Here is a 461373-nt window from a genome sequence, read left to right as displayed (position 1 = left end):
TGGTCAACCATCGGGTGGGGTCAACCAATTGGGTGGATTTCACCAACCCTACCTGGGGAACCAACTCCATTACCGGTGACGATGAGGTCTGGAGCAATTCGGCTTATAGTGGAATCTCTCTGAGAGGCAATAACGACTCGGGTACCCCATACGCTGCTGCCAGGGATATTGATCATTCGCAGGGCTTTGTGCAGAACGACATCAAGGCTTTTTTGGACAATCTGAAAGCCATTGGCTATGACGGCTGGCGTTACGACTTTGTACATGGGTTTGATCCTTATTATTTCACAGTATATAACGGTCACACCAATCCCACATTTTCTGTAGGTGAAAACTGGAGTGCCAACAAGCAAGTGGTTCAGGACTGGGTAAATGCCACCGGCTCTACAGCCTTTGATTTTTCCACTTATTACACCCTCAAGGCGGTGATTAAGGATAATAATTATTCATATCTGTCTACTCAGGGGGCACCTTCAGGAGGTATTGGCTGGGACCCACGGCATTATACCACTTTTATTGAAAACCATGACACTCCGGATTACGATCCCGGCAACAATGTATTGAATGGTAACAATGTAGGTCAGTCTTACGCCTACCTGCTGACTCACCCAGGAGTACCCTGTATCTACTGGCCGCACATGTATGAGTGGGGATCAGCGGTGACCAACGAGATCAAGGCGCTGATCCAGGTGAGGAAGGATGCCGGGATTCATAGTGAGAGCCCGGTCACGATTCATCGGAGCGAAAATGGATTGTACGTGGCCTCCATTGCGGGAGATATCCATTCTGTTTTCCTGAAGATGGGTTATGGCAACTGGGGAGATCCTGCGGCTGAGGGGATGGGTAGTACCTGGACTTTGGCTGCATCAGGAACCAACTATGCTGTATGGTCTGAAGGAGGCACAGGTGGTGGAGGCGGAGGTGGCTCCATGACCGTATATGTGCAGGGTTATAGTCATGCTTATGCCTGGGATAGTAATCAAAATCCACTCCTTGGCGCCTGGCCAGGCACGGCGATGACTGCCGGGGCTGGTGGATGGAATGAAGTGACCATCTCCGCAGACTGCTCGAACGTGATCTTCAGCAACAATGGAGCTGGCCAGACAGCAGACCTTAGCACTTGCAATGACATGCCTTACTATGAGAATGGCACTTGGTATGCAAGCGAGCCAGGAGGTGGCGGAGGAGGTTCCTCTGGCTCTATGACGGTATATGCCCAGGGCTACACGCACGCCTATGCCTGGGATGCCAATTTGAACCCACTTCTTGGCGCCTGGCCAGGGTCAGCACTGGGTACTGGTCCTAATGGATGGAGTGAAATTAGCATTTCGGAGGACTGTGCCAACATCATTTTTAGCAACAATGGAAGTAACCAGACCAGTGATTTGTACACCTGTAGTGACTCTCCCTATTACAGCAATGGAGCATGGTATGCCACTGATCCCAATGGAGGCGGAAGTACCCTCACAGTTTACGTTCAGGGCTACTCCCACTTTTATGCCTGGGGGGATGGACAGACCTACACCAATGGCTGGCCTGGTAGTACACTGACTAACAATGGTGACGGTTGGTACTATGGAGTGATCCCGGCCAATTGCTCCAATGTGATCTTCAATAACAATGGAGCCAATCAGACGGCTGACTTGTATACCTGTGGGCCTACGTCTTATTATGCCAATGGCAGCTGGTCTGGTAGTGGTAGCCGGGCAGCTATTTTTGATGACAATGACCTGACCATCTATCCCAATCCATTTTTCTCTCAAGCCAGTGTGTCATTTAGTTTGAAAACAGCCGCCCATGTCAGGTTGGAGGTCTTCAATACGAGCGGACAGAGTATGAAACTTTTTGATTCAGATTTAGCTGAGGGTGGGCATCAAATCACTTTTCATGCGAGCCAGTTGCCGCCTTCCAATGCCATGTATATCGTGAGGGTATCGGTGAATGATGAGCAATATACGCGGAAGATTGTGGTGAAGTAATCCGGTGGTTCTAACCAGCAGAATAAAAAAAGGGGTTCAGACGATAGTCCGAACCCCTTTTTTAATGATTTGTGAATGCTTATTTGGAAGCGATGTATTCCAATAGCTCAACAACTTTAGTAGAATAACCCCACTCATTGTCGTACCATGATACCACTTTCAAGAATTTAGGAGTCAATTGGATACCTGCACCCGCATCGAAGATCGAAGTTCTGGAATCACCCAGGAAGTCGTTAGAGACAACTGCATCTTCTGTATATCCAAGAATACCCTTCAATGGACCTTCAGCTGCTGCTTTCATAGCCGCACATACTTCTTCGTAAGTAGTTTCAGTTTTCAGGTTGACGGTAAGGTCTACACAAGAAACGTCAGGAGTAGGTACTCTGAAAGACATACCTGTTAATTTTCCGTTCAACTCAGGAATTACTTTACCCACAGCTTTGGCTGCACCTGTAGAAGAAGGGATAATGTTTTGTCCGGCACCTCTTCCGCCTCTCCAGTCTTTCATAGACGGTCCGTCTACAGTTTTCTGAGTAGCAGTGGTAGCGTGTACAGTAGTCATCAGGCCAGACTCAATTCCGAATTTATCATTCAAAACCTTGGCAATCGGAGCCAGACAGTTGGTAGTACAAGAGGCGTTTGATACAAACACCATGTCAGAGGTATAAGCGTCCTGGTTCACACCCATTACGAACATAGGGGTGTCGTCCTTAGAAGGAGCAGACATGATTACTTTTTTTGCACCAGCATCGATGTGCCCTTTAGCTGATTCTTTGGTGAGGAAGAGTCCTGTAGATTCTACAATGTACTCAGCGCCTACGTCGCTCCACTTAAGGTCTGCAGGGTTTCTTTCTGATGTTACACGAATTGCAGAACCATTTACAACCAGTTTACCGTCTTTTACTTCTACATCGCCTTTGAACTGGCCGTGTGTAGAATCGTATTTTAGCATATAAGCCATGTAATCAACATCTATAAGGTCGTTGATTCCCACCACTTCAATATTCGGATTTTCAGCGGCTACTCTGAATACCAGTCTGCCGATTCTTCCGAATCCATTGATTCCGATTTTTACTTTTGACATAATATATATTGGTTTTGAAATGTTTTGCTCAAATTCGATGCAAATCTATAACTAGATTATTCAGAAACAAATTTCCAAAAAGAACACTTTTTTAGTATTTTCAGCTCTACTGTCCTGAGCCTCAGGGCTGTTTCGATATTATCTTTGGTTGGTGGGCATATATAATTCCAACGCTGGTGGATTTTTAGTTTTTTGAGCCGGATTTTGAAAAATTTACAACGGGGATGGGCTCTTGAAGAGAATTATTTTGTGAGGAATTTTTTTTGAAAATAATTGCGGTCAACATTTGCATAATAAAAGAGCTTATCTATTTTTGCAGCACCAAAAACAAAATGGTCCGTTCGTCTAGGGGTTAGGACGCCAGGTTTTCATCCTGGTAACAGGGGTTCGATTCCCCTACGGACTACAAAAAGCCACTCATTCGAGTGGCTTTTTTTGTTTACTGCCATCATTTCCCTTGTGCTTGGGCCTAGGAGGCAGTGAGGAATTATGGATCAAGCGGAATTACTGTGGCGAGATTGCATTAAGGATGGCAGTGAAACGTGATCTGACATCTCATAGACCCGATCCAACTCATTGGCTATTTACTCTTCATTTTCTTTGCTTGCCCAAAGAAAACGAAGCAAAAGAAAAGGCACCAACGCAAAAAATCATTTTGACTAATCGCATAAGGGCTTTTTTTAGTAATTGTTAGAGTCAAAATGATTCACACTTGCCTTGGATGCCCCGCCCTCCTTTGCGTCCCTACGTTTCTGAATCCGCAGTAAATTAATTTGGTCTTACAAAATATAACTATATGGAGTTACCCCACACGAATATTGCTTGATCCGGAATTATCTCGATAATGATATATTCCCGTCTGAAAGGCCTTTATAATTCCTTTATATGTGATTTACCCGTCGATGACGATAGAGAGATAATCTCTGGTGAGTCGTGGATTTTAGGCTGAAAATTTATGTTTATCTTTCATTCGATTAATGTCCATTTCCACTAAATGCTTGCTCAAATGTGCTTTTATTATATTTAAGGGTCCTTTTTGTGGTGGACGGAACTGTTCGGAGTAAAAAAATGTATAAAAAGTGGTTTAAGTTTTGAAGAGAATATAATTTAGAATGGGCTGGTCAAAATCGACACCAATAATTAACCAAACGTCATGGATTTGCTAAATAACTTTAAGGAGATTGTCATTGAAAAACCGGGGGATAAAATCATCAAACAGATTAAGGAACTGATTTCTTCTGGTCAATTGAAGCCGGGAGATAGGCTACCAGCAGAGCGCATGCTGAGCGAACGCTTTGGGGTAGGCAGAACTTATGTGAGAGATGCTATTCGCAAACTGGAATTTTACGGTATTTTAAAGACTCTTCCACAGAGTGGTACAGTGGTGGCTGGTTTTGGAATCGGGGCCCTTGAAGGACTTATCTCCGACGTGCTTGAATTGCAGGGAAGTGATTTTCATGCTTTGGTAGAAACCAGAGTTCTTTTGGAGGTAAATGCTGCACGTTTTGCGGCTATGCGCAGAACCAATGAGGACATTGGATCCATTGCCAGTGCATTGTCGGATTACGAAAAGGTTGTTTCAGAGGGTAAAAATTCAGTGGAGTGTGACTTGTTGTTCCACTTGAAAATAGCTGAAGCTAGTAAGAACTCGGTGCTTACATCCCTCATGTTGATTATAACCCCAGACATTCTTACCTACTTCAAGGAAAACAATGTATGCGGGGGTGATCGCCCAGTTACCGCTTTGGATGAACATTACAAGATATTGGAGCACATTGAGCAGAAAAGACCTGATGAGGCTGCTGACTCCATGAAAGAGCATTTGAGTGATATATTGAGTTTTTCATTGACTCAAAGCAATATCAGTGAATCGGCAGTTGCTGAAAAGTAAGCAAAGACTGACGAACAGCTTAGGTTGAATTTGACCTACTAGTTTATCAAGTTTCCAGCTTGAGATACACTTAGCAATGAATGTCGGAATGAAATATAAAAAAGAGGCTGTCTCAGAAGGGCAGCCTTTTTTATTAAAGAAGGCCGAGATCAATAAAGTGAGCGGCCTTTGAACTAGGGAAATTGAGAGCTCGACAATTAACTCCATAGAAATCAATTGGAAATAAAAAGGCCGCCTCAAACATTTGAGACGGCCTTTTTTTATACTTGATTCTAAGCTTTGATAGCGCTTATTTGAAATCGATAACGTAGTTATCTGTCCAAACTTCACGAGTTCCATCCACAAGTGGATCATCACTGATGAGGAAGAAAAGCACTTTGTCGGTGGTTGCTGTGAATTCCATGGAATAAGTTTGGAACTCACCCTTAGCTGCAGTAGGGTAGCTGGTTACCGTGACCTTGGCCATGGTGTTAGCCTCTGTGATAGCCGCCTCTGTTTTAATTTCCTCAGAGAGAATATAAGCAGATACTAAGTCAACAGCTGGCTCGTCAATTACTTCAGTTGCTGCTTCGAATGTAACTACGTAAGTAGCGCCTGGAACCACATCAACTACCTGGTATGCGCCTCGCTCTGGGCCGTAAATTTTAAGACCATTGGTTTTAGTGCCATCCTCAAGCTTTTTACCGTCAGTGGTCATACCGCCAGCTCTGAAGCCTTCACGTCCTGTCCAGCCATCATCTGCAGTTGGTGGTTCCCACATGTCATTGTTGGCCTGGTACATTTCATGGTCAGCAGGATACAGATCAAAATCACCATTTTCAAAAGATGACTCTGGGATAACGATTGACACTACTTCTTCAGCAGTATCTGTGTCTTCAGCTTCACCTGTTACGGTTAGTGTTACAGTGTAGTCACCTGGTGAGGTGTAAGTGTGCACTACATTAAGCTCTGTAGAGGTGTTGCCATCTCCAAAATCCCAAGCAGAACTTACAGCGCCAGTAGACGAGTTAACGAAGGTCACCTCGAATACATCCACTTGAGCGACAAAAGACGCTGCTGCGGGTACTGGAGGATCGACTTTCTCATCTTCTCCACAAGATGTTGCGAAGGTAAGAGCCCCAAAGGCCAATATAGTTGCCGCTAGGCCTCTTGAGAAAAAGGCCGTTGCCTTCTTGCCGGATAGAAATGTTCGTTTCATAATTAATTTGAGTTTAGTAGAAAAAAAGATAATTAATGGTTCTCCAATAATTGGTCGACCAATATAGAGTATTGAAAGTTGTATTGCAAGAAATCAATCAAAATGGTGTTGAAATTCTTTTTTTTATAATTTTTATACTGTCAGCGTTGAGTGATTTGTTGAATTTTTATTTTAATGAAATGCAACAGGTTGCAGATTCTAAGGGCTTTTGGGATTTTGAATGGTAATAATTCCCTTTTCACCAGTTACTTCTTCATTCATTTGAATCCAGTCTTCATGCATTTGGTCCGGGTCTTAAAATAAGGTGCCATTTCCATTGGATTCGTCCTTAATTATTCGACCATTCAGAAGAATGAAAAAGTGAATTTGCTAATTATTGATTGGTAAATTAAGCAATTTTAAATTGGTAGACCAGTTTTTCGTTAAAAAATTCTATTTTGGTAATTGATTGTTGGTGTGATCTGGTGAGCTCCAGTTTGCCCAAAGGAGTTCGTAAACATGGTGATCAATGGATGATTTGGGTAGTGTGGGGGGTGAGTCACGAGAGCGGCAGAGACTTGCGTCAGGATCTAAAAGAATTGTCAGGCATAAGTGTAAATATGTGCTTTATGAGCCTATTATGGTATATATGTCAGCATAAGTGCCTTCAAAATTCCAGGCTATGGAGTGCAATGCGTTGCAGGAGAGTCAACAAAAAAAAGTTTGGTCGACCAATTTTGAGATTTCTTACGCGAGAAAGCCCCCTGAGGGGTTCGAGAATAGCCAATTACCATATTTATAAAATGAAATGCCTTTGTGCTCTCAAGACTGAATTATTTTTAATTTCCTTGTGATCTTATTGAAAATAGTTATATTGCTCCCAAGTGCAATTGGTTGACCAATCAATTGACCGATCAATCAGTTCAATTTTTTTTCTATTGTTTAGTTGATTTAAATTATGAGAAGACTATTACTATTGAAGATTAAGAGCAAGTACGTAGCGTTATTAGCGATGTGCTTTGTGTCGTATTTAGCGTCTGCACAAATGACTGTGTCCGGCGTTGTTGCTTCGGCCGAGGACGGTCTCGGCATACCGGGTGCTACGGTTCTCGAGAAAGGTACTTCCAATGGTACCATTACTGATGTGGATGGACGCTACTCAATTACTGTATCCGACCCTCAGACTGCTGTTTTGCGTGTGAGTTTTGTTGGGTATGTGAACACTGAGGTGCAGGTGGCTGGAAGGTCTGAGATAGATGTGTCGATAGAGATGGATCTACAGCAGCTCAATGAAATTGTGGTAGTTGGGTACGGATCAGTGCGAAAAAGTGATAATACAGGGGCATTATCTTCGATAAAATCCGAAGAATTAAACGCTTTTCCTGCGTTGAGCGCTGTACAAACACTTCAAGGCCGGGCAGCCGGTGTGCAGATTCAATCTACCAACGGAGGTGAGCCAGGAGCTAACTTCAGCCTGAAAATAAGAGGAGGAAGTTCTATCAATGCCAGTAGTGAGCCACTTAGAGTAGTCGATGGCTTTGTTGGCGGTGAAATGCCACCTCCACAGGATATTCAATCCATGGAGATTTTGAAAGATGCGTCTGCCACTGCTATCTACGGATCACGGGCAGCCAATGGTGTGCTATTGATCACTACCAAAAGTGGTGGAGAAGGTAAGATGAAGGTTGACTTCAATAGTTCTTATTCTTATCAGGAGGCCAGTGACCGTTTGGATTTGTTATCAGGAGAAGACTTCAGAGATTATATTCTGGAGGTCCTTCCAAATTATGATTACAATCCTGATGTAGATACTGACTGGCAGGACGAAATTTTAAGATCAGGTCATATTTGGAATAATCAGGTGTCTGTAAGTGGAGGGAGTCCTTCATCGAAATATTACATATCTGCTACGCATTTTGAGCAGGAAGGTGTCGTAGTGAATTCAGATTATGAGCGCTACTCAATTACCAGTAATTTGTCTTTTACGGCATCTGACAGGGTAAATCTCGGAGTGAATCTTTATGGTAGAAGGAGCATCCAAAATGGTGTGCTTACCCAGGAAACTACCGGAGGATCAAGTAACACAGGCGTGCTAGGAGCAGCAGCCAGGTTGGAACCTGACACACCGGTGCGTGATGCAGATGGCAATTATACTCAATCCAAATTGGGAGATAATATTGACAACCCGGTAGCCATTGCCAATGGCATAGATCGTGAAAGAATTACTGACAGGTTTCAGGTCAATAGTTTTGCGGAGGTTAAGATCCTTGATTGGCTTAGTTTCAAATCTACACTGGGAGCTGGTGTTACTTCTTATAGAGAGGGCACTTTTACTTCCTCACAGCTGGGAAGAGGAGGCAATGGTGGTATCGGAACACTGGAGTTTGATAAGGCCATCAATTTGCTGACAGAAAATTACTTCACTGTAAAAAAGGATTTTGACGGACACCGAATCAACTGGGTGAATGGTTATTCTTATCAAAAATCACAGGACGAAGATCTACTGGCCACATCTAGTGACTTTGTTTCTGAGGCAGTGAGCTACTGGAACTTAGGCGGTGGTGCTACATGGCCTGCACCAAATTCAGGTACTTCTACCAGAATCTTGAAATCATACTATTCCAGATTGAACTACACTTTGTTTGACAGGTATGTTTTTACTGTCACTGGTAGATATGATGGTGCTTCTAATTTCGCGGCAAACAACAAGTGGGCATTTTTCCCTTCAGGTGCGATTGCCTGGAATATCGGTGATGAGGCTTTCATGAAAAACCTTAACCCGATCTATTCTATGAAACTCAGGACCAGTTACGGTCTGACGGGTAATCAGGCCATTGGTGCTTATGGTTCTTTGGCAACCTTGCGTTCACAATATTCCATCAGACCAGGTGAAGGTGCTTTTATTTTGGGCACCCTGGCAAATCCTAACCTAACATGGGAGACTACTTCTCAGCTGAACGTTGGACTGGATGTTGGATTGATCGATGACAGAATCAATTTCACGGTGGATTACTACAATAAGCTTACCAGTGATCTTCTGTTTGATCGTCCCATTCCATCATTTCTCGGTGTAGCAGGAACGGCCACGCAGATTCAGAATGCTGGCGAAGTTAGAAACAAGGGGCTTGAAGCCGCTATTACCACTCGGAATATACAGCGAGCAGACTTCTCCTGGACTTCCAATTTCGTTTTCTCCATGAACAGAAATGAAATAGTGTCATTGGCCGATACGGTTGGGATTAGATATGAAGACGCTCCGGGTCATTTCAATATAGCCACTGGATTTCAACTCCTGGAAATAGGACAGCCTGTGGGTGTCTACTACGGCTTTGTTTATGAGGGAGTGACCCAGCCAGGTGATCCTCTACTGGAGGGCTCAGATGGAAAAATAGGCGGAGAGCAGTTTGCAGACCTTAATGATGATGGAATATTGAATGACGATGATCGAAAAATCATTGGTAATCCACATCCAGATTTTGTGTGGTCTATGAACAACAACTTCACTTACAAGAATTTCGATTTGAATATTTTCCTTCAGGGTGTTCATGGTAATGATATGATGAATCTTACCAGAATGGAATTGGAATCTTTTAGAGGTACGTGGAACGTGTCAACAGCCGCGCTTGATCGCTATCATCCAATAGACAATGCCAAAGGGACTATTCCATCTGCAGATACAGACAGAACCCTTAAAGTAACCTCTCGCTGGATAGAGGATGGGAGCTATGTGCGTGTGAAGAATATTGCCCTGGGCTATAATGTGCCATCATCCTTACTTGATAAAATCAACGTTCGATCATTGAGGTTTTATGTAAGTGCACAGAATCTTTTGACATTCACTGATTACTCTGGGTTAGATCCGGAAACTGCCTACAATAATTCAACAAGTAATGCTGATTCCAACAGGAATCTGGGATTGGATTACGGTAGTTACCCTAACGTGAAAACCTATACTGTGGGTCTAAACCTGGGTTTTTAAACAATTGACAGTTGTTTTATTTGTCAGTTTCTAAATAAAAAAGATAATGAAAAGAACATATTTAAACTCAATATTATTCGCGCTGATCATGGTGTTTTCAACCATGTCATGTGAAGATTTGGAAGAGCGACCAGTGGGGACATTAAGTCCTGAGGGTCTCTTTGTATCAGTGAAGGAGTTAAAGGCCGGAGTTAATGGGGCCTATGGCCAACTTGCACGTGAGGAATTTCACGGACGTAAATTGACTCTGGCACTTCTGTTGCGTTCGGACATGGTGGGTATTGGAGATCCAAGTACTCCTACCAGACGACATGCATGCGATCTCATGCAAATGGAACAGGACAATGGCCTGGTAGATGCATTTTGGACCGTGGGGTATAGAGCCCTTGCAGCTGCCAATGAGGTGATTAATGCTAAGGATAATGTAGATGGATCAGAAGCAGAAATCAATGCAGTAGCGGCGCAAGCATACTTCCTGCGTGCTTATGTACATTTTGTATATGTGCGCCTATTTGGTGAAATCATATACATGGATGGTCAGCCAATAGATGATCCATATGCCGTTCAGCAGTCTTCTGTTTCAGACATCTATGAGGGGATAATAGCAGACCTGGATTTTGCCAAGGAATGGCTGGCAGATATTCCAGTGGACAGATCTCATCCGGGTAAAGCGGCAGCTTATGGCATGCAAGCCTCGGTTTATATGACCAGAGCGACCTCTGATGTGGCACAACCTGATGATTGGCAAAATGCTTTTGACAATGCCAAACACGTGATCGACAATGAAGGCAAGTATGGTGTGGCTTTGGATAATAATTACTATGATATTTTCGCGCCTGATTTCGCTTCATCTGAGATCCTGTTCAATATCACTTTCATAGCTAATGACAATCATAACATCACACCGGGAGAACTGGGAGGATCTAATGCGGGTACAGATCAGGTAACATCTGTTACAGGTCCTCGTGGTGACGAAAGGTTTGCAGCGCTTAGTTCAGATGCTTTTGGATGGAGTGTAGCGGTACCGGAGCTGAGTGTGTACAATACCTGGGATGGTAGGGATTATCGTAAAGCTGTGAGTTTGGATACTGCCATTACCTATCAGGGTGTGCCAGATTACCGATTTACCGAGTGGGATGGAATTAGTCAAAATGTCGCAAGACCACACATTGCAAAATACTTCAGAGCTGTAGGAGAAGCTGGTTTAAGGACTAGCACACCTCAGGGAGCAAGTTTAAGGGATTCTAATTCTAAGCAAATCATTTTACGCTATGCGGAAGTACTCTTAATAGCAGCAGAGGCAGCCGTAGAATTAGGTAACAATGGAGCTGCTGTGGAATATATCAATAGAGTACGGGCACGCGCAAGAAATGCAGCCGGTGCTGGTCATAGCAAGTATCCCCCAAGTCCGGTTCCAGCTGACATTACAGGTGCCGTGACAATCCAGGATGTGATGGAAGAGCGCAGATTAGAGCTGGCTTTTGAGGGCGTGAGATGGTATGATATTGTGCGCAGAAAAATGGGTAACGTATACAGTGGTGCTGCACCTGCTCTTGAGAATAGAGATTTTGATCCTAATGTGGATTACCTATGGCCTAAGTACTACGTAGATGTGGATTTACTGGAAGGACTTAAGCAAAATGTGGGCTACGAAGGATTGTAACACATAGAGCATTGATAACTAAAAGAGGCCATCAGAACGTGGTGGTCTCTTTTAAGAATTCAATTTTGAAACCACATGGTACCAGGTAGAATAGTAAGAAGTACAGGGATAATGAAGTTGGTTGGTATCAGTGTATGGAAGGTTCAAGATTGAGATCTGTGATGTGGAATCGAAGTACTTTTGGTAAGTTTGCGCAACATAGTCACTAGCCATCCAATATTTGGTTAACCAAATATTGAGGAGGAATATATCGATCGAGTTCGTTGAGTTATTTGGCTTAATGATCTGATAATGAAAGAGTAAAAAGGAGTTTTGACTTCTTTGTTTAATCGTGTGTTTTTAGGAGCTGGGGGCTAATCAGACTATGGGAAATATTTTGTTCAATTATTTTGACCTGCAATTGTGACGCTCTAAATTGGTCGACCAATTGTTGGGTACAACTGATTACTTATTATGGAAATACTTAGCAACTTTAGTCGTATTAAAATTGAAACCCCAGTTGATAAGATCATCAATCAAATCAAGGAATTGATTACGTCTGGTCAGCTGAAACCCGGGGATCGACTCCCTCCTGAGCGTAAGCTTTGCGAGAAACTTGGAGTAGGTCGTACCCACTTGAGAGATGCGATAAAGAAGCTTGAGTTTTATGGTATTCTTAAGACTTTGCCACAGAGCGGAACAGTAGTAGGCGGGATGGGGATTACGGCTCTGGAAGGCCTTATTTCGGATGTACTAAAGTTAGAAGCTAATGATTTCCGTGCTTTGGTGGAGACCAGGGTTTTGCTTGAGGTTAACTCAGCCAAGTTCGCTGCAATGCGCCGTTCGGATGCTGATCTTATTCATATGTCGAAAGCACTGAGTGACTATGAAAAGGCCGTCTCAAAAGGAGCGGATACTGTTGAGCATGATTTAATGTTTCATTTGAAGATTGCCGAGGCGAGTAACAATACCGCTCTTAAATCTCTGATGTTGATTATATCTCCAGACATACTCACACATTTCAAGGAGAACAATATATGTGGTGGAGACAGGCCAGTATGTGCTTTGGAAGAACACTACCAAATATTTGAGCACATAGAAAGTAGAAATCCGGAATTGGCCTCTGAAACCATGGAACACCACTTACAAGATATTTTGAGTTTTTCATTGGAGCAGAGTGGGTTCATCAACGGAAAAACTAAAAAGAGTTGATCAGGGTGGTGTAGCCCGGTACTCGTGATTCAGGTGTTCCTGATGAGTGTTTGCTTCTACCATCATGGGGATAAAAACATTGAAGTAACTAAATAGAAAGTGAGATTTAAAATTTACATAACAATTGTTTTCTTCTTCATACTGTCAAAATCGGATGGGCAAACGAGCCCATCCTTGATTTTGACGAAAGACGGAATCAAAGAAATTCGTCAGGGGCTTGGTCGGGTGGCTTTATTTGACCAGACACTGGCTACTGTACAACTTGAAGTAGATGCGGAGATCGAGAAGGGGATAGATGTGCCTGTACCCAAAGATTTAGCTGGTGGATATACACATGAGCAGCACAAGACTAACTTTTTCACCTTACAGAAAGCAGGTGTATTGTTCCAGATCACCGGGGATGAGCGATATGCTGTTTATATCAAGGATATGTTGTATGCCTATCTGGAGTTATACCCTGATTTAGATCGACATCCTGCTGAGCGCTCCTATGCCAGAGGAAAGTTGTTCTGGCAATGCCTCAACGATGCAAACTGGCTGGTATATGTGAGTCAGGCTTACGATTGTATATATGAGTGGCTTTCTGAGGAAGATCGTCAGGCACTCAATGATGGTCTTTTCAAACCGATGGCTGATTTTCTTTCTATAGAAACTCCGCAATTTTTTAATCGAATTCACAATCATAGTACATGGGGTAATGCCGCCGTAGGGATGATCGGATTGGTCATCGACGATCAGGAATTAGTCGATCGGGCATTGTACGGAGCAAGGTCAGTATCGGTAAAAGCCGGTGCTGTGGATAATGATGGTGGAAGTATTGTTGCCCAAGATCAAGAAATGGGTTTCCTGGCACAAATAAACCATGCGTTCTCTCCTGATGGATATTATACAGAGGGCCCCTATTACCAGCGATACGCCATGTACCCATTTTTGATCTTTGCGGAGGCTTTGTCTAATAAGCGCCCAGATCTCAAGATTCTGGCCTATAAGGATTCTGTATTGATCAAAGGAGTCTACGCCCTTCTTAATCAAACTAATTCCGCGGGTGAATTTTTCCCGATCAACGATTCACAGAAAGGTATGTCGCTGGCATCGCGTGAGCTTGTGAATGCCGTGAGCATGGCTTATCACTATGGTTCACAGGACCTCAGCTTATTGTCGGTCATAGCTTCTCAAGGTAGAGTTCCGCTCAATGATGCCGGGTTTGATGCCGCTAAGGCCATCGGGGAGGGGCTTGCCAGGCCATTTATTAAACCAAGTATTGAGCTCAGCGATGGCGCCAATGGAGATGAGGGTGCTATTGGTATCCTCAGAGGGGGTGACCTTACACTGGTGATGAAGTATGCCAAGCATGGAATGGGGCACGGACATTTCGATCGGCTGGGATTTATGCTTTATGATGAGACTGGTGAGGTCATTCAAGACTATGGCTCAGCTCGTTGGGTTAACATTGAACACAAGGACGGGGGTGGATACCTCAAAGAAAATCACAGCTGGGCCAAGGAGACTGTTGCCCACAATGCCCTGGTAGTGAATAAGGATTCGCATTTTGATGGCAAGGTCAAGGAAGCCGATAAGACGTCTGGCACTCCTTATTATTTTGCTGCTGGTCAAAGCGTTCGGATTGTAAGTGCCAAAGAAACACGAGCCTATGATGATGTTGAGATGCATCGGACCATGGCCATGGTTGATCTTGAGGAACTAGAGCACCCATTGGTGATAGATTTATTATCGGTACAGGCGCGAGCAGAAACCAGGTATGATTTACCACTTTATTATGTGGGTGAATTCATGTCCTCAAATCAGCAACTTCAGACTAACAATGACCTGACCCCAATGGGCAAGGAGTCTGGGTACCAGCACTTATGGGCTGAAGCGCAAGCAGACCTCACGGGAGACTTGTATAGCATGACATGGTTTAATAAGAAGAGATTCTATACCCTGACCTCCGTTATTCAATCAGGTGACCAAATGATAATGACGAGGATAGGTGCCAATGATCCTAATTTTAACCTGCGACGTGACCCGGGCCTTATTCACCGCAGGACTGGAGTCAATACCGTTTTTGCCAGCTTATATGAAATACATGGGAGTTACGATTACTCTACTGAACGTCCTTTAAACCTGTTTACTTCCATTGCAGATTTAAAAGTGCTGCATCAATCAGCAGAATATGTGGTGGTTAGATTTCAATTGAACAGTGGTGAGGAATACCAACTGGCCTTTTCACTGAAAGATGATAGCGAATCAAGTCAGCATGCTGTGAAATCAGCCAAGGGACAGTGCACGTGGCAAGGAGTTTATGAATTTAAGAAAATAAAATAATTGAGAAATGGGAAGAAAAAGCGAAAAATACATTTTAACCAAGGAGATGGAATGGGAAGAGCTTGGCGGTGGCGTCTCTCGAAAGATGCTGGGCTGGGATAATCAGATCATGATGGTACAAGTGAAGTTTGAAAAGGGAGCCGAAGGCTCACCTCATCAACACTTTCATACCCAGACAACCTACTGTGTTTCTGGCAAGTTCGAGTTTGTGATCGATGGCGTGAAACAGATAGTAAGCGGAGGCGATGGCGTGTACATCGAGCCTAACCTGCTGCACAGTGCGGTATGTCTGGAAGCGGGAATGTTGATCGATACTTTCAGTCCGGTGCGAGAAGACTTTCTCGATGGGTCTGGGGTTTCGTACTTCGGTGATAAATAAAATAGACACATAACAAAGGATAAGATGAAGGTTAAGGGACTTAGGTGGTGGATCATTGGACTGATATGTCTGGCTACCGTAATCAATTACATTGATCGGTCGGCGCTGAGCATTATGTGGCCGAGTATTTCAGAGGACCTGGGCATGTCGAAAAATGACTATGCGCTCATTCTGAATATATTCATGATAGCCTATGCAGTAGGACAATCAGTATCTGGTCGGATGTTTGACAAAATTGGTACACGGCTTGGGTTTGTAGTATCCATTTCGGTGTGGGGCGTGGCCACCATGCTTCACGCACTGGCTAGAGGATTGTTCTCATTTTCGGCCTTCAGGGTGCTATTAGGATTAGGGGAAGCTGGAAACTGGCCTGGGGCCGTAAAGAGTAATGCTGAATGGTTTCCTGTAAAGGAACGAGCCATGGCTCAGGGCATATTCAACGCCGGAGCAGCACTTGGATCTGTAGTGGCACCACCTTTGATTGCCCTGCTTTGGGTTGCTTTTGGTTGGGAAGTCACTTTCATGGTGGTTGGCGCCATTGGTTTATTGTGGGTATTGCCCTGGGTGCTTGTGAATAAAGCCAAACCAAATGAACATCCATGGATTACCGAAGAGGAGAAGAAATACATACTTGCAGGACAATCAGAGGCGGACAATAATCCTTCAACCGAAGGTCTGTCAATGAAGCAAATACTCAGCCATCGTGAATCATGGGCTGTGCTGATATCCAGGTTTTTTGTGGAGCCTATCTGGTGGTTGTTTGTAGGGTGGATGCCCATTTACCTGGCAGAGACTTATGGCTTCAACGTAAAAGAAATAGGTTTTTTCGCCTGGGTGCCATACGTAGGAGCTGCGCTGGGTAGTTTGTCTGGCGGTTATTTTGCAGGACGTTTGATGCTCAACGGGGCATCTGTAGACCGGGCTAGAAAGCTGACCATTACCATAGGCGGAGTGATCATGTTTTTGGGACTGTTGGCGACCATCCTTCTGGCGGATAGTCCACTGATTTTTGTGGTAATTGTAGCTTTCGTACTGTTTGGCTTTCAGTTTATCATTAGCAATATTCAGACCATGCCAAGTGACCTGTTCAGCGGGAAATCAGTAGGATCATTGGCCGGTTTGGGTGGTACAGTAGGTGTCTTTTCGGTCATCATCATGAACTTTCTGGTTCCTATCATTTCAGAAATATCCTATACACCAATTTTTATCATGATCGCGGTATTTGTACCACTGGGAGTAGCGTCAGTGTACTTTTTCGCGAAAGAAATTAAACCAATTGATTAGATATAAATAATAAACGAATAATTAGACATGGAAGAAAAACGAGAAAATAAAGTAGCAGTAATAACGGGTGCAACTGGAGGGATTGGTTTCGAGGTTGCCAAGAGATTAGGTAAAGATGGGTTTACTGTTGTTCTAAATGGCATCGAAGATGAAGCAGGAGCGAAGAGAGTAGAGGAACTTGCCAGTGAGGGCATCACCGCAGAATATTATGGCTTTGATGTGACAAAAGACGAGGAAGTAACTTCAAATATTAAAGCAATTGGTGAAAAGTACGGTAAAATTGATGTGCTGGTAAACAATGCTGGTGGATTAGGAGGCAGATCTCGATTTGAAGAGATGACCACTGAGTTTTACCGATTTGTGATGGCCTTAAACCTTGATTCAGTGTTTTTTGCTTCGAGAGCAGCCATTCCTTACTTGAAAAAGGGAGAAAATGCCTCAATCATCAATTACACCTCAAACGCAGGGTGGAATGCTGGTGGACCAGGAGCGGGCGTTTATGGTACATCCAAAGCCGGAGTTCATGCCATTACACGAGCGTTGGCCAAAGATTTGGCTGAATACGGAATCAGAGTAAATGCTGTTTCTCCTGGAACAATCGATACGCCATTTCACTCTGAAATCAAATCGACTAAACCTGAAGTATTTGCTTCGTGGAAGAATAATATTATGCTAGGCCGATTGGGTCAGCCTGAGGAAGTAGCGTCTGTAGTGTCTTTCCTGGCAGGTAAGGATGCATCTTTCATTACTGCTGAGACAATACAAGTGGGTGGCGGTCAGGCCTTAGGGATATAAATGGAAATTGGATTGTAGCTAGCGAACCGGAGCAGGTATGATGAGTTTATTTGAGTATTTGCTCCTGGTTCTTGCTGGTATAGGCGCGGGATTCCTGAATGTGGTTGCAGGAGGAGGTTCTATGTTGACCCTACCCTTATTGATCTTTCTGGGGTTGCCGCCGGCCATGGCCAATGGCACCAACCGGATAGCAATCCTTTGGCAAAATGTGTTTGCCATAAATAAATTTAGAAGAGCCGGGATCATTGATTATCCCTACAGTATTTACCTGGGACTGGCAGCCATCCCAGGGGCGGTGTTAGGCGGGTTTTTAGCAGTTGATATCAGGGGTGAGTTGTTCACCCGAATTTTGTCAATCATCATGTTGGCGGTAGGGTTGATGATTGTGTTTGGTTCCGCTCGGAAGCCAATTAGTATCCACACCGGAGGTGAAAGAAGAAGCCCATGGGTAGGGATATTGATTTTCTTTCTGATAGGGATATATGGTGGTTTTATTCATGCGGGAGTAGGTTTTATCATCATTTTCGTGCTGGACAGGCTACATCACTATCCCATGGTAAGAATCAATAGCATCAAGGTCATTGTAGCATTTGTGTACACGCTGGCTGTGGTGATGGTTTTCATTTACAATGATTTGATTCAGTGGCGATACGGATTGACCCTGGCAGTGGGGACTTCATTGGGAGGATGGCTGGGAAGCCTTTTTTCCATCAAAAAGGGTGATAAATGGATTAAGGCTTTGTTGCTTGTTACGATAGTGGTTCTGTCAGTAAAACTTTGGTTTTACTATTGAAAAGTACGCGGTGGTCACTTGCGAGAAGCTTCAGAAAAGAGCAAGGTTCATTGAGGAGGAGTGTTTGAAATGGGAACACTGGTTGCATTTCAATTGATTTCGGAAAGGCATCAGAAGGATGTAGAGTGGGATGATTTGACTCGAAAGATTACGATAGATTTTAATTTATAAAAATGGTCTACCATCTATAATACCCCTTTTAGCTTAACCAACGAGTTGGTAGTCCAAAGTCTCAACCTAAATACTTAAAACGATGAAAATTTTTTTTCGAAAATCAAGCTTTCTTTTGATGCTTGTGGGAGCAACCATGTTCTCATCACTTGCCGCCTTTGGAGCGGAGTATACGGTCAGCTCAGCTGGACAGCTCAATTCTCTCAGCCTTTCAGCAGGCGACATTGTAACCTGGACTGATGGTACTTATTCGAATCAGGACATCACCTTCACTGGTTCGGGAACACAAAGCAACCCCATTATCCTCAAAGCCGAGACCCCGGGAGGAGTCATACTGAATGGTTCTTCCAAACTCAACATCTACGGTAGTTATTTGATTGTAGAAGGCTTCTTTTGGGATGGAGGAGAAGGCGAGAGTGACCATGTAGAGTTTAGGAAAAGTGGTTCGAGTACAGAATTTGCAAATAACTGTACAATAAGAAATTGTGGTTTTGATAACCTATATACTCCAGAGCCAAATAAGAGCCGATGGATAGTGCTACATGGTACCAATAATGTAGTAGAAAACTGCTCCTTCGTCAATAAACTAAGCGCTGGTGCCTGCATTCTGGTGGAACTCTCCTATGCTGGATCGAGTACCCCCGGGCACTCCATTAGAAGTAACTATTTCTATAACATTACTCCTAAAGATAACTTTTCGACCAACTCTGGTGATTGCGAAGCTATTCGCATAGGGGTTAGTTCTTATCAGTCAGTCAGCGCTCAGGTGCTGGTAGAGGGCAATTATTTCAAAGCTGCCGATGGAGAGAACGAAATCATTACCAATAAAAGTTCTGACAACACTTTCCTGCATAATACTTTCAGAAACTGCCGGGGCTCACTTGTGCTCAGACATGGTGCCCGGGCACATATAGAGGGAAATTTTTTCCTTGGAGAAGGAAAGGCCAAATCGGGAGGTATTCGTGTGAGCGATCGGGATCATGTGATCATTAACAATTACATGCAGGGCCTTAATAATGATGGGGATGTTTGGAACAACGGGATCACTCTGGTAGGCGGTGGGGAGTCGTCCGGGGGCTCTGGCAATGGTTATCAAAACGTTGACAATATCCTCGTGGCCTTTAATACCATCTATAATTCTGACGATCCTATCCACTATAACGACAGAAACTCATATGATCCAACAGGAGTGATCGCCTATAATCTGGTATATAGTACCAATGGTGATATTGTGTCGGGTGATATTTCAGGAACAGGTCAGGGTATGACTTATGTTGGAAATATTTTTGGTGGATCCAATATCGGAATATCCGATCCCGGCATTACGGAAGGAGATGCCAACTTTTCTGCCGTCGGAGAGATTTACAAACCGAGTAGCAGCGGGATAGCAGCCAATGCTGCCGGCAGCACGTACGCCAATGTAGTCGATCTGGACATAGAAGGACTGACGCGCCCAAACAGCAATATGGACGTAGGAGCGCACGAAGTTTCGGGAGCCAGTGGCTCTATAGCCTATGCACCCATTACAGATGGTGACGTAGGGGCAGGTGTGGGAGCTTGTTTTTTAGATGCCGCCGGAAGTGTATTAAGCGCATGTGGGGCTGTAGGAGATTACCTGACCGTTTCTTCTGTTTCTGAATTTACGGACGCAGGGGGCACTCAGTCCGCTGCCATTTCTTCAAACGTGAGCTGGACAGTCACAGATAATCAATCCTGGATTTCCGTAAGTCCAACATCCGGCTCAGGCTCAGGAAATATTGACATCACAGTGAATGCAAATGCAAACACTACCGAGCGTTCAGGTACGGTTACTGTAAGTGGGGTAGGTGTGCCGGACCGAACCATTAGCATCACCCAGGCCAGATATGTAGCACCTGTAAATGTCACCGGAGTGAGTTTATCACCGGGATCGGCCACAGTCGGAGTTGGCGGGAGCCAGCAGCTATCAGCTACTGTTTCCCCCAATGATGCTACTAATCAGGAGGTGACTTACAGTTCCAGCAATACTTCTGTAGCTACTGTGAGCGGAAGTGGTTTAGTGACAGCTGTAGCCGAGGGAAGTGCTACGATCACGGTTACCACTGACGATGGTGGATATACAGATACGAGCATAATTACGGTCAGTGCACCTTCATCCGAAACTAACCTGGCGCTGAATAAATCTATATCGGGTACAGGTACTCCAGATGGCACCAATGTGCCCGCTAACCTGGTAGATGGCGATGTGGCTACTCGCTGGTCAGTGTCTGGATTCCCTCAATCTGCTACTGTAGATTTAGGAGCGGTATTTACCATTGGTAGAACCGAGCTGACCTGCTACTCGGATCGGGCTTATCAGTTCATCGTTGAAGGTTCTTCGGATGGAAGTACCTATACACAGATAGTAGACCGGTCGGGCAATACAACTCCTGGGGCAGATTCAAGTCCCATTATAGATACATTTTCTGATTTTGATGCCAGATACGTTAGGATCACCGTGACTGGAGCTGATGTATACACCGGATCATGGGTAAGTTTGACCGAATTGAGAGTGTTTGCAGGCGAAGGAGGCCCTGAGCCCGTGGCAGTGACCGGCGTATCGCTGACACCATCCAGTGTGACACTCGATGAAGGGGATACTCAGCAGTTGACCGCCTCAGTGAGCCCCTCCAATGCCACCAATCAGGGTGTAACCTATAGTTCCAGTAATTCATTGGTGGCCACTGTGAATTCTTCAGGGCTCGTGACCGCAGTTGCAGAAGGTACGGCAACGATTACAGTCACCACTGACGATGGTGGCCATACGGATATGAGTACAGTGAATGTAGTTGATCCTACCCCCACACTTTCGAATGTAGCGTTGAATAAGTCAGTAACTACATCCAATGAACAATCTACAAATCCGGGATCAAACCTGGTTGATGACGATCCAGATTCCAGATGGTCAGCTTCAGGATTCCCACAATCAGCGACTATCGATCTGGGTGCTAATTATACCATTAGTAGTACTGAAGTGATATGCTATGGTGACAGGGCATATCAGTACATCATTGAAGCCTCAGTGGATGGTAGTTCATATTCGACCATCGTTGATCGAAGTAGTAATACTACCGGGGGGTCTAATGCATCGCCTATCTCCGACACTTTCACCTCGATCAATGCCAGATATGTGAAAATCACGGTTTCCGGAGCGGATGTTTATTCCGGAAGCTGGGTGAGCCTGGAAGAGCTGCGGGTGTTTGGTTATGCTGCTGGGGCAAGAGTGTTATCTTCTCCTGAACTTAACGATTCAGAGGTGGGGGTGTCAGCATATCCGGTTCCTATGAGTGATGTACTGACCCTTGAGTTTGAAGATTTTTCCGAATTTGTTAGCCTCGATTTGATGGACATGTTCGGTAGGATACAGTTGAGAAACCGGGACATCAATTCGAAAAAAATGACACTGGATGTGTATGGACTATCGGATGGAGTTTATCTCCTCAGATTGTACAAGGCAGATGCGACCACTCGGGTGATCAGAATAGTGAAGTAATTTACCCTACCACTACCATTAATCATGGAGTTGCATTTCATGGTTAATGGTAGTTTAATAGTTGGGAAGGGGGCTATGTGATAATGATTGGACAGTTCATCCTCTGATAAGAGGTCATTAGACATGATGAAGATATGAGAATATCAAGAAGAAAGTTTTTACAAAAGTCAGGAACCGTGGCTCTGATGGCTCCTTTTTTGCCATCCCCTGTTGGTGGATTCCATCTGAATGGCTCTGGCGATCCCTTGAAGGTGCATATATTTTCCAAGCATTTGCAGTTTTTAGACTTCAAAGAAGCTGGTCAGATTGCCTCAGAGCTCGGGTTTGATGGCATTGATCTGACTGTCCGTCCCAAGGGTCATGTGCTGCCCGAAAATGTGAAATCAGACCTACCCGCAGCTATTAGGGATATTAAGCAGTCTGGTTCTACCTGTGAGATGATCACCACGGCCATTACCGATGTGAACAACGAATATGATTTGGACATCATCAAAACCGCAGCCAATGAAGGTATTGGGTTTTATCGCACCAATTGGTTTGAATATCATGCGGACAAATCATTGCAGGAGTCTATTCAAGTCTACCAGCAGAAAATCAAAGCGCTTGGTGAACAGGGTAGGCAATACGATATCATCGGCTGCTATCAAAACCATGCCGGAACAAGTATTGGATCTTCTTTTTGGGAAATAGAGCAACTGCTTGCAACCGTGGACCCTGTTTATTTTGGGACCCAATATGATATCCGTCATGCCACAGTGGAGGGAGGACTTTCCTGGACAAATGGATTACGGTTGCTCCGTGAGCGTATAAAAACGATCGTACTAAAAGATTTTCAATGGGCAAAGGTCAATGGCCAATGGGAAGCCGTGAACGTGCCAATAGGTGAAGGAATGGTGAACTTCAAAGACTATTTTAAATTATTGAAAACCTATGGTTTGAATCCTCCTGTGTCATTGCACCTGGAATACCCCTTGGGTGGAGCAGAAAAAGGTCATTATGAAATCACTGTAGATCGGAAGATTGTTTTTGATGCGATGAAAAAAGACCTGACTACTGTCCAACAACTATGGAAAGAAGCATAAAGAACCTGAAAGCGAATGATTAAATTATCTATCAAGATTGACCCAATTAATATTAAAATGATGAAGAGTATACTTTTTTCACTTACGACAATTTGCCTTTTGATGAGTTGTCAACTAAAGGAAGCCAATGAAGGAATCCTGGTTTCTAACGCAAAGGAGCTGCAAGATGCAATCTCAAAAGCCCAACCAGGCACCAGTATTGTCATGGCCAATGGCCAATGGGAGAATGTTGAAATTCGCCTGGTAGCAAAGGGAACTGAAGATCAACCCATCACACTTCGTGCTGAAACCCCCGGCGAAGTAATCATCCAGGGACAATCTGACCTGAAACTGGGTGGAGAGTATCTGGTGGTGGATGGGCTCTATTTTACCAATGGAGCGTCGCCTTCAGAATCCGTCATCCAGTTTTTCATCAATAAGGATACCCTTGCAAATAACAGCCGTGTGACAAACTGCGTGATCAAAGACTTCAACAAAGCCCAACGGAACATGACTGACCTTTGGGTGCTGTTCAAGGGAAAGTATAATCAACTCGATCATTGCTATCTGGAAGGAAAATCCAACAGAGGACCCACTATAAGAGTGGATCTGGAAGGCAATGAAAGTATACGAAACTACCACAAAATTAATGACAACTACTTTGGTCCCCGACCACCAAAAGGGGGCCCGAGTGCGGAGACAATTCAGATTGGGAACAGTAGCACGTCCATGACACCCAGCTACACGTTGGTGGTTAATAATTTGTTTGATCGATGCAATGGAGAAGTGGAGGTCATTTCCAGTAAATCCAATTTCAATGAGTTCAGGGGCAATGTCTTTTACAAAAGCCAGGGGTCACTGGTCACCAGACATGGAAATTACTGCATTGTAGATGGGAACTACTTTATCGGTGATGAAGATTCCCCGCAGGTGGGGGGAGTCCGACTGATTGGGACTGGTCACCGGGTCACCAATAATTATTTTTACAACCTCCATGGGGAGATTTTCAGAGGCCCATTGGCTATGATGAACGGAATTCGACAACCGGCTGTCAACAGATACTTTCAAGTGACTGACGTGGTTGTTGCTTACAACACCTGGGTCAATTGCTCCTCACCGTGGCAATTTGGTGTTGGATCAAATGTGGATCAGAAAGAGGTGCTGCCTCGTTCGGAAATCAGATCTGAAACGCCCATTCGGACCCTAGTCGTCAATAATGTGATTTACAATTCGGAAGGAGATGAAATGCCCATTATACGTTACGATTCCATTGACGGAATCGATTTTAAAAGCAACGTGATCAATAATCAGGGTGTGGCCTTCAGAGGCGTGAATGGTCTTGAGAAAAGGGACTTCTCCATGCGGGAATTGGAAGAAAATATTTGGATTCCAACAAGTGATCTGTCCGAAATCCAGGCCTATTATGGGTTTGAGTTTGATCAAATCGACAAAGACTTATTCGGGAATTCACGCTCTGAAAGTAGTTCGATAGGAGCCACCAATGGAGCCGGGCCGGAAAAACCTAACATTATGGATGTGTCCAAGTACGGTCCGGATTGGTACAATCCCTCTGCTGACGATTCAGCGAAGGAAACACATACGGTCAGTACTGCAGCGGATTTTGCCAAAGCAATGAAATCCGCGCAGGATGGCGATATCATTGAGCTAGCATCGGAGCGTTTTGAATTCAATTATTCCATGGTCATCGACAAGAAACTGACCATCAAGTCGGCGCAACCAGACTCTAAAGTATCGCTTGTCTATGCTGGCCCTGCCGCTACCCCGGCTTTCGAAATGAATCCGAAGGGGAAGCTGACTTTGAATGCAATCATTCTTAGTGGGAATGGGGAGAATTACGCCTTTGCTACCTTGAAAGAAAACATGTCCGGCCTTTACAATTTGAAGGTGAAGGACTGTGAGTTATCTGACTTTGATTATGTCCTTAAAGCCTACAAGTATTCGTTTTCTGAATACATCAGTTTCGAGTCTTCGTTGATAAAAAATTGTAACAACGGCATTGAGCTTTCTGCAGAAGACGATGATCGGGGTGAATACAATGCCGAAAATGTCTACATCGTGGATTGTCAATTTGATCGGGTCAATAAGAATGTCATCGATTATTACCGAGGCGGATATGACGAGTCCACAGTAGGAGGCAATCTGTTGGTCAGAGGAAGCACATTTACCCAATGTGGAGCCAGTGAGGAAAATGGGATTTTGATCAACACATACGGGATCATCAATGTGGATATTTCTGGCAATAAATTTCAGAACAACCCGGTAGAGCAAGTGGCTCGACTCTGGGGTGCCAAGAACAATTCACATGCTGACAATGTGATTGCAAACTCTGGAGCACTGGTTGTTGAAGAAAATCTTCCTCTGAAATTAATGTATTAGCAAAAGTGTTGAGATGATACGTTGGTTGGTTTTTGAATCGATGATCGCTCCTCTCAAGATTATCCAGAAGTGCCGAAAAAGGCATTTGAACGCGATTTAAGTACTAGTAAAAGTTTACAATATGAAAGCTACAACAACCAGGGAATCCGAATTTTCATCATCAAAAGGGAATATATGCTCTTACCTGATCATGTTTGTCCTCCTACAGTTTGCATCGGTTTCAGCAAGCTGGGCCCAGGATCCTGATTTACCACCTAGTGGAAATTTTGATCTTACGGATTGGAAGATCACGTTGGAGGATCAGTCGGAAGTTCAGGAAGCTGATCTATCCAATGGTTTTGAAAGACCAGCTCAGTTTTATACAGACCCCAATACCGGGGCGATGGTCTTTAGATGTCGGAATGATGGAGAAACCGGCGGGAGCTCTTACCCCAGAAGTGAACTTCGGGAAATGCTGCGGGCTGGCAATACCAGCTTCAACACACAGGGGATCGGCCCCAACAACTGGGTCTTCGCTTCTTCCAGTCAGGCCAATCAGGAGGCAGCCGGAGGAGTAGGTGGAACGCTGACAGCTACCGTTGCCGTGGATCATGTGTCTACCACAGGAGAAGCTGGCAAGGTTGGTCGTGTAATCATCGGGCAAATCCATGCGTCAAATGATGAGCCGTGCAGGATATACTACCGCAAATTACCAGGAAACACCAAAGGGGCGATTTACTTCGCTCATGAGCCTACCACCAGTGCAGAGCAATGGCACGAAATGATTGGCAGTAGAAGTGACAATGCTCCTGATCCTGAAGATGGGATTGCTCTGGGGGAGAAGTTTAGCTACGAAATCAAAGTGGAGGGCAATGACCTTACCGTGACCATTATGAGACCGGGAAAACCTGATGTCCAGAAAGTGGTAGACATGACCGATAGTGGATTTGCTGATGACTGGATGTATTTCAAAGCAGGGGTATATAATCAAAACAATTCGGGAGAGGATGGCGACTATTGTCAGGCATCTTTTTTTGCTTTGAGCAATGCTCATTCAACGGCAAGTAACAAAGCTCCTACCTCGAGCATTACCGCTCCGTCTAGTGGCGCAACTTTTAGCGCAGGAGAGAACATCACCATTTCAGCCGATGCCTCTGATAGTGATGGATCGATTGCCAAAGTAGAATTTTTCCACGGTTCAACCAAACTGGGTGAAGTCACTTCACCCCCCTATGACTATACCTGGAGCGACGTGCCTGCGGGGCGTTACGTTATCACTGCCACGGCTACAGATGATGGTGGCATCTCATACACTGCTTTGGGAGTGAGTATTGCCGTCAATCCCGTCGCGGAATACAATGCCCCTTATGATATCCCAAGATTTAAGGCGTTCATTGGGGAGTGTAAATTACAGGCACCTACGAGCTCCACCATTGCCACTCAAACTCAGCTCAAGGATGGCTATACGGATGATAACTTTTATGTCGTGGACGAGGATAAAGTTGCTTTTAATCAGTCCGGGTCCAGCCAGCGCACCGAACTGCGGTATCTGAACAACTGGACCCTTTCCGAAGGTGATCGTTCATTGCATGCCAGAATACATATTGTTGAGATGACCTGTGATCAGGTGACCGTGCTACAAATTCACGATGACGCCAATACAGGGAGCGGACCAAATAAGCCACTCCTAAGAATCTATAAACATCAAACCAAGGAACCAGTCAATCACCTGTGGGCAGCCATAAAAACCGATAATGAAGGTGTGAATACCACACATGTGGATCTGGGTGAAGCGCCTGCCGGATATTTTGACTGTGACGTTCGATTGGTGGATGGAAGCATGATCATTGATGTAGATGGAGCCGAAAAAGCCAATATGGATGTTTCATACTGGACATTCCCCAGCTACTGGAAAGCCGGAGTTTATCTGCAGGATGATGGGGAGGCTACTGCTTACTTCGATGAGCTGTATGTTGCTGATGGATCAGGAGGAAATGTTAATCCTGTAGTCAGTATTATTTCTCCTGAGAATGGTGCGAGTTTCGTGAATGGTGATGACATCACCATCGTAGTTGATGCTTCCGATCCTGACGGTACGCTCTCTAAGGTGGAGTTTTACAATGGGGCAACCAAACTTGGTGAGGATTCGACTACCCCTTATTCATTTACTATTCCATTTGCGGTTACAGGTAGCTACATTTTCACGGCAGTAGCTACCGACAATGAAGGAGCTACAACGACCTCTTCGGAAATCAACGTTGCGGTCACTGCCACCCAAACATATAAATTGACCACTTCTGCAGTCGGAAACGGTTTTGTGAGCTACAATCCCTCAGGAGGGGTCTACGAAGTAGGAACGCTCGTGTATCTGACGGCCAAACCCGATGATGGAAATCTATTTGATCATTGGAGTGGGGACGTGACCGGGACCTCTGCACAAACGACCATCATCATGGATGCCGACAAGTCAGTCACCGCTCACTTTAGTGAGGAAGAAGTTACGCTTAGTGTTGATCCAAATACGCTCGAGGCTTCCAATCGTGGGATGATTGTCTATCCTAATCCGATCCATTCCAAAGCCACCATAGAGTACAAAGTAAAGAAACCAGCGCTGGTAGAATTGACGATTTTCAATGTATCCGGCCAGAAGATTGTGAATTTGGTGAATGAACTTCAAAATGCGGGAACCCAGAAAGTGGAATGGACACCCGACAATCTGCCCAATGGCTTGTATATCGCCAAACTGAGAATTGGCAATGAAACGAAAACTCAAAGGCTGATTATTCAACCTTCGAAGTAGAAAATTAAAAGACTTGTTTTCCCAGGTATCAAACTTTTGAGGCAAGTGAAAAGTAAATAGCCAAATCATGAATGTATTGAAGATTTTAAAGAAGAAAGGCATTGTAGTTTGTGTAATCATGGCAATCATTCTGTCGTCTTGTGCTTCAGGCCCGGGCTCACCTGAAATTGTTGTTCAGGATTTGCAGATGAAAATACCGGCAGACGAGCAGGTTTTTAAAGAGGAATTGCTGGCAGGTGAAATTGCCGAGACCAAGATTGAGCACCTCGCATATGCAGGGCCTACCGAGCAGACCATCTCACTTTCTGATGAGTATGTGAGTATGTTTCTGTTTGTGAGTGGGAATGGAACCCTGCAGGCTGATTCAATGGTGTACAACCTGGTGCCTGAGTCCATTGCCATTCCAATGAATGACACGGATCAAGTGCAGTTTAAGGTACCTGAAGGTGAGGAACTTCATTTTCTACAGTTTACCAAAAGGCTGTCCGCTCAGGACATAGAGGACCTGAAGAACTTCCCTGAGGAGAATAAATATGACCTGTTTTTTACACGGTTTGAGGATTGCGAACCTTATACAGAAAAGATAAAGAGTCCGAATACCGTCAGCAGAACGGTGCTCCCCGCTGATATCGTTCCTCGCGTTTCGCTGGGAACTGTGGAAGCCATGGGGCCGGATGAGGTGGGTGCTCATGAGCACCCTATGCTTGACCAGCTGTTCTTAGGGCTATCCAACAATGATGTGGTGGTTCACGCTGATGCGGCTTCTACGGCCTTCAAGGAGTTCTCGCTTTTGCATATTCCAATTGGTTCGAGCCATTGGGTCACAGTGGGTGAGAACAAGAAGATGTACTACTTATGGATGGATTTTTTCCTGACTAAAGAAGGGCAGGAATGGCTGAAAACGCACAAGCCGATGAGTACCGATAAAGGTGAATAGTCTCGGGAGGACGATTCATCAATAGTGCCGAACGAATGAAAGTTACTTTTTCAAAGATTGATTAATATGCGGATTGCAGCCTTTTTAGTGATTTTACTTGTTGCGGAAGTGACGCTGGCCCAAACCAGGTACAATGTTTCTTCCCTGTCAGAATTCAAATCTGCTCTTAGTGAAGCAGTGAATGGAGATTCTGTTGTTTGGAGATCGGGCAGATACGAGGATGTCTTTATGGACATCAATGTGGAGGGTCTTGTGGTTACCGCAGAGAGCTACGGGGCTGTCATCTTCACTGGGGAATCAAAAGTGGAAATAGATGCCGACAAAGTAGTGTTGTCGGGGTTTCAATTTGTTGGGGGAGATATTGGTACGGATAATGTCATCAGAAACTGGGGCAGTGATGTGCTGATTACGCAAATCAACATTCTGGGCTATACGAGTTTTAAATATTTGATAGTTGATGAAGATTCGAGACGTACTACAATCAGCCATTGCAATTTTGAGAGCCGGATCAATCTGGCCGATCAAAACATCCTATCCATCCTGGTAGACAACGAGCCTGGTTATCACAAAATTCAACATTGCTCATTCAGAAACTTTCGGGGCAGCGGCGGTGACATGGGTGTAGAGCCTATTCGCATTGGTGTAAGCAGTCAGGCACACCTGGATTCGCGGACCATTGTGGAGTATTGCTATTTTGAAAACTGTGACGGTGATGGCGAATTGATTTCAAATAAGGCTGCGCAAAATGTCTTTCGGTACAATACCTTCGAGAACAACACCAAAGGCGAGCTGGTGCTACGCCACGGAGATGAAGCCATAGTTTATGGTAATTTTTTCCTGAACAATATGGGCGGTGTACGCGTGCGTGAAGGGCAGAACCACTTCATTTACAACAACTACTTTTCCGGGTTGACCAGCCGCGCCATCTATTTGCAAAACGAGTCTTCGGATCCCCTGGACTCCATCCACGTGTATTTCAATACCATTGTGGATTCTGAGGAGGTGAAGTTGGGTGGATCAGGAAGTTATCCGCCTCAACATGTTGTATTTGCCAACAACATTTTCAGCAATCCAAAGGGTGTGATTTTTGATGACCCGACAGGCACCGAACAATGGCTGGGCAACCTCTCTTCGGGTAGCCTGGGAATAGATCGACCATCAGGTATAAGTGATCTGGATCCAAAGCTGATTGAAAACGATGAAGGATTTTTTCAATTGGACTCAGGGAGCCCCGCCATTGATGCCGCAGTTTCCGGATTTCCGCCCATTCCTATGATTGATGGGTTGGAGTTTGATGACTTGAAACTGGACATTATGAAACAAACCAGACCTGATGAAATTGACCAAAAAGATGTGGGAGCTTCCGAATTTCCTCATACTGTGGGTGTGCAGCCCTATGCCACCACATCCAATACCGGCCCGGCTTATTCCAATGACGAGTCCATATTTTCATTATCGTCTTCTGTTGTAGGGGAGGGTAGTGTCGCCTGGTCTCCCGTAAAGGACACTTACCGGCTAGGAGAGATCATTACCCTCACGGCTACTCCGGCAGATGGCTACCAGTTTTCCAAGTGGGCTGGTGATTTAGACGGGACTGACAATCCGATGATGATTTCTATCACTGAGGATATGAATGTTATTGCTGAGTTTGCTTTGCCTGTGACGCCACCCCCACTTGGCACAGGGAGTAGGGGTGCGATTGAAATATTCCCCAACCCAACCAGCGACCTTGTACGGCTGGTACTGCCTTCCGGTAGTCCTCCACAGCTTTCGCTCCTCGTTTATGATGTCGAAGGTAAAATCAGGTTGTCCGGACAAATGACTGTTGTTCAGGATTATTTGGAAGTTGATGTTTCAATGCTTCCCGCAGCTATTTATTTTCTAACCCTCAGGAATGCCAGGAATGGTGAGGTGGTAGAGGAGGCTGGAATACTTAGGTTAATCAAGAACTGATTCCAGGGAGTAAGAATACACGATCCAGCACCTAAACATTGTTTAGCCATTTTATGCGCCTGACCGTAAGGCAAACAGCCCTGCAGATGCAGGGGATGTGAGAGATTCCCGCATTTTATTCATAATACATTTACAGTTTTCTCAAATAGCATTATCATTGAAAGGATTTCAGATTAGATAGAAGATGAGTAAGTGTTTGGGAGTTTTGGGTTTGATGTTCTGTTTGGCTTCTACATGTGCTGTAGCACAATATCAGAATTTGAAATTCGAATCGTATTCTACCCTGGAGGGGTTATCCAGCAGTACCTGTACTGAGATTTTTCAAGACTCAAAGGGGTTCATGTGGTTTGGGACCATAGATGGCCTCAACAAGTTCGATGGGTATCGGTTTACCATATACCGACCCGAATATGGCAAAATCAATTCTCTGGGGGGGAACCGAATCACTGCCATCGTGGAGGATGACGATCAAAACCTCTGGATTGGTACCTCTACTGGCCTCAATAAGTTTGATCAGAAAACCGAGAAATTCCATCAGATAGCGTTGTCCAAGGCCGATGAGAAGTCCTCGTTGGTATCTGTCAATTGCCTGCTCTATGACGAGCACACCTTGTGGGTGGGCACTTCCACCGGGCTGGTAGAAGTAAATCTCTCATCCGGGCAGGATCATCTGGCCTATCAAAGCTATGACAGCTCTCCTGATTCTAAATATCCGCTGGATCAGGAAGAGGTAGTGGGCATCATTTCAATCGACTCGGGCGTGGTGGTTGGCACTGAAGGTTCATCTCTGAACATCATTAACACCCTTACGGAGTCCATTCGGCATATTCCCAGCGCGGGTAAGGCCGATTTTGAGATCAATCAATTGCCCAAGAGCTTCTTAATGGATGCGAAAGGGGAGCTTCTTTTTGGAAATGATCTTTCCCGAATGTATGTGTACAACTTCGAGAGGGGTGAATATCGCTCAATGAATTATACCAAAGGGATGGCTGTTCCGGTCTTCGATATTTATCAGGATAATCAGGGGGTCATATGGATATCTACCGATGGTTATGGGATTTTCTTGCTGAATAAGAATAAAGAGCTGATTCAGCAAATCAAACATGATCCACAGGATCCGTCTTCATTGCCCAATAACCAACCCTCCAAGGTTATGGAAGATGGCGAAGGCATGTTTTGGATTGCTACCTATAACGAAGGGGTGTGCAAGTTATCAATGAACAAATCGGCTTTTGCGCATGTGTTTTACCGGCAGGGGAAAAATGACGGATTGAGTTCCAGGATAGCCCAGTCGGTCATGGAAGACAGCAAGGGAAGAATCTGGGTGGGTACTGATGGTGGAGGATTGAACCTCCTGAACGATGAGTTAAAGATCGTCAGCTCGTCCAGACATCAGGAAATCGGTAAGAGCTCTATCAGTTCGGATAAAATCGTCTACATGGAGGAGGGCCTTTCTGGTCAGCTTTGGATATGTACCTGGGATGGTGGGCTGAACCTATTCGATCCGGATACCCAGAGAGCCAGGCGATTCACCTACGATCCCAATAATGAATATTCCATCGGTCAGAATAGTGTCTGGTATGCTACTCAGGCTGATGACGGAATCCTCTGGTGTGGTACCCTTTCAGCAGGTCTGAATGCTTATGATCCCAGAGAAGATAAGTTTTATAGGTACAACAGCCAGACCATCGGTCAGCAGCTATTGAGCGATTTGGTGTTTTCATTGTTGATTGATTCCCAAAATCGCTTATTGATAGGGACCGATGCTGGTTTGCAGGTGCTTAACCTCAATAGGGTTTCGGACCTGAGTGAAATGACTTCCTTGCCACTTGTAAATACAGAAAACGCCCAGTTACGCGGTTTTAGAATCAATCATATCACAGAGGCGAAGGATCGGACTTATTGGGTAGGTACCGATTTGGGATTGTATCATCTCAGTACTGATTTTGAACTCATTAAAAGGTATACCACCAGTGATGGGCTCCCAAGTAACCTGATTGTTGGTGTGGTGTTTGATGAAGAAGAAAACCTGTGGTTTACCACTAAAAGTGGGTTGGGGAGACTAGATATAGCGCGTGAAGATTTTAAAAATTTTAATATCCACGATGGGATCCAGGGAATGGAATTTCAGAGTAAGTCCATCTTTCGAACAAGGGATGGCCGATTGCTTGCCGGGGGGATTAATGGTCTGAATGTCTTCCGTCCTGAGGAAGTCCATTTATCAGAGCAAGTGGGGCCACCAATGATCACCAGTATGAGTGTGTTGAATCATACTGTGCGGGTGGGGGAGATCTTCAATGAGCGAGTCCTATTGGACGCACCCATCACTGGCCAAAGCAAGGTGGTACTGAACTATGACGAGGGGTTTGTGTCCTTTGACTATGTGGCACTGCACCTCCCCAATCCGGATCGTGTGAGCTATGCTCATAGAATGATAGGGGTAAATGAAGACTGGGTATATGTGAAGAACAATCGCACTGCCAGCTATTCCAACCTGATTTCGGGAGACTACAGGTTTGAAGTGAAAACCGCCCTGGACGATGACTGGGAGAATGCTAAACTGACCAGCGTGGATCTGGAGGTATTGCTCCCACCATGGCGAACCTGGTGGGCTTATCTGATCTACAACATCCTGATAGGAGGGGTGATATGGATTGTTTTCAGAGTTTACAGCCAGAGGATTCGAGAGGAGCGCCAGCATGAGCTGGATCAAATGAAGCTGAGGTTTTTTATCAACGTGTCACATGAGTTCAGAACGCCGTTGACCCTTATTCTCAATCCAGTAGACAAAATCCTGTCGTCCACCAATGATGAAGAAGTGGTGAGAGACTCAGCGCTGGTGATCCAGCGCAGCGCCCGCAAGCTACTTAGTTTGGTGACCCAGCTTCTTGATTTTAGAAAAATGGATTTGGGGAAGACACCTCTTGAGCTGGTAGAGGGTGACCTGGTGAAGTTTTGTAAGGACACCTTTTTACTTTTTGAGGATTTGGCCAGGAGCAAATCTCTGAGTTTTAGGTATGAGAGCCCCTCCGACTCCTTAAAGGGTTATTTTGATCCCGATAAGGTGGAGAAAATCATTACCAACCTTCTTTCCAATGCCATCAAGTTTACCGACCCTGAAGGCGCCATCACCATGTCTGTGACTCCACTGAGCATGGGTAAAAAGGATTATGTCAGAATTGTAGTGGCCGATACAGGTATTGGCTTTAAAAAGGAGCAGTTGAAAGAGGTGTTTAGCCGGTTTTTTCATGTAGATAGTACCAAAACAGGGACCGGAATAGGATTGAACTTTACCAAGGGCCTGGTGGAAATACACAAAGGAGAAATCTCTGTAGAAAGCGAGTATCAGAAAGGAACCTCCTTCATCGTAGACTTACCACTCGACAAAAGTCTTTACAAAGATGTAGAACACAGAGCAATGGGAGAAGGGTATGCTCAGGATCCTGCAGCGGTTCTGTCTACGGCCTATGAATTGGCCATCTCAGACAATCAGACCATCACCGACGAGTCGCTGGACGAGGCATCAACGCTCAAAAGCCCAACCGTCCTCATTGTTGAAGACAACAAGGAATTGAGGGTGCATTTGCGCAAGGAACTCAGGTCCCGTTTCAAGGTCCGGGAAGCAGCTAATGGCAAGGAAGGGCTCGAGAAGATTAATAAGTATTACCCGGATATCGTGATCAGCGACGTGATGATGCCCGAAATGGACGGTTTTGAAATGTGCCGTCAGGCCAAAGTAAACATAGAAACCTGTCACATCCCCATTATCCTACTGACGGCCCGCAGCCTCGAGGAAGATCGCATTGAAGGATATCAGACAGGAGCCGATGAGTATTTGCCCAAACCCTTTAACATCAGTGTCCTCAAAGCTCGGATCAACAATTTGCTGGAGGCCAAAAACAGACTGAGGGAAAAGTTTACCTCTATAGGAGGAATGCTCCCTTCCAGTGAGATCACCACCAACACACTGGACGAAGCTTTTCTGGACAAAGCCACCAAGGTGATCCTGGACAATGTAAGTGATCAGGACTTCAGACTCGCCGAGTTGCTCAAGGAAATGGGAGCCAGTCGATCTCAGTTTTATCGAAAAGTCAGCTCACTCACAGGCCAAAACCCAAGTCACTTCATCCGGGTGATCAGGTTAAAGTATGCTTTGGATCTGCTGCGGAAGCAGCAGCACTCTATCAAGGAGGTTGCTTACATGTCTGGTTTCAACTCGTCGGCCTATTTTACCAAATCTTTCAGGGAGCATTTTGGAAAGGCTCCCAATCAATACCTCGCTGAGGAGATTGAATAATTTATATTTGTAAGTGCATGAAAATGCGTTTTCCTTAGTTTAAGGCCGCAAAAGACACATAATTTATCGATTTTGAATCATAGTTCATATCGCTCCAGGTTGGAGTGCTCTATCATTGTTGTCGGCGTTGAGTGATGCAAACACATCCTCCATCAACACCTGATTCGACAAACTAAAAACCTATTGACTATGATGAAATCGTTTACCAACCTGGGGACTGAAAGGACCCTCAACCAACAAGGGAGATGTCTTGCTCCTTTATGAATAGAAGGATGTATAAGTCCGGAATTAATTAATCAACTAATCTGAAAAATTCTAATAATATGAGATTAAGGTATACTAAAAAGGGGCAGTTTTTGAAAACGCTTTTTGCCGTGCTCATGCTGATAAGTGTGAATGCGTTTGGTCAGGGGCAGACCATTTCCGGTAAAGTTCTTGACGAGAACGGGGAAGGATTGCCGGGAGCTACTGTGGTTGTTAAAGGAACGACCTCAGGTACGACTACAGATATCGAAGGAGCTTTCAGGCTTCAGGCCGATGAGTCTTCAGTTTTGGTTATTTCATTTGTAGGTTATGAGCCTTACGAGGTTACAGTAGGTAACCAGAGCATCATCCAGACGTCACTGAAACCAGACGTGTCCAGCCTCGATGAAGTGGTGGTAGTGGGGTATGGTGAGCAAACCAAGGAAACTGTAACGGGAGCCATAGAGGTAGTGAAAGGTAAGGAAGTGTTCGCCAGTAGAGCACAAACCAACCCCGCCTTAGCCTTGCAGGGACAAACACCTGGTATCACTGTGACCAGAGGATCTGCGCGTCCGGGTCAGGAAGATATCGATTTACAGATCAGAGGTTTTGCATCCATCAATCAGGATCCACCATTGATAATGATTGATAACGTGCCTGTTCTGAATGCAAGAGAATTTTACAGTATGAACCCTGATGACATTGAAAGCATCAGTGTGTTGAAAGATGCTGCTACTGCTATATATGGAGCGCGTGGAGCTAATGGTGTTATTTTGGTAACTACCAAAAAAGGAACGCGTGGCGAATTGACGGTCAATTACAACGGTAATTTCAGAATGCAGTCAGTCGGTCTTACTCCGCATGCAGCAAATATGAGAGAGTATGGCCAGCTGTGGTTGGAAGCAAACGAAGAGATGCCAGAAGAAGGTAGAAATTATTGGGGATTTGGTACGGCAGAAAAGATTCAGCTATTGGCCGATGGGTATGAAGGCCCGCTCACAGATATATACTTTGCCTGGGATGGCATGTATGTGAAAGATGTAGACCGTATCGAAGAGTTTTTTGGTAACTCATACTCACAGCAGCACAACATCAGTGTATCTGGCGGAAATGAGACCACCAGATACCGTATATCAGGACTTTTTGCAGATGATGTAGGGGCATTGAAGCCTGCATATGATGGACAGAAGCAATACAACCTGAGGTTCAACTTTGATCATCAGCTTTCGGACAGAGTGAATTTGAGCTCGGGTATTACCTATCAGAAAAGAAGAAGATCAAGTCCTTCTAATGGAGTGGATGGCCGATCATTTCAGCAAAACCCCTGGATTTTCCCCAGTAAAAACGACGAAGATCAGTACGTAGCTGCTTTTGGTGTGATTGGTTCTGAAAACTTCCTGGCGAGTGTAGAATCAGGCGGTAGGGAAGAACTGGATGAAGATTTGACCAAAATCAACCTGGGAATGACGGCTGAAATTGTAGAAGGATTGACTCTTGAACTTACTGGTTCTTACAATAGACGAGTACAAAGTACCGATGAGAGCAATATAGACATAGCGTTATATGATTGGGATGGCAACTTCGCAAACTACACGAGTCAGATCCCCGAAGGAATCACCGACAGCTACGTGGAGAATGACTATTTGAACTATGGATCATACCTGAACTACCAAAAGAGTATTCAGGGTCACAACTTCAGTGCGAAAGTTGGGGTTACAGGAGATTATTTCCGATCAGAGGGCAATTCCATTACCAGAAACGGCTACTTTGAAGACAATGGAATTTACGACATCAACATTGCCCCACAGACAAACGTGCAAACAGAAGGAGGACAAGGCCAATGGGGACTATATGCATACCTTTCCAGAATCGCTTATGACTACAAAGGAAAGTATCTGTTCGACCTGGTAGGACGTAGAGATGTTTCGTCAAGGTTTGCAGAAGGGTATAAAGCATTGAATTACGCCGGTGTTTCAGCAGGTTGGGTGATTTCCGAAGAGTCATTCCTGAAAGGAGCATCATTCCTGAGCTTTTTGAAAATAAAGGCGAGTTATGGTGAAACAGGAAATCAGGCAGGTATTGATCAATTTTCTTACCTCTCTACCGTCGCACCGAGCAGACAGTTATTTGGTGCGTCACCAGCGCTCCAAAGTTCTGCCAGCATTCCGAACATTATAGACCCTACAGTGACGTGGGAGCGAATCAACATGACCAATTTCGGAACAGAGTTTAGCTTGTTTGATTTCAAATTGAGCGGAAGCTTCGATTACTACCTGAGGAATAATTCAGGGATGTTGATTGCTGTAGAATACGGGTCCATTATGGGTAATGACGGAATAGGCCCACTGACCAACTCAGGTGATCTGGATGCTCATGGATGGGAAGCAGCCCTGGGATGGAAAGATAGAGTAGGGGATGTTACCTTTTCGGTTTCGGCCAATATGAGTGACAGCAGAAACAAGATCGTAAGACTTGATGGTGCTAACATTCCGGTATTGAACACAGAAGGGATCAACATAGAAGGTTACCCGATCGGCTCACTGTTTTTGTGGGAGACCGACGGTTTTTTCCAGACTCAGGAAGAGGTTGATGCTTATTACTCAACTTATTCAGGAAGCTTCCCTAATCAGGGAAATACAGGCCTTCGTCCGGGAGACGTGATCAAGGTGGATAGAAATGAAGACGGGGTGATCACTTCTGAAAATGGCGAAGATTTGAAGTTCATGGGTGACTTGTCGCCTCACTATACCTATGGAGTGAATCTGGGTGCTGGTTGGAAAGGCATTGACTTTCAGGTGACTTTCCAGGGGGTATTGGATCAGAACATTTACAGACAAGAGGGAAACCTGTCAGCTCCTTTCGCGGGTAGCAGGTTTGCAAACCAAACTGCAGCTTTTCTGGGAAAAACATGGACTGAAAGCAACCCAAGTGCTGAATATCCCAGAATGACCTGGAATACAGCACTGGCCAGACATAACTGGTGGGATAACGAGTGGTTCCTTCAGAACAATCGTTACATGAGACTCAAGACGCTTATCGTAGGTTATACTTTGCCTAAGAGTTTGACTCAGAAGGTAGCTATAGATAAGGCGAGAATCTACTTCTCAGGAAATGACCTGTTCGAGTTTACCGCGATCAAGGATGGTTACGATCCTGAAAGCCGGGGAAGTTCAAGTAACATCTATCCTTTCATGAGGACTTATTCACTTGGTATAGACCTGACTTTCTAAATGAGATATTTCAGTTGTAATAAAAAATTAAGAGACATGAAAAATATATTCTTATCATTCTTAGTGTTAGGCACTATGATGATGTCGTGCCAGGATGCCTTTACGGACCTTGAGCCATTGGATGAAATCACGGACGCTACTTTTTATTCCACTCCTGCACATTTCGAACTTGCCTCCAATCATCTGTACGATGGTATGTTAGGCTGGGGAGCAGATGGAGAGTTTAGGGATTACGGATCAGATTTGGTTTCCATTCCGCAGATCTATACTCAGGGCAACGTAGTGGTTCCCGAGACCGACGCCCTTTGGAATGAAGGGTATGATGACCTGCGGGATGTCAATATGCTGATAGAAAGTGCTGCTGAATATACCGGTGATGCTAGTGAAATAGCTCCATATGTTGGCACCGCACATTTTTTCAGAGCCTATGAATATTTTACGTTGTTACAGAGGTTTGGAGGGGTGCCTCTGATCACTACAGTGATCAGTTCGGCTTCACCTGATGAGGTATTCGAAACTCCAAGAAGCAGTAGATATGAGGTGATAGGTTTGATTTTGTCAGATCTGGATGAGGCTATTGCTAATTGTCCTCCATCTGTAGGTGAATCCGATTTAGGGAAGATTACGAGCATGGCCGCTAAGGCTTATAAGGCCAAAGTGCTCTTGTATGAAGCTACCTGGGAAAAGTACGTAGGTACCGACACAGATGGAGATGGATCCACGACCGGTGCTGGTTCTTCAAAACCCGCTAACTATCCTACTGTAGAGGCTATGCTGGCCGACGCAATAGACCTGTCTAAGGATGTGATGGTAAATGGAGGCTATGAGCTATGGAACCATGACTTTCCGGAGATCAATTCTAATTTCTTCCTGCATCAGCTGGAAGATGGCGGATCAAACCCATTGGGCCTTGATAAATCCACTAACAAGGAGTTCATCATTCAGAAGGTTTATGATTATAATTTAGGGTTTGGTGATTTGAATTTCGCCACGACTGAGAGTCGTATGGCTCCCAACAGAAAGTCAATGGATATGTTTCTATGTACTGATGGATTGCCAATCAGCAAAAGCCCACGATTTCAGGGATACAATACCATGTGGGATGAACTGCAGAACAGGGACAACAGGATGGTTGCGTACTTCTACAATGTACCGGAAAACGGATCACCTGTCCTAAATGTAGGCCCAAGTGATTCAGGTGCTGGAATTGGCATTCGAAACCGAAAATTCAGATCGTGGAACGGATACAGACCCAACGAGAGACAAGCACAGAATTACTCAATACTACGTCTGGCAGAGGTGTATTTAACTTATGCTGAAGCGATTTATGAGCTTCGAGGATCCATTACAGACGCGGAGTTAGATGAGTCTATTAACCTGACCCGAGCAAGGGCTGGAATAGATCCACTATCGAATAACCTCGCAACTACATACGATCTGGATATCCTGGAGGAAATTAGAAGAGAAAGAGCACTGGAACTGTATTGTGAAAACACAAGAATCCACGACTTGAAGAGATGGGGTATCGCCGATGAGGTATTTGCTGAGGAGATTTATGGAGCAGTAATAGAAGGTACCGTCTATGATGGTGACGAATCATTGTATCTGCCTTCCATTTATCCATTTGGTGAGAAAACCATAACGGTAGGTAATGGAGAAGACCGTAGGGTAGTAGTAAGAGATGGAGCGTCAAATAGAAGGTTCACAATGGCCCATTATCTGGCTCCTATTCCGATTAGCCAAATTTCACTGACCGGGATTTTGCAAAACCCGGGATACTAAAAAGACAGTAGGTCCGATGAGTATTATGATCAACAGCTGGCGGCAGTAGTCGCTGGCTGTTGATTCATCAAATGGACATTCATTTTGAAAAACCGCACTGAGGACCATGTGAAATTGGACAGAGGTCGGTTCGGATTACACAATTTTAACACTTCAGATTGATTGGGTTCATGATTCGTCATTTCAGCCAGGAGAAACTGTTTCATCCGGAGCAGATTCTTTTTGTATGGATGAATGACAGATGAAATCCAGGATGTTTTGAATTTTTTAAAAACGATGGCATACAAAGAATCAAGAAGACACTTTATCAAAAAATCAGCCGTGGCGACCGCTGGTCTTTCACTGGGAATATCCACTTTAAGCGTTGCTTGTAGGGACAAGGTATTGGGTGGAGAAAATACTTTCAAAGTAATCCGAAACGGACGATCATTGTCGTTTAAGCTGCCTGTCAATCTGGATATTTCACAGGTGGAGGTGAGGCTTTTCAGCAAGGCCAACGAGTATATATTCGAATACGATGACGTGTCTCCGAACGCACCGAAAGTTCAAAACGAACAGACCAAAGATGTGTGGATGGCTGGGTTTGACGAACAAGCCGACATACGGAGAAATTCAGGCCGTGAGCAGCGCTTTCCTACGGTAGATATCGCCATGAATCCTGACATGGAAGCCATCATAGAGATGAATGTTAAAGAGCAGGGTATTTATGATTTCAATGATACCGGTGAAAACCCTGTTGCTGCCGAAATAAGAATACCATATGAAAAAGTAGAATACTGGGGTAATTCCCTGATTCTTGATCCTAAAACGAACTCCATAGCGCATTTCTATCTGTCAACGAAGGTTGAGGTAGCAGATTCTAAAGTCAGCTATCAGTTTGATGTACTTCGGGATGATTGGGTGGGTGCAGTGTCAATTCACCAGGTAGATACCGGCGAGTTCATTGCCAGTGCGGAAGTCACGTGGGACGGCACCTTGCCAAAGGTGTCTACAGGCAGTGGTGTATCGCGCGAACGCATGGTGGCAGCCCTTTCATGGGCAACTCACTACGTGCTCGACTGTGAGGATACCAAATCCGATAGCGCAACCAAAGGTGGCGAGTACCTCCTGTACGACCTCTCTGCCAAGACGCGGCTGAGACCTGCCTGGGCATGGGCCTGGGGACCTTCCGCTAAGATGTTTCTGGAGGCTGCAGCTTTGGATGGAGTGGACACCGAAGTGACCGGGTTGAGTCAGGAAGCGCTCAAGCAGAGAGCCATCGAGATAGGGAATATCACCCTGGACAGACTGGTGACAGATCCTTCCAGTCCGGCATACGGCATAGTCAAAACCAGCGCCACAGAAGCAAGTACAGTAGATGCTTTGTTCTTAGTGGGATGGGGTTGGATGCCCCTCTACCGGGCCACTGGCGACCAGCGATACATCGATGCTGGTAGAAAAGTAGCGGAAAAGCTCAACCTATTGATGGACGAGCACGATGACGTTTGGATTCCGCAGGCTTATGAGTTTCATAAGAAAGAATGGAAGACCATCATGAGTTTTGAGAGCTCAATGGGCTTGCCCGGACTAGCCGCGTTGTATTTTGAAACGGGCGATGACTATTTCAAGAAGACCACTATTCGTCTGGCTGATTTACTCATCCGCGCATTCGAGAAAGAAGATGGCATGTGGGGAGTGTTTTTCTATGGAGATAAGAAAAAATCGGGGCCTGTAAATTACTGGACCAAGGCATTTGGATACATCGCCGATGGCCTGATAGAAGCCCATCGGGTAGCACCTGAGCAAGGGTATTTGAAAAAGGTGCAAGTGATTGCAGATGCCATTATGGAAACCCAGGCTGCTGATGGATCTTTTTCTGTTCGCTTTGATAGAGACCCTGAGTTTGTGGGTGTCGGAGAAAAAGCCACTACCCTCTGGGCCGGATTATACATAAGAATCTATAAGCTCACGGGAGATAAAAAATACTACGACGTGGGCATGAAGACTTTGGAATGGTGCATGGACAATCAGTACTTTGGAGAGGATCCAGCTGCCAGAGGAGGTATTATCAGCCGGTCATGGCCATCTGGCATCAACTTCAGACATTGGTTTGATGTGGTGGTTACTTACAGTGTGTCATTTTTCGGAAACTCACTCGCTGAAGCGCTGAGCCTGGATGAATGGAAAAAGCCGTGATGAAAACACGATATATGCAAAGCAATGCCCGTTTACCTGGGAGCATTCTGTTGGTACTGACAATGCTTTTTAGTTCCTGTCAGCAGGAAGCGCAGCGGTCACCTAATATTGTCATTATCCTGGCGGATGACCTGGGCTACGGAGACATCTCCAGTTATAATCCCCAGTCGAAAATTCAGACACCTGCCATCGATGACCTGGCCAGGCAGGGGGTGATGTTTACCGATGCTCATACCAATTCTTCAGTTTGTACCCCTACGAGATACGGTCTTCTCACTGGTCGCTATAGTTGGCGAACACGATTGAAAGAATCGGTACTCTATGGGTACGATAAAGCACTTATTCCGGCGGATCGGCTGACGATAGCAGGTTTGCTACAGCAGCAGGGCTATGAAACTGCCGCCATTGGCAAGTGGCATTTGGGGTGGAATTGGGCCAATGTAGATGCCGGCAAGGACAGCATCGATTATGCTCAACCAATTACTAACGGCCCCACTACAGCAGGATTCGATTACTTCTATGGAATCATTGGTTCGTTGAGTATGCCTCCTTATGTGTGGGTAGAAAACGACCTACCAACCATGGTTCCGACCAGAAGAACTTCGAGTCAGAAGAAACAGTCCATCTGGCTGGAGGGCGAGATCGCGGAGGATTTTGTACATGAGGAGGTTCTACCGGAGATTCAAAAAGAGGCGGTTGAGTACATCCATGCACATGCCAATAAAGACAAACCTTTCTTTTTGTACCTTCCTCTCACCTCACCACACAATCCCATCTTACCCTCTCCTGAATATCAGGGCAAGAGTGGTTTGGATAATCCCTATCCTGATTTTGTGATGATGACAGATGGAGTGGTTTCGGCTGTTGCCAATGCGCTCAAAGAACAAGGGGTGTTTGATAACACCATTCTGGTATTTCTGAGCGACAATGGGTGCTCCAATCAGGCTGATTTTGAGCAGTTAGCCAGTAAGGATCATTTCCCAAGTTATATTTATCGTGGTTTTAAGTCGGACCTATACGAGGGAGGTCATCGGGTACCGTTTGTCGTTACCTGGCCTGACAAACTCAAGCCTGCCAAAACAGACGCATTGGTGAGTACCACAGATTTTCTGGCCACGTTTGCTGACCTGTTTAGCACGTCATTCCCTGATAATGCAGGGGAGGATAGCTATAGTTTTGTGTCAGCACTAGGTCTGACATCAGAGGCTCCCAGGCGTGAAAGCATCGTGATGCACTCTTATGATGGCTCCTTTGCTTATCGCAGTGGAAATTACAAAGCATTATTTACCTCTGGTTCAGGTGGTTGGAGTTTCCCTCGTTCTGGTTCGGATGATGTGGTAGGAATGCCTGAGGTTCAGCTGTACGATTTGAAAGCGGATCCGAGTGAAAAAACCAATATTCAAAGTGAGAATCCACAGTTGGTGAATCAGCTCAGTAAGGAGCTCACAGAAATCGTTCGCAATGGGCGAAGCATACCGGGTTTGCCACAAAAGAATGATGGCCCGGAAAACTGGAAACAGTTGACCTGGATGAATAGAGAAAATGAATTACCCTCCACAACCGGGGCAGGTAGGGAGAACAAAGTTCAATAAAATGAGAAGTTACATCCTTTTTTTACTCGTGGGGCTCAGCGCCTTGTTTTCATGCAAAGAGGAAATAGAGCGTCCACCCAATATCGTTGTGATCCTATGTGATGACCTGGGGTATGGTGATTTGTCTTCATTTGGCCACCCGAAGATCCAGACACCAAATCTGGATGGGTTAGCGGCCAAAGGTATGAAGTTGACCAATTTTTATTCCGCAGCACCTGTGTGTTCGCCATCCAGAGTGGGACTAATGACGGGGCGTAGCCCAAACCGCGCAGGTATTTATGATTTCATAATAGGAGGGAACAATCCTCGCCTGAATAATCGAGATATCGTTCATATGCAAGCGAATGAGGAAACGATCCCTGCCCGGCTAAAGTCTGTGGGGTATGCGACATGTCTTTCTGGTAAATGGCATTGTAACTCACATTTCAATAATACTGAAAAGCAGCCTACTCCAGATCAGTTTGGTTTTGATCACTGGTTTGCCACGCATAATAATGCCGCTCCAAGTCACGAGAATCCTAACAACTTTGTGAGAAATGGCGAAGAAGTAGGTGAAATCGAAGGATTTAGCTGTCAGATTGTGGTGAATGAAGCCATGGACTGGCTGGGTAAGCAAAAGAAAGACCAGCCGTTCTATCTTCAGGTGACTTTTCATGAGCCCCATGTGCCCATTGCTTCTCCACCTGAGCTGGTAGCGAAGTATCTGCCCTATGCACAAAATGAAAATGAAGCACAGTACTTCGCCAATGTAGAAAATGTGGACATAGCGGTCGGTAAATTGGTTGAATATCTGGAAAAGAATGGTCATGACAATACCTTAATCGTTTTCAGCTCTGATAACGGCCCGGAGACCCTGCTTAGGTATTCAAAGGCAATACACTCATATGGTACTACTGAAGGGTTAAAGGGCAGAAAACTCTGGACAACCGAGGGTGGCTTCAAGGTGCCTGGCATTATTTACTGGATGGGCCAGCCTACCTTCAATGGAGAAACAGATGCAGTCGTTTCGGCACTCGATCTGATGCCTACTTTTTGCGAGCTGGCTGGAGCAGATCTGCCACAAAGAGAACTGGATGGGCAATCCCTGACCAATTTCCTCAAAACAGGGAGGATGACGAGAGAGAAACCATTGCTCTGGGCTTTTTACAATGCCCTGAATGACCAGGTAGTGGCCATGCGCGATGGGGATTGGAAACTGATGGCCAGACTGAAGTATGACACAGCCTATCTACCTAAAATAACTAATGTTTATGTGGGAAATATTGATTCTGTGAGAAATGCAGAACTAGTGGATTTTGAACTCTACAATCTCGCTGCTGACGAAAATGAATGGATAGATCTTTCGGCTGACCGACCGGAGGAGTTGGCCAAAATGAAGGCAACACTGGCCACGGAATACCAAGCTCTGTTGGCGGATAGTCATGTTTGGGCAAGATCCGAAACCCAATAATGAAGGTCAAAATCACTGACCAATAGAATTAAATGATTGATAACAGCGCTATGAACTACCATACTACCATGAAGGGTGGCGCCTTGTTACATTGTGTTAAAGTTGTTGCATTCCTGCTGGTTTGCTTCATTTTGAATGGCTGCAACGATGCAACAACTGGTTCAGGTGTTCTGGATGGTGCGCAAATCAGTGGCTCAGAGAGACCCAATATCATTTTGATCATGACCGATGATCAGGGATGGTTCGATGTTGGGTTTAATGGAAACACGGAAATCATTACTCCAAACCTGGATAAGCTCGCTAGTAAAGGAGTGATACTGGATCGGTTTTATTCTGCTTCAGCCGTATGTTCTCCCACCAGAGCCAGCGTGATCACCGGGAGAAATCCCTTAAGAATGGGCATCCCATATGCCAATATTGGCCATATGAAGGATGAAGAGATCACTTTGCCTGAGTTGTTGAAGCGCAAGGGCTATACCACAGCGCATTTTGGAAAGTGGCATTTAGGGACATTCACCAAATCCGAATTGGATTCCAACCGCGGAGGCAAACCAAAATATGAGGAAGATTACTCTATACCTTCTCAGCACGGTTATGATACCTTTTTTTGTACGGAATCAAAGGTGCCAACCTACGACCCTATGGTGTATCCGGCTAAATTCTTGCAGGGGGAAAGTAAACGATATGGTTGGCGTGCAGTAGAAAATGGAGCGACCGTAAACTACGGAGCAGCCTATTGGAAAAGTGAACACCAAAAAGAAACGGATAATGTTCGAGGTGATGATTCACGCATCATCATGGATCGGGTGATTCCATTCGTCGAAGGTGCCACACAGGACAGTTCTCCCTTTTTTACCACTATATGGTTTCACACACCACATCTGCCGGTAGTGAGTGATAGCCTGCACAGAAGTATGTACGATCACCTCAGTTTGGAGCAACAAATCTACTATGGTGCGATCAGCGCCATGGACGAGCAGGTAGGTCGCTTATGGGATAAGTTAGAATCCCTTGAAGTGAGTGAGAACACTTTAATTTTCTTCTGTAGTGACAATGGGCCAGAAAACAAGACACCGGGCAGTGCAGGTATATTCAGGGGTCGAAAAAGAAGCTTGTATGAAGGAGGAGTGAGGGTTCCGGCTTTTGTTGTTTGGGAAGCCGAGATTGAAAAAGGTAAAAGAACAGCTTACCCCATGGTCACCAGTGATTATCTGCCCACCATTTTAGAGATTCTGGATATGGACTATCCACATAATCGTCCGCTCGATGGTATCAGTGTTTGGAAAGCAATCAAAGGTCAGCAGGAGGTTCGGGAAGAACCAATTGGATTTATCTGTAGTCCCGGGCTGAGCTGGATGACGCATCAATACAAATTGATCGGAAATGAGAAAGGCGAAAATTATGAATTGTACGATTTGCTCAATGATAAGTCTGAAACGAATGACCTCATGTATGTACGCCCTGAGTTGGCCTATCAAATGAAATCAGATCTTAACGCCTGGCTCAAGTCAGTTGAGAACAGTGGAAAAGGGCTTGATTATGAGGTAATTGAAAGTAGTGATGAATGATGGAGGAGTTTAAATGATAAATCGCGTACCCTTGACAGTGAAGTATGCGGTATGAAGGGTTTGCTAATTTTATAGAAGAAGTTCAATGAAAATATTTAAGCACATACTTTCCTGCGGTCTTGTATTACTCTCAGTGGCTGTGGTGGCGCAGGATAATATGAAGTTATGGTACGATAAACCTGCCCCCAATTGGAACGAGGCGCTGCCCATAGGGAATGGACGACTTGGTGCGATGATTTTTGGGGTGCCGGAGCGTGAAAACATACAGCTGAACGAGTCTACTTTATGGTCGGGCGGACCACATCGCAACGATAATCCCGGAATTCGTGAAAACTTAACGCAAATCCGTCAATTGCTTTTTGATGGAAATTATAAGGAGGCTCATGAAATGGCGAATGCCAAAATTATTTCGAACACCTCGCATGGTATGCCTTATGAAACAGCCGGCAATTTGTATTTGAAGTTTGAAGGGCATGAAAATTTCACAAATTATTACCGGGAATTAAACATTAGCGAAGCGATTCAAAGAACTAGCTATACGGTAGGTGAAGTGGTTTTTCAGCGAGAGGTATTTACTTCTTTTTCCGACCAGGTATTGGTGATGCGCCTTACGGCGAGTGAGCCGGGGCAGATTAGCTTCACCTCCACAATGGATCGTCCCAAGCCGGAGTTGGTGACAGTATCTACAGAAGGCAATGACCTATTGAAAATGGCTGGTCGAAATAATGACCGGAAAAGTAAACGTCTTCCTGAAGCGGCGGAGGGTACAAAAGGAAAGATCAAGTTCGAAACCCGAGTGAAGTTCTTGCCGGAGGGAGGGGAGTTGATTGCCGGAGATACCTCCCTGACAGTCAGGAATGCCAATAGTGTGACCGTTATTGTATCGATTGCTACCAATTTCATCAACTATCTGGACGTTTCAGCCGATGAGCATGAGCGGACACAGGGCTACCTCAGTGCCACTAATGGAAAAAGTTATGAAGCCCTAAAAAGGGCGCATACGCTGTATTATCAGCAGTTTTTTGATCGTGTGACGCTTGATCTGGGACAGACCGAAGAAGCAAATAAACCTACCGACGAGCGCATCAAAAACTTCAGTGCCGTCAACGATCCGGCCATGGCGGCTTTATACTTTCAGTACGGTCGCTATTTATTGATCAGCTCATCGCAGCCTGGCGGGCAGCCTGCCAATCTGCAGGGCATTTGGTGCAACGACCTCAATCCACCATGGAAGAGTGCTTACACCATCAATATAAATACTGAGATGAACTACTGGCCAGCTGAGGTGACGAACTTGCCGGAGATGCACGAGCCGCTGATTGAGATGGTGAAAGATCTTTCTGTAACGGGTCAGAAAACTGCGGCAGAGATGTATGGCGCAGATGGCTGGGTAGCGCATCACAATACAGATTTATGGAGAATTACAGGTGCAGTAGACGGTGCTACGTGGGGTATTTGGCCTTCAGGAGGCATTTGGCTCAGTCAGCATTTGTGGGAGAAATACATGTTCTCGGGAGATTTGGAGTATCTGAGAGAAGTATACCCGGTCATGAAAGGTTCGGCGAAATTTTGCCTGAGTTTTCTAACTCCCGAACCGGAGCACGGATGGTTGATTATGTCGCCATCTACATCTCCGGAAAACCGTCCGACACATTTCCCGAATATGGTCAACATTCAGTACGGGGCCACCATGGATAACGAGTTGGTGTTTGACATGCTTACCAGAACGGCCTCAGCTGCAAGATTACTGGGTGAGGATGAAGACTTCATTAAAGAAATTGAAGAAACCTTACCGAAGCTTGCACCGATTCAAGTCGGCCGGTATGGACAAATTCAGGAGTGGATTAAGGATTGGGATGATCCCAAAGATAAGCACCGTCACGTTTCTCATCTTTATGCGCTGCAGCCATCCAACCAGATTTCTCCCTACCGGAATCCTGAGCTTTTTGAGGCGGCTAAAAATGTATTGATTTACCGTGGCGACCCTTCCACAGGTTGGTCTATGAATTGGAAAATTAACCTTTGGGCGCGCCTGCTTGATGGCAATCATGCCTACAAGCTCATGGGCGATCAGATCAAACTCGTGGGCAGACCCAATGCTCCAAAGGGAGGAGGTACCTATGCCAATATGCTCGATGCACATCCTCCGTTTCAGATCGATGGCAACTTTGGTTTCACCTCCGGACTGGCCGAAATGCTACTTCAGAGTCACGATGGTGCGATCCATTTGCTACCAGCGTTGCCTGATGTTTGGCAGGATGGCAGGGTGACAGGACTAAGAGCCAGGGGCGGTTTTGTGATTGAGTCGATGGAGTGGAAAGGGGGGCAATTGGTGGAAGCCAAAATCCGCGCTACACTCGACGGCAACCTCCGGGTCAGGTCATACAATCAGTTGACCATGGCAGGAAAAAAACTTAAGAAAGCAAAAGGACAAAATGTAAATGGCTTTTTTCAAACACCTGAAATTTTGGATCCGCTGATTTCTGATGAAGCAAATTTGAAGGGGTATGAGCCTCCAATGAGCTATTTGTATGACTTGCCGGCAAACGCCGGAGAGGTTATTGTGTTAGTTGGGGAGTAAAACATCATGTTGTATTGATCATGAACCTAATTACAGTAAATAATATGAGTGTAAAAAGTACGATGCTTACCCTTTTGGTTGGCTTGCTATTCATTAAGTGTACAGAAAGAAAATATTCGGAGACTATTTATCAAAAGCCAGAAATTGTAAAGGAAGCTCCTTCCACGTTTTTGTCTCCGGAAGAAAGCATGGAAACATTTTATTTACCTGAAGGGTATCGGGTGGAGCTGGTGGCCAGTGAGCCCATGATAGATGAGCCGGTTGCTATTGCCTGGGATGGAAGTGGCCGAATGTATGTAGCTGAGATGAATACCTACATGCAAGACGTGGATGGTACAGGCACCAACAGGTCAATCAGTAAAATCAGGTTGCTTGAAGATCTGGATGGTGATGGAAAAATGGATAAAAGCACCATCTTCATTGACAGCCTGCTGTTGCCAAGAATGATCTTGCCTCTGGAAAATGAGCTGATCGTCAATGAGACCTACTCTTACGATCTTTGGAGCTACAAAGACACCGATAACGATGGAGTTGCAGATAAAAAAGAACGTGTCTATTACAACCCAAACCCTCGCGGTGGAAACTTAGAACACCAACAGAGTGGACTGGTCTGGAATCTGGATAACTGGGTGTATACCACCTATAATCCCATGCGCTTTAAGTTCAAAAAAGGCAAAGTCATTGTTGATTCTCTGGACAATATGCCTAGTGGTCAATGGGGGTTAACCCAGGACGAAATGGGGATCATGTATTATTCGGCCGCAGGGTCTGAAAACCCGGCTTATGGATTCCAACAAGCAGCCGTCTATGGTGACTACAACCCCAAAGGGCGGCTGTCCGAAGGATTTGTGGAGCCATGGCCAATCGTGGGCACACCGGATGTGCAGGGCGGCCCTAAAAGGTTAAGAGAGGACGGTACCCTTAATCATTTTACAGGGGTAGCCGGGCAAGAAATTTTCCTTGGTCATCGATTGCCGCCTTCCACTTACGGAGACTTGTTTATTCCAGAACCTGTGGGGCGATTGATTCGACGAGCCAAAGTAAGAGTAGAAGATGGTAAGAAGGTGCTTTACAATGCCTATGATCAGGCCGAATTTATGGCTTCCACCGATTTAAATTTCAGACCAGTACAAGCCAAAACCGGACCTGATGGAGCACTGTATATCGTGGATATGTATCGGGGCATTATTCAGGAGAGTAACTGGACCAGAAAGGGAAGTAAAATTCGCCCGCATATCCTTAGAAAAGATCTGGACAAAAACATTGGCAGAGGCAGGATTTATAGAATCGTACATGAGCAAATTGAGCCGGACGGCAGGCCGGACCTGGCCGGTAAAAGTGCTTCGGAATTAATTGAATTCCTGGGACATCCAAATGGATGGTACCGCATGACCGCTCAAAAACTCATTGTATTAAAGGATGATCAGACCGTGGTTCCAGTGTTGAAATCACTGGCATTAGATAACACCTCATTTTTTGACAGAATATTCAATGGTGATAAGGATTTTGGAATCGAACGTGTTCATGCACTTTGGACGCTGGAAGGACTCGGCGTAGTAGATAAAACACTTTTGTTGCAAAAGCTGAAAGATGAAGATCCAAGGGTCAGAATCACAGCTATCCGATTGGGTGAGACCTTTTTAAGGTCAGGGGGCAGTGATTTTATTCCACATCTGAAACCACTGGTGGCTGACACTTCCATTGAAGTAGTCAATCAGCTGGCGCTTAGTTTGCGCTATAGCCGAAGCGAAGCAGCGACTGACCTATTGAGCGAAATCGATAGTAAATATCAGCAAAATGAGATTGTAGCACATTCTGTGATGGAAAGCCTGAAGAAAGATGACTCTCGTCTGGAACAATTGAAGTTAAGGATAGCCAAAAGGTCTCTTGGTGACAAAAGAAGTATTCTGGGTGGATATGATACCTATAAGCAGCTATGCATTACCTGCCATGGCCCTGATCTCAAGGGGGTCACTCCTGAAAATGGTTTAGCCATTGCCCCACCCTTGTTAGGAAGTCCCAGGGTGACCGGTGATCCGGACAAGCTGAGCAAAATATTATTGAATGGACTTATTGGACCTATCGATGGTCAGGAGTATGGAATAATGACCTCTTACAAGAGTAATGATGATCAATGGATCACAGATGTACTGAATTATATAAGGGCGATGAATGATGCAGATGCCTTTAATAAAAAGGTGGTAAGAAACGCTAGAATAGAGACTGAGGATCGTGAAGATTTCTGGACGCTGGAAGAGCTTGCTACGGAATAACGAACTAATGATTACCAGCTCGATAAAAAGGCATTAAGTCAGATTGATCGATCAGATGGACATTACCACCTCTTTTATGGATAGAATTTGCAGTTGAAGCAACTGTATGGTGATCATTCCTATTTTAGCTCCAGGCGGTTTCATCAGGATGCTTCGGTTTCTGATTAATGATAACGATGAATTTCGCTCACTAGAGTGTTGCTAAATGTACAAAGTCAAATGAAAAAGCCATTATTCGTATACTTTAACATAATGTCAAAATTCACGTGGGTGATTTTGATCGGTTTGATCCTGACAGGATGTGCCGAGGATGCCTATGGACCCATTTATGTGACTTCTCCCGATGGCAAAAACACTTTTGAACTCACTTTGGATGAAAACAAGACTCTTTTGTTTGCGGTACTCCGAAACAGTGAAGGTGTAGAATCAACCAGGGTCATCCAACCATCCACGATCCGATTATTGTCCGAAGATTTGGATTTCACCGGGGCATTTGAAATAGTAGACGTCTCTACAAAGACATACCAAGGTGAATGGAAAACGCGCTTTGGGGAGCTGAGCACCATACCTGATCATTACAATGAAACCAAAGTAGCATTGGAAAGCCCAGGGGCCAAAATCAACCTGATCATCCGGGCTTACAATGAGGGGCTGGCATTTGCCTATGAGATTCCGCAGCAGAAGGGTTTGAAATCCATCAGTCTGGACGATGAGCTGATCAGCTATCAGTTTGATAAAGATTATGAGGTCTGGTCTACGCCAGAGCGAAGGCCCGGTAGACTCACTGCCCAGGGAGAATACCAAAAAATTCCATTGAGCCAATTGAAGCCAGGGGCTGAAAGACCTTTGCTCATCGAGTACCGTGACGATTTGAAAATTGCCTTGGCTGAAGCCAAACTGGTTGATTATGCGCGTTTGAGTTACAATGCTGATCCAAATGCGCAATTGGCCATTCTATCGAGCCTTGACGGCAAACTGTTACGTGCCAAACAAGACACCATTACCGGAGCATTGAAGAGCGGAAGAAGCCAAAAGGACAAAGTAAAAAAGGACTTGCCTTTTCAATCTCCCTGGCGGGTGATCATGATCGGGGAGAGCTATGGCGATTTATTGGAGAAAAACTACCTCATCCACAACCTGAACGATCCGAGCGCGATTGCGGACGATTCCTGGATCCAGCCGGGAAAAGTCTTGAGAGAGACCACACTCACCACAGAGGGTGGGTTGCGGGCAGTTGATTTTGTGGCGGCTCACCATATGCAGTACGTGCATTTTGATGCCGGCTGGTATGGCAACGAGATGGATGATAGCTCGGATGCCACTACCATCACGCTGGATCCCAAACGCTCAAAAGGGCCTTTTGATTTGGAAAAAATCACCGCATATGCAAGGGAAAAAGGTGTAAAAGTGATGCTCTATGTCAATCGCCGTTCGCTCGAAAAGCAGCTGGATGAGCTACTGCCACTATTCAAAGAGTGGGGCATAGCAGGCATCAAATACGGGTTTGTACGCGTGGGCGATCATGATGCCACCGCCTGGCTGCATGAGGCCATCAAAAAGGCCGCAGCGTATGGAATGGTTGTGGATGTGCACGACGAATACAGACCAACCGGTTTTTCGCGAACCTACCCGAATCTGCTCACTCAGGAAGGGATTGCCGGAGATGAAACCTCCGTGACTAACGAGCATACTTTGATCACGATGTTTACCCGCATGCTGGCTGGAGCTGCAGACAATACTTTTTGCTATTACAACAAGCGTGTGGAAACAATGGGATCGCATGCCTCTCAGCTGGCCAAGACGGTCTGCCTGTTTAGCCCGCTGCAGTTTCTCTACTGGTATGATCGGGTGCCAGCCGCTCCTGAAAAACTGGACGGACTTTGGGGGGATACCAAAACCATCGGGAATGAGCCCGAACTGGAGTTTTTTGACAATGTGCCTACGACATGGGATGAGACCAAAGTATTGGAAGCTGAGATCGCTCAAATTGGGGTGATGGCCCGTCGCAAAGGAAACGATTGGTTCATAGGTGGAGTCAATGGAAAAAGTAGACGCACAGTGACCATTAATTTCGATTTTCTGAATGATGGGGAAAAGTACTGGGCCAAGTTGTATACGGATGATGAAAGCATTAAAACCCGAACCAGGGTCAAAATAGAAGAGCTTACTCTAACCAGCGAGAGCAACTTGGAAGTCGAACTGCTTCCGAATAATGGGTTTGCCATGCATTTGGTACCCGTGCAAGATTAGCCATAGGGCTAAAATATGGATAAAACCACTTGAATCATGGATGGATTCTTCATTGGAGTACAGACTAAAAGTAAGGTTCATATTTTAGCTTTTAAGTCACCTCAATATTGAACCCAATCATGATGAGAACATCTATCTGTGTAATGACCCTCTGCCTGATTGCTTCATGTGGCATGCAGAATGAAGAGCGCTCTGTAGATCCAATTTTAGATCACTGTGTATCAAAGGTCACTGCCTCGGCAAATAGTCTTACGGAAACAGATCGCATGCCTCGAAATATTGCTCCGGGTAAAAAGGAATGGAATACCGTAAGTGTACGGGATTGGACCAGTGGTTTTTGGCCGGGGATCTTATGGTATGCCTATGAACACTCAGGCGATGAATCCATAAAAGCACAGGCCGAAAAGTTCACTGAACAGCTTGAGTTTATTGCCCACTCACCAGCGGATGATCATGATATTGGCTTTCAGATCTATTGCAGCTATGGCAATGGCTACAGGTTGACGGGTAATGAGGGTTACAGACAGGTGATGCTGAAAGCGGCGGATACATTAGCTACGCTTTTCAATCCTACTGTCGGGTCCATCCATTCATGGCCCTCGAAGAAGCAATGGCCTCACAATACCATCATCGACAATATGATGAATCTGGAGTTGCTGTTTTGGGCATCCAAAAATGGCGGAAGCAAAAGGCTCTATGATATCGCTGAACGCCACGCCGAAACCACCATGCAAACCCTGGTAAGACCGGATTTTGGCACCTATCATGTGGGAGTTTACGATACGCTGGATGGTCATTTTATCCAAGGGATTACCCATCAGGGATATGCCGATGATTCGCAGTGGGCACGTGGGCAGGCCTGGGCCATTTATGGCTTTACATTGAGTCATCGGGAGACGGGACGGAGGGATTTCCTGAAAACTGCTAAAAAGCTGGCTGATGTATTTCTGAAACGTTTGCCGGTAGATGGCATTCCTTTTTGGGACTTTGACGATCCGGCCATCCCCAATGCGCCCAAAGATGCTTCCGCTGCATGTATTGCCGCATCTGGCTTGTTGGAACTTTCCACCCAGCTGGAAGATCCCACGGAAAAGGAAAAGTATCAGAAAGCAGCTACAACCCTGATGAAAAAACTGGCTTCAGATGACTACCTGAGTAAGGATAGTAACAGGGCCATTTTGCTACATTCTACCGGGAATCACCCCAAGGGAAAGGAAATAGACGTGCCCATCATTTACGCAGATTATTACTTCATGGAAGCTCTTTTGAGGCTCAAAAAGCTGGGATTGGAGATTTAATCAGACTATTGACAAGGAATAAAAGACCAATAAAATGAATTTAAAATCGAGTTTGATAGGTGTAGCTGTTCTTCTGCTGGCTTCAGTGTTGCAAGCACAAGGGAGTGAATCAGGTGCCGGAGAAAATCATCCAAGAATTTATGTCAATAAGGTACAGCCAACAGACTTTGCCAAAGCGGTAAAAAAGGTGGAATGGAAGGCTGAAATCATTGCCAAAAAGCAAGAGCAGGTGGATCAGTACATTGAATACTGTAAGGCTGATCCAAAATGGCTGGTGTCGCGTCTGCAAATGAACTGGAAAACAAAACACGATAAGGTGTATGTGCGCGGAGGCGATTTTTCTTACTCGGAGGGTGAAGCACCAGTACCAACAGTTCGCTTTTCCGGCACTCGCGATTGGGCGACGGACTATATGAGGCCTCCATTGGAGGAAATTGAGCCTTATTTTGACGATGACCGGGGGATGTACCTGAGGCATAAGCAAACCAAGGAAATGGAATGGGTGCATCCTTCGGAAGCCGGACACATCATTGAGGGGATCAACAGGCATATAATGTCTATTGTCGAGGATGCTGCCTTTCTCTACTGGTACACAGGTGATGAGCAATACGCGGCCTTTGCGCTGCCAGTATATGATACCTACATGAAAGGCATGTATTACCGCGACGCACCGGTAGATCTCGATAGTACCAAGCAGCAATGGGTATCCGGGCTGGCCACCTTTGAAGTGATCCACGAGCAAATTGTGATTTCCCTCTCACTGATTCATGATTTCATGTATGATTACCTCGGTGCAAACGGGCATGACCGGAATATTTCAGTGGCGGTTTTTCAGAAATGGGGCGACCAGATCATTAAAAACGGAATCCCCGACAACAACTGGAATTTCTTCCAGGCGCGGTTCCTGACTTTCATTGCATTGACACTCGACAACAACGAATACTACGAAAACGGCAAAGGACAGCAGTACTACCTCGATCATACCTTTGAGGTCAGCACCGACAGGCAAATAGCCTTAAAGGAGGCCATCCTCAACTACGACCAGCAGACGGGCATATGGCCCGAATCAGCATCCTATTCCATGCATGTGACGGAAACATTACTCAAGATCCTGACAGTGCTGGACAATGCCACCAATGCCAATGAATTAGAAAACTTCCCGGTTGTTGAGAAAGCCACCCTGGCGACTTTCCAATATCTATTTCCGAATGGGGAAATTGTCGCTTTCGGAGATTCGCGTCATCAGACACTATCTGCTGAGAGCTTCGAATACTTAATTGCCAACTACAGAAAGTACGGCAAAACGGAAAAAGAAAAAGAAATTACGGCCTTGTATAAAAGCCTGCTCAATACCGAAAAGCGTGGCAATGGCCTGTTTGAGTTGTTTTTTTATGTGGATGAACTGGTCGAAAACGGCAACTCAGACACAGGAGAACTCATCGCCAGCCTGACATCACCCACCTTTTACGCACCCAATGTGAGCTGGTTTGTGCAGCGCATGGGGTCTGGAGATGATGCCACCATGGTTTCCACTTTTGGTGCCTTTGGCAATCATGCCCATGCCAATGGGATTGGTTTGGAATTGTACGCCAACAACTACGTACTCGCTCCGGATATGGGAAAAGGCCCAAGCTACTGGCATGAAGATCACCGCCAGTACTATGCACGATACCCTGCACACAACACGGTAGTCGTTGATGGAATCTCCGATAGCCGGGCCATGCGCGTGAGCCAGCCGTTCAGTCTGGACAATCATTTCCCGGAATCGGGAGACCGCAACAACATTTTCGATCAGGTCACTTTTGCGAAAGCTTCATTTGTCGAACCTGCCACGCTTTCCAACCAACAACGGCTGACGGCCATCATCAACGGCAAGTCAGGAAAAGGATATGTGTTGGATGTATTCCGTTCTGAAAGACCAGACGCAGAGCGTCAAAAGCACGACTACTTTTTCCACAGCCTGGGGCAGTCACTGAGTTTCTTGGATGAAAATAACGAGTCATTGCCGCTCACTTCTTCCGAGAAACTGAAGGAACCTGGATTCTTAACGGCATATGATTATTTCACTGATGAAAAGTCAATGGCCACTTCGCATGATTTGAATGCACTTTTTACCCTCCAGGGTGGAGAACATCCCACCAGCTTTTTGAACGTATGGATGAAAGGTGGAGAAAACCGGGAGTATTTTGCCGTAAAAGGTCCAAAATCCAATGCACTGAGTAAGTCCTCAGCACCTGCAGCATTGGTGGATGAAAAAATACCGACCCTAGTCATCCGTAGCAACAAAGAAGCCTGGAATGACCCGTTTGTGGTGGTCTTCAATCCTTTTATGGAGGGTAAGAACCAGGTCATATCAGAGGTTGACTTTTCTGAAAATAAGAACAATAAATCATCGCAGGTCCTTCAGGTTACCCATGAAGACAAGGTCACCAAAGATCGCATTGTGGTAGCAGCTTCCCAAAATGATATCGTCGAGGCAGAAGATTTTTACCAGAAAGGCCTGCTCAGCATCACTCGCGAAACCGCCGATGAGCTTGATTTCATTTTTACAGCGGGAGCTACCCGATATTCCAGTGAGGGTTGGGAAATACTCAGTATCAGGGAGCCGGTGACACTGTCGATTGAACGAACCGAAAACGGCTTTGAAATTCAAAATAATGAAGCCGTGTTAATTGGTGTACCCAAAAGGCTGAATCCTGCTTATATCGAAATCTATGTGGACGGGAAACTCATTGCAACCCGCAAAGGCATGAAAAGCCGCAATGACCCAAATCGAATCGATTTCCGCTTGGAAAAGGCTTTTCAGAAAGTGGTCATTGTGGTGAAGCAATAGCGCCTATTATTCGACAACTTATATTGAAGAAATGATGAAAAGATTTGAAATGAGACACTTACAAAAGATTACACTCAGCTTAATCTGTGCCGTTATTCTGCTCGGATGTGACGTTGAACCTCGACAACCCAACTTTCTTTTTGTACTCGTAGACGATCAGTCGGCATTCGACCTGAAGACCTATGATCCAAACTCGGTATTGGAGACACCCAATATTGACAGACTGGCTGAAGCCGGTATGGTGATAGAAAGCGCAAGACACATGGGGTCTATGAGTGGAGCCGTGTGCACGCCATCCAGGCACATGATCATGAGTGGAAGGACACTTTGGCACTTACCACCCAGTGCGGAGTTTTCAAAACAAACAGATCTACATCCGATAGATGATTTTACAATCGGTGCGGTGTTTAATAGAGCCGGTTACAAAACGATGAGGACCTGTAAAAGGGGAAACTCGTACCCGGGAGCAAACAGACAGTTTGCGGTAGTAAAGGATAAAACCAATCGGGAAGGAACAGCGGAAGACGGAAGTGCCTGGCATGCCAATCAAGTCTTGAGCTACTTACAGGAAAGAGAAGCAACCAGGGAAAAGGATCCGTTTTTCATATATTTTGGTTTTTCACATCCGCATGACCCCAGAAACGGTACACCTGAATTATTGGATAAGTATGGAGCAGTCAACCTGGACGATACACTTGCTTACCCACTGTTCAACCCCAACCTTCCTCCATTGCAGGAAAATTACTTAATGAAGCATCCATTTTTTCATGGACATCCTGAGCTGAGAGATGAGGAGCGCGTGAGTGGGGTTTGGAAGCGAAGAGACACCCTTACTGTCAGAAACGAATTGGGAAGGGAATATGCCTGCTCTGAAAATATTGATACCCAACTCGGCAAAGTGTTGAAAAAACTGGAAGATATGGGTGAGTTGGATAATACTTACATCATTTACACTTCGGATCATGGGATGTCGATCGGTCGACATGGTCTGATGGGTAAGCAAAATTTGTATGAGCACACCTGGAGGGTTCCGTTTATAGTTAAGGGTCCCGGAATCAAGGCCCATCAGCGAGTAGAAGGAAACATCTACCTGTCGGACATCCTACCCACTGTTTGTGAGTTGGCAGGTGTTGAAATACCTGAAACAGTACAGGGTACGAGTTTCAAACCCGTATTGATGGGAGAGCAGTCCAGTGTGAGAGATGTGCAATACGGTGTTTATTGTGGTGGGACAAAACCCGGAATGCGAACGGTACGAAAAGGTGATTGGAAATTGATCAAGTACGACATGATGGATGGAGAGGTGAGAGAAACGCAATTATTCAATCTGGCCGAAAACCCACATGAATATTTGGCAGAACATCGGCGGGATGATGAGATGGAAACAAACCTTGCTTCAAACCCTGAGTATGCCGACAAGCTCAGAGAGATGGAAGATTTATTGTTGGAGCAAATGATTGCTTACGAAGATCCGTATAGGCTTTGGGATCAGGAAAAAGTGAAATGAGAAATTCGTTTGCTTTAAGGAGCGATCTTCCCACTCGAAAATAGAATCACTAACGGCTCGAATCCCATCACGGATAACACCCCTTTGATGACGATGGTGTGTCTGCACCGAAAGGTATGAGCAATCTGGAAATTGGAAATAAAGTTAATTTCTTACCTTGACCGGAGAAATATCGAATATTTCTATTTCTGACCATGTTTTTGAGTAAAAAATCCATATTTGAATATAGCGTACATGCTAGTTTTGAAATTATTACAATTATTTAACCAGACTTATTTTATATGATGACAAAAACTAACACACTAAAAATCATACTTTCATTTTTAGTTTCGGCGAGTCTTTTCGGATGTCAAACCGAAGCAAAAGATTCGGCCCCCTGGGTTGATTTGTTTGATGGTGAAACCTTGACCGGGTGGTCCAAAATTGGCGGTGATGCCACATATAAAGTAGAGGATGGAGCCATAGTAGGAACCACTGTCTCGAATACACCAAATACTTTCTTGAGATCAGATGAATTGTATGGAGATTTTATCCTGGAGCTGGAGTACAAAGTGGATCCATCGATGAACTCAGGTGTTCAAATCAGGAGCAACAGTTTTGACTATTACCTCAATGGCAGGGTGCACGGGTATCAGATAGAAATTGACCCATCAGAAAGAGCATGGAGTGCAGGTATATATGATGAGGCCAGAAGAGGGTGGTTGAACACCATGGAGAACAATCCGGAAGCGCAGAAGGCCTTCAAGCAAAATGAATGGAATCATTACCGAATAGAAGCCATCGCTGACACCATCAGAACATGGATCAATAGTGTGCCGGCAGCTTACCTCGTTGACGATAAAACCGCTACAGGATTTATCGGGTTGCAGGTGCACAGTATCAAAGAAGATAGTCAGGAGGGCAAGCAGATCATGTGGAGGAATGTTAAAATCCTCACCTCGGATCTGGGCAAGTATGCTAAAAGCTCGCCTTTGCAGCCGGTCGTTACCAAAAATAACCTGACGATTGACGAAGAGAAGAAAGGATGGAAGTTGCTTTGGGATGGTAAAACATCCAATGGTTGGAAAGGTGCTAAGTTGGATGCTTTCCCAGAAAAAGGCTGGGTAATGGAAGACGGGGTATTATCCGTGCTGTCATCAGGCGGTGCTGAGTCCAGAGCAGGCGGCGATATCGTTACTGAGGAGTTATTCAGTGATTTCGAGTTGAAGGTGGATTTTAAACTCACTCCGGGCGCCAACAGTGGTATCAAATACTATGTAGATACGGAAATCAACAAAGGGCCGGGCTCTTCGATCGGGTTAGAATATCAGATACTGGACGATGAGCTGCACCCGGATGCCAAGTTGGGCAATCATGAAGGAAGCAGAACGGTGTCCTCTCTTTACGACCTGATTCAGGCAGATACCAACAAGCCAATAAAGCCAATAGGGGAGTGGAATACAGCTCACATTAAGTCCATTAACAACCATATTGAGCATTGGCTGAATGGTGTGAAAGTGCTGGAATATGAAAGGAAAAGCCCGGAATACAGAAAACTGGTTTCAGAAAGTAAATATGTGAAATGGAAAGATTTCGGTGAACTGGACAGAGGGCAAATCCTTTTGCAGGACCATGGTGATTTGGTGTCATTTAGAAATATTAAAATTCGTCCTTTAGATAAAAATACAGCTGAGTAATGATGAGAAAAGACAGAAGAAACTTCATAATAAAAGCAACTGCAGGTGCTGCTGGTATTGGTCTGACTAGCCAGCTAAATGCGATGAGCGCAAAAAGCTATTCCAAAATTATCGGTGCCAATGATCGCATTCGTGTGGCCCTGCAAGGCCTGGGGCGAAGATTTCCGGCATACAAAGACGCGATTGCCGATAAGAACAATAACGTAGAGCTCACTTATCTCTGTGATGTCATGAAAAGCCAGCGGGAAAGAGCCGCGGCGATGTTTGCCGAGGTAACAAGTGATAAGCCGAAGTTGGAAAATGACATTCGCAAAGTAATAAACGATAAAAAAGTAGATGCCATATTCATGGCCACACCTGACCACTGGCATGCACCAGGGGCGTGTATGGCGATGCAGGCAGGTAAGCATGTGTATTTGGAAAAACCATGTAGCCACAACCCAAGGGAAGGTGAGTTGTTGGTGGCTTATCAGAAAAAATATGATAAGGTGGTTCAGATGGGAAACCAGCAGCGTTCTTCTCCACAATCACAGGAAATCATCAAAGACATTCATGATGGAATCATTGGTGATGTTTATCAAGCCATTGCCTTCTACACCAGCAGAAGAGGGGCCGTACCACATCAAACACCTGCCAGCCCACCAGAGGGACTGGATTGGGAGTTGTTTCAGGGGCCTGCGCCAAGAAGACCATATACTGATAATACCTGGGATTACAACTGGCATTGGTATGGCTGGAATTACGGTACAGCAGAGACCGGAAACAATGCCACACATGAACTGGACATTGCCCGCTGGGCGCTGCAGGTGAAATATCCGGAGCGTGTAGAGGTCAATGCAGGTAAATACCAATACAAAGACGATGGTTGGGAAATGTATGACACCATGGAAGCCACTTTCAAGTTTTCAGGTAATAAGGTGATCCAATGGGACGGTCAGAGTAGAAACGGATATTATAAGTTTGGTGCTGGCAGAGGTACCATCATTTACGGATCTGAAGGTTCGGTTTTTATTGACAGAGAGGGTTACAAACTCTACAGTCTAAAGGGAGAACTTATCAGGGAAAATCTTTCTTCGGGTACGGAAGCCGGAACTGCCCTTGGAGGAGGTGGAGACATGTCTACCATGCACACAAAGAATTTCTTTGACGCCATTCGCGGTAAAGCAGCATTGACCTCACCCATTGATGAGGGCGCCATCAGTCAGATGTTGACACACTATGCCAACATCGCTTACAGGATTGACGATGCCTACGAAGTGGATGAAAATACGGGTCGGATATACAATAGGGAGGCCATGAAATTATGGTCCAGAACGTACGAGCCCGGTTGGGAGATTAAGTCAGTTTAGGTTAATTTAAGGGTTGTTAGGGTCACCTTTGATGCTTAGAATCAAAGGTGATTTTTTATTAAATAGTGTTATTATGAAGAGACGGGAATTTGTAATCAAAAGTGGTGTGGCGGCAGCCGGAATAGCAACTTCTACATTAACAACAGCAAAAATCATTGGCTTGAATGACGCCAACAATAAGATAAAAATAGGTGTGATAGGCACCGGATCGAGGGGGCAGGGCTTAATACCCAATATCAATAGCATTGATCATTTTGATGTGGCGGCTTGTGCGGATATTCTCCCCTTTCGCCTGGAAGAGGGGTTGAGCAAGGTGGCAGATCAGCAGGTGAAGGGGTACAGTGATTATAGAAAAATCCTTGATGATAAGGACATTGATGCCGTACTCATCGCTACGCCTTTTAGTATGCATGCAAATATTGCCATGGATGCCATTGATGCGGGCAAGCATGTGTATTGTGAAAAAACCATGGCCAAAGGCTACAAGGATATACAGGACCTGGTGAGTGTGGCCAATCGGTCCAAAAAGGTATTCCAAACAGGTCATCAATACCATAGTTCCAGATTGTACACTCATGTAGTAGACCTGATCAAAAAGGGAGAGCTGGGCCGGATACAGGCCTTTGAGTGCCAATGGAATAGAAATGGGAACTGGAGAAGGTCTGTTCCATCTCCTGATTTGGAAAGGATCATTAATTGGAGAATGTACCGAGAATATTCCGGCGGACTATTGGCCGAATTGTGCTCACACCAATTGGATTTTGCCAACTGGGTTTTAGATGCTACCCCCAACAAGGTAGCTGGTTTCGGTGGAGTGGATTATTGGAAAGACGGAAGGGAAACCTACGACAACATCCATCTGATCTATGACTATCCGGAGGGGGTCAAAGCAAAATTCACCTGCTTAACGGCCAATTCAAAAGATGATTACCAAATCAAAGTAATGGGAGATAAAGGCACCCTCATCCTGAGTTATGACAAGGCCTGGTTTTACCCGGAAGGAAAACTCAATAAAGAACTGGGAGAGGTAGACGGGGTGTCCGGAGCCACAGTCTCCTGGGACGAAGGAAAGGGAATTCCCATTGTAGTGGATCATATCGAACCAAGCAAGCAGGCCTTAATGGATTTTCGGGACAACATTGTCAACAACAAAAGACCAGCTTCCAATGTCATATCCGGAGCGAAGGCCGCGTTATGTGTGCAAATGGGCCTTGATGCTATGTATGACCAAAAAATTGTCCATTGGAATCCTGATTTTGATAAGCTGGGCTGATAGCCGTTTTAAATCAACTTTACCCTGCCTGGGGTCAGTCATCCATTTGATGGAAGAAGGATGGTCACTACCTTCTGGATAAAACTATTCTGATATGGATCACTTAGGTGGCGGGTGCAACCAATTTATTGTCTAAAACAATGTCTCATAGCAAGTCTTATTGTCAACTTCCTTTTGGGGTCACTTTTCTTATCCTGATAATAGCCACTGTCGGGTGCATGCAGTCGCCCAGGGTGAGTGATGACTTTTCTGTTCCCAAGGGTTTAAGTGTTGAATTCATACGACAACCAGCCGGTACCATCATCGCGGATCACACCCCCGAATTTGCCTGGGAAGTACCGACCTCAGCGCGTAGGCAGACTGCTTATCAGATACTGGTGGCATCATCCAGAGATTTGATAGCTGAAAATGAAGGAGACATTTGGGATACGGGCAAAGTCTCGGATAAGCAGTCAATCAATGTGGAGTTTAAAGAAAAGTCACTGGAGTCTGGTACCTATTTTTGGAAGGTCAAAATTTGGGATGAACAGGATCAAGAGACCCCATTTTCGGATTTTCAGCGTTTTGAAATTGGAGCAAAGGAAGACGTCATTACCAGTGCCAATTATTTTCAGGTGGATAGCATCAAGCCTGCTGTGTTTAGGAAAGTGGATCATGATTCTTACTTCATAGATTTCGGAAAAGCGGCTTTCTCTACACTTGCCTTTCACTACAAATCTGAGATCAGGGATACGCTCATCGTCCATATTGGAGAGCAGCTGATCGACAATCAAATAAACAGAAATCCTCAGAAGACGATTCGGTATCAGCAGGTCAAAGTACCTGTAAGTCCTTCAGTGTCAAGCTATACCTTGCAGATAGTACCGGACCAGAGAAACACCAAACCTCAGGCCGTACAGCTACCTGATTCGTTTCCGGTGTTAATGCCATTTAGATATGTGGAGGTGAAAGGTGCCCAAGGAAAACTGAGAGCAGAGAATTTTACGCAATTATTCCATCACGGCTATTGGGAAGATGATGCCAGCCATTTCACCAGTTCGGATAGTATTTTGAATAAGGTATGGGACCTGTGTAAATACTCCATTAAGGCAACAACTTTTGCGGGTTTGTATGTGGATGGTGATAGGGAGCGTATTCCTTATGAAGCCGATGCCTACCTCAACCAGTTGAGCCATTATACCACGGATCAGGAATATGCCATGGCTCGGCTCACCATGGAATATTTCATGGAAAACCCCACCTGGCCTACAGAGTGGCAACTGCACGTAGCACTCATGTTTCATGCAGATTACATGTATACCGGAAATACGGAGCTCATTGCTAAGTATTACGAAGAACTAAAACACAAGACCTTGATGGAACTGCGTGGTGAGGATGGGTTGATCAGTTCAGAGAACGCTACGCCGGATTTTATGAAAAAGTTGGGTTTTAAAAACCCCAAAGACCGATTGAAAGACATAGTCGACTGGCCCCCGGCTCAAAAGGATACAGGTTGGAAGTTGGCCACCGAAGAAGGCGAACGCGATGGTTTTGTTTTTAAGCCGATCAATACCGTGGTGAATTGCTTCTATTACCGCAATCTGGAGATCATCACAGAGTTTGCCAGGATCTTGAATAAGCCTGAGGAAGCTACAGAACTTCATCAGCTGGCACTAAAAGTCAGGCAATCGATCAACGATAAATTGTTGGATGAAAAAGCGGGCGTTTATGTAGACGGTGTAGGTACGGATCATGCTTCACTCCACTCCAATATGCTGGCTTTGGCATTTAGTATCGTTCCAGAAGCACAGGTAAGTTCCGTGGCAGCATTTATCAAATCTCGTGGCATGGCTTGTAGTGTGTATGGCTCCCAATATCTCATGGAAGCGTTGTACAAGGCCAATGAAGCAGACTATGCCTTTCAGTTGATGACTGCCACGCATGACAGAAGTTGGCATAACATGATAAACATTGGATCAACCATTACTTTGGAAGCCTGGGACATGAAATACAAGCCCAATTCAGACTGGAATCATGCCTGGGGGGCTACCCCAGCCAATATCATTCCAAGGTATTTGTGGGGGATTCAGCCTGAAACGCCAGGTTATGCCACTGTAGCAATTAGGCCACAAATGGGCAATTTGAATTCAAGCTCCATAAAAGTGCCGACCATTCGAGGGGCCATAAAAGCTCAATACACCAGACACCCGGATGATACAGAGCGTTACCTCATAGAAATGCCCTCCAACATGTCCGGGGCGTTTTATATCGATGGCGAACTCTACTCAAGAGTTGTTCTGAATGGAGAGGAAGTCGATAGCGATCTGAATACCATTCCTCTACAGCCGGGGGTGAATGATCTGAAATTGTACTAGACTGTGGATGAGAAAGTCCGAAGTACGGGAGCTAATCCTCTGTTTTCCATGCACACCTTTATACAGGAGCTCGGAAATCGCACGATTGATCCTGCAATCCTCAGGAAATTGACATTTCCCCTATTCAAAAATGAATTTTTATTGATCAAATCGGGACGTGATTGAAGAACTTCTAATCCTGAGATGACCAACACATAGCTCCCAAGATCGAATCCATGGATATTTTGTTCAGGGCATGGATGTTTCTGCGAAATGATAGAATTGTGTTAAATTATATCAAGGTGAAAAGGAACTTGAATTAATAAAATTCGCAATTTAAAAATAATAAATCGCCACAAAATCATTGAATACGCAATAAAAAGGCTGTTTTTTGCTAAATGTATAAATCATCCATGTTTTTGGATAAATCATCCATTAGGAAAATTGACGATTAAATTTACTTGAGGCTCGATAATCCATAAGGGAGTTCAATTTTTTAACCAAAAAATGATTTTTATGAGAAAACGTAGACTCTTATTGTTAGCCTTACTAATAGGTTATGCGAGTACTTCCTGGTCCCAGACACGAGTCTCAGGACTGGTAACAGATGATCAAAATGCACCTATACCAGGAGTGAATATTCTTGTTCAGGGTGCTTCTACAGGTACAGTGACAGATTTCGATGGAAACTACGCACTTACAGTGCCAGGTCCGGATGCCGTTTTAGTGTTTAGTTCTATAGGATTTCATCAACAAAACGTAACTGTAGGCACCAAGTCAACCATCAATATATCTATGGTGCCAGATATCACCTCTCTGGAGGAAGTAGTGGTGATAGGTTATGGTCAGGTTGAAAAGAAAGACGTGACTGGCGCAATAGCCTCGGTTGAGTCAAAAGATATTGTAAGAGCTAACCCGGTACAGGCAGCTAAGGCTATTCAAGGTCAGGCTGCGGGTGTGATTGTTTCTAAGCAGAGCAGCCGACCAGGAGCAGGATATAGTATTAACATTCGAGGTTTGAGTTCCATAGATTATAGCAACGAACCACTCGTGGTGATTGATGGTGTAATGGGTGGAGACATCAATGCGCTCAACCCTGCTGATATTGAGTCAATGGATATCCTGAAGGATGCCTCATCAACTGCCATTTATGGTTCCAGAGGAGCCAACGGGGTGATCATTATCAGTACCAAAAGAGGGTCCACAGGTAAACCAGTGGTCAGCTACAGTGGCTATGCAGGAGTAAAAGTACCTGCCCACCTACCAGACATGATGAACGCTCAGCAGTTTTACAAGGCCAGCGTTACAGACAATGAGCTCAACGGAGGTACTTCCAGACCATTCACTTCTACAGAGATGGACCTGGTTGAGTCCGGCAGAAGTACAGACTGGTTGGATAAAATATCCGATCCGGCCATGCAGACAAATCACTCCATATCAGTGGGTGGAGGAAGCGGTAGTACGAACTACCATTTTTCAGCCGGGTATTTGAATGAAGGCGGAAACTTGAAGAACACAAAATTCCAGCGTTACAACATTAAAGGTAGCATGGATAGTAAAGTCAATGACTTTTTGAAGGTAGGTTTCACAGCTAATTACAGTCTGGCGAAGCAGGAAATGGGCTCCAATGAAGCATTGAGAAGTGCCTACAGAGCGAGACCAACAGGTGTTGCGCACTACGATGAGGTACTTAATCCTGATGAAAACCAGGAGCTTGAATGGAATGGTTACGCTGCCTGGATGGGCATCAACGATAAGCAGGTTTTGAATCCTCTCATTGAAATTGATCCTTACAACTTTCAGGATGAAACCAGGTCTAACACTTTCTTCGGAAATGCTTACATCGAACTGACTCCAGTGGATGGATTATCTATCAAATCATCTCTTTCTGCCAGCGTGGATAATTCCAGATTTGGTCAGTTCAGAGGTACGATGACCAAAGACAGGAAAACTACCTTGCTGCCAAGATCATTTCGCCAGACGGATGATATATCCAATTATACCCTGGATAACATTATCACCTATAACAAGAAGGTTGGTGAGCACGATTTCACGCTGACTGGAGTGCAAAGTAGCTTTCAGGAGCGAAACGAAGAAATGGATAGCTACGTGGATGAACTTCCCTACAATTCTCTCTGGTACGCTTATGGCACAGGCCGACCTGTCGAGTTGGACACAAGACTGACCGAAAGATCTTTGCTTTCCTATATGGGAAGACTCATTTACGGATTCAAAAGCAAATACATACTCACGCTTACCAGCAGATGGGATGGCGCTTCACAATTGAGTGAGGGTAACAAATGGGACTTTTTCCCATCCGCAGCAGTGGCCTGGAGACTGGGTGAAGAAGATTTTATTAATAGCATTGAGGCTATTTCCGATATGAAGTTGAGAGTGAGTTATGGTTTGGTAGGTAACAGTTCTGTTTCTCCATACAGCACGCAAGCACGATTGGTCAATACGCCTTATGACTTTGATGGTTCAGAGGCATACGGATTTGCTCCGTCAAATTTGGCAGACAGAAACCTGAAATGGGAAAAAAGTAAGGAATTGAATATCGGTCTTGATATGGGATTCATTAAAAACAGGATCGGTGCCAGTTTGGAAGTATACAACCGAAAAACAGTGGATTTGATTTATAATGAGCAAATCCCGACCTCTTCAGGTTTCAGTAGTGTCACCACCAATGTGGGTGAAGTGGCTAACAGAGGAGTGGAGCTGAGCTTGAACACAGTGAATGTTGTCAATTCGAAGTTCAAATGGACCACAAGTGTCAACTTTGCCAGAAATGTTAATGAGATCCTCTCCATTGGTAATGATGGAATACAGGCTGATATTGCTACAGGCCTTTTTGTAGGGCACCCACTACAGTCTCACTACGATTATGAGTTTGACGGAATCTGGCAATTGGATGAAGAAGAAGCTGCTTCTGAATACAACCAGGTACCTGGTTCGGTAAAGGTGGTGGATCAAAATAATGATGGTCAGATATCTTCAAATGAAGGTGAGGATGATAGGAAAGTGATTGGCTCTGAGCAGCCTGACTGGACAATGGGTATGACCAATAAGTTTACCTATGGCAATTTCGACCTTTCTTTCCTGATCTACACAAGCCAGGGAGCTACGTACAGAAACAGCATGCTATCTGGAACCATGGGTGAAGTTGGAGCGGGAAGATACAATGCCCTGAACCTCAATTACTGGACGATTAACAATCCTTCCAATGAGTACTATGGACCAGGTATTGCGAATAATCCTTACAGAGGAGCGATTTTCTATCAGGATGCGAGTTTTGTCAGAATCTCTGACATCACATTGGGCTACACATTGCCGTCTACGGGCTTGGATAAATTCGGGTTTAGCAACTTCAGGATGTATGTCCAGGTATCCAATCCATTTGTTTTCCACGATTTTGATGGAATGGATCCGGAATTTAACTCCAGCACTTACAATGATGGTATTCCATCTGCGACCTATTTGTTTGGTTTAAATGTCTCTTTCTAGTCGGTTTATTTCCAACACAAAATTTTACAAAATGAAACTAATTAATAAACAATATATAGTAGCTCTGGTACTTGTGACGCTGTTCAGTACCGGTTGCGAGGATTTCCTGGATGAGAATTCGGTTTCCTATCAGACCACAGATAATTATTACGTTACTGCGCAAGGGTTCGAGGATCTTGTTCGGTCAAACTACACCAAGCTTAGGGAAATACACAAAGAGCGTGATTTGGTGATGATGGGTACGGACCTCTTCACCAGCCTGGCCTGGGATGAAGCAGGCAGCGGAAATCAGGGGAGTGTACTAAACACCTATGATACCCGATTTACCCCTAATGTAGGCGCAACTACAAACTTGTGGGATTTGCTCTACAGTCAAATTTCCAGAACCAATACTGCGATCTCAAGACAGCATGATGTTCAGGGAATAGACGCTGATGTCCTGGCTATCAGAGTGGGAGAGGCCAAGTTCCTGCGAGCATTTGCTTATTTCTATGCTGTGCAGCAGTGGGGCGATATTCCGATGCCTTTGGTGGAGACTACTACCGCCAGCAGAGAAGTGACCAAAGTACCTGCAGATCAGGTTTATGATCAGATCATCAAAGATTTGGAAGAGGCAGAAGCAGTATTGCCCACTAAAGGGAATACGGAATATGGCAGAGCCACAAAAGGTGCTGCACAGTTTCTTTTAGCCAGAGTTCACCTCACAAGAGGATGGAATTATAACAATTCGCTGGGAGGAACGGCCGCTGATTTTGACAAAGCAGTTGATTATGCAGATATGATCATAGCAGAGTATCCGCTGGAGCCAGAGTATCACAAGTTATTCCCGCTTCACGCTGAGAATCCGCTGGAGGAGACTTTCCCGGCTCAGAATGATAAAAATGCGGAAATCGTATTTGCAGTACAGTATAGCGACAATATTCAAACCAATGGTAGTGATAATGATGAGCCTAGCGAGTACCAGATAGGTAATGATTACCATTCCCTTTTCGGGGGTGATGCCGAAAGTATCCCCGGCTCTCCGGGAAGAACGGGCGACTATAACCGTCATGGAGGCAGAAACACTTACATCACTACTCCAGCGACCTACAGGTTGTTTGATCCGACACTCGATACCAGATATCATCACAATTTTGTAGAAGCGATGTACGCCTTAAGTGACGTTAACGACTTTGTTCCGGATCTTAATAATCCAGGTACCACCATCAATATTGCAACAGGAGATACGGTTGTTTATTTTCCTCCATGGAACAATCCTGCCAGCGCTTCGGACAAGGGTATGGATGTAGGAGGTAGCAAGCGCTATGCCGTACTGAATCTGGATGAAATCGGGATTAATCCTGTTACGCCTTATCACATCAAGGATATGACCCCTCTTATGTGGAAGTTCTGGCAGCCAGGTCTCCCGTATGACGAAGCACAAGGGACATTTGATCTGGCGCTTTTCAGATCTGCTGAAGCTTATTTGATCGCCGCTGAGGCCATCCTGAAGGGAGCGTCCAATGGTAACCTGGGGGGTGCAGAGGTTTATTATAATGCGATAGTTGACAGAGCACTTGGTGCCAATGCAGGAAGTGATCCTTTGTGTGCATCACAGCCAGCCAATCTCTCCTCTATGGCTACAGTATCCTACAGAGCTAACGGAAACCTGGATATCGATATGATATTGGATGAGCGTGCCAGGGAATTGATGGGTGAATACTGCAGATGGTACGACCTGAAAAGAACTGAAAAACTGGTCGAGCGCACCTCGTCCATGAACCCATGGACTGTAGCATTAGGTCAAATGAAGAGCACGCATTATCTGCGTCCGATTCCTCAGAAAGAGATTGATAGAACCATTCCATCCATTTCCCAAAATGATGGATACTAGCAGATTGGTTTTTATAATCTTCTAATGTCAATGTTGTTTCAAAAGGCGGATGAAACTTTTTTGTCTGCCTTTTGAAGCTTCACTCTGGTAGTGTTTCATCCGGTTCTCACTCTATTTTTTTAGTAGGAGGAAGTATGCCGAAATCAGGTTCTGATTGGCTGGCGTACTAGGAGTGACATCTGCCAGATAAGCAAGTGGTATGCTTAACAAATTAAAGCTAGAGGGTCTATGTGATTTTTTTCAGCCCTTCTCATGATCAGAGGAGCCTGGGAAAATCATATCCATGAAAACATCAAATGAGTAAAGTCGAAGTGTTGAAAAGCCGGAAATGCATTCTGTGTGATTCGTCGAAAACTCAACTCATGATTCTTTAAAGAGAATATAAATGGTTAAGAATAAATTATACATACATTTTTTACTATGCCTGATGCTGGGTGTTGCTGGTTCATGCAAACTAAATGTGAATGCGCCAGACAAGTTTGAGGACACCAAATCACTGACCGAGTTGGTTTATCCTGCTTTGGACACCGAGAATTCCAGGTGGTTTTTCTTCTCATCAGCAAGCAGACCGTTTGGGATGGTGAATCTCAGCCCTGATACCGAAATTGATGGTGCATGGGGAAGCGGCTACAGGTATAAAACCGATACCATCAAGGGATTTAGCCACATTCATGCATGGCAAATGTCTGGAGTGTCTGTAATGCCAGTGACCCTATCAGATGCGAATGAAAATACCATCTACAAGGATTTTTATTCCGGTTTCAGTCATGAAACTGAAAAAATATCACCCGGATATCACTATGTAGAACTTGATAGGTATGGCATAAAATCAGCATTAACCAGTACTACGCGTGTAGGGTTGCATCAATACACCTTTCCAAAAAACGCACGTCCTGCCATGTTATTTAACCTTCATACCATGCTGGGGCCTTGTGCAAACATTGATGGTGAATTGACGCTGAGCGGTGATAATGAACTTTCGGGAAAAGTGGTCATGGAGGCTACCGGAAGAAGGCCCAAACCATTTACAGTGTACTTTAAAGTAATGTTCAGCACAGACGTAGCGGCTATTGAACAAGACAGTGAGACCAAAAACTATTTGGTTCGACTCACGAACCCTGAAGAGGAAGTCCTCATGAAAGTAGGGATTTCCTACACCTCTGTGGACAATGCCGGGTTGAACATCAAGGAAGAATTGCCACACTGGGATTTTGACCGTGTGGTGTCCCAATCTAAGAATGAATGGAATGGTTTATTGGGCAGAATCAAAGTAGAGGGCGGCACCGAAACAGACCAGCGAAGATTTTATACAGACTTATGGCATGCCCTGCAGGGAAGAAGAATTATCAACGACGCAAATGGTGCCTATCCGGACAATACCGGTGCGACCTTCAGGGTGGGACAACTACCTCTGGATAATAGTGGCAAACCTCAGTTCAACCACTTTAACTCCGATTCCTTTTGGGGAGCCCAGTGGACCATCAATACGCTATGGGGGCTTGTTTATCCTGAGATAAAGCAACAGTTTGTCCTTTCGCTTTTACAGTATCAAAAAGATGGTGGCCTGGTGCCCAGGGGGCCATCAGGAGGGAATTACACCTATGTGATGACTGGTGCATCGAGCACCCCTTTTATCGTGAGCGCGGTTCAGGAAGGGTTGATTGATGGAGATCTGGAGGAAATTTATCAAGTACTGAAAAAGAATCATATGCCCGGCGGTATCATGGAAAAAGCAGGCTATGAGCACGATACCAATTTAGGAGGGGGTTTGAAATACTACCTGGAAAAAGGCTACGTGCCCTATCCTTTGCCGGAAGGAAAATTTGGAGGTCATCAGGATGGCGGAAGTCTCACAATGGAGTATGCCTATCAGGATTGGACACTTGCCCAATTCGCCAAAAAACTAGGGCATCAGGAGGATTACAGGTATTTCTTAAAGCGATCTGAAAATTTCAAAAACGTTTATGATGAATCTACGGGATGGATGCGTCCAAAGAACGTGGAAGGCCAGTGGCACGAAGATTTCGATCCCTACGATTACAAAGTTGGATTTATAGAAGCAAACAGTGCTCAGGCTACCTGGTTTGTGCCACATGACTTAGCGGGGTTGGCTCAGCTGATGGGTGGCGAAGAAAAAGCGGTGCAAAAACTCAATAGGCAATTTGAAGAGGCCATTAAATTGGGATTCACGGCGGGCACTTCTCACGACGTGGAAGAACACCCAGAATACAGAAGAATACCCATTAATTATGGAAATCAACCCTCCATACAGACCGCATTTGTTTTTCAAAAAATAGGCAGACCAGACCTGACCCAATACTGGTCGCGCAATGTGGTCAGGAAAACCTTTAGTGGATTATCTCCCGCTTCCGGCTACAATGGAGATGAAGATCAGGGTTTGATGGGAAGTTTGGCAGTATTGATGAAAATAGGCTTATTTCAAATGAATGGGGGAACGGACGAAGATCCCGAATACCAAATTGGTAGTCCCATTTTTGATAAGGTACGTATTGACTTGAACCCGGATTTTTACTCCCGGTCCGAATTCACCATTGAAACCATTAACAACAGCCCGGATCATGTCTATGTAGAATCGGCACATTGGAATAATAAACGGGTCAATGGCAACACGATCAATCATCGCCAGATTACTGAAGGTGGTAGGCTGGTACTTCAGATGACAGATGCTCCGGTTAGCACCGATGATGTGGTTCACTAATGCCGCGAGTAAACGAATTCAGAATTGAAAACTCGCCTAACATAGATTAGGATAAAGAACAGGTCAAGCATGTCTAAGGTGAAGAAAGTAGTAAAATACATCGTTATTTTTTCCATTGCGATGTTGTTATTAGCCAACAACATTCAGCTCAAATCACAGGTTTTAGGGGCTATCAAATACCGTGATGTGGAGATGGAGGCTGGGAATGTGGATGTTCCTCATGATCGGACACTGGAATGGAAAAAGGAATCTGCTTTTGCCGATAGCATTTACAAGACCATTGCTGCCATGCCCATTACCGAGGACATGTTAGTGAAAAAGGGGGATGCCGCTATCATTCTTCTGGCCAGGCTGCTATTGCGGCAAGATGTGTCAGACGTAAATGCCGTTATACAAAGACTTCCGGTTTGGGGAAATTGCGGTTCCTCTTGGTCCATGAACCCCAAAGGAGATTATGATTTTACACTCACCATCCTGACCACCATCCTTTGGAAATTTGGTGAACGACCAGATGTCTTATATCCTGAAACCAAAAAGTACCTGCTGGAGGTATTGATGATAGAGGATGGAGGCAAGTTCAGCTATACAGTTCCCAGAACTTTGGGAATGGTGATGGAAACTGAGAACCATATGCTGATGACCGAAGGCTCTCGTTACCTCAAAAATCGTTGGGTACAGCTGCACGGCAATACGGACCGCTACTATGACAATGTTCGGAATGGTATGGAGGAGAAACTGTTATCCCTCATGGAAGAAATGAAAACCAATGGTTTATATGAATTCAATTCCATTCCATATTTGGGATACACCATTACTGCTTTACTCAATATTGAAGCGTTTGCGTCTGAAAAAGTAAGTAAAACGGCCAGAGAGGTGCTTGATTATATCAACTGGAGCTATGGGCTGAGCAGCTTCAATTTGAAACATTTCCCACCGATGCGCAGAAGATATGAAAAAGCAAGCATCCAGGAACTCACCACAGATTATCACTCGGCATTCGTAAAATCCTGGCTAAGCTATGCTGCCATAGATGATTATGATGATCATGTTGGAGTGGCCATGAGGCATGCGTTCATGGGAGCATGTATGCCTTATCGTCCGGCAGATCGGTTTGTTGAGTTGCTTTTTGACAAAGAGGACGGATATTTTGTGCGCCAGGGGCACGGCCCGGAAGCCTCCCCGGAGATCAGCAGTGCTGGTCGGCATTTTCTGCTGAGCGCCGGAGGTGTCAACAGGGGCAGGAAATCACAAATCGTCACCAGACCTATTTGCCTTTTTCTCAACGATACTGCTGATCATCTGTCTGAGGTATTTCACCTCTCAGGTCCCGGTGATGATTTTATGCATTGGAATAACACCGGCGTGTACGAAAACTTTGCCTGTGCTGCAGGTCCTGTGTCGGTTCCACATGAAATGCAGGTAATAGCAGAAGAGGGAAACTGGTCTGCTTATTCAGGGCCCAATGATGTGAGCATTATCATCTATTCCACCAGTGAGTTTGGACTGGTGGCCGTATTTCAGGAGGTTCAGACTGCTGCCATATTCGAGGAGGTGATTCGTGAAAACCCTGACCCTGAGGTACTAAATACTCAATTTCAGTTTCCCGATGGCCCACTACTGGGCTACGATACCAAAGCCCCGCACAACCAGTGGGTGATGCAATCATTAGATGGCCAAAAGCTCAACAGAGATTTTGACTCCTGGCCCCTGATAGAGGGGGATTTATGAATGAATTAAACGATAAACCACGAACGAACAAGACCATGAATAAACTCAAAAAATTTTTGATGACCATGCTGCTGTGTATGTTGAGTGTTTCACTTTTTGGCCAGCTGAAAAATAAACCCGAATTGGAAGAAGATTTTATGGATATGGGATTTGGGATATTCATACACTGGAGTATGGATTCACAGCTTGGGAGTGTCATCAGCCACTCCATGGTGGGTGCATCAGAAGATTACCTTCAGCGGTACATGAATGAACTCCCGAAGACCTTCTATCCCGACAAATTTGATCCCGACGAATGGGCCAGGTTGTTTAAGTTAACCGGCGCGGAGTATGTGGTTTTTACTACTAAGCACCACAATGGCTTTTGTATGTGGGATACTCAAACCACCGATTTCAATATCATGAACACCCCTTACGGTAAGGACATTACCGGTATGCTGGTTCAGTCTTTGCGAAAGTTTGGGCTGAAAGTGGGCTTCTACTATTCTCCTGAAGATTTCAGCTTCATCCATCAGCAGGGACACCTGATCTCGCGCAAAGGGCCTATGACCCAGGTGACTGAAAACGCGGAACTGTTTGAATACTCCAAAAAGCAGGTGGATGAATTATTCACCAACTATGGCAAAGTCGATTTTGCATTTTTCGACTCGTTTTCCAAGAAGAATCTGGTGCAATATGTGCACGAAAAGTATCCTGAAATCGTGGTAACCCGTGGGGAGATGAATACCCCGGAGCAGAAAATCCCGAACGAACCCATGCCCGGGCCCTGGGAGACATGCATGACCATGGGTACGCAGTGGGCTTATAAGCCTACCAACGAAGTTTACAAAGACGGTGGTGATTTGATTAACAAGCTGATTGAGATCAGGGCCAAAGGCGGTAATTTTCTAATGAACGTGGGGCCGAAACCCAATGGCGAAATACCCATTGAGCAGGAAGAGCGTCTGCGTGAAATGGCCCTTTGGATGTTCATTAACGATGAAGCGGTCAAAAATGTAAGAACCGCGCCCACTCAAATCAAAGATGGTGATTTGTGGTTTACTAAAGCCAAAGACGAAAATACCGCCTATGTGTTCATTACCAATCAGCCAGAGTGGTTCAAAGGTAAAAGACGACTGTTTTACACAGAGAGTATCCGCGCAACAGAGGAGACTGAGATTTCTGTGCTGGGGCAGAATGATATGGTGGTGGAATATTCACCTACTAACAAACCAGTCTCACTATTCACTCAGCGTTCACATAATTTGGAGATATCAGTCACCAGAGCTCAGCGTGTTTACAACGACAAGATCTGGCCAAACCCCATCGTGGTGAAGCTGACAAATGTAGAGTTTGTGCTGCCGGAAAAATAGGTGATCATCTATGCGAAATCGTGAATTGGATAGGAAGAATCATCCGGATCAGCTCCCTGTTTTTCCTTTTGGAGCACCATTTCCAGCTTTTTTGTCAAGAATGAATTAGATTATTGTGCGCAAAGCGGTACCCCGATGAAACAACATTTACCCATCATATTCTTACTTATCCTGTCGTGCTTTTACGCCGGGTCTCAAAGTATAGAATTTGAGCATTACAATGATAAGGATGGACTGTCGCATAATTCCATTCGACACATCGTTCAGGACAATCAGGGGTTCATCTGGCTGGGTACATTCTATGGGCTTAACCGGTTCGATGGGTTTCAGTTTCAAAACTTCCTCAGCAATGATGAGGTTAGAAACACCTTGTACAATGATGACATCACAGCACTGAAATTAGACAGTGCCAAGAATAGCCTATGGATTGGGACCAGAAAAGGGTTGTCTCGTTTGCATCTGGATACGCATGTTTTCACTACCTACTTGTCTGATGACGATGACCCGAATAGTTTACCAGATGAGGAAATCCGCTCTATCTACCTGGATCGGTTTGATCGGGTTTGGGTGGGGACTAAAGATTCCGGTCTGTACATGTTTGAGCCGGATAAGAGCACCTTCACCAAGGTTCCGCTGGAAGGGGTTAACTATGTGAAGGAGATTTTTGAAGACAGTCAGGGAAATATTTGGATAGGTGCTTATGAAAGTGCCGGTGTAGCAAAGGTCAAACTCGGGAGTACTGGAATCATCTCGGAAATCGAATATTTCACACTGGAAGTGCCCGGAGCCAGCGCTGTAAATCCTTATTTGTACTTTATCTATGAAGATGAGCAGGGAGGTATTTTTGTCGGAACCCGAAAAGGACTTTACAAGTTTGACAGGAGCCTCAATGAGTTTAATAATCTGGAAATTCCCGATGATAAAGTAAGCGAGAAGTTAGGACCTTATTTTCTATGTGTGGCCCAGGCACCGGATGGTAAATATTGGGTCGGAACCCTCGGCGGTTTGTTGGTTTGCGATGCACTGGAGGATATTAGTGAAGGTAAATTTCAATGGTATTTTTCAGTATTGTCAGAGGATAATTCGCTTGTGGATAATTTGGTTTCTGCCCTTTATTTTGATCCATCAGGAGTACTTTGGATCGGTACAGAGGAAGGACTGGATAAGTATGATCCTTATGAAAATCAATTTAAAATCAACAAGGACATATCGAAGTACATAGATAACCAGGCGCCAAGAATCAGAGGCTTTTCCAAGACCTATCAGGATGAAGTTGTGGTGGCGACCAGACACAATGGTCTGTTCATTTCTGATGAGGGTAATTTTGTTCCGCTATTCAACGGCCCCTATGATATAGCCAGTATCTATTCGCATGACGGCATTGTGTTCTACTGCGGCTTGTGGAATGGGAAAATACTGATCTACGATTACCTCAAAAAAAGCTCAAGCATAGTGGATGTAGGCTTTAATAACACACCCATTTTTGACTTCAGAGTATTTGCAGGAAAGCTGGTAGTATGCTCTCATGGCGAAGGTGCCCTGTTATTAGATATGCAAACCTATAAGCCTTCTCTTCGCATTTTGCCGGGTTTTGACATCAACAAGGTGGGGGTAGACCTTGATGATAATTTATGGTTTGCTACCGAAAGCGGTGCGGTCAGGTACAATTTGGCCAATGGAAAGGCCGACGTATTCCTGGCCGAGAGCCAAACTTCCGGAGGGCTTCCACACCAAAATGTGAGTGACGTCAACATTGATTCCCGCGGGATGATTTGGGCAGCCACGCGAAAAGGACTGGGTGTCTTTGATCCGGAAAGCAATGCCTTCAGGCAAATATCCGAACCCAAAGAATTGAAGGATAAGTGGGTGACAGATGTGGTGGAGGACGCCAATGGTTTTTTGTGGCTCAATATGAACAACAACAACATATGCCGCTATGATGTGGGTAGCAACCAGGCCAATATTTACAATGTAAACAGTGGGAACAGGCTCGATGTATTCAGTTCCAGCGGATTTTACAATTTCAATAACTCGAAGGTTTATTTAGGAGGAAAAAATGGCGTGATCAGTTTTTCTCCATTGAATATTAAGGAAAATGAGTGGTCGCCCAAGCCAATCATCACGGAGTTTAAAGTAAACAATGAGCTGGTCTTGCCCGGCGTACAGCTCAATGGGCAGGTGCTCCTCGATAGGAGCCTGAATTATTCCAGAAGCGTCAGTTTAAACCATGAAAACAGGAACTTCTCCATTCAATTTTCTACGGCCTCCTATACCAACCAGCGTTTGAATAAGTTTCAATACATGCTGGAAGGTTTTGATGAGGATTGGGTAGAAACCAGTGGCAACTCCAGAACAGTGCAATACACCAATTTGCTTCATGGAACCTACAATTTCAAGATTAGGGCCAGCAACAGTGATGGAAAATGGAGTGAGGTTTCCTCCTACAGCATTCAGATCTTGCCTCCATTTTGGGCGAGTTATCAGGGAATTGCGCTGATGGCTCTGGTATTGGGTCTGTTTGGGTATTTCATGAGGAAACAAATCAAATTTCGGATTCAGTTAAAGCAAGAGCTCCTGACCGAAAAGGTACAGCGGGAGCGGGATGAAAAACTCAACAATGAAAAGCTGAGATTTTTCACCAACATTTCTCATGAGCTGAGAACACCTTTGTCCTTGATATTGGGTCCGGTCAAGCAAATTTTGGAGCATGAAAACAGTAATGAATTCATCAGAAACAAAGCAAACCTGATAGACCACAGTACCAACAGGCTGCTGAGACTGGTCAATCAAATCCTTGAATTCAGGCGGGCAGAAGCCGGGGAAGTGAAGTTGAAAGTGTCTGAAGTTGACATCTTACCCTACACCAATAATATTTTCTACTCATTCATAGATTTGGCTGAGTCCAAAAACATAAACTTCAATTTTCATGTAGAAGATGAGTCGATCGTGTGCTGGATAGACGTTGACAAGTACAATAAAATACTGTACAACTTGCTGTCCAACGCCCTGAAGTTTACCAATAGCCATGGTCATGTCGACCTGTTTGTGGGTGTGAAAGAGAAGGACACCAAAACCCTGCTCATAGAGGTGAGTGACGATGGAATTGGAATCCCTGCTGAGAGTCAGGAGAAAATATTCTCCAGGTTTTATCAGGCCACCAATAGCAAAGAGAGTACAACAGGTACGGGTATTGGGTTGTCGCTTGTCAAGTCTTTGGTAGAGATTCACAAAGGCAGCATATCGGTCAAGAGCTCCACGGATTCAGGCAGCATATTTACGGTGGAGCTACCAATCTCCAAAAGCGCTTTTGAGAGCAGTGAAATCTCCAGCTTCATTGATGAAAAGCAAGAAGTGGAACTACTGGGTTCAATGAAATCATCGAATCCCCTTGATGCCTATGTAGCACCCAAGACCAACACCGATGTGAAGTCGTCAGTGGTGGTGATAGACGATAATCCTGAACTGAGAAACTATGTGATGGAGTATCTTTCTGAGTACTATAAGATCTATGGTGCGGAGAATGGAAAAGAGGGACTGGAGCTTTGCCGAAAGGTAAAACCGGTGCTTTGTGTGGTGGATGTGATGATGCCGGTCATGGATGGTTTCGAATTTGTACAAGCCCTCAAAGGTGATGAGAAAATCAGTCATACCGCTATCGTGTTACTCACGGCCCTGGGTGAAAATGAAAACAAAATCAAAGGGTATAAAATTGGTGTTGATGGTTATCTGGTGAAACCTTTTGATCCTTCGTTGTTGAAATCCAGAATAGATAATATCATCAAAACCAGACTGGAACTTAAGCAGCGATTTTCTGATGAAACAGAAAGTGATGTGACCAGCCTGGCACATTCACAACTGGACATTGATTTGATTTCGGAAATAAAGGAAATCATAGAAGCCAACCTTGGGAGCCCTGATTTGACTCCAGCTTTTCTGAGTTCGGAATTGGCCCTCAGCTCCTCAAAACTATATCGGAAGATTACTGAGCTCACAGACATGTCGCCCAATGAGTTTATCAGAACCATTCGGTTGAAAAAAGCGGCTTCTCTTTTAAAAACCAAAAACTTCAATGTTTCCGAGGTAGCCAATACGGTCGGGTTCAATGATCCACTCTACTTCAGCCGACGATTTAAAAAGCAATTTGGCTATGCGCCAAGTGATTTGATTAAATAATCAGGATGGATGTCAACGAGTCATTGTTTATAGTCAATGAACTATAGATGATATCATCGTTTTCAGACTATGACCAGCTTTGTTATTCGTGAAACAATTCTTATCAGTAAACCAATGTTTATCAAACTACTCAGCAGTCTCCTAATGACAGATTCCAAAATGGCAGTGAACAAGACATTCCTATACGTTTTGCATTCAGCGATGAGGATGTCTATTTTGATTTTGGTTTTAAACCTTCATTCTTGTTCGCCGCAGACCACTTCTGCTAAAAAGCCCAACGTAATCCTGATCCTGATTGACGATCAGGGCTATGGAGATATCTCTGCTTTGGGCAATCCCTTTATCCAAACGCCCAACATTGATCAGCTACATGACAGCAGTGTTCGATTTACGGATTACCATGTGAGCCCGACCTGCTCCCCAACGAGAGCGGCACTAATCACCGGACATCATAGCAATCGCACAGGGGTTTGGCATACCGTAAATGGTCGCTCCCTGTTGCTGGAGCGCGAAACTACCGCGGCAGAGATTTTTAAAGACAACGACTATTCCACGGGTATTTTTGGTAAGTGGCATTTGGGCGATAACTACCCTTTCAGGCCTCAGGACAATGGGTTTGATGAGGTGCTTACGCACGGCGGAGGTGGTATGGAGCAGACCATGGATTATTGGGATAATGACTATTTCAATGACACGTATCTCCACAATGGAGTGCTGCAGCAGTATGAGGGCTACAGTGCTGATATTTGGTTTGAAGAGGCGATCGAATGGATCGATTCGAGAGAGGACCAGCCCTTCTTTTGCTATATACCCTCCAATACGGCACATTCTCCATATTTCGTGGAGGATAAATATTACAAGGACCTGGAAGGAAACGATAGCATTCCTCACGCACCTTTCCTGGGCATGATTAGAAACATTGACGAGAATGTAGGTAAGTTGATGGCCTACCTGAAGGAAAGTGGAAAGCTTGACAATACCATCATTGTGTACACTACGGATAATGGCACTGCCCATGGCGCCAAGGCAGAAGGTCATCGCCTGGATGGTTTTATTGGCCAGGGCTTCAACGCCGGAATGCGTGGAATAAAAGCCAGCAAATATGAGGGTGGTCATCGGGTGCCTTTGTTCATCCGATGGGACCGTGGGGAGATAAATCAGGGCAAGGATATTGACGAGTTGACGGCTCACTACGATGTATTGCCTACACTTGTGGACTTATGCAACCTGAAGGTGAATCCAAAAATACAGTTCGATGGGCAAAGTTTGGTGCCCCTGATCAATGGAGATCACTCAGCATTTGCAGACCGGATAGTGATTACTAACTCGCAGCGCATAGAGGTGCCACAACCATGGCGAAGAACTTCTCTGATGCAGGGTAAATGGCGATTGGTGGACGGAGAGGAGCTTTACAACATCGAGACTGATCCCGGGCAGCAGACCAATATAGCAGATCAATATCCTGATAAGGTACAGGCCTACCGGGACTACTATGACTCGTGGTGGGCCAAGATCTCACCCACCTATGAAGACCAGCCTTTCATCTATGTGGGACACAGTGCAGATAATCCTACCCGATTAATTGCTCATGATTGGCATACAGAAGCAGAGGCCAGCCCGTGGCACCAGCGGCACATCCGTACGGCGGTTAAGGACAATGGATACTGGCTGGTTGATGTTCAGGAAAGCGGAAGTTACAGCGTGAAGCTTCGCAGGTGGCCAGAGGAGACTCATTTGTCATTGCATGAAATAGCAGAAGTGCGGCCATCGCTGCCAGGAACCAGCGTTACGGAAAGTGTTGAAAGTACTTCGATTTCAGTTTCGAAAGCAAGGCTTAATATTCAGGACATAGATGAGGTAAAAGAAGTGGATCCCACTGCTGAGTATGTGGAATTTGTCATAGACTTGAAAGTAGGGGAAAGCAAACTGCAGACCTGGTTTACCCTGGATAATGGTGAAACCTTAGGGGCATATTATGTCAGTCTGGAAAAGATGTAAAATGAAAGGATTCTTTTTTCTGATCATATTATTGATCTGGTCATCGAGTGTTCAGTCGCAGTATTTGGTTGATTCTGACCGCTTGCAGCCAGATACGATCACCTATAAAGTCATGGATACGGTAGCGCTGGATATGATCCTGAGATATCCTCCCAAATTCAAGAATCGAAAAAAATACCCAACCATCGTTTTCTTTTTTGGTGGTGGCTGGAATGGAGGTACTATCGGGCAGTTTGAGCCACAGGCTGAATATTTCGCCTCTCGAGGCATGATCACAGTACTGGTAGATTATCGGGTGAAAAACCGACATCAAACCACCCCCTATGAATCGGTAGCGGATGCCAAATCTGCCATTCGTTTTTTGCGGGAGCATGCAGAGGAGCTGAATGTTGATCCGGATAAAATTGCTGCTTCAGGTGGATCGGCTGGGGGACATCTGGCGGCTGCATGTGGCGTATTACCAGGCTTGGATGAGCCGGATGAAGATCTTAGTCTCAGCTCAAAGGCCAATGCTTTGGTGCTTTTCAATCCCGTGTTTGACAATGGCCCTCAAGGATTTCAGAAGGAGCGTATGGGTGCGCGCTGGAGGGAGATTTCACCCGCTCACAACATTACTGAGAGCGCACCGCCCACGATCGTGTTTTTGGGAAGGGAGGATCATTTGATCCCAGTGTCAGTAGCTGAAAGTTATCAATCTAAAATGGATTCGGTAGGCGTGAGGTGTGACCTGTTTCTCTATGATGAGGCGGGGCATGGTTTTTTTAATAACAACAAGTACGATGGAAAATTCTATACACTTACATTACTCGAAACAGACAAGTTCTTGAAATCCATTGGTTACATCAAAGGAAAACCCAAACAATAGATCATGAAATTCCCATACTTTATAACACTGCTCTGTTCTGCCTTTCTTTTAGTGCAGTGCTCGCAAGAGCCTTCCGAGAAGGAAAAAGCACTGGATATCGGAGAGTATCTTTCCCTGGTGCAAGGCGATACCATTCATCCTAATGCTAGGCAATTGGCACTGTTGAAGGAGGTAGTGCCCCAAGAGGCTTATCAGCCAGCACCTGCTTATACAGATCGCTCGTATTGGGTGGCCTTTGGCTCCACTGATTTGGGTAAGTATTACCTCAAGGAAGCTGATGAACTGATAGATCGTTCGCCAGAGGTGCCGATTAGCGATGAGATATACAGAAGAGCCAATAAAGAAGGCAACCGGGGCATCTACAAGCCGAGATATTACCGAACCATGGATCGGCTTGAAAAATACATACTGGCGGAGTGCATGCTCAATGACGGCCGCTACCTCAAACCAATAGAAGAGCATATCAGGGCGATCATGGCGATGAAGTCCTGGCTTCACCCCAATCACGATGATGATGAAAATACGGTACTCGAAGGCAAGCGGGTGCATATTGATTTGGGTGCCAGAAAGTTTGGTTTGGTGCTGGCACTGGCTGATGCTGTACTGGAGGATAAATTATCTGATGAATTACGGGTGGAGATTAACGGGCAACTGCGCTGGAGAATTACCGATTCCTATCTGCAATCTACCAAAGAGCTGAAGCCGAAAAGTAACAACTGGATCAGGAGCACGAGCAACTGGAATTCTGTGTGTACCAGTGGTTCACTTTTTACCATAATCGTTTCTTCGGATGACTATGACGAACGCGTACAGGCCATAGGTAGCGCGATCAATAGTATGAAATATTATCTGTCCGGTTTTGGAGAGGATGGCTATTGCTCTGAGGGAACAGGCTATTGGAGTTATGGCTTTGGGCACTACCTCTACCTGGCAGAGATCCTTCACGATTATACTGATGGTAAAATCAACTTGTTCGAATTTAATGATCCGGAAAAACTTCGACGAGTGGCCAATTTTCCGGAAGTTTTTCAAATTCATCCCGGGCTCTATTCACCGTTTTCTGATGGTGTCACACGGGTTAAAAAAGAAAGTGACAATTTCGCTTATCTCATGGCCACCAAATACTACGGTGCACAAAAATCCAGTTACTTCAAGCCTGATGAGGCAGTTAAGTCTATCGTTTTGGGTGCTGACTACAAGAAGTACATTTCCGAAGAACCATTACCTGTTGCCCTGCCTTCGGTGACGTATTTTGAGGATTATGGCGTGGTGATTTCACGCGGACAGCAAGAAGTGCCGTTTTCTATATCGATTAAAGCCGGGCACAACAATGAAAACCACAACCACATGGATGTGGGAAGCTATATAATAGCGTATGGAGAGGAAATTTTGGCAGGGGATATTGGAGCGCCTTCATACATCGCCGGGGCCTTTTCTGATGATAACCCGGCACGCAGCTCCTGGGGGCACCCCGTACCGCGCATTGATGGCACCCTTCAGTCAAAGGGAAGGGAGTTTAAAGGGAAGGTGCTGGAAGCGAACTTTACGGATGAGAAAGATCAGGTTGTGATGGATTTACTTACTGCTTATGAAATTCCTTACCTGAATACCTTGATACGAACTGTCCAAAATGACAAGTCCGGTGTTGGAAAAATAACGGTTACCGATCAATTCTCAGCAGGCAAACCTGTGACCTTCGGCACGGCCATCATGACCCTGGCCGATTATGAAGTGGTAGGTGAGAAAACCGTGATCCTGACGGAAAATGGAATGAAAGTAAAAGCAGAAGTAAGCAGCTCTGATGGTGAACTACAAATTTTGGATGAGTTGGTGCCTGTAGAGCATTTGCGAGAAGGAGCCCCTGCCTATCGAATTGGAGTGGATTTCAAGGATTCAATAACTAAAGGTACCATCACAGTGACTTATAGCCCTTTGTCAGAATGATCAAAATGCAAAACTTATACAAGACCAACACCGCGGCTTTTATCGCAATGTCCTTTTTAGTGCTCTTTAGTGCCTGCACGCCGAAGGAGAAACCTGTGGATTCCAGACCCAATATCCTCTTCATCATGTCAGATGATCACGCCTATCAGGCCATCAGCGCTTATAGCGATCATTTGATTCAAACACCTAATATTGATCGGCTAGCCAATGAGGGCATTTTGTTCAAAAATGCCTGCGTGACCAATTCCATTTGTGCACCTTCACGAGCCACCATCCTTACCGGAAAGCACACACACATCAATGGGAAAATTGACAATTTATCGGCCTTCGATACCACACAGGTGACCTTCCCACAGTTATTTCAGGAAGCAGGTTATCAGACCGCCATGTTCGGAAAGCTACATTTTGGAAACAACCCTAAAGGAGTGGATGATTTTATGATTCTTCCGGGTCAGGGAGATTACCTGAACCCTGATTTCATTACTCCACGAGGAGATACCACCATTATGGGATATGTCACGGACATTATCACGGATCTGACGCTCAACTGGCTAAAGGAAAAACGCAATCCTGAAAAGCCATTTTTGATGATGTATCTGCACAAGGCACCTCATCGAAATTGGTGGCCCAGAGGAGATAAGTTTCAGAAGTATTCCAAAATGACTTTTCCGGAACCGGAAACATTGTTCGACGACTACAAAAACAGAGGAACAGCGGCCAAAACTGCTGAGATGAACATCCTGAAGCACATGAAATACAACAGCGACAGTAAAGTGCGACACGAAACGACGGATCGCATGGGAGAAGTGCTGCCTGTGGTGCCCGGGAATCAGACATGGGGCTATAAAACCTATGCGCGGATGACGGATAAGCAAAAAGCAGAATATGACAATGTGCTTGATTCCATCTCCGACTACTTTGAGACGAACTGGCCCACCATGACGGATGAGGAGAAAATCAGCTGGAAATACCAGCGCTACATGCAGGATTATCTGGCATGCATAGAGTCGGTCGACGAAAATGTGGGAAGGGTGCTTGACTACCTCGATGAAAGCGGGTTGGCCGAGAATACCATGGTCATCTACACCTCTGATCAGGGGTTTTACCTGGGCGAGCATGGGTGGTTCGATAAGCGCTTCATCTATGATGAGTCTTTCAAGACACCCTTGCTGATCCGTTGGCCCAATAAAATTACTCCCGGAACGACCAATGAAGAAATGGTTCAAAACCTCGACTTTGCGCAAACCTTTCTGGAAGCTGCCTACATAAATGCCCCTGGGGATATGCAGGGTGAGAGTTTGATGCCTTTGCTCACCGGAGGCGATTCATTATGGACGAGAGATGCGGTCTATTATCACTTTTATGAATACCCATCCGTGCACATGGTGAAGCGTCATTATGGTATAGTGACCAAAGAATTTAAGCTCGTTCATTTTTACTACGATGTAGATGAGTGGGAGCTGTACGACCGTTTGAAAGATCCCAAGGAAATGAAGAATGTGATCAACGATCCGGCGTACACGGATCAGGTAGCTGACCTGAAAGCAAGGTTGGCGAGGTTGAGATTAAAGTATAAGGATTCTCAGGAACTAGACAAAAAGTTTGTGAAGTTGGCGGAAGACAGACAGGTAAAGAAATAGATCACAAGTGTGGTTTACTGCGCACATAGGTTTGTTCCGTCAGAATGGAGCTCGTGTTTATAATGAACAGAGAAGATTCACAAACCTCAAAACTGGCACAGGTGACCGATGAGGTTATCAATGTGTTGCATCCTAAAATAATACACAGCAGAGATCACAAAAATTTTCGCGGCAAAACAGGTCAAGGATCATTAAATGCCTGAAGGGAATCCATCCACCATTATTCCATTATTCTGATACGCCAATTTTAATTAGTTGCAAACTAAGAGGCATTGTCTGTCGATTGGTTTAAATAGACAGGATGTTAATTAGTTAGCTGTAAAATATTAAAATACCAAATAGAAAACGTTTGCATGTATGAAAATGGCAAAAATTCTTGTTTGTCAATACTTTGTTTTGTAAAATTGGTAAACCAATCAACTAGTCGACTAACTATTGGTGACCAATTTCATTCAGTGAAATTGCAACAAGGCATTCCCAATGAGATTGCCAATTTTCTAACCAATTAAAGACAATTAAAATGAATCTAACAACTACATTAAATTCCATTTGGGTTCGACTCAGCGGACCACTCATGGTAGGTTTATTCGCGCTTTCGGCATGTTTATTAATTAACAATAGTGCAACAGCTCAAACCTATAGCGCGCCGTATGACATTCCCAGATTCCAGGCTTTCATGGGAGAATGTAAATTGCAGGCCCCCACAAGCTCTACAATGGCTACTCAGTCGGATATCATTAACGGCTTCACGAATAGCAATTTTTATGTTGCCGATGGCGATAAAGTGGCTTTTAATCAATCAGGAGGGAGTCAGCGAACAGAGCTCCGAGACCTCAGAAACTGGGACCTTACGGTAAATGATCAGCAGCTATTCGGTAGGATAGATATCGTACAGCAGACCTGCGATCAGGTGACTGTGATGCAAATTCATGATGACGCCAATGCGGGTAATGGTCCTAATAAACCGCTTTTGCGCATTTACAAGCATCAGACAAAATCTCCTGTAAATCACATATGGGCTGCTATCAAAACTGATGCCGGTGGACAAGCCACGACTCACATCGATCTGGGTGCAGATCCAGGTGGGTATTTTGATTGTGAAATTCAGTTAGTAGGTGGAAATATGATCATCAAATTTCAGGGTGTGGAAAAGGTCAATATGGATGTTTCTTACTGGGACTGGCCAAGTTACTGGAAAGCCGGTGTTTACCTGCAGGACAATGGTGAGGCCACTGCCCACTTTGATGAGTTGTATGAAGGTTCTGGTGGAGGAACCGGAAATAGTGCTCCTTCGGTAAGTATCACATCGCCATCCAATGGCGCCACATTCAACAATGGTGACAATGTATCCATATCGGCCAATGCTGCTGATAGCGACGGGTCTGTTTCCCAGGTAGAGTTTTTTGTGAATGGTAGCAGTGTTGGTGTAGATACTTCTAGTCCTTATTCCATCAACTGGACCATCGGTGTTGGTTCTTATGACATCACCGCGGTAGCTACGGACAATGCATCTGCTTCGACAACTTCAAGTGTGGTAAGTGTTACCGGGACTAGCTCCGGGCCAGCCACGAATACCTATGTTTCTGCCATTGTCACTGGGACGCAAGGAGCGGGCAAGGGAAAGAAGCATGGAACGGCTACGGTTACCATTTTGGATAACAATGGGAGTGCGGTTGCGAATGCTACCGTCACCGGTACATTCTCTGGTACTTTTAACGAAACTGTCTCAGGTTCGACGGATTCCAATGGAACAGTCGAACTTGTAACCTCTTCAACAGCAAAGGGTGGCGTATCGGTAAACTTATGTGTGGATGACGTCACTCACGCTTCATTGGTATATAACAGCTCGCTCAATGTCGTGACATGTGCAGGGGCTTCTGCACGATTGGGTGGCCCTCTCGATGAGTCGAAAAAGGATGTGGCACTTGGTATATATCCGAATCCAACTTTCTCATCATTTACGCTGGATATTATGCTGGATAAAGAAAGCTTCTTCGATGGCCGACTGTTAGGAATGGACGGTAGAGTATTGAGAAGAATTGAACCGCATATTTTGAGTCAGGGTAATCACCAGTTGCAAGTGGATGTGGATGGTTTGAAAAAGGGTGTCTATTTCTTTGAATATACGCTCGATGGTAAGACCCAAACAAGCAGAATTATTAAGCGCTAACTAACTACAATAAGATTTGGAGAGCCGTTCAAAGTTATTTGGACGGCTCTTTTTTTATGTTATATCATGAAGCGAGTATCAGCAGGTATATGAATGATATTGATTGATCAGAACCATCATATCAATCAATGAATCATAATTGATAGTTCTTGAATGGCAGGTTATACCATAAAGCGATGAATGTGCTGAACTTGAGCCTGAATTTCAGCTATGATTTGGCCGGTAATATGATGCTTCATACTATGAAAAGGTTTTTCGCAGTGACCAGTTTGATATGGTGTTTGGGGATTTATACTCAGGCCCAGATACCGCTTCCACAGAATCTGGAAGATGGTTATCCGCGGATTTACATTACGCAAAGCGAGAAAAAGGAACTAGAGCAACTTATAAGCAAGGAGCAATGGGCACAGGATGTGCTGGCGGGAATTCATAGTCGGCTAGATGAGCATGTGGAGCGGCACGTTGGTGATCCGGAGTGGATGGTTTCCAGACTGATGATGTACTGGAAAACCAGGTCATCCAATGTCTATGTCAACGGGATTTATTATTCGCATGCAGATGGCGAGGTGCCAGTGCCCACCGTTCGTTATACCGGATCGCGTGATTACACCACCGACTATGTTATGCCTGATCTGGAAGACATCATTCCCTACATGGACGATGAACGAGGATTGTATCTGCGAAACAAAACCAAAGAAGGAAAGCCTCTGGAATGGGTAGCTCAGGCGGAAACAGGCGGTATCATACATCGGCACAATCAACGGATCATTGGGTTGGCTAAAGATGCGGCGTTTGTGTATTGGTTGGAGGGGGGTGAGCGTTATGCCCGGTTTGCTATGGATATTTTCGATACTTACATGATGGGTATGTATTATCGCAGTGAGCCTATCGACCTGCTCAATGGGCACATTCAAACGCTGGTGGGGTTGACGTGCTTTCAGGTGATCCACGAATCTACCCTCATCGAAGTGGCCGAGCTATACGATTTTTTACACCGGTATATTGAGCAAAATCATCAGGAGAAGATCAGTAAATATGACGCCACCATCAAAAAATGGAATGACCTGATCATCAAAAACGGCGTGCCACAAAACAACTGGAACCTGCATCAGGCCAAGATCATCCTGAAGGCGGCCATGGTGTTGCAAAGCAATGGACACTATACAGATGGCAAAGGCCGCGAGTACTACATCAATTACATCCTCAATGAAACCTCAGCCCGTCAGTGGTCGCTCAATAAGTTTTTGGTATACGGTTATGATTTTGAGAATGGCGTATGGGCTGAGTGTCCGGGATATTCGCAAGGAGTGACCAAAGACCTCACGCATTTTATGGTGGATTTTTACAATACTTTCGACCATAACCTGCTGCCGTACATGCCGGTGATGGATGAAGCAGTACAGATGCTGCCTCAGTACCTTTTTCCCAATGGACAAACCGTGGCTTTTGGCGATACGTATTACGGGCCGGCCACCACCGAACCAATGAGCGATATGATTCGCATCGCACAGAAAAATGGTGATCAGCAGCGTGAAATCACCTACACGGCGATGTATCGTCTGTTTGGGGAAGGGCAGGAGGGTAAGAAATCCCAGAAACCACGTGCTGAAATTGCTTCATTTTTTGCATCCAGTCCATTGGAACTAAACCCAAAATACGAAGCTGGAAACAGAGGTGATTATCTAACACAGACTTTTTATGCTCCCAATGTAAGCTGGCATGTTCAGCGCATGGGTGAGGGCCAGGATGGGATGATGGTATCGCTTAATGGGTCTCTGGGCAATCACATGCATGCCAATGGGATCAACATGGAACTGTACGGAAAAGGCTTTGTGCAGGGGGCAGATCCCGGCAAGGGTGCGGGTTATCTGCAGCCGATCTATTTGGAGTACTATTCGCAGTTTCCTGCGCACAATACCGTGATGGTAGATGGTGCATCGTCCTATACAGAAATGCTGAGCTACCACGCCTTTGATTTGATGGGCGAGTATCCTAAATCAGGACAAAAAGAAGGCTATTATCCCGATATTACCTATTCGGATGTTTTCTTCCTGGAGCCGGAAACGCGCAGTGACCAAAGTCGACTTGTGAGCATTGTGAAGACGGGAGAGGCCACCGGTTATTACATTGATATTTTTCGCTCGAAAAAGCAGCGTCAGGGGGATAAGTTTCATGACTACTATTACCACAACCTGGGGCAGACTATGAAAGTGATGGATGAGTCTGATCAGACATTGGATTTGACACCAAGTGAGGAAATGGCATTTGCCGGCGGACATCTTTACGCGCTGGATTATATGTGGGACAAAAAATCGGTGAAAACGGATAAAGACTATCAGGTGCAGTGGAAGATAGACATGCCTCAAGGAGAAGAGGATGTTTTCATGAACCTGTGGATGAAAGGTACCGATGGTCGTGAGGTGTTTTCTATCAAATCTCCACCCAATAAAGCTTTTAAAGAAAAAGGCCGCTTGCCGTATGAGGTGGGCGAGGCGCCGTATTTGACTTTTGCGGCACGGCAGCACGGCGAAGCCTGGGAGCATCCATTCGTTTCAGTATTCGAACCTTTTACCTCAGATGAGGGCAGAAGCATAGCCAGTATCGATGGCTTTGAAGATGAAAAAGGAAGTAGTGATTTTGTGGGAATAAAAGTGACCCATAAATCGGGTAGAGAAGACCATGTCTTTTCATCCAAAGATGGGAAAGAGGCGAAACATATGGATATGAGTAGTGATGCTGCCTATGCCCTGATTGGTAAGGAAGAAGAGGGAGGTTTGATCTTTTTTATGGGGAATGGTAAGGTCTTGAAAGGTCACGGATATGCCATCACTACTGAAAACATTGGCAATGTGGTGCTGACATATGAAGATGGCAAGCTGATGCTGGATAATGAGGTGACCGTTCGCATTGGCCATGGGAAAAGAGCAAAAGAGTTTGGTGCAGGAGGTTTCAGAGAGATTACATTAGATTAGAAATTTTAAAGAATACAAGTAAGGAGTAATAAGCGATGATGATGAAAATTCGATTTTTACAAGTGGCAATTGGTGTTTTGGTACTGTATGCTTGCAGTCCTCAAAAAGAGGAGGTTCAATCCCCAAAGCGGCCAAACATTCTATTCATCATGTCAGATGACCATGCTTACCAAGCCATCAGTGCTTATGGAAGTGAGCTCATCGAAACACCCAACATTGACCGACTGGCCAATGAAGGTATGCGCTTTAGCAATGCCACAGTGACCAACTCTATCTGTGCACCATCACGAGCGACGATCCTCACAGGAAAACATACCCACATCAATGGCAAGATTGATAACCTCATGCCATTTGATACTACTCAGGTGACCTTTCCTCAGATTTTTCAAGCCAATGGATACCAAACTGCCATGTTTGGTAAACTTCACTTTGGCAACAACCCCAAAGGAGTCGATGATTTCATGATCCTCCCAGGTCAGGGTTATTACCTCAATCCGGATTTTAATACTCCGTCAGGTGATACTACCATCATGGGCTATGTCACCGATGTGATTACCGACCTGACATTGACCTGGCTCAAAGAGAAGCGTGATGAGGAGAAACCTTTCATGATGATGTACATGCACAAGGCTCCGCACCGTCCGTGGTGGCCAAGGCCTGATAAGTTTGCAGAGTTCACCAAGAAGCAGTTTCCAGAGCCGGAAAGTCTTTTTGATGATTATAAAAACCGGGGAACTGCGGCTAAAACTGCGGAGATGAACCTACTCACGCACATGATGTACAGCCACGATAGTAAAATCAGACCAGAGCTTGTGGAGAAGATGGGTGACAAGGCTTCACCTAAAGTAGAGGAGTTTGAAAATGGATTTTATGGCCCGTATGGCAGAGCCACTGAGGAGCAGAAAGCTTTGTACGACCCTATTCTTGATTCTATCAATAGCTGGTTTGAGCAAAACTGGCCTTCGCTTACGGATGAGGAAAAAATGAAGTGGAAGTACCAGCGCTACATGCAGGATTATCTCGGATGTATTTCTTCTGTAGATGACAATGTGGGTCGGGTGTTGGATTACCTGGATGAAAGTGGTCTAGCCGAAAACACCATCGTCGTTTATACTTCCGATCAGGGTTTTTACCTTGGTGAGCACGGCTGGTTTGATAAGCGATTCATCTATGACGAGTCGTTCAAAACCCCGCTGATGGTTCGCTGGCCCGGCACAGTGAAAGCAGGCACAGTGGAAACTGAGATGGTGCAGAATCTCGATTTTGCACAAACATTACTGAGTGCGGCAGGCATTACTCCACCATCGGATATGCAGGGCGAGAGTTTGATGCCACTGCTGGTTGGTGACAAAGAAAAGTGGGACCGTGATGCGGTTTATTATCACTATTATGAATACCCAAGTGTACACATGGTGAAGCGTCATTATGGGATTGTCACCGAAGAATACAAATTGGCTCATTTCTATTTTGATGTGGATGAGTGGGAGCTGTATGATCGCCTCAATGACTCAAAGGAAATGAACAATGTCATTGACGATCCTGCCTATGCAGAAGTAGTCGATGAGTTGAAAGCCAAGCTCACCGAACTGCGTGTGAAATACAAGGACTCTCCAGAGCTTGACAGCCTGTTTATTGAGAAGTACAGAAGTTTGCAGGTAGAGAAAGGCAATGATTTCTGGTAGAAACTCTTCCTATCATATGTGGCTTTCTTCCCAACCCTATAAAGTTTTTGGTTTGCACGATTTAATGAAAATAAGCATAGTGGTTTTGACTCTAATGCTCTTGGGGTGTACCACCGGATCACAGAAGGAAAGTAGTTCCGAACCGTGGGTGGAGGTATTTTCAGATTCCTGTACCGGAGACTGGACTGACCAATGGTTTTTGGATGGTGAGCTGGCCACCATCGAAAACTCCAGAGAGGGGATGACTTTCAGTGCCGGCCCTGTAAACCGGGATGATGCCCACCATGCGGTACTTTGGACTAAATCGTCTTTTGAGGGCGATGTAAAGATCGAATATGACTACACCCGGACCGATGAGCAGGAGATCAACGTGAACATCTTGTTTATTCAGGCCACCGGAATTGGTGAGGGTGAGTTTGGCAAGGACATCACCGAGTGGGCGGACTATCGCAGGGTGCCAACCATGAGCAAATACTGGCTCAATATGAATACCATTCACGTCAGCTATGCCGCTTTTCCAATGGTCAACGAAGATCCTGGCAACGATTACCTGCGTGTGCGACGCTATCCGGCCAACAGCAAGGAAACCTTCGGGGAGACGGAAGTACCTCCGGCATATGAACGAACGGGGTTGTTTTTGCCGGGCAAAACTTATCACCTCACCTGGACCAAAACGAAGGATGAGTTAACCCTTCGTGTGGCTGGGGATGATCGTGATAAAACCTATGAATGGGACTTGTCTGGTACAAAGCCAGTGACAGAGGGTAGAATAGGGTTGCGACACATGTTTACCCGGTCTGCACGATACAAGAATTTTAAAGTATTTACTAAGCAGTAACCATACCCCGACGGAGCATGGATACAAATAGTTAAACTGGGCCATAATTAATCACATAAGACACAATAGTTATAAGCGCAAACGACAGGTGTTTCTACCTTAGTCATGTGAATAGTAAAGTGAAGATCGAAATTGTAAAACCCGGAAAGTAGAAATTAAATACAAATGAAGAAAGCAACAAATTACTTATTGGTAGCTCTGATACTCATTGGATCTGCCTGTCAGCAAAAGGCAAAGGAAGAGAGTCAGGCGGAAGAAGTGGCAGCCATTAGTGACGATGAACGAATGGCCTGGTGGCGTGATGCCAAATTCGGAATGTTTATTCACTGGGGTGCGTATGCCGTACCTGGTGGTGAGCGCAATGGCGAGGTTTGCAAGGGCGGTGCAGAATGGATCATGGACAAGCTGGATTACACCATTGAGGACTATGAAAACCAAGTGGTAGCCAACTTCAATCCGACCCAGTTTGATGCTAAAAAATGGGTGGGCATGGCCAAAGATGCTGGTATGAAATACATTGTGATCACCTCGAAGCACCACGATGGATTTTGCTTGTGGGATTCAGAAGTGACGGACTATGACATCATGGACTCCTCCCCATTCAAGCGGGACATCATCAAAGAACTATCGGTAGCTTGTAAGGAAGCCGGTATCAAATTTTGCTTCTACCACTCCATCGTGGATTGGCATCACCCACAGGCGCAGGCTCCTTTGTACCCGAATTACAATGCCGGGCAGAAAGATCAATCTGTCTTTAATCCTGAATTCCCTAAATACTATGAAAACTACTTAAAGCCACAGGTGAAGGAATTGCTCACCAATTATGGAGACGTAGGTGTGGTGTGGTTTGATGGGGACTGGATTCCGGATTACACCACTGAGATGGGCAAAGAGATGTACAATATGATATTGGAGATGCAGCCTCGTACGATTGTCAATAATCGGGTGGACAAAGGCCGGAATGGAATGGAAGGCATGGACAAAGAAGGAAATTTTGCCGGAGATTTTGGTACGCCTGAGCAGGAGATACCTGCTACAGGTATTGATGAAGACTGGGAATCGTGCATGACGATGAATGGTTCGTGGGGCTATAAGCCATCAGATACCAACTGGAAGAGTAGCGAGGACCTGATCCAGAAGTTGGTGGATATCGTGTCAAAAGGTGGAAATTTCCTACTCAACATTGGTCCTGACCCTCAGGGATTGTTTCCTCCAGAGAGTGTGGAACGACTCAGCGACATGGGCGATTGGATAGATGTCAATGGAGAAGCCCTGTATGGAGCAAGCGCTAGTCCGTATGACCGACCTGAGTGGGGACGATACACAGCCAAAGACGGTGTGATCTATGCGCATGTGTTTGATTGGCCGGAGGATGGAGTCCTAAAGATCAATTCAGAGATTAAGGTAAAAAAAGCTTCACTTTTGGCCGATAACACCCAGGTTTTATCATTTGATGAGTCTGGCATTGCCTTGCCTGCGGAGGCCGTAGATGGCGCGGTTTCTGTTATTATGATTGAGCTTTAGTCAAAAAGTCCCATAGCTCGGTGGTTTAGGTTGTAGGTTGTGAGTTGTGGGAATATAGGTCTCGTGCATGAAGCGCGAGGCCTTTTTTTATGTTTTATTGGCTCAGTGAGTACCCAGGTTATTGGATATGTGTAATGACACCACAATCGACCATTGAATACTCCAATGTGGGCAGATCATATTTTATAGTATAAATCAGGGCGTGACGCCCGGAAGTGGAAGGCACATAGGGCTGAGGAGTGATAATGGCCCCGAATATTTCAAAAACGGTTCATGGACACTCAAAATACACTTATTGAATCATAAGTTATGGGCAATGGCTGATAATTCATACCGCTTTTTGGCCATTAGACCGATCATTGTTCCCACAGTTTTGATGCAATGCTCTCTGGGTTTTTGTGTCAAGTGCTGGCTTAGAAAGTAAGCAAAGAAAAGTAGGTCTCCGAATACTGCGAGAATGACAACATTGAATAACATATACTGCGGGAAACTGCGGGCAAGGGGTACAACAAGATGACGGATCAGACACTTTGGGGGATGGACATGGGCGGCACCAAGATAGAGGGTGTGGTACTGGACAATGCCCGGGATAAGAACGTGCTTTTCCGTGAACGGGTACCTACCGGGGCCCATAAGGGATATCAGCATGTATTGTCACAGATTGACAAACTCTATCAGTCGATGGCAGCTCACACTGGTCATACACCATCCAGGCTCGGTATGGGCACCCCCGGAACATTGACCCGGGAGGGATTGATGAAAAACTGCAACGCCACCGTGATGAATGGCATGCGGGTAAAGAAAGATCTGGAAGCCTTACTGGGTACAGAGCTGATTATGGCCAATGATGCCAACTGCTTTGCCCTGGCCGAAGCAAAGATGGGTGTGGTCAACAAGGAGTTACCGAATGCAAAAGTAGTGTTTGGAGTCATTTTGGGAACCGGCGTAGGCGGCGGAGTAGTGGTGAATGGCCAGGTCATTAATGGACACCATGGCATCGGGGGTGAATGGGGACACAATGAGCTCCCCGGTTTTCAGGGCCGGCAGTGCTTTTGTGGTAAATCCGGAGACAATGAAAGTATACTGTCCGGGCCCGCTCTGGAGTGGTATTATGAGTCGCGAACGGGCGTGAAGAAGCCGCTAAAGGACATTGTATGTGATGCCAGAGCTGGTGTGGATAGCATAGCAGTAGATACGTTGCACAGGCTCATGCAGGGTTTTGGTAAGGCAGTGAGTTTGGTAATCAACATACTGGATCCAGATGTGATCGTGATAGGAGGCGGCGTAGGCAATGTAGACGAACTCTACACTGAGGGTAAGGCAGCCATTGCTCAATATGTGTTCAACAATGAATTTAATGCACCGGTGCTCAAGCCATCTCTGGGAGATAGTGCGGGAGTTTTTGGCGCGGCACTTTTAGTAAATAATTAAGGATAACAGGCATCAAGCCATGAAATATTAATACGATGATTAGAAAGACATTGGGTATAGTTTGTGTTGTTTTGATCTCCTATGGATGTCACCTAAAGCAAAAAGAGGTCTTTGATGTAGATGAAAGCCTTCAGTATTGTGTAGAGCAGGCAGATCAAACCATCAGCCAAATTCCGGATGACGAGAAATCGCTCCCAAGAAACATTGCGCCGGAAAGCAAAGAATGGAACTATGTGACCTATCAGGATTGGACGAGTGGCTTTTGGCCCGGGACTTTGTGGTATCTGTATGAGTACAGTCAGGAACCCAACCTGAAAGAAGTGGCCGATCAATTCACGCAATACCTCAGGCCTCTGTCTGAAAAGCCAGCCACCGATCATGATTTGGGGTTTCAGGTGTTCAATAGCTTTGGCAATGGATACAGACTGACGGGTAATGCCGAATACAAAAAAGTGATCTTGAGAACTGCGGATACTTTAGCTACGCTTTATAACCCAGCCGTTGGTACCATTCTTTCGTGGCCCCGTCCAGTTCCCAATATGGAGTGGCCAAATCACAATACAATCATGGACAACATGATCAATCTGGAACTCTTGTTCTGGGCATCAAAAAATGGTGGAGACAGTTCGCTTTATCAGATCGCGGTAGCCCATGCTGAAACCACCATGGCGAATCACTTCCGTCCCGACTTCACTTCTTACCATGTGGTGGTATATGATCGGGAGACAGGCGAAAGAATCAAAGGCGTGACACATCAGGGGTATAGTGACGAAAGCATGTGGGCCAGGGGTCAGGCCTGGGCCATCTACGGATACACCATGGTTTATCGCGAGACGAAAGACCCTAAATTTTTAGACTTTGCTCAAAAAGTAACGAGACCATATCTGGATAATCTGCCGGAAGATTTCATTCCTTATTGGGATTTTCAGGCACCGAATATCCCCGACGAGCCCAGAGACGCATCGGCAGCCGCGGTGGTGGCCTCTGCTCTGCTGGAGTTGGCAGAATATTCGGATAAAGCATTAGCAAAAGAGTACCGGGATAAGGCCATCGCCATGCTGGAGGAACTTTCCTCTCCCAGGTACTGCCCGGAAGATGGCAACCCGGCATTTTTAAGGCATTCCACGGGGCACTACCCCAATGGCAGCGAAATCGATTATTCCATCATCTATGCAGATTACTATTACATAGAGGGGCTTACCAGACTCAAGCGAATCAGGGAGGGAAAGAAACCGGTTTAACGGCTCTATCAAATTGAATAGAAAATTATTAGTGGCCTCAGTGGTAGCTTCCCTTGCGGGGTTCCTCTTTGGGTTTGATACAGTGGTTATTTCAGGTGCCAACCTCCCGATCAAGGAGCTATGGCAGACCTCAGATTGGTTTCATGGTACCTTCATCATGTCCATGGCGCTGTGGGGTACAGTGGTAGGGGCGCTCTGTGCCGGATACCCCACCAACGTGTGGGGGAGAAAAACCACCCTAATCTGGATAGGAGTATTTTATTTTATATCCGCCATTGGCTCAGCGCTTGCGCCAGATCCCTATTCATTTTCTTTCTTCAGGTTTCTGGGTGGTCTGGGTGTGGGGGTGTCCTCCATCGCTGCGCCAACCTATATTTCTGAGATTTCATCGGCCAATAATCGTGGCAGGCTGGGCATCCTGTATCAGTTCAATATCGTGTTTGGCATATTGGCGGCGTTCATTTCCAATTACCTTCTGGAAGGAGTAGGTGGAGACCTTGACTGGCGTATTATGCTGGGTATCGAAGGACTCCCGGCATTGCTCTATACCCTGATGGTATTCGGAATTCCCCGAAGCCCGAGATGGTTGGTTTTGTATAAACACGATGCTGACCGGGCGAAGAAGGTGCTCGAAAATCTGACCGACTCCAAAGAGGAGGCTGCCGAGATGCTTTATGCCATTGAGGAGGATTATGAGCGAACCAAAGGGGATTCTGATAAGGTTTTCTCTCCAAAATATAAGAAACCACTCGTGTTGGCCTTCCTGATCGCTTTTTTCAATCAGCTGTCCGGTATCAATTTCATTCTCTATTACGCACCCGAAATTTTAGTGAAAGCAGGCTTTGGTTCATCGGGGTCCCTGTTTAGTTCCATTGCCATAGGGCTGGTCAATTTGCTTTTTACTTTTATTGGCATGTCACTTATCGACAAAGCGGGACGTAAACAACTCATGTACATCGGATCTCTTGGTTATATCATCAGCCTTTTCATGGTTTCGTATGGGTTTTATAGTGAAGCAGATGCCACTTTCAAATTGATCTTTATCCTGATGTTTATTGCTTCTCACGCGGTGGGTCAGGGTGCCGTGATTTGGATATTCATTGCCGAAATATTTCCGAATAAAGTACGGGCCTATGGGCAGGCCTGGGGAAGCGGCACGCACTGGGTCTTTGCAGCATTGATTACCCTTTCCGGCTCTGTGCTGATCAATACTTTTGAACCATGGGTGGCCTTTGCCTTTTTCGGATGCTTCATGATTTTACAATTGCTGTTTGTTCATTTCATGATGCCCGAGACCAAAGGGAAATCTTTGGAGGAAATAGAAGAAGAGCTCATGGAGCCTTCCTGATAATATTTCAGACTTTCCTTTGAAAAGAAATCAGAGGGTTCAGGTGCTTTCGCGAATGATCAATTCCGGGCTGATGACGATTTTCTCATTGACAAGTGGTTCCTGCTTAGCCAGGATGGAAACGATCTTTTGAGCGGCCAGTTGCCCCATTTTTTCACCGGCATGTTTTACCGTTGAGAGCTGAGGGGTCATTTGGGTGGCGACCGGTTCGTTTGAGAAACCCATCACGGCTATATCGTCAGGCACCCGCTTTCCCAACCGGTGCAGCACATTTACGGTATGGCTCGCGACATAGTCATTGAAAACAAAAATGGCATCAAGGTCGGGTTGGTGGAGGAGAGCCCTTTCTATGAAACTGTCGATGGACGAAGGATCCAATTGGTAGTAGTGGATAAGCTGCTCATCAGCGTCCCGGTTGTTAGCACTCAGTGCATCCAAATAACCATATAATCGATTATTGCTATTGTTGAGGTTGATGCTGGCGGTGATATGTGCGATGTGTTTTCTCCCGCTTTGTATCAGAAATTGGGTGGCATCAAAGGCCGCCTGGTGATCATTGATCACTACTTTGGGGACTGGTAAAAAGTTGGCCACACGATCATAAAACACCAGGGGAACGTCGTGTCTGGAAAGAGATAAAAAATGATCGAAAGAGGTGGTCTCCATTGAAATAGCCGCAAGGATACCAGCTACACGATGATCCAGGCAGCTTTGAATAGCCTGGATTTCCTGACTTAGCGACTCCAGCGTATCATAGATGATAATGCCATACCCATGCCTGGATAGGGTGCTCTGCGCCCCCTGAACTACTCGCGCAAAGAAATGGATACTCAGATCAGGCACAATCATCCCGATGAGTTTGCTTTCACCCCTGGTAAACACCTGGACACTCACATTTCGCCTGTAGCCGAGCTTTTCTGCCAGTTGCTGCACCTTTTCCTTAGTGGCTTTGCTGATCCGCGGATGATCATTAAGAGCCCTTGATACAGTGGTATGGGATATGCCCAGTTTGGTGGCTATTTCCTTGATGGTAATGTATTGAGCCATGTTTGAATCATTTATGCACAAATGTGCACAGCAATTATACCGACAATCGATTGAATTCGCATTCATCTCTCCCTAAATATGTACCCGTACTGATTACTGATGATCTGTTCACTATGAAAGAAAACGATATTTTGCGGATAGACCCTAAGGACAATGTGCTGGTAGCTCTGAAAGAGCTGACTGCAGGCACTGTGGTTGATATGGGGCTATCTATAGAGGTAAAAGAGACCATCCCACAAAAACACAAGATGCTGTTGGAGGATCTTGTCAAAGGGCAGCAGGTCATTATGTATGGCGTTCCTGTGGGTGTGGTGCAGAAGGATTTGCCCGCCGGGTCTTTACTTACCATAGAAAATACCAAACATTTTGCAGAGCCACTTTCGCTGGAGAATCGCAAAAAATACACCTGGCAGACTCCTGATGTGAGCAAATGGGCGGGACGCACTTTTAGTGGCTATCACAGATCTTCAGGTAAAGTAGGCACCGCCAATTACTGGTTATTCATCCCATTGGTATTTTGTGAAAACAGAAACCTGAAGGTGATCGAGGAAGCCCTCATCAAGCAGTTGGGTTACTACAAACCCAACAAGTACGAGAGCCTTGTGAGTAAGCACTTATCCGGGCAGGTAACTCAAACCACCTATGCTACTGAGCAGGTTTTTAAGCACATTGACGGGATCAGGTTTTTGTACCATCATGGAGGCTGTGGGGGCACACGACAGGATGCCGAAACATTGCTGAGGCTATTGGCGGGGTACGTGCACCATCCCAATGTAGCCGGAGCCACTGTGCTGAGTTTGGGTTGTCAGCATGCGCAGGCGGACTGGTTCAGGTCCCTGCAGAAGGAGCTTTACCCTGATAGTGAAAAAACAGTACTCTACTTCGAGCAGCAGCAAATGGCTTCAGAAGAGGAGCTCATTTCTTTGGCTATTTCTGAGACACTGGAAGCTTTGAAGCAAGCCAATGAAACAGAGCGCAAGCCTGCCACGCTCGACAAACTGGTACTTGGTCTGGAGTGTGGTGGCTCTGATGGTTTTTCAGGCATTTCGGCCAATCCTGTATTAGGGCGAGTATCTGATTTACTGGCTGTGTTAAAAGCTTCCACCATCCTGAGTGAGTTCCCTGAACTGAATGGGGTAGAACAGAACATCATAGATCGGTGCGAGTCACAGGAATTGGCAGAGAAGTTTGTTCGTATTCAGCGCGCCTACGAATCCCACGCCCAGGCGGTGGGGAGTGGTTTTGATATGAATCCTTCTCCGGGAAATATCCGGGATGGACTCATTACTGATGCCATCAAGTCCGCAGGAGCGGCCAAAAAAGGAGGTTCGGCGCCCGTTGCTGACATTCTTGACTATACTGAGCCTGTCACCAGGCCGGGACTAAATCTACTTTGTACCCCGGGCAATGATGTAGAGTCCACCACAGGCTTAGCCGGATCAGGTGCCAACATTATCTTGTTTACCACAGGCCTGGGGACTCCCACCGGAAACCCGATAACACCTGTGATCAAGGTGTCCAGCAATAGCACCCTGGCGGCTCGAATGAATGACATCATAGATGTGAATACTGGCGGAGTGATAGAAGGAACGAAAACCATCGAACAGGCGGGAGATGAATTATTGGAGAAGATAATAGCGGTCGCTAGTGGGGAGCAGACCAAGGCAATGAAACTAGAACAAAACGATTTTATACCCTGGAAAAGAGGAGTATCATTATGAAGAATAAATTTGATTTAACAGGAAAGACCGCCATCGTGACGGGTGGAGGTAGTGGAATAGGAAGGGCCATCGCCACCACACTGGCAGAGCAGGGAGCCACCTCCCTTATTTTGGACCTTAGTCTGGAGGGAGCCCAATCTGTAGCAAAGGAAATAGAGGCGAATGGAGGAAAGGCTGAGGCCCACCCATGTGATGTCTCTGACCATGAAAATGTGAAGGGCGCTTTTTCCAAAGCACTGGGCAATCGTTCGCTTGACATTCTGGTCAATAATGCCGGGATCGCCCATGTGGGAAACATATTCAACACCACCCCCGAGGATTTGGACCGAATCTATCAGGTGAACATCAAAGGTGTATTTAATACACTGCAGGCGGGTGTGGAGTCCATGAAGGCCAAAGGAGGTGCGATTGTAAATATCTCCTCCATTGCTGCGCACGTGGGCCTCAGTGATCGGCTGGCCTACTCCACCAGCAAGGGGGCAGTGCATGCCATGACTTTATCAGTGGCTAAGGATTGTCTGGGCCATGGAATCAGGTGCAATAGCATTTCGCCTGGAAGGGTACACACACCATTTGTGGATGGTTTTTTGGCGAAAGCCTATCCTGGAAATGAAAAGGAGATGTTTGAGACTTTGTCCAAAACACAGCCTATAGGAAGAATGGGTAAACCTGACGAAATAGGGGATTTGGTACTCTACTTATGTGCCGATGAGTCTTCATTTATCACGGGCAGTGACTTCAGCATAGATGGAGGATTTTTGACATTAAATACTTAATTGAAATAGAAAACAGTATGAAATTAATTCGATTTGGAGCTTTTGGCTCAGAGAAACCAGGGATTGAAATAGACGGTGTGAGATATGATGTGAGCAACATCGTCAGAGATTATGACGAAGACTTCTTCGCCGATGGGGGATTGGAAAAGCTGAAGGCGACATTTGACGCTTCTAAAGCAGCAGTCGTGAGCAATGATGTCCGGCTAGGGGCACCGGTAAGAAGGCCAGGCAAGATCATTTGTATTGGACTGAACTACCGCAAACATGCAGAGGAAAGTGGTATGACCGTACCCACTGAGCCGGTGGTATTCTTTAAGGCTACCTCTTCTGTGATCGGACCCAATGACACCATTGTGATACCCAAAAACAGTAAGAAGACAGACTGGGAGGTAGAACTGGCTGTGGTGATTGGCAAACGCGCCAACTATGTAAGCGAAGCAGAGGCTTTGGATTACGTGGCGGGTTATGTACTGCACAATGACGTGAGTGAACGCGAGTTTCAGTTGGAGCGTGGCGGACAGTGGGTGAAGGGTAAGAGCTGCGATACGTTTGCCCCACTCGGACCCTATCTGGTCACCAGGGATGAAGTAGCGAATCCCAATAAGCTCAATCTTTGGTTGAAACTGAACGGCAAGAAAGTGCAAGATGGCAATACCGACGACTTTATCTTCAACGTCCAGGAAGTCATTTCCTATTTGTCGCAGTACATGAGTCTGATGCCGGGAGATATCATATCTACCGGCACACCCGAAGGGGTGGGTTTAGGGTTTAAGCCGCCCGTTTACCTCAAAGAAGGTGATGTGATTGAACTGGGCATCGAAGGACTCGGGCAGGCACGTCAGGAAGTAGTTGCCTACAAGGGATGAAAATAGATTCACATCAGCATTTCTGGCACTACCATCCGGTGAAGGGCGCGTGGATCACAGATGAAATGCGCGTGATCCGGCGCAATTTCATGCCTGCCGATTTGGAACCATTACTGAAAGCAGAAGGGATCAATGGTTGTGTCGCGGTGCAGGCCGATCAGTCTGAGCATGAGAATTGGTTTTTGCTCAATCTGGCAAAGGCCAATCCCTGGATTAAAGGTGTAGTGGGTTGGTTGGATCTGAAATCTGCCACTCTGGAGGATCAAGTGGTTCTGTGCTCTGAGCATGACAGCTTCAGGGGAGTGCGCCATATCCTGCAGGCAGAGCCGGATGGGTTTATGACCGATCCGGAATTCATCAAGGGGGTGAGCTTATTAGGCGCAAAGGGCCTGACTTATGATATTTTGATCACTGAAAATCAACTGGAGGAGGCCATGAGATTTGTAAAGGCCCTGCCGGAGATGCCACTGGTCATTGATCACATTGGTAAGCCGAATATCGCTGCTTCTTCTTTTGAGCACTGGGCGAAGTACATGAAGCAGATGTCTGCATTTGATCATGTGTATGTGAAGCTCTCAGGAATGATCACTGAAGCGAATTGGGAGACCTGGACCCCTGAGGACCTGAAGCCCTATGTCGACTTCTGTTTGGAACATTTCGGACCTGAGCGACTCATGTATGGCTCAGACTGGCCAGTGTGTCTGGTTGCGGGAACGTACGCTCAGGTGGTGTCAGCATTGAAGAAAATGCTTTCGCACCTGAGTGAAGATGAGCAAGCGGCGATCTATGGGAATACTGCAAGTAAATTTTATAAACTGAAGGAATAATGGATTTACATCTAAAAGATAAAGTGGTCATTGTGACCGGTGGTGCCAAAGGCATCGGAGAAGCCATTGTGTGGAACCTGGTTCATGAAGGCGCCATTCCCGTCATTGTAGGGCGGGCGTCATCAGCATCCGCCAGTCTCAAGGCTCAGATCGATGAGCAAGGAGGCAGATCGCACGTGATCAATACAGAGCTTGGGAAAGGCGATGTTTGTGAGGGCATTGTCAAGGAAGTGGTCCAGGAGTTTGGAAGAATTGATGGCGTGGTGAACAATGCCGGAGTGAATGACGGTGTTGGGTTGGTCAATGGAAGCCCTGACCGCTTTAGGGAGTCAGTGATCTTCAACCTGACCCATTATTATGATCTGGTACATTATGCCTTCCCTTACCTGAAGGAGTCTAAAGGATCGATTGTCAACGTGAGTTCCAAAACGGCAGTCACTGGGCAGGGAAACACTTCCGGGTACGCTGCCAGCAAAGGTGCTCAGCTGGCACTCACCAGGGAATGGGCGGTGGAACTGGCCCCCTTTGGGATACGTGTCAACGCCATTGTGCCGGCAGAAGTAATGACCCCACAATATGAAAATTGGATCAAAACCCTAGGAAATCCTGATGAAGTGCTGGCTGGCATTACTTCCAAAATCCCATTGGAAAAGCGCATGACCACCTCAGATGAGATCGGGGCCATGACCGTGTTTTTATTGTCCGAACGAAGTTCACACACCACAGGTCAGTGGCTTTTTGTGGATGGTGGATACGTTCACCTGGATCGTGCTATTTCTTAATTCCTAAAACTCAAAATGATGAAAAATATCCCTGTAGTTTCCAGGTCCATTGTATTCCCCTTTATTCTGATTACCTCCCTTTTTGCATTGTGGGGGTTTGCCAATGCGGTTACTGACCCCATGGTGACCGCCTTCAAAAAAGTACTTGAGCTGGATAATTTTCAGGCCTCACTGGTGCAGCTGGCTTTTTACGGCGGCTACTTCACCATGGCATTGCCAGCGGCGCTGTTTATTAGAAAGTATTCTTACAAAGTGGGAATATTGATAGGCCTGTCATTGTATGCTACCGGAGCATTGTTATTCTATCCGGCGGCCATTTCAGAGAGTTTTACCTTTTTCCTTCTGGGTCTATACATACTCACTTTTGGCCTGGCTTTTCTGGAAACCACCGCCAATCCTTACATACTCTCCATGGGAGACTCTTCCACTGCCACGCAACGATTAAATCTGGCGCAAGCTTTCAATCCACTGGGATTAATCGGAGGTTTGGTGGTAGCACAGCAGTTCGTATTGAAAAAACTCAAGTCAGATGATGTGGTCTTTTCAGAACTGCCCGAACTGGAGAAGGCGGCCATCACTACTGCAGACCTGATGGTCATTCGTGATCCGTATGTTGTGCTGGGGTTGTCCGTCATTGCAGTGCTGGTGCTCATCGTAGTGAACAAAATGCCTAAAGGCAAGGGCGAAGAAATGCACAGCCCACTCAGTAAGGTCTTCAAATCACTGATGAAGAAGCCGGTATACATTGAGGGAGTAATCACCCAGGCATTTTATGTAGGAGCGCAGATCATGTGCTGGACCTACATTTATCAATATGCAGAGGCTATTGGCTTGCCTGCCGATGAGGCTGGAACTTACCAGTTCTTTGCGTTCATTTCATTTTTCATTGGCAGGTTCATCTGCACGTTTTTGCTGAAATATGTGGATTCAGGCAAGCTTTTGATGGGACTATCCCTAATGGCGGTGGTATTTACCCTGGGCACCATTTTCATCACAGGTATGCCGGGGCTGTATTGCCTGGTGGCGATTTCATTTTGTATGTCTTTGATGTTCCCGACCATCTATGGAGTGGCGCTGGAAGGCTTAACCGAAGATGAATCCAAAATAGGAGCCGCAGGTCTGGTGATGGCCATTGTGGGCGGAGCCTTGATGCCTACCTTGCAGGGAATGGTGCTGGATCTTGGTGGTACAGGCTATGCCGACCTGAAAATCCTTGGTGTTTCCGAAGTAAACTTTTCTTTTGTACTGCCCTTACTCTGCTTCTTTATCATTGCATTTTATGGGCGCAGAGTAGCGGTCAAACATCAGCGTATATGAAACGATATGCCTTAACGCTGGATTTAAAAGACGATCCGCAACTTATCGAGCAATACATCGAGCATCATGAAAACGTGTGGCCGGAGATCATCGCGAGTATCAAGGGGTCGGGAATTCGCCACATGGAGATCTATCAGGTAGCCACGCGCTTATTCATGATGATAGAGGCTGAGGAGTCGTTTAGTTTTGAAGCCAAAGGACGACTGGATGCCGGCAATCTGAAAGTACAGGAGTGGGAGCGCCTGATGGACCAGTACCAGCAGCGGTTGCCATTCGCACAGTGGGGAGAAAAGTGGGTGTTAATGGATAAAATTTTTCAACTATGAGTTACGATTCCCGATATCCGGCAATTGATGATCTGATCAGGAAAGCCAAAAGGAAAATCCCGCGATTTGCCTTTGAATACCTGGATGGTGGATGCAATGAGGATGTAAATCTGGCACGAAATACCAAAGAAATTCGCGAGGTACAGCTGATCCCGCAATACCTGACCAAACATACCAAATCAGAAATGAAAACGGAGTTGTTTGGCCATGTATATGACGCTCCGTTTGGCATTGCGCCCGTTGGGTTGCAGGGTCTCATGTGGCCCAAAGCTCCTGAGATTTTGGCAAAGGCCGCTCATGAACATAACATTCCGTTTATCCTGAGTACCGTTACTACCATGGATATAGAGCGGGCCAGTGAGCTCACCGATGGCAAGGCCTGGTTTCAACTCTATCATCCTGCTGATAACGCCCTACGCGATGATATTATACGACGAGCGGATGCCGCAGGCTGTTCGGTGCTGGTGCTGTTGTGTGACGTCCCTACTTTTGGTTTCAGACCCAGAGACATCCGCAATGGACTGGCCATGCCACCACGAATGACCTTGTCCAATATGCTTCAAATCATGGGCAGGCCGGATTGGGCACTGCGAACGTTGATTCACGGACAGCCCAACTTCACCACCATGAAACCCTACATGCCGAAAGGGCTGGACATGAAGCAGCTGGGCAGGTACATGGATCAGACGTTTTCCGGAAGGCTCAACGAGGAAAAAATCGCACCGATTCGAGACATGTGGAAAGGAAAAATAGTGCTGAAGGGCGTGGCATGTGAAGCCGATGCAGAGAAAGCTGTGAAGCTTGGGTTGGATGGTATCATCGTCTCCAACCATGGTGGGAGGCAGCTGGATGCAGGTAACTCCACCATTAAGCCCTTAAAATACATAGCTGAGCAGTACAGAGACAAACTCACTGTCATGATGGACAGTGGAATACGCTCGGGTCCGGATATTGCCCGCTCATTGGCATCCGGGGCAGACTTTACCTTTTTGGGTCGCACATTCATGTACAGTGTGGCAGCCTTGGGGAGCAGGGGTGGTGACCATGCCATCTCACTACTCAAAACACAGCTGCAGCAGGTGATGGAGCAGGTTTGCTGCGAGCGAATAGAGGATTTCCCCAATTTCCTGGATCGGATGGAATGAATCTCTGCTTAACAAAGATCATTTAAGCAAGGATTGCTGTCGGGGTAATTTGTAAAGAGCTCGGATGATAAACTTTTAGTGTTCCTGAGAAACCCGGTTGTTTAAGATTTCAGCCAGAGGGATTCTTCTCACCTTGCTCTCAATCCAGGCAGAGAAATCAAAGAGTCGAAGTGTTTGTTGCTCATAGACATCATGATTAATGATCTCAAAATCCTTCTTTAAATTTTCCCAAAGTCGCTTTCTCTTAACTATTGAAACCGGAAGGTTAGTCTTATTGACAAAGCTGATGATTTTCTTCTCGATTTTGTATTCTTTCCCAGCGGCATTGATGTCCCTTTTGATAGATCGGGATTCATACTTTATAAACTCAGTATCCTTTAACTCATAGAGGATCATAAGGTTTACCAACCGAATAGTTCTGAATACGGGTAGGTAGGAGTAATCTCTATTGGTAAATATGATTTTACTCAAACACTTCTTTGCTTTTTGAAAGTCCCGCAAGCCAAAATAGATCAAAGCAAGATAAAGGTGTAGTTCGGCATTGCGAGCAAGGCTTAGGAGTTGAACCTTTTTGAGCAATTTGGCATCATATTTTTTCATGAGTTGTTCACAGGATCCAAAATCACCACGATCCAGGAAGGGAAAAAGCTCATATAGAAAGATTAAACAAACAACATTGGTATTGAAGCTTAGAAAGGGTGTGTCGATTTTCTCTAGTTGCTGAACAAAATGACTCATCCCCTTGTACTCACGTAAACTTCTCAAGCTATCCAGTACTCCTTCGATGGATAACACATAGTAAATGGGTGGATTAGACCATAAATGTTTATTAGCCTCGTGTAAGTTATTGAGTTCATTGAAGGAATGAAATGCAGATTTATAATCTCCAACACTAATCAGGTAGTTTGCCTGAAAAAGCTGATGCAGCTTGCTGATTTCAAAATTCTGAATGTTTGATGAAGAAACGATGCTCATCTCGCTTACTACCAAATCATTCAGCTCGGTTTTTTGCTTCTCTGATCGAGCATTACCTCGATGAAGCATGCGATATTTCAGTAGCTCATACAGTGCTGATTGTTGATGAATCTTTTGAATGATGCGTAAGGTCTCGCTTACCTTGAAGTGCTTGTGTAATAAATCTTTTTCATCCAGCCCTGGAAAATTCAACGCAAGCTGATACTCCAACTCGAGTCTGGAAGAGATGAGCAGGGCGTAGTAATTTTCATATTTGGTGGCATTCTTTTTGACTTTTTTTAGCGTGTCAAAGCACTCCTGATACAAGGATTTCTCAAAAAGTATCCGGGCTTTTAAGATCATGTCAAATAAGGAATAGTAGCTGTCCTGGTCTTTGCGCAGATCAAGCATGGTATTCAGAAGCGTCTTATAAAGATGAGTGGCAGAGGTGTCAAATGATGCTTTTGGGAGCTTAATTGAGAACTCTTCTTTTAGCTGCTCAGAGGTTATTTCCTTGTTAGAATCAATCAGATCATAGAGTTGGAGGTAATAGGCTCCATCAGAAGAATCGGTGGCTATCCTAAAAGCTTTCTTTTCAGGTTTCGTCATGGAGTTGACTAAGTAGATTAAGGCTTCCGATTTAATCATTTGTTGTGATTCTTATTTTATAGTTATCAAATATTGGGAATATTCATTGTTTTATATCTACTAAAGAGCAAAAAATTAGAAATATCAAAATTTTGAAAATGTGATTTTGAACGATTATTGATCATTTTTGAATGCTTGGATTGCATAGGTTTGATTGAATTTAAGCAGGAAAGAAATGCTATCTAAGAAATCAATTGGTGCTTTAACAGGAATGGCGGTGTTTGGAATAATCTTATTTCTCCCCACTCCTGATGGTATGAATCCAGAAGCTAAGGGAGCTGCAGCGGTAGTGGCGCTTATGAGCGTCTGGTGGATAACCGAAGCAATTCCTGTTTATGTCACTGCATTTATTCCGTTGGTGCTATATCCCTCTATGCACATACTATCTCCAGCAGAAACTGCAGCCAATTATGGGCATAATTATGCACTCATGTTTTTGGCGGTTTTCTTTCTGGCAAAGGCCATTGAAACACAAAATCTTCATAAGCGAATTGCACTTACAATTATTCATGTCTTCGGCACAAGTCGACAAAAAATCGTTTTAAGCATGATGATAGCAACAGCTTTGGTCTCGATGTGGATAGCAAATGTCACTACAGCCTTAATGATGTTGCCCATTGGTCTTTCCATCATTGGTAAGGATGAAGACGTTGAAAAGAGCAATAGATTTGCACCGGCATTAATGCTTGCTATTGCCTACTCAGCGTCTATTGGAGGGCTTGCCACGCTTATTGGCTCCCCAACCAATATGATTTTTGTGGGGATTTTCGATAAGATGTTTCCCGAAGCCCCACCAGTTAATTTTTTTGTTTGGCTAAAGATTGGAGTGCCAATACTTGTGATATTGATCCCAGTGTTTTGGTATTTCATTATTAACTACTTTAAAATAGATGGAGACCTGAGTAAAAACCTGACAATTATCAAGGATGAGCTGGATGCATTGGGTAAAATGAGATCAGGGGAAAAAAGAGTTTTGTATATCGCAGCGGTTACCGTTTTTGCCTGGGTTTTCAAAAACGATCTAATCTTTGGTTCATTGGTCATTCCCGGATGGACTGGTTTATTTGGGATTTCTGGTCAAATACATGATAGTACCATTGCAATGGCTTCAGCCATTATATTATTCTTGATTCCGGCAGGTGACGATAAGCGATTAATAACCTGGAAGGAAGCTAGTCAGGTACCTTGGGGTGTTGTGATGATCGTAGGAGGTGGATATGCTGTGGCCGAAGGTTTTGTGTCCACAGGATTAGCCGATTGGTTGGGAGGGCAGCTTTCATTTATTAGTGGCTTCTCTTTTTTCTACATTTTAATAACTGTAATGGCCTTTGTTTTGGTTTTTACCGAATTCAATTCCAATACAGCCAGTGCTAATATTTTGTTGCCCGTGTTAGCAAGCACGGCCATAGCGGCGAGTGTTAACCCACTTTTGATAATGATACCTGCCACAGTGGCATGTTCCTGTGCTTTTATGATGCCCGCTGCTACGGGGCCTAATACTGTGGTGCTGGCAAGTGAAAGAGTTTCAGTTTCGCAGATGGTTAAGATAGGGTTTTGGCTAAATCTGATTACTTTATTTCTTCTGACTATGATTCTATATTTCATAATCGTTCCTTGGTTGGATTTAGAAATGACTTTACCGATATGGGCAAAATAATAATGGTTGTTTTCGTGAAATTTTTAATCGGTTCAAAATGATTGCAACGGCAGGGAATAATGGTGAAAAGGACAGGTCGGACTGCTTGGTAACTTTGGAGTTGGTCCAATCTGGAGGCATTCGGATCGAGGTATTGAGCAAGGTCAATGCGCTTTATGGAGAAGACATCAGGCTTCTGTGTAAATCCATTCTTGATTTTTTCTCAATAGAACACGCGGTTCTTGAGGTATCTGACAAAGGTGCTTTGCCATTTGTAATTGCGGCGCGTGTAGAAGCAGCGATAAAGCAGTTGAAACCAACTGATGAGCAATACCTCTTGGAGATGCTGCCTGAAAACCTATACCACACTGTTGCTGATCAACCTCGAATTACCCGTTTGTACCTCCCTGGAAACACACCCAGTTTGATGATCAATGCGGGTATCCATAAGCCAGAGGGAGTGATTTTAGACTTAGAAGATGCGGTTGCTTTTCATAAAAAAGGAGAAGCACGTTTGCTGGTCAGAAATGCGCTGAGGAACCTCAGTTTCATGGGGGTCGAACGGATGGTCAGGATCAATCAAATACCTGCGGGGCTGGAGGATCTTGACTATGTGGTTCCGCATAATGTCAATCTTGTGCTGGTGCCGAAATGTGAAAGTGCGGCGCAAATTCATTCAGTAAATGAAAGGATTGTCCTGATTCAAAATAAAACGGGTATACAGCGTCCTGTTTGGTTGATGCCAATCATTGAAAGTGCGCTGGGCGTGTTGAACTCTTTTGAGATCGCAAAAGCCGCGGAAAACGTTGTGGCGATGGCCATTGGCTTGGAAGATTATGCCGCCGACATGGGGGTGAATAGGACAAATGAAGGAGTGGAATCGCTCTTTGCTCGTGTTCAGGTAGTTCATGCATGTAAGGCGGCAAGGATACAGGCCATTGACTCTGTATTTAGTGATGTGGGGGATATGATCGCTCTGAAGGCCAATGTGCAGGCGTCAAAGGCTTTGGGTTTTGAAGGGATGGGTTGTATTCATCCGCGCCAGATTTCAATAATTCGTGAAAATTTTGCGCCGAATGAAGTCGAAATTGAGGCCGCAAAAAAAATTGTTAAGGCCTTCAAAATAGCTTCTGAAAAAGGACTGGGGGTTGTTTCTCTTGGCACAAAGATGATTGATGCGCCTGTCGTGAAACGAGCAATGCGGACAATCGATCTGGCAGTTGCGCTTGGTCGACTGGAAAAAAATTGGAGCGATAAGGAATTAGAATAGCAAATTATGAAAGGTAAGGATGCAATGGTGGTGAATGCGATAGGTAGATCGGTGCCTACGCTGGTTAATGGCAAATCAGAAATACCATATAAAGGAATTGGAAAACATCGCCCCAATGGCAGAAAATTCGGGCCACTAATTTCATCTTGTGCGGACTTTCCTGCTGATGGAAACAAGCTTGTGCCAACATTAAAGCAGGCATTAGTCGATGCGGGGTTGAAAGATGGGATGACTATTTCGACACACCATCATTTTAGAAATGGGGATCTTATCGCCATTCAGATTTTTGATATTGCCGCAGCATTGGGAGTTAAGGATTTGGTATGGTTTCCATCCGCTTCTTTCGATTGTCATGCGCCTTTGATAAAGCATTTGGAAGATGGCACTATTCATCACATAGAGGGTAGTATGAATGGGCAACTTGGCAGGTTTACTACAGCTGGTAAAATGAAAGGTGTGGGGGTGTTGCGATCTCACGGCGGGAGATATCAGGCGGTTCAGGATGGTGAAGTTGAAATCGATATTGCGGTGATTGCTGCTCCATCAGCAGACTCATTTGGCAATGCCAACGGTGTGGATGGCCCTGCTGCTTGTGGGCTGTTGGGCTTTGCTCTGGCAGACTCACAATATGCAAACAAAGTGATTGTGGTAACGGATAACCTGGTTCCGTTTCCATGTGTGCCCTGGCATATTCAAGGGAACTATGTGGATCATGTTGTTCAGCTTGAACAGGTGGGAATTCCAGAAAAGATTGTTTCGGGCACCACAGCAATTACCAAAAGTCCGGATCGATTGTTTCTAGCCGAATTAACTTCAAAGTTCTGTGATCAGGTTGGGATTATTCGCGATGGCTTTTCTTTTCAGGCAGGAGCTGGAGGGACAGCGCTTTCGATTGGAATTTATTTTGCCGAAATGTTAAAAGCAAAGGGAATGAAGGCACGTTTTGCACGTGGTGGAAGCAATAAGTTTCTGGTTGAAATGTTGGAGGAAGGTTTAGTTGAATATATCCTCGATGGGCAGACTTTCGATTTGGAAGGTGTGAAGTCAATGCGAAACAATCCGAACCATGTCAACACCAGCCCTTTCACCAGTTACAATTATCATGGTAAGGGTAATTTCGCTCAGTTACTGGATGTGGTGATATTAGGTGCAACAGAAGTGGATGTTAACTTCAATGCAAATGTGGTGACACACTCTGATGGCGCTTTATTGCATGGTATTGGTGGGTGGCAGAATTGTTTATTTGCGAAGTGTACCATACTCCCAATTCCGCTTTTCCGGGATCGGATTCCTGTGGTTCGTGAGGAGGTCACCACCATTTGTGGTCCGGGTGAATTAATAGATGTGATAGTAACCGAGCGAGGTATTGCGATTAATCCATTGCGCACCGACCTGTTGGATAAAGTTAAGGATTCGGGTTTGCCAATTAGAACCATTCATGAGCTCAAGGAGGAAGCCGAAAGAATTTGTGGTGTTCCTCAAAAGCAGGTTTTTGACGATGAAATTGTTGCTGTGGTAAAGTGGGTGGATGGTACCATCTTAGACACCATCAGAAAACTGCGGAACTAAGCGTTAGTTTGCTCTTCTTCCTCACCTTCTATTTCAAGAAAGTTCGGTGTTAGTGCAGAAAATTTCAGAGTGTAATTAAGTAATTCCAGTAGTTCTAATCATCTTGTCCAATACACTCCCTTTAATTCCGAACAGTCAATGAATGCTGCTAAAACCTCTTTGCAAATGCGGAATGGCATTTTTAGGGAAATTATAAATAATTAAATGTCAGGTGATTATAATAGGAATAGTTTAATTGTAAATATGATTTTAGGGCATTTATTGACAATTTTCAATCGTTTATAATATTACCTTCACTTCAATAAGATAGATACAAATAATAAACATGGGCAATAAAAAAATTCTTGTTATCGGAAGTTGCAATACAGACATGGTAATAAAATCGGATCGACTACCTATACCAGGAGAGACGGTCATCGGAGGAACTTTCCTAATGAATGCAGGGGGTAAGGGAGCCAATCAAGCTGTGGCAGCGGCTCGTCAGGGAGGTAAAGTCACATTCGTTTCTAAAACTGGAAACGATGTGTTTGGAAAGCAATCCATCGAGCTTTATAACGCTGAGGGAATCAACACTGACTTTATATTTTCCGACGCTAAAAACTCATCTGGGGTGGCGCTGATTATGGTGGATTCTCATGGTGAGAATTGCATAGCGGTAGCTTCAGGCGCAAATGGAAGTTTGGTTCCCGACGATATTGAAAAGGCTAAAAACGAATTAGATGCGGCGGACTATGTCTTAATGCAATTAGAGATTCCCATGGAGACTGTAGAGTATGCAGCAGAATTGGCCTGGAAAAAAGGCACTCCTGTAATCCTAAATCCGGCACCAGCCAGAACCCTGTCAGACAAACTACTCAAATGCCTCTTCCTTGTGACACCAAACGAAACCGAGGCGGAAATCCTATCTGGAATCAAGGTATTTGACTTTAATAGTGCTAAGCAGGCTGCAGATATAATTAGCAACAAGGGTGTGCCCAATGTGGTGATTACCATGGGTGCTATGGGTGCTTTTATCAAGGAGAACGATGAGTATTCTTTGGTGGAGGCCACCAAAGTGGATGCCATCGACACTACTGCTGCTGGTGATTGCTTTAGCGGCACACTTGTGGTTGGCCTTTCTGAAGGTAAAACCATACAGGAGGCTGTAAGAACAGCTTCAAAAGCGTCCTCAATAACTGTAACTCGTATGGGTGCTCAGTCTTCCATTCCGTACCGCAATGAATTACAATTGATTGAAAACGGGCTATCTAAATAATATAGTAATACTAAAAGAAGGACTATGAAATCACATTCTAGGCAACATTCTATACTTTTTGTTTATCTGTTTCTTGCAGTATTTGTGACCTGCCCGATTACTAAAGTGATGGCCCAATCAAGTGGTGAGATCATCATTAAGGGGAAAGTTACGGATGAAACAAATAATTCAATCCCGGGTGTCAGCGTGTATGTCAAAGGCACACAGACGGGCACAATTACTGATATAGATGGCGGCTATGCCTTATCTGGGCCATCAGAAGGGATTTTAGTTTTTTCATCGATTGGCTTTGAGACTGTCGAAGTTTCAGCGAATAATAGAAGTGTGATTGATATCCAAATGAGCGTGTCAACTCAGGCCTTAGATGAAATTGTGGTAATTGGATACGGTACAACGACTAAAAAGGAAATTACCGGAGCGGTCACCACTGTGAAGTCTGAAGATTTTAATAGAGGAGGATTCAATGATCCAATGGGCTTAATTCAGGGGAAGGTAGCAGGCTTGACCATCACCAAACCGAATGGTGCAGACCCAATGTCTGGTTACCAAATCCTTTTGCGTGGAGTGAGTACACTTACATCAGGCCAGGGACCACTCATTATTATAGATGGAGTCATTGGAGCTGATTTGAAGAACATTAATTTTCAGGACGTTGAATCATTTGATGTACTTAAAGACGGTTCGGCCGCAGCCATCTACGGCACAAGAGGTACAAATGGTGTTATCATCATCACTACCAAAGCGGCAAAAAAGGGACAGCAAGTACTGGAATACTCAGGTCAGGTTTCGGTGCAAGTGGCACCAAGAGGTGTCAGAAACTTATCTGCCAAAGAATTTAAACATGCCATAGAAACTTATCAGCCTTCTAAAACAGGTAGTCTTTTTGGTAGCGAAACAGACTGGTTTGATGAAATCACCAACGATCTTCCGGTCAGCTACCAGCACAATATTTCGCTCTCTGGAGGAAGTGAAAGCTTTTCTCATCGTACGTCCCTAACGCACAGTACTGATCAGGGATTATTGCGAGATAATCTTTCGGAAAGGATTCTTCTTAAGACTAACATTAAGCAAAAGGTATTTGATGATAGGTTACTGTTGGATTTCAATTTCACGAACAACTTAAGGAAATATAGCCCAGCCAACTACGACCTATTCAGTCAGGCATTTATCCAGAATCCTACCCAGCCTGTCTATGATGATTCTGATCCGGCTACAGGAGGCTATTCATTCAAACAAGGCCTGGGTTACTACAACCCTGTTGCCATGCTGAATGAGAGAACGCGAGAGGGACAAACGAATGACATAGTCCTAAACCTTAGAGCAACACTAGAGATCACAGATGATCTTTCCTGGAGCAACTTCATCTCAACACAAAAATCGGAATGGGAAGAGAATTCCTATAAGACGAAATATTATCCTACCATTCTCGGTATAAATGGGGAAGCAGAAATATCAAATGGCCGCAATAGTAATACGCTATACGAAAGCATGTTCAATTACCAAAAGGAAGTAAACGATCATGATTTTCAGGTAGTTGCCGGATATACCTTTCAAGAGTTTGAAATGAATAGCTCTTATGTGGGAAATTACAATTTCGATACGGATGTGTTTCTCCACAATAATATTTCTGCAGGCTCATTCTTTAGAGAAGGAAAGTCCGAAATGGGTTCTTACCAGGAATCAAGTAGGCTTATAGCTCTTTTCGGAAGACTCATGTACAATTATGATGAAAAGTACCTTGCGTCGATCTCCTTGAGAAGGGAGGGCTCATCTAAATTCGGAGATAACAACAAATGGGGGTTATTCCCAGCTGTGAGCTTAGGCTGGAGACTGAGTGAAGAATCACTCTTCAAAGACATTAGCTGGATAAATGATTTGAAACTTAGGTTGGGTTATGGGGTTACAGGTAATCAGGATTTCAGTCCTTACAGATCGTTGATTTTGTTGGAGCGCGTGGGTAGTTTGTTTTATAATCAGGAGTGGATCAATTCATACGGTCCAGGGCAGAATCCAAACCCTGACCTGAAATGGGAGAAGAAGCAAGAGTTAAATGTTGGTGTTGACTTTTCAGTGTTTGAGCGGCGGCTCAGCGGCAGTGTTGAATATTACCTAAGAAAAACCAGCGACTTGCTTTGGGAGTTTCAGGTGCCAGTCCCACCTTATTTGTACCCATACTTATTTACCAATGTTGGAACCATTAGTAATCGGGGGGTAGAACTTACCTTGAACGCTATGCTTATGAAAAGGGGCAACTTTGGTTGGAGTTCTACTTTCACCGCCAGTCACAACAAGAATTTCCTGGACAAAATTTCAAATAGCGAGTTTACGCAATCAACCTACGAAACAGCTTTTCTGGGAGGTACCATAGGCGTGTGGTCACAACGAATCAAGGAAGGGGAAGAACTCGGTACTTTTTATGGACCCGTTTGGTTAGGTGTTGATGAGCATGGTAACGACATATTTAAAAATCAAAACCCTGTTGGAGAGGTAGATAAGAGTAAGTGGGAGAAGATCGGCAGTGCTAACCCCATTGCGGTGCTTGGCTGGAGTAATGCTTTGACCTACAAAAACTGGAATCTAAATCTTGCGTTTCGTGGGGGAATCGGAGGCAAAGTGTTGAATTCTAACAGGTTATATTATGAATCCTGGACCGCCATTGGATTACGCAATATTGTACATACACAATTGGAGAACCCGGAATTTATTAGAAACGTCACCTATTCATCAAAGTATATTGAAGATGCTTCCTTCTTAAAGCTGGACAACGTAACGCTTCAATACGGTTTCGACTTGAATTCAAAATACATATCCAGGTTAAGTGTATCAGGGTCGGCACAAAATGTTTTTTGGATTTCGGGTTATAAGGGGATCGATCCTGAAGTTAATCTTGGGGGCTTAGAGCCCGGCATTGACCGATTATCCTACTATCCAAGAACGACCACTCTTACTCTGGGAGTAAACGCGACCTTTTAATTTCTAATGAATCGAATTATGAAAAAGTATACACTTACTATAACATCATTCATCTTGTTAAGTCTCCTTACAGTTTCTTGTTTCGACTTATCAGAATCCGTTTATTCCGAAATACCGGTTGATGATTTCTTCAATTCTGAAAAGGATGTTATTGCTTATGCAGGACGCGCATACGTAAAGCTTCAACCCTATCCAGAGGAGCAGCGACTCTGGTCACTCGGGCAGAATGCCTCTGATGAAATGGTCATTCCACAAAAGCATAATGGGGAGTGGTATGATCAGGGTAGATGGGAGGAGATACAAAAGCATACACTCAACAGTGCTACAGCGGGAAACAAAATATTGACCAAATCATGGGATATGGTTTTCGAAGGCATCACAGCGTGCAACGAAACTCTCTTGGTAATTGATCCAATAGAGTTTGAGAATAAGGAGCGAGTGCTTGCTGAGATAAAAATTCTGCGCGCTTTCTATTACTACTGGGCCATGGATTATTGGGGAAATATCCCATTCTCTATTGATTTCAGTGAGAAAGATCCACCACAGCAAAAGGACAGAGCGTTCGTATTTGATTTTATAGTTCAGGAGATATTGGACAATGTAGATGCAGTGCAAGATGTGCCTACGGCAGAGTATTATGGTAGGGTTACCAAAGGAATGGCCTATACCTTTTTAGCTAAAATGTATTTGAACGCTCAGGAATGGATCGGCCAAAATAAATTTGCAGAAGCCGTATTGGCCTGCGATCAGGTGATAGCATTGGGGGCATATCAAATTGAACCCAATTACTTTACCAATTTCGAAGTGCATAATGAGGGTTCGCGGGAGAATATATTCGTTATCCCATACCACCCACAGCTTACAGATGAGCATTTCTATTGGCAGAACCTGACATTGAATTCTGCAAGTACTGCTACGTTTAACTTGGCAGGTGTGCCATGGGATGGATTCGTCTTGCAGCCAGATTTTTTCACGAAGTATTCTGAGAATGATATTCGTAGAAATTCTTTCCTGTTTGGACAGCAAAATGACATCAAAGGTGATCCGATTGTAATCGGAGGAGAGCCCTTCATATACAGTCCTACCATTCAAGATTACAATTCGAGAGGTGAGTGGGAAGGTGCACGATGTGCGAAGTATGAATATCAGGAAGAGCTCAGCTATGACGTGGTGGATATGGAAAATGATTTCGTGCTCTTCAGATACGCGGATGTGCTTTATACAAAACTGGAAGCGCTACACCGTCTGGGGAGAGCTGGTGAATTCATTGATGATCCGGATCTTCAGTTGATTAGAACACGCGCTGGACTCACTCCTTATACCGTAGGCGATCTCACAGATTCTGAATTATTGGACGAACTAGGGAGGGAATTTGCCTGGGAAGGTCACAGACGACAAGATCAAATTCGATTTGGAGTATGGGGAAATTCCTGGTGGGAAAAACCCGCTTCAGGTACGGCTAAAAAGCTTTTTCCTATTCCTCAAAGTGCCATCAACACTAATCCAAATCTTACTCAAAACCCCGATTGATGATGAATAGAAATTTAATATTAGTAATCGCGATTTCAACCTCATTGCTGTTTTCAGCGAAAACTTCGGAAGCTCAAAGCGGCTCCAAAAGTATTTCAGTGAAAGAGCTGAGGAATAAGATAGCAGGAGCTTGGGTAGGTCAGATGATTGGTAATATCTATGGTCTTCCACATGAAAACAAGTACGTGAGCGCACCTGGTGACGAAGGTAAATGGCCATATGGGTACACCAAAAACCTGGACAAGCTTAGAAAATACGAAGGAGCTTTTTCAGATGATGATACCGATGTAGAGTACATGTATCTGCTCAATATGGAAAAGTATGGGTATGAACCTACGTATGAGCAAATGCGTGAAGCCTGGATGTACCATATTCGCGACAGAGTTTGGCTCGCCAATCGTGCTGCCTTAGGTCTAATGCATTTCGGTTACACCCCACCATTCACAGGGGACAAGAATATCAATCCGCACTGGTTTCAAATTGACCCTCAGCTAATCAATGAAATATGGGCATATACCGCTCCGGGGATGGTGCAGTATGCTGCGCAGAAATCTGATTGGGCTGCTCGTATCACTAGTGATGACTGGGGTGCCGAGCCAACAGTTCACTACGGAGCAATGTACGCAGCGGCTTTTTTCGAAAAGGATATTCGCAAGCTGATAGACATAGGGTTAAAAGAGCTCCCTGCTGATGGTCGCTATGCACAAACCATTCGTGATATGATTGCATTGCACAAAAAGTACCCCAACAAGTGGCAAGATGCCTGGAAGGAGATGGCAGAAAAGTATTATGTGAATGAACCTGACCTCACCAAAACCATTTGGAATGCAAACCTCAATGGAGCATGTGGAATATTAGCAATGTTGTACGGAGAGGGTGATTTTCAACGAACCCTTGACCTCTCTTGTGCCATGGGTTTTGATGCGGACAATCAGGCCGCAACTGTTGCCGGTCTTTTAGGAATAGTATACGGTTTTGATGCGCTTCCCGAAAACCTATACCTACCAATAGAGGGTTGGGTAAAGCCTTTTAATGACACCTATATTAATATAACGCGTCATGAATTGCCAGATGCAAGTATTGAAGATCAAATAGACAGGATGTTGGCTATGACCTTAAACCTGGTGAAAGGTAAAGGTGGGAAGGTGACAGGAGAAGCAGGGCAGGAGAAAGTGATTATTAACACCAAAGCCACTTTTGATGTGCCACTGGAGTTCTATATAGGCCCTGCTGCAGTTTTAGAGGTCAATAAAGCAGTGGACTTCACCTTTTATAGTGAGGCAAATAAAAATTACAACTGGACATTGGTCCAGGGTGATTTGCCCAAGGGTACATCTTTCGAAAAAGGGCGACTCACAGGAGTGCCTGAGATACCCGGGAAATATAAGATCACCATCCAATTGGATAATGGAAAGAAATATTTAAAGAAGGATTTTGAACTCCTGGTCCGCAATGAAAACCTGGCGAACTCAGCTAAATCGGTACTAGCAAATGTGAACACATTGAATAGAGACGTCCTTGACTCGTGTTGGACAACATTCGGTAATTCAATGTATTCTGATACTCCGGAAATTATTCGCGATGGGAAATTGAATGGTGCAGGATCAGTTTTCTATAGTTTGGCTGCCAAAGCAAAAATCCCCAAAGTGGATTATTATGGATATGAGTGGGAAGAAGATCAAGAGATAGATATGCTGGTATTTAATACTGGCGGAATGGAAGAGTTTGGTGGGTGGTTTACCTCCCTGAATGTCCAATACAAGAATGAAGAGGGAAAGTGGGTAAGCGCAGAGCGGACGAGCATTCAGCCGGGTTTACCGGATACGGATATTGTCTTCTTCCAGCCCCATTTCGCGGAATATGTCATCACCTTCAAACCAGTAAAAACTAAATCAGTCCGGATCATTGGTGATGCCATGATTCAGGATCATTGGAACAAGTACACCAAAAATGTATCGGGCTTTACGTCCATTGCCGAATTGGGTGTTTATAAATCAAAATAAAAAACAGTAGCATGAACTATATATTGAATCCAATAAGTAAAGTATTTTCTCTGGTCACCGCACTTGTGTTGTTAGGTTGTGGTAGCACTACTGCACCAGCAGATGTGAAGTCGGAAGGTGTTCTGGCTGAGAGTGATTTTAGCATTTCGAAAGATGACCTACAGAACAAGATCAAAGGTGGTTGGGCAGGCCAGACCATTGGTGTGGTATATGGTGCACCTGTAGAGTTCAAATACAATGGTTCTATGATTCATGATGCTCAAAACATTCCCTGGAATGAACACTATGTGAAATACTGGTGGGATAAGAAACCAGGACTTTTCGATGATATCTATACCGATCTCAATTTTGTACAGGCATTTGAGACTCATGGTCTTGATGCTTCCGCAGATTCTATTGCCAGGCATTGGTCCAATACTGCCTACCACCTGGCTCATGCCAATCAGGCGTCTCGTTATAATATCCTGAACGGCATCATGCCACCTGCTTCAGGTCATTGGAAAAACAATCCTCATGCAGACGATATAGACTTTCAGATCGAAGCAGATTTCATCGGCTTGATGGCACCGGGTATGGTCAACGAAGCAACAAAAATCGCGGATCGGGTAGGTCATGTGATGAACAGTGGAGATGGCTGGTATGGAGGAGTATTTGTTTCCGCTTTGTACTCACTTGCATTTATCTCAGATGAACCCACTTATATCGTTGAGAATGCCATCAAGGTGATTCCTGAAGGGACCGAATTTTATGAATGCATCAGTGATGTGATAAAATGGAAGAAAGAATTCCCGAATGATTGGAAGCAAACATGGTTTGAAGTTCAAAAGAAATGGAACCATGATACCGGCTGTCCAAAGGGAGTCTTCTTAGGGTTTAATATTGAAGCAAAGATTAATTCAGCATACGTGGCAATTGGTATGCTGTATGGAGATGGTGACTTTTCAAAGTCAATAGATATTGCTGCCAGATGTGGGCAAGATGCGGATTGCAATCCAGCAACTGTCGGTGGCGTATTGGGTGTGATGCTTGGCTATGATCGTATTCCGGACTTTTGGTTAAAGCCACTTCAGGAAATCGAAATGGATGATTTTGAAAACACCACAGTTTCACTCAACAGGGCTTACGGATGGAGTATGAAGCACGCTCTGGGAATGATTGAAAAGGCGGGAGGATCCATTGATGGAAGTGAAGTCAAAATACCTCTGGCCAAACCGATTCCGGTGGCATTCGAACAGAATTTCGAAAACACTTATCCCATCGAGCGCAATAAGATTGACGAATCATTTACGGATGAGATCAATTTCGAATTTACTGGTAATGGATATTTACTATATGGGAATATGGCCAAACGATCTAAGGTGGATGTGGCATATATAGATCGTGTTTCTAAAAGAACCTACGGGTCAGAGTCATTTGGATTGGCCGAGCCAGATGATCCATATGTTGCCATTATGGAAGTGTACATAGATGGTGAGCTGGATCAAACAGTGAAGCTCCCTATGATGAATTCTGCCCGCAGATTGGAGCCAGCTTGGAAATATCAATTGACAGAAGGTAAGCATACCCTTAAACTGAAATGGGTGAATCATGATCCTAAGTATGAATATAGGATTAATGATTTGATTGTCTTTTCAGAAAACGAACCATCAAGTAACCTACCGATACAATGAGAGTGAATTTATCCTATATCTGTTTAGTAGCGATTTTGCTTGTTTCAATCAATGCCTGCAAGGAGCAAAATGATAATCAAGGACTTTATTCTCAGGAATATGCCATTTCAAAAGTGGACTTAAAGGACAAGATCCGTGGCGGTTGGGCCGGGCAAACGATAGGAGTGACATTTGGCGGACCTACAGAATTTCGATTTAAGGGCACCATGATTCAGGACTATCAAAACATAGTTTGGCATGATCACTATATCAAAGAAACTTATGAATTGGATCCCGGATTATATGATGACGTATACCTTGATTTGACTTTTGTTAATATCCTTGAGAAAGTTGGTCTCAATGCCCCCACAGATTCATTCGCAGTGGAGTTTGCCAATGAGGACTACAAGCTTTGGCACGCCAATCAGGCGGCTCGATACAATATCTTGAACGGCATCATGCCTCCGGCCTCTGGCCATTGGATGAACAACCCGCATGCCGATGATATTGATTTTCAAATAGAAGCAGATTTTGCCGGAATGATGGCTCCGGGTATGACCAATACTGCATCTGATTTTTGTGACCGTATCGGGCATATCATGAATTATGGTGATGGTTGGTATGGGGGGGTGTTTATCTCGGCCATGTACACGTTGGCATACACTTCTGATGATCTTGATTTTGTCGTTTCTGAAGCACTTAAGACCATTCCTTCACAAAGTATGTTTTATAAAACAATCGCTGATGTAATCAAATGGCACAAGCAATATCCAAATGATTGGAAAGAGACCTGGTTTGAAGTTGAAAAGTATCATTCATCCGATAAGGGTTGCCCAGAGGGGGTATACAATTCCTTCAACATTGATGCGCGATTGAATGCTGCATATGTGGTGATTGGATTGCTGTATGGACAGAAGGATTTTTTTGAAACAATGGACATTTCTACCCGGTGTGGTCAGGATTCTGATTGCAACCCTGCTACAGCGGCAGGAATATTGGGAGTGATGATGGGGTATAAAAACATTCCAGACTATTGGAAACCGGCATTGGAGGAGGTGGAAGATTTGAAATTCCCATATATGGAGATCACACTGAATGAGGTGTATGATTTAACCTTCAAGCACACGCTTCAATTGGTGGAAGAAAACGAAGGCAAGGTCGATGATGACAGTGTTTTTATAAAAGTTCAGCAGCCTGAGACTGTGCCATTAGAACAATCATTTGAAGGTATGTACCCGAGTGAAGAGAGGTACCTGCGTCAACATTTCACCGATAAAAATATCAATATCGATTTCACCGGAAACGGAATAGTGGTTCTTGGGAATGTGAATAGCCTCTGTGCTCGATCTTCCAGCGATTATGTTGCGCTATTGGATATCTACATAGATGGAGAGAAAGTGGATCAGGTCAAAATGCCTTACGACTACATTGTGAGAAAGTACGACATCTACCATAAGTATCTATTAGAAAACGGCCCCCATCATGTTGAGATAGTCTGGGTCAATAAGGATGCTGATTATAGCATATACATGAAATCAATTGTGATCTATGCAGATGCTCCGGCGAAACCATTCAACTCTAAAAAAGTGGCATTGAATGACTAGAATGGAACGATATAGCGCAAGTCTGCCATTCATGCTATTGGTACTCATCTTGATGCTGAGCCTTTTCGGCTGCAAAGGTGAACCGATCATGGTGGATGAGCCTATTCCGTTTTCCAGACTACTTGAAAATCAAAAAATGTCAAGCCAGATTTTTAAGGTAGACATTAATTATGCAGTGCTGCTTCCTGAGGATTACAATGAATCCACTGACGAATATCCTGTTGTCTACCTATTGCATGGCTTTGGAGATAATGAGAAAGCATGGTACACCAGTGGCAGTATCAAGTACTATTCAGATCTCTACAATGATCAAATAGTCCCTATGATCTATGTGATGCCAATTGGGTATAATACCTATTATGTAAACAGATACACAGGTAGCTATCCATACATGGATATGATCACCACTGAGTTGGTGCCAACAATCGATAGCCTGTTCAGAACAAAGCAGGATAAGACAGCAAGAGCGGTAATGGGCTATTCGATGGGTGGCTATGGAGCATTGATTCTTCCAGCATTGAATCCGGATATTTTCACGGTCGGTGTTCCATTAAGTATGTCATTTCGGACAGACGAACAGTACATCAGCGAGCCACAGGGTGTATTTGATTATCAATGGGGGACTATTTTTGGTGGAAAAGGTGCGAGCGGTGAGGCAAGGCTTACCGACTATTTTAAGCAGCATAGTCCCTTTCATTTTTTTTCGTCTTCCAATAAGGATCAGTTTGCCGGATTGAAATTTCTAATAGACTGTGGTGATGATGAGGAGACATTGACTATTACAAATGACGCCTTGCATGCCCTGATGCGTGACAATCAAATACCCCACGAGTATAGGGTACGTAGCGGTGGTCATTCATTCGACTATTGGAAAAAATCCTATCCTGAGGCACTAAAATTCATCAGCAATTCTGTTCAGGGGATTCCGCACCCTTCTAATCCTGAGCCTGTCACAATAGGTGAGCGTATCACGAGCAGCGATTTTGAATCAGTAGAAATCTCCGGTGTTGAGATCAATATATTGAAGCCCGTGGACTATACGACAAGTACTGTGGACTACCCGGTTGTGTATGTGATTCACGATTACGAAGAAGGTCAGCGGGAATCGAACGTTACGGAGATCTTTTCTCTTTTGCGAAATGGCATGACAGCCGGCACGTTGAAAAATTCTATGGTGGTTGAGGTTCCGGTTTCTGAAAGCCTTGAAAGTGATCGCATAGCGGAGATCATCTCATATGTAGATACTCAATATCGTGCACTCACAGATAGGGCCAGCCGGGTCATTTTAGGAAACGCTTTAGGGGGATTGCATGCCGCAAATCTTGCTGCAGAAAACTCAAGTCTATTTGGCTCATGCTTTTTATTTGACGCCCAACTACAGGAAGAAGGCGTTGATCCTCAGACGGACATTTTTTATTATCTGGACATTTCGGATGATGGCGATAGCTACAGAGGCTATCATCATTTCTATGTGAAAATAAGAGAGACAGATATTGGGTATGAATATCGGGTGAGGCAAGGAGCGGAGTCCTTCCAGTCGTTTCTAAATGGTTTAAGTGAATCCTTTCCTTCGTTGAGGAACAGTTTGAAGAATTAGTATGAAAAAGATGCATTCAATATTGATCGTTCTTTTGCTAAACTTTTCCATAGGTTTTGCACAGGAGAACTTGCGAATTATCGAAGGGCTCTCGATCGAAAGCGAGATATTGGGACAAGCCGTCAAGTATTCGATCATTCTTCCAGAGGAGTACCACGCTACCAAAAAATCATATCCTGTTGTCTATTTACTTCATGGTTTGGGAGATGATGAGTCTTCATGGTTAGAATACGGTCGTGTCAATCAGTATACAGATGGAGCCGTGAAGCAGGGAGATATTCAGCCGATGATTTATGTGATGCCGCAAGGGTTCCGAAATTATTATGTGAATGACTATGCGGGTACATTCCTGTACGAGGATATGTTTATCGATGAGCTTATTCCTTTTATTGATAATACCTACAGAACAATTCCAGACAGGGATCATCGCGCAACAATGGGTTACTCCATGGGTGGGTACGGTGCCCTCATCCTACCGCTGAAACATCCTGAGGTTTTTACTATTAGCGTTCCGCTAAGTATATCTGTTCGCACAGATCAACAATACATGACAGAAGACGCGTCAGGATGGGATGATCAATGGGGGAGACTTTTTGGCGGTGTTAGTGAAACAGGAGAGAATCGCATCACAGATTACTATAAGCAACATTCTCCCTTCCATATCTTCAAAGCGCCAAACCTCACAAAGTTTAGTGACCTTAAACTCTACATTGATAATGGTGATGACGAATATACGCTTTGCAGAAGCAATGAAGAGTTGCATATTCTACTTCGAGATCGCAATTTTCCACATGAGTTTAGAGTTAGGGACGGAGGTCATGAATTTTCGTATTGGCGGGAAGCATTGCCCAATGGCCTACGCTTTATCAGTGATGCTTTCGATGGAAAGAAATACAGAGGTGATATAAGAGCGGTAGAGGATACTATTCCAACGAACGCTGATATAAGGATAATTAAGGAGACACAATATGAGATTGTACTGCCTGATGACTACAGCATATCAAATCGTTTGTATCCGGTGGTTTTTTTTATTGGTGACTTCCAATCTCAAGAGAAGAAGGACATTATTGAGAAAGTCCAATATGACATGGAGACAGGCCACTTGGCACCAATGATAGTAGCTTTTATCAATGAGGATGAGACAGGGCTTCTTGAGACAATCATACCTGATATTGAAAGGAATTACAGAGCAAGAAGTGGCTATCGATTTCGGGCACTGATAGGCTATAACAAGGGTGGAGCTACAGCTCTGGAATATGCACTTAACCCGGAAGTCTTTACATCCTGTGTTGTTTTTGATGCGCCATTGGATTGTAGCTCCCTGGAAGAAGCATTTAGTAAGAATAAAAAAGCACTTCACCGAACATGGTATTTCATCAATACAACAGAGGATAATCCAAATTATCAAGCCAATGGCTGTGCTCATGTTTTTTTACGTGAGGAAGACGTCTACCACGAGTATCGTGTCAGGGAGAGCACAGGAAGGGACGCCAATGATTTAGTTGGGCTCTCTGAAGCATTAAGGTTTACTCAAAGAAAAATTCACAGATAACCAAATAGACCTATGTACATTATTAGTAGTTACTCGATTGCAGTGTTCTTTACCATCATCACTATGCTGTGTTGGGGGTCATGGGGCAATACCCAGAAATTGGCGGCAAAGACCTGGCGCTTTGAATTGTTCTATTGGGATTACGTCATAGGAATCCTCATCCTATCCGTTCTTTTTGGTTTGACATTGGGAAGCACAGGTGATCAAGGTCGGGGATTTGTTGAGGACTTGGGACAGCTGAGTAGCAGCACCATCTGGAGCGCAATTATAGGAGGTGTTATTTTCAATGCTTCCAATATTCTTCTTTCAGCATCCATTTCAATAGCCGGCATGGCGGTGGCATTTCCCCTGGGTGTCGGAATAGCCTTGGTGTTGGGGGTGATAGTGAATTACGTGAGTGCACCCAAAGGCGATCCTGTTATGCTTTTCATCGGTGTGGCATTGATCATGATTGCTATCATTTTGAATGGAATTGCTTCAGGAAAAATGACAAAGGATGGTAAAAAATCATCGTCAAAGGGAATCTGGCTTGCCTTAATCGCAGGAGTACTCATGTCTTTCTTCTATCGGTTTGTTGCTGCTGCTATGGATGTCAATAGTTTTGAAGCACCATTGGCAGGATTGGCAACGCCTTATACTGCCTTCTTCATTTTTGCGATCGGTATTTTCATCAGCAATTTCCTTTTCAATACAATCATTATGAAAAGACCCTTTGTCGGACAGCCTGTTACCTACAAGGAATACTTTAAAGGGGGCTTCTCCACACACCTGGTAGGTGTAATCGGTGGATTAATCTGGGGGCTTGGAATGATTTTAAGTATTCTTTCTGCCGGTAAAGCAGGTACCGCAATATCCTATGGACTCGGACAAGGAGCTACAATGGTTGCGGCGCTTTGGGGAGTATTTATATGGAAAGAATTTAAAGGAGGTGGCAGGTCAGTGAATATGCTTTTGTTCTTAATGTTCCTGCTCTTTATTTCCGGACTTGTGCTCATCATACTTTCTGGAGGAAATTAATATAAGTATTGATGAATCAGCTTTAAATGGATAATAAGTAGCGTGTATTTAAAATAATTTTTAACCCGATTAAACGATTAAATTATGAAAAAGTATCTGATGTTTATGAGTGCTATTGTACTTGGAGCTAGTACAATATTTATGAGTTCGTGTAAAGATGACGAAGGAGGGGATCCTGTCATTGTTGAGCCATCATTAATTAAGACAATCTCTATTGATTATTCAGGAGGTGCTGGAGAGGAAGTTGAGTCGTGGCAATTTAACTATGACGACAATGATCGTGTAGCGAGTATTGATGTTTTTTGGAATGGAGAGTCAGATGGAACAACCGTTTATGACTATTCTGTTGCCAATCAACTCACTATTACCAGAGGAGAGAGTTCAACCGTATATATTTTAAATGCTGAAGGATTGGTAATCAAGGAGCTATGGGATGACGAGGGAACCGAATGGGAAGGTTACGAATACAACTCAGATGGACAAATGATCAAGGTTGTTGAGCACTATGGTGGTGTCGATCATTTAAAGTATGACCTGGTGATTTCGGAAGGAAACGTTACGAACAGAATCCGTTACAATGATGACGGTACCGTACGAGAAGACCGTGAGTTCACGTATACAATTGGTGACAACCTGAGTGGTATCCATCAAATCTATCAAGTGGACTCAGAGTGGAAAAATGTGGGCGGTACATTCGGTAAGCAGAGTGCCAAACTGGCTGATGGTTACCTTCGTAAGATTACCGAGGATCCTTCCTCCGCTTTTACAGCAAAGTTTGTGTATACTTTTGATGAGGAAAACAGAGTTGCCACACAGACCAAAAATGGCACGAGCAGTGGCGGTCCTTTTTCAGAGTCATGGGCGTATACTTATTATGAGGATTAATTACTCAACCATTACTAGCATCAATGAGGTTTGATTTGAAGGGAAGTTAATGGGATGAATGTATTTATGTTTAGTCCGGTTTATGGTTGTCATTATTCCCCAAAGTCACTCCTTTTGAATTGAAAAAAGTTCTACAAAGGATATGTAGCTACTTAATTATCGTAGTAAAGCATAGGTCCCTTCATAGTACAAAAAGCCACTCTCAGGAGTGGCTTTTTTATTTGGGGAGCCTTATCGAGCCTATGGTCTCGTTCTAACTTATTCTGAAGTTTCCTGAAATAGTCAGCGTTTCATTTTGAAGAGGCGATCAGGTTTTTCACTTCTTTGAATTGAACTTACGCTGATCCAGGCCTTTCGCAGCCTTATGTTTCTCGCGCTCGTAGATGAGAGGGTTAAACACATGTTCACGCTGTTGACCACAATGGTATTCCAGGATTTAATATATTTATTGGATCGATCAATCCAAAAAGAAACATCTCCCCCTTATAAACGCAACACTTACCCCCTTCAATTAATGGTCAATACCCCGTTTTTTGTTAGAAATAATTTTCAACTCAATTTTAAGAAATCATCATGGGGAACCACACGCTAAACATATTCAGGGGTCATCTATATGCGTATCTCATCCTACTGTCAGGTCTATGCTTTGGACAGGTAGCTAATATTTTACCCTATCCCAATCAAATAGAATTGCTCAAGGGAGACTTTTTGTTGGATCAGACTACCGGGATCATATCTGGTGAAGAAAGCAAAGGGCTGGCTGAAGATCTGCATGTTTATCTGCAGGACGTGGGGGTGCCTGTGCTGCAGGTCAAAGCAAGTAAAAATATAGTCTTTGAAAAGAAACCGGCATTTGGTCGGGAGGAATATGAGATTAACATCCAGAAAAACGAAGTGAAACTTATAGCATCAGGTGCCACAGGGTGGTTCTATAGCATCCAGACCTTGAAGCAATTGATTCCCGATAACGTGAATTCTTCTCAGGGAGTTGTCCTTAAAAATATGCGCATAGTTGATGGTCCCAGATTTAGCTGGCGGGCGTTCATGTTGGATGAGTCCAGACATTTTCGTGGGAAAGAAGGGGTGAAAGTTCTTCTGGATGAAATGGCACGACTGAAAATGAATGTTTTTCACTGGCATCTGGTGGATGATCAGGGCTGGAGAGTTGAAATCAAGAAATACCCTCTGTTAACACAAATTGGAAGTACCCGGTCGAGTACACAGGTGGGTCCTGAAAAATATGACAGTCCTATACAAACAGGGGAGCGTCATTCTGGATACTACACCCAGGAGGAGATCAGGGAGATAGTGCAATATGCCGCTGAAAGGCAAATTACTGTGGTGCCAGAGATCGAAATGCCCGGTCATGCCAGTGCCGCCATTGCGTCATACTCCTGGTTGGGGGCCTCCAAGGAGAAAATTGATGTACCCACCACCTTTGGGGTGTTCTACAACGTCTACGACGTGTCAGATCCTAAAGTTATTCAGTTTTTGCATGATGTGCTCGATGAAATTATGGACTTGTTTCCTTCTGAAGTCATTCACATTGGTGGTGACGAGGTAAAATATGATCAGTGGAAAGAATCCCCCTCCATTCAGGCATATATGGCAGAGCAAGGACTTTCAACCCCGGCAGAATTACAGGTGCATTTTACCAACAACATATCGGCTTACCTTCAGAGCAAGGGTCGTCGTATGATGGGGTGGAATGAGATTTTGGGATTGAATTTGCATCACTATCAGGATGAATCAGACACTCAATCCGACCAGGAGCTTGCCAAAGAGTCGGTGGTGCACTTCTGGAAAGGGGATCTGGCTATGGCTACCGAGGCGGCTTCTTCTGACTATGACATTGTCAATTCATTGCACTCCAATACCTATCTAAATTACGCCTACAGAAATATCCCTCTGCAGATGGCTTATGAATACAATCCAGTTCCGGATGGTCTGCAGCCCCAGTACCATGATAAGGTTATTGGCCTGGGCTGTCAGATGTGGACAGAATGGGCTCCGAGTAAAGGGCAATTGCATTATCAGATTTTCCCGAGGATTGCCGCCTATGCAGAGGTAGGGTGGACCAATATGAAGCAAAAAGATTACACCAGATTTCTCTCCAGTTTGGAAGTGTACAGCAAAGGCTGGGAGGGGAGAGGAATTTATTTTGCCCCAATCCCGATAGCCCAGTCCGTTGAGAAAAGCAACTAGTCTAAGAATTGACCTAAGCCATATTACCTCACTTTAATAAAAATGATTATTTTATGATGTGATGAAACCTGTGTGAGGGCTCAACTGAAAATGGAATGGTCACAATTGACTTGGTAATTAGCGGGATCAACAAAGTACTACAGCAAATGCTCCTTGCCTTTGGCATGGGGCTTTTTGTATTGGAGCTAGGTGCACAGCCTGATATTAATCGCATTCATACCCTTGATCAACCGGTGACCGATGTGTCCGATCTGATTCAGGATGAGGCTGGGTTTATCTGGATTGCCACTTACGAAGGGGTAATAAAGTATGATGGCTACACACTGATGCCTTTTCACCCCGTCAATGAGCCGGATCTCCATCTAAGGATTCAGGGCATTGAAGAAATTGTAAGATCATCCTCAGGACACTTGTGGATTGCCCACCAAAGGGGAGTTTCGTGCATTGATTTATCTAGTTCCAAATACGTTCTGTTTCAGGGTGTCGATGGCAGTAGTACCTACTCTCTGCTGCAGAATAAGTGGGCCTATCGCCTCACGGAGGATCAGGGTGGCGATATTTGGGTGGGCACTTTGGAAGAGGGGTTGACCAAGATATCGTGGAGTCATAACCTGGAGGATCGGCCCCTGCTAAGTACCTATTTTGAGAATTCTACCATCGAGTCACTGAAGACTTCAGAAGATGCGCTATGGGTTTCGATTAAGGATCTTGGTGTCTATAGAATGGCCTCAGACGATGTTTTTCGACACATTTGGCCCATCAGAAAGGAGAGTGCTGATGTCAAAATCCGATATTCAGATATTGAAGTAGATCAGAAAACCAAGTCAGTCTGGTTGACGTCCTGGGAGGATGGGCTGTCCCGGTTACAGATGGATACGAAGTTTTCTGAGGTACTACAGTTTCACAACTGGAAAGCCCAGGATAGTCAGCCAAGTGCGTTTTACAAGGCGGTGCGGACCAGTGATGGGATCATTTGGATCGCTTCCTACGGGTTGGGGCTCTATAACTTTGATCCGACCACTGAAACCTTCCAAAATTTCCAATACAATCGGGACAGCAAGAACAGCATCCCAAATGATATCATCATTTCACTCTTTAAGGACAGACAGGAAAACATCTGGTTAGGCACCTTCGGTAATGATATTGCTGTAGTGCATCCGGGCAGAAATCAGTTTATGAGGCCCACACTGCTCGATGATGAGGCTGATATGAAAAGCCAGAAGAGCGTGGTGTCGATAGTGGAAACCCATAACCAAACTATATGGCTAGCCACTTCACGACGCGGGGTTTACCGATCCACCTACCTGCCCAAGTCAGGCGTGCGGGAGGAATTTGAAAAAGTAAGAGAACTCTCAGGTCTGGGCCCTGTGGATTTTTTGTTCAAGGACTCCAGGGATAATCTGTGGATCAATATTTCGGTAAAGGGTTGGTACAAGTACGACACACGTGAGGGGCACCTGAGTAAGATTACCTGGATTGAAAATCAGTCTGTCGACAGAATAGCCGATGCCATAGAGACTCCGGATGGTAATTTCTGGATGGCCACCAGAACCAACGGTTTACTCAAGATCAATAATCAGGAAAAAACCACCAAACGATACAGGAATATAGAGGGGGATTCTTCTTCGCTGAATAGCAATGCGGTTTACTGTTTGTTTTCCGACAGTTCAGGGCGGCTATGGGTCGGGACCAACAATGGGATAGCCGTCAAAAATATAGGAGTCGATTCCTTCGTGCGATTGCAACATGATCCTGACAATGATCATTCATTATCCCACAATGAAGTCAATCAGATAGTAGAAAGTGATGGAGTTATCTGGGTGGCTACCATGCGAGGACTTAACAAGATCTCCTACAGTTCGCCACTCGGGGCAGACCGGTTTTTGATTTATGATCAAACCGACGGACTGGCGGATGATAATATTAAATCCATCATTGCGGCAGACAATGGACAGATCTGGATGGGAACCAAATACGGAATTTCGTGTCTGCAAAAGCAGACTGAGCGATTTTACAACTTTGATCTTACAAACAACCTACAGTCATACTCCTTTAATCCCCGATCCATACTCAAAGATCGGGAAGGCTTTATTTATTTCGGGAGTATTCTCGGGCTAAACATCATTCATCCTGATAGCATTACGTTCTCGGAAACTAATTTTCCGGTGAGGTTGACACAGTTTCGGTTGCTAAACCAAACGGTCAGTCATGGAGAAGTCATAGCTGGCAGGGTCCTCCTCGCAGATGATATCTCTCAGACCGAAAGAATTGAACTGGCCAGTGACGAGAATTCGATTTCGTTTCGTTTTTCCACCCTCAACTACAAGAGCAATCACATTGACCACTTTCAGTATAAGTTGGAGGGATTTGATAAACAATGGATCAAAACCAACAGCAACGAGGCATCATATACCAACCTGGACCCTGGAACGTATCGGTTTTTGGTAAAAAAGGAATCACAGACAAGGAATAATGGGGCTGAGGTAGAAGTGATCATCCTTCCTCATTTTTTGCAATCCACAGAAGCAAGGATCATCTACATTTTGGCTTTAATAGGGATTTTGTACCTGATCCACCGGATCATAAAATCTAACAATGAGTTGAAAATAGCCAAAATAGAGAAAGCCAAAGAGCATGAACTCACACAAACCAAACTCAGGTTTTTTACCAATATTTCCCATGAGCTAAGAACTCCGCTTACCTTGATTAAAGGTTATTTGGATGAACTGGTAGTAGCTAAGGCCACAGATGTGAGATGGGGTAGCCCACTCAATGCGATCTATCAAAACACACAAAAACTCCTCATGCTTATCAATCAGCTTTTGGACTTTCGAAAGATCGAGAATGACAGCCTTGGAGTGAGTGTTTCCAAAGTAGATGTCAATGAGCAAATCGATGAAGTCATTAATTTTTTCCGCTATTCTGCCGAGCGCCAGTCCAAAAAAATAGAGTTCCACAGTGACTTTTCAGGTCAGTACTGCTGGTATGATGAAGATAAGCTGGAAAAAATTCTATTTAACCTGATTTCAAATGCCTTGAAATTTTCAGATTCCGGAGGCACAGTCAGAGTGACCCTTCTGGTGACGGATAATAAGGGGCATTTAGGCAATAAAGAAATCAAGAAAGTAATGATTTTGGAAGTGAAGGACACCGGACGAGGCATAGACAAGGCAAATCTCGAAGGAATCTTCAGGCGGTTTTATCAGGTAAACTCGGAAGGAGAAGAACACTTTCAGGGTTCAGGAATCGGGTTGGCCTTTACACAAAGGCTTGTGGAAATACAGCAGGGGATGATTTCTGTAGAAAGCGAACTCGGTCAGGGTACTACATTTAGGGTTGTTCTTCCAGCTTCCAAAGACCACATCGCAGATTATATACCAGATGAAAACATGGAACTCACCGAAGGGAACCAGCATCGTGAGCTCAATGGGTGGCCGGATCTGTTAGAAACGGAGGTGCACGAAAATGATCCAGGCGATGTTGAGCTGGTTTTTACCGTACTGATTGTTGAAGATAATGCGGAGGTTCTCACCTTGCTCAAGCGGGTATTCAATACTGACTACAGGGTCTTTATGGCTAAAAATGGTCAGGAAGGTCTCGAATTGGCCCGGGAACTCCAGCCTGATATAGTGATTAGCGATGTAGTGATGCCAATTATGGGTGGATACGAGTTATGTAGGCAGTTGAAATCGAATTATATCACCTCTCACATACCGATTATTCTACTGTCAGCCAAAACCTCCGATGAGCATCAGGTAGAAGGTTTTGAGTTTGGTGCTGATGCCTATATGACCAAGCCGTTTAATGGCGAAGTGCTAAAAAGCCATATCAAAAGTATCATTACATCTCGCAAGGTTCTCAGAGATCGCTTTGCTATGGAACCTCATGTGGAGCCAAAGGACATTACTGTTAATTCTGAAGATGAGCGTTTTCTCCGCCAGGCCATAGATTTGGTGGAGAGTAACCTGAGAAACGAATCATTTACCACAGAGATGCTGGCTGATCAATTGAATATGAGCCGTACCGTACTCTTTCGCAAAATGAAGAACCTGACAGGCTGTTCGGCTAATGCTTTCATTAAGAAAATCAGAATGAAACAAGCAGCCTATTTGATAGAGAAGAATTTTGGCAACCTCACACAGATCTGCTATGAGGTAGGCCTCAATGATGTGAAGCATTTTAGAAACTCCTTTAAGGAACATTTCGGGGTTACCCCATCCGACTACAAAGCAGGGATTAAACCCCCAGATGGAATTACAAGTAAAAACCGGTTATAAAGGTCCTGTGAGGTGATTTGGGAAACATTTACCCCTTCTTTTCGCAACATAGCCCCCCAGTTTTTTCCTTGTTTTATAGCGTAGTTTGTTTGGTGAACGGGTACCAAATGGTGTCTGTATGACTCCCTCGGGAGTGACTACCAAACCAAAATAACTAAAATATGAGAAAGCATTTATTTTACCTCTTTTTAGCTTTAAGCGCTTATGGCAGTATCGCTCAGAATACTGCCCACAATGACTGGGATTTGTTGGATAAGTCCGTCCGTCGCGGGCACTGGTCCTGGCGAAACCTAGGGACATCTAGTCCACAGGTTCAGGATTCCTATCTGGATTTCTGTGCCAATAAGTCTATTTCAGATGTTTACATGTTTTGTATTCCGGAATGGCAGTGGTCTTCCTCACTCAAGGATGACTCTGAAATAGGATCTTTGGCTTATCAGGACTCATTGGCGGCTTTTATCAGCAAAGCAAACGCCAGGGGAGTAAAGGTTTGGGCCCTCTATTATAACTGGGCGTTCATAGAGACAGACGAAGAAGGTAACTATCTGTACAGACCTGATGGGTCTCTGAAGGCATCTGTGGACACCATGGGAAATGTCCCCAACAACGAGCACATCACAGCAGCCAACCAGATCATGGATGCCATAGGCAAATTTAATCAGCGTCATCCTAATGCTGGATTTCACGGGGTGCAGTTTGATCAGGAGCCCAAAAGCGAACGGTTTCATGTTCCCTACCTCGATTATTGTAAAACGGCTACTCAAAGAGCAGATGCCTGGAACGAGGTACTTAAAAGCCAGGGTGCCCGACCATTCTATCACTCGGCAGCACTTCGACCTTCGTGGGTAAGTTATGAGACAATCACTTACGAAGGTGAAGACAATTATGTGGCATACCATTACATAAAAAATGCCCATCATGCTGCCATGATGAACTATACCAGTAATAACAACAATTTCATCTTTTTCGGTTCCAGATTACTACATTGGGCAGATTCCCTGCCCGGTAAGAAATTCGTTTCGGTTGGTATAGAGACGGATGATATCCTGGGTCTGTGGGAAGGCTCTGAATATGAAACCTATGCCGACGAGATCTATGCGGAAAACGACAACACCCGATTCAACTTGTTTGAGTCTGATATGGACAGTGCCCAGGGAGTCTTCGAACAATACGCCTCTTTTGACCGGATAGCCATCCATTCGGATGGATATATCGAACATTGGTTTGATGGTGCAGAAATTGATAGTGTAGGCCCTACTCCCGGAGGAACCAGTTTTGTAGACCTTACTGTGGACAGTTCTCCCAATGCTAACGCGGGTTGGTGGGATACAGGCACCAATCAGTTCAATTTACTGGACAATGGCGGCTTTGAGGATGGTGACTCACCCTGGGTTTGGGGTTACCTGGGCAACGGACGTATCAGTAGCAATGCACAATCAGGCTCCTATTCTGGTAAAATAGTCTATGACAATCAGGTGGCCAGAACTGTGACAGGCCTGAAGCCCAATCAGCAATATGTACTGTCTGTCAGTCTAAAAGCAGCGAGTGCAGGGTCAGTATCTTACATCATCTTAGAAGACTATGATGGAGCCAGCGCATATCAAAGTACCACAGTAAATGCCGGCACTACTTATCAGACTCAGTCGGTTACTTTCACTACAGGTGACAGTGACAATTCAGTTGACTTGCTGGTCTATAATGAATCTCCTGGTAATGATCTTTTTGTAGATGATTTTGTCCTGAAAGAGGTTCAAAATTCACCTGGTCTGGCGGTGGCCAATCTGGGTTTCGAGGAGGGCGATAGCCCCTGGGCCTGGGGTTACCTAGGCAATGGAAGAGTAGCAGAAAACGCCCATTCAGGAACCTATGTAGGCAAGGTTGTCTATGATAATCAGGTTCTCAGGACTTTTGGTGGGCTTATGCCCGGTACCACCTATAAGGTGTCAGCGTATCTAAAGACCTCATCACCGGGAGGTACTGCGTACCTGATTGCGAGTGATTTTGATGGAGGCAGCTCTCAGATTAGTGTCACGGCCAGTACAGACTCTCTTTATAACGTCTTCCAAAATACTTTCACCTTAGGAGCGTCAGATACATCGGTGCAAATTGCTGTGTACAATGAATCTGTTGGGAATGACCTGTTTGCAGATGATTTTGAAATAATCGAAATAGAGGGGCCGATGGAATATCAGTATGATAACATGAGTTTCGAAGAAGGTGATTCTCCATGGGTTTGGGGTTATTTGGGAAATGGCCGGGTATCGGGTAATGCCCGTACAGGAACATACGCAGGTGAGATCGTCTATGACAATCTTGTGCAGCGTACTTTCACCGGCCTCCAGTCAAATACTGAGTACACCATCTCTGCTTTTGCCAAGGCTGCTTCCACAGGTTCCATTGGATACCTCATTGTTCAGGACTATGATGGTACAACCTCTCAGCATAGCGTGACCATCAACGCCGGAACCAGCTATTCGTTAATTCAAAACACCTTTACCACTGGTGCAAATGACAACTCTGTGGTAGTTGTGGTCTACAATGAGAGTCCGGGAAACAACCTTTATGTGGATGATTTTGAACTGGTGGAAGGCTCCGGTAGCGCCCGTAATGCCGATGTGGTGCCCATTCCGTCCAAGGAGGTTGCTGCTCTCACGATTTATCCCAATCCGGCAGATAACTTCCTGAGAATTGATCTGGAAATTGAGTCCCAAATTCACGATCTTATGATTTATGACATCAATGGTAAGGTGGTTTTGATCAAAGACGGTGAGGATTTTACATCCCTCGAAGTGAATCAGGTGGATATATCAGGACTCAAAAACGGAATGTATATGGTATCCGTGATCTTGAAAAATGGCGAACAGATTGGTCGAAAGTTAGTGATCCATCGCCAGTAGAGGAAAATCAGAACTCACTAAGAACCAGCTCTGGTAAAGTCTATTGTCGATAAAATATTGAAATCATGAAAAGAAGAATACAAAATATAGTCATACCCATCAAAATGGTGCTGACCTGCATCATGTGCCTGCTGTGTGGTATAGGGTTAGCTGAAGGATTACCGTCAGTTGAGGGAGAGAAGATCAAGGTACCTGCTCAGGTGTTGGATATTTCGGTATCTGGCCGAGTAACCGACTCAAAAGGAGAGGGACTTCCTGGGGTGAGTGTGGTGGTGAAAGATGCCAGTTCAGGGACCATTACTGATGTAGATGGTAATTACCGACTCCAGGTACCAGACAATGCTGCCCTGATTTTCTCCTATGTGGGGTTTATTACCAGAGAGGTTAAGGTTAATTACAGGTCTGTAATTGACGTTGCTCTGGAGGAAAACTTACAGGAGTTGGATGAAGTGGTGGTCATCGGCTATGGTACCCAACAGAAAAAGGATCTTACAGGGGCTGTGTCATCATTGAGTGAGGAAGACTTCAATGTGGGAAGTATTTCCAGTGTGGAGCAGCTGGTGCAGGGCCGTACCACCGGGATACAGATTTCTACTCAGAGTGCAGAGCCAGGTGGGAATTTCGTCATCAGGGTTCGCGGAAATAACTCTATTCAAAACGACAATCAGCCAATATATGTGGTGGATGGCTTCCCTATGGATAACCTGGATAACAGCATCAATCCCAGCAATATCAAGTCGATAGAGGTACTCAAAGATGCTTCGGCCGCCGCTATTTATGGCACTAGAGGTGCCAATGGAGTGATCATTATCACCACCAAGCAGGGTAAATCCGGTGCAGTCAATATCGACTACAATGCGGAGTACGGTCAGCAGGTGGTTTCTAATCTGGATGCCTACGAGTTTCTAGGCACCAGGGCGTTTACAGAAAATGATAACCTCATCCAGCGTGTAAATGGTGCAATGGAGATGTATTCACCATCCAGAATAGATTCATTAGAGCAGTATTTTGGAAGCACCAATTGGCTCCAGGAAGCTTTTAGAGATGGAGCTACGGTCAACCATCAGCTGGGAATAAGCTCTGGCAAGGAGAATTCTCGGGTATATTTTTCTGCTGGATATTTCAACCAGCAAGGTGTAGTGCCCAGCACTGAGTTTTCAAGATACAATACCCGGATCAACTTAAACCAAAGGATGTTTGATGATAAGTTGACCTTTGGTCTGAACACAGGTATCACGTACACCAATACCAACTTTCTGGGATTCAATGCCAGCAACCTTCAGACAAATATTCTTAGAAATATTTTCGCTGATGCTCGTCCATTCGTCCCCAATAGACTAGATAACCTCACCGAAACGGAAATCCAACTACTGGGTGGTACCAGACCCATTAGTCCACTACAAACGATAGAAGCATCAGACAATGAGGCCAAGTCGACTTACATCCTTTCTACTGGATTTGTGGAGTTGGAAGTACTAGAGGGGCTGAAAGTCAAAGCGCTGGGGGGCAGCCGCATGTTTAATGGCAAAGAGTATGGATACCTCTCTCAGGAAAGCCACATAGTGGCAGGCACTTTGCAGCCAGGAGAAGCTGCCCTTACTAATAACCAGTCTTATGATTTGTTGTTTGAAGGGACGATAAACTATCAAAAGCGCCTCGGTAAACATGGTTTGAATTTACTGGCAGGTTATACCAACCAAAAGGTTATTTATGAGAGTTTCAGAGCAGGAGCTCGGGATTTTACCACCAATACCCTCGGATGGAATGCCCTGCAGGCGGGAGCCATTCCCACTACGCCATCTTCAGGAACCAGTGAGCGCAAATTGATTTCCTATTTGTCCAGGGCCATTTACGATTATGATGATCGTTACTTACTGACACTTACCTTTAGACGAGACGGATCATCTAAATTTGGGGCGAACAATAAGTGGGCAAATTTCCCGGCTGCTGCCGTAGGATGGAAAGTTCATAATGAAGCCTTTATGTCCGGTCAGTCCCTGTTATCCAACCTGAAGCTAAGGGCCAGCTATGGTATCACAGGCTCTGAAAGGTTTAGAGTTGGCCTGGCACAGACTCAGTTTCAGGCCAATGCTCCTGTGACCCTGGATGGCGATAATCAATCCATAGGTACAGTGCCAAGTGTTTTGGGCAATGATAACCTCCAGTGGGAAGAGACTACTCAGATGGATCTTGGTACGGATATCGGCTTGTTCAAAGATCGTATTGTTCTTGAGTTTGATTACTATGTAAAAAACACCGACAAGCTCATTGTCACCAAGTCGTTGCCCCCCTCACTGGGGTTTGGATCCATTATTACCAATGTTGGGCGTATTCAAAACTCTGGGGTCGAAATACTACTCTCCAGCAACAACGTGACCTCCAAAAACTTTAGCTGGGTGACAGACATCAACGTTTCTTTCAATAGCAACGAAATCAAAGAAGTACTGCTTCCTGAAGGATCAGAGTTTCTGGAAGGAGCTGAATTGAAGCCAATCGGTCAGTTGGATCGGGCACCCTACACCATTATTCAAAAAGGCATTCCCGTGAATTCATTCTATGGCTATAAAGTGAGAGGAGTGTTGCAAGAAGGAGAAACTGACGATTTACAACCATCGGCGGTTCCTGGTGATGCCTTGTATCATGACATAGATGGAGACAGTGCCATCACATCCGCCGACAGAACCATTCTGGGCCATGGTTTTCCAAAATATCTGGCCGGACTCACCAATACCATCAGCTACAAATCCTTCCAGCTGTCCTTTTTCTTCAGTGGTGTATTTGATGCCGATGTACTCAATGTCAACAGAGAGATAGGCTACAGAACCAACCGCCTGGAATCAGCTTTGGAGCGCTGGACCCCTGAGACACCCGATGGTACCAGACCATTTAGAAATCACTCAGGTCAGTTCTGGGTCAATGATGATCTGGTGGAAGATGCAAGCTTTATTCGATTGAAAAACATCTCTCTCTCTTATGATCTTCCGGTCAATAAAATGGGATTGAAATTTGTGCAAAACCTTCGCCTATACGCCTCTGCCTCTAACCTATATACCTGGACTAACTACTCGGGTTTTGATCCTGAAGTGAGTTCCAGGGTAAACGCCACCACCAATTTGAACATTGGTTCAGGGGTGGATCTATATTCATACCCGCTCCAGAAGTCTTATGCAGTAGGGGTAAAAGTGAAATTTTAAAATCGTGTCAATCATGAAATACTTAAGAATTAAAATACTATCAATATTGCTCGCTTTGACCTGCTTGTCATGCGAAAATGACCTTACAGAAGAGCTCAAGGGCAGCCTGAGTGCCAGTACGCTGGTATCAGAGTCTGACGCGAGAGCCCTGGTGGATGGTATCTATAACCAGATGCTGACCGGAGGTTGGTTTTATTACGGATCGGGTCAGATGGTCAAGCTTAATGATGGGATTACCGATGTGATGGTGGAAGGCCGAACCTCTAATCTGGAGCAATATCACTGGACCGAGAGCCATGCCGACATGGTTTGGTCATCGGCCTATGTGTTGATCAATCGAGCCAATACAGCACTGGAACTCATAGAGGGGATGGATGAGTCCAGCTTTGCCTCGGCGGATGCCAAAGCAGCATTAATGGGTGAAGCGCTTTTCCTTCGTTCACTTGCATACTTTGATCTGACAGGGCTGTTTGGTGCGGTACCACTTAGGCTGGGAGCTACCAGTGATCCAAATGAGCTTCCAAGCCGCACACCCGAAGGAGAAGTCTATGCACAACTCATCTCTGACCTGGAAACTGCAGCAGAGGATTTGCCTCCGGTACAGGATGGTGTGGGCAAGGCCACTCGTGGTGCTGCCCTTACCCTGTTGGCTAAGATTGCGTTTCGTCAAAAGGAATGGTCTTCCGCAGAAGGGTACATTGATCAGGTGATCGATCTTGGAGTTTACGATTTGTTTGAGGGGCAGTATGGAGCGCTTTTTTACGAATCAAACAGAAAAGACAATGAGTTTATTTTTGTAGTGATGTCCCTGGGTGCGGAGTACAATAAGTCCAATCACCATATCAAGTTTTTTACCCCTTGGGGCTATGATACCGGATGGTCAGAGACGGGTGTCCCCCTCCAAATCTACAACATGCTAGACCCCTCAGATGCAAGAAATGATGTGATAGAGAATGACTTGTCAGGAGCTTACTACGCTTATGTTCGGGATTATGGCACTGCCGCAGATTGGAAAGGCTTTGCTCTCCTCACCAAATACAGTGGATTTCGCCGGGATGTCACTGCACCTAATAGCATATGGGCCAATTACGCATCTTCGGCCCTTAACCAGCCGGTGTTCAGATATGCGGATATACTGCTGATGAAGGCTGAGGTAGAAAATGAGTTGAATGGCCCCACGGGAGTTGCCTACAATGCGATCAATGCAGTGCGAAATCGAGCAGGATTGGAGGGCTTGCCCACTGGGTTTGATCAGGGAGCATTCCGAACGGCCATTTTGAATGAAAGAGCGCTCGAGTTGGTCGGAGAAGGCCATCGCAAGGATGACCTCATTCGACATGGAGTGTTCGAAAGTACCATGACCCAATATCTGGTGGATCAGAATTATCCCAATCCCGTGACCGTCACACAGGACTATCGGGTGTACCCAATTCCACGACAGGAGTTGGACCTCAACCCTAATATGGAACCCAACCCGCTAAATAAATAAACCAAAACAAGGAGCCCCGACAAGGGGCTTCTGCTGTACCATGCTCAGTAGACTATATATTTTCGCTTTAGCCCTGTTGATACTTGCCTGCGCCCGAAGAGGTGAGGAAGGGGTGTGCTTTATACCTCATGAGATTGGCACTATAGAAATATATCAACGACCGGATAATTCTCTCCGTGTCGGAATAGATGTGCAGACCAATCCAGGCAAAGATGTCTACGTGACCTATTGGGAAAAGTGCGATTCTCGTTTGGAATGTAATGACAAGAAGTACTACTCAGACCTATCCTCAGCAGACACCCTTCATCACCTCGTGTTGGTGGTTCTTAAGCCTGCTACCACTTATGAATTCCAGGTGGTGGTGCAAGATGAGCTTTGCAAGACACTGAGCAGCACCTACGAGTTCACTACCAACCTCCTCTCCCCCTGGGTTCCGTATTTCCCAAAACCAGATAGCATGAAGCAGGTATCCTTTTCTGGGTATGTGGCTTTTCAGGCCAGAAAGGATCAGGGGTACCTCCTGATGATCGACGATACCGGCGAACTGGTGTGGTATCAGAAAGCACCAATGAATGTGAAGGTTTCCAAATACACCTGGAAGAATACTTTCTTGTCTATCCTGAGTGACGATACGCTCCGTTTTTCTTCGGGCAATCACATCGCAGAGGTAGGCTTGGATGGAAATGTGCTGTTTGAGGTAGAGAAAGGTGAAGGGGCTTTTAATAAGACAGTTCATCATGAGATTGATTTCGATGAGAATGGGAATATCATGAGTCTGACTTATGAGCAGGAGGTTGTGGACCTCTCTTCAGTAGGAGGAGGGAAGCAAGACATAGTTCGTGGTGATGGTATTCTTATTTATGATCCTGTCAAAAATGAAAAGGTATGGGAGTGGTCCGTTTTCGACGTATTTTCCCCACTTGACTATGCCAATATTTTGAATGAACGCGGAGATTGGTTACATGCGAACGCCCTGGTGAAAGACACCCTCGGGAACTACCTCATCTCCTTTCGAAACTGTAGCCAGATTTGGAAAATAGATGGAGTAACCGGCGCGCTCATTTGGAGGTTGGGCAGAGGAAGTGAAGATTTGTTCCTTCCTGAAGATTTCCTGTTCAATGGTCAGCACAATATTCATTTTGATACGGAGGGTTACCTTGTGATTCTGGACAATGGAAACAGGCATGCTCAACCCGGGGTAAGAAACGCAAATCCCGACTACCCAGCCAGATCAAAGCCGGTTTCCAGAATGCTCACACTCCACATAGACGAGGAGACCCGAAAGGTAGATGTTGTGGGAGAAGTAGTGTTCCCAGAGGTGTATATGACAGAGTCTCAAGGCAGTGCCGGGAGAATTTCAGATGAACTTGTACTTTTCAATAGCTCCACCAAGAATATCCTCTCTTTTGTTAATTCGAAAGGAGAGAATCTGGGGAGTCTGCTACTGGAGTATCCGTCTTATCGGGCACAGTATATTCCGGATTTGAACCATTCAAAAGCTTATGTGAATAAATTTATTGAAGAATGACTAAAGACAAAATAATACCTATTCAACTGATTGGAACACAAAGATCTGGGTCCAACCTACTCAGGCTTATGCTCAATCAGCTCACGGAGATCACTGCACCGCATCCTCCGCATATATTGAAGACCTTTGTGCCATTGATGGATCGATATGGAGACCTTTCCATCAATGTCAATTTTCAAAATCTGATCAACGATGTATGCAAGTTTGTAGAGTTAAATCCGGTAAAGTGGAATGATTTGTCTCTTGATCGGGATCTTATCTTTGACCAGCTTCAGCATTCCAGAAACATATATTCCCTTTTCGAACACATCTATGCAAGATATGCATCTTCCAAGGGAAGCAGGTTCTGGTGCTGTAAAAGTCTGACGAATGTTCATTTCGCTGAGGAACTGCACAGCCACGGAATCAAACCGTATTATATCCACCTTTATCGCGATGGTCGTGATGTAGCTTTATCATTTAAAAAAATCATGGTGGGTGAAAAACATACTTATCACCAGGCGAAAAGCTGGAAACGTGATCAGGACCAGGCGCTCGCCATAGGAGAGAAGCTGGGGTCTGAGCGGGTGATCAGGGTAGCTTATGAAGATCTCATCACCAATCCTGAAGCGCAACTCTCCAGAATTTGTGCCTTTTTGCAGATCCAATTTAAGCCACAGGCCCTTGACTACTTCTTGTCAAGAGATTCGCAGGAAACTGCTTTGTCGGGCAAAATGTGGCAAAATGTCACCAAACCTGTGCTTCGTGGCAATATGTGCAAATACTTAAAGGAGTTGCCCAGGGAAGACGTCCTTATTTTTGAGGCAGTGGCTGGTACTACACTTGACCGACTAGGGTATCCACTTCATTATGGTGACACAGCCAGAGCGGTTACTTTTTCAGAAGTTGATTTGATCAACTTCGATCGGGAGAATGAGTTTCTGAAGAAACGGGCAGTGGAGCACTCGGATCCACTCGATAGAGCTAAAAGAATGCCACAGGAGCAACTCCTCTCACGGATCAAATTGGCTTTTGAGCCGGTCCCTCTAACTGATTAACCAAGCTCCTTTGAACCAACTCTCAGAAAGACGAATAAGCCTGTGGCAGCTATTGATTTCCGTTCTAAAAGTGGGGAGTATATCGTTTGGTGGATATATGGCACTGGTTTCCATTTTACGTGATGAGCTGGTAGACCGCAGGCGGGTGTTGAAAGATGAAGTGATTATGGATGCAGTGGCACTAGCTTCTATTTTTCCTGGCCCTCTGGCTGTCAATATCGTGATATACGTTGGTTATAAGCTGAGGGGAAAAGCGGGAATGCTCATTGCCTTTACCGGTATCATTTTACCTGCTTTCGTGTTGGTTTACATACTCACCTACCTCTATTTCGAATATGGAGATGTCCTCAATGTAGAACCCATCTTTAAAGGAGTCATGCCGGCGGTCGGTGCCATTATCCTATCCGTGGCTATTAAAATGACCAAATCGCACATCAGACACAGGGTGCAGGTGCTATTACTACTGATTTCTATTGCGACTTTGTTGACCTTTACCGGTTTCAAAACCATCATTGTACTCGTGGCAGGAGGAGCCATTCTGGGCTACTTATTTTTTCGGCATGAGGTTCAGGGTTCTAATGATTTGAATGAAATACCGGTCTCACGATTCAATGGAAAAGATGTACAGGTAGTGGCTCTGGCCTTGGTTGCTGTAGCCGGGGTGCTACTGGCTTTAGCGCTCTTTGGTGAGAAGAGTATGGTTCTCCAGCTGATCTCGGTTTTCAGTGCCATGAGTCTGAGTCTGTTCGGTGGCGGGTATGTGTTTATCCCTATGATGCAGGAGGTAGTGGTAGAGTCACTGGGATGGTTAAGCAATGCGGAATTTATTGATGGCATTGCTCTTGGACAGGTGAGTCCGGGGCCCATCATGATTAGCTCGGTTTTTATTGGCTACAAAGTGATGGGGATTACTGGGGCCTTGGTAGCCACAGCTGCGATGTTTTTGCCCTCTGGTATTCTGATGGTGGCGGGTTCACAGATGATATTGCGTCATTCGGATTCCATACTATTTAAATCCGCTATGAAAGGGGTCTATGCGGTCACCATCGGGATGATCTTCAATGCTTGTGTGAAGATCGGAATGGGCCTGGAAGTAGATGTGGTTCCAATCGCTATTTTCCTTGTGGGTTCTCTGTGCCTGATCAGGTATAAGATGAACCTTATCTATGTAATATTGAGCGCGGGCTTGGCCGGGAGTTTTTTTATGTAACGACCGAAGAGACTTCTGAATAGTTAGAGAAGCTACTGATGCCATGTTATGACCATCAAGGGATGGTTCTAATGTTTTTTACCCAAAAATTAATAAACGTCAAATAAACGTTTATTATATTTGTGAGGTGGAGTGAGCAGTAGATTCATTCTTAAACACCGACTTAAACCTCTTCTATGAACGACCTATCTCAAAGGGTAAGCAGTCATTTTGCGGAGCAATTTGGAGCCAAACCAGTGCTGGTTCGCGCTCCTGGCCGCATTAACCTCATCGGCGAGCATACTGATTATAACAATGGCTTTGTCCTGCCTGCGGCCGTGGAGCACGCCATTTTTTTTGCCATTGGTAAGTCAGATAATGCAGACAGGTGTAGTTTGATTTCTCTTGATTTTGAGGATCGATATGATTTTGACCTGGCAGACATGAAGCCGCTAGCCACTGACTCCTGGCAAAACTATATCCTCGGTGTGGTGGCAGAAATACAGAAGTCGGGCCGCGAAGTGGCCGGGTTCAATTTGGTGTTCAGTGGGAATGTGCCTCGAGGATCGGGTATGTCGTCTTCAGCAGCCCTCGAGTGCGGCACTTGTGCCGGGCTCAATGAGCTGTTTGAGCTGGGTATTCCCAAAGTGGATATGGTGAAGATGTCTCAGATGGCTGAACACCATTATGCCGGAGTAAAGTGTGGGATCATGGATCAGTTTGCGAGCATGATGGGCGCCAAAGATCAGGCCCTGCTACTGGATTGTCAGAGCCTGGAGTACAGGCATTTTCCCATCGGGCTGAATGACTACTCACTGCTCCTTTGCAACTCCAACGTGACGCACAGTCTGGCGAGCTCCGAGTATAATGTGCGCAGGCAACAGTGTGAAGCTGGGGTGTCAGGCCTTCAGAAGAGATTTTCAGGAATCAGTTCATTGCGGGATGTGAGCATGGACCAGTTGAATCAGGTGCAGAGCCAACTGGATGAGGTAGTCTATCGCCGCTGCAAATATGTGATTGAAGAAAACGCCCGGGTGAATGAATTCACCACAGCACTGACGCAATCAGATCTGATAAAAGCAGGGGAAATCCTGAAAAGTGCTCAGAAGGCCATGAAGGATGAGTATGAGATCACTTGTCCGGAGATAGACTTTATGGCCGATTTTGCCAATGCACATGAGGACATACTGGGCGCACGAATGATGGGGGGTGGCTTTGGTGGATGCACGCTTAATCTGATCAAAAAGGGTCGGGAAGCCGCTTTCATCGAGGCGCTTAATGAGGCGTATATGGATCAATTTAATCAAGAGATCACACCCATTCAGGTTAATATCTCCGACGGGGTTTCTCTAATCAAGGTATGATATGAAAGCATTTGACAAGCCACATAAAAGATACAATCCACTCACTGATGAATGGGTGCTGGTATCACCCCACCGGACCAAGCGGCCCTGGCAGGGAAAGACGGAGGAGGTAGAGGAGACGCGCCGACCCACACACGATCCATCCTGCTACCTGTGTGCTGGCAACGAGCGCATGGGAGGACAGCACAACCCGATGTATGAAAGCACTTTTGTCTTTCAGAATGACTTTGCAGCGCTACTGGAGGGAAATGAGCAAATGGAAACCTCCAAAGGGTTACTGCGCATGCAGGAAGAAACGGGTCTTTGCAAGGTGATCTGTTTCTCCCCGGATCACTCACTCACCATGCCCGAAATGACCATAGAGTCGCTGACGGAGGTGGTGAAAGTTTGGAAGCGTGAGTTTGAAGCGCTGGAGCAGATTTCTTATATCAGGAATGTTCAGATTTTTGAAAATAAGGGATCCATCATGGGCTGCAGCAACCCACACCCACATGGGCAAATCTGGGCACAGAGCTCGGTCCCTAATGAGATTGCCAGGAAAACCCGGACACAGCAGGCCTATTATGTAAAACATAAGCGGAGCTTGCTGGAAGATTACCTGGAACAGGAACTGGAGGATGGTTCACGAATTATTTGCAGGAATGAGCATTTTGTTGGTCTTATTCCGTTTTGGGCCGTTTGGCCATACGAAACGATGATTATTCCGGTCAGGCATTTTCAGGCGATTACGGATATGACCATCGAGGAGGAAGTTGCTTTTGCAGACATACTTTCAAAAATCACCATCCGCTATGATAACCTCTTCAAGTGCTCTTTTCCCTACTCGGCAGGCATGCAGCAGCGACCTACCGATGGGCAATCACACGAAGGATGGCACTTTCACTATTCTTTTTACCCACCACTGCTCAGGTCTGCCACAGTGAAGAAATTTATGGTGGGCTATGAAATGTTTGCCAACCCTCAGCGGGATATTACCGCTGAGCAAGCGGCCGAAACCTTAAGATCACTTTCTGAAAAGCACTACAAAAATGGATAACACAAAAACGATATTGGTCACCGGCGGAGCTGGTTACATTGGCTCACACACGGTGAGGTTATTGGCGGGGCTGGATTATCACATTGTGGTCCTGGACAATCTGGTGTATGGTCACAAGGAGGCAATTGTCAATGACTCGGTAGAGCTGGTTCAGGGGGATATTGGGGACGAGGACTTGTTACAGCAGCTCTTTAAGAAACATCAGTTTTCAGCGGTACTGCATTTTGCGGCTTATGCGTATGTGGGAGAGTCGGTATCTGATCCTCACAAGTACTATGTGAACAACGTGGCCAGGCCACTGACCCTGCTCAAAACCATGGTGGATCATCAGTGCCTGAAGTTCATCTTTTCTTCCACCTGTGCCACTTATGGCAATCCGGAGTATGTTCCGTTGGATGAATCACACCCACAAAACCCTGTGAGTCCCTATGGAAAGAGTAAGTTCTTGCTGGAGCAAATGATCAAAGACTATGAGACAGCCTATGGGCTGAAATATGTGTTTCTTCGCTATTTCAATGCCAGCGGTGCATCAGAAGATGGGTTGATAGGAGAAGACCATAACCCGGAAACTCACCTGATCCCGCTAATCCTGGATGCAATCACTGGGGATCGTGCGGCCATCAAGGTATTTGGTACGGATTACCCCACACCAGATGGCACTTGTGTGCGGGATTATATCCATGTGAATGACCTGGGAGACGCCCACATCAAGGCCCTGGAATACCTCAACAAAGGAGGGGAGTCGTTGGCTTGTAACCTGGGCACCGGGTTTGGCTACTCAGTGATGGAGGTGATCAAGGCTGCCGAGGAGGTTACGGGGATGCCGGTGCCTTATGAGCTGGCAGAAAGAAGGGCCGGGGATGCAACTGAGCTGGTGGCTAATGCCAAGCTGGCACTGGAAAAGCTGGGCTGGGATCCAAGATACAAGGAGATTTCAGCCATTATACAGACTGCCTGGAACTGGAAAACCGGAACGAGAAAAGGGAGGTTCTAATCCTTCAAACGAGGGGTGAAATTACTCCTGGTAAAACTCTGTGAGTTCTTTCATATATACTTCATGCCATCCATCCACTATGTCATCATAGTCCTGATCGGGGATGTTGGTGTGATTGACCTCTATGGAAGTGCCCTTTTTGTGAAGGTGAAATTTCAGCGTCACAATAGAGGGCGTGTCCTGCTCCCCAAAGTACCACTGCTGACGGATCATTTTGCCCTCTTCAAATTCCAGGTTTTTACCCAGGATGCTTCCATTCCATAGTGAAAACTCTGAATCCACCTCAGGTTTGAAAATAGCCGGGGATCCTGTCCATAGTTCTATGGTTGGTTTGAAGGTAAGCGCGGCATACACTTCTTCGGGTTGTCCCGCTACAATGAAATATTTTTTAAAATCCGCCATTGATGACAAAGGTAGGACGTAAATAAAAAAAGGATGCCTATTGGCACCCTCTTTTCACTTAACCAGTTATTTCTTCTTTACTTCACGAGCATTCTTTTGATCAAAGCGCCCTCACTGCTGATGATTTTGTAGAAGTAGATTCCAGGCTCAAATTGGTCTGCGTTCAGGATAAACCGATGTTTGCCGCTGGTGAGTTCGTGATCTACTATGGTCATCACTTCTTTACCATCCATGGCATATACCGAGAGTCGGACATTTTGGGTCTTATTCAGGCTCATTTCTATGGTGGTAAAGTCGGTAAAGGGGTTGGGGTAGTTTTGACTGAGTGAAAACCCAGCGTTTTCCACTTTCGGGAAACCTTCAGATGTTCGGGCAGAGCCTGACCAGCCATTGTTATACCAGCCCTCTCCGCACCTGGACAAGTCCCCGGTTTGTGCGCCTCCATTGTCATTGAAGACGATGCTGGCACAGGTGGCATCCGCTATGGTGTATGACCACCAGCCATTGCCATCGTTGGTCATTTGTGCGCCAGGCCAGGTGGTACCAGCCACGGAGGATGGTGTCACATTCCAGTAATGCATTTTGGCAGTGCCCCAGCCGGAGGGCTTTTGATAGTGAATGGTCAAGCCGGCAGAAGTGCCCGGTAGATCATCATACCAGGTGCCATCCATGTACCAGCCTTCTCCACACCGGTAGAGATCTGCGGTTTGGCTGGCGCCATTGTTACTGAAAATCAAATTGGAACAGGCAGCATTACCTATGGTATAGCTGTACCAGCCATCGGCCTCTGCCGTCATGGTTTCTCCGGGCCAGGTGGTCGTCTGGCCGGAGGGAGTCGCTCCCCAGAAATAGACCTCAGGGCTGGTGTAGCCATTTGGCTTGAAGTGCACGATGAGCCCGGAAGCGGGTGGCTCAAAAGTAAAAGCTGCACTCACTATTGTGGAGCTGGCACCCTGACTGTCCACTGCCAGCGCCTTGATGGTAAGATCATCAGAGACTGAAAGGGCTGTGCTGTATACGCTGGAGGCAGTGGTTGGTGTACTACCATTCAGGGTATAGTAGATGGTCGGGTTCGGATCCGAATCGTCAGTAGCGGAGAGGGTCACACTCACATTGTCGCCATCCGTGAAAGTGCCACCCAGTGGGGAAATGGAGACTACCGGTGGTTGATTGGTGGTGACCCGGGGATCCGTATCGTTCCATACTCCATTGATGTCATACCACCCATCTGAGGAGCGGGAGAGGTCTGCGGTTTGTGCGCCACCATTGTCATTGAATACTATATTGGCACTGCTGGCATTGGTGAAATCATATCGGTACCATCCATTTCCTTCTGAGGTCATGGTCGGACCAGGCCATGTGCTGCTGGCACCGGAAGGTGATAGGTTCCAATAGTGGATGTTGGCGGTAGACCATCCGGAAGGTTTCTGAAAGTAGACCGTGATTCCTTCTATCGCCCCAATGGTATAGGTGTGCGAAAGCACGGTTGATTGTCCACCCTGATTGTCCACTGCCATGGCCTTCAGTGTGGAGGTGGAGCTGATGGTGAGTGCACCACTGTATACTGCACTGGAAGTAGAAGGCGTGGAGCCATCTAAGGTATAGTAGATGGTATTGGGCGCATGCTGTGAGCTTGCCGAGAGGGTGACCTGCACGGGGTTGCTATATACACCTCCGGAAGGGTTAGCACTCACCACAGGCTGGCTGGACCCTGAGCCTGCCTGGAAGAAACCTACGCCGTTTCCGCCGATCATTCCTGGTCCGTTGAGTACATAGATACCCGCCGACCCTGACTGTACAGTGAAGCTCAATGATCCATTCGAAACGTTCTGTTCGTTGCCGGTGACCGCATCCCGATAGATACCATTGGTAAGTCCGGAGAAGTTGAAAGTGGCGGAGCCGTCCTTAGCCAGTCCTACGGCTACTTCACTGCTACCATGCGATCTTACATAACCCACACCATTTCCTCCTGCATTTCCATCCCACCTCCAGGCGCCCTTCTGCAAGGCCGGAATCGCCCTGCGCATGGCATTCAGTTTTTTGATGTGCTGATAGATAATGTGGTTGGGTGCGTTGGCAAATTCTGCTCCATAGTAGGCGCGGCCCGTTTCGTCAATCGATTTTTCTATACCTGTGGCATCGTGGATGTCTGCGTATTCTCCTTTTTTAAACTGGATTTCTGTACCGTAATAGACCACCGGAATCCCTCGCCAGGTAAACATAAAGTTCATACAGGCGGCGAGGTTCTCGGCACTGCCACCATATCTTCGGTTCCAGTCGTTATTTGGGCCAAAGTCATGGTTATCCAGCCAGGTGAGCAGGGTAGATGGGTCGCTGTACAAGTGATCGTATCGGGCCGCGGCCTGCACATTGGCAAAGCTTTCTCCTGACTCGAATACACCATGGAAGGTGGCCTCCGCATAGAAATCCAACACAGCGATATCCGAATTTTGAGAAGCGCCTACAGCACCTCTCCAGGTGTACCAGTGTGGGTTGATTTCTTCCACATTATGGAGTTCATGTCTTTTCTGAGCTACTTCTCCGAAAATGAAAAGGTCTGGATTCACTGCATGAAAAGCATCTTTGAAAGCCAGTACATCGTCTTTACTCATGTGTTTCATGGTGTCCCAGCGGAAGGCATCCACCCCCATATTGATGAAGGTGGTGTAGGCGGCGATCAGGTAGTTTTGGACCACAGAGCTTCCGGTATTCAGGTCGGGGGTGTCTCCCGCCAATGCCCGGTTGTAAAGGTTCTCCGTATCATCCCAGCCTTGCGCGAATCCGTTTCCGGAGTGATGGTACCAGTTGGGATCTGAGGTGTCCACATAGGATTGGGTGCTCGGCCAGTTATAGTTTTGCAGGTTTTGATTGTAAGGTGCAGGCATGGTTGGGATGTTGGCCCGGCTCCAGATCTTACCATCGTCCGGATTGGGGGTGATACCATCGTACTCCCAGTTGGGGTTGGGCTGGAGCGTATTGCCATTGGAGTCCTGCCCCCATGGCTGGTTGGGGTCGGTGTTGTACTTGATTTCGGCCTGACCTTTGATTCCAAATCTACCCGCATGGTTGGTCACAATGTCGAGGACGATCTTCATGCCGCGGGCATGTACTTCATTGATCAGGTCCTGAAAGGTGGCGCCTGGTGACTCCAGTCTGGGGTCTACCCGGGTAAAGTCCCATGCGTGGTACCCGTGATAGTCCAGCGGGCTCCTGTTGTGGACGATGGGCGTGATCCAGATGGCTGTGAAGCCCAGGTCCTGAATGTAATCGAGTTTTTGGATGAGCCCTTTGAAATCACCCCGCCAGGTAACATCCTGAGGATCGGTAATAGAAGGACGCACATTGGGGTCAGGGTCATATGAACTCCACTCATTGGGTGCATTGTTGGATGGATCTCCGTCAAAAAATCTGGAGGTAAGGAGGAAATAGATCGTTTCCTCCCGGAAATCCACCTGTCCGAAAGAGAGATGAGTAGACAGGCAACTCATCAGAATGATCAAAGCAAGGGTTGCTTTTCGCAAAGTGTACATAGGTTGTTGGTTTGGTTGAGAATAACTTTTGAGTCCATGAGTTTCCTCACGGTACAACACAAGCTTACCCACACCACACTTCCCAATCGGCACATGTTATCACTTGGGCGCTGTCAGTCCTTTGGTGAAAGTATCATTTCATGTTTTAGCACTTGGTTTATTTCTCTAACCAGCTAGTATACAGTTGGTTGGATTTGATAAGGAATAAGCCATTTATCCAATGAAAAATCTGAGGGATTCATTAAGTACCACCATCTTAAAAGTGTTTGGTGGTACTTTATTAGTGAATTATGAGATTGGAAATATGGTAGGGTTATGAGAGCCTTATATTAATATATTGAAAATCTATCATGTGTTTTATTGAAACTACTTCAAACCCATTTCATTTCCTCGGTAGTTCCTTCATGAATCATTTGCTTGTGGTACTCGCGGGGAGTATGTCCTTCCAGCTTTTTAAAAGCCCGGTTGAAGGTGGTTTTGGAACTGAAGCCTACCTCATAGGCAATGGCCAGAAAGGTGAGGTTTTTATGGTCGGCCTGATTCACCAGCCGCTTAAATTCCTCGACCCGGTAGAAATTGACAAAGTCATAAAAATTTCGATCGAATCCTTCATTGATCACCCGCGAGAGTGCATGGGTGTTGGTCTCGATCATTTCTGCCAACTCCAGAAGGGTAAGCTTGGGATTGAGAAAGGGTTTCTCATTGAGCATGAGCTGGTGGAGCTGTTCTTTCAGGTTGTTTACAGACTCATCACTCAGACTGGAAAAACGATATTTTTCTGAGGTTTCGGAGATCCTGAAGAGCTCTGGCTGGCTGAGTGCAAAGTAGGCCACCAAAAAGGGGGTGCCTGCGAAAAGGATCCAGGTGAGGTCTGAAGTGGTATCGGTAATCCTGATGGTGTCCATCTCTCCGAACAAGCCAGCTCCGCCGATGAGGTATGTGGCCAGCCAGGTGAAGAGGCAGATGCTATAGAGGGTAAGTAAGCTGTTGAGGTAATAATGACTTTGATCGAACGACTGTGTGTTATCCATTTTCTCAGTGTAAATCTTGAGAACACGCAGACTTCTGAGCCAGTAGATGAAGTTATAGATCAGGCCGATACCTGCGGTCAGGGCAAACAACCAGTGAAATTCCCGATTGACCATTTTATCTATGAAGGTCTCCCGATCCAGGACGAAAAGCGGAATATAGGTAAGCATGAGAATACCGGCCGGAATGAAACTGATCCACTTGCTCATGGAGATTCGCGGCCTCACGGCCAGAAGCGACTGAAAGTAAAAATACAGGAGGGGAGCAATGGTAAAATAGACCATGTCTGGCAGCAAAACGAGCCGGGGCTCCCAGTGAAACATTTGGCGATAGTTCATGAGAATCCTGGCTGCAGAAGCGATAATGAACAGGGCCAGGGCCAACGAAAGGAACCTGTTGGCTTGCACATTGGCATTGACCATCCAGTTGAAGGCAACCAGCAGCAGGAAGGCGATTACCGAAGCAATGATGAGGATGAAATCATAATAATTCACCTTTGATCCTGAGAAATCTTCCCAGGTTTTGATGGTGGCATAGAGCATCACTGGTCCACCTTCGGTTCTGCGGTATTGTCTGTTGCCAATGGCTCGGCCGTCGCTACCTCCTTCCACGGTCTCCCAGGTGCCTCGGGTAAATTTATATTCTAAGTGATCCGGAGCACCCTTGAGGGTATAGGTGTAGGTATTGTCTTCGAGTTTGCTGAATTTATAATCAGGGTTGCCGGGCTCCCATCGGTTGAAGTTGCCGGTGAGGTAGATGGTAGCGTCTATGGGTGTATTTTCCGGTAGGGATTCGATGACAAAAGTGTAAGTGTCGCTGCTTTCCAGGTCTTCCCAGGTTTTTATTTCATCCTCCACAGAGGTGATAGCGTTTCCGGTGTGAAGGAGCTGCCTGTTTTTTTTGATTTGACCAAAGTCATCCCCCTCTACAGATGGCCATGTGCCGCGGGTATACTTGTACATCAGCGTATCCAGAGGCGTGGAAATTTGTAGGGTATAAACGCCTTCCGAATTGGGGTGTAGTTGATACATCCTGTCTCCGGCTATCCAGTTGTTGAAGTTTCCGGCAGCATATAGTTCCGCATTGGCAGGGGTATTGGCGGGCTGCGAGATTACCTGAAGTTGATATTTCTTATCCGTTTGCGCATCTGCCCTGAAGGTGAAGAGTAAAAATACTAGTGAGATCAGGAAAACTTGAAGCAAATGAGTTGGGCGCATTTGGGGTTGGGGTTGAGGCTGTATGGTTAATTCAAACGATTGAAAAAACATGACAGCCTGATTGTTATCTATTTTGGATTCATTACCAGATCGGCCGTGCCAAATCTGTCAGATGAATATAAGAAAAAGGAAAGGAAATGGTAGTATAACGCCATTTAAACCTATCAGCACCGGCATATCTTTATACTTCATAATGACCTTTCTTTGTATAACTTTCTCGGAGTAATGGAGGAGATGCCAAAAGAATCATGTAACCTAATCTTAAACTCACGTCTTAACCTGAAAATCGATCAGCTATGAAAAAAATCAAACAAGTAGAGGTAAGAAACATCCGAATGGCTGACTATCAGGAGCTCAAGGATGCCATGATAGAGGCCTACAGCAGCTGGCCCGGCATTTTCTGGGGGGAGGAATACATCAACAAGCTTCTGGAGATTTTCCCCGAAGGTCAATTTGGAATCGTGGCAGACGGCAAAGTAGTGGGTTGTGCACTGGCCATCATAGTTGATTATGGCAAGTTTGGAGACGAGCACACTTACAAAGAGATCACCGGCAACTACTCCTTTGACACCCATAACCCTACGGGGGATATTCTGTACGGGATAGAGGTCTTTATCCGACCAGACTACCGGGGGTATCGCTTGGGCAGGCGCCTCTATGATGCCCGAAAGGAACTTTGTGAAAAATTGAATCTCCGTGCGATCATTTTCGGTGGCCGAATCCCGAATTACCATAAGTATGTAGATACCCTGAAGCCAAAGGAATACATCGATCGGGTGAAGTTTAAGGAGATTCATGATCCCACACTGTCCTTTCAGCTCTCCAACGACTTTCACGTAAAGAAGCTCCTGACCGACTATATGCCGGGTGATGAGGAGTCCATGGAATTTGCTACCCTCTTGCAATGGGATAATATCTATTACAAGCGAAAAGGAGCCAATAAACCTGAGTACAAGCCAGTGGTCCGCTTGGGGCTGGTACAGTGGCAGATGCGACCGTACAATACCATGGATGAGCTTTTCCAGCAAATAGAATTTTTCATCGATGCAGTCTCCGGGTACAAAAGTGATTTTGCACTCTTCCCGGAGTTTTTCAATGCGCCACTTATGGGGCAGTGGAACAATCTTAGCGAGCCTGCTGCCATTCGTGAGCTGGCCGCTCATACCGAAAGCATTCGCGATCGGTTCGTCCAGCTGGCCATTAGTTACAACATCAATATTATCACTGGCAGTATGCCTTTGATGCGTGACGGCAACCTCTACAATGTGGGCTATCTCTGCCGAAGAAATGGGGTATGGAGTCAGTTTGAAAAAATACAGGTCACTCCAGATGAAGTGAAATTCTGGGGGATGTCGGGAGGCAAAGGGATTCAGGTGTTTGATACGGATTGTGGTAAGGTGGGTGTTTGCATCAGTTATGATGTGGAGTTTCCCGAGATTCCGAGGATGATGGCTGCCCAGGGGATGAAACTACTTTTTATCCCCTTCCTGACAGATACACAAAACGGATACTCAAGGGTGAGAAACTGCGCTCAGGCACGGGCTATAGAAAACGAATGTTACGTGGCCATGGCCGGTTCGGTGGGCAACCTGCCCAAAGTGCACAACATGGATATCCAATTTGCTCAGTCCGTGGTGTTCACTCCATGCGATTTTGCCTTTCCGGTTAATGGAGTGAAAGCGGAAGCCACGCCCAATACAGAGATGATCCTGGTAGTGGATGTGGACCTTGACTTACTCAAAGAACTGCATGAATCGGGGAGTGCACGCAATCTGAAAGACCGGCGCACAGATTACTACGATTTGGTGCTGAAGGACTGAGAGCGTTAGTCACTCTCATGATCATAGGGTTTGGCTGAAGGAGGCTTGCTGGCTGGAGCGCCAGAGTCGGGCGTCCAGCGCCATGCAGATATTTCGGATAAAGGGTTTGCCAGCGTCATTGATTTTGATCCCGGTATCAGTCCATTGAATAAACCCATCCGTCACCAAAGTAGCCAGGAGGTTGGTATTGAAGCCAAAACCAATCTCCAATAGCTCAGAAACCTCCCATGTGGTTTCAAAATTACACATGAGATTCAGAATATGCCGCCGGATGATCAAATCTTCTGTGGTGAGCTGATGGCCTCTGGAAATGGGTAGTTCATTTCGGTCGAGGCGCTCGTAATACCTGCTCAACAGTTTTTCGTTTTGACTAAATGCCGTCCAGCTGTCGCTGATGGAACTCATACCCAGCCCAATCAGCAGATTGGTGTCTTGGGTGGTATAGCCCATAAAGTTGCGATGAAGTTTACCGGTGGCAAAGGCTTCATAGAGGCTGTCGGTAGGCAGTGCAAAGTGGTCCATGCCAATGTCATGATAACCATTGGCCATCAGTGCTTTCTTGCCGGTGGCATACATGCTTTGCCTCTGGGCTGGGCTTGGAAGGTACTGTTCGTAAGACTTTTGAGCAGCTTTGACCCAGGGCACATGGGCGTAGCCATAGAAAGCAATGCGATCTGGCTTTAAGGCAATGGTCTGAGCGATGGTTTGAGCAATCCCTGAGATTGTCTGCTTAGGGAGACCATAGATCAGGTCGTAGTTCACACTGGTGAATCCATAGGTACGAGCAAGCGCTGTGACCTCTTTCACCTGAGAGAAGGATTGTTTCCTGTTGATGATTTTTTGCACTTCCTGATCGAAATCCTGAATGCCGAGGCTCATCCTGGTAAAGCCCAATGCAGCCAGCGTCTTCAGGTGTTCCTCTGTCGTGTTATTGGGGTGTCCTTCAAAGCCAAATACGAAATCGTCAGAAAGGGTGGCCTCATAAGTGAGTCCGTCGATCAGGGTTTTGAGGTTTTCTGCTGAGAAAAAGGTGGGGGTGCCACCTCCCAGGTGAATCTCCCTGATGATGGGTTGACCTCCGAAAGTGGCCAGGTAGAGTTTCCATTCTTTCAGTAAATAGGTGATGTATTTGCTTTCTATTTTGTGGTTTTGGGTGATCCGGGTTGTACATCCACAGTAGGTACATAAGCTTTCGCAAAATGGGAGGTGAATATACAGGCTGATTTCTTTACCATTTCTCCAAAATCCATCACTGACCGCTTGCTTCCAGCGACTTTCGGTGTGGTCTTCTGTATGCCAATGGGGGACGGTAGGGTAGCTGGTATAGCGTGGGCCTGGGACGTTGTATTTTGAAATGAAATCTTGCATGTAACAAAGAAACTCGGGCGAAGGAGGTTTATTCCTGATAATGATCATTACCAGTGCTGATTTTGGTTGTTTTCACTTTCAGCGTTGCGGTGGCATAGCAACACATGATTAATGTCAGTTATAAGCCTGAGTACTGTCAGACCCTGACCTGTTTGAGCAAATTAGTTTTGTGGGTGCCTGAAGTATATATGACATCATCTGCCCGGATTTCTCCAAAATTACGTTGCCATCATTGCGGCACCTCGTGTGAGGAAGACCACATCGAATATGAAGACAAGGATTTTTGCTGCCATGGCTGCAGGGCGGTTTATGAGTTGATCGAGCACAACAATCTGGGTGCATACTATCAAAACAGGGAGCTGCACGCTGGTAGGGTAGCCGAGGAAAAGGAAATTCACAAGAAATACTCATTTCTGGATCAGAAAGAGGTGAGCGAGGGGCTGCTCCATTATTCAGATGCCAACCAGTCTGCAGTCAGGTTTTCTCTGCCGGGCATTCATTGTAGCTCTTGTATTTACCTGCTGGAGCACCTGCCCAAGTTAGAAAGCCGTATTTTCTCCGCCGAGGTTAACTTTCTCCGAAAGGAAATCACCATTCTTTTCTCTAAAGCAATTACCCTGCGGGAGGTGGCCATCATCCTGGCTACATTGGGGTATCCGCCTGCTATTCATCTGGACAGTGTGGAGGCGCCGAAGCCCAGAAAGTCAAATAAGCAGGTATTGCGAATAGCAGTGGCGGGTTTTTGCTTCGGCAATAGTATGCTGATGAGCCTGCCTGAGTATCTGGATAGCGCATTTCAGGCCGAGGAGTCATTCAGGCACTTGTTTGGTTGGATCAATCTGTTTTTATCGATTCCAGTGGTCTTTTATGCTGCTCAGGAGTACTACAAGAGTGCCTGGAGAAGCATCCGGCATGGATATATGAATATAGACGTACCCATTACCCTGGGTATTTTCACACTTTTTGTCAGGAGTGGATATGAGATACTATGGGCTGCGGGTCCGGGCTATGTGGACTCCCTGGCTGGTCTTGTCTTCTTTTTGTTGTTGGGCAAATGGTATCAGAGCAAATCATATGAGGCCCTGTCTTTTGAGCGGGATTATAAGTCTTATTTTCCCGTTTCGGTAACGCGGGTGGTCAGTGGCCAGGAGGAGCAGGTATTGGTGAGAGATTTGAAGCCAAACGACTGCATCGTTCTTCACAATCAGGAGTTGATCCCTGCCGATGGTATTTTGCAATCCGGTAAAGCCAAAATTGACTACAGCTTTGTGACGGGAGAGGCTGATCCCATACCTGTAAGTGAGGGGGAGCGCGTGTACGCGGGAGGCAGGCAGTTGGGTGGGCAGATTGAAATAAGTCTGGAAAAAGCCGTGAGCACCAGCAAACTCACTCAGTTATGGAATAATCAGACCTTTGCCAAGACTGCCAATCCCTATGACAACCTGATAGACAAGGTGAGCAAGTACTTCACTGTGGTGATCCTCATACTTGCCCTGGGCACAGGAATATACTGGAGTGTGGCAGATCCTTCCAAAATATGGGATGCCGTTGCTTCCGTGCTGATTGTGGCTTGCCCGTGTGCACTGGCGTTGGCCTTACCCTTTGGCCTGGGACATGGCATGCGGATACTCGGTCACCAGGGTGTTTATCTGAAAAATGCCGGTATTATTGAGCAGATGGCTAAAACCGAAACGATTGTCTTTGACAAAACGGGGACGCTCACCAAAAATAATCCCTCCAAAGTAAGTTATCAGGGCGCGGAGTTAAACCCTATACAACTATCCCTTCTCAAAACGGCCTGTGCCAATTCTGCCCACCCTATCAGCAGGCTTATATTAGGCACCATTGCGGAGAGTGTGGAGAAGATGGCCATCACAGATTTCAATGAGCAGGTAGGAAAAGGCTTGCGGGCTGAGATAGCTGGTCATGTAGTGAAAGTGGGATCGTCGGCATGGATCAATCGCTCCTCCAATACGGTACAGGAGACCACGGCCTATGTGGACATAGACGGTGTTTTTATTGGGTTTTACAGCATCAGGGCAGAGTATCGTGCCGACATATTTTCTGAACTGAAACATCTGCGGAACGACTACAGACTTTGTTTGCTTTCTGGAGATAATGCGTCTGAGGCACCCACCCTGGCTCCATATTTTGACCAATGGGCATTCAATCAAAAGCCAGAAGAGAAGCTGTCCTTTTTACAAGGGCTTCAAGGTCATACGCTGATGATTGGTGACGGGCTGAACGACGCTGGAGCACTCAAGTCTGCCAGTGTGGGATTTGCAGTGTGCGAAGACATCCATCAGTTTAGTCCCGCCTGTGACGCGCTGGTGGAAGCTGACTCACTGAGCCGAACGGGCAGCATCCTTAGGTTTTCCAAAGTGGTCATGCGTGTAATTGTGGCCGCATTGGTGATCTCTTTTGTGTACAATATTATAGGGCTGTCCTTTGCCGTTTCGGGCCACCTCACCCCGGTGGTCTCGGCCATCCTCATGCCCATCAGCTCAGTTACGGTGGTGGCATTTATCACGCTGGTGATAAATGGGATCTCCAAAAAGTACTTTCGGTGAGGTTTTTTGAGGTTTTCTTTTTCTCCACTGACAAAAATCAGTCGAACGATTGAAAACGCTCATAAGATGGGGTGACTCATCCTCGTAATCTTGCTTTGATAATTATGAGTGTAATCATCGTCTTAATCGGATTCAGCATCACAGTAGCCTTAGGGTTCTTGTTCGCTTTTATATGGGCTTCAGGAAGCGGTCAGTATGATGATGACTATACCCCTTCTATCAGGATACTTTTTGATGACGAACCAAATCAAACTTTCTATGTCAACAACGACTCTCACCAACCCGCCCGAAGAAAAGGGGACGGTAAATAATGGCCTGGATACGTTTTACTATGACAACTCAATCGTAAGGATGTTCCTTATTGCCACCACTGTTTTTGGGGTGGTGGGGATGAGCGTTGGGTTGCTGGCAGCGTGTCAGTTTTTCTGGCCAGAGCTCAATTTCGGATTGCAGTATACCACTTTTGGGCGGATCAGGCCTTTGCATACCAATGCAGTGATTTTTGCATTTGTGGGCAATGGTATTTTCATGGGTGTTTACTATTCTCTGCAGCGACTTTGCAAGGCCCGGATGTTCAGCGACCTGCTGAGTAGAATCCATTTCTGGGGGTGGCAGTTGATCATACTCGCTGCGGCCATCACCTTGCCATTGGGATACACCACAGGCAAGGAATACGCTGAGCTGGAGTGGCCGATTGATATTGCCATAGCCATCATCTGGGTGGTCTTTGGGATCAATATGTTTGGTACCATCCTCAAAAGAAGGGAGCGCCATTTGTATGTGGCCATTTGGTTTTTCATTGCCACTTTCGTGACCGTAGCGATGCTCCATATCGTTAATTCGTTTGAGCTGCCTATCAGTTTCATGAAAAGCTACTCGTGGTATGCTGGTGTGCAGGATGCATTGGTACAGTGGTGGTATGGGCACAATGCGGTCGCATTTTTCCTGACCACCCCATACCTGGGATTGATGTACTATTTCATCCCCAAGGCGGCCAATCGTCCGGTTTATTCCTACCGCTTGTCCATTATCCACTTTTGGGCACTCATATTCATTTACATCTGGGCAGGCCCCCATCATCTGTTGTACAATTCCCTGCCTAACTGGGCTCAGTCTTTGGGTACGGTTTTTTCCATCATGCTCATTGCTCCGTCTTGGGGCGGGATGCTCAATGGACTGCTGACACTGCGCGGGGCCTGGGACAGAGTGCGCGAAGATCCTATTCTGAAATTTATGGTGGTGGCAGTTACCTGCTACGGTATGGCCACTTTTGAGGGGCCAATGCTTTCCCTGAAGAACTTCAATGCCATCGCTCACTTTACTGACTGGATCGTGGCGCACGTCCACGTAGGGGGACTCGGATGGAATGGCTTCATGACTTTTGCCATGCTCTATTACCTCATTCCCCGGTTGTACGGTACGCAGTTGTTTTCTAAAAAACTTGCCAATGTACACTTCTGGGTAGGAACCATGGGCATTATCTTCTACACCCTTCCTATGTACTGGGCAGGCTTTGTGCAAAGCCTCATGTGGAAGCAGTTTGCACCGGAAGGCACCCTGGTCTATAGCAACTTCCTGGAGACTGTGACTCAGATCATGCCTATGTATATGCTGCGGGCATTTGGTGGTGCCCTGTACCTGACAGGGGTTTTTGTGATGGTTTATAACCTGATAAAAACCGCTCAGGCTGGTACGTTCATAAGAGAAACAAAGGCTGAGGCAGCCCCACTTACGAAAAATTACCGTCCTGCGAAATCCGAACATTGGCACAGACGAATTTTTGAATGGAGGCCTATTACCCTGCTGGTATGGAGCCTTGTGGCAGTGGCTATCGGGGGGATTATCGAGATTGTTCCTACATTTTTGGTGCAATCCAATGTGCCCACCATCACAAGTGTGAAGCCCTACACCCCATTGGAACTGAATGGTAGGGACATCTATGTACGTGAGGGCTGTTATACCTGTCACTCTCAGATGGTGAGGCCTTTCCGATCAGAAACCGAGCGGTATGGTGAGTATGCCAAAGCGGGAGAGTTTGTTTATGACCACCCGTTTCAGTGGGGGTCTAAGCGTACCGGGCCGGATCTCCTGAGAGTCGGTGGTAAATATCCCAACAGCTGGCATTACTACCACATGCTGGATCCCGCGAGTATGTCTCCGGGTTCTATTATGCCACCTTATCCATGGCTCTTTGAGCAAGACTGGGAAAAAGAACTCCTCCCTAAAAAGATCACCGCGATGCAGACGCTGGGAGTGCCATACGCCGAAGGCTTTCAGGATGAAGCCGTAGCAGATGCTGAGCAGCAAGCCAAATCCATCTCGGATGACCTGGCGACTCAGGGAGTCAGGGTAGTTCCTGACAAAGAAATAGTGGCGCTAATTGCTTATTTGCAACGGGTGGGTACAGATATTAAGAACATTGGTGAAACCAAAAACGAACAGTAATCATGCTAAAATTTGTAAAACACCATATGGAGACCATTGCGGGAATTGAAGTATTCCCCCTGATCTCACTGATCATTTTCTTCGTTTTTTTCCTGGGGCTTTTTATTTACGTCCTTAGGTCAAACAGAAAGCAAATAGATGAAATCTCCAGGATACCACTGAATATAAACGATGAAAGCGATGAACTACTCTAAATCCGTATTGATACTCCTCTCCATACTGGGCGGGCCGGTGATGGTGCAGGCACAGGATACTGCTTCAGATTTTTATACCTTATATCAGGTGGAAATCGTGCTGACCGTAGGGGCACTGGTGGTTGTGGTAGCGCTTTTGGCGCTCTACACTTCCCTGTATGCTTTGTCGGCCATCATGGGAGCCAAGCACCAGTCTGCTCCGGTAGTGCCCGCCGAGGGATTCTGGAGCCGCATATGGCATAGGTTGAATAATGCTGTGCCTTTGGAGGAAGAAGCTACGGTAATGACCGACCACTCCTATGACGGAATCAGGGAGCTGGACAACAAACTTCCACCATGGTGGCTTTATGGTTTTTATCTCACCATTATTATCTCTGTCGCCTACATACTCCATTTTCATGTATTGGGAACTGGCGCCCTGCAGGACGAGGAATATTACACCGAGATGGAGTTGGCCAATGCGGAGGTGGAAATGTATCTGGCGTCCCTGGATAATCTTATTGACGAATCCTCAGTGACCATGCTCAATGCATCGGAAGATCTTGCTGTGGGGCAGGACCTGTTTGTGTCGAAGTGTGCAGCATGTCATGGGCAGCTGGGTGAAGGTGGTGTAGGGCCCAATCTTGCGGATCAGTATTGGATTCATGGGGGTGATGTTCAATCCATTTTCAAGACCATCAAATATGGTGTGCCGTCGAAAGGGATGATTTCATGGCAGGCTCAGCTAAGTCCGAAGGAGATGCAGCAAATTTCCAGCTATGTGTATACTCTGGAGGGCACCAATCCACCCAACGCTAAAGCGCCTCAGGGTGAGCTTTTTGAGCGGGAGGCGAGTGTTCCATTGGATAGTGTAAAGGTGGCCACTGCCGGCAGCTGATATGACACCCGATATCACCGATTTATATAAAGAACAAGAAGAAGAGGCCTCTTATCGAGACCACATTTCTACCGTGGATGAGGCTGGTAAACGGGTGTGGGTCTATCCCAAAAAGCCCAAAGGGAAATTCACCAATTACCGTATGCTGGTTAGTATACTGCTGCTGGTATTTCTTTTGGCTGGTCCCTTTATCAGTATAGATGGAGAGCCACTCCTTTTGATGAATATCCTGGAGCGGAAGTTCGTTATTTTCGGTCAGGTTTTTTGGCCTCAGGATTTTCATCTGGCCGTGATCGGAATGATCACCACTGTGGTTTTTATCATCCTGTTTACCATCGTTTTCGGTCGGATTTTTTGTGGTTGGCTGTGTCCGCAGACCATTTTTATGGAATGGGTTTTTCGTCGGGTGGAGTATTGGATAGAGGGCGATTATATGAAGCAAAAGAAGCTGGATCGCCAGGCCTGGGATGTTGAAAGGATTTGGAAAAAAGGGAGTAAGCACTTCGTTTTTCTGGCCATCAGTACAGTGATCATGCACACCTTCATGGCCTATATCATTGGGGTGGATCAGACCTGGCTGCTGATCCAAAGCGGGCCTGCAGAAGAGCCAGTGGCTTTTGTGGTGATGGTGGCACTTACGGGAATGTTTTACGGGGTTTTCAGTCGCTTGCGGGAGCAGGTGTGCACCACCATATGCCCATATGGCAGGCTGCAGGGCGTGTTATTGGATCGCAAGAGTATAGTGGTGGCCTATGACTATCAGCGTGGCGAAACCAGGGGTAAATACCGAAAGGGAGAAGACAGGGAGGCACTGGATAAGGGAGACTGCATAGACTGTAAGCAATGTGTGTATGTGTGCCCCACGGGCATAGATATCAGAAACGGGACTCAGCTGGAGTGTGTGAACTGCACGGCGTGTATGGATGCCTGTGACTCCATTATGGATGCTATCGGTAAGCCTAAAGGGTTGGTGAGGTATGATTCGGAGGATCATATTGAGACAAAGACCCCCTTCGTGTTTACGGGAAGAATGCGGGCATACTCCCTGGTATTGCTGGCACTGATGGGAGTGTTGGTGACCTTGTTGATGATCCGTTCGGACCTTGAGACCACCATCCTGCGCACACCGGGCATGATGTATCAGGAACGACCAGATGGTGCCATTTCTAACTTGTATCAGCTAAAAATGCTTAACAAATCGAATAACATTTATCCGGTGAAATTGGAACTAATGGAGCCTTCAGGAAGAATAGAAATGGTGGGTGAGGATATTGTGCTCAGGAAGCAGGGCATGGAAGCGGGTGCATTTTTTATCATTATAAATCCCGAAGAGTTGGATGGACTAAGCACTTCAGTTGAAGTGGGTGTGTTTTCAGACGGAAAATTATTAGAAACGGTAACGACAAGATTTTTGGGGCCTTCCTGAACTAATTAAATGAAAAAGTTATGAAATGGAATTGGGGAAAAAGTATAGTGTTGGCATTCGTGCTGTTTTGTGGATTTATCAGCTCCATTGTGGTAGCAGCATTTCAGCAGGATTTTGATCTGGTATCTGATACCTATTATCAGGATGAGCTCGTCTATCAGGAGCGGATCCAGGAACACATTAATCTGGCTCAAAGTGGAGCAAAGGTTTCGATCACTCAGGAGGGTAGGAGTGTGGTTTTTAGCTTTCCTCAGGAGTTTTCAGGAGCGAAGGGAGAAATTCACTTTTATCATCCATCCAGATCTATTTTTGATCGGAGCTTCAGTATCTCACTCAATGAGAAAAGACAGCAGACCATCTTTGGAGAGGAATTAACCAAGGGACGGTATAAGGTGAAGCTCACATGGACCAGTGGCGGGGTAGGCTATTTTCAGGAAGAAGGAATATTCATTAGATGATCGCGGCGTTTGTGATCGGGCTATTTGGGAGCGTTCACTGTGTGGCCATGTGTGGGCCACTGATGCTCACCTTTACCGGTACGAATGGAAAGAATACGTTTATTTCCTTTGGTTTGTATCACTCGGGCAGACTTCTTTTCTATGGTTTTATTGGAGCCATATTCGGATTGTTAGGCTTTTCTGTGCGGTTTTTCGAGGTGCAGCAATATCTGTCCATCCTCCTTGGTGCCACCATTCTTGTAGTTTACCTCTTTCCCAGAATCAGAACCAGGATAGAAGGGGCCTATCACCGCTCATGGTTTTTTCAGTCTTTGAAAAATGTGCTAACCAAGTATTTCAGCACACGCATGCGTTGGTTTGCTGCCGGGCTCCTCAACGGCGCCCTGCCTTGTGGTTTGGTCTATCTGGCTGCTGCCGGAGCACTCCTTTCGGGGGGATTGACGGGAGCTTTTTTCTATATGATTTTATTCGGATTAGGCACATTGCCCATACTGGCGGCTTTTCGCTTCGTCTCCCACTATGTGCCTGGGTTGTCCCATCGGTTGAACAATCTGATCACTCCGGTGGGGCTGCTTGCCGGGATTGTATTGATCTCCCGGGGGGTTCTTGCTGTGGCGCCGGATGTGAACCAATTGATCAAGGCGCAAATCATGCAGGTGATGACAGCCTGCGGGATTTGACTCCCTTAGGGAGCTGATAAAACTGGGTGGATATCAAATCACCAGCCACAGACATAGGCGCATACAGTCTGATTTCATGTTCAAAAGTGATTATTGGTCAAGTCGCTTCCATTTGTATATATTGAAGATCGAATCTTATTACACCCTATTCCAATGAAAGTTACCTACCTCCTGATTATTCTTTTTTTGGCAACAGCCTGTCAGAAACGCAATGAATCAGCAACGCCTTCGCTCATGAAATATGATGAAAAGTTTCGTCCGCAGTACCATTTTACACCCCCCACTCAGTGGATGAACGACCCTAATGGGATGGTTTTTTATGAAGGAGAATATCACCTCTTTTATCAGCACTATCCTGATAGTAATGTTTGGGGCCCTATGCACTGGGGGCATGCGGTATCAGAGGATATGGTCAATTGGGAGCATCTGCCCATTGCGTTGTACCCGGATACTTTGGGCTATATTTTCAGCGGGAGCGCGGTGATTGACTGGAAAAATACCAGTGGCTTGGGCACCGCTGACAATCCGCCAATGGTGGCCATCTACACCTATCATGATCCGGTGGGTGCAGAGGCTGGAAGAAATGATTTTCAAACGCAGGGCATCGCCTTTAGCCTGGATAAAGGTCGTAGCTGGACAAAATATGAGGGCAACCCTGTGTTGGCCAATCCAGGAATCATCGATTTTCGTGACCCGAAGGTGAGCTGGGACGAAGCGAATGAGAGATGGATAATGATTTTAGCTGTTTTGGATCATGTGAATATTTACACTTCGCCAGACCTCATTCGTTGGGAGTTTCAAAGTGAGTTTGGACATACCATAGGTGGGCATGGCGGTGTATGGGAATGCCCTGATTTATTTTCCCTTATGGATCAATATGGCGATGAGAAATGGGTAATTCTGTTGAGTATCAATCCGGGAGGCCCTCAGGGCGGCTCTGCTACTCAATATTTTGTGGGAGATTTTGACGGTACGGTTTTCACTCCTGCGGACTCTGTCACCCGATGGATCGACTATGGTGCGGATAATTATGCTGGTGTTACCTGGGCCGACATTCCTGAAATAGATGGAAGGCGCTTGTTTTTGGGCTGGATGAGCAACTGGCAGTATGCCAACGTGGTGCCCACTTATGAGTGGCGAAGTGCTATGACCATCCCCAGAGAGTTGTCATTGCATAAATCGGAAACAGGATATCTGCTCCAGTCGAAGCCTGTGCCGGAGCTGGAGACACTGATGGGAGAGGCCATTGTTTCACATGAGTCCACAATGGATTTATCTGCTGAATCCTATCTGGTGGAACTTACCAATGTCCAGGGACAGAGTCTGGATATCACATTCTCCAATGAACAAGGTGAGAGACTGGTGGTGAAGCTTACTGCTGATCGATTGGTGATCGATCGCACCAAGAGCGGCGACACTTCATTTAGCGAAGATTTTGCAGCCATTCATGAAGCTCCACTGGGCGGAGTAAGTGTATCGGACATTCAGATCTATATGGATCGATCTTCGGCTGAGGTTTTTGTTAATTATGGAGCAGTTGTGATGACTGATTTGATATTTCCGACCACTCCCTATACGAAAGTATCTGTGAGTGCTTCAGAGGTGAAGCTGAGTCTCACACCCATGGCTTCTATCTGGAGGTAAGGGGATTAATAAAATACAGGCTCTACCCGATTTGCTTTTGATACCTTTTTCCAATGTTATCATCAGCAAACTCAATCTTTGGGTGGTGTACCTATCTGTCCAGCCGCAGATTTGAAGGTAGAGGCCTGCATTTCATTTCCATCAATTTCAATGTTCTATAAAAGTGGCTGCCTCAGGGCAGCCACCCGATTTATTTTTTGATCAGCTTAATGATCTGTGTTTGCTCACCCTGTACCATGCGGGCAAAGTAGAGACCGGGATTGGCAGAGCGACTATCCCACTCAAATGTATGAGTTCCTTTTTGCAGGGTGCCATGATGTAAGGTTCCGATCTGTTGACCTACCTGATTGTAGATCACCAAACTGGTTTCCTGTGCCTCATTCAGCGTGACAGTAATTGTAGCCCAATCAGAAAAAGGATTCGGGGCAGTGATAAATACTTCTTCCAATACCTCAGGCGTTTGCGTAGGGCTTTCAGGTGTCCATCGGGCGGCAGGCAGTGCATCCAAATAGGCTCTGTAGTTATTCGAAAATTCATATCCGTAATTGATGTCCCAGTTGATGGACCAGGTCATCATTCCCCTGAAACCGGAATAGCCATTTCCATTGACAAGGGTATAATTACCGCCATACGAAATGCCTTTGATCAGGTAATCCAATGCGGTTTTTACGGTGTTTGGATTGGTATATCCACCTCCAGCAGCAGAGGGTGAAGCAGGGAGGCCTATGGCCACCTGGTCTTCACGGAATGCAGGAAAGGATGTAGGGTTACCTGCAACTGAAAACCCACGCAGAAGCATTTCCCCCATGGCTACCTGAAAGTCTGCCGTTCCCTGAGAATAGCATTGGTTATCCAGCCCCAGCATACAGCCCGTGTTGTAATGCTGCACATGGATTAAGGCCATTCGATCTTTCAGCGCATAGAGCACCGGTAAATAGGCCCCGTATATTCCTCCATAGGTACTGTAGCCACCTTGTACATAGGCCGTTTCGGGTGCAGCTGTGAGAACAAAGTCGGAACCAAAATTGGCCAGTACGGCCTCCATGCCATTGATGAAATTGACCACACGAGGGGAAGTGGGGAAGCGAAAATCATTGTCTCCGGCTCCAAGTGAGAGCGAGCTTCCCTCCAGGTCAATATCCAATCCGTCAAAACCGTATTCGTTGATGATGCTAGTCATTGTACTGCTAAAGTTCTGGGCGTGTGTGGCGTTTTCCAGATGGATCGTCCCGTTGGCACCACCTATAGAGATGAGCACTTTTTTACCCTGGCTTTGGAGGAGGGCCACATCATTCTTAAACTCTTGAGTGGTGGAGTAAATGGAGTTGTCAGGAACGAAGCTCATGGAGGAGCCCCCCTGCACAGTAGGTTCAGCAAAGGCGATATTGATCACATCCCATTTGTCGGAGATGTCTCGGAGTTTCACTACTCCGGAACCATTGTCAAAGTTGTGCCAGTAGCCCACCAGAACTCTGTCAGGAAGATCACCGCTGGGATTTCCCCCGGATGTTACGCTGATATATACCTGTGTGGAGGTGGTGCTGGCGCCTTCATTGTCAGTGGCTTTGGCTGTAAGTGTGTAGCTGCCGGCGGATACGTTCGCCCAGGAGTAGGAGTAGGGGCTGCTGGTGTCCTCACCCAGGAGGTTTCCGTTTTGAAAAAACTCTACTTTAACAACAGATCCGTCCGGATCTGAAGCCGACGCTGTAAGGTTGATGGTACTTCCAGGGGTGAAGGTGCTACCATTGGACGGGGAGGTGATATTTACCGTTGGTGAATCATTGCCTCCTGTGCCACCACCACACTGCCCTATCAGGTTCCAGGCATCCTGCCAGTTGGTTCCGGTGCCCGGGGCATAAGCCTGAGCACCCCCATTGCACCAGCCAGAGTATGGCCACTCTTTGCACTGATAGACGCTGCCCACGTTTTGAACCTCACTACCCGCATTGTAGCCACCACCTTCTGTGTACTGAGGGATGCCATTACAATCCCCTCCGGTCGAACCTTGAACCGTGACGGAAACACTTCCGGGTGTGGTGGTAGCGCCCAGATTGTCGGTGATGACGATGCTGAGCGTGTAGCTGCCCTGCGAAACGTTACTCCATGTGTAGCTATACGGACTGGAGGTGTCCTCACCCAGGTAATTTCCATTCTGAAAGAATTCAACTTTGGAAACCGAACCATCCGCATCCGAGGCAGAGGCGGAGATGGCTATGTTGCTTCCCTGTGTGAATGTAGCCCCATAAGATGGAGCTGTGATGCTGCCTGAAGGGGGATTATTGCCCGCGCTTTGCACAGTGATGCTTACAGCCGATGAGGTGGTTGAAGCATTGTCATTGTCCGTAGCCACGGCGGTGAGGTTGTAATTACCTGCTGCCGCACCAGACCAGGAGTAGCTATAAGGACTGCTGGTGTCTTCCCCGAGCAGGTTGCCGTTTTGATAAAAAGCGACTTTGCTTACAGCCCCATCCGGATCGCTGGCCGAGGCATTGATGTTGATCGTAGCGCCAACTGTGAAGGTGGCACCATTGGATGGACTCGTGATGGAAGCACTTGGGGGAGTGTTTCCGCCTGACCCACAGGCGCCCAGATTGATCCAGACGTCCCACTGACCAGAGTGTGTAGCCGGGTCTTCATTTTGAGTCCACCATTTGGCTTCATAGCCGGTGTTGTTATGCTGCACCTGATCCCCCTGAGTATAAACTGCGGCAGAAGACCAGGCTGGTAAACCGGTGCAATTTACCTGAGCCTGTGCAGATTGGATGAGGAATAGGAGTGCAATCAGGAGGGATACTTTCCAGAGACAGCTGAGAAAAATAGGTTTAGGTTGGTAAAAGGTGTTCATAGGTTTTTGGTTTGGTTGGAAATGATTGAAAAAAAGCGGCCACAGCGGAAAGTAGGTTGGTTGGACTAAATGGTAATGAGACCTTCGCTGCAGCCACTTTGAGAAATAAATTGTTATTGCTTGATCATCTTACGAATAATCAGTTGATCACCAATGCTCACATGACAGAAGTAGATCCCTTCTGGCAGATGAAGCGCATTGATGGAGTGATGATGAGTTCCTTTTCCAAGAATACCCAGAGATTGCTCATGAACCAACTGACCCGCCGTGTTGTACACAATCACTCTGGTAGGAGCAGATTCATGCACTTCCAAATCAACAGTGAATGACTCAGTGAATGGATTGGGGTAGGTAATGATCTGCTGATTCGTTTGAGACACCTTCACATCGGTCATTCTGGCTCCTGATCCACAGGCACCCTGATTTTCCCAAACATCCCATTGGCCTGAGTGGGTAGCGGGATCTTCATTTTGGGTCCACCATTTGGCACGGTATAGTGTTCCATTGTGCGATACCTGGTCATCGGCATTGTACACGGCAGACGACTGCCAGGCGGGAGCGCTACAAGTGGATGAGGAAGCCGTGACGGTGATCTGTTGGGAGCTGGTATTGCTCTCGTTGTCCGTGGCTGTTACAGTGAGCGTATAGGAGCCGCTTGATGCTGGTGTCCAGCTGGCTGTATACACACTTCCCGATCCAGAGGCTGTTAAGTTTTGCCCCCCGGCATTAAACACCACGCTGGCGATGCTGCCATCGTCTGTGGCATTGGCTGTGAGCGTAATGGCCGAGCTTGTGGAGATAGTACTCCCATTGGTCGGATTGGTAAAACTAACGTTTGGGTTGCTTCCGTTTGGGTCACAATTATCTGGTGCCGCCTGATAGATGGCATTCAGGAGCGAGAGTGATACATTGTTGGTAATGTCCTGAGACAGTTCCCAGATCATGATCCCTGAGGCCTGGCTTTCTGCCAATGCCGTTTTTTGCTGGATGGTAGTGATCCCGTTGTAGTAATCTCCATTGTAAGTATCCGCATACGGGTCTGCACCCTCACTTACCAGTGTGGCGTAGGATTTCCAGGAAGGTCTCGCATAAAAGGGAACCCCCAGTACCGCTTTGGAAGCTGGCAAACCCCGACCCAACCAGTAGTTGAGTGTGGATACTGCGTAGCTATAAGGCGAATGGGTGGAGCCACTGCCGCCATCATAGGCCATCAGATTCAGAAAGTCTACATACTGGAACACACCACTCAAAATGCCATCTGCATAGTATCCCTGTGCCGCTACAGCAGCCGTCAGCAACTTGCCATTGGCGTGCATGGTCTGGCTCAGTACTTGCATCATGGCTTCATAGTCCTGAGGCGTATTGCCCTCACGCGGGTATTCCCAGTCAATGTCCACCCCATCAAGCCCATACTGATTACACAAGTTGAGCAGGTTGGTTGCAAAGTTGTTTCTGCCCGTAGGGGTAGAAGCCATCCCTTCAAAATCCGCATTGTTAAAGTCGGACCAACCACCTACGGCGATCATGACTTTCACTCCCTGGGCATGACCTTGAGAGACTATTGATTGCAGTTTGGAGGGCTGTTCCACTGCAGTAAGTCCGCCACTGGTGGTAGGCCGGATAAACGCATAGATGATGTGACTCACCTTGTCATATTGGATGTCATTGGCTGAGCCACTCCAGGAAGGCATATAGCCCACAATTTTAAAATCGGAAGTGCAGCCACCCACCGTATTGACTGTAACATTCACGGCGGTAGAAGTACCAGTAGCACCCTCATTGTCTGTGGCCACCGCACTGAGGCTATAGCTGCCCACAGAGGCTGAAGTCCAGGCATAGCTGTAGGGTGCGGAGGTGTCTTCACCGAGCTTGGTAGCACCAGCGAAGAACTCTACCTTGGACACCGAGCCGTCATCCGAGGCACTGGCGCTGATGGTAATGGTGCTTCCTTCATCATAGCTGGCTCCATTGGCCGGCGAGGTGATGCTGACCGTAGGTGGGTTATTTCCCTGGTTGGCTACTGTGATGGTTACTGCCGAAGAGGTGGTCGTGGCACTTTCATTATCCGTGGCCACTACGGTGAGGCTATAACTACCAGCTGCCACATTGGTCCAGGTGAAACTATAGGGAGCGCTTGTGTCCTCTCCCAGTAGGCTGCCGTTTTGGAAGAACGCTACTTTGATGACACTGCCGTCCGCATCAGTAGCACTGGCAGAGATGGTAATGTCAGCTCCGGTCGTGAAAGAAGCGTTGTTGACAGGACTGCTAATACTGGCAGTGGGTGGGGTGTTACTTCCGCCTGTGCCACACTCATCCACATAGGTCCACGCATCCTGCCAGTAGGAGCCGGTACCAGGCTCATAGGCCCAGGCAGCCCCATTGCACCAGCCGGAGTAAGGGTATTCCTTACATTGATAGACGCTTCCATCATTTTGTACCTGACTTCCTGCGACGTAACCACCATTTTCAACGTATTGAGGTGTGTTGTTGCAATCACCGCCACCTCCGCTGGATTCTATCGTGACACTAATGGATGCGTCAGTTGTGGCGTTTTCATTGTCATAGGCCCGTGCAAGAAGTGTATAACTGCCCGCTGCTCCGGCTATCCAGTCGTAACCATAGGGAGCTGAAGTATCTTCACCCAGTAGGGAGCCATTGGCATAAAAAGCTACTTTACTGATGCTGCCATCAGAATCAGAAGCGCTTGCTGCTATGCTCACGGATGCGCCTTCTGTGTGGGTAGATCCTGATGCAGGGCTGGTGATGGATACTGTAGGAGATTGATTAGGCACTGTACCAACGGTGATGTTTATACCTGATGAAAAAGCCGTGCCCCCTTCATTGTCGGTAGCCTTTGTTTGTAGTGTGTAGCTTCCCTGAGCCACATTGTTCCAGGTAAACGAGTACGGTGCACTATTGTCCGAACCGAGGAGGGTACCTCCTGCATAAAACTCGACCAGCGAAACACTGCCATCTGCATCACTTGCAGAAGCTGATATGGTGATATTATCGCCCACATTATAGGAGGCGCCGTTGGCTGGGGAAGTAATGGAAGTGGTAGGATTCGTATTTCCTCCGGTACCGCCGGCTGCAAATTGCTGGTTGACAGTGTTGATCAGTGGTGCATTTACACTTGACCATCTTTTCAGCTTTGTACCAAAGTTGGTGGCAGTTCCACTGAACTCCAGGTCGCCGTAGACAGTCCACACTATCGCTCCCGCCAGGTTATGGTCTACAATGTAGTCGGCTTTCAGCCCTATCGATTCTTCATCGTCATAGCTAAGGAAGTAATTGTCTTTTACCAGGTAGGGTACTTTCGCCTGATCATCCCAGTAGCGTGTCCATCCACTGCCTGCCCCCAATGCCTGCTGCTTGATGTAGTAGTGATTGGGCGTGCCATCATAGACATCCTTTGGCCAGTTGGTAAAGTCTGCACTGGTGGAGATGGGGCCATCAGGCTGCACGGTTTCTTGTCTCTTCAGTGTAGGTGCATTGAGATCAGCTGCACCGTTAGTGACCACTCCACGCCCATAGAAAGGCACTCCAAAATTGAGTTTGGAAGCAGAAACCCCGTAAGACATGAGCGCATCATAAGTAGACTGCCAGTTGAAGGTAGGAGACTCAGCGCCATCGTAGGAATAGATGGGTGAGTTATGACCAGCGATGTTTGAAAATCCACCATTGAAGTCATAGGTCATCATATTGAAGTAATCCATCGTGGCGGACAGTGCGGGCCAGTTGAAGTCTGCCAGCTTGACCGGGTCAGCCGAAAAAGCTGCGGTGATCAGTTTGTCGGGTCCTATGGCTGTTCTGATTTCCTGAACGAGGGTTAAGAAGTTGCCATAATCGGCCTGAGTGCCCGTGAAGTTCATTCCAGGGTAGGGGCCCGGATACTCCCAGTCAAGGTCGATCCCGTCAAAGCCTGTATTGATCAATTTCTGGCAGTCTGCCACAAACTTGGCCCTTTTCACAGGATCTGCAGCCATTTCAGGGAAGTGCTTGCACATGCTCCAACCCCCAATGGAGGCCAGCACTTTCACACCATTCTGATGGGCCAGTTCCAGCAAGCCCGGAGCGCCATCCTCCTTATGGAGAGGCACTGGAAGCGAGCCGCTGAGTCCCCAGGTAGGATGCGACCAGGAGTTTCCACCCACGGTCACATCAAATCCCTGAGCAGCGGCCCTGTCGGCAGCCTCCTGGTTGATGTATTGGATGGGATCGATCTCTCCAAAAATGATGTGCATGTCCCAGCTGCTGTAGATATCTGTGAAGAAGATATCTCCCGGTGCCTGCACGGCGCCTGGCTGGTAGATGTTTTTATTGCGGAGATCACCACTGTGCAAAGATCCGTCCTGTGCTACTCCAAAGAAGGAGTAGTTGAGAATGGTGTATTTGGCATAATCAATATTGAGGTGCGTGAGGGCTCCCTGTGCCGGTAATCCGGCGTTGGTGGCCTTCCAGGCATCCCAGTTGGTGATGTAGCCCACGATTTGTTTATTATGATCGGCTGTGGTGGCCGTCCCGCCAGAATTTACCTGGGCATGAGATAAGTAACCAATGGACATAGAAAATCCTAGTAAGAAGACTTTCCAGACCCCTTTTATTGTAGCATAGAGATTATACATAGTAGCTTTTGCTTTTTTGTTTTGAAACAAGGTATTAGCTACACGTTATCGCGATAAATGAGCCAGTCGGAGGAAAAAGGAATAGTAATATATGATTACGGCTTGTGGGATAAAAAAAAATTAGCTGAACGACAATACTTCGGCGCTAAGTGGATACAAGTGATATAGGAGTGCTGATTTGTACAGATGGATTTACACGCTACCCATCTGGAGAAGCCGGGTATTTTTTATATTACCTGATCTTAAAATCAAGAGGATGGAGAAGGACTTTAAGCGAGCGCTATCTATCACCGGTACGATCCGGTTTGAAGACCTGAAGGTTACCCCCAGGGCGGAATATGCAGCTGGTGTGCCCGCTGTGGCGGTAGCCTTGAAGCACGCCCGGATGGAAATGGGACTTTTTCGGGGGCTGAAGACACTTGCTCATATGAATCAGAAAGACGGATTTGACTGCCCGGGATGTGCCTGGCCAGATCCCGACGACCGATCCCAGCTGGGAGAGTACTGCGAGAATGGCGCCAAAGCGCTGGCGGAGGAGGCCACACTGAAGCGTGTGGATGCTGATTTTTTTCAGCGCTATTCTGTTGAAGAGTTGTCAAAATTGACGGATTATGAGATAGGGAAGAGTGGTCGACTCACGCAGCCCTTTATTTTGGATAAGGGATCAGTTCATTACCGCCCCATCAGCTGGCAGGAGGCTTTTGATCGCATCGGAGATCACCTTCGTCAGCTGGAGTCGCCGGATGAGGCTTTGTTTTATACCTCAGGTCGTTCCAGCAATGAGGCAGCATTTCTCTACGGACTTTTTGCCAGGGCCTTTGGCACCAACAATATGCCGGATTGCTCCAATATGTGCCATGAATCCAGCGGTGTGGCGCTCACGGAGACCCTGGGAATAGGTAAAGGGTCCGTGACTTTGGAGGATTTCGGTAAGGCAGAAGTGATCATGGTTATTGGTCAAAACCCGGGCACCAATCACCCCCGTATGCTTTCCGCTTTGCAGCAGTGCAAGGAAAATGGAGGGAAGATCATCACTGTAAACCCTATTCCAGAGGCGGGGTTGGTTCGTTTCAAAAATCCGCAGGAAGTGAAAGGTGTATTGGGTGGAGGTACCGTACTCACAGATATTTTCCTTCAGGTGAAAATCAATCAGGATGTGGCGCTGCTCAAGCTCATCATGAAGAGATTACTGGCTATGGAAAGGTCAGGTAGGCCGGTCTTTGACCAGGAATTTATTCAGGAAAAAACCAACGGATTGGAGGCGCTCACGAAAGATTTGGACAGTCATGACGAATCCACACTGCTGGCTGCATGTGGAGTGCCTTCTGGGAAAGTGGACGAGGCGGTGGAATTACTGGCTTCTCGCCAGAAAATCATCATCTGCTGGGCGATGGGGTTGACACAGCACAAGAACGGCGTGGATAATATCCGGGAGTGTGTGAACCTGCTGCTGTTGAAAGGAAGTATTGGCAAAGAGGGGGCGGGGACTTGCCCGGTGCGGGGACATAGCAATGTGCAGGGTGACCGGACGGTGGGTATCGTTCATCACGTCTCTCCGTCCTTCAATCAGGCCCTCAAAGACACATTTGGTTTTGATCCACCGGAAAAGCCCGGCTATGATACCGTACATGGTATACAGGCCATGCATGCGGGAAAGGTGAAAGTGTTCATGGGTTTGGGTGGCAACTTTGTTTCGGCTGCTTCCGATACGGCTTACACAGCCGCCGCTTTGCAGCAATGTGACCTGACTGTATCGATCAGTACTAAACTCAATCGTACTCACCTGATCACCGGCAAAACAGCGATTATTTTACCGACGCTGGGTCGATCGGAGCAGGATGTCAGAGAGGGGGTGCCCCGGTATGTAACGGTGGAAAATAGCATGGGCAAAGTACACCGGTCTCGAGGAAGGCTGACACCAGCCAGCGAACAGCTTAGGAGTGAGGTGGATATCGTATGCGGTATTGCACGGGCTTACTTTGGTGACAAGGGCAATATACCCTGGAAGGCGTTTTCGACCAACTATGACCTGATCAGAGAGAAAATAGAAGCCGTAGTGGCTGGATTTGAGGCGTATAGCAAACGGTCTGAAGGTGGCGGATTCTATTTGCCTAATAATGCACGTACGGGAGATTTTTCGAAACTCCCCGGAGGGAAGGCTCGGTTTAGCATCAATCGTTTGGCTGATCATGGTTTGAGCCAGGAGGACTTTGTGCTGATGACCATCCGATCACATGATCAGTTCAATACGACGATCTACGGTCTGGACGACCGATATCGCGGGATTTTTAACGAACGACGGGTGGTGTTCATGAATGCGCTGGATATGGAAAAGTTGAAACTTCAACAGGAAGATGTGGTGAATCTGGTGAGCCGATACGATGGTGTGGAGCGACGTGCAAGCCAGTTTAAGGTGATTGCTTATGATATCCCCATAGGGAATCTGGCGGCTTATTTTCCTGAAACAAATATGCTGGTACCCATCAATCATTTTGCCGACAAGAGTCACACACCTATCAGTAAGTCTATTGTGGTAAGGGTGTTGAAATGTGAATGAATCAATTCTGCTCAGCCATTACAGCCAGTAACCTTTCCACATCTTCCTTATGGAGCATCCCCAGGTCTGCGCGCATGCAGTTGGCCGCCCCGCAGGCCGCTCCCAGATTGGCAATGGACTGATGCGGGAGGTTTTGTAGTACACCGGCAATGATTCCGGCCAGCAGGCAATCGCCAGCGCCTATGGTGCTGATGACTTCTTCTATTTTGGCCAGTGCATGGTGCATTTCATTTTCACTGATGAGGTAAAGGCCCTTTGAGCCATCGGTGATGGCCGCCAGATCACAGTACTCCATGATTTGCTTTTTGGCAGTATCAAATTCAACCTGAAAATACTCAGTGATCTCTTTTCTGTTGAGGTGAAGACCGTAAGGCTGTGCTTTCAGCGCATTGGCCAATTGGGGGCCTGTACAATCCAGAAAACTTCTGACGGAAGCTTTTTTGGCCAATTCGATCACCTGTTGATAACCATTTTCCGGGCTTCCTTTGGGCCATGAACCGCAGAGGGCTATCAGCGCGGTGTTGGAAAGCATGGTTTCTATGCTATCCATCAGATGCCTGAAGTCCGAATCAGTCACCACCGGACCTGGACCCAAAATTTCCGTATCATCAAAATCACCCCTGGATTTGAAGGTGTAACAGCTTCTAGACCATTCGGAAATATCCGGGCCAATGAACTCAATCTTCGGATAATACTCGTTACAAGCTTTTTTGATCCAGATACCCGCTTCACCGCCCCAAAATCCTGCAATGGTCACCGGAATACCCAGTTCGGAAAGGGCCATACCTACGTGTAGCCCTTTACCACCAGGATAACGCGTCTCTTTTAGGATTCTATTGGGTACTCCCTGAGTAAATCCCTCCACCCACGCGAAAATGTCGATGGCTGCGTTGGGGCACAGAACAAGAACCCTTTTTTCTGCTGTTGTCATCATTTAGCTAAGTCTGCTCCAGAATCTTTTTAAGACCATAATGGAGACAATCGTCACTCCCATCAGAATGATCGCATTGAGATATCTTCCATAGATGAATAGCCCTGTCCCCATCAGGAAAGCATATATTCCAATGGTGCCGGCAATCATACAGAGAATACCGATCGGCACCTTCCACGGCCCTGAGGGCTCAGAGAGTTGCAGGCCATCTGCCTTGGCTTTGTTGATGATTTTTGTCCACCCGGGTCCGCCAGGACTTACTTTATTGATAAAGCTGATCATCACCTCCATGCTGGTAGGCTGCGAGGTGTAGGTCACAATGATCCAGCCCACGGTGGTGATGCCTACCCCAATGACCAGTTCCATCCATGATGCCAATGGCTCAAACCCCATCATCTTATGAAACACCCCAAAATAAATAGCCACCAGAAAGCTGATGATCATTGCGGCCATTTCGCTGGCCGCGTTGATGCGCCACCAAAACCAGCGGAGGATAAAGATCAGCCCGGTCCCAGCACCTATCTGAAGGAGGATTTGAAACGCACCCAGGGCATTGTCCAGCAGCAGGGCGAATATCATGGTGAGCACCATCAACAGCACAGTGATGATCCTGCCTACGTTCAGCATCTCTTTTTGAGTAGCGTCGGGTTTGGCAAAACGCTTATAAAAGTCATTGACGATGTATGAGGCGCCCCAGTTGAGGTGGGTGGAGATGGTGGACATGTAGGCTGCAATGAGCGATGTGACCACCAGCCCGAGGAGTCCGGATGGGATGAATGTGAGCATAGCCGGGTACCCCATGTCGTGGTTGATAATGCTTCCGGCATTTGGAAAGGCCGTACGGAAACTTTCCAGGTCAGGGAAAACCACAAGCGAACAAAGCGCAACGATAATCCATGGCCATGGGCGCAGGGCATAGTGCGCTGCATTGAAAAACAAAACGGCCTTAATAGAATGGTCTTCATTTTTGGCGGCAAACATCCGCTGGGCGATGTACCCACCACCACCAGGCTCCGCTCCCGGGTACCATACACTCCACCATTGTACCAAAAGCGGGATTAGTAACAGCGTGATGAAAATTTCGGGATTGGAAAACGAAGGGAATAAATCCAGCTTATCCACCACATTTTCATGCTTTAGGAGATTGGAGAGGCCTCCTACCTTAGGATGCTGAAGCGAGACCACTGCAGCGATGATGGCTCCTCCAATAGAGAGAAAAAACTGGACAAAGTCGGTGATCAGTACGCCTTTCAGCCCACCAAGCGAGCTGTAGATGACGGTTACTGTTCCGGCGATCACAACTGTTTGGAGAGGACTCAGCCCCAAAAGGACTCCTCCTATTTTGATGGCGGCCAGAGAAACGGTGGCCATGATCATTACATTGAAGAGTAACCCCAGATAAATGGCCCGAAATCCACGAAGAAACCGCGCGATTTTCCCGCTGTACCTTAGTTCGTAGAACTCCACATCGGTGACCACACCGGATTTTTTCCATAGCCGGGCATATATGAAGACCGTTAGCATCCCCGTGAGCAGAAAGGCCCACCATGCCCAGTTGCCTGATACCCCGTTTTGGCGTACAATGTCCGTGACCAAGTTGGGGGTGTCTGTAGAAAAAGTAGTAGCTACCATAGAAACCCCCAGCAGCCACCATGGCATCTTACCTCCGGCTGTGAAGTAATCGGAAGCATCTTTATTGCCCCATTTGGCTGTCCAGATGCCAATACCTAAAGAGATGATGAAAAATCCGATCACAAAGGACCAGTCCAAAGTACTTAATGCCATAATTAATAACTTTACGAAAGATAAAATTCGCTTAAATATAGAAATATCATTCTAAAACTTTGTTTTTTGAAAACAAAAAGTTTCATTTACTTATTATTTGGAAATTTAGGCTAATCAGTGAAGTGAATTGAGCGAATATTTCCGGCACTAAGATCTCCATAAAGTGTACAATACCAGTCGGAGAATGGAGAATTATATACGGATGAATTTATAATTAATGAATAAAATGGATAGAAGAAATTTTGTACTAAAAACAGCCGCGGGTGCATCATTGGCCATGATGGCTCCTTCATTTGCGTTTGGTCTCGGCAAGGGTCAGGATAAGATCAGGATCGGATTCATTGGGGTAGGAGCACGTGGTACAGGTCAGCTGGGGCTTACCCTGCAGCGAAAAGATATATTGGTCACTGCTGTTTGTGATATCGATCAGGAGCGCCTGGCCAATGCGTCCAAAATGGTGCAGGATGCTGGGATGAAGAAGCCGGCCACCTTCGGTGCTGGACCGTATGATTATCAGAAATTGCTACAGCGAGAGGATGTAGATGCCGTGATTATTTCTACCCCCTGGCTTTGGCATACGCCCATGGCCATAGATGCGATGGAAGCTAAAAAGGCTGTAGGGCTGGAGGTAGCTGGTGCTTTCGATATTCAGGAGTGCTGGGCCCTGGTAGATGCCTATGAGAAGACCGGCACACCTTTTATGATCCTGGAAAATGTGGCTTACAGGAGAGATGTGATGGCTGTACTCAATATGGTGCGTCAGAATCTATTTGGGGAGATTATTCACCTGCAGGGTGGTTATCAGCATGACTTGCGTCATGTCAAGTTCAATAATGGACAGCAACTCTATGGTGGTGGCGTAGAGTTTGGGGAGAAAGGATACAGTGAAGCCAGGTGGAGGACCAACCACTCGGTGAACCGGAATGGGGATATTTATCCTACCCATGGACTGGGACCGGTGGCCAACTATATCAATAACAACCGTGGTAACAGGTTTGTCTACCTCACCAGTACCTCGTCAAAAGCCAGAGGGCTGCATGAATACATTGTGGAGCACCCACAGGGAGGCAAGTCGCACCCTAATGCTGATGTGGAGTTCAAGCTCGGGGACATTGTGACTACAGTTATTAAATGCGCTCAGGGCGAAACCATCGTTTTGAGTCACGACACCAATTTACCAAGACCGTATTCGCTCGGATTCCGGGTGCAGGGTACTGATGGTATCTGGATGGATCTGAATGATGGTATTTATATAGAAGGCAAAAGCCCTGCACATGAGTGGGAGAGTGATGCTGCTTATATGAAGCAATATGATCACCCGCTTTGGAAGAAGTATGAGTCTGACTCTGCCGGTGCCGGCCATGGAGGGATGGACTTCTTCGTAATTCATGCCTTTGTAGAGGCTCTTAAGCGAAACGAGCCCATGCCGATGGATGTCTATGATTGTGTGTCGTGGGCGGCGGTTACCTGCATGACGGAGCAATCCATAGCCAATGGTAGCGCACCGGTTCAGTTTCCGGATTTTACCAGGGGTAAGTGGCTGACCAGAAAGCCCATCTTCGGGTTTGATGATCGATACTAGGTATTCATAAAATTTTCCAGGTAAAAAGCTCAGGTTTCAGATGAAGCCTGAGCTTTTTTTTGATTCATAACGGACACAATAGGTGCTTATTTCATGGAAAGAAAACGTTATAAACACTTAGTGGTAAATAAAGAAAGTAAAAGAAAGATTATAAACTTTCAAAAAGTTTATTAAATTAGAGTATTCAGTTTTGATAAGATAAGGAAAGGGTTGAGGCGATATGCTGAACACAAGAGCGATATTCAACCAAATATTTTATACTTATGAAAACCATTTTTTCCCAACTTTTTTATTCTGTTTTAAATCGGAGTGCTTTCCGAAATGCTTGCAGGGCGGGTTTCCTGTCCTTACTGTTTTTTCTGGCCTATGCGGTGCAGGGCGCCAATGTTTATGTTTCTACCAGCGGTGGGCTCGCCAGTGCATGTTCGGGTGCATCTTCGGGGGATGTTATATTTATTGCTGCTGGTAACTACACCGGTCCATTCGTATTGAGTGGTAAGAGCAACGTCACACTCAAAAGCTACAACGGTACTGTGAATCTGGAGGGGAGTTCCAGTACGGGCACCAATGGGATCAATATCCTGCACATTACCAATTCAACCAACATCCTCGTGGATGGTCTGGTGTTTCGTAACAATTGGGGGAATACCGGAAATGGTATCATTGTCAATGGCACCGGTAATGAAATTGATATAGTCAATTGTGAGTTTTACAACATTGGCTGGACCAATTCGAAAACGACTATGCCTACCTCCGGGGAAAATGCCCATGCCATTGTGGTGGTGGGAAGTACCTCGTCGGCGATTCAGAACGTGTTTATAGGAAACAATAGCGTTCATGACTGCATTACCGGATACAGCGAGAGTATTACTCTGGTGGGTAACGTTCAGAACTTTTTAGTGGAAGGTAATACACTGGATGGTAACACCAACATTGGGATTGATGCGGCTGGTCACTTTTCTTGGACCGGGGCTCCTGCCAGCGTTAATTATGCCCGAAGCGGAATCATTCGTGAAAACGTGGTGAAAAACTATGCTGGTCCTGCAGCGCTGGATGCGGCAGGTGGTATCTACGTAGACGGAGGTAGTTATATTACCATAGAGAACAATATCGTATTCAACTATAAAGTAGGGTTCTCTGTGGGTTGTGAAGTGGCCGGCAAGTCCAGTACTGGCAACATTGTCAGAAATAACCTGGCTTACGACTGCACCTTGTCCGGGTTGTTTCTGGGTTCGAATACCACAAGTACCGTAAGTGGGACTCAGGTCTATAATAATACGTTTTACAAATGTGGTACCGGAACCTATGACAATGGTCAGATTGCGCTACAGAACAACACCAGCAGTGTGATCAAGAATAACATTATGTATCCTACCGACTGGCGGTATGCCATTGTGCAGATGGGAGGGACGACCACCACCAGCCACACACTGGCTTATAACTTATACTGGCGCGACAATGCCAATACCTCCAGCTTGTTTTATAACGTATCCGGAGATGCCAACTCAGTCAAGCAAAACCCACTTTTTGTAAATGCCGGAAGTGATAATTATTCAATTTCATCGTCTTCTCCGGCTGTGGATGCGGGGGATCCGTCCTTTACCGGCTCGGGTCAGGAAGACCTGGCGGGCAATACCAGGAAGCAGGGGAGTGCAGTGGATATCGGAGCTTATGAAACCGCTGGGGCTTCACTGAATATTACGGTGGATGGTGCTACCAGCGATTGGTCATCAGTGTCCACTATTGCTACCGGGGGCACTAATCTTACCTCCCTCAAAGCTGCTGATAACACCTCGAATTTTTATGTATTGGCTCAGGGAAGCTTTTCAACGAATTACCAGGTTTTTCTGGATACAGACAATAACTCAACCGGCAGTAATGAATACACAAGTAGCAGCTGGTCTTCAACGGGGTTTAACTATATGATCGAAAATGGGACGCTGTATCAATATACAGGCACCGGCAGTAGCTGGTCATGGAGTAGTTTGGGTGGTATCACTGCGGTGAAAAACAGTTCGGTGTTGGAGCTGTCCGTGCCCAAATCTTCTTTGGGGATATCTGGCTCTGTGGTCAGAGTGGCTGTGGCTTCTCTTAATTCAGGGTATAGCATGGTGGGGTCTATTCCTTCCGGTACCAGTGGGGCGGCTTATACCATTGGATCAGCCGGTAGCAGAGTGGCAGTGGAAGCTCCCGTTGCTTTATCCAACATGCTTTCAATTTTCCCTAATCCTGCAACGGACTATCTCAGGGTAGCGCATGTGCAGGATCATGAAGGCGTGGTTGTGATCGAGGTGATGGGTATGGATGGAAAGCGATATGCTGAGTGGAGTGAGTTACTTCCTCCGGGATCCCATCAGTATGAATTATCCTTAAAGGGAATGTCAAAAGGAATGGCCCTGGTGAGAGTAGCTGCCAACGGAGAAACCACGGTAAGGAGGATTATCATCAGGTAAGTTGTAGCGCTGCCAGATGATTATTTGGCCAATCTGTGTCTTTTACACGCAAAAGAAAGTAAACGAAAGAAACAATAATATATTATTGTTTCTTTTGCTTTTTAAGTGAAATTATATACTTTCGTTAGGTAACCAAACCTAACCTTATACCTCATGAATCTCAAAAGTTTACTTTCGTTTAGTTTTTTGGTGCTGATGACCGTGTTCTCATGGTCAGGTAACGCCCAGTCCAGGTCCACTACACTCTATGTGGATGCCAGCTATGCTGGAAGCTCTTCTGACGGATCATCCGATGATCCGTTCAAAACCATCAAAGAGGCACTTGATTATCGTCAGTCCACACTTGGCCTGGCAGGAATGGTTTCTGATGAGGAAATCATTGTTCGTGCGGGTGTGTATGCACCGGATTCCAATGGCATGATTGTTTTGACCCAATACAATGGTGGAACCGGCAGCTATTGGCTTACCCTCAAGACAGAGGGTGAGGTGATTATAGATGGTGAAAATCTTTACAATAAGAAGTTTGCAGCACTGATAACGATCACTTCAGCAGCTAAAAATGTACGTGTGCAGGGATTCAAATTGCGTGACCACCGATGCAATCAAAGCCTGGCCACTACCGAGACGATCAATGGCACCCCCACATTGGTGAAGGATACCAAATTTGGAATTCAGGTAGCCAACAGCGGGGAAAACATTGAGATCATTGGCAATGAAATCTATGATTTCTCCTGGACGGTCAACGTGGATCCGATGAAGGACCGATTGGATTTCACCGCGGCAGAGATCGATACTTTAAAGTCGGCGGCACCCAATGACAATATCGGGCCCATCAGCATTGTGGGTACCGATTCGCTTCCCTTGCTGAATGTGGTGGTTAAGAATAACCTCATACATCACGTGATTCCGGGCTGGACAGAGGGTATCCAGTTGAACGGCCACCTCGATGGGTTTGAGGTTTCTAACAACACCATCTATGAAGTCCAGAACATCGGCATAGTGGCAGCTGGTCATTATACCTGGGTGCCCGACATCCAGGGAGCTACCGTTTCTTCCGCTCAAAACTATGCAAGAAATGGCGTGATCAAAGACAACAAAGTATGGAGTTGTCGATCACCAATAGCCGCTGCCGCTGGTATTTACTGTGATGGCTCGCAGAATATTACGGTTGAGAATAATGAAGTTTCCGATTGTCAGGTGGGCTTTTCCATAGGTAATGAAAACAGTGGGGTGCACTCCGGTGGTCATATTGTGAGGAACAACCTCTCCTTTAACAACTCATGGACGGGTTTGGTACTGGGTGTGCCTTCTGCCGCCAGTGGTAGCTATATCAACAATGTTTCGATTACCGGAAACACCATTTATGGCAATGGGGGTGTGACAGATACCTATCTCGGAAGTTTGGGTTCTTCTCAGTTGATCATTCAGAAGAACATTAAAAACCTGACCATCAAAAACAACATCATCTATGCTACCGCCACCAACAACCTGGTGACGTTTGCCATGGCTTTTGATACCACATCCTATTACAGCACGATAAGCTTTGATTACAACCTGTACTATACCAACTCCACGGCCGATCCGGCGGTGGGTATTTTCGATTGGTCACAGCTGGGCAGTGGATATGATTCTTATGGCACTTTTGCCTGGTATCGTGTGAACCGTACCGATCAGGATGAGCACTCCAGTTTTCAGAATCCCGTGTTTGAGGACATAGTGTCTTCCACACCAGATTTCAGGCTGCAGTCTACCTCCCCAGCGATAGATGCTGGTGACCCAGGGTATACCGTGGGCACTGGGGAAACTGATATTTTCGGAAATGAGCGTGTTTTTGGTGATACTGTTGATATTGGAGCTTTTGAATCTTCCTCTGTGGCGGCTGGTGACATTGCTGCTACCATCGATGGAGTGAAAAGCGCAAGTGAAGGGTATGATGCCCTCCAGACCGGCGTGACTACAGGCGTTTGGAGAAATATTCACGCCTATGACGACAATCACTTTATCTACATCTATGGTGAGTATGAGGGCACGATGGCGGAGTACAGCATTTTTGTGAATACCAACTCCAGCACAGGGTATGACTACATCTGGACTGAAAAGTCTGACTACTATGTGGATGGTACGCTGAACCTGCTCAATGTTTATGATACCGCTGCTTCACCTTCCTGGCCATTTACTGCCGATAATTCGGTAATGACCATTCGCTTTGTGAAAACAGACTCTACCATAGAAGGCCGAATACCCAAGTACGCTCTTGGCATAGGGAGCACCGGTACCGTGGGGCTGGGCATAGAAGGACACTCGAGCGGTTGGTCGAGTAGCCTCGGCTCTATCCCGGTGGAAGATGCTGCTATGGTTTACCTGACACTCGATGGCGGCTCTGATGCCGGCAGCTTGGCCATCGATGGCTATAAGAGTCCGGTGGAGAATTACTCAGCCCTCATCACAGGGGTAACAGGTAGCTCTTTCAAAAATATTTATGGCTACACTGATTCGGATTATATCTATCTCTATGCTGAAATAGACACGTCTGCACTGTGGGAATACAATGTATACATCAACACCAACGGAGCTACCGGCTATCAGTATTTGTGGACGGATAAATCTGACTTTTATATAGATGCTAACTACAATCAGCTCAATGAATATACCGGCAGTGGCGGGTGGCCTTTTGAAGAGTCTACCAACTCCGCGGGTATCGAATTTGTGATGACACCCCTGGCCGTGGAAGGCAAGGTATTGAAATCGCTCATTGGTGTGGGAAGTAGCGGCACCATCGGCATAGGCCTTGAGGGGCATACCAAAAACTGGGGTGCCAGCCTTGGTGGAGTACCTACCTCAGGAAGCATGGTATACCTGTCGTTGGCAGGTACAGGCTCACGGGTGGCGCAGGAGACCATTGTGGAACTTCTGGAGGAATCGGCCCGAGCACAGCTGGTCATGTATCCCAATCCGGCGGTGGATCAGCTCACGATCAGTCATTACCTCAATGAGGATGGACCTGTGTCTGTGAGTGTGTTTGGATTAGATGGTCGCAAGTACCTGTATCAAGAGGAGTTTCTGCTCAAAGGGAGCCACCAACAGGTGCTGGATGTATCCGGTTTGCCGAGAGGAATCGCCCTGGTGAGAGTAGAGAGTCTATCAGGTGTTACCACCCATAAGGTGCTGATGAAATAGACCGTTTATAGACATTGTTCAGTTAAGTTTGAGTCATCCCGGTTTTCGGGGTGACTTTTTTTATTTATGACCTAGAAATTTAATGAACGGCTTTTTATCTGATTTTCAGGCAGGTACGATTTATTCACGATTGGGTAACAGAGAGGAAAAATCTTTGAGCGAAGATTAATCTATAATTGCTGTGTGAATATGACACAGAAGTCATTTTTTTTTAGTAATATTAATAAACCAGCGATCTGAAAACTATCCGGACTCCATCCCGCCTTGGAAGGTTCCGGAAGTGACAGGATCTTATCCGTAACTCACTTAAATGGATATGATGATGAATACACAAGTACGAACAATTACCAAGGCGGATTACCACACCGAAGTGCGCGATCTTGCTAAAGGAGAACACCTCCAGAGTATTGCCTGTATCGAAAAAATAATGGAGCATGCACAGAAACTGAAGACTAATGGGCCCAATACCCAGCTGGCCGAAGTACGCCTGCAGATGCTCCAGGAGATGCTTCAGATTCACCAGGGACTCATGTCCTGAGGAAGTCTCCGATTACCTCTTTGTTGTTGACTTATAGGACAGGTACGTTGCCAGGAGCCATGTGGTGAACTTAATATCCACCAATGAAAGTGCCGAAGATGCCAACCGCAAGCTCGGCCCACACCAGCAGGAGGAGGATCAGCAATGCTATTGAAAATGCTATTCGATAAAGGGTGCTTTTTACTTTTCTCAGGATGAGATCCAAAATGAATCCGGCACTGAGCAGGATGATGGCTGCTACCAGAAAGTCGAACACCGACCAGGTGACCTCATCTGTCAATTGCATGGCGATAAGTGGGATCAGCAGTAGGAGGGCTACGACTATGACGATTTTGAGTGGTCGATTGTTTTTCATGGTCTTGGGGGGTTGGTAGAACACAGGTTAAAACAAATATACTTTCTGGGGAGATAACTTGCTGGTGGTTAAAGGTGTGTCCCAAATTCCTATTCTTTATTGCACAAATGTATCCAAGTGAATACATTTACCGTATGTATTCCATTGAGAAGACTGACGTATTTGACAAATTGGCGGATCAAACGGAATTCCTGTGGCGAGATTGCATTGAAAGATGGTTAGTGATATGTGATCTAACATATCATATGACTCAATCCAACTCATTGGCTATTTACCCTTCATTTTCTTTGCTTGCCCAAAGAAAACGAAGCAAAAGAAAAGGCACCAACGCAAAAAATCATTTTGACTCATCGTATTTGAGCCTTTTTTTAGGAATTTTATTGGAGTCAAAATGATTCACACTTGCCTTGGATGCCCCGCCCGCCTGAACGTTCCTACTTTTCTAAATTCACGGCCCAGTAATCGGCTTTACTAAATATAATTATATAGAGTTACACCACACTAATATTCCTTGATCCCAAATGGCTAAGAAAGTTGAAGGACCAAAGGGCGAAAGCTAAAATCCTGTTCAGAATTCAAAGAATTGAGGAGCAAGGAAATTTTGGTGATTGTGAACCAGTCGGTCAAGGGATTAGTGAACTGCGAATTCATTACGCCAAGGGCTATCGAATTTATTTGAGAGAATACAATGGCAGAGTTGTGATACTTCTTAACGGCGGGACAAAATCATCGCAACAGAAGGACATAGATAAAGCCAAGGTAATATGGTTGAACTATAAAGACGAACTTGAAGATGGCAACTAAGGAGATAACAAAATTCGATATTGCAGAGTATCTGGAAGATGACATAATGATTGCGGAGTATTTGAACACAGTACTTGAAGAAGGTGACGCTGAAGACATCATAACAGCTCTTGGGCATGTGGCTAAGGCCCGAGGAATGTCAAAAATTGCTGAGGAAACGGGGTTGAGCAGACCAAGCCTCTACAAGGCATTATCTCAAGGATCAAAACCTCAATTTGACACAATTCTTAAAGTGCTTCGAGCAGTCGGTGGTAACTTGAACGTTTCCACTCCTTAACTATACGCCTCACAACAAGCGGTAAAAATGCATGTGGCTACTATCTCACCTGGCCTTCTCAGAGGGTCTCCACCAGCGAGACACGGTAGAGAGTTGCGCTAGTCCAAAATCGGAATGACGCAACAGGAAGAGAACGTCATTCCGGTTTCTGAGGCACGAAGAAGACCGGAATCTCAGCAATAATGATTAAGTGTCAATTTCACGGGAAGGCGTCCCCTCTCACTTGGTGTAATGGCGTAATCAACCGAACACCAGTCATTCATGTTCTTGATGGTTGGTAAACCCCCTGAAAACCCAACAAGGGAGGCCATTCGTAAGTGCTCGTTGAGTTCCGATCCATTGGAAAAATATTCATTTTCATATCATCATTTTGTATCCAAAAAGACTCTACTTTCGAGCTTGACGATTAGCAGATGCATATATGAAGCGAATAGGAACAACAATTAAATGGAAATCAAACGTATTCAAAGGGTTCCTACTTCTTATGTGCCTTTTGACTGGCACTACTGGTATGGCTCAAGTGCCTGTTAAACTATATTTAGACTCACCTTATGGATACACAGAGAGCGTGTATTTGACGGGAAATATCAACGGCTGGGCCTATCAAAATGAGGCTTATCAAATGGTGGGGCCGGATGCAAGAGGCCTGTTTTCTATTACGCTCGATCTGACCGAAAATAGTGATCTGACTTATGCTTTTGATGTGGATTCGGGCCCGTACCTCTCGGATCCTTTCAATTCCCTGGATCCCGTTTATGATGGGTTCTCTCAGCTGGCCATAGCAAATCCAATGATCACATATTTGCTTCCTCAAGCAAGCAGACAGCAGGTGCCCACACCCATGGATTCTATCTGGGCACTCCTGGCTTTTAAGAACAGTCAGCCAATTACCGAAAGCTCCATATCACTCAAATTGAATGGTGTGGAAGTTCCCGATGCAGGTCAGTATTATGATGCGGTCTCTCGTGAATTTGTCTATTACCCGGGAGACCTTCCGGCTGGGGAATATGTAATCGAACTGTCTGTTTCATCCAGCGCCGGTACCGCCGTTCGATCGGTCACTGTGCAGCGAGCTCCAGCCATCATGATCAGCAATAAAATCAGTCGCTATTTTTCTGAAGAGGTTACTTTGTATGGAAGGGTGACTTCCTCGGAGATCACTGAATTTGAACTTGAAGTGAATGGAGCCATCACTACCGTGAGTGTATCGGATGGTGAATTCAGAGCTCCTGTTACACTGGTGGAAGGTGTTAATTCTATTGTGGCTGCTCCGGGTACCAGCAACAGTGTAAGTAAAGAGATAGAATATGTTTCCCTGAACAAACCTCAGCTGGCCGTCACGGCGGCTGTTACAGCCGATTTGCAAGTGGATTTGGTTGTGAACGTGACTAATCCAGGTGAAGAAACGCTGACGTATGAGTGGACACAAGTATATGGTCCTGAGCCGGCCCAATGGTCAACTACCAACGCAACAGCTACCCAGGTGACGCTATCGGTGGAGGATGGTGACTACCATTTTCGGGTTACGGCCACCAATACCCGGGATGAAAAGTTCATAGCGGGACAGTTGGTCAGTGTGAGGGAAGGAAAAGCATCCCTTATTAGCCGCTTTGACCCCTCCCCGTGGATGGAGAAGATGGTTATTTATGAGATCAATCCCAGGTCATTCAGTAATGCCGGTACACTAAGTGGGATCACAGCAGGTTTGGATGAGCTGGTAGATTTGGGCGTAAATACCATTTATTTGATGCCCATATTTGAGTCCAATGAGTACTCCGGGTATTGGACAATCGACTACTACGAACTGAATGAGCTTTTTGGAACGAAAGAGGACCTCAAAAATTTGGTAGACGTGGCCCATGAAAAGGGGATTAGGATATTCCTTGATTTATCCAATAGCCATACTTCCACTTTCAATCCCTATTTTGAGGAGCCTGTCGCCATCGGTTCAGATTCGCCATTTAGCAATTTTTACAACTGGTCAGGGCCCCCGGCACTTGACAATTACACCTTTTCATTGAGCTATTCGATTCCCGATATCAATTACAATGATCCATTGGCCACCAACTACATGCTTTGGGTTTCGGAATATTGGATTAGGGAGTTTGATATTGATGGCTACCGTGGTGATGTGTCCTGGGCCATTTACAAGCGAAATCCAGCATTTTGGCAGAAATTCAGGGAGCGTATGAAGAATGTGAAGCCTGATCTTTTTATGGTTTCAGAATCCTTTCCACCCTATGATCAGGTGTTCAATGACGGGTTTGATGCCGTCTTTGACTTTAACCTTCGGGGGTATGGATATGAAGATGCAAATATCATCACCAATCTCTTTAATGGCAGTGGGTCATTGGATGAGTTGGATGCGGTCATTCGATTCGATTATCCCAATGCCGGGCTTCCGGTCCGATTTGCAGACCTGCACGATTTCGATAGAGCCACCATGTCTTTTGGTTTGGCGAAAGCCAGGCTGCTGCAGTCACTCATTTTTACCTCCAGAGGGATTCCTTTTATCTGGTCAGGGTCTGAGTACGGTGTTGATAAGGGGGCCTATAATTATGAGGTTTATGCAAGAAACGACCAGTTTGGCCTTCGGGAATACATGAAGAAACTGATGGACATACGTGCTCGCTATATCAGCAACTCTTCCTCAATGGATCGCATTGAAAACTCGAATAATACAGAGGTGTATTCTACCGCCATCAAAACGGGCGGTGACTTTGTGATTGCCGTTCACAATTTTTCTGGAAGCGAGAAAACCGGCACCATGGATATTTCGGCTTTATCACTCAATTGCAGGAGCAGTTTCATCTTAACCAACCTGCTGGATGACAGCCAGGAGGAATTGACCTACGATGAATTGCAGTCCTATGCCTATACCGTTTCAGCCTATGGAAGTCTGTTTTTTCACATTGGAGAAGGAGATCCATCAGCAGTAGCTATTGAGGGAGCCAGCGAGGCCTGTCAGACCAAGTCTTTGGCTTATTCCATAGTAGAAGGTTTTGATTCTTATCTCTGGTCTGTGTCAGGTGGTGAGATCTTATCCGGGCAGGGTACATCGTCGGTGGAGATCAATTGGTCAGACGAAGGGGCGGGCTCAGCTGAGGTTGACTTCACGATGGGGGGAGGATGTGTGACATCTACTTCCTTGGAAGTGATGATTGCTCCGGCTCCAGTCGCAACGATAACCTTAGAGGGTGATCTGCTGGTAGCCTCAGAGGGGGCCAGTTATAGATGGTTTCAGGATCAAGTCGTAATAGCCGCTACCACCCGGCAAATAGAATGGGTAAGTGGCGCTACGTATCAAGTGGAAGTAACCAATGGAGCGGGTTGTTCTACGCTTTCCGGCGAAATAAGCCCAAAGGTATTAGGGCTTGATGAAAGTACTTTTAAGGCCATTCTGTACCCAAATCCCACAACCGACGAGGTGAACATTCAACTGAATTCTTTGGGTTCCGAACCAGTGGTTATTGCGGTACGAAACTTGGCCGGGCAACTTATTCAGTCCAGTGTCTTTCAAGGCAAAGACCAGGCAACTTACCGCATGGATTTCGCGGGCTATACTCCGGGCATCTTTGTTCTGGATATCCAGGCAGGCGGTTTGCACCAAGTTTACAGGATAGTCAAGCGATAAATGAGGGCGGTTTGGGGTCTATTGCACTTCATACCTGGCACTGGTTTGTTCAACATTCAAAAACCGCTAGATTTGGTATGAGGCGGGCTGGCAGCCAGGGGGAATAGCCTGTTCGGATGTTAACTAATACTGAATACCTCTATATTTGTCTTGTGAAGAAGATGTACATCATTGCAGGGCCAAACGGAGCAGGTAAGACAACTTTATCTTATACTATTCTACCTGAAATCTTCGAGTGTGATGAGTTTGTTAACGCTGATGAAATTGCAAGAGGGATATCTCCATTTAACCCCGAAAGAGCCGGCATCAGAGCTGGTCGCATAATGCTTGATCGGATCAAGGAACTGGTCTCAAAGGGAGAGTCTTTTGCATTCGAAACAACTCTTTCTACTAAGTCATACAGGAGCTTTATTAAAAAGGCAATGTCTTCAGGATATGACACCACATTGCTTTTTCTTGCTTTGGATTCCATAGAACTTGCAAAACAGCGTGTAAAAACCAGGGTGTTAGAAGGTGGACATAATATACCGATAGACACGATTGAACGACGGTACTCGAATGGACTTTCTAACTTTTTCAAAATATACAGGTCACTGGTCAATAGATGGATCTTGGTGGATAATTCAACCGAGAACTTCGAATTTATTGCTGAGGGATCTGGTACAGATGTCATAATTCGTAGTGAAACAAAGTGGTCACAATTAAAAGACGCATACAATGGGAATTGATGAACAACTCCGTGAACTGGAAGAGAAAGTGAACCTTGGACTTAAAGAAGCCTATCGAAAAATGGCGGAATTCAAAAAAAAGAATAACAGCCCGTTAGTTGTATCCCGCGATGGGAAGGTAATCTCAATACCTGCAGAAGAAATACTCCCTACAACAAACGCTAAAAATGAATAGCAGGGGGGTGTTAGCCGAAGGTGTTTCATGAAATTTCAGAAGATGACTGCCAAAGAATTTATCGAGACTCTGAATATTATTGGTCAGGAATATTCTGACACCATTCCAAAGAGGGAGATTTTTTCTTTGGCGAAAGAATCCAAACTCATGCCTGTGAGTGAAGTCGTGAAATTGCTGAATGCCCAAAATCATGATCATCGACTAGGCGCTGTATCCATATTGGACTGGAAGGCCCGGAATAAGGGAACATCAGCAGAAGAGAAAAGAGAAATTTACCAGGCCTATGTGGATCACCATAAGAATATTGACGACTGGGGGATGGTAGATAGGGCTGCGCCATACGTAGTGGGGGGATATTTATTTGACAAGGACAGATCTCCGCTTTACGAATTGGCAAGATCTGCCAATCCAATGGAACGGAGAACGGCCATAGTGAGTACCTATTTTTTTATCAGACAAGATCAAATAGACGACACTTTTAGGATTGCTGAAATGCTAGTCCACGATCCTGAGCATTTCGTACAAACTGCAGTGGGTAGTTGGATCAGGGAAGCCGGCAAAAAAGATGAAGTGAGATTGAGGGCCTTTTTGGATCAGTTTGCCCATGGTATGCCCAGAGTGGCGTTAAGATATGCCATTGAGAAGCTAGATCCGGAGCTTCGCAAACACTATTTAAATCTTTAGGGGTAACATCTGCCCTAATTAACCAGAAGATTCCGGTATTTGTCCGTCGCTGCGCTGGTCCAAAACCGGAATGACGTAACGGGAAGAGCACGTCATACCGGTTTCAGTGGCACGAAGAAGACCGGATAGAAGACCTTTAAATCTTGTAACCCTTTCCTAAAATATTGTAACAATCCGCTCCCTCATCATTCTGATGTTTGTGCTATCAAAAGTTTAAACTAATGGTTCACAAATAGCTGATTACAGGAATGACCTCTACAAGAACTGAGTGGACATCACCATTAAATGTGGATCGAATTCATTTCAAGGAATTAAACAGAGAAAGATGAAAGCATCTCAAATGCCACTTTTAATCCTACTACTGTGTTCCCTATCCGTTTTGGCTCAAGAACAGGACAGATCGAAGGCAAAATACGGGGAAAGAACTGCACTCAAAGTAGAATACTTCGGAGAATTGGTCCTGCATCCAGGCCTTAGTCTGGGCTTGGATTATACCATGGTCAGAAACAGTTGGGTCACCTTACATTGGGACACTGACCTTGGTGGTTACTGGCATCGCTGGAACAACACATCCGTTTTTTTGAAAACATCCTTCGGCTCGCGGTTTGCGGTGGGGCCTGTATTTGCAGATATAAACTTGGGTGTTGGCTATATGCACTCCTGGGCGGCTGGTGTCATGTATCAAAGAACTGAAAATGGTGGTGTGGAAAAGGCGGCCAATTTGGGCCATCCTCACTTTATGCCAAACGCATCATTTCTGCTGGGTTGGGATGGAAGCAGAAGAAAAGCCCTGCCATGGACGATTCACATTGGCCCAGAAGTTTATTTACAGTATCCCTACAATCATATTTTCCTTCCGCATGTTGCCGCTAAAATCGGTTTCACTTACAAATTAAAACAACGATGAAAAAATTAGAACTACTTCTGACTTTCTCGCTGCTCATGCTCCTTGTCGCATGCAAAAAGGAAGATTTTTATCAAGGAGATCACTTCTTTGTGAAAAATACAGGTGCGGAGATGCCTGTATATGTTAAGGGCAATATCCAATCCGGTACTTTCATTTTGTTTTTGCACGGAGGCCCGGGTGGGAATGCCTCGCTTCCTTCATTCATGCCAGTATCCAAAGAGCTCGAAAGCGACTATGCGTTTGCCTATTGGGATCAGAGAGGATCTGGTCTCTCCATGGGAAACCCCGATCAAAAAACGTTTACTGTTGAGCAATTTGTTGACGACCTTGATCTTGTGGTGGAGGCGATAAAGCTTAGATATCATCATCCTCGCATTGTGTTTTACGGTATCAGTTGGGGAGGAGCCCTGGGCTGTGCCTATTTGAGTACTAAGGACTATCAGCAAAAGGTTGATGGGTTTATCTGCATGGATAGTGGTCATAATCTCGTAGACGGACTTCCAAAATCTGTGGTATTTGTAAAGGAATATGCCCAGCGTCAGATCGACCATGGCATTGATGTCGAATACTGGACAGAAGCGCGTGATTGGTGTGCAACCCAACCAGACATGACCAAAAAGGAAAACTACTTTAAATATGATGGTTACCTCACCAACACCAATGCTTACCGCAAAGACCCAAACCAGGTGGTTCAAGGCCCGGAAGTGGGTGCCACGGGCACAATGAATTCCTATCTGTCGCTCGCCATTTTCTTCAATGGTCAATATCTGGTGCCGCGCTTCAATATTTTAGAATTGAACCTCAGCGAAGACATGGCCAAAATCAAAACCCCATCGATTGTAATTTGGGGAAGGCACGATGGTGTAAATACCATTGAAATGGGATATGACGCCTACCACAGTATTGGAGGTCCCGACTTTCAGGACAAGGAGCTCGTCATTCTCGAAAACAGTGCACACGAAGGATATATCGAAGAACAGGATTTGTTCATTCACACCTTCCGAAGATTTGTAAACGGACTTTAAATCAACTCATACGCTAAAAGAAATCAAACCATGAAAGCAATTGCCTACACCACCTACGGTCCACCCAGTGTGTTAAACATGGTGGATATTGAAAAGCCAACACCCCAACCTGACGAAGTACTGGTGAAAATCCATGCAACGACTGTTACCGCCGGAGATGTCCGCCTGCGCAGCTCAAACTTCCCTCCAATTGCCTGGATTTTTGTCCGACTTATTTACGGATTGTTCAAGCCGAAAAAGGAAATATTAGGCCATGAATTTTCTGGAACTGTTGAAGCCATAGGTAAGGATGTTGCCAGGTATAAGGTGGGCGATAAAGTGGTTGGCACTCCTACCATGCTCGCCACTGGTTCTTATACCGAGTATTTAAGTATTCCAGAAAACAGGAATAAGGGTGTGCTGCGGTTAAAACCTAAAAGCCTTAGCTTCAATGAAGCCGCTGCTCTGCCTGTGGGGGGAATGACAGCTTTATTTCTTCTGGAAAAAGCAAAGCTCAGTAAAGGTCAAAATGTATTGATCTATGGCGCATCAGGAAGCGTAGGGACCTATGCCATTCAAATTGCTAAGGCGCAGGGCGCCAGGGTAACAGCAGTATGCAGTGGTTCCAATTTGGACATGGTAAAATCACTGGGGGCAGATGCTACACTAGACTATAGGAGTCAGGATTATTCTTTGCTTGAGGAAAAATTTGATATCGTGTTTGACGCAGTTGGGAAAACCTCAAAATCAAAAGCTTCAAAAATTCTAAAACAAGAGGGACGCTTTGCATCGGTTCAGGCGCTCACCAGCCCTGGCCAGAAGCACCTGGAGGTACTATGCGAACTTGCTGACGAAGGAAAACTCAGGCCATTTATCCACAAAACCTTTCCCCTGCAGCACATGGTGGAAGCTCATCAGTATGTTGACAAAGGGCGAAAAAAAGGGAATGTGGTTATCGAAGTGGTCAGACGATGACGGATGACTTCATCAAAACATGACAAAAGAGGTTTCATGGAAGTAGTGATATACCTATATGATGGAATGACCATGCTTGATGCCATTGGTCCCTATGAACCGTGCAGAGCTTCAAGACATTCGTGCAGCGTTCCAAGATGGCCGTGCAGTGTTTGAAGACATCCGTGCAGTGTTTGAAGATAACCGTGCAGAGCTTCGAGGCAACCGTGCAGTGCTCCAAGATGGCTGTGCAGTGTTCCGAGACAGCCGTGCAGAGGTTCGAGACAACCGTGCAGTGCTTGAAGATAAGCGTGCAGTGTTCCGAGATGGCCATGCAGTGGTTCAAGGTAACCGTGCAGAGCTTCAAGACATCCGTGCAGCACACCCCAATAGCCGATAATGGTTTGTTTGAGATTTAAAAACGGTTAGATTTGGTAGAGGCGATATCAGCCTATCATTATGATGAATAGAGTTAAGAATATTGGACTAGTTTTATTTTTGATCGTGCTACCTGTCTTTTTGGAAAATTGTGGTTTCGACATTGAAGAGTCTGATAGGTATTTTGATTGGGTAAAGAAAGGCAATACACTTACCTATAATCTAAGATCCACCGAATACAGGGTTGATAAATACTCCCTTCTAAAAATCGAAGAAAGTTCAGGAATAAGTGACAACATGGTATTTCGAGAGGAAACTTTGCCACAAAAAAATGATGTTCCTTATTTCGGGCCGTTACTGAGTGTTTTTTCTGATGTCTATCGTTTGGACGATGGACTTCACACAGCAACTTGCTCATCTTGCGTCTCCAATCCGTGTATTTCAATTCAACATTATCTTAAAGTACCAGCAAAGTCTGGTAATATAGAATCAATACCTGAGTATTCATGTGCTGAAAAAATCTATGGATATGATGTGATATTGAGGACTGACTCAATTATAGAAGTTCCATTCGGAATATTTCGGACTTTAGTGATTCATGACACTATTAGGCGCAATGTTAAGTTCTGGAATGAGGAAGCTGGATTGATTCGAGTAGACAACTATAACCGGCTTCAAGGTGATACCTTAATACTTGAACTTGTAGAAACCAATTATTGAATAATGGAGAGAACAGTCTCCTCCGCCTTATGCCCCATAGCCGATAATGGTTTGTTCGGGATTTAAAAACGGTTAGATTTGATAGAAAGCGGCTGGCAGCCAGGGGTTGTTGGCCGGTTGTATGCCACTATAACCATGACCAAAAAGTCTGACAATGATTGCAATCAAAGAGTCATTCGCTAAAATTCTAGAACAGCCAGATAGAGTAGCTGTTCGGGATTTGCTAAAATCTAACTTCGGTGAACTTAATTATATAGATTTCAAGGCAGACTGGATAGAAAATGATAAGTTGGCTCGCCACATTTTAGCTATGGTTAATTCTGGTGGCGGAATAATTTTTATAGGTGTATCTGAACAAGACGGAAAAATAGAACCTTCTGGGCTCTCTAGTATAAGAGATAAAGCAGATATTCTCTTTGAACAAGTTACTACCGAACAACTTAGAGTATGAAATTCTTGATTTCACTTTTGAGGAAACGGAATATGGTATTTTAAAAGGGAGGAATTTCCAACTTATCCTTGTTAATGAACAAGAAAGATACATTCCATTTTTATCTAAGAACGAAAGCAAATCACTAAAGAAGGATACCATTTATGTTAGAAGGGGAACACAATCTGTTCAGGCCAACTATGAAGAACTTCAGAAGATATTAAATCAAAGAATCGAATCTGAATATGATTCGAGTTCAGAAATGAAACTTGATGAACATCTTGCTCAATTAAAAACGCTATATGCTCACATAAAGAAATATTATTATTTGGATCCAAGTTGGGATCTAATTCCTGAAGAGGAACTAGAGAGCATTATGGCTGAACAAGAGCATTACCGAAGAAAAAATAACAACTACCCAAACGAAGACTTTGAGGAATTCGTGGTGAGGCTTATCGAAATAAAGAAGCAAGTGATTATTAGTGGAATAAGAAAATAAGCAGCATACAGCAAATGCTATGAATGAACGGGGTTTCATCGGTCAGGAAAGTTTAGTGTGGATTGGAAAGTTCGCCACGTCTACGCGACCCGAAGTTTTAAATTTAAATCAAGGCGTGGCTATGTGCGAGACGAGAGGTTAGTGCTTTCTAACCCCACTCATCATAGCTGGTTGTTGTGGCGCATTGCAACTGAGAGTAAGTTTCAAAGTGGAATTACAAAACTTAACAAATTAATTCATGCATCATATTATTGATGAAGACTGGCCTGAGGCTATGAAAGTCTACTGTCAACGACTCATCGAGTTGTTCGGAATGCCAATTCCAGGTTTGAGTCAAAGTGGGAATACACTTTCAGTACGATACAGTAAAGGGAATCACAGTTTCAAGGATTCGAAATACTTTCTTGATCCCAAGGATCAGTCATTCTCTCATTTAACCACATATCGAGGACTATTTAGTATTATTAACTCCGGAGTACTTCGCCTTTACAATCTTAACAACTCTAACGACCCAAATGAATTGTTCTCCTTAGCCGGAATTCCAACCTATGAGAATGTCTCAGAGAACATAAAACCCTATGTGTACACTTTTTCATTTTGTAAGGCTTCTCAAGTAGCCAATCCTGCAATGTGGAGGGATTATGGACAAGTTTCTTTGAACTTTGAAATTGTAAATGACCCATTAGCATGGGAGTATTACAGAATCTCTCCATTGCACTACGGAGGTAGTGAGTTTGTTCCCAAGTATGTTGTGCTATTGGATGAAATGCATAAAAGATTTCCACAATGGAATTTTTCACCTGATTTAGAGTCTCTTCTTTCATTATTGGCTTTTCACAAGGAGAGTGCTCATAAACATGAGGAGGAAATTAGATTATTATATGTCCCTTTCATGTTTGATGATAGAGGTGAGGCTCAATTTGATTTCAGGGTTAGCGAGGTTCGTACCGGAGCCACCAAATTTATTGAGCTTCAATTGCTGGCAGCGGATGAACAGAAAGCAATTGACCACTGTTTGACCAAAGGCAACTTGATGAAATAAGATACGAACTTGAGGATTACATGACAGCAAGGTTTGGATATAGGATCGATGTAAAAAAAACTCTTTTTAAAACAGGAGTCAAAAATGAAAATGATGAATAATTAGGATTCCTAGAATGCAACGTGCCACAACATTAGTAGCTGTTGCACAACCCCTCCAAAATCTAAACAAGATCGGTAGACTCCTCCTGCCCTTGTTGAAGTTGCCTCCAACCGAGATAGCAGGGGGCCTACACCCCTATAGCCGATAATGGTTTGTTTGAGATTTAAAAACTGCTAGATTTGGTAACACTATAAAGACCTAATAACCATTGGTGGTTGTTAGCCTGTTGTTATGGCTAATTCGCGCAACTTCAATCTGATGAGATATCTAACAATCTTTATTGCCTTAATTGGACTTTCTTGTTGCTCAACTCCTAAACAGGAACAGCAACAAATAACTGAACCATTAGAGACTGAACAACCATCTGAGTCAAACGAAGAACAAGACACTCTGGAATCCCCAACAGCAGAAATTAGCATATCAGATGAACCCCTATCTTTCGAGATTTTAAAGCAAACGTCTTGGAGATGGGAAGCTTTGCCGAACTGCTTCAACTTTCTTGAATTTCATACAGATAGTACAGGTTCGTTGGTGTATGAATGTGAAATTGATGAAATCGACCAAATGAAATACCTTATCAATGGTGACACACTCTTGGCCTCTTTTTTCTATACACCACATGTTGATAATCCAACGGGCGAACTCCGAAAGCGAACTGATGCGATTTATAGATATACTGGAAATTCACTGATCAGGTTAGATAGAAACAAGTATATGGAAGAAGATCTAGTGATCGAATATATACGACTGACCAAGAAATAGCCATAACAAGTGCTAGCAAGAATGCGCCAAACTGCCTCTCTGCTGAGTTCGGTGCGAACACTACCATGAATCAGCCGCTGAGAGAGGTTAGTGCTTTCTACTTGGCGAATCACGCAGGGTTTTTTCTCTTTCAGAACGCAGTGGCTATTTGATATTTTGGAAGCACCGGCTGATTCATTAGTTTTATCAGAACTTGCCAAGTTCGGGGCGCACTCCTGCTAGCTTGGTTATGATTCATCTCTTCTAACGATTGCTTCGTAGCAATTGAAATTCAAGATCGGAACATTCTTACCCCATTGCAAGAGACGGAACGGGGAGCTCTTGTCAAATTTCGATTGTTTTCAGCCAAGCGGTGAACTCTGGCAATGCTTAAGCGAAGGCAGGTGCAGGAAACTTGTTTATGCAGGAAGCGCAGGGTCGGAAGCAATTGCCAAGTGAACCTTGCAAGGCTGAAAACCGGCAACACTACTTTAACTACCCCGAACCTGGCATTCCATACCATTTGAACTTAGAAGTCCTGAATGAGCAATCACGGCGGCTGGCGGAAAATGGCGGCGGCTGGCGGAAAATGGCGGCGGATTTGCGGGCAGGCGTGTTGGCGGCTGTTGGCCTTGCGGGTAGGGTGTGGTGCGAGGGCCGTGCACTAATTCATTTTCCGAAGACTTTTTTTGTTTCGTTTTTTTGGTCTCAAAAAAATGAAAGCCTCCCTGGCAAGGGTGGTGTTTTAGGTCGGTTCAAACACCGCATAAACACCAACATAGCCATCCGCTATCCTGAAATGTTGTTCGGTCAGCTATTACTGCTACGTTCGATTTTATATTTTTACGGGTATATTTTACTTCCATTGACATTTGCGGTCATGCCAAGGTAACCTGATGTTTATGAAATCATCAAAATCGGAACTAATCAACTATTGGAAACAATTTAGCGCTGAAAACAGCAAGCCTGTCAAGGAAATTGACTTCAACCTGGTGGATCGGGTGGCAAGGTTCTTTAGCCCTTCGATCTACTATTATTACATTTTTAATTTCACAACGCTGAGAATGGAATTCGTCAGTGACAGCTACCAGTCAATGACCGGACTCGACCGTGCTGATTTCTCCCTGAATCGTTGGCTCGAGTCCATTCATCCTGATGAAATTGATTTTGTTCATCAATGTGAACAAGTTGCTGGAAAATTTCTTTTCGAGTTTATTCCCCTCGATCAGATACCTCGATACAAGGTAAGCTATACCTACAAAATGCGGGGACCGGATGATACCTATTTCCAGTCCTTACACCAAGCGATCGCCCTTTCCATGACGGACAATGATACCATTGGTCATGTGTTGGGTATAGAAACGAAAATTGATCAAATTTCGAAGTATCCCTCCAAAAGGATCTCATTTCTCGATTTAGAAGGCCAAGAAAATTATCTGAATATTGATGTGGAGCATCCCACATTCGACAAAATCAATGAGCTACCCTATGGATTCACGCCACAGGAAATGAAGATCATAGAGCTGATTTCATTGGGTCATTCTTCGACCGAAATAGCCAAAATGCTGTTCGTTTCTGACCATACCATCCGTACCCACCGAGCCAACATTCTTTCCAAGTCCCCTGCTCGAAACATGACGTCACTTGTTGCGGACCTTTTCAGGCAGGGCTACTTGTAAAATACGCATTTTGCAGTATTGAGAAATTAATCGCAAACGCTATTCTTTGCATTCATACCTTCAGTAAAAAATCATGAATGCAAGATTAATCACCATCATTCTCATGGCTGTTTCTCTGTTTTCCTGCAATGAAGAGGATGGAAATGACCCCAACATTCCGGACATTGAGGAATACACCACTGACATCTCCTTCCGATTAAAAGGCAAGGAATACTTCACGGGTAAATTACATATGCCGGAAGTACGGGATGGTATTTCTGCATTTATGTATTTATACAATCAGGGCGTGATGTACTTCTATTTTCCTCAAGCTCCGCTATATACAGTTGATGATAACAAAGAAGTTATAGCGGGTGTGCTGGGCTTTTATGCCAGCCAGGGAGAGGATGATTGTTGCATTAGCGAAGGAGAAACCCTGGATTATACGAATGGACGGCTAAATCTGGCCATTTCGCTTTTTGAAGAAAATGGTGAATATGAACGAGGATTGACCTTTTTTTATGCGGATGGCACGGAAGAGTTGGCTTACCAGGAAACACCATTCAATACCTATGCCGCTTTTACAAATGGACAGCCGGCGGATATTAACATGAGTTTCAACACACTTAAACCCAACAGGATAGCTGCAACCTTGCGTGGCACTGTAGAGAGCTTTCTCAACAACGAACTGTTTACCGAGGAGGTGAACATACAGTTTGCTATTGAAGGGGTCCTTCCTCTCTTTATGGACCTCAGATCATTGCCTGATGGAAGTGGCGCAGTTTGTGCCAATCTAAATTATAACGGCCCCACCGAAGGCCAGGCCAAGCAATGGTGTCAGTATGCGCAATTCCTCGATTGCAATGGCCTGATTACAGAACGGGATGTTCAATGTCAAATATTACTGGATTACGGAGCTACCTGTCCATACTGTAAAGCTTATCCTGAAAAACTGCAACTCGCTAACTGAACTTCACTTCACTACCATTTAACATCACTTTTGGATAGGATTTATCGATAAGGAAAAAACTGTTGCCAACAACTACGATCATCCATAACGCGGCGCGGCTAACTCAGCTATTTGCAAAGACTGGTGCAATGAGATACTTTTATAGATATTTGAAAAGTCCAGCTTACGGATGATAGTCGTTGTAGTGCATGAACGCATCGCATACATTTTCCCAAACTTAAAAGATCAACTTGATACTAACGGAACTTCAAATTCAAAAGCTCTATAAGATTGCCAGTTTGGTAACAATTGGGCTTGGTTTAGTATTCATAGCTATTCCAAGTGCAACACTCGAACTAACCGAACGAATTTGGCCTGCTATTTTGCTGAACATCGGATTTCATCTATTCTTTCAAGTCATAAGCAGGATGCCCGCAGGAATGAACAGACTATTCCAAACTCAGGACTCAATAATCAAAACGCTCGGTCCTTTAATGCTCAAAATATGGGTTATTACCGCCATTGGATTTACGATTCTGGCAACATTTTTCATTATTCTCAGAGCATTCTTGGATTCGAACTATCAAATACTGCTTGTAATACCGATTTTCTTTGCCATAGTTATCGCGGCAATATCCTCGTGGAACAAAATTACAGAATGAACAAAATCCAATCCCAAATAGGACAAGCCAAAGTGCTGGCATATGTAACATTGACGGAACGGCATGAAGCAACTGGCAATACGAGACACCATGTTGACGGTCAACTTCTAGAGGGTTTTCATGGATTGGCGATTTGCAAATACTCGGAAGATCCCGGTTACTATCTCTTCTATTGCGACGAGAACTGGATCGAACGAACGGATACCTATCACAATACTATTGAAGATGCTAAGGAACAAGCTGAATTTGAGTTCAAAGGAACAATTCAGACTGGGAACAAGGATAAACGCACTACAACAAGCGTACCTGTTGCACAACCCCTCCAAAATCTAGACAAGATCGGTAGACTCCTCCTGTCCTTGTGGAAGTTGCCTCCAACCGAGATAGCAGGGGGCTATGATGATTCCCTTACGGGGCCTACACCCCTATAGCCAATAATGGTTTGTTCAGGATTTAAAAACGGTTAGATTTGGTAACGTTATAAGGCATAACAACCATTGGTGGTTGTTAGCCTGTTGTTGTGCTTAATTGAGGAATCCACAAATGGAAATAAAAACCTGGCTTAAAGATTCATTTTCTAAAAACAAAATTCCTGAATGGACTTGCCCTTCATGTAATAACGGATTATTAGAACTTGAACCAACTCAATTTCACTTCGAGGAAACTAAATTATCGCTAAGCTGGCACAGTCACGATGATTGGGAACCAGAATTCATTAGGTACAGATTTCATGGAACATTAAAGTGTAAAAACTGCATGGATTTCATTGCTTTTCTCGGCAATGGAAGTCTGGATCATGTCCACTATTATAACAACTATCAAGACGAGTATGTTGAAGACTATAATGAAGTCTTCTATCCTCTTTACTTTAATCCACCTCTGAACATTTTTCAGATTAACGATAAATGTCCTGAAGATATAAAAAATGAAATTATTGATTCATTTAAGCTTTTTTGGAATGATTTACCATCATGTGCTAACAAAATAAGAACGAGCCTTGAAATGCTGATGAATCAACAAAAAGTCAAAAAAACATATATCCAACGAGGAACTAGAAAGAATCTTTCACTGCATAAAAGAATTGAGGAATTTAAGAATACAAAGCCTGAGATAGCCGACTTTCTACTTGCAATAAAATGGATAGGGAATTCCGGGAGCCATGTCGGCAAACTTGAAAAAGTTGATATTCTTGACGCATATGAACTTTTAGAACATTCGTTGAACAAATTATTCGATGACAAAGAGGCCGAACTGAAGAAAAAGACCATAGAAATTAATAAACGTAGAGGCATAAGAAAGAAATAAAACTAAGCACAACATATGCTATGAATGAATGGGGTTTTATTGGTCAGGATACTTTGGTGGGATTAGAAATCCGCCACAAGTTTTAAATTTAAATCAAGGCGTGGCTATGTGCGAGACGAGAGGTTAGTGCTTTCTAATCCCCACTCATCATAGCTGGTTATGTGCCACTACTTCGCTATGGACATAGAATTATCACAAAAATTTGAGAACTTCATTAAGGGAAAAACAAAAATTGAAGATTTTGAAAGCTGGGTCTATACGAACGAACAACTTGAAAATCAGCTATCCCCAGAAGTATATACAGAACTAATCTCACTTAACTTCCATGAACCTTCTGCTCGATTTGAAGTAACTAAGCTTGTTAAGGACGAAATCGACTATGGTAGATTGCACACTGCATCTTTAATTGCCCTTTTAGACAAACTCATCCAACGAGAAGGAGAAGTAGTAGACCTACTCTATCAAGTTTATGACTTTATGAACCTTGGTTACAATTTCCTTGGTCGACTCAATATCTTTGGAAACTTTGGCGAACAAGGCAAGTCTGTTATTTTACTGATAGATGAAACAATGGACGAACAGACTAAGTGGGATAAAATAGTCTATCATGAGCCAGACTTAGTAAGAGAACTAACCATTCTTCGGGACAAAATTTCAACTGGACGAATTCTCTTGACAGGAGAAAGTTACTCGAACAAATACCTTGGTGAACAATTTGAATTTGTAGAAAGGGAGGCAGATAACAAGCGTAGCTGTTGCACAACCCCTCCAAAATCTAAACAAGATCGGTAGACTCCTTCTGTCCTTGTTGAAGTTGCCTCCAACCGAGATAGCAGGGGGCTATGATGATTCCCTTACAGGGCCTACACCCCTATAGCCGATAATGGTTTGTTCAGGATTTAAAAATGATTAGATTTGATAGAAAGTGACTGGCCGCCAAGGGGTTGTTGGCTGGAATACACCCTAAACGAAAATCTTACAGCCTAACTATAAGACGTGATGAAAAAACTAATCTACATTCCAGTCTTTTTAATTATAGTTTTGATTTCATGTAGTACGAACAACTACAGTGAACAAATTTTAGGAACTTGGGAGTCTTCCGTGTTCATAGATGAGGCCAAAGCTAAAGCAATGTTTAAGGTCGAAGATGGCATGGAAATGCAAGCTACATTTACCACAACGGAGCAATACCTAAGGGGTGGTAGATATAACGCCGAGGGAGATGTAACTTTTAGAGTGTCTGCGAATGGTCAGGAGATACCAATTAAATTACATTTAAGGGAATCTGGTAGTTGGGAATTCCATGATAATTTTTTAGTTACAATTGCTGAGGACTCCAAAGTAACTGCTCTTGATGAAGTCACGCGAAATATCATTGATAATGCTCCAGAATTTGCCGAAATGATAGAGCCTGTGAAAGGCCAATCTGCTTCAACCGAAATTGTAAGTATGACTGACACAGATATGCAAGTAAAAATGGAAGATTTACCTGGAATTCTGGTGACATACCAAAAGAGACAATAACTCTACGCAATAATCGCTAGGACTAATACGCTTGTCATTTTGCAAGTTGGATGGGACAGAAAAAAAAGAAACAACACTTCGTACCAAAATTATATCTAAGGAATTTCACCAACTCTTCAGGTAAGATATTCGCATTTGATTTGCAAGAGAACAAATCATTCCCTACCACTGTGGATAATATTGCTCATGACCGATACTTTTACGATTTTGAACCGATTGACTCTTATGTGGGAGAGCAAGTAATTGAAAACTCATTGGCGGATTTTGAAGGAGATGCAGCAGAACTACTTGACAAGATGTTGCAGCGATTAGATAATGGAAGCTTAGAAGGACATACACCTGAAGAAAGAATACTGTTAGCTGAATACATATCCATCCAAATGCATAGAACTCCAGAAAGCAGGAAGAAATACGAGCATTTTGGAATTGAACTTGAACGTCAACTCAAAGCAAAAGGAGTATCAGGTGAATTTATTAAGCAAAGAGGTTTAAGCCAAGAAAGTATTGACCCTAAAACTCTACAATTGTATGGTCTAACTTCAATGATGAGTTCAAAAAAGAGAATATTATCGCTTTGTGACAGAATATGGGTTTATTGGGAGAATTTAACGCAACATGAATTCTATGCATCGGATCATCCAGTTGTGGGATATACATACAGAGATGTAAGTGAAACAGCTTATGAAATTTTTTCCCCTTAACACCAAGATTCGGATTGAGTATCTTCCCCAAAAAGGATTTTCCTGATCTTCTCTGTTGGGATAATCAAATTATTGAAGTCAGTAATTCAGAGTTTATACGAACTCACAACTCAATTGTGGTTTTGCGAGCGAATAGGCAGATTTATAATTATATTGATGACTTTGCATTAGCTAAGAATATTCTAAAGATGAATCCCAACCTTTCGAATCCTGAAAGACCGAGACTCGATCAAATGTAATATCCGTCTAACAAACACTATTATTCGCTACCTGCAAAGGCTAGGTATCAGGTGCATTTAGGATTTTAAACTGTCCAGCTTACGGAAGAAGGTTGGATATTAAGGGGCATGAACGAACAATCTGTATTTAGAATTGAGAGTAGGAGATTTGAGAATTATATGCAATTCTTCAAGATTGGAGCCATGATTTCGGCCATCGTTGTGACCATGTATTTGATATTGAAATTGGCTGTTTTTGATGGTCAGGTAGAGTACATCAACCTGGCAGGTTATGCATTCGCCTTCAGTATGTATTATGAATATAAAAGAAAGGCTAAGGCCTGGGGTGGTCAATTCATTGAAGCAACAGGAAGAGTACTTAGTTTTAAAACTCGTAAGAACGAACAAACTACCATCCGACTCGACACTATAACAAATATCGGGATCAAACTTGACCAGATCATTCTGCAAACCACTGAATTAGGCGAGCATACAATTGTCTTGGAAGACTTTACGGAATACAAAGACCGAATGATGATCAAGAACAAGTTTGCAGAACTAAAGAAGCAACTCAATATATCCTAACATCTTAGACGCTATTCAGTGATCTCTATGGTTTGAAACAAGTCATTCCATCCGGTATGACTGTCCCAAACATTTTCATTGGCCAGACGCACCGAATATTCAGGTCTTTCGGCAATTGACTCAAACTGATCAGCTATGTGAAGGTGCAGCGCATAAGTGCCTGTAGGTACATCAGACAGGTCTATGGTTTCTGCAATGTTGAATGACGCTCCTGGCCGAGCTTTGCGGATATCCACATCCAAAACCATGCGCACCGGGTCTCCGGACGCAGGGGACAGCACCAGCGATACCGTCTTGTGATTGTATATGGGTGCCCATCCATGGTTATACAAATAGATGGCGATATCCAGTGGCGTGGATTTTGACACCACAGTATCGATGGTTGTAGAGTCCAGGGCCAGCCGGTAGCCCATATCCTGTTCAAACTCTTCAAAACAACCTTCACTTTTCCATCCGTCAATAATGGGTTTGTACCAATCCAGGTTGAGATAGCTCCATTTGAGTAAAGACATGGTCTCACGGGCTTCCTCACAGTCAGCTGCATCCACTCCGGAAGGAGGACAGGTTTCACCACCAGTGGGCACATAAAATGCCTCCTGGCTGATGTAGTTTTTATCTGTGTTGGGGTTGTCGTAGGTGCCATAGTCATCATAGCTGGCCATGAAGCAATCATTGTGATGACCTACACGTGCAATGTCTGCATCCGAATAGCCTACCTCATCGGTCATGGCAGTTTGCTCCCCAAATATGTCACGCTTTTGACGTGGGGTTCTGAGCTGTATTTTTATTTCCGAGGGAATTACTTCCAGTAGTTTCGTGACTATGCGCTTTTGATTGGCCAGGTCCGTCAGGTTGTTGGTGGAGCTATGCCATTCACCCCAGAGCCCTACGAAACCAGCATTAACAAAGGCGATTACGTCTGCATTGGCTTCAAATAAAGGTTGCAGTTGATCTAAATGCCTTTCCACCACCTCAATGGGTGCATCCGTGCCATCATCAGAGTTGTTGGTGTAAGCAAATCTCAGCACGCATTTCAACCCCGCCGATCTAAGGTTATCCATGTCGGTTTGTATCAGGTCAAGTTGTGCCTGACTGAGGTCAATTTGTTTGAATTTCTCGAAATAGTAGAGCCGCCAAACCAGGCTGATATTGTCATTTCGAAGGCTTTGAAGCGAGCTTTGAGCAAGGGGTGACCCTTCGGAGAATGCTGCGGTCAAATGCAAAAATCCTCTTTCGGGATTGGGAAAAGACTCCATTGACGGAGTGTAGTGAACCGTGTTTGAGATGTTGGTATCAGGGTTTGAAGCCGGTGAGGGATCCTTGTCTTTACAGCCCACCAGGATACTTAAAAAAAGCAGCATCGTGGGTAGAATTCTGTTATATAAATTGGTCATGGTCTTTTTTTTAAAAGTTTAATTTCATTTGACTCCTCCTCTGTTGGTTGTTGTCATCAACAGAAAGGTCAGCACTCGCCTGAATAAGGGGTTTATCAATACTCCACCATAATCGCCCCGATTTCTCCCTGAATGTCGTGGGCCTTCGCTTTGATCACCAGCATATCCCCTTGCATTTCCCAGCGCAGGATGCTGATGGCGGGGTTGTTGCTCTCCACCTGCTTCGGCTCGCGGGAGCTTCGCAGTTTGAGCTCCTGGGTGCCGTACAGGCACAGGTCTATTTTGGTCAGAGCCTCGCGCACCGTCAGCTCGAAGATCGTGCAGGTGTCTTCATGCCAGATCACCTGCTGGAGGGGCACAGTGCCTGTTTCGTACCTCAGCTCATAGGTCTTTTGCAGGAGCTGTGGCAGGTAGAGGTGACCGTAGCCCTCATGTTCGATATACGCCGGGATGGGCGTCCCATCGATGGTGGCTGCCGAGACATGCTCACCGGGTTTTAGGGGCACCTTCAGCACCATGTTGGCCGGGAAGTAACCACGGTATACATGGTCCGGCATCCGGGTGTTATCGATCTGCACCACCCCGGTGCTGGCCTCCGTTACCTTCGTGTAGGTATTGTAGAGCCATTGCGAATGCATCTGGGCGGTGTTTTTGGCGCAATATCGATCTCTGGTGGCTTGCACGGCCTGGTAGTAATCAGCCCAGCGCTGAGTGATGTCTTTTTGCGACTGGCCTTCGGCTGCCAGCAGGTTGGGCCAGTGGGTTTCTATGTAGTCGGTGGGCTGCGCCTCCAGCGGCGTGGTAGGCAGCTTGCCCATTTCATACCAAAGGTTGCCGTAGTTGTAGCGGTTCATCACATGCACCCGGTGGTCAAAACCACCACCATTGGGTTCGGCAGGTGGGTTGCATTCGGGTATTTGTGTGAAATCCGTGTTGGCATAGCGCACACCATAGTCACTCAGGATGCTTCCCGAGCTGTAAGGCCCCTCCGGGTCCCAGTGGTAGCTGTAGGCACAGGGCACAAAGCTTTCAGGGAAGGAATGACCATTGTCCTGCGAGAGTCCGTACTGCTTCAGGATGCGGATGTAGCATTCCACATGGGTGCGAATCTCTTCCTCCGGCCAGGGGTGATGATCCACGGTGTTGTACCATTCGGCACGTCTGCGTTTTCCGGCTTCCGGCCAAAACTCATGTCCCACTCCATGCAGTCCAAACTCAAGGTGGGCAGCTTCCTTTTTTACAAATTCCATGATATCCAACTGCAAGTCGGAGATGAGTGCGTCATTGTTCCACTTTTCACGCATGTGGGTGGTGGTAGGATAGGCGCCCAGAAAGTTTTCCCGGTCCATCTCACTCAGGATGAACAGCCCCTGCAGGCGAACACCTGCTTTTTGTGCCAGGTCCACCACCGCCTCATAGTCCTTCAGGGTGATGTTTCTGTTCATGCCCAGCCGGTAGGGCCCATAGCCACTTTCTCCGTCATTCTGGCCGTTGATCCAGCCCAGGTCGTCTATAGCGATAGCAAAAGGTCTAGGGAAAATGATCTGCATGGATTATTTAGGATAAGCTTCAATTAAAATAAAATTGCTGAATTTCAGCTTCAATTCGGGTGCTTCTTTGGTGACCGTGCCTAAAGAAACCTCGTGGAAGTAGTCGTTGATCACGTAAGTGTCTGCTGTCAGTCCGCGAAGGGTCACCGGTCCGTCCCACGCTGCGGCATAGAAGGCATAGTGGAGCGTGTCTCCCTTTTGGATCACGTGTGTTTCCGGCAGGTCATACCCTATGTCATACAAGCCGCCCAGGTAAGTTTCTTTGGAGAGCATTTTTTGGTTGTAAAGGTCAAACCACTGAGCCCACACGCGCTCCTTTTCGGGGGTGAGCAGATAGCTCGCCGAGGCAGTAGGATTGTCTGCAGGCCAGGTGAATTTGGTGCCCAGCACGGCGCCCACTCCAAATGAGCTGGCAAAGTCATTGCCGCCATCGCTCAGCTCCACATGATCGCCGTAGTAGGCCGTTTGCGGAATCAGGGCCTTGTAAGTTTTGCCTTTCAGGCGAATCTGCCAGGAGGAGGTAGGGTCTGAGGATACCGCCTGATTCATATGTGGCATATTGAAAAATGACATACAGGTACCACAAGGGCAGTTTTCAACTACCGCATCGGGTTTGATGTCACGGGCTTGCTCATAAATAATCCTGAAGAACTCGGGGAGTTTTTCGGGCGCCAATGTCGGGTCTTCCAGCCCGCTGAGCGGGTTGTGGTCCGGGGCCACGGCATTCATATGCTGGCCATCCATTTTCAGTCCGTCAAAGTCCCATTCATTCAGAAACAGGTCGACGACTTCCTGCGTGTGGGCAATGGTCTTGGCATGGGTGGGTGAGAGGTAGTAGGCATCCCACCAGGTGATGTATTGGGGTGCCCAGTCTTCAAGGTAGAGTCGCATATCGGGGTGGTTGGTCAGGAGCTTGCTGCCCGGGTCGGCGGCCAGGGGCGCCCACCACAGTTTGGCTTTCAGTCCATGACTGTGAATGGTTTTCACCAGGTCCTTCATTTGTTCGTCGCCACCGGGAAACTTCTGTTGGTTGGTATGCCAGTCTCCCTCTGCCTGCTGAAATCCATCATCCAGCACGGCCCATTTGATCCCCAGGGCTTTCACTTTCGGTAAGGTGCCCAGCACTTCTGCGAGGGTAAAATCCCGCTCATACCCCCAGGCACACCAGATGGGCTCAAAGGCCGCTGGCTCTGCCGGTGGAAGGCTGATGCCCTTGGCCTGCATCACCTCGGAGTATTGCTGCAGGCCGTTGTAATAATCCCCGGAGTGCAGCATTACGAAAGTTTCGAGTGTCTGGAGCGTATCTCCAGGCGCCAGGTAGCTGGGGTAGTCAAAGTCCTCGCGAACACCTACCCGGAGCGATCGTTCGTTCACTTTCATCTCGGTGGGCAGCGACACCAGCTTGGGTGCGGTGGCCGTATGACCTATGGCGATGCCTGCGCTTCTGTTCCAGATGTCCGTGACGGGGATGCCCCCGCCATAGTCTGAGCTGTTCATGCCCAGGTAGTTGTCCTGATAAAAACCGGAATTTACTGGTTTGATCCAGTCTGCCCGTGCACCGGAGCTGCTCCCCTGAAAAGCCCAGAAAGGAGGTTCGTCCTGCGAAATGAGGTGGTAGCCATTGTTGATCCAGCTTTTGTAGGTAAGTGGCTGATCTGATTCATTGACATAGCGCACTTGTGTGGTGATGAAGTTCGGGAAAGCTTCATAGACGGTCAGTACAAGCTGTTTGGTGATGCCCGTGGCTGTGTTTTTACCGGAAAAGGAATGTCTGACCCCTTCCCCAAGGGTTGTGGTGATGGATGTTTCTTCGTAGGCCGAAAGGTCAAAGTCAGTCAGGTTTTCTTCAGAGAGGATCAGGTACTCAGTTGGCTGAAAGCCCTCCATCAGGCCTTTGGCGTCCGTTTTGGTGGATTGTAAAGATGTATGTAGTTGGTGGTTGACCCGCAATGTGAGGTCACCGCTACTGATGATGGTCTCCTTTTCGGCACAAGACCATGATCCACTGATCGCTAGGAGGAGGAATGTCTTAGTCCAGTATTTTTTGAGCGTTTTCATAGTAGAGCTTTTTGAGGATGGAATCAGACAGGCCAAAGCCATAGAGCGGCCAGTGGTAGTTGAAGTATGCTGGCTGGTAGAAATGCTCATCTTCCGTTTCCAGGATTCTGAATGCAATTTCATACATCTCAGGTTCGCTGCCCATGTCGGTACCAAAAAGGAGGCGGTCCTGATATTGAGTGTAAAAGGAAGCCATAGTTCGTGGGATCGTGGCGGTTTCACCATAGCGGGCCGAGATGTCTGCATACAGGTTGGGGAAGCGATCCAGAAGGCTGCCCAGTACGGATAGGTCTGCACTGCAGTTGGCAAAATGGCAGGCGATAAAAGTCGTTCCGGGATTGGCCCTGAGGGCTTCTGCTAAGGTCTGAATTAGTGCTTCGTGTAGCAGGATGCCTTCCTGTTGCTGATCGATGCGCCATTTGAAGCCGTTCATGAGGCCGTCGTTGGTGGCGTCCATGGGTTCATACATCCAGGCGGGCTCAGCCACGTGGATATTCACCGGCATGCCCAGTTCGCCGCATCGTTTTAGGAGCGGTTGCATTCTGGGATCGTTGATGTGCATTCCGTAGGCAGGCGTGGGATGCGAATAGGTGAGGCCCAGGCCTTTATCTCCCAGTTCGCCTACGCCTATGGCTCCCAGGTTGTGGCATCGCTCCAGTTCTTTGATGGCCTTTTCCGTCCATCCCGGCTCATTGTAGCCCGTATAGTCAAATCCGCACCACAGCTGAAAGCGCTCCCCAAAAGCCCCATAAACCTCCTGTAGGCTGTCAAATTCAGCACCAGTGGCATAGGTGAGGATCATGGTTTGCTCGATTCCGGCACTATCCATGCTGATGATCCACCGCTGCAAATCAGCAGCCGTGAGTGCATACGGGTGTGAGTGCATATCGATCACCGGGAAACGGGCCCTGGTAACTTTGCTTTCCGGAATATTGAAAATAGATCTGGGCTGGTAATCTTTGAGCAACAGGCTATCGGGAGATTGCGCCAGTAGCTGGCCCGAGATCATTGTCCAGAAAATGATCCATGCTGCCCGGCCCATATCAGCTGAAATTGATGACTTTGAGCTTTTCACTTACCAGGTCCGTAGCTGCCTGTGTCGCCTTTGGAAAGACTTTTCTCAGGTCAATCTCATCCGAATCGGCGAGGACTTCCTGAAGTTTCTTCATGAAAATGTTTTTGATCTCTGTGGCCAGGTTGATTTTGGTAATCCCTCTGCGGATGGATTCCTGTACCTGATCGTGAGGGATTCCCGAGCTGCCATGGAGTACCAGAGCGGCTGAGGTGGCTGCGTTGATTTCTGCAATCAGATCCAGCTGGAGTTTCGGCGTTTCTTTGTAGAATCCATGCGCCGAACCCACAGCTACTGCCAGGGCATTGATGCCGGTTTCTTCCACGAATCGGCGGGCTTCATCTGGTTGGGTGTAGATCATGTCCTGTCCCTGTCCCAGCTTGGCGATGTAGCCGAGCTCCGCTTCCACATTGGCACCAAACTGCTCTGCATAGCGCACGATTTCCTGAGTGATTTTTACATTTTCAGCAAAAGGCTTCTCACTGGCATCGATCATCACAGAATCAAAACCAGCATCCAGACAGGCTTTCACCAGGTTGACATCTCCACCATGGTCCATATGGAGCCACGCCTGCACACCATACTGTGAGATGGCACTTTTGGCCATTTGAGCGGCCACTTCCAGGCCCATATAGTGGAGAGAGCTCTCCGAAAGCTGGAGAATGAGCGCCGAATTGGTCTCTTTGGCCGCAGTGAGTACGGCTGACAAGGTCTCAAAATTGTAGAAATTGGTAGCCAGTAGGGCTTTGCCTTCTTTTTTATTCAGGGCTAGTTGATCCTGTAGTTTCATAGGTCGTTCAAATGGAAAATGAAAACCGCTCTTTGGCGATTGATTTTACTTTGTTAAGGTCTTGAAAGGCGGCGGTACCTCCGGCTTCTGTGGTATTCACGGCGCCCACCAGGTTGGCAAAGTCCAGGCAGGTTTGCAGGTCTTTGCCTTGTATGTACTGGGAGATGAAGCCGGCATCAAAGCTGTCGCCGGCACCAATGCAGTCTGCCACCTCTTTGTTGAGGTAAGCTGGCTTGCGGATGGTTTCCCCTTCGTGGTAGAGGATGGCACCATTCTCTCCGTCTTTTACAGCTACGATATTGGCAAAGTCCCTGATGGCGTCTATGCCATGGTGTACCGAGTTGGTTTTGGTGAGGTGCTTCAGCTCCGATCGGTTGGGCAGGAAGACATCCACCACTGGCAAAAGCTCCTGCAGGTTGAGGTCCCACTGCTCTGCCGGATCCCACTGCGGATCCAGAGAGGTGGTGAGGCCAAATGACTTGGCTCGCTCCATGAGCTGTACCAGGTTCTTCTTCAGGTTGGGCTGCAGAAAGACGGAGCTCACGTGCAGGTGCCTGGCTTCCGTCAGGATGTCGTTGCGCACTTCTTTTTCTGTGAGGTGCTCCATCGCGCCGGGGTAGGTGACCATGGCACGGTCCATGTCATAGTTGAGTACCACGGTTGCGCCCGTCTGGTGGTCATTTGTATGAACCAGAAATTGTGTCCCCACTCCTTTTTGTTTCAGGGAGGTTTCTACCAACTGACCAAACTGATCCTTGCCTATTTTGCCCACAAAGGCCACCTGAGCGCCCAGGGTAGCCAGATTGCTGGCGAAAATGGCCGAGCTGCTTCCCAATACCACCCGCAGGTCTTTCGAAAGCTTCTCTTTGCCTACCTCCGGGAAGCCATCGATCCGGTTCAGGATAATGTCCACATTGAGTTCACCTACCACTAATACATCGTACATCAGAGACTGTTTTTAAGGTAAATCATAAATATTCACACCCTGCACCACACGGGAGATGGCTCCACTGGTAGAGGGTTGGTCGGGCATCAGTCCCAGGCTCAGCGATTTGAAGAAGCCGAGCAGCTGACCCGGTACCACACCAGGCAAGGTCATAAAATCTTCTTCCAGATGCAATCCATTCTGTGTGTGACTGATTTTGTAGTCCACAGGAATGTCGAAATCTATCCGTTCCGCAATCGCCACCATAGCGAGGGCTTTTTTGCCTTTGTCCATGGCAAACATTAAATCATGCTCATACTTGCTGGCATAGGTGCTGTTGGAAAGGATGAATACGATCAGTGTTTCATTATCCACTACGGCCTTTGGTCCGTGGCGAAAGCCGAGAAACGATTCGTGCTTACAGATGATGCTGCCATCGGTGAGTTCCTGAAGTTTCAGCTGAGATTCTGTGGCCGTGCCCAGTAGAGGTCCTGATCCCAGAAAAACGGCTCTTTTGAATGGAAGGTCTGCGATTTCTTTGATTTCGTTGAGGTGATCGGTGAGGATACCTTTGGCGTAATCGCTCGCCAGCTGCACTTGAGCCTTGAGCTCATCCAGCTCATTGAGTCTGGAAAGGAGCAGGCCCGAAAGCAACATGCTGGTGTAGCTACTGGTCATGGCCAGGCTCTTGTCGTTTGTTTCTTTGGGCAGTAAAAGAATGTATTTCTTGTTTTTGGACTCATAAGTGGCCAGGTCCCCCTCCATGTTGCAGGTGATGATCAGATGGTGGCAGGTTTTACTGATGTTGTCTGCAAGTTTCACAGCGGCCTTACTCTCCGGACTGTTGCCCGACCTTGCGAAAGAGATCAGGAGGATGCTTTCATTTCCAGATAAGTAATCATAAGGATGTGAAACCAAATGAGTGGTAGGGATGGCCGTTACATTGTGGTGAAGGTTTCGATAAAAAGTGCCTTCCAAAGATTCGCCTATGTATGCACTGGTACCAGCTCCGGTCAGGATGATTTTATCATATTGATGATCCTGAATGAAGGAGCTAAGTGCTTTTTGCTGATTTTTTATTAAGTCCCAAATTTTTAACCAAATCTCTGGCTGTTGACTGATTTCCCTGGCCGTGTCGATGGCGCCCAGTGACTTCAGATTCTCTATTTCTAGTCCTAAATATTGCATATATTCTATGGGATGAAATTCTTATGTAAGCTTTTATAATACCTGAAATCAAAAATAAAAATAAAACTTAAACTTTCAAATACTTATTTAATATGTTTTTAATCTTTTGAAAAGTTTCATTTGTTATTGAAGCTTGCTTTAGCATGCGAATATTTTCTATCTTGCTTTAAACCCATATCAAAATGCCTATCAATACCAGAAATTCAACCGTGTCTCGCAGAAATGAGATCTTAAATGCCATCAATAGTGAGGGGCAGGTCTATGTAGATGAGTTGAGTGCCAAATTTGGAGTGAGTGAAGTTACTATCCGGAACGATCTGGATCAACTGGAGCAGAAAAGCCTGCTGATCAGAGCGCGAGGTGGAGCGATGAAAATTGAGGGACGGGTAGGGGTAGATTACAACCTCTCAGAGAAAGATAAGATCAACTATCAGGAGAAAGTACGGATCGGAAGGGCTGCGGCAAAGCTGATTAAGAACTCGGAGATTGTCTTGATCGACTCTGGTACCACCACTGCGGAGATGGTGAAGAACCTTACAGAGATAGAGGACCTGACAGTGATCACTAATGCTTTGAATATTGCTACGCTTTTGATTAGCCACCCCGGGGTGAATCTGACCATTCCAGGAGGGTACCTACGAAAAAACTCCCAATCGCTGGTAGGGCCACTGGCAGAGCGGAGCCTCAAAAACTTTTATGTGGACAAGGCATTCCTGGGTGTAGATGGATTTGATACCAAAACAGGACTTTACACACCCAACATAGAGGAGGCTCACATCAATGAACTCATGATTGAGATCGCTAATGAAGTGATCCTCCTGGCTGATTCCAGTAAGTTCAAAAAGAAGAGCTTCGCCTTCATATGCCCGATCGATAAGATTGACATTGTGGTGACAGACGATAAGCTCTCTGATGATGACCGGAAGCGGCTGGAAGATGCCGGGGTAAAGGTGATTATTGCCTAATCTTATTTCCTCACAAACTTTAGTTGCTTGCTTCCCTCTTCGGTTTGAATGTGCAATACGTACATTCCGGCCCGCAGCATGCGCAAGTCTATGCTTTTCTGGTAGTCACCTTTAGAGATCAGTGCTCCATCCAGCGAATAAATGGCAAATTGATCGTACAGAGTACTGATGAAAAGCCTGTCTTGCGCGGGGTTGGGAAAGAGGACTGGAAGCTCCGGCTGAGTGCTCAGCTGGATAACGCCAGTAGTAGCGTTCACTGTTTCAGAGTATGCGGATGTTCCAAGTTCATTGTAGGACGCTATTCGATAGTAGTAAGTCACCATGTTGGTGAGGTTGTCATCTCTGATGAGGCTCACAGAAGTATCGTAGGTCCCGATGAGGTCAAATGTTTCACCATCCTGAGATCGCTCCAGTGTATATCCGAGGCAGTTGGCACAGGCGCTCCATGAAACCACCAGTCGTGTTTCGGGGAGTTCCGTAGAGTTTCTCACTGAAAAATCGCCGGGAATGGCCGGTGGTAATGCTCTGTAAAGGTTGGTCGGTTGACCTTCGGTGTTTGATAAAAGCGCAGTGCCATTGTTGAGGGATGCATAGATCCGCAGGTTTCGGTTATCCCCCAGGTTTTCCAGTGCATCGAGTGGTATGGACAGCTCGGTGGTTTTATCACCGGTTGCTTTGTTGATGCTGGCATTGGTGGTCGTCCATTGATTGGAAGAATACTCCGAAAGTCCATTCTCTGTCAGCTGATAATCCATTCCCGAAAGTGGGCCCGTGTTATCCTGAAATCCGGTAGAAAGATCATTGTCAGTATCCAGGTAGATGCTGTAGTTATTTGCTTCACCTTCCAGAAGTACAAAGGCACTCTGTGCCCCAAAAAAGACCCTTAGGACTTTGGCTTCAGCATCAGATACGGTGCTGCTCACTGGAGTAATGGTGTTCCAGTCTGATGATTCACCGTCAATCACAATGGTGGGGTAGCTCTCCTCACTCAAGGTCAGGGTGATTTCAGCCGAAGGTGACGTGCTGCCTGTGGCGCTGCTCAGATAGTAGCGATACGTGTAATTGGTTCCCGGGGCAACATTCAGGTCCAGAAAGTAATCCTGTGCTGCACTGATGGAAGCAATGGTTTCGAAAGATCCAGTATCTGTGGATCTTTCTATTACGCGCATCAGGTCGTTGCTCTGTCGGCCCCAATAGGTCAGAGTGGCATTGTTGCTGGCAGCACCAAATATTTGGTCAGCGCCTTCCACCTCGATGGTGCTTTGGGTAAGTCTGGGGGTAAAGTAGTCCGAACCTGTATAATCTTCGGAGCTGTTGCTGGCTGAAATGGAAACAGTGCTTAGCAGGTTGTTGTACCCGGTTTCGCTGTCCCAGGTGCTTTCATTGGCCAAACGGATGGCGTAGGCCGGGTTTTTGTAAAGTGAGGGATAAGGATCCGGTAGGTTGAGATAGAGTTGGTAATCACCATCGGTCATATCCGCCGGAATGCCCGCCTCAAAGGTGAGGTTAAAGGCTTCATTAAGTGGCCAGAGTTTAATGTTTTCATCCGGCTGTATGAGGTACTCTGCATCTGTGGTAGTGTTCTTTAAGATCACTTCAATCAACCGGGGATTATAGGGATTGCTGAAGCCATCGTTTTGCAGGGTCAGTGAAAAAGCAAATTTGCCACTTGGTTTGGTGGCGGTTGTGAAAGTGCCGGCGATCATTTTGAAGCGATAACCCAGGCGGAGTTCTACTTCGTCAAAGCAGCCTTGGTTGTCCCATTCGCTTAATACCTGACGGTTATAGTCAATGTTCAAATAGGACCAATGAAACTGCTCCAGGTCCGAAAGACTGTTTTCGCAATCTGAGTAAGGGGAGGCCAGGGCGCATGTTTCCCCGCCCATAGGCGTGAAGCGGGTTTCTTCCCGCAGGTAAGGCTTTTCTATTCCAGGGTTCACGTATGTGCCAAAGTCACTGGATGAAGCGACAAAGCAGTCATTGTGATGACCCACCCTGCTGGCATAGCTGCCGGAAAAAGCAGTGGTTTCGTTGAGTGGTTCCTGGCTGTCAAAAATCGTGAATTTGTATCCCGGAGTTCTCAATTGGACCATTCGGTCATCTGGTAGGGCGTCCAGTAAGCTGTAGACCACCTGTCGTCGGTTTTCCCAGTCTTCGGTGCTGATTTGACCGGGAGAGTTTGCGAAATGGTCAGTGTAATACCACTCTCCCCATGTGCCGATAAATCCTGCCTGCATTACGGCAATCACATCTGCGTTTTCGCGAAGTACGGGTTTGAGCTGATCGATATGCGTTTGGACAAACTCGGGTCGCGCGTCGTTGTAGGGCGCCGTGGTTCCCTGCGAATAGGCAAATCTGACAATTACCTTGATTCCCGCTGATCTGGCGATAGCGAAATCCCGACGCATATTATTCAGGTAGTCACCTGAAATAGGACTTTCCCGAAAGTTCTCCAGGTAGAACACCCGCAGGATTTGCGTGATGCCCTCATTGGTTCGGTATCCTTTGAGTGTTTCGGTGTTCAGGTTTTCATACTGTCCGGTGTGTACTTCGGTATGATGATAGAAGCCTCTTTCCGGGTTAGCAATCACACTTTCGTCTGAAGTATAGGTGACCGTCTGGCTATAACCTGTGAGGGCAATGAATAGAAGTGAACAAGTAACTATTCTCTGAATCGGGGACATAGGATCTATTATAAAAAAGAGGCTATCTCAAAAGCCGATGAATGTTCGGTTACTCCTGAGACAGCCTCAAATATGAAAACTGGAAAAAATTATTTCAATGTATAAGTGAAGGCTGCAGAGGTTTCTTCGCCATAGCCAGCTGGAGCGTTTCCTAACCATGCCCAGTCAGAACCGGCGCCATCAGGAGCATCCACATCGATCAGGAAGAATTTCACAGATCCTGAAGCTGCGGCTGCAGGAGGGAATTCTGACAGATCCACTGAAAACTCGTAAGCTTTGTTAGCTCCTGCAGACTGTAACTCTATGGTCTTAAAGAAGTTGGCGCTAGGTGTAAGAGCAGTCCATGCCCAAGCAGTCTTGTCCTCACCAGCAGTAGCGTCATCGTAGTTGCCAAAGAACAACTCCGCTTCAACAGCACTCTGAGAAATGGCATAACCTTCTACCAAAATGTCGAATCCTGGAGTAGTAGGATACATCCATGAAGCAAAACCCGTAGCATCATCGTTATCAGAGTTCATGAATAGATCAATGAATCCGTTTGACGCAGAGGTGGTTTTCACATAGATGAAAAGCTTGTCATCCTCAAGGTTTTCTACTTTCACTTCCAGGAAAGATCCAGCCTCACCATCACCATAAGTGGCCAGTGCGGGTACATCGTCCCAGTCACTAAGGTCACCATCAATTTGGATGTTGATCACTTCCAATACCTCACTTTTGTCATCCGAACCGGTTTCGTTGGTTACTGTGAGCTTAACGATATAGCTACCATTAGCTTCGTACGTATGTGAAGGGTTGAGGTCGGTAGATGTTGCGCCATCACCAAAATCCCATGTTTGTGTTTCCGCGTCAGTAGAAGCATTTACTACGGTTACTGTTTTGCCTTCAAGCGTGAAGGTGAAATCGGCCACAGGCAAAGGAGTCTTGGCTTCATCTTCACCACATGAGAACAGACCAGCTAAGCCTGCTGTCAGGCCCAGGAGCATTAGTTTTTTAAAGGATTGAGTCTTCATTAGTTTTTAAGTTTTAAGGTTTAATACACTTCAATGTTTCCCTTCTATTAAATTAAATGATTTAAATAGGTTTCGAAAGTTATGTACTTTTAAAAACGAAAGCAAACGAAATATAAAAAAAGTTTATAGCTATTATTCATTTTGTTATTGAGAGGCATCTTTCTTATTATGATCAAATCATAAGGAAATGTTACTCTGAGATTAAATATATGGCAACCACAGCGAAGGCAATACCGACCAGTAGGGTGGTTTGTGGCCAAACAGCATAAATCAGTAGTGAGAGGATAATGGTAATCACCGGGGAGAGCCCGGTCATGGGTACCACGATGATCGCTTTGCCATAACGAAGGGCATACACCAGTGTGAGCGCGCCGATGGAGTTGAGGAAATGAATCAACAAAGCCATGCCACCACCAGAGAATCCATAATTGATCGGTGTGGCAGGGTCAGTCATGGCAAAGGCTACAGGACTTAGCGCCACTGCAGCGGTCATCATATAGAAAAAGATGCTTTCGGCTTTCATTCGTTCATTGGAGAACTTCATCACAAAGGCCTGCAGCCCCCAAAGTACGAATACACAGGTGGAGAGCAGTAGCCATGCGTATCCCACCATGCTGGTGGTTTCTCCGTCGGAGTAGGACAGCAGGAATATGGCGATCAGGGCTGTGACTATACCTATATATTGTTTAGTCGTGGCATTTTCTTTCAAAATGGCCATAGACAGCACGATGGTGAGTACCGGATATAAGGAGACAATGGGAAAGATGATGTATGCGGGCCCTTCTCTCAATGCCTGAAAGAGTAGTAACTGACCACCTGCTCCGGCTAGCCCTACAATGGAACCTAATACGATGGCTGAGAGACTGGTGTCCAGCTTCCATCTGATGAGACGCAGGGCTACGAACGCGCAGGGGATCATGGTGATGGCCCAGGCAATGTAGCCCATGGTAGCTGGGAACCCGTTTTTTTCGGGGATTTCAATGATGGCTCCCCAAACTCCCCAGAAGATGGTGGTGACGAGCGCATAGAAAAACCAGGAACTTTTGATGGTCATATAAGGAGATAGTTAGTGTGAATTGAACTCATTAACATTGTAATAATAGAAAGAAAAGGCAAAATGTATAAATCTTAATGAAAGTAATTGAAAGTTAATTATTTATTTATTAATTTGCTTTTACGTTAAAAATAAGGAATTGAAAGTATCTAAAATATTCTCAAATGATTAAGCGATTTACTCTAAAGAAAGGTCTGGTGATTTCGGCATTGTTGTTTGTCTCGTTTTTGGCAGGCGCACAGTCGGTGATCAAAGGCAAAGTGATTGCTGAGGATGGTGAAGCCATTCCGGGAGCAACGGTGTTAATTGAAGGAGGCACTACAGGATCTATTACTGATCTGGATGGTAATTACACCATTCAGGCAGCGCCGGACGATGTGCTGATCTTTTCGTTTGTGGGCTTCGAGTCGCAGCGAGTGCCTGTGAATAATCAGTCCAGGATAGATATGACGATGACGGTAGATATCGCTGAACTGTCGGAAGTGGTCGTGATGGGGTATTCAGAGAAATCCAGAAGGGAGCTTACAGCTTCTGCCACTACCATTGGTGAGAAGGACCTGAAGAATGTCACCAGTTCGAATATTGAAAGCATGCTACAGGGCAAGGTGGCAGGTGTGAGTGTGACCACCAGCAGTGGCTCACCCGGGGAGCCTGCTGAGATCAGGATCAGAGGTGTAAACTCGCTCACTGCCGACAGGGCTCCGCTCGTGGTGGTAGATGGGATCATCGGGGGTACTTATCAGCCCAATGATGTGGCTTCTGTGACAGTATTGAAGGATGCCGCTGCTACTTCACTTTACGGATCGCTGGCGTCAGGTGGGGTGCTGATTGTGACTACCAAACAAGGAAAGGGAGATCCGGTGATTGAGTTTTCCACGTCTGTGGGAGTTAAAGAAATCACCACAGGCAATTTCAGTATGATGAATGGTTCTGATCTTTATGACCTGCAGGAAATCATGTGGGGAGACGAACGGGTCAATTTCCTGAAGGTGAGACCCGAGGACTTGAGAGATAGGGATTTCAACTGGCTGGATGAATCATTTAAGCGTGGGGTACTGCAAAATTACTACCTGTCTGCTCGTGGGGGTACCGATAAAATGACCTACGCGGTGTCCGGTGACTACTATCAGGAGGATGGCACGCTGCTGGAGACTGGTTATGAGCGCATGAGTTTACGTACCAACCTCAACTTCCAACTGAAAGAGAATGTGTCCCTCAAAACCAATCTTTCCCTGATTAGCAGTGAGCGTAATCAGGATTTTTGGGACTGGAGATACGATCCTTTCCTGTACCTGCCCTGGGACAGCCCTTATAGTGATGATGGATCGATCAAGTACATCGATAACACCAGCTCTGAGGAATGGTACGGACGTGATAGCAAAAATGTGCTTCACTCTGCACAATACAACTACAACAATTCAAAAGGACTTGATTTTTCGGGTAATGCTTTTCTGAACATAGACCTTACAGACTGGCTTTCTATAGAGTCCAGAAACAGGGTTTCGATTTCCCATGGGCGTTATGAGTCTTTCTATGATCCCAGAACCCGCGAGGGGAAAGCCTCTAAAGGGTCTATTAGTACCTCTACAGCTGCTTCCAAGGATGCCATTTCCACTTTGATTTTAAGAGGCGAGAAGAGTTTTGGTAAACATACTGTAGGTGGCTTTATCGGTGCAGAGGGTAATTATTATTACTACGAAAACTTGGGGGCGAGCGCCCGAAACATACCTATTGGTCTGAATGTGATCGGGGCGGCATCCGAGCCTGTGAGTATCTATGGAAATAACGTGACGGGAACGAGACTTTCCTACTTATCTGAAATGAGTTACTCATACGGAGGAAAATACTTCGTGACAGGAGTATTTAGAGCGGATGCTTCTTCCAAATTCGGACCCGAAAGCAGATGGGGGTATTTTCCCGGAGCTTCCGCTTCATGGATTGTTAGTTCTGAAGACTTTTTTGTCTACAACAATGTGATCTCCTTCCTGAAGGTGCGGGGTAGCTATGGGGAGGTAGGTAATGATAATGTGGGTTCCAATTCGTTCCCGTACCTGTCATACTACGATCTTTCAGACCAGTACAATGGCATTCCTGCGGCCACTATTCCCTTGCTGGCCAATAACAATATCACGTGGGAAACACTGGTTTCGAGAAACATCGGTGTGGACCTTACTTTCTTCAACAGGATCAACGCCACCTTTGATTACTACAATAACACCACAACCGATCTCCTGTTAGACGTGCAGTTGCCACTGTCTACCGGTTTTGAGATACAAGCAAGAAATGTGGGTGAGATCAGAAATCAAGGAGTGGAAGCGGCTATTTCTGCTGACATTTTTAAAGGCAATGGAATCAACTGGACCTCTTCATACAACGTGGCCTTCAACCAGAGCGAGAACCTCAAGTTTGCTGATACTGATCAGTTGCTTTTCGGTACAGATGTGAATCAGATCTCCGCAGTGGGAGAGGAGTTGAGACAGTGGTATTTACCGAAATGGTTGGGTGTGGATCCGGCCAATGGTGATCCCCTTTGGGAAAAAGTCAACCGTGACGCCAGTGGGAATGTAGTGTCCAGAGAGGCTACGTCCAACTATAACGAAGCGGAGTTTCAGCGAGTGGGAAGCGTACTGCCCAAACTGTATGGCGGGTGGACCAACTCCGTGAGCTACAAAGGATTTTCGTTGAGTGTGTTACTCAGCTACCAGTATGGAAATAAGGTGTATCACAGTGCCCGACAGCTTTTTGACAATGACGGAGCCTATACCGAATACAACATGATGGAGCTGCAGGATGGCTGGAGCCGATGGGAAAAGCCCGGAGACGATGCTACCCATCCATTGCCTAAGCGTGGGGGAAATAAACTCTCTAATGCACCTTCGTCCAGATACCTGGAAGACGGCAGCTACATTAGGTTGAGAAACGTGTCGCTGACTTACAGCTTCCCACAGTCCGTGTGCAATGCGCTGAAGTTGCAGAGCCTTAACCTGGGTCTGAGTGGTGATAACCTCTATACCTGGACCAAATTCTCAGGATTGGATCCTGAAGCGAGGGTTTCTGTGGCCGCATTTGAACTTCCTGGTTTTCAGGATTTCAAATACCCTATCAGCAAGCAGTATTTGATGAAATTGACCGCAAGATTTTAAAAAGAACAGACATGAAACGATTTTATATATTGCTCATCTCCCTTTCGATATTGACCGCCTGTGAGCTGGATCAGCTTCCCAGCGATGGTATTGTAAACGAGTCGCTGGCTAGCAACTATGAAGGTCTCGTGGCCGCCACCAATGGCAACTATGCCATGCTCAAAAAATTGATTGTATATGACAACAAGGAATATACGGCTAACTACTGGGTGCGCAATGACCACCAGCTGTCGGAGTTTCCTAGTGATAATGTGATGATCAGCGGGTCTACTACAGATCCACTCTTTTATGCTTTCACCAGAGAGCACATCGCTACGATGGAAAACACCAGCTATGTGTGGTTTTCCTCCTACCGGGCCATCAATGGCTGCAATCAGATTATTGGTGCCGTAGATGAGTCTTCGTCTGACAATTTCCGACAATTGCTCGGAGAGAATTACTTTCTCAGAGGCTTGTTGCACCTGAGTCTGTTGAAGCTGTTTGCACTGCCTTACAGTCATGGGGTGGATAACCCGGGGATCATCCTTAAGACCTCTCTTGCTGATGAGCCAACCGAAGCCCGATCTACCGTGGGCCAGTGCTACGCCCAGGTGGAGGCAGACTTGCTGAAAGCTGAAGAGTTAATGTCTGGCGGTCGTGGATCAGCCTATGCGTCGGAAGGCGCTGCTCAGGCCTTGCTTAGCAGAGTGTATCTGCACATGGAGCAGTGGCAGGATGCCATCGACTATGCCGATAAAGTGATCGATGGTGATGATTTTTCACTGGTTTCCAGAGCTGATTATCTCAATTCATTCTGGAATGGGTCGGAATCTGAGGAGGCCATCTTCCTGGTGGCACACCTGCTGCAGGATGATCATGCTTCGGCTTCTATTGGCTCCATGTATCTTACGGATCAGGGGCAGGGTTGGGGCGAGGTATACGCCTCTGAGCCGCTGAGAGATTTCCTTTTGCAATATCCGGATGACATTCGTAATGACTTTATTGTGCCGGACCTTGAGCCGGATGGAGTGACGGTGAAGGAACGCAATGGATTTCCCAAATACTTCATCACCAAGTTTTCTTACCAGGACGGTGTGGTTACCCTCAACTCCCCACAGCTGATTAGACTGGGCGAGGTGTACCTGAACAGGGCAGAAGCTTATGCTCATCTGAATAATGCTGCTCAAGCCATAGCGGATGTAAATGTGATCAGAGAGCGTGCCGGGCTGACAGGTACAGCGCTCTATACCACCACAGACCTGAAGGGATTTGCATCTGCTTTGGAGGTGGTCTTGCACGAGCGGAGACTAGAGCTGGCCTGGGAGGGTTTTAGGTTGACTGATCTGGTCAGAAATAAGATGAACATTGATCGAAGCTATCCGGGGATGCATCTGGATGAAGGGCAGACTACTCAGGTGATTCCATGGGATGATCCGCGAAACATCTACTTCATTCCATCCAATGAAATAGCTAACAATCCTTTGATCAAGCAGAATCCTTAACATTCATTACTTCTTCATATTACTTTTCATGGTGTTAGTGGAATGCCGGGCTTTGGCCCGGCATTTTTTTTTGAGCTGCCTTTGTCTGATTTTGGAGATGAGCGATTTTTAGAATTTTGCTAAGTGAGTCGCCACTTTTGGGTGATCATAACTGATGAAAGTGGCACCAATGACAAACTCTGTGGCAGCGACATGTTCTGCGGCGTACAACCCGGCAAAATGGGTCCATTTGTGAAGTTTATGCTTAGGGACTGGTAGCTGTTCCTTTTCCATTTGCTCGTATCGCTCAAATTCTGATGGTATCATAGGCGTTGGGTCCGTTCTCCCAAATTAAAGATAATTTTTGGGGAGGAGATGGGGCTTCCAATGTTATCTTCCAATGAATCCTGCTCCTTTTAAAAATTTATTGATCTCTTTGTTAAGCCTTCACCCTGTTTCCGAGACTGGTCTGACTGTGATCAGTCACCTGATTTATCTCATAGATGTACAACGGGTAATGTCATGATTAATCAGAGGGTTTGCCTTTATCATTGGATTTTCAGATTATTCACTTAACGGCTTCAATCATGAAAACACTAAAAAACATTCTAGTACCTACAGATTTTTCAGAAAGAGCAGGAAATGCCTTGGAACAGGCGATTTACCTGGCGGACCGGATGGGTGGTCGATTGCTCATACTGCACGTGTATCATCGCCTCATCGCTGAGGAAGACTATGAAGATCACCCCGATAAACTTGAAAAAAGCATTGACAGAAAGTTCGCAAAACTCCTTAAAGAGCACCCGGGGTTGAACAGGGTGCCTCATGAATTCAGAAAAGAGCGGGGCCTTTCGTTGGATAACATTGTGGGGACTGCTCAGAACGAAGCGATTGATCTACTGGTCATGGCCACCAAAGGAGCTAAGGGTTTTGATGAAATCTGGGGAACAAAAACAGCAAAGATTATCAAAAGAGTAGACGTGCCCGTATTTGTCATTCCAGATAAAACGTCACTCAAGCGCCTGAAAAAAGTAGGCCTGGCCAGTGACTACAGTACTTCCACAGTGAATCGGGAAATTCAGTTTTTGATTAGTTTGGCTAAGGAAATGGAGCTGACTGTGGATGTGATTACATTGAATCGTGATGCGAAAAATATGATCAGGCAGGAACTTGATAATCGAGAGGTCATTCTCAAACAGCTGGAAGAAGTGAAATCAGACTTTCATTTTACCTACCACCACAGTGTGGAAGAAGGCCTGGTGGAATACAGTCTGGCCCATAAGGTCGATCTGATCACCATACTCCCAAAGAGTTATTCTTTCATCGAGCGACTTTTTAACGAGAGCTTAACAGAAAAAATGACCTTTCACAGCCCCATACCTTTGCTGATATTAAAATAATGGTTGTACAACGAATCTCTTAACACTATGGAAGCTTTCAAACATCATTCTTACCAGGTAGCACTCGTTACCCTCGATCTTACAGAAATGGATGAACATGTGATCCGGTATGCGGCCATGATCAGCAAAATCCTCCCTATTGAGCGAATTTTCTTTTTGCATGTGGCCAAAACCCTTGAATTTCCGGAGGAACTTATCCAAAAGTATCCTACTTTGATGGCCCCGCTTGATGAAAGTATTCAGGCAGAAATAGAGCAAAAGGTTGGCCAGTATTTTCAGGGGTCTGAAGTTAAAACAGAATGCATCGTTAAGGATGGGGCTCCTATTGATAAGATTTTGAAATTGGCCAAAGTAAAGTCTGTGGACTTGATCGTGATGGGAAGGAAGAAGAGTCTGAAAGGTTCCGGCCTGGTTTCCAGTCACATCGCCAGAAAGTGCCCATGTTCGCTTTTACTCGTACCCGAAAACTTTAGACCTGAAATCAAAAAAGTATTGATCCCTGTCGACTTTTCAAGGCATTCTGCACTTGCGGTGCATCAGGCAGAAGTGCTGACAAAAAAATCACCGAAAGACATGGCTTTGGTGCATATCTACAACGTGCCTACAGGATATTATAAGATCGGAAAAACGTATGAGGAATTTGATGAGATCATCAGAGGTCATGCCAGGAATGAATGTGCCAAATTTCAGAAAGATCATCAGTTTTCGGGTGACCTGGAGTGTTCCTTCCTTTCTTCAAAGCTGGATGAAAATGAGAAGCTGGTACATGCGCGAGCTATTGAGTTTGGGGCGGATATCATCGCCATAGGCTCCCGGGGAAGAACCACTGCTTCTTCTATTTTGATCGGCTCTATGGCGGAAAAACTGGTATTTCATGAGTCGGACATTCCGGTGCTTATTGTGAAAAACAAAGGCGAAAATATGGGTTTTCTGGAAGCGATATTGCGTGTTTAAAGAGGATTGACCGATTTTGCCACCCAGCAGCTGGTATTCAACTGAGTGCAGGGAAAACAAAAAAAATCCCCGACAAGTCGGGGATGGGAGTGTGATGAAATACGGGTTGCTTAGTTTCTTGGGCCGCCTCTCTGTGGCGCATGGGCATTTTTCAATTCACTTTCTGAAAGAAACCCGTCACTGTTGGTGTCAATTTTTGAGAAATCATTGGCCAGGGGCCCTTTCACCTCGCTTTTGGCCAGTTTACCATCCTCGTTGGCGTCCATTTCAGCGATGAGCTGAGAGAAACTTGGCGGTCCCTGCTGACGACCAGCCTGCTGACCCGAAGGTCTTTGGTCATTGCTACTGGTCTGATTTTTCTGTGAAGCACATGACACGATCAAGAAGGCCATTGCTCCAAGTGCGATTGTTTTAATTTGTATCTTTCATTTCCTTATTTGTTTGATTATTTAGACGTAATCCTTAGTTACGTCCCTCGCAAAATCGGTCTGAAAAATGGATCATGCGGAATTCCTGTGGGGAGATTGCATTAAAGATGGATTGTGAGATAGTGATCTGATACCTTATTTACCTCAATCCAATTGACTGGCTACTTACCTTCATTTTCTATTGCTTGCCCAAAGAAAACGAAGCAAAAGAAAAGGCACCAACGCAAAAAATCATTTCGACTCATCTGGTTTGAGCTTTTTTTGGGAATTTTTTGGAGTCAAAATGATTCACACTTGCCTTGGATGCCCCGCCCTCCTTTGCGTTACTACTTTTCTGAATTACAAGAGGATTAATTCGGTTTGCAAAATATTACCATTTAATGTACGCCACACAAATATTACATGATCCTAAAAAATCACTTATTTTATACCCTGGTAGCAGCCTTTCCCTGGTGTTATGAACCCTGTTCAGCCATCATTGATTGGCCTGGCCCGGTGTGGGGGTAGCCTGCGCTCCCCAGGTGTCGCCACCATCTGTGATTCGTCCCCATGAGACATTCTCGCTTTGGGCGCCAAAGGTGTAGGCGTCAATGGTACGTCCATCGATGTAAAACAACCCGACATCTTCGCCATCTGCGCTCAAGCTAAAATTGAGGTGAGTGGGTCCCTGGCTGGTGGATCCGTCTGCCCAAAACACCAGATAACCACCCGCAGGAATGGTAGTGGCAGCAGCGTCATCATCACTGATTTTATCGCCGAAAGGATTGTCTTTATCGTCTGAGAAATACATGTCTGCAAGATTCACTGCAGTAGCGCCCAGGTTGTGGATTTCTATCCAGTCGTCAAACTCATCCTCTCCACTATCGGTATCCGGACAACAGGAGGTATTGCTGGCCATAAATTCATTGATGACCAACTGGGGCAGGGGATCTGTATTGAGTAAATAATCGTCAGTATTATCCGGCGCAGAGGCAGGCTTGAATGAAGATGATCCGTTAGTTCCTACTGCTTCCACGTAATACTCCACAGTCCCTTCTGTGGCCATTCCCGGGATTGTGCCAGTGTAAGAGGTTCCGCTTTGAAGCGTCATGGCCACCTCCGAGAAGGCACTGCCATTGAAGCGATGAAACAACTTTACTGAAGCCACACCAGTGGTTGAAATCAACTCGGCAGTGACGACCACATTTTCATTCAATGCTGGCACGAGTGGAGATCTGGAGATGGAATTGATGGCCGGAGCTCCATCCGACCCGTTGGATTCTCCTTGAGTGGTAACACCGGTGATCTGCCAAAGATCCGCACCATCCGGGAATCTGGCATAGGACTGACCATTGTCCAGATTGGGGAATTCCACTTGATCAATAAGAGTCCCTTCGGCATTTTTCAGGGACACCGATTCTCCACTTGACGAAAGCTTGAAGTTGGTATTGAGGCCTGTTCCGAGATCATTGCAGAGCAGCACCACAAATCCCCTGGCCGCAATGGTGGTGCCGGCAGGCAATTCATATTCATTGCCGCTATCCGAAATAGTATAGCCACTCAGGTCTTTGCTGGTTTCCAGCGCGTTGTACAATTCAATCCAATCATCACCGGAGGCCACTATTTCGTTGATCAAAATGCCTTCTGCGGTTGGCTCCGGTTCGTCATCCCCATCACCGCCGCCACAGGCGATGGTTAGCAGGAGGGAGAAGAGGCTGAGTAAGAAGGTGAATCGATAAATCTTGGACGAAATAAGCATGGATTTGATGAAGGTAAAAGATTGAAATAAGTCGAAATATACTGACGAAAAGGCAAATTACAGGATTGACTACTTGGGTTAAGGATTTATATTGAAAAATACCTCTCCTTTAGCCATCAGTCCAGGTAGGCTGCCACGGCTGCCGATCGCTGCGTTACATGTGTTTTCAATGTATTCACGGCCGATTGAAAATCGGAACTGCTGTTCAGAAATGAATACCCGCGAATTTCCGAAGTAGCATATGGTTCTACCAAAGTAGCGTAGGTGGTATAGGTAGCCTGCATGTCGCTGGGGTTAAATACCCCATTGATGACCTCTTCCACATAGGTGTCATACTGTGCTTTGTAGGTGGCATCGGCATACAGATATCCGATCAACGGCCACTGAGCGGAAGACAGCCCTGAAAAATTAAGGGGTAGTGATCCACCCATATTGCCGGTTTGCAAGGCCTCATTGTTATCCCAGGGAATCCAGGTGAGCAGATTGGTTTCAGGATTGTTGTACAAAAAGTAGTTGTGGGTCATCCTTCCATAGGTATCCCAGTTTTGTATGACGGTATTCACCGCTAGGTACTTTAAGAATACATCGGTATCCAAAACAGACTCCAGGCTGGTACGCCATGCCGCTGCATTGCTCGTTCTGTTGTCGGCATGTAGTGCTGTAAACAGGTTCTGTATATCCGACCAGTCGGCAGCATCTTCATTGGTTTCCTTCCCAAAAACGGACTCACTGAATGTACCTGAGGCAAAGCTGGCGCCATCACCATCAGGCTGGTAGAGGTTGCCGTCATTATTGGCAAATTGGGTATCAATGACCGTATCATCTACTTCTTCCACCAGGGTGTACAGTCCGAAGTACACCGGGCCCTCTCCATGGTCTACATAGAGTGTATAAAATGCAGTATGTGAACCCACCAGTCCGGCGTTTCTGAAAATATCACCTGCCACTTTCTCCCGCAGCATGGACTTGTCGTTGTAGTTGTTTTTGAGACTTAGCTTCTTGAATCCATAAAATCGCTGATTCTTGATTTGTGGATAGTCATCTTCAAACTCGTCAAAGTCAAGTTTGAATGACAACTTCATATTGCCGGACTTCCAGGTAGATGCCAGACTGGAGTTGCCTTTGAAGCGAACACCTACTTTGTACCATTGGGTGCCTTCATAAAACACCTCTGCGGGGACAAAAACAGGATTTTCATCTGAAAACGAATTTCCACCCCTGCCCACTCCAAAAGTTCCATACAGGCTGGTCATGTCGTCCAGCATGGTCTCCCAACGATCAGCGGTAATCACCAGGTCAAGTCGTTTGACGGCATTGTCATCAAAAACCTCTTCAAAATTTGGATCCACATCGTTGCTGTGGGTATCGGTGGTCCAGTCTGTAGCTTCAAAATCAGTGTCATCAAAGATGATGTCTTCGTTATCATCTTCTGAAGTTCCAATACGCTCTTGTTCGCATGCCATGAAAGAGATAAGAAGGATTATGGGCAGAAGTATTTTCTTCATCATTGAAAAATTTAGTGTCAGTTTTTCTGTGTTTGGAGTTTAGACGAAGCTTCGAGCCAATTCCCTCGGGGCACGCACATGCTACAAAAAAAGGCGATTCGAGGAGAGCGCCTAAGTACTGGATTTTAGTGTTTTGATATCGGCGATCAGGTGGGTCTTTGCAAGACAAGGATCAGAGTGGCGGCCTCTGGGGCTTCATGGGCCGCTCAGATGAATTGGTCAGAGCAGGAAGGATTCGCTGAATCACCCTGTCAAACCTGATTCGCTGCTCCTCGCTGCATAGATCTTTCAATTCTTCAAAGTGGTTGTAGGTGATCATGATCTTGTCTTTTTCCAGCTGCATGATTTCCTGGAGAAGTTCTTCATTGGGTTCATTGGGCTGTGGCTGTGACAGTTGATTGAAAAAAGACCCCAACAGTTGTCGCTCCTGCTGATCCAGCTTGCGGATGGCTTCCCGATGGTTCATGGCCATTTGCTCAAAGGCTGCTTGCTGCTCGTCAGTGAAACCCAGCTCGCGGCTGATTTCGTTCTTAATCCCGCTTTCGGGGCGTGGGGGCTTTGGGCCCAATACAAAGAGGACCACCAGTCCTATGTTGATGATCAAAAGGATGAAGAATCCGATTTTATAGATTTTGCTATTCATTTTCGTACAGGTTAAAATCAGTTACTAGCTGTGGGTAGGCGCTGGCATCCGCGGAAGTGGCCCGGTCAGCTCCCCAATAGTTGGAAACGGCCCAAGCGTTTGAGCAGACTACCAAAGCGATCACCGCAGCCACTTTCATCCAGCCATAATCAGGCTTGCTGAGGGTGGGTTGTTCCCGACGCTGATCGGCCAGCTTTTGCTGGATTTTGGCAAAGCCATCGCGGGGCGCCTTCGCTTTTTGAATGCCCTCCAGGCTAGCCATCACCTCCTCGATGCGATTTTTTCGTTCCATGTTCATTTCGACGTACTATTTTTTGATTTCCCTCGTTCGGGGAAATATTTTTCTAATTCCTGTTTCAAATTCGCCTTGGCCCGCTGCACCAGAGACTCCACGGCCTTTGGGCTTTGGTTCATGATTTCTGCTGCTTCCTTTTGCGGGAGCCCTTCCACCTGCGTGAGGAGGTAAGCCGTCTTTTGGTTGTCCGAAAGGGTATCGATGGCCCGAAAAAGCAGGCGGGCGTCTTCCTGGTTTTCCAGCTGCACTCCGGGGTGTACAAAATCGGCAGATTCATGTTTGAGCTCCGCAGAGTCTTTCACATACAGTGAAGTGAAGATGCCTGAACGCTTTTGACTATTCTTTTTTCGGAGAAAATCCAGGGATTTATTCACAGCGATGCGATAGATCCAGGTGCTGACAGATGACTGGTACTGGAAGCCTGAGGCGGTGTTGTAAATGGTTACAAAGACGTCTTGCAGGAGTTCTTCAGCGTCTTCGGCATTTTTGGTGTAGCTGATGAGGGTATTGTACACCCGGTCGGCATACTGATGGTACAGCTGCTCCAAAGCTTCCTCGCTACCTTGCGCTATGGCCTGTAAACAGCTATTTTCATCCATCATTCCAGCTTAATTATAACCAGTTTTGGTCAATCATTTCTAAAATAGAGTAGGGCCGGGGTTCCAACTCATGGTTCGTCACCGCCTCCAGTACCCTTTTTACCCCTTTGTTGTATGCATCGGCGAGTAGTCTGCTTCGCTCCGGCTCTGACGGGTAGGAGGAGCGTTTACTGAGTCAGTCACAAATATAAAGAACCATACAGAGGGAGAATCAAAAATAAAATAGGCTTAGAACCTTCGTTGACTAAAATCAGGGCTCCAATTAACCAGAAGATTCCGGTATTTGTCCCTCGCTGCGCTAGTCCAAAACCGGAATGACGTAACGGGAAGAGAACGTCATTCCGGTTTCTGAGGTACGAAGAAGACCGGAATCTTTTTAGCAATAATGGTTAAGTATCCATTTCGTGCCCTTCTCGGAGTGGTCTCCAACCAGTGAGACGCAGATGACGAGTTACGCACCTTCCAGATGAACATACATCCCTATAGCCGATAATGGTTTGTTCAGGATAGAAAAACTGCTAGATTTGGTAGAAGGCGGAGGGCAGCCAAGGGGGTTGTTGGTCGGTTGTTAGCTACAATTTCAATAAGAGAGAAGAATAACGAAAGTAGAAATGAAACACCTTGCGGGAATTTTTGCTATGCTTGGACTAAGTATTCTATATTCTAGATTTCACCTCGTTGCACCTTATAAATCTAAATGATTAATGCATGGTAAAAACAATTAAAAAGCAGGTTGGGAAGCAGGCAAGTATAAGAGTCAATATTGACAAAACCTGGTCAGCCAATGAATTCGCTACCTTTTTTAGATCATTTGAAAGCCTCTACAGTTTATATTTATTTTATTTTGAAGGTTGTGAATTGGTAAAGAACAAAAAGAAGAACAAGACCTATTACGCCAAACAACAACATACTCCGTTATTTCATTTCTTAGCAACCAAATCATTGATAAGCAGTTTTTATCACGAAGAAGGAATCTTCCAAGATGGAAATCAATCATTTATTACGTCAACGAGTAAGGTTGACTCAGGCTTGTCAGTTACTTCAATTAGATTTTCTTCTCCAGGGTTCACAGATTTCACTGGACTGTCTGGTGTGGTTGGACATCTGAAGGAGGTATTTATGTACTATTTCCCGAATAAACTAGCTAAAGAGGAAATCAAGATAAAGCAGCAAAAACGAGTAAACCTTCAGATTAAAAATCTTAAAGCAATGGGATTCAGTTCTACCGATATTAAAAAGATTGTGTTGTTGGAGGAAATGACAATTGATAAAATGAAATTGCTGATTGATGAAGGCAAGATAACCTCTATTGAATCAAACAATAACTAGTAATAATAGAAGCAATTATTCAATGCAACTGGCACTAACATCATGTATGTGTCATGTGCTTCACTGCGTTTTGTAAAGAGCCTGCAAAACATCCCGCTTATCTGCCGCCAAGAAACTCTGAGCTTTTCTACAATCTTCTGCTCGTGGGAGATTTTTAAATTGTGTTGGCGCAGTGCGTACTTGATACTTTGAATGCACCGGCAGATAAGCTACTTTTATCAGTATTAATAAAGCTCGGAGGCCACAGCGCCATATTTGGGCGTTACCCACTATTTTTGCTACAGAAACGTACGTTTCGAATTAAATTTAGATGAGAATAAGAACAGTACTAACAGTTATTTGGATTTTTTACATCACTATTTGCTACTCACAAATAGATTACAACAAAAAAATAATTAACGGTGACAATGTTAGTCTTTCAATCGAAAATGATGATGTAAAAGTAAACTTCATAAAATCAATAATTAGGGGATATAGATTAGAGACTTCCAAAGCTTTGCTAGCAGATTCAGTTGCACGGTTTTTACAACTCCTTGAAGTAAATACAGCGAACATTAATAATGAAGAATATCTCATTTTTAGCAATCCGGAATTTGAGATTGGAAATTTGGTGGCTGGTAATTACCAAATCATATTGGATCAACTAATTCAATATCCAGAAATTAATAAATGGGGCTATAGACACCCAAAAAATGAAGGCGTAATTACCTATTTCTATGACGACAACCTTTATGAAGATTTTTCCAAGATATTAATTGCTAAGGAAGGTGTGATTACATCTGAGATAAACCAATTTAATGATGAGCAAAAACATATCTTAGAAATATACTTAACCTATCAACTTGCACTTCAAGACATCAATCAGAATAGTATTTTTGAAGCCCTATTCAGTCAAGTTGAGTTATTCAGGAGGAATTATCCAAACTCAATATACACCGGCTTTACCGATGAAATTAAAGGACTAAACTATACAACAAGTGATATTGGTTTTGCTTCAATGTTAAGCACTGGAGTGTATATACCAACTGAAGGTCTAAACAACCATTTTTCATTTTCAATTCCTATTAATGGAGCCCTGGAAGGAAAATACAAATTCCTAACATTTTCACTTGGCTTTGGGTATGGAATCGGTCAAAAAGTTCAAAAAGAATTTGAGGCTGATACATTGTGGAAAAAAGACACTAATACTGGACTGGGGATGGGTGAGGTTTTACTTGGAGTAAATGTTTTACGAACCGAACGAGTGAATATCTCTTTAAAAGGTGGATTCCGTGGTTTTGGAATAGTTCCACCTGGAACTGATAGATTTGAAAATATGGAGAATATTACATCAACTAATGATTTGACATACGGTATCGGAGTTGATTATAAATGGGAACCAAAAAATAAGCCTATTTACTCCATCAAATCTAAGAGTAGTGAACTCAGAAACTTTATACGCATCAACCTCTTTTACCAAAACCCAACCTTTGAAAAGAAGGTATCGACATTTAACGGGGCAATTTATCATTTAAGAATTGCATTTGGTCAGCAGATTTTCTTCCCTAGAAAGGCAAAATAACAGGTGGGTAACAGCCGTAGCTGCCCACCCCCTCCAAAATCTAAATACGATCAGTAGTCTCCCCTTGCCTTTATTGAGGTGGCCGACAATTTAGCGTGCCAGGCATCCTGGATGTATGCCTCTATGGCCAGCAATGGTTTGTTCAGGATTGAAAAACTGTTAGATTTGGTAGAAGGCGGCTGGCAGCCAGGGGGTTGTTGGTCGGTTGTTAAGACAATTATCTGCAATGAGAAAGAAACTCTTCATTAGTTATTCTGATTTCGACAAAGAAAAAATTGAACTGATTATATCCGAATTGGAAAATCATAACACCTTCGAACCACTTGTTATTGCTTCAAACCGAGAAGCTCTTAAACCTCTGGTGAAAAAGGTGACTGATGGAATAGAAAGTAGTTTTGTAATCATCCCAATCTTAACTGCTAAGTCAATCTCAACTCAGTGGATTAATCAAGAAATCGGTTATTCAATAGCGATAAAGAAAAGTGTAAAACCAATTGTTGAACATCAGATTATCAAGTCGTTAAAGGGATTCATACATAAGCAAGTTGACCTCCCATATAGTTATGAATCTCAGGATGAAAAGGAAATCGAGAATACTAACTTTTTAAAAGCATTTAGAGATTTAGTGTCTGATCTTGAATCCGAGGAAGAACCCTCAGGAAAGCAAGAATCGAAGAATCCATTTGACGAAACGTTAGAGAGAGTTGAAAGGCTAAAAACAAAAAGAGACTTTGAAAGAAAACGTCAAAGCTTTCTTGAATCGACTGAAGCTGTTGAGAAATCCGAAGAGGAAGTTCTAAGAATGTTTGACCTGATCAAACAAAGATTGCATCAGCTTAGGGAAAAAGGTGTGAACTTTGGAACTGAGGAAGACCCAAATCAACCATCTTTTGTATTTAGGTCGAATGGTTTTAGTTGTAGTTTTTATTGGGTGATAGCTTATAGCAATTCAACATCAGATGCTAAATTATGGGTTAAGTATTGGAAGGGACATTTCACTTCTAATAATCAGGCGATATTCTACCCTGGGAATGAACCTCAAGAAAATAAGGCCCAGACATTTGCTTTAGACGTTGATGAGGATTTCAACTTTATCTGGCGAATCAACACATCTAAACTAAAAACTGAAGAAATCGTCAACGACGCATTTAACTGGATTTTTGACAGAATAGGAGAAAAAGGGCTGAACTAAAAAGCTCCTCACAGATGCTCATCCGCCAGGTGCCTCTCGATAGCTATCGGGAGTGCTTTCTGAAAGTTCATCAAAACTCGGCCGTCCCACCTTCATTCTTTCTGCCCTTAGACTTGCAAAACGCATTTCTTCGTGGATGCCATTGTGGTGGTTGGGCAGATTCGCTACCTTTCTGCTTTCTATCAGCTCCGGACACACGGCGGATAGCTGGTTAGCGGCAACCAGCGTAACTCAAGAAATGATCAATTGGCTCAAATATTTACGGAACGAATTTGGAAAGAAGAGCTTCTTAAATCGATTCATCGTGCCGACTGCTGGAATATTCTTTACCTGGGGATTCTTGGGACACCTTTATATGACGAACTTCCAACTTAACGACTTAACTCCTCTTGAGGGTCGAATAACTTATATCGACATAGTACCAGAAAAGTCAATTAGTCAATCTGGAGGAACATATCATCCATTGATGATTCGTTTGGACACGGGATCAGAACTCTACCGACTACACGAGGAATTCAAGTTCAAATTTGACGAACTTTTGAACCAAGTTAGTGAAGGGGATGTGGTAACTCTCTACAAACGGAACAGAACACAAGCTTTCCTAACTTGGGGAAGAGGGAACGACATATTTCAGATTGACTCTAACAACACAACTCTTTTCAAACTTGAATGGATGCTGAACTACAAAAAGAATCAGATGGCAACATTTGGAATCTTTGCAGTGATATGTTGGATCGCTTACTCAGTCTACTGGATCGAACGAACTCGAAACAAAAAGGTAGCCGCCAAAAGTCGCAGCTGCCCACCCCCTCCAAAATCCAAATACGATCGGTAATCTCCTACTGTCTCTATTAGTAGCCCAACAATTAAGCGTGCCAGACATCCTGGATGTATACCTCTATGGCTAACAATGGTTTGTTTGATATTCAAAATCCATTAGATTTGATTGAGACAGGTAGCTGATGCCCAAAAAGGGGTTTCAGACTGGCTGTTGAGTGTTTTTTGAACCAAATTGTAATAGAAAAAATATGCGCAAATACATGGACGCAAGCCCTGAAGCGGGTAAGGAATTTTATCAACATTTTCACAACAAAGGAAAGGTAGTGATGCTGAACTTACTGAAGTTTAGAGCCACGGCTGACTATACCAACTTGGAGGCATTGAAGCCCGCAGAGGAAATCAGCGGAGAAGAAGCGTACCAATTATACATGAAGAGCACACTGCCCGAATTAGAAAAGGCCGGAAGCCGGGTAATCTATTATGGCAAGAGCAAAAGCTTTCTCATTGGGCCCGATACTGAAAAATGGGATGCTGTATTGTTGGTAGAGCACGAGTCTGTTTCGAGGTTTATGGAATTTGCACAGAATGGAGATTATCTGAAAAACGCGGGGCATCGTACTGCGGCATTGGAGGATTCGAGGTTGCTGCCGACCAATGAAATGAGCTTTACCTGAGCCTGCCAGGTGCTCCAATGAACCAGAAGATTCCGGTATTTGTCCCTCGCTGCGCTCGTCCAAAACCGGAATGACGTAACGGGAAGAGAACGTCATTCCGGTTTCTGAGGCACGAAGAAGACCGGAATCTTAGGCAATAGTGATTAAGTATCCATTTCGTGCCCCTTCTCGGAGTGGTCTCCAACCAGTGAGACGCAGATGACGAGTTACGCATCTTCCCGATGAACGTACACCCCTATAGCCGATAATGGTTTGTTCAGGATTGAAAAACTGCTAGATTTGGTATAGGTAGGTGACGGTCATTGATGGTTTAGTCGGTGGGTGTACCATTATCACATTTAATTAAAATATAGGATGGTAGAATTATCTTTAGAGTATTGGAATAAACTTTCGAGTCAATTCATTCTAATGTCAGTATTTCTAGGCGGGTTTTCCATAGCACTTACAGCCAATTTGCTGATTAGTAAATCGGAAACCCGACTTCTCAATATCATTTTGAAACTGGCTACCACTTCTTCTGCTGGATTTCTTACCACTGTATTTGCAATGACAAATATCTTAATGAGGACTACAGATGGTTATCCTGGTGCTATCGCTGAAAGTGGATTAAATACACCAAGAATAATTGGGTTTTTGGGGTATATAGTCGGGGTTTTTTCACTCTTGACGATCATAGGATTGTCTGGATGGACAAAGTCTAAAGGGACAGGGATTTTCACAACCGTAGTAAGTGTAATTACATTGATTTTCTTTTTAATCTCTGCCGTTTCATAAAGGAGGGAGTACAACATTCTACAAAAAGACATAGGCATGCGTACTCTACCAACTGCATCCGAACTCGATCATGAAATCCTCCAGCAGGGTAGTGAAGCCCCCGGTGCTGCCCATTCTGCTAGCGCTAATGATTTCGTCTTGCTACTTGCAGGCAACCGTGCAGGATGCCTGTATAGCTAACAATGGTTTGTTTGAGATTGGAAATCTGCTACAAATGGATCCAGCATAATGATCAAAAGACTTAGTATTATTCCGATATTATTCTTGACAACTACAGTGTGCTGGTGTTGCACCATTTTTTGTGCACGAGACCAGCATGGCCAAATGTGGGCTGGCAACAATGAAGACTTTTATTGGTATAATTTTTCAACGCATATCCAAATTGTAACAGAGACAGATTCAACTTTAGCTTTCATATTTTTCGATTATCCTAACAACAATTTTCCCCAAGGTGGAATAAATGAAGCTGGCTTGTTCTTTGATATCAATTTGGTTGAGGCATCAGAAGTAAAAAATGTTCCTTTTAAGAAAGTGTTCCCAGGCTCTTCAAGTGATCTGATGTTGCATATGCTAGGACGGTGCAAATCAGTTCATGAAGTAATTGAACTTTTTGACTCTTACTCCCTATCTGAAATGAATACTGCACAAATCCATTTAGCTGATAAACAAGGAAATAAAGGCATAATAACAGCTGATAGTAGTTGGCTATCTACTCAGAGTTTTCAAGTTTCCACTAATTATAATCTTTGTCACAAAGATGATGACTACAAAAGATGCTGGCGTTACCCTATTGCAACTTCATTGCTGAAAAATTCTGAACCAAGTTTTGAGCTATTCAGTCAGATTTGCGACTCAACCGCCCAGCGCCAGGGTGCCTTCACCATTTATTCCAATGTTCATAATCTCACTACTGGAGAAATCTGGTTGTACTATGCGTGGAATTACAATAATCCATACAAAACATCATTTAAAGAGATGACTCAACTGGGTGATACCACCATTTTGTTTCGAGACTTATTTCCTGAGCAACCTGTCGTGCAAGCCTACAATAAGTACAAATCGTATGGTTTCAAATCAGGTTTAGACGTTTTGAAAAACATTAAAAATTTAGCATTAAGAAAGGAAAAGCTTAAACTGATTTCGCTTGATGCCCTTTTTTTATTTGATTTTCTTCTACAATCTGGTAGAATAGAAACGACTGATGATGATGATCTCATTTCTGAAATTATTGATGCTTCCGATGATACGGAATTACTCATGTTAATAACGAATCAAAAAGTATCTCAACACAACAAAGAAATGGCAAGGAAAAAGTTGGAAAGCATACAAAAATCCAGATTTAATGACACCTTGGCTTTGCTCGCGGTTGCAAGCATTGGATTTATCGTTATTCTAATTTTTGCATTCAAACGAAAAACGAATAAGCAGCTCACAAATGCTAAAAATGAATAGCCAGACGCTCCCATGCAAACAGAGCTTTTTGATATAACAGAGCAAAACGGAGCTGCCGTGCATCCAGCAAACTAGGGCGCATACTCATTTTAGTTGAGCGTTGTCTTATCGCCTTATTGATTCCCACCACCACGACCCGTCTAGTGAGCGCATCACAATAAAAATTCACAATCTATCCTGAACCGTCCGGAGGTAAGCTCACTCCGGACGCTGGGCAAACTTATCTCCCGTCAGGTGGAGCTGGATGCCGTGCTCCAGGTAAGCCTTCATGCCGTCCAGCAGGGTGGTGAACCCCCCGGTGCTGTCCTTCAGCGCCGCGATGAGCGCATCGCCGGTTTCATGAAACCCAAAGTGCCGGATGACCACATAGGTCTGATTAGGGGCGTAGGCCTCCAGCTCAAAGACCACCGAGGTGGAGGGCTCTCCCCACGCTATGGCGATGCGCCGGTTTTCGATGATCTCGCCTACGCGTACCTCCGCTGTGGCATTGTACATTTCCCACGCCCAGGTCACCGTCTTCCCAGTTTCCAGCCTACCACTGGATTTGGTAAACCAAAAGTTCACCGTGATTTCCGGGTTGATGAGCGCTTCAAATACAACCTTCGCAGGTTTGCGGATGAGCATTTGGCATACTACTGTGTGTGCGTGGTTTTCGGTTGTCATGGTGTTCTATGGTTGTGAGATGCGCCTTTACGTGATCTTAATATTTGTAATTTTCAAATTCGAGTGATTGTTTTTTAAAATACCATCAAAACGAAAGGTATTATTTCGCTAATAAAATGATTTTAATAAAAATCGAGTCATTTTTTATCAAATACCCCCTTATATGCTTTCTATATTTCTAAAAGGATCCCGGGTGTCTAACTATTTGTTTTTCAACTGAGTAAGCATTTCTGCCGGGGAGTATTTTCTATATCCCCGACGCGTTTTTTTGGTTTGCCTCCATTCGTGACTTGCTTTAGGATTATGAATTGTAGTGGGGCCGCCTCCACATGAGCGGCACTCACATTTGTTTCACCTTAACCAAAAGCGAACATGTTAATGACTACCAGCTTCAGAGATCGCAGGCAAATCCGCCACTGAGATTTCTCCACGGTTCCCCTTCGATAGGCATTTTTAAAATCACTCCACGCTGAAGAAGTATTTAAAACCTAAAACTATTAAAATGATGAAAACTTTATACAGTCGTTTGGCCGGTCTTTGGCTACTGATCCTGATGACCATTTCCCAATTAGCACTGGCGCAGGATCCTGCTCAGTACGGCACCCCATTCGCAGGAGTACCTGACCGGATGGATGCCAATATCTACCAAATGAACCTGAGGGAATACAGCTCCTCGCGAGATATTGCCGGAGCGCGTGCCAACCTCCAGAGGGTTCGGGATCTGGGCATCAATGTACTCTATCTGATGCCGATCTTCCCGGTGAGCACAGACAGCCAGGCCTCAGGTTCGCCCTATGCCAATTCGGATTACAAATCGGTGGCACCAGACCTGGGTACGCTCAATGACCTTAGGGGCCTGGTGCAGGATGCTCACAATATGGGCATGGCCGTGATTCTCGACTTTATTGTAAACCAGACTGGATGGGATCATCCCTGGGTGTCGCAGCATCCTGACTGGTACATAAAGGATGGTAGTGGAAATACGACCTCCCCATGTCCGGCACCAGATTTTTGCTTCGGTGATGTGGCAGGCATAGACCTCACTCAGAGCGGAGCTGCCAATGCCATGGTGGACGCGATGCGTTACTGGATCTTTGCAGCCAATGTTGATGGCTTTCGCTTCGACTGGGCCGACCAGCCACCGCAGGCGTTTTGGAACAGTGCCATCAGTAATTTACGGGGAATCAGTACGCATGATTTGCTGCTCCTGGCGGAAGGGTCAAATGAGGGGACCAACTCAGGATGTACTACCTGTGGACAAAACCAGCCTGGGGCGCATTATGCTCAGGGGTTCGATTACATATTCGGCACCAACTTCTACTGGAATGTGATGAAGAAAATCTGGAACTCGGGCGAACCCGTAACCAATCTGGATGGTGTGACAGCCGGTGAATACAATGGAGCCAGCTCCACACAGCTGGTGGCGAGATTTTTAAGCAATCATGACGATTACAACGCCGATGGCTCACCGTTTTCATTCCTCAATGGCGGGAGAAATGCCGTCATGTCTGCCTTTGCACTGGCGACTTACCACCGGGGGGTGCCTTTTGTGTACAATGGGATCGAGGTGGGCAACACCAATCCGTTGACGTATCCATGGAATTCAGGAACCATCAACTGGTCGCAGGACTTGACAGTTTACACCGAGATGCAGAAGATCCTCAATGCCCGAAATAACAGCGTGGCACTCAGGAGGGGACAGCCTACCTCTTACATCGACCCGGCCAATACCAACCCGAATGTGATTGCCTTTACCAAAGAAAGCGGAGGAGAGAAAGTAGCCGTATTGATCAACCCAAGAGGAAGCAACAGCACATTTACCATCCCATCCGGTATGGCTGGGTCCTACACTGACATTTTCAATCCGGGTACTTCTGTGAGCTGGACCACCGGCCAGAATGTTACCCTCACCCCGTATCAGTACATTGTAGTGTCCAATGGAAATGTACCGCAGGTAGACGTGATCGGTATCGCTGTGAATCCGGCCAGTGCCAGCATCTATGCCGGGCTGACCACTCAGCTTTCGGCATCCGTGCAGCCATCTAACGCCACCAACCAAAACGTAACCTGGTCTTCCAGCAATACCAGTGTGGCTACCGTGAATACTTCCGGACTGGTAACGGCGATCGCTGTGGGTACGGCCACCATCACTGCTACTACTCAGGACGGTGGCTTCACGGATACTTCAGTGATCACCGTGAATACCGCTCCGAGCTTTACCGTGCATTTCTACAGGCCATCCGCATGGGGTACCGGCATCAATATCTACTGGTGGGCTGCACAGCCGTCAGGGGTTTTGGCAGACGGATCCTGGCCGGGTGTGGCCATGACCAATGAGGGTGGAGACTGGTATGCCCACACCTTCACCAATGTGACCACTACCAACCTGATCTTCAATGATGGCACCAGCCAGTCGGCGGATTTATCCAGAGGTTCAGATGGCTGGTATCAGAATGGAATCTGGTATAACAGCAACCCCGGAGCGTGCAGCCCTACAGCAATCACGCCCTACACACAGGTGAATGGTGGTGCGTGGAATCAGACAGCCAGTGCCACCCTGGATGCAGGTGGATCGGTGGCTTTCGGCCCACAGCCTACCTCTGGTGGATCGTGGAGCTGGTCCGGACCCAATAGTTTCTCCGCGACTACCCGTGAGGTTACCCTGACCAATGTACAGGTGAGCCAATCCGGTAATTACGTGGCCACTTATACCAATGTGGGTGGATGCACCAGTACACAGACCTTCTCCCTTACGGTCAATTCCATTGGGCAGACACCTTTCGGAGGATCGGCGCGAGCCATCCCCGGCACCATCGAGGCAGAAGACTTTGACAATGGAGGCGAGGGTACGGCCTTTCATGACAATGACGCCAGCAACAATGGCGGTCAGTATCGTACCTCAGAAGGGGTAGACATAGAGGCATGTTCTGAAGGAGGCTATAGTGTGGGCTGGACCAATGCTGGTGAATGGCTGGAGTATTCGGTCAATGTATCTGCAGCAGGCAACTATGATATTGCCGTGAGAGTGGCAGGTGCAGTAGGTGGTACGGTTCGGCTGGAGTTTGATGGCGTAGACAAAACGGGCAACCTCACAGTGCCAAATACCGGAGGATGGCAAAGCTGGCAAACCGTGACGGCTACCGGCGTTAGTCTAAGCGCTGGCAGTCAGATCATGCGTATTTACATGAATTCAGGTGGTTACAATCTGAATAATGTGACCATCACCACAGCATCAGGTGGCGGTGGCGGTAGTGCCTACCGTATCAAAAACAGATGGCAGGGCACCTATTTGTATGACAATGGTAGTCAGGCGGCCTATGGCAATCCTTCGGTCGGAGACCAGTCGTCTCATTGGACATTGGAGAGTGTGGATGGTCACACGGCGATCAAGAATGTGGCTACAGGTGATTACCTGAACATAGAAACCCTGCAGAGCTATGTAGAGTGTACAAATATTGGTACTGGTGCCTGGAGTGCGCAGTGGGCGCTGGAGGACTTTGACGGTCACAAGCGCATTCGCAACAGGTGGCAGTCAGGTGACTATGTCCACATTGAAAACCTCACAGGCTATGCGCAGCATGGTTCGGTCTACAATGGTGCATACAGCGGGCATTGGACACTGGAGGCTGTGAGTGGTTCCAGGTTAGGAGCTGAGCTAATCCCTACACAGGTGTTCAGTTCATCGGTAGCGGTTTATCCCAATCCGTTTACCAGTCAGGTACAGATCAAAATTCAGTCTCAGGAAGGAAAGGATCATCAGATTTCCGTATGGGACATGTCTGGTAAGCAGGTGCTTTACCAGGTCGAAAGCGCTGATGAGCATGGGGTTGTCAATCAGTTATTGAATACAGCATCCCTCAAGGCGGGTATTTATTTCTTCAAGGTGCAGTCTGGTGAACAGTTGAAAACCTTCAAGATGATCAAAGATTAATCTGAGTTTACTCGGAATTTTGTTAAGCCGGAGCCCTTTTGGGTTCCGGTTTATTTTTTGTAGGTGAAAATGTCTGATCCTTCGACGGAGCTCACCCCAGATGGGAAGAAAATGCCTGCTATCGAATCTGAGAGCCTCTGACTGGATGAGATTCCCGCCTGCGCGGGATGACGGTTCCAAACGGCGATACTCATCCGCTTTCGGATTACAATTTGGGCACAAGAAATGGGATTTTCTTTTCGGAGGATTGATGTGTGCACCTCTATGGAGAAAAAAGGAAATCTATTAATCAGGTTCCGAACCCTTCAAAACCTTCTTCACCAAAGGAGCGATGGTTAACCCCTGAACGATGATAGAGAATACCACGATCACATAGGTGACGGTAAGGAAGAGCTCACGCCCCATCTGAGGTTCCAAGGACAAAGCCAAAGCTATAGAAATACCCCCTCTGATACCGCCCCAGGTCATGATTAGGTTCGATTGGGGGATGAAGTTCAGTTTGTTTTTAAAAATGGCCACAGGGCCAGAGAGCGCAATATACCTTGCCAAAAGTGCCAGAGGAATAGCCATCAAGCCAAACAGGAAATAGGCACCATTCATAGTGACAACCAGTAATTCAAGTCCGATCAACACAAAAAGAACGGCATTGAGCAGGACGTCTATGAGCTCCCAAAATTTGTCAACATACAAGTGCGTATTGTCTGACCAGGCGATTTTTGGGGCTTTGTTGCCAAGAAAAATCCCGGCTACCACTACAGCGAGTGGTCCGGATACGTGTAAGTAATGGGCCAAAGCAGAAACGCCCATGACCAACGCCAAAGTAATGATCACCTCCGTTTCATAATGATCTATGACTTTCATCAACCGGAAAGCACCCCAGCCTGCCAGTAAGCCAAGTATAAGCCCCCCAGCTACTTCCGACACAAACAACAAACTCACATCGGTAAAACTCATGGAATCCAGTCCTTGTTGAGCGATTTTGAAAAGTACAATGAAAATGACCACACCCACGCCATCGTTAAACAACGACTCGCCCACAATCTTGGTCTCGAGCTTCTTGGGGGCATTGGCTTCCTTCAATATTCCCAAGACCGCAATGGGGTCGGTAGGAGAGATGAGGGCACCAAAAAGAAGACAGTATACGTAATCGATGGGATAGCTAAAGGCCATGAATAAATAATACATCATGGTGCCGATCAGAAAAGTAGAGAGTACTACGCCAATGGTGGCAAAAAGAGCAATGGGCCCTTTTTGCTTTTTGAGAGCATCAAGTTTGGTGTGTAAGGCCCCGGCAAACAGCAAGAAGCTGAGCATTACATCAAGCAGTGCCGTCTCAAAATCTACCGATTGGATCAGTAGCTTGGCTTCATCCAGGATGTAATGATTAAAACTTCCCAAAATGGTGATCCCTACAGTGAAAACAATGGCAATGATCATCAGGCCAATGGTAAAAGGCAGTTTCAGGAATTTGGTATTGATGAATGCAAAAATGGCCGAAAGGATAATCAGGATTGTGATAATGTTGAAGATACTCATGGTGTTTTTACAAGTAATAGTTCGGATGATTCGGCAATATACGGTGTAATTGCCGTGTGTGTCGGTTTGGTGTATTGGGAGGTGTGTCTGCACACCTACATGGAGCAAATAGGATAAGAAATGACCTTTTCACGCTGATCCAGGCATTGTCACTCTTTCGATAGCTTATACCAGAAAGTGAAAATGTCTGATGCTTCGACGGAGCTCAGCATGACATTTTCTATCTCTGGCATTATCACGCTGAGTCTGGCATTGTTATTCTGATTTTAGTATGACATTTTCAAGGCAAAGCGTCTATGGGCATTGTCACTCTGATCTCCTCGAAGAGTAAGACAATGCCTTATTATATCGATCTACCTTACCATCTGTCTGATGGTACGACGGAGCTCACCATGACAGATGGGAAGAAAATGCCTGTTATCGAATCTGAGAGCTTCTGACTGGATGAGATTCTCCTTCCTATTCGTCTGAGAGAAAGGCAGCGACCTTTTTATATTTTGAAAATACCCCAATCAAACGTACTATTTTATACCTATTTGTGAATTTTGGAGTATAAAATACCGGTCAAATTGCAATGAACACAATATCGCAATTATGGTACTTGATAGAAGAATCTGCTCACTCGTCTTTTTTTGCCTCGCACTCACCCAATGCAGCCCGGTACAGGATACTTCCTCTTATAAAGCACGCCTGGACATTCCGGCACTCAAAAGTTTTACCCAATCAGTAGTTCAAACCTATCCGCTGCCCGCTATGGCTGTAGTGGTGGTCACACGCGATACGGCCTATTACCTTACCACTGGCTACAGTGATCTGGCCAGGAAGATACCATTTACAGATTCCACGGTGTTTTTCGCCGGAGGATTCTCAGAGCTGTTGGTGGCGAGTACAGCACTTCGTCTGCAGCAAGTAGGCAAACTCAGCTTGCAGGACCCGGTGGTCAGGGAGCTGCCCTACTTTCAGATGCAGGGGGACTACCAGCGCATTTCAGCACATCATCTGCTTACCCACACTTCTGGTATTCCTCATTTCAATCCGGCCTGGGATATGCCGGCCTATGAGGAGGACGCATTGGAGGCCACCACTCGCAGCATTATTTTTCAGGATGTAATGTTTGCGCCCGGCACCCAATGCAAACGGTCGCCTTATAACTATGATATCCTGGCCGATCTGATGGCCAAGTCTGAGCAGAAGTCTTTCGAAGAGGTGGTACATGCCGAAACGCTGGCGCCTCTTGGGATGCGCCACTCCAGCTTCTTTCCGGATACTTCATCGGCAGAGCTGGCCCGGCCACATGAGATCCTCAACTGGATCAGCTATGACCTCAGGGAATCGGAGATTTATCCATATACCCGCGAAAATGCGGGGAGCTTTGGCCTGCATACTACAGTGGGCGATATGGCCAAATGGATGCAAATGGTTTTGAGAACAGACACGGTTCAGGGAGGTCTTTCATCGGCTTCTATTGATCAGCTGATGACTGCCCACTACAAAACCGGAGAAAATACCTACAAGGGTTATGGCTGGGAGATCAGAGACTCGGAAGGCATGCGGGTATTTCACAACAGCTGGAATGCTGGCGGCTTCAGTGGTGACCTCAGTGTGATTCCCGCAGAGGAAATGGCAGTGATGGTACTCTCCAACACCTCTGACGATTTTAATCCCTCTGTCATTAGCGAGCACATTCTCGATCACCTGCATGGGGCATCGCTGAGTACAGTGAAATATCCCATTCACATCGCTATGAGCCGAAAACTCAATGAGGGACGCTGCCTGGAGGAAGTATTGGCCTGGCACGACAGCCTGATGATGGCAGGCGGGGGCGATTACCTGATGGGGCCTGCTTTACTGGGGCAACTGGGGGTCAATCTTCTGCACAGGCTTTCCCGAATGGAAGATGCCACCGAGGTATTTCTGCACGCTGTCCAGCTTTATCCTGAATCTCCAGAGGCACATCTGAACCTGGCTGAGGCCCTCCTTACTTCGGGTCTCCTGGCCGAGGCAAAAACACACTTTGAAGAGGCCATGAAACTGAGGCCGTCCATGAATTCTCCCTATGTAAGCTTTCTGCGAGAGCAGCTCGCAGTGGCTCAGGAGAATCAGGCTTCATCCTAAAGAAATTTTCCAACCACGATTCTTTGACAGGATCATTTATTTATTTCTAACCAATTAAAAACGATTACCATGATCAACAATCAACACCAATTGAAGGCCCTGAGCCTGTGTGCTATTCTGGGCTTTGGCCTGCTCTTTACGGGCTGCCAGGAGGACGTCACGGAGCCCTCGGCCATCATCGATGCAGATGCAGCCACTGAGGCTCGGGCGATCTACTCCAGCCGTGAGGTTTATTTCACCCGCTCCAATGGGCAGGTTTCATCCTCCACCGCTTCTTCCGATTTCGGGAATGTTTCCGGCTGGGATGCAGGGGCTACCTACATTTCTTCTAATACCCTTCGAATCACCCTGGCAGCGAATGTAGTGGGAACCTCCGGGGGTATGGAGTCCAGAATTGATGTTTCGGACGGTACAGAGTACTGGCTGGAGTATAAAGTGAGATTCCACAGCCAGTTTGACTGGAGCCGTGGTGGCAAAGTAGGTTGGGGCTTTCAGGTAGGCGATGGAGTGACAGGCTGCAGAGCCAGTGATGCCCAGGCCGGAAACGGAGGCAGCATGCGCGCCATGTGGTATTCGCCAAACTCTAGTGACAGCCGGGTGTATTTCCAGCCCTATCTATATCATCAGGGCATGACCAGCAACTGCGGTGAGTCATTTGGTGCTACATATCCGAGCTCCGGAGCATTGTCCAGAGGTACCTGGTACACCATTGGGTTTTATATGAAATCTAATACAGGAAGTTCCTACAATGGCACCGCCGAGATGAAAGTGAATGGAAGCACTGTTTTGAGAAGAGACAACATCAAATGGGCTTCTTCTGACTCTAAGCGAAAAGTAAAGGGACTGTACTACTCTGTGTTCAGAGGTGGAAGCCAGAGTTACTGGGGTTCCAGTAGCACAGGTTACATCTATTTTGATGACTTGAAATGGGCAAGAATCAGTAGCTAAACCCAGAGCACTGTCCCGGGGAGGAGGAGAGCAGATCACAGGAGCTTGTCGGATGGAACTCTCCAAGGCACTGGGACAGTGCTTGTTTTTATGAAAATAAGACTCATCATATTCTTCAATTTGTTCGTTGCGGAACTTATTGCTCACGGACAGACCCAACTGACCGCAGGGATGAGCTATACCCGGCAAAGCCTCACCTGGTCCATAGCAGGCAACCTCAATGGCACCTCGCCCAATATTTTTTCAGAACTGAAATGGCAACGTGTGATGGGAGTAGGAGCCCTGGTAGCCTACCAACATCCCATCACAGACAGGATAGTAGCTTTCGCTGAGCACCAGCATCAATTATTGGTGCAAGGGAGCGTCACCGATAGTGACTATGAGGGGGATGATCGTACCGGACGTGTGTTTTTTGCCAAAGAGGATGCCGGGAAGGGATATACCCTGGCCAGTCAGGGCGGCTTATTGTATCAGGTGTGCAAAAGGAAAAGCATGACCTTCACCCTTGGTGGGGGCTACGGACTTATGAGCCAGCGCTTTTTTCTGCTCAATGAAAAGATGGGATTGCGTAGCTCTTATACCAATCAATGGTATGGACCGCTACTCACAGGTAGGTTGCAATTGCTGGCCGAAAGCGCCTTTGGGATCACCCTCAAAACCACTTATCATCAGGTGCGATACCATGCCACCGGCAACTGGAACCTGATCGAGCGTTTCCAGCATCCGGTGAGTTTCAGGCATCGAGCCAAAGGTTTCGGACTTGAAAATCAATTGGTCATGTCTTACAAAATGTCTGGGGGATTGTGTGTGGAGGTACGACCTTCCTACGGTTATTGGACCACAGGCATGGGGATCGATACCGTCTACAAAAAAGACCAGTCCACACCCAAAACACGACTGAATGATGTCACCACTGAGGTGCTGGGGGTAGAAGTGGGAGTGGTTTGGAGACTTACGAATTAGCCATCCATTCCATCACCTGGTTGGTACGTGCTCCGCTTACACCTGTGCTCACACACATGCCATTGCCCAATAGGTCGTCCACCACCTGCTGAATGAGTGGCTGCTGTATGTGTTTGGGTAAGTCGAAGGAAAAGACCTTGTCTTCAGAAGCATCTCTCCTCAGCGTCACTTCGGCCTTGCCAAAGGACACATAAGAAATCTCCCCTTTGGAGCCTACAATGGTAGTAATGTCTTTGTCACTCACTTCTCCTGAAGCGAAGCACCAACTGCCGGTACCGAGCACCCCTTTGGTAAACTCAAAGCTGGCGGTTACGATATCCTCGGCTTTGTATTGTCCGCCCTGATTGGCTGAATATCCGCTGGCCTTTCGGATGGGACCAAAAAGGAAATCCAGAAAATCCAGCTGATGGCTGGCCAAATCATAAAAGTATCCTCCGCCGGAAACCTCCGGATTTACCCGCCAATGATTGGTTTGATGGGTGATAATGTCTGGCACCAATGGCTTACACATCCTCACTTCTACAAACCGAACGTCTCCGATAGCACCCGATTCGATCAGTTCTTTGATTTTCAGAAAATGGGGGAGGGCCCGGCGGTAGTAGGCTACGTAGAGTGGTACACCCGCTTTTTCACAAACGGAGATCATTTCCTGACACTCGGCATGGGTTCGGGCCATGGGTTTTTCCACGTACACAGGCTTGCCAGCGTTGGCCGCTTTGATGGTGTATTCCAGGTGTGCATCTGGGGGAGTGGCGATGTAGATGGCATTAACTTTGGGATCATTGATCAGCGCATCGGCATCACTATACCATTTTTCGATCTGGTGGCGCTTGGCATAGTCCTGCGCTTTGTCGGCATTTCTTCGCATGACCGCCTCTATCCTCGAGTTGGCGACCAGGTTCATGGCTGGTGCACTTTTGACTTCACATACATCACCTACCCCTACGATGCCCCAATTCACCTGGTTTTCCTTGATTTTCTTGTTCATTCTCTGTTTTGTGTTCCTACATGCAAATTACAATCATTTATCGTTTAAACACTCCTTTGAGCTGTTTTGAACGATTGTACCCCCAGTTTCGGACGCTGACTACCCGGGCTCTTAATAGGTTTAGGGTCTGAAATTTTTTGGCAACCAACTTCATATGATGAACAACTACCTGAGACTCGGGAAGCAATACTTATTGATTTTAGCAGGTGTATTTCTTTACTATCCATCCATCGCACAAGACACCACGGTCACTACCATATCGGCCGATGGTCCAGGAGATACCTATAGTTTGCTGGAGAGTGCTTTGGGCGGCTCGCCCCTGGAGGTGCCGGATTGTGACCATACGGAAGTTTTCAAACACATAGAAGAGTTGTATGATGACGAGCTCGAACGGAACGTGTTCAAGTTTTACATTCACAAAGACATAGATACTGACCGATGCGAAACGAATGTGGATCGTCAAAGGAATGAAATCAAAGCGTATGACCCTTCTCCCGATTACCTGAAAGCCATTCAGCGTGAGGTGGTCACTTATGAGTGGTTTTTTAAGATTGATGAATTTTTTCAGCCTTCGACCAACTTCACGCATCTCTTTCAGCTGAAAGCTGTGGGTGGTAACGATGCTGCGAATCCGCTGCTGACCATCACACCACGAAAGGGTGATCCTGAGCAGCTTCAGCTCATTCATGGCAGAGGGAGCAACAGCTACACGACGGTCACATACACCGATCTGTCGCTCATCAAAGGCCAATGGGTACAGGCTTACTGCAAAGTGGAGTATGCTGACAATACAGGCACCCTGGATGTCAGTCTGAAACTGCTGGATGGTACCGAAGTGCTGAGCTACACCAGCAACGAAATAGACATGTGGAGAACAGGGTCTTCGTTTGTGCGGCCCAAGTGGGGCATCTACCGCAGTTTGAATGACATTAATTCTCTCCGCGATGAGGAGGTGCTTTTTGCGGATTTTAAGGTATCAGAAATGGGCGCTTGCCCTGCATGGTATGAAGATGCCGATGGGGATGGTATGGGTGACCCCAATTCCTTTGTTTACGCCTGTGAGCGACCTGATGGGTATGTGCAGAACAATGTAGATACCTGCGTGGACTGGTTTGAGGATGCGGACGGCGATGGCCTGGGTAATCCTGAGGTGAGTCAATATGGATGTGCGCAGCCAGCAGGGTATGTAGACAATGCGGATGATCCTGATGATACTAAAAATGCACTGGTCCTGAATGCGACTATTGCACCGAAACCGGAGGTGTACCCCAATCCTGCTACCAACACGATAAAACTTCTGCATATGGAAGGAGCAGAAAACTACCGTGTTTTGGACATGGGAGGCCGTGTGGTTCGGACCGGTAGCGGCTCCGAAATTTCCATTGAGTCATTGATGCCGGGTGTTTACTTTCTGCATACAGAGGGACATGTTTTCAGATTTATCAAAAAGTAAGAGGGATGGAGCTATTCAACAGGACTTACACACTGATTTTAGGCATTTGGGCATGCTCAACCCTGACAGGACAGGCGCAGGATTTACCCGACTTGTTATCCAATAGAGCCATTGCCCAAGCGAATTATCTTCCGGATTTTTCCTATGCCGGGTATCATTTTGGAGAAGATCCACTCCCGGGTTTGACTGAAGGTGAAGTGCTCTACGCCACTGATTTTGGAGTGATTCCCAATGACGGACGGGACGATAGTAAAGCGCTTCAGCAAGCTTTCAGCGCAGCCCATGAGGTACCGGAGCCGGTGACCTTGCAGCTTCCTCCCGGACAAATCATCCTGAGCGAGGTGCTGTATATTGAGCGGAGCCACATGGTATTGAGAGGAAGTGGAAGTGGTGCCAATGGTACCACTATTTACTGCCCCAGGCCCATGAGCTATTTTGCCGATCCTCCAGCGTTATCAGAGCTCCGGGAATATTTGGTGGAGTTGGATAAGCGCCAGCGAGAACCAGAAAATAATCTTGACTTACCTTTTTCACAATATGCCTGGGCGGGTGGGGTGATCTGGACGCGCCAGCCGGGAGTACGCACCAAGGCTTACCTGGACAAGTATGATGCAGAGCCTGTAGTGCTTTGCAAAGTCCTGACAGGTAAGCGTGGCACCCATGAGCTAACCGTATCATCCACCAAGGATCTAAAAGTGGGGCAGGTGGTTCAGATAGAGTGGTACAACACCGAGGGGCAGGAGGGCTCATTGATCAAGGCCTTGTATGGCGAAAGCCCATTGAAAATAGGTACTCATCACTGGAACTATCCCACCCATCCACTGGTGCAGCAGCGTGCGCTCATTACAAGGGTCGCGGGGAATAAAGTGATCATCAAGGATCCACTGCTCATGGATATCAGAGAAGCCTGGGCTCCGACTATGGTGGAGTGGCTCCACCTGGAAGAAGTGGGGATCGAGCACATCCGAATCGCCTTCCCGATGGCACCCAATATCGCCCATCATGTAGAGGAGGGATATAACGCCATTTACCTCACCAGCCTATTCAATGGATGGGTGACAGACGTGAAGATTGAGAATGCAGATAGTGGGATATTGACAGAAGAAATTGCCAATGTGACGGTCAGTGACATAGAAACCTCCGGGGAGAAAATAGCCCACTACTCAGTGGCGATGAGTGGGGTGCACAACGTGCTCGTGCAGCGGTTGCGGGTTCGCAATGTGGTCAGACATCCGTTGAGCTTCAATACCTTTTCTACTAAGAGTGTCTATGCCGACTGCCAGGTGGAGGTGGCTCCCATTCTCGATCAGCATGCCGGGGCTAACCACCAAAATTTGTTTGACAACATCAGGGTGAATGTATCTTTAAACGGAGCAGATGAATACCCCCTGTTTGCAGGAGGAGGTGCTGGCTATTGGAAGCCTGCACATGGCGCTTACACCACTTTTTGGAACATTGGTGTGACCTTCGGAGATGGGTTTGAAACCACCAGAGTGGTGACTTTAAATGGCATGACAGACGGACCCATGGCCCGTTTGCTGGGAATATATGCGAACAGAAAAATAGCGGTAGTTTATGGGCCTGATGCCTATATTGAGCGGGTAAACTCGCGGATCAGTGACATCCCTTCGCTTTATCAGTATCAGCTGGACATGAGGACCAGGTGATGGCAATAGTATGGAGAATATTCCGTAATTTTTACATGTAGGCGTATCCCGAAATGATGAACATAAAGTTGAAAAATACTTTAATTGAGTACAGGAGAGTCTTTTTTGTGATCTCTTTGCTGCTGGTCGGAGGGCTGGGTTTTGGTCAGGAAAATCACAGATTTCGACACCTTTCCACAGCTGATGGGCTTTCGCAGGGCTCAGTGATTGCTATTGCTCAGGATCAAAAAGGATTGTTATGGTTTGCTACACGAGATGGGCTCAACACCTATGATGGCAATCAGTTCACGGTTTTCAGGAATGATCCCAAAGACTCTACGACCATCAGCAACAATGATGTACTGGAAATCCTCACCGATCAGTATGGGGACCTATGGGTGGGCACGTACAATGGACTGAACCGATACAGCTATAGTCAGGGCAGGTTTTACCGGTTTTATAATGACAAGAATGATCCCACCTCCCTGGCCAATAACAGTGTATGGGCCATTCATGAGATGGATAATGGGGAGATCTGGGTCGGCACGGGTGGTGGACTCACCATTTATAAAGATGGGAAGTCGTTCAGAGTGCAGCATGACCCGGCAGATGATAAGAGCTTATCCGGCAATTATGTGGTGGAGATTTTTCAGGATAGCCGTGATGATATCTGGATAGGTACTTCAAAAGGCCTTAACCGGGTATCGGCTCGTGAGGGAAACAAGATATACTTTGATCGCTACCTTTCGGATCCCGGCCAGCAGGGTACTCTTAGCGATAACTTTGTGCAGAGCATTGCGGAAGGTCTGGATGGTACACTTTGGTTTGGTACCAGAGGTGGCCTGCATAGACTGGAGGAGCAAGATCGATTTGTTGCTTTTCACCACGATCCGGCGGACCCCGCGTCCATTAGCAATGACGATGTGAGGTCATTGACCTTTGATGAGGAGGGAAATCTTTGGATAGGTACTTACCGCGGGCTCAATAAAATGAGTACTCCGGGCATTTTCTTGCCAATCCTCAACGATCCCAATGACGCTCAAAGCCTAAGCAAGAACACCATCAAATCCACCTTTATTGATAAGAAAGGCTCCCTATGGGTGGGGGTGTATTATGGCGGGATCAATATGCTGGATGAAACCAATAGTAACTTCAGAAACTACCAGCAGCTGCCAGCTGGCAATGGACTGAGCTATGATGTAGTGAGCTCCATCGTGGAGGATCAGTTCGGGAAGATATTCATCGGTACGGAGGGTGGAGGAATTAATTTTCTCAACCCTAAAAACGGGAAGATCAGCCATCTGAAAGCCACGGGAAAACCTGCAGCTTTGTCCAGCAACAACATCAAGGCGCTGTATCTGGAGTCTGGGAAAAATTTATGGATAGGGACCCTGAATACCGGGATCGATGTTTTTGATACAGAATCGGGTACGTTCAAAGCCCATTTTGATAAAGACCTTGGGCTTAGTCATAATAGCGTATATGCTATTTTGAAGGAAAATGACTCACTCTTTTGGGTGGGTACTTTTGGGGGCGGCCTTCATCTGCTAAATACCCACTCCAAGACCTCAGAAAACATCCTGTATGACCCGGCAGATGCCGGAAGTCTGAGCGATAATCAGGTACGGCTCCTTTGTAAGGATGCCGATGGCAATCTATGGGTAGGCACCCAATACGGACTGAATAAATTGCCGGCTCGAAATATCGCCGACCACAACTACACCTTCGAGCGGTTTTTCTACAACGAACAAAAGAAGTCTGGTGAAGATGTTCTGGTGATTTTTGAAGATCACCTCCGACGCATTTGGGTGGGTACCTATGAATCCGGGCTGAGCCGGTATGACTCACAGCGCAATGAATTCATTTCATTCCCCATTTTTGATTCTTCAGATGGCAACAGCAATGTGATTCACGGCATTTTGGAGGACAGCGAGCATTACCTTTGGGTGAGTTCCAATCAGGGTATTAGCAAAGTGAATCCCGAGAATGGTAACACGCTCACCTTTGATGAGTCCGACGGTCTGGTTTCTAACGAATTCAATAACAACGCCTGTTTCAAAAGCCAGTCCGGTATGATGTATTTTGGCGGGCCTCAGGGACTTTCGGCTTTTTTTCCTGACAAAATCAGAACGAATAGATACGCTCCTTCCACGGTGATCACCGATCTCAAGCTTTTCAACCAGTCGGTGAAAGTGGGCGCGACAGATGGTATTTTGAAAACCTCCATCATGGAGACGCATCAGATTACACTGGATCACGATCAGGCCATTTTCTCACTCGATTTTGCCATACCCAACTTCATCAACCCGGATAAAAACCTCTATGCCTATCGACTGGCCGGGCTGGAAGAAAACTGGAACATCACGCATAAGAATACGGCTACTTATACCATTCAGCGTCCGGGGACGTATGTTTTCAAGGTGAAAGGGGCCAATAATGATGGTATCTGGAGCGAGGACATTACTTCTATGAAGATTGTGGTGAACCCAGCGCCATGGCGTACCTGGTGGGCATTTTCGATCTATTTCATCATCGTGGTGGTGGCCTTGTATGCACTGAACAACATCATGCTGTCACGCTCCAGGCTCCGGCATCAGCTGGAGCTGGAGCACTTTGAAAATGAGCGGCAGAAGTCCGTAAACCAGATGAAACTCCGGTTTTTTACCAACATTTCTCATGAGTTTAGAACACCACTCACCCTCATTCTGGGGCCATTGGAGCAGATTCTGCAAGATTATAAAGGCAGTAATAAGGTGTACAAGCAGCTCAAGGTGATGGAGAAGAACTCTGTCCGATTGCTCAAGCTGGTTAATCAGTTGCTGGATTTCAGAAAGTTTGAAAACAAGCACGAGAAACTCCATGCCGCAGAGGGGAATATGGTGAAGTTTATCGAGGAGATCGTGCTGTCCTTCAGGCAGTATGCCAAGATCCATCAGATCAATTATGAGTTTGACAAAAGCTCGGAGGAAATCAAGGCCTGGTACGATCGGGACAAAATGGAGCGGGTTTTTTATAACCTGATCTCCAATGCCTTTAAGTACACCAACGAAGAAGGGAGTATCCATATCAAGGTCTGGCAGGAGGACAAGCAGTTCTTTTTCAGGATTACTGATACAGGCATTGGGATGGAGCGTGAACACCTCGAGCGCATTTTTGATCGCTTTTATGAGGTGGAGCATACAGAAGCCAGCCCAAAACATCAGCATCAAAAGGGCACAGGTATCGGATTGGCCATCGCCAAAGGAGTGGTAGAAATGCACGGTGGCGTCATCGCAGTAGAAAGTGAAAAAGGAAAGGGCACGGCATTCACGGTAAGTATGCCACTGGGAAAAGATCACCTTCAGGAAGACCAGATCATCAAAGACTTTAAGGACAGTGAGGATGTTTCCACCTATGTGAAGATCAACATGGTGGAAGCCGAGCTGATGGAGTCAGAGGATTCCATCGAGGAGGTGACCCATACAGTGGATGAGGATAAAATGCCTTGCATACTCGTCGTGGAGGACAATCCATCGGTGCGCCGGTTCATTGTGGACGTTTTCAGGGGAGAGTATCGGACAGAGGAGGCTGAAAATGGAATGGAAGGGTTCAAAAAAGCCGTTCAAATCGTGCCGGACCTCATTATCAGTGATGTGATGATGCCCAAAATGGATGGAATTGAATTTTGCTTTCAGGCCAAATCAAACCTCAAAACAAGCCACATTCCCTTCATGTTGCTGACCGCCCGTACTTCGCTGATTTTTAAGTTTGAAGGGTTGGAGTCTGGAGCCGATGAGTACCTCAATAAGCCCTTCAATGTGAAGGAACTCAAGCTGAAGACCAGAAACCTGATCAATACCTACAACAGGCTGCGTGAGAAGTTTGCCAGTGAATCCATCGTGAAACCCAGCGAGATTACCGTTTCTTCGCTGGATGAAAAGCTGCTGAAGCGTGCGCTGGAGATCGTGGATGAAAACATTTCTAACGAGTTTTTTAATATCCAGCTGTTCAGCACCGAACTGGGTGTGAGCCGTACCATGCTCTTCACCAAAGTGAAAGCGTGGACCAATCTCACACCGAACGAATTCATTCATTCGATGCGCATGAAGCGGGCTGCTCAGATCCTCGAGCAAAACAAAGTCTCCGTGGCAGAGGTGAGTTATCATGTGGGATTCTCCAATCCCAAGTATTTCAGCAAGTGCTTTCAGAAATACCACTCGGCTACTCCTACCGAATATGCAGGAAAATTCTCCGTGGCAGAGGTGGATGAGGGCTAAATCTTCGTTTTTAGAAGCTGAAATCGCTTTTTAGGACTCCTTTATACCTACTTCTGGATTTTTGTGACCTCCCAAAGTCCTAAGATTGACCTTGAATTAACAAACGAAAAATTTGTGAAACATCGAATCAGTTTTCTTGAGGTGGCGCTAAGTCTTTTGATCGCTTTTATGGTGCTCCTGATGATATACCTAATCTAAACCAAAAAATGTATGAGAATGATTTTTACTTTGAACAAATACTATAAGACCCTGCTGTCTGTAGTATTAATGAGTGTGACATCCTGGGCGATCGCTCAGGAGCGGACAGTGAATGGTACGGTGACTTCTGCCGAAGATGGTACCGGTTTGCCCGGTGTGTCTGTGCTGATAGATGGCACCCAGAGTGGTACCATTACAGACATAGAAGGTAACTATAGTCTGACCGTACCGAACGATAATTCGTCACTGATTTTTAGCTTCATAGGATTTGAGCAGCAAAAGATCAACGTAGCCGGACGTAGTACTGTGAGTGTGGAGTTGGCCGTGGACCTGATGTCCTTGGATGAGGTGGTCGTAGTTGGATATGGTGCTGTGAGGAAGAGTGATCTTACGGGTTCGGTCTCTTCTGTCAAGGCAGCGGAGATCAATGCTTTCCCGGCATTATCTGCTGTGCAGACGCTGCAGGGGCGTGCTGCCGGAGTGCAGATATCTTCCAACAACGGAGGTCAGCCAGGGACCAACTATAGCATCAGGGTGCGGGGAGTGAGTTCTATCAACTCTTCCAGTGAGCCTATTCGCGTGGTAGATGGTTTCGTGGGCGCGGAGATGCCTCCGCCACAGGACATTGAGTCTATTGAAATACTGAAAGATGCTTCGGCTACCGCCATTTATGGTTCCAGAGGATCCAATGGGGTAATACTCATCACTACCAAAAAAGGAAGCAGCGGCCAGATCAAGGTTGATTTCAATAGTTCTTATTCTTTTCAGAATACGACCAACAAACTCGAGCTTTTGGACGGACCGGAATTTGCTTCTTACATTCAGAATTTCTCACCCAATTATGAGTATTTGGGCTCAAACACTGACTGGCAGGACGAAATCTATCGTCAGGGAATGATTGCAAACAATCAGCTGTCGGTGAGTGGTGGCACAGATAACGTGCGATACTACCTGTCAGGTACCTACTTCGATCAGGATGGTGTGGTCATTGGGTCTGAGTACAACAGATACTCTCTCAATGCCAACATGGATGTGAAGGCCAATGAATACCTAAAGTTTGGTTTGAACCTCTACGGTCGCCGTAGCAAAGACATGGGGATTCGTACTCAGGAAGGCAGTGGCGGATCGGGCCAGGCCGGTGTAGTGGGTGCAGCGATGCGTTTCAACCCCGATCTGGGTATTTACAATGAAGATGGCTCCTATACGGTAGCTCAGGTGGGTGATCAGATAGACAACCCATATGCCATGGCCACAGAATATGATCGTGAGCGCATTACAGACAGATTTCAGTCTAACACTTTTGCAGAGCTGGATATCACAGAGTGGTTATCATTCAAAACCACCCTCGGTATAGGCGTGACCAACTGGCGTGATGGGGAGTTTTGGCCTACCACACTTATTCGTGGAGCAGGCTCGGATGGTCTGGCATCCATCAGTGCACAGAAACAAACTTCCCTTTTGAGTGAAAACTACTTCACCATTCACAAGGATTTTGGACAGCATCGCATCCTTTGGGTCAATGGTTATTCTTATCAGAAAAACAGCACCGAGTCATGGGGCGCTTCTTCTTCTGGCTTTATCAATAATGCCGGGCGCTTCTGGGCTTTGAATCAGGGGTCTACTCCAAGTACTCCTTCATCTGGTTATTCTCAGTCGTCCATTAAGTCCTTCTATACCCGACTGAACTATACCATCATGGATCGCTACACCTTCACCTTCACAGGCAGAAGAGACGGGGCGTCCAATTTTGCAGCCAACAAAAAATGGGGATTTTTCCCTTCAGCGGCCTTCGCCTGGGATGTCAAGGGAGAGTCTTTCCTGAAATCTGTGGATGTGATCGATCAGCTGAAAATGCGCGTGAGCTATGGTTCTGTAGGAAACCAGGCCATCGGACCTTACCAGTCGTTGGCCACCTTGTCTGTACGCAACCCACACATCGCTGGCACCAATGCCCTCGGAGTAGGGTCACTTGCCAACAATGTGTTGAGCTGGGAAACCACCGATCAGTTTGATGTCGGTGCGGATATTGGACTGGTCAAGGGCCGTGTGAATCTTACAGTGGACTACTACAACAAGCAGACTAAAGACCTTTTGTTCAACAGGCCGCTGCCTAGCTACATAGGCGTGGGCTCGCAGTGGCAAAACATTGGAGTACTGGAAAACAAAGGATTTGAATTCTCTGTGAATACTAAAAACCTGGTGGGAAAAATACAGTGGGAATCCAACTTCAATATTTCGGCTAATAGAAATAAGATAGTGGAGCTGGCAGACTCAGTGCAGATCTACGGTGCCTCACCCGGCCATATGTTGTTGGGTAGCTCACAGCTCCTGCTGGAGGGAGAGTCCATTGGTGTTTTCTACGGGTACGAGTACCAGGGAATCTATCAGAATGGTGACACCTTTTTGCCGGGTTCTGGTTTTGAGCAAGAGGCTGGTGGTGAGAAGTTTGCAGACGTGAGCGAAGATGGCGAGCTGAGCAACGATGACCGTAAAATCATAGGTAATCCTCATCCTGATTTTATCTGGGCTTTTGGCAACACCGTGAGTTACAAAAACTTTGACCTGAATGTTTTCTTTCAGGGTTCACATGGCAATGACATGCTCAGCTATACGCAAATGGAGTTGGAGACCCTTTCGGGAAAAGCCAATGCATCTAAGATTGCATTGCGAGCCTGGACACCTGAAAATCCCAACACTGACATTCCCAAAGCTTCAAGCGGCAGGACCTACAAAGTATCTTCCCGATGGGTGTATGATGCCAGCTATGTCAGGTTGAAGAACATCGCATTGGGCTATACTTTCCCTACAGCATTGCTGAACGGCTTGCACATCAGGTCATTGCGGATTTATGCCAGTGCTCAGAACCTCCTGACCATTACGGACTATCCTGGACTGGATCCTGAAGTGAACTATCAGAATAGCAGCAGAAATATTGGGCTGGATTACGCCAGTTATCCCAATGTTCGCACCTATACTTTCGGCATCAATCTGGGACTATAATGAAGGCTTTAAAACATAGAATCATGAAAAGATCATATATATTATCAGCATTTTTTGCACTGGGTATGTTGTTCGCATTTTCCTGCGACGACCTGGAGGAAGAGCCTGTGGGGCTGTTGTCTCCTGAGGGCTTTTTCAAGACACCGGCAGACGTACAGATAGGCCTCAACGGCGGCTATTCAGCCATAGAGCACGAGGCATTCTGGGGTCGCAAGCTTTTCCTCACGCTTATCCTCAGAGGGGATATGGTTAGCATTGGCGATCAGACTACTGCAGCTCGTAGAATCGAAGTGGACAAAATGAACATGAGTTCAAATAATGGAATGGTGAGTGAGTTTTGGCCGAAAGGTTATGAAGCACTTGCAGCCATTAACTATGCCCTGGAGGGAGCCAAAAGTGTGGATGCGCCCGAGGAGGAACTCAATGCTGTGGTGGCAGAGGGTCGCTTTTTGAGGGCCTTCATCCATTATCACTTTGTGCGCCTGTTTGGAGAGATTCCTTATATAGATGTGGCTTTTTCAGATCCGGCTTTGGCGTATACACTGCCTCAAAACCCTGTGGCAGATACCTATGCTGGCATTATTGCGGATCTGGAGTTTGCCAAAGAGTGGCTGCCAGATGCACCGGCATTGCGCTCCAGACCTGGCAAGGGTACGGCAGCAGGTTTGCTGGCCTCAGTACACCTTACGTTGGAAAACTGGAACGATGCGTATGACGAAGCAAAATGGGTGATAGACAATAGCGGTTCATTTCAGTACGCACTGGAGGGTGAGTTCGCAGATTTGTTTGATCCATCTATAGGTGCGCCATCTAATGAACTTTTGTTTGAGATCGATTTTTCGGGTAACGATGCTGCCGGAGCCATTGGTGGATCCAATCCTTCCACGGATTATCTGGCGTCTGTCACAGGGCCACGTAAAGACGAGCGCTTTGGCATGGGCGAAGGCTGGAGTGTAGCAGTGCCTACCTTGGCAGTGTATGATACCTGGGATTCCAGAGACTACAGAAAAGCGGTAAGCTTTGACACCCTGATGACTTACCTTGGAGAGGATACTCCATACACCGAGTGGGGAAGTATCCCATTGAATGTGGCACGTCCTCACATTGCCAAGTATTACAGATCCCTTGGAGTATCAGGCGCACCTTCGGGCCTCAATGGCCGCGATTCGGAAATTGATCAGCCTGTAATGAGGTATGCTGAAGTCTTATTGATCGCTGCAGAGGCCTTAAATGAGAAAAATTCGGGCCCCAATGCAGAAGCTGAAGGCTACGTGAATCAGGTGAGGTCCAGAGCCCGAAGGGAGTTGGATGGAGATCCGAGCAATGATCGGGCATTTCCGGCCAATATCGCCTCAGGGATGAGTCAGGCGGATTTCCGCACCGCAGTACTGGAAGAGCGTCGCCTGGAGCTTGCTTTTGAAGGAGGCAGATGGTACGACATTCAGAGAAGAAAAATGGCCGAGACGGCATTTGGTGCAGGAGGACTGGAGCAGCAGGCATTTAACCCTGCGCGTGACTACTACCTGCCGAAGTATCAGAACGACGTAGATAAGAACGAAAATCTTACTCAGAACCTCAATTACTAAACGCGGAATGAATAGGATATTGTTAATGTGCGGATTGGTAGGGATGTGGATGAGTGCGTGTAATCAAGGGGGTGCGCAGCCAGAGGATACAGACGTGGAGAACACCCCAACAACAGTTAGCGATTCGGGCCTGAGTGCCCGAATCGCTAACCTGCTTGATTATCCGGCAACAGCCGGTAGTTTTCCAAGAAGCCTGGAGCCCAATGGTCAAATACGTGGGGTAGCCTCACGCGACTGGACCAGTGGGTTTTACCCGGGCGTGCTTTGGTATGCCTATGAGTACACTGGTAATGAGGCTTATAAAAAGCTGGCTCAGGAATGGACGGCTCTGGTAGAAGATCAGAAAACCAATGCAGGTACCCATGATATGGGTTTCAAAATCAATTGCAGCTTTGGCAATGGCTATCGGATCACGAATGACCCAAAGTATAGGGAGATCATGGTCGAAAGTGCAAAGACCCTCAGCACCCGATTCAATCCGGTGGTGGGCTGTACCCGATCATGGGATTTCAATAAAGATGTCTGGACTTTTCCGGTCATCATCGACAACATGATGAATTTGGAACTGCTCTTTTTGGCCACAGAATTTACTGGAGACTCCAGCTATTATCGAATGGCACGCGAGCATGCCATCACCACCATGGAGAATCACTTCAGAGAGGATAACAGCTCATGGCATGTGGTGGATTATGATCCACAGACCGGCGCAGTTCGGGGTAAGCAGACCCATCAGGGGTATTCCGATGAATCCTCGTGGGCTCGTGGGCAAGCCTGGGGATTGTATGGCTATACCATGGTCTACCGTTTCACTGGGGAGGCTCAGTTTTTGGATCAGGCCCGAAAGATTTATACCTACATGATGGATCATCCCAGTCTGCCGGAAGACCTCATTCCCTACTGGGATTATAACGACCCTTCCACGGGCAAGCCCAGAGATGTTTCTGCAGCCAGTGTGACGGCTTCAGCACTTTATGAGCTGAGTACTTATGTGTCTGATCCGAAAATGATCGAACAGGCCGATGCCATTCTGGAAGTCTTGCAATCAGAGGCTTACCTGGAAGACGGAACCAATAATATGTTTATTCTGACACACAGTACAGGAAATATGCCCAAGGATGACGAGGTGGATGTGCCTCTGATCTATGCGGATTACTATTTTATGGAGGCGTTGCTCAGACAAAAAGAATTGAAATAGATGAAAAGACAGTTAGCAAGGCCGATAATAGGCGGGGTGTTATATTTCCTGTTGATTGGATCAGTTCTCAGCCAATCATTTTCGGATCGTAAAACCAATATCAACCAGGGCTGGTCCTACCTGGAGAATCCGGAAATCAACGTGGAAAAGGCACGTAACATGGATGGGTGGGTCTTAGTAGACCTGCCACACACCTGGAATAATCTGGATGCCACGGATCTGGAACCCGGCTACAGACGCAGTGCGAGCTGGTATCGCAAAGTCCTCAGCTTCGCTCCAGAGAAGGGGAGCAGGTACTTTCTCTACTTCGAAGGGGCCAATAATGTCACGAAGGTATACGTCAATGGCACCAAATCTGGTGAGCATATCGGCGGATATGTGGGTTTCGAAATCGAGATCACAGGACAGCTGATCGCTGGAAAAAATGAGATACTCGTGCGGGTAGACAATGGCTATCACCCTCAGTTGATCCCGTCTCACCAATCAGACTTCTTCATTTTTGGGGGTATTACACGAGATGTTTGGCTCAAGAAAACAGCCGAATCTTATCTTCAGGATGTCACCATCCAAACACCGGAGGTGAGCGCTAAATCAGGCAGCACACGGATCGTTGTGGAGACTCAATCCACAGGAAGCACCAAAGGGTTGGAGGTAAAGGTGGAGGTGAAAAATCCGGCAGGAGAGATTGTATTTAGCAAACAAGCGGATGTGCAGGCCGGACAGGCGGAGATGAGTTTCACATTGAAGGACCCTGAGCTGTGGGGGGTGAAAAACCCTGTGTTGTATACCGCTGAAATACAGCTGCTGCGGGGCAAGAGGGTCGTTGATACCGTGGAGGAGACCTATGGTTATCGCTGGTATGAGTTTAAGGAGCACGGCCCCTTTTTCCTCAACGGCGAGCGGTTGATTCTGAGAGGGACACACCGCCACGAGGAGTATGCCGGATATGGAGCGGCCATGCCCAATGCACTGCATCGCCAGGACATAGAAGACATTAAAGCCATGGGTGCCAATTTTGTGCGGCTGGGTCACTATCCACAGGATCCCGAGGTTTACAAAGCTTGTGATGAGCTGGGTATTTTAGTCTGGGATGAGCTGCCATGGTGCCGGGGAGGCGTGGGTGATGAGGTTTGGAAGGAGAATACCAAAAGGCTTTTGACAGAAATGATTGATCAGAATTACAATCATCCAAGTGTGATCCTATGGTCATTGGGGAATGAGATCTACTGGCTGCCTGAGTTTGAAGATGGAGATAATCCCGAAAAGATCAATGCCTTTTTGCGGGAGCTCAATGACCTGGCCCATGCTCTTGATCCTTATCGGAAAACCGCGGTGCGCAAGTACTATGAAGGCGCCGATATTGTGGATGTTTTTAGTCCCTCCATCTGGTCGGGGTGGTACTCTGGTACCTATAAAAACTATCAGCACGCCATTGATAACTCACTGAAAAAGTATCCGCATTTTGTACACATGGAATACGGCGGATCCAGCCACCTGGGCAGGCATACCGAAAGTCCGGTGACCGGGGATGGGCTGATCAATGCCAATGAATGGGAGGAGCCCATCAATCAGGTGCAGATTGCTAACATCGCTCAAAATGGCGACTGGAGTGAAAACTACATTGTAGACTTGTTTGATTGGCACCTGAGGGTATCTGAGACGCACCCTGATTTTGCAGGTAATGCACAATGGGCCTTTCGAGATTTTGGTACCCCCTTGCGCCCGGAAAATGACATCCCCTATATCAATCAAAAAGGCTTGGTGGATCGGGCAGGCAATCCCAAGGATGCCTACTATGTCTTTAAGAGCTACTGGTCGGAGGAGCCTTTTGCCTACATAGAATCTCACACCTGGACAGAGCGATCCGGCCCGGCGGGAGTGGCGCGCAATATCAGTGTTTTTAGCAACGCCGATAGCGTGGAACTCTTCATCAGTGGGCAGAGCCTGGGAATGAAAACGCGTGATATCACGCAGTTTCCCGCTTGTGGACTCAACTGGGACGTGTTGTTCCCTGCGGGTGATAGCGAGTTCAGAGCAGTGGCTTACATTGGCGGCAAATCAGTTGCCGAAGATACCCTCACAGTAAATTATACTTATGAGAAGTCAGGCATCCCGGAGGCTCTGGAGTTGTCATATAAGCTTTTGGAAAATGGGAATTACCTGATCACAGCCACGGCGGTAGACAGTAAGCAGGGCAGGTGCCTGGATTACGAAGAAAGGGTCTATTTTCAATGCCTGACCGGAGGCACGTTGGTAGAACATATGGGCACACCCACCGGTAGTTCTTCTATCAAAATGGCGAATGGAAAAGCGGCCATTGAAGTGATGCCAGAGAAGGACACCAGGGAGTTTATTATGACCGTGCTCAATCAAAATTTTAAAGGCACCTTTCTCAAGGTACCCATTAATGTGACCCCTTAATCTTTGAGTTTTTCATCCTCTTCATAGTTGGTGCCCCGGTTGTTACAACCGGGGCATTTTTTTGAGAAGTAGTGGGGTGATTTTGGGATTACTTCACTTCGTAAAAAATCTTCACCGGACGTACCCCCCAGATAAGGGCCTTTTGGATGTCCTCCCCCATGTAGATGTCAATTTTTTGGGTCCATCGGGGATGCATTTTGTCTTTGACCAGAAAGACCCCTTCCATTCCCTCAATTTTCACCCGGGTATTGTGGGTGAGCCCCAGCGCAATCAAATCCCTGGAAACGGCGATCGCCTTCATTCCCGGCACCAGCTGATCTCCCCAGGCCGCTGTGGTGGCATCGTTGGGCTTTGTCTGCGCCGTTACAGAATTATAGGCTGATGCCCTCACCTCCAGCGTGTCCCACCTGGGTGGCTGTGCCATCACATGGGCCGATGACAATAGTCCGAAGCTCAGGAATAACCAGAGATGAAATCTGCGGAATGCTGCAATTAAAGTCATAGAAGTGCAAACGTACTTCGTCCTTCGGAATTATCTCATGACTCCAAAATAATGAGTGCTCAAAAGTCTTAGTCGCAGTCTTAAAGGCATTGAATCTTTGCAGTGCCTTTTTTTTTGGCCCCTCACTAAGCCAAGTCACCTCATATTGATACGCTATGTTTGATGCATTCAGGGAGTTCTGGCTGTCCGGTTACTACACCTCGATTCCTGAAAATTTACCAGACGCCAACCCTTGATAGTTCTTGCCAATACATTAGATTTAGTCCGCTATGGACACAATGCCTTTGGAGTATAAGTTGGTCATTATTTTTATTGTGGCTGGTATTCTCAACCTCCTGCTTAAGCGCAACAGAAACTGGGTGCTGGGCTACAGGTCTACAAGGTGCCTCAAGAGTCACGATCGCTTCGCCTACGCCAACCGTATATTTGGATGGGGACTCATTATTCTGGGCCTGATGTATTTAGGAACACTGGTGTACCTGGCTCAGGGTGGAGATGAACTCACCGGGTGGGAGAGTGCCTTCATCATTGTTGGTTACCTGGCACTTCTTTTCATCCTCATAGAGTATAAACTATCCAAGGCTTTCAAAGAGTGAAAATGGTAGGTAGGACGACTTGTGTTAAAAGTCTTTATACCCCCCCTCCGTCTTTTTTTTTAAATATTGAGCACTTTCCGGTAACCCATTTCAGCAATCTCCGTTAACGATTGAGTGTCTTAACTATATATTCTTAATATATCGTATGAGTTACCCTCTTTCTTTCTCAAAATCCATTCTGGTAGTCATTTTTATTTCGGATAAAATCCGTCAGGGGCAGTTTGAGTTTTTGTCCACGCAGATGATTGCTGAAGTATTGGACATCCCCAAGCCCACACTAGTTAAAATTTTCCAGGGACTTTCTATGGCTGGAATTATCGAAACCAGGGAGGGCAAGCTAGGTGGGATCAGGCTGGTGAGGCAACCATCTGAAATAACCATTCTGGATATATTGAATGCTACGGAGAAGGGAAAGTCACTCTTTCAAACAACATTTCACATTATGGCGGAGGGTAAGCGGCCAGACAATGCGCAAAAGGTAGTGAGAAGCTTGCTCATGGATGCTGAGGATCAAATGAAGCAGGTGCTTGCCAGTCGGAACATCGAAGAGATTTTGATCGAAATGGGTAAGTAGTATTTTTTTTGATTTAACTAAATATAATAAATATATCGTATACTAATTTAAAATGAGAATTATGAAAAACCGAAAAATCATCGCATTACTTGTTCTGTGCTTGTCGGCAATTGTTTCTAAAGTGGATGCTCAAACTAAGAACCCGAAACATCTCCAATTTTCAGTGGAAATTGACCCGGCGACTTTTGCTTTCAAAGGGTACAGTTTGCATTTGCGCATGCAACCTGTTGGTAATGATCACCTGCTGCTGGGTGTAGGTACCTATGCTATGGACATGCCCGATGTGATGGTGAACCTTAATGAAATGAACAAAGAAGAGGGCTGGGAGGTCCGACTCAATCAAGGGTACAGTTTCTTCACGGAGCATCACTTCAGTGAGGTGAATCGCAAATGGTTCATTGGTGGGCAGGCCGGTATCCAGCAGTTCAAAATAAAAAACGACCAAGTGACAGGAAATAGCACTTTTACCAATGCGCTGCTTATGGGGTACTTCGGATATACCCTTAGGCCGTTTAGTCTGCCACTTTACATCAAACCATGGGCAGGAGTGGGGTATACTCATCAGCTATCGGGCAGCAGCCGGCTAGAGCAGGAGCAGTATGATGTAGCGCCAATGACCATGTTTGCCACATTACACGTAGGTTACAGTTTCTGATTTCCGGGTGATGTGAAGACATAAAAAAAGGCAGGAATTAATTCCTGCCTCTCATAGCTGGTTGGGATCAAATGTTATTCAGGGAAGCTGTAGGGTCCCCCCACTGAAATACTCACATTGTCAAAACTCTGTGAGTAAAAAATACCTCCATCCTCGGCGGTCACTTGCTGGCCCGCAGTGCCACCTGTACCGTAGTCTCTTCTCACAGCCACGGCTATTCGCTGCATGTCTGTAAACTGGAAGGTCCCCAGAGCTGCGTCATCATCAAATGCAGAAGCCGGAATAGATAGACTATACCAGCCTTCCTCGTTCGGAGCAAACCCCATGTCTGCCAGTTCGGCTGGTGTAGGCACAAATTCATAGTCGTCTCCATCAAATCTCATTCTTAGACCAAATAATGCTCCATCATAGTCAGCCGGAAGATCACCTACATGGATTTGCAGATTGAAGTAGATGGTTTGATCTGTAGCTCCTGAGAAAAATTCCGCATACGTACCTGCAGGAAGTGCTGAGCTGTTTTGCACAATGGTGGCATAGTTTCCTGAGATCGCGGTGCTGCTGAATCCTTCAAACTGGAAAAAGTTACCGTCGATGGCTGCTGGCAGACTCTGCGCAGAAGCTATCACAGCGGCATCATCTGAGGTACCATACACGGTGGATTCCTCTGGGTCTGGTGATCCGGTGAAAGTGCCTGTTTGCTCTCCGTCAAAAGTCATGGTGAGGTCTGTATGAAGCTTAATGACATAAAATTTGACAGCCTCTGTTGAGGTGGTGTTGGTACCCCCATCGTTTACTATGGTTAGGGAATTCAAACCTGTACTTACGCCTTCAGGAATGGTGATTTCCACAGAAGTGTCTGTGGTGCCCACTATCGTGGCTTCTTTATCTCCTACTTTCACGGAGGAGACGGTGGTCATTTCGGTGCCAGTGATCGTTACATTTCCTCCAACTTGCGCGGAGACAGGGCTGACACCAGATACAGTTACGGCTCCTATCACAATGACTGTAAAATCAGCGCTGCTCTGGCCCAATCCACCTTCGGTTCTCACGGAGATTTTACCTGTAGTCGCTCCTTCTGGTACCGTGGCCACAATCTCCGTGGCAGTATTCGATACGATCGCCGCATCTGCACCGCCTATGGTTACTGCCGTAGCGTTGTCCAGGTCAGTTCCGGTGATGGTTACATTGTCTCCGGGTTCACCACTGGCTGGTGAGAAAGAAAGTACCACTGGGATCTTGGGGTCACTTCCGCCCTCATCTTCTCCACATGATACAAGGTATAGCCCGGCAAGGGCCGTCAGGCAGATCAGCCCCAAAGTTCTAAAGCGTTGTAGTTTTTGCATAATCTTAAGTAGTTAGTTTTTTAAATCTTGACTAATGCATATTTAGAAGGAACGCTCAATCTGATCATCCGAAAAAGGGGGCATTAAAGTACAAAGCAGGCTCAGACGCTACTCAGCGCCATAATGCTGTGATGGCGTCACTTAGTTTTACCAGTGCATACTAATAGATGCTGATTATGTACGGAGTGAGTGGATTTGAATAAAATATGCCAAAATGGAGTTGAAACCTGGTCACATAATTGCGAAATTGTTAAACTGTGTATAAATTACACAGAAAGATCTGATTATGATTTACCGTACCCTCTTCTTATTGACCTGTGTGGTGTGCTTGGTGGCATGCCAAAAGACCACCACATTGAAATTGACCAGCGACTCGAGTGTTCTTGTCAGTGGTAAAAGACTTGTAATGAAAAAGACGGATTTCCCTGATTTGAAGGCTTCCTATTTCACTTTGAAAGACCCTAAAGGAGAGCTGATTCCTGTTCAGTTTGATGATATGGATGGAGATGGCATTTGGGATGAAGTAGCATTCGAATGTGATTTTGAACCTGATGGCGTTTTGAGTCTGGAGCTGACTGAGACGGATGATCTGCCTGATTTTCCCACGAATACCAACGTGTATCTGGGTTACAGTGCGGAACGGAACAATCAATTTACGTCCGTAGCCGCCAACTCACGACCTGCAGATCATGTGGCTTTGAGCACTCCATACCTTTATCAGTATGAGGGGCCTGGCTGGGAAAGCGAATTAGTGGGATTCAGAACCTACTTTGACAGTCGGAATGGGAAGGACATTTTTGGAAAAGCGAAACCTCAGCTTTGCGTAGAGCAGATTGGGTTGGGCGAAAATTATCACGAATTGCAGGATTGGGGGATGGATGTGCTCAAAGTAGGCTCATCCCTGGGAGCAGGCGCCCTGGCCATGTTTCGGGGTGATTCTATTTATCGTCTTGGAAACACTGAGACTGCTGATTTTCGAATCATTACTGAGGGGCCTGTGAGGGCTGTACTCCAACTGAAGTATGGCGGATGGAATGTGGGCGGAGCCACCTATGGCCTGACTGAAACCATCTCCATTTGGGCTGGTAAGCGCAGCTATGAGAGTCAGGTGCTTCTGGAAGGCCGTGAGGGAAATGAAAAACTGGTCACGGGGATTGTGGATCTGAAAAAGGTGGCTAAGCGAGAGTTGGAAGTAGGCGGTGTGCAGATCATGTACACCTATGGGAATCAGAGTGAAAACCACGACAACCTGGGAATGGGGATTTTGGTAAAGCAGGACGGATTGGCTGGCTTCAGCAAGGCTCCCGAGGAAGGTGAAGGAGTGATCAATACCTATACCGCATTACTGAATCCCGTGGATGATGTATACAGTTTTCACTTTTTCGCGGGCTGGGAAGTAGAGAATGAGGCTTTTGCCAATCAAAATGGGTTTGAAGAAGCCCTGATTGAGTCTGCCAACGAACTCAATGCGAATATTTCAGTGGAACTGGTTAAATAGGTTTTATAAGCAATCAAAGCGGTAGAGAAGCAGCTCTTTGCAGGCAATGCTCTTCTAACCATTTTTAATATCAACCAATAAGAAAATTTATGTATCCGAAATTTGAGGAACTGGCCGGAAAAGTGGCTGTAATCACCGGGGGTGGTGGTGTGCTCTGTAGTACCATGGCTGAGATGTTGGCCGCCCAAAAAGTGAAAGTGGCTATCTTGGATTTGAAGCTGGAAAATGCCCAGCAAGTGGCAGATAAAATTGTGCAGAATGGTGGGGAAGCCATAGGGGTAGAAGCCAATGTATTGACCCTGGAGAGCCTCAAAAGGGCACATCAGACAGTAGTGGATCAGCTGGGACCCTGCGACATCCTTATCAATGGAGCAGGAGGAAATCATCCTAAAGGGACCACCTCCAAAACACATTTGCACCTGGAGGATTTGGAAGCCAATGACGAGCTGAAGACCTTTTTTGACCTGGATCCGGATGGAGTCCAGTTTGTTTTCAATCTTAATTTTATTGGCACCCTGCTTCCGACGCAGGTATTTGCCAAAGATATGGTGGGCAAAAAGGGATGTTCGATCATTAATGTTTCTTCGATGAATGCCTTTACTCCACTGACCAAAATTCCGGCCTATAGTGGAGCAAAAGCCGCCGTGAGTAACTTCACTCAGTGGCTGGCAGTGCATTTTGCCAAAGTAAATATCCGGGTGAATGCCTTAGCGCCAGGTTTCTTTTTGACAGATCAGAACAGAGCACTACTGACCAATGCAGAAGGAAGCCTGACAGATCGGGGCAATACCATCATAGATCATACGCCTATGGGTCGTTTTGGCGAACCGGAAGATTTGCTGGGTACTTTACTGTGGCTTTGCAGTGATGGGTCAAAGTTTGTGACTGGCGTGGTGGTGCCTATAGATGGAGGTTTTAGTGCATTTAGCGGAGTTTAAACAATGGATATGAAAGGATTAGAACAAACCTGGAGATGGTATGGCCCGAAGGACACCATTCCGCTCTCACACATCAAAATGGCCGGGGCTACTGGTATTGTTACCGCACTTCACCACATTCCGAATGGAGAAATCTGGACCAAAGAGGAGATTCTGAAACGGAAAACGGAGATTGAGCAGGCCGGACTTACATGGTCAGTAGTGGAGAGTATTCCGGTACACGAGGACATTAAAAAACGAACTGGGAAATTTGAGCAGTACATTGAAAATTATAAAACGAGTATCCTGAATTTGGGTGCTTGTGGGATCGATACGGTCTGCTATAATTTCATGCCGGTGCTGGACTGGACCCGCACAGACCTTTCCTATGAGATGCCTGATGGTTCCAGAGCTTTGAGGTTTGATGCAGCTCAGTTTGCAGCATTTGAGCTTTACCTGCTGAAGCGCCCGGGGGCAGAGGAGTTTTATACGCCAGAGCAAAAACAGCGGGCAGCTGAGACCCTGAAAAAACTTTCAGATGCCGATCAGGAATTGTTGGTGAAAAACATCATTGCCGGCCTGCCGGGAGCAGAAGAGGGATATACTCTGGATCAGTTTCAGACGGTTTTGGATACCTATTCGTCCATTGGCGATCAGGAATTGCGAAACAATCTCTACGCATTTCTCAAAGCAATTATACCGATCGCTGAGCAAGCAGGGGTATTGATGGCCATTCATCCCGATGATCCGCCGTTTCCTATTTTGGGCTTGCCCCGGGTAGTGAGTACCGAGGCGGACGCCAAACAGCTTTTGGAAGCATGTGATAGTCCCAATAATGGCTTGTGCTTTTGCACAGGGTCTTACGGAGTACGTGAAGACAATGACCTGCCTGGAATGGTAGAAAGACTCGGGCATCGCATTAATTTCATTCACCTGCGCAGCACAAGGAGAGACGCAGCTGGCAATTTTCATGAAGCTGATCACCTGGATGGGGATGTGGACATGTATGCCGTGATGAGTGCTTTGGTAATAGAACAGGACAAAAGAAAAGCCGCGGGAAGAACGGACCTGCGCATGCCTATGCGACCAGATCACGGGCACCAGATGCTGGATGATTTGGGTAAGCAAACCAATCCTGGCTATTCGGCCATTGGTCGCTTGAGGGGGCTGGCGGAGCTGAGGGGACTGGAGTTGGGAATCAGAAGAAGTATTAAGTAGGCAATTGCTCAGATCAGTAGAATTTCGAGGTTTTGATGGCCAACGTTTTGGAGACAGCCACGGCACACCGTAAATTCCCTCTATGATCAGCAGTTTTTTGTATGTATTCCTATGGCTCCTGGCAGGCATAGCAGTGATTGTTTTGCTCACCACCCGGTTCAAAGTGCATCCGTTTTTTGCCTTGATCATTGCGGGATTTGTAGTGGGCATAGGTGTGGGTATGCCGGTGAGCGAGGTGCTCACCCATGTCAAAAATGGGTTTGGTAATATTTTAAAATCCCTCGGCCTGGTCATTGTGTTGGGGATTACCCTCGGAGTAATACTGGAGCATACGGGTAGCACGCGAGTGATGGCTGGTTTCATCCGAAAACTGGTCAATGAAAAAAGAGCAGCGCTCGCGATGAACCTCACCGGTTTTTCCGTGGGGACCCTGATTTTTTGCGATTCCGGATTCATAGTGTTGGATGGACTGAACAATTCGCTAGCTCGGAAAACCAAGGTGCCCATTGCGACCATGGCGGTTTCGCTGGCTGCCGGCCTATATGCGATTCATTGTATGATTCCGCCGCATCCCGGAGCGGCGGCCGCTGCAGAGATCATCGGAGTAGATTTTGGTCAGTTGATCATGGCTGGTATCATCGTGGCTATCCCCACTAGTCTGGTGGGTTTCTGGTGGGCTACGTATGCGGGTAAGAAAAACCCTGTGGTTCTGGCAGATGAGGAGGAGCAGGAGTCTGATTTGCCCGGTCATTCAGTGATCAGGGCATTTTTGCCCATTATAGTACCCATTCTTTTGATAGCCATCAGATCATTTATAGCCCTGGATGCCCCGGATCAGAACTGGGTCATTTCGGTGTTAGTAACCATAGGCGATCCCGTCATAGCACTTGCTATTGGCGTGTTGCTGGCTTTCAATACCAAACGCGGCTGGCAAAAGAACACGGTGTCTCATCTTATGCAAGACGCAGTGCAAAAGTCTGGGGGCATATTGGTAATCATTGGAGCTGGAGCGGCATTCGGAGCAGTGCTGGTGGCGATCAATATTGGGGAGTACGTCAATCAGGCTATCCCACTCGAAGGGCTGGGAATCTTGTTTCCATTCCTATTGGCGTTCATCTTGAAGACTGCCCAGGGGTCTTCTACCGTAGCGGTGATCACCTCTGCATCCATTGTTCAGCCACTTTTGCCAAACCTCGGCATCACTACCGAAATGGGCTATTTGCTCTGCGTTCTTTCCATGGGAGCAGGGTCCATCATGATCTCGCATGCCAACGATTCCTACTTTTGGGTCATCAGTAAATTTTCCGGTGTAGGCATGAAGGAGATGCTCCGGGTTTATTCAGTGGCCACAATTCTGATGTGGCTTACTTCGTTTATAATGGTGTATCTTTTGTCCCTAATTTTATTATAGAAAATGCACATTCTCATAGCTCCCAATGCCTTTAAAAACAGCCTGTCTGCCGGGGAGGTAGCCAGTGCCATTGAGACCGGCCTCATCACTAGTCAACTTAAATGCACCACCGAGTGCTTTCCCATAGCCGATGGGGGCGATGGCACAGGTGAGCTCATTGTACAGAAATGTGGTGGCGAAATGATGAATGTAATGGTCCATGATCCACTCGGAAGAAAAATCAACGTTTCCTTTGGTTTGATTGAAAATGGGCATACTGCCATCATTGAAATGGCTAACGCCTCAGGGATTCGGTTGCTAAAACCCGACGAACTTAATCCATTGGAGACGTCTTCATTGGGCACAGGTGAATTGATATTGGCAGCTCTGGATGCCGGAGCAAGGAAAATTATCCTGACACTCGGTGGCTCAGCGACTGTGGATGGAGGGATGGGTATTTTGAGCGCATTGGGCGTGCAGTTTTTAGATGAAGGTAACGATCCGCTGACTACAGCGGAAACGTTGGTGGATTTGGCCCATATTGAGATCAATCAGGTGGATCAGCGCATTACCGATTGTGAGTTTGTGCTGCTTTGTGATGTGGACAATCCGTTGTTGGGTGAAGAAGGTGCTGCTTCCGTTTTTGGACCCCAAAAGGGTGCTACACCCGACGAAGTGCTGATGTTGGAGGAGTCATTGACCAGGCTCAGAGCCGTAGCCTTACGGGAGCATGGTCTGGAAATGGACGTGCCTCATGGCGGAGCTGCGGGAGGTGTTTCGGCAGGCCTTCATGCCTTTTTGGGAGCCAGTCTGGTGAATGGGATCGATGAATTCATCAGGGTGACGTCTTTTGAAGCGGCAGCACAAAAAGCCAGCCTGATCATCACCGGCGAAGGAAGTCTGGATGAACAAACCCTTCGTGGCAAAGGGCCCATGGGAGTGGCTGTCAGAGCAAAGGCGTTAGGCATCCCTGTAATTGGGCTGGCCGGTAAGGTGCCATTGAATACTCCGGTAGAGATGAAGAAATATTTTCAGGTATTGCTGTCCATTGGTAATGGCCCCGGAGATGTAGAATCTGCTATGAAGCAGACCCGCGAGAACCTGATCCGGATAGGCGAGCAGATCGGCCATTTGTTGTCAATGGGCCAGGGGGAGCTAGGGTGAGGAGTCAGTTGTAACTGTTAAATAAAGAAGGATGGGAAAAGCTTCAGTTGCAAACTGAAGCCAGTGGAGTGATATTTTCGTTTACCGTCATTGCGAGGAGGACCACAGGTCAGACGAAGCAATCTACCCATGTGGATGCACTTATCACCAAAGTAGAAGAGCGCCGTATCCATTTTTTTCGGTTGCACCACCAATACCCTGACAATCTGTGTTGTAATTTATTCAGCTTCAGTTGTAAACCGAAACCGGAGGAAAAGAGCGTATCCTTTCCACTCGGGATTAAAACATAGTAATGGAAGATATCGTATATTTGTACCATTATGGTACGCTAAATAATATCGATATGTTAGTAATAAGCAGCAGAGAGTTTAGACAGAATCAAAAGATGTACTTTGAAAGAGCAGACCAGGGAGAGCAAATTATTGTTCAGAGAGGGAAGGATAAATCCTATGCTTTGACTCCTATTGGAGAAGAGGACATTTACTTCAATGCGGAAATGGTCAAGCGGATAAAGGAAAGCATGGATCAGGTGGAGTCAGGAAAAACTAAAAGGATTACCACTCCTGAACAGATTAATGATTTGCTTGGTCTATGAGTTATGTTCTGGAATTCTCAGATCATGCTTTAGAAGACATTGAAAAGCACAAAAGGGCTGGGGATCAATCCGTTTTAAAGAAGCTGAATCGATTATTTAATGAATTACGAGAACATCCCATGACAGGTACGGGGCAACCCGAGATGTTGAAACATGATCTGGCAGGTTTGTTTTCCAGACGAATAAATAGAAAGCATCGCTTGGTTTACGGTATCAAGGAGGAAGTTGTGGTGGTGTATGTAGTGAGTGCCAGGTCGCATTACGGAGATAAGTAATCCGCCGAAGTTGCTAATTAAACTGGCTTAAGTTTAGCGTAACTTAAGCCTAAAATGGATTGAAGCTTCAGTTGCAAACTGAAGCCAGTGGAGGGAAGATTTTATCATTCGAAGATTAAAAATATCGCAAACTTTAAGGATTCATAAATATTATAGATAATGTTTCTAATTACGTTTATCCTTTATGTGTTAAACACCAACCCTGTTACAAGTTATCAGATACATTCTATTGGTTATGCAAATTTAGTTGAGGGTTGTGTTTCTAAAGATAAATTCATGAATTCTAATTTCAAAACTCGATATATAAATGATAAAGATTCAGTTAAGTATATCGTAAAGTTCTTATCGCAAGTTAAATGCCAGAAAAAAAGAAACCCCGCTAAAAGAGACAATATAAGGATGGTGATTGTAGACAGTAACTATGATTCAATTTTTTATCACTGGGATACAACTTTTGAAATAAATGAAATTCATTACAAAGGAAGAAGAGGGACATTGGATTTTTTGGATTCTATTGATCCCAAATATCAATGAAAATCACCCTGTCCGTTCTTTTAAGTCTTCCAGGGGGAGACTTGAAAGTCATAATGAGTTCGAGTGTCTCCTGACACGGCATTGAAATAGGGGCATTATATTTACTGGCATGTCAGCTTATAAATTCGATAATCCGGACGGAGTATACTTTGTAACCTTTACGTGATAGAATGGGTGGATGTGTTTACCAGAGAGGATTATGTGTTTACCAGAGAGGATTATGTGTGGATTGTTCTGGATAGTTTGAAGTACTGTCAGGAGAAAAAGGGGTTGATCATACATGCCTGGGTTATCATGTCCAATCATCTGCACCTGATCATTTCCCGTGAGCTCGAGGGTTCGACATTTTCAGATATCGTTCGGGACTTTAAGAAATTTACTTCATCAAGCACAGTAGATAGCATTGAATCTAATATCCAGGAGAGCAGAAAAAACTGGATGATGTGGATATTTAGATCTGCCGGTCAACGTAACCGAAACAACACAAATCATCAGTTTTGGAAGTAGGACAATCATGCAGAAGAACTCGTATCGAATAAATTCATCGACCAGAAATTAGAATATATTCATATGAACCCTGTTAAGGCTGGGATAGTAGATGAGGCAGAACATTATCGCTATTCTAGTGCCAGGGATTATTGCGGCCAAAAGGGTTTATTGGATCTTATGTTGGTAGGGTAAATATTGGCCGTGTCGGAGACACTTGATTTCATATAGAAGTTTCAAGTGACCCGTCATTTGACGGAACACTTAAAACAACAGGGGGCACTTATTACCAAAGTAGGGCCCTTTCCTGGCTCCCCCGCTAGCGCGAGCTTGTAATTCGTACTTAAAAGTAGGGTCCTCTGACTACCCCAATTTTTGAGCGGATGGTTCCTAATTCAAAATAAGTGACATATTTGTGATGCATGAGTCACACTAGCCGCCTATTCAGCTTTTTCGTCTTTCACTTGTTTGTGCTCGCCAGCTCGGTCAGTACAGCAGCAGATACTCCTCCCACTACAGCGCGAATCGATAGCCTGATTTCCCTGATGGAAACCACGGCATGTGATCAGGATAGTCTGACCTTGCTGTATTATGGAGCAATAAAGGGATCGCTCAGTGGTTATCCCCGTGGAGCATTGAAGGCTTTGGAGCAGCTAGGCAAAATGAAATACTGCACCGGAGACCTGGACAGTGCCATTTACTACTATCGCCGGGCAGCTCAGATTGGGTTACAACACGACCTGAATGCCGAGTCCGTCAAATTACTGAATAGGCTGGGTTTTTATTTTCAAACGGCGGGTTTGCTGGACTCTTCCTCTTATTATCTCAACAAGGGGCTCCTGCTCGCCCAGGAAGTGGGCGATAGCCTCTATATTGGATCTTCCTATGTCGGGATTGGTATACTTTATCAACACAAGGGACAAATAGACAAAGCGCTGGATGCGTATTTTCAGGCTTTGAGAATAGCCGAGGCTATTGATGACAAACCATTGATCATCACTGCCAAACTGAATGTGGCCACCATCTACTATGATCATCAACCGAGTAAACTGAAATCGTCTGATTTTCTTGAATTATTGGATCTGACCCGGATCATTGGGGATCAACAGCGCGAAGTGAGTGTGCTCGAGTGGTTGGGTTACCTCAAGGCGGACAGCAGTGAGTTTGATGAGGCTGTCGCTTATTTCAATCTGGGACTGAAAGTGAATGAGTCCGTCCGCGACCAAAATAGTGAAATATTGTTGTTGCAAGGGATTTCCTATGCTTATAACCTGGCAGGAGACCACGAACAGTCCATCGCCACCAACAACCGAGTCATTGAACTGGCGCGTTCATCTGGCTATGAATTGTATCTCCCTTCCATGTATGTCAATAACGTCTCGAATTACCTGGCACTGGGCAGGTACAGAGAAGCTATCCAGGATGGCCTTTTGGCTGTGGAGGCCGGAAAAAAATCAGGTCAGGTGGAACTTTACTACAAGGTATTGCAGGACATGGCGATGGCATACAATTACCTGAATATGCCTGATAAGGCCTTTGAAACACAGCTGGAATATACGAAACTCAGTAAAGCCATTCTGGATGCCGAAAAATCCAGACAATTGGCTGAAATGCAGACCAAGTACGAAACGGAAGGTAAACAGGCTGAGATAGAGTTGCTCTCCAGAGAGGCCGCCATTCAGAAGCTACAGCTATCCAAACAGGGCTACTTTCTGGCAGGGCTGATTGTTTTGATCGTAGTGATTATCGGTGGTGGGGTATTGATCTATCGTCAGCGCCAATTGAAGCAGCAGCAGGCCATCACCGACCTGGAGCTGGCAGAAACGAAAAAGCGTCTGGTGGTTGAGCAGCAGTACCGTGCTTCGGAGTTAAAAGCGCTGCGTTCTCAAATGAACCCCCATTTCGTCTTCAATGCACTCAACTCCATTCAGGAGTACATCATGTTCAATGAAAAAAAGCTGGCCGGAAAGTACCTGGGAAAGTTCGCCGATCTGATGCGCATCTACCTTAATCACAGCCAAGCCAGGGCTATTTCGGTACCGGAGGAGGTGGAGGCGCTGAGCCTGTATCTTGAGCTGGAAAAGCTAAGGTTTGAGGATGCGCTGACCTATGAAGTAATCATGGAGGAGGGCGCTGATGATGATGAGATCAAGCTTCCGGCTTTGCTGATACAGCCCTATGTGGAGAATGCCCTCAAACATGGACTTTTGCATAAGAAAACCGATCGCAAGCTTACGGTCAGATTCAGTTATCTAGAGGCTGAAGACATGCTGAGGTGTGAGGTGATCGATAATGGCATTGGCCGGGTGAAATCTGCTGAGCTTAATCAAAGCCGTAACGAAAGGCACAAACCCTTTGCGACTGATGCCATCAAGAGCAGGATAGAGCTGATCAACTTCAATAGTGAAAAACCCGTGGAGGAGCGAATAGAAGATTTGTACGATGATGCCGGAAAGGCCGCTGGCACCCACGTGGTGATCAGTGTTCCGAAGGGAGCCATAGTTGATTTGGAAGTTTAGAGCTGTATTTTGGAAGTTGACACTAAAAGCCCATGTCCACAAGGTTATATTTGAGAAATGAAGGCTGTAATAATAGATGATGAGCAAAAAGCCAGACGCCTCCTGAGGCTCCTGCTGGAGGAAAACTGTCCTCAGATTACAGCCATAGAGACCGCTGAAGACCTACCCAAAGGTGTTGCTCTGATCAATAAATTCCAGCCGGACATAGTGTTTCTGGACATTGAAATGCCAGCGTATTCCGGCATCCAATTGCTGGAGTTTTTCACACCTGAGCAAATCAACTTTGAGGTCATTTTCACTACAGCCTACGCTGAATACGCCATCAAAGCTTTCGAACTCAATGCCATTGACTACCTCCTAAAGCCCCTTCGACATGACCAGTTGGAGACGGCCGTACAAAAGGCCATACAGCAGATCGGTCAGTCAAAAGTGAGTGAAAGATTAGAAGAATTACGAAATACCCTCAAGGTGAGCAATATCCGAAAAATCGGGCTTCCGGTCTCCAATGGGGTGCTTTTTGTAGAGCTGGATGATGTGATCATGATGGAGGCAGACCGAATGTACACCAAGGTGTTTACCACAGGAGATGGAGAGCTTTTAGTGAGCAAACCCATGAAGTTTTTTACCGATATCCTTGAAGACGTCAGGGAGTTTTATCGCCCGCACCGATCTTTCGTCATCAACCTCAAGCACATCAAACAGTACGTCAACCAAGATGGAGGATATATCATCATGGACAATCAGAAGCTTGTGGGAATTTCCAAAGACAAGAAAGACGAGTTCTTTCAGGTCATGCAGGGATAAAACCTTTCGGAAACTCATAAGCGCCATTCGGAAACTGACGTAAAAATCCCATTTAGCTAACAGGCATATTTGTTTTAGTCACCCAACAAAACAAAATGCTATGAAAAAATTACTGCTGCCTCTTATTGTCCTGTTCATCTCCACATTAGAAGGATTTGCTCAGTGTACCGACTCCACTCCTGTGTGGGTAGTCAATGAAAATTTTGCAAACTTGAGTGGTACCACACCACCAGATTGCTGGACGCCGGTTGGCAATCCCAATAGTTTTAATTTCGATGCTGGACGTGCAAGCTTTGCCTATCAGGGCGAAATGCTCGTTCTTCCGAATACCGTCAATGCCACTGGAGTACTTACCTTCAAGGCCCGAAATGGCACCTCCCGAACCTACGGTGGGTTAACCATGGACCTGGGAATCTATGATGGGGCCACTTTCACCAAGGTGTTTGCCATTGATTATGGTCAGCCTTCTTTTCAGAGTTTCACTTTTGACTTTAGTAGCAATCAGCTCAATGGGAATATTGCTTTCCGGGGAAATAACTCCAGCAATATCAGCTTCTTGCTCGATGATGTGCATTACCAAAGTACCTGCACCAGTAGCAGCTCTGCCACCGCAATGGCCAAAGACATTACTGTGAAACTGGATGCTTCGGGTAATGTGATCGTCAATGCAAGTCAGGTGGACAATGGATCGATCAATAGCTGTGAAGCACCTATTACAAATTTGTCTCTTGACAAAACACTCTTCACCTGTGATGACCTGGGGGCAAATACAGTCACCCTCACGGCTGATGATGGTTTTGGGAATACGGCCACTGCTACCGCTGTAATCACCGTGGAGCCGGCTTTGGCCATCGGTTTTGGTACCATCTCTTTGAGTGAGTCTGGCCAGTTTACTTTGACAACAGAGAATGGATTAAGCTCGGGTACCACACAGTGCGAAGGGATCACCTATACCTTTGATAAAACAGATTTTAGTTGCGAGGATGTAGGGGGTCTGGTAGTGACGGTTACAGCCACTTATGAAGGGGGCACGGCCTCAGCTACCCGCTACATGGAGATCATAGATGAGTACGGACCTGCGGCCCTTGCCAATGATATCAATGTTACCATCGATGAAAATACAGGTATGGCCGTCATTACTGCGGATATGGTGGACAATGGATCCTCAGATAATTGCGGCATTACTTCTATGCAATTGTCTAAAACCATCTTTACCTGCTCCGATCAGGGATTGAATACGGTAGTGCTGGATGTTTTTGATGGGGGCGGACGAACCGATCAGGCGACCTTTACGGTCATGGTAAATTCTTATATTCCTGAGGTTGAAGTTTCTGCTACCAGTACCACAGTTTGCTTTGATGGATCGAACGAAAACGCCGGAACTACCATCAATACGGATGGATCAATGGTTGGAGTGAAATATTCCTTGCGCAATAGTGCGGATAGCAGCGTGATTGACGGGCCACTGGACGGAACCGGAAGTGGTCTTTCTTTTAGTACCGGAGCAGTGAGTGAAAACACCACTTTCCAGGTCTATGCTGAAGTGCCTTCCTCTGGAAAAGCATTGTCTTTGCCTTCATCAGCTGACTACCTGGCGGTAGCCACTCCCGGTTCTTTCGACTATTCTGCCGGTTACACTTTTTCAGCCTGGGTCAAAGAAAGCCTCGGTGGTATTTCCAATTCTTATAATACCATTTTCTATGCTGGTGGAACCACCGGCAGTGACATAGAGGTTTATCAAAGCACTCAGAGCGGTGTGTTTACGGTTGTTCATAATCGAGGTAATGGGGGCACACTCTCCACATTTGGAACCAGTACAAACCCCTTGCCTTCTGGCGAATACGCTCATCTGTCAGTGACCTTTGATGGAACTACGGTGAGGTTATTGGTCAACGGTGTAGAAGCTGGAAGTGGCACTATTTTACCTCCGGTAAAAAGTGCCGGCAGTGAGTTAACTTTTGGGTACCTGAATAACTCTGGTTTTCCAGGCTACCAGTCGTTTGATGGGTTGATGGATGATATCCGGGTGTATGACACAGCACGTACTGCCAGATCCATTTCCGATGATATGGGCCGATGTATCTCAGGCTCAGAGGATAATTTGGTGTTGTATTATGATTTGGAGTCTGTCAGTGGCACCATCTTCACCGATCTGGTGAGCAGTACGCCAGCACAGCTCAAAAACGGAGGCACGCAGACGGATGACGCGGCTGTGTCATGTGCCTTTGATTGTTATAAAATCATGAGTACCCAGATCACCGTGGGTGACGATGTAGCACCGACCGTGCAGGTTCAGGATATCGAAGCACAGGTGGGTAGTACAGGAATCCTATCTATCTCAGCTGACCTCATCGACAATGGATCTTCGGACAATTGCTCCGCGACTTCTACCCTCATCTACAGCCTTGATAAGACGAGTTTTTCATGTGCTGATCTGGGCCCAAATACGGTTACGCTTACTGTCACTGACGAAGCAGGAAACAGTGCAAGTGCAGAGGCCACCGTCACCATTACCTCCCTGATTGCCGATGAAACAGTAACCAGTTCGGTTTCAGGACTTTGTCCGGGCGATACAGAAGGGACGACCATTGGTATTGGTAGCTCGGTAGAGGGAGTTGAATACTACCTTAGGAACAGTGCCGACAACAGCATCGTGGATGGCCCGGTGGCTGGATCTGGCGAAGCTTTAAATTTTGCTACCGGAGTACTTAGTCAAACGACTACTTTCAATGTGATCGGAATGAATGCCGGAGATGCGGGCTCGGGGTTGGATTTTGATGGAATGGGTGGCTACATAAATGCAGGCACGAATGCCAGAGATATGATCACAGCCATGACCATTGGCATGTGGGTGAAGACTGATCATTCCGGATCTACCAACTACCTGGTGGGTAAGTATGATGGGTATAGAGGCTTTCTGATGTATATCAATGCCAATGGAAATGTGGTTTTGGATGGTCGAGATGCGTCCGGTGGGTATAAGAGCACGGGAGCTTCCACCACAGCCGTGAATGACGATGCGTGGCACTATGTGACGGGCACCATTGATCTAACCACTGGGGCGTGGAAAATTTATGTGGATGGTGCGCTTGAGAGTTCTGCGCTGAATGGTGTGGGCTCCAGTCTGTTCAATTCCCAGTACCTGACCATTGGCGCACTGAATAGTGAATATTTCAGAGGACAGATCGATGAAGTGGCTTTCTGGAACACGGCGTTGGATGAAGATACCATTGCCTTGCAAAGTGATGTTTGTGGATTGAAAAATCCGGAGACTTCAGTCGGCTTTTTTGACCTAAACGAAGGAGAGGGAACTGTGGTAACCGACTTATCTCCTTCGGCGATTAATGGAGCACTCATGAATATGGATGCCACTACAGATTGGATATCCGAAGTGGCTGGTTTGGAATGCACAACCTGTGAGTTACAAATGACCACTGAAGTGACAATCACAGTTGAAGACATCACTCCACCGGAGGTGGTGGTGAAGGATATTTCGGTCAGACTTGGAGAAGATAATACGGCATCCATTACCGCAGCAGACATTGATAATGGCTCTTCAGATGAGTGTTCGGAGATTACGTTGACGTTGGACATCAGCACTTTTGATGCATCACATTTGGGTGAGAACACAGTAACACTGACTGCAGTGGATGGAAATGGCAATAGTGCTTCGGCGACCGCCATTGTGACGGTCAACCCGTACAAACAAGCACAAACCATCACAGTCACCGCTGTGGATGATAGAGTCTATGGTGAGGCCGACTTTGCACTCAGTGCATCGGCTTCATCAGGGCTTGATGTTTCTTATGCCGTCATTAGTGGGCCGGTGACAGTTTCAGGTGCTACTGTGAGTATCATAGGAGTGGGAGATGCGGTGATTGAGGTGACGCAGGCCGGTAATGATGATTTCTTGAATGCTTCGGCAGAAATTACCTTCAGTATCAGCCCAGCAGCGCTTACTGCTACTGCCGATAACCAATCAGTGGCTTACGGGACAGCATTGCCTGACCTTACGATTTCCTACGCTGGGTTTGTGAATGGGGAAGATGCTTCAGTGTTGACTACTGAGCCGGTGGCCAGTACCACGGCTACCAATTCTTCGGACGTGGGCACCTATCCCATCTCATTAACTGCAGGAGCTGCTGCCAATTATACCATCACTCATGTGGAAGGTACACTCACCATCCTCAAGGCTCAGGCTACGGTAGAGATTTCAGATTTGGCACATCTGGTGGATGGCACTGCGAAGGAGCCCACCATTACTACAGACCCTGCCGGGCTCAATTATGTGGTGACATATGATGGAGCTTCTGCCGCACCATCAGCGATCGGTGAGTATGAAGTGTCGGTCGTGATTGACGAAGTGAATTACGAAGGGAGCGCCACGGCGACATTGGTTATAGGTCAGGTACTTGGACTAACAAACACTGAGGTGCGCATTTTCCCCAACCCGACACAGCAGTCTTTTGAAGTACGCAGTAGTGAGAAACAGGTGGTAGAGGTTTATGACCTGGCTGGTCAGCTGCAAATGCGGACTTCTACTAATTTGGTGACGGATGTTTCTCAGCTTAGTGATGGTACCTATTTTATCAGGATTTTGGGAGATGATCACACAGTCTATCGATTGATTAAGAAAAACTAAGGCAGCTAATTCGGATGATCAGATCATCCACTAATTAGCAACCGGCTTCCAAAGGGAGCCGGTTTTTTTTGGTTTATCTGACAAAGGAATTGATAACTTTAAGGCACAACATCAAGGATCAGAATGGATATTCAATCGATAAAAGTTGCTCTTATACAAGGGCTGACAGAACTACAGGATCGTTGAGTATAAGGTTAAACTTCTTCCGGAAGCTCGACTGTGAATGGCTTATGTCGAGAAAAACCCATTGCACTACCAGACCGGTTATTAGAATGTTCGGAATGCATTAGTGAACAAGTTTTCATATCAGGTTCACTATCAAATTGAAGAGACCCACAGCAGAAAGCTATCTAGAAAAGGAGATGGAAGGCCTGAAAGAGGGATTCAAGAAATATCATCCACTTTAAAGAATCAAATCATGCGAATAAATCGTTATTTTGTGAAAAAGAGGTGAATCATGGATTTACAAGCTGAGAAATTAAGTTTACTGGAATGGTTAGCGGGACTGAATGACCCCAAAACCCTCAAGGAGTTCATTTCTTTAAAGAAATCTAAAGAAGTTGATTGGTGGGATGAGATGAGCGAAGATGAACGAGCCGCGATTGATGAAGGTCTGGCTCAACTTGATCGTGGGGAAGGTATCCCACATGAGCAGGTAATGAAGGAGGTTCGAGAGAAGTACAACCTATGAGTAAACCAATCGAATGGTCACCTCGATCTAAAAAAGACTTTCTAAACTTACTGGATTACCTGCAAGACAAATGGGGAGAAAAGACAGTCAGAAAGTTTAATGACCGTTTGCAATCAATTATTGAACTCATCGCCGAAAGACCAGAAATCTACCCTGCATCAGGTAAGAAGAAACAAGTGAGAAGGTGTGTAATTGGTAAACAAACCAGCCTTTATTATCAAATTAAGAAAGACAAAATAGAACTGATTACCTTGTTTGATAATCGACAAAACCCTACAAGAAAACCGATTTAAGGTCTCTTCGCAAGTCCGAAACCCCTCCGGCATAAGTTAGCGATGTGCGATTATGCCTAAAGTAAGTCGCTAGGTTGTAACCCCATACACCACCGCCCGCTCCACACCTCTCAGCTCTGCCAGACCTTTCAGGCGGCCGATGGCTGAGTAGCCAGGATAAGTGGTTTTCTTCAGGTCATCCAGCATCTGATGCCCGTGATCGGGCCTCATAGGCAGACTAATCTGTCGGCGGTTCATCAGGTGAACCACCTCTTTCACCACGGCCACCATATCCGTATCACCGTCCAGGTGGTTGGCCTCTTCAAAGTTGCCCTCAGCATCCCTTTTGGTATTTCTCAAATGCAAAAAATGGACATGCTCACCCAGACGTTGAAGCATCCCTACCAGGTCATTATCCGCTCGTGCACCGAAAGATCCGGTACAAAAGCACAGTCCATTGGCCGGTGAGGGTGCACTATTGATCAGCTCCCTGACATCCTGCTCTGTACTGACTATTCGGGGTAGCCCCAATACGGAATACGGCGGATCATCCGGATGAATGGCCATTTTCAGGCCTACTTCTTCAGCTACCGGCACCACCTCCCTTAGGAAATGAAACAGGTGCTCTTTGAGCTTAGGGGTATCTATGTGTGCATAGGTTTCGAGCGCTGAGAGCACTGCCTTCGGTGTGAATGCTTCTTCACTGCCCGGCAGACTCAGGAGTAGATTTTTATAGAGTGCTTGTTTTTCTGCTTCGTCCATCGACTTGAGTCGCAGTTCGGCCGATCGTATTTCATCTTCGTTATAGTCTTTTTCGGCGTTTGGTCTTTTCAGTAAAAATAAGTCAAAGGCTATGAAAGCAGCTTTTTCAAATCGAAGGGCACTGGAGCCATTGGGGAGGATATGAAATGGGTTGGTGCGCACCCAATCGAGTATGGGCATGAAATTGTAGGTGACCACCTTCAGTCCGCAGGTGGCAACATTTCGAAGACTGACTTTGTAATTTTCAATGTATCGCTTGTAGTCCCCACTTTGCTTTTTGATGTCTTCATGCACTGGCAGGCTTTCTATCACTGTCCAGGTCATGCCGGCGGCCTCAATCTCCCTTTTTCTGATCTCTATCTCCTCCACGGGCCATATATCCCCGACCGGAATTTGATGCAAGGCGGTGACCACCCCGGTACATCCTGCCTGTCTGATGTTCGCCAGACTTACCGGATCTTTGGGGCCGAACCATCGCATGGTTTGTTCCATTAAATGCATAGTTGTCTCAGTTTAGCTTTTACCAGCTCGGACGTATACCCGGCGCAAAAGGGAATTTCAAAGATTGATAATACTCCAGCGATCTTTTGGGAGGCTCTACCTTATCAGGAATGGGTCTCTTGGAGAAAGTCTGGAAGTAGCTCAGTGAGGCGTCCTTCCACCAAACGGCCTCCTTTTCTTGTATGGTGAGTAACATTTGAACGCTTTTGAAGCGCTCATCGTCAATTTTGGGTTGTACGGATTGCCACTGTTCCTGCATTTTTCTGACGGTGTTCACCCCATCCTGATAGCGGAAGGCCAACTCGTTCCAAAGGGTCCTACCAGAGTTCATTTCAAAATCCCAACCCACATGATGAAACCATAGGAGGAATTTCTCCGGGATTTCGTCTTTAGAATTAAAGATTTTGGCCACTTCCGGTGCGTATTGGCTCACCGCATTGCTACCATTCTCCGATCGGTCAAACCCGATCCCAAAGGCATCAGCCTTGTGATAATACACTGGTGTCCAGTCAGCTCTGGACAGGTTACTGACCCAGGGTGCCGGACCGTAGTGATGTCCCGTACCCATCAGGTGATGCAGCCCCAGTGGCGTCATGTAATTCACGGAGGCTTCCCAGGAGTTCATCATCATATCGCTTAGCGCAGCTATCGTTTTTGGATGATTATTAAACGTCATTCGAATCCAATCTTCTGCGATCTGCTGGGCAGTCTGATCCGGATTCCACGCCAGGCGTCCGAAGGCATACCAGTTGGCTTGCGCAAAAGGGTGACCGGTCCAGTTGATGTCAGTCCCAGTGTTGGCAACCCCGGCAATTCCGGTGATACTATAATCATGTAGCGAACCATCAACCACTTTAGAAACCGTTGACCCCTGACCGTTGACATAGGTGTCAGCATCGAGGCATTCCTTCCACATAGGGGCCAGATAGACCAGTTGGGTAGCCTGACCCAGGTACTCCTGGGTGATTTGAAACTCCATCATCACGGGGGTTTTGGGCATGGCGCCAAAAAGGGGGTGAAAAGGTTCTCGTGGTTGGAAATCAATCGCTCCATTTTTCACCTGTACCAAAACATTGGGTCGGAAAGAGCCATCCAAAGGATTGAATTCTGAATAGGCTTGTTTGGCCCGGTCATCAGGCTCTTCACTGCTGTACACAAAAGCACGCCACATCACCACGCCACCAAAAGGCTTCAATGCATCTGCCATCATATTGGCACCTTCCGCATGCGAGCGACCGTAGTTTTGAGGGCCCGGTTGGCCCTCAGAGTTGGCTTTCACCAGAAAGCCCCCAAAATCGGGAATATGCTCATAGATTTCTTTGACCTTTTCCTCCCACCAATTGGTCACGTCTGAGTTGAGTGGATCTGCTGTGTCCAGCCCACCAATCTCTATGGGGGCACTGAAGCGAGCAGTCAGGTAGACTTTGATTCCATACGGCCTGAAAAGATCGGCCAATGCCTTCACCTTCTCCAGATAAGCAGGTGTGAGTACCAATGCATTGGCATTCACATTGGTGAGCACCGTGGCATTGAGCCCAATGGAGGCATTCGCCCGCGCATAGTCAATGTATCGTTGATCCAGAAAGTCAGGAAGTTTGTGCCAGTCCCAGATAGAAAATCCTGCATACCCACGCTCCGAAGTTCTGTCCAGATTGTCCCAGTGGTTGAGGATTCTGATGTCCACTTTGGGGTTTTCAAGAATATTAATGGAAGCCAGGTTTTGGTTGGTTTGGAGGAGCTTCAGAAAATGAAAGGTGCCATAGAGCAGGCCCACCGGGTCTTTGGCGGTGATGAGAAATCGCGATGACTCCTTTTGTGAGATGGCCTTGACCAGATAACCTTCTTTACCCAGCTGTGTCAACTCTGACTCAGATAAGTATTGGGCGATAGTCGGCTCATCGGATAGACCAGCTAGCAAGGAAGCCTTGCTGCTGGTGGATGGCTCGAATGGCTGACCCAGCAGACCACTCAAGCCAGCACTCAACTCATTTCGGATCACATCATGAGTTGCCGAACTACCCACTACGCTAAACGACTTGATTTGGCCGAGATAGCCATTGAGGAGCTCGGTATTTTGGATCTTATGGTACCTGAGCCAGAGTTCATATCCTGTTTCCGCTGATGCTGGAAGGATGAAAAGTGCGAATAACAAAAAAGTGCTAAATAGATATTTCACGTGGGGTCTGGTTTGAGTTGAATCAATCGCGTATCTGACAATTGCAAACACGGCTATTTGGCTAAAGTAGTGAGATGTGTGGTAAAACTGAAATTTTTACGCAATCGATTGTTTAAAATTTAGGAATCTGTGCTACTTTGCCACAATGAATGTCTAAAGCTTCTCTGAAATCAGGGCTGATGTTGCTTCATTTTTAAATCACATGAGGCTTGAAATGAGAGTGAATGAGCGTGCATTTCTTGTTGATGTAGGCACCGTTTGTTAATGAATACCCTACGGATTGTTAAGCCTTTCCCGCAATGAGTTGAGGGAGGGATATATTTAGTAAAAAATATCCGGGTGGTCATATAAAATTTAAATCCCTTAATGATGAAAAAATTAGCATCCTTTTTATTGATTGTGCTGGCAGCCATTAGTCACAATGCAGAAAGCCAGGATTATCTGGAAACTTCTCTTACCAATGCGGCCCGGGCTAAGGATTTGGTGAGCAGACTTACTCTTGAGGAGAAGGTTCAGCAAATGATGATGAACAGCCCCGCGATCGAACGGTTGAACATCCCGCCTTATGAATGGTGGAATGAGGCCTTGCACGGAGTAGGGCGGTCTGGTGTGGCTACGGTATTTCCGCAAGCCATTGGACTTGGAGCCACCTTTGATGAGGAGCTGGCTTACCGGGTGTCTTCAGCCATCTCTGATGAGGCTCGGGCCATGTATAATGCATCACTGAAAAAGGGTTATTACAACCGATACAATGGACTCACCTTTTGGACACCGAACATCAATATTTTCCGTGACCCCAGGTGGGGGCGCGGCCAGGAAACTTACGGTGAAGATCCATTTTTGACTACCAGATTGGGGGTATCCTTTGTGAAAGGACTTCAGGGAGAAGATTCCCGATACTTGAAAACCGCGGCTTGTGCCAAGCATTTTGCGGTGCACAGTGGTCCGGAGCGTTTGCGCCATGAGTTCAATGCTGTTGTTTCTAAAAAGGATCTTTATGAAACATACCTTCCAGCTTTTAAAGCATTGGTGGAGGCGGATGTGGAGGCCGTAATGTGTGCTTACAACCGCACCAACGATGAGCCCTGCTGTGCCAACAATTATTTGCTTCAGGAGGTACTTCGGGGTGAATGGGACTTTGATGGGCACATCGTGAGTGACTGCTGGGCCATTGTGGATTTCTATTCAGAGAATGGACATGGCACTGTAGAAAATCAGGTAGATGCTTCAGCTTTGGCACTCGAAAGTGGGGTAAACCTCAACTGCGGGAGTACCTTCCCGGCACTGGTGGAGGCGGTGAATCAGGGGTTGATCGAGGAAAAGACGATTGATGTGGCCCTTACCAAGTTGCTGGAGACGAGGTTCAAGCTGGGCATGTTTGATGATAGCAATGCCAATCCATATAATGCCATTTCGCTGGATGTGGTGAACAGTCCTGCCCACAGGGCGTTGGCACGGGAAGCTGCCGTCAAGTCTATTGTTTTGCTCAAAAATAATGGAGTGTTGCCTTTGGCCAATGACCTGTCGCGCTACTATGTCACAGGTCCCAATGCGGCTGGTATCGATCCACTCATTGGAAATTATTACGGGGTAAACCCTGATATGGTCACGGTTTTAGAAGGCATCACCGCTGCGGTAGCTTCTGGTAGTCAGGTGCATTATAGAGCTGGCACGTTGCTCGATCGGCCGAATGTAAATCCCGTGGACTGGTCGTCTGGGGTGGCACATACTTCAGATGCGACTTTGATGGTAATGGGAATCACGGGATTTATTGAAGGAGAGGAAGGGGAGTCCATTGCCTCCGCGCATTATGGTGACCGCCTGGATTATGATATACCTGCCAATCAGATTGATTACCTGAAAAAACTTAAAGCCGACAATGACAAGCCTGTGATAGCCATTGTCACTGGTGGAAGTCCCATGAATCTTTCTGAAGTTCACGAAATAGCTGACGCAGTGTTATTGGTGTGGTACCCCGGTGAAGAAGGTGGTAATGCCATCGCTGATATTGTTTTCGGTAAAGCCTCACCTTCCGGGCGATTGCCGATTACTTTTCCAAAGAGCCTGGATCAATTGCCAGCATATGAGGATTATAGTATGATGGGCAGAACTTACAAATACATGACAGCCGAGCCGATGTATCCCTTTGGTTTTGGACTACACTACTCCAAAATCAAGTATGGGACCCCTGCCGTCACCCGGTCGGTAATAAAGTCAGGAGAGTCTGCTGAGGTTTCGGTTCTAGTGACCAACGAAGGGGATTTTGATGTAGAGGAAGTGGTGCAGCTGTACGTGACGGATGTAGAAGCCAGTGTGAGTACTCCGCTTTTTTCTTTACAGTCCATTCGCAGGGTGAAACTTGCGGCAGGTGAGTCACAGCGCATTTCCTTCACCATAAACCCTGAAATGCTTCAGGTGGTTAATGAGAAGGGTGAAACCATTCTGGAGAAGGGTGATTTCAAAATACACGTTGGCGGGTCTCTGCCCACCAGCAGAAGTCTAGAACTGGGTGCGTCTGTTCCTGTTTCTGTGAATTTGAAGGTGAAATAACGATAGGAAATTTGAGGTGATTATAACAGATTATATTTTATGAAGATGAGTAAAAGTATATTGTTGCTGATTGGGTTGGTGGTCATGGGGCAGATGGCGGTGAGTCAGGAAAAGCCCATAGCCGATGGGATGGAGAAGTTTCTTGGAAATGTATACAGTAGCTCTCAGCTAAGCGGATATGAGACTTACTGGAATCAGGTAACGCCCGAAAATGCCGGAAAATGGGGAAGCGTGGAAAGGACGCGGGATAATTATGACTGGGCCACATTGGATGCGGCTTACAATTTTGCCAAGGAAAACGATTTTGTGTTTAGGTTTCATGTGTTGATCTGGGGAAATCAGCAACCCTCCTGGATCGAAGATTTGCCGGTGGAGGAGCAGCTGGAGGAAATCACCGAATGGATGGATGCTGTGGCAGAGCGATACCCCGATGTGGATTACTTGGAAGTGGTCAACGAGCCTATCAATGATCCTCCGAGTGGTGCCGGCAATGGCAATTACATAGATGCGTTGGGGGGTAGAGGAGCTTCCGGGTACGATTGGATCGTCACCGCCTTCACCATGGCTAGAGAGCGTTTCCCAAATGCCAAACTGGTGATCAATGAGTACAACATTGTGAGCAGTAGCAGTAATGCCAATAAATACAAGAGAATCATAGAGCTGTTGCAGGCAGAGAATCTGATAGATGTAATCGGCGTACAGGCACATGCCTTTTCTACCACTGGAAGCTCCACCACCATTACCGATCAACTCGATAAACTGGGTGATACAGGCCTGCCGATCATGGTGACTGAGATGGATATAGATGGATCCACAGATCAGATTCAGCTGGATGAGTACAAGCGAGTTTTCCCACTGTTTTGGGAGCACGAATCGGTGATAGGAGTCACACTCTGGGGGTGGCGTAGTGGGATGTGGCGTACCGCACAGAAGGCTTATTTGATCAATACCGATGGAACGGAGCGACCGGCATTGACCTGGCTTAGAGAGTATGCTTCCACACCCATAGACCGTACGGTTTTGGGATGGAAAAATCATTCGAATCTGGAGCTGTTCCCTAACCCGGTGGTTGACGGCCAATTAACGGTCAGGTCGAAAGAGCCTGTGCATCAGGTGACACTGTATGACTTGAGTGGTCACCTGGTGGCTGATTTTACCCCAATGGAGGGGCAGGAGGTGAGCCTTTCACTGAACTTAACCAGCGGAATCTATTTACTCAAAGTACAAGGGACTTCCAAAAGCGAACTGAGAAAGATCGTCATTAAGTAGGGGAGTCCCCCGAACCTAAACCATTAGTCCAATGAAAAGAAGACATTTCTTATCCAATACCGCCAAGTCGACAGGGAGCATCATGGTGGCCAGCAGTTTGACCACTCTTGGGCTTCTTTCAGGTCCTTCGGGTAGGGCAGGTGAGAAAAGAGGACTCGGTGTGGCACTGGTGGGGTTAGGCGGTTATGCTACGGGTCAACTGGCACCGGCTTTGGAAAGGACAGAAAACTGCTACCTGGCGGGAATTGTCACAGGCACCCCCTCGAAAGCAGATTCGTGGGTGGACCAGTATCTTATCCCATCTAAGAATGTCTATAACTATGACAACTTTGATGAGATCTCGAACAATGATGAAATAGACATTGTGTACGTGGTCCTCCCCAATTCCATGCACGCGGAGTTCGTGATTCGGGCTGCTCAGGCAGGCAAGCATGTGATTTGTGAAAAGCCGATGGCCACCAAATACGAAGATTGTCAAAGGATGATTGATGCATGCCGCAAGGCTGAAAAGAAACTTTCCATCGGCTATCGATTGCATTTCGAACCTCACAACCTGGAGGTCATGAGACTGGGGCAGCGGCAGGTATTTGGGAAGGTACTCGAATCAGACGCTGGTTTTGCTTTTCCTCTGAGAGACAAAAGTCGCTGGCGCCTGGACAAAGAAATGGCAGGCGGGGGCCCACTTATGGACGTGGGTATCTATGCCATACAAAGCACCATCTATACCCTCGGTCAGTTGCCCATCGCACTACAAGCTACGGATACCACTGTCGATAAAGCGTTTTATGGCGCTGTAGAGGGTACACTGGATGTCAAATTTGATTTCCCTACGGGAATCAATGCCAAAATGAGGACGAGCTACGAAGAGAGTTCTAATTATTTGAAAGTACAGGCTCAGGAGGGGAACTGGGAGTTGGCGCCTGCTTATTCATATGGTGGCCTGAAAGGCAGGACCCATTTAGGCGCTATGAACTTCCCGGCTGTCAATCAGCAGGCACTCCAGATGGATGATTTTGCTACATGTATTTTAAAGGACAAGCAGAGCACGGTTCGTGGTGAAATGGGCCAGCGGGATATGTTCATCATTGATAAGATTTATGAGTCTGCAGCGGCAGGCAAGCCAGTTTCACTGAAAGGAATCCCCAATATTTTGCATTTGGTATGACTTATTTTTTCAACCCGAAACAGATGAGCGCTTATGAGCGATAAAAAGGAAAAACTACGAAGTGAGGAGTGGTTTGGCAAGGATGATAAAATGGGGTTTGTCCACCGCAGCTGGTTGAGAAATCAGGGTCATCCTGATCATATGTTTCGGGGGAAGCCTGTCATTGGCATTTGCAATACTTGGTCTGACCTTACCCCATGTAATGCCCACCTCAGGGAGTTTGCAGAAATCGTAAAGCGGGGAATTTATGAAGCCGGAGGTTTTCCGCTAGAGTTCCCAGTCATGTCCTTGGGCGAGACCATTATGAAGCCTACCACCATGCTTTGGAGAAATCTGGTGAGTATGGATGTCGAAGAGACCATCAGGGCCAACCCACTAGATGGTATCGTACTCTTGACTGGATGCGATAAGACTACCCCCTCTACCCTTATGGGTGCAGCCAGCGTTGATTTACCAACCATTGTGGTGCCGGGAGGGCCTATGCTCAACGGTAAGTGGCGTGGTAAGGATGTGGGATCAGGTACACTTACATGGCAGCTTTCGGAGGGGCTAAAGGAAGGCACCATCACAGAAAAGGATATGGTAGAAGCTGAGTCCTGCATGTCCAGAAGTGCGGGTCATTGTATGACCATGGGCACAGCCTCCACTATGGGGGTGATGGTAGAGGCATTGGGGCTCACTCTTCCCGGAGCATCAGCCATTCCGGCTGTAGACTCGCGCAAAAAGGTAATGGCTCATCTGGCGGGAAATAGGATTGTTGAAATGGTCCGTGAAGACTTAAAACTATCTAAAATCCTTACCAGAGAGGCTTTCGAAAATGCCATCAAAGTCAATTCTGCAGTAGGAGGCTCCACTAATATGCCCATCCATCTGACGGCCATCGCCGGACGAATCGGCGTGGATCTGGATATTGAAGACTTTGATCGGTTGGGTAGCCAGATGCCTATGTTAGTTAATCTCATGCCTTCCGGAAAGTACCTGATGGAAGACTTTTTCTATGCAGGAGGTCTTCCGGTAGTAATTGATGAGATCAGAGAACGGATTCATATTGGAGCCATCACAGCCAATGGAAAAACAATCGGAGATAATTGTCGCAATGCACCATGCTATGATCGGGAAGTCATTGGCACTGTCGACGCTCCAATCAAGGAGAACGCGGGAATCGTGGTACTGAAAGGGAACCTTTGCGAAAATGGAGCCATGATCAAACCCTCGGCAGCTACTCCGGCACTTATGCAGCATAAAGGGAAAGCAGTTGTTTTTGAGACGATCGAGGATTATCACCAAAGGATCGATGACCCGGCGCTTGAAATAGATGAGACTTCCGTGATGATCCTCAAAGGTGTGGGGCCGGTGGGTTATCCGGGTATGCCGGAGGTAGGTAATATGGACCTGCCGGAGAAATTGCTCAGAAAAGGCGTGAAGGATATGGTAAGAATCTCCGATGGGCGTATGAGCGGTACAGCCTATGGTACCGTGGTTTTACACGTGTCACCAGAGGCTGCCATTGGTGGCAATCTGGCCCTTGTGAGGAATGGTGACTTGATAGAACTTGATGTGAAAGGTAAGCGTCTCACCCTGCATGTGTCGGATGAAGAGTTGGCAGAGCGGAGAAAGCATTGGGTGAAACCTAAACCCGTGGCTGAAAGGGGCTATACAAAAATGTTCATTCAGCATGTGGAGCAAGCCGATAAGGGTTGCGATTTTGATTTCCTCAAAGGCTCATCAGGGTCGGAAGTAACCAGAGACTTGCATTAATAATCACCCTAAAACCTCTCCATAATGCTGACTATTGTACTGATTATTCTGAGTATTTTACTTATAGTCATTTCGACTAGTAGATTTTCTTTGCATCCTTTTCTGGCCTTACTGGTTGCTTGTTTGTTTTTTGGTTTTTGCTCAGGGATGGCACCAGAGACCATTATTCAGACAATTAATATCGGCTTTGGGGAAACCATCGGAAAAATCGGGATCATCATTATTTCAGGTGTTATTATAGGTGCTTTTTTAGAGCAATCAGGAGGTGCTTATGCCCTGGCCAGTCAGGTGCTGAGGGTGGTTGGCCAAAAGCGCGTACACCTCGCCATGGGGGTGATCGGGTATATCGTATCCATTCCTGTATTTGCCGATAGTGGGTTCATCATTCTTTCATCTCTGAACCGAGCTTTGGCAAAGGAAGCTGGAGTGTCTTTGGCCGGGACGGCTATTGCGCTTTCACTTGGTCTTACAGCCGCCCACACTATGGTGCCACCTACACCGGGCCCTATCACTGCAGCTGGTTTGGTGGGAGCAGATTTGGGGATTGTGATTCTGATTGGCCTTTATACAAGTATCGGGGCGCTGGTGGTGGCTATTTTCTTTTCGAAAGCGTATGCCGGAAAGGTCTATATAGACCCACAGCCAGAGCAGACCAGAGAGAAAATCCAACAAAAAATCTCGGAAGCACCATCTTCCATAAAATCTTTTTTGCCCATACTGGTACCCATATTGCTCATTGTGCTCAGGTCTATCGCAGATTACCCGACAGAGCCATTTGGAACCGGTATTTTGGTTGATTTTATCTTCTTTTTGGGCAATCCGGTTACGGCACTATTTATAGGTGTTTTACTAGCCCTTTTGCTACCGAAAAAGCTGGACAAAGACATGCTGAGTACTGGCGGATGGGTAGGCGACGCGTTGAAAACCGGCTCTGTGATCATTCTCATCACAGGGGCAGGCGGAGCATTTGGTAAAATGCTTCAGACATCAGATATCGGTGAAATTCTTGGGAGCTTCGCATCCGATTACAGAATAGGACTTTGGCTGCCATTTATGGTGGCTGCCGGGATCAAGACGGCTCAGGGATCATCCACTGTTGCTTTGACCACTACAGCTTCTATTATAGCTCCGTTGATGTTGGTTTTGGGTATGGACACAGAAATAGAAAAGGCCATGGTGGTGATCTCTATTGGGGCAGGTTCTGCAGTAGTGTCTCATGCCAATGATAGTTTTTTTTGGGTAGTGACTCAAATGAGCGGAATGAATGTGAGTCAGGGCTATCGTCTGCAAAGTGTCGGTACGGCGGTTCTTGGTCTTTCTGCTATGATTTTGCTCACGCTGTTAAGTTTTTTTGTATAGACATGCGAAAGTTCGAGTAGAACCTTTTGAGGTAATGAGTATTCTTTGGTGCATTTGTTTAACCTAACTAATGAGAAAGTTTTGAAAATTTATAAAACAAGAACTTGCATCCTTGTGGAAAAGGATGAGCAGTGTTATTCCTTTCATGAAGATTGGGATCAGTTTATCAACAGAGATGATCTCTTTGCTTACGCAAATGAGAGGATTTCGGTCAAAAGGCCGATAAACGATGCTGAAGTATTAAAGGGTGAATTGCTTGCTCCTATAGGACGTCAGGAAATATGGGCATCGGGAGTTACCTATTACAAAAGCCGGGAAGCCAGGATGGATGAGTCCAAAGATTCCGGGGGTGGCGATTTTTATGATAGGGTATATAGTGCTGACCGACCAGAGCTTTTTATGAAGGCCATGCCCTACCGTACGGCAGGTCCTGGGGGGAAAGTTAATATCCGAAAGGATTCCAAATGGAATGTACCCGAGCCTGAGCTTACCCTTTTGGTCAGTTCAGGAGGGAAGATCATAGGCTATACAGCGGGCAATGACATGAGTTCTCGTGATATAGAAGGTGAGAATCCCCTCTACCTGCCACAGGCTAAATGTTATGACCAGTCTGCTGCTGTAGGCCCATGTATTTACGTTTCTGAAGATCCTATGGCCGAGGATTCAGAGATCCACCTGGAGATATTGAGAGGAGATAAGCAGATGTTTCACGGGCAGATAGAAATTAGCCAGATCAAAAGAAAATTTGAAGACCTTGTTCATTATCTAATACTCGAAACCTCCTTTCCAAGTGGTTGCTACCTTATGACAGGAACGGGGATAGTACCACCTAACGAATTTACATTGCAGCAGGGCGATGAGATCAGGATTACGATCGATCATATCGGCACCCTCATCAATTTTGTAGCATAATCAACCGAAAAGACATGATACTAACGGGGCAAAATTTTATAGGATCAGAGCGAACAGGGATGGGTAGGAACACTTTTCGGGCCGTTAATCCGGCTACCGGAGACCTGTTACCCATCAGCTTTTATGAAGCTACAGAAGCTGAAGTAGGTAGTGCAGTATTGAAAGCTGAAGCCGCCTTTCAGGAATATAAAGAGCAGTCTTCAGAGGATCGGGCGCTTTTCCTTGAGGCCATTGGGGATGAGCTTTGGGCTTTGGGCGATGAGCTGATCGAACGCTGTATGTCAGAGACTGCTCTTCCCGCCGCACGCCTGAACGGAGAGCGGATGCGTACCATCAACCAGCTCAAAATGTTTGCCAGCCTTGTCCGTGAGGGCTCCTGGGTGGATGCGCGCATTGATACGGCAATCCCCGATAGACAACCTCTTCCCCGGCCAGATATCAGGCAGATGCTGGTTCCTTTGGGACCGGTGGGCATTTTTGGAGCGAGTAACTTCCCGTTGGCCTTTTCTGTAGCCGGAGGGGATACGGCCTCTGCCCTGGCAGCGGGCTGTCCCGTGGTAGTGAAGGCACATCCGTTGCACCCGGGTACCTCTGAGATGGTAGCTCAAGCCATTGTGAGTGCAGCCAATAAAACAGGTATGCCTGACGGTGTTTTCTCTCTGGTACAAGGGACCTCAGTGGAGGTCGGAATGGCTATTGTGTTGCACCCCAGGATTACGGCTGTTGGATTTACTGGCTCCTTTCGGGGAGGAAAAGCGCTCTTCGATGCAGCGAATCAGCGTAATACTCCAATTCCCGTCTTTGCTGAAATGGGAAGCTCTAATCCGATATTCCTATTACCAGGAGCCGTGAGCGCTCGTGGTGAAGGTCTGGCTTCAGGTCTGGTTGGCTCATTGAATATGGGGGTAGGCCAGTTTTGTACCAATCCTGGGTTGGTGATCGCTAGTGAATCGACAGAAACAAGTCAGCTTTTGGAAGCAATGGGAGACCTGGTTTCTAAAACTGCCTCAGGTACTATGCTATCTGAAGGAATCAAGGATAACTATGAGGCCGGGGTGAACAGGTTGACATCTTTTCCAGGGGTGGAGATAGTTTCCGAAGGAATTTCCGGACAGGGTAAAAACCAGGTACCGTCCAAAATTTTCAAAACAAAAGCAACTGATTTCTTAGGGCAGTCGGGTCTTGAGGAAGAGGTGTTTGGCCCGTCCACTTTGAGTGTCATAGCTGAGGGAAAAGACCAAATGCTGGAGGTAGCAAGAAAAATGCAGGGACATTTGACCGCCACCATCCATGGTACCGATGCAGACCTGGAGGAATACAAAGACCTGATTCATATTTTGGAACGAAAGGTGGGACGACTACTATTCAACGGTTACCCAACAGGGGTTGAGGTGGGGCAAGCTATGGTCCATGGAGGTCCTTACCCGGCTACCACAGCACCTCAGTCCACCTCCGTAGGGACAGGGGCCATCAAAAGATTTGTGAGGCCGGTATGTTACCAGGATTTCCCACAGGCCTCCTTGCCCTTAGCGTTGAGGGATCATAACCCGCTCAATATCTGGAGGTTGATAAATGGTGAATTAAAGAAAAAATAATGAGAATGAAGGATTTAAAATTTTTGATTATTTCCGGGGTGTTTTTTACCCTGACGATGTCCTGTGCTCAGACTGAGAAAAAGGTGGGACCGACTTTGCGTACCGCCTATGCGGACGATTTTTATATCGGAGCAGCCCTGGGCTGGGGACAAATCCTGGAGAAAGATTCTGCCGAATCTACACTTATCAGGAATGAGTTTAGTAGCCTCACTCCAGAGAATGCTATGAAGTGGATGTATGTGCACCCGAAGCCTGATACTTTCAACTTCGAGTATACGGATAAGTTAGTGGCGATGGCAGATAGAAATGATCAGTTCATGGTTGGGCATACGCTTATTTGGCACAATCAAACACCGGAATGGGTTTTTCGGGACGAAGACAATGATCTTATCGACAGCACGGCACTCTTTGGTCGGATGAAAGATCACATCAATGCCATTATGGGCCGCTATCAGGGCAAGATTGGAGGCTATGATGTGGTGAATGAGGCGCTCAATGATGATGGTACTTTTCGAGAGTCCTTGTTTTACCAAATCGGAGGAGTGGATTTCATATACAAGGCCTTTGAGTATGCAGCCATGGCTGATCCTGAGGCCGAACTTTATTACAATGATTATAGCATGAACAGGACAGAGAAGTGTGATGGTGCCGTGCAACTAGCTAAAGCGATTAAAGCTAAGGGCTTGCGGATAGATGGTATAGGGATGCAGGGTCATTGGGGATTAGACAGGCCAACTTTAGAGGAAATCGAGACCAGTATTTTGAAAATTGGGAATGCAGGACTAAAGGTGATGATCACCGAACTCGACATAACAGTGTTACCCAACCCACGAAATGTAGAAGGCGCCGATCTATCAGCCAGCTTTGAAAATAATGCAGAGGCAAACCCATACAAAAATGGCTTGCCTGATTCTGTGCAGATGGCTTTGGCTCAGAGATATGCGGACCTTTTCGAGCTGTTTCATAAGCATCAAGACATCATCACGAGGGTTACTTTGTGGGGAGTGCACGATGGGCAATCCTGGAAAAACAACTGGCCTGCGCGTGGTAGAACAGACTATCCGCTGTTGTTCGATAGATCTTTGGCTCCCAAACCAGCCCATCAAGCGGTGCTCGGAGTGGTCGGGAAGTAACTTCCTGAATTCTTTCCCCTGCTGAGATATATCGCAGCTACGCAGCTCATTCGGCTGGGAATAATATCTAAGAACATTCCGCTCCTATGGAGCTGATTGATCTGGATTCAAAGGTGTTTTCTGCCCACATCAGACACCAGCGGTGTCTGATGTGGGCAGCGCGAATCCAAGAACACATGGTAGCTCCGTAGGAGCGACACCTTCCCTTCTTGTGCGGCAGGAAACTGAACAATGCCAGCAAGGTGGGATCGTGGGAATATTTCCTGCCCTTGGAGGAGACATGTCAGGAGCATATCGCAGCTACGCAGCTCATTCGGCTAGGAATAATATCTAAGAACATACCGCTCCTATGGAGCTGATTGATCTGGATTCACAAGGTATTTTCTGTGGATTAGACACCAGCGGTGTCTGATGTGAATAGCGCGAACCCAAAAGTACATTGTTAGCTCCGTAGGAGCGACACCCCTTATTGCACAACCTGCGGGGTGGGTTGTGAATGAAGAGTGTGCCTTTATGTTTAGATTTGATGTAAATAGATGGTGTACAAAGTCTCTTCATTCATGAAAAATACAATCGTCATTTCAATGCTCACCCTAATAGTGGGATTTATTTCCTGTGATCAGTCATCTAAGGAAAGTGCTGCGCAGCAGCAAGCATCCGTTCCTGTTGAGGAGGTTGTTCTCAAGGATTCTGTAACCTTCTATTCTGAGGATCAACAGGATGCCTTCCTTCAGGCCAAACTAGTTTTGGCCCTTAAAGAAAATGACTCGGTCATGGTGGCTTCTGAGGTGTTGTCCAGAAGCAATGAAGGAGCTCCGTCTCTGGTCATTCTCAGGACAGGCCCGGGAGATGTAGAGCTTCATGAGCAGTGGGATGATGTGGCCATTATTCGCTCAGGTAGTGGTGTGTTGATCACCGGAGACTCCATCGTTGGCGATCAGCGGGTACGTGGAGCTGCACCCATCAGAGACTGGCTTGGCGGGGTGATCCAAAATCCTTCGAAGCGCAGCCTGCTGCCAGGAGATTTTGTGATGATACCAGCCATGGTGCCACATCAGTATATTCCTACTCCAGGCGATTCACTTACCTATTGGACCATCAAGGTAAGGAGAGAGGAGTAGTGAAGGTATTTTATCGAATTATAGAAATGCCTGCCTGAAGATCATTTGCTGGCGATTTAACTTTTCTGTTGAATCCCGTGTCTTATTTACACGCCATTAAAAAAACTATGAGCGATGACCAGATTACTCTTACATTTCATGATTTTGCTTGTGGCCATGGGGTCATGTGAAGAGGACCAGGACGAACAGCAAGCCTATTTTGAATACTTTGGTGTCAACCACGCCTGGGGCTTTCAGTACAGCCACTGGATCATAGACGGTGCCGGCAATGTACGGGTGAGTTCCTATGCCGATTCTGTAGTATGGCTGTCTGGAGGGTTGGATCCTCACATCTCCAAGTTTGATAGTGTGATCTTTCAGGTTTCGAAAACCGAGCTGGACAGTCAGATTGCCAAAATATGGCCTGCGTCTAAAGGTCCCGTGGAGACCATTGAGCAACACCGCAATGATTTTGGGGCTTACGGATTTAATGCCTTTTACCAGGACAAAATCATCCCTTTGTCATTGCGAAGCGATACCGAGGATAAAACCAATAACAGCACGGAAGCAGCTCAGCTGATCCTTTGGTTGCAGGACTTGCAGGAGAAGCTCCCCAAGGGTAATTAGTATCAACTAAAGGATGTCAATAGCGACTTGTCTTTTAGGTCCGAATGCCGTTAATTCGCTCTCAAAGTATTAGATATGATAATTGATCAATTAGCAAACTGCGAGCGCTATTACGCATTGGGTGAGCGATTCCAAAAGGGGTTTGAGCACCTTCTTTCGACAGACTTTAGTCAGGTGGCTCCAGGCAAGTATGAGCTGGATGGCGATCGCCTGAAAGTAGCTGTGCAGGAATATGAAAGCAAGCAGGAAGCCGACTGTAAGATAGAAGCGCATCAGCGCTACGCAGATATACAGTTTATTTATGCGGGTGAAGAAATGATGGGGATTGACACCCTGCGCGACCAGCAGCCGACTGTGCCGTACAATAGCGAAAAGGATGTCTATTTTTTTGGCAAGTATGACTACAAAATAAAGGTGACTGCCGGTATGTTCACGGTCTTTTTTCCACAAGACATTCACATGCCAGGTCTCAGCTTGGGCGTGGCGTCCAATGTGAAAAAAGTGGTGGTGAAGGTTCTTCTTTAAACAAGTACCCCTGTTCTGCCCGCGTTTTACTGCAGATTGATGGTTTTTGATAAGATATTGGAGGTTTGCAGGGTTACTCCCGGCTGCCCGCCACCCACGGAGAGTTGATACTCCCCGGGCAACACCACCTTTTGATTTTGATCATCGATCACCCGAAAGGCTGCTGGCGGAAGGACGAATCGGATAAACTTAGACTCTCCCGGCTCCAGACTCACCCGCTCGAAACCCTGCAGTGAATGCGCCGGAGTAGGTAATTGGGTGCTCAAATTTGACAGATAAACCTGAACCACTTCTTCTCCCGCAACTTTACCTGTGTTAGTTACTTTCACCAGCACGCTGACGGCCTGGTCGGTGGTATTTCCTTCACTCACGGTAAGGTCTCCATATTCAAAAGAAGTATAGCTCAGTCCATACCCAAACGGGTAAAGGGGATCTCCTTGGAAATATCTGTAGGTATGGCCGGCCATATTGTAATCTTCAAAGGGAGGCAGATCATCAGCTGATTTGTAAAAGGTGACAGGGAGTCTTCCTGCCGGGTTGTAGTCTCCGAATAGAATATCAGCGATCGCAGTACCCGCTGATTGGCCCGGATACCAGGCTTCCAGAATGGCGGGTATGTTTTCATTTTCCCAGTTGATGGCCAGTGCACTGCCGTTTAAAAGAATCAGAACCGTGGGCTTGCCCAGTTTCTCAATGGACCTGATCAAATCCTTCTGAGTCTGTGGAAGCTCAAGCGTGGTACGGTCACCACCCCTGAATCCTTCGATTTGGATGTCCATTTCTTCGCCCTCCATTCTGGGGGTTAGTCCCATACACAAAATCACCACTTCGGCATATTGTGCTGCTTTCAGGGCTTCCGCTTTCAGGTTGGGTTTTGGTGCGGCCCATACAAGTTGGACAGTGGCATCTGCATAAGAGTCTCCGGCTTCCAGCTTCAAATCATAGGATTGTTCGGCCTCCAGCCAAATCTGGTCTGATTTTCTCAAACGGGGGTCACCGTATTCATCACGAAAGTGGTAAGAGGTTTTTGCCACCAGGCTGTCGTTGAGGTAAAGCTGAGTATTCATAGTGCCTATGAATCCAAGCTGGTAGAACCCTGAAACGGACGGAGAAAGCTGCCCTTCCCAACGTACTCCGAAGTTGTCATCATCCATGTCTTCACGTGGGGCGCGATCATTCCAGTTGGCATCCAGCATGTCCCATGACTCACTGTAGAGGGGATCCCCTTGCAGGGTGCGGTTGTTATAAAAAGAAGCCTTAAGGCTATTTAAGTTTTCTCCGGGAATGGTGTAGAACATCGGCATGCCCTCTGCAAGTTCACAGCCCTGAGCGAACGTGACACTTGCATTGGGTAGTTTTTGTTGAATTCCAGCCCACGGGGTGACGGGTGCTGACGGTACACCATTATAGTTGCCCAGGAGCATAAGCCATTGATTGGCATTCGGGCCTATGACGGCTACTTTTTTCAAATCCTTGCTGAGGGGGAGGGTTTGCTGTTCATTTTTCAGCAGCACCATAGACTTTCTGGCAGTTTCATCGGCCAGTGCCTGATGTACTTTGCTATCCACCACGGAGTAGGGGATCTGGGCGAAGGGCACATTCTCCTCAGGATCAAACATCCCCAATTTGAAACGGGCCATAAACAGTCGCTTCACTGAAGTGTCAATCGTATTTTCATCAATCAGTCCTTTCTCCACCGCTTGCACCAGGTAAGGAAATATTGCTTCGCCAAGGCCGCAATTGAGATCACAACCGGTTTTGACAGCCAGAGCGGCAGCTTCCTCAGGCGTGGCCACCAGCTGATGATGCTTAAAGATGTCTTCAATAGCCCCGCAGTCTGAAACAATGTAGCCATCAAAACCTATTTCATTTCTTAGAATATCGGTCATGAGTGTGCTGCTACCGCAGCATGCTTCGTCATTGTAGCGGTTGTAGGCGCACATGGCAGAGTAGGCTTTGCCCTGACGAATGGCCATCTCGAATTGAGGTAGATAGGTCTCCCATAGGTCACGATAGTTGGACTGAGCATTGAAGACATGGCGCTCAGGTTCGGGCCCATTGTGTACTGCAAAATGCTTGACGGTTGCCACCGTTTTGAGATAAGTGGGATCGTCGCCCTGCAGCCCACGGACGAATTGTACCGCCATTTTGCCTGTGAGGTAGGGGTCTTCTCCATAGGTTTCCTGCCCGCGGCCCCATCTGGGATCTCTGAAAATGTTGATGTTTGGCGACCAGAGGGTTAGCCCTTGATAGAGGTTTCTCTTACCGCGGCTGACAAAGTTGTGGTGCTTGGCACGTGCCTCATCGGAGATGGCCGTAGCTACTTTCAGCATGTGCCTTTCGTCCCAGGTGGCTCCCAGGCCTATGGCTTGAGGAAATACCGTGGCCAGGCCCGCTCTGGCCACCCCATGCAGTCCTTCGTTCCACCAGTTGTATTCAGGAATCCCAAGGTGCTCAATGGCCGGTGCTTCGTTTACCATTTGGCTTACTTTTTCTTCCAGTGTCATCCTGCTGACCAGATCATCCACTCTGGTTTCCAGGGTTAGCTCGGGATTTTGAAATGGAAATTCGTATGAGGCATGCGGTTGACAGCCCATGCCAATGAGAAGGAGAGAAAGTAAGTACAGTGTATTCGTTGGGCGATTAAAGAACATGTCTATTCAGGTTTTTGTGATAAAAGGGATTATTCCTCCCATTGGTCAGTACGGAAAGGAGAAGCTGGCAGGCCCTCCTGATTGTATAAGTTGGCCTGATCTGGATTGTCTGCCCACGCATAGCGTACGGCCACCGGTTCTTTTATATCAGCACTCCAGACGGTGATTTGATTACCTTTTATTTTGGCTTTTGCCCAAACGAATTTTTGATTCTTCCCCGCAATAGCAAAGCCCTTGAGTTCTTCTCCTTTGATTTTGAGCCCGCTGCCAGTATGTTCAAAAGTGAGAATCATCTTATTTCCTTTGATCTGAAAATCTTTATACACTGGGCCGGAATGGACCAGATCATCTCCATAAGCGAGTTTCGCTGCGGCCAGGGCCAGCCGGTTACCCACATCTTTCTTATTGAGCGGGTGAATATCGTTCCACTCCCCAATGTCGGTAATGACTGCCATGGCAGTATTGGGAACCGATAGAGCCTGTAGCTGGGCTTCGCGCAGCATGGCCCAGTCGCTGGGGCCTGGGGTGGCTTTGGTTTCCATGTAGTTGGCTAGCTGCACAAAAAGGAAAGGAAAATCACCCTGATCCCATTGCGTGCGCCAATCGGCAATCATGGCAGGAAAGAGGGTTCTGTATTCTTTGGCCCGGCTGGCATTGGACTCACCCTGATACCAGATAGCCCCTTTGATGGTGTAATTAAAAAGCGGCGCGAGCATGCCATTGTACAGGCCACCCGGCTTCCACCGAATGAAAGTAGGAGGGCCGAGCAGTTCCATTTCGGCCCCCAATTGGTATTTCCAATCGCCGGTCAGGTCAATGGTCTTATGACCAACAGTGAGGGTGTAGGGCTTATCTGGTACAAATCCACCTTTCCCGCTGCTGTTGATCACCCGCACAGTGAGGATGTTTTTACCAGCCCTGAGTACTCCGGCGGGCACTTCATATCTGCGAGGTGGGTACTGGTAGCTGGTAGTTCCTACGAATACTCCATTGACGAATACCGAATCAGCATCTATGATTCTGCCCATCAGCAGTTTTGCCGGTTGATCCTTCATAGAGGGTGGGAGGTTGATTTCTTTTCTGAACCAGACCACCCCGTTGACAGGGCCTATTGGCTGATCCGCCCAGTATCCTGGTATGGGCATCGATGGCCAGGCATCGGTGTTCAGGTCAGGAGTGTTCCAGGGGGTATTCTTATTGCCGGCATCTTTTTGCAAGAGGGTGCGATACCATGCGCCGATACGCTCATTGTCACTGTTTTGGATTTCATTGATCAGGTCATCGTCTTTGAAGCGCTGAAGCTCATCAAAGTGCTTTGGAAACTCCATGAGCGTTTTTTCACTCATCCATGCTTCCGCCGGAGATCCGCCCAGGCTGGTATTGATGAGGCCTATCGGTACCTGGTACTTCTCAAAAAGGGCACGACCAAAGAAGTAGGCGACAGCAGAAAAACTCATGACGGTTTCAGGGGTGGCTTTCACCCACTCACCCTTCTCAAAGTCGGATTGAGGTTTTTTGAAATCATACCTTGTGGATACATTAAACTGTCGGATCAAAGGATTCTCGGCAGTAGCAATCTCCTTAGCATAGATGGGACTGGCTCTTTGCATGGTGAGTTCCATATTGGACTGGCCCGAGCATATCCACACATCACCAATGAGGATGTCTTCCAGGGTGATTACCTCTGAGCCTGAAATCGTCATTTGGTAGGGGCCTCCCGCTTCCAGTGAGGGGAGCTTTATCTCCCAGGTTCCTTCAGGAGTGGTTTTAGCCAGGTAAGTAACGTCTCTGAAATCAATATTGATGGCTTGATTGGGAGTATCCCATCCCCATATTTTCACATCAGCTCCTCTTTGTAGGATCATCCCATCACTGACTAACCGGGGTAGCCGAAGCTGTCCGGTAGTGCAGAGTGAAAGGAGTAAAAGAAGAGGTAGGAGAAGAGACTTTAATACTTTGCGCATGATCAATGACTTATTGTTTCACGATTTTGAATTGACTGATACTAGAATGATCGTTTACCCGAACCAGATAAGTGCCTGAAGGTAGGCTTTTGCCTACGAAAATGGAATTATTCCCCTCACCGGAGCTGAGTTGCTGGCCGGTTAGGGAATAAATAGAATATTTGAAGGAACCACCAGACTTGATTTGTATGGTGTCGCTGAATGGGTTGGGGTGAAATGCAACCGGAGAGATGTCATTGGGTGTGGCCAGTGCTATTGCCGGCCCACCAGCACTTCCTATTGTGATCACTCCTTGATCTGGTACGGCATCAAATACCACATATGAAATGCCATTTTCCGATTGCACGTCTGATTCAATAGCAGCACCGTCTATATATACGCTGGCGGTGCTCCAATTGACAGGGAGCTTTCGTCTGATAGAAACGGCCTGATTATATAGGGCATCTTCCAGACCATCAGAAATGATGACCTTCAGCGAGTCAGCCGTAATGGCAGACTCTGAAATACTTATTGATTCGCGCTCTTTGATGTATTTGACTACTTCAGCAAATGTACCTATCCAGTAATCATCACTGTTGGCATTCATAAAATCTACATGCTCGCTAAGTACAGAAGAAGCCACTGGTGAGTACCCACCATCATTGTCAACGCCATGGATGAGAAAGACCGCCCATCCCCCTGAGGATTTAGCCAATTCTACTTTTGTTTGAAATGCCGACGTACTGTTGACTTCACCCTGTGAGCCAACGATCATTGAGCTCAATCTATAGTAATCACCAGGCTTCGCAGAGATGATTTGCCCACTGCAAACCCTGCCTGCGATGTAGTATTTCTCAATGGTGGCCAAATCTCCAATGTTACAATTGGGGTAAGCAAGGGTGAGCACTTCCGCACCCTGCACATTGGATCTTATGGTACTTTGTGATTGTTGTAGTTGTGCCTCTTGCTCCTCTGCGCTAATACTCGGGAGGCTGGGATGAGAAATGGTGTGGCTGGCCACTTCGTGACCATTATTCGAAGCTTTCTGCAGGGCAGTCCAATCAGGACCCCAGTTAGTCACCGTATACAGGGTAACCTTGAAACCATATTGGTCAAATAGTGGCAGAGCCACAGGCAACTGATTACTAGTGTTGTCATCAAATGTGTAGCTCACTGCGGAGGTTTTAAAACCATGCCATGTGGCCACCTCATAACTTTCATCAATCTGAGCTCCCACTGATAAGCTCATTAATAGTGCTGCAGTCAGTGCTGTGTATTTACTTTTCATTCTTAGTATCGATTCTATTTGTTTAACAAATGGTCGGCAGCATTTGCCAGGTAGAGATATGCGGAAGCCACAGAAACGACGTACTCATTTTCTCCCCAGAGAAAGGGCCAATCTTCCTTGTTTTCAGGAAAATCAGGAGGTAAGATCAGCACTCCGGGGACTACACCCCCGGCTATAAAAGAGTAATCTGCACGGTTGTTTCCATAAGCTACTTTCTTGGATTTGGTGCCTACCCCCGATACCAACGAGATGTCTGAACCGGGGTGATTTCCATAAAGATAGTTGAGGGACTTAAATACATATTCAGACCCGATGATATCAGGGAAGGCCTGATGTAAATCATAAGCGGTGATACCAAAACCCACTACTGCACCCGAACCAGCCCAACCTCCCGTGGTTACCGGAACACCGTATGGATTCTGAGTTTCGATAGAGTCCATCCATATTTTGTACTGAGCTACCCGTTGTGGTATTTTGTTTTTAAGGTCATCATCCAGTAGGTGAAGTACTGCAGCTATTCTGGAGGCATGCTGTCCAAAATTCCTATCGATGGTAGGCCATAGTTCCGAAATCCGTTTGGCATACTGTGGGTCTCGTGTAGTGAGAAGTAATTGGGTGGCTGCTTTAAGCTCTTCATCATCTAATGCTCCACCCGTAGTATTTCCATGGTGAAAAAGATCCGGCTCCTTGGCATGCTCCTCCTTCCAGACACTGATAGCCGTGGTGAGGCACTCATCTGCCAGCGCATCATTATATCCTTTCAGTGCCCTACTGGCGGCAGCCAGGGCGGCTATTGAGCGGTAGTTGAGCGGAGTGGTGCGGCTGGTAAATGCCCATCTGTCATCAAATGTGCCACTTCTGAAACCGTCAGTCTTAAAACTGTCCAGCTGGGGTGTATAGATAAGGTTGTCTGTTTTGGTCACGCCATCACCCAGGTGTGTATATTGAGAAAGATGGGCGGCCACTATCCCGTGAATGGCATGTCCTACAGCCCGGTGTTGCGCAATTAATGCCAGGGTTCCATGCTCTATTTGCTGCAGTAAATCTGCTTTCCCGTCAGGTTTGTGAATGTCTACGTACTGTAGGGTTTGATCTATAGAGGTCTGGTCACGATCCAAACCGAATGCCTCCCAGGTATTGACAAGGTTTTGTACAACATAGCACTGGGTCTGAGTACGAATGTCAAAATCCCCGGCATCATACCATCCGCCAATGTCCAACCCCGGAATGTGCTCACTTGGTTGGTATGGAGTGTCTGTAGTAGGCCCCTGGGCATAGAGGTCAAAGTGCACCCAGTCCACAGGTGCTTGAAGAGCATCATCCATGTGTGATTTTCCATGCCATACTCTGTAGGCTTCGTTCACAAACATGTGATCCATCTGTACTGGAAAGAAAATATCCAGGGTAGGTTGCCAGGCAGTGCCATATACATCGGCAGAGATTTTGAATGCTTCCGTTCGGGTGTTTCCAGCTTCGATGACATACAGGCCGTTCTCTTTTATTTCGGTGAAGTCAAAAGTTCCGTAATTGTAACGGAGGTAGGCGCCCCACTGAGTGAGTGCTTTTCCGATGACGATTTCTTCACTGCCATCTCCTGCTATTTTGATGAGCTTGGCTGATGAGGTGGACTGGTCATTTCTATCCAGTTCGACTACTGCCTTTTTTGGCTGATCGGGGTGATACCCTTGTTGTGAATGACCAATTACCGGAGATCTGGTCCACCCTGGAATGGTGTTGGCTTCCAATGTCCATTCTAATACTTTCCCTGTTTTAGCTGCTGGTAGGAGCGACCTTACTACAAACCACCCATTCTGCGCTTTATCGCGTCCATCGTAAAGGGCCAGATCGCCCATTCTTGAAGTAATGGCTACCCTGGTTTTTGGATCTTCGGGCGAAAGTACCAGGCTGCTGCCCGTTGCCAGTGGCAAAGGATCGACCACTCCATTTTTGATTTCCATGCTGCTACTCGGGTAGAGAGGGAAGGTGCCACTCTTTTCATCCATGAGGTATCCTTTTTCAAAATAGGCGGGAGGGATAAACTCCAGGTTGAATCCGGCTTTGCCAATCAGTTCCTCGGGAACTGGATTTTCAAGGTTGACGCTAATGTTTACAGAAGGGCCTTCCTGACTTACTTTTACACTGTATTCGAAGTTGAACGCCGGATAGTGCAGAAATGCTTCAATTGTCCCATTTTCATGATCTACTTTGCGTTCCCTGAACGTTGGGATCGGGTCCCATTGCTCTGGGGTAGGCCCCAGGCGAACATCGCCGTTGGTGGCTGTTCGCACTTCATGGTGAATCAGTTCGATACCACTTTTTTTCTCATCACTGAAGAGCCCATTGTACCAGCTGGTGTAGACAAGTACATTAAGCCCACGACTTTGGAAGTACTCTTGATCGTTCAGTTTGAGGTGGTTGTTTTGCTTTTTGTCACAAGACAGGATCAAAGTGGCAAAGGCCAGAAAGATTGTGATGTGCAACTTTATATTGCTATTTTTTTTCATATCAATTAGGTTGGTACTTGTAGCTTGGATTACTGTTGTTGGCAAGGGCTATCAGGATGGGGCATGGAAAGACAGACCAATGCTGCCAGAGAATATGTGCATTGAAAGGACCTTGTTTCAAAGGTAATTGTTGGTTTCCTGCCATTCGTAAGTGTGAATTTCTTTGTGGCATAAGGGAAGATTCATGCTGGCCCTCACGCTAGTCAATCGATTGATTTTTTAAATATATAAAATAAGTTGATAAAGGTTTGTATGTGTAGGTGAAACATAAATATCATCAAGCAACCGATTGATTTTTTTGCTTGATTTAAGGGAAGATCTCTGTGGAATTAAACGATTGGAGTGGGGTGATACTTTTTCCTTGAAGAAGACTCTCTGATTAAAAGTTCGGTCTCCAGTACGATGGTTTGGGACCTGACGATTTCTTTGTGTTCCTTATACCCGAGTACTTGCATGGCTGCTAATTTGCCCATTTCTATGGCTGGGTGGGTTACTGTGGAGAGCGGGGGGTCTATAATGGTTGTGACCGGATCATTGTTAAACCCGATAACGGCCAGCTCCTGTGGCACCTTGATCCCTGCTTTTCTTGCATATTGGATTACGCTTACAGCCGAGGTATCATTGGCGCAAAAAACGCCATCTGGTCTGTTGGGTAGATTCATCAGGTATTCACTTTCCCTATGACCTTCCTCCGAACTCAGTGCTGGGTTTTCTATGATGTAATCTTCATTGATTTCCATATTGTATTGTTTCAATGCTGCCAGGTAGCCTTCCCTTCGCTCACGGTATACATTTCTGTGCTGGGCACCTCCAATATGGGCAATTCTTTTGCATCCTTCCTGAATCAAGTGTTCCGTAGCTTTGAATCCGGCCAAAAAGTTGTCAATAATCACCTTGTCAGCGTTAAGTTCCTCCGTTACCCTGTCTACAAAAACCAGTGGGATATTCTTCTGCACAAACTGCTGAAAGTGGTCATAGTTGGTAGTTTCCATTGCCAAAGACACCACTAGTCCCTGTATACGGCTGGCAAAAAGCGCCTGAGCGTTGGCTACTTCATGCTCATAATTATCATGTGATTGTGAAATGATTACATTGTAGCCTGCTTTGTTGGCAGCTATTTCTACACCGCTGATCATTGAGGAGATAAAAGGCTTGTTGATCCAGGAGATGATGACTCCAATAGTGGTGGTTTTGTTGCTCCGGAGGCTCGCGGCAATGGTGTTGGGTTGGTAGCCCCGTTCTTGAGCGAGTTTGAGAACGGCTTTTTTAGTCTTTTTTCCGATGCTGTGGTGATCTTTGAGGGCCCGGGATACGGTGGACGGTGACACATTCAGTTCTTTGGCAATGTCATATATGGTTATCTCTTTGTTATTCTTCTTCATCGCGTGGAATTTCCATCCAAAAATATCATAATTTCAAACACCTAAAGATAGCAAAAAAACGGTTGTGGGGATTCATTGTGCTTAATTGTACGATTAAATTACACAACCGATTGCGTAATTCAAAAAAGTATTATACCTTTCGAAAATGATCTTGAAAACCAATATTGGGTCACTTAAAAGGCAATCAATTGTGTTACAGAAGGTGTATTGTTGAGTATTTTAAGTAGACAACTGTTGAGTTCCTATTTTTTTAGGTAAAAAGAGAGCATCTAAACTTTTGTTTATCGAATGAAATATGGAAAGGGTGATATCTTGCGTGTTTCTGCAGGTGTTGAATTTCCAATCTTAAAATATTGGTCTCATGAATAGAACACAATTCTTTAAAATCGTATCAACCAAATAATGAATTTATTTGACTTATCAGGGAAAGTAGTAATAATTACCGGAGGAGCCGGGGTGATCGGGAGTACGCTGGCGAGAAGTCTGGCTGAGGCCAAATGTAAGCTTGTTATTCTAAACCGGGACCAAACCAAAATAGACCAACGTGTAGCGGAACTTAAGAAAATCACCCCGGATGTGATGGGGCGGGTCTGTGATGTGTTGAATGTTAAGGAGTTGGAAGAAACCAATAAGCTCATTCTGGATGAGTTCGGCAGGATTGATATTCTGATCAATGCCGCCGGGGGTAATATTCCCGGAGCAACTCAGTCTCATGATCAGCAGATTTTTGATTTGAAAATTGAGGCCATTGACCAGGCCATGGATCTCAACCTGAAAGGGACTGTTTACCCTTCGTTGGTTTTTGGTAGGTCCATCGCTGAAAACGGGTCAGGAAGTATCATTAATATTTCCTCCATGGCCACCTATTCGGCTATTACCAGAGTGCTTGGATACTCTATTGCTAAGTCTGGAGTAAATACCTTCACAAGGTGGATGGCCTGTGAGCTAGCCAGAAAATATGGGGATAAAGTGCGTGTGAATGCGATAGCTCCCGGATTTTTTATAGGAGATCAGAATAGAGAGCTGTTGCTCAATCCTGATGGGTCATTGACGGACAGAAGCAAAAAGGTCATCAACAAAACGCCCATGGGTAGGTTTGGCGAGATCAGGGAGCTTGCTGGAGCCGTGCAGTTTTTGTGTTCGGATTCTGCCAGTTTTATCACAGGTGTGGTGTTGCCAGTGGATGGTGGGTTCAGTGCCTTTAGTGGTGTCTGAGGATATTCTGTCAAGAAAATTTTAAAGACCCTTCTTCATACTTCTCGAAAAGGGTGGATTAAAACTCCATCCTTTTCTTTTAGTGAGACGGACATGATTGTAAAAGATCTGAATAAGAACGATCAAAGGATTAATATGTCTCTAATATGGGGCTCATTGGTCATTTGGATATGCGCTTAATTGAATGATGGCAGCTTCTTTCCTATGAGCGAGCTATTTTAGAGGGTGTTGGGCATGTGCGCATGTGAGTAGGTGGAAGAAACCAGATCTATGCATTTTTTGATTCCCAGCGAAAGAGTAGAAACCTAACAGAATTTAATAATGACAGAAAGACCTAAAACAAATATCAAGTCGATAGCACTTGTGGCAACCCTCGGAGGGTTGCTCTTTGGCTATGACACAGCTGTGATCTCTGGTACCGTGGGTTCACTGCAGGCTTTTTTTGTGGATCCGCGGGGATTAGATGAGCTCTCGTCCAACTCTCTGCTTGGCTTTGCAGTCTCCAGCGCTTTGATAGGATGTATCATTGGCGGGGCCATAGGCGGACTCATTGCCCACAGACTAGGAAGGAGAGGCGGATTGATGCTGGCCGCCGGATTGTTTGCCATCTCGGCACTGGGCTCTGCCGTTCCTGAGTTAGGTTTCAGGGCTATAGGAGATGGTGACCATACTTTTCTAACCCATTTTGTGGTCTATAGGATCATCGGTGGGCTTGGTGTGGGTATTGCCTCTATGCTTTCACCTATGTACCTGGCCGAGGTGTCTCCGGCTGATAAGCGTGGATTTTTCGTTTCCTGGAATCAGTTTGCCATCATCTTCGGGATGCTGGTGGTTTATTTTGTCAACTACTACATCTCCCTTCAAGGGGACGATCAGTGGCTGGAAAGGATTGGTTGGAGATGGATGTTTGCTTCTGAACTGATTCCTGCTACCTTGTTTATCACCTTTCTTTTCACCATTCCTAAAAGTCCAAGATGGCTGGCCCTGAGGGGAAAGTATGAAGATTCGTTACAGATCCTGAAAAACATCAATGGAGAAAAGATTGCCAACGAGGTTTTTAAAGAAATCAAAGATGCTATAAACCTCAACAAGAGCAGTGCGCTTTGGTCGTTCGGTTTTGTGGTTATTTTCATTGGCTTGCTGTTGTCCATGTTTCAGCAGTTTGTCGGGATCAATGTCGTTCTTTATTATGCACCGGAAATTTTCAAGAATGCAGGCTCCGGCACCAATGCGGCATTGCTCCAGACCATCGTGGTGGGTGCCGTCAATTTGTTATTCACGGTCATTGCCATATTGTTGGTAGATAAGCTCGGCAGAAAGCCACTCCAGATCATAGGAGGTCTGGCGATGGGTGTCAGCATGGTGGGGCTTGGACTTACCTTCTCTATGGATGCCATGGGTGTGGGCTCTTTGGTGTTTATGATGCTTTATGTAGCTGCTTTTGCCATCTCCTGGGGGCCTGTTACTTGGGTATTACTTTCAGAGATTTTCCCCAATACCATCCGAGACAAGGCCATGGCTTTCGCGGTAGCCGCTCAGTGGATTTCCAACTTTGTGGTTTCACAGACTTTCCCGATGATGAATAACAATTCCTGGTTGGTGGAAAAATTCAATCATGGTTTTGCTTACTGGATTTATGGAATCATTGGCTTCATCGCTGCATGGTTTGTATGGAAGTTTGTCCCCGAAACCAAAGGCAAGAGCCTGGAAGAGATTGAGAATTTATGGCATAAGTAAGTCATTAACAGATATTTGAATGAGGGCATGGGTAACGGAGCATCAGCTCCGTTACCCATGCTTTTTTTATGGGCACACCCCAGTGTATCACACTGGGAGCATGTCATTTATCCACCTAAATCAGCTAGGTGTCAGGTGGGGTAATTTTCAAATCAGTGATAAATTTCTAATAATCTTTCTTATTTTTCCGATTGAATTCAAAACAAGTGGATCAAAATCCCGGAGTTTTGAGAGGTTCATAATCAACTCTTTTGACAAAGAAAACGAACATACGGAAGCTTTCTGATGACGATTCATTCAAGGGATGGTTCGAAGAGGTCTATGAAGCCAACTTCGAACGTCTCTTTAGGTATGCGTTTTCGATCACCAAGGGCAAGCAACTCGCCGAGGATGTTGTATCAGAAGTCTTTCTCAACATCTGGAACAAGCGTCCGGATTATTCCAATATACAGGAGTTAGGCTCTTATCTGCACGTCTCCGTAAAGCATTTGGCCATACGCATGGCTTCCAAAGATTTGCGACGTTTCTCTTATTCCAATTATGATGAAACTCTGCAGATCTCAGATGCCGTGGACCCTGAAAACCTCCTCTTAGGCAAGGAATTGGATGAGTTGGTGACTACCATTCTTTCCGATTTGTCGCTGCACAATCGGGTGGTGTATGACCTGGCCAAAAACAAGGGCTACACCAATCAACAGATTGCAGATGAGCTGGGGATCTCCAAACGCACAGTGGAGAGCCACTTGCATTTAGCGCTCCGAAAAATCAAAGAAGGACTACGGGAACACTTTAAGGAATCTGATAAAAACTACCACTTCTTCACAAGCATTGGTTCCTTATCAGCCCTCGTCATTAGCACCCTGTTGGCTCAGCTTTAGTAAAACCCTTTGTTTTAATATTTTTAACAGAATAAGCCTTTCATTATGAAATGTAATAGTGTATTGGGTTATGTGGTGTTTAGATTGTATTTGTTTGCAATCTCGTCAGTATTTCCACGGTGAATTGACTCTTCTAGGTGTAAGGATTAAAATACAATGGAGCACCTTATTTCAAAATATCTAATAAACGATCTCACCCGAGAGGAGGAGGTGAAGCTCAAGTCTTGGCTGGAGGAGGACGCTCTCAATCGCAAAGTGTTTGAGAACATTGTGGCAGATTGGAAATTGTCGGCTGACGAGATTCTCACTTCAAAATCAGCCGTGCTTGATCGCATTGTCAACAGTGCTACGCCCTCTCATGAGTTGCCAAAAGAAAGATCGCTTGGAGCTTTTGACTATCTGATCAGGGTGGCGGCAGTCATGGTTTTGGGAATTGGACTCTATCTTGTGTGGGATGCTACCAACTCGGCTGAAACCAGCCATGTAGCCACGCAGGAGGTTCAGATAGAGAAAGAAGCGGCCAATGGTCAGAAACTGACCTTTGAGCTATCGGATGGCACCATAGTAAAACTGAATTCTGGAAGTATGCTCTCTTATCCTAAGGTCTTCTCTGAGAGCAAACGGGAAGTTACTTTGGTAGGGGAGGCCTTTTTTGATGTGGCAAGGGATGAGTCACGGCCTTTCAAAATCAAATCCGGCGAAGTAAATGTGCAGGTGCTAGGAACTTCGTTCAATGTGCGCTCATATCCAGATGCTGAGCAGATAGAAGTAGCCGTGAAAACTGGTAGCGTCTCGGTAGAAAGTTCGTTTTCTGAATCAGATGTGGTGTTGGTGCCTGACGAAATGGTCGTGTACACCACGGGGAGCAATTTCTTTGACAAAAAGAGGATAGAGGACAGCCAACAGGTTTTCGGCTGGATGGATCAGGCGCTGATTTTTGAAGATCGGGGTATTAAGGATATTATCAAGGAACTTTCCAGGTGGTATGATGTGAAGTTTGAGATTAAGCGCGAACTGGATTACAAAAAGGCTTTTACTGCTCGATATAAAAATCCGACACTGAAAGCCGTTTTGGAGAGCTTATCCTATGCTTATGATTTTGAATATGAAATAGATGGAAAAAAAGTAATTATCAAGTAAACCTAATATATAAAAAAAGAAAGCTGAGAGGACTTTGGGGAAAGGTTCTCAGCTCTCGGAAAAGTTTCTGACTTAAACAAAAACTCTATGCATGCAAAATTACAAAAATTAATCATTCGCATGTCCAAAATTGCGATTTATGCGATTATCATGTGCTATTCGCTCACCATGGCGTTCGCATATGAGACCTCCGCTCAGCGTAAATACCTGAGCGAGATCAGCTTCGAATTGAATTACGAAGGGAAGAGACTCATTGATCTTTTGGAAGAGATCGAAGGTTCCAGTGAGTTTTCCTTTGCGTACTCCAAAAGGGAGTTAAAGGACAAAAGTATTTACCTAACAACAGGTAAGTGGAATATGGATGATCTGCTGAAAGAAATCTCCGTGCAGGCACGGGTTTCACTCAGGCGGATCAATGAGACCATTACCATCAAGAAGGTAAATGAGGCAGAGAAGCTGCCGGTAGTGTCAGAAGTGGTGTATGTCAAACGAGAGATTTCCGGACGGGTTATTGACGAGAATGAAGAAGGATTGCCTGGTGCTACTATTGTAGAAAAAGGCACTACCAATGGTACCATCACTGACATTGACGGACAGTTTAAGATCGAAGTGTCAGAGGAAGCCAGCTTGCTTATCTCATTTGTAGGCTATCATACCCAGGAGGTTACGGTGGGTGATCGTACTAATTTTGACATCACGCTGGAGCCTGATTACACAAGTTTGCAGGAGGTAGTGGTGATCGGTTACGGAGAGCAAAAGAAAGCAGATTTAACAGGGGCAGTGTCCGTAGTTGATACTGAAGAGTTGCAAAAGAGACAAGCTACCACTGTAGCGGAAGCTATGCAGGGACTTGCCACTGGCGTAAATATCAGAGGAGGAGGCCAGCCGGGTAGCGAAGCTCAAATTCAAATTCGTGGGCTGAGTAACTTCAGCAATCAGCCTCCACTGTACGTAATTGACGGGATGATCACCACGGCCAACCGTGACTTCAATCCCAACGATATCGAATCCATTCAGATTCTGAAGGATGCGTCTGCAGCGGCTATTTACGGATCCAGAGCGGCCAATGGTGTGATCATTATTACTACCAAAAAGGGGCGGGAAGGCCCACTTCAGGTCAAGTTTTCGGGAAAAACCGGGGTACAACAGATCCCGAGGTATGAGCTGGCAGATCGTGATGAGTATATCCAACTCAATAATATGGCTTATGACAATGCCGGCGTACCCAGACAGGATCATGATCTGACTAATGATACCGATTGGCAGGATGAAGCCTTTCAGTCAGGGAGAATTCAGGATTATAACTTGTCCTTTTCTGGTGGCGGCCCCAATGGCAACTACCTGATCTCAGGCAACTATTTCGAAAACAAAGGCACGGTTATCAGCACGGGCTTTGAACGAATGAGCTTCAGGGTGAATACGTCAGCGAAAAAAGGAATTTTTAGTGTTGGGGAAAACATCGCTATCACCAATGCTCAAGCAGATGAAATGTCAGGAAATCCAATCTTTGATGTGATCAGATTGATGCCTACTATTCCTGTGTATGATGAAAACAACCCTGGTGGCTATGGCTATGGGAATGAGGCACGTGCTCGTACATTTGGCACCAACCCAGTTGCTATTGCTGAGCTGGAAGACCGCACCAATGCTAATTTCAGGGTGCGCGGCAATGTTTGGTCTGAGTTGCAGTTTTTGCCCTCACTCAAATACCGGGTAAACATGGGTTATGAAAGGAGCAATGATCATTATCAGTTCCTGAGAAAGGAGGGTAATTGGACCCTGAATCAGCCTTATGATCCTTCCATAGCTATTGAGAATAGAGGTGAATCAAGTACGCTTTTGGTGGAAAACACCCTTAATTTCAACAAGGACTTTGGCAAACATCAGGTTGACGTTCTACTGGGGCAGACCTTTCAAAATGACAAATATGCCAGAATGGAAGGGGTAAAGCGCAACCTTCCTCAGAATCCGACCACAGGCCAGTACTATACCGTGTTGGATCAGGGAGATCAGGCAGTAGTTACAGGGTTTAGACAGGAGGCAGTATTGATTTCGTATCTGGGTAGGATCAACTATACCTATGACAATAAATACATTCTGAATGCTGTGTTTAGAAAGGATGGTACTTCCAGACTAAGCAAGGATAACAGATGGTCAAGCTTTCCATCCCTGGCAGCAGCATGGAGAATCAGCGACGAGGCATTTTTCAATAGCAGCCTGATCAGCAACCTGAAGCTAAGAGCAAACTATGGTACGCTGGGGAGTAGCAATATTGGCTACTGGGATTATCAGCAGACCATCAATACTTTTCCGACCATCGCCATGGGACGGGATCAGCACATAGAACCAGGTGGAACAAATATCCGATTGGCCAACAATAATTTGAGATGGGAAACACTGACCCAGAAGAACTTCGGCCTGGATCTTGGCTTGTTGAAAAACAAACTTACCGCTACAGCTGAATATTACATCTCCGAGACCAAGGATGTCCTCACAGAGGCACCAATCACGTTGACCACTGGTAACGATGGGGGCAACCCTGTTGTAAATGCAGCCTCGCTGAAAAATTCAGGATTTGAGCTATCACTGACTTACTCTGAAGCAGAGAAAGCATTCAAATACAACACCACGCTGAATGTTACTACTATCAAAAATGAGGTGCTCAGCCTGGGCTATGGTAGAAATGACATCTACGTAGGCAATACCGTGACAGAAGTGGGACAACCCATCGGGATGTGGTACGTGCTGGAGACAGATGGTCTATTTCAGACCACTCAGGATATAGAGGGACACACGACCGACGGTCAGATCATTCAGCCTGGAGCACAGCCGGGCGATATCCGCTTCGTAGATCACAATGGTGACGGCCAGATTACAAATGACGATAAAGTAGTAATGGGCAACCCATGGGCGGATATAGAGCTTGGTTTCAACTTTAATGCGTCGTACCAAAACTTTGAGTTTTCCATGACATGGTTCAGTTCATTAGGCGCTACCGTCTACAATGGTCCCATGTCTTTGATGGGGCGATTTGATGACAACTCCAACTACCCGGCCGGAATTAAACCCTGGACCCCTGAAAATCCCGATACGGACGTGCCCAGGGCCTATTACGGGACCACCCTCAATTCTAGAGGTGATGCGGATCGATGGTTGGAGAACGGAAATTTTGCGAGGATGAAGTTCATCAGCCTGGCTTATAACCTGCCCAGCGCCTGGGTAGAGCGCATTGGGTTCGAAACAGCGCAGGTATCAATCTCCGGTCAAAACTTGATCACCCTCACCAAGTACAGTGGCCTGGATCCTGAGTTTCGAGGCCCGGGTATCTATGAGCGAGGGTTTGATCTGGGGGCCTTTCCCAATGTGAAAACCTTTTCTATGGGTCTGAATTTTGGATTTTAAATAAAACATCAAAGCGAAATGAAAAATCTTAAATATATATTTCTAGTAGTGGTCGGATTGACACTTTATAGCTGTGATGAGGACCTGTTGGATGTCAAAAATCCAAATACGCTTACCGAGGATCAGTTTTGGGCCTCAGCCGAAGATGCCAGATTGGGTGTCAATGCCATCTACGCCATGCAGTACAAGCCAGGACTTTGGAGCAGGTGGATTTATTTCCGATATGACCTGACCTCAGATATTGGCTATAGCAAGAGTCCCTGGATAGAGCTGGCGGATTGGACACGCTTTCAGTATATCAACTATAACTTCTGGGAAGGACAGGTGCAGACCTGGAGAGATCACTATAAGGCTATCTATCGTTGCAATCAGGTGTTGGCCAATGTGCCGGATATCGATATGGATGAGACCGAGAAGCAATTGATTTTGGCTCAGGCCAAGTTTTTTAGAGGGTTTTACTACTTCAATATTGCCAATTTGTGGGAGGACGCACCCATTGTTTTAGAGCCTTCTAGCCCTGAAGACCTGCCGGAAAAAAGAACTCAGGCGGAGATATGGGAGCAGGTAGTGACCGACATGACCGAAGCGTTGGCCGTGCTGCCGCCTTCCTGGGATGATGCCAATGTAGGGAGACCTACCAAAGGCGCGGCCCAGGCATTTATCGCCAAAACCTATATGCAGCAGCATATGTGGAATGACGCCAAAACTGCTCTTGATTACTTCTTTACAGGGGAGGGCAGCGGGCTGTACTCATTGGTACCAAACTTCAAAGACAACTTTACCCACCTCAATGAGAACAACTCCGAATCCGTATTCGAAATACAGTTTTCGGATGCCAATTTTGGTGGAGGTGATGGAGAAGTTCCCAATGCCAGTATGGGAAATAACCGAGCGCAATTTTTTGCACCCGGGGGCATTGGATGGTCAGATGGTCAGTTAAGACATTGGGTAGTGGATGAGTTTAAGAAAGAACTCGATCAGGATGGCAATTTGGATGAAAGACTGAGACACTCTGCGATATATTCAGAGCTGGAGGCTGATTTCGGAGACAAAACCTATGGTCGCGACTGGCAGTGGGGACCTGATGATGCTTACTTCAGGAAATATCAGCGGGATTATTACCGAGACAATGAGGATTACTTCTCACAGGTAAACCTGAGGCTGATCCGCTATGCAGACATCCTGCTCTTGTATGCTGAAGTACTCAATGAGTTGGGAAATACAGCGCAGGCCTATCAGTATGTAGATGAAGTACGTGCCAGAGCTAATATGCTTCCTTTGGCCACCGCTTATCCAGCCATTGGGGTGGACCAAGACCTTTTCCTTGAGCGGCTAAAAGTGGAGCGCGTACTGGAGCTTTGTGGAGAAAGTACCCGCTGGATGGATCTGAAGCGATGGGGTGATCTTAATACCCAGGCGAGAGTGGATGCTATTGCACTCAGAGATCCCGATTTTAACAATTTCGTAGTGGGTAAGTCTCACCGACTGCCCATTCCACAGGTGGATGTAGAAAACAACCCGAACCTGGATCAGCACGCAGAATATTAATTTTCACTGAATCCTCTCTCATAGAGTAGGGTAGCGCCGAAACGGATCGTTTGCCATGGTCTGTTTCGGTGGCTACCCTGTCTTTGATTTTTCCTTATGCACTATCAATTAAGTACGTTTTTTCTACTTCTACTGGCTTCAGTAGCCTGCAAAAATGATGCACCCATTCCCGAGCTATCGGTGGGTAGTAAGGAGCCTACTCATGGGATTAGATTGGCCTGGGACTATTCCACCCGTCAGCAGCTGTCTCCAGCTGGTTCAGGATACGGTGGTTATGCCCGCATGTCAGTATTGGAGGATAATTCATGGTTTGTCGTCTACGAAAGTGAAGGTCATATACATGGTCGCAAGAGTTGGGATGAGGGCGAAACCTGGAGTGAGGATGTGGTAATAGCTTCACCCGAGGGTGGAGTCCTGGCCACCGTTCCGGAAATCCTCCAGTTGCAAAATAGTACGGTGATGGTATCTTATAACATGCGGCCGGGAGCTCAGGCACCCACTGGGAGCCGGTTTGGAATACGCATCAAGATGAGCCAGGATTTTGGTGTTACCTGGTCGGTCTATACAGAAGTTTATCAGGCAGGCACGGCTTTCGAAAATGGATGCTGGGAACCCGCTCAGATCCAATTTCCAAATGGTGAAATACAGTTGTACATCGCCAATGAGGGGCCTTATACCAATAGTGCCGAGCAGGAAATAACTATGTTTAGCTCCATCGATGATGGGCTGACATGGTCTGACGGAAAGACTATCAGTTTCAGGAGTGGACACCGGGACGGCATGCCTGTACCACTGATCCTGAACGACGGTCGGGTGGTTATGTCTATAGAAGATAATGGTGTTTTGCCCCCTGAATTTAAGCCTGTGATCATCGAAAGTGAAGATGGCAGTTGGGCACAAGCACCTGTTGGCGGGTCGGCCTCAGCGCGAAAATCATTATTTGAGGGTGAAAACAGAATAGCAGGCACCAAATACGCCGGAGCGCCGTATGTCCAACAGCTACCAGGAGGTGAGGTGTTGTTGTCTTATCAAAGCGACGAGTTCAGAGCACGAAACCAATGGGATCAGTCAGACATGGTGGTTGCCATTGGAGATGCGAATACCTGGTCATTTGGCTGTAAGAGCAGGCCATTTTATTTCGAAAACCCGGAAAAAACCTGTCTTTGGAACTCCATTCGGGTGATCAATGATCATGAGGTGATTGCATTGGGCTCTACCAATGCTTTTGGTCCGAATATAGCGGTCTGGATGATCAAAGGAGTGGTGATACCAGCGGTGCTTAAGGTTCCTAAAGCAATTGTGTCATCTGATGAGGATTTCCCAGAAAATTTCCTAGCTGCAGATAGTGTATTCATAGGTGGGAGAGGAGCTACTCAGGCTCGTTTCAGATTCTCCTATGATGAGCAATATCTGTACCTCAGGACCATAGTCAAAGATCAGGAGGTACGTGGTACAGATGGTATTTCTCTGTATCTGGACCCTCAAAATCGATCCTATGAAGCACCGGCGGAGGGTGTTTATGCCTTTCGGTTTTATCACAATGGCGAATTGGAATGGAGTATAGGTGATCATGGGTTATGGAAAACTATCAACGACTCTGAGACAATCATATTTGCTCAAACCACCAGCGAAGGTTATGTCTTGGAAACCAAAATCCCATGGGGTGAACTGGGTGATCTGCCTATCATGGATCAGCGTATTGGCTACCATGTACAGTTGCACGAGCAATCAGCCACCGCCACATATACCGAAAATTTATCCAGTAACAAGCCAGATCAGCCATATACCTGGTCTGCATTGAAATTAACAGAATAAACAAATAGATATGATAAAGTCAAAACCATCCAACCTACTGTTTCTACTCACCATATTGGTGGTATTTGCCTGTAGCACGCCCAAAGAACAATCTAAAGAATCAATCGAAAAGCCCGTAGTGAGAGCTGTTTGGTCAAAAGAACAAGCCAATCAGTGGTATGAAAAGTGGGGCTGGCTCCGGGGAGCTAATTTCAACCCAAGTTCGGCCATCAATCAGTTGGAAACCTGGCAGGCTGAGTCTTTTGATCTGGAAACCATAGATCGTGAGCTCGGCTGGGCAGCGGATATTGGAATGAACTCTATGCGGGTCTACCTGCATCACCTGGCATGGGAGCAAGATCCGGAAGGTTTCAAAAACCGAATGGAACAGTACTTAAAGACAGCTGATGGCCATGGAATCGCCACCATGTTTGTCTTTTTTGACGACTGCTGGAATAATACCTATGCGGCTGGCCCGCAGCCCGAGCCAAAAACGGGCACACATAACTCCGGCTGGGTGCAGGATCCCGGGCAGCTGATCTATGACGAACCTCAATTGTCGGAGCAATTGGAAGCTTATGTGAAGGACGTGATGAAGCATTTCGCCGATGATGAACGCATTGTACTTTGGGATGTCTATAACGAACCCGGCAACTCTGGCTATGGCAATCGATCTATGCCACTTTTGACTAGTATTTTTCAGTGGGGGCGTGAGGTAAATCCCTCTCAGCCACTTTCTGCTGGCGTGTGGAATAGCTCGCTTACCGACCTCAATAAGTATCAGTTGGCCAATTCGGATGTGATCACCTATCACAATTACGAAGACAGTGCTCATCATGCCGCAATGATTGATACCCTGAAGCAGTATGGTAAACCAATGCTCTGTACCGAATACATGGCCAGGACTAGAAATAGCACTTTTGCCGACATCATGCCGATGCTCAAAGCACATAACATTGCTGCATATAACTGGGGATTGGTGGCCGGCAAGTCCAACACCATTTATGCCTGGGATACCCCGATAGCCAGTGGTGAGGAGCCGGAGGTTTGGTTTCACGATATTTTCCGAAAGGATGGCTCTGTATACAGTCAGGAAGAGGTTGACCTGATTAAAGAGCTTACTGTAAGCTCTAGTGGAGATTAATGGGGTGGTGTTGTGTGTCCGCCTGATTTATCTCACAAACCATCAAAAAAATGAGAAAATACCTGCTCAGTGTATGTCTTGGTCCTTTTGGTTTCACCAGTCTCGTCTCCTTCAGAAAGGTCCACGCTACATTGACATGGGCTCGAGTAATCAATAAAGAAATACCTGCTAATTAATCCCAAACTATGACACCAAGAAAGAACACCTGTTTGTTGGTGATGCTGCTCCAAAGCCTTTGGGCCCAAGGGCAGCTAACCCTCACTAATCTATCCAAAATGAAGTACCTGACAGTTGTCGCGCTGATCGGCATAAGTGCTTTTTCGCTTCTGGCACAACAGCCAGATCCACCAGGGCAAGTTGAGGTGGGAGAACAGCCCGTTAACGAAGCATATCTCTTTGCTCACATGACCCATGAGGATTATGGTCGGTTGTACTACTCCGTGAGTCTCGATGGTCTGCACTGGTACCGCTTGAACGATGGCAATTGTGTATTTGAAGACTACAAAGGGCACCCGGATATCACCAAAGGACATGACGGGCGCTATTATATTGCTGGAAACCGGAGCGATGCCTCTCCTGAGATTAATATCTGGGTTTCGGAGAATCTGATCGACTGGAAGACACATAGCGTTTATATACCTGAACTGAAGAAAACCCCCGGATACTCACAAGCACTGCAGCGGATAGGAGCTCCAAAGCTCTATTATGATGAGGCCTCCGGTGAGTATGTAATGACCTGGCATACTCCACATCAGGAAGGAACAAAGGAGGATCCTGAGCGGTACTGGGCAAGTCAGCGCACACTTTATGTCACCTCCAAAGACCTGAAAACCTTTTCGGCGTACCCTGAGAGACTATTGCCTTGGGATATGGGTACCATTGATGTATTCATAAGAAAGGCAGAAGGGAAATACTGGACGATTATTAAAGATGAGCGTTACCCAACTTTGGATTGGGTGACTGGCAAAACCATCCGCATAGCGAATTCTGAGTCGCCATTGGGCCCATATGATAATCTATCAGATCCCATTAGTCCTAATTTCAGAGAGGCACCCATGCTGATCCCATCGCCAAATGGAGCGGTATGGTACTTGTATTATGAACAGTACCCAGGTGTATCTTACGGCCTTTCCATAGCTGATAGTCTAAGTGGCCCCTGGTACCAGGCGTCGGGATATACCTTTTTCGCTGACTGGGACAAATACTCGCTTCCCGAAAAAGTGCGTCACGGATGTATGATAACCATTAGTAGGCTGGAGTATAATCAGCTGGTCGATGAATTTGGAATTGAGAAGGAAGATTAACCAATAGGAATTAAGCAGAGATATTATGAAATACATCATTTATTCCATCATGTTACTGGCAACAAGCCACTTGCTAGCTCAAAATAGACAAGAGATTTTTTTGGCGGACCCAACAATCTATCAGGAAAAAGATACCTACTATCTCGTGGGAACCAAGAATAGGCCACCCCTTGGTTTTTCGGTGTTGACCTCCAAAGACTTAAAAAACTGGGCGGTACCGGGCAATCAAGGGGACTCACTGTACATGATTTTGAATCAGGGAGATCAAACATTCGGAACCAAAGGATTTTGGGCTCCCCAGATACTGAAAGAGGGCACTACGTACTACCTGACTCATACAGCTAATGAGCAGACGGTATTAACAAAATCCCATTCTCTGATGGGGCCGTTTAGACAGGGAGAAGTAGGGCCAATCGATGGCTCGGAGAAAAATATTGATTCCTACATTTTCAAAGACGATGATGGTAAGTATTACTTGTATCATGTTCGATTCGACCATGGAAACTTCCTCTGGGTAGCGGAATTTGACCTAAAGAACGGGGAGATCAAGCTAGAGACACTTACCAAATGTTTTGATCAGACAGAGCCTTGGGAGGCAACACCCAATTACGAATCAGATCCAATCATGGAAGGTCCAACGGTGATTAAGCTAAAAGATAAATACTATCTGTTCTATTCGGCCAATCACTTCATGAACATTGACTATGCTATGGGTTATGCAGTGGCAGACTCACCGTACGGGCCATGGATCAAAAATGAGGGTAACCCGATTTTGCATAGGTCTATCGTAGGCGAAAATGGTTCTGGTCATGGAGATTTATTTAATGGGCCTGATGGCCAGTTGTATTATGTATATCACGTACACTACAGCGAGCATCAGGTGACTCCAAGAAGGACCCGCATTGTTCCTGTAATAAAAACCTGGAATGGAAAGATGAATCGCTATGATTTTAAAGTGGATGCTGATCAGATAATTGTGCCCAAACAGGTTTCAGAATAACAGGATAGCATTTACTATTCGGGTAGAAGATGCTTTGCTGGTGCCGATCTATCTTTTTAAGAATTTTCAGATGATAGGAAAAACCAATCCTTGGCTTCTTTCAGTATGCTTTTATCTTTTTTTTGGTGCCAGAGAAAGCAGAACAACTGGTCTATTTGTAATGAAAACCATCGAGCCAGTCAGCTCGATGGTTTTTTGTTTTGCCCTCAATAATTGACAGTGAAAGTTGAATCCAAAATTTCACATTCAGTTTTAAGGGATTTTGAAATTGAAAAAAAATGCCCCAGCTTAGAGGGTAAAACCCTAATCTTCTTAAAAGCTGGTGGCATTTTCTGTGAAATTTGGTAGTGATAGCGAATTGGTGACACGTCTTCGTGATGGTGACGAGTATGCCTATAGTAAGCTATATGAGAAGTATGCCAGCAAAATATACAACATCAGCCGTAAGATGGGGCTTCTTCATGAAGATGCAGAAGGGGTGGTGCAGGATGTTTTTATGAAAATATGGCGGAACAGAGAGAACCTTGATAGTTCACTTTCTTTCAATGCCTACATCATTTCTATCGTTCGGTCTATCGTATTTAAGCAATCCAGAAAGAGGGCCAGGTTTCTGGCTTTTCAGCACTATGCCATCACTTATTGGCCAGGTGAGAGCAATGAAACTGAGGAATATGTTATTTTTTCAGATCTGGACGAATTGTCCAGCAAGGCTATAGATGAGCTTCCTACTAAACAGAAGCAGGTTTTCATGATGAAGAACTTCGAGCATCTCACCAATGAAGAGATCGCCGAGCGGCTCAAACTCTCCACCCGCACCGTTGAAAATCAGATTTATCGGGCCACGAAATCGCTCAGAGAGAAGCTTATTGAGATGAAGGTGGTTGCCCCTGGAGTAGTGGGCTTGATCTTTATGTTGTAATAATTGCATCAAATTAGTGTGTTTATGTTTTTTAATTCAGCGTTTGATCTGTTTTGATGATTTTATTGTAAATATCAAAATACCAGTGAGTATCAGGAGTGAGTTGAGGCTATATAGTAGCGTAAACCAGAAACAATGGATCGACTCACACGAATCAGGAAATACTTTGATGGAGAGCTTTCGCAAAAGGAAGCCGAGAACTTTTTGGAATGGTATCTTTCTGAAAAAAGTGAAGAGGAGGTGTATGCAGAGATTGATAAACTCTGGCAGGCCAAAGGGAAAAGTGAGTTTGAGTGGAATGGGGATGAGTTGTACAAGAAATTAGCATCTAAGAAAGACAATGAACGAACCCTTGGGGTATCGCGTCACATTCAAGCTCCTAAGAGGGGCAATCAGCACAGGTGGTGGAAAGTAGCAGCAGCTGTGCTTATTTTGGCTGTTTCTTCTGTACTTCTGTACAATCAAGCCGGCCCTACTTCTACTCCAGAGCCAATGGCTCGAGTAGTAAAGACCAACCCTGCCGGACAAAAGTCTAAAGTGTATCTCCCGGATGGCACCATTGTCAGCCTCAATTCCGAAAGTAGCATTTCTTTCATTGATGAGTTTGCTGAGGGGCGTAAGGTGTACCTAGTGGGTGAGGCCTTCTTTGATGTGACAGAGGATGCCTCCCGACCATTTACTGTTTACAGCGGCTATCTGGCCACTACGGCTCTGGGTACTTCTTTCAATATACGATCGTATAACAACGAACAAACAGAAGTAACTCTGGTTACCGGAAAGGTCAAAGTAGAAAAAAACAATTCCAATGAGATCGTTTACCTCACTCCTGGAGAGAGAGCGGCACTGGGAACAGATCAATCTATTATCAAAGGGAAAGCAGATTTACTGGCTGTCACCTACTGGAAGGAAGGAGTCCTGTACTTTGACAAGACCGACCTGAACGAAGTAGTAGAAACGCTGGAGCGCTGGTATGGAGTAGATATATCGGCTTTCGGGGATTTACCTTCTATCAAATGCTCTGGTACTTTCCAGAAGAACGAATATTTGTCCAATGTCCTGGATATACTCAGCCATTCGGTTGGCTTCAGATATCAGCTGGAAGGCAAAAAAGTGAAACTTGAATTCAACGAAAAATGATGCGTATGAAGAAAAAATGACTCTCTAAAAAGTCCGGGGACTTGTGGTAAATCCCCGGTTGAAATCATCAAAATCAGCATGACAGAAAGTTGTCGCTTTCATGATTGCCAATCTGACCTAATGTTCAATTAACTCTTAACAAAAATATGAAATACATATTTCAAACCATCATTATGGTTACTAAATATTCTATGTACACTTTTATGGTCCTGGTGCTTACCATGTCCTCTATTCTGGCCGATTCGGTGACAGGACAGGTGAAGAGTGTCAAAGATGTGTTTATTAAGCTGAATGTTCCTGAGGGCTCACTAGATGAGGTGCTGAAGGACATTGAGAGACAGACCAACTTCAGGTTTTTCTATACAGATAAAAGTTTGGGTGAAAATGTGGACTTATCGCTTTCCCGAAAGCGTGCGGCAGTTGCTGACCTGCTGTTGGAAGTGTCCGGACAGACTGGAGTTCATTTCAGGCAGGTGAATCAAACGATTAGTATAAGCAAAGCAAAGGGGCAAATAACAGAGCCTATTGAGGTGATCATCAATAAGCAAACTGATGTTTCCGGAAAAATCACCGACGAATACGGCGATGCCTTGCCCGGAGCTACCATTTTGGAGAAGGGGACTACCAATGGTACCATCTCTGATGTGGAGGGCAATTACCAGCTGAATGTTTCCGAGGGGGGCATACTTATTGTGTCCTTTGTGGGTTTTCAGACCATAGAGGTACCCTTGGAGGGTCGATCAGTGATAGATGTTCGCATGCAGCCGGACTTTACCAGTCTGGAAGAAGTAGTGGTAGTGGGGTATGGCTCGGTGAAGAAAAGCGACCTTACAGGATCTGTCACTCAGGTAGACATGAAGGATGTTGAAGATATTCCTGCCAATTCTGTGGAAGGGATACTACAGGGTAGGGCAGCAGGGTTGCAAGTGATCAACTCATCTCAAGACCCGGGAGCTGGTGCTACTGTGAGAATTCGTGGAGGGAGTTCATTGCGCGGTTCTAATTCTCCTTTGGTAGTGGTCGATGGTTTTCCGTGGGGAGGTGCCGGTGGTTTGAGCCAAATTAATCCAGCAGATATTCAGTCGATCGAGATTTTAAAAGACGCATCCGCGGCGGCTATTTATGGATCAAGAGGTGCAAATGGTGTAATAATCATTACTACCCGTAAAGCCAAGACAGGGAAAACCACGGTGAATGTTCGGCAACAAGTCACGTTTTCTGAGTTTTCTTCACGTTTGAATTTGTGGAGAGATCCGGCTTTGATGGCCAGGTTGAGTAATGAGGCAGCAATTAACGGCGGGTTCAATCCACAATATATCGGTGCAGAAAACAACATCGGCATTTATTATCCATCCATAGCAGAGATAGAAAGTGGAGAATGGCCACACAATACACAATGGGATGAAATTGTATTCAGGGATAGACCCGTATCCAATAACACCACTTTTAGTGTTTCGAGCTCCAATCCCACAACTACCTTCAATTTGAGTGGTAATTATTACACGGATCAAGGAGTTTTTATAGACGATGACTATTCCAAAATCAATGTGAACCTAAATGTTGGTCACCAGGTTTTTGATGATTTGAAAGTCACTGTAGCAAGCATTGTAAATAGGGGCAATAGAAACAATAATGGCGGCCTTGCCTATTGGCGAAATCCACTGTTACCTGTGTATAATGAAGATGGTACTTATCATCGCTACAACAACAATGACTTTGATCATCCAATTGCCCTAACAGAGAACAGGCTGAATAAAACCAAGACTCTGGATGTGTTGTCATTTTTAGATGCAGAATGGGAGATTGCCCCATCAGTGAAGGTAACCTCAAGGTTAAACTACAAGTTTGGTAGTTCCTTGCAGGATCAGTATGACCCCCCAATTTACACCTTAAACGGCCAAAACAACAATGGAGCAGGGTACATCAGAAATTGGCAGGAGCAAACGCTCGTCTCTGAAACCTTTGTGAATTTCAACAAAACACTGGACATCCATACGTTTGGAATAACTACCGGATGGTCGTATCAAAATGATCGATACAGAGGGACAAATCTTGGTGCATTCGATTTTGTCAATTCAAACCTTCAAAATGAAAATATTGGATCAGGAAATCCGGAGCAGAATGAAGTAAGCAATAGCTTTCAGGAAAGTACGTTGATGTCAGGTATTTTCAGATTGAACTATACCTTAAAGAATAGGTACCTTCTGACATTTACTTCTCGTGCTGATGGGTCTTCCAAGTTTGGTTCGAATAACAAATGGGCTTTTTTCCCTTCAGGAGCCATAAGTTGGAAAGCGCATGAAGAGGCTTTTATAAGCCAACTAGGCGTGTTTGATCAGTTGAAGTTCAGGGGAAGCTATGGTATTTCGGGCAATCAGGGATTGAGTCCCTATGAGACTTTGAGTCGATTTGGGCTGTCTGAGTACTATAATAATGGCCAGTGGATCACGGCTATAGGACCGGGTAGAGAGGTGGGTCGCACTGGACAGGACGGAATTGAGGTGTTATGGGGAGGTATTCCTAATCCCGATTTAAGATGGGAAACCACCGCTCAGTATAACCTGGGAGCAGATATGGGTTTTGTGGGTAATAGAGTAAAGGTGATTTTTGACTACTATGTAAAGAATACCCATGATTTGATCCAATCAAGAATTCTCCCACTATCATCAGGATATGACAGAATGCTTGTCAATCAGGGATCAATTACCAATAAGGGTTTTGAAGTAACTATTGATGCAGGGGTTGTTCAAAAAGAAGATTTTAACATAAACACCACCCTAATTTACTCAAGAAATAGGAATGAAGTGACCGATTTGGGTACCGTTGAGCAATCTGGGTTGTCCATAGATCCAAATACGGGAATGCTGTATCAGTTTTATGGCAACAGTATTGAGATGTACCGTGACAATCCTAACCTATTGGCTGTGGGTTTGCCAGTCAATGTGTTTTATGGATATAAGACAGACGGCATAGTCCAAACCCTGGAGGAAGGTCTGGATGCAGGATTGGATGGTGATGATGCTGATCCGGGAGAGTATAAGTATGTGGACATCAATGACGATGGAGTAATAGACAACAATGATAAGACGGTTATTGGTGACCCAAATCCTGATTTCACAGCGAGTTTGAACCTAAGTGCTTCTTACAAGAATTTTGATTTTAGCATATTCTTAAATGGTGTTTTTGGTAATGATGTAATTAATACTCAAGCATTTAATCAGCCAAATAACAGACCATTTAGATGGACTCCTGATAATCCGACTAACGAATTTCCAAGCTTGCGAGATGGTCGGTTCAACCGGTTCTCAGACTGGTGGATCGAGGATGGATCCTTTGTCAGAATTCAGAACCTCAACTTAGGTTATACGATTGGTATGCCTGGAAATATTTCAGCAAGAATATTTATGAATGCATCCAATGTATTCACATTCACGAAGTTCGAGGGGTACGATCCTGAAGTTGGCCTTGACGGTCGCTACTGGGGTGGTATTCCAAGATTGAGAAAGTGGACATTGGGCTTAAATCTTTCATTCTAAAAAACACTGAATCATGAAATTATTCAAAATACAAATATTAGCGACTGCATTGCTTATTGTGAGTGCATGTAGTCTCGAGGAAGAGCCATACGGATTTTATTCGGAAGAAAACTTCCTGAATACTCCAGGCGATGCAGAGTCAGCGATCTCATATGCCTACGATGCGTTGACCTTCTTAGAATATTCAAGAACTGTCTTTTTGGTAGGAGATATGCCCACGGAAGAGGCTGGCCCAAAACAAGATGCATCTATAGACCGACATGAGCTGAACGAATGGACTGTACAGAACTTTTCAACGAATTCCAGTCTGGTAAATTTCTTTAAGTATGCGTATATAGCAATCAATCGAAGCAATTACATACTCGATCAATTACCAGCGGCTCAATTTGATGAAGACGTCAAAAACAGCTATTTGGGTGAGGCTTATTTCCTAAGAGCTTGGAATTACTTTAATCTGGTTAGAAACTTTGGTCGAGTGCCTATGCACACATCTTATGTGCAGACTTTAGATCAGACTGCAGCGCCTATCGCTGGTAGCATTGATGAGGTTTATGACCTCATAATTTCAGATTGTCTAAAAGCAATAGAGCTATTGGGTGTTCAGCAGCGTCTTGGACGTGCAGATAAAGTAGCTGCTCAGTCCCTTGCTGCGAAGGCTTACATATTCATAGCTTCAGCTAAGGAGCATGGCGTACCTCAGTATACAGATATGAGCCGAGATGTGTCAGCTATGTACGACAGTGCTGCCTACTTCTCAGGAGAAGTTCTCTTCAACCAATCTCAATATACTTTTGATGATAATCTGCTTGATATTTATGATGTAGATCAGGCTGACGGACCGGAGCATATCTTCATTATGTCGATGGATCGATCTGGTACTATTGAAGGAGACTACTCGAAAATCTCGAAGTTGTTCATTCCTTATGTGGCTGGTGGAGATATCTATATGGCAGATGGAGACGGCAGCTATACGGTTTCACATGATGGCTGGAGTGCGTTCATTACCAACGATGCTTTTTACAACTCCTTTCAGGATGATGATATAAGAGGCAACCTGCTTATGGTTGACGCTGTATATGACGCTAATGGTAATGAGGTCGCTAGTTATCCAGACAATGGGTTGTTGTATCCTTTTTCAAGAAAGTATATAGATCCTGAGTTCATTGGTGATAAAACCAGTACCAAGCCATTTTTGATCAGATATACAGATATCGCACTGACATATGCTGAGGCTGTAGGGCCTACTGCTGAAGGTTATAATCAGATCAATACTGTTCGCAACAGAGCTGGTTTGGGTGATTTAACTCCAGGGTTGTCAGTCATTGACTTTAGAGAAGCTATCTGGCAAGAGCGTGCGTGGGAACTGTCATTTGAGGGTAACAGACTCTATGACTTGAGACGCTTTAAAAGAGTGGCGAGCGTTGTGCCGAATGCGGCTGGTTTGTCAGATGAAGAGACAACTTTCTATCCACTGCCACAAGTTGAAACAAATCTTAATAAAGGATTAGGTGATTAAAAGAGGGTAAAGATGAAAAAGATAACATACATATTAGCAATAGTCATCGTATCCATGACCTCATGTGTTCAGGATCCATGGGATGATGTGGAAGAAAGCGGATGGAATAACGAGCGAAGTGTGCTTGATATTCAGTTTGAAAATCAGGTCGGTACAGCAAGTATTGAACGAGTGAATACTGAGACCGGAAATATTGAGTTTACCATCAATACATATGCTGTTGAGGATTTCAGTGCAATAAAAATCATGAAGCTTACATTGTCTTATGGAGGAGAGTCCTCTGTAGAGGCTGGCCAAACACTCAATTTTGATAATGCATCCAACAGTGCTACGTTGATGGTTTCGTCCCCTACTGGAAAGACCAGAGAATATACTATTACTGTAGATCCTTTTGAGGAAACTCTGGTGGGTACCTATGCGATTACAAACGTAGTGGTATACGGAGGGACAGGTCCCGAATATGGCGGAGCTTCGGTCATTCCTATGATGAACAAACCTTGGCTCTGGGATGAAACCAATGGACCGAGCGCAGAGCTTGACAATACGCTGACCTTTGAGTTTGGTGGATTCACCGAAGAAGGTAATACCTATGGTACAGTGATCAATAATGCCGGAGATGATGGACTCTATGCGGATTTTATTTTCACCAGGGATCCGGTGACTGATGTGAACAATTTCTATCGAAAAATACCCACAGGTGAAGGTCAGTGGGAGCGTAATTACACCACGGGAAATATCAACTTCACATTCTCTGATGGCTCCACTACTACAGGTACGCTGATTGGTGCTGGTACTGAGGATATGGGGTATGACAAAAGTAAGACTACAGAAAACCAGGCCTTTGTGTTTAGCTTGAGTGGAACAGACGATTGGGACAATATCTATTCTGATTATGACAAGTTTGTAAGACGGCCAAGAAGGTATTGGATCGATGTGACTAAACAATAATTGATTACTTCTTCATACAATAGGAATAAGGACATTTTCTGAGGATGGCTTGAATTTGTCAAACGAGGTTAATGTCCCTTATTCCTTTCATTTAACTAATTATTTTATGTTGAGAGCATTATTTGTCAGTATCATCTTGCTTAGCTCTTTTATTTTGAGTTGCGAGGATGTGGAAGAGCCGCACATTGAAGAGAAAAAAGACGAATTGGAAAAAGTGACCCTAACACTTGTAGATAACCAGGCCACCGAGGAGACCAGGGCCTTGTATGCCAACCTTTGGGCCATTCAGGAAGAAGGTTTTATGTTCGGACATCACGATGGTTTGATCTACGGCAGAGATTGGGTGTCGGAACCAGGCAGGTCAGATGTGAAAGAAGTTTGTGGAGATTATCCAGCAGTATTTAGCGTGGATTTTGCACAGATCATGGACGACAGAAAGGACAATGGTCAGCCACTCAATGCCGCTACCACCGTAGAGCGCAGACAGGCTATCCTGGATGCAAGACGAAGGGGTGAGGTCATCACAGCTTGCTTACACATTAACAACCCTCTCACAGGAGGTGACTCCTGGGACAATTCAGATCAGACAGTAGTCAGGCAGATTCTCGAAACTGGTAGTGAGGTCAATGTCAAGTACAAGGGCTGGCTGGATAACCTGGCCGATTTTGTCAATAATCTTAAGGATGATGATGGAAAGTTGATCCCGATTATTTTCCGACCATACCATGAGCATACGCAGACATGGTCCTGGTGGGGTAGGGCATGCACTACCGAAGATGAATTTATTAGTTTCTGGAAATTCACCATTGATTATTTGAAAGATGAGAAAGGAGTGCACAGCTTTATCTATGCGATATCACCACAGCTCGATGCTGCAGCCACTACAAGTAGCTTACTTTTCAGATGGCCTGGGGATGACTATGTGGATTTCATTGGGATGGATAGCTACAATGGCACAAATACCAACGCACTGGCAACAAACGCCGAAAATCTTGCCAAACTTTCACAGGAAAAGATGAAACCTTGTGGAATCACGGAGACTGGTATAGAAGGAGTGAGGAATGGCGGACAAGAGTACTCGGAGTATTGGACCAATGAGATACTGAAACCGTTGGCAGGTGAAGGAGTGGGAATGGTGGTGATGTGGAGAAATAAATATGACCCATTACGCACTGGTCACCACTTTTATGGACCATGGATCGATCACAGTTCTGCTGCAAATTTTCAGACTTTCTATGAGAGTTCTTACACGTTGTTCAGTGTGGACTTACCTGATATGTATGAAATGGTAGAAGACATAACCGTCGAGTGATGATCACGTAATCCCGATCATTTTTTTACAAACCTGATTGTTAACATAGATTAAGGAGAATATTCGTTTTTGAAATGTTCTCATGAGATATTCATGTCTAAATTTTAATTCTTAATACGTACAATGGACTATATTTTTAAAACAGAAAATAACACACGATATAATTTTCCCACCCATATCAATGACATTGTCATGGATCGATCAGAGGCCCGGTTTTCTGAAGTTTTCATGGTTGTATTGGAAACTGAGAAAGCTCCACCAATTCACAAGCATGATGATACCGAGCAGGTATTTTATGTGCTGAATGGTACGGGTACACTTCGGATTGGTCAGAATGTTGAAGAAGAATATGAAGTATCACCGGGAGATGTGGTGAGAATTCCGGTATCAACCTGGCACTCTATAGTCGCTGATCGAGGCGAAGAGGTGAAGTATCTGGCTATAGACTGCTTTGGAGGCATCCGCAATGAGGATGAACCCACCTGGGAATCACACGTCAAAGTGATTTGTAAAGAGCAAGGTTGGGACTTTAATCAGGTGAAAAAAGGATGAATATGAACTATAAATCAGCGAAGCAAAAAGCGAGTATTCTGATGCTATTGGTATGCCTCTTGCTCTGCTACCAGAACACTATGGCACAGGTGCAAATGCCTGAAACTATTGTCTATGGTACGGTTTACAACATCTTTCATGATGAATACGCTACCGATAAAGATTTCTTCAAGGCTGTAGATCAGGATATGACCAATATTAAGAAGGCCAACTTTAATCTGGTGATGCCTTTTCCTTTCGGACAGTGGGATGCAAAGACGAAGACTCAATCATGGAAAAGGACAGATTACCTTGTAGATCAGCTTGAGGAGAACCAGTTGAACTTGATGCCTATCATGCTCAAGTCTACACATAGAGCGTATTTACCAACCTGGAAATGGGTGGAAATGGATGATGCCATCAGGGAGTTCCCAGAAGTTGGCAGGTCTAGTGAGGAGGTCAAGTACATGCATCCCGAAGTGATGCACTCCATTGAGGATTACTTTGAAAGTATAGCTAACCGGTATGGAAACCGAAAGTCTCTGGTAGGTTACAACCTGTGGAATGAAGCTCATTATAACTCTATTGACGAGATCACCATTCCCAAGTTTCGTCAGTGGCTCCAATCAAAGTATGGAGACCTTCAAACTTTGAATCGGGTTTGGGCAGAAGATTATGGCGATTGGAATCAGATAACACCACTTATGAGCCGAAACTGGGAGTCGTCGATGGCGGCCATTGATTGGGACTTATTTAGATATGCCAATAATGGAGACATTGCTAAATGGGCTCGAAGTACCATTCGAAAATACGACAAGAAGCACTTTGTGACGATCAACACTGTAGGTACAGTTGAGAACAATACGGATTATAGCCAGTGGACCGTAGATGGCCGTCAGATATCCCCATACACGGATATTTGGGGGATTTCCTTCTATCCTGACAAGTATATGAATCGTACGCAGGAGCCGATGCCTTACTGGAAATATAGCTGTATGTATGATGTGACCAGAGCCGATGCTGGTGATAAACCATACTTCCTGGTGGAGGCTCAGACCAACCAGCAAAATGGAATGGGACTGTTCCAGTTTATGAGCTATGATGACATTCATCTGATGTCCTGGATTGCCCTGGCTGATAATTGCAAAGGGATTGTATTTTGGAAATGGGACCCTTTTTACAGAGGTCAGCAAGCTTTTGGTCGTGGCCTGACACTTGCTAACGGGGAGTTGGCACCACGTGGGGAAGCCGCGAAGGATGTGGGAGCCGTACTGAAAGAGCATGGAAAAATGCTGTATGAAGCAAGTTTAAATCAATCCGAAGCAGGTATTCTATATGATATAGTAGCACTACAGAAGTCTCAGGAAGCCGTGGGGAGACCTGGTAGTGCTGGCAAGATGAACTACTTTATGCAAGAAAGTTTTGAAGGCACATACAAAGCCTTGTTTGATGCCAACATTCAGGTTGATATCATTAGGACTGATATGCCTTTGAGTTGGGAAACACTAAAGAAATATAAGGTACTATATGCACCCTATCAGTTGGTGATCCGGAAAGAAGTATCAGAGTTGCTCAAGCGTTTTGTCAAAGAAGGCGGAGTGCTGGTAGCAGATGCACACTCCTTTGTAATGGATGAGTTCGATTTCGGTTTCCCCATCAATCCTGGTTATGGCTTGGATACTTTGTTTGGAGGCAGACGACTGGATATTTATTCAGCCAGTACAGCTTTTTCAATAAGCGGTTCCATTGCCGGTGATCAGCATGAGTATGAAGGATTGTATTATCAGGAGCTTCTCGAGCCGATTGCTAACGGGGAAGTGGTTGCCAGCTTTGATGATGTCCAGGCCCCGGCTTTGATTAAGAATAGATCAAATAAAGGAAGTGCTTATCTCAGTGCAACTTCTCTTGGAGGTAGCTACTACAATGGTCACGATGGAGCGGGCAAGGTACTCGTTTCTATTGCCCGTGAAGCTGGCGTAAAATCTGTGGCAACTGTAAACGGTCAAAATAAGACCCATCTCATGATTCGCGAACACACTCATAAAGAGGGTCGCCTCCTGTACGTAATGAATCTGTCAAATGAGACTTTTGAAGGTGATCTGGAAATATCGAATTCCGGGAACAGAGCTAAAAGCATCAAGGAGCTGATAAGTGGAGAAGAGGTGGTATTTAAATCAAAGGGAGACGGTATCTCCATCAATACGAGTATTTCTCCAAGAAGAACCACGCTATTCCTAATCAAATAATCATTAATCGATCAAACAAGTGGGCAAGATTAAAACCTTTATGAAATCCATCCTGCCGGGATTGTTTCTGGTAGGACTCAATATTGGTACCGGAAGTGTTACTGCTATGTCCAACGCCGGAGCTGACTATGGTTTGGATCTTTTGTGGACGATAGCCATTTCCTGTTACATCACATATTTTCTGATCAAGGTGTTTGGCAGGTTTACCATTGTCACTGGAGAAACAGCGCTCCACTCTTTCAAGGAATACATCCATCCAGTATTTGCCGGATTTTTTGTGGTGGCTCTGACCATCAATGTTTGTGGGAGTATCATGGGAGTGATAGGAGTGATCTCTGATGTGTGCTATCATTGGTCATTATCCTACACGCCAGGCGGGGTCCCTGCTATCTACTTTGCAGTGTTTTTCATTGGCGTGGTTTACCTCATTTTTTTAGTGGGAAAATCTTCGATGATGGAGCGTATTATGGGGATTTTGGTTGCCCTGATGTCCTTGGCTTTTCTGGCCAATTTATTGATTTTGTCACCTTCAGCAGGGCAAGTTCTTTCTGGGTTGATTCCGCAAATTCCAGGAACCGTTTCTCCTGGAGGTCAGACTCCATACCTGGTGGTGGCTTCCATGGTTGGTACTACGGTTTTTTCAGGTTTGTTTATTATCAGGACGGTTCTGGTTAGAGACTCTGGCTGGACTCTAAAGGATCTAAAGGTTCAAAACCGAGATGCCGCCATCTCCTCATTGATCATGTTCATTATCAGTTTTTCCATTATGGCAGCTGCGGCTACAGGTTTGCACCAGTCCGGCTTGAGACTTGAGAACACTTCGCAGATGCTTTCACTCTTAGAACCACTCGCCGGATCATTCGCTGTTGTGTTTTTCGTGATTGGGATTGTGGCCGCTGGTGTATCGTCTCAGCTTCCCAATGTGCTTCTGCCGCTGATGATGATCAGTGACTATAAAAATCAGGACAAGCTTAATCTGAAGAAAACGTCAGCCAGATTGGTGGTATTGATACTCTCCATATTCGGATTGGTGGTTCCTCTCTTTAATGCGCGACCAATCATACTGATGGTGCTGTCTCAGGCTTTTGGAGCATTATTGCTCCCTTTTACTGTAGCAGCTATGCTTTTTCTTGGTAATAAAAAGCGATTAATGGGCGAGTATTCTTTTGGTCTGATCTCTAATGTTCAGATGGTGCTGATCTTATTTTTTGCCTTGTTCATATCAGTTAATTCACTCATGGAAATGTTCGCAAAATGAACGAATTCTTCATCATAGATTCAAAAAAAATTAGAAAATGAAAAAGATTAATACTACAATAAATCTCCTACTCGTATTCGCCTTTTGGCTGACCGGATGCGCAAGCCTGGAGGTGAAGCAGATTTCTGAGCAGCCTAAACAATATGATAAGACTGAGTTTGAAATTTATGTAAAGGAAAGTTTTGAGAATCCTTACGATGCCCGGGAGATAGCGGTTAATATGGTATTAGAAAATCCGGCTGGAGATTCCATCTTACTGCCATGCTATTACGAGAAAGGTGAATCTGGAAGCGCCGTTTGGAAAGCTCGATTTGCACCTAGATCGGCAGGCACCTATACCTATCAGTTTTTAGTAGAAAAAGCCGGAAAAATTGTCAATAAGAGTGAGAAGAATACGATTAGTGCGGCGGCATCCTCAGATGATGGTTTTCTTCATATCAATGATTTTTGGACCCTCAAGTTTGACTCAGGTAAACCATTCAGAGGGATAGGTGAGAATGTAGGATGGGAGTCACGTTCATACGAAGATCCTAAATATGATTATGATTACTTGCTGCCCACTCTGGCAAATAATGGAGCAAATTTCTTCCGCTCGTGGATGGCTCCAAACAACTTTCCGCTGGAGTGGCATAAAGTAGTTCAAACCAAAAGGTATTCAGATTCAGATGAATATTTTCATCCTGGAGGTGCACAACGACTCGACGAAGTGTTGGAGCTGTGTGACTCTCTGGGCTTGTACATAATGATAGCTTTTGACTCTCACAATACTTTGATGCCAGGAAGACAGTGGGAGATCCATAACTACAACTCAGCGAATGGTGGTCCGGCCGATACGCCAGATGAGTTCTTTTCGCTACCTGAGTCTCGTGAGCGATATAAGAACAGGCTCAGATACCTTGTAGCTCGCTGGGGATACTCTACCAGTGTGGGAGCATGGGAGTTTTTCAATGAAATAGATAATGCTGCTTTTACCAAGAAGGATAGCATAGTCATCCCACATGAAGTTATTACAGATTGGCATCAGGAGATGGCGGCTTACCTGAAGAGCATCGACCCATATGATCACATAGTCACTACCAGTGTTTCTCACAGGGAAATAGAAGGAATGTATGCCCTGGACGAACTGGACTTAAATCAAATGCATGTCTATAAGCGCACCAAGCAGATTCCTGAAGAAATACTCATGTATGTATCCGAATACAATAAGCCTTTCAGTTGGGGTGAGTTTGGATATGAGTGGGACTGGAATCTTGATTTCTCGGAATTTGAAGAAGAGTCTGACTATGACTATAAGCGTGGACTTTGGTATGGACTCTTTAACCCAACGCCTATTTTGCCAATGACTTGGTGGTGGGAGTTTTTTGATGAGCGTAATATGACACCATATTTCAATAGCGTCAGGCAGATTAGTGACATGATGCTTGATGCTGGCAAAGGAAGTTTTGAGCGTATAGATGTGGAGTCAGAAGGTTTGCAATCCTTTGGTGTAAAGTGTGGCGAGACCTATTTCGTATGTGTCCTGAACAATGACTATGAACAAATGAACTCCGCCTTTCGGCTGCAGCTAGATTCAGGTAACTACAAAGTTCAGGTCTATGATCCGGATACTCGTGAGTTTGAGTCATCCAATGTTTTAAAAGCAGCAAATGAACCAGTGTCTCTTCCTGATTTGACCTTGAAAGGTATGGACGAAATGCTTTTTGTTCTTACCCCCACTACAGAATGATTCCACCCAATTATGAAATAAATATCTAATCAAAACCCCTTCTACTATGAAGAACTCAGCGATTTACCTGTTATTGATGTGTATCAGCCTCACAGGCTACTCACAAACGCAATTTGAGACCTTGAACTACTTATATAGTATTTCAGGTAACTATACCGTATCCGGCATGCACAATGACCGAAAGACGGGAGATGATCCGGATTATCACACCAACCATATCAATAGTTTGACCGGTGATTATCCGGGTCTATGGGGAGGCGACTTTTCTTATGATAGTCGTATGAACTCTAGCTCACGCTGGGCCATGGTTTATGAGGCAGTGGAGCAATGGAATGCTGGAGCTTTGGTCAATCTCATGTGGCATCCATGCCCACCGGATCAGAGTGAGCCATGCAACTGGGAGGGAGGCGTCAAAAGCTCTCTAACCTCATCTCAATGGAATGACCTTATTACCAACGGTACCTATCTCAATAATGTGTGGAAACAGAGAATGGATGACATTGCAGTGTACCTGCAGTATTTGGAGGATGAAGGAGTGGAGGTGCTTTGGAGACCTCTTCATGAAATGAATCAGGGTAATTTTTGGTGGGGCGGAAGACCCGGACCAAATGGAACCCGGAAACTTTTCGAGCAGATGTATGACTACATGACCTATACCAAAGGTCTTACCAATCTGATCTGGACCTGGGATATGCAAGACTTGGGACAAGGATGGAATGACTACAAGCCTGCGTCAAATACCTGGCAAGTACTGGCGATGGACATCTATGGAAGCGGTCACAGTACCAGTTGGTATAACTATGTAAAATCCGTGGCAGACGGTAAGCCGATTGCCATAGGTGAATGTTGGGACTTACCGACTTCCTCTCAGTTAGCTACACAGGACGAGTATGTATTTTTCATGGGTTGGGATCAAAATGTGTGGCAGCAATACAATACCAACTCTGAGATTCAAAACGTAATTTGGGCATCCAATGTGCTGGTTCGGGATGAAATGCCAGGATGGACTGGAAGTGGCGGATCAACTGATAACCAATCCCCCACAGCGCCTACTAACCTTTCCAGTACCGCTACCACTACCACAACAGTATCATTGACATGGAGTGCTTCATCAGATAATGTTGGAGTAACCGGCTATGATATTTACAATAACGGAAGTTGGATTGCTTCATCTTCTAGTGCAAGTGTCAATGTGACGGGACTTTCGCCCGGGACTGCTTATTCTTTTACAGCCAAGGCATTTGATGCAGCTGGAAATTACTCGGCAGCCAGCAATGTGGTGAATGTCAGTACTCAATCCGGAGGAGGATCACTGACCAATCTTTCGTTGAACAAATCTGTGACTACCTCGTCGGGAGCAGGCGGATACGCAGTGGATGGCAATACGGCAGAGACTTCCCGATGGTCGGCAGAGGGTTTTCCACAGTGGCTGGAGGTAGATCTTGGCGATGTTTACAGTATCAGCCAAACACAAGTGGTTGCTTATCAGGACCGGGCTTACCAGTTTGTTATCGAGTCAAAGACAAGTGCCGGAGGGTCATATACTACGATTGTGAACAGGAGCAGTAATACTACACCTGGTACAGTGTCTTCTCCGATAACCGATAGCTTTGGACCGGTAAATGCCCGGTATGTTCGTATTACAGTGAGCGGAGCTTCAGGCTACTCTGGTAGTTGGGCTGCATTGGTAGAGTTTAGTGTTTTTGGAGGAACGTCCTCTGGAGACAATCAATCCCCCACAGTACCATCCAACCTCACGAGTACGGCCTCTACCACAACAACCGTATCATTATCCTGGGGAGGCTCATCTGATAACGTAGGAGTAACCGGCTATGATATTTACAATAACGGCAGTTGGGTTGCTTCATCTTCTGGTACAAGTGTCAATGTGACGGGACTTTCACCCGGGACTGCTTATTCTTTTACAGCCAAGGCATTTGATGCAGCTGGAAATTACTCGGCAGCCAGCAATGTGGTGAATGTCAGTACTCAATCCGGAGGAGGATCACTGACCAATCTTTCGTTGAACAAATCTGTGACTACCTCGTCGGGAGCAGGCGGATACGCAGTGGATGGCAATACGGCAGAGACTTCCCGATGGTCGGCAGAGGGTTTTCCACAGTGGCTGGAGGTAGATCTTGGCGATGTTTACAGTATCAGCCAAACACAAGTGGTTGCTTATCAGGACCGGGCTTACCAGTTTGTTATCGAGTCAAAGACAAGTGCCGGAGGGTCATATACTACGATTGTGAACAGGAGCAGTAATACTACTCCTGGTACAGTGTCTTCTCCGATAACCGATAGCTTTGGACCGGTAAATGCCCGGTATGTTCGCATCTCAGTGAGCGGAGCCTCTGGCTACTCTGGCAGTTGGGCTGCTTTGGTCGAGTTTCGGGTATTTGGGAGCAATTCTGGCGGCAATCAACCCATAGTCATTGAAGCTGAAGATTATGATAGCATGAGTGGAGTGAACACTTATAGCACCTCAGATACAGGTGGAGGTAGTCATTTAGGAGCAATTTCATCAGGAGATTGGATGCTCTATGAAGATGTGAATATTCCTTCTTCTGGAAATTACACCGTCTCCTACCGAATTTCAAGTGAAGGTGGTGGAGGCACTATTCAGCTGGATCAGGGTAGCGGAGGAACCGTGCATGGAAGTGTAAATTTACCTTCTACTGGTAGCTGGTCTACCTGGGCTACTGTGGATCAGAGCGTAACGTTGACCGCTGGTGTTCAGGATATCAGAATCCTCGCTGTGAGCAGTGGCTGGAATATCAACTGGTTCAGTATCACTCCGGCCGGTGGATCAAGGGTCGATGGAGCTGAAATTGAAATATCTGAAGAGATAACTAAATACCCATATCCTAACCCATTTAAAGAAAGTATCGTATTTCCGCTAAATGAATTAGGTGGGTCCAATCTGGAAATTAGAATTTTTGATCTATCAGGTAGTCTGATTCGAGTGTTCAGCAAATCTGATTTTACTAACGGTAAGGTATTTTGGGATGGAAAGTCCATGACCGGTGAGTTGGTGCCGTTGGGTGTTTATCATTACCAAATTGATAACAAGAATCATCGAATTAATGGAAAAATTATCAAAACGGAGTAGGAGTAAAGAAAGGAGTTAGTTAATCCCGTAACCTAAACCATGACAAATACCTACAGAAGACAATTTGTAAAGAACATAAGCTTGATTAGTGGCATTGCTTTGGGACTTCCTTCCCAGGCAATGTCACTTTTTAATGGTGAAAGGAGTTTGAAGGTGAACATCTTCTCTAAACACCTTCAGTTTCTGAATTATGGACGGATGGCAGAGGTGGCGAAAATGATTGGGTTTGACGGAGTGGATTTGACAGTGAGGCCTAATGGCCATGTAGAGCCAGCCAATGTGCAAAAGGATCTTCCTGAAGCGATTACAGCAATTCGAAATGAAGGACTCAGTTTTGAGACCATTACCACCGCTGTAGAAGATGCCTTAGACCCGGTTGATAGAAGCGTACTAGAGACGGCTGCTGTTCTCGGGGTTAAGACTTACCGAATGAACTGGTTTCGCTATGATCAGCAAGTGAGTATGATGGACCAGTTACAATCACTCCAGAAGCAGGTAGCAGACTTGGGTGTACTAAACGAGCGACTAGGTCTGATCGCTTGCTATCAAAATCATGCTGGCAATCTGGTGGGCGCATCACTTTGGGAAGTTTATGAATTGCTGAAGTTATCAGACCCAAAATTCTTTGGGGTACAGTATGACATCAGGCATGCAACAGTGGAGGGTGGTGTCTCCTGGCCAAATGGTTTGAGGCTTGTGCAAAGTCAAGTGAAATCCATAGTGCTCAAAGACTTTAAATGGGAAAAGATAGGAGGGAAATGGATCCTTGTCAATACACCCATCGGTGAGGGAATGGTTGATTTTCCAGCCTTCTTCCGTTTGATCAGAAAGTATGAGATTGAAGTACCGGTCTCTCTTCATCTGGAGTATCCATTGGGCGGGGCTGAGCATGGTCACAGACAGCTAAGCTGTGATCAGGGCATCGTCTTTGAAGCAATGAAAAACGACCTGAATCGAGTGAAACAATATTGGGAGGAATCAAAATGAGAACTTTCCTTAATTGCTGTTTTCTCATCCTTCTGATGAACCTACCAGGGTGTCAATCTCCCGAAAAGCACTCGTTGACCAATGGGTTTGCAGCTCAATTAAAACTTGATTCCACTGAGCTCCTGGTCACAGAGGTAAGAGGTAATCTCGAGGTTCCCTGGGAAATTACAGTTGGACCGGATGGATGGATTTGGTTCACTGAGCAGAATGGAATGGTCAACAGACTGAACCCTGAGACAGGTGAAACGAGGGTTATTCTGATGATCCCTGATGTGCTTTACAAAAAGTCCCTGGGACTATTAAGTATGGCCATTCACCCATCCTTTAGCGACAATCCTTATGTCTATTTGCACTATGCATTTTCTGTGGATTCCACTATTAAATCCAGAATTGTCAGGTATTCTTATGTCAATGAGAAGCTTACGTCACCCTTTGTTTTGCTGGATAGCATACCCGGAATGACCTATCATAACGGCTCCAGAATGGTTATTTCTTCAGATGAAAAACTGTTCTTCTCCATGGGTGATGCAGGTGAAAAGAAGTTAAGCCAGGATATCAATCACCTAAACGGGAAAGTGCTTCGGATCAACCTGGATGGTTCTATTCCTTCTAACAATCCTTTTACAAATAACCCTCTATGGACCTATGGTCATCGCAACCCTCAGGGTTTGATTTTTGGCCAAAAAGGACAGCTTTACAGCTCTGAGCATGGGGTGAACAATGATGACGAAATCAACCTGCTCAAAAAAGCTGAGAATTACGGATGGCCCTTGGTCGAGGGGAAGTGTGATTTACCAGCTGAAATAGAGTCATGCCATGTATGCAATGTTAATGAACCTATATTCTCCTGGTCTCCAACAGTGGCTGTAGCAGGTATAGACTATTATAATCATACAGCCATTCCGGAGTGGAGAAACAGCCTGCTGGTGGCTAATCTGAAGGGTCGTGCCTTGAGAGTATTGAACCTAAGTGAAGACGGCTCAGAAGTACTGGATGAACACATCTTTTTTCAAAAGGTTTTTGGAAGAATAAGGGATCTGTGTGTGAGCCAAAACGGTGATATTTTTCTTTCAACCAGTAACCTGGATTGGCATCCACAGCTTCAGCCATGGATGTATGATTCTCTACCTGAGGGTAGTGATCGGATTTTTCGCATTCAGGTTTTAACTGAAGTGATGAAGCGTAAGCTAAGTGATCAGCTACCGGTTTTGACTTTAAAGGAAGATTCCATGGCGCTCACTATAGAGGACGAGGTGTGGGACTTTCAGGCAAATAGTAATGAGATCTCTGAAGGCCAATCGGTCTACCGAAAGCATTGCATTCAATGTCATCAGGCCAATGGGCAAGGTGTGAATGGCTTGTATCCTCCATTGAAGGATACAGATTGGGTAACAGGTGATAAGTCAAGGTTGATACAAGTGTTACTTAAAGGCTTGTCAGGTAAAATCGAGGTGAATGGTCAGGCCTACCAACAAGAGATGCCTGCCTTTGCTAACCTTTCTGATGATGAAATAGCAAATGTTCTGAGCTATGTCCGAAGCGCATTTGAAAATGATGCAGGTGCTGTTATCCCAGGAGAAGTTCATGAGGAAAGGAAGGTATTAAGATAAGTTTGATTGAATCAAAACTAGAAATGAACCAGAGCTTAAGTGTATCAATTCATCAAAATAAGGGTGTGAAATGATGATGAACTTTTCAGACGATGAATAATTGAGTCAAATTGACACTATGAAGGCAGTTTGCCGATTGACTTATTTAGATCGTAAGAATGATGAAAATGCGTAAAATGAATGTGACTATTTTGATTTTGTTGAGTAGTCTGATGTCCGTGCCATTTTATGGGTGCGACAAAACTGAGGACATGGAGCAGGAACCAGAGATCCCACCTACAGAGAAGGTAATATCACTTGATCCGAATTTTCATATCTATCTGTGCTTCGGCCAATCGAACATGGAAGGTTCAGCCAAAATAGAATCACAGGACAGAGTGGGAAAAGAGCGGTTTCAGATGATGCAGCCTATGACTTGTACTAATCCGGGCCGGACTGAAGGTCGCTGGTATACCGCCATACCACCCCTGTCTCAGTGCGGTGTAGGACTGTCTCCTGCAGATTATTTTGGGCGCACGATGACTGATCATCTCCCGGATAGCATCAGAGTAGGCGTTATCTCCGTGGCGATTGGAGGCTGTGACATACGCTTGTTTGACAAAGATCAGTATCAGAATTATGTCAATACCTATCCCGAGGATTGGTTTCAGAATAAGATTGCCGGTTATGGAGGGAATCCCTACCAGCGTCTTATTGATTTGGCTAAAAAAGCACAAAAGGATGGAGTGATCAAAGGAATCTTATTACATCAGGGAGAGACCAATACGGGCAATAGCCAATGGCCGACTTATGTGAAAACCATCTATGAAAACATGCTCACTGATTTGTCTTTGGATGCAGAAACGGTGCCTTTGCTGGCCGGAGAGGTGGTGCATGCAGATCAGGGTGGGGTGTGCGCCAGTATGAATGAGATTATTGCTACGCTGCCTGAAACAGTTCCCACTGCCCATGTGATACCATCGAGCGGGTGCACTGCCCAGTCAGACAGTATTCATTTCGATTCTCAGGGTGTCAGAGAATTAGGTGAAAGATATGCACTCAAAATGCTGTCGTTGCTGGATTGAGGGGATATAAGAACCTCCGTGAACAGCACATCAATTGATTAAAATGTAGGTACCAAATGATTAATGCATGGATCAGACTGATGAAAAAGTATCATCTTCAGTGTGCCTTTTTATAAAAAAATAACAAATAAGACCATTACATCTATTACTTTTTATGAGCGACGCTTTCAATAAAATAAAGAAATTAATAGCCGATCACGAAGCATTTCTTAGCATCAAAAATGAACCGACGGCCGATACCAATGGTGTCTATCAGCGATACAAAAACCCGATACTGACCGCCGCACATACGCCAATCCACTGGCGATACGACCTCAATCCCGAGACCAATCCCATGCTGATGGAGCGTCAGGGGATGAATGCGGCCTTTAATTCGGGCGCCATTGAATTCAATGGTAAATTTTGCCTGGTCGTGCGGGTGGAAGGCTATGATCGGAAGTCATTTTTTGCAGTGGCCGAGAGCGAAAACGGTATTGATAATTTCAGATTTTGGGATCACCCGATTACACTGCCTGAGACCCATGAGCCGGATACCAATGTCTATGACATGCGGCTAACCCGGCATGAGGATGGCTGGATTTATGGTCTTTTTTGCACAGAAAGACGAGATCACAGTGCTTCGGAGGCAGATCAGTCTGCGGCTACAGCCAAGTGCGGCATAGCCCGCACCAGGGATTTGGTCGCATGGGAGCGGCTGGCAGATCTGGATTCGGGTGGTAGCCAGCAACGAAATGTGGTGCTTCATCCAGAATTTGTGGAAGGTAAGTATGCGCTCTATACCCGCCCGCAGGATGGATTCATTGATGCCGGAAAGGGTGGTGGTATTGGTTGGGGCCTTGTGTCCAGTATGGAAAATGCCAGTGTAAGGGATGAGAAGATCATTGATCCGAAAATTTACCACACCATCAAGGAAGTGAAAAACGGTCAAGGCCCGCCACCCATCAAAACGAACGAAGGCTGGCTCCATCTGGCCCATGGTGTAAGAAATACTGCTGCTGGTTTGCGCTACGTACTATACATGTTCATGACCGCCCTGGAGGACCCATCCAAAGTGACCCACAGGCCTGCGGGTCACTTCATGGGGCCACTGAGTGATGAGCGTGTGGGTGACGTATCCAATGTCCTTTTTACCAATGGCTGGATTGCCAAAGAAAGTGGTGAAGTGTACATCTATTACGCTTCGTCAGATACACGCATGCATGTGGCCACCTCCACGGTGGAGCAGTTGGTGGATTATTGTAAAAACACCCCTGAAGATGGCCTTCGCTCAGCTACCAGCGTGCAAACCCGAAATGAATTGATCGACAGAAACCTGGCTTTCCTGAAGGCCAATGGTCTAAAATAAACATCATGAATGATCTGAACCAACCCATCCGGTTAAAGGAAAAAATTGCCTACAGCTTTGGGGATTTTGCTTCCTCCATGTTTTGGAAGCTTTTTTCCATGTTTTTGCTGTTCTTCTATACCGACGTTTTCGGAATATCTGCAGCGGCTGTGGGCACCATGTTTTTGGTTACCAGGGTATGGGATGCCCTCAATGACCCCATTATGGGGCTCATTTCTGACCGCACCAAGACCCGCTGGGGGAAGTTCAGACCTTATTTGCTTTTTGTCGCCATCCCGTTTGGGATTATTGGGGTGTTGACGTTTTCTACTCCAGATCTGTCTGCAGATGGTAAGCTCATCTACGCGTATGTCACCTATACGCTCATGATGATGGTGTACACTGCGGTCAATGTGCCCTATGGCTCACTGATGGCTGTCATGAGCAATGATGGTGTGGAGCGTACTTCATTGGCTTCCTGGCGGTTTATTGGAGCTTTCTCAGGTGGGTTGTTTGTGACTGCTACGGCCAATTCACTGGTAGAATACTTTAGCCAAAACAGTGACCAGGCTACGGGCTTTCAGTTTACCATCTCCATCTACGCGGTGGTGGCTGCGGTGTTGTTTATGCTCACCTTTCTGTGGACACGGGAGCGCTTGGCACCGCCAAAAGAGGAGAAGAACAGCCTGAAAGATGATTTGAAGGATCTGGGGAAAAACCTTCCCTGGTTCATCATGCTGGGCGCCAATATTTTCGTGTTGATTTTCAACTCCCTGCGCGATGGCTCCATTCTTTACTATTTCAAGTATTATGTGAAGGATCAAACCCTTGACTTTTTTGGTGCCTCCTATGAGGTCACCTCATCGGTGCTTTCATCAGCATACATGTCTATCTGGTTGGGCACCAATATTATTGGAGTACTCCTGGCTAAGCCCATGGCGGCCAGATTTGGCAAGAAAACCACCTTCAGCTATGCAGCCCTTATTTCAGCGGCATTCAGCTTTTTGTTCTTTTTTATACAACCCGATCAACTATTGCTTATTTTTATTCTGAATGTCTTTATTGGAATTTCTGCGGGCATAATCCTTCCGCTGGGATGGTCTATGTATGCCGATATTGCTGATTACTCAGAGTGGAAAACGGGACGAAGGGCCACAGGATTGGTCTTTTCTTCCTCTTCCATGTCACAGAAGTTTGGGTGGACCATCGGAGGGGCTATTTCTGGCTATTTATTGGCTGGTTTTGGTTTTGAACCCAATGTAGAGCAGACTACTGAAGCACTTTTAGGGATCAGACTCATGATCAGTGTGATCGCCGGATTGGGGGCGCTGATTTCGTTCGGCTTCATGAGAATGTATAAGCTGGACGAGAAGTTCATGCAAAAAGTAAAAATGGAGTTGAATGCTAATAGGTAAAAAGAGTCAAAAAGGGCTATCCCATTATTCTAACCTACTGTTAAGTGTCATCTGCTTAGGGGTCATTGGCAGTTGCCAAAGCAGGGAATCGCTGCTGGTGATACGGGCTCCCGACGCGTCAACCTTGCAGACAGAGGCATTTGATTCTGTGACGAATGTGGAGAAGCTGGATGAGAAAATACTGACTAAGGCGAGTCACTTATACCTGGGCACGCCAGTGACGGATCTGGGCTTCGACGAGCGCTCATACATCGAGCGCTACCTGGAAGCTGGCGGACTCGTGACCTTTAGTTGCAGGGATACCATCTACAACTGGGGACAGATCACAGGGTTTTTGGAAAGCAAAACAGCGCAAATTCAATGCGAAGAAAATCCTGCTTTGGGCATCTCATTTCCAGATTATTCCAGAGCAAAGACCAGGGTCAGGCCTGGGATGGATCGACTGGTGCGCGAGGTGCTGGTGGCACCCTTGCGGGAGCCCATGGCCCTGGTGGTGACGGAAAACTCCGTGGTGTATTGGATCGAGCGAAAGGGTACTATCAACAGGTATGATCCGGGTACCGGCCAGTCAGAAGAAATAGATAAGCTGGAGGTGTACACCGGGGAGGAGGATGGCCTGCTGGGTATGGTATTGGATCCCAATTATAAAGAAAACCACTGGGCGTATGTATTTTATTCGCCGCCTGGCGATGAGCCCAAGCAGCATGTTTCACGGTTTTGTTTCACTTCGGAAGGATTCGATAGGGATTCCGAGAAGGTCATTATAGAAATCCCCACTCAGCGGGATGAGTGCTGCCATTCGGCAGGTGACCTGGAGTTTGATCGTGAAGGAAATTTGTACATCGCTACAGGAGATAATACCTTCTCCCGAGCGTCAGATGGCTTTACTCCACTCGATGAACGACCTGGTCGCTCGGCTTTTGATTCGCAAAAGTCATCTTCCAATACGATGGATAAAAGAGGCAAAATCCTGAGAATCCACCCTGAGAAAGACGGTACGTACACCATTCCGGAGGGCAATTTGTTTCCCCAAGATACCACCGAAGGCCTGCCAGAGATTTACGTTATGGGGGCCAGAAATCCCTTTACAGTGGCGATCAATCAAGACAAAGGATGGCTCTACTGGGGAGATGTGGGCCCTGATGGTAACGTAACTTCTGAACGCGGGCCTACAGCTCATGACGAAATTAATTTTGCCACCCGGCCGGGCAATTATGGTTGGCCTTATTTCAATGCCAATAACCTGGCGTATGCCGATTATGATTTTGAAACTGGCGAATTGGGCCCACGGTTCGATCCATCTGCTCCCAGGAACACTTCTGTGAATAATACGGGCGCTGTGAATTTGCCTCCGGCGGTGCCTGCCATGGTGTATTATACTTTCGATGAGACAGCGCAGTTTCCCGGCGTGGGGAAAGGCTCACGATCTGTGGGAGTTGGCGAGGTGTATGATTATGACAATACCCGGAGACACGGGTATGAATTCCCAGAATATTTCCATCACAAACTTTTCGCATTCGACTGGGCGAGGGATTGGATCAAGGTGGTTTCGCAAGATAAAGAAGGCAATTTCCTGTCCATAGAGCCATTCCTGGATCAGACCACTTTAGCCTCGCCTATTGACATGGCTTTTGGCCCGGACGGAGCACTTTATGTGCTGGAGTATGGCATTGGCTATTTTACGGACAACCGCGACTCTAAGCTGATCAAGCTTCATTTTATCAATGGTAACCGTCCGCCGGTAGCCCGTATTGCGGAGACGGTGACCAATGGAGCATTGCCTTTAAAGCTGATGCTTTCTGCTAAAGAATCCTCTGATCCGGACGACCGGGCCCAGCTTGCGCACAGCTGGCAGGTTACCGGGCCTGAAAACTTTAGCCTGGAGGGAGATCTGAATGAGATCAACCTGACCAAAGCAGGAACTTATGAAGTACAGCTACTGACCAGAGATGAGCACGGTGCCACATCCACCGATCAGATGCAGGTGATTGCCGGCAATACCGCTCCGCAGGTGTCTATACAATTTGCTGATAATCAATCCTTCTACTGGCCAGGCCGGCCGGTGGTTTATGAGGTACTGGTGACAGACGTTGAGGATGGAATCCTCGGTGATGGGATTGCGCCCGACCGGGTGACGGTAGGGTTATCCAAATACAACGGAAGTGACAACAGGGCACCTGCAAGTCTGGCCGCATTGGATGCCGAAAACACCAAAGGGTTGGCTCCAGGGCTTCAGTTGATCCAGGCGAGTGATTGCAAGAGCTGTCATAAGCTAGACGAACAGTCCATTGGGCCAAGCTTTTATCAGATCGCAGAGAAATATGACCAGGATTACATTGCCATAGAGCTTCTGGCAAAGAAGATCATCAATGGAGGAAGTGGCGTATGGGGCGATGGTATGATGATCGGCCACCCGGACTTTAGCATGGCAGCTGCCAAACAGATCGTGGACTATATCTTTTCAGTCAATGATCCGGTGGAGGATGAATTTGAGTCTATTGGTGTGAAAGGGAGATTGAGCACTACGGGCATGACTGACGAACACCTTCGTATTTCTGCTTCTTATACAGATGATGGAAATCCCGGAGTGGATAAGCTTACAGGCACCATAGAAAAAACACTGTCCATACCTGTGCTACAGGCGGAGCAGGCAGATGAGCTGATTGATCTATCCATTGTGGGGCCTGTAGAGAATGGAGATGCCCGATTTGTGGTGAATAGTGGTAGCAATCCCACTATGGTTTATCGTGGCGTAGATCTTACCAACATCAGTAGCTTATCCGTGGCTTATTTCTTCTCAGAGGCTAACGAAACCGTGGCTCCTGTTGAAATAGCTCTGTACCTGGATACCCCCGATGGCCCATTGGCCGGCAAGGTGGGTTTGAACCCGGTCCAGTCCGGTAGAGAAGCAAGAATGGAGTTGAATACCAGCGGGACTTACGATTTATACTTTATATTGAAATCCTCCGAAGGTGCGTACCAACTCGGAATAAACGAAATCAAATTTTCCATAAACCCATCAAAAGAATGAAATCCAATCGACGAAATGTAATTAAAACCCTAGGTGCAGCCAGCACCGGACTTGCCTTATTTGGAGGTGCTAATCTTGTATCTGCTTGTGGCCCTGGTAAAAAGGAGCAGTCAGCCGAGGCGTCTTCAGAAGAAAAAGCGGCAGCGCTATTTTTCAATATCTCATTGGCCCAGTGGTCTTTACATAAATCATTTTTTGGTGAAGGACTGAGCTCATGGGAAAATTTCGGAAAGCTATGGGATGAACATCCCGACAAAGTTTTGCAGGGGGTACTCAATCCCGTTGATTTCCCCACAATTGCCAAAAGGGATTTCGGGATCAATGCGGTGGAGTATGTGAATGTCTTCTATTACTCAAAGAAGAATGACCTTCAATTCTGGAAGGATTTGAGAAAGCAATGTGACGATCAAGGGGTGAAAAGTTTAATGATCATGTGTGACCGGGAAGGCAATCTGGGCGATACTGATGAAGCGGCACGAACCCAGGCGGTGGAAAATCACTATGGTTGGGTGGATGCCGCGAAGACCCTCGGATGTCACTCCATTCGCGTGAATGCAGCTGGCAATGGTACTGCCGAAGAAGTGAAAGCGGCTGCCATAGACGGGCTGGGCAGACTGACGGCCTATGGTCAGGATAACGGAATTAATGTGATCGTGGAGAATCACGGTGGTTATTCGTCCGATGGTCAATGGCTCAGTAGCGTGATTGCGGAAGTGGCCAGCGATTATTGTGGTACCCTTCCTGATTTTGGCAACTTCTGTGTAGAAGGTGGACATGGCAACTGCATCAGAGAGTATGACCGCTATCAGGGTGTGAAAGAACTTATGCCGTTTGCCAAAGGTGTGAGTGCCAAGTCTCATGACTTTGATCAGGAAGGCAATGAGACCCATACTGATTATGAGCGCATGATGAAAATTGTGAAGGATGCCGGGTTTACAGGCTACGTGGGTGTGGAATATGAAGGGAACGTATTGTCCGAGGCAGACGGCATCAAAGCCACCAAAAAATTGCTTGAAAAGGTAGGTAGGGTCTGAAGGAAGTGATAGAGAAGAATGATTGTAAAAAGCGAACTCTATAAAGTCCTGAATGAAAATGTTCTGGATTTTTGGCAGAGCAGGATGGTGGATGAGGAGTGGGGAGGATTTTATGGGCGCATTGACGGCCATGACCAGCTCCACCCAAAGGCGGATAAGGCCATCATTCTCAACACGCGAATCTTGTGGACCTTTTCTGCGGCTTATCAGGTCACTCAAAACAGCGAGCATAAAAAGGTTGCTGACAGGGCATATCAGTACATCGTAGAGCATTTTATGGATCCAGAGTTCGGAGGGGTCTATTGGACGCTGGATCATACAGGGCATGTTTCCAATGATAAAAAGCAGGTGTATGCCCAGGCGTTTGCGATTTATGCCTTTAGTGAATACCATAAAATAGCTCCACAAGGTCAGGCTTTGGAGCACGCTGTGACCTTGTTTAACCTATTGGAAACCCACAGTCTGGATAAACAGGACAACGGATATTTTGAAGCTTTCGATCGCCAGTGGGGGGTACTGTCTGACGTTCGCCTGAGTGACAAGGACATGAATGCTACCAAGACCATGAATACGCATCTGCATGTGTTGGAAGCCTATACCAATCTGCTGATGGTGTGGGAGCATGAACCTTTGAAAAAAGCCCTTCAGAACCTGGTGGAGTTAATGTCCACAAAGTTTATTTCGGACACCAATCATTTCCATTTATTCTTCAATGATCAATGGGAGCTACAATCGCACGAAGTATCCTTTGGTCATGACATAGAAGGGAGCTGGCTCTTGTGTGAGGCAGCTGAGGTGCATCAGGATTCGGGTCTTATTTCCTCTACCAGGGCGTTGGCGCTGAAGATGACTGACGCATCTTTGGAGGGCATGGACGATGATGGTGGTCTGATGAATGAAGCTGGCCCGGAGGGGTTGACAGATACGGACAAGCATTGGTGGCCACAGGCGGAGGCATTGGTGGGTTTGATCAATGCCTGGCAGATCAGTGGAGAAGAGCGTTATCTCAGGGAAGCTGAGAAAACCTGGAGTTTCATCAAAACCAGGCTCATTGATCCAAAAGGCGAGTGGCACTGGAGAGTGACCAGGACCGGGCAGGTGGTTTTGGATGAAGACAAAGCGGGCCCCTGGAAATGCCCCTACCACAATGGTCGCGCACTGCTGGAACTGTACGAGCGCTTGCCCTGAAAGGAGCTTTGGGCATCGGTTATTTTGCTTTCACGGTGTGGTCAGCGTATCAAAAGGCTTTAATAGAGGGATCAAATGTTCATAAATTATAAAGCGCAATTGTTATTGATAATATTAGCATAGTTGATACGATAGTATCCTCTTCATACTTACCTTTTAAAAGAAGAGCCATTCGATGGCTCTTTTTTTTGAAACTTCATATGAAAGCGGAGCATTGGATCATTCATTTTGAAATATTTTCAGTGACTATTAACCAGCGATGAACTACAAAAAGCGCATTTCATACCTATCTTTTCTATTGCTTGGGTTATCATTATCTGCCCAGACGCCTATTGATCAAAAGGCCACCAAAAAAACGCGAAACCTACTTACCAATTTGCATGCGATTTCCTCACAAGGCTTCATGTTTGGTCATCAGGATGATCAGGCCTATGGAGTGGGCTGGAAGGCCGAGGAGGGACGTTCGGATGTGAAGGAAACCGCTGGAAGCTTCCCGGCGGTGCATGGCTGGGATGTGGGAAGCCGTCTGGATCGCGAAAGCAACCTGGATGACATCCGTTTCAGTAATATGAAGACATGGATAAAGAAGGCTTACAAAATGGGTACGATCAATACCCTTTCCTGGCATCTGGACAACCTGACTACTGGTACTAACAGTTGGGATAAAACCCCGTCGGTGGCGGATATTTTGCCGGGAGGATCCAAACATGCCGAATTTGTAGAGCAACTGGATTTGCTGGCCGAGATGCTCGAGGGCATGCGAACTACATTCACACGAATTCCCATCGTATTCAGACCCTGGCATGAGCATAATGGAGACTGGTTTTGGTGGGGAAAAGGCAACTGCACTGAAGCAGAGTACATAGCGCTTTTTCAGTTTACAGTTGATTACCTCAAAAATGAAAAGAACATCCATCACTTGCTTTATGCCTTTTCACCAGACAGGAGCCGCCTGCGGTTAGATACCATTCCTGAGCAGAATTACCTGTATGGGTATCCTGGTGATGAGTATGTAGACATCATTGGCATAGATAACTATGGAGATGTAGGCCGCATTGGTGGCCCGAATACCCCGGAGCAGCAGGAAAATTTCATTCAGAGCCTCAAACTAATTACTAAAATAGCCCGGGAAAAAGGAAAAGTGGCAGCCTTGACAGAGACGGGCCTGGAGGGTGTGACTAAGCCCGATTGGTTTACGGAGATTATTCTGAACCCCATCAAAGCCAACGACCAGGAAATAGACATTGCATGGGTGCTGGTATGGCGCAATGCCAACACCACACACCATTACGCTCCCTATGCCGGGCACCCCAGTGTACCGGACTTTCAGAAGTTTGACGAAGACCCTTTGACTTACTTTGAGAAAGACATGAATAACCCTTACAAGCGAGGAAAAGCCCTAAAGAGTAGTGATAAGTAATAGCTTACAGCCATGATCAGATTGTTCAGACCTTTAACCATCGTAATTTTTATGCTTGTGATGCCCTCATGGGCTGAGGCTCAGCTTGTGCTACCTCAGGTCTTCGGGGATCATATGGTGCTCCAGCGCGATCAAAATGTTAGATTTTGGGGATGGGCAGCACCTAATGAGCAGATATCTGTAGAGGTTGATGGATTTGCCGTGACTACCAAAACAAGTCCGGAAGGCAAATGGGAGGTTCTTTACCCTTCTCATGTAGCAGGAGGGCCCTATACCGTAGCGGTGAAGGCATCCACTCGGATAGAGCTGACAGATGTGTGGTTTGGTGATGTGTGGGTGGCTGGTGGCCAGTCCAATATGGAGTGGAAGCTAGGGGGAAAGATTAATAACTGGGAAGCTGAGATCGCGGATAGTGACTATCCTCAGATCAGATTTTTTGATGTACCCAGAGAACTGGCTTTATCACCTCAGGATAATATCAGTGGAGGAGAGTGGAGAGTCGCGGGCCCGAAAACCGCTGCAGATATTTCCGCTGTAGGATGGTTCTTTGCCAAGAGTAATCACCTGGAGAAAGGTGTACCCGTGGGGCTGATCCAGAGCAACTGGGGCGGCACTCCTGCTGAGGCCTGGACCTCAGCCGAGCGCTTATTGGAAGTGCCCGGGTATGAAAAGACAGCAGCCGAAATGCTGGATGCTACTATAGATTGGGAAGCACTGAAGAAGGCCAATGATGATAGAGAAAAGCTTAAATGGGAGTTGATTGGGGATGAAACCTCTTTCATGTCTTTGGGAGCTCATTTGGTGGAGTATGATGATTCAGCGTGGAAGACGGTCTCATTGCCCAACAAGGAGCCTATTATGGATTTTGTGTGGGTGAGAAAGCATGTCAATTTGAAGTCTGCCAAGGGAGTGCGGCTCTATATGGGTGAGATTACCCAGCTGTGTTCGGTTTTTATGAATGGACAATTGGTATCAAAAGAAAGCTGGCAGGACAGCACAGGGATAGTGGAGATATCTCCGGATATTGCCCGAAAGGGAGATAATGTGATTGCCATTCGTGCCAGCAACAGTTGGGATAACAGGGTGTGGATCGGTCGATCTGGAGAGATGTGGCTGGAGGCATCTGGTAAGAAGCAGAGCCTTGAGGGAGAATGGAAGTACTCTAATACCCTTGAACCGGCCATGCCGAAAGTGGAGCGGTTCAACTGGAAGCCGGGAGTGTTGTATAATGGCATGATTCAGCCAATAGCGGGCTATGGCATTCGCGGAGCTATATGGTACCAGGGGGAAAGCAATGCTGATAAACCCCACCTTTACAATGAGCTCTTTGAGGCCATGATCGAAGACTGGAGGATTCGCTGGCGTCAGGGCAATTTTCCTTTCCTCTTTGTTCAGTTAGCCAATTTTATGGAAAGAAAAGATCTGCCACAGGAGAGTCAGTGGGCCGAACTTCGCGAAGCTCAGACTCAGGCACTACAGTTGCCCAATACCGGAATGGCTACCATCATAGATATTGGGGAGGCCAATGACATTCACCCCAGAAACAAGCAGGATGTTGGTAGGAGACTATGGGCTGCGGCGCGCAAAGTGGTTTTCAATGAGGAGGTTGTTTTTTCAGGGCCATCTTTTAGTTCACAGGAAATACAGGGAGACCGCATCATTCTCAGTTTCGATCAGGTGGGTAGTGGTTTGATGACCACTTCTGGGGATCCTGTGGGTTTCGCTATAGCGGGTGCCGACAAGCAGTTTGTCTGGGCAGAAGCCAAAATAGAAGGCGACCAGGTGGTGGTCTGGAATGATCAGATTGCCAACCCTGAGTATGTCAGATATGCCTGGGCGGACAATCCTGCCTGTAATCTGTACAACAAGGAAGGCTTACCTGCGGTGCCTTTTAGAACAGATCAATAAGTGTCATTAGATCAACCAGCAATTTTCAAGAGACCATGAAAACTACCTTGTCAATAATATTTACCCTGAGCGTGTTTCTGGCAGGTGCCCAGAAGTTTGACGGACTGGCGCTTACTCCTCCTATGGGGTGGAACAGTTGGAATAAATTTTCTTGTGATGTGACCGAAAGTCTCATCAGGGAGACCGCAGATGCCATGGTGGCGAGTGGACTCAAAGATGCTGGTTATGAATACATCGTGATCGATGACTGCTGGCATGGTGAACGGGATAGCCTTGGGTTCATCCAGCCCGATCCGGTCAGGTTTCCTTCCGGTATAAAGGCGCTTGCAGACTACATACATTCTAAAGGCCTGAAGTTTGGGATCTACTCGGATGCCGGATGGCAAACGTGTGGTGGTCGGCCCGGCAGCAGGGGGCGTGAGTATCAGGATGCACAGCGGTACGCCAGCTGGGGTGTGGATTATCTGAAATATGACTGGTGTAATACAGAAGGACTCAAAGCTGAGGGCGCTTATCTGACCATGAGAGATGCCCTGTATGAAGCAGGAAGGCCGATAGTACTGAGTATATGTGAGTGGGGAGACAATCAGCCCTGGGAGTGGGCTGGGCCCATTGGTCACCTGTGGCGCACTACCGGAGATATCTACAACTGCTTCGACTGTGAATATAACCACGGTACATGGTCCAGCTGGGGAGTGCTTCAGATCCTGGATATGAGAAAGGACATTAGAAAGTATGCGGGGCCAGACCATTGGAATGATCCGGATATGATGGAGATAGGCAATGGAATGACCGTGAATGAAGATCGTGCGCACTTTTCGCTCTGGGCCATGATGGCTGCACCGCTCATAGCCGGTAACGACCTTCGGAATATGTCCCCGGAGACCATCGCTATCCTCACGAATAAGGAAGTGATAGCGATCGATCAGGATACTCTGGGAATTCAGGCATTTAAGCACATTGATGATGAAAATTTTGAAGTGTGGGTGAAGCCTCTGGCAAAAGGAGACCTGGCAGTTTGTTTCTTGAACCGAGCTGTGGAGCCATTGGACCTTAATTTTGATTGGAAATCAAATCCAATGAAAGATCCTGATTTTGACTATACCTTTGATTTTACCCGAAACACTTATGACTTATTGAATGTATGGTCCGGGAAGCAGCAGGGGACCACTAAAAAAGTACTCAAAGCGAGTATTCCTGGCCATGATGTGCTCATGTTTAGGCTCTCTGCAAACTAGGCCTCTCGTCTAAATTGTAAGGATACTTTCAATGCAAATGATTATATTGAGTACCAACCCCATTGCCAACCCAAAATGACGAAAATGCGCAACATTAAACTTTTGTTGGTGCTCTTCTGGCTGGTGTTTACACAAGTCAGCTTTGGACAATTCTCACAGATTCGTTTCGAAAAGCTGGATACCCGAGATGGGTTGTCGCATAATCGTGTCACTTCCATTTACAAAGATCAGCTGGGCTTCATGTGGTTTGGCACCCGTTCTGGTCTCAATAGGTATGATGGCAATAGCATTAAAGTCATTGAGCATGAAGATGATAACTCATTCTCCTTAAGTGATCAAAATATCGTCTGGATCAAAGAAGGCCCGGAAGGATATCTTTGGATCAAATCTGATTACGGAGTTTTTGCTTACGATATCTACAAGGAAAGCTATGTAGATATCCGGCCGCTGCTGGCTGAGCTAGACATCAATCATTACAACCTGAGCGTCATGGTAAAGGATGGATTGGGCAACTTCTGGTTTGTGATTGATAACATCGGGGTGAAAAAATACCTGAGTGACACCAAAGAGATTTATCACTACGGAGGTGCGTACCGGGATGTATCCTCTGTACAACCCGACAATAAGGGCAATATGGCCCTCGTGCATTTGGATGGTGAAATAGAACTGGCAGATGTGTCTGATTTGCGAAACAGCAGCTTTATGCGTTATCCCGAGCACATCGCGAATATTCAGGGACTGACGGTCTTCATTGACAAGGATGGAGATTATTGGTTTTACAGCTCGGCATACTCTTTTGGGGTTTGCTATTACCGCCCATCGGTAGGCACCTGTATTCATTTAGATAATAAAGATCTTGGATCTAACCTCGTCACAGGTATCATTCAGGACGAATCTGAGCGCATTATCATCGGAGCGGATCATGGCGGGCTCACCATGATCTCCAAAGCTGATTGGAAGTTGCAGAGCTTTAGCAACAACCCTTCGGATCCCAGGTCACTCAGTCACAACAGCATCATTGCGCTCTATCAGGACCGTACTGGTCTCGTGTGGATAGGTACCAACAAGGGAGGAGTCAACTACTTTTCGCCTAAGTCAGTGTCATTTAATTTCTATAAACAAACGGATAATCAAACGCCCAATGCCAATGACATCTGGCCCCTGGTAGAGGATGACGAGGGTAATCTCTGGATAGGCACAGATGGAGGTGGGTTGGTTCACTTTGACCTGAGAAAAGGGGAGTTTACCAATTACAGACACAAAGAGAATGATCCAAAAAGTATCAGCTCAGACATTGTAGTCAGCATGGCACCGGGCGCTAATGGGGGGCTCTGGTTGGGGACTTACTTTGGAGGGTTGAATTATTTCGATGGTAAGAAATTCAAGGCCTATTATCACAACCCTGAAGATTCCAACTCCATTAGTGATAACAGCATTTGGAACCTGCTCCTCGATTCCAGAGGGTTGATCTGGGTAGGAACGCTCAAAGGTGGTGTAGATGTGTACGATGCGGATTTTAACAAAATTCACCATTTTGGGCTGGACAATCAGGGGATACACTCAAACTATGTGACCTCACTGTGTGAAGATAAGGATGGGAATATCTGGATAGGGACAGGCTATGGAATAGAGGCCTATAACTATGCAGATGGCACCATGACTCACTTGCTCAAGGAGGAGGGAAATGACCGCTCTTTGGTGAATAACTCCATTTTGGATATCTACTGCGATCATGAAAATAGTATTTGGGTAGGTACCATGTATGGTTTGAGCCGGTTCAACAGGGCGACGAACGATTTTGACTCCTTTGTGAAGGAAGATGGGTTGCCGGAAAACATCGTTACCTCGGTCATGGAAGATTTGGATGGCAACATCTGGCTGGGTACTTATACGGGACTGTCCAAACTTCATTTTGAAAACGAGGCGCCAATTTTCGAGAATTTTGATATTTCTGACGGACTTCAGGGTGATATGTTCAACGAGCGGTCTGCCCTCAGACTCAAAAATGGCCATTTGGCTTTTGGTGGTAAAAACGGGCTAAACGTGTTTGATCCGGAAGCCATCAAAGTGACCAACGAGGAAAACAAACTCGTCTTTCTGGATTTTTACCTGTCCAACAGGCTCATTAAGCCCGGAGATGAATATAACGGAAGAAAGTGGTTTGAACGAGGTATTAATAACGTAGAAAAACTCGTGCTGGAGCCCTCCGAAAATTCTTTTACGCTGGAGTTTACCTCCCTCAATTTTTACCAACAGGAAAATACCGTGTACAAGTATCGGTTGGTGGGTTTTGATCAGGACTGGATACAGCGGGCCAATGTACACCGTGCCAATTATACGAACCTGGATCCGGGAAACTATCGTTTTGAGGTAATGGCCTCTGACAGGACGCATCAATGGAGCGATGAGCCCATAGCCATCGATATCGTGATTCTGACCCCTTTTTGGAAGACTCCTCTGGCCAATTTGATCTATGTTCTCTTTGTTCTCCTGGTACTCTTCCTTACACGCAGGGCGATCATTCAGAAGGAGCGTTTTCGTGCCAAGGTCACACAGGATCAGATGGAAGCCACGCGCCTCCATGAGTTGGATATGATGAAGATCAAATTCTTCACCAACATCAGCCATGAGTTTCGCACGCCACTCACCCTCATCCTCACTCCAATCGAGCGCATGCTGAAGAAAAGCACAGATCCACAGGATCAAAAGCACTTTCAGTTGATTTTCAGGAATGCCAAAAGGTTGTTAACACTGGTCAATCAGTTGCTGGATTTCAGAAAGATGGAGGCCAATCAGCACAGAATCTCATTGGCTACCGGAGATGTGATTGATTTTACAAATAGCATTGTAGAGTCGTTTTCTGACCTTTCGGCTGACCGCCGTGTTCGGCTGGATTTTGAAAGCAACCTATCGGAGTTCCTGACTTTGTTTGATCGGGACAAGATGGAAAAGATCATGTTTAACCTCCTTTCAAATGCCTTTAAGTTTACTCATACGGGAGGTAGGGTAGTGGTGAAAGTCAGTGACATTGCTTACAGGGAAGACATTCACACCATTCGTTTTAGTGTGACCGACGATGGTATTGGTATACCCAAAGAGCGTCAGGGAGATATATTCAACAGGTTTTTCCAGGTGGACAACAAGCATACAGCAAATCTCAACCATGGAAGCGGTATTGGTTTGTCCATTACCAAGGAGTTTGTGGAAATGCACGGTGGAAACATCTGGGTAGAAAGCGAAATGGAAAAAGGCAGCTCGTTCATTTTTGAACTCCCCATGAAAAAGCTGTCCGGTGACTACAAAGTTCAGGATGTGGTGGATGATTTCATGGAAGAGTCAGTGCCGCTGCCACACGAAGCCTCAAAGGCAACCATCCTTTTGGCCGATGACAATGATGATTTTAGGTTTTACCTGAAAGATAACCTGGAAAGACTCTACAACATCTATGAGGCACCCAATGGCAAGGCAGCCTGGAAGAAGATCCTGAATTTTCAGCCTGATTTGGTGGTGTCTGATATCATGATGCCTGAGATCAATGGAATAGAACTTTGTAAGAAGATCAAAGGTGATCCACGCACGGGGCACATTCCCGTGATCTTGCTGACAGCCCATTACTCTGACGATCAAAAGCTGGAGGGGTTTGAAGCCGGAGCCATCGAATACATTACCAAGCCCTTCAATTTCGAAATACTGGTACAAAGCATTCGCTCAGCGGTGCAGCTTCAAAAACTCATTTTTGCTTCGGAACATCGTATAGAAGCCAAGCCTCGTGAGATCGAGATTACCTCTCTGGACGAGCAGTTTATCATGAAGGCGATGGAGCTGGTAGAGGTCAATATTTCCAACTCGGATTTCTCCGTACAGGAGCTTAGCCGGGAACTGGCGGTGAGCAGGGGTCAGCTTTATAAAAAGACACTCGAACTGACCGGGAAAACCCCGATAGAGTTTATCCGCTCCATCAGGATCAAACGAGCTGCCGCCCTTTTAGAGCGGAGCCAGCTCAATGTGGCGGAAGTGGCTTATAAAGTTGGGTTCAATAACCCCAAGTATTTCACCAAGTACTTCAAGATGGAGTATAAAATGCTTCCATCGAAGTATGCAGCTCAGGCCACTGCCCAAAAGGGCGAAAAGTAGCCCTAATATCAACATTTCATACCCCTTCGGACAGCTTTGGCAGTATTTCGACCTAATAGCTATTGATTTTTCAATGAGCAAGCGTTTTCAGTAACGAATTTTCTTTTTTTTGCCCCTTAGTTGTAGAATATCCCAATTCACCGCCGCGCTATTCCTTCGAATAATACAATTGAGAATGTCCGTTTCAAGCCTTAAAAGGGCTTTTAGGTACTCAAAATTACACTTTTACATTTTGATACCCTTTTGTAAGCAAATGATGCACCTAAGGGAGTTTGCTAACGCTTAATATTGATTATTCGATAAAAGTCGAATACACGAAGTATGCTTTTTTGAAGTGTTAACAACTAAATGGTAATGAATTTTGATTTTTTTAAAATGTCAATTTTATGAGAAAGGTTTACAGTAGAAGTGAAATGATTCAAAGTTCTATTAAGCGATTAATGGGAGTTTGTTTCATGACTTTCCTTACCCTCTCGCTGAGTGTAACCACAGCATTCGGTCAGGAAAGAACAATCTCCGGAGTGATTACTTCGGGAGAAGATGGCAGCACTCTTCCGGGGGTGACAGTCTTAGTGAAAGGTACAACAAACGGAACCATCACAGATATTGATGGCAACTACAAGATTAGTGTCCCGGAGGACGCTACCCTCGTGGTTTCTTTTGTTGGTTTTAAGACACAGGAATTCCCTGTCGGAACCAGGTCGAGTATTGATGTGACTTTGGACATAGACATCTCCACTTTGGAAGAAGTAGTGGTGGTAGGCTATGGTACTCAAAAGAAGAGTGACCTGACCGGAGCTGTAGCTTCTATTTCAGGAGACAAACTCAGAGGTACGGTGGTCACCAACATGGACCAGGCACTTCAGGGTAGAATCGCCGGAGTACAGGTGAACCAAAACTCGGGTGCTCCAGGTGGAGCCGTTTCTATTCGTATACGTGGTACCAGTTCGGTGAGTGGAGGCAATGAGCCTCTGTACGTAATCGATGGTATTCCTATCGATGGCGGTGGTCCTACCATCACTGGTTTCGACTGGTCAGGTGGAGCCAATGGTCAAAATAAGGTGAATCCTTTGGCCGCTATCAACCCCAATGACATTGTAAGTATAGAAGTGTTGAAAGATGCTTCGGCCACTGCCATCTACGGTTCACGAGCAGCCAATGGAGTGGTGATGGTAACTACCCGAAGAGGGAAGTCCGGAGAAGCCATGATCACCTATGATGGTTATTATGCTTTTCAGTCATTGCCTAAAAAGGTAGACATGATGAATTTGCGTGAATACGCTGAATTTCAGAATTCGGTGAGCACCGAGATTGACGGAATCAATGTGAATGAAAGATTCCTGGATCCATCCATATTGGGAGAAGGTACAGACTGGCAGGAAGAGGTGTTTGAGGTAGCGCCAATGCAGAGTCATCAGATGTCGTTTGCTGGTGGTAATGACGCCTTTACTTATGCCTTGTCAGGAGGATATTTTTCTCAGGATGGAATCATCATCGGCTCAGGATTCGAAAGAGTTTCTATGCGATTGAATGTAGATGCCAAAGTCAACGAGTGGGCTAAGGTGGGAACAAGTATTTCTTATGCCGATATTGATGAGGTCATCACCCTGAATGACGGTGGAGATGGTGTAATCGCCCAGTCATTGGTGATGTCTCCTGCAGTACCTGTTCGGGATTTGGATGGCAATTTTGCGGGACCTACTGCTAACTCAGCAGAAATAGGCGCCAACCCGGTGGCATTGGCTTTGATGAGAAATAACACGCTTGAAAGAGAGCAACTGTATGCCAACTTCTTCGCGGACCTGCAATTGATGAAAGGTCTTAAATTTAGAACAGAGTACGGTATCAGCAAAAACCACTCATTGAACAGAGCTTTTCATCCTACCTATCAGTGGGGGGTACTTTCCAATGATGTGAACAGCCTTAACCAATCGGAGAGCACTGGAGATTTCTGGCTGGTGAAAAACTATTTCACTTACACCCTGCAGTCTGGAATTCACGATTTCACCGCACTGCTCGGACAGGAAGCTCAGAAAAGTACCTACAGAGGTTCAAGTTTTCAGAAGACAGGTTTTGTAGATGAGAACATTACTACTCCTAACCAGGGACAAAACTCTGCCAACCCAATTGGCGGTTATCAGGGAGCGAATACCTTGTCTTCATACTATACGAGACTGAACTACATATTGTCTGATAAATACCTCTTCACCGTGACAGGTCGTTATGATGGATCATCGAGGTTCGGACCTAATAATAAATATGGATTCTTCCCATCTGCTTCATTTGCGTGGAGAGTGATGAACGAAGAGTTTATGCCTAAATCCAAGGTGCTTTCAGATTTGAAATTGCGTTTGGGATATGGTGAGGTAGGAAACCAGAGCATTGCCAACTATGCTTACGGCTCAGGTCTAACCACAGAAAATACCTGGATAGGTACTGGTAGTAGAAACTCAAGGTTTGCTAACCCCGATGTGAAATGGGAAGCGTCAAGACAAATGAACCTTGGAGTGGACCTTTCATTATGGGCAGGCCGTATCGACCTGACCGTGGATGCATACAACAGACAGTCGAGAGATCTTTTGCTGGAATTGACTTCCATTCCTGCTTCTATCAGAGGAGATATAGGGGCTCCCTATTACAATGTGGGCCAGATGGAAAACAAAGGAATCGAGATTTCTTTGAACACCAGAAACATAGAGGCGAACAAGTTCTCATGGACAACAGATATCGCTTATACAATGAACAGAAACAAGGTACTGAACATCGATCAGCCATATACTCAGAACCTTTACTGGTATGCCGGCTTCCAGACAGTGACGCGCACAACGTCAGGTAACCCTATCGGATCGTTCTACGGATATCAGACAGATGGAATCTTTACAGATGCTGAGGACATCAGAAACTCCCCTACACAGGTGGATGATCAGTCCATAGAGGGCAATCAAAACCTCATTCATCAGCGTGATGGAGTATGGATAGGAGATCAGAAGTTCAAAGACTTGAACGGAGACGGTGTGATCGATGTAAACGACCAGACCAGCATCGGAAACCCTAACCCTAAGTTTACTGGAGGTATCAACAACACATTCTCTTATGCGGGGCTCACCCTGAATGTATACTTCACAGGTTCTTATGGTGGTAAAATCCTGAACTTCCAGCGTGTGAGAAACGAAGGAATGTCAAGTCTCAACAACAACCAGGCGGCTACAGTGGTGAACAGAGCTCGTGTAGAGTTCATCAATCCTGATGATCCTGATGCTGACATGACAAACCCTGATGACATCAGACTGGCCAATCCGGGAACAGATATCCCGAGATTTTCTCCTACAGACAACAACACCAACGACCGTATGTCTGACAGGTGGATCGAAGATGGATCTTACTTGCGTCTTCAGAACGTAAGCTTGTCTTACCAGCTGCCAAAAGGTATGTTGAACAAAGTGAAAGTAAGCTCAATGCGTGTGTATGTAAATGCTCAGAACCTTTACACATTCACCAACTACACAGGACTTGATCCTGAGATCGGTGCTTTCAACCAAAATGCACTGTTGCAGAATGTGGACATGGGAAGATACCCATCTCCAAGAGTGGTCACATTGGGAACCAGCATTACTTTCTAAGCTGAGATTTTAGAATCTAAAAGTATTCAAAAATGAAAAGAGCAATTAAATTTTATATAGCCACGGTACTCATATTCGCTATGAGCTCATGTGGTGAGCAATTTCTGGAAGTACTTCCGGAGGACAACCCTGTTCTGGATGGGTTTTATCAGAACAAGGAGCAAATCAGAACGGTGACAGCCACACTTTACGGTCGGCCATGGTTCAATTTCAACGATAAGTTTTCATGGGCGGCTGGCGATGGCTTGTCTGGAGACATGTATCAGGATTATCAGGATGAAGGACAGTTTTTCTTCTTCACTTTTACTCCTGCCAATAGTATTGTTTCCAACTCATGGGCGAGTCTTTACTCTATCATAGCACGTACCAATGTGATTTTGGCAGATATGCCAAGGATAGCTGGCGGATACGGGGTGCCTGAAGCAGACATCAATGCAGGTCTGGCAGAGGCCAGATTCTTCCGAGGAATGGCCTACTACTTCCTGGCTGAATATTGGGGTGATGTTCCGATCGTGGAAGATCCTGCTTCGATCATCGCAGGAGGTGACTATAAGCTGCCCAGAAACACCTATAAGAGTGTGCTTCAGTATACAGCCAACGATTTCGCGTATGCAGCAGAACACCTGCCCACATCAGATAGCCCTGGAAGAGTAACCTCTTGGAGTGCCAAAGGGATGTTGGCCAAAGTAAAACTGACTCAGGCGTCTGACCTTTCAGATCCTAACTCATCAGCCAACTTTGCAGAAGCAGCAGCACTAGCCAAGGATGTGATCCAAAATAGTGACTATGCCCTGATGGCGAACTACGAAGACCTCTTCAAGCCAGAGAACGACAACAATTCTGAGTCATTGTTTGCATTGCAGTGGATTTCAGGCGCGTGGGGTACTGGTAACAGTCGTCAGGCGGTATTTGCCCGTAGCAGTATCATCACTGGCAACAGTGAGGCCTGGGGTGGTGGCAAATCCATGACGTATGACTATGTAAGAGCCATGGATGCCAATGATGGTAATTTGGATAGCGTGATTTTGGATAAAAGACAGCCATGGATATTTATGTCCGTTGGCGATTTCTATCCGGACATGAACACAGATGAAGGTGGCTACCTCTACGAAATTGTGAGTAGAGATGAGGATGGCAATCAGCTGGAATACAAATCTCCTGTGTGCAACAACATCAAGAAGTATGTGGTAGGAAGCCAGGATGATATCGGAGCGAGTGTGATCAATCAGGCATCCCCACTGAACCAGTACATGCTGAGAATGGCAGATGTTTACCTGATTTTCGCAGAAGCTACTCTGGGAGCAGCCGGAAGCACCACCAATAGTGAAGCACTTGGCTATTTCAACGAGATCAGAGCTCGTGCGGGCTTGAATCCAAGGACTTCCATTTCTTTCTTGGACATTCTCACAGAGAGAAGAATGGAGTTTGGAGCGGAAGGAATCAACTGGTTCGACGTGAAACGCTTCTACAGAAGATCACCCTCAGAGGCACTTGATTATCTGAATGATCAGGAAAGAGCTTATAGGGTAGAGGCCATAGATGGCGCTACACAGGCTGATGAAAACAACCCTGCATTTTATGAGGTGGTGGAGCCAGACAGCCCTGTGGTCATCTCTGCTGCTGACATGGAGTTGCCAGTTCCCGAAAATGAAGTGGTGGCCAACCCTAGATTGTCAGAGGAGCCTGTAGAGTGGATTTTTGAATAATTCTTGTATTAAAGCGAATTGCAAAATGAAAATTTTAGATAAAAAAATATTCACATTCTTGATTCCGGTGATTTTGCTGGGATTGATGACCGTGACTTCATGTGAAGACAGTGAAGGCGGAGAGCCGGTGATTCACTACGTGAGGGTGACCAATCCGGAAAGCTCAGATTCTCTTTTGGTAGGAGCTTTTCTTGGAGACCTGGTGGCCATTATGGGTGAAAACCTGGGCGGTACCAGAGAGGTGTGGTTCAATGACCTGGAAGCAGTCGTCATTCCTACCTACGTGACCAACAAAAGTATCCTTGTCAACCTGCCAAGCAGGGCGCCTTCTGAGGTGACCAATGACTTGAGGTTGGTTTTTTCTAATGGATCTACTTTGTCTCACAAGTTTGTGGTGGAAATTTCTGAGCCTATGCCTGTGGCCATGGTTAGCGAGTATGCTTCCGTAGGAGCTACCACTGTGATCACTGGGGACTTCTTTTTTGAGCCAATGACTGTGACTTTCACAGGCGGGGCTGAAGCCGTAGTGGAGGTAGTAGATCAGAATACCCTGGAGGTAACCATACCTGAGGGTGCTGCACCGGGTCCGTTGACCATCCAAACAAACTTTGGGACTACTGAGACCAGTTTTCATTACAGAGATCAGCGAAACATCTTCCTGAACTACGACGATCTGAACGCAGATGGTAGCTGGAGACCAGGTTTGTATGTGACGGACGATCACAGTCTGGATGGTAACTACCTGAAGTTGAGCGGTACCTATAGCGCCGATGCCCCTCGTGAGGAGGGACCATTGGGTGACAATCACTATGAATCCCAGTTTTGGGGTCAGGGAAATGGCCGTCCTGAGGGCAGTCTTATCCCTGGAGAACCTGAAAACTATGCGCTGAAATTTGAAGCGAAGATCATCACCTGGGATGCCTCTTATTTGAACATCTGCTTTGCGCCATGGAACAATGGGGGTAACAATGAGATCTGGAGCAACGACCTCAACCCAAGAGCGGTCTGGGGACCATGGGAATCAGCCGGTGGTGCTGTAGACTCTGGAGGTGAGTGGGTTACTGTGACCATTCCGATCACTGAATTCAAATACAACATGAATACCAACGACAGTGGTGATGTGGTGTACACAGAGTCTGCTAACAAGTTCAATATGGACAACACAGGCAGTTTGAGTTTCTGGATGCTTGGAGCACCTTCGGCGGACAACTCTCCCTTTGAAATCTATATCGACAATGTGCGGATAGTAGAGCTTTAGGATTCTTAAATAACTATTACAGATATGAAATTGATAAAATATATAAATAGTCTGAACATACTGTCGCTAGCGCTGGTATGCATCCTGGGCGCAAGTGGTTTGCTGATGTCCTGCGAAGAGGAGGATACCATGGGCAGTGAAGTGGTGCTACTGAGCTACGGACCGTCCGGAGTTAGGCATGGGGATACCATTAAATTCATTGGTCTGAATCTGGACAAAGTGTCGGCCATCGTGCTGCAGCCGGAGATAGAAATCACAGATTTCCTGACCAAATCTTCTACTTTGATTGAGATTACCGTTCCTAAGGCAGCGCAAGCTGGTTTGGTAACACTCAAAACTAAAGACGGAGATATTGAGACCAAATCACCTCTGAGCTTTGAGGTACCGGTGACGATTACTTCTATTACTGCTGAGGCACGGCCTGGATCCACCATTACGGTGACCGGTGATCTGCTAAACTGGGTAGAGAGCGTTACTTTCAAGGATGGCTTATTGGTAGAGGAGTTTGTGAGTCAGTCACTGACCGAGTTGGTGGTGGAAGTGCCCATGGAGGCTCAGACCGGCTTCCTGATCTTTAGTTCAGGAGGTACAGATCCATTGACTTTTGCTTCTGAGAATGAATTGGTCGTGACCCTGCCTGCAGTGACTTCATTGAGTCCTACAGCAGTGAGACACACAGAGAACCTGACCATCAATGGTACGGATTTGGACCTGGTGACTTCTATTGGTTTTGGTGGAGATCTTACCGTCACCAAAGACAACTTTGTGAGCCAGGCGGCGAGTAAGATTGTGGTGGCAGTACCTGCCATGACTTTGAAAGGAACACTCACCTTGAATCAATTATCACCAGTAAGTGTAGTGACCTCTCAGTCGCTGACCATCGTATTGCCTATAGGTACAGCAGCAGCTCCGGCTGTGGCAGTGCCAGGTGTAGACAATCTGACCATCACTGGTACCGATCTTGATTTGGTGGCTCAGCTGTCTCTGCCATCGGTAGACCCTATTGCTGCGGCTAATTTCGTGAGCCACAGCCCCACTGAAATCGTACTGAGTGTGCCGGAGGGGACCAAGTCTGGGGGTATTACCTATACCACCATTCATGGCTATTCGGCTAATCTGGGTGTGAATGTGGTAGTGCCTGGAGCTGGTCCGGCCCCATTGGGTCTTACCTTGTATGATGATGAGGTATTCTTCGGAGGAGGAGACTGGAGCTGGAATACTGATGTGTCTGACAATGCCAGTACTGAGCAATTCTATTCTGGAAGTAAATCCTGGAAGTATAGCACAGCCAGCGATGGTGGGGTGTCTGCCGGAGGTATGTCTGGTGTAGATGCCACAGGAATGAACGTATTTGCCTTCTCGATATACGGTGGTCCGGGTACAGATGGAGCTTCATTGGCGGCCATTCTTGGATCTGATGGAGCAGATGTATGGGGCAACTATAATTCTGTTACCATTTCCGAAGGTGAGTGGACTGAGTTTGAAATTGATTTGGCCAACTATCCGGATGTCAATCTGGCGAATGTCACCAGATGGATCTTCAAAGTAGAAGGCGTGACCGGTACTACCATTTATGTGGATCGTGTCGGCTTTGACCTGGGAGGCCCCAAACCTTTAGCTATAGATATGTTTGACGAGAGTGTCAACTTTGGTGGTGGAGACTGGAGCTGGAATACAGATGTTTCGGATAATGCCAATACTGAGCAAGCCTATGCTGGTAGTGTTTCCTGGAAGTTCTCTACAGCCAGTGATGGCGGAGTTTCTGCCGGAGGTATGACCGGTGTGGATGCTAGCGGTATGAGTGTGCTTTCGTTTGCCATTTATGGAGGCCCTGGTACCAACGGAGCATCAGTTGCTGCCATTTTGGGCTCGGACGGATCAGATGTTTGGGGTAACTATAACGCGGTGACTATCACGGAAGGCGCCTGGACGGAGTTCAATTTGGACCTATCTAACTATCCTGATGTGAACCTCGCCAATGTGACCAGATGGATTTTCAAAGTAGAAGGTGTGACCGGCACCACCATCTATGTGGATCGGGTAGGCTTCAATTAAATTAATTATGAGCTCACACCGGAGACAGCCTCCGGTGTGGCTCTTTCATTCCGGTATTACCGGCAAGATCTTGGTCAGTTTTTGACCTGTATTATTTCTTATCATTGGTATAGTGTGGCGCGATTCTGGGATGTCGCGTCACCTTGCTGATGATTCATAAAGGTCTGTTAAGCAGTGACGAAATGATCTCTGGCGTTGAATCAGAGACGAAATCAACCATGTCAATGGGAAATATTATCAGAAGAGCTCGTTTACTTTTATTGATGTCGGTTTTTGGATCGATCGTTGGCTGCATGGTCAAAAGTCAAAACATCGAGCAAGTCACTCCGGACATACGTATCAATCAGATTGGTTATTTGCAGCATGCCAAAAAACAAGCCGCAATCGTAGAACCAACCAGCAATAATTTCTCATTAATCAATTCCTCCAATGAACCTGTTTTTGAAGGGGTGCTATTGGAGACAAAATATTGGAATAAATCAGGCGAAAAAGTAGCCATCGCTGATTTTAGTGCTTTTAATGAGTCCGGGACCTACCGGATTCAATGTGGAGAAACGGTCTCCCACTTTTTTGAGATTTCTCATACCCCTTATCTGGAACTTGTCAAGAGCGCTTCTAAGTCTTACTATTACAATCGGGCCTCCACATCACTTGATCCCAGCCACTCGGGGATTTATCACCGCGGATATGCGCATCCCGACACCCTGGTGTATGTACATGCCAGTGCGGCCAGTTCCTCACGGCCAGCGGGTACGGTCATCTCCACACCATATGGCTGGTACGATGCAGGTGACTACAATAAGTACGTGGTGAATTCCGGGATTGCCACTTATACACTGATCTCTGCATATCAGCACAATTCGGGTCTTTTTGACTCTCTCACCTGGAATCTGCCCGAGAGCGACAACCAGGTACCAGACCTGCTGGATGAAATTATGTGGAACGTTCGCTGGATGGAGTCCATGCAGGATCCTGAAGACGGAGGGGTGTATCACAAGACCACCTCAGCCAGTTTTGAAAATTTTGTATCACCATCAGAGGCTACTGGTGAGCGCTATGTAGTAGCGAAAGGTACAGCCGCCACACTGGACTTTGCGGCCGTTTTGGCCAAGTCATCCGTATTGTTTCGGGCCACCCATCCGGCATATGCTGCCCAGCTACTGGAAAAAGCCGAAAAAGCCTGGCGATGGGCCTCTGTAAATTCCAGAGTGCCTTTTGAAAACCCGAATGTAGCGATGGCTGGTCATCCGGCCATTTCCACCGGAGGGTATGGCGATCTTGATTTTCGGGATGAGTTCTTTTGGGCGTCCACAGAGCTGTACCTGGCCACGGGCAGGGATATTTATATGGAGGGCATCACGATAGACGACTTTCAGATCTTCAGGGTACCGAGTTGGGCGTCTGTGGAGACACTTGGACTCATCTCACTGTCCTCGGCCAGAATGGGCGTCTCAGAAAAACTCAATAAACAATCCTCAGATCAGTTGATGGTCATAGCCGACAGACTGACCAACGTTTGGCGGACGGCTCCCTATAAAATTACACTCGATGAGTTTACCTGGGGGAGCAATTCTGAGATTCTCAATCAGGGGATGGTGCTGATTAATGCCTATCGGCTATTTGGAAACCGGGAATTTTATGAGGCCGCACTTTCGGGTCTGGACTATGTGCTGGGAAGAAATGCCACCGGGTATTGCTTTGTGACCGGAGAAGGTTCTTTGTCTCCGCAAAAGGTTCATCACCGTCCGTCGGCTTCAGATGGCGTGGAAGCACCTGTGCCAGGCATGCTGGTGGGTGGTCCCAATCCAAGGAACGTCAATGATGATTGCGGGCGACAGGCATACATGATGTCCCATCCGGCAAGATGCTATCTGGATGAAGAATGCAGCTACTCTACCAACGAGGTGGCCATCAATTGGAATGCACCGCTGGTCTATATGTCCAGCACTTTGCAGGCCACCTATCTTCATGATTTCAAGTTGTAGGGTTTGTGATAGAAGTCCATCCGATCTTTTGAGGAATCAAATTTCTTGCTTTTCAGAAAAATGAGGTAAATTCATCACCAAGCTCCATTTTTTTAGAGCTCATGTGTGCCAAATAACTGCCTTTTTTGAAATGATAAAATGCCTGATACTTACCGGGGGAGGAAGCTCCCGGATGGGTGAAGAGAAATACCTGCTGGAAGACAATGGTGCTCCACAGTATCAACACCTGTATGAGATGTTAACCGCCCAGGGACTCCCCGTTTATATTTCCTGTAATGAGCGACAAGCTGAAGTGATCCCGGATACTTATAACAAACTGGTAGATGCATATGATCAGATTGGACCCATCGGCGGACTGGCCACGGCTATCGCTGAGGACGCTAAGTCCAGCTGGCTGGTGGTGGCATGTGACCTCATGGGATTAACACCTGAAGCTGTCACCGGGTTGATCTCAGCCAATGCTCCGGAATATGATATCATCACCTATCAGCATCCTGAGAGCAGATTTTATGAGACCACCCTCACCATTTACAATCCCGGAGCCTTTATTGTGCTGAAGCGTGCCATCCGCAAGGAAGTGTACAGTCTGCAGGATATTTTGAAAAAATGTGCCACCAAAGCCATTGAAGGGAGTGCCGGGTTTCTGGTGAATGTGAACACCCGGGAAGACCGGGATACTAGCCGAGGCTCATTTTTGTAAAACCTTCTTTGTTGCCGCCGCACGTAGGACAGATGTAGTCTGCTCCCACAGCTGCGAAGGGTGTACCGGGTTTGATCCCAGCTTCGGGATCTCCAAACTCACTGTCGTAGACCGTCTGGCAGTGTACACATTGATAGAGCTCCTTCTGGATGTTGTCTATGATGGACTTTACTTTGGGGGAGACTGCCTTCTCCTCATCCAGGTTTTCGTAATACACCAGACTCAGCTCCAAAATGAGGGATGCCAATACTGACTTATGTACATCTCTGGCATAGTAATGATAGTCCGTGAGGTTGGGATTGAAGTTTTTGCTAAAGAGAATGTTGTAACTCTCCGATACACCGCTTTCGGATTTTTCTATCACCACCGAGGTAAACAGAATGATATCGGGTGAGGTCTTGATCGTAAAGGTAAGGCCATACGTGCTGATGTCTTGTTTGTCCAGCTCGCGGATCAGATAAAATTTCAGGTCCAAAGCCTCCTGATCCAATGCAGGCAGGTGCCAGTTGAGCTCCAGGGAACTGTGGCGCAGATTCATCCCAAATTTGCCCATGAGCTTTTCCCACCCGATGCGATCCTTTTCAAAAATGCCTTTAATGACAAAAGATTTCCAGGGTGTGAGGGTCACTTTACCCACTTCCGTCTCGATACAACGCTCCATGATGGCTTTGAGGGTAGAGATGCGGTACTTGTTGTCCCGCCAATACAGTCCCAGCCAGTATTTTCCATCGGCCAGCCGGTTGATGCCCTCGTAATAGGGGAAATGAGGCTCAGGGAGCACCAGGTTTTCGGTGACAGGCTGTGTGTTCATCTGCACGTTTTCTGTCAGAAAGGTGAATATTTCCTGATAGGTATCTGCTCGCTCATGCAGGTGCTCATTTTCAATGGCCTGTGCCACTTTTACCAGATCCTCGGTATAGACCAGCAGGGGCATTTGCCAGGGAGTATCCTGGATGCGTTTGAGGCGCAGGTATACATACCAGTAATTCTCAAGATTGGAAGCAATGAAGTTGACCTGCCCGGTGAAGAGTGGCACCAGACTTTGCGAGGGGTCTACCACATTGACCCTGAGGCGAGTGCGGTAGTTGAACCCGTTGAGGATGTAGTGATAAATATGAGAAGCCAGCCATTGCTTTCCCGGCAGAATATCCTGTGATACATAGGAACTCAGGATGTTTTGGTATTCAAAAGTATTGATTTCATACTCCGTATGGATGGACTGAAAGGTTTCATCCAAAATGGCCTTACTCTTCTCTTTGGCAGCAAAGAGAATGTCTTGTCTGGATCCAAAGTGAAGGTGGGAGGCACCTAGTTTTTCGGCTACCAGCAGGGTTTTCAGGAAATCTCCCGGCGAGATGATCCCACCCTTTACAAATATTCTCACTAAGTCTTTTACCTGCATATCTGAATGCTAATTACCAGAAAAGATGGAACAAAGATACATTTATGTGACCGCCTCCAAAGACCGATCGATTAATCGTTTGACTTCTGATTTGCAGCTTCCGCACCCAAGACCCGCTCCGGATGCCTGGCAGAGTTTATTGAGGGTGTCATTCCCCAAAGCAATGGATTCCAGAAGGTTTCCTTCTCCCACGTTGTTGCAGGAGCAGACCAGCTTTCCTTTCACCGGCTCTGGGGTGCCACCAGATCGCAGGAGTTGCAGGCGCTTGTCGGAGAGCTCTGTACCACTCTCGATGAGTTCTTTGTACTCAGCAAATTCGGCCTTATCGCCCATCAGGATAGTACCCACCAGCTTGTCGTTGTGAATGATGCACTTTTTGTAATAGAGTGCTTCCCGATCCAGAAAGGTGATCTCACTGTAGTTTTTCCCATTGACGGGGATCTCGGGTGTGCCCACGGAGCAGAGATCCAGACTGGGGAACTTCAGGATGTTCATTGGGGTGGTGCCCGAGTAATGGTGAGACGGGTCGCCAGCCAGGTAACGGGCACAAATATCCGCCTGCTGCTCCGCTGCGGCTGTGATGCCGTTCATCCTTTGGTTGTGCTCAGCAATTTCTCCCAGCGCAAAGATGTCAGGATCACTGGACTGGAGGTAGTCATTGACCTTCACCCCACGCCCGCACTTCAGTCCTGCATCGATGGCCAGCTGGGTATTAGGCCTGGTGCCTATGGCATACACCACGGCATTCATGAGGAGGCTATTGCCACTTTTGAGGGTGACTTGCAGGAGCTTGTCTTCATTCTCGGTGATGTCCACCACCTCATCGTTGGTGAAGATGCGCACCCCCAGGTCCTGCACATATTCACGCAGCATGGCACTGGCCATAGGGTCCAGCTGGCGTTCCATGAGTCTGGAGCCCAGCTGTACGATGGTTCCGCTCACCTGCATTTCTGTAAAGGCAGCTGCCAGTTCCAGCCCGAGGAGGCCCCCGCCAATCACCAGTACATTGCTGCCGGGGCAGAGTTGTTTTTTGAGGTCATCGGCATTTTCACGGTCGCGCATGGTAAAGACACCGGGTAGGTGCATAGGTGCATTGGGCGGAATAAATGCCCGGCTACCGGTGGCCATGATGAGGAGGTCATAGCTGTGCGTGTCGCCTCTGTCATCCACCAGGGTCTTGTCCTCTCTGTTGATCCGGATGATGGGGTTGGCCGGATGCAGGTGAAGGTTGAGTGCTTCCAGTTCGGCCTCCGTGTACTTCACCAGGTCTTCCCATTTTTTGGTCTCGTTCACATAGTCGGGGAGGAGTACCCGGTTGTAAAATGGCCATTTCTCTTTGGAGAATACATGGATCTCGTCTTCCTGATTGAAGTCCCTGTAGGTATTGACAAAGCGATAGGCCGCTGCTCCGGCGCCTATGACCACTATTTTCCTTCGGGGAATCAGATGGCGCAACACCTCCACAGCGGAAAACTTGAACCCGGGCTGTTTTGATTTGGGGTCTACAGCCTCACTGGTGAGGTTGTTGGCTCGGGACAGGTCGATGTTGAGTTTCTTCCCCCAGTGCATGGGCAGAAATACCACCCCTTTCTTGATGCTGGCAGTGACTTTGGCCGCCACCTGTACATCGCCCCGGTCGTTGTAGATGCGCACCGGATCTCCATCCCTGATGTCCCTGAAGTCTGCATCGTCGGGGTGTATTTCCAAAAAGGGTCGATCGATGTGCTTTTTAAGTTTGGCTACTTTCCCGGTCTTGGTCATGGTGTGCCACTGATCCCTGATCCTGCCCGTGGTGAGAATGAGCGGATAGTCTTCTGAGGGTTCTTCGTGGGCCGTTTGTGCTCCCGTCCCCAGGATGTTGGCCCTTTGGTCTTGTGTGAGAAACTTCCCGTTTTCGAAGAGTCGGGGGGTGCCGGGATGGTCACTTGAAGGTACCGGCCATTGGATCGATCCCGCACGCTTCAGCTTGTGATAGGAAAGCCCTGAAACATCAATACTGGTGCCTTTGGTGAGGCGGGTATACTCTTCATAGACCTCAGCCGGATTGTTGAAATCAAATCCGTGAAAGCCCATTGCTTTCGCAAAGCGAATAAGAATTTCACTGTCAGGAAGCGCCATTCCTGGTGCGTCCACCACTTTAGCCAAATGAGAGATGCGTCGCTCGGAGTTGGTCATGGTGCCTTCCTTCTCCAGCCAGCTCGCAGCAGGTAGCAGCAGGTCGGCATATTGGGTGGTGTCACTTTTTCTGGAAATGTCCTGAACGATCACAAACTTGGCGGCTTTGAGGGCCTCATCTACTAGCCGGGCATTGGGCATACTCACTGATGGGTTGGTGCAGATGATCCAGATGGCTTTCATCTTGCCAGACTTCAGTGATTCGAACATCTCTGTGGCCGTAAGCCCCGGTTTTCCCTGAATGGCATCTACTCCCCAGAAGTCGGCTACTTCCTTGCGGTGCGTGGGGTTGGCGAGGTTTCGATGAGCTGCCAGCAGGTTGGAGAGTCCGCCCACTTCTCTTCCGCCCATGGCGTTGGGTTGTCCGGTGAGTGAAAACGGTCCGCAGCCTGGTTTTCCTATTTTTCCGGTGATCAGGCTAAGGTTGATAAGCGCCAGGTTTTGGTTGACCCCTGCAGTACTCTGGTTAAGCCCCATGGCCCACATGGTGATGAATCCTTTGGATTGGCCAATGATCCTGGCCGCCTCAATGATGGAGTCGATGGGCACTCGGCAGATGGCTGCATACTCCTGCAGCGACCTGGATTTGATCTCATGCGCATACGCTTCGAACCCGTTGGTGTGCTTTCGGATAAATTCCTCGTCCACCATGTTTTGCTCTATGAGGTACTTGCCGATGGCATGAAAGAGGAACATGTCTGTGCCCGGCTGGACCTGCAAATGCAGGTCCGCCAAGCCACAGGAATCGGTCACCCGAGGATCTACTACAATAATTTTGACATCCGGATTGTCTGCTTTGTGTTTTTCTATCCTTCTGAAAAGGATGGGATGACACCACGCCGGATTTGCTCCGGCTATGAAGATACAATCGGATAGTTCTATGTCTTCGTAGGAGATGGGTACCGTATCGTCTCCTAAGGTTTCTTTATATCCTACTACAGCGGAGCTCATGCATAGGCGGCTGTTGGTGTCTATGTTATTCGTACCCAGAAAGCCCTTCACCAGCTTATTGGCCAGGTAGTACTCTTCCGTAAGGCACTGGCCGGAAACATAAAACCCGACGCTATCGGGCCCGTGCTCTTTGATAAAAGTCTTGAAAACGGCCGCAGCACGACCGATGGCGGTATCCCAACTCACTTCAGCCATGGGGTGGCGTCTGCTCCAGCGCATTTCCGGCTTCAGCAGCCGGTCACTCTGATCCATCACCGTGTAGTGAAGGTTCATTCCCTTGGAGCAAAGCATGCCTTTGTTTACAGGATGAGATTCATCCCCTTTTACCTTCAGGCGACCTTTCTTGTCCTTGGAGACCACAATGCCACACCCCACTCCACAGTAGGAGCATACGGTCTTATGTGATTCTTCCCATTTTTGTGACATGTGATATTCTTTAGGTGATTAAATGGCTTCTGCTAATTCGGGCTGAAGGTGTTTCTCTACGGTGACTTCTTTGTTGGCTGCCGGAGTGGCTACCTCGGCCTTTTTGGTAAACCGAACCAGGAAAGACGAAAACGAAACCCCGAGAACGATAAAACCGAGTACGTAGAAGGAGTCTGTCCACTCCAGGCCTGTGAGTTGTTTTTTGAACAAAAGCATGCCGGCCACAGCCCCCGCGTTGCCTCCGGCGCCTACGATGCCCGAGACCATTCCTAGCGCCTTCTTATTGATAAAGGGCACTACACTGTAGGTGGCACCTTCACTCATTTGTACAAAGAGGCTGAAGAAAATGAGCGACATGATGATGAGGGGGATGGTATCCATTCTGGAAAAAAGGATCAGGGCAAGACCTTCCATAAAGAGCGCTACGAACAGCCATTTCACCCGGCCATTGAGTCCGCCGATTTTGCCAAAGCGATCTCCAAAATAGCCACCCAGGGATCGGGCGAAGAGATTCATCAGGCCAAATAGGCCTGCGATCAAACCGGCCGTTTTAATGTCCATGTCGAAGTAGTCCGTGAAGTACAGCGCCGCTTTGGAGTTGACGATAAGCTCTACTCCGAAGCAGGCCCCGTAGATAAGAAAGAGTACCCACACCCTGTGGTCTTTCAATACCGTACCGATCGAGTCCTTTGCCTCGCTTTTCTTTTTGTTGATGTTGGGCAGGTCTTTGTAGTTGCCCTCCGGAGTGTCCTGTGTGAAACGGTAATAAACGAAGCCCATGACGAAAAGGAGCACTCCCGGGCCGATCATGGCATACCTCCAGGCCAGGTGCTCTGCTCCTACGTAGGCCAGTACCCCTGCGAATACCACGGGCATGACCTGCTGGGTCACTCCGCCGCCCAGGTTTCCCCATCCTGCGGTGGTGGCATTGGCGGTGCCTACCACATTGGGGGCAAACATCACCGAAGTGTGAAACTGTGTGATGACAAACGCAGCGCCAATGGCTCCGATAAACATACGGGCGATGAGGAACTGCTCATAATTTTGGGCCATTCCGATCATCATGACCGGAATGGAACCCAGGATCAGTAACCATGTATAAGTGATTCTAGGGCCTATACGGTCACATAACCAACCTATGATCAGCCGCATGAAGACCGTGGATGCCACGGCAATCATGTTGGTGTTGACGATTTGATCGGTGGTAATGCCCAGGTCATCACGGACGATGGAGAGCATAGGTGCGATACCAAACCACCCGAAGAAACAGAGGAAAAACGCCAGCCAGGTCAGGTGAAATACCCGCATGTTGATGGAGCGGAGGTTAAATAGTTCTATTCTTTTGGCTTTTCCTGATTGAGTTGTTTCCATGCTAAAATAATTACGTAGTTCAGATGTTTTTCAAAACTACGTAATTACCTAGAATAATTAAGTAATAATACGTAAATATTTTACGTAATCTATTTAATCAAAGCAAGGAGGTTGGGAATAGGGGAGTCCTGATAGGTTGTGGAAAACCTGTCAGGACTTGCTTTATGACTACCTAGAGGCAAAAGATGAGGTTTTTTTTGACGTGGCCTGATACTCTTCCAGAGCGGCTTTGAGCCGTAGGTTTTCCATCATTTGGTCGGTGGTCTTCAGGGTGTAGGCTTTGTGTTTTTCGGTGAGTTCTTCTTTTAGCTGAAGGGCCACTTTCCTGAGTTCTTTTATTCTGCGATTGGCCAGACCGATTTGTTCTGAAGAGAAGGACTGTTCATCAGCCCTGAGGATACTCAGCTCTGAGATGAGACTTTCCTTTCTTTTAGCATCCATCAGTATGGGACGGAAGATGAAGAATATTTCCAGCAAAATCAGAATAAGTGTACATCCCAGGAGGTAATACTCTGTGGTAGACAGTTTGGTAATTTTGGCATGTGCCTGCTTGTCGTACTGAAAGGTGATCTGGTTCATCAGGTTCAGAAAAGTGGCCTCTGTGGCGGTGATTTCAGTAATACTTTGCCTGATGATGGAGAATTTGTCGGGATTGGACATGTCTTCATACCTCATGCCGATCAATATGCCGGAAGCTTCTTTGATGGTTTGAAAATGAGGCTCTATGTCCTTAAAGAGGATGGTGAGGTCTTCATTTCCGTTCATCTCTATGATGTTAATCTCTTTACTTCCAAACTGTAAGTCGTGGTGTGACTGTACCCATAGCTCATAGGCTTCGCGGAGTTCGGTTTTGGCCACACTGAATTCACGCTCATTTTCGGCGGCCTTAAGTTTAAGGGAAGCCTTGGTGATTTTTTGGCTCAACATCCTTTGTCTACCAGAGATGTTGATAATCCGGGAGTCAGATTCACTGCCTGAGATGGTTTGCTGCATCAGGATCTGGCTGCCCAGTATCACCAGGGTGAGAATGCCCAGGACGCTAAGGTATTTGGAAGTGTATTTTTTCATGGTTGGATGGTTTAAGTAGTGGATTTAATGATTCAAAAAATTCAGTAAATACGCCCGGTAGTCGTAGTACTCCGGGTGCTCGAGTACGGCCTTGCGGTTTCTGGGTCGCTCAAAGGGGATGGTGAGTTCATCTCCTATTTTGGCATAGGGCCCACTGGTCATCATGATCACCCGATCCGCCAGGAAGATGGACTCGTCCACATCGTGGGTGATGGCCACGGCCGTGATCTTTTCTTTTTGCCAGATTTCCAGCAATACATCCTGCAGCTCTCCGCGGGTGAGGGAGTCCAGCATCCCAAAGGGCTCGTCGAGGAGGAGGACTTTAGGCTTCAACGCAAAGGCGCGCGCGATGCCCACCCGCTGCTGCATGCCCTGAGAAAGGTCGGTAGCACGTTTGTGGAAGTCATTGCCCAGGCCCACCTTGTCCAGGTAGTATTTGCAGATTTCCTCCTTTTCGGCTCTGGAGGCTCCGGGAAAGACCTGTTTCACCCCGATCATGACGTTTTGCATGGCCGTGAGCCAGGGCAGTAGGCTGGGCGACTGGAACACTACGGCCCGGTCTGGCCCGGCATCACGCACCTGATCATGGTCTACATAGATTTTGCCACCGCTGATGTCGTTGAGCCCGGCGATCATGGTGAGCAGCGTGGACTTACCACAGCCGGAGTGCCCAATGATGGAGACAAACTCCTCTTGCCTGATGGAGAGCTGAAGGTCGTCCAGCACCACATAGTCGCCCTTGGGTGTGGGATATACTTTCCGAAGGTCTTCACAGACCAGCATATTGGGCTTTTCGGCGGTCTCCGGAACCAGTTCGATGATGTCTTTAAGTTGTGCTTGCATGGCTGTGTGTTTTAGAAATATTTGACGGTTTCTTTTTTCTTTTTCTTCTTGAAGATGATCCTTCCGGGCATGGTAGGCTGCAGGTCGGGCAGGATGTATTTCTGATCGCTTACCTGCCTTCTGGTGGCGCCAACTTCGATGAGGTATTCCAGGATCTCGTTTCTTAGTTTTTTGTATTCGGGATCCTTGTTGATCTCTGTGACGTCTCGCGGCCTGTCAAAAGGCACATTAAACTCAGGCCCCAGCGTTGCCTTTGGTCCGGGAGTGAGCGGGATGATCCGGTCTGCCATGAGTATCCCTTCGTCCACATCATTGGTGATGAGGATGGCGGTTTTTTTGTCCTGGCTCCATATTTTGATGATCTCTTCCTGAAGGGAGCCACGCGTCAGTGCGTCCAGTGCGCTGAGTGGTTCATCCATCAGCAGAATCTCCGGGTTCATGGCCAGTGCCCGGGCCACGGATACCCGCTGGCGCATGCCGCCCGAGAGCTCAGAGGGCTTTTTGTCCCGTGCCGGAGTGAGGTTCACCATATCGATGTATTGGTCGGTATGGGCAGCCCTTTCCTTTTTGGAGAGGTGGGTGAATACCTCATCCACAGCCAGTTTCACATTGCTATAGACCGATAGCCAGGGCAGGAGGGAGTAGTTTTGAAAAATCACGCCCCGGTCGGGCCCCGGTCCGGTGATGCGCTGGTCGTGAAGGAGCACTTCCCCCTTGTCGGGAAAAAGCAGTCCGTTGATCAGGTTGATCAGGGTGGTTTTTCCACTTCCTGAAAACCCCACAATGGCCACAAACTCGCCCTCATGAACCGAAAGGTTGATGTCTGAGAGGACATCTATCTGTGAAGGCCCGCTGCCAAATGATTTAGATACATTTTTTAATTCCAGTAGTGCCATGATTATGCGATGCCTTTGTTGAAACTCATAAGATTTTGTACGCTGAGCATGATCCTGTCAAGCAGAAAACCGATCAGCCCAATGATGAACATAGCCACGATGATTTTGGCGTTGGAGTCATTGGCGCCATTCTGAAACTCCTCCCAGACGAAAGACCCGAGCCCCGGACTCTGTGCCAGCAGCTCTATGGCGATGAGGACCATCCAGGCCACTGATACAGTGATGCGCAACCCCGTGAAAATCAAAGGAAGCGAGGCAGGCAGGATGATTTTGAAGATGTTTTGAGCGATGTTGAGCTTGAGTACCCGGGCTACGTTGATATAGTCCTTGTCTACAGTGGCCACCCCCATACTGGTATTGACCAGGGTGGCCCACATGGCGCAGAGGCCCACGCTGATAAAAGAGATGATAAAGGACTTATCCATGCTGGGGTCTGTAATGACCGTTTTTACAATCATAAAAACCAACAGCAGCCACACGACCGGAGACACGGGCTTGAAAATCTGGATCAGCCAGTTGAATGAAGTCCGCAGGGAGTTGCTCAGGCCCATGATGATACCGATGGGCACGGCCACCAGCATGGCCAGCAGGCATCCGGCAGCCACCGTTTTCAGGCTGGTACCCACCTGATCCAGAAAGGAAGGTCGTCCGGTGTAGGTGATGGGTGCGAGGCCCTGTGCTTCCCGCTGGGCATTGGTGGCAGACACACGGGTTTTGAAGTCTGATTTTTTCTGGGCAATGGCCAAATGATCCTGCCAAAGCGCCAGGTAGGCCTGATAGACCTTGGTGGGTGAAGGGAGGGTGTTGGGCTGGCAGGACACATCTCCTGAGGTTATGCATTCCTTCATGGCCGTCGCTGCAGCTTCACCTTGCTCTTCGCGGGCTTTTTCTATGCGGACTGCCGCCTCACTGTTGTAGAGTGCCGTGGCACCTATGTGCCAGAGGCCGATGAAAAGGATGATCGAAAACAGGGGCAGCAAGGCTTTTTTGGCAAAGAGCTTTCCATTTCTAGCGGGCTCTTCACCACTGAAGAGGCGAATGAGCGGCTCCAGAAATCCGAGTCCTAGGAATCGGACGGTTTTGATTGATTTATTTTTCATTGCGTTGGTGTATGAGTGAAAAATGAGCGCTGGTGGTGAGGGCCGGACGAGCCGAGCCCTCAAGACACCAACGTCTATGTTTTTATACTTTGAGTCCACTCAGAGGAGTGGTGAGTGTTTGGTTACAGGCTTTGGTCTTTGTTGCCAATGCCGAAGCTATTGATGTAGCCAATCGGGTCTTTGCCGTTGTAAGTAGTGCCATCGATGAAATCACTGGTGGCGGGCTTGTACCCGTCTGTCTCAGGAATGTCCGTTGCTGGAATCTTGCCCTCTTCGGCGAGTATCTTGGCGGCTTTCGACCAAATATCCGGGCGGTAAATGTCCTTGATGGTGCTGTGGTACCAGTCTGCGGGCTTGCTTTCCGGTATCTGCCCCCATCTTCGCATTTGAGTGAGGAACCAGATGCCGTCTGAGTAGAACGGATACGTGGCGTTGTACCGGTAGAATACGTTGAAATCCGGCATGCTGCGTTTGTCACCTTTTTCATACTCAAAGGTGCCCGTCATGGAGTTGGCGATCACCACTGAGTCTGCACCCACATAGGCGGGCATGGAAAGGATGCCAACGGCCTGAGGCCTGTTGCCGGGTGTGTCGAGCCATTTGGCTGCCCTGATGAGGGCTTTGGTGACGGCTATCGCCGTGTTTGGATTCTCCTCCACAAACTTTTTGGTCATCACAAATACTTTCTCGGGATTGTTTTTCCAGATGTCGTAGTTGGTCACCACGGGTACCCCAATGCCCTTGAATACAGCCTGCTGGTTCCAGGGTTCACCTACACAGTATCCGTAGATGGTACCAGCCTCCAGTGTAGCGGGCATTTGTGGGGGTGGTGTTACCGATAGCAACACATCTGCGTCTACCTGCCCCTGGATGTTGTCCGCAGTGTACAGTCCTGGGTGGATGCCCGCGGCAGCCAGCCAGTATCTGATCTCATAGTTGTGCGTAGATACCGGGAACACCATGCCCATTTTGAAAGGGCGACCTGCTGTTTTGTATTCTTTCACCACCGGGGCCAGCGCATCAGCTTTGATGGGATGGATCGGCTTTCCGGATTCATCCAATGGTACATTGGGCTTCATTTTCGACCACACTTCATTGGAAACGGTGATCCCGTTGCCGTTGAGGTCCATGGAAAATGGGGTGACCAGCTCAGCCTGGCGGCCAAACCCGGCACCAGCAGCTATGGGCTGACCTGCCAGCATATGAGAGCCATCCAGCTGACCGTCTATGACCCGGTCCAGCACGTTCTTCCAGTTGGATTGTGCCTCGATGGTGACGAACAAGCCTTCATCTTCGAAATAGCCCAATTCCTTGGCGATGGCCAGAGGAGCCATGTCCGTCAGTTTAATAAAACCGAAGGTGAGCTGTGGCTTCTCGATGAGCAAAGCAGAAGCTCCTGATTCTGTTGCTGAAACTACATCAGTACTTTGATTTTTCGCGTCGCTACCCGAGCAGGATACCATGATAGCGGCTGCCAGGAGTAGGAGTATATGATTGGTTAATTTTTTCATAAGTCTGATTATTTAGATGTGAAGAATGTAGGCTTAAAAGTGATCATGGTCCAGGCCCAGCATTGCAGTGCGCTTTTGTCACCACCTCTGAGTGCTTCCATGGTGTCGGATGCAAACATTTGAGAGTATCCGAGATTCCAGACCACTCCGCCTTTGAGTTTTTTGATGAACACCAGATCCACCTCGGTGCCCATGGTTTTAGAGAGTTCCTGACCTTCGGTATCCAGCTGGGTAGACCCGGTCATGAATTGATGGATGTTGGTTTTGAGTGCCCCACCCGCCACATTGAAGCTGGTCTTCAGATACAGGTCAGTGACTCCCACAGAGCCATTGGCTGGCCCCACAAAGAAGTAGTCCATGTAGCCATTGTGCGCGTGGTTAGTTCCAAAGTCGGGGCTGAAAGCGGTAATGTCTGAAGACGTGTCGTCATCGTCTTTGCCTGAGATATACTCCACACCGAAGGTCAGGGGAGTGATCGGGGTAGTAAAGGTGGCGTTGATGCCAGCCAGCAAGGCGTTCACTTTATTTTTACCCAGTTCGCCGGTCTGATAGTAGAAATCTCCTGCCAGGCTGATACCAGCGAGCTTTTTAGAGGCTACCACGCCCCAGGTTTGCTTGAAGGATACCGTGGTGTCCGGGTTTTGATAGCCGGCATTGAAGGCCAGTAGTGAGAGCGACCCATTTTCAAATCCTTTATTGAAGTAGCCGTATTGAAAGGTCTTGTAACTGCCCCCTACACTATAGTATCCTGCGCCTGGGGCCTGAAGAAAGGCCTGCTCCGGCACGTCATCATCCTGATTGTAGGCCAGCCCGAAGTATAGCTTAGTCTTGTTTTGCTCATACATGAGCAGGAGTGCATCGTGTCTTCGGCCCTGCTGAGCCCATTCCAGTCCTCCCAGAAACCTTTGGTTGTCGTAGGAGATGATCTGGCGGCCTACTTTGACAGAAAGGCTTGGGGTGAAATAGTATTGTCCCCAGGCTTCACTGAGAAAGGTTTTGCCATATTCTTCTTTGAAAATCTGAGTGGTTTCTCCCCAAATGCGGATGTCCTGAAAGGAAACTCTGAACTTGAAAGCTGAATCCGCATAGTCGAGATAGAGGCGTGAGCGCTGCTCGGTGAAAAAGGAAGCGTCTTTTGAGTCTTCGGTGAGGGTCTTAAATCCATTTCTGAATTCAGTACGTGGACGAACCTCCGCTGAGATGGTCATTTGCGCTGTGGCCTCTACGCATGTAAGGGCAACAATTAGCGCGATTAGGTAGATGGTTTTTTTCATGGTCTCGATTTGTTTGGCTTTTAATTGCTACGTATTTTAACTAAGTATTATTACGTATTTATTGCAAACCTAGACCCTGGTGAAATAATAATTGGTGTTGAGCAGGCAGGTTAAATCATTCTTTTATCCCATAAAAAAACCTGCCATTTGGCAGGTTATGCTCTTTAAGTGACAGAATATGTGGTCATTAGCTGTCGATAAAATAATTATGCTCCGAGATTTCTTTTCTAAGTAGTTCTACGTCTTTTATGCAAATTCCTTTGCCCGGAGTTTCGATCAACCCGTCTTTGCGTAGGCCAGAGAGTGTCCTGATGACCTGCTCTTCGGTGGTCCCTGCAAAGTCAGAGATTTCCTTTCGTGACAGTTGCACGTTGATGATGCCTTTTGTGCGCCCAAACTTGCGTTCTACGTACAGGAGAGCATCAATTACCTTCTCCCTTACAGTCATCTGGGCAAACTTTTTCACCTTGGCTTCACTGCGGTTGAGCTCCTCGGCATAGAAGGTCATCAGGTCATAGGTGAGGGTGGGGACTTCCATGAGCATGCCCTTCATGGTTTCTGTCGAGAAGTTGCACAAAGTTGTTTTTTGAAGAGCTACGGCACTTATCTGATAAAATTGTCCGGCTCCAAACCCCCGATGACCAATGGTTTCTCCGTTCCGGGTAAACCGTACAATCTGCTCTTTTCCATTCAATCCGGTTTTAGCCACTTTTACCTTACCTTCCCGGATGAAGTAGAGTCCGTGTACTGGAGCCCCTTCAATGATAAAATTCTGCCCTTTCTTGCATACCAGGGTCGATTTTTTCTCCATGTAGCCGTGCATCTTGTCGAAGTGAGCGTTCTTTTTGATGATGCATTGTGCGTTGGTACAGCTTAAGCAATCCATAACGAGGAGTCTTTAGTGTGTAAGTAGTATTACGTAAAAATACGTAGAAATATTGAGATGATCTACATTATTCTCTCATATTACGTATAATTGCAGTGTGGACTATGGCCTGTTATTCATATTGCTATTGGTGTCTGCCCTTTATGCATCCGTAGGGCACGGAGGTGCCAGTGGGTACCTGGCCATCATGGCCTTGTATGGTTTTTCACCGGAAGTGATGAAGCCCACGGCTTTGGTGCTCAACCTCTTCGTGGCGGGTGTGTCATTCATCCACTTTTATCGGAATGGCTACTTCAAACCGGGACTATTTGGCTGGTTTGTGATTACTTCCATTCCGGCAGCTTTTATAGGCGGCATGATCGATCTGGATCCATATATCTACAGGAAAGTTCTGGGGGTGCTCCTGATATTCGCAGTGCTCAGAATGCTGGGGGTTTTTGGTAAGATGCAAAAAGAGGCTCAAAGCCCATCCAGGGTGTTGGCCATGTTGGTGGGTCTCTGCATTGGTTTCTTCTCGGGTATCATAGGTATAGGGGGCGGTATTTTGCTGAGTCCGGTGATCCTGCTCCTCGGCTGGGCCGACGTGAAACAAACAGCGGCCATTTCGGCTCTTTTCATTTGGATCAATTCACTGGCCGGACTGGCAGGTGATTACAGCAATGGGCTGCAGATCTCTGCACAGATTTTACCGTTGATTGTTGTGACAATTTGCGGTGGATTTTTGGGAAGTTACCTCGGTAGCTTTAGGTTTAATGAAGTGCGTCTGCGACAGGCGCTTTCGTTTGTGCTGGCACTGGCGTGCTTGAAATTAATATGGATGTGATGGAGATGAACCTCAAATATTTTGGCATTCTTTCGGAAATCACGGGCAAGCCTGATGAATGGCTGGAATCCCCGGCGGAGACGGTTGGTGATTTACTGGAGGAACTGAATGAAAAATACCCGGCGATGAAACTGGTCCCATGCCAGGTTTCTGTGAATCAGAAGCTCGCGGAGAGGGTATCGGTTCTGCGCAAGGGAGATGAAATAGCCATTTTACCACCATTTTCTGGCGGATGAACGAACATTACGAACGATACCAGCGACACTTTACACTCACCGAAGTAGGCGAGGAGGGACAGGAGCGTCTCACCCGATCGAAGGTGCTGGTGATTGGTGCCGGAGGGCTTGGCTGCCCCGTTTTGCAATACCTTGTAGGCGCTGGTGTCGGACACATAGGCATCGTGGATGGAGATCAGGTTTCCCTGAGTAACCTCCACCGACAAACCTTATATACATCAGAAGATGTGGGCAGCGACAAGAGCACTGTGGCCGGTGCTCAGCTGGCAAAGCTCAATCCGATGGTGAAAATCAGCGCTTATACAGAGTTTCTCAATTTGGAGCTGGCTTTGAAGTTGTTTCCGGATTTTGATTTGATCATTGACGGTACGGATAATTTTGATGCCCGGTACCTCATCAATGATGCAGCGGTCATCACGGGCCGACCATTCGTTTCTGGGTCGGTATTCAGGCATGAGGGTCAGGTCTCTGTATTCAATTACCAGGAAGGCCCCACTTACAGGTGTCTTTTCCCGCAGCAGGATCGTCCCGGGTTTGGCTGTGCTGAAACGGGTGTTTTGGGTCCTGTCACCGGAGTAATTGGCTCCATCATGGCTATGGAGGCGATCAAAGTGTTACTGGATATTCCAGGTGTGCTGTCAGGCCAGCTGTTGATTTTAAATGCGTTGCAATGGACATCCTCGCAGCTTTCATTTTCCCGAAAGGAAGAACAAGTGGCTTTGGCCAAAACCTGCGTTTCTCACCTTCAATCATTTACACATGTCAAATAAGCCTCCAAAAGAACTGCTCGTAGAAGGGCCCATACCTCCTGAAAAACTGGCCACCTCTGTGGCTAATCATCAGAGCAAGACCAGCATCGGAGCACATTCGATCTTTCTGGGGCAGGTTCGTGCGGATGAGGTAAACGGTCAACGGGTGGCGGCTATTGAGTTCACGGCATACCATGACATGGCCAATGCTGTTTATACGGAAATCAGAGATGAAGCTTTCGCTAAATATGAGCTCACCTGCGCACATGTTTATCACAGTACCGGCCTCATTGCGGTGGGAGAGTTATGCTTTTATGTGTTTACTTCCTCTCCCCGCAGAAAAGCGGCTATGGAGGCCTGCGAATATTTTGTAGAGCAGATCAAGGCCCGGGTGCCATTGTTTGGGAAGGAGATTTTTGAGGATCAGGGGCATCAGTGGAAGACGAATACAGGCGGATAAGCCCTGTAGGATTCAAAAAATACATATGGTAGATATTACACATAAATCAAATACACTTAGAATCGCCACGGCGCAGGCCATCGTGAAGGTGAGCTCGGAGGAGACCATTCGGATGATCCACGAAGGGGCCATCCCCAAAGGGAATGTATTTGAAATGTCCAGGGCGGCGGGGCTGCTTGGAGTGAAGAAAACACCCGATCTCTTGCCCGATTGTCACCCATTGCCCATAGAGTTTACAGGCATAACGTATGAAATTTCCGGATTGGAGATCAAAATACTGATGACCGTTAAGACCATTTACAAAACGGGTGTGGAGGTGGAAGCCATGCATGGGGCTAGTATAGTGGCGCTGAATATGTATGACATGCTCAAGCCGGTAGACAAAGGAGTGGAGATCCATCACATCAAGCTGATATCCAAAAAGGGTGGAAAGTCCTCCAATCCACCACAAACCAAAGGGATCACCGCCCAGGTGGTGGTTTGCTCAGATTCCATTTCCGCTGGCGAAAAGGAAGATCGGGCGGGAAAAGCCATTTGCGAGAGACTAAAGGGTTTTGGTTTGACGGACATTACTTACCGCGTGATCCCCGATGAGCCAGATCAAATCAGGGGGATAATAGAAAGGAATGAGGCTGCCTTGCTCATATTCACCGGGGGTACAGGGGCAGGTCCCAGAGACCAGACACCCGATACCATCGCTCCACTATTGGAAACACGCCTCAATGGTGTGGAGGAAACCATGAGGAGGTATGGTCAGGAGCGAATGCCTTTTGCCATGCTCTCCAGGTCTCTGGCCGGAATCAGAAAAGGGCAGGTGATATTGGCAGTACCCGGCTCCACGGCCGGAGCTACGGAGGCCATGGATGCGGTATTCCCCGGGTTGTTTCATATCTTCCATGTATTGAAAGGAGGGGGACACGACTGATGAACATCACCGATACTTTTGGACGAAAGCATAATTACCTGCGCATCTCTGTGACGGATCGGTGCAATCTGCGCTGCTTCTACTGTATGCCAGAGGAAGGGATTGAGCTTACGGAAAAGGACCACCTGATGTCTCTGGAGGAAATCATTGCCATTGCCCGGCAGTTTACAGAATTGGGGGTGGACACCATCAGGCTTACAGGTGGGGAGCCGCTCGTGCGCAAAAACTTTGCTTACCTTATCGAGGAGCTGTCAAAGCTTCCGGTCACGCTTAAGCTGACGACCAATGGGATTTTGCTGGACAAATACTTTGATCTCTTCGAAAGAATTGGCCTTAAAAAGATCAATATCAGCCTGGATTCTTTGGACCAGGCCAAGGCACTTTATATGACCAAGCGTGATTACTTTCCGCGGATCATGGCCAATATAGAGGAGGCGCTGAAGCGTGGGTTTCAGATCAAACTGAACATTGTGCTGATCAAGGGAGTGAATGATGCGGAAATCAAAGACTTTGTGGGGCTAACCAGAGATAAAAACATCAACGTTAAGTTTATAGAGTTTATGCCTTTCAAAGGCAATCAGTGGGATTGGAGCAAGGGCGTAAGCGAAGAGGAAATTTTGAAAGAAGTGAGCCACCATTTTGGTGAGCCACAAAAGCAACAGGATCCGGCGCACAGTACTTCTTCCAATTATCAGGTGCCCGGTTTTCAGGGCTCTTTCGGGGTGGTGAGCACCATCACCAAGCCCTTTTGCGAGGGATGTAATCGGATTCGCCTGACGGCCGATGGGAAGATGAAAAATTGTCTTTTTGCGACCGCAGAAACGGATCTGCTAACCCCGCACCGTGCTCAGGCGGATTTGAAACCGCTGATCTTTGAAGCCATCAAAGGGAAGAAGTTTTCCCGGGATGGTATGGAAGTGATGGAGCAGTCGCATTATGAAGAAAACCGATCCATGATATCAATAGGCGGGTGATGGTAAGCATCGAAGAGGCATTTGAACGCATTGCGAAGCAGCGCCCGGTCAGGGTGAAGCAGGACGTTTACCTTTCTGAGGCTGTAGGTTTACATCTGGCAGATGTGGTGGTTTCCCCAATGGACATCCCTGTATTTGACAACTCAGCGATGGATGGCTATGCCCTGTGTGGGGAGTCTGATACGTACCGGATCATTGGTGAGGTGGCTGCGGGCAGTCAAAGTGAACTAACATTGGCCCCTGGACAGGCCGCGCGAATTTTTACCGGTGCCAGGGTACCGAAAGGTACCACGGCCGTGATTATGCAGGAAAAAACGCTTGTGGAGGGTCATGCACTTTCCCTTACGGAAATACCCGCCGCAGGAGCTAATGTGAGAATAAAAGGTGAAGAAATCCGCCAGGGACAGGAAGTGTTTCAGGCAGGGCACTACATCAATGCCGCGACCGTAGGCATGTTACTTTCCTTAGGAATTACCAGTGTGTCGGTTTTCGCAAGGCCACGTGTGGGCATTCTGATTACAGGAAATGAGCTGGTCACAGCCGGGGAGCCGTTGGGGGAGGGCCAGATTTATGAGAGCAACGGAGGTTCCCTCCAGGCGGCTTTGCAGCAGTTGCCTGTGGAAGTCACCGGAGTAACAAAGGTGACAGACGATTTGGAATCCACCAGTCGTGCAATCCGTGACCTGCTTGATGAGGCGGATATTCTCCTGATCAGTGGCGGCATCTCGGTGGGTGATTATGATTTTGTCAAGGAAGCGCTCGCCCAGAATGAAGTGGAGGAGTTATTTTATAAAGTGGATCAAAAGCCTGGAAAACCCCTCTTTTTTGGGAAAAGAAAGCACCAGTTTGTCTATGCGCTCCCAGGAAACCCCGCCTCATCGCTGACCTGCTTTTATCTTTATGTGACCCCACTTATTCATCAGTTTTTGGGTGGGGCTGCAAAGGTTCCTGAAAGGGTGAGACTCGGTCACGATTTTGAAGTGCGGGGAGCAAGGCCTACTTTCTACCGCGCGAAAGTGGAGGAGGGGGTTGCTACCATTCTGGATAAGCAGAGTTCCTCGATGCTGCACTCTTTTGCCCTGGGCAATGGGCTCGTTTTTTTATCTCCTGGTACCCACAATAAAGGAGTTGAAATCCCCGTTTGGTACTATTGAAAGGGTTAGAAGGGATTTGAGGGGGGGAACCTGATTCTTGTTAACGGAAGGATATTGGTCGTTCATGCAGTTAAAGTTGTCATTCAACGCAACCAGACCAATTAATTACCCGGAAAACTTCAAATTTGCTTTATAAGATTTTAATCGCTCATCAATTTAGAGCTAAGGGTGAACGAAAAAATCTACATAACGTTATACTGTTCGATAGACAGGATACTACTGACAACTAAAAGTCAAACGTTTCGAAAATATTTAAGAACAATCAGTCGCATTCGCGACGCAGATTGGTTAGGCGGTGATTAGGAGGGGCTTCATAAACCCCTCCTTTCTTTTTGCCCTAAAACTGATACCCAAAGGTAACTGTGGGTAATGTCTCTTCCTTTGAAAATGCCATATTAGCCGTGACCACCAACTGATTCAGGGGTGCGACCCACAGTCCAAAGCCTTTACTTGTATGCCAGGTGTCAGACTGTTCAGATTTTAGCCAAACCCGCCCTATATCATGGAAGCCGAGAATACCCACGCTTGCGGGAAATAGGTAGGTTTTGAAACTGAACAGTTTAGCCCGTAAATCAAAATTATGATAAAGGGAAGCTTCTCCAATAAACCGACCTCTTCTGTATCCGCGTAGAGTTTCCTTGTCCAAAATGGCCCCATTGAAAAATTCCAGACTTCCCTCGTTGAATTGTGCACCTATTCGATTGGCAAAGGTGACTTTGGACGGGATGCGAGTGGATAGATAGAAAATAAATTCTCCCTTCAGTGTACTAAAATTTCTGGAGCGCGCATTCAGGCCATAGTAACTTCCATATATCAGTTGTGCAAATACACCGCTAGTGGGCAGTTCTGGATGGTTGCGAGTGTTCGTGGCTATCTCCGCCCTATAGCCTACATACTGATGGCTTTTGTATAAGGCCTCTGGATCAGTCCCGCTATTAGGTTGGTGTATGTATCTATCCTGGATTTTATTTTCCAACTCATAAGATAGGTGTTCGGGACCCATTCTGAAACTACCTTTCGCTCCTATACTATGTGCGAGGTTAAGGTAAGTTTGCGAACGCTCAAACCTGATCCGGTAGAAATCAATTTCATCCTCAAAACCACTGGCATCACCTTGGCCCTTAAAATCATAGGACGATTCGTTTCCAAAGCCAAAAAAATTGGATACCCCAAATGGGCGCTGAAGAGTAAAGTCAAGGTTCAAGTCCCACCATTCAATAACATCACTTAGCGTGCCGTTGTAATAAAGGTTAACAGCCCCGGTTTCAAACGCACCATTGATTTTGAGTTGATGCCGGGCAGCAAAGGGATCCTTGCGCCAACCCTCTTTGGTCAGAATAAAACCACCACCCAAAAACAAACCATCATCAAAGTTGAACTCCACACTGGCCAGAGGGATGAGTTTGTCATATTCAAAAGCCGTGCGGTTGTAAGCATTGACGTTTATGTTGTTGCTTAGCCTGGATTTGGTTTCTTTCGACGGGTGGAGTTGTGTGTTTTGCTTCAGGTCATAAACCACCGTGTGGTGCTTAAGCCCATTTACACGGGAATGGTCGGTGATTTTGTCGTTGTCTTCCCCGCCAATAATTCGGATCCGGATGCCGCTTTTCACCTGTCCTTTAATTTCGAATACATCCTCGCCCTCTAGTCCGTATAGTCGGATTTCCTCAGTTTCACTGCTCAAGAAGGTGCGCTGATAGATGATTTGCAGTACCTCTCCATCCTTTTTTCGCTTATGTACTGTGACTCGGGTGGCTTCATTGCTGATTCTCTCCACTAAAAAATATTCGTGTTTGTTGGTACCCACCACTTCCACCTCTCGGGAGAGAAACAGATAATATATACGGGCATACCTTCTCATGTCGTCTCTTCGCGCTTTGAGTATCCGGGAGGTCTCTTGGGCAGCCTGGAGTCGGATAGTGTCTGGCCAAACGTTAAAAGCACTGTCGATCAGTTCATTGGTGAGTCGGGTATTCAGGATGTCGATCTGTTTCTCCCATTGTGACCAGTCCAGTGCATTTAAAAAGGTGCGGTCGAAAAAACGTGCACTGGCATTGAACCCGGGTGGATAATCCATCTTCTCGTCAAATCCCTCAGTATTGGGAAGGGCAAATTTCCTGGATGCCGCCCAGCCGATCATCCCCTCATTGACAAAGAAAGCCTGATCACGGTCCCTGGGGATGGGTCTCCAGTAGTGTCCCTTATCCGATTGGTCTAAACGTACCCAGCGCCATTGATCCTCATGCCTGTCCCAATCACCTATCAGCATATCAAAGAGTCTGTTCCGAAGAGCAAAATCCTGATCGATTACTTCATCATTATCCCCTTGTATGGTAGCAATCACATCAGGTGTTCCTTCTATTTTTTCTCCACCTCCAAAATAATCCTCTGAAGCCGCGTCATCGTTTGGACGTTCTTCATAGAGCACCGGCATATGGGCGAACAATGACTGATAAGGCCCGAATCGCGGATCATCGAGCACATACATCAGCTGTGGGTTGGTGTGATAGATGCCCGCAGCCTCTGCCAGTGGAGGTATGGCAAAGACGCCATAGGGATTAGCAGCAGAGATCTGATCCTGCACTATGTCTGCTGCCAATGTCTCATAGAGCGGAGCAGCGAGGAGTTTGGTTGTGTACTTATCAAGTGATCGGAGTACGTACTGACGGCCGTTCTTTGCTTCTAGCCTCAAGGATTTGGTTTGGTTGCCACCTCCCAGTTTAAGAATTTCCAGCCCTCCATGTTCCTGATCAATGTTGAAAACCGGCATGGAGACTGGTGTGGACCAGAGTTGTCTGTAGTTTTCTCCCAGCCAAAATTCATGTGTATTGGATTTGATGGCATACCTGAGACTAATCGGGCGCACTACGGTGCTGTCGCTGTAATTTGCCTTAAGCATCTCATTTGATTTATGGTTTACTTTCTTTGTGTAGATAGGACTGTCATAAATCTTTTCCTGCAAATCGCCATTAAAAAACTTCAGATCAACCGACCCTCCCGCATGATAGGTGAGCTGAGCAAAGCCGCGCTTTGCACTACTAAAGAGGGAATTAGCTCCGTCAGATACATTGGAAGATTTGGATCCTGATCCGCTGGTGATGTAATGGGCAGAGTCCTTGCGGATGTACTGAAGCGAATGCTCATGGCCATTGACATATACCAGATCCTTCACCTGGGCAAATGACTTGACCATGGTATTTCGCACCAATTTGTACCGTGGGTTGGTGATATCTTGCCTGCTTCCAAATACGGATCGAAAGATGGGGTAAATGCTGCCCAAGATTGGCAGCGGAATCCATAGTTTCCGGTTTACATCTGTCAAAGGAAAAATATGCTGTTTCAATGTGTACTGGCCACCATGAGGGCCATAGCTATGCATGGGATGATGTCCGGCTACTATCACAAGTTTATCCGCATTTCTTTTCAGAAGATCATCGAGCTCCTCAAGTGCCTCTGCCGTAGATTTTGACTCACAGCCATCTTCACGACCAGGCTTATCCCATGGATGAAGAAAGTACTGAGTATCCACAATCAAAAGTGTGAGGGCATTGGTAAGTGGGATCTCCACAGGCCCGGGGCAGGCATCTCTGGGGAGGAAGACGGTTGACGTGCCCATATATTCATCCACATAGCGCTGCATGTTGAGCACTTTTTTCCATCCATCTTTTCCGCCACGAGACCAGTCGTGGTTGCCAGGGAGAATGATTGAGCGACCTTTGAATGCCTTCATGATGTTGAGGGAGGCGTTGAGTTTGTTTTCCATGGTGCCACGGGCAGGGTCCTCTTTGGAAGGGAGGCCATCAGGATAAAGATTGTCACCCAGAAAGATGAGGACGTCTGTGGCTTTTGCCTCTTTGGTGATTTTTTGTAAGAAATCCAGGTTGCGATCTGGAGATGTCGGAGCCCCAGCGTCTCCGATGAGGTAGACAGAAACCTCCTGTCCCGAGGCCAGGGTACTTACCGCAATAAGCAACAGGGAGAAAAGTAATCTCATTTTTTATGTGGACTAAACTTCAGAATGTATCCTTTGTCACCTTCACCTTCAGAGCTGATGTACAAAACTCCCTGGGAAGAAAAGGAAATGCCCTCTGGCTGACTGAGCACTCTGGGTGCAATGGGATATGTGGCTTTGATGGTGCCATTTCGATCCAAAACCACCAGTAGTTTTCCGACTGAAGCGAGCAAGTAGAAGTGACCGTCCAGCGGATTATACGCAATTCCTGAGGGTTCAAATTTGATTCGATTCTTGTCATATTCAAAATCCCTATGTGCTTCAAAAAAATCATCCATTTTTTCTCTACTAATCTCGAAAAGTGGTGGTGTAACCAGTCTTTTTGTGTGAAGGTCAAATTCGTAGACCGCTTTTCCTTTGGCGTTTGTCCCTTCTATGTCCTCATCCTCTTTGCAGGCAATCATGAGTCTGCCGGTGTATGGGTTATAGCCTAACCCCTCCGTATCATTTTTTCGGCTGAGTTGGTTTTCGTGTTTTGTAGCTCTGGTGGTGCTGTGTTTGGTGTAAGTAAACTCATAAATGTCTCCATCACTTTCCAGCACGTAGATGGTGTCTCCTACAAGCTCAATCCCTTCAAAATCTCCGGGATTACTGAAAGCGATGGTGTTAGTAATCTTTCTTTTGAGAAGGTTATACTCATAAACTTTTCCGCCCTCATCCTCTACGCAAAGGAGGTGAGTGTCGTTGAGATGAGTGATTCCTGAAATCTCTGAGAGTGAATAAGGTAGGAAATATTTATCATCGGGTATCTTTAGGTTATAATAAACATTTACATCGTCCGTAATAAGAAAAAGGCTGTCTGCTTGCTCTCGAAAAGAAGCGGTGGAGCAGCTGGATTGGGCAAGTGTCAGAAATAGGAAGAGATTAATCACTAAGAATAGAATAAATAACCCCCGGGAATTGTTATTTATGGACATCTGATAAAATGCTTTAAATTAATCTGAATTTAGAAAATGTGGTATTTTGAACCCCTTAGATAAACTTGAAATGGCCGGAGAAAGATCCGAACTACTAAAGGAAGCCCAGCAATTTGCCGAAAACATTCTCAACAATGAGCTGGCACCTGAGATCAAATACCACTCAGTGGACCACACACGCGAGGTGGTGCGTGCGGCGCTGGAGATTGCCCGGAAGACTGGAGTAAGTTCTGAAGAGCTGGAGATAGTAGAACTGGCTGCTTGGTTTCATGATCTTGGCTACAAGCGAACCATTGAGAACCATGAAGAAGTAAGTGCTGAAATTGCATTGGATTTTTTATCTGAAAAAGGATACGATGATGAACGGGCGGCGAAGGTGGTGGGTTGTATCATGGCAACTAAAATGCCGCAGAATCCAAAAAATGATCTTCAGGCTATATTGTGTGATGCGGATCTGGCCCATCTGGCTGAGGAAAACTACTGTGACAAAGCAGATCTGCTGCAAGAGGAGCTTCGGCGACTGAATGGTAAGAATATTTCGGACATCGACTGGTATAGGTCCAACCAGCGATTCATTACTGAGCATGAGTTTTTTACTGGCTATGCCAAAGAGAAATTTACAGCAAGGGTGAAGAAGAACTTGAAAAAGGTGAATGAGAAATTAATGGAGATGAAAAACACAGAAGATGAAGTTTCAGCCCTGAAGGCTCAGGTGGAAAAACTGAAAGTTAAGATAAAGAAGGTAAAAGAGGTCACACCTACCCGTGGGGTGGAGACAATGTTTAGGCTTACTTCCAAAAATCACCTGGAGCTCAGTGCTATGGCAGATACCAAAGCCAACATTATGATTTCAGTGAATTCCATTATCCTGTCGGTACTGGTGTCTGTTCTTTTTAGGAAGCTTGAAGAATATCCGCACCTGATCATACCCGCTATGCTCATGACTGTGGTCTGTCTTTCTACTATCGTCTTTGCCATTCTGGCTACTTTGCCCAATGTGTCAAAGGGGACTTTCACAGAGGAGGACATACAGAATAAGCGAACAAACCTTTTGTTTTTTGGTAATTTTCATCGAATGGAGATGGGAAAGTACGAGTGGGGGATGAAGGAAATGATGAAAGATGCTGATTACCTCTACACCAGCCTGATACGGGATATCTATTTTCTGGGGGTAGTGCTTGGTAAAAAATACAGGCTTCTGAGGATCTCTTACACCATTTTCATGTTTGGGTTTGTGGTGGCAGTATTGGCATTTGGGGTGGCAGAAGTTTTCTTTAAAGCACCGTATCCCTATTAGGATTTAAAAGACTTTCACGATTTCCACTTCTTTGTCCAACCCCTTCATTTTGATCATTCCTTTGGTTTCATGCTGGTCTATGTGGTCTGAGAGCATATCAAAAAGGGCTTTGGATATCAGCACTGTACTTTCCATTTCTTTATTGAGCTGCTCTATGCGCGAGGCTATGATCACCGGAGTACCGGATATGGAGAGTTGCTTTCGCGATTCCGTACCTATGTTGCCCACCAATACTTCGCCGCAGTGCATTCCCATCCCAATGTCCAGTGTGCGGTGTTCTGGGTTTGTCTCTCGAAAAGATTTGAGGAAATCCAAAATCTTGAGGGTGGCATTCCAGGCACTTTTGTAGTGGGTGGTGTCTTTTATCGGAGCTCCAAATGTGGCCATTAGCCCATCACCCATAATCTGATTTACAATGCCATTGTTTGCATTGATTATCTCTATGACCGGCGAAAAGAATTTATTTTGGAAAGCATTGACTTCTTGAGCGGTGAGGTGCTGTACTTTTTGAGTGAAATCTCGTATGTCTAGAAACATAATGGTCACATCCAATCGGGCGGTAAAGTCTTGCTTTTCCTTGAGCACTTCCACCATCTCTTTTGATACTTGTTGGTTAAACAGTCCTTCTATCTGCTCTTTGGCTTGTATTTCCTGAAAGGTGAGTGTAAGCCTTTTTCTTAATTCACTTGCTACCAGTCCTGCGCATATACCACTCATCAGAAACATGAAGGACCGGATATAATAGATGGCCAACGGGAGGTGAAGTTTGATAGGGTAGGTTTCTGTGACCCAATAGGTATATGAGGCAATGAAAATGGATACAAGCATTCCCATACAGGCACTGAGCCAAAAATCGAGGTGGAGGGAAGAGACTATGATCAGAATAAAGAAGACAAAGACAATGGGTGAGTCTAGCAATGAAGATGTTTCTTCAATCAAAGAGGTCACGACGAGCCATAGTGAAGGGATAGAGACTTCCATAAGCACGGTATACCAAAAATAGGTTCTTGGTAATCTGCGGCCCTTTCGTTGGAGTCTCAGTACCCACTTCCTTCCGGCTGTGAACAAAGCGATCATCAGCGCGGCGGTGAGTAAGATGAACGGAAAGGAAAATGGATTGCGAAAGGTATCCCGCATCAGGTTGAAGTGGCGGATCTGCATAAAGAGCGACAAGGCTACTCCAGTCAATAAAAATCCAATAAAGACCTCTAATCGCTTGATTTCAGATTTAACAATTTCTGTATTGAGGTAACCTGGTAGTAGTTTTTTCATAAATGAATCTCATAGAACACCGGACTACAACATCTTATCCAGCCCTTCGCGTTCTACTTTTTTCAACAATTCAGTGATATTATTGACCTCCAGCTTTTTCATGATGTTGAAGCGGTGAGTCTCTATCGTGCGGACACTTTTCCCAAGGGTTTCAGCCACGTCCTTGTTGGATACTCCTTCATAAATCAATTTTAGGATTTGCTTTTCACGCTTGGTGAGCTGATAGTCCTCGGAATTTGATCCACCGGGTTCTGATCCGGTGCCGGGACGAGGGCCCCCATTTCTGTAAAAATCCACAATGGTGGTGGAGATGTCTCCGCTGAAATATTTCTGTCCATTATGCACCATGTGCACGGCTTTGTTAAACTCTGCCTTGTTGGTGTCTTTCAGAAGATAGCCGTCTGCCCCGTATTCGAGTGCTTTGACGATGTACTCTGAGTCATCATGCATGGTGAGCACGATGATTTTCACCTCGTCATTGTTTTTTTTGAGCTGATGCGTCACTTCCAGTCCGGTCATCAGCGGCATGCGAATGTCCACCACGAGCACATCTGGGGCGTCTGAGTCCATTTTTTCTACGGCTTCCTGCCCGTCAGAGGCTTCCCATATTACCTGGATCTCAGGGTCGTCTTCCAATACCATTTTGATGCCGTGACGCACTATTTCGTGATCATCGGCCAGGGCTACTTTAATCATTTTTATCTAGGGATAATGTGATAAATATTTTGGTTCCTTTTCCGAGCTCGGTAGTCAGGTTAAAACTACCGCCAATATAAGAAGTTCGCTCTTTCATATTAAAAATTCCATGACCGGCTTTTTCAAAATGGCCACTGCTTCCCAGTCGGTCATAGTCAAATCCTTTGCCATCATCCTCTATGAGGATATTCAGCGAGTTGATGTTATGCGAAAAGCGCACAGTGATGTGTGTGGCTTTGGCATATTTCAGCGCATTATTCACGCTCTCCTGTATGATGCGGTACAGGTTGGTTTCAATGGTGCTTTCCAGACGGTTGATAAACCTGGTTTCATTCACAAACTCCACTTTCGCTTTGGTCACCGAGTTGATCTCATCACAAAATTTCTTGATGGCCGGCACCAACCCAAAATCGTCGAGACTGCTTGGAGTAAGGTTAAAGGAGACCCTTCGCACTTCCTGAATGATGCTCTTCATCAGGCTCTTGGCGTCTTCCAGTCGCATTTTCATCGGGTTGGAGGAGGGCGCGAAAGATTCCAGCAGGAGCTTCATGGCAGAGAGCATTTGGCCCACGCCATCGTGTAGCTCTCTGGAGAGCCGCTTTCGTTCTTCTTCCTGACCTTCCAGGATCAGTACCGAGCGGTACTGCTGCTCTTTCACGGACTTTTCGATGCGTTCTCTATTCAGCTCCCGGGAGCGGATCTTGGCTTCCTTGAACTCTGTGATGTCATGTGAGATCATTTTGATCTCTCCGGTGATGGCGATGGGTATTAGAAAAGTTTCCACCCAGCAGAAGTCTCCGGGCTCAGTGATGAGCCTGATTTCTCCGGTCCAGTTTTTGTTTTCCTGAAGCAGTAGCATCAGTCCTTTGATGAAATCATCTTTATATCCACTGCTTTTGAGCAATTGTTGGAAAGTCTTGGGTGGCTCGGTCTCTTCGTATTCCATCATGTGAAGAAAACGCGGAGCGAGGTACATAAACTCCCCCTGAGCGCTCATGCTGGCATAAAGTGAGGGGGATTCCGGTTCCAGATTGACCGCCTCCAGGTCCTGATAGGACTTGCCCAACTCCTCGTAGAGTTTGGAGAGTTCGCGGGTCATCTTTCTCGAGGATTCCTCAGACGCCATGAGGTCCTGCACAGTGGCGCGCACACTTCTGGCCAGCGGCCGGAAGATGAAAATCAATTCAATGATGATGATCAGTAGAGAAATGACGAGGAGGAAATATTCGGTTTCTTTCAGTTCCCGTACTTTTTTCTGAGCTTCCTCATCGTATTGGAAGACGATCTTGTCCATGCCTTCCAGAAAGGTAGATTCATGGGCCAGAATGGTGCTTACATAGTCCGCTCTGAGTAGGGCAGTGCTGTCGTCATGATCAGGGGGCAATGAGAGGAGGTCTTGTGCATTTTGGTAGATAGCCTCATAGTGCGGGGAAATGGTCTCAAACATCTCCATGATGATGCTGGAATTAGCCCCGGAGAGCCCCAGCTCTGCATCTCCAAACTGGAGGCCTTCGTGAGATTGCTTCCACAGGGCCAGGGCTTCCCTTAGTGCAATGATATTTTGGAGCCGTTCGCCTTTTTGGTGCTCTATCTTGAGGGCCAGCTTGCTGATTTTTTGACTCAGCATCCGTTGACGACCCGCCACATTGATCACATGAGCGTCATCCTGCTGACGGTTGATGGAGGTCTGTATCAGAATTTGGCTAACAACGATGCTCAGCGCGATGCAACCAAGTGCTATGAGGTAAAAAAGTCCTAAACGTTTAAATCTGAGTTTTGCCATGTGTCAACCTGAGCCAGGTCAAGGCATAAAAGTAAGTAATTGCCCTGATTAAACGTGCCTGGATACGTAAGATTACGCAAATCCCACCAGGACTGTGCCGTTTTCCACTTTTACCGGATAGGTGGCCAGCTCACACTCATTGCCATTCAGGTTGGCCCCCGTTTTCAGCGAAAAGGTCTTTTTGTGAAAGGGACAGGCCACTTTTGGTTCATCCCCTTCTGAGCCGATCATGCCCCGACTCAGGATCATCTGGTGCTTATGAGGACACAGGTTTTGTGTGGCATACCATTCCTGCCTGCGGGTAAAATTGAAAACGGCGATTTGCAAGCCTCTATAGGAGATACAAAGGCCTCCATCTTTAGGGAAATCCTCCACCCTGCATGCCGGGTACCAGGTGGTCACCTGGGCTGGGAGTACGGTTCTGTATTCGAGTATATCTTCTGTCATGGTATTAGTCTTTGGTTACGGTTTGCCAGTCTGCGGGCTTTTTCATTTCGCGCATGGGTACAAATTGCTGAGTAGGATCATGCTCGTCTGAATTGGAGAAATGTCTGAATCGGGCCTTCATGCCTTCATCCTCGATGGCTTCTTTCCATTCGCAATGGTAGGAGGCGATGAGCGCCTGCATGTCTTTTTCCAGCTCCTCACCAAGTCCCAGGCTGTCGTTGACCACCACCTCGCGCAGGTAGTCAATTCCCCCTTCCAGCTTATTGAGCCATACCGCCGTGCGGTTGAGTGGCTCGGCTGTGCGGATGTAAAACATCAGGAATCTGTCGAGGTATTTGATGGCGGTCTTTTCATCAATATCTCCTGCCAGGAGTTTGGCGTGCTGGGGATTGGCACCACCATTGCCACAGACGTACAGGTTGTACCCGATTTCAGTAGCGATGAGTCCGAAATCCTTGCTTTGAGCTTCAGCACATTCTCTCCTGCAACCGGACACTCCACCCTTGAGCTTGTGAGGAGAGCGCATGCCTTTGTATCGGTTTTCTATCTCTATAGCAAAAGAGACCGAGTCATGCAGCCCATAGCGACACCAGGTAGAGCCCACACAGCTCTTGACGGTGCGCAGTGATTTACCGTATGCATGCCCGCTTTCAAATCCGGCATCTATCAGCTCGCGCCAGATGGCCGGGAGGTCATTGAGTCGGGCACCGAACATGTCGATGCGCTGCCCCCCAGTGATCTTGGTGTATAGATCGTATTTTTTGGCTACCTGCCCCATGGCGATGAGCTTGTCAGGTGTAATCTCTCCACCTGCTACGCGAGGCACCACAGAGTAGCTACCTCCCTTTTGGATATTGGCCAAAAAGCGATCGTTGGTGTCTTGAATGGTGTCCTGTTTCAGGATGAGGTCATTCCAGATGCTGGCCATCAGTGAAGCCACGGCCGGTTTGCAGGTCTCGCAACCATCGCCACTGCCATACTGATCGAGTAGCTCATCAAAACTTTGGATACCTTTTACTTTGATCAGGCTAAAGAGCTCCTGACGGGTATAGTCAAAGTGGGCACAGATCGTTTTTCTGACTACCTGCCCCATGGACTTGAGTGTGGCGGTAAAGATATCGCCCACCATGGGTGAGCAGGCTCCGCATCCCGTTCCGGCTTTGGTACAGGTACGTACCTGCTGCAGGTCTGTGAGCTCCTGGTCTTTGATGGCCCCCACAATGTCGTCTTTGGTGACATTTTCGCAGGAGCATATCTGAGCAGTATCTGGCAGGTCCATCATGCTGTTTCCTCCGGATTCTCCACCTCTTGCGCCAAGTATCAGGTCTTCAGGGTTAGGGGGGAGCGCCATGCCATTTTGGGTGATCTGGAGTAGCATGCCGTAGGCACTGGTGTCACCCACCATGATACCACCCAATAATTTTTTACGATCCGGTGAGAGGTTGATTCGCTTGTAGATACCGGTGTTTTTGTCTTCGAAAACGATGGGGACACTCCCGGAGATATCACCCAGCGCGTCTCCAAAGCTCCCTACTTCCACCCCGATCAGCTTGAGTTTGGTGGACATATCCGCTCCGGTAAATTGCTTTTGACCGCTTCCCAAAATCTGATCCACTACCGTATCGGCCATGTCGTAGCCCGGGGCCACCAGTCCGTAGACCATGTCATTGTATGAAGCAGCCTCTCCGATGGCATAGATGTGCGGATCGTTGGTTTGCAACTGATTATTCACCTTAAAACCGCCACGTTTTCCAGTTTTCAGTCCGGCCTGAGCGGCCAGTTCGTCTCGGGAAACGATCCCGCAGGAAATGACCAGCATATCGGTATCCAGTTGGCTGCCGTCAGCAAAGAGCAGGCCATCCAGCTTTCCATTTCCCTGGATCTCACTGGTGCTTTTGTTGAGGAGAATTTCAATACCCAGCGATTCAATTTTGCTTTTGAGCATATTCGATCCTGCCTCATCTAGCTGTCTGGGCATGAGTCGGGAGGCAAACTCTACCACCTGCGCATCCAGCTTCAGGTCCATCAACGCCTTGGCAGCTTCCAGTCCCAACAGACCGCCACCCAGCACTGCGCCGCGTTTTACATTTTTGGCATAGGCGATGATCTGATCCAGGTCCTCGATGGTCCGGTAGACAAACACCCCTTTTTTGTCCACTCCTTTGATGGGCGGCACCATAGGTCGTGAGCCTGTGGCCAGGATGAGATAGTCATAGGCTTCTGTTTCGCCGGTGTGGGTGCGAACGATTTTTTGATCCCGGTCTATTTCCGTCACCAGCTGGCTTGTTTTCAGGCTGATGTCATTTTCTGCGTACCACCCTGCCGGAGCCATGAGTAGTTTTTCTTCGGACTGGTTGGTGAAGTATTCGCTCAGATGCACCCTGTCGTAAGCCGGGACGGATTCTTCACCATAAACAAGGAGTGAGACCTCCTGATGGCCGGCTTTGGCACGTAGCTTTTCGCAAAACTTATAACCAACCATTCCATTACCGATGACGATGACCTTTTTCATAATCGCTATTTATTTTTACGTAAAACTACGTAATATTACTTGATTTATAAAAAATAAATTACGTATTTTTACGAAAAGAATTTAAGTATGTCAAAGCTATTATTAATAGGAGCAGGGCCCGGAGATCCCGAATTAATCACCCTGAAAGCCATCAGAGGGCTTCAGGAGGCTGATGTGGTGCTATATGATGCCCTGGTAAATAAGGAACTACTGAAGCATTGTCGTCCGGACTGTGAGTTGGTTTACGTAGGAAAGAAGCCTGGCATTCATCAGTACCAGCAGATCTATATCAATGACATGATTGTAGATAATGCGAAGCGCTACGAGACGGTTGTGAGGCTGAAGGGGGGTGATCCTTTTGTGTTTGGACGTGGGCACGAAGAGCTGGAGCATGCCCGGGCGCATGGGATTGCAGTGGAAGTGATCCCTGGGATCAGCAGTGCACTGTCTGTGCCTGCCCTGAGTGAAATCCCCCTGACCAAGCGGGGAGTCAATGAAAGCTTTTGGGTGATTACCGGCACCACTTCCAATCTGGAGTTATCCGGGGATGTTCATCTCGCCGCTCAGTCTTCTGCCACCATTGTCATCCTGATGGGAATGAAGCAACTGGATCAGATCATTGATATTTTCCGGGTCACCAGAGGGCCAGCGGAGGCGATTGGGATCATACAGAATGGGAGCCGACCCGACGAACGGTCAGTTTTTGGCACCATAGCGACCATCAGTCAGAAAGTGGCTGATTCGGGCATCAGTTCACCAGCCATCATTGTGATTGGAGAGGTAGTGAACTTGGGGCGGGCAACGGAAATTAAGCAGGTGCTGGAAAATATGGCCCATTAGAGTTGAAGGCTTTCTAGAAATTCTAAATTCCTTTCATTGTCATTTCCATAGTAGATGGCATTTTCCAGATACTTGATGGTATTCAGGGTGTCGCCCATGTTGAAATAGATTCGCGCGTGGTTTTCATTGAGGCTTGGGTTTTCGGGATAGTCATCAAGAGCTTTTTGGTTAGTACTTAGAGCCAGAGAGAGCTGATCTGTTCGCAGGTAGATGTACACAAGATTGAGGTAGGCCTTGAGTTTGGTTTCGGGGTGGTTAACAGCTCGTAAGTAATACATCTCAGCTGTTTCCAGATCATTAAGGAATGAAGCACATATAGCCATTTGTAGGTAGATGCTTTGATCAACGTAAGGTGAGTTTTCGGCTCGCTTAAATGCCTCCATGGCCATCTTGTATTCGGTCAATTGTAGCTGTATAACACCTATCATATACCAGTTTAAATAGTATGGTTCGTGTACCGATGCTCCTTTCGTATAGAAAGAGAGGGCGGACTTCAGTAGGTTTTTACGTTTGATCTCGGGTGCATTGACGGCCTGTCCATATAGTAGGTCTCCTGCCAACTGGTTTGCTTTTACAGATAGCTGATTTTCACTGGCATCATGCAAGTAAAGTGTTTCTTTGTTTTTCCAAAGAGCTGCCCTTTCAAATGATAGATATCCCATAGCTGCACAAATGAAGACTATCGGGATCGCAAGACTGTATTTTGATAGGAACTCTGTCAGAAGAGAGGTAATGAACAGAAGAAAAAGAAGCGAGGGCAGGAAGACCAGACGATCACCCACAATACCTGCTACCGGAACCAGCAAATTAGAAAACGGGAATAGTGCGACCAGGAAAAGAATAAAGAATAAAGAGGAACGCCATTGTGCGCATTTCATGAAAAGGGTGATGATCCCTGTGATGATTCCTAGCCATAAGAGCACAATAGGGGGATTGAATAAATCGATGGCATTATATCCATAGTAGAATCTGAGGTTATGAGGGTAAATCATTTGCGAAATGTAATGTCCATACGTGCTGGCCATGGCCATGAGTTTGTCTGAAATCTGTGTATGGTTTACCAGTGGGTTCTCAATAAAATCCAGGGATCTACCTGAGTAGGTGGTGGAAGTTTGGGGAGGTGTGCCTCCCAGATTTTGAGTTTGCTGAAGCCACCCACTTAGAATAGTCACCGATGAGTCAATATAAAAAGACAGGGCTATGAAGCAGATGAGAATGCCTAGGTAAGAGCTTTTCCATTTTTGATTGATGAGAAGCCAAAAGAGTATCACGAAGCATATAAGTAGGACAATATATGTAAGACTCGTACCAGCGTATGAATTGATGAGGACGGCCAGAAACGCACTGAATAGTAAGGATAGAAGTATCCATTTTTTTCTAAGGCGATCGAAGATCAGCGGAGTTATGTAGATCAGGGTGAAGAGGATAGCAAAAGGCTTGGTACTGGTAATCACAAGGAAAACGGAGAAGAAAAGCAGAAGAGTACCGGGTATCCAAATCCATTTTGTCCTGTCGTAATCATTGAACACGAGCACGTAGCACATGGGGATAAAATACCAAGCCGAGGTGAATAAACTGGTCATCATCAGGCTGAAAAAGAGCACCCATTTGATGAGCTGCCCTGAGGTGAAAAAAAAGTAGCTGGCGAGCAGGATAATGTGCAGAGCCAGGATAAGCGGGACAAAACTTTCAAAAATGCCGAAGGCCACGACCAGTATACCTAAAGATGCCACACCAGCCTGAAGCGTGTTTTTGTTGAATTTAAAATCATTAAAATGTGCCCAATAAAAGAAGAGGGTCATGCCTGTCAGATAAATGATGACCAAAAAAAGTGATCCTGAGACATTCGCCGTAGGGGCCATAGCGAATAGGGATACGGACATGGCTGCCACCAAACTGCAAAAGAATGCGCTGCTTTTGGAGTGAAAACTGTAAAGGAGAATTGGAGCGAGCAGATAAATCCCCAATCCTGTTTTTTTGGCTAACAATGAGCATATCATACAAGCAATGGTGGCGGGTATTGACCAGTTACCTTTTAATCTCAATGACAAGAATGCCAAAAGCCCGAACAATAGGGCCAGTAGTTCGTCTCTGTTTTTGATGCTGGCCACTACTTCGGTGTGGGTGGGGTGCACAGCGAATAGCAATGCCAGAATGAAAGCGTATTGCGGATTTTTGAATAGGTGGAGGCCTAGGAGAAAGATCAACCCAACAACAAGGAGATATAGAATCAGATTGATGGAATGAGAAATGGTAGGATTGTTGCCAAGCAGGGTGGACTCCAGGTAGAATGTGAGCGATGTTAAGGGGCGATAGCCGTAGGAAATCCGCTGATCAAGTGAATAGTAGGGCGACGAAATGGACTCATATAGCCCTGATATTGAGAATTTGTCTTCCTGACTCACCACGATTTCATCATCAAGATTGTAATCAAAATGGATTGTCTGGGTATAGATGATCATTACTGCTATTAGAAGCAGAAATTGGAAAGCCCGAGAGTTTTCTTTTAGATTACGAAGCTTTATCAATGGTATATGATTTTCGAGGTTCCTTTCGTATCCGGTCCGCCGACCGATCTGCAAAATAAGTATATAAATGAAGTAGTAAGTGCGTCTGATAGTTTTTGGAAGAAAAGTCTTACAAGGAGGTGCGAAGGTTGGTTTTTCAATCACCTTGGAGGTGAGCGCTACTTTGTGGACTCCTGTACCACAGCGCTTGGGGCCTGTGCCATTCTTCTCAATCTCAGACCAGGGGACGAGATCATATTCCCCTCATTTACACACGTGTCCACAGTGGTGCCTTTTGTAATACAGGGAGCGGCTCCAGTTTTTGTAGATGTGGAGGGCAGCCATTTTTGCATTGATGCGGATAAAGTATCAGAGGCCATTACGGATCGTACGAGAGCCGTGGTGGCTGTCAATTATGGGGGATGGGCCCCCGACTATGTAAAACTGCGCGAACTTTGTAGGCAACACCAACTGAAGCTCATAGAAGACAATGCCCATGGAATGGGCGCAGTTCATCAGGGTTGTAGGCTGGGTACATTCGGCGATTATGCTGCATTTAGTTTTGAGAAACAAAAAAACATTACCTGTCATGAAGGAGGTCTACTGCTTATCAACGGAGAGGATTCGTTAGAGCAGGTAGAAAAGCTCATGAATTTGGGCACCAATAGACTGGATTTTGATCGGAACAAAACTTCTCACTACGAGTGGGTTGGACTGGGATTGAAAGCAAGCTTCACTGAGCTACAGGCCGCCATTTTACTTCCTCAACTGGAAGATCTCGAGCGAATTACTTCAGACCGAAGATCCGCTTGGCGGAGGTATCATGATCAATTGGTGCCTTATGCGGATAAGGGATTTTTTTCGGTACCTCCTGTTTTGAAAGAAGGAGACAACGCGCATTTATTTTACCTGATACTAGATGATCAATCCATCAGAGATCAGCTGCGTGCCTATCTGAACGCACAGAGTATAGAAGCACAATTCCATTACTTCCCGTTGCATCGATCTGTATTTGGTAGTAAGGTTGGCCGGTTTGTTGGTGATGATCATCACACCTCTATCGCCGGGATGCATCTCCTGAGACTACCTCTATTTACTGGAATATCGCCTGATCAGCTGGATAGGGTGGTGGCTGCTGTGATTCAGTTTTTCACCTCATAACGAAACACATTCCCGTAGGTACTCTTGAGGGTCTGAACCACTTTAGATGAACCACATACCTTGATTAATCTCCCTTCTTTGGCCAAAGCCAAGGCGATTTTGAGCTGCTGTGATTCCTGAAGAATATCTGTGCCTGGTTTGTAGGTGACGTGATCAAAGTATATTTCTTCCTGCTGACTGGTGGTTTGAAGTAACTGAGCGATTTGAAAGTCTGTATGCTGTTCATTGGCGCGTTCCGTGGCTTCACTGATCTGCAGCGTATATCCAGCCTCTCGTGCAAAATAATTAAGTGCCCGATTGTCTCTGGGGAAACATGGCCCGCCAAATCCATACCCGTAGCTGAGGTATTTATGACCCACTCGGGAGTCAGAGCCTATGGCTCCCAGTATGGCTTTTTGATCAGCACCTGATTGGCTGGCCAGGTCACCTATGGCATTGGCAAAGGCAATTTTGGCTGTTAGGAAGCAGTTGGTTGCGAGCTTGGTGATCTCAGCACTAATAAGGCTCATATGATGTGCTTGCGGATGATTTAGCGCTATCTGACTCATTATGACTTCTGTTTTCAGTGCATAGGTCATATCTGATGCTCCAAAAAGCAACATATCCGGGTGTTGGAGGTTTTTTACTATGGTGCCCTGTGCGATAAATGCCGGACTATATACGAGATGATAATTGAGTGCCTTGAGTCGCTCCTCTATGGTTTGATTAAAGCCAGGTAAAGTGGTACACCCCACCACAAGGGTCACAGGATGCTTGCGTTCACCCTGGTTCATGATAGCCTCCAGTACCCCCTTTAGAATGGAATGATCATATCCCTGGTCATTTTCAGGAGTGGGTACATAAATAAAGATCAATTCATGATCCTCTGTGAGACACTCCTTGAGGTCTGAAGAAAACCGGAGGTGTTTACTGGTTCTCAAGAGTTCGTTTACTTCAGGCTCAGGGCTGTCAAACGATTTGGTCTGAAGAGCTTCCAGGTAGCGCTGATTCTGCTCTATGGCCGTTACGGAGTAGCCTTTTTGTTCTAAAAGTAATGCCACGCACAGCCCTAGTCTCCCGGGACCTATTAATCCTATACTATTATTAGCCATTCTTTATTTTGTTTGCAAGGCCTCTTGTACCTGGTGGTTGATCCAGTGAAAGGTTTTTTCGAGGCCTTCCTGAAGAGAGGTTTCAGGTTGCCATCCCAGGTCGCTGCGTACTTTGAGGTTGTGCGAGGATCTTCCCCTTACACCCATGGGGCCTTCTATATGTTCAAATTTCAAATCCTTTCCTGAAATCTCCATGGCCATTTTGGCCAGGTTATTGATGGAAATCAACTCTTCGGAACCAATGTTGTATGGGCCATGAAAGTTCGAATCCATAAGCTTTTGGACACCATCCAGGCAGTCATCAATATACAAAAATGTACGAGTCTGGTTTCCATCACCCCAGATTTCGATGGTACCCGGGTTGGTAGCTTCGGCTACTTTTCTGCAGATGGCTGATGGCGCTTTCTCTTTACCATTATTCCAGGCACCAAACGGGCCATATACATTATGAAACCTGGCCACTTTTACATCGATACCGTAATTTTTCTGATAAGAAAAATACAAGCGTTCGCTGAATAATTTTTCCCACCCGTACTCACTATCAGGATCGGCTGGATAGGCCGAAGATTCTTCACAGTATGGATTTAAAGCATCTAGCTGATTATGTTGAGGATAGATGCAGGCAGAGGATGAATAGAAGATTTTCTTACAGTCAAAGGTTACACAGCATTTGAGAATGTTGATGTTGATCAGAGCGCTGTTGGTGATGATGTCAGCATCAGAGTCACCAGTGAATATGTACCCGGCACCCCCCATGTCTGCTGCCAGTTGATAGATTTCATCAAATGGGCCGTTTTTCATTATTTCCATGCATTTGGAGTAGTCCCTCAAGTCACCCTGAATAAACTCAAAGTTGATGCTCTCCTGATGCATGGGATTTGAAATGTCTACTGAAAGTACCTTGTGTCCCTCGTTTACCAGCTTTTTGATCAGGTGTGTCCCGATAAAACCACTTCCTCCACAAACAAGTATGTATTTACGCATGTTCAAATATCTATTTTACAACTCCTGGTTATCCAGTTATTGTGGTGTCATTCAGCGTCCTGCCCAGCAGACCCCAGTCTGGCCCATTGATTGGTAATACCACTTGCTCTCTAAGCATATGTTCGCAAGCGGCTTTGGCAGTATTCCAGTCCAGCATGGGCATTTGAATGTCAAACTTTATTTTTTGCATGGGATCCTGTAGTTCCCAGCCAGCTCGGTGGCTAATGTGAAAAATACACAGTTCAGGTGCAAGTATTTTTTGATGAATACCCTGTCCCAGGGCGGCAAAAAGGGCCAGGCTGTCGATATGAATTGAATAGGCATCCAATTCGAAATAGCCATTGATCTTTTCCCAGTCTTCGCGATGCATGAGGGTAAAGTCTCCGCAAGCCCAGGTGTCTGCACTTTCGATGGTGGTTGTCAGTCTGGACTCGGTGAACCTTTTAATGAGCGCAATACCCCACACCATTCCCAGTGTTAAAATATTGTGGTACCACCACTTACTCTGGCCATTGAAATTGGGGTAGAGCCGATTTTTCCCGAGTCTTTGTATGATGTTTTTTCTGGCAAACTTCAGCAGAACCGGGATCTCAGCACTGTAGTCAATCTCTTTCGGAATGTCACACCGGTTGCACCGATAGTAGGTACCTTTTTTTAACTTTTTTGAAGCCAAAAAATGAACCAGTTTGCTGGAAAAAAGCAGGTCCACATTGGTGCATAAAATGAATGGGGCTTTGGCACGTCTTATCCCAACGTTTTTGGCAATCATCTGAAAGAGGGGGAGATGACTGGAGGTTTTATACTGAGCGTGTATTTCGTAGGGTACGGTAATGATTCGTAGTATGATGTTACCATTGGAAGGTGGCTTTGGCAATATAGCCGAGAGTCCGGGTCGGTCGGAGGGTGGGTTCCACTCCACAATGATGATTTCAGTTGGTAAATGATACTGACTCAGCTGGTGATATAAACCGCGTAAAAACACCTCCATGCGATTGGTAAGATCCCCTCCATGATTGTCATTACGGCTGGCTGCAACAATAGATAAATACGGATTCATTAGATACTATCTTCTGGGTAGTTGATCTCCGGGTTTCCCCATTGATCGGTGGTGTCTACTATTGGAGTGCGGGTAGCGAGGTACTCGCTGATTTGGTTCTGCAAAATAGACCACATTTGATTCATTTCCTGACTGGGAGATGAAAAATTATGCCGCCTTTCATGGCTTTGGTGCAGGACGGCTATTGGTAGTTCTTGTAAGTTTATTTGGTGACTCAGTGCCTTGACCAGCCATAGGGAATCAACATGAGTACTGATGGGAGTGTGTTCTCTAAACCCCTGAATGCGATGCCAGACATCCCGATGTGCCAATGTGAAGTCACCAGATGCTGTAAAATGGTGTTTGAGCAAGAATTGCTCACTAGGTGTCAGGAGAAATGGGAGGCACGAATAGACCGCTCTCCTGGCACCAAGATAGGTAGGGAGGAGTGCAGAATATAGCCCATGAGGAATCATAAGGGGGCGATAAAAAATCCCACCTTTCACGCAGTATTCATCTGCCGTGTTTATCAGTGCAGCTTCGGTGTTGTATCTCCTGGAGACGTTGAGCCTGTCGGCTCGATAAATAGTATTGCTTTGCTTAATCCATTGATGAAAAGAGTAGAAAAACAGTTCCGGAAGTAAAATATCTGCATTGGTTATCAGAAAGTATTGTCCACGTGCCCGCCTGATCCCAATGTTTTTTGCAGGGAATTCAAGAAAGGCATCGGATGCTGACCGTACCGTAATGACCCTGGAGTTCCAATAATCGGAAGTGGGCCAGATGTCCAGTGATGAGATGCATTTTTGATTTTCTTCAGGGTGATAATTGATAAAAACCAATTCAGTCTGGATGTGATGTTTTGCTGCAAGTTGGGCATTCCATAAAAGGCTTCGCTTCAGTCGGTCAATGAAGTCATCGCCGTATCGGTCATTTCTGCCGCAAAGTATAATGCTAAGTGTAGGTTGTTTCACAAATGATAAATAAGAAATGCTTGCATGACCAATTAGGTATGCGAACGGATAAAGATACTTATGATTTGGGGTATCCTGTCAAACAGGAATACAGTTTTGAGTCCGGCCGGATGAATAAAATCAGGGCATGCAGTTTTTGATTTTCCTTCATTAGTTTAGCGATATGTGGAGGGGTAGCCTGTTTTTTATAGTGTTGTTGACTTGTCAGTGGGCATGTGAATCTGGTGAAAATGAACGCAAGGGAACGATCTCCGCACTTCATCTCGATCCACTGTTATTTGATCGGATGAAGGAGTCTGATCAGGTCAATGTGGTGAGAAGGCACTTATCACTTTATGCTCACAGAGCACTGGATCCTACGGCTGAGATTGCCTTTGATGAGCGATTTCCTGACTGGAGACAGCGTTTACCATCGGATCTTCTGTTGCAAATGGATACAACCATCTATCATATTTCATGCGGCCGGTTAAGCTACCTTCTCCGGGATGTTTATCGGGAGCTGGGCTTCCAATCTGCCACCTATAATTTTGGAATTGAGCATACACCATTCACTCACGAACTTACGCTGGTGGAACTCTCCGATGGGCTTGTTTCAGTTCAGGATGCACATTATAATTCGGCACTTTTTGAAGGAGATTCTCTCGGTGATTTTTTTCAGTTTCTTCAGGCCGTGGCAAGTGGGGGAACCCATGATTTTTATTTTATAAATGACACATCCTGGGCTAACTTATATTTACCTGAAACTTACCTGGATACAGGGTATGAAATTTGCAATCCTGCTTATGTTTCCGGCCCACTTCAGCCCACTCTGAATGCTTCATGGTACAGGCGTGATTACATGGTGAACCTCCAGGTGAATCTTCAGGATAGCTGCTATGGTTTTATGACCAACCTGAACATGCAGCGGACTGATGGGTTGGATTTTGAGGATTTGTTTCTTACCAGAATCTCGAGTATTTCAGGCTACCCGGAATGGGAACAGCGGGTGGATACTATCCTTGCTTCAGCCCAAAGTGATTGATCATTTCAGTGATTATCCGCATGTGATCGGTAATCAAAGGATTACTGCGAATGCTTTCTGAGGCATTTTTCCCAAGCTTTTTACTTAATTCTACAGATTTCAAACATCTGATGGTTTGTTCGGCCATCTGAGCGATTTCCAGTTCTGGTATCAAAAGCCCGTTTTGCTCATGGCTGATGAGTTCGGCTATTCCCGCATGGGCTGTGCTGATAACCGGGAGACCGCAAGCCATGGCTTCCATGATGGCTACCGGTGTGCCTTCTTTGTCGTGGTTCAGAGGAGTGGTGATGCTGTGCTGTAGAAATACCCGGCTGTTTTTCATTTCCTCATAAATTTCCATTGGAGATCTTGCGCCCGGGAAACTCACCCTATGATCGATCTGTAGGGCCTTGGTCAGTGATATGGAGGCTTCCAGCAGCTCACCGTCACCGATCATGGTCAGACGTGCATTGGGAACCTCCTCCAACACTTGCTTAAAGGCTAATATGGTCAGATGCGGAGCCTTGGTATCCGCAAATCTTCCTACACTTAGGAGGTTAGGTTGGTTCGAAGAATGATCGACATAGGTGAAGCGGGTGAGATCGACATATGCGGGCAGGTACTTTAACTTTTGCTCCGGAGCACCCATTTCATTGAGTTTTTTGATCACCTCCTGACTGCTACCTATGAGCAAATGGGCATGATTGAAGACATCTAAATAACCCGCTAGGTGCGCTTCTAATTGGTCTTTGTGGTGAACGTCGTATGCATGAAAATAGGCAGCCATGGGAACTCCAGCAGCTCTGCAAATCGGGAGCATTCTGACTGCCATGGGGCCAAAATGAGCCAGTACCAGTCTCGATCTGGTCTTGTTTAGTCTTTGCACGATGGCATCCTGTAACTGCCGCTTGCTGTTGATGGAGCTTTTGGATTTAATTAATGGTTGACCAAATTCATCAAAAACAGGTGGGTAGCCACCGTAGAGGAAGTCTACCCCATATGGCAACTGATTCTTGTATTCATGGATGTATGTTTCAGAATACTTGTTAAGATTCAAATTAGCAATAGTGATGCTACCCAGTTGGTCAGACTTCATTTGGTTGGTTTTATTGATTAGGTCTTGCTCATAATATTCCCGGCGGGCTTGTTTTTCTGATTGACGTAAAACGAATCTTCTAAAGTAATAGATACCGTAATTGACGATGACGGAGCCTATTTGATACAGCTTGCTTAGTACTTTTCGGAGTTCGTGGCTCTGACCCACAGGGAAAAGGATCATATGGATCATCAGTAAGAGCACATAGGCTGAGCCATGAGTAAAGATAAGCACGACAGTCAGTCCTCCTCCTAATAGCTTGCGGTAAAATGAATCAGGTACATTTTCCACAAAAGAATACCGTGATTTCTGTTTGAGCGTAAAGGCCAGCAGTACCAAGCCGGTCGATATACTAATGAACAAGTTGGAAGCGAAGAATAGTACCGATGTGAACAGAAGTAATTCTATCAACATCGTGTACCAAAGGAATCTACGAATCCGGTGGGCACTGTACTGAGTAGCCAGTGTGTGATAATTCAAAAGATCATGTGGTCGGTCTTCTACCAGATGGTTGATGAGCAAACGAATGCCCAGTGTCAGCTGCCATGATACAAGGGCAGCCATATGGAGGAAGGAAAATTCAGCATGAGTAATGAGCAGAAAGGTATGGGTGGCCAGGATTACGGGCAATACATGGGCATATAGAGCGTCCAGAATAGGAGCCACCCAGATGTTTTTTTTGAGCCTGAATGGGGGCAAGGAGTAGATAATAAAGCAGACCAGTTCGCCAGTAAACAGAACCCAGCTAAGCCTGTCCATTGGAAAGAAATACCAAGGACCGATGGCGCAGCAAGTGAGGACAGTGATTGACAGAGCCACCTTCAGTTGGCTTGTATCAATAAAGAAGTTGGGTTTTCCGGCTTTTCCGTCTGACTGTCTGTCGGAAAAATCATTGATAAGATAGCCTATGCCCGCAATACCTACAATAGTGACCAATGACAAACCCAACCAGGGTGCCATTTCTGATAAGGAGGTCTGTTTTTTGATAAATACCATATACACACAGGCCAGAAGCACGGGTGCTTTGTATCTCCACGGGTGCGAGAGCCGGAGTTTATACCAAAAGTGACCCATATACCTTTTGCTCATAAGTGGACCAGAGCGGGCAGTTATGATAGAGTTCTTCTAATTGCCTCTGTGAGAAGCGTTTACCGAGGTTTCGGTCATATTCATTTGAATTTTCATGTGAACAGCTCATCTGTTTGATTTGGAGGGGTGTGAGGGTGTAAAATCTTCCGAGAAAACAGACCACATCTTCATTCAGCGATTCCTGTTTCCACCAGTGATCGATGGTTTCTGGTCGGTAGTATGCCAGTGCTTCGTCTGCATGATGAGTGTCATATGATCCGGGATCAGATAAGCCACCGGAGACCATGTCCCGTTTTTCATGTTTGAAATATCCCTTAGAGAGCTCCTGAAGGTCGAATTCAAATCCTTCTTCTCGCTTCTTGAATTCACCAAAGCTCAAAATCCAGGCGGGCAGCCGGCGTATGGTCAGCACTTTAATCTTATTCGCGGTGATGTCATATCCACATTTTTCGGACCTCATCCAAAAAGGTTCATGCCGGCGGTAGTCTGACCACTCTCCACCCAGAGGATCTAACTGGATGTTTTCATCCCCTACCAGCGAAATCATCCGGTGCACGGAGTAGCCTCCGGTCTTGGCCATGTGGGTCCATACAAAGTCCGGTGTGATGATCATGAACGAATGTTTTTGTAAAAAAGGTTTTGTAGAAAGTAGCGATCCTTAGCTTCCTCCATATTGAAAGCCGGCTTGTAAAGTTTTACTTCCAGAAAGTCTACTGGAAAAATGTACCCATCAAAACTTTCAATCTTATAAATGCCTGTGAGTTCCTGGAATTTGTTGGAAATTGCCAGGTTTTCGAAGGCTTCAAGTTTTATGTCTATGGTTTTCACTAGCTTCAAAACGAACCCCATTTTTCTTGCCATGTCCAGAAACTGTGTAAGGTTTGATATCTCGTAGTGGTATTGTTGATTGATTTTAGCAATCTCCCTATTGATGACCTTCTGATCTTTTCGGCTGTCTGTCACCCGGCAAAAAAGATCCTTGATGTATACTTCCCCACCTGGCTTGAGTGCATCCCAAACACTTTTGAGAAGTTCCTTTTTTTTGGTGGAGTGTCCGAATGATTCCAGAAAGTAGATCCGGTCAAATTGGCTATTACCAAAGTACTCCTGAATCCTGTGATAGTCCAGTTTGGTGAAGGTTACATTTCCGGTATTGAATTTACCTTTCAGGTTATTTGCATAGTCGATTTGTCGCTGTGAGATGCTGATGGCTTCTATCTGGGCACCACTTTTTTGAGCAAAATGAAGTGCTGGGCGGCCCACACCACATCCGGCATCCAGTACTTTCATTTCTGGAGATATTTGCATTGCTTCTAGCTCGTAGTCCAGAATCTCATCAATATCGCTTGTTCTAAACGCCTGAATAAGCTCTCCGTAAACTTCCAGAAAATCCTGATGGTGTTTGTTGTAAAACTCACCAACTCCTGCTGCATGATCTTTTGACCGGAGGTATGAATAGTATACCTCCCGAGCAATGTTTGCCGGAGAGTAGGTTTTGATGAGTTGGAAGAGATTGCTCATAGAGATTAATCAAACCAGGCCGCCAGTCTGTTCAGGACTGTAGGAGAGGGTAAGTGTTTTTTTATGTTTTGAATAAAGTTAGCCTCATTTATTTCTTCGTTTCTGAAGTCTTCGAGGTATTCAGGCTGTAGCCCATCGGGTATTTTGCCTTGCACCAGCTGGGTGATTCCGTTTAGGTAGGTGTCCTTGCTAAAATAAAACACACCTACTTTTTCATTGCTCAAACGATGGTAATAGGTGAGACGGGCACCTTGTTCTACGAGGCGAGCTGTAGCCACTATTCGTGGCGTCTGGCGGGTATTGGGGTGTGAACCGTGGAATACCTTATCTGAATAGATAATAACTTGACCTTCACTTACTTTCAGATGTTTTACATAGGGCTTTATCCTTCGGTTCGGGATAATTCTCGGACAGGGCAAACTTCCAGATCGTCGGTTTTGGTAGAAATGATGACTTCCCGGCACCACAAAAAGACCCCCGTTCGTCTGATCTGTAGTTTGGAGCGGACACCAAATGAATGCTGTCTCGAACTGATCTTCCTCCACGATACTCCAATCCTGGTGTAAGGGCAGATAGTCTTCGCTACCCATAGGTTTTACCATATAAGTGCCTCCATAGACCGTAGCGTTTCGGATGTGATCCAGTGTTTTATGGAGGAAAACCTGCTGGAGGTGATTGTTGATGAGATCATTGGTTTGATTGCTGTTGTTCCTGCTACTTTCGTACAGAGGCTCTTTGTCAAAGGTATGTACATGTTGGTAAAAAAAGTCTCGCTCTGCTTTGATTTCCATAGGACTCAGGAGGTCAAGGATCACGTATCCATCTTTCTGATATTTTTGGGTCACCTGGGGGTCTTTGAAAAGGCTTTTCATTTCCACAAATTGGTCAATCGGTAACGCGCTTCACGGTAGATATTCAATGGGGTGTACATCTGAAAAAAGGTGCGAGTGTCCACGTACTGCTCCTCCGTTTCGGGTTCCTGAGAAGGCTCCTCAGCAGGCTCGTTTTGGCCAAAGTGATTTTGTAGATCCATGATATGGCCATTCGGAAGATTGCCATATTCTAGAATATCCTGCTCTACAGTTGATTGGTCTGGGTATAGATGCTGGCTAACAGGCGAACTGCCCACCACTTTGCAGAGCTCAGGCAAGAGACCGGCCCGGTACAATTCCATGAGGTCGTCATTGTTATACCGGAGAAAGAATGATTCCTCTACTTCCAGTTTCAGGAATTCCTTTGGGTTATCAGGGTTGAGGTAATAATGGTAAAGACCGGCTGATTTAGGGGTAATACCAATACCTACAGCTACCCGATGGAGATCGCTCTTATTGGGCATGGCCGCATGAATGGTTTTATTATTGAAAATAAGTGCCTCTCCTGCAGACACATTTTCAAAAGTTAAATGGGAAAAGATCAACAACTCCTTGTTCATGGATGGGGTAGGTACTGCCGGGGATGGCGATCCAATGATGTGATTTAGAAAACGATGACTCCCCTTAAGAAAGCCAAGTGTCCCGTTGGATTGGTCTATGTCATATAGGCTGATCCAGACAGTAGCTGAAGTATGATCGGTTTCATGATCTACAAAAGTCCAGTCCTGATGAGGAAAGGTGTACTTTACCTGATCGGGGGCTTTGATGAGGTATCCGCCAAGGTGAATTTTAAAATCTGTTAAATGGGCATCAAGCTGAGGGGCTACCTTCTCCCTTACAAAAGCCGTGATTAGCGCCTTCTTTTCTTCCTGCTCTTCCAACGACACGTACATGCCATAGTCACTATTGGCGATGGCCTCTGATAATATGTGTTTATCAGCAAAGTGGCGAAGTTCTTCTACGAGTTCACCGTTCAATATTTGCACTTTGCAGTAGCCATTCCGGGTAAAATGATCCTCTATATCCTGATCAATAAATCTCATGATTGCTTATTTAAAAACTGTCTCAATCTTTCCTGTAGTATTTCAGAGCGGTATATTCCTCGTTCATGAAGCATGCTTTCTAAAGACTCCCAGTTGAGTTCCGGAAGGTAGTAAGGTTCCGATTTTTTCAAGGTCCCATCTTTCAGGTTTCCATGCTCGTGGAGGAGCGTCTTCGTGAGAGTTTCGTTGTTGTGTATTACAAAAAAGTCATTTCCCACTTCATATTCGGTGATCTGATTCAGGTTTTGAGGATCTGAAAATTGGAAATGCAATATTGGCTCATTGGTTACCGAAAAGCTCATGCAAAAAGCATATCTCCGCTTGGGTTGATTATTAGGGAATGATCCGTGTATGGTCTTGTTGTTAAAAAAAACCACTTGTCCAGCTTTCATGGGTTCTATTTGGAGGTAAGACATTAGCTCAAGTTTGAACCGTTCTACGGGGGTTTTGGCATATGGAAAGGGGAACACTCTTTTATAGTCAAAAAGCTGGTGGCTACCCGGGATAAATGCCATGGCACCATTCTCTAGATCCACATCGTCCAGGGCTACCCAGCACATGATGGAGGCGTGTTGCTCTTCATGGGTGTAGCTCCAATCCTGATGCGCCGGTACCAGGCCACTATTGGCCTCTTTGATCATATACGAGGTGGAGTAGGGTTCCCGGTCGATTAAAATCTCGGCAGAGATTGGATGCATAAAGTCGATCAGGAAATGATGAATCTCTTTTCTGAGGCTAAGACTCTCGCTGTCCATGGCCACATTGAATCCATAACCTTTGGTGTCCGGCAGAGGGGTGCTTTCCACATGCTGTCTGATGTGGTTCAATTGTGCGTCTGACAATAAGTCAAATATGACATAACCATCCTGTTCGAATTTGGCTTGATATGCAGGGTTCCTGAAAGGTTGTCTAACTACTTTTTCCATGAGATCCACTGCTTTATCCGTGCTGTGAGTGATGTTTTTTCTGTTGTTGGGTTGGTATGATGGTGTGATATGCACAACCCATTCCTTTGGAGTTGATTTTCAGTCAGATAAGTTTCTAAGGCACTGGATGGCATTGGGCTCCAGGTCGGTTTTTCACGGCTCAATACTCTATATCCCTTAGGGAGTTCATTTCTTTCGTACAGATCGTCGGCATGTTCAATGGTGTAGTCGTGGAAGAAGGCCTTGTCCACCGCCAACTTTATCAGGTCGTCCTCACCGGCTTCATTTCTCGCATAGAGATAATGCAATAGCGGAGCTGATGGGGGTGATAGTGTGAGTGCATAAGCTATGCGTGAATGCTGACTGGTGTTTGGAGTGGCCGCGTGTACGATTCTATTGTCAAAAACAAAGGCTTCACCAGGCTGTATGTCTATAAAATCCAAATACTCGTATACCGTAAATTCATGTCCGGTGGTACCCGATTTCATGATGGTCACCGGGGTGCCTACGGGATGGGTGAATGTGGTCATACTGTTCCTGGCAAAGCCCAGGGTACTATTTTTTTGAGTAATAGGCATTAATGCTATCCAGACGGTGACAGATCGGTAATGATTGTGATCTACAAATGTCCAGTCCTGATGTGGGTATGTATAACCATTGGGGTCAGGATTTTTAATCAGGTACCCGCCCAGATGGGTTTTGTAGGGTTCAAAATACCGATCCAGTTGGTCCGAGATCAGTTGTTCTACCTGGTTTTCGATCTCCAGGCTTTTTTCAGTATCAAATTCCTCCAAAGTAACATAAAGGCCATATTGGGAGTTTTTCACCTCTTCACCTCGGACACTACTGTGATAAAGATCAAGTAGGCTTTGGGTCAGCGCTGGAGTAAGCAGGGGGATTTTCAGATAACCATGAGTGGTTAATCGCTCATCTAGTTTTTTGTCTTTGAAAATTGGATTCATTTTAGCCTCGTATTAGTGCTTGTACATCATCCTGAAGTTGAGGGTTGGCGTAGGGTCGGGTATGCAGCGTAGGTAATTCGGCGGTCTTTTCAGACCAAAATCCGGATTCAATTGTGAACTGGGTTGTGATCTTCTTAGCAATAGCCTGTTCACGGTGGGAGTCATACAGGTAGAGTAATGATTCGGCCTCCATAGGCTTTAGCACGGACTGTACGGCATAGCGTATTTGGTTACTTTGATTGGGCGTGGAAAAATGGATAGTCTTATGGTCAAAAATCACGCATTCACCTGCCTTTACTGGGAGTGGAATCCCTTTTTTGATCAGCTGATCATTATAGGTAGTGAATGAAAAGGGCATGTTGGGGCCCCTGTAGAGGTTGGTGATTTTGTGACTTCCCGGAATGAATGAAAGGCCACCATTTTGCTCATGGGTATCAATGAGTGGACACCATAGATTGAAAGCTGTGTAGATCGATTCATCTACCAGATTGAAATCCTGATGGCATTCCAGAAAACCATTGTTGGGGTATTTGATCATGAAGTTGCTGTAGAAGGTCTCATAGTCCACCAGAATATTACTCAGTTTAGACTGTACCAGTTGACCGATCAGGTTATTGACGGTTAGCTTGTGGTCAGCGTTATTATCAAAAATGGAAATGTAATAGCTCAGCTTTTCGGCAAATCCGATCACTGGTCTTGGCTGATGAAGTACTTCATCAGCAAATTTGACCAGGTGCTGCACCTCCTGATCCTCCAATAGTGGAAGCTTCACAAAGCCTGATTCCTCAAAGGAGTGTTGGATGTCTGCATTTAAAAATACTGGCGGTTTTATAGCTGCTTCCATTGAAAATTCGTTCTGATTTTCCCACTGAATAGATGTGATTGCGTATCTGATTCTGATTGAGACACACCCAGAAAAAAGAGATTTCTGAGCTGAAATACACGGCTTTCTATTTGGATGTAGAAAGATACGGTATATGTACCGGCATTAAGGAAACCTGATTCGACGAATGTGCTCAATTTTACGTTCTGTGGTTTTTTTTCGTGTATCCAACCTGCGGATGTGCTTGTGGATATAGAAAAAATAGGCAAGCCCGAATGGTCCTGTATGTGCATGGTCACGTTGAAAACTGAGAGGGGTTTCAGTATTTGAAATTCTGCTGCGAACCAGATCTCATTGGTGTTTGTAAGCCTTTGCTCCCCTTGTTCATTGGTGATGCTCAGCTGGCTAAAGGCCAGACTTGCGTGCTGCCATGGCAGTATCTTGTTTGGGTCGCTCCCCATGAGTTGATCTCTGAGGTACCTGTCCAAAACCTGAGGGCTATCAGACTGTTCTCTCACTTCCCCTTTCTTGAGCCAAATGAATCTGTTACAGTATCGTTCCAGCTCTGTGATGTTGTGGCTCACCAGCACGATGATTTTTCCTTTCTGGGAGAGGTTGATGATTGTTTCGAAGCATTTCTGCTGAAATTTGGTATCGCCTACGGCCAGGATCTCATCAAAGAGGTAGATATCTGCTTCCAGGGTGAGGGCTATCCCGAATGCCAGTCGCATATACATACCATCGCTATAGTGTTTTACCGGGTGGTTCATCCAGGGAGCGAGCTCCGTAAATTGGTTGAGCTCACCGATTCTGTTCTTTAGGTCTGGACGACTGAGTCCAAGAAGTTCTCCTTTGAGGTAGTAATTTTCCTCCCCGGTGAGGTCTGGTTGTATGCCACTGCCTATTTCCAGTAGGCTGGAAAGCTGACCCACGTAGCGGACATCTCCAGCAGTAGGTGCCACAATACCTGATATGATTTTTAACAAAGTTGACTTACCGGAACCATTTTCACCAAGGATGCCCACAATATCTCCTGACAGTAGCTTGAAGCTGACGTTATTCAATACTTCCGAACGGTTGTAAGACTTAGATAAATGGTTTACCTCCAACATTAGATGTGATCTACTATTTTTTTATCAAAATTCTTAAACAAAACAATCCCGGGGAGCAACAGTACACCAATACATAAGGTGGGCGAAATAAGAGCCTCCAGAGGGAAAGGATCTCCGAATAGTACCCACCGATAGGTCATGGTTATGCCAGTCATAGGATTGGCATAGATGATTGTGGAGAGCAATTTGGGCGTGTTTTCGATGGTGTAGAAAATAGGAGTTAGCCAAATTCCAAAATTAACCAGATATGGGACGAGGTGCAGCAGATCCCTTTTTTTTACCGAAAGCTGACTAATCCAAATTGGGATAATCATGCTGATCAGTAGGTTTATGAGTACGATACAAGGAAGTAAAAGGATGTTCCAGGTGATTCCTGATTGGATGGCCAGGTAAGTAAGTAGAAGGACCAGGCCAAAGCCTAATTCTATGAGGCTCACGAAGCTTTTCGCTAGCAATAAAATGAACTTAGGGAAGGCGATTTTTCTAATTAACTCTTGCTCACTGAGTAGTACTCCGGAGGATTGGTGCAGGTTTTGGCTAAACATGTGCCAGGGAAGAATACCGGAGAGTACATAAAGTGCGTAAGGGTATTTGTCAAACTGAAAGTCGAAGACATATCTGAAGAAAATGGAATAGATGATCAGTGCTGTTAAGGGCTGTATGAATGCCCAAGTCCAGCCAAGTACGGATTGGGAATATTTGATTTTCAGGTCACGTCTTACCAGCGACCTTATGATATGTCGGTGTTTATAAATTTGTTTGAAGTATTCACGCGTTGTGTAATTTAGGGCAGTGATGCGTGTGGTATTCATATCATTTGTTCTTAATGTCTCTTAGCCTTATCCATATACTCAATCCCTTCGACAGCCAAAGCACTGATCAACAGCGCATTCAGGAGGTGACATTTCAGAGTATTGCCAATGCCCTGACTCACGGTACAGGGCATCTGAAAGTGAGGGTTTGTGCGACCCGATATTCTGAAGATGTGAGCCCTCTCCCCAAATATATGACCGAACTCCCCAATCTATCCCGATCGGTGTTGGATTTTGGCGATTTTAATCCAAAGAGGCGTTATCCGTTGATAGCAGATATCCTGGCTGAGGCTGTAAAACTCAATGGGGACTACTACATTTATACCAATATGGATATTGCACTACAGCCTTCGTTTTATGATTTCGTGAGCGAGCAGATTCGTAAGGGGAATGATGCGGTGATTATCAACAGGCGGAGAATACCGTGGGGATATGCCAATAAGGAGGTGTCGGAAATGTATTTATTAAAGGGTAAAAAGCATCCGGGATTCGACTGCTTTGTGTTCTCCAAGGCCATTGCTGAACAACTCATTCTAGGGCATATTTGTGTCGGAATTCCCTTTATTGGGGTAGCTCTTGCGCACAACCTTTTCGCTTTTGCAAATCGCCTGGCATTTTATGACCATGCACGGCTTACCTTTCACCTGGGTATGGAGGTGATGCCGCCTCGTCAGCCAGATTATTATTGGCATAACAGGAGGGAGTTTTTTAACAATGTAAAGCCCGCACTCTGGCCACATTTTGATGTGAGCAGTTTCCCCTATGGCAGGGACTGGCTCCCTATCAGGCTCGTTCGCTGGGGACTCAATCCATCACTCTTTATTTGGATGAATACTAAATTGCTTTTGCGCAAAATTTTGCTCTAGACAGATGGTGAGAGAGATTGTCGGATAAAGATACCCTGGGAAACCCCAGGTTGATCAAATCCCAAGAGGGTATAGGTGTTTTTGAAACGATCAAAGGCCTTTTGATTGTGAATGGCCTTGTCAAAACGGCTTTTGGAGATGCTCATTTTCAAAAAACCTCCACCTAAGGAATGATCTATCGTAAAGCCGAGGTGCTTGTTATAATCAATGGCCTGCTGATTCACGGCAGACACTTTAGCTGAAATCTCACGGATGCCCATCAGATTGATCCCAAAATCTAGCAAAGGTAATGAGGCGGCAAAGGGAGCAGGTGAGCCCCAGAAAGAAGGTTCGCCTATGAAGAGTCCACTTTCAGCTACCGAATCTTCGAAATTTATATTTTGAAGCTGAATAAGCCCAATGGCTTGATCGTGGACATGTATGATGAAGAAATAGTTGACACTATTGTTTATCGTACTGAACCAGTTATGTTGCATTTCAGGAGTGATTTCTCCCTGATACTCCATTCGTGACCGGATAGCATCACTCGTTCTCCAACGGCGGACCATCTCCAGGTCATTTATGCGCAATCTCCTTAATTCGACCATTTCCCCTGATATCTTCATCTGTTTTGCAGCATCTGGTTGAAAAGTGCAATTCTTTGGGTAAATGAATAGCGAGATGGGTGTTGGCTTTTTTGATGTACCAACGGTACAAACTCACAGATGGAGGCGTGAGCAAGTAAATCATGGTCCAGAAAATGTGAGAAACCAGCTTCGAAGCACCGATTCAAAGTGCGCCTGTGAATGAGTCTTGTAGAAGAGCCGGTGACCTTGGTGCGGTATTTCAAGGACATGATCTTACTCACGACCCATGATCCGATTTTGGGAACCAGACCACCCCCTCTGTAGCTTGCATAAATCAGGTCTGCCTCCTCCCTGATAGCATGCTGCAATAAGTAGGGTAAATCCACAAGACGCACCGGTAAATCATCGTCCAGGGTAAATACATAGGGCGATGAGGTCACCTTCAATCCTTCTATCGTGGCGTGGTGCTGTCCCTGATTAGTTGGGGTGCTGATAATTTCAATATTTGGTTTAAAAGACTCCAAAGCGCTGAGTGTGGCATCGGTGCTGGCATCATTTACCACAATGATTTTTGAGAAAATTTCTCTATGTTTCAATACCTGACGTAGGCTGTGGGCAATAAATTCAGTTGAATTGTAGGTGGGGATCACCAGGTCTGGTCGCTGTATATGTAGGTCAGATTTCACAGATACTAAAATAATCAATCGAGGGGAGGTTGACCACTGCAGTGCCCCATGATAGTCCGGTACCAAAACCACAGAGCATGATCCGGTTTTCTTTCTCCTGCAGACAGGAGATAGTACTCATGGTGATGGGGATGGTGGCAGAACTCATATTACCAAATCGATCCAAAGTCATGGGACATTTATCTGATGGGATGTTGAGTTTGTTTCGAATGGAATCGTTGATGATTTTGCTGGCCTGATGGAAGAAATAATAATCAATGGAGGTACTTGCCTCATTCTGAAATAGTTGAATTCCAGGAACCACTGATTTCAGACCGAAATTCAGGATTTGATGGCCATCTAACTTTAAATAACCCGAACCTTCAAAGGCTCTAACTGAATTGTCTATGGGTCGCATTGAGATTGCCTCTCGATTGCTTCCATTATTCCCAATTTTAAAATCCCACTCCACGTTGTGCTGTTTAGTCACCAAAGTAGCAGATACGCCATCTGAAAACAGAGGAACCGTACCGGAATCTTTGTCATGAATCAGTCTTGATGACAGATCTCCACAAATAAGCAGGCCATGATTCCGGGAATCCCTACTTAGGAGCCTTTCCATAATATGCAGGCCATGGACAAATCCTGAGCAGCCCATGTTCAGTTCCAATGAAAGGGTGTCATTTGTCAGTCCTAGTTTTGTCTGGACATCTATAACGGTATTAGGTACTTGTTGATCGCCGGTTTGGGTGATGAGTAAGATGATTCCGACATCCTGGCGATTGACTCCAGAACCTGAGAGGACGTCTTCAGCCGCCATCACTGCAAAGTCGGAAAGCTTATGGTGCGCTGATGCAATATGTCGTTTGTCTATTCCGATTACCTCGATGAGGCGTTGTCTCAGTGAAGGGGGAATCCAGTCAATATCGTGATTGTAGGCTACTAAACGGGGTATTTGTGTGCTTATTCCGGTGATTTTCATCTTGTTGTATTACCAGAGTGAAGACGACCAGAGGCTGTCATTGTTTTGTCAGTGGCATGCATTGCTCATACAGGTCGGATAAGGTTGTATTGTTCCGAAGGTGCTCCACTTCTATCAGGACTCCAAAAGATTTTTCAACCTCGGTGATGATGATCAGCGAGACCAAAGATGACCAGGAGCTGTGATTTTTGTAATCGGTATTCTCATCGATTTTATCATCAATTAGCTCTCTCTGAAATACCTGAACAAACTCTTTTAATTGACTCATAGACCGGGCAAATATATGGAAGTGATTGGACAATCTTAGTGTTGTGAACTTGCTCCCGGAGTTGTCAGCACGAGTAAATAGTATTATCCATGAGCAGGAGGGGAATCGATTGCTTGGTTTTTGACTTTTTCGTCGGCAATTAGGTGGGCTTCAACGAAAATAATGGCTCTTAGGTCTAAAATAGGATTACTTTACTCTGTCAATGATTCGACTAATGCTAACCAATCAATGCTATATAAAGTGAATAAAATTTACTTGTTTCTCGCCTCAATGGGCTGCGTGCTTTTTTCTCATGCCCAGATCTGCCCTCAGAATAATGCCAATGTTGATTTGGGTACTCCAAGCCTCACTACCAGCGCTCACACCATTAACACTGGTGATGTAGAGTCGATTACGGTGGTGAAGGGAGCCGTCTACCTTTTTGATAAATCCAGCACATCATTTAGTTCGCATATGGCGCTCTATTCTTCGCTTGGTGGTTCTATTTATCAGGAGAAGTGGAAACAAACTGGTAATACCAAGTCATGGCAGTCTGATTATGATGGAGAGCTTTGGTTTACCATCACTGATCAGAATGTTGGCAATTCACCTACAGGGTATGCTTACAGTTGTGGATACAATGCTACCAGTGCGGTCTTGAATGTACGACAGACAACTAATAATATTAACATCACCGAGCATCCTACGAATGTCAAGGCCAACTGCGGTGATCCGGCGATATTTTCTACCAATGCGAACATCAGCGGGACTTCCAATGCCACTTTCCAGTACCAGTGGCAAGTAAGCACCAATAATGGTAGCTCTTTTTCCAATATGGCTGGTGCCACCAGTGCCACCCTGAATATAGCTGAGGTCGAGAGCACAATGTTTGGCAACCAATATCGTTGCGTGATTAAAGTAGGTGCCGAGTCAGCCAACACAAATGCTGGGATTTTATTGGAACGAGGCATTGATCCTCCTTCGGGCATAGAAGCCACTCAGGATCGTTGCGATGCCCAAATAGACATCACTTGGGAATGGTATCAGGTGAATCCATCCAAGTTTAAGATTCAGGTGAGTACCAATAATTCAACATTTACTGATCTGGTGGAGCTGGCGGGAGCCAAGAGGAAATATCAGCATACTGGCATCACCAAAGGCACTCGATATTACTATAAAATCAGCTCATACAATGAGGATTGTGGAACCTACGGTTCTTCATCAGACTCGGAATACGGTCTGTCACCTGTAGATCCGGCAGCACCAACAGGTTCTTCTGTGCAGGAAGTGAGTGTAGATGGAGGTAAGGGTGTAAGGGTCACGTGGACTGATAACTCTGCTGATGAAACGGGCTTCATCATTACCCGAACCAATTCAGATGGGACCAATTTGGTAGAATACAAATACGTCTCCAACGAGACGGAAATGAACCAGACGGGAGCTGTCAGAACCTATACAGACAAACGTATAGATAACTGTCAGCCTTATACTTATAGGGTATACGCTTATAATCCATGTAATGCCACAGGGGTAATTGCCGTAGACGGATCAGGAAGCGCTGCTTCGCATGACATAGTGGTTGAAACCACGATTTATGATATTCTATATCCTAGTGCGCTCGTTACTTCCAAAGGATATTACTCAGATCGAATTTCTCTGAAATGGGGGATCAATATGAACTCCAACCATTCATTTGCTGATAGATTTAAGATTTACTCAAGAGAGTTGGGAGATGCAGTAGTTCCTGAGTTGGTATCTATAGTGGATAGTGATTTGCGCCAGTTCAATGATGACAGGGCGGATGCCGGGGTGCTTTATGAGTATTTCATTGTGGCTACGGGTGATTGCGGAGATGGTGAAATCAAAAGCTTTGATATTACCACGATCAATAGTTACCCTAACCTTCCAGCGGATTTGTCTGGACGAGGAGTGGGATACTCTATTGGCTTCAGAAGTCCGAGTGGGGTAGTAAATGGTAATATTTCTTACCAGGGTGGTGTTGCTGTTCCGAATGTGAAGGTAGTAGTAGAGCGGGAGGAGGGAAACTCAGGGTCAGCCCTCGATTTTGATGGTGTGAACGATTATATGGAGGTTCCATACACCACATTTTTGAATTTTGAGGGAGCCATTACTGTCTCTATGTGGTTAAAGCCTGATCAGGTGGCTGTTTCGGACAGAACAATCCTTCATAAGAATGGGACCATCAAGTTGACCCAAAGTGGTGAAGCTCTCAAAGTGGACATAGGGACTGTGAATGTTACAGTGGACACGGTCTTCGAGGCTAACCAGTTCAAGAATGTTACGGTGACTTTTGATGAAGCCGAGCTTATCGTCTATGTCAATGGTAAAGAATATTACAAAGGAAGTCATTCATATGACCTCACTGCAAATACCAATAATGTATTCATCGGAACGAACGCCACAAAAACCAATTATTTCTCTGGTATTATTGACGAGACCCGGTTACATACGGTTTCTCAGGATAGCCTGACCATATTAAAAGATTACGGAAGGTTGATCAAGCCTAATAAAGCAGGACTGGCCGCTTATTGGCGATTCAATGAAGGCGTAGGTCCCTATGCTTTTGATTTGTCAAACACAGGGGGAGTGTATCACGTGAACGATGGAAATATATCTGGAGCCACATGGTCTGTGGATGTGCCCGATGGCCGACAGCTCGGCATGGCGGGATTCACGGACGCCAATGGTAACTACACTGTCACGGGTATTTCCTATTCAGGAACAGGGGAGAATTTTACAGTCACCCCTAAAATAACGCTTGGAGGCGCGGTTCACGAATTTACCCCTTCCCAAAAGGTGTTGTTCATTGGCGAAGGTGTTTCTGTGCAAAATCAGATTGACTTTAAAGACATTAGTTCCTTTCAGGTTACCGGATATGTTCGTTATCAATTTGGTGATAACACTGTGGGGGCCGAAGGGGTGCGCTTTCTGATAGATGGTGAGACATACGTCCAGAATGGAAGTGGATTTGTAGAAAGTGATGTCAATGGATACTTTAATATTCAGGTGCCTATTGGTCTACATAGCATCCAGGCCCAGAAAGCCTTTCATACCTTCAACAATGAAGGAAACTGGCCCACCTCTACGGCCAAATATGATTTTCAGGCTCCCGTATCGAATGTGCTGATTTATGACCTCACTACCAGAAAAGTGAGAGGTCGTGTAGTGGGAGGTAAAGTGGAAGGAGAAAAGCCAGTTGGCTTTGGAAAATCTGTTAATAACATCGGGGCTTCGCTCTTCAAACTAGAAGAAGCTACAGGCAAACCTATAGAGGCGACCGTCACCCCAGATGCTAACACAGGAGAATATGAGGTAGATGTGCCTCCATTGAAGTACACAGTATATAACCCTAATAAATCAGATGGTTCTGGCTTGCAAAGAGGTATTCACATTGCATCCAATAACAGTGCAACCTTATATTTTGAGCAGGCCATCCTGGCGGAGGATTTGACCATTGATCTTAGAGCGGCCGACACAGAAAAGTATGTCATTGACTCTACACTCAATGGTTCAGATGAGTGGGTAGTAGATTCTGCAGCCTACCACTCCATCAATAATTTCATCTACCGTTCAGAGCCTCAGGTGGGTGTTTACGATGGTTCAGAAGAGGTAGATCAGGAATTTGAAGGTGAGGAGTTTTACGTTCATACCAATAAGGATAATACCAAAGACACTATAGATGTAAGGGCAGGTATGCCTTATCCGGTGCTTATTCAATCTAAGGATTATAGCTTGCGCATTGAAGTCAGTGAAATATACGAGCGGAATGATCTTGGCCCTGTGGTGAAAGATACTGTGCCGGTTTCAGATGCAGCGCTCGAATTGTTCAACTATTGGGGAAAAGGATATTATAGAGATAGCGATGATGATGTAGCTTACTATAGCCCGGTCAGCGCATCGCCTGGTACTTTGGAGGCAATCACTTTATCTGATGCAGATGGTGATACCACTTATACTTTCAAAACGGCTAACCCAGAGTTTAATAACAATGCTTCTTTCGATTCGCAGAGTTTCACCAAGTCCATTCAGGTGACCGTGAAAACCAAAGGAAATGAACCGGTGTATTGGCCAGGAGGCTCAGATGTTAACATTGTTCAGAATGGATACATTCTTGGATCTGCACCTATTGCTGGTACCAGTTTTGTTACCCAGGGACCAGATGTAGTAGATTTTGTGTTAAGAGACCCACCTGGGGACGGCAGTTTTACCATGCTTGAGCAGGGTAAGTCGGTAAGCAAAACTTCTTCATTCACTTCCTCTGCGGGGCAGTCGGTGAACCTTGAGTTGGGGATTGGGGTATCTGTGACGACCTGGGTAGGTTTTGGCGCAGGAACCATCAATGAATCTGAAGCAGATGCTACCACTGGTTTGGATGTAAGCTACAAGTTGAGCAACACAGGAGAGCGTGTGACCACCTATACGGCCACAGAGGCTTTTCAAACCTCTGAAGATTATACCGGCCCTGATTTTGATTTATTTGTCGGTAAGTCCGAGAACGTAAGATTTGGAGTTTCGCAAACCTTGTCACTTGTTCCGGTTTCGGACTGCGGCACACCAAATGTGAGCTGTACGGGATCAGTAATTACGGCAAAAGATGGCACAGAGTATAAACTCGGATCTTATTTGGCGACATTCATGAACCCAACAGGAGAGGCCACCTTGTTTGCCTATACCGCCCTCCACATCGAAGGTACTTTAGTACCTAACCTCAAAATGCTCCGTAACAATGTGCTTTTAAATAACAGTAAATATGTGAGTGCGTTGGATGGTGCAGATCCTAATTTCGGGAAGAATAATGACGACCCTGTATTTCCGAACCCAAGTACAGCAACGCCTTCTATCACTGAGCCAGAGGATCTTTCAGGTCCTAGCTATACATTCACCAGGGTAGATGATGAGGAACTGGATTCTGTGAGATGGCTGAATCAGCAAATTAAGCTTTGGGAGAAACAACTCGAGCTTAATGAGAAGGAAAAGGTTGAGCTTGTTCAGGCCAATCGTCCGGTGAGAAATATTAGTTACAGTGGAGGTTCTGCATTGACATTTGAACAGACCTCATCTGAGACTTCCACTACTTCATTCGAATATGAGTTTGCTGAATCCATCAGCGCCGGTACTTCGCTGGACTTCTCACTATTTGGGGTGAGTATGGAACTGGATATGAAAACTTCAGTAAACCTGGAACAGGGTGGAGTAGAGTCTGATAGTGAGGAGAACAGTACTACATTTTCCTATACGATTTCAGATGAGAGCCCCACGGATTACTTTAATGTGAAAGTGCATGAATCTACCCTTAAAAATGGCCCCGTATTTCAGATTGCAGATGGTGGTGTGACTACCTGCCCTCATGAAGACGAGGTGAAAACGAAATATTATCAGCCTGGCACTCAGATCAGTGCCCGCACATTTCAGCAGGACAAGCCTCGAATAGAAGTGGATGTGCCTATCATGTATAATGTTCCGGCTGATGAGAAGGCCAACTATACCTTGACATTGTTTAACGATAGCGAGAACACCCAGACTATGTATTACTCCTTGTCGGTGGTGGAGTCTTCAAACCCTAATGGGTTGAAAATCACTATGGATGGAACCAACCTGAGTAAGGGCCGTGAGATACTTGTTCCGGGTGGATCAGCCATTCAGAAGATTCTTGAAATAGAGAAAGGGCCATTTGAATACGATTATCCCAATGTACAGGTCATCCTGTCCAGTAGTTGTCAATACGACCCTACCGGTGTTTACAAGTTGATAGGGGATACTGTATCTATTTCTGCGTATTTCTTACCCCAGTGTACCACTCCGGAGATACTTACTCCTAAGGATAACTGGGTGGTGAATTCCAACCTTATGGATACCCTTACGGTAATGATTGGTGGGTTTAATATCAACTACAGTGGATTCCGCAGTGTCAACTTGGAGTACAAGCAGTCTGCACAGTCCACATGGTCTGTTTTGGAGACATTCTATCGCGATACCACAGGTCTTAATGATCCCAATGCTATTCAGATTCCAAGAAACAATCCTGTGATTGAATACGATTGGTTTCTTAAAGACATCAACGACGGATCCTACGATTTACGCGCTGTAACTAAATGTGATGTGGCAGCTTCCGGGTCTGTGGTCTTTGGTGAATCTGAGATATTCAGTGGTTTGATCGATAGGGTAAACCCTCATCCTTTTGGAGCTCCACAGCCGAGTGACGGAATTTTGTCTCCTGGTGAGCAGATCATGATTCAGTTCAATGAGCCTATTAATAGTGGGTTGCTTCGGCCTACTAACTTTGAAATCAAAGGCGTGCTGAATGGAGGAGAAGTCAGGCATAGTGCCAGTATGCACTTTGCTGGTGATGCCAATCATTATATGGAAATCCCGGCAGGTATAGACCTTAAGAGAAAGTCGTTTACAGTGGATTTCTATTTGGCTCGTAAATCCCTTGGTGAGCAGATCATCCTGTCCCAGGGTAACGCTTCAAGTGATGCCCTGGAAATTGGTTTTACGGCGAATGACAAGGTTTATTTTAAACTAGCCAATAAGATTGAAGTATCTACGGCTTCTATCACCGATCAAAACTGGAGACACTACGCATTGGTCTACGACCATAAGAACGGTACAGCCTCCATTACACTGAATGGAGATACTGACGGTGATGACATAAATAATGACTTTGGTGCAGACTATACCGATGAAGGCAAGGTCTATGTGGCTCAAGCGAAATATGACAAAACCAAACCTCTGGATGCCAAAGTGCATGAACTGCGCATCTGGAACAGAGCTCTGTCAGAAAGTAAGGTGAGTATCATCGCTACCAAGCGTCTTGAGCGAAATGAGTTTGGATTGATTGGTAACTGGAGGATGGAAGAAGCCGAAGGTAGTCAGGCCAATGATCACATTAGGTTTAAGAATGCACTCATCTCTGGTAATTGGTCCATAGAACCAATAGGATTTGCTTATGACCTGGGTGCTGACAGCTACCTTACCAGTAAATCCCTTGCCTTTACGGCAGAGAATGATTTCACCATAGAGTTCTGGTTTAAGCGTGCTGCCACTACTGATAGTGTGACGCTTTTGAGCACGGGCATAGGAGATGCAAGAGATGCCAACAGCGTGGGCTGGGCGATTGGTACTGATGCCTCAGGTAAACTCCTCATTTCAAACAATGGAGAGAAACATCAGGTAGGCTCTGTGAGCTATATGGACAACACCTGGCACCATTTTGCGCTTTCAGTCAATCGCATCACGAGCCCCAATGTATACATTGATGGCGCTCAGATCGCCTCTATTGATGATCAAAACTGGATAGGTTTTGGTGGTTCAAAAGTATGGATTGGAGCACGTGGGTGGTTCGATGGAGCAGTGGAGCAGACCGATCAGTATTTTGAAGGCGCTTTTGATGACATCAGAGTATGGTCTAAGGCCAAGACAGCTGAGCAAGTGGAGCTGCAGCGGATGTATAAATTGTCAGGTGCGGAAGGTTCTCTGGTCACTTATTTCCCTTTTGAGACTTTCGTAGATGACTCGGGAGTTCTTGTGAAGAGTGTCTCTCTGGACAACGAAGTAGCGGGTGCCAAGGTAGATGATGTGATTGCCCTGCAGGGTACTGGTGGGGAAGTTGAAAATACGCCAACCATCAACCTGCCAAGGCCTGTTAGTTATGTGAACTTCTCTTATTCCGCCAATGGTGATAAGATTATACTTTCTCCTACCGATCCTGATAGTCTGCTGGAAGGTGTTATTCTCGATATCACAGTTAAAAACATTCGTGATCTCAATGGTAACGTCATGAACAGCCCAGCCAGTTGGACGGCTTACTACAATAAGAACAGCGTGCTTTGGGTGGACAATGACAAGTCTTTTGATTTGGAATTAGGCTCCACACTCACCTTTAAAGCTTCAGTTTCTAATATCGGTGGGTCAGTAGAGAACTTCAGAATTACGAATGTGCCTGATTGGCTCACTGTTTCTCCTTCATCAGGGACTCTGAGTCCGTTGACGACCAAAGAGATTACTTTATCGGTAGATGAAGGAATTAACCTGGGTGATTATTCTCAGGATATCTACCTCACTACGGACTATGGATACGATGAACGATTAATGGTTAATTTGAATGTCTACCAACCGGCACCGGATACTTGGGAAGTAGACCCCGCTGAGTACGAATACTCTATGAGTTTGGTGGGTAAGGTGAAGGTAAATGGTAAATTCTCACAGGATGGAGATGATCAGGTAGCTGCTTTTGTTGACAATGTATGTAGGGGAGTGGCCACACTCAGGTATGTAGAAGCTTATGATCAGTATTTTGTCTTCCTCAATATTTACTCAAACCGAGTAAGCAATGAGAATGTGGAACTGAGAATATGGGATGCTTCAGATGGAATAGTTTACACCAAGGTTGATCCTGCCGTAGCATTTGTCTCGGAGACACGCTTGGGAAGTGCATCATCTCCCGTAGTGATAGAAACCACAGGCCTTGTACAGGTAAGACAGGATTTGGTAAGGGGTTGGCAGTGGCTTTCGTTTAATACAAATTCTGCCCAAATGGCCAATGTGAATAATTTCCTCGCCAATATCACTGCTTCCACCGGTGACATGGTGAAGACTCAGGGGGCTTTTGATCAGTATGATGAGGCGAATGGATGGATTGGTACCATTAGCAACAGTGGCGGGATTCGAAACAATACTATGTACAAGTTCAAACTGGCCAATGCAAGTGTACTTGAATTTAGTGGAGCAGAAATAAACCCTGAGTCTGAGGTCATTCAGGTGAAGGAGGGTTGGAACTGGATCAGCTATATCTCTCAAAGAACTCTTGAGATCAATACCGCATTGTCTAATTATACGGCTAGTGTAGGTGATGAGATCAAAAGCCAGCGTGGGTTTGCAGTTTATGAGGGGCCTATGATAGGATGGATCGGGTCACTCACTCACCTGACTAAGGGCAACGGATTCATGCTGAAGTCTTCCACTCAGACCACATTCACTTATCCGAGTGTGCCATTAACTGCACGATTGGCGCCAGAGCCCGTTTCGGAAAGTGATATGCATTCAGTAGGCATGAGCTTTGATCAGTACCCAAGCAATATGTCAATCGTGGCCACGGCCAATATGAATTTTGACGAAGGCAACCAGATGATGGTATACGATGAGACCGAACTCGTAGGGTATGCCTATCCTAAGTATATAGGGCAGCAGCAACTGTTATTCATCACGGTGTTTGGAGAGCAGCCGAGCGGAGCCTTGAGTTTCGAAGATTCGTTTGGGCGCCTTTATGCTCCTGAGGATGGACGCACACTGGAATTTAGAGCGGATGCTTCCCACGGTACAGTTGGGTCACCATTAAGGTTGATGACCAATACTACAGAAGTATTGGATGTCATTAATTCCACTGTCAGACTTTACCCAAATCCATTCCAGGAATCTATTTTATTGGAGATTACTTCCGATACGAAAGACCTGAGCTATGAGTTGGTAGATCTGTCAGGTAGACTACTACAGAAAGGCAATATACCTACTCACCAAAAGTCCATTCGGTTTGGAGAGACTCTTGAAAGTGGCGCTTACTTCCTCAAAATCTATCGGGCTGAGGAGCTTGTCAAGACCGAGAAAATAGTTAAATATTAAAAATCACTGCCCTTTAGGGAAATCTCTAGAATAATGAAGAATATTATATTAATGATTTTGGTCTTGTCCGGAGCCATGAGCTACGGACAGGCACCAGGCTCCTGGACAGTGGATCCAAATGACTTCACCTATGACATGGCCATCACGGCCAGACTAGAGGTGAATGGCAGGGTTTCCACCAGCAGTAATGACGTGGTGGCTGCATTTATAGACGGTGTAGTCGTCGGTGTGGGTAGCCCGGATGTGAATGTTCCATCCACAGGTGAGGTAGTCATTTTCCTTACAGTTTATAGCAATTCTGCATCAGGGAAGACCGTCACTTTTCAGATCTACGATGATCAGAATAATGAAGTGCTGAATGCGGTGAATAGTCTGGCTTTTGAAAACAATGCGCAAACGGGCTCCAATACTGTACCATATGTGATCTCCGACAACTACGCACCCACGGCTATTTCGCTTTCGGCTTCATCGATCAGTGAAAATCTCACAGCCGGATCAGTAGTGGGCGTGCTGAGTACCACAGATGCCAATCACAGTACCGGGTTTACCTACCAATTGGTGACAGGTGAGGGAGATACGGGCAATTCATTTTTTACCATTACCGGCAATGAGTTGAAGACCGCAGAGATACTGAATTTTGAAGTAAAAAATGAGTATTCTGTTCGAGTCCAAACCACCGATCCCAAGGGTGCTACCTTTGAAAGAGCTTTTGTCATTACAGTATTGGACGTAAACGACGGGCCTACGGACATCATTCTTTCTGCGAGTACCCTGGCAGAAAATAATGAAACTTTTGCTCAGGTGGGCCTCTTGACGACTACAGATGAAGACGCAGGGGATTCATTTGTATATACCCTTACGGGATCTGCCGACGACAGCAATTTCGAAATTCGGGATGGAAACAGATTGGTACTGGGGGTCGTCGCCAATTTTGAAGTAAAAGCGAGCTATTCTTTGACCATTACAGTCACAGATCAGGCCGGTGCGGGGTTGACCTATCAGGAGAGTTTTGTGGTGAATATTTCCGATGTGAATGAAGCACCCACAGATATTACCCTCTCCAATAATGAGCTGGATGAAAACAGTCCGACAGGAACGATACTAGGTACTCTGACTACTACAGACCAGGATTTGTCTGCGGGGGATACGCATACCTATACCTTCATTAATGGGACAGATTCCAATGGAGACTTTCTATTGGATGGTAACACCCTGAAGGCAGTAGTTGTCCCGGACTTTGAAGAGAAAAGTACATACTTCCTTACACTTGTAGTGAAAGATGCTGCCAACAACACTTTCACAAAACAATTTCAGATCAACATCCTGGATGTGAATGAGGCCCCCAATGATATTTACCTCAGCAAGAATGCGTTGGCTGAGGATGCGGCCATAGGTACTTTCATAGGGAGACTTTCAGTCAACGACGTGGATGATGTGGATACATATGAATATGCCTTTGTCTCAGGGGATGGAGATACAGGCAATGCGCTGTTTCAGATTACTGATGATGAAATTTCCTCCAATGGCACTTTTGATTTTGAAGTAAAAAGCGAATACGAAGTGAGGATACAGGCTACTGATGCGGGAAGTAATACTTTTCAGAAAGTGTTCACAATTGTTTTGTTAGACGCTAATGATCCCCCTACGAATCTCAAACTGTCAAAGTCGGACTTTTATGAAAATAACACCATCGGGCAGGAAGTAGCTGTGATTTCAGTCACTGATCAGGATGCCACAGATGAGTACGTTTATAGTCTTATTGGGACCGACCATGATGGCTATTTCGAGATTAATGATAATAAACTGTACGTTCAGCAGGTCATCGATTATGAGACCAATACTACTTTGACTGTTACCATCCAGGTGACGGACGATGGCGGAGCAGGGTTTTCCTATCAAAAACAGTTCGTGTTGACCATCAACAATCGAAATGAAGCACCTACAGAAATCTTTGTAACCAATCTCTCCATACCGGAGGACATGGCGGTAGGTCAAAAGGTGGCGGATCTCTCTGCAGAGGATTCTGATAATGTATTTGGCGAGGTGCATACCTTTAGTTTCTCGAGCGGTGAGGACACTGATGGCCCCTTCTTCATAGATGGCTCTAGCATCAAACTGGCTCAGAAGGTGGATTTCGAGTCGGTATCATCTTATTTCATTTCATTGATGGTGACTGACAAAGCTGCGAATACCTTTGTTCAGCAATTCCAAGTCACTATAGAAGATGTAAATGAGCCGCCGAATGACGTCTATCTAAGTAAAAATACATTAAAAGAGGATGCTACTCCAGGCACTTTTATTGGCCGACTGTCCGTCAATGATGTGGATAATCCGGACGTATTTACATACGCGTTTGTGTCTGGTGATGGGGACACCAATAACGATTTGTTTCTATTGGAAGATGATGTGTTTTTATCCAATGGAACCTTCGATTATGAAGTGAAAAGCGAATACGAAGTGAGGGTACAGGCTACTGACAACGGTAGCAATACATTCCAAAAGGCTTTTAAAATTAACCTTACGGATGCCAATGATCCTCCTACAAATCTCAAATTGTCTAAGTCTGATTTTTATGAAAATAACACCATCGGGCAGGAAGTAGCAGTGATTTCAGTCACAGATCAGGATGCCACAGATGAGTATGTTTTCAGCCTGGTGGGTAGTGATCACGATGATTTCTTTGAAATCAACGACAATAAGCTATATGCGCAGCAGGTGGTGGATTATGAGACCAATACCACGCTCACCATTACCATTGAGGTGACAGATGCTGGCGGAGAGGGTTTTTCTTTTGATAAGGAGTTTACCCTGACGATCAACAATAGAAATGAGGCGCCTACTGCGATCATGGTTTCGAATCTGATAGTTCCCGAACACACCGGAGTGGGACAAAAAATTGCGGATCTTTCTGCGGAGGATACTGATAATGCTTTCGGTGAGCTTCATACTTTCAGTTTTTCAAACGGGAATGATACCAGTGGTCCGTTTTTCATAGATGGAAACACCATTACCATGGCTGAAAAGGTGAACTATGAGGTGAAGTCTTCATACTTCATTGCCCTGAAGGTGAGTGATAAGGAAGCCAATACGTTTGTGCAGCAGTTTACCATTACCATTTCGGATGAAAATGATGTGCCGACAGCAGTTGCCTTGTCGGGGAATACGTTTGACGAAAATCTGCCTGTTGGTACTGAAGTGGGAGAGTTCACCACAACAGATGAGGATGCCGGCGAGACCTTTACCTATGCCCTCAAGGCGGGTGCCGGTGGTGGCAGCAATGCGCTGTTTAGTATAGAGGACAATGTGCTGAAAACAGCACAGGTTTTTGATTTTGAGCAGACGGGCAGTCTTAGCGTGAGGGTGGCAGCTACAGATGGAGATGGAGCGGTGATAGAAAAAGCCTTTGCCCTTACGGTGAATGATACCAATGATGCACCAACAGGTATCCTACTGTCCAACGATGTGGTAGACGAAAATCAACCTTCAGGGACTTTAATCGGAGTCCTCAGTACAGACGATACAGATGCTTCTGATTCATTCAGCTACACCATCACCGGAGCGGATGCTGAGCAGCTGAAGAAGTTTTTTAAAATAAGCGGAGATCAGCTGCAGACAAAGGTGCCGCTGGATGCGGAAGGGCAGGGCCAATTTGCCCTGGAAATCACGGTGACTGATAAAGGCCAAAGTACATTTTCTGAGAATTTTGTCGTGTTGGTAGAATCAGTCAATGAAGCTCCTGTACTGGCTGATACCACCCTGTATATTACTGAGAATTCTGAGAGTGAATCCTCATTGGGTTTTCTGAACGTGACTGACGTGGATGGGGATGATTTTACCTTTGAGATCATAAGAAGTGATCCATTCTTTGATGAGAGTAAAGGAGCATTCAGGATTGATGTATCCGGTCAGGTATTGGTGAATAATAAGGATTCCCTGGACTATGAAGAACTGAAGGAGGTGATCTACAGGGTGCGTGTGACAGATAGTGGCAGTCCGCAACTGACTGTGGAAGCACTATTGAGAATAGAGATTCAGGATGCTGTCGAATCTGATCTGTTGCCTGTGAATGAAGTAATTACACCTAATTCAGACGGATACAACGACTATTTCTTTATCCAGAATATCAGTTTGTATGAAGGCTACACCTTGGTGATTTACAAAGGGTCCGGAGTAGAGGTGTACCGAAGCACACCATACGCCAATGAATGGGACGGTGTGAGCCAAAACGGCAAGGATCTCGATCCTGGTGTCTATTATTATAAGTTTTACAGTAGTCTTGGAAACCTTTACCGTGGTACTGTCACCATCATAAGAAACTAATTAGCCATGAAGATTTTTACTTTTTGTTCGATTTTACTTGTCAGTGGATTTTCACTATCCGCTCAGGATTTTCTGGGGTCTTCCAGCTATTTTATGAACCCCTTTTCACTGAATACAGCTTACAGTGCACCGGGTGGTGATTTGTTTGCAGCTTTTCAAGCCAATAAATACACCGGCTCACAGTCTGAAAAGGGAGCAGAATACATCAGTTTTGGTACATATTACGGGCTCGGGAGAGGCCTTTCATCGGGCTTGCGAATGAACTCACAAAGCCTGGGGATGATCAATTATCAGGGCTTGGATGTATCACTTGCCTACATGGCTGGAATCACCGAGGATCATTATCTTTCCTTTTCGCTGGCCGCAGGACTTCTTCGCGAAAAGCTTGAATCTTCTGATGTAAAGTATAGCCCTTATGTGGATCAGGATGATCCTCTGTTGAATAGCGATAATGTATATGACCACACACAGCTCACTCTTGGGGGTGGGTTTGTGTACAATGTGTATAAATTTCAGCTGAGCTATTATATGCCTTATCTTGTCAAGGGTAATGAGTCTTTGAAATTCGATTTCAATACCCTTGCAAAGTTTACATACACTCACTACAAGAGCATAGTATCTGTAGAAAACTATGTGATGTACAGATACTTTCACGATGGCTCAGGTTTTTATGACGGAGGGTTACTGGTAGGGTGGTCTAAAACACTTTGGCTCAACCTGGCTTACCGATCCACTAAGAGCGTGAATGCCGGAGTAGCTTTCGAAAACTCAGGGTTTAAAGTGGGATACAGCTACAATCATCCATTTGGTGAGTTTAATGAGCTCATTACCGGGAAACATGAACTCACTGTGACTTACTCGGTTGAAGATCTGGGCAGAAGGAGGCCGTATTTCTTCAGGAAGTCCAGGTAATAAGATATTCTTTAGATTTCATGATTTACCCATTTTTGATAACCTTTGACCTATGAGGTTATTGAAGTTTGGTATGGTTTGCCTGCTGGCCGCAGGTTGTTCACAGGCCGATAAAGATCGTGGTAGCATTGAGGCTCCCGAGGGGATGGTTTATATTCCGGAAGGAAGCTTTCACATGGGTGCAAAATCCACCGAGGCTTACGAAGATGAGTTTCCCAGTCATGAGGTCTCTGTCTCTCCTTTTTTCATGGATGCCACGGAGGTCACCAATGCTCAGTTTGCTGAATTTGTGGAGGCCACAGGCTATGTGACCATTGCCGAGCGCGACATTGACTGGGAAGAAATGAAAACTCAGGTGCCCGAGGGTACCCCCAAGCCTCCGGACTCTGTGCTGCAGGCGGGAGCACTGGTTTTCCGCCCAACGAGCAGCGAGGTGAATCTGGCAGACTATACGCAGTGGTGGGTCTGGACCATAGGGGGCAACTGGCGCCATCCGGAAGGGCCCGAGAGCACCATCGCCGACCGTATGAACCATCCCGTGGTGCACGTGGCCTGGGATGATGCTGTGGCTTATGCCCAATGGGCCGGAAAGCGACTGCCCACAGAAGCAGAGTGGGAGTGGGCCTCCATGGGCGGTCGTAAAGACATCAAATATCCATGGGGCAATGAGTCGGCGGAGAATGCTTCAGACAAGGCCAATTTCTGGCAAGGAAAATTTCCGTATCAAAATTACGTGCTGGATGGTTTTGAGACCACCGCTCCGGTGAAGTCTTTCCCGGCTAATGGCTTTGGGTTATATGACATGGCGGGCAATGTGTGGGAGTGGTGCCAGGACAAATACGATGCCCGTGCTTATGAGAGCTATCAGCGCAAAGGTGCCGTGGAAGATCCCAAAGGCTCCGCTCAATACTACGATCCCCGAGATCCATATACTCCCAAACATCTGATTCGTGGCGGGTCATTCCTCTGCAACGACAGCTACTGTAGTGGCTACCGGGTGTCCAGAAGGATGAGCTCCAGCAAAGACTCAGGTTTCAATCATACTGGCTTTAGATGTGTGCAGGATGTGCAATCGTGATGGGAGTGTCCCCGACGCCCGTTATACCTGCTTGAGCCAGCCTGCGATACTCAGCCGGTAGCGGTTGAGGGAGGGGTGAACCTCATGCTCTACCTTGTCACTTTCAAAGAATACCGCCCGGCCACTGACCGGGAGGACGTTTTCCTGAGTGCCATCCGGATGATAGAGTGACAGCTGCCCCCCATCGCTCTCCAGCCAGTCTTCGT

General features: G+C 46.1%; 306 protein-coding genes, 1 tRNA gene and 1 pseudogene (2 of these 308 running past the window's edge). 228 read left to right on the top strand and 80 right to left on the bottom strand.

The features are described from left to right. Positions 1–1979 carry the 3' portion of a glucan 1,4-alpha-maltotetraohydrolase domain-containing protein gene (locus tag GV030_RS09460; protein ID WP_159582047.1) on the top strand. Its footprint begins 343 nt before the window's first position, so only the last 1979 of its 2322 coding nucleotides appear in the window; its start codon lies off the left edge, out of view; it ends in the stop codon at positions 1977–1979. Between the two features lie 79 nt (positions 1980–2058). Here GV030_RS09460 and gap read toward each other — a convergent pair whose 3' ends face one another. Then, positions 2059–3063 (bottom strand): type I glyceraldehyde-3-phosphate dehydrogenase, encoded by a 1005-nt coding sequence (gene gap / locus GV030_RS09455; RefSeq protein ID WP_159582045.1) that lies wholly within the window; start codon positions 3061–3063, stop codon positions 2059–2061. 334 nt (positions 3064–3397) lie between these two features. On the opposite strand from gap, the gene GV030_RS09450 reads away from it, so the two are divergent. Together GV030_RS09450 and GV030_RS09445 are read left to right on the top strand one after the other, a co-directional pair. After that, positions 3398–3469: transfer RNA gene (locus GV030_RS09450), tRNA-Glu, on the top strand. A 747-nt stretch (positions 3470–4216) separates the two neighbouring features. Next, a complete protein-coding gene (locus tag GV030_RS09445) occupies positions 4217–4954 on the top strand; it encodes a FadR/GntR family transcriptional regulator (RefSeq protein WP_159582043.1) in 738 nt (245 codons plus the stop codon). A 289-nt stretch (positions 4955–5243) separates the two neighbouring features. On the opposite strand, the gene GV030_RS21650 is transcribed toward GV030_RS09445, so the two are convergent. Then, the gene (locus tag GV030_RS21650) at positions 5244–6152 is read right to left on the bottom strand and encodes a PKD domain-containing protein (RefSeq protein ID WP_159582041.1); all 909 of its coding nucleotides are present in this window, start codon (positions 6150–6152) and stop codon (positions 5244–5246) included. A 937-nt stretch (positions 6153–7089) separates the two neighbouring features. Here GV030_RS21650 and GV030_RS09435 point away from each other — a divergent pair. The 49 genes from GV030_RS09435 (at position 7090) to GV030_RS09185 (ending at position 102061) form a co-directional block, all read left to right on the top strand. Then, a complete protein-coding gene (locus tag GV030_RS09435) occupies positions 7090–10110 on the top strand; it encodes a TonB-dependent receptor (RefSeq protein WP_159582039.1) in 3021 nt (1006 codons plus the stop codon). 46 nt (positions 10111–10156) lie between these two features. Beyond that, a complete protein-coding gene (locus GV030_RS09430) occupies positions 10157–11773 on the top strand; it encodes a RagB/SusD family nutrient uptake outer membrane protein (protein ID WP_159582037.1) in 1617 nt (538 codons plus the stop codon). A 453-nt stretch (positions 11774–12226) separates the two neighbouring features. Then, positions 12227–12964, top strand: coding sequence for a FadR/GntR family transcriptional regulator (locus tag GV030_RS09425; RefSeq protein WP_159582035.1), 738 nt, complete (start codon positions 12227–12229; stop codon positions 12962–12964). Positions 12965–13138: 174 nt separating this feature from the next. Beyond that, positions 13139–15289, top strand: coding sequence for a heparinase II/III family protein (locus tag GV030_RS09420; protein WP_221413324.1), 2151 nt, complete (start codon positions 13139–13141; stop codon positions 15287–15289). 7 nt (positions 15290–15296) lie between these two features. Beyond that, positions 15297–15668, top strand: a complete 372-nt coding sequence (locus GV030_RS09415; RefSeq protein WP_159582031.1) for a cupin domain-containing protein — start codon at positions 15297–15299, stop codon at positions 15666–15668. Between the two features lie 24 nt (positions 15669–15692). Next, the gene (locus GV030_RS09410) at positions 15693–16952 is read left to right on the top strand and encodes an MFS transporter (protein WP_159582029.1); all 1260 of its coding nucleotides are present in this window, start codon (positions 15693–15695) and stop codon (positions 16950–16952) included. A gap of 27 nt (positions 16953–16979) precedes the next feature. Beyond that, positions 16980–17747, top strand: a complete 768-nt coding sequence (locus GV030_RS09405) for an SDR family NAD(P)-dependent oxidoreductase (RefSeq protein ID WP_159582027.1) — start codon at positions 16980–16982, stop codon at positions 17745–17747. Positions 17748–17784: 37 nt separating this feature from the next. Continuing rightward, positions 17785–18540 carry a sulfite exporter TauE/SafE family protein gene (locus GV030_RS09400; RefSeq protein ID WP_159582025.1) on the top strand — a complete coding sequence of 252 codons (756 nt, stop codon included), beginning with the start codon at positions 17785–17787 and terminating at the stop codon, positions 18538–18540. A gap of 253 nt (positions 18541–18793) precedes the next feature. Then, positions 18794–22222, top strand: coding sequence for a chondroitinase-B domain-containing protein (locus GV030_RS09395; RefSeq protein ID WP_159582023.1), 3429 nt, complete (start codon positions 18794–18796; stop codon positions 22220–22222). 134 nt (positions 22223–22356) lie between these two features. Then, positions 22357–23304 carry a sugar phosphate isomerase/epimerase gene (locus GV030_RS09390; RefSeq protein ID WP_159582021.1) on the top strand — a complete coding sequence of 316 codons (948 nt, stop codon included), beginning with the start codon at positions 22357–22359 and terminating at the stop codon, positions 23302–23304. Between the two features lie 102 nt (positions 23305–23406). Beyond that, complete coding sequence (locus tag GV030_RS09385) at positions 23407–25680, top strand: chondroitinase-B domain-containing protein (protein ID WP_221413323.1); 2274 nt, start codon at positions 23407–23409, stop codon at positions 25678–25680. Positions 25681–25801: 121 nt separating this feature from the next. Beyond that, positions 25802–28459 carry a polysaccharide lyase family 7 protein gene (locus GV030_RS21530; RefSeq protein WP_221413322.1) on the top strand — a complete coding sequence of 886 codons (2658 nt, stop codon included), beginning with the start codon at positions 25802–25804 and terminating at the stop codon, positions 28457–28459. A gap of 67 nt (positions 28460–28526) precedes the next feature. Beyond that, positions 28527–29396 (top strand): hypothetical protein, encoded by an 870-nt coding sequence (locus tag GV030_RS09365; RefSeq protein WP_159582019.1) that lies wholly within the window; start codon positions 28527–28529, stop codon positions 29394–29396. Between the two features lie 66 nt (positions 29397–29462). Further along, positions 29463–31349 carry a chondroitinase-B domain-containing protein gene (locus GV030_RS09360; RefSeq protein ID WP_159582017.1) on the top strand — a complete coding sequence of 629 codons (1887 nt, stop codon included), beginning with the start codon at positions 29463–29465 and terminating at the stop codon, positions 31347–31349. A gap of 259 nt (positions 31350–31608) precedes the next feature. Continuing rightward, positions 31609–35646: a two-component regulator propeller domain-containing protein gene (locus GV030_RS09355; RefSeq protein WP_255465283.1), complete on the top strand. Its 4038-nt coding sequence runs from the start codon at positions 31609–31611 to the stop codon at positions 35644–35646. A 323-nt stretch (positions 35647–35969) separates the two neighbouring features. Continuing rightward, a complete protein-coding gene (locus GV030_RS09350) occupies positions 35970–39119 on the top strand; it encodes a TonB-dependent receptor (protein WP_159582015.1) in 3150 nt (1049 codons plus the stop codon). 36 nt (positions 39120–39155) lie between these two features. Beyond that, a complete protein-coding gene (locus tag GV030_RS09345) occupies positions 39156–40901 on the top strand; it encodes a RagB/SusD family nutrient uptake outer membrane protein (protein WP_159582013.1) in 1746 nt (581 codons plus the stop codon). A 276-nt stretch (positions 40902–41177) separates the two neighbouring features. Further along, complete coding sequence (locus GV030_RS09340) at positions 41178–43076, top strand: twin-arginine translocation signal domain-containing protein (RefSeq protein ID WP_159582011.1); 1899 nt, start codon at positions 41178–41180, stop codon at positions 43074–43076. After that, on the top strand, positions 43076–44668 hold the full coding sequence (locus tag GV030_RS09335) for a sulfatase-like hydrolase/transferase (protein ID WP_255465281.1): 1593 nt from the start codon (positions 43076–43078) through the stop codon (positions 44666–44668). Before GV030_RS09340 ends, GV030_RS09335 begins: the two co-directional genes overlap by 1 nt. A 1-nt stretch (position 44669) precedes the next feature. Further along, positions 44670–46118: a sulfatase-like hydrolase/transferase gene (locus tag GV030_RS09330; protein ID WP_159582009.1), complete on the top strand. Its 1449-nt coding sequence runs from the start codon at positions 44670–44672 to the stop codon at positions 46116–46118. A gap of 32 nt (positions 46119–46150) precedes the next feature. Beyond that, complete coding sequence (locus GV030_RS09325; protein WP_255465280.1) at positions 46151–47686, top strand: sulfatase-like hydrolase/transferase; 1536 nt, start codon at positions 46151–46153, stop codon at positions 47684–47686. An 85-nt stretch (positions 47687–47771) separates the two neighbouring features. Continuing rightward, a complete protein-coding gene (locus GV030_RS09320; RefSeq protein WP_159582007.1) occupies positions 47772–50267 on the top strand; it encodes a glycoside hydrolase N-terminal domain-containing protein in 2496 nt (831 codons plus the stop codon). A gap of 44 nt (positions 50268–50311) precedes the next feature. Then, positions 50312–52540 carry a c-type cytochrome gene (locus tag GV030_RS09315; RefSeq protein ID WP_159582005.1) on the top strand — a complete coding sequence of 743 codons (2229 nt, stop codon included), beginning with the start codon at positions 50312–50314 and terminating at the stop codon, positions 52538–52540. Between the two features lie 252 nt (positions 52541–52792). Next, the gene (locus GV030_RS09310) at positions 52793–54790 is read left to right on the top strand and encodes a glycoside hydrolase family 97 protein (RefSeq protein ID WP_159582003.1); all 1998 of its coding nucleotides are present in this window, start codon (positions 52793–52795) and stop codon (positions 54788–54790) included. A 119-nt stretch (positions 54791–54909) separates the two neighbouring features. Then, complete coding sequence (locus GV030_RS09305) at positions 54910–56088, top strand: glycoside hydrolase family 88 protein (protein WP_159582001.1); 1179 nt, start codon at positions 54910–54912, stop codon at positions 56086–56088. A gap of 34 nt (positions 56089–56122) precedes the next feature. Continuing rightward, positions 56123–58921, top strand: a complete 2799-nt coding sequence (locus tag GV030_RS09300; protein ID WP_159581999.1) for a heparinase II/III family protein — start codon at positions 56123–56125, stop codon at positions 58919–58921. A gap of 49 nt (positions 58922–58970) precedes the next feature. Further along, on the top strand, positions 58971–60428 hold the full coding sequence (locus GV030_RS09295; protein WP_255465276.1) for a sulfatase-like hydrolase/transferase: 1458 nt from the start codon (positions 58971–58973) through the stop codon (positions 60426–60428). A gap of 281 nt (positions 60429–60709) precedes the next feature. Beyond that, positions 60710–62104, top strand: coding sequence for a DUF1080 domain-containing protein (locus GV030_RS09290; RefSeq protein WP_159581997.1), 1395 nt, complete (start codon positions 60710–60712; stop codon positions 62102–62104). A gap of 2 nt (positions 62105–62106) precedes the next feature. Continuing rightward, on the top strand, positions 62107–63453 hold the full coding sequence (locus tag GV030_RS09285; protein ID WP_159583746.1) for a Gfo/Idh/MocA family protein: 1347 nt from the start codon (positions 62107–62109) through the stop codon (positions 63451–63453). Positions 63454–63526: 73 nt separating this feature from the next. Beyond that, complete coding sequence (locus GV030_RS09280; protein ID WP_159581995.1) at positions 63527–64726, top strand: Gfo/Idh/MocA family protein; 1200 nt, start codon at positions 63527–63529, stop codon at positions 64724–64726. A 140-nt stretch (positions 64727–64866) separates the two neighbouring features. Beyond that, positions 64867–67080 carry an alpha-L-rhamnosidase C-terminal domain-containing protein gene (locus GV030_RS09275; protein ID WP_159581993.1) on the top strand — a complete coding sequence of 738 codons (2214 nt, stop codon included), beginning with the start codon at positions 64867–64869 and terminating at the stop codon, positions 67078–67080. Between the two features lie 495 nt (positions 67081–67575). Continuing rightward, a complete protein-coding gene (locus tag GV030_RS09270; RefSeq protein WP_159581991.1) occupies positions 67576–70563 on the top strand; it encodes a TonB-dependent receptor in 2988 nt (995 codons plus the stop codon). 31 nt (positions 70564–70594) lie between these two features. Beyond that, the gene (locus GV030_RS09265) at positions 70595–72436 is read left to right on the top strand and encodes a RagB/SusD family nutrient uptake outer membrane protein (protein ID WP_159581989.1); all 1842 of its coding nucleotides are present in this window, start codon (positions 70595–70597) and stop codon (positions 72434–72436) included. Between the two features lie 385 nt (positions 72437–72821). Continuing rightward, complete coding sequence (locus GV030_RS09260) at positions 72822–75155, top strand: GH92 family glycosyl hydrolase (RefSeq protein ID WP_159581987.1); 2334 nt, start codon at positions 72822–72824, stop codon at positions 75153–75155. A gap of 69 nt (positions 75156–75224) precedes the next feature. Beyond that, complete coding sequence (locus GV030_RS09255) at positions 75225–76883, top strand: hypothetical protein (protein WP_255465275.1); 1659 nt, start codon at positions 75225–75227, stop codon at positions 76881–76883. 35 nt (positions 76884–76918) lie between these two features. After that, positions 76919–78235 carry an alpha-L-fucosidase gene (locus GV030_RS09250; protein ID WP_159581985.1) on the top strand — a complete coding sequence of 439 codons (1317 nt, stop codon included), beginning with the start codon at positions 76919–76921 and terminating at the stop codon, positions 78233–78235. Between the two features lie 135 nt (positions 78236–78370). Further along, positions 78371–82408, top strand: coding sequence for a two-component regulator propeller domain-containing protein (locus GV030_RS09245; protein ID WP_159581983.1), 4038 nt, complete (start codon positions 78371–78373; stop codon positions 82406–82408). Between the two features lie 144 nt (positions 82409–82552). Continuing rightward, the gene (locus GV030_RS09240; RefSeq protein ID WP_255465274.1) at positions 82553–84406 is read left to right on the top strand and encodes an arylsulfatase; all 1854 of its coding nucleotides are present in this window, start codon (positions 82553–82555) and stop codon (positions 84404–84406) included. A gap of 1 nt (position 84407) precedes the next feature. Then, positions 84408–85271, top strand: coding sequence for an alpha/beta hydrolase (locus GV030_RS09235; RefSeq protein ID WP_159581981.1), 864 nt, complete (start codon positions 84408–84410; stop codon positions 85269–85271). 3 nt (positions 85272–85274) lie between these two features. After that, positions 85275–87215 carry a heparinase II/III family protein gene (locus GV030_RS09230; protein WP_221413321.1) on the top strand — a complete coding sequence of 647 codons (1941 nt, stop codon included), beginning with the start codon at positions 85275–85277 and terminating at the stop codon, positions 87213–87215. A 5-nt stretch (positions 87216–87220) separates the two neighbouring features. Further along, positions 87221–88855, top strand: a complete 1635-nt coding sequence (locus GV030_RS09225; RefSeq protein WP_370519066.1) for a sulfatase — start codon at positions 87221–87223, stop codon at positions 88853–88855. A 676-nt stretch (positions 88856–89531) separates the two neighbouring features. Next, positions 89532–91025, top strand: coding sequence for a polysaccharide lyase family 7 protein (locus GV030_RS09220; RefSeq protein WP_221413320.1), 1494 nt, complete (start codon positions 89532–89534; stop codon positions 91023–91025). 242 nt (positions 91026–91267) lie between these two features. Beyond that, entirely contained in the window at positions 91268–93997 is a 2730-nt protein-coding gene (locus GV030_RS09215) for a hypothetical protein (RefSeq protein ID WP_221413319.1), read from the top strand. 38 nt (positions 93998–94035) lie between these two features. Beyond that, complete coding sequence (locus tag GV030_RS09210; protein ID WP_159583736.1) at positions 94036–95679, top strand: sulfatase; 1644 nt, start codon at positions 94036–94038, stop codon at positions 95677–95679. 64 nt (positions 95680–95743) lie between these two features. Next, on the top strand, positions 95744–96517 hold the full coding sequence (locus GV030_RS09205) for a DUF1961 family protein (protein WP_159581977.1): 774 nt from the start codon (positions 95744–95746) through the stop codon (positions 96515–96517). Positions 96518–96682: 165 nt separating this feature from the next. Next, on the top strand, positions 96683–98041 hold the full coding sequence (locus GV030_RS09200; protein WP_159581975.1) for an alpha-L-fucosidase: 1359 nt from the start codon (positions 96683–96685) through the stop codon (positions 98039–98041). A 513-nt stretch (positions 98042–98554) separates the two neighbouring features. Continuing rightward, the gene (locus tag GV030_RS09195; RefSeq protein WP_159581973.1) at positions 98555–99472 is read left to right on the top strand and encodes an ROK family protein; all 918 of its coding nucleotides are present in this window, start codon (positions 98555–98557) and stop codon (positions 99470–99472) included. A gap of 35 nt (positions 99473–99507) precedes the next feature. After that, entirely contained in the window at positions 99508–100713 is a 1206-nt protein-coding gene (locus GV030_RS09190; RefSeq protein WP_159581971.1) for a glycoside hydrolase family 88 protein, read from the top strand. Positions 100714–100726: 13 nt separating this feature from the next. After that, the gene (locus GV030_RS09185) at positions 100727–102061 is read left to right on the top strand and encodes a sugar porter family MFS transporter (protein WP_159581969.1); all 1335 of its coding nucleotides are present in this window, start codon (positions 100727–100729) and stop codon (positions 102059–102061) included. A 39-nt stretch (positions 102062–102100) separates the two neighbouring features. On the opposite strand, the gene GV030_RS09180 is transcribed toward GV030_RS09185, so the two are convergent. Continuing rightward, positions 102101–103108 (bottom strand): LacI family DNA-binding transcriptional regulator, encoded by a 1008-nt coding sequence (locus GV030_RS09180; protein ID WP_159581968.1) that lies wholly within the window; start codon positions 103106–103108, stop codon positions 102101–102103. Positions 103109–103158: 50 nt separating this feature from the next. Here GV030_RS09180 and GV030_RS09175 point away from each other — a divergent pair, with 50 nt between their 5' ends. The 8 genes from GV030_RS09175 to GV030_RS09140 are packed head-to-tail and all read left to right on the top strand — an operon-like array spanning position 103159 to position 110868. Beyond that, positions 103159–104829: a UxaA family hydrolase gene (locus GV030_RS09175; protein ID WP_370519065.1), complete on the top strand. Its 1671-nt coding sequence runs from the start codon at positions 103159–103161 to the stop codon at positions 104827–104829. Then, on the top strand, positions 104826–105605 hold the full coding sequence (locus GV030_RS09170) for an SDR family NAD(P)-dependent oxidoreductase (protein WP_159581964.1): 780 nt from the start codon (positions 104826–104828) through the stop codon (positions 105603–105605). Before GV030_RS09175 ends, GV030_RS09170 begins: the two co-directional genes overlap by 4 nt. Before the next feature lie 17 nt (positions 105606–105622). Next, positions 105623–106471 (top strand): fumarylacetoacetate hydrolase family protein, encoded by an 849-nt coding sequence (locus GV030_RS09165; protein ID WP_159581962.1) that lies wholly within the window; start codon positions 105623–105625, stop codon positions 106469–106471. Next, the gene (locus tag GV030_RS09160; RefSeq protein ID WP_159581960.1) at positions 106468–107298 is read left to right on the top strand and encodes an amidohydrolase; all 831 of its coding nucleotides are present in this window, start codon (positions 106468–106470) and stop codon (positions 107296–107298) included. The genes GV030_RS09165 and GV030_RS09160 overlap by 4 nt, the downstream gene beginning before the upstream one ends. Further along, positions 107298–108080, top strand: a complete 783-nt coding sequence (locus GV030_RS09155; protein WP_159581958.1) for an SDR family oxidoreductase — start codon at positions 107298–107300, stop codon at positions 108078–108080. The genes GV030_RS09160 and GV030_RS09155 overlap by 1 nt, the downstream gene beginning before the upstream one ends. Positions 108081–108095: 15 nt before the next feature. Beyond that, positions 108096–109397, top strand: a complete 1302-nt coding sequence (gene fucP / locus GV030_RS09150; protein ID WP_159581956.1) for an L-fucose:H+ symporter permease — start codon at positions 108096–108098, stop codon at positions 109395–109397. Then, a complete protein-coding gene (locus GV030_RS09145) occupies positions 109394–109723 on the top strand; it encodes an L-rhamnose mutarotase (RefSeq protein WP_159581954.1) in 330 nt (109 codons plus the stop codon). Before fucP ends, GV030_RS09145 begins: the two co-directional genes overlap by 4 nt. Next, positions 109720–110868 carry an alpha-hydroxy acid oxidase gene (locus tag GV030_RS09140; protein WP_159581952.1) on the top strand — a complete coding sequence of 383 codons (1149 nt, stop codon included), beginning with the start codon at positions 109720–109722 and terminating at the stop codon, positions 110866–110868. The genes GV030_RS09145 and GV030_RS09140 overlap by 4 nt, the downstream gene beginning before the upstream one ends. 75 nt (positions 110869–110943) lie before the next feature. Here GV030_RS09140 and GV030_RS09135 read toward each other — a convergent pair whose 3' ends face one another. Then, positions 110944–112431, bottom strand: a complete 1488-nt coding sequence (locus tag GV030_RS09135; protein WP_221413318.1) for a hypothetical protein — start codon at positions 112429–112431, stop codon at positions 110944–110946. Positions 112432–112645: 214 nt separating this feature from the next. On the opposite strand from GV030_RS09135, the gene GV030_RS09130 reads away from it, so the two are divergent. From GV030_RS09130 to galE, 24 genes are all read left to right on the top strand, one after another. Beyond that, positions 112646–114127, top strand: a complete 1482-nt coding sequence (locus tag GV030_RS09130; RefSeq protein WP_159581948.1) for a DASS family sodium-coupled anion symporter — start codon at positions 112646–112648, stop codon at positions 114125–114127. A gap of 37 nt (positions 114128–114164) precedes the next feature. Then, a complete protein-coding gene (locus GV030_RS09125; protein WP_159581946.1) occupies positions 114165–115376 on the top strand; it encodes an aldolase/citrate lyase family protein in 1212 nt (403 codons plus the stop codon). Positions 115377–115382: 6 nt separating this feature from the next. Beyond that, positions 115383–116945 (top strand): citrate lyase subunit alpha, encoded by a 1563-nt coding sequence (locus GV030_RS09120; RefSeq protein WP_159581944.1) that lies wholly within the window; start codon positions 115383–115385, stop codon positions 116943–116945. Positions 116946–117270: 325 nt separating this feature from the next. Then, positions 117271–118200 carry a ribokinase gene (gene rbsK, locus GV030_RS09115; RefSeq protein ID WP_159581942.1) on the top strand — a complete coding sequence of 310 codons (930 nt, stop codon included), beginning with the start codon at positions 117271–117273 and terminating at the stop codon, positions 118198–118200. 24 nt (positions 118201–118224) lie between these two features. Continuing rightward, positions 118225–121173: a SusC/RagA family TonB-linked outer membrane protein gene (locus GV030_RS09110; protein WP_221413317.1), complete on the top strand. Its 2949-nt coding sequence runs from the start codon at positions 118225–118227 to the stop codon at positions 121171–121173. 18 nt (positions 121174–121191) lie between these two features. After that, positions 121192–122703: a RagB/SusD family nutrient uptake outer membrane protein gene (locus tag GV030_RS09105; RefSeq protein WP_159581940.1), complete on the top strand. Its 1512-nt coding sequence runs from the start codon at positions 121192–121194 to the stop codon at positions 122701–122703. Continuing rightward, on the top strand, positions 122703–124706 hold the full coding sequence (locus GV030_RS09100) for an ADP-ribosylglycohydrolase family protein (RefSeq protein ID WP_221413316.1): 2004 nt from the start codon (positions 122703–122705) through the stop codon (positions 124704–124706). Before GV030_RS09105 ends, GV030_RS09100 begins: the two co-directional genes overlap by 1 nt. A gap of 11 nt (positions 124707–124717) precedes the next feature. Further along, a complete protein-coding gene (locus GV030_RS09095) occupies positions 124718–126376 on the top strand; it encodes an ADP-ribosylglycohydrolase family protein (RefSeq protein WP_159581938.1) in 1659 nt (552 codons plus the stop codon). Further along, positions 126373–127959, top strand: coding sequence for an ADP-ribosylglycohydrolase family protein (locus tag GV030_RS09090; protein WP_159581936.1), 1587 nt, complete (start codon positions 126373–126375; stop codon positions 127957–127959). Before GV030_RS09095 ends, GV030_RS09090 begins: the two co-directional genes overlap by 4 nt. Then, positions 127952–129556, top strand: a complete 1605-nt coding sequence (locus GV030_RS09085; protein WP_159581934.1) for an alpha/beta hydrolase-fold protein — start codon at positions 127952–127954, stop codon at positions 129554–129556. The genes GV030_RS09090 and GV030_RS09085 overlap by 8 nt, the downstream gene beginning before the upstream one ends. Positions 129557–129566: 10 nt before the next feature. Further along, the gene (locus GV030_RS09080; RefSeq protein WP_159581932.1) at positions 129567–131108 is read left to right on the top strand and encodes an alpha/beta hydrolase-fold protein; all 1542 of its coding nucleotides are present in this window, start codon (positions 129567–129569) and stop codon (positions 131106–131108) included. 12 nt (positions 131109–131120) lie between these two features. Further along, positions 131121–132125 (top strand): GRP family sugar transporter, encoded by a 1005-nt coding sequence (locus GV030_RS09075; protein WP_159581930.1) that lies wholly within the window; start codon positions 131121–131123, stop codon positions 132123–132125. Positions 132126–132209: 84 nt separating this feature from the next. Beyond that, a complete protein-coding gene (locus GV030_RS09070) occupies positions 132210–133010 on the top strand; it encodes a hypothetical protein (protein ID WP_159581928.1) in 801 nt (266 codons plus the stop codon). Positions 133011–133583: 573 nt separating this feature from the next. Beyond that, complete coding sequence (locus GV030_RS09065) at positions 133584–135215, top strand: beta-N-acetylhexosaminidase (RefSeq protein WP_159581926.1); 1632 nt, start codon at positions 133584–133586, stop codon at positions 135213–135215. 95 nt (positions 135216–135310) lie between these two features. Further along, positions 135311–139492, top strand: coding sequence for a hybrid sensor histidine kinase/response regulator transcription factor (locus GV030_RS09060; protein ID WP_159581924.1), 4182 nt, complete (start codon positions 135311–135313; stop codon positions 139490–139492). 161 nt (positions 139493–139653) lie between these two features. Beyond that, positions 139654–142389: a carbohydrate binding domain-containing protein gene (locus tag GV030_RS09055; RefSeq protein WP_159581922.1), complete on the top strand. Its 2736-nt coding sequence runs from the start codon at positions 139654–139656 to the stop codon at positions 142387–142389. 65 nt (positions 142390–142454) lie between these two features. Continuing rightward, positions 142455–145583: a TonB-dependent receptor gene (locus GV030_RS09050; RefSeq protein WP_159581920.1), complete on the top strand. Its 3129-nt coding sequence runs from the start codon at positions 142455–142457 to the stop codon at positions 145581–145583. A 13-nt stretch (positions 145584–145596) separates the two neighbouring features. Then, positions 145597–147072 (top strand): RagB/SusD family nutrient uptake outer membrane protein, encoded by a 1476-nt coding sequence (locus GV030_RS09045; protein WP_159581918.1) that lies wholly within the window; start codon positions 145597–145599, stop codon positions 147070–147072. 40 nt (positions 147073–147112) lie between these two features. After that, positions 147113–148600, top strand: a complete 1488-nt coding sequence (locus GV030_RS09040) for an aryl-sulfate sulfotransferase (RefSeq protein WP_159581916.1) — start codon at positions 147113–147115, stop codon at positions 148598–148600. Continuing rightward, positions 148597–149637 (top strand): sulfotransferase, encoded by a 1041-nt coding sequence (locus GV030_RS09035; RefSeq protein WP_159581914.1) that lies wholly within the window; start codon positions 148597–148599, stop codon positions 149635–149637. The genes GV030_RS09040 and GV030_RS09035 overlap by 4 nt, the downstream gene beginning before the upstream one ends. A 10-nt stretch (positions 149638–149647) precedes the next feature. Then, positions 149648–150847 carry a chromate efflux transporter gene (gene chrA / locus GV030_RS09030; RefSeq protein WP_159581912.1) on the top strand — a complete coding sequence of 400 codons (1200 nt, stop codon included), beginning with the start codon at positions 149648–149650 and terminating at the stop codon, positions 150845–150847. A gap of 176 nt (positions 150848–151023) precedes the next feature. Next, positions 151024–152190: a galactokinase gene (gene galK, locus GV030_RS09025; protein WP_159581910.1), complete on the top strand. Its 1167-nt coding sequence runs from the start codon at positions 151024–151026 to the stop codon at positions 152188–152190. A gap of 1 nt (position 152191) precedes the next feature. Further along, entirely contained in the window at positions 152192–153226 is a 1035-nt protein-coding gene (locus GV030_RS09020) for a UDP-glucose--hexose-1-phosphate uridylyltransferase (protein WP_159581908.1), read from the top strand. Then, entirely contained in the window at positions 153219–154220 is a 1002-nt protein-coding gene (gene galE, locus GV030_RS09015; RefSeq protein ID WP_159581906.1) for a UDP-glucose 4-epimerase GalE, read from the top strand. The genes GV030_RS09020 and galE overlap by 8 nt, the downstream gene beginning before the upstream one ends. A gap of 21 nt (positions 154221–154241) precedes the next feature. Here galE and GV030_RS09010 read toward each other — a convergent pair whose 3' ends face one another. From GV030_RS09010 to GV030_RS09000, 3 genes are all read right to left on the bottom strand, one after another. Continuing rightward, complete coding sequence (locus tag GV030_RS09010; protein ID WP_159581904.1) at positions 154242–154622, bottom strand: SRPBCC domain-containing protein; 381 nt, start codon at positions 154620–154622, stop codon at positions 154242–154244. Positions 154623–154699: 77 nt separating this feature from the next. Continuing rightward, a complete protein-coding gene (locus GV030_RS09005) occupies positions 154700–158152 on the bottom strand; it encodes a starch-binding protein (RefSeq protein WP_159581902.1) in 3453 nt (1150 codons plus the stop codon). Between the two features lie 371 nt (positions 158153–158523). Beyond that, positions 158524–160398 (bottom strand): helix-turn-helix domain-containing protein, encoded by a 1875-nt coding sequence (locus GV030_RS09000; RefSeq protein ID WP_159581900.1) that lies wholly within the window; start codon positions 160396–160398, stop codon positions 158524–158526. 296 nt (positions 160399–160694) lie between these two features. Here GV030_RS09000 and GV030_RS08995 point away from each other — a divergent pair, with 296 nt between their 5' ends. Then, positions 160695–162218 (top strand): carbon-nitrogen hydrolase family protein, encoded by a 1524-nt coding sequence (locus GV030_RS08995; RefSeq protein ID WP_159581898.1) that lies wholly within the window; start codon positions 160695–160697, stop codon positions 162216–162218. 21 nt (positions 162219–162239) lie between these two features. Here GV030_RS08995 and hemN read toward each other — a convergent pair whose 3' ends face one another. Continuing rightward, entirely contained in the window at positions 162240–163634 is a 1395-nt protein-coding gene (gene hemN / locus GV030_RS08990) for an oxygen-independent coproporphyrinogen III oxidase (RefSeq protein WP_255465263.1), read from the bottom strand. A 104-nt stretch (positions 163635–163738) separates the two neighbouring features. On the opposite strand from hemN, the gene GV030_RS08985 reads away from it, so the two are divergent. From GV030_RS08985 to GV030_RS08945, 9 genes are all read left to right on the top strand, one after another. Continuing rightward, the gene (locus tag GV030_RS08985; protein WP_159581896.1) at positions 163739–166156 is read left to right on the top strand and encodes a heavy metal translocating P-type ATPase metal-binding domain-containing protein; all 2418 of its coding nucleotides are present in this window, start codon (positions 163739–163741) and stop codon (positions 166154–166156) included. A gap of 104 nt (positions 166157–166260) precedes the next feature. Continuing rightward, entirely contained in the window at positions 166261–166467 is a 207-nt protein-coding gene (ccoS, locus tag GV030_RS08980; protein ID WP_159581894.1) for a cbb3-type cytochrome oxidase assembly protein CcoS, read from the top strand. Continuing rightward, positions 166415–168601, top strand: coding sequence for a cytochrome-c oxidase, cbb3-type subunit I (gene ccoN / locus GV030_RS08975; RefSeq protein ID WP_159581892.1), 2187 nt, complete (start codon positions 166415–166417; stop codon positions 168599–168601). Before ccoS ends, ccoN begins: the two co-directional genes overlap by 53 nt. A gap of 2 nt (positions 168602–168603) precedes the next feature. Further along, positions 168604–168795: a cbb3-type cytochrome c oxidase subunit 3 gene (locus GV030_RS08970; protein WP_159581890.1), complete on the top strand. Its 192-nt coding sequence runs from the start codon at positions 168604–168606 to the stop codon at positions 168793–168795. After that, complete coding sequence (locus GV030_RS08965; protein WP_159581888.1) at positions 168782–169672, top strand: cbb3-type cytochrome c oxidase N-terminal domain-containing protein; 891 nt, start codon at positions 168782–168784, stop codon at positions 169670–169672. Before GV030_RS08970 ends, GV030_RS08965 begins: the two co-directional genes overlap by 14 nt. A 1-nt stretch (position 169673) precedes the next feature. After that, positions 169674–171098 carry a cytochrome c oxidase accessory protein CcoG gene (gene ccoG, locus GV030_RS08960; protein ID WP_159581886.1) on the top strand — a complete coding sequence of 475 codons (1425 nt, stop codon included), beginning with the start codon at positions 169674–169676 and terminating at the stop codon, positions 171096–171098. A gap of 20 nt (positions 171099–171118) precedes the next feature. Continuing rightward, positions 171119–171556, top strand: a complete 438-nt coding sequence (locus tag GV030_RS08955) for a FixH family protein (RefSeq protein ID WP_159581884.1) — start codon at positions 171119–171121, stop codon at positions 171554–171556. Then, positions 171553–172236, top strand: coding sequence for a sulfite exporter TauE/SafE family protein (locus GV030_RS08950; protein ID WP_159581882.1), 684 nt, complete (start codon positions 171553–171555; stop codon positions 172234–172236). Before GV030_RS08955 ends, GV030_RS08950 begins: the two co-directional genes overlap by 4 nt. A gap of 153 nt (positions 172237–172389) precedes the next feature. Then, a complete protein-coding gene (locus GV030_RS08945) occupies positions 172390–173880 on the top strand; it encodes a glycoside hydrolase family 32 protein (protein ID WP_159581880.1) in 1491 nt (496 codons plus the stop codon). 190 nt (positions 173881–174070) lie between these two features. On the opposite strand, the gene GV030_RS08940 is transcribed toward GV030_RS08945, so the two are convergent. Beyond that, on the bottom strand, positions 174071–176725 hold the full coding sequence (locus tag GV030_RS08940) for an Ig-like domain-containing protein (protein WP_159581878.1): 2655 nt from the start codon (positions 176723–176725) through the stop codon (positions 174071–174073). A gap of 113 nt (positions 176726–176838) precedes the next feature. Further along, the gene (locus GV030_RS21525) at positions 176839–181350 is read right to left on the bottom strand and encodes a glycosyl hydrolase family 18 protein (protein WP_221413315.1); all 4512 of its coding nucleotides are present in this window, start codon (positions 181348–181350) and stop codon (positions 176839–176841) included. Positions 181351–181606: 256 nt separating this feature from the next. Between GV030_RS21525 and GV030_RS08905 the strand changes: the two genes are divergently transcribed. Continuing rightward, complete coding sequence (locus GV030_RS08905; protein ID WP_159581876.1) at positions 181607–183907, top strand: FdhF/YdeP family oxidoreductase; 2301 nt, start codon at positions 181607–181609, stop codon at positions 183905–183907. A gap of 1 nt (position 183908) precedes the next feature. Here the strand turns inward: GV030_RS08905 and GV030_RS08900 are convergent, their stop codons facing one another. Next, positions 183909–184841 (bottom strand): 1-phosphofructokinase family hexose kinase, encoded by a 933-nt coding sequence (locus GV030_RS08900; protein WP_159581874.1) that lies wholly within the window; start codon positions 184839–184841, stop codon positions 183909–183911. After that, positions 184842–186623, bottom strand: coding sequence for a sodium:solute symporter family protein (locus tag GV030_RS08895; RefSeq protein WP_159581872.1), 1782 nt, complete (start codon positions 186621–186623; stop codon positions 184842–184844). Between the two features lie 226 nt (positions 186624–186849). On the opposite strand from GV030_RS08895, the gene GV030_RS08890 reads away from it, so the two are divergent. The 4 genes from GV030_RS08890 (at position 186850) to GV030_RS08875 (ending at position 194373) form a co-directional block, all read left to right on the top strand. Further along, positions 186850–188205 carry a Gfo/Idh/MocA family protein gene (locus GV030_RS08890; protein ID WP_159581870.1) on the top strand — a complete coding sequence of 452 codons (1356 nt, stop codon included), beginning with the start codon at positions 186850–186852 and terminating at the stop codon, positions 188203–188205. A 263-nt stretch (positions 188206–188468) separates the two neighbouring features. Continuing rightward, a complete protein-coding gene (locus tag GV030_RS08885) occupies positions 188469–190658 on the top strand; it encodes a right-handed parallel beta-helix repeat-containing protein (protein ID WP_159581868.1) in 2190 nt (729 codons plus the stop codon). A 153-nt stretch (positions 190659–190811) separates the two neighbouring features. Further along, positions 190812–193835, top strand: a complete 3024-nt coding sequence (locus tag GV030_RS08880) for a choice-of-anchor Q domain-containing protein (RefSeq protein ID WP_159581866.1) — start codon at positions 190812–190814, stop codon at positions 193833–193835. 322 nt (positions 193836–194157) lie between these two features. Further along, entirely contained in the window at positions 194158–194373 is a 216-nt protein-coding gene (locus tag GV030_RS08875; protein ID WP_159581864.1) for a hypothetical protein, read from the top strand. 70 nt (positions 194374–194443) lie between these two features. Here the strand turns inward: GV030_RS08875 and GV030_RS08870 are convergent, their stop codons facing one another. Further along, positions 194444–194728, bottom strand: coding sequence for a hypothetical protein (locus tag GV030_RS08870; protein ID WP_159581862.1), 285 nt, complete (start codon positions 194726–194728; stop codon positions 194444–194446). Positions 194729–195232: 504 nt separating this feature from the next. On the opposite strand from GV030_RS08870, the gene GV030_RS08865 reads away from it, so the two are divergent. From GV030_RS08865 to GV030_RS08755, 23 genes are all read left to right on the top strand, one after another. Further along, complete coding sequence (locus GV030_RS08865; protein ID WP_159583725.1) at positions 195233–195532, top strand: type II toxin-antitoxin system RelE/ParE family toxin; 300 nt, start codon at positions 195233–195235, stop codon at positions 195530–195532. Further along, the gene (locus GV030_RS08860) at positions 195522–195809 is read left to right on the top strand and encodes an addiction module antidote protein (RefSeq protein ID WP_159581860.1); all 288 of its coding nucleotides are present in this window, start codon (positions 195522–195524) and stop codon (positions 195807–195809) included. Before GV030_RS08865 ends, GV030_RS08860 begins: the two co-directional genes overlap by 11 nt. A 421-nt stretch (positions 195810–196230) precedes the next feature. Beyond that, positions 196231–199443: an alpha-amylase family glycosyl hydrolase gene (locus GV030_RS08855; protein WP_159581858.1), complete on the top strand. Its 3213-nt coding sequence runs from the start codon at positions 196231–196233 to the stop codon at positions 199441–199443. Between the two features lie 161 nt (positions 199444–199604). After that, a complete protein-coding gene (locus GV030_RS08850; RefSeq protein ID WP_255465468.1) occupies positions 199605–200171 on the top strand; it encodes a zeta toxin family protein in 567 nt (188 codons plus the stop codon). Continuing rightward, complete coding sequence (locus tag GV030_RS08845) at positions 200161–200346, top strand: hypothetical protein (protein WP_159581854.1); 186 nt, start codon at positions 200161–200163, stop codon at positions 200344–200346. Before GV030_RS08850 ends, GV030_RS08845 begins: the two co-directional genes overlap by 11 nt. A 27-nt stretch (positions 200347–200373) precedes the next feature. Continuing rightward, a complete protein-coding gene (locus tag GV030_RS08840; RefSeq protein WP_221413313.1) occupies positions 200374–201030 on the top strand; it encodes a DNA alkylation repair protein in 657 nt (218 codons plus the stop codon). A gap of 325 nt (positions 201031–201355) precedes the next feature. Then, entirely contained in the window at positions 201356–201937 is a 582-nt protein-coding gene (locus GV030_RS08835) for a hypothetical protein (RefSeq protein ID WP_159581852.1), read from the top strand. Continuing rightward, complete coding sequence (locus tag GV030_RS08830) at positions 201934–202962, top strand: alpha/beta fold hydrolase (RefSeq protein ID WP_159581850.1); 1029 nt, start codon at positions 201934–201936, stop codon at positions 202960–202962. Before GV030_RS08835 ends, GV030_RS08830 begins: the two co-directional genes overlap by 4 nt. 30 nt (positions 202963–202992) lie before the next feature. Beyond that, positions 202993–203916 (top strand): NAD(P)-dependent alcohol dehydrogenase, encoded by a 924-nt coding sequence (locus GV030_RS08825; protein WP_159581848.1) that lies wholly within the window; start codon positions 202993–202995, stop codon positions 203914–203916. A gap of 438 nt (positions 203917–204354) precedes the next feature. Continuing rightward, positions 204355–204993 carry a hypothetical protein gene (locus GV030_RS08820; protein WP_159581846.1) on the top strand — a complete coding sequence of 213 codons (639 nt, stop codon included), beginning with the start codon at positions 204355–204357 and terminating at the stop codon, positions 204991–204993. Between the two features lie 154 nt (positions 204994–205147). After that, complete coding sequence (locus GV030_RS08815) at positions 205148–205444, top strand: helix-turn-helix domain-containing protein (protein ID WP_159581844.1); 297 nt, start codon at positions 205148–205150, stop codon at positions 205442–205444. Next, positions 205410–205922 (top strand): hypothetical protein, encoded by a 513-nt coding sequence (locus GV030_RS08810; RefSeq protein ID WP_159581842.1) that lies wholly within the window; start codon positions 205410–205412, stop codon positions 205920–205922. Before GV030_RS08815 ends, GV030_RS08810 begins: the two co-directional genes overlap by 35 nt. A gap of 238 nt (positions 205923–206160) precedes the next feature. Next, entirely contained in the window at positions 206161–206964 is an 804-nt protein-coding gene (locus tag GV030_RS08805; RefSeq protein WP_159581840.1) for a hypothetical protein, read from the top strand. A 360-nt stretch (positions 206965–207324) separates the two neighbouring features. Continuing rightward, positions 207325–207828: a hypothetical protein gene (locus tag GV030_RS08800; protein WP_159581838.1), complete on the top strand. Its 504-nt coding sequence runs from the start codon at positions 207325–207327 to the stop codon at positions 207826–207828. A gap of 400 nt (positions 207829–208228) precedes the next feature. Then, a complete protein-coding gene (locus GV030_RS08795; RefSeq protein ID WP_159581836.1) occupies positions 208229–208699 on the top strand; it encodes a hypothetical protein in 471 nt (156 codons plus the stop codon). 10 nt (positions 208700–208709) lie between these two features. Beyond that, the gene (locus tag GV030_RS08790; protein ID WP_159581834.1) at positions 208710–209486 is read left to right on the top strand and encodes a LuxR C-terminal-related transcriptional regulator; all 777 of its coding nucleotides are present in this window, start codon (positions 208710–208712) and stop codon (positions 209484–209486) included. Between the two features lie 73 nt (positions 209487–209559). Beyond that, on the top strand, positions 209560–210435 hold the full coding sequence (locus GV030_RS08785) for a hypothetical protein (RefSeq protein ID WP_159581832.1): 876 nt from the start codon (positions 209560–209562) through the stop codon (positions 210433–210435). Between the two features lie 349 nt (positions 210436–210784). Next, a complete protein-coding gene (locus GV030_RS08780) occupies positions 210785–211507 on the top strand; it encodes a hypothetical protein (RefSeq protein WP_159581830.1) in 723 nt (240 codons plus the stop codon). Between the two features lie 112 nt (positions 211508–211619). Next, a complete protein-coding gene (locus GV030_RS08775; protein WP_159581828.1) occupies positions 211620–212381 on the top strand; it encodes a DUF4145 domain-containing protein in 762 nt (253 codons plus the stop codon). 177 nt (positions 212382–212558) lie between these two features. Next, positions 212559–213173: a hypothetical protein gene (locus GV030_RS08770; RefSeq protein WP_159581826.1), complete on the top strand. Its 615-nt coding sequence runs from the start codon at positions 212559–212561 to the stop codon at positions 213171–213173. 207 nt (positions 213174–213380) lie between these two features. Beyond that, entirely contained in the window at positions 213381–213905 is a 525-nt protein-coding gene (locus GV030_RS08765) for a hypothetical protein (RefSeq protein WP_159581824.1), read from the top strand. A gap of 50 nt (positions 213906–213955) precedes the next feature. Further along, positions 213956–214606, top strand: coding sequence for a DUF4238 domain-containing protein (locus GV030_RS08760; protein ID WP_159581822.1), 651 nt, complete (start codon positions 213956–213958; stop codon positions 214604–214606). Between the two features lie 347 nt (positions 214607–214953). Continuing rightward, entirely contained in the window at positions 214954–215409 is a 456-nt protein-coding gene (locus GV030_RS08755) for a hypothetical protein (RefSeq protein WP_159581820.1), read from the top strand. A gap of 11 nt (positions 215410–215420) precedes the next feature. Here GV030_RS08755 and GV030_RS08750 read toward each other — a convergent pair whose 3' ends face one another. From GV030_RS08750 to GV030_RS08720, 7 genes are all read right to left on the bottom strand, one after another. Next, complete coding sequence (locus GV030_RS08750) at positions 215421–216803, bottom strand: DUF4832 domain-containing protein (protein ID WP_159581818.1); 1383 nt, start codon at positions 216801–216803, stop codon at positions 215421–215423. Between the two features lie 95 nt (positions 216804–216898). Continuing rightward, positions 216899–218353, bottom strand: coding sequence for a hypothetical protein (locus GV030_RS08745; protein ID WP_159581816.1), 1455 nt, complete (start codon positions 218351–218353; stop codon positions 216899–216901). A gap of 3 nt (positions 218354–218356) precedes the next feature. Continuing rightward, positions 218357–220411, bottom strand: a complete 2055-nt coding sequence (locus tag GV030_RS08740; protein ID WP_159581814.1) for a glycoside hydrolase family 36 protein — start codon at positions 220409–220411, stop codon at positions 218357–218359. After that, positions 220383–221453 (bottom strand): amidohydrolase family protein, encoded by a 1071-nt coding sequence (locus GV030_RS08735; protein WP_159581813.1) that lies wholly within the window; start codon positions 221451–221453, stop codon positions 220383–220385. The genes GV030_RS08740 and GV030_RS08735 overlap by 29 nt, the downstream gene beginning before the upstream one ends. A gap of 1 nt (position 221454) precedes the next feature. After that, complete coding sequence (locus GV030_RS08730; protein ID WP_159581812.1) at positions 221455–222273, bottom strand: class II fructose-bisphosphate aldolase; 819 nt, start codon at positions 222271–222273, stop codon at positions 221455–221457. A 7-nt stretch (positions 222274–222280) separates the two neighbouring features. Beyond that, the gene (locus tag GV030_RS08725) at positions 222281–223219 is read right to left on the bottom strand and encodes a carbohydrate kinase family protein (RefSeq protein ID WP_159581811.1); all 939 of its coding nucleotides are present in this window, start codon (positions 223217–223219) and stop codon (positions 222281–222283) included. A 12-nt stretch (positions 223220–223231) separates the two neighbouring features. Further along, positions 223232–224386, bottom strand: a complete 1155-nt coding sequence (locus GV030_RS08720) for an SIS domain-containing protein (protein WP_159581810.1) — start codon at positions 224384–224386, stop codon at positions 223232–223234. A gap of 182 nt (positions 224387–224568) precedes the next feature. Here GV030_RS08720 and agaR point away from each other — a divergent pair, with 182 nt between their 5' ends. After that, a complete protein-coding gene (gene agaR, locus GV030_RS08715; protein ID WP_159581809.1) occupies positions 224569–225351 on the top strand; it encodes a transcriptional repressor AgaR in 783 nt (260 codons plus the stop codon). 2 nt (positions 225352–225353) lie between these two features. Here the strand turns inward: agaR and GV030_RS08710 are convergent, their stop codons facing one another. The 3 genes from GV030_RS08710 to GV030_RS08700 form a co-directional block, all read right to left on the bottom strand. Continuing rightward, a complete protein-coding gene (locus GV030_RS08710; protein WP_159581808.1) occupies positions 225354–228035 on the bottom strand; it encodes a DUF4832 domain-containing protein in 2682 nt (893 codons plus the stop codon). An 89-nt stretch (positions 228036–228124) separates the two neighbouring features. Then, positions 228125–229045, bottom strand: a complete 921-nt coding sequence (locus GV030_RS08705) for a PKD domain-containing protein (RefSeq protein WP_159581807.1) — start codon at positions 229043–229045, stop codon at positions 228125–228127. Positions 229046–229235: 190 nt separating this feature from the next. After that, complete coding sequence (locus GV030_RS08700) at positions 229236–230099, bottom strand: EamA family transporter (RefSeq protein WP_159581806.1); 864 nt, start codon at positions 230097–230099, stop codon at positions 229236–229238. Between the two features lie 164 nt (positions 230100–230263). Between GV030_RS08700 and GV030_RS08695 the strand changes: the two genes are divergently transcribed. Next, positions 230264–233242: a TonB-dependent receptor gene (locus GV030_RS08695; RefSeq protein ID WP_159581805.1), complete on the top strand. Its 2979-nt coding sequence runs from the start codon at positions 230264–230266 to the stop codon at positions 233240–233242. An 11-nt stretch (positions 233243–233253) separates the two neighbouring features. Continuing rightward, positions 233254–234723 (top strand): RagB/SusD family nutrient uptake outer membrane protein, encoded by a 1470-nt coding sequence (locus GV030_RS08690; RefSeq protein WP_159581804.1) that lies wholly within the window; start codon positions 233254–233256, stop codon positions 234721–234723. A gap of 108 nt (positions 234724–234831) precedes the next feature. Here the strand turns inward: GV030_RS08690 and GV030_RS08685 are convergent, their stop codons facing one another. Continuing rightward, positions 234832–235029 (bottom strand): hypothetical protein, encoded by a 198-nt coding sequence (locus GV030_RS08685; protein WP_159581802.1) that lies wholly within the window; start codon positions 235027–235029, stop codon positions 234832–234834. A gap of 260 nt (positions 235030–235289) precedes the next feature. Here GV030_RS08685 and GV030_RS08680 point away from each other — a divergent pair, with 260 nt between their 5' ends. Together GV030_RS08680 and GV030_RS08675 are read left to right on the top strand one after the other, a co-directional pair. After that, positions 235290–236102, top strand: a complete 813-nt coding sequence (locus GV030_RS08680; protein ID WP_159581800.1) for a universal stress protein — start codon at positions 235290–235292, stop codon at positions 236100–236102. A 27-nt stretch (positions 236103–236129) separates the two neighbouring features. Further along, positions 236130–237056, top strand: coding sequence for a universal stress protein (locus GV030_RS08675; protein WP_159581798.1), 927 nt, complete (start codon positions 236130–236132; stop codon positions 237054–237056). 110 nt (positions 237057–237166) lie between these two features. On the opposite strand, the gene GV030_RS08670 is transcribed toward GV030_RS08675, so the two are convergent. The 6 genes from GV030_RS08670 to GV030_RS08645 all read right to left on the bottom strand — a co-directional run bounded on the left by GV030_RS08670 (position 237167) and on the right by GV030_RS08645 (position 242267). Next, the gene (locus tag GV030_RS08670; protein WP_159581796.1) at positions 237167–237448 is read right to left on the bottom strand and encodes an EF-hand domain-containing protein; all 282 of its coding nucleotides are present in this window, start codon (positions 237446–237448) and stop codon (positions 237167–237169) included. Between the two features lie 511 nt (positions 237449–237959). After that, positions 237960–239222: a lamin tail domain-containing protein gene (locus GV030_RS08665; protein WP_159581794.1), complete on the bottom strand. Its 1263-nt coding sequence runs from the start codon at positions 239220–239222 to the stop codon at positions 237960–237962. A 116-nt stretch (positions 239223–239338) separates the two neighbouring features. After that, complete coding sequence (locus GV030_RS08660) at positions 239339–240730, bottom strand: CotH kinase family protein (RefSeq protein ID WP_221413312.1); 1392 nt, start codon at positions 240728–240730, stop codon at positions 239339–239341. A gap of 169 nt (positions 240731–240899) precedes the next feature. After that, positions 240900–241370, bottom strand: a complete 471-nt coding sequence (locus GV030_RS08655) for a hypothetical protein (protein WP_159581792.1) — start codon at positions 241368–241370, stop codon at positions 240900–240902. Further along, entirely contained in the window at positions 241363–241668 is a 306-nt protein-coding gene (locus GV030_RS08650; protein WP_159581790.1) for a hypothetical protein, read from the bottom strand. The genes GV030_RS08655 and GV030_RS08650 overlap by 8 nt, the downstream gene beginning before the upstream one ends. Further along, positions 241665–242267 (bottom strand): RNA polymerase sigma factor, encoded by a 603-nt coding sequence (locus GV030_RS08645; RefSeq protein WP_185155810.1) that lies wholly within the window; start codon positions 242265–242267, stop codon positions 241665–241667. Before GV030_RS08645 ends, GV030_RS08650 begins: the two co-directional genes overlap by 4 nt. A 705-nt stretch (positions 242268–242972) precedes the next feature. Between GV030_RS08645 and GV030_RS08640 the strand changes: the two genes are divergently transcribed. From GV030_RS08640 to GV030_RS08610, 7 genes are all read left to right on the top strand, one after another. Continuing rightward, positions 242973–243593 (top strand): hypothetical protein, encoded by a 621-nt coding sequence (locus tag GV030_RS08640; protein ID WP_159581788.1) that lies wholly within the window; start codon positions 242973–242975, stop codon positions 243591–243593. A 310-nt stretch (positions 243594–243903) separates the two neighbouring features. Then, positions 243904–245154: a hypothetical protein gene (locus tag GV030_RS08635; RefSeq protein ID WP_159581786.1), complete on the top strand. Its 1251-nt coding sequence runs from the start codon at positions 243904–243906 to the stop codon at positions 245152–245154. A gap of 226 nt (positions 245155–245380) precedes the next feature. Further along, complete coding sequence (locus GV030_RS08630) at positions 245381–246346, top strand: toll/interleukin-1 receptor domain-containing protein (RefSeq protein ID WP_159581784.1); 966 nt, start codon at positions 245381–245383, stop codon at positions 246344–246346. 1028 nt (positions 246347–247374) lie between these two features. Continuing rightward, positions 247375–247800 carry a DUF1330 domain-containing protein gene (locus GV030_RS08625; RefSeq protein ID WP_159581782.1) on the top strand — a complete coding sequence of 142 codons (426 nt, stop codon included), beginning with the start codon at positions 247375–247377 and terminating at the stop codon, positions 247798–247800. 408 nt (positions 247801–248208) lie between these two features. Next, a complete protein-coding gene (locus GV030_RS08620) occupies positions 248209–248574 on the top strand; it encodes a hypothetical protein (RefSeq protein ID WP_159581780.1) in 366 nt (121 codons plus the stop codon). Between the two features lie 36 nt (positions 248575–248610). Continuing rightward, positions 248611–248754, top strand: a complete 144-nt coding sequence (locus tag GV030_RS08615) for a hypothetical protein (RefSeq protein ID WP_159581778.1) — start codon at positions 248611–248613, stop codon at positions 248752–248754. Between the two features lie 48 nt (positions 248755–248802). Beyond that, positions 248803–250026: a carcinine hydrolase/isopenicillin-N N-acyltransferase family protein gene (locus GV030_RS08610; RefSeq protein ID WP_159581776.1), complete on the top strand. Its 1224-nt coding sequence runs from the start codon at positions 248803–248805 to the stop codon at positions 250024–250026. Between the two features lie 198 nt (positions 250027–250224). Here GV030_RS08610 and GV030_RS08605 read toward each other — a convergent pair whose 3' ends face one another. After that, the gene (locus GV030_RS08605; protein WP_221413311.1) at positions 250225–250689 is read right to left on the bottom strand and encodes an SRPBCC family protein; all 465 of its coding nucleotides are present in this window, start codon (positions 250687–250689) and stop codon (positions 250225–250227) included. Between the two features lie 502 nt (positions 250690–251191). On the opposite strand from GV030_RS08605, the gene GV030_RS08600 reads away from it, so the two are divergent. Then, positions 251192–254620: an alpha-amylase family glycosyl hydrolase gene (locus tag GV030_RS08600; protein ID WP_159581774.1), complete on the top strand. Its 3429-nt coding sequence runs from the start codon at positions 251192–251194 to the stop codon at positions 254618–254620. Positions 254621–254905: 285 nt separating this feature from the next. On the opposite strand, the gene GV030_RS08595 is transcribed toward GV030_RS08600, so the two are convergent. Further along, complete coding sequence (locus tag GV030_RS08595) at positions 254906–256156, bottom strand: sodium:proton antiporter (protein ID WP_159581772.1); 1251 nt, start codon at positions 256154–256156, stop codon at positions 254906–254908. A 594-nt stretch (positions 256157–256750) separates the two neighbouring features. Between GV030_RS08595 and GV030_RS08590 the strand changes: the two genes are divergently transcribed. From GV030_RS08590 to GV030_RS08580, 3 genes are all read left to right on the top strand, one after another. Beyond that, positions 256751–258271, top strand: a complete 1521-nt coding sequence (locus tag GV030_RS08590; protein WP_159581770.1) for a serine hydrolase — start codon at positions 256751–256753, stop codon at positions 258269–258271. 69 nt (positions 258272–258340) lie between these two features. Further along, on the top strand, positions 258341–259219 hold the full coding sequence (locus GV030_RS08585; protein WP_159581768.1) for a polysaccharide lyase: 879 nt from the start codon (positions 258341–258343) through the stop codon (positions 259217–259219). Between the two features lie 90 nt (positions 259220–259309). Next, a complete protein-coding gene (locus GV030_RS08580; RefSeq protein WP_159581766.1) occupies positions 259310–260182 on the top strand; it encodes a hypothetical protein in 873 nt (290 codons plus the stop codon). Here GV030_RS08580 and GV030_RS08575 read toward each other — a convergent pair. Continuing rightward, positions 260172–261170, bottom strand: a complete 999-nt coding sequence (locus GV030_RS08575; RefSeq protein ID WP_159581764.1) for a Gfo/Idh/MocA family protein — start codon at positions 261168–261170, stop codon at positions 260172–260174. The two genes, GV030_RS08580 and GV030_RS08575, sit on opposite strands and share 11 nt — an antisense overlap. A gap of 154 nt (positions 261171–261324) precedes the next feature. Between GV030_RS08575 and GV030_RS08570 the strand changes: the two genes are divergently transcribed. The 7 genes from GV030_RS08570 (at position 261325) to GV030_RS08540 (ending at position 276925) form a co-directional block, all read left to right on the top strand. Further along, on the top strand, positions 261325–262623 hold the full coding sequence (locus GV030_RS08570) for a T9SS type A sorting domain-containing protein (RefSeq protein ID WP_159581762.1): 1299 nt from the start codon (positions 261325–261327) through the stop codon (positions 262621–262623). Between the two features lie 5 nt (positions 262624–262628). Continuing rightward, positions 262629–264290: a hypothetical protein gene (locus GV030_RS08565; RefSeq protein ID WP_221413310.1), complete on the top strand. Its 1662-nt coding sequence runs from the start codon at positions 262629–262631 to the stop codon at positions 264288–264290. Between the two features lie 68 nt (positions 264291–264358). Continuing rightward, positions 264359–268525: a two-component regulator propeller domain-containing protein gene (locus tag GV030_RS08560; protein ID WP_159581760.1), complete on the top strand. Its 4167-nt coding sequence runs from the start codon at positions 264359–264361 to the stop codon at positions 268523–268525. 210 nt (positions 268526–268735) lie between these two features. Next, on the top strand, positions 268736–271723 hold the full coding sequence (locus GV030_RS08555; RefSeq protein WP_159581758.1) for a TonB-dependent receptor: 2988 nt from the start codon (positions 268736–268738) through the stop codon (positions 271721–271723). A gap of 23 nt (positions 271724–271746) precedes the next feature. Continuing rightward, positions 271747–273309 (top strand): RagB/SusD family nutrient uptake outer membrane protein, encoded by a 1563-nt coding sequence (locus GV030_RS08550; protein ID WP_159581756.1) that lies wholly within the window; start codon positions 271747–271749, stop codon positions 273307–273309. Positions 273310–273316: 7 nt separating this feature from the next. Continuing rightward, the gene (locus GV030_RS08545) at positions 273317–274504 is read left to right on the top strand and encodes a glycoside hydrolase family 88 protein (protein WP_159581754.1); all 1188 of its coding nucleotides are present in this window, start codon (positions 273317–273319) and stop codon (positions 274502–274504) included. Continuing rightward, positions 274505–276925 (top strand): glycoside hydrolase family 2 TIM barrel-domain containing protein, encoded by a 2421-nt coding sequence (locus GV030_RS08540; RefSeq protein ID WP_159581752.1) that lies wholly within the window; start codon positions 274505–274507, stop codon positions 276923–276925. Between the two features lie 88 nt (positions 276926–277013). On the opposite strand, the gene GV030_RS08535 is transcribed toward GV030_RS08540, so the two are convergent. After that, complete coding sequence (locus GV030_RS08535) at positions 277014–277427, bottom strand: 3D domain-containing protein (protein WP_221413309.1); 414 nt, start codon at positions 277425–277427, stop codon at positions 277014–277016. A 269-nt stretch (positions 277428–277696) separates the two neighbouring features. Here GV030_RS08535 and GV030_RS08530 point away from each other — a divergent pair, with 269 nt between their 5' ends. The 3 genes from GV030_RS08530 (at position 277697) to GV030_RS08520 (ending at position 279252) form a co-directional block, all read left to right on the top strand. Continuing rightward, positions 277697–278023, top strand: coding sequence for an SdpI family protein (locus GV030_RS08530; RefSeq protein WP_159581750.1), 327 nt, complete (start codon positions 277697–277699; stop codon positions 278021–278023). A 145-nt stretch (positions 278024–278168) separates the two neighbouring features. Beyond that, complete coding sequence (locus tag GV030_RS08525; protein ID WP_159581748.1) at positions 278169–278597, top strand: Rrf2 family transcriptional regulator; 429 nt, start codon at positions 278169–278171, stop codon at positions 278595–278597. Positions 278598–278658: 61 nt separating this feature from the next. Beyond that, complete coding sequence (locus GV030_RS08520; RefSeq protein ID WP_159581746.1) at positions 278659–279252, top strand: hypothetical protein; 594 nt, start codon at positions 278659–278661, stop codon at positions 279250–279252. A 74-nt stretch (positions 279253–279326) separates the two neighbouring features. Here GV030_RS08520 and GV030_RS08515 read toward each other — a convergent pair whose 3' ends face one another. Further along, the gene (locus GV030_RS08515; protein ID WP_159581744.1) at positions 279327–280595 is read right to left on the bottom strand and encodes an IPT/TIG domain-containing protein; all 1269 of its coding nucleotides are present in this window, start codon (positions 280593–280595) and stop codon (positions 279327–279329) included. Positions 280596–280881: 286 nt separating this feature from the next. Between GV030_RS08515 and GV030_RS08510 the strand changes: the two genes are divergently transcribed. From GV030_RS08510 to GV030_RS08445, 14 genes are all read left to right on the top strand, one after another. Next, on the top strand, positions 280882–282093 hold the full coding sequence (locus GV030_RS08510) for a DUF4861 domain-containing protein (RefSeq protein ID WP_255465253.1): 1212 nt from the start codon (positions 280882–280884) through the stop codon (positions 282091–282093). A gap of 89 nt (positions 282094–282182) precedes the next feature. Beyond that, positions 282183–283031: an SDR family oxidoreductase gene (locus GV030_RS08505; protein WP_159581740.1), complete on the top strand. Its 849-nt coding sequence runs from the start codon at positions 282183–282185 to the stop codon at positions 283029–283031. Between the two features lie 9 nt (positions 283032–283040). Then, the gene (gene uxuA, locus GV030_RS08500) at positions 283041–284228 is read left to right on the top strand and encodes a mannonate dehydratase (RefSeq protein ID WP_159581738.1); all 1188 of its coding nucleotides are present in this window, start codon (positions 283041–283043) and stop codon (positions 284226–284228) included. 82 nt (positions 284229–284310) lie between these two features. Beyond that, positions 284311–285639 carry a GntP family permease gene (locus tag GV030_RS08495; protein ID WP_159581736.1) on the top strand — a complete coding sequence of 443 codons (1329 nt, stop codon included), beginning with the start codon at positions 284311–284313 and terminating at the stop codon, positions 285637–285639. A gap of 3 nt (positions 285640–285642) precedes the next feature. Further along, positions 285643–286782 carry a glycerate kinase gene (locus tag GV030_RS08490; RefSeq protein WP_159581734.1) on the top strand — a complete coding sequence of 380 codons (1140 nt, stop codon included), beginning with the start codon at positions 285643–285645 and terminating at the stop codon, positions 286780–286782. 292 nt (positions 286783–287074) lie between these two features. Beyond that, positions 287075–287377: a type II toxin-antitoxin system Phd/YefM family antitoxin gene (locus tag GV030_RS08485; protein WP_221413308.1), complete on the top strand. Its 303-nt coding sequence runs from the start codon at positions 287075–287077 to the stop codon at positions 287375–287377. Then, complete coding sequence (locus tag GV030_RS08480) at positions 287374–287652, top strand: Txe/YoeB family addiction module toxin (RefSeq protein ID WP_159581730.1); 279 nt, start codon at positions 287374–287376, stop codon at positions 287650–287652. Before GV030_RS08485 ends, GV030_RS08480 begins: the two co-directional genes overlap by 4 nt. 159 nt (positions 287653–287811) lie before the next feature. Beyond that, complete coding sequence (locus tag GV030_RS08475; protein WP_159581728.1) at positions 287812–288186, top strand: hypothetical protein; 375 nt, start codon at positions 287812–287814, stop codon at positions 288184–288186. Between the two features lie 162 nt (positions 288187–288348). Then, on the top strand, positions 288349–288693 hold the full coding sequence (locus tag GV030_RS21695) for a transposase (RefSeq protein ID WP_370519064.1): 345 nt from the start codon (positions 288349–288351) through the stop codon (positions 288691–288693). Between the two features lie 401 nt (positions 288694–289094). Next, positions 289095–291191: a tetratricopeptide repeat protein gene (locus tag GV030_RS08465; RefSeq protein ID WP_159581726.1), complete on the top strand. Its 2097-nt coding sequence runs from the start codon at positions 289095–289097 to the stop codon at positions 291189–291191. A 57-nt stretch (positions 291192–291248) separates the two neighbouring features. Next, positions 291249–291995 (top strand): LytTR family DNA-binding domain-containing protein, encoded by a 747-nt coding sequence (locus tag GV030_RS08460; RefSeq protein WP_159581724.1) that lies wholly within the window; start codon positions 291249–291251, stop codon positions 291993–291995. A 100-nt stretch (positions 291996–292095) separates the two neighbouring features. Next, positions 292096–296637, top strand: coding sequence for a LamG-like jellyroll fold domain-containing protein (locus tag GV030_RS08455; protein WP_159581722.1), 4542 nt, complete (start codon positions 292096–292098; stop codon positions 296635–296637). Positions 296638–297094: 457 nt separating this feature from the next. Next, positions 297095–297328, top strand: coding sequence for a hypothetical protein (locus tag GV030_RS08450; RefSeq protein ID WP_159581720.1), 234 nt, complete (start codon positions 297095–297097; stop codon positions 297326–297328). After that, positions 297325–297621 carry a type II toxin-antitoxin system RelE/ParE family toxin gene (locus GV030_RS08445; RefSeq protein ID WP_159581718.1) on the top strand — a complete coding sequence of 99 codons (297 nt, stop codon included), beginning with the start codon at positions 297325–297327 and terminating at the stop codon, positions 297619–297621. The genes GV030_RS08450 and GV030_RS08445 overlap by 4 nt, the downstream gene beginning before the upstream one ends. A gap of 69 nt (positions 297622–297690) precedes the next feature. Here the strand turns inward: GV030_RS08445 and uxuA (GV030_RS08440) are convergent, their stop codons facing one another. Together uxuA (GV030_RS08440) and GV030_RS08435 are read right to left on the bottom strand one after the other, a co-directional pair. Continuing rightward, positions 297691–298863, bottom strand: a complete 1173-nt coding sequence (uxuA, locus tag GV030_RS08440; RefSeq protein ID WP_159581716.1) for a mannonate dehydratase — start codon at positions 298861–298863, stop codon at positions 297691–297693. Positions 298864–298882: 19 nt separating this feature from the next. Next, positions 298883–301039, bottom strand: a complete 2157-nt coding sequence (locus tag GV030_RS08435) for an alpha-glucuronidase family glycosyl hydrolase (protein WP_159581714.1) — start codon at positions 301037–301039, stop codon at positions 298883–298885. A gap of 366 nt (positions 301040–301405) precedes the next feature. On the opposite strand from GV030_RS08435, the gene GV030_RS08430 reads away from it, so the two are divergent. From GV030_RS08430 to GV030_RS08380, 11 genes are all read left to right on the top strand, one after another. Continuing rightward, positions 301406–303589: a glycoside hydrolase family 3 N-terminal domain-containing protein gene (locus GV030_RS08430; protein WP_159581712.1), complete on the top strand. Its 2184-nt coding sequence runs from the start codon at positions 301406–301408 to the stop codon at positions 303587–303589. 45 nt (positions 303590–303634) lie between these two features. Beyond that, entirely contained in the window at positions 303635–304858 is a 1224-nt protein-coding gene (locus GV030_RS08425; RefSeq protein WP_221413307.1) for an endo-1,4-beta-xylanase, read from the top strand. A 31-nt stretch (positions 304859–304889) separates the two neighbouring features. Beyond that, complete coding sequence (locus GV030_RS08420; RefSeq protein WP_159581708.1) at positions 304890–306023, top strand: Gfo/Idh/MocA family protein; 1134 nt, start codon at positions 304890–304892, stop codon at positions 306021–306023. Between the two features lie 33 nt (positions 306024–306056). Further along, a complete protein-coding gene (locus GV030_RS08415) occupies positions 306057–307781 on the top strand; it encodes an IlvD/Edd family dehydratase (protein ID WP_159581706.1) in 1725 nt (574 codons plus the stop codon). A gap of 24 nt (positions 307782–307805) precedes the next feature. Next, complete coding sequence (locus tag GV030_RS08410; RefSeq protein WP_159581704.1) at positions 307806–309140, top strand: GntP family permease; 1335 nt, start codon at positions 307806–307808, stop codon at positions 309138–309140. Between the two features lie 81 nt (positions 309141–309221). Then, positions 309222–310052, top strand: coding sequence for a fumarylacetoacetate hydrolase family protein (locus tag GV030_RS08405; RefSeq protein WP_159581702.1), 831 nt, complete (start codon positions 309222–309224; stop codon positions 310050–310052). A 59-nt stretch (positions 310053–310111) separates the two neighbouring features. Next, the gene (locus GV030_RS08400; RefSeq protein WP_255465251.1) at positions 310112–311647 is read left to right on the top strand and encodes an aldehyde dehydrogenase (NADP(+)); all 1536 of its coding nucleotides are present in this window, start codon (positions 310112–310114) and stop codon (positions 311645–311647) included. A 5-nt stretch (positions 311648–311652) separates the two neighbouring features. After that, positions 311653–312780, top strand: a complete 1128-nt coding sequence (locus tag GV030_RS08395) for an endo-1,4-beta-xylanase (protein WP_159581698.1) — start codon at positions 311653–311655, stop codon at positions 312778–312780. Between the two features lie 560 nt (positions 312781–313340). Beyond that, the gene (locus tag GV030_RS08390) at positions 313341–313901 is read left to right on the top strand and encodes a hypothetical protein (protein WP_159581696.1); all 561 of its coding nucleotides are present in this window, start codon (positions 313341–313343) and stop codon (positions 313899–313901) included. Positions 313902–314015: 114 nt separating this feature from the next. Further along, entirely contained in the window at positions 314016–314507 is a 492-nt protein-coding gene (locus GV030_RS08385; RefSeq protein WP_159581694.1) for a hypothetical protein, read from the top strand. A gap of 75 nt (positions 314508–314582) precedes the next feature. Next, positions 314583–315032: a YhcH/YjgK/YiaL family protein gene (locus GV030_RS08380; RefSeq protein ID WP_159581692.1), complete on the top strand. Its 450-nt coding sequence runs from the start codon at positions 314583–314585 to the stop codon at positions 315030–315032. Between the two features lie 26 nt (positions 315033–315058). Here GV030_RS08380 and GV030_RS08375 read toward each other — a convergent pair whose 3' ends face one another. The 5 genes from GV030_RS08375 to GV030_RS08355 form a co-directional block, all read right to left on the bottom strand. Further along, the gene (locus tag GV030_RS08375; protein ID WP_159581690.1) at positions 315059–317686 is read right to left on the bottom strand and encodes a glycoside hydrolase family 3 C-terminal domain-containing protein; all 2628 of its coding nucleotides are present in this window, start codon (positions 317684–317686) and stop codon (positions 315059–315061) included. 29 nt (positions 317687–317715) lie between these two features. Next, entirely contained in the window at positions 317716–319650 is a 1935-nt protein-coding gene (locus tag GV030_RS08370) for a sialate O-acetylesterase (protein ID WP_159581688.1), read from the bottom strand. A 10-nt stretch (positions 319651–319660) separates the two neighbouring features. After that, complete coding sequence (locus GV030_RS08365; protein ID WP_159581686.1) at positions 319661–320917, bottom strand: polysaccharide deacetylase family protein; 1257 nt, start codon at positions 320915–320917, stop codon at positions 319661–319663. 14 nt (positions 320918–320931) lie between these two features. Beyond that, positions 320932–323421, bottom strand: a complete 2490-nt coding sequence (locus tag GV030_RS08360; RefSeq protein WP_159581683.1) for a glycoside hydrolase family 9 protein — start codon at positions 323419–323421, stop codon at positions 320932–320934. Positions 323422–323750: 329 nt separating this feature from the next. Then, the gene (locus tag GV030_RS08355; RefSeq protein ID WP_159581681.1) at positions 323751–324803 is read right to left on the bottom strand and encodes a LacI family DNA-binding transcriptional regulator; all 1053 of its coding nucleotides are present in this window, start codon (positions 324801–324803) and stop codon (positions 323751–323753) included. Positions 324804–325205: 402 nt separating this feature from the next. Here GV030_RS08355 and GV030_RS08350 point away from each other — a divergent pair, with 402 nt between their 5' ends. The 39 genes from GV030_RS08350 (at position 325206) to GV030_RS08160 (ending at position 389883) form a co-directional block, all read left to right on the top strand. Further along, positions 325206–326018 (top strand): SDR family oxidoreductase, encoded by an 813-nt coding sequence (locus GV030_RS08350; protein ID WP_159581679.1) that lies wholly within the window; start codon positions 325206–325208, stop codon positions 326016–326018. Between the two features lie 321 nt (positions 326019–326339). After that, positions 326340–327755, top strand: coding sequence for a D-xylose transporter XylE (gene xylE, locus GV030_RS08345; RefSeq protein ID WP_159581677.1), 1416 nt, complete (start codon positions 326340–326342; stop codon positions 327753–327755). Positions 327756–328006: 251 nt separating this feature from the next. Next, entirely contained in the window at positions 328007–328633 is a 627-nt protein-coding gene (locus GV030_RS08340; protein WP_159581675.1) for an RNA polymerase sigma factor, read from the top strand. Positions 328634–328789: 156 nt separating this feature from the next. Continuing rightward, complete coding sequence (locus GV030_RS08335; protein WP_159581673.1) at positions 328790–329773, top strand: FecR family protein; 984 nt, start codon at positions 328790–328792, stop codon at positions 329771–329773. 87 nt (positions 329774–329860) lie between these two features. Continuing rightward, positions 329861–333175 (top strand): TonB-dependent receptor, encoded by a 3315-nt coding sequence (locus GV030_RS08330; RefSeq protein ID WP_255465247.1) that lies wholly within the window; start codon positions 329861–329863, stop codon positions 333173–333175. An 18-nt stretch (positions 333176–333193) separates the two neighbouring features. After that, entirely contained in the window at positions 333194–334723 is a 1530-nt protein-coding gene (locus GV030_RS08325; RefSeq protein WP_159581671.1) for a RagB/SusD family nutrient uptake outer membrane protein, read from the top strand. 96 nt (positions 334724–334819) lie between these two features. Next, positions 334820–336538 carry a sugar-binding protein gene (locus GV030_RS08320; RefSeq protein ID WP_159581669.1) on the top strand — a complete coding sequence of 573 codons (1719 nt, stop codon included), beginning with the start codon at positions 334820–334822 and terminating at the stop codon, positions 336536–336538. 10 nt (positions 336539–336548) lie between these two features. Next, on the top strand, positions 336549–337661 hold the full coding sequence (locus GV030_RS08315; RefSeq protein ID WP_159581667.1) for a glycoside hydrolase family 2 TIM barrel-domain containing protein: 1113 nt from the start codon (positions 336549–336551) through the stop codon (positions 337659–337661). 185 nt (positions 337662–337846) lie between these two features. Continuing rightward, on the top strand, positions 337847–338965 hold the full coding sequence (locus GV030_RS08310; RefSeq protein ID WP_221413306.1) for a hypothetical protein: 1119 nt from the start codon (positions 337847–337849) through the stop codon (positions 338963–338965). Between the two features lie 25 nt (positions 338966–338990). Next, entirely contained in the window at positions 338991–339965 is a 975-nt protein-coding gene (locus tag GV030_RS08305) for a glycoside hydrolase family 43 protein (protein ID WP_159581665.1), read from the top strand. 322 nt (positions 339966–340287) lie between these two features. Next, positions 340288–340884: an RNA polymerase sigma factor gene (locus GV030_RS08300; protein WP_221413305.1), complete on the top strand. Its 597-nt coding sequence runs from the start codon at positions 340288–340290 to the stop codon at positions 340882–340884. 135 nt (positions 340885–341019) lie between these two features. Further along, on the top strand, positions 341020–342021 hold the full coding sequence (locus GV030_RS08295; RefSeq protein ID WP_159581661.1) for a FecR family protein: 1002 nt from the start codon (positions 341020–341022) through the stop codon (positions 342019–342021). A gap of 146 nt (positions 342022–342167) precedes the next feature. Then, the gene (locus tag GV030_RS08290) at positions 342168–345557 is read left to right on the top strand and encodes a TonB-dependent receptor (protein ID WP_221413304.1); all 3390 of its coding nucleotides are present in this window, start codon (positions 342168–342170) and stop codon (positions 345555–345557) included. Between the two features lie 13 nt (positions 345558–345570). After that, positions 345571–347073 carry a RagB/SusD family nutrient uptake outer membrane protein gene (locus GV030_RS08285; RefSeq protein WP_159581659.1) on the top strand — a complete coding sequence of 501 codons (1503 nt, stop codon included), beginning with the start codon at positions 345571–345573 and terminating at the stop codon, positions 347071–347073. Between the two features lie 12 nt (positions 347074–347085). Next, entirely contained in the window at positions 347086–348021 is a 936-nt protein-coding gene (locus tag GV030_RS08280; protein WP_159581657.1) for a hypothetical protein, read from the top strand. Between the two features lie 106 nt (positions 348022–348127). Continuing rightward, positions 348128–349333: a glycoside hydrolase family 26 protein gene (locus GV030_RS08275; protein ID WP_159581655.1), complete on the top strand. Its 1206-nt coding sequence runs from the start codon at positions 348128–348130 to the stop codon at positions 349331–349333. Between the two features lie 123 nt (positions 349334–349456). Further along, positions 349457–349885 carry a cupin domain-containing protein gene (locus tag GV030_RS08270; RefSeq protein ID WP_159581653.1) on the top strand — a complete coding sequence of 143 codons (429 nt, stop codon included), beginning with the start codon at positions 349457–349459 and terminating at the stop codon, positions 349883–349885. 2 nt (positions 349886–349887) lie between these two features. Further along, on the top strand, positions 349888–352110 hold the full coding sequence (locus tag GV030_RS08265) for a beta-galactosidase (protein ID WP_159581651.1): 2223 nt from the start codon (positions 349888–349890) through the stop codon (positions 352108–352110). Between the two features lie 40 nt (positions 352111–352150). Further along, positions 352151–353368, top strand: coding sequence for an Nramp family divalent metal transporter (locus GV030_RS08260; protein WP_221413303.1), 1218 nt, complete (start codon positions 352151–352153; stop codon positions 353366–353368). A 37-nt stretch (positions 353369–353405) separates the two neighbouring features. Then, on the top strand, positions 353406–355094 hold the full coding sequence (locus GV030_RS08255) for a DUF5060 domain-containing protein (RefSeq protein WP_159581647.1): 1689 nt from the start codon (positions 353406–353408) through the stop codon (positions 355092–355094). A 46-nt stretch (positions 355095–355140) separates the two neighbouring features. After that, on the top strand, positions 355141–358206 hold the full coding sequence (locus GV030_RS08250; RefSeq protein ID WP_159581645.1) for a carbohydrate-binding protein: 3066 nt from the start codon (positions 355141–355143) through the stop codon (positions 358204–358206). Between the two features lie 39 nt (positions 358207–358245). Then, positions 358246–359193: a sugar phosphate isomerase/epimerase gene (locus tag GV030_RS08245; protein ID WP_159581643.1), complete on the top strand. Its 948-nt coding sequence runs from the start codon at positions 358246–358248 to the stop codon at positions 359191–359193. Then, entirely contained in the window at positions 359190–360803 is a 1614-nt protein-coding gene (locus GV030_RS08240) for a PQQ-dependent sugar dehydrogenase (RefSeq protein ID WP_255465243.1), read from the top strand. The genes GV030_RS08245 and GV030_RS08240 overlap by 4 nt, the downstream gene beginning before the upstream one ends. Positions 360804–360979: 176 nt before the next feature. Beyond that, entirely contained in the window at positions 360980–361867 is an 888-nt protein-coding gene (locus GV030_RS08235; protein ID WP_255465241.1) for a sialate O-acetylesterase, read from the top strand. Positions 361868–362021: 154 nt separating this feature from the next. Next, positions 362022–363212, top strand: coding sequence for a glycosidase (locus GV030_RS08230; RefSeq protein ID WP_159581641.1), 1191 nt, complete (start codon positions 362022–362024; stop codon positions 363210–363212). A gap of 5 nt (positions 363213–363217) precedes the next feature. Then, on the top strand, positions 363218–364606 hold the full coding sequence (locus GV030_RS08225) for an MFS transporter (protein WP_159581639.1): 1389 nt from the start codon (positions 363218–363220) through the stop codon (positions 364604–364606). Then, the gene (locus tag GV030_RS08220) at positions 364593–367637 is read left to right on the top strand and encodes a PQQ-dependent sugar dehydrogenase (RefSeq protein WP_159581637.1); all 3045 of its coding nucleotides are present in this window, start codon (positions 364593–364595) and stop codon (positions 367635–367637) included. Before GV030_RS08225 ends, GV030_RS08220 begins: the two co-directional genes overlap by 14 nt. Then, positions 367634–368671: a sugar phosphate isomerase/epimerase gene (locus GV030_RS08215; protein WP_159581635.1), complete on the top strand. Its 1038-nt coding sequence runs from the start codon at positions 367634–367636 to the stop codon at positions 368669–368671. Before GV030_RS08220 ends, GV030_RS08215 begins: the two co-directional genes overlap by 4 nt. A gap of 18 nt (positions 368672–368689) precedes the next feature. Then, positions 368690–369859, top strand: a complete 1170-nt coding sequence (locus GV030_RS08210; RefSeq protein WP_159581633.1) for an AGE family epimerase/isomerase — start codon at positions 368690–368692, stop codon at positions 369857–369859. A 259-nt stretch (positions 369860–370118) separates the two neighbouring features. Then, positions 370119–371279, top strand: a complete 1161-nt coding sequence (locus GV030_RS08205; protein ID WP_159581631.1) for a glycoside hydrolase family 26 protein — start codon at positions 370119–370121, stop codon at positions 371277–371279. Positions 371280–371291: 12 nt separating this feature from the next. After that, the gene (locus tag GV030_RS08200; protein WP_159581629.1) at positions 371292–373187 is read left to right on the top strand and encodes a sialate O-acetylesterase; all 1896 of its coding nucleotides are present in this window, start codon (positions 371292–371294) and stop codon (positions 373185–373187) included. Between the two features lie 35 nt (positions 373188–373222). Continuing rightward, positions 373223–374425 carry a glycoside hydrolase family 27 protein gene (locus GV030_RS08195; RefSeq protein WP_159581627.1) on the top strand — a complete coding sequence of 401 codons (1203 nt, stop codon included), beginning with the start codon at positions 373223–373225 and terminating at the stop codon, positions 374423–374425. A gap of 84 nt (positions 374426–374509) precedes the next feature. Further along, positions 374510–378559: a two-component regulator propeller domain-containing protein gene (locus tag GV030_RS08190; protein ID WP_159581625.1), complete on the top strand. Its 4050-nt coding sequence runs from the start codon at positions 374510–374512 to the stop codon at positions 378557–378559. A 386-nt stretch (positions 378560–378945) separates the two neighbouring features. Further along, positions 378946–382179, top strand: a complete 3234-nt coding sequence (locus tag GV030_RS08185) for a TonB-dependent receptor (protein WP_255465238.1) — start codon at positions 378946–378948, stop codon at positions 382177–382179. Positions 382180–382211: 32 nt separating this feature from the next. Next, a complete protein-coding gene (locus tag GV030_RS08180; RefSeq protein ID WP_159581623.1) occupies positions 382212–383885 on the top strand; it encodes a RagB/SusD family nutrient uptake outer membrane protein in 1674 nt (557 codons plus the stop codon). 25 nt (positions 383886–383910) lie between these two features. Next, the gene (locus tag GV030_RS08175) at positions 383911–385143 is read left to right on the top strand and encodes a glycan-binding surface protein (RefSeq protein ID WP_159581621.1); all 1233 of its coding nucleotides are present in this window, start codon (positions 383911–383913) and stop codon (positions 385141–385143) included. Positions 385144–385167: 24 nt separating this feature from the next. After that, complete coding sequence (locus GV030_RS08170) at positions 385168–387198, top strand: hypothetical protein (protein WP_159581619.1); 2031 nt, start codon at positions 385168–385170, stop codon at positions 387196–387198. A gap of 224 nt (positions 387199–387422) precedes the next feature. Further along, positions 387423–389183: a glycoside hydrolase family 9 protein gene (locus GV030_RS08165; protein WP_159581617.1), complete on the top strand. Its 1761-nt coding sequence runs from the start codon at positions 387423–387425 to the stop codon at positions 389181–389183. 130 nt (positions 389184–389313) lie between these two features. Beyond that, a complete protein-coding gene (locus GV030_RS08160) occupies positions 389314–389883 on the top strand; it encodes a molybdenum cofactor guanylyltransferase (RefSeq protein ID WP_159581615.1) in 570 nt (189 codons plus the stop codon). Here GV030_RS08160 and GV030_RS08155 read toward each other — a convergent pair. The 11 genes and pseudogenes from GV030_RS08155 to GV030_RS08110 all read right to left on the bottom strand — a co-directional run bounded on the left by GV030_RS08155 (position 389861) and on the right by GV030_RS08110 (position 403786). Further along, positions 389861–391285 (bottom strand): rubredoxin, encoded by a 1425-nt coding sequence (locus tag GV030_RS08155; RefSeq protein ID WP_159581613.1) that lies wholly within the window; start codon positions 391283–391285, stop codon positions 389861–389863. The genes GV030_RS08160 and GV030_RS08155 overlap by 23 nt on opposite strands. Before the next feature lie 42 nt (positions 391286–391327). After that, positions 391328–394663 (bottom strand): molybdopterin-dependent oxidoreductase, encoded by a 3336-nt coding sequence (locus tag GV030_RS08150; RefSeq protein ID WP_370519072.1) that lies wholly within the window; start codon positions 394661–394663, stop codon positions 391328–391330. Between the two features lie 12 nt (positions 394664–394675). After that, positions 394676–394804 (bottom strand): annotated as a pseudogene (locus tag GV030_RS21690) (hypothetical protein); the annotation flags it as partial. A gap of 51 nt (positions 394805–394855) precedes the next feature. Then, complete coding sequence (locus tag GV030_RS08145) at positions 394856–396208, bottom strand: NarK family nitrate/nitrite MFS transporter (protein ID WP_185155809.1); 1353 nt, start codon at positions 396206–396208, stop codon at positions 394856–394858. Between the two features lie 168 nt (positions 396209–396376). Continuing rightward, the gene (locus GV030_RS08140; protein ID WP_159581609.1) at positions 396377–397276 is read right to left on the bottom strand and encodes a type IV pili methyl-accepting chemotaxis transducer N-terminal domain-containing protein; all 900 of its coding nucleotides are present in this window, start codon (positions 397274–397276) and stop codon (positions 396377–396379) included. Between the two features lie 24 nt (positions 397277–397300). Further along, on the bottom strand, positions 397301–398119 hold the full coding sequence (locus GV030_RS08135) for an ABC transporter ATP-binding protein (protein ID WP_159581607.1): 819 nt from the start codon (positions 398117–398119) through the stop codon (positions 397301–397303). 11 nt (positions 398120–398130) lie between these two features. Next, entirely contained in the window at positions 398131–399015 is an 885-nt protein-coding gene (locus GV030_RS08130) for an ABC transporter ATP-binding protein (RefSeq protein WP_185155808.1), read from the bottom strand. Between the two features lie 2 nt (positions 399016–399017). Then, positions 399018–400115, bottom strand: a complete 1098-nt coding sequence (locus tag GV030_RS08125) for an ABC transporter permease (protein WP_159581605.1) — start codon at positions 400113–400115, stop codon at positions 399018–399020. Between the two features lie 122 nt (positions 400116–400237). Further along, the gene (locus GV030_RS08120) at positions 400238–401626 is read right to left on the bottom strand and encodes a CmpA/NrtA family ABC transporter substrate-binding protein (RefSeq protein ID WP_159581603.1); all 1389 of its coding nucleotides are present in this window, start codon (positions 401624–401626) and stop codon (positions 400238–400240) included. 8 nt (positions 401627–401634) lie between these two features. Further along, on the bottom strand, positions 401635–402900 hold the full coding sequence (locus GV030_RS08115; protein ID WP_159581601.1) for an alginate export family protein: 1266 nt from the start codon (positions 402898–402900) through the stop codon (positions 401635–401637). Between the two features lie 187 nt (positions 402901–403087). Next, positions 403088–403786, bottom strand: coding sequence for a Crp/Fnr family transcriptional regulator (locus GV030_RS08110; protein ID WP_221413302.1), 699 nt, complete (start codon positions 403784–403786; stop codon positions 403088–403090). A 97-nt stretch (positions 403787–403883) separates the two neighbouring features. Here GV030_RS08110 and GV030_RS08105 point away from each other — a divergent pair, with 97 nt between their 5' ends. From GV030_RS08105 to glp, 7 genes are read left to right on the top strand one after another with little or no spacing between them, the layout of a single operon-like run. Beyond that, positions 403884–404609, top strand: coding sequence for a sulfite exporter TauE/SafE family protein (locus tag GV030_RS08105; RefSeq protein ID WP_255465236.1), 726 nt, complete (start codon positions 403884–403886; stop codon positions 404607–404609). After that, positions 404609–404845 (top strand): MoaD/ThiS family protein, encoded by a 237-nt coding sequence (locus tag GV030_RS08100; RefSeq protein WP_159581599.1) that lies wholly within the window; start codon positions 404609–404611, stop codon positions 404843–404845. Before GV030_RS08105 ends, GV030_RS08100 begins: the two co-directional genes overlap by 1 nt. Then, positions 404842–405615: a HesA/MoeB/ThiF family protein gene (locus tag GV030_RS08095; RefSeq protein ID WP_159581597.1), complete on the top strand. Its 774-nt coding sequence runs from the start codon at positions 404842–404844 to the stop codon at positions 405613–405615. Before GV030_RS08100 ends, GV030_RS08095 begins: the two co-directional genes overlap by 4 nt. Beyond that, on the top strand, positions 405605–406054 hold the full coding sequence (locus GV030_RS08090) for a molybdenum cofactor biosynthesis protein MoaE (RefSeq protein ID WP_159581595.1): 450 nt from the start codon (positions 405605–405607) through the stop codon (positions 406052–406054). The genes GV030_RS08095 and GV030_RS08090 overlap by 11 nt, the downstream gene beginning before the upstream one ends. A 25-nt stretch (positions 406055–406079) precedes the next feature. Next, positions 406080–406979, top strand: a complete 900-nt coding sequence (gene moaCB / locus GV030_RS08085; RefSeq protein WP_159581593.1) for a bifunctional molybdenum cofactor biosynthesis protein MoaC/MoaB — start codon at positions 406080–406082, stop codon at positions 406977–406979. Then, positions 406979–407953, top strand: a complete 975-nt coding sequence (gene moaA, locus GV030_RS08080) for a GTP 3',8-cyclase MoaA (protein WP_159581591.1) — start codon at positions 406979–406981, stop codon at positions 407951–407953. Before moaCB ends, moaA begins: the two co-directional genes overlap by 1 nt. Continuing rightward, positions 407953–409107: a gephyrin-like molybdotransferase Glp gene (gene glp, locus GV030_RS08075; RefSeq protein ID WP_159581589.1), complete on the top strand. Its 1155-nt coding sequence runs from the start codon at positions 407953–407955 to the stop codon at positions 409105–409107. The genes moaA and glp overlap by 1 nt, the downstream gene beginning before the upstream one ends. 337 nt (positions 409108–409444) lie before the next feature. Here glp and GV030_RS08070 read toward each other — a convergent pair whose 3' ends face one another. Beyond that, positions 409445–413101: a metallophosphoesterase gene (locus GV030_RS08070; protein ID WP_159581587.1), complete on the bottom strand. Its 3657-nt coding sequence runs from the start codon at positions 413099–413101 to the stop codon at positions 409445–409447. Continuing rightward, positions 413098–413991 (bottom strand): SdiA-regulated domain-containing protein, encoded by an 894-nt coding sequence (locus tag GV030_RS08065; protein WP_159581585.1) that lies wholly within the window; start codon positions 413989–413991, stop codon positions 413098–413100. The genes GV030_RS08070 and GV030_RS08065 overlap by 4 nt, the downstream gene beginning before the upstream one ends. 115 nt (positions 413992–414106) lie before the next feature. On the opposite strand from GV030_RS08065, the gene GV030_RS08060 reads away from it, so the two are divergent. Beyond that, the gene (locus GV030_RS08060) at positions 414107–415333 is read left to right on the top strand and encodes a Pycsar system effector family protein (RefSeq protein ID WP_159581583.1); all 1227 of its coding nucleotides are present in this window, start codon (positions 414107–414109) and stop codon (positions 415331–415333) included. A 3-nt stretch (positions 415334–415336) separates the two neighbouring features. Here GV030_RS08060 and GV030_RS08055 read toward each other — a convergent pair whose 3' ends face one another. The 5 genes from GV030_RS08055 to nirB all read right to left on the bottom strand — a co-directional run bounded on the left by GV030_RS08055 (position 415337) and on the right by nirB (position 422043). Further along, the gene (locus GV030_RS08055; protein ID WP_159581581.1) at positions 415337–416605 is read right to left on the bottom strand and encodes an adenylate/guanylate cyclase domain-containing protein; all 1269 of its coding nucleotides are present in this window, start codon (positions 416603–416605) and stop codon (positions 415337–415339) included. Positions 416606–416629: 24 nt separating this feature from the next. Further along, complete coding sequence (locus GV030_RS08050) at positions 416630–417301, bottom strand: response regulator (protein WP_370519063.1); 672 nt, start codon at positions 417299–417301, stop codon at positions 416630–416632. Further along, positions 417294–419084 carry a type IV pili methyl-accepting chemotaxis transducer N-terminal domain-containing protein gene (locus GV030_RS08045; protein WP_159581579.1) on the bottom strand — a complete coding sequence of 597 codons (1791 nt, stop codon included), beginning with the start codon at positions 419082–419084 and terminating at the stop codon, positions 417294–417296. Before GV030_RS08045 ends, GV030_RS08050 begins: the two co-directional genes overlap by 8 nt. Positions 419085–419156: 72 nt before the next feature. Beyond that, complete coding sequence (gene nirD, locus GV030_RS08040; RefSeq protein WP_159581577.1) at positions 419157–419531, bottom strand: nitrite reductase small subunit NirD; 375 nt, start codon at positions 419529–419531, stop codon at positions 419157–419159. A 4-nt stretch (positions 419532–419535) separates the two neighbouring features. Beyond that, complete coding sequence (gene nirB, locus GV030_RS08035; protein WP_159581575.1) at positions 419536–422043, bottom strand: nitrite reductase large subunit NirB; 2508 nt, start codon at positions 422041–422043, stop codon at positions 419536–419538. Between the two features lie 87 nt (positions 422044–422130). Here nirB and cobA point away from each other — a divergent pair, with 87 nt between their 5' ends. Continuing rightward, a complete protein-coding gene (gene cobA / locus GV030_RS08030) occupies positions 422131–422883 on the top strand; it encodes a uroporphyrinogen-III C-methyltransferase (protein WP_159581573.1) in 753 nt (250 codons plus the stop codon). Here the strand turns inward: cobA and GV030_RS08025 are convergent. After that, entirely contained in the window at positions 422880–425345 is a 2466-nt protein-coding gene (locus GV030_RS08025; RefSeq protein ID WP_159581571.1) for a M48 family metallopeptidase, read from the bottom strand. The genes cobA and GV030_RS08025 overlap by 4 nt on opposite strands. 72 nt (positions 425346–425417) lie before the next feature. On the opposite strand from GV030_RS08025, the gene GV030_RS08020 reads away from it, so the two are divergent. Continuing rightward, positions 425418–426551, top strand: a complete 1134-nt coding sequence (locus GV030_RS08020; protein ID WP_159581569.1) for an aminotransferase class I/II-fold pyridoxal phosphate-dependent enzyme — start codon at positions 425418–425420, stop codon at positions 426549–426551. Here GV030_RS08020 and GV030_RS08015 read toward each other — a convergent pair. The 4 genes from GV030_RS08015 to GV030_RS08000 are packed head-to-tail and all read right to left on the bottom strand — an operon-like array spanning position 426533 to position 430636. Continuing rightward, a complete protein-coding gene (locus tag GV030_RS08015) occupies positions 426533–427642 on the bottom strand; it encodes a nucleotide sugar dehydrogenase (protein WP_159581567.1) in 1110 nt (369 codons plus the stop codon). The two genes, GV030_RS08020 and GV030_RS08015, sit on opposite strands and share 19 nt — an antisense overlap. 3 nt (positions 427643–427645) lie before the next feature. After that, positions 427646–428626, bottom strand: coding sequence for an NAD-dependent epimerase/dehydratase family protein (locus tag GV030_RS08010; RefSeq protein ID WP_159581565.1), 981 nt, complete (start codon positions 428624–428626; stop codon positions 427646–427648). A gap of 28 nt (positions 428627–428654) precedes the next feature. Next, positions 428655–429683, bottom strand: coding sequence for a hypothetical protein (locus GV030_RS08005; protein ID WP_159581563.1), 1029 nt, complete (start codon positions 429681–429683; stop codon positions 428655–428657). Next, positions 429683–430636, bottom strand: a complete 954-nt coding sequence (locus tag GV030_RS08000; RefSeq protein ID WP_159581561.1) for a hypothetical protein — start codon at positions 430634–430636, stop codon at positions 429683–429685. Before GV030_RS08000 ends, GV030_RS08005 begins: the two co-directional genes overlap by 1 nt. Before the next feature lie 163 nt (positions 430637–430799). Here GV030_RS08000 and GV030_RS07995 point away from each other — a divergent pair, with 163 nt between their 5' ends. After that, positions 430800–431657, top strand: a complete 858-nt coding sequence (locus tag GV030_RS07995) for a hypothetical protein (RefSeq protein WP_159581559.1) — start codon at positions 430800–430802, stop codon at positions 431655–431657. Here the strand turns inward: GV030_RS07995 and GV030_RS07990 are convergent. From GV030_RS07990 to GV030_RS07945, 10 genes are read right to left on the bottom strand one after another with little or no spacing between them, the layout of a single operon-like run. Then, entirely contained in the window at positions 431629–433806 is a 2178-nt protein-coding gene (locus tag GV030_RS07990) for a glycosyltransferase (RefSeq protein ID WP_221413301.1), read from the bottom strand. The genes GV030_RS07995 and GV030_RS07990 overlap by 29 nt on opposite strands. After that, positions 433787–434434 carry a hypothetical protein gene (locus GV030_RS07985; protein WP_159581555.1) on the bottom strand — a complete coding sequence of 216 codons (648 nt, stop codon included), beginning with the start codon at positions 434432–434434 and terminating at the stop codon, positions 433787–433789. The genes GV030_RS07990 and GV030_RS07985 overlap by 20 nt, the downstream gene beginning before the upstream one ends. Next, positions 434431–435342: a cyclopropane-fatty-acyl-phospholipid synthase family protein gene (locus GV030_RS07980; RefSeq protein ID WP_159581553.1), complete on the bottom strand. Its 912-nt coding sequence runs from the start codon at positions 435340–435342 to the stop codon at positions 434431–434433. The genes GV030_RS07985 and GV030_RS07980 overlap by 4 nt, the downstream gene beginning before the upstream one ends. Before the next feature lie 5 nt (positions 435343–435347). Further along, positions 435348–436214, bottom strand: coding sequence for a phytanoyl-CoA dioxygenase family protein (locus GV030_RS07975; RefSeq protein ID WP_159581551.1), 867 nt, complete (start codon positions 436212–436214; stop codon positions 435348–435350). After that, positions 436211–437257, bottom strand: coding sequence for a phytanoyl-CoA dioxygenase family protein (locus GV030_RS07970; RefSeq protein WP_159581549.1), 1047 nt, complete (start codon positions 437255–437257; stop codon positions 436211–436213). The genes GV030_RS07975 and GV030_RS07970 overlap by 4 nt, the downstream gene beginning before the upstream one ends. Next, positions 437254–438183: a phytanoyl-CoA dioxygenase family protein gene (locus GV030_RS07965; protein ID WP_159581547.1), complete on the bottom strand. Its 930-nt coding sequence runs from the start codon at positions 438181–438183 to the stop codon at positions 437254–437256. Before GV030_RS07965 ends, GV030_RS07970 begins: the two co-directional genes overlap by 4 nt. Then, entirely contained in the window at positions 438171–439145 is a 975-nt protein-coding gene (locus GV030_RS07960) for a phytanoyl-CoA dioxygenase family protein (RefSeq protein ID WP_159581545.1), read from the bottom strand. Before GV030_RS07960 ends, GV030_RS07965 begins: the two co-directional genes overlap by 13 nt. A 1-nt stretch (position 439146) precedes the next feature. Next, positions 439147–439989: a phytanoyl-CoA dioxygenase family protein gene (locus GV030_RS07955; RefSeq protein ID WP_159581543.1), complete on the bottom strand. Its 843-nt coding sequence runs from the start codon at positions 439987–439989 to the stop codon at positions 439147–439149. After that, positions 439974–441080, bottom strand: coding sequence for an ABC transporter ATP-binding protein (locus tag GV030_RS07950; RefSeq protein ID WP_159581541.1), 1107 nt, complete (start codon positions 441078–441080; stop codon positions 439974–439976). The genes GV030_RS07955 and GV030_RS07950 overlap by 16 nt, the downstream gene beginning before the upstream one ends. Further along, positions 441080–441892, bottom strand: coding sequence for an ABC transporter permease (locus GV030_RS07945; RefSeq protein ID WP_159581539.1), 813 nt, complete (start codon positions 441890–441892; stop codon positions 441080–441082). Before GV030_RS07945 ends, GV030_RS07950 begins: the two co-directional genes overlap by 1 nt. Positions 441893–441906: 14 nt before the next feature. On the opposite strand from GV030_RS07945, the gene GV030_RS07940 reads away from it, so the two are divergent. Then, complete coding sequence (locus GV030_RS07940) at positions 441907–442758, top strand: hypothetical protein (RefSeq protein WP_159581537.1); 852 nt, start codon at positions 441907–441909, stop codon at positions 442756–442758. On the opposite strand, the gene GV030_RS07935 is transcribed toward GV030_RS07940, so the two are convergent. Genes GV030_RS07935 through GV030_RS07920 form a run of 4 tightly spaced genes read right to left on the bottom strand, consistent with a single transcriptional unit; the run spans position 442755 to position 445239 of the window. After that, positions 442755–443363 (bottom strand): GNAT family N-acetyltransferase, encoded by a 609-nt coding sequence (locus tag GV030_RS07935; protein ID WP_159581535.1) that lies wholly within the window; start codon positions 443361–443363, stop codon positions 442755–442757. The two genes, GV030_RS07940 and GV030_RS07935, sit on opposite strands and share 4 nt — an antisense overlap. Then, complete coding sequence (locus tag GV030_RS07930; protein ID WP_221413300.1) at positions 443360–444028, bottom strand: glycosyltransferase family 2 protein; 669 nt, start codon at positions 444026–444028, stop codon at positions 443360–443362. Before GV030_RS07930 ends, GV030_RS07935 begins: the two co-directional genes overlap by 4 nt. Continuing rightward, entirely contained in the window at positions 444000–444971 is a 972-nt protein-coding gene (locus GV030_RS07925; RefSeq protein WP_159581531.1) for a ketoacyl-ACP synthase III, read from the bottom strand. The genes GV030_RS07930 and GV030_RS07925 overlap by 29 nt, the downstream gene beginning before the upstream one ends. A 37-nt stretch (positions 444972–445008) precedes the next feature. Continuing rightward, the gene (locus tag GV030_RS07920; protein WP_159581529.1) at positions 445009–445239 is read right to left on the bottom strand and encodes a hypothetical protein; all 231 of its coding nucleotides are present in this window, start codon (positions 445237–445239) and stop codon (positions 445009–445011) included. A gap of 240 nt (positions 445240–445479) precedes the next feature. Between GV030_RS07920 and GV030_RS07915 the strand changes: the two genes are divergently transcribed. Genes GV030_RS07915 through GV030_RS07900 form a run of 4 tightly spaced genes read left to right on the top strand, consistent with a single transcriptional unit; the run spans position 445480 to position 461167 of the window. Then, entirely contained in the window at positions 445480–454857 is a 9378-nt protein-coding gene (locus GV030_RS07915; RefSeq protein ID WP_159581527.1) for a LamG-like jellyroll fold domain-containing protein, read from the top strand. Between the two features lie 33 nt (positions 454858–454890). Then, a complete protein-coding gene (locus tag GV030_RS07910) occupies positions 454891–459177 on the top strand; it encodes a cadherin domain-containing protein (protein WP_159581525.1) in 4287 nt (1428 codons plus the stop codon). 6 nt (positions 459178–459183) lie between these two features. Continuing rightward, positions 459184–460089 (top strand): type IX secretion system membrane protein PorP/SprF, encoded by a 906-nt coding sequence (locus GV030_RS07905; protein ID WP_159581523.1) that lies wholly within the window; start codon positions 459184–459186, stop codon positions 460087–460089. Between the two features lie 52 nt (positions 460090–460141). After that, complete coding sequence (locus tag GV030_RS07900) at positions 460142–461167, top strand: formylglycine-generating enzyme family protein (protein WP_159581521.1); 1026 nt, start codon at positions 460142–460144, stop codon at positions 461165–461167. A gap of 21 nt (positions 461168–461188) precedes the next feature. On the opposite strand, the gene GV030_RS07895 is transcribed toward GV030_RS07900, so the two are convergent. Further along, positions 461189–461373, bottom strand: the 3' portion of a protein-coding gene (locus GV030_RS07895; RefSeq protein WP_159581519.1) for a 2OG-Fe(II) oxygenase. Its footprint extends 442 nt past the window's final position; only the last 185 of its 627 coding nucleotides appear in the window; its start codon lies off the right edge, out of view; the stop codon is at positions 461189–461191.

It is taken from the genome of Marinoscillum sp. 108, from assembly GCF_902506655.1.
In the GTDB taxonomy this organism is placed as follows: domain Bacteria; phylum Bacteroidota; class Bacteroidia; order Cytophagales; family Cyclobacteriaceae; genus Marinoscillum; species Marinoscillum luteum.
The sequence above is the reverse complement of the archived record's forward strand: the minus strand, read 5'-3'. Positions and strand labels throughout refer to the sequence as shown.

What these genes read in the sequence shown, in the direction of transcription:
- gap (WP_159582045.1), bottom strand. Translation starts at nt 3,063, where the DNA reads ATGTCAAAAGTAAAAATCGGAATCAATGGATTCGGAAGAATCGGCAGA.
- GV030_RS09445 (WP_159582043.1), top strand. Translation starts at nt 4,217, where the DNA reads ATGGATTTGCTAAATAACTTTAAGGAGATTGTCATTGAAAAACCGGGG.
- GV030_RS21650 (WP_159582041.1), bottom strand. Translation starts at nt 6,152, where the DNA reads ATGAAACGAACATTTCTATCCGGCAAGAAGGCAACGGCCTTTTTCTCA.
- GV030_RS09435 (WP_159582039.1), top strand. Translation starts at nt 7,090, where the DNA reads ATGAGAAGACTATTACTATTGAAGATTAAGAGCAAGTACGTAGCGTTA.
- GV030_RS09430 (WP_159582037.1), top strand. Translation starts at nt 10,157, where the DNA reads ATGAAAAGAACATATTTAAACTCAATATTATTCGCGCTGATCATGGTG.
- GV030_RS09425 (WP_159582035.1), top strand. Translation starts at nt 12,227, where the DNA reads ATGGAAATACTTAGCAACTTTAGTCGTATTAAAATTGAAACCCCAGTT.
- GV030_RS09415 (WP_159582031.1), top strand. Translation starts at nt 15,297, where the DNA reads ATGGGAAGAAAAAGCGAAAAATACATTTTAACCAAGGAGATGGAATGG.
- GV030_RS09410 (WP_159582029.1), top strand. Translation starts at nt 15,693, where the DNA reads ATGAAGGTTAAGGGACTTAGGTGGTGGATCATTGGACTGATATGTCTG.
- GV030_RS09405 (WP_159582027.1), top strand. Translation starts at nt 16,980, where the DNA reads ATGGAAGAAAAACGAGAAAATAAAGTAGCAGTAATAACGGGTGCAACT.
- GV030_RS09400 (WP_159582025.1), top strand. Translation starts at nt 17,785, where the DNA reads ATGATGAGTTTATTTGAGTATTTGCTCCTGGTTCTTGCTGGTATAGGC.
- GV030_RS09395 (WP_159582023.1), top strand. Translation starts at nt 18,794, where the DNA reads ATGAAAATTTTTTTTCGAAAATCAAGCTTTCTTTTGATGCTTGTGGGA.
- GV030_RS09390 (WP_159582021.1), top strand. Translation starts at nt 22,357, where the DNA reads ATGAGAATATCAAGAAGAAAGTTTTTACAAAAGTCAGGAACCGTGGCT.
- GV030_RS09385 (WP_221413323.1), top strand. Translation starts at nt 23,407, where the DNA reads ATGAGTTGTCAACTAAAGGAAGCCAATGAAGGAATCCTGGTTTCTAAC.
- GV030_RS21530 (WP_221413322.1), top strand. Translation starts at nt 25,802, where the DNA reads ATGAAAGCTACAACAACCAGGGAATCCGAATTTTCATCATCAAAAGGG.
- GV030_RS09365 (WP_159582019.1), top strand. Translation starts at nt 28,527, where the DNA reads ATGAATGTATTGAAGATTTTAAAGAAGAAAGGCATTGTAGTTTGTGTA.
- GV030_RS09360 (WP_159582017.1), top strand. Translation starts at nt 29,463, where the DNA reads ATGCGGATTGCAGCCTTTTTAGTGATTTTACTTGTTGCGGAAGTGACG.
- GV030_RS09350 (WP_159582015.1), top strand. Translation starts at nt 35,970, where the DNA reads ATGAGATTAAGGTATACTAAAAAGGGGCAGTTTTTGAAAACGCTTTTT.
- GV030_RS09345 (WP_159582013.1), top strand. Translation starts at nt 39,156, where the DNA reads ATGAAAAATATATTCTTATCATTCTTAGTGTTAGGCACTATGATGATG.
- GV030_RS09340 (WP_159582011.1), top strand. Translation starts at nt 41,178, where the DNA reads ATGGCATACAAAGAATCAAGAAGACACTTTATCAAAAAATCAGCCGTG.
- GV030_RS09335 (WP_255465281.1), top strand. Translation starts at nt 43,076, where the DNA reads ATGAAAACACGATATATGCAAAGCAATGCCCGTTTACCTGGGAGCATT.
- GV030_RS09330 (WP_159582009.1), top strand. Translation starts at nt 44,670, where the DNA reads ATGAGAAGTTACATCCTTTTTTTACTCGTGGGGCTCAGCGCCTTGTTT.
- GV030_RS09325 (WP_255465280.1), top strand. Translation starts at nt 46,151, where the DNA reads ATGATTGATAACAGCGCTATGAACTACCATACTACCATGAAGGGTGGC.
- GV030_RS09320 (WP_159582007.1), top strand. Translation starts at nt 47,772, where the DNA reads ATGAAAATATTTAAGCACATACTTTCCTGCGGTCTTGTATTACTCTCA.
- GV030_RS09315 (WP_159582005.1), top strand. Translation starts at nt 50,312, where the DNA reads ATGAGTGTAAAAAGTACGATGCTTACCCTTTTGGTTGGCTTGCTATTC.
- GV030_RS09310 (WP_159582003.1), top strand. Translation starts at nt 52,793, where the DNA reads ATGTCAAAATTCACGTGGGTGATTTTGATCGGTTTGATCCTGACAGGA.
- GV030_RS09305 (WP_159582001.1), top strand. Translation starts at nt 54,910, where the DNA reads ATGATGAGAACATCTATCTGTGTAATGACCCTCTGCCTGATTGCTTCA.
- GV030_RS09300 (WP_159581999.1), top strand. Translation starts at nt 56,123, where the DNA reads ATGAATTTAAAATCGAGTTTGATAGGTGTAGCTGTTCTTCTGCTGGCT.
- GV030_RS09295 (WP_255465276.1), top strand. Translation starts at nt 58,971, where the DNA reads ATGAGACACTTACAAAAGATTACACTCAGCTTAATCTGTGCCGTTATT.
- GV030_RS09290 (WP_159581997.1), top strand. Translation starts at nt 60,710, where the DNA reads ATGATGACAAAAACTAACACACTAAAAATCATACTTTCATTTTTAGTT.
- GV030_RS09285 (WP_159583746.1), top strand. Translation starts at nt 62,107, where the DNA reads ATGAGAAAAGACAGAAGAAACTTCATAATAAAAGCAACTGCAGGTGCT.
- GV030_RS09280 (WP_159581995.1), top strand. Translation starts at nt 63,527, where the DNA reads ATGAAGAGACGGGAATTTGTAATCAAAAGTGGTGTGGCGGCAGCCGGA.
- GV030_RS09275 (WP_159581993.1), top strand. Translation starts at nt 64,867, where the DNA reads ATGTCTCATAGCAAGTCTTATTGTCAACTTCCTTTTGGGGTCACTTTT.
- GV030_RS09270 (WP_159581991.1), top strand. Translation starts at nt 67,576, where the DNA reads ATGAGAAAACGTAGACTCTTATTGTTAGCCTTACTAATAGGTTATGCG.
- GV030_RS09265 (WP_159581989.1), top strand. Translation starts at nt 70,595, where the DNA reads ATGAAACTAATTAATAAACAATATATAGTAGCTCTGGTACTTGTGACG.
- GV030_RS09260 (WP_159581987.1), top strand. Translation starts at nt 72,822, where the DNA reads ATGGTTAAGAATAAATTATACATACATTTTTTACTATGCCTGATGCTG.
- GV030_RS09255 (WP_255465275.1), top strand. Translation starts at nt 75,225, where the DNA reads ATGTCTAAGGTGAAGAAAGTAGTAAAATACATCGTTATTTTTTCCATT.
- GV030_RS09250 (WP_159581985.1), top strand. Translation starts at nt 76,919, where the DNA reads ATGAATAAACTCAAAAAATTTTTGATGACCATGCTGCTGTGTATGTTG.
- GV030_RS09245 (WP_159581983.1), top strand. Translation starts at nt 78,371, where the DNA reads ATGAAACAACATTTACCCATCATATTCTTACTTATCCTGTCGTGCTTT.
- GV030_RS09240 (WP_255465274.1), top strand. Translation starts at nt 82,553, where the DNA reads ATGACAGATTCCAAAATGGCAGTGAACAAGACATTCCTATACGTTTTG.
- GV030_RS09235 (WP_159581981.1), top strand. Translation starts at nt 84,408, where the DNA reads ATGAAAGGATTCTTTTTTCTGATCATATTATTGATCTGGTCATCGAGT.
- GV030_RS09230 (WP_221413321.1), top strand. Translation starts at nt 85,275, where the DNA reads ATGAAATTCCCATACTTTATAACACTGCTCTGTTCTGCCTTTCTTTTA.
- GV030_RS09225 (WP_370519066.1), top strand. Translation starts at nt 87,221, where the DNA reads ATGCAAAACTTATACAAGACCAACACCGCGGCTTTTATCGCAATGTCC.
- GV030_RS09220 (WP_221413320.1), top strand. Translation starts at nt 89,532, where the DNA reads ATGGGAGAATGTAAATTGCAGGCCCCCACAAGCTCTACAATGGCTACT.
- GV030_RS09215 (WP_221413319.1), top strand. Translation starts at nt 91,268, where the DNA reads ATGAAAAGGTTTTTCGCAGTGACCAGTTTGATATGGTGTTTGGGGATT.
- GV030_RS09210 (WP_159583736.1), top strand. Translation starts at nt 94,036, where the DNA reads ATGATGAAAATTCGATTTTTACAAGTGGCAATTGGTGTTTTGGTACTG.
- GV030_RS09205 (WP_159581977.1), top strand. Translation starts at nt 95,744, where the DNA reads ATGAAAATAAGCATAGTGGTTTTGACTCTAATGCTCTTGGGGTGTACC.
- GV030_RS09200 (WP_159581975.1), top strand. Translation starts at nt 96,683, where the DNA reads ATGAAGAAAGCAACAAATTACTTATTGGTAGCTCTGATACTCATTGGA.
- GV030_RS09195 (WP_159581973.1), top strand. Translation starts at nt 98,555, where the DNA reads ATGACGGATCAGACACTTTGGGGGATGGACATGGGCGGCACCAAGATA.
- GV030_RS09190 (WP_159581971.1), top strand. Translation starts at nt 99,508, where the DNA reads ATGATTAGAAAGACATTGGGTATAGTTTGTGTTGTTTTGATCTCCTAT.
- GV030_RS09180 (WP_159581968.1), bottom strand. Translation starts at nt 103,108, where the DNA reads ATGGCTCAATACATTACCATCAAGGAAATAGCCACCAAACTGGGCATA.
- GV030_RS09170 (WP_159581964.1), top strand. Translation starts at nt 104,826, where the DNA reads ATGAAGAATAAATTTGATTTAACAGGAAAGACCGCCATCGTGACGGGT.
- GV030_RS09165 (WP_159581962.1), top strand. Translation starts at nt 105,623, where the DNA reads ATGAAATTAATTCGATTTGGAGCTTTTGGCTCAGAGAAACCAGGGATT.
- GV030_RS09160 (WP_159581960.1), top strand. Translation starts at nt 106,468, where the DNA reads ATGAAAATAGATTCACATCAGCATTTCTGGCACTACCATCCGGTGAAG.
- GV030_RS09155 (WP_159581958.1), top strand. Translation starts at nt 107,298, where the DNA reads ATGGATTTACATCTAAAAGATAAAGTGGTCATTGTGACCGGTGGTGCC.
- fucP (WP_159581956.1), top strand. Translation starts at nt 108,096, where the DNA reads ATGATGAAAAATATCCCTGTAGTTTCCAGGTCCATTGTATTCCCCTTT.
- GV030_RS09145 (WP_159581954.1), top strand. Translation starts at nt 109,394, where the DNA reads ATGAAACGATATGCCTTAACGCTGGATTTAAAAGACGATCCGCAACTT.
- GV030_RS09140 (WP_159581952.1), top strand. Translation starts at nt 109,720, where the DNA reads ATGAGTTACGATTCCCGATATCCGGCAATTGATGATCTGATCAGGAAA.
- GV030_RS09135 (WP_221413318.1), bottom strand. Translation starts at nt 112,431, where the DNA reads ATGACGAAACCTGAAAAGAAAGCTTTTAGGATAGCCACCGATTCTTCT.
- GV030_RS09130 (WP_159581948.1), top strand. Translation starts at nt 112,646, where the DNA reads ATGCTATCTAAGAAATCAATTGGTGCTTTAACAGGAATGGCGGTGTTT.
- GV030_RS09125 (WP_159581946.1), top strand. Translation starts at nt 114,165, where the DNA reads ATGATTGCAACGGCAGGGAATAATGGTGAAAAGGACAGGTCGGACTGC.
- GV030_RS09120 (WP_159581944.1), top strand. Translation starts at nt 115,383, where the DNA reads ATGAAAGGTAAGGATGCAATGGTGGTGAATGCGATAGGTAGATCGGTG.
- rbsK (WP_159581942.1), top strand. Translation starts at nt 117,271, where the DNA reads ATGGGCAATAAAAAAATTCTTGTTATCGGAAGTTGCAATACAGACATG.
- GV030_RS09110 (WP_221413317.1), top strand. Translation starts at nt 118,225, where the DNA reads ATGAAATCACATTCTAGGCAACATTCTATACTTTTTGTTTATCTGTTT.
- GV030_RS09105 (WP_159581940.1), top strand. Translation starts at nt 121,192, where the DNA reads ATGAAAAAGTATACACTTACTATAACATCATTCATCTTGTTAAGTCTC.
- GV030_RS09100 (WP_221413316.1), top strand. Translation starts at nt 122,703, where the DNA reads ATGATGAATAGAAATTTAATATTAGTAATCGCGATTTCAACCTCATTG.
- GV030_RS09095 (WP_159581938.1), top strand. Translation starts at nt 124,718, where the DNA reads ATGAACTATATATTGAATCCAATAAGTAAAGTATTTTCTCTGGTCACC.
- GV030_RS09090 (WP_159581936.1), top strand. Translation starts at nt 126,373, where the DNA reads ATGAGAGTGAATTTATCCTATATCTGTTTAGTAGCGATTTTGCTTGTT.
- GV030_RS09085 (WP_159581934.1), top strand. Translation starts at nt 127,952, where the DNA reads ATGACTAGAATGGAACGATATAGCGCAAGTCTGCCATTCATGCTATTG.
- GV030_RS09080 (WP_159581932.1), top strand. Translation starts at nt 129,567, where the DNA reads ATGCATTCAATATTGATCGTTCTTTTGCTAAACTTTTCCATAGGTTTT.
- GV030_RS09075 (WP_159581930.1), top strand. Translation starts at nt 131,121, where the DNA reads ATGTACATTATTAGTAGTTACTCGATTGCAGTGTTCTTTACCATCATC.
- GV030_RS09070 (WP_159581928.1), top strand. Translation starts at nt 132,210, where the DNA reads ATGAAAAAGTATCTGATGTTTATGAGTGCTATTGTACTTGGAGCTAGT.
- GV030_RS09065 (WP_159581926.1), top strand. Translation starts at nt 133,584, where the DNA reads ATGGGGAACCACACGCTAAACATATTCAGGGGTCATCTATATGCGTAT.
- GV030_RS09060 (WP_159581924.1), top strand. Translation starts at nt 135,311, where the DNA reads ATGGTCACAATTGACTTGGTAATTAGCGGGATCAACAAAGTACTACAG.
- GV030_RS09055 (WP_159581922.1), top strand. Translation starts at nt 139,654, where the DNA reads ATGAGAAAGCATTTATTTTACCTCTTTTTAGCTTTAAGCGCTTATGGC.
- GV030_RS09050 (WP_159581920.1), top strand. Translation starts at nt 142,455, where the DNA reads ATGAAAAGAAGAATACAAAATATAGTCATACCCATCAAAATGGTGCTG.
- GV030_RS09045 (WP_159581918.1), top strand. Translation starts at nt 145,597, where the DNA reads ATGAAATACTTAAGAATTAAAATACTATCAATATTGCTCGCTTTGACC.
- GV030_RS09040 (WP_159581916.1), top strand. Translation starts at nt 147,113, where the DNA reads ATGCTCAGTAGACTATATATTTTCGCTTTAGCCCTGTTGATACTTGCC.
- GV030_RS09035 (WP_159581914.1), top strand. Translation starts at nt 148,597, where the DNA reads ATGACTAAAGACAAAATAATACCTATTCAACTGATTGGAACACAAAGA.
- galK (WP_159581910.1), top strand. Translation starts at nt 151,024, where the DNA reads ATGAACGACCTATCTCAAAGGGTAAGCAGTCATTTTGCGGAGCAATTT.
- GV030_RS09020 (WP_159581908.1), top strand. Translation starts at nt 152,192, where the DNA reads ATGAAAGCATTTGACAAGCCACATAAAAGATACAATCCACTCACTGAT.
- galE (WP_159581906.1), top strand. Translation starts at nt 153,219, where the DNA reads ATGGATAACACAAAAACGATATTGGTCACCGGCGGAGCTGGTTACATT.
- GV030_RS09010 (WP_159581904.1), bottom strand. Translation starts at nt 154,622, where the DNA reads ATGGCGGATTTTAAAAAATATTTCATTGTAGCGGGACAACCCGAAGAA.
- GV030_RS09005 (WP_159581902.1), bottom strand. Translation starts at nt 158,152, where the DNA reads ATGTACACTTTGCGAAAAGCAACCCTTGCTTTGATCATTCTGATGAGT.
- GV030_RS09000 (WP_159581900.1), bottom strand. Translation starts at nt 160,398, where the DNA reads ATGCGCCCAACTCATTTGCTTCAAGTTTTCCTGATCTCACTAGTATTT.
- GV030_RS08995 (WP_159581898.1), top strand. Translation starts at nt 160,695, where the DNA reads ATGAAAAAAATCAAACAAGTAGAGGTAAGAAACATCCGAATGGCTGAC.
- hemN (WP_255465263.1), bottom strand. Translation starts at nt 163,634, where the DNA reads ATGATCATTATCAGGAATAAACCTCCTTCGCCCGAGTTTCTTTGTTAC.
- ccoS (WP_159581894.1), top strand. Translation starts at nt 166,261, where the DNA reads ATGAGTGTAATCATCGTCTTAATCGGATTCAGCATCACAGTAGCCTTA.
- ccoN (WP_159581892.1), top strand. Translation starts at nt 166,415, where the DNA reads ATGTCAACAACGACTCTCACCAACCCGCCCGAAGAAAAGGGGACGGTA.
- GV030_RS08970 (WP_159581890.1), top strand. Translation starts at nt 168,604, where the DNA reads ATGCTAAAATTTGTAAAACACCATATGGAGACCATTGCGGGAATTGAA.
- GV030_RS08965 (WP_159581888.1), top strand. Translation starts at nt 168,782, where the DNA reads ATGAACTACTCTAAATCCGTATTGATACTCCTCTCCATACTGGGCGGG.
- ccoG (WP_159581886.1), top strand. Translation starts at nt 169,674, where the DNA reads ATGACACCCGATATCACCGATTTATATAAAGAACAAGAAGAAGAGGCC.
- GV030_RS08955 (WP_159581884.1), top strand. Translation starts at nt 171,119, where the DNA reads ATGAAATGGAATTGGGGAAAAAGTATAGTGTTGGCATTCGTGCTGTTT.
- GV030_RS08950 (WP_159581882.1), top strand. Translation starts at nt 171,553, where the DNA reads ATGATCGCGGCGTTTGTGATCGGGCTATTTGGGAGCGTTCACTGTGTG.
- GV030_RS08945 (WP_159581880.1), top strand. Translation starts at nt 172,390, where the DNA reads ATGAAAGTTACCTACCTCCTGATTATTCTTTTTTTGGCAACAGCCTGT.
- GV030_RS08940 (WP_159581878.1), bottom strand. Translation starts at nt 176,725, where the DNA reads ATGAACACCTTTTACCAACCTAAACCTATTTTTCTCAGCTGTCTCTGG.
- GV030_RS21525 (WP_221413315.1), bottom strand. Translation starts at nt 181,350, where the DNA reads ATGTATAATCTCTATGCTACAATAAAAGGGGTCTGGAAAGTCTTCTTA.
- GV030_RS08905 (WP_159581876.1), top strand. Translation starts at nt 181,607, where the DNA reads ATGGAGAAGGACTTTAAGCGAGCGCTATCTATCACCGGTACGATCCGG.
- GV030_RS08900 (WP_159581874.1), bottom strand. Translation starts at nt 184,841, where the DNA reads ATGATGACAACAGCAGAAAAAAGGGTTCTTGTTCTGTGCCCCAACGCA.
- GV030_RS08895 (WP_159581872.1), bottom strand. Translation starts at nt 186,623, where the DNA reads ATGGCATTAAGTACTTTGGACTGGTCCTTTGTGATCGGATTTTTCATC.
- GV030_RS08890 (WP_159581870.1), top strand. Translation starts at nt 186,850, where the DNA reads ATGGATAGAAGAAATTTTGTACTAAAAACAGCCGCGGGTGCATCATTG.
- GV030_RS08885 (WP_159581868.1), top strand. Translation starts at nt 188,469, where the DNA reads ATGAAAACCATTTTTTCCCAACTTTTTTATTCTGTTTTAAATCGGAGT.
- GV030_RS08880 (WP_159581866.1), top strand. Translation starts at nt 190,812, where the DNA reads ATGAATCTCAAAAGTTTACTTTCGTTTAGTTTTTTGGTGCTGATGACC.
- GV030_RS08875 (WP_159581864.1), top strand. Translation starts at nt 194,158, where the DNA reads ATGAATACACAAGTACGAACAATTACCAAGGCGGATTACCACACCGAA.
- GV030_RS08870 (WP_159581862.1), bottom strand. Translation starts at nt 194,728, where the DNA reads ATGAAAAACAATCGACCACTCAAAATCGTCATAGTCGTAGCCCTCCTA.
- GV030_RS08860 (WP_159581860.1), top strand. Translation starts at nt 195,522, where the DNA reads ATGGCAACTAAGGAGATAACAAAATTCGATATTGCAGAGTATCTGGAA.
- GV030_RS08855 (WP_159581858.1), top strand. Translation starts at nt 196,231, where the DNA reads ATGAAGCGAATAGGAACAACAATTAAATGGAAATCAAACGTATTCAAA.
- GV030_RS08850 (WP_255465468.1), top strand. Translation starts at nt 199,605, where the DNA reads ATGTACATCATTGCAGGGCCAAACGGAGCAGGTAAGACAACTTTATCT.
- GV030_RS08845 (WP_159581854.1), top strand. Translation starts at nt 200,161, where the DNA reads ATGGGAATTGATGAACAACTCCGTGAACTGGAAGAGAAAGTGAACCTT.
- GV030_RS08840 (WP_221413313.1), top strand. Translation starts at nt 200,374, where the DNA reads ATGAAATTTCAGAAGATGACTGCCAAAGAATTTATCGAGACTCTGAAT.
- GV030_RS08835 (WP_159581852.1), top strand. Translation starts at nt 201,356, where the DNA reads ATGAAAGCATCTCAAATGCCACTTTTAATCCTACTACTGTGTTCCCTA.
- GV030_RS08830 (WP_159581850.1), top strand. Translation starts at nt 201,934, where the DNA reads ATGAAAAAATTAGAACTACTTCTGACTTTCTCGCTGCTCATGCTCCTT.
- GV030_RS08825 (WP_159581848.1), top strand. Translation starts at nt 202,993, where the DNA reads ATGAAAGCAATTGCCTACACCACCTACGGTCCACCCAGTGTGTTAAAC.
- GV030_RS08820 (WP_159581846.1), top strand. Translation starts at nt 204,355, where the DNA reads ATGATGAATAGAGTTAAGAATATTGGACTAGTTTTATTTTTGATCGTG.
- GV030_RS08815 (WP_159581844.1), top strand. Translation starts at nt 205,148, where the DNA reads ATGATTGCAATCAAAGAGTCATTCGCTAAAATTCTAGAACAGCCAGAT.
- GV030_RS08805 (WP_159581840.1), top strand. Translation starts at nt 206,161, where the DNA reads ATGCATCATATTATTGATGAAGACTGGCCTGAGGCTATGAAAGTCTAC.
- GV030_RS08800 (WP_159581838.1), top strand. Translation starts at nt 207,325, where the DNA reads ATGAGATATCTAACAATCTTTATTGCCTTAATTGGACTTTCTTGTTGC.
- GV030_RS08795 (WP_159581836.1), top strand. Translation starts at nt 208,229, where the DNA reads ATGCAGGAAGCGCAGGGTCGGAAGCAATTGCCAAGTGAACCTTGCAAG.
- GV030_RS08790 (WP_159581834.1), top strand. Translation starts at nt 208,710, where the DNA reads ATGAAATCATCAAAATCGGAACTAATCAACTATTGGAAACAATTTAGC.
- GV030_RS08785 (WP_159581832.1), top strand. Translation starts at nt 209,560, where the DNA reads ATGAATGCAAGATTAATCACCATCATTCTCATGGCTGTTTCTCTGTTT.
- GV030_RS08775 (WP_159581828.1), top strand. Translation starts at nt 211,620, where the DNA reads ATGGAAATAAAAACCTGGCTTAAAGATTCATTTTCTAAAAACAAAATT.
- GV030_RS08770 (WP_159581826.1), top strand. Translation starts at nt 212,559, where the DNA reads ATGGACATAGAATTATCACAAAAATTTGAGAACTTCATTAAGGGAAAA.
- GV030_RS08765 (WP_159581824.1), top strand. Translation starts at nt 213,381, where the DNA reads ATGAAAAAACTAATCTACATTCCAGTCTTTTTAATTATAGTTTTGATT.
- GV030_RS08760 (WP_159581822.1), top strand. Translation starts at nt 213,956, where the DNA reads ATGGGACAGAAAAAAAAGAAACAACACTTCGTACCAAAATTATATCTA.
- GV030_RS08755 (WP_159581820.1), top strand. Translation starts at nt 214,954, where the DNA reads ATGAACGAACAATCTGTATTTAGAATTGAGAGTAGGAGATTTGAGAAT.
- GV030_RS08750 (WP_159581818.1), bottom strand. Translation starts at nt 216,803, where the DNA reads ATGACCAATTTATATAACAGAATTCTACCCACGATGCTGCTTTTTTTA.
- GV030_RS08745 (WP_159581816.1), bottom strand. Translation starts at nt 218,353, where the DNA reads ATGCAGATCATTTTCCCTAGACCTTTTGCTATCGCTATAGACGACCTG.
- GV030_RS08740 (WP_159581814.1), bottom strand. Translation starts at nt 220,411, where the DNA reads ATGAAAACGCTCAAAAAATACTGGACTAAGACATTCCTCCTCCTAGCG.
- GV030_RS08735 (WP_159581813.1), bottom strand. Translation starts at nt 221,453, where the DNA reads ATGGGCCGGGCAGCATGGATCATTTTCTGGACAATGATCTCGGGCCAG.
- GV030_RS08730 (WP_159581812.1), bottom strand. Translation starts at nt 222,273, where the DNA reads ATGAAACTACAGGATCAACTAGCCCTGAATAAAAAAGAAGGCAAAGCC.
- GV030_RS08725 (WP_159581811.1), bottom strand. Translation starts at nt 223,219, where the DNA reads ATGTACGATGTATTAGTGGTAGGTGAACTCAATGTGGACATTATCCTG.
- GV030_RS08720 (WP_159581810.1), bottom strand. Translation starts at nt 224,386, where the DNA reads ATGCAATATTTAGGACTAGAAATAGAGAATCTGAAGTCACTGGGCGCC.
- agaR (WP_159581809.1), top strand. Translation starts at nt 224,569, where the DNA reads ATGCCTATCAATACCAGAAATTCAACCGTGTCTCGCAGAAATGAGATC.
- GV030_RS08710 (WP_159581808.1), bottom strand. Translation starts at nt 228,035, where the DNA reads ATGTCCCCGATTCAGAGAATAGTTACTTGTTCACTTCTATTCATTGCC.
- GV030_RS08705 (WP_159581807.1), bottom strand. Translation starts at nt 229,045, where the DNA reads ATGAAGACTCAATCCTTTAAAAAACTAATGCTCCTGGGCCTGACAGCA.
- GV030_RS08700 (WP_159581806.1), bottom strand. Translation starts at nt 230,099, where the DNA reads ATGACCATCAAAAGTTCCTGGTTTTTCTATGCGCTCGTCACCACCATC.
- GV030_RS08695 (WP_159581805.1), top strand. Translation starts at nt 230,264, where the DNA reads ATGATTAAGCGATTTACTCTAAAGAAAGGTCTGGTGATTTCGGCATTG.
- GV030_RS08690 (WP_159581804.1), top strand. Translation starts at nt 233,254, where the DNA reads ATGAAACGATTTTATATATTGCTCATCTCCCTTTCGATATTGACCGCC.
- GV030_RS08685 (WP_159581802.1), bottom strand. Translation starts at nt 235,029, where the DNA reads ATGATACCATCAGAATTTGAGCGATACGAGCAAATGGAAAAGGAACAG.
- GV030_RS08680 (WP_159581800.1), top strand. Translation starts at nt 235,290, where the DNA reads ATGAAAACACTAAAAAACATTCTAGTACCTACAGATTTTTCAGAAAGA.
- GV030_RS08675 (WP_159581798.1), top strand. Translation starts at nt 236,130, where the DNA reads ATGGAAGCTTTCAAACATCATTCTTACCAGGTAGCACTCGTTACCCTC.
- GV030_RS08670 (WP_159581796.1), bottom strand. Translation starts at nt 237,448, where the DNA reads ATGGCCTTCTTGATCGTGTCATGTGCTTCACAGAAAAATCAGACCAGT.
- GV030_RS08665 (WP_159581794.1), bottom strand. Translation starts at nt 239,222, where the DNA reads ATGCTTATTTCGTCCAAGATTTATCGATTCACCTTCTTACTCAGCCTC.
- GV030_RS08660 (WP_221413312.1), bottom strand. Translation starts at nt 240,730, where the DNA reads ATGATGAAGAAAATACTTCTGCCCATAATCCTTCTTATCTCTTTCATG.
- GV030_RS08655 (WP_159581792.1), bottom strand. Translation starts at nt 241,370, where the DNA reads ATGAATAGCAAAATCTATAAAATCGGATTCTTCATCCTTTTGATCATC.
- GV030_RS08650 (WP_159581790.1), bottom strand. Translation starts at nt 241,668, where the DNA reads ATGAACATGGAACGAAAAAATCGCATCGAGGAGGTGATGGCTAGCCTG.
- GV030_RS08645 (WP_185155810.1), bottom strand. Translation starts at nt 242,267, where the DNA reads ATGATGGATGAAAATAGCTGTTTACAGGCCATAGCGCAAGGTAGCGAG.
- GV030_RS08640 (WP_159581788.1), top strand. Translation starts at nt 242,973, where the DNA reads ATGGTAAAAACAATTAAAAAGCAGGTTGGGAAGCAGGCAAGTATAAGA.
- GV030_RS08635 (WP_159581786.1), top strand. Translation starts at nt 243,904, where the DNA reads ATGAGAATAAGAACAGTACTAACAGTTATTTGGATTTTTTACATCACT.
- GV030_RS08630 (WP_159581784.1), top strand. Translation starts at nt 245,381, where the DNA reads ATGAGAAAGAAACTCTTCATTAGTTATTCTGATTTCGACAAAGAAAAA.
- GV030_RS08625 (WP_159581782.1), top strand. Translation starts at nt 247,375, where the DNA reads ATGCGCAAATACATGGACGCAAGCCCTGAAGCGGGTAAGGAATTTTAT.
- GV030_RS08620 (WP_159581780.1), top strand. Translation starts at nt 248,209, where the DNA reads ATGTCAGTATTTCTAGGCGGGTTTTCCATAGCACTTACAGCCAATTTG.
- GV030_RS08615 (WP_159581778.1), top strand. Translation starts at nt 248,611, where the DNA reads ATGCGTACTCTACCAACTGCATCCGAACTCGATCATGAAATCCTCCAG.
- GV030_RS08610 (WP_159581776.1), top strand. Translation starts at nt 248,803, where the DNA reads ATGATCAAAAGACTTAGTATTATTCCGATATTATTCTTGACAACTACA.
- GV030_RS08605 (WP_221413311.1), bottom strand. Translation starts at nt 250,689, where the DNA reads ATGACAACCGAAAACCACGCACACACAGTAGTATGCCAAATGCTCATC.
- GV030_RS08600 (WP_159581774.1), top strand. Translation starts at nt 251,192, where the DNA reads ATGATGAAAACTTTATACAGTCGTTTGGCCGGTCTTTGGCTACTGATC.
- GV030_RS08595 (WP_159581772.1), bottom strand. Translation starts at nt 256,156, where the DNA reads ATGAGTATCTTCAACATTATCACAATCCTGATTATCCTTTCGGCCATT.
- GV030_RS08590 (WP_159581770.1), top strand. Translation starts at nt 256,751, where the DNA reads ATGGTACTTGATAGAAGAATCTGCTCACTCGTCTTTTTTTGCCTCGCA.
- GV030_RS08585 (WP_159581768.1), top strand. Translation starts at nt 258,341, where the DNA reads ATGATCAACAATCAACACCAATTGAAGGCCCTGAGCCTGTGTGCTATT.
- GV030_RS08580 (WP_159581766.1), top strand. Translation starts at nt 259,310, where the DNA reads ATGAAAATAAGACTCATCATATTCTTCAATTTGTTCGTTGCGGAACTT.
- GV030_RS08575 (WP_159581764.1), bottom strand. Translation starts at nt 261,170, where the DNA reads ATGAACAAGAAAATCAAGGAAAACCAGGTGAATTGGGGCATCGTAGGG.
- GV030_RS08570 (WP_159581762.1), top strand. Translation starts at nt 261,325, where the DNA reads ATGATGAACAACTACCTGAGACTCGGGAAGCAATACTTATTGATTTTA.
- GV030_RS08565 (WP_221413310.1), top strand. Translation starts at nt 262,629, where the DNA reads ATGGAGCTATTCAACAGGACTTACACACTGATTTTAGGCATTTGGGCA.
- GV030_RS08555 (WP_159581758.1), top strand. Translation starts at nt 268,736, where the DNA reads ATGAGAATGATTTTTACTTTGAACAAATACTATAAGACCCTGCTGTCT.
- GV030_RS08550 (WP_159581756.1), top strand. Translation starts at nt 271,747, where the DNA reads ATGAAAAGATCATATATATTATCAGCATTTTTTGCACTGGGTATGTTG.
- GV030_RS08545 (WP_159581754.1), top strand. Translation starts at nt 273,317, where the DNA reads ATGAATAGGATATTGTTAATGTGCGGATTGGTAGGGATGTGGATGAGT.
- GV030_RS08540 (WP_159581752.1), top strand. Translation starts at nt 274,505, where the DNA reads ATGAAAAGACAGTTAGCAAGGCCGATAATAGGCGGGGTGTTATATTTC.
- GV030_RS08535 (WP_221413309.1), bottom strand. Translation starts at nt 277,427, where the DNA reads ATGACTTTAATTGCAGCATTCCGCAGATTTCATCTCTGGTTATTCCTG.
- GV030_RS08530 (WP_159581750.1), top strand. Translation starts at nt 277,697, where the DNA reads ATGGACACAATGCCTTTGGAGTATAAGTTGGTCATTATTTTTATTGTG.
- GV030_RS08525 (WP_159581748.1), top strand. Translation starts at nt 278,169, where the DNA reads ATGAGTTACCCTCTTTCTTTCTCAAAATCCATTCTGGTAGTCATTTTT.
- GV030_RS08520 (WP_159581746.1), top strand. Translation starts at nt 278,659, where the DNA reads ATGAAAAACCGAAAAATCATCGCATTACTTGTTCTGTGCTTGTCGGCA.
- GV030_RS08515 (WP_159581744.1), bottom strand. Translation starts at nt 280,595, where the DNA reads ATGCAAAAACTACAACGCTTTAGAACTTTGGGGCTGATCTGCCTGACG.
- GV030_RS08510 (WP_255465253.1), top strand. Translation starts at nt 280,882, where the DNA reads ATGATTTACCGTACCCTCTTCTTATTGACCTGTGTGGTGTGCTTGGTG.
- GV030_RS08505 (WP_159581740.1), top strand. Translation starts at nt 282,183, where the DNA reads ATGTATCCGAAATTTGAGGAACTGGCCGGAAAAGTGGCTGTAATCACC.
- uxuA (WP_159581738.1), top strand. Translation starts at nt 283,041, where the DNA reads ATGAAAGGATTAGAACAAACCTGGAGATGGTATGGCCCGAAGGACACC.
- GV030_RS08495 (WP_159581736.1), top strand. Translation starts at nt 284,311, where the DNA reads ATGATCAGCAGTTTTTTGTATGTATTCCTATGGCTCCTGGCAGGCATA.
- GV030_RS08490 (WP_159581734.1), top strand. Translation starts at nt 285,643, where the DNA reads ATGCACATTCTCATAGCTCCCAATGCCTTTAAAAACAGCCTGTCTGCC.
- GV030_RS08485 (WP_221413308.1), top strand. Translation starts at nt 287,075, where the DNA reads ATGGAAGATATCGTATATTTGTACCATTATGGTACGCTAAATAATATC.
- GV030_RS08480 (WP_159581730.1), top strand. Translation starts at nt 287,374, where the DNA reads ATGAGTTATGTTCTGGAATTCTCAGATCATGCTTTAGAAGACATTGAA.
- GV030_RS08475 (WP_159581728.1), top strand. Translation starts at nt 287,812, where the DNA reads ATGTTTCTAATTACGTTTATCCTTTATGTGTTAAACACCAACCCTGTT.
- GV030_RS08465 (WP_159581726.1), top strand. Translation starts at nt 289,095, where the DNA reads ATGAGTCACACTAGCCGCCTATTCAGCTTTTTCGTCTTTCACTTGTTT.
- GV030_RS08460 (WP_159581724.1), top strand. Translation starts at nt 291,249, where the DNA reads ATGAAGGCTGTAATAATAGATGATGAGCAAAAAGCCAGACGCCTCCTG.
- GV030_RS08455 (WP_159581722.1), top strand. Translation starts at nt 292,096, where the DNA reads ATGAAAAAATTACTGCTGCCTCTTATTGTCCTGTTCATCTCCACATTA.
- GV030_RS08450 (WP_159581720.1), top strand. Translation starts at nt 297,095, where the DNA reads ATGGATTTACAAGCTGAGAAATTAAGTTTACTGGAATGGTTAGCGGGA.
- GV030_RS08445 (WP_159581718.1), top strand. Translation starts at nt 297,325, where the DNA reads ATGAGTAAACCAATCGAATGGTCACCTCGATCTAAAAAAGACTTTCTA.
- uxuA (WP_159581716.1), bottom strand. Translation starts at nt 298,863, where the DNA reads ATGCATTTAATGGAACAAACCATGCGATGGTTCGGCCCCAAAGATCCG.
- GV030_RS08430 (WP_159581712.1), top strand. Translation starts at nt 301,406, where the DNA reads ATGATGAAAAAATTAGCATCCTTTTTATTGATTGTGCTGGCAGCCATT.
- GV030_RS08425 (WP_221413307.1), top strand. Translation starts at nt 303,635, where the DNA reads ATGAGTAAAAGTATATTGTTGCTGATTGGGTTGGTGGTCATGGGGCAG.
- GV030_RS08420 (WP_159581708.1), top strand. Translation starts at nt 304,890, where the DNA reads ATGAAAAGAAGACATTTCTTATCCAATACCGCCAAGTCGACAGGGAGC.
- GV030_RS08415 (WP_159581706.1), top strand. Translation starts at nt 306,057, where the DNA reads ATGAGCGATAAAAAGGAAAAACTACGAAGTGAGGAGTGGTTTGGCAAG.
- GV030_RS08410 (WP_159581704.1), top strand. Translation starts at nt 307,806, where the DNA reads ATGCTGACTATTGTACTGATTATTCTGAGTATTTTACTTATAGTCATT.
- GV030_RS08400 (WP_255465251.1), top strand. Translation starts at nt 310,112, where the DNA reads ATGGGTAGGAACACTTTTCGGGCCGTTAATCCGGCTACCGGAGACCTG.
- GV030_RS08395 (WP_159581698.1), top strand. Translation starts at nt 311,653, where the DNA reads ATGAAGGATTTAAAATTTTTGATTATTTCCGGGGTGTTTTTTACCCTG.
- GV030_RS08390 (WP_159581696.1), top strand. Translation starts at nt 313,341, where the DNA reads ATGAAAAATACAATCGTCATTTCAATGCTCACCCTAATAGTGGGATTT.
- GV030_RS08385 (WP_159581694.1), top strand. Translation starts at nt 314,016, where the DNA reads ATGACCAGATTACTCTTACATTTCATGATTTTGCTTGTGGCCATGGGG.
- GV030_RS08380 (WP_159581692.1), top strand. Translation starts at nt 314,583, where the DNA reads ATGATAATTGATCAATTAGCAAACTGCGAGCGCTATTACGCATTGGGT.
- GV030_RS08375 (WP_159581690.1), bottom strand. Translation starts at nt 317,686, where the DNA reads ATGTTCTTTAATCGCCCAACGAATACACTGTACTTACTTTCTCTCCTT.
- GV030_RS08370 (WP_159581688.1), bottom strand. Translation starts at nt 319,650, where the DNA reads ATGCGCAAAGTATTAAAGTCTCTTCTCCTACCTCTTCTTTTACTCCTT.
- GV030_RS08365 (WP_159581686.1), bottom strand. Translation starts at nt 320,917, where the DNA reads ATGAAAAGTAAATACACAGCACTGACTGCAGCACTATTAATGAGCTTA.
- GV030_RS08360 (WP_159581683.1), bottom strand. Translation starts at nt 323,421, where the DNA reads ATGAAAAAAAATAGCAATATAAAGTTGCACATCACAATCTTTCTGGCC.
- GV030_RS08355 (WP_159581681.1), bottom strand. Translation starts at nt 324,803, where the DNA reads ATGAAGAAGAATAACAAAGAGATAACCATATATGACATTGCCAAAGAA.
- GV030_RS08350 (WP_159581679.1), top strand. Translation starts at nt 325,206, where the DNA reads ATGAATTTATTTGACTTATCAGGGAAAGTAGTAATAATTACCGGAGGA.
- xylE (WP_159581677.1), top strand. Translation starts at nt 326,340, where the DNA reads ATGACAGAAAGACCTAAAACAAATATCAAGTCGATAGCACTTGTGGCA.
- GV030_RS08335 (WP_159581673.1), top strand. Translation starts at nt 328,790, where the DNA reads ATGGAGCACCTTATTTCAAAATATCTAATAAACGATCTCACCCGAGAG.
- GV030_RS08330 (WP_255465247.1), top strand. Translation starts at nt 329,861, where the DNA reads ATGCATGCAAAATTACAAAAATTAATCATTCGCATGTCCAAAATTGCG.
- GV030_RS08325 (WP_159581671.1), top strand. Translation starts at nt 333,194, where the DNA reads ATGAAAAATCTTAAATATATATTTCTAGTAGTGGTCGGATTGACACTT.
- GV030_RS08320 (WP_159581669.1), top strand. Translation starts at nt 334,820, where the DNA reads ATGCACTATCAATTAAGTACGTTTTTTCTACTTCTACTGGCTTCAGTA.
- GV030_RS08315 (WP_159581667.1), top strand. Translation starts at nt 336,549, where the DNA reads ATGATAAAGTCAAAACCATCCAACCTACTGTTTCTACTCACCATATTG.
- GV030_RS08310 (WP_221413306.1), top strand. Translation starts at nt 337,847, where the DNA reads ATGACACCAAGAAAGAACACCTGTTTGTTGGTGATGCTGCTCCAAAGC.
- GV030_RS08305 (WP_159581665.1), top strand. Translation starts at nt 338,991, where the DNA reads ATGAAATACATCATTTATTCCATCATGTTACTGGCAACAAGCCACTTG.
- GV030_RS08295 (WP_159581661.1), top strand. Translation starts at nt 341,020, where the DNA reads ATGGATCGACTCACACGAATCAGGAAATACTTTGATGGAGAGCTTTCG.
- GV030_RS08290 (WP_221413304.1), top strand. Translation starts at nt 342,168, where the DNA reads ATGAAATACATATTTCAAACCATCATTATGGTTACTAAATATTCTATG.
- GV030_RS08285 (WP_159581659.1), top strand. Translation starts at nt 345,571, where the DNA reads ATGAAATTATTCAAAATACAAATATTAGCGACTGCATTGCTTATTGTG.
- GV030_RS08280 (WP_159581657.1), top strand. Translation starts at nt 347,086, where the DNA reads ATGAAAAAGATAACATACATATTAGCAATAGTCATCGTATCCATGACC.
- GV030_RS08275 (WP_159581655.1), top strand. Translation starts at nt 348,128, where the DNA reads ATGTTGAGAGCATTATTTGTCAGTATCATCTTGCTTAGCTCTTTTATT.
- GV030_RS08270 (WP_159581653.1), top strand. Translation starts at nt 349,457, where the DNA reads ATGGACTATATTTTTAAAACAGAAAATAACACACGATATAATTTTCCC.
- GV030_RS08265 (WP_159581651.1), top strand. Translation starts at nt 349,888, where the DNA reads ATGAACTATAAATCAGCGAAGCAAAAAGCGAGTATTCTGATGCTATTG.
- GV030_RS08260 (WP_221413303.1), top strand. Translation starts at nt 352,151, where the DNA reads ATGAAATCCATCCTGCCGGGATTGTTTCTGGTAGGACTCAATATTGGT.
- GV030_RS08255 (WP_159581647.1), top strand. Translation starts at nt 353,406, where the DNA reads ATGAAAAAGATTAATACTACAATAAATCTCCTACTCGTATTCGCCTTT.
- GV030_RS08250 (WP_159581645.1), top strand. Translation starts at nt 355,141, where the DNA reads ATGAAGAACTCAGCGATTTACCTGTTATTGATGTGTATCAGCCTCACA.
- GV030_RS08245 (WP_159581643.1), top strand. Translation starts at nt 358,246, where the DNA reads ATGACAAATACCTACAGAAGACAATTTGTAAAGAACATAAGCTTGATT.
- GV030_RS08240 (WP_255465243.1), top strand. Translation starts at nt 359,190, where the DNA reads ATGAGAACTTTCCTTAATTGCTGTTTTCTCATCCTTCTGATGAACCTA.
- GV030_RS08235 (WP_255465241.1), top strand. Translation starts at nt 360,980, where the DNA reads ATGAATGTGACTATTTTGATTTTGTTGAGTAGTCTGATGTCCGTGCCA.
- GV030_RS08230 (WP_159581641.1), top strand. Translation starts at nt 362,022, where the DNA reads ATGAGCGACGCTTTCAATAAAATAAAGAAATTAATAGCCGATCACGAA.
- GV030_RS08225 (WP_159581639.1), top strand. Translation starts at nt 363,218, where the DNA reads ATGAATGATCTGAACCAACCCATCCGGTTAAAGGAAAAAATTGCCTAC.
- GV030_RS08220 (WP_159581637.1), top strand. Translation starts at nt 364,593, where the DNA reads ATGCTAATAGGTAAAAAGAGTCAAAAAGGGCTATCCCATTATTCTAAC.
- GV030_RS08215 (WP_159581635.1), top strand. Translation starts at nt 367,634, where the DNA reads ATGAAATCCAATCGACGAAATGTAATTAAAACCCTAGGTGCAGCCAGC.
- GV030_RS08210 (WP_159581633.1), top strand. Translation starts at nt 368,690, where the DNA reads ATGATTGTAAAAAGCGAACTCTATAAAGTCCTGAATGAAAATGTTCTG.
- GV030_RS08205 (WP_159581631.1), top strand. Translation starts at nt 370,119, where the DNA reads ATGAACTACAAAAAGCGCATTTCATACCTATCTTTTCTATTGCTTGGG.
- GV030_RS08200 (WP_159581629.1), top strand. Translation starts at nt 371,292, where the DNA reads ATGATCAGATTGTTCAGACCTTTAACCATCGTAATTTTTATGCTTGTG.
- GV030_RS08195 (WP_159581627.1), top strand. Translation starts at nt 373,223, where the DNA reads ATGAAAACTACCTTGTCAATAATATTTACCCTGAGCGTGTTTCTGGCA.
- GV030_RS08190 (WP_159581625.1), top strand. Translation starts at nt 374,510, where the DNA reads ATGCGCAACATTAAACTTTTGTTGGTGCTCTTCTGGCTGGTGTTTACA.
- GV030_RS08185 (WP_255465238.1), top strand. Translation starts at nt 378,946, where the DNA reads ATGAGAAAGGTTTACAGTAGAAGTGAAATGATTCAAAGTTCTATTAAG.
- GV030_RS08180 (WP_159581623.1), top strand. Translation starts at nt 382,212, where the DNA reads ATGAAAAGAGCAATTAAATTTTATATAGCCACGGTACTCATATTCGCT.
- GV030_RS08175 (WP_159581621.1), top strand. Translation starts at nt 383,911, where the DNA reads ATGAAAATTTTAGATAAAAAAATATTCACATTCTTGATTCCGGTGATT.
- GV030_RS08170 (WP_159581619.1), top strand. Translation starts at nt 385,168, where the DNA reads ATGAAATTGATAAAATATATAAATAGTCTGAACATACTGTCGCTAGCG.
- GV030_RS08165 (WP_159581617.1), top strand. Translation starts at nt 387,423, where the DNA reads ATGGGAAATATTATCAGAAGAGCTCGTTTACTTTTATTGATGTCGGTT.
- GV030_RS08160 (WP_159581615.1), top strand. Translation starts at nt 389,314, where the DNA reads ATGATAAAATGCCTGATACTTACCGGGGGAGGAAGCTCCCGGATGGGT.
- GV030_RS08155 (WP_159581613.1), bottom strand. Translation starts at nt 391,285, where the DNA reads ATGCAGGTAAAAGACTTAGTGAGAATATTTGTAAAGGGTGGGATCATC.
- GV030_RS08150 (WP_370519072.1), bottom strand. Translation starts at nt 394,663, where the DNA reads ATGGATCAGAGTGACCGGCTGCTGAAGCCGGAAATGCGCTGGAGCAGA.
- GV030_RS08145 (WP_185155809.1), bottom strand. Translation starts at nt 396,208, where the DNA reads ATGGAAACAACTCAATCAGGAAAAGCCAAAAGAATAGAACTATTTAAC.
- GV030_RS08140 (WP_159581609.1), bottom strand. Translation starts at nt 397,276, where the DNA reads ATGAAAAAATACACTTCCAAATACCTTAGCGTCCTGGGCATTCTCACC.
- GV030_RS08135 (WP_159581607.1), bottom strand. Translation starts at nt 398,119, where the DNA reads ATGCAAGCACAACTTAAAGACATCATCGAACTGGTTCCGGAGACCGCC.
- GV030_RS08130 (WP_185155808.1), bottom strand. Translation starts at nt 399,015, where the DNA reads ATGGCACTACTGGAATTAAAAAATGTATCTAAATCATTTGGCAGCGGG.
- GV030_RS08125 (WP_159581605.1), bottom strand. Translation starts at nt 400,115, where the DNA reads ATGAAAAATAAATCAATCAAAACCGTCCGATTCCTAGGACTCGGATTT.
- GV030_RS08120 (WP_159581603.1), bottom strand. Translation starts at nt 401,626, where the DNA reads ATGAAAAAATTAACCAATCATATACTCCTACTCCTGGCAGCCGCTATC.
- GV030_RS08115 (WP_159581601.1), bottom strand. Translation starts at nt 402,900, where the DNA reads ATGAAAAAAACCATCTACCTAATCGCGCTAATTGTTGCCCTTACATGC.
- GV030_RS08110 (WP_221413302.1), bottom strand. Translation starts at nt 403,786, where the DNA reads ATGGATTGCTTAAGCTGTACCAACGCACAATGCATCATCAAAAAGAAC.
- GV030_RS08100 (WP_159581599.1), top strand. Translation starts at nt 404,609, where the DNA reads ATGGAGATGAACCTCAAATATTTTGGCATTCTTTCGGAAATCACGGGC.
- GV030_RS08095 (WP_159581597.1), top strand. Translation starts at nt 404,842, where the DNA reads ATGAACGAACATTACGAACGATACCAGCGACACTTTACACTCACCGAA.
- GV030_RS08090 (WP_159581595.1), top strand. Translation starts at nt 405,605, where the DNA reads ATGTCAAATAAGCCTCCAAAAGAACTGCTCGTAGAAGGGCCCATACCT.
- moaCB (WP_159581593.1), top strand. Translation starts at nt 406,080, where the DNA reads ATGGTAGATATTACACATAAATCAAATACACTTAGAATCGCCACGGCG.
- moaA (WP_159581591.1), top strand. Translation starts at nt 406,979, where the DNA reads ATGAACATCACCGATACTTTTGGACGAAAGCATAATTACCTGCGCATC.
- glp (WP_159581589.1), top strand. Translation starts at nt 407,953, where the DNA reads ATGGTAAGCATCGAAGAGGCATTTGAACGCATTGCGAAGCAGCGCCCG.
- GV030_RS08070 (WP_159581587.1), bottom strand. Translation starts at nt 413,101, where the DNA reads ATGAGATTACTTTTCTCCCTGTTGCTTATTGCGGTAAGTACCCTGGCC.
- GV030_RS08060 (WP_159581583.1), top strand. Translation starts at nt 414,107, where the DNA reads ATGGCCGGAGAAAGATCCGAACTACTAAAGGAAGCCCAGCAATTTGCC.
- GV030_RS08055 (WP_159581581.1), bottom strand. Translation starts at nt 416,605, where the DNA reads ATGAAAAAACTACTACCAGGTTACCTCAATACAGAAATTGTTAAATCT.
- GV030_RS08050 (WP_370519063.1), bottom strand. Translation starts at nt 417,301, where the DNA reads ATGATTAAAGTAGCCCTGGCCGATGATCACGAAATAGTGCGTCACGGC.
- GV030_RS08045 (WP_159581579.1), bottom strand. Translation starts at nt 419,084, where the DNA reads ATGGCAAAACTCAGATTTAAACGTTTAGGACTTTTTTACCTCATAGCA.
- nirD (WP_159581577.1), bottom strand. Translation starts at nt 419,531, where the DNA reads ATGACAGAAGATATACTCGAATACAGAACCGTACTCCCAGCCCAGGTG.
- nirB (WP_159581575.1), bottom strand. Translation starts at nt 422,043, where the DNA reads ATGAAAAAGGTCATCGTCATCGGTAATGGAATGGTTGGTTATAAGTTT.
- cobA (WP_159581573.1), top strand. Translation starts at nt 422,131, where the DNA reads ATGTCAAAGCTATTATTAATAGGAGCAGGGCCCGGAGATCCCGAATTA.
- GV030_RS08025 (WP_159581571.1), bottom strand. Translation starts at nt 425,345, where the DNA reads ATGATCATCTATACCCAGACAATCCATTTTGATTACAATCTTGATGAT.
- GV030_RS08020 (WP_159581569.1), top strand. Translation starts at nt 425,418, where the DNA reads ATGATTTTCGAGGTTCCTTTCGTATCCGGTCCGCCGACCGATCTGCAA.
- GV030_RS08015 (WP_159581567.1), bottom strand. Translation starts at nt 427,642, where the DNA reads ATGGCTAATAATAGTATAGGATTAATAGGTCCCGGGAGACTAGGGCTG.
- GV030_RS08010 (WP_159581565.1), bottom strand. Translation starts at nt 428,626, where the DNA reads ATGCGTAAATACATACTTGTTTGTGGAGGAAGTGGTTTTATCGGGACA.
- GV030_RS08005 (WP_159581563.1), bottom strand. Translation starts at nt 429,683, where the DNA reads ATGAATCCGTATTTATCTATTGTTGCAGCCAGCCGTAATGACAATCAT.
- GV030_RS07995 (WP_159581559.1), top strand. Translation starts at nt 430,800, where the DNA reads ATGTGGAGGGGTAGCCTGTTTTTTATAGTGTTGTTGACTTGTCAGTGG.
- GV030_RS07990 (WP_221413301.1), bottom strand. Translation starts at nt 433,806, where the DNA reads ATGGGTCACTTTTGGTATAAACTCCGGCTCTCGCACCCGTGGAGATAC.
- GV030_RS07985 (WP_159581555.1), bottom strand. Translation starts at nt 434,434, where the DNA reads ATGATCATCACACCGGACTTTGTATGGACCCACATGGCCAAGACCGGA.
- GV030_RS07980 (WP_159581553.1), bottom strand. Translation starts at nt 435,342, where the DNA reads ATGAGCAATCTCTTCCAACTCATCAAAACCTACTCTCCGGCAAACATT.
- GV030_RS07975 (WP_159581551.1), bottom strand. Translation starts at nt 436,214, where the DNA reads ATGAAAAGCCTTTTCAAAGACCCCCAGGTGACCCAAAAATATCAGAAA.
- GV030_RS07970 (WP_159581549.1), bottom strand. Translation starts at nt 437,257, where the DNA reads ATGAGATTTATTGATCAGGATATAGAGGATCATTTTACCCGGAATGGC.
- GV030_RS07965 (WP_159581547.1), bottom strand. Translation starts at nt 438,183, where the DNA reads ATGGAAAAAGTAGTTAGACAACCTTTCAGGAACCCTGCATATCAAGCC.
- GV030_RS07960 (WP_159581545.1), bottom strand. Translation starts at nt 439,145, where the DNA reads ATGAATCCAATTTTCAAAGACAAAAAACTAGATGAGCGATTAACCACT.
- GV030_RS07955 (WP_159581543.1), bottom strand. Translation starts at nt 439,989, where the DNA reads ATGGAAGCAGCTATAAAACCGCCAGTATTTTTAAATGCAGACATCCAA.
- GV030_RS07950 (WP_159581541.1), bottom strand. Translation starts at nt 441,080, where the DNA reads ATGTTGGAGGTAAACCATTTATCTAAGTCTTACAACCGTTCGGAAGTA.
- GV030_RS07945 (WP_159581539.1), bottom strand. Translation starts at nt 441,892, where the DNA reads ATGAATACCACACGCATCACTGCCCTAAATTACACAACGCGTGAATAC.
- GV030_RS07940 (WP_159581537.1), top strand. Translation starts at nt 441,907, where the DNA reads ATGTCTCTTAGCCTTATCCATATACTCAATCCCTTCGACAGCCAAAGC.
- GV030_RS07935 (WP_159581535.1), bottom strand. Translation starts at nt 443,363, where the DNA reads ATGAAGATATCAGGGGAAATGGTCGAATTAAGGAGATTGCGCATAAAT.
- GV030_RS07925 (WP_159581531.1), bottom strand. Translation starts at nt 444,971, where the DNA reads ATGAAAATCACCGGAATAAGCACACAAATACCCCGTTTAGTAGCCTAC.
- GV030_RS07920 (WP_159581529.1), bottom strand. Translation starts at nt 445,239, where the DNA reads ATGAGTCAATTAAAAGAGTTTGTTCAGGTATTTCAGAGAGAGCTAATT.
- GV030_RS07910 (WP_159581525.1), top strand. Translation starts at nt 454,891, where the DNA reads ATGAAGAATATTATATTAATGATTTTGGTCTTGTCCGGAGCCATGAGC.
- GV030_RS07905 (WP_159581523.1), top strand. Translation starts at nt 459,184, where the DNA reads ATGAAGATTTTTACTTTTTGTTCGATTTTACTTGTCAGTGGATTTTCA.
- GV030_RS07900 (WP_159581521.1), top strand. Translation starts at nt 460,142, where the DNA reads ATGAGGTTATTGAAGTTTGGTATGGTTTGCCTGCTGGCCGCAGGTTGT.